This is a genomic window from Melioribacteraceae bacterium (genome assembly GCA_019638015.1).
In the GTDB taxonomy this organism is placed as follows: Bacteria; Bacteroidota; Ignavibacteria; order Ignavibacteriales; family Melioribacteraceae; genus JAHBUP01.
Genome location: JAHBUP010000001.1, coordinates 1,960,830 through 2,422,202, shown reverse-complemented (window position 1 = coordinate 2,422,202; position 461,373 = coordinate 1,960,830). Strand labels below are relative to the sequence as shown.

At 34.1% G+C, this 461,373-nt stretch carries 409 protein-coding genes, 6 tRNA genes, 1 pseudogene and 1 riboswitch (2 of these 417 running past the window's edge); of the genes and pseudogenes, 256 read left to right on the top strand and 160 right to left on the bottom strand.

Going from position 1 to position 461,373, the window contains the following annotated elements:
• The 25 genes from KF816_10370 to KF816_10250 all read left to right on the top strand — a co-directional run.
• A protein-coding gene (locus KF816_10370) for a hypothetical protein (protein ID MBX3008419.1) crosses the window boundary here: on the top strand, positions 1–993 show its 3' portion. Its footprint begins 264 nt before the window's first position; 993 of the gene's 1,257 nt are visible here — the last part of the coding sequence; its start codon lies off the left edge, out of view; the stop codon is at positions 991–993.
• A complete protein-coding gene (locus tag KF816_10365) occupies positions 993–4,274 on the top strand; it encodes a tetratricopeptide repeat protein (GenBank protein MBX3008418.1) in 3,282 nt (1,093 codons plus the stop codon). Before KF816_10370 ends, KF816_10365 begins: the two co-directional genes overlap by 1 nt.
• 19 nt (positions 4,275–4,293) lie before the next feature.
• On the top strand, positions 4,294–5,565 hold the full coding sequence (locus KF816_10360) for a hypothetical protein (protein MBX3008417.1): 1,272 nt from the start codon (positions 4,294–4,296) through the stop codon (positions 5,563–5,565).
• A gap of 238 nt (positions 5,566–5,803) precedes the next feature.
• Positions 5,804–7,237 (top strand): glycosyltransferase, encoded by a 1,434-nt coding sequence (locus tag KF816_10355; GenBank protein ID MBX3008416.1) that lies wholly within the window; start codon positions 5,804–5,806, stop codon positions 7,235–7,237.
• 25 nt (positions 7,238–7,262) lie between these two features.
• Entirely contained in the window at positions 7,263–7,739 is a 477-nt protein-coding gene (locus KF816_10350) for a hypothetical protein (GenBank protein ID MBX3008415.1), read from the top strand.
• The gene (locus KF816_10345; protein ID MBX3008414.1) at positions 7,730–9,631 is read left to right on the top strand and encodes a beta-galactosidase trimerization domain-containing protein; all 1,902 of its coding nucleotides are present in this window, start codon (positions 7,730–7,732) and stop codon (positions 9,629–9,631) included. The genes KF816_10350 and KF816_10345 overlap by 10 nt, the downstream gene beginning before the upstream one ends.
• 131 nt (positions 9,632–9,762) lie before the next feature.
• Positions 9,763–11,037 (top strand): fibronectin type III domain-containing protein, encoded by a 1,275-nt coding sequence (locus KF816_10340; protein ID MBX3008413.1) that lies wholly within the window; start codon positions 9,763–9,765, stop codon positions 11,035–11,037.
• Positions 11,038–11,045: 8 nt separating this feature from the next.
• Positions 11,046–14,174 (top strand): PAS domain-containing protein, encoded by a 3,129-nt coding sequence (locus KF816_10335; protein MBX3008412.1) that lies wholly within the window; start codon positions 11,046–11,048, stop codon positions 14,172–14,174.
• Positions 14,175–14,216: 42 nt separating this feature from the next.
• Positions 14,217–15,122: a DMT family transporter gene (locus KF816_10330; protein ID MBX3008411.1), complete on the top strand. Its 906-nt coding sequence runs from the start codon at positions 14,217–14,219 to the stop codon at positions 15,120–15,122.
• A gap of 175 nt (positions 15,123–15,297) precedes the next feature.
• Complete coding sequence (gene lexA, locus KF816_10325) at positions 15,298–15,918, top strand: transcriptional repressor LexA (GenBank protein MBX3008410.1); 621 nt, start codon at positions 15,298–15,300, stop codon at positions 15,916–15,918.
• A gap of 143 nt (positions 15,919–16,061) precedes the next feature.
• Positions 16,062–16,559: a methylated-DNA--[protein]-cysteine S-methyltransferase gene (locus tag KF816_10320; protein ID MBX3008409.1), complete on the top strand. Its 498-nt coding sequence runs from the start codon at positions 16,062–16,064 to the stop codon at positions 16,557–16,559.
• A gap of 207 nt (positions 16,560–16,766) precedes the next feature.
• The gene (locus KF816_10315) at positions 16,767–17,036 is read left to right on the top strand and encodes a four helix bundle protein (GenBank protein MBX3008408.1); all 270 of its coding nucleotides are present in this window, start codon (positions 16,767–16,769) and stop codon (positions 17,034–17,036) included.
• 398 nt (positions 17,037–17,434) lie between these two features.
• Complete coding sequence (locus tag KF816_10310; GenBank protein MBX3008407.1) at positions 17,435–17,857, top strand: secondary thiamine-phosphate synthase enzyme YjbQ; 423 nt, start codon at positions 17,435–17,437, stop codon at positions 17,855–17,857.
• 111 nt (positions 17,858–17,968) lie between these two features.
• Complete coding sequence (locus KF816_10305; protein MBX3008406.1) at positions 17,969–20,416, top strand: zinc-dependent metalloprotease; 2,448 nt, start codon at positions 17,969–17,971, stop codon at positions 20,414–20,416.
• Between the two features lie 128 nt (positions 20,417–20,544).
• Positions 20,545–21,498 carry a YafY family transcriptional regulator gene (locus tag KF816_10300; protein MBX3008405.1) on the top strand — a complete coding sequence of 318 codons (954 nt, stop codon included), beginning with the start codon at positions 20,545–20,547 and terminating at the stop codon, positions 21,496–21,498.
• Positions 21,499–21,540: 42 nt separating this feature from the next.
• Positions 21,541–21,780, top strand: a complete 240-nt coding sequence (locus KF816_10295; protein ID MBX3008404.1) for a hypothetical protein — start codon at positions 21,541–21,543, stop codon at positions 21,778–21,780.
• Positions 21,781–21,789: 9 nt separating this feature from the next.
• Entirely contained in the window at positions 21,790–22,251 is a 462-nt protein-coding gene (locus KF816_10290) for a GyrI-like domain-containing protein (GenBank protein ID MBX3008403.1), read from the top strand.
• Between the two features lie 63 nt (positions 22,252–22,314).
• On the top strand, positions 22,315–22,734 hold the full coding sequence (locus tag KF816_10285; protein ID MBX3008402.1) for a DUF3788 family protein: 420 nt from the start codon (positions 22,315–22,317) through the stop codon (positions 22,732–22,734).
• 11 nt (positions 22,735–22,745) lie between these two features.
• Positions 22,746–23,135, top strand: coding sequence for a hypothetical protein (locus KF816_10280; GenBank protein ID MBX3008401.1), 390 nt, complete (start codon positions 22,746–22,748; stop codon positions 23,133–23,135).
• Between the two features lie 55 nt (positions 23,136–23,190).
• Positions 23,191–23,484, top strand: a complete 294-nt coding sequence (locus KF816_10275; GenBank protein ID MBX3008400.1) for a nucleotidyltransferase family protein — start codon at positions 23,191–23,193, stop codon at positions 23,482–23,484.
• Positions 23,481–23,819 carry a DUF86 domain-containing protein gene (locus KF816_10270; GenBank protein MBX3008399.1) on the top strand — a complete coding sequence of 113 codons (339 nt, stop codon included), beginning with the start codon at positions 23,481–23,483 and terminating at the stop codon, positions 23,817–23,819. Before KF816_10275 ends, KF816_10270 begins: the two co-directional genes overlap by 4 nt.
• Before the next feature lie 17 nt (positions 23,820–23,836).
• Positions 23,837–24,721 (top strand): DUF72 domain-containing protein, encoded by an 885-nt coding sequence (locus KF816_10265; GenBank protein MBX3008398.1) that lies wholly within the window; start codon positions 23,837–23,839, stop codon positions 24,719–24,721.
• A 113-nt stretch (positions 24,722–24,834) separates the two neighbouring features.
• Positions 24,835–27,015: a PAS domain-containing protein gene (locus tag KF816_10260; protein ID MBX3008397.1), complete on the top strand. Its 2,181-nt coding sequence runs from the start codon at positions 24,835–24,837 to the stop codon at positions 27,013–27,015.
• Between the two features lie 50 nt (positions 27,016–27,065).
• Positions 27,066–27,941, top strand: coding sequence for an SRPBCC family protein (locus tag KF816_10255; GenBank protein ID MBX3008396.1), 876 nt, complete (start codon positions 27,066–27,068; stop codon positions 27,939–27,941).
• Between the two features lie 83 nt (positions 27,942–28,024).
• Positions 28,025–29,674, top strand: a complete 1,650-nt coding sequence (locus tag KF816_10250) for a DNA polymerase III subunit alpha (protein ID MBX3008395.1) — start codon at positions 28,025–28,027, stop codon at positions 29,672–29,674.
• A 134-nt stretch (positions 29,675–29,808) separates the two neighbouring features.
• On the opposite strand, the gene KF816_10245 is transcribed toward KF816_10250, so the two are convergent.
• Entirely contained in the window at positions 29,809–30,003 is a 195-nt protein-coding gene (locus KF816_10245) for a type II toxin-antitoxin system VapB family antitoxin (GenBank protein MBX3008394.1), read from the bottom strand.
• A gap of 59 nt (positions 30,004–30,062) precedes the next feature.
• The gene (locus KF816_10240) at positions 30,063–31,715 is read right to left on the bottom strand and encodes a hypothetical protein (GenBank protein MBX3008393.1); all 1,653 of its coding nucleotides are present in this window, start codon (positions 31,713–31,715) and stop codon (positions 30,063–30,065) included.
• Between the two features lie 484 nt (positions 31,716–32,199).
• On the opposite strand from KF816_10240, the gene dinB reads away from it, so the two are divergent.
• The 3 genes from dinB to mgrA all read left to right on the top strand — a co-directional run bounded on the left by dinB (position 32,200) and on the right by mgrA (position 34,949).
• Entirely contained in the window at positions 32,200–33,342 is a 1,143-nt protein-coding gene (dinB, locus tag KF816_10235; protein MBX3008392.1) for a DNA polymerase IV, read from the top strand.
• A gap of 179 nt (positions 33,343–33,521) precedes the next feature.
• Entirely contained in the window at positions 33,522–33,767 is a 246-nt protein-coding gene (locus KF816_10230; protein ID MBX3008391.1) for a septation protein SpoVG family protein, read from the top strand.
• A gap of 174 nt (positions 33,768–33,941) precedes the next feature.
• On the top strand, positions 33,942–34,949 hold the full coding sequence (mgrA, locus tag KF816_10225) for an L-glyceraldehyde 3-phosphate reductase (GenBank protein MBX3008390.1): 1,008 nt from the start codon (positions 33,942–33,944) through the stop codon (positions 34,947–34,949).
• Positions 34,950–34,951: 2 nt separating this feature from the next.
• Here mgrA and KF816_10220 read toward each other — a convergent pair whose 3' ends face one another.
• Positions 34,952–35,818 carry an HDOD domain-containing protein gene (locus KF816_10220; protein ID MBX3008389.1) on the bottom strand — a complete coding sequence of 289 codons (867 nt, stop codon included), beginning with the start codon at positions 35,816–35,818 and terminating at the stop codon, positions 34,952–34,954.
• Between the two features lie 300 nt (positions 35,819–36,118).
• Between KF816_10220 and KF816_10215 the strand changes: the two genes are divergently transcribed.
• The 9 genes and pseudogenes from KF816_10215 to KF816_10175 all read left to right on the top strand — a co-directional run bounded on the left by KF816_10215 (position 36,119) and on the right by KF816_10175 (position 54,329).
• On the top strand, positions 36,119–38,935 hold the full coding sequence (locus KF816_10215) for a PAS domain S-box protein (protein ID MBX3008388.1): 2,817 nt from the start codon (positions 36,119–36,121) through the stop codon (positions 38,933–38,935).
• 100 nt (positions 38,936–39,035) lie between these two features.
• A complete protein-coding gene (locus tag KF816_10210) occupies positions 39,036–39,425 on the top strand; it encodes a response regulator (GenBank protein ID MBX3008387.1) in 390 nt (129 codons plus the stop codon).
• A gap of 373 nt (positions 39,426–39,798) precedes the next feature.
• Complete coding sequence (gene lhgO / locus KF816_10205) at positions 39,799–40,977, top strand: L-2-hydroxyglutarate oxidase (GenBank protein MBX3008386.1); 1,179 nt, start codon at positions 39,799–39,801, stop codon at positions 40,975–40,977.
• Positions 40,978–41,062: 85 nt separating this feature from the next.
• Positions 41,063–44,215: a hypothetical protein gene (locus KF816_10200; protein ID MBX3008385.1), complete on the top strand. Its 3,153-nt coding sequence runs from the start codon at positions 41,063–41,065 to the stop codon at positions 44,213–44,215.
• Complete coding sequence (locus tag KF816_10195; GenBank protein ID MBX3008384.1) at positions 44,212–44,856, top strand: response regulator transcription factor; 645 nt, start codon at positions 44,212–44,214, stop codon at positions 44,854–44,856. Before KF816_10200 ends, KF816_10195 begins: the two co-directional genes overlap by 4 nt.
• A gap of 113 nt (positions 44,857–44,969) precedes the next feature.
• Positions 44,970–45,320 (top strand): response regulator, encoded by a 351-nt coding sequence (locus KF816_10190; GenBank protein MBX3008383.1) that lies wholly within the window; start codon positions 44,970–44,972, stop codon positions 45,318–45,320.
• Between the two features lie 7 nt (positions 45,321–45,327).
• A pseudogene (locus tag KF816_10185) lies at positions 45,328–45,672 on the top strand (hypothetical protein).
• A 4,962-nt stretch (positions 45,673–50,634) separates the two neighbouring features.
• The gene (locus KF816_10180) at positions 50,635–53,643 is read left to right on the top strand and encodes a fibronectin type III domain-containing protein (GenBank protein ID MBX3008382.1); all 3,009 of its coding nucleotides are present in this window, start codon (positions 50,635–50,637) and stop codon (positions 53,641–53,643) included.
• A gap of 236 nt (positions 53,644–53,879) precedes the next feature.
• A complete protein-coding gene (locus tag KF816_10175; protein ID MBX3008381.1) occupies positions 53,880–54,329 on the top strand; it encodes a hypothetical protein in 450 nt (149 codons plus the stop codon).
• 182 nt (positions 54,330–54,511) lie between these two features.
• Here the strand turns inward: KF816_10175 and KF816_10170 are convergent, their stop codons facing one another.
• The 4 genes from KF816_10170 to KF816_10155 form a co-directional block, all read right to left on the bottom strand.
• A complete protein-coding gene (locus KF816_10170; protein ID MBX3008380.1) occupies positions 54,512–54,886 on the bottom strand; it encodes a type II toxin-antitoxin system VapC family toxin in 375 nt (124 codons plus the stop codon).
• Entirely contained in the window at positions 54,883–55,089 is a 207-nt protein-coding gene (locus KF816_10165; protein ID MBX3008379.1) for an AbrB/MazE/SpoVT family DNA-binding domain-containing protein, read from the bottom strand. Before KF816_10165 ends, KF816_10170 begins: the two co-directional genes overlap by 4 nt.
• Before the next feature lie 840 nt (positions 55,090–55,929).
• A complete protein-coding gene (locus KF816_10160; GenBank protein ID MBX3008378.1) occupies positions 55,930–56,139 on the bottom strand; it encodes a hypothetical protein in 210 nt (69 codons plus the stop codon).
• Positions 56,140–56,401: 262 nt separating this feature from the next.
• Positions 56,402–56,632 (bottom strand): hypothetical protein, encoded by a 231-nt coding sequence (locus KF816_10155; GenBank protein ID MBX3008377.1) that lies wholly within the window; start codon positions 56,630–56,632, stop codon positions 56,402–56,404.
• Between the two features lie 345 nt (positions 56,633–56,977).
• Here KF816_10155 and KF816_10150 point away from each other — a divergent pair, with 345 nt between their 5' ends.
• From KF816_10150 to KF816_09935, 44 genes are all read left to right on the top strand, one after another.
• The gene (locus KF816_10150) at positions 56,978–57,391 is read left to right on the top strand and encodes an H-type lectin domain-containing protein (protein MBX3008376.1); all 414 of its coding nucleotides are present in this window, start codon (positions 56,978–56,980) and stop codon (positions 57,389–57,391) included.
• 461 nt (positions 57,392–57,852) lie between these two features.
• Positions 57,853–59,244: a nucleotide sugar dehydrogenase gene (locus tag KF816_10145; protein MBX3008375.1), complete on the top strand. Its 1,392-nt coding sequence runs from the start codon at positions 57,853–57,855 to the stop codon at positions 59,242–59,244.
• 414 nt (positions 59,245–59,658) lie between these two features.
• On the top strand, positions 59,659–59,829 hold the full coding sequence (locus tag KF816_10140; GenBank protein MBX3008374.1) for a hypothetical protein: 171 nt from the start codon (positions 59,659–59,661) through the stop codon (positions 59,827–59,829).
• Positions 59,830–59,886: 57 nt separating this feature from the next.
• A complete protein-coding gene (locus KF816_10135) occupies positions 59,887–60,177 on the top strand; it encodes a nucleotidyltransferase domain-containing protein (GenBank protein ID MBX3008373.1) in 291 nt (96 codons plus the stop codon).
• Positions 60,170–60,544, top strand: a complete 375-nt coding sequence (locus KF816_10130; protein MBX3008372.1) for a DUF86 domain-containing protein — start codon at positions 60,170–60,172, stop codon at positions 60,542–60,544. The genes KF816_10135 and KF816_10130 overlap by 8 nt, the downstream gene beginning before the upstream one ends.
• Positions 60,545–60,709: 165 nt before the next feature.
• Positions 60,710–60,868 (top strand): hypothetical protein, encoded by a 159-nt coding sequence (locus KF816_10125; protein MBX3008371.1) that lies wholly within the window; start codon positions 60,710–60,712, stop codon positions 60,866–60,868.
• A 230-nt stretch (positions 60,869–61,098) separates the two neighbouring features.
• On the top strand, positions 61,099–62,013 hold the full coding sequence (locus tag KF816_10120; protein ID MBX3008370.1) for a Gfo/Idh/MocA family oxidoreductase: 915 nt from the start codon (positions 61,099–61,101) through the stop codon (positions 62,011–62,013).
• Between the two features lie 724 nt (positions 62,014–62,737).
• Complete coding sequence (locus tag KF816_10115) at positions 62,738–63,694, top strand: GDP-L-fucose synthase (GenBank protein ID MBX3008369.1); 957 nt, start codon at positions 62,738–62,740, stop codon at positions 63,692–63,694.
• A 34-nt stretch (positions 63,695–63,728) separates the two neighbouring features.
• Positions 63,729–63,914 carry a four helix bundle protein gene (locus KF816_10110; GenBank protein MBX3008368.1) on the top strand — a complete coding sequence of 62 codons (186 nt, stop codon included), beginning with the start codon at positions 63,729–63,731 and terminating at the stop codon, positions 63,912–63,914.
• Positions 63,915–63,941: 27 nt separating this feature from the next.
• Positions 63,942–64,109, top strand: a complete 168-nt coding sequence (locus KF816_10105) for a four helix bundle protein (protein MBX3008367.1) — start codon at positions 63,942–63,944, stop codon at positions 64,107–64,109.
• 73 nt (positions 64,110–64,182) lie between these two features.
• Positions 64,183–65,355, top strand: a complete 1,173-nt coding sequence (gene gmd / locus KF816_10100) for a GDP-mannose 4,6-dehydratase (protein ID MBX3008366.1) — start codon at positions 64,183–64,185, stop codon at positions 65,353–65,355.
• Positions 65,356–65,609: 254 nt separating this feature from the next.
• Positions 65,610–66,737, top strand: a complete 1,128-nt coding sequence (locus KF816_10095) for an SDR family oxidoreductase (protein MBX3008365.1) — start codon at positions 65,610–65,612, stop codon at positions 66,735–66,737.
• A gap of 36 nt (positions 66,738–66,773) precedes the next feature.
• A complete protein-coding gene (locus KF816_10090; GenBank protein MBX3008364.1) occupies positions 66,774–68,063 on the top strand; it encodes an oligosaccharide flippase family protein in 1,290 nt (429 codons plus the stop codon).
• Entirely contained in the window at positions 68,060–68,761 is a 702-nt protein-coding gene (locus tag KF816_10085) for an NTP transferase domain-containing protein (GenBank protein MBX3008363.1), read from the top strand. The genes KF816_10090 and KF816_10085 overlap by 4 nt, the downstream gene beginning before the upstream one ends.
• Positions 68,758–69,744 (top strand): NAD-dependent 4,6-dehydratase LegB, encoded by a 987-nt coding sequence (locus KF816_10080; protein ID MBX3008362.1) that lies wholly within the window; start codon positions 68,758–68,760, stop codon positions 69,742–69,744. The genes KF816_10085 and KF816_10080 overlap by 4 nt, the downstream gene beginning before the upstream one ends.
• 6 nt (positions 69,745–69,750) lie before the next feature.
• Complete coding sequence (locus KF816_10075; protein ID MBX3008361.1) at positions 69,751–70,887, top strand: DegT/DnrJ/EryC1/StrS family aminotransferase; 1,137 nt, start codon at positions 69,751–69,753, stop codon at positions 70,885–70,887.
• Positions 70,884–71,969, top strand: a complete 1,086-nt coding sequence (locus KF816_10070; protein MBX3008360.1) for a hypothetical protein — start codon at positions 70,884–70,886, stop codon at positions 71,967–71,969. The genes KF816_10075 and KF816_10070 overlap by 4 nt, the downstream gene beginning before the upstream one ends.
• On the top strand, positions 71,966–72,586 hold the full coding sequence (locus KF816_10065) for a class I SAM-dependent methyltransferase (protein ID MBX3008359.1): 621 nt from the start codon (positions 71,966–71,968) through the stop codon (positions 72,584–72,586). Before KF816_10070 ends, KF816_10065 begins: the two co-directional genes overlap by 4 nt.
• Entirely contained in the window at positions 72,587–73,234 is a 648-nt protein-coding gene (locus tag KF816_10060; GenBank protein MBX3008358.1) for a hypothetical protein, read from the top strand.
• An 11-nt stretch (positions 73,235–73,245) separates the two neighbouring features.
• Positions 73,246–74,382 carry a hypothetical protein gene (locus KF816_10055; protein MBX3008357.1) on the top strand — a complete coding sequence of 379 codons (1,137 nt, stop codon included), beginning with the start codon at positions 73,246–73,248 and terminating at the stop codon, positions 74,380–74,382.
• Positions 74,375–74,995 (top strand): imidazole glycerol phosphate synthase subunit HisH, encoded by a 621-nt coding sequence (hisH, locus tag KF816_10050; protein ID MBX3008356.1) that lies wholly within the window; start codon positions 74,375–74,377, stop codon positions 74,993–74,995. The genes KF816_10055 and hisH overlap by 8 nt, the downstream gene beginning before the upstream one ends.
• The gene (locus KF816_10045) at positions 74,995–75,753 is read left to right on the top strand and encodes an AglZ/HisF2 family acetamidino modification protein (protein ID MBX3008355.1); all 759 of its coding nucleotides are present in this window, start codon (positions 74,995–74,997) and stop codon (positions 75,751–75,753) included. The genes hisH and KF816_10045 overlap by 1 nt, the downstream gene beginning before the upstream one ends.
• A gap of 6 nt (positions 75,754–75,759) precedes the next feature.
• The gene (locus KF816_10040) at positions 75,760–76,866 is read left to right on the top strand and encodes an N-acetyl sugar amidotransferase (protein MBX3008354.1); all 1,107 of its coding nucleotides are present in this window, start codon (positions 75,760–75,762) and stop codon (positions 76,864–76,866) included.
• Positions 76,867–76,870: 4 nt separating this feature from the next.
• Positions 76,871–77,890, top strand: coding sequence for a Gfo/Idh/MocA family oxidoreductase (locus KF816_10035; protein MBX3008353.1), 1,020 nt, complete (start codon positions 76,871–76,873; stop codon positions 77,888–77,890).
• A complete protein-coding gene (locus KF816_10030) occupies positions 77,883–78,353 on the top strand; it encodes an N-acetyltransferase (protein ID MBX3008352.1) in 471 nt (156 codons plus the stop codon). The genes KF816_10035 and KF816_10030 overlap by 8 nt, the downstream gene beginning before the upstream one ends.
• Positions 78,350–79,462: a DegT/DnrJ/EryC1/StrS family aminotransferase gene (locus KF816_10025; protein MBX3008351.1), complete on the top strand. Its 1,113-nt coding sequence runs from the start codon at positions 78,350–78,352 to the stop codon at positions 79,460–79,462. The genes KF816_10030 and KF816_10025 overlap by 4 nt, the downstream gene beginning before the upstream one ends.
• A 1-nt stretch (position 79,463) precedes the next feature.
• On the top strand, positions 79,464–80,672 hold the full coding sequence (locus tag KF816_10020; GenBank protein MBX3008350.1) for a glycosyltransferase family 4 protein: 1,209 nt from the start codon (positions 79,464–79,466) through the stop codon (positions 80,670–80,672).
• Positions 80,673–81,908, top strand: a complete 1,236-nt coding sequence (locus KF816_10015) for a hypothetical protein (protein ID MBX3008349.1) — start codon at positions 80,673–80,675, stop codon at positions 81,906–81,908.
• Positions 81,886–82,503 carry an acyltransferase gene (locus KF816_10010; GenBank protein MBX3008348.1) on the top strand — a complete coding sequence of 206 codons (618 nt, stop codon included), beginning with the start codon at positions 81,886–81,888 and terminating at the stop codon, positions 82,501–82,503. The genes KF816_10015 and KF816_10010 overlap by 23 nt, the downstream gene beginning before the upstream one ends.
• Positions 82,500–83,624, top strand: coding sequence for a glycosyltransferase (locus tag KF816_10005; GenBank protein MBX3008347.1), 1,125 nt, complete (start codon positions 82,500–82,502; stop codon positions 83,622–83,624). Before KF816_10010 ends, KF816_10005 begins: the two co-directional genes overlap by 4 nt.
• Before the next feature lies 1 nt (position 83,625).
• Positions 83,626–84,219: an acyltransferase gene (locus KF816_10000; GenBank protein MBX3008346.1), complete on the top strand. Its 594-nt coding sequence runs from the start codon at positions 83,626–83,628 to the stop codon at positions 84,217–84,219.
• 3 nt (positions 84,220–84,222) lie between these two features.
• Positions 84,223–86,082: an asparagine synthase (glutamine-hydrolyzing) gene (gene asnB / locus KF816_09995; protein MBX3008345.1), complete on the top strand. Its 1,860-nt coding sequence runs from the start codon at positions 84,223–84,225 to the stop codon at positions 86,080–86,082.
• 86 nt (positions 86,083–86,168) lie between these two features.
• Positions 86,169–87,239: a hypothetical protein gene (locus tag KF816_09990; GenBank protein ID MBX3008344.1), complete on the top strand. Its 1,071-nt coding sequence runs from the start codon at positions 86,169–86,171 to the stop codon at positions 87,237–87,239.
• A 220-nt stretch (positions 87,240–87,459) separates the two neighbouring features.
• Entirely contained in the window at positions 87,460–88,410 is a 951-nt protein-coding gene (locus KF816_09985; protein MBX3008343.1) for a glycosyltransferase family 4 protein, read from the top strand.
• A gap of 1 nt (position 88,411) precedes the next feature.
• Positions 88,412–90,277 (top strand): asparagine synthase (glutamine-hydrolyzing), encoded by a 1,866-nt coding sequence (gene asnB / locus KF816_09980; protein ID MBX3008342.1) that lies wholly within the window; start codon positions 88,412–88,414, stop codon positions 90,275–90,277.
• Between the two features lie 19 nt (positions 90,278–90,296).
• Entirely contained in the window at positions 90,297–92,423 is a 2,127-nt protein-coding gene (locus KF816_09975; protein MBX3008341.1) for a bi-domain-containing oxidoreductase, read from the top strand.
• Positions 92,423–93,568, top strand: coding sequence for a hypothetical protein (locus tag KF816_09970; GenBank protein MBX3008340.1), 1,146 nt, complete (start codon positions 92,423–92,425; stop codon positions 93,566–93,568). The genes KF816_09975 and KF816_09970 overlap by 1 nt, the downstream gene beginning before the upstream one ends.
• Positions 93,565–94,620 carry a DUF354 domain-containing protein gene (locus KF816_09965; protein ID MBX3008339.1) on the top strand — a complete coding sequence of 352 codons (1,056 nt, stop codon included), beginning with the start codon at positions 93,565–93,567 and terminating at the stop codon, positions 94,618–94,620. The genes KF816_09970 and KF816_09965 overlap by 4 nt, the downstream gene beginning before the upstream one ends.
• Positions 94,613–95,539, top strand: coding sequence for a polysaccharide deacetylase family protein (locus KF816_09960; protein MBX3008338.1), 927 nt, complete (start codon positions 94,613–94,615; stop codon positions 95,537–95,539). Before KF816_09965 ends, KF816_09960 begins: the two co-directional genes overlap by 8 nt.
• Positions 95,540–95,625: 86 nt before the next feature.
• Positions 95,626–96,441, top strand: a complete 816-nt coding sequence (locus KF816_09955) for a hypothetical protein (GenBank protein ID MBX3008337.1) — start codon at positions 95,626–95,628, stop codon at positions 96,439–96,441.
• A 124-nt stretch (positions 96,442–96,565) separates the two neighbouring features.
• Entirely contained in the window at positions 96,566–97,726 is a 1,161-nt protein-coding gene (gene wecB, locus KF816_09950; protein ID MBX3008336.1) for a UDP-N-acetylglucosamine 2-epimerase (non-hydrolyzing), read from the top strand.
• 273 nt (positions 97,727–97,999) lie between these two features.
• Positions 98,000–99,820: a sugar transferase gene (locus KF816_09945; GenBank protein MBX3008335.1), complete on the top strand. Its 1,821-nt coding sequence runs from the start codon at positions 98,000–98,002 to the stop codon at positions 99,818–99,820.
• 56 nt (positions 99,821–99,876) lie between these two features.
• A complete protein-coding gene (locus KF816_09940) occupies positions 99,877–100,623 on the top strand; it encodes a YjbH domain-containing protein (GenBank protein MBX3008334.1) in 747 nt (248 codons plus the stop codon).
• 684 nt (positions 100,624–101,307) lie between these two features.
• On the top strand, positions 101,308–102,486 hold the full coding sequence (locus tag KF816_09935; GenBank protein MBX3008333.1) for a hypothetical protein: 1,179 nt from the start codon (positions 101,308–101,310) through the stop codon (positions 102,484–102,486).
• A gap of 1,071 nt (positions 102,487–103,557) precedes the next feature.
• Here the strand turns inward: KF816_09935 and KF816_09930 are convergent.
• The 4 genes from KF816_09930 to KF816_09915 form a co-directional block, all read right to left on the bottom strand.
• Complete coding sequence (locus KF816_09930) at positions 103,558–104,718, bottom strand: O-antigen ligase family protein (protein MBX3008332.1); 1,161 nt, start codon at positions 104,716–104,718, stop codon at positions 103,558–103,560.
• A gap of 1,238 nt (positions 104,719–105,956) precedes the next feature.
• Positions 105,957–106,739, bottom strand: coding sequence for an ImmA/IrrE family metallo-endopeptidase (locus KF816_09925; protein ID MBX3008331.1), 783 nt, complete (start codon positions 106,737–106,739; stop codon positions 105,957–105,959).
• Positions 106,740–106,813: 74 nt separating this feature from the next.
• The gene (locus KF816_09920) at positions 106,814–107,185 is read right to left on the bottom strand and encodes a hypothetical protein (protein MBX3008330.1); all 372 of its coding nucleotides are present in this window, start codon (positions 107,183–107,185) and stop codon (positions 106,814–106,816) included.
• 9 nt (positions 107,186–107,194) lie between these two features.
• Positions 107,195–107,782 carry a hypothetical protein gene (locus tag KF816_09915; GenBank protein ID MBX3008329.1) on the bottom strand — a complete coding sequence of 196 codons (588 nt, stop codon included), beginning with the start codon at positions 107,780–107,782 and terminating at the stop codon, positions 107,195–107,197.
• A 1,421-nt stretch (positions 107,783–109,203) separates the two neighbouring features.
• Here KF816_09915 and KF816_09910 point away from each other — a divergent pair.
• Together KF816_09910 and KF816_09905 are read left to right on the top strand one after the other, a co-directional pair.
• Positions 109,204–109,890: a hypothetical protein gene (locus KF816_09910; protein MBX3008328.1), complete on the top strand. Its 687-nt coding sequence runs from the start codon at positions 109,204–109,206 to the stop codon at positions 109,888–109,890.
• Positions 109,891–110,046: 156 nt separating this feature from the next.
• Positions 110,047–110,328, top strand: a complete 282-nt coding sequence (locus KF816_09905; GenBank protein ID MBX3008327.1) for a hypothetical protein — start codon at positions 110,047–110,049, stop codon at positions 110,326–110,328.
• Between the two features lie 1,007 nt (positions 110,329–111,335).
• Here the strand turns inward: KF816_09905 and KF816_09900 are convergent.
• Positions 111,336–113,828: a hypothetical protein gene (locus tag KF816_09900; GenBank protein ID MBX3008326.1), complete on the bottom strand. Its 2,493-nt coding sequence runs from the start codon at positions 113,826–113,828 to the stop codon at positions 111,336–111,338.
• A gap of 795 nt (positions 113,829–114,623) precedes the next feature.
• Here KF816_09900 and KF816_09895 point away from each other — a divergent pair.
• The 15 genes from KF816_09895 to KF816_09825 all read left to right on the top strand — a co-directional run bounded on the left by KF816_09895 (position 114,624) and on the right by KF816_09825 (position 136,572).
• Positions 114,624–115,655 carry a hypothetical protein gene (locus KF816_09895; GenBank protein ID MBX3008325.1) on the top strand — a complete coding sequence of 344 codons (1,032 nt, stop codon included), beginning with the start codon at positions 114,624–114,626 and terminating at the stop codon, positions 115,653–115,655.
• A 57-nt stretch (positions 115,656–115,712) separates the two neighbouring features.
• Positions 115,713–117,008: a VCBS repeat-containing protein gene (locus tag KF816_09890; protein MBX3008324.1), complete on the top strand. Its 1,296-nt coding sequence runs from the start codon at positions 115,713–115,715 to the stop codon at positions 117,006–117,008.
• Positions 117,009–117,094: 86 nt separating this feature from the next.
• Positions 117,095–121,204, top strand: coding sequence for a carbohydrate binding domain-containing protein (locus KF816_09885; GenBank protein MBX3008323.1), 4,110 nt, complete (start codon positions 117,095–117,097; stop codon positions 121,202–121,204).
• A 199-nt stretch (positions 121,205–121,403) separates the two neighbouring features.
• Positions 121,404–122,039: a GNAT family N-acetyltransferase gene (locus KF816_09880; GenBank protein MBX3008322.1), complete on the top strand. Its 636-nt coding sequence runs from the start codon at positions 121,404–121,406 to the stop codon at positions 122,037–122,039.
• 193 nt (positions 122,040–122,232) lie between these two features.
• On the top strand, positions 122,233–122,718 hold the full coding sequence (locus KF816_09875; protein ID MBX3008321.1) for a hypothetical protein: 486 nt from the start codon (positions 122,233–122,235) through the stop codon (positions 122,716–122,718).
• A gap of 91 nt (positions 122,719–122,809) precedes the next feature.
• Entirely contained in the window at positions 122,810–123,631 is an 822-nt protein-coding gene (locus tag KF816_09870) for a C-GCAxxG-C-C family protein (GenBank protein MBX3008320.1), read from the top strand.
• 190 nt (positions 123,632–123,821) lie between these two features.
• Complete coding sequence (locus tag KF816_09865; GenBank protein MBX3008319.1) at positions 123,822–124,418, top strand: type IV toxin-antitoxin system AbiEi family antitoxin domain-containing protein; 597 nt, start codon at positions 123,822–123,824, stop codon at positions 124,416–124,418.
• On the top strand, positions 124,415–124,786 hold the full coding sequence (locus KF816_09860; GenBank protein MBX3008318.1) for a nucleotidyl transferase AbiEii/AbiGii toxin family protein: 372 nt from the start codon (positions 124,415–124,417) through the stop codon (positions 124,784–124,786). The genes KF816_09865 and KF816_09860 overlap by 4 nt, the downstream gene beginning before the upstream one ends.
• 130 nt (positions 124,787–124,916) lie before the next feature.
• Positions 124,917–126,185, top strand: coding sequence for a flippase (locus tag KF816_09855; GenBank protein MBX3008317.1), 1,269 nt, complete (start codon positions 124,917–124,919; stop codon positions 126,183–126,185).
• 182 nt (positions 126,186–126,367) lie between these two features.
• Positions 126,368–127,477, top strand: a complete 1,110-nt coding sequence (locus tag KF816_09850) for a glycosyltransferase family 4 protein (protein MBX3008316.1) — start codon at positions 126,368–126,370, stop codon at positions 127,475–127,477.
• Positions 127,467–128,603 carry a glycosyltransferase gene (locus tag KF816_09845; GenBank protein ID MBX3008315.1) on the top strand — a complete coding sequence of 379 codons (1,137 nt, stop codon included), beginning with the start codon at positions 127,467–127,469 and terminating at the stop codon, positions 128,601–128,603. Before KF816_09850 ends, KF816_09845 begins: the two co-directional genes overlap by 11 nt.
• A gap of 6 nt (positions 128,604–128,609) precedes the next feature.
• A complete protein-coding gene (locus KF816_09840; GenBank protein ID MBX3008314.1) occupies positions 128,610–129,698 on the top strand; it encodes a glycosyltransferase family 4 protein in 1,089 nt (362 codons plus the stop codon).
• Entirely contained in the window at positions 129,682–130,428 is a 747-nt protein-coding gene (locus tag KF816_09835; protein ID MBX3008313.1) for a WecB/TagA/CpsF family glycosyltransferase, read from the top strand. Before KF816_09840 ends, KF816_09835 begins: the two co-directional genes overlap by 17 nt.
• Before the next feature lie 22 nt (positions 130,429–130,450).
• Positions 130,451–135,853, top strand: a complete 5,403-nt coding sequence (locus tag KF816_09830; protein MBX3008312.1) for a hypothetical protein — start codon at positions 130,451–130,453, stop codon at positions 135,851–135,853.
• A 50-nt stretch (positions 135,854–135,903) separates the two neighbouring features.
• Complete coding sequence (locus KF816_09825) at positions 135,904–136,572, top strand: T9SS type A sorting domain-containing protein (GenBank protein MBX3008311.1); 669 nt, start codon at positions 135,904–135,906, stop codon at positions 136,570–136,572.
• A gap of 520 nt (positions 136,573–137,092) precedes the next feature.
• Here the strand turns inward: KF816_09825 and KF816_09820 are convergent.
• The 3 genes from KF816_09820 to KF816_09810 form a co-directional block, all read right to left on the bottom strand.
• Positions 137,093–138,448, bottom strand: a complete 1,356-nt coding sequence (locus KF816_09820; GenBank protein ID MBX3008310.1) for a T9SS type A sorting domain-containing protein — start codon at positions 138,446–138,448, stop codon at positions 137,093–137,095.
• 123 nt (positions 138,449–138,571) lie between these two features.
• A complete protein-coding gene (locus KF816_09815; GenBank protein MBX3008309.1) occupies positions 138,572–139,408 on the bottom strand; it encodes a serine hydrolase in 837 nt (278 codons plus the stop codon).
• 42 nt (positions 139,409–139,450) lie between these two features.
• Complete coding sequence (locus tag KF816_09810; GenBank protein ID MBX3008308.1) at positions 139,451–140,563, bottom strand: dipeptide epimerase; 1,113 nt, start codon at positions 140,561–140,563, stop codon at positions 139,451–139,453.
• A 406-nt stretch (positions 140,564–140,969) separates the two neighbouring features.
• Here KF816_09810 and KF816_09805 point away from each other — a divergent pair, with 406 nt between their 5' ends.
• From KF816_09805 to KF816_09785, 5 genes are all read left to right on the top strand, one after another.
• Positions 140,970–142,628 carry a T9SS type A sorting domain-containing protein gene (locus KF816_09805; protein MBX3008307.1) on the top strand — a complete coding sequence of 553 codons (1,659 nt, stop codon included), beginning with the start codon at positions 140,970–140,972 and terminating at the stop codon, positions 142,626–142,628.
• Positions 142,629–142,771: 143 nt separating this feature from the next.
• A complete protein-coding gene (locus KF816_09800; GenBank protein ID MBX3008306.1) occupies positions 142,772–145,504 on the top strand; it encodes a TonB-dependent receptor in 2,733 nt (910 codons plus the stop codon).
• Positions 145,505–145,521: 17 nt separating this feature from the next.
• A complete protein-coding gene (locus KF816_09795) occupies positions 145,522–148,947 on the top strand; it encodes a hypothetical protein (GenBank protein MBX3008305.1) in 3,426 nt (1,141 codons plus the stop codon).
• 18 nt (positions 148,948–148,965) lie between these two features.
• Entirely contained in the window at positions 148,966–149,979 is a 1,014-nt protein-coding gene (locus KF816_09790) for a PorV/PorQ family protein (protein ID MBX3008304.1), read from the top strand.
• 30 nt (positions 149,980–150,009) lie between these two features.
• Positions 150,010–150,774 (top strand): L,D-transpeptidase family protein, encoded by a 765-nt coding sequence (locus KF816_09785; GenBank protein ID MBX3008303.1) that lies wholly within the window; start codon positions 150,010–150,012, stop codon positions 150,772–150,774.
• A 64-nt stretch (positions 150,775–150,838) separates the two neighbouring features.
• Here KF816_09785 and KF816_09780 read toward each other — a convergent pair whose 3' ends face one another.
• On the bottom strand, positions 150,839–151,681 hold the full coding sequence (locus KF816_09780) for a phosphodiester glycosidase family protein (protein ID MBX3008302.1): 843 nt from the start codon (positions 151,679–151,681) through the stop codon (positions 150,839–150,841).
• 392 nt (positions 151,682–152,073) lie between these two features.
• Between KF816_09780 and nifJ the strand changes: the two genes are divergently transcribed.
• From nifJ to KF816_09745, 7 genes are all read left to right on the top strand, one after another.
• The gene (nifJ, locus tag KF816_09775; GenBank protein MBX3008301.1) at positions 152,074–155,652 is read left to right on the top strand and encodes a pyruvate:ferredoxin (flavodoxin) oxidoreductase; all 3,579 of its coding nucleotides are present in this window, start codon (positions 152,074–152,076) and stop codon (positions 155,650–155,652) included.
• Between the two features lie 83 nt (positions 155,653–155,735).
• The gene (locus KF816_09770; GenBank protein ID MBX3008300.1) at positions 155,736–156,734 is read left to right on the top strand and encodes a dihydroorotate dehydrogenase-like protein; all 999 of its coding nucleotides are present in this window, start codon (positions 155,736–155,738) and stop codon (positions 156,732–156,734) included.
• A 269-nt stretch (positions 156,735–157,003) separates the two neighbouring features.
• Positions 157,004–157,666, top strand: a complete 663-nt coding sequence (locus KF816_09765) for an esterase family protein (protein ID MBX3008299.1) — start codon at positions 157,004–157,006, stop codon at positions 157,664–157,666.
• Positions 157,667–157,831: 165 nt separating this feature from the next.
• Entirely contained in the window at positions 157,832–158,788 is a 957-nt protein-coding gene (locus KF816_09760) for a hypothetical protein (GenBank protein MBX3008298.1), read from the top strand.
• Positions 158,789–158,806: 18 nt separating this feature from the next.
• Positions 158,807–159,919 carry a carboxylate-amine ligase gene (locus tag KF816_09755; GenBank protein ID MBX3008297.1) on the top strand — a complete coding sequence of 371 codons (1,113 nt, stop codon included), beginning with the start codon at positions 158,807–158,809 and terminating at the stop codon, positions 159,917–159,919.
• Positions 159,919–161,094, top strand: a complete 1,176-nt coding sequence (locus KF816_09750; GenBank protein ID MBX3008296.1) for a hypothetical protein — start codon at positions 159,919–159,921, stop codon at positions 161,092–161,094. The genes KF816_09755 and KF816_09750 overlap by 1 nt, the downstream gene beginning before the upstream one ends.
• Positions 161,095–161,119: 25 nt before the next feature.
• The gene (locus tag KF816_09745) at positions 161,120–162,913 is read left to right on the top strand and encodes a DEAD/DEAH box helicase (GenBank protein ID MBX3008295.1); all 1,794 of its coding nucleotides are present in this window, start codon (positions 161,120–161,122) and stop codon (positions 162,911–162,913) included.
• Positions 162,914–163,019: 106 nt separating this feature from the next.
• On the opposite strand, the gene KF816_09740 is transcribed toward KF816_09745, so the two are convergent.
• Together KF816_09740 and KF816_09735 are read right to left on the bottom strand one after the other, a co-directional pair.
• The gene (locus KF816_09740) at positions 163,020–163,262 is read right to left on the bottom strand and encodes a GIY-YIG nuclease family protein (GenBank protein ID MBX3008294.1); all 243 of its coding nucleotides are present in this window, start codon (positions 163,260–163,262) and stop codon (positions 163,020–163,022) included.
• A gap of 36 nt (positions 163,263–163,298) precedes the next feature.
• A tRNA-Leu gene (locus KF816_09735) sits at positions 163,299–163,384 on the bottom strand.
• A gap of 193 nt (positions 163,385–163,577) precedes the next feature.
• On the opposite strand from KF816_09735, the gene KF816_09730 reads away from it, so the two are divergent.
• Both KF816_09730 and KF816_09725 read left to right on the top strand, forming a co-directional pair.
• The gene (locus KF816_09730; protein ID MBX3008293.1) at positions 163,578–163,952 is read left to right on the top strand and encodes a response regulator; all 375 of its coding nucleotides are present in this window, start codon (positions 163,578–163,580) and stop codon (positions 163,950–163,952) included.
• Positions 163,953–164,053: 101 nt separating this feature from the next.
• Complete coding sequence (locus tag KF816_09725) at positions 164,054–165,745, top strand: glutamine--tRNA ligase/YqeY domain fusion protein (GenBank protein MBX3008292.1); 1,692 nt, start codon at positions 164,054–164,056, stop codon at positions 165,743–165,745.
• Position 165,746: 1 nt separating this feature from the next.
• Here the strand turns inward: KF816_09725 and KF816_09720 are convergent, their stop codons facing one another.
• Positions 165,747–166,202 carry an SRPBCC family protein gene (locus tag KF816_09720; GenBank protein ID MBX3008291.1) on the bottom strand — a complete coding sequence of 152 codons (456 nt, stop codon included), beginning with the start codon at positions 166,200–166,202 and terminating at the stop codon, positions 165,747–165,749.
• Between the two features lie 119 nt (positions 166,203–166,321).
• On the opposite strand from KF816_09720, the gene KF816_09715 reads away from it, so the two are divergent.
• Positions 166,322–167,485 (top strand): PAS domain S-box protein, encoded by a 1,164-nt coding sequence (locus KF816_09715; protein MBX3008290.1) that lies wholly within the window; start codon positions 166,322–166,324, stop codon positions 167,483–167,485.
• Here KF816_09715 and KF816_09710 read toward each other — a convergent pair.
• The 6 genes from KF816_09710 to KF816_09685 all read right to left on the bottom strand — a co-directional run bounded on the left by KF816_09710 (position 167,477) and on the right by KF816_09685 (position 175,727).
• Positions 167,477–168,934, bottom strand: coding sequence for a glutamate--tRNA ligase (locus tag KF816_09710; protein MBX3008289.1), 1,458 nt, complete (start codon positions 168,932–168,934; stop codon positions 167,477–167,479). The genes KF816_09715 and KF816_09710 overlap by 9 nt on opposite strands.
• Before the next feature lie 90 nt (positions 168,935–169,024).
• Positions 169,025–171,373 carry a response regulator gene (locus KF816_09705; protein ID MBX3008288.1) on the bottom strand — a complete coding sequence of 783 codons (2,349 nt, stop codon included), beginning with the start codon at positions 171,371–171,373 and terminating at the stop codon, positions 169,025–169,027.
• An 88-nt stretch (positions 171,374–171,461) separates the two neighbouring features.
• Positions 171,462–173,600, bottom strand: a complete 2,139-nt coding sequence (locus tag KF816_09700) for a S9 family peptidase (protein MBX3008287.1) — start codon at positions 173,598–173,600, stop codon at positions 171,462–171,464.
• A 55-nt stretch (positions 173,601–173,655) separates the two neighbouring features.
• Positions 173,656–174,255 carry an ATP-dependent Clp endopeptidase proteolytic subunit ClpP gene (gene clpP, locus KF816_09695; GenBank protein MBX3008286.1) on the bottom strand — a complete coding sequence of 200 codons (600 nt, stop codon included), beginning with the start codon at positions 174,253–174,255 and terminating at the stop codon, positions 173,656–173,658.
• Positions 174,256–174,314: 59 nt separating this feature from the next.
• Complete coding sequence (tig, locus tag KF816_09690; protein ID MBX3008285.1) at positions 174,315–175,613, bottom strand: trigger factor; 1,299 nt, start codon at positions 175,611–175,613, stop codon at positions 174,315–174,317.
• Positions 175,614–175,644: 31 nt separating this feature from the next.
• Positions 175,645–175,727: transfer RNA gene (locus KF816_09685), tRNA-Leu, on the bottom strand.
• A 136-nt stretch (positions 175,728–175,863) separates the two neighbouring features.
• Between KF816_09685 and KF816_09680 the strand changes: the two genes are divergently transcribed.
• The 26 genes from KF816_09680 (at position 175,864) to KF816_09555 (ending at position 211,781) form a co-directional block, all read left to right on the top strand.
• Complete coding sequence (locus KF816_09680) at positions 175,864–177,771, top strand: protein kinase (protein MBX3008284.1); 1,908 nt, start codon at positions 175,864–175,866, stop codon at positions 177,769–177,771.
• Positions 177,772–177,781: 10 nt separating this feature from the next.
• Complete coding sequence (murA, locus tag KF816_09675) at positions 177,782–179,047, top strand: UDP-N-acetylglucosamine 1-carboxyvinyltransferase (protein ID MBX3008283.1); 1,266 nt, start codon at positions 177,782–177,784, stop codon at positions 179,045–179,047.
• Position 179,048: 1 nt separating this feature from the next.
• Positions 179,049–181,250 carry a hypothetical protein gene (locus KF816_09670; GenBank protein ID MBX3008282.1) on the top strand — a complete coding sequence of 734 codons (2,202 nt, stop codon included), beginning with the start codon at positions 179,049–179,051 and terminating at the stop codon, positions 181,248–181,250.
• Positions 181,243–182,655, top strand: a complete 1,413-nt coding sequence (locus KF816_09665) for an HD domain-containing protein (GenBank protein MBX3008281.1) — start codon at positions 181,243–181,245, stop codon at positions 182,653–182,655. Before KF816_09670 ends, KF816_09665 begins: the two co-directional genes overlap by 8 nt.
• 87 nt (positions 182,656–182,742) lie before the next feature.
• Positions 182,743–184,089 (top strand): TolC family protein, encoded by a 1,347-nt coding sequence (locus KF816_09660; protein MBX3008280.1) that lies wholly within the window; start codon positions 182,743–182,745, stop codon positions 184,087–184,089.
• A gap of 23 nt (positions 184,090–184,112) precedes the next feature.
• Complete coding sequence (locus tag KF816_09655; GenBank protein MBX3008279.1) at positions 184,113–185,387, top strand: efflux RND transporter periplasmic adaptor subunit; 1,275 nt, start codon at positions 184,113–184,115, stop codon at positions 185,385–185,387.
• 29 nt (positions 185,388–185,416) lie between these two features.
• Positions 185,417–186,139, top strand: coding sequence for an ABC transporter ATP-binding protein (locus tag KF816_09650; protein ID MBX3008278.1), 723 nt, complete (start codon positions 185,417–185,419; stop codon positions 186,137–186,139).
• 11 nt (positions 186,140–186,150) lie between these two features.
• Positions 186,151–187,389: an ABC transporter permease gene (locus KF816_09645; GenBank protein MBX3008277.1), complete on the top strand. Its 1,239-nt coding sequence runs from the start codon at positions 186,151–186,153 to the stop codon at positions 187,387–187,389.
• Entirely contained in the window at positions 187,389–188,621 is a 1,233-nt protein-coding gene (locus KF816_09640; protein ID MBX3008276.1) for an ABC transporter permease, read from the top strand. The genes KF816_09645 and KF816_09640 overlap by 1 nt, the downstream gene beginning before the upstream one ends.
• Positions 188,622–188,779: 158 nt before the next feature.
• Positions 188,780–190,015 carry an ABC transporter permease gene (locus KF816_09635; protein MBX3008275.1) on the top strand — a complete coding sequence of 412 codons (1,236 nt, stop codon included), beginning with the start codon at positions 188,780–188,782 and terminating at the stop codon, positions 190,013–190,015.
• The gene (locus tag KF816_09630) at positions 190,015–191,241 is read left to right on the top strand and encodes an ABC transporter permease (GenBank protein MBX3008274.1); all 1,227 of its coding nucleotides are present in this window, start codon (positions 190,015–190,017) and stop codon (positions 191,239–191,241) included. Before KF816_09635 ends, KF816_09630 begins: the two co-directional genes overlap by 1 nt.
• Before the next feature lie 62 nt (positions 191,242–191,303).
• Entirely contained in the window at positions 191,304–194,747 is a 3,444-nt protein-coding gene (locus tag KF816_09625; GenBank protein ID MBX3008273.1) for a hypothetical protein, read from the top strand.
• Between the two features lie 4 nt (positions 194,748–194,751).
• A complete protein-coding gene (locus KF816_09620) occupies positions 194,752–195,228 on the top strand; it encodes an NUDIX pyrophosphatase (GenBank protein ID MBX3008272.1) in 477 nt (158 codons plus the stop codon).
• Between the two features lie 22 nt (positions 195,229–195,250).
• Positions 195,251–196,159 carry a sugar kinase gene (locus KF816_09615; protein ID MBX3008271.1) on the top strand — a complete coding sequence of 303 codons (909 nt, stop codon included), beginning with the start codon at positions 195,251–195,253 and terminating at the stop codon, positions 196,157–196,159.
• A gap of 1 nt (position 196,160) precedes the next feature.
• Positions 196,161–197,165 carry an S-methyl-5-thioribose-1-phosphate isomerase gene (mtnA, locus tag KF816_09610; protein MBX3008270.1) on the top strand — a complete coding sequence of 335 codons (1,005 nt, stop codon included), beginning with the start codon at positions 196,161–196,163 and terminating at the stop codon, positions 197,163–197,165.
• On the top strand, positions 197,158–197,892 hold the full coding sequence (recO, locus tag KF816_09605; GenBank protein ID MBX3008269.1) for a DNA repair protein RecO: 735 nt from the start codon (positions 197,158–197,160) through the stop codon (positions 197,890–197,892). The genes mtnA and recO overlap by 8 nt, the downstream gene beginning before the upstream one ends.
• A gap of 19 nt (positions 197,893–197,911) precedes the next feature.
• Positions 197,912–199,405: a Do family serine endopeptidase gene (locus KF816_09600; protein ID MBX3008268.1), complete on the top strand. Its 1,494-nt coding sequence runs from the start codon at positions 197,912–197,914 to the stop codon at positions 199,403–199,405.
• Positions 199,406–199,481: 76 nt separating this feature from the next.
• Positions 199,482–200,690 carry a chorismate synthase gene (gene aroC / locus KF816_09595; GenBank protein ID MBX3008267.1) on the top strand — a complete coding sequence of 403 codons (1,209 nt, stop codon included), beginning with the start codon at positions 199,482–199,484 and terminating at the stop codon, positions 200,688–200,690.
• A complete protein-coding gene (locus tag KF816_09590) occupies positions 200,690–201,334 on the top strand; it encodes an MBL fold metallo-hydrolase (GenBank protein ID MBX3008266.1) in 645 nt (214 codons plus the stop codon). Before aroC ends, KF816_09590 begins: the two co-directional genes overlap by 1 nt.
• Before the next feature lie 53 nt (positions 201,335–201,387).
• Entirely contained in the window at positions 201,388–202,134 is a 747-nt protein-coding gene (locus tag KF816_09585) for a hypothetical protein (GenBank protein MBX3008265.1), read from the top strand.
• Entirely contained in the window at positions 202,131–202,871 is a 741-nt protein-coding gene (locus KF816_09580) for an ATP-binding cassette domain-containing protein (protein ID MBX3008264.1), read from the top strand. Before KF816_09585 ends, KF816_09580 begins: the two co-directional genes overlap by 4 nt.
• Before the next feature lie 10 nt (positions 202,872–202,881).
• Complete coding sequence (locus tag KF816_09575; GenBank protein MBX3008263.1) at positions 202,882–204,423, top strand: acyl-CoA carboxylase subunit beta; 1,542 nt, start codon at positions 202,882–202,884, stop codon at positions 204,421–204,423.
• Positions 204,424–204,546: 123 nt separating this feature from the next.
• Entirely contained in the window at positions 204,547–207,102 is a 2,556-nt protein-coding gene (locus KF816_09570) for a LysM peptidoglycan-binding domain-containing protein (GenBank protein MBX3008262.1), read from the top strand.
• Positions 207,103–207,121: 19 nt separating this feature from the next.
• Positions 207,122–207,220: riboswitch (TPP riboswitch) on the top strand.
• Between the two features lie 46 nt (positions 207,221–207,266).
• On the top strand, positions 207,267–209,750 hold the full coding sequence (locus KF816_09565) for a TonB-dependent receptor (GenBank protein ID MBX3008261.1): 2,484 nt from the start codon (positions 207,267–207,269) through the stop codon (positions 209,748–209,750).
• Entirely contained in the window at positions 209,747–210,406 is a 660-nt protein-coding gene (locus KF816_09560) for a thiamine diphosphokinase (protein MBX3008260.1), read from the top strand. The genes KF816_09565 and KF816_09560 overlap by 4 nt, the downstream gene beginning before the upstream one ends.
• Complete coding sequence (locus KF816_09555; GenBank protein ID MBX3008259.1) at positions 210,390–211,781, top strand: sodium:solute symporter family protein; 1,392 nt, start codon at positions 210,390–210,392, stop codon at positions 211,779–211,781. Before KF816_09560 ends, KF816_09555 begins: the two co-directional genes overlap by 17 nt.
• On the opposite strand, the gene KF816_09550 is transcribed toward KF816_09555, so the two are convergent.
• From KF816_09550 to smpB, 4 genes are read right to left on the bottom strand one after another with little or no spacing between them, the layout of a single operon-like run.
• Positions 211,759–212,685: a TerC family protein gene (locus KF816_09550; protein ID MBX3008258.1), complete on the bottom strand. Its 927-nt coding sequence runs from the start codon at positions 212,683–212,685 to the stop codon at positions 211,759–211,761. The two genes, KF816_09555 and KF816_09550, sit on opposite strands and share 23 nt — an antisense overlap.
• Before the next feature lie 6 nt (positions 212,686–212,691).
• On the bottom strand, positions 212,692–213,237 hold the full coding sequence (locus KF816_09545; protein MBX3008257.1) for an arginine decarboxylase, pyruvoyl-dependent: 546 nt from the start codon (positions 213,235–213,237) through the stop codon (positions 212,692–212,694).
• A gap of 12 nt (positions 213,238–213,249) precedes the next feature.
• Entirely contained in the window at positions 213,250–214,485 is a 1,236-nt protein-coding gene (locus tag KF816_09540) for a tyrosine--tRNA ligase (GenBank protein ID MBX3008256.1), read from the bottom strand.
• A gap of 18 nt (positions 214,486–214,503) precedes the next feature.
• Positions 214,504–214,959 carry an SsrA-binding protein SmpB gene (smpB, locus tag KF816_09535; GenBank protein ID MBX3008255.1) on the bottom strand — a complete coding sequence of 152 codons (456 nt, stop codon included), beginning with the start codon at positions 214,957–214,959 and terminating at the stop codon, positions 214,504–214,506.
• 147 nt (positions 214,960–215,106) lie between these two features.
• On the opposite strand from smpB, the gene KF816_09530 reads away from it, so the two are divergent.
• The 3 genes from KF816_09530 to KF816_09520 are packed head-to-tail and all read left to right on the top strand — an operon-like array spanning position 215,107 to position 218,003.
• Positions 215,107–215,853, top strand: coding sequence for a class I SAM-dependent methyltransferase (locus KF816_09530; GenBank protein MBX3008254.1), 747 nt, complete (start codon positions 215,107–215,109; stop codon positions 215,851–215,853).
• A 57-nt stretch (positions 215,854–215,910) separates the two neighbouring features.
• Complete coding sequence (locus tag KF816_09525) at positions 215,911–217,173, top strand: MFS transporter (protein MBX3008253.1); 1,263 nt, start codon at positions 215,911–215,913, stop codon at positions 217,171–217,173.
• Positions 217,174–217,187: 14 nt separating this feature from the next.
• Positions 217,188–218,003: a hypothetical protein gene (locus KF816_09520; GenBank protein ID MBX3008252.1), complete on the top strand. Its 816-nt coding sequence runs from the start codon at positions 217,188–217,190 to the stop codon at positions 218,001–218,003.
• Between the two features lie 83 nt (positions 218,004–218,086).
• Here KF816_09520 and KF816_09515 read toward each other — a convergent pair whose 3' ends face one another.
• Positions 218,087–219,385, bottom strand: a complete 1,299-nt coding sequence (locus tag KF816_09515) for an MFS transporter (protein ID MBX3008251.1) — start codon at positions 219,383–219,385, stop codon at positions 218,087–218,089.
• A 130-nt stretch (positions 219,386–219,515) separates the two neighbouring features.
• On the opposite strand from KF816_09515, the gene fni reads away from it, so the two are divergent.
• The 7 genes from fni to KF816_09480 all read left to right on the top strand — a co-directional run bounded on the left by fni (position 219,516) and on the right by KF816_09480 (position 228,245).
• Entirely contained in the window at positions 219,516–220,553 is a 1,038-nt protein-coding gene (fni, locus tag KF816_09510) for a type 2 isopentenyl-diphosphate Delta-isomerase (GenBank protein ID MBX3008250.1), read from the top strand.
• A gap of 59 nt (positions 220,554–220,612) precedes the next feature.
• The gene (locus KF816_09505) at positions 220,613–221,542 is read left to right on the top strand and encodes a polyprenyl synthetase family protein (protein ID MBX3008249.1); all 930 of its coding nucleotides are present in this window, start codon (positions 220,613–220,615) and stop codon (positions 221,540–221,542) included.
• Positions 221,542–221,808, top strand: a complete 267-nt coding sequence (locus KF816_09500; GenBank protein ID MBX3008248.1) for an HPr family phosphocarrier protein — start codon at positions 221,542–221,544, stop codon at positions 221,806–221,808. Before KF816_09505 ends, KF816_09500 begins: the two co-directional genes overlap by 1 nt.
• Positions 221,809–221,810: 2 nt before the next feature.
• The gene (ptsP, locus tag KF816_09495) at positions 221,811–223,559 is read left to right on the top strand and encodes a phosphoenolpyruvate--protein phosphotransferase (protein MBX3008247.1); all 1,749 of its coding nucleotides are present in this window, start codon (positions 221,811–221,813) and stop codon (positions 223,557–223,559) included.
• Between the two features lie 168 nt (positions 223,560–223,727).
• Positions 223,728–226,505 (top strand): PD40 domain-containing protein, encoded by a 2,778-nt coding sequence (locus KF816_09490; GenBank protein MBX3008246.1) that lies wholly within the window; start codon positions 223,728–223,730, stop codon positions 226,503–226,505.
• A gap of 2 nt (positions 226,506–226,507) precedes the next feature.
• Complete coding sequence (locus KF816_09485; GenBank protein MBX3008245.1) at positions 226,508–227,692, top strand: PQQ-binding-like beta-propeller repeat protein; 1,185 nt, start codon at positions 226,508–226,510, stop codon at positions 227,690–227,692.
• 46 nt (positions 227,693–227,738) lie between these two features.
• Positions 227,739–228,245: a hypothetical protein gene (locus tag KF816_09480; GenBank protein ID MBX3008244.1), complete on the top strand. Its 507-nt coding sequence runs from the start codon at positions 227,739–227,741 to the stop codon at positions 228,243–228,245.
• Here KF816_09480 and polA read toward each other — a convergent pair whose 3' ends face one another.
• A complete protein-coding gene (gene polA, locus KF816_09475; protein ID MBX3008243.1) occupies positions 228,246–231,041 on the bottom strand; it encodes a DNA polymerase I in 2,796 nt (931 codons plus the stop codon).
• Positions 231,042–231,115: 74 nt separating this feature from the next.
• Here polA and KF816_09470 point away from each other — a divergent pair, with 74 nt between their 5' ends.
• The 38 genes from KF816_09470 to KF816_09285 all read left to right on the top strand — a co-directional run bounded on the left by KF816_09470 (position 231,116) and on the right by KF816_09285 (position 266,058).
• Complete coding sequence (locus tag KF816_09470) at positions 231,116–232,132, top strand: hypothetical protein (protein MBX3008242.1); 1,017 nt, start codon at positions 231,116–231,118, stop codon at positions 232,130–232,132.
• Between the two features lie 155 nt (positions 232,133–232,287).
• A complete protein-coding gene (locus KF816_09465) occupies positions 232,288–232,965 on the top strand; it encodes a MotA/TolQ/ExbB proton channel family protein (protein ID MBX3008241.1) in 678 nt (225 codons plus the stop codon).
• 30 nt (positions 232,966–232,995) lie between these two features.
• Positions 232,996–233,541: a biopolymer transporter ExbD gene (locus KF816_09460; protein ID MBX3008240.1), complete on the top strand. Its 546-nt coding sequence runs from the start codon at positions 232,996–232,998 to the stop codon at positions 233,539–233,541.
• Between the two features lie 14 nt (positions 233,542–233,555).
• On the top strand, positions 233,556–233,969 hold the full coding sequence (locus KF816_09455) for a biopolymer transporter ExbD (protein MBX3008239.1): 414 nt from the start codon (positions 233,556–233,558) through the stop codon (positions 233,967–233,969).
• 66 nt (positions 233,970–234,035) lie between these two features.
• A complete protein-coding gene (locus KF816_09450; protein ID MBX3008238.1) occupies positions 234,036–234,488 on the top strand; it encodes a GatB/YqeY domain-containing protein in 453 nt (150 codons plus the stop codon).
• The gene (locus KF816_09445) at positions 234,485–235,039 is read left to right on the top strand and encodes a CvpA family protein (GenBank protein MBX3008237.1); all 555 of its coding nucleotides are present in this window, start codon (positions 234,485–234,487) and stop codon (positions 235,037–235,039) included. Before KF816_09450 ends, KF816_09445 begins: the two co-directional genes overlap by 4 nt.
• Positions 235,036–237,372 (top strand): endonuclease MutS2, encoded by a 2,337-nt coding sequence (locus tag KF816_09440; protein MBX3008236.1) that lies wholly within the window; start codon positions 235,036–235,038, stop codon positions 237,370–237,372. Before KF816_09445 ends, KF816_09440 begins: the two co-directional genes overlap by 4 nt.
• Positions 237,369–238,865: an acetyl-CoA carboxylase biotin carboxylase subunit gene (locus KF816_09435; protein ID MBX3008235.1), complete on the top strand. Its 1,497-nt coding sequence runs from the start codon at positions 237,369–237,371 to the stop codon at positions 238,863–238,865. Before KF816_09440 ends, KF816_09435 begins: the two co-directional genes overlap by 4 nt.
• Positions 238,858–239,361 carry a hypothetical protein gene (locus KF816_09430; protein ID MBX3008234.1) on the top strand — a complete coding sequence of 168 codons (504 nt, stop codon included), beginning with the start codon at positions 238,858–238,860 and terminating at the stop codon, positions 239,359–239,361. Before KF816_09435 ends, KF816_09430 begins: the two co-directional genes overlap by 8 nt.
• Before the next feature lie 68 nt (positions 239,362–239,429).
• A complete protein-coding gene (locus KF816_09425; protein MBX3008233.1) occupies positions 239,430–240,698 on the top strand; it encodes an outer membrane protein transport protein in 1,269 nt (422 codons plus the stop codon).
• A gap of 99 nt (positions 240,699–240,797) precedes the next feature.
• The gene (locus tag KF816_09420) at positions 240,798–241,244 is read left to right on the top strand and encodes an SPOR domain-containing protein (GenBank protein ID MBX3008232.1); all 447 of its coding nucleotides are present in this window, start codon (positions 240,798–240,800) and stop codon (positions 241,242–241,244) included.
• Positions 241,245–241,317: 73 nt separating this feature from the next.
• Entirely contained in the window at positions 241,318–241,743 is a 426-nt protein-coding gene (gene ssb, locus KF816_09415) for a single-stranded DNA-binding protein (protein MBX3008231.1), read from the top strand.
• Between the two features lie 32 nt (positions 241,744–241,775).
• A complete protein-coding gene (locus KF816_09410; protein MBX3008230.1) occupies positions 241,776–243,056 on the top strand; it encodes an HlyC/CorC family transporter in 1,281 nt (426 codons plus the stop codon).
• A 4-nt stretch (positions 243,057–243,060) separates the two neighbouring features.
• Positions 243,061–243,438, top strand: a complete 378-nt coding sequence (locus KF816_09405) for a hypothetical protein (GenBank protein MBX3008229.1) — start codon at positions 243,061–243,063, stop codon at positions 243,436–243,438.
• Positions 243,416–244,330, top strand: a complete 915-nt coding sequence (locus tag KF816_09400; GenBank protein MBX3008228.1) for an MCE family protein — start codon at positions 243,416–243,418, stop codon at positions 244,328–244,330. The genes KF816_09405 and KF816_09400 overlap by 23 nt, the downstream gene beginning before the upstream one ends.
• Before the next feature lies 1 nt (position 244,331).
• Positions 244,332–245,999 carry a gamma-glutamyltransferase gene (gene ggt, locus KF816_09395; GenBank protein MBX3008227.1) on the top strand — a complete coding sequence of 556 codons (1,668 nt, stop codon included), beginning with the start codon at positions 244,332–244,334 and terminating at the stop codon, positions 245,997–245,999.
• Complete coding sequence (gene acpS / locus KF816_09390; protein ID MBX3008226.1) at positions 245,999–246,394, top strand: holo-ACP synthase; 396 nt, start codon at positions 245,999–246,001, stop codon at positions 246,392–246,394. Before ggt ends, acpS begins: the two co-directional genes overlap by 1 nt.
• A gap of 173 nt (positions 246,395–246,567) precedes the next feature.
• Positions 246,568–247,662 (top strand): tRNA 2-thiouridine(34) synthase MnmA, encoded by a 1,095-nt coding sequence (mnmA, locus tag KF816_09385; GenBank protein MBX3008225.1) that lies wholly within the window; start codon positions 246,568–246,570, stop codon positions 247,660–247,662.
• 189 nt (positions 247,663–247,851) lie between these two features.
• Positions 247,852–248,283, top strand: coding sequence for an HNH endonuclease (locus KF816_09380; GenBank protein MBX3008224.1), 432 nt, complete (start codon positions 247,852–247,854; stop codon positions 248,281–248,283).
• A gap of 55 nt (positions 248,284–248,338) precedes the next feature.
• Entirely contained in the window at positions 248,339–249,319 is a 981-nt protein-coding gene (gene trpS / locus KF816_09375) for a tryptophan--tRNA ligase (protein ID MBX3008223.1), read from the top strand.
• A 2-nt stretch (positions 249,320–249,321) separates the two neighbouring features.
• Positions 249,322–250,041, top strand: coding sequence for a segregation/condensation protein A (locus KF816_09370; protein ID MBX3008222.1), 720 nt, complete (start codon positions 249,322–249,324; stop codon positions 250,039–250,041).
• Positions 250,034–250,714, top strand: coding sequence for an SMC-Scp complex subunit ScpB (gene scpB / locus KF816_09365; GenBank protein MBX3008221.1), 681 nt, complete (start codon positions 250,034–250,036; stop codon positions 250,712–250,714). Before KF816_09370 ends, scpB begins: the two co-directional genes overlap by 8 nt.
• The gene (locus tag KF816_09360; GenBank protein ID MBX3008220.1) at positions 250,701–251,405 is read left to right on the top strand and encodes an rRNA pseudouridine synthase; all 705 of its coding nucleotides are present in this window, start codon (positions 250,701–250,703) and stop codon (positions 251,403–251,405) included. Before scpB ends, KF816_09360 begins: the two co-directional genes overlap by 14 nt.
• Positions 251,395–252,888, top strand: coding sequence for a D-alanyl-D-alanine carboxypeptidase/D-alanyl-D-alanine-endopeptidase (gene dacB, locus KF816_09355; protein ID MBX3008219.1), 1,494 nt, complete (start codon positions 251,395–251,397; stop codon positions 252,886–252,888). The genes KF816_09360 and dacB overlap by 11 nt, the downstream gene beginning before the upstream one ends.
• Before the next feature lie 11 nt (positions 252,889–252,899).
• On the top strand, positions 252,900–254,408 hold the full coding sequence (lysS, locus tag KF816_09350; GenBank protein ID MBX3008218.1) for a lysine--tRNA ligase: 1,509 nt from the start codon (positions 252,900–252,902) through the stop codon (positions 254,406–254,408).
• A gap of 1 nt (position 254,409) precedes the next feature.
• Complete coding sequence (locus tag KF816_09345) at positions 254,410–256,014, top strand: PDZ domain-containing protein (protein MBX3008217.1); 1,605 nt, start codon at positions 254,410–254,412, stop codon at positions 256,012–256,014.
• Between the two features lie 8 nt (positions 256,015–256,022).
• On the top strand, positions 256,023–256,577 hold the full coding sequence (locus KF816_09340) for a gamma carbonic anhydrase family protein (protein ID MBX3008216.1): 555 nt from the start codon (positions 256,023–256,025) through the stop codon (positions 256,575–256,577).
• 12 nt (positions 256,578–256,589) lie between these two features.
• Positions 256,590–257,033 carry an rRNA maturation RNase YbeY gene (gene ybeY / locus KF816_09335; GenBank protein MBX3008215.1) on the top strand — a complete coding sequence of 148 codons (444 nt, stop codon included), beginning with the start codon at positions 256,590–256,592 and terminating at the stop codon, positions 257,031–257,033.
• A complete protein-coding gene (locus KF816_09330; protein MBX3008214.1) occupies positions 257,023–257,478 on the top strand; it encodes a DUF494 family protein in 456 nt (151 codons plus the stop codon). Before ybeY ends, KF816_09330 begins: the two co-directional genes overlap by 11 nt.
• A gap of 10 nt (positions 257,479–257,488) precedes the next feature.
• The gene (gene topA / locus KF816_09325; GenBank protein MBX3008213.1) at positions 257,489–259,717 is read left to right on the top strand and encodes a type I DNA topoisomerase; all 2,229 of its coding nucleotides are present in this window, start codon (positions 257,489–257,491) and stop codon (positions 259,715–259,717) included.
• A 5-nt stretch (positions 259,718–259,722) separates the two neighbouring features.
• Positions 259,723–260,613, top strand: coding sequence for a tyrosine-type recombinase/integrase (locus KF816_09320; protein MBX3008212.1), 891 nt, complete (start codon positions 259,723–259,725; stop codon positions 260,611–260,613).
• A gap of 10 nt (positions 260,614–260,623) precedes the next feature.
• A complete protein-coding gene (gene raiA, locus KF816_09315; GenBank protein ID MBX3008211.1) occupies positions 260,624–260,938 on the top strand; it encodes a ribosome-associated translation inhibitor RaiA in 315 nt (104 codons plus the stop codon).
• The gene (locus KF816_09310; GenBank protein ID MBX3008210.1) at positions 260,925–261,935 is read left to right on the top strand and encodes an HPr kinase/phosphorylase; all 1,011 of its coding nucleotides are present in this window, start codon (positions 260,925–260,927) and stop codon (positions 261,933–261,935) included. The genes raiA and KF816_09310 overlap by 14 nt, the downstream gene beginning before the upstream one ends.
• Before the next feature lie 65 nt (positions 261,936–262,000).
• On the top strand, positions 262,001–262,921 hold the full coding sequence (locus tag KF816_09305; protein ID MBX3008209.1) for a peptidoglycan DD-metalloendopeptidase family protein: 921 nt from the start codon (positions 262,001–262,003) through the stop codon (positions 262,919–262,921).
• Positions 262,922–262,946: 25 nt separating this feature from the next.
• On the top strand, positions 262,947–263,177 hold the full coding sequence (locus tag KF816_09300) for a DUF2795 domain-containing protein (GenBank protein ID MBX3008208.1): 231 nt from the start codon (positions 262,947–262,949) through the stop codon (positions 263,175–263,177).
• Between the two features lie 10 nt (positions 263,178–263,187).
• Positions 263,188–264,306 carry an AAA family ATPase gene (locus tag KF816_09295; protein MBX3008207.1) on the top strand — a complete coding sequence of 373 codons (1,119 nt, stop codon included), beginning with the start codon at positions 263,188–263,190 and terminating at the stop codon, positions 264,304–264,306.
• A gap of 1 nt (position 264,307) precedes the next feature.
• Complete coding sequence (locus KF816_09290) at positions 264,308–265,144, top strand: hypothetical protein (GenBank protein ID MBX3008206.1); 837 nt, start codon at positions 264,308–264,310, stop codon at positions 265,142–265,144.
• Between the two features lie 56 nt (positions 265,145–265,200).
• The gene (locus tag KF816_09285; GenBank protein MBX3008205.1) at positions 265,201–266,058 is read left to right on the top strand and encodes a 3-hydroxybutyryl-CoA dehydrogenase; all 858 of its coding nucleotides are present in this window, start codon (positions 265,201–265,203) and stop codon (positions 266,056–266,058) included.
• A 215-nt stretch (positions 266,059–266,273) separates the two neighbouring features.
• On the opposite strand, the gene KF816_09280 is transcribed toward KF816_09285, so the two are convergent.
• The 9 genes from KF816_09280 to KF816_09240 all read right to left on the bottom strand — a co-directional run bounded on the left by KF816_09280 (position 266,274) and on the right by KF816_09240 (position 271,918).
• Entirely contained in the window at positions 266,274–267,200 is a 927-nt protein-coding gene (locus KF816_09280; GenBank protein MBX3008204.1) for a hypothetical protein, read from the bottom strand.
• 2 nt (positions 267,201–267,202) lie between these two features.
• Positions 267,203–268,141: a signal recognition particle-docking protein FtsY gene (gene ftsY, locus KF816_09275; GenBank protein MBX3008203.1), complete on the bottom strand. Its 939-nt coding sequence runs from the start codon at positions 268,139–268,141 to the stop codon at positions 267,203–267,205.
• A gap of 6 nt (positions 268,142–268,147) precedes the next feature.
• Positions 268,148–268,696: a CDP-alcohol phosphatidyltransferase family protein gene (locus KF816_09270; GenBank protein ID MBX3008202.1), complete on the bottom strand. Its 549-nt coding sequence runs from the start codon at positions 268,694–268,696 to the stop codon at positions 268,148–268,150.
• Positions 268,686–270,155 (bottom strand): amidophosphoribosyltransferase, encoded by a 1,470-nt coding sequence (locus KF816_09265; GenBank protein MBX3008201.1) that lies wholly within the window; start codon positions 270,153–270,155, stop codon positions 268,686–268,688. The genes KF816_09270 and KF816_09265 overlap by 11 nt, the downstream gene beginning before the upstream one ends.
• A 44-nt stretch (positions 270,156–270,199) precedes the next feature.
• A tRNA-Pro gene (locus KF816_09260) sits at positions 270,200–270,276 on the bottom strand.
• Positions 270,277–270,663: a MerR family transcriptional regulator gene (locus KF816_09255; GenBank protein MBX3008200.1), complete on the bottom strand. Its 387-nt coding sequence runs from the start codon at positions 270,661–270,663 to the stop codon at positions 270,277–270,279.
• Between the two features lie 49 nt (positions 270,664–270,712).
• Positions 270,713–271,141 (bottom strand): 3-dehydroquinate dehydratase, encoded by a 429-nt coding sequence (locus KF816_09250; GenBank protein ID MBX3008199.1) that lies wholly within the window; start codon positions 271,139–271,141, stop codon positions 270,713–270,715.
• Complete coding sequence (locus KF816_09245; GenBank protein MBX3008198.1) at positions 271,138–271,410, bottom strand: hypothetical protein; 273 nt, start codon at positions 271,408–271,410, stop codon at positions 271,138–271,140. Before KF816_09245 ends, KF816_09250 begins: the two co-directional genes overlap by 4 nt.
• Positions 271,400–271,918 carry a hypothetical protein gene (locus tag KF816_09240; GenBank protein ID MBX3008197.1) on the bottom strand — a complete coding sequence of 173 codons (519 nt, stop codon included), beginning with the start codon at positions 271,916–271,918 and terminating at the stop codon, positions 271,400–271,402. Before KF816_09240 ends, KF816_09245 begins: the two co-directional genes overlap by 11 nt.
• Before the next feature lie 31 nt (positions 271,919–271,949).
• On the opposite strand from KF816_09240, the gene KF816_09235 reads away from it, so the two are divergent.
• Positions 271,950–272,900 (top strand): hypothetical protein, encoded by a 951-nt coding sequence (locus KF816_09235; protein ID MBX3008196.1) that lies wholly within the window; start codon positions 271,950–271,952, stop codon positions 272,898–272,900.
• Here KF816_09235 and KF816_09230 read toward each other — a convergent pair.
• From KF816_09230 to KF816_09190, 9 genes are read right to left on the bottom strand one after another with little or no spacing between them, the layout of a single operon-like run.
• Positions 272,887–273,564 carry a hypothetical protein gene (locus tag KF816_09230; GenBank protein MBX3008195.1) on the bottom strand — a complete coding sequence of 226 codons (678 nt, stop codon included), beginning with the start codon at positions 273,562–273,564 and terminating at the stop codon, positions 272,887–272,889. The two genes, KF816_09235 and KF816_09230, sit on opposite strands and share 14 nt — an antisense overlap.
• Position 273,565: 1 nt before the next feature.
• A complete protein-coding gene (locus KF816_09225; GenBank protein MBX3008194.1) occupies positions 273,566–274,066 on the bottom strand; it encodes a hypothetical protein in 501 nt (166 codons plus the stop codon).
• Complete coding sequence (locus tag KF816_09220) at positions 274,050–274,982, bottom strand: ParB/RepB/Spo0J family partition protein (protein ID MBX3008193.1); 933 nt, start codon at positions 274,980–274,982, stop codon at positions 274,050–274,052. The genes KF816_09225 and KF816_09220 overlap by 17 nt, the downstream gene beginning before the upstream one ends.
• A gap of 4 nt (positions 274,983–274,986) precedes the next feature.
• Complete coding sequence (locus KF816_09215) at positions 274,987–275,766, bottom strand: ParA family protein (GenBank protein ID MBX3008192.1); 780 nt, start codon at positions 275,764–275,766, stop codon at positions 274,987–274,989.
• A 33-nt stretch (positions 275,767–275,799) separates the two neighbouring features.
• Positions 275,800–276,477 (bottom strand): metal-dependent hydrolase, encoded by a 678-nt coding sequence (locus KF816_09210; GenBank protein ID MBX3008191.1) that lies wholly within the window; start codon positions 276,475–276,477, stop codon positions 275,800–275,802.
• Positions 276,478–276,528: 51 nt separating this feature from the next.
• Positions 276,529–277,347 carry a diadenylate cyclase CdaA gene (cdaA, locus tag KF816_09205; GenBank protein ID MBX3008190.1) on the bottom strand — a complete coding sequence of 273 codons (819 nt, stop codon included), beginning with the start codon at positions 277,345–277,347 and terminating at the stop codon, positions 276,529–276,531.
• The gene (gene folP, locus KF816_09200) at positions 277,340–278,518 is read right to left on the bottom strand and encodes a dihydropteroate synthase (protein ID MBX3008189.1); all 1,179 of its coding nucleotides are present in this window, start codon (positions 278,516–278,518) and stop codon (positions 277,340–277,342) included. The genes cdaA and folP overlap by 8 nt, the downstream gene beginning before the upstream one ends.
• A gap of 41 nt (positions 278,519–278,559) precedes the next feature.
• Positions 278,560–279,222 carry a ribulose-phosphate 3-epimerase gene (locus KF816_09195; GenBank protein ID MBX3008188.1) on the bottom strand — a complete coding sequence of 221 codons (663 nt, stop codon included), beginning with the start codon at positions 279,220–279,222 and terminating at the stop codon, positions 278,560–278,562.
• Position 279,223: 1 nt separating this feature from the next.
• Complete coding sequence (locus KF816_09190; protein MBX3008187.1) at positions 279,224–279,961, bottom strand: PASTA domain-containing protein; 738 nt, start codon at positions 279,959–279,961, stop codon at positions 279,224–279,226.
• Positions 279,962–280,081: 120 nt separating this feature from the next.
• Between KF816_09190 and KF816_09185 the strand changes: the two genes are divergently transcribed.
• Complete coding sequence (locus tag KF816_09185; GenBank protein MBX3008186.1) at positions 280,082–281,332, top strand: hypothetical protein; 1,251 nt, start codon at positions 280,082–280,084, stop codon at positions 281,330–281,332.
• 5 nt (positions 281,333–281,337) lie between these two features.
• Entirely contained in the window at positions 281,338–282,930 is a 1,593-nt protein-coding gene (locus KF816_09180) for a DUF814 domain-containing protein (GenBank protein ID MBX3008185.1), read from the top strand.
• Here the strand turns inward: KF816_09180 and KF816_09175 are convergent.
• Positions 282,927–283,751 (bottom strand): SDR family NAD(P)-dependent oxidoreductase, encoded by an 825-nt coding sequence (locus tag KF816_09175; protein MBX3008184.1) that lies wholly within the window; start codon positions 283,749–283,751, stop codon positions 282,927–282,929. The two genes, KF816_09180 and KF816_09175, sit on opposite strands and share 4 nt — an antisense overlap.
• 161 nt (positions 283,752–283,912) lie before the next feature.
• Between KF816_09175 and KF816_09170 the strand changes: the two genes are divergently transcribed.
• The 5 genes from KF816_09170 (at position 283,913) to ispE (ending at position 288,756) form a co-directional block, all read left to right on the top strand.
• Entirely contained in the window at positions 283,913–284,890 is a 978-nt protein-coding gene (locus KF816_09170; GenBank protein MBX3008183.1) for a glycosyltransferase family 9 protein, read from the top strand.
• A gap of 97 nt (positions 284,891–284,987) precedes the next feature.
• On the top strand, positions 284,988–285,944 hold the full coding sequence (locus KF816_09165; protein MBX3008182.1) for a glycosyltransferase family 9 protein: 957 nt from the start codon (positions 284,988–284,990) through the stop codon (positions 285,942–285,944).
• Positions 285,928–287,061: a glycosyltransferase family 9 protein gene (locus tag KF816_09160; protein MBX3008181.1), complete on the top strand. Its 1,134-nt coding sequence runs from the start codon at positions 285,928–285,930 to the stop codon at positions 287,059–287,061. The genes KF816_09165 and KF816_09160 overlap by 17 nt, the downstream gene beginning before the upstream one ends.
• Before the next feature lie 11 nt (positions 287,062–287,072).
• Positions 287,073–287,933, top strand: coding sequence for a homocysteine S-methyltransferase family protein (locus KF816_09155; protein ID MBX3008180.1), 861 nt, complete (start codon positions 287,073–287,075; stop codon positions 287,931–287,933).
• On the top strand, positions 287,914–288,756 hold the full coding sequence (ispE, locus tag KF816_09150) for a 4-(cytidine 5'-diphospho)-2-C-methyl-D-erythritol kinase (GenBank protein ID MBX3008179.1): 843 nt from the start codon (positions 287,914–287,916) through the stop codon (positions 288,754–288,756). The genes KF816_09155 and ispE overlap by 20 nt, the downstream gene beginning before the upstream one ends.
• A gap of 3 nt (positions 288,757–288,759) precedes the next feature.
• Here the strand turns inward: ispE and KF816_09145 are convergent, their stop codons facing one another.
• Genes KF816_09145 through nuoE (KF816_09095) form a run of 11 tightly spaced genes read right to left on the bottom strand, consistent with a single transcriptional unit; the run spans position 288,760 to position 302,288 of the window.
• Positions 288,760–290,097, bottom strand: a complete 1,338-nt coding sequence (locus tag KF816_09145; GenBank protein ID MBX3008178.1) for a HAMP domain-containing histidine kinase — start codon at positions 290,095–290,097, stop codon at positions 288,760–288,762.
• A 55-nt stretch (positions 290,098–290,152) separates the two neighbouring features.
• Positions 290,153–292,069, bottom strand: a complete 1,917-nt coding sequence (locus KF816_09140; protein ID MBX3008177.1) for a [FeFe] hydrogenase, group A — start codon at positions 292,067–292,069, stop codon at positions 290,153–290,155.
• Complete coding sequence (locus KF816_09135; GenBank protein MBX3008176.1) at positions 292,059–293,258, bottom strand: iron hydrogenase; 1,200 nt, start codon at positions 293,256–293,258, stop codon at positions 292,059–292,061. Before KF816_09135 ends, KF816_09140 begins: the two co-directional genes overlap by 11 nt.
• Before the next feature lie 2 nt (positions 293,259–293,260).
• On the bottom strand, positions 293,261–293,734 hold the full coding sequence (gene nuoE, locus KF816_09130; protein ID MBX3008175.1) for an NADH-quinone oxidoreductase subunit NuoE: 474 nt from the start codon (positions 293,732–293,734) through the stop codon (positions 293,261–293,263).
• Entirely contained in the window at positions 293,734–294,117 is a 384-nt protein-coding gene (locus KF816_09125) for a response regulator (GenBank protein MBX3008174.1), read from the bottom strand. Before KF816_09125 ends, nuoE (KF816_09130) begins: the two co-directional genes overlap by 1 nt.
• Positions 294,118–294,147: 30 nt before the next feature.
• Complete coding sequence (locus tag KF816_09120) at positions 294,148–295,620, bottom strand: response regulator (protein ID MBX3008173.1); 1,473 nt, start codon at positions 295,618–295,620, stop codon at positions 294,148–294,150.
• A 21-nt stretch (positions 295,621–295,641) separates the two neighbouring features.
• Positions 295,642–296,049, bottom strand: a complete 408-nt coding sequence (locus tag KF816_09115; protein ID MBX3008172.1) for a response regulator — start codon at positions 296,047–296,049, stop codon at positions 295,642–295,644.
• 11 nt (positions 296,050–296,060) lie between these two features.
• Positions 296,061–298,058 (bottom strand): 4Fe-4S binding protein, encoded by a 1,998-nt coding sequence (locus KF816_09110; protein ID MBX3008171.1) that lies wholly within the window; start codon positions 298,056–298,058, stop codon positions 296,061–296,063.
• Positions 298,059–298,069: 11 nt separating this feature from the next.
• Positions 298,070–299,800: a [FeFe] hydrogenase, group A gene (locus KF816_09105; GenBank protein ID MBX3008170.1), complete on the bottom strand. Its 1,731-nt coding sequence runs from the start codon at positions 299,798–299,800 to the stop codon at positions 298,070–298,072.
• Positions 299,801–299,814: 14 nt separating this feature from the next.
• Positions 299,815–301,800, bottom strand: a complete 1,986-nt coding sequence (locus KF816_09100) for a 4Fe-4S binding protein (GenBank protein ID MBX3008169.1) — start codon at positions 301,798–301,800, stop codon at positions 299,815–299,817.
• Positions 301,797–302,288, bottom strand: a complete 492-nt coding sequence (nuoE, locus tag KF816_09095) for an NADH-quinone oxidoreductase subunit NuoE (GenBank protein ID MBX3008168.1) — start codon at positions 302,286–302,288, stop codon at positions 301,797–301,799. Before nuoE (KF816_09095) ends, KF816_09100 begins: the two co-directional genes overlap by 4 nt.
• 278 nt (positions 302,289–302,566) lie before the next feature.
• Between nuoE (KF816_09095) and KF816_09090 the strand changes: the two genes are divergently transcribed.
• Complete coding sequence (locus KF816_09090; protein ID MBX3008167.1) at positions 302,567–303,598, top strand: cation transporter; 1,032 nt, start codon at positions 302,567–302,569, stop codon at positions 303,596–303,598.
• A 15-nt stretch (positions 303,599–303,613) separates the two neighbouring features.
• Here KF816_09090 and KF816_09085 read toward each other — a convergent pair whose 3' ends face one another.
• The 4 genes from KF816_09085 to KF816_09070 form a co-directional block, all read right to left on the bottom strand.
• The gene (locus KF816_09085) at positions 303,614–304,273 is read right to left on the bottom strand and encodes a hypothetical protein (protein ID MBX3008166.1); all 660 of its coding nucleotides are present in this window, start codon (positions 304,271–304,273) and stop codon (positions 303,614–303,616) included.
• Between the two features lie 313 nt (positions 304,274–304,586).
• On the bottom strand, positions 304,587–304,835 hold the full coding sequence (locus tag KF816_09080) for a hypothetical protein (GenBank protein ID MBX3008165.1): 249 nt from the start codon (positions 304,833–304,835) through the stop codon (positions 304,587–304,589).
• A 50-nt stretch (positions 304,836–304,885) separates the two neighbouring features.
• The gene (gene purE, locus KF816_09075) at positions 304,886–305,380 is read right to left on the bottom strand and encodes a 5-(carboxyamino)imidazole ribonucleotide mutase (protein MBX3008164.1); all 495 of its coding nucleotides are present in this window, start codon (positions 305,378–305,380) and stop codon (positions 304,886–304,888) included.
• A 132-nt stretch (positions 305,381–305,512) separates the two neighbouring features.
• Positions 305,513–306,160, bottom strand: coding sequence for a DUF2807 domain-containing protein (locus KF816_09070; GenBank protein ID MBX3008163.1), 648 nt, complete (start codon positions 306,158–306,160; stop codon positions 305,513–305,515).
• A gap of 197 nt (positions 306,161–306,357) precedes the next feature.
• Here KF816_09070 and KF816_09065 point away from each other — a divergent pair, with 197 nt between their 5' ends.
• The 3 genes from KF816_09065 to KF816_09055 all read left to right on the top strand — a co-directional run bounded on the left by KF816_09065 (position 306,358) and on the right by KF816_09055 (position 312,785).
• Positions 306,358–310,281: an AAA family ATPase gene (locus KF816_09065; protein MBX3008162.1), complete on the top strand. Its 3,924-nt coding sequence runs from the start codon at positions 306,358–306,360 to the stop codon at positions 310,279–310,281.
• Positions 310,282–310,386: 105 nt separating this feature from the next.
• The gene (locus KF816_09060) at positions 310,387–311,112 is read left to right on the top strand and encodes an ABC transporter ATP-binding protein (GenBank protein MBX3008161.1); all 726 of its coding nucleotides are present in this window, start codon (positions 310,387–310,389) and stop codon (positions 311,110–311,112) included.
• Positions 311,109–312,785: a hypothetical protein gene (locus tag KF816_09055; GenBank protein ID MBX3008160.1), complete on the top strand. Its 1,677-nt coding sequence runs from the start codon at positions 311,109–311,111 to the stop codon at positions 312,783–312,785. Before KF816_09060 ends, KF816_09055 begins: the two co-directional genes overlap by 4 nt.
• 33 nt (positions 312,786–312,818) lie before the next feature.
• On the opposite strand, the gene KF816_09050 is transcribed toward KF816_09055, so the two are convergent.
• Genes KF816_09050 through KF816_09020 form a run of 7 tightly spaced genes read right to left on the bottom strand, consistent with a single transcriptional unit; the run spans position 312,819 to position 320,577 of the window.
• Positions 312,819–313,364 (bottom strand): BMC domain-containing protein, encoded by a 546-nt coding sequence (locus tag KF816_09050; protein ID MBX3008159.1) that lies wholly within the window; start codon positions 313,362–313,364, stop codon positions 312,819–312,821.
• A gap of 3 nt (positions 313,365–313,367) precedes the next feature.
• On the bottom strand, positions 313,368–314,681 hold the full coding sequence (locus KF816_09045; GenBank protein MBX3008158.1) for a 4Fe-4S dicluster domain-containing protein: 1,314 nt from the start codon (positions 314,679–314,681) through the stop codon (positions 313,368–313,370).
• 1 nt (position 314,682) lies between these two features.
• On the bottom strand, positions 314,683–315,915 hold the full coding sequence (locus tag KF816_09040) for a serine/threonine-protein phosphatase (protein ID MBX3008157.1): 1,233 nt from the start codon (positions 315,913–315,915) through the stop codon (positions 314,683–314,685).
• A 2-nt stretch (positions 315,916–315,917) separates the two neighbouring features.
• Positions 315,918–317,156, bottom strand: coding sequence for a peptidase M64 (locus KF816_09035; protein ID MBX3008156.1), 1,239 nt, complete (start codon positions 317,154–317,156; stop codon positions 315,918–315,920).
• A gap of 41 nt (positions 317,157–317,197) precedes the next feature.
• The gene (pyrE, locus tag KF816_09030) at positions 317,198–317,773 is read right to left on the bottom strand and encodes an orotate phosphoribosyltransferase (protein MBX3008155.1); all 576 of its coding nucleotides are present in this window, start codon (positions 317,771–317,773) and stop codon (positions 317,198–317,200) included.
• A complete protein-coding gene (locus tag KF816_09025) occupies positions 317,770–318,054 on the bottom strand; it encodes a 4a-hydroxytetrahydrobiopterin dehydratase (GenBank protein MBX3008154.1) in 285 nt (94 codons plus the stop codon). The genes pyrE and KF816_09025 overlap by 4 nt, the downstream gene beginning before the upstream one ends.
• Positions 318,055–318,075: 21 nt before the next feature.
• Positions 318,076–320,577 carry an ATP-dependent Clp protease ATP-binding subunit gene (locus KF816_09020; protein ID MBX3008153.1) on the bottom strand — a complete coding sequence of 834 codons (2,502 nt, stop codon included), beginning with the start codon at positions 320,575–320,577 and terminating at the stop codon, positions 318,076–318,078.
• A gap of 185 nt (positions 320,578–320,762) precedes the next feature.
• On the opposite strand from KF816_09020, the gene floA reads away from it, so the two are divergent.
• The 8 genes from floA to KF816_08980 are packed head-to-tail and all read left to right on the top strand — an operon-like array spanning position 320,763 to position 328,704.
• Positions 320,763–321,749: a flotillin-like protein FloA gene (gene floA / locus KF816_09015; GenBank protein ID MBX3008152.1), complete on the top strand. Its 987-nt coding sequence runs from the start codon at positions 320,763–320,765 to the stop codon at positions 321,747–321,749.
• 4 nt (positions 321,750–321,753) lie between these two features.
• Positions 321,754–322,302, top strand: coding sequence for a hypothetical protein (locus tag KF816_09010; GenBank protein MBX3008151.1), 549 nt, complete (start codon positions 321,754–321,756; stop codon positions 322,300–322,302).
• The gene (locus tag KF816_09005; GenBank protein ID MBX3008150.1) at positions 322,302–324,299 is read left to right on the top strand and encodes an ATP-dependent helicase; all 1,998 of its coding nucleotides are present in this window, start codon (positions 322,302–322,304) and stop codon (positions 324,297–324,299) included. Before KF816_09010 ends, KF816_09005 begins: the two co-directional genes overlap by 1 nt.
• A 20-nt stretch (positions 324,300–324,319) precedes the next feature.
• Positions 324,320–325,543, top strand: coding sequence for a glycoside hydrolase family 27 protein (locus tag KF816_09000; protein ID MBX3008149.1), 1,224 nt, complete (start codon positions 324,320–324,322; stop codon positions 325,541–325,543).
• Positions 325,543–325,950, top strand: a complete 408-nt coding sequence (cdd, locus tag KF816_08995; protein ID MBX3008148.1) for a cytidine deaminase — start codon at positions 325,543–325,545, stop codon at positions 325,948–325,950. The genes KF816_09000 and cdd overlap by 1 nt, the downstream gene beginning before the upstream one ends.
• The gene (locus KF816_08990) at positions 325,950–326,519 is read left to right on the top strand and encodes a thymidine kinase (protein MBX3008147.1); all 570 of its coding nucleotides are present in this window, start codon (positions 325,950–325,952) and stop codon (positions 326,517–326,519) included. The genes cdd and KF816_08990 overlap by 1 nt, the downstream gene beginning before the upstream one ends.
• Positions 326,520–326,530: 11 nt before the next feature.
• Positions 326,531–327,886, top strand: coding sequence for a NupC/NupG family nucleoside CNT transporter (locus KF816_08985; GenBank protein ID MBX3008146.1), 1,356 nt, complete (start codon positions 326,531–326,533; stop codon positions 327,884–327,886).
• Complete coding sequence (locus KF816_08980; protein ID MBX3008145.1) at positions 327,883–328,704, top strand: purine-nucleoside phosphorylase; 822 nt, start codon at positions 327,883–327,885, stop codon at positions 328,702–328,704. The genes KF816_08985 and KF816_08980 overlap by 4 nt, the downstream gene beginning before the upstream one ends.
• On the opposite strand, the gene KF816_08975 is transcribed toward KF816_08980, so the two are convergent.
• From KF816_08975 to KF816_08910, 14 genes are all read right to left on the bottom strand, one after another.
• Positions 328,701–329,426 (bottom strand): 16S rRNA (uracil(1498)-N(3))-methyltransferase, encoded by a 726-nt coding sequence (locus tag KF816_08975; protein MBX3008144.1) that lies wholly within the window; start codon positions 329,424–329,426, stop codon positions 328,701–328,703. The two genes, KF816_08980 and KF816_08975, sit on opposite strands and share 4 nt — an antisense overlap.
• Positions 329,404–330,744 carry a hypothetical protein gene (locus KF816_08970; protein MBX3008143.1) on the bottom strand — a complete coding sequence of 447 codons (1,341 nt, stop codon included), beginning with the start codon at positions 330,742–330,744 and terminating at the stop codon, positions 329,404–329,406. The genes KF816_08975 and KF816_08970 overlap by 23 nt, the downstream gene beginning before the upstream one ends.
• An 8-nt stretch (positions 330,745–330,752) precedes the next feature.
• Complete coding sequence (locus KF816_08965; protein MBX3008142.1) at positions 330,753–331,169, bottom strand: CoA-binding protein; 417 nt, start codon at positions 331,167–331,169, stop codon at positions 330,753–330,755.
• Between the two features lie 8 nt (positions 331,170–331,177).
• Positions 331,178–334,063 (bottom strand): aminomethyl-transferring glycine dehydrogenase, encoded by a 2,886-nt coding sequence (gene gcvP, locus KF816_08960; protein MBX3008141.1) that lies wholly within the window; start codon positions 334,061–334,063, stop codon positions 331,178–331,180.
• A gap of 85 nt (positions 334,064–334,148) precedes the next feature.
• Positions 334,149–334,922, bottom strand: a complete 774-nt coding sequence (gene rnc / locus KF816_08955; GenBank protein ID MBX3008140.1) for a ribonuclease III — start codon at positions 334,920–334,922, stop codon at positions 334,149–334,151.
• A 2-nt stretch (positions 334,923–334,924) separates the two neighbouring features.
• Positions 334,925–336,169, bottom strand: a complete 1,245-nt coding sequence (gene fabF / locus KF816_08950; GenBank protein ID MBX3008139.1) for a beta-ketoacyl-ACP synthase II — start codon at positions 336,167–336,169, stop codon at positions 334,925–334,927.
• 80 nt (positions 336,170–336,249) lie between these two features.
• Positions 336,250–336,483 (bottom strand): acyl carrier protein, encoded by a 234-nt coding sequence (locus KF816_08945; protein ID MBX3008138.1) that lies wholly within the window; start codon positions 336,481–336,483, stop codon positions 336,250–336,252.
• Between the two features lie 39 nt (positions 336,484–336,522).
• On the bottom strand, positions 336,523–337,266 hold the full coding sequence (gene fabG, locus KF816_08940) for a 3-oxoacyl-[acyl-carrier-protein] reductase (protein MBX3008137.1): 744 nt from the start codon (positions 337,264–337,266) through the stop codon (positions 336,523–336,525).
• A complete protein-coding gene (locus KF816_08935) occupies positions 337,250–337,861 on the bottom strand; it encodes a DUF3109 family protein (GenBank protein ID MBX3008136.1) in 612 nt (203 codons plus the stop codon). Before KF816_08935 ends, fabG begins: the two co-directional genes overlap by 17 nt.
• A complete protein-coding gene (fabD, locus tag KF816_08930; GenBank protein ID MBX3008135.1) occupies positions 337,861–338,775 on the bottom strand; it encodes an ACP S-malonyltransferase in 915 nt (304 codons plus the stop codon). The genes KF816_08935 and fabD overlap by 1 nt, the downstream gene beginning before the upstream one ends.
• Positions 338,775–339,782 (bottom strand): ketoacyl-ACP synthase III, encoded by a 1,008-nt coding sequence (locus KF816_08925; protein ID MBX3008134.1) that lies wholly within the window; start codon positions 339,780–339,782, stop codon positions 338,775–338,777. Before KF816_08925 ends, fabD begins: the two co-directional genes overlap by 1 nt.
• Positions 339,766–340,797, bottom strand: a complete 1,032-nt coding sequence (plsX, locus tag KF816_08920) for a phosphate acyltransferase PlsX (GenBank protein ID MBX3008133.1) — start codon at positions 340,795–340,797, stop codon at positions 339,766–339,768. The genes KF816_08925 and plsX overlap by 17 nt, the downstream gene beginning before the upstream one ends.
• Before the next feature lie 17 nt (positions 340,798–340,814).
• Positions 340,815–340,994 carry a 50S ribosomal protein L32 gene (gene rpmF / locus KF816_08915; GenBank protein MBX3008132.1) on the bottom strand — a complete coding sequence of 60 codons (180 nt, stop codon included), beginning with the start codon at positions 340,992–340,994 and terminating at the stop codon, positions 340,815–340,817.
• Positions 340,995–341,011: 17 nt separating this feature from the next.
• Positions 341,012–341,515, bottom strand: a complete 504-nt coding sequence (locus tag KF816_08910) for a DUF177 domain-containing protein (protein MBX3008131.1) — start codon at positions 341,513–341,515, stop codon at positions 341,012–341,014.
• Positions 341,516–341,627: 112 nt separating this feature from the next.
• On the opposite strand from KF816_08910, the gene KF816_08905 reads away from it, so the two are divergent.
• The 8 genes from KF816_08905 to KF816_08870 are packed head-to-tail and all read left to right on the top strand — an operon-like array spanning position 341,628 to position 349,342.
• The gene (locus KF816_08905; GenBank protein MBX3008130.1) at positions 341,628–342,578 is read left to right on the top strand and encodes a PrsW family intramembrane metalloprotease; all 951 of its coding nucleotides are present in this window, start codon (positions 341,628–341,630) and stop codon (positions 342,576–342,578) included.
• Positions 342,575–343,147: a nicotinate-nucleotide adenylyltransferase gene (gene nadD / locus KF816_08900; protein ID MBX3008129.1), complete on the top strand. Its 573-nt coding sequence runs from the start codon at positions 342,575–342,577 to the stop codon at positions 343,145–343,147. Before KF816_08905 ends, nadD begins: the two co-directional genes overlap by 4 nt.
• Positions 343,148–343,176: 29 nt before the next feature.
• Complete coding sequence (meaB, locus tag KF816_08895) at positions 343,177–344,127, top strand: methylmalonyl Co-A mutase-associated GTPase MeaB (protein MBX3008128.1); 951 nt, start codon at positions 343,177–343,179, stop codon at positions 344,125–344,127.
• 10 nt (positions 344,128–344,137) lie between these two features.
• Positions 344,138–345,310, top strand: a complete 1,173-nt coding sequence (locus KF816_08890; protein MBX3008127.1) for an acyl-CoA dehydrogenase family protein — start codon at positions 344,138–344,140, stop codon at positions 345,308–345,310.
• Positions 345,307–346,974, top strand: coding sequence for an acyl-CoA carboxylase subunit beta (locus KF816_08885; GenBank protein MBX3008126.1), 1,668 nt, complete (start codon positions 345,307–345,309; stop codon positions 346,972–346,974). Before KF816_08890 ends, KF816_08885 begins: the two co-directional genes overlap by 4 nt.
• A gap of 1 nt (position 346,975) precedes the next feature.
• The gene (locus tag KF816_08880; GenBank protein MBX3008125.1) at positions 346,976–347,635 is read left to right on the top strand and encodes a hypothetical protein; all 660 of its coding nucleotides are present in this window, start codon (positions 346,976–346,978) and stop codon (positions 347,633–347,635) included.
• A gap of 1 nt (position 347,636) precedes the next feature.
• Positions 347,637–348,989, top strand: coding sequence for a sigma-54-dependent Fis family transcriptional regulator (locus tag KF816_08875; protein MBX3008124.1), 1,353 nt, complete (start codon positions 347,637–347,639; stop codon positions 348,987–348,989).
• The gene (locus tag KF816_08870) at positions 348,989–349,342 is read left to right on the top strand and encodes a histidine triad nucleotide-binding protein (GenBank protein MBX3008123.1); all 354 of its coding nucleotides are present in this window, start codon (positions 348,989–348,991) and stop codon (positions 349,340–349,342) included. The genes KF816_08875 and KF816_08870 overlap by 1 nt, the downstream gene beginning before the upstream one ends.
• On the opposite strand, the gene purD is transcribed toward KF816_08870, so the two are convergent.
• The 13 genes from purD to KF816_08805 form a co-directional block, all read right to left on the bottom strand.
• Positions 349,323–350,615 carry a phosphoribosylamine--glycine ligase gene (gene purD / locus KF816_08865; protein MBX3008122.1) on the bottom strand — a complete coding sequence of 431 codons (1,293 nt, stop codon included), beginning with the start codon at positions 350,613–350,615 and terminating at the stop codon, positions 349,323–349,325. The genes KF816_08870 and purD overlap by 20 nt on opposite strands.
• Positions 350,616–350,617: 2 nt before the next feature.
• Positions 350,618–351,898: a glycosyltransferase gene (locus KF816_08860; protein ID MBX3008121.1), complete on the bottom strand. Its 1,281-nt coding sequence runs from the start codon at positions 351,896–351,898 to the stop codon at positions 350,618–350,620.
• Positions 351,899–351,910: 12 nt separating this feature from the next.
• Positions 351,911–353,389 (bottom strand): IMP dehydrogenase, encoded by a 1,479-nt coding sequence (gene guaB, locus KF816_08855; GenBank protein MBX3008120.1) that lies wholly within the window; start codon positions 353,387–353,389, stop codon positions 351,911–351,913.
• A 42-nt stretch (positions 353,390–353,431) separates the two neighbouring features.
• Positions 353,432–354,601 (bottom strand): acyl-CoA dehydrogenase family protein, encoded by a 1,170-nt coding sequence (locus KF816_08850; GenBank protein MBX3008119.1) that lies wholly within the window; start codon positions 354,599–354,601, stop codon positions 353,432–353,434.
• Positions 354,602–354,676: 75 nt separating this feature from the next.
• The gene (locus tag KF816_08845; GenBank protein MBX3008118.1) at positions 354,677–355,321 is read right to left on the bottom strand and encodes a regulatory protein RecX; all 645 of its coding nucleotides are present in this window, start codon (positions 355,319–355,321) and stop codon (positions 354,677–354,679) included.
• Entirely contained in the window at positions 355,318–356,370 is a 1,053-nt protein-coding gene (gene recA / locus KF816_08840; GenBank protein ID MBX3008117.1) for a recombinase RecA, read from the bottom strand. Before recA ends, KF816_08845 begins: the two co-directional genes overlap by 4 nt.
• A gap of 10 nt (positions 356,371–356,380) precedes the next feature.
• Positions 356,381–356,935 carry an RNA 2',3'-cyclic phosphodiesterase gene (gene thpR / locus KF816_08835; GenBank protein ID MBX3008116.1) on the bottom strand — a complete coding sequence of 185 codons (555 nt, stop codon included), beginning with the start codon at positions 356,933–356,935 and terminating at the stop codon, positions 356,381–356,383.
• Positions 356,925–358,181, bottom strand: coding sequence for a competence/damage-inducible protein A (locus KF816_08830; GenBank protein MBX3008115.1), 1,257 nt, complete (start codon positions 358,179–358,181; stop codon positions 356,925–356,927). Before KF816_08830 ends, thpR begins: the two co-directional genes overlap by 11 nt.
• Positions 358,182–358,188: 7 nt before the next feature.
• Positions 358,189–358,656: a phosphatidylglycerophosphatase A gene (locus KF816_08825; protein ID MBX3008114.1), complete on the bottom strand. Its 468-nt coding sequence runs from the start codon at positions 358,654–358,656 to the stop codon at positions 358,189–358,191.
• Positions 358,649–359,239, bottom strand: a complete 591-nt coding sequence (pgsA, locus tag KF816_08820) for a CDP-diacylglycerol--glycerol-3-phosphate 3-phosphatidyltransferase (GenBank protein MBX3008113.1) — start codon at positions 359,237–359,239, stop codon at positions 358,649–358,651. Before pgsA ends, KF816_08825 begins: the two co-directional genes overlap by 8 nt.
• Positions 359,240–359,248: 9 nt before the next feature.
• Positions 359,249–359,545, bottom strand: coding sequence for a DUF971 domain-containing protein (locus KF816_08815; protein MBX3008112.1), 297 nt, complete (start codon positions 359,543–359,545; stop codon positions 359,249–359,251).
• Complete coding sequence (locus KF816_08810; GenBank protein MBX3008111.1) at positions 359,545–360,438, bottom strand: phosphoribosylaminoimidazolesuccinocarboxamide synthase; 894 nt, start codon at positions 360,436–360,438, stop codon at positions 359,545–359,547. Before KF816_08810 ends, KF816_08815 begins: the two co-directional genes overlap by 1 nt.
• A gap of 60 nt (positions 360,439–360,498) precedes the next feature.
• Positions 360,499–362,040 carry a DUF853 family protein gene (locus KF816_08805; GenBank protein MBX3008110.1) on the bottom strand — a complete coding sequence of 514 codons (1,542 nt, stop codon included), beginning with the start codon at positions 362,038–362,040 and terminating at the stop codon, positions 360,499–360,501.
• Between the two features lie 193 nt (positions 362,041–362,233).
• Here KF816_08805 and KF816_08800 point away from each other — a divergent pair, with 193 nt between their 5' ends.
• Entirely contained in the window at positions 362,234–362,875 is a 642-nt protein-coding gene (locus KF816_08800; GenBank protein MBX3008109.1) for a DedA family protein, read from the top strand.
• Between the two features lie 43 nt (positions 362,876–362,918).
• On the opposite strand, the gene KF816_08795 is transcribed toward KF816_08800, so the two are convergent.
• The 8 genes from KF816_08795 to glmS form a co-directional block, all read right to left on the bottom strand.
• A complete protein-coding gene (locus KF816_08795) occupies positions 362,919–363,638 on the bottom strand; it encodes a hypothetical protein (protein ID MBX3008108.1) in 720 nt (239 codons plus the stop codon).
• 320 nt (positions 363,639–363,958) lie between these two features.
• Entirely contained in the window at positions 363,959–364,378 is a 420-nt protein-coding gene (locus KF816_08790; protein MBX3008107.1) for an SET domain-containing protein, read from the bottom strand.
• A gap of 80 nt (positions 364,379–364,458) precedes the next feature.
• Entirely contained in the window at positions 364,459–365,175 is a 717-nt protein-coding gene (locus KF816_08785) for a M48 family metallopeptidase (GenBank protein MBX3008106.1), read from the bottom strand.
• Between the two features lie 55 nt (positions 365,176–365,230).
• Positions 365,231–365,303 (bottom strand) — tRNA-Phe (locus tag KF816_08780).
• 63 nt (positions 365,304–365,366) lie between these two features.
• A complete protein-coding gene (argF, locus tag KF816_08775) occupies positions 365,367–366,302 on the bottom strand; it encodes an ornithine carbamoyltransferase (protein MBX3008105.1) in 936 nt (311 codons plus the stop codon).
• A 52-nt stretch (positions 366,303–366,354) separates the two neighbouring features.
• Positions 366,355–366,777, bottom strand: a complete 423-nt coding sequence (locus KF816_08770; protein ID MBX3008104.1) for a hypothetical protein — start codon at positions 366,775–366,777, stop codon at positions 366,355–366,357.
• Positions 366,764–368,587, bottom strand: a complete 1,824-nt coding sequence (locus tag KF816_08765) for a carbamoyltransferase (GenBank protein ID MBX3008103.1) — start codon at positions 368,585–368,587, stop codon at positions 366,764–366,766. The genes KF816_08770 and KF816_08765 overlap by 14 nt, the downstream gene beginning before the upstream one ends.
• 36 nt (positions 368,588–368,623) lie before the next feature.
• Positions 368,624–370,456 carry a glutamine--fructose-6-phosphate transaminase (isomerizing) gene (glmS, locus tag KF816_08760; GenBank protein MBX3008102.1) on the bottom strand — a complete coding sequence of 611 codons (1,833 nt, stop codon included), beginning with the start codon at positions 370,454–370,456 and terminating at the stop codon, positions 368,624–368,626.
• Between the two features lie 229 nt (positions 370,457–370,685).
• On the opposite strand from glmS, the gene KF816_08755 reads away from it, so the two are divergent.
• Positions 370,686–370,759: transfer RNA gene (locus KF816_08755), tRNA-Arg, on the top strand.
• Between the two features lie 282 nt (positions 370,760–371,041).
• Here the strand turns inward: KF816_08755 and KF816_08750 are convergent.
• The 3 genes from KF816_08750 to KF816_08740 all read right to left on the bottom strand — a co-directional run bounded on the left by KF816_08750 (position 371,042) and on the right by KF816_08740 (position 373,084).
• Complete coding sequence (locus tag KF816_08750; protein ID MBX3008101.1) at positions 371,042–371,446, bottom strand: hypothetical protein; 405 nt, start codon at positions 371,444–371,446, stop codon at positions 371,042–371,044.
• A 12-nt stretch (positions 371,447–371,458) separates the two neighbouring features.
• Positions 371,459–371,647 (bottom strand): hypothetical protein, encoded by a 189-nt coding sequence (locus KF816_08745; protein ID MBX3008100.1) that lies wholly within the window; start codon positions 371,645–371,647, stop codon positions 371,459–371,461.
• A gap of 753 nt (positions 371,648–372,400) precedes the next feature.
• Complete coding sequence (locus tag KF816_08740) at positions 372,401–373,084, bottom strand: hypothetical protein (GenBank protein MBX3008099.1); 684 nt, start codon at positions 373,082–373,084, stop codon at positions 372,401–372,403.
• Between the two features lie 110 nt (positions 373,085–373,194).
• On the opposite strand from KF816_08740, the gene KF816_08735 reads away from it, so the two are divergent.
• Entirely contained in the window at positions 373,195–373,386 is a 192-nt protein-coding gene (locus tag KF816_08735) for a hypothetical protein (protein MBX3008098.1), read from the top strand.
• A gap of 98 nt (positions 373,387–373,484) precedes the next feature.
• Here KF816_08735 and KF816_08730 read toward each other — a convergent pair whose 3' ends face one another.
• Positions 373,485–373,877: a thermonuclease family protein gene (locus KF816_08730; GenBank protein ID MBX3008097.1), complete on the bottom strand. Its 393-nt coding sequence runs from the start codon at positions 373,875–373,877 to the stop codon at positions 373,485–373,487.
• A 152-nt stretch (positions 373,878–374,029) separates the two neighbouring features.
• Here KF816_08730 and KF816_08725 point away from each other — a divergent pair, with 152 nt between their 5' ends.
• The 5 genes from KF816_08725 to KF816_08705 all read left to right on the top strand — a co-directional run bounded on the left by KF816_08725 (position 374,030) and on the right by KF816_08705 (position 375,989).
• On the top strand, positions 374,030–374,194 hold the full coding sequence (locus tag KF816_08725; protein MBX3008096.1) for a hypothetical protein: 165 nt from the start codon (positions 374,030–374,032) through the stop codon (positions 374,192–374,194).
• Between the two features lie 385 nt (positions 374,195–374,579).
• On the top strand, positions 374,580–375,062 hold the full coding sequence (locus tag KF816_08720; protein ID MBX3008095.1) for a hypothetical protein: 483 nt from the start codon (positions 374,580–374,582) through the stop codon (positions 375,060–375,062).
• Positions 375,052–375,318 carry a hypothetical protein gene (locus tag KF816_08715; GenBank protein MBX3008094.1) on the top strand — a complete coding sequence of 89 codons (267 nt, stop codon included), beginning with the start codon at positions 375,052–375,054 and terminating at the stop codon, positions 375,316–375,318. The genes KF816_08720 and KF816_08715 overlap by 11 nt, the downstream gene beginning before the upstream one ends.
• Before the next feature lie 19 nt (positions 375,319–375,337).
• Positions 375,338–375,598 carry a hypothetical protein gene (locus tag KF816_08710; protein ID MBX3008093.1) on the top strand — a complete coding sequence of 87 codons (261 nt, stop codon included), beginning with the start codon at positions 375,338–375,340 and terminating at the stop codon, positions 375,596–375,598.
• Position 375,599: 1 nt separating this feature from the next.
• Positions 375,600–375,989 (top strand): hypothetical protein, encoded by a 390-nt coding sequence (locus KF816_08705; GenBank protein ID MBX3008092.1) that lies wholly within the window; start codon positions 375,600–375,602, stop codon positions 375,987–375,989.
• Between the two features lie 150 nt (positions 375,990–376,139).
• Here KF816_08705 and KF816_08700 read toward each other — a convergent pair whose 3' ends face one another.
• Positions 376,140–376,871: a DUF3800 domain-containing protein gene (locus KF816_08700; GenBank protein MBX3008091.1), complete on the bottom strand. Its 732-nt coding sequence runs from the start codon at positions 376,869–376,871 to the stop codon at positions 376,140–376,142.
• Positions 376,872–377,310: 439 nt separating this feature from the next.
• Here KF816_08700 and KF816_08695 point away from each other — a divergent pair, with 439 nt between their 5' ends.
• The 19 genes from KF816_08695 to KF816_08605 all read left to right on the top strand — a co-directional run bounded on the left by KF816_08695 (position 377,311) and on the right by KF816_08605 (position 395,920).
• On the top strand, positions 377,311–378,198 hold the full coding sequence (locus KF816_08695; protein MBX3008090.1) for a hypothetical protein: 888 nt from the start codon (positions 377,311–377,313) through the stop codon (positions 378,196–378,198).
• Between the two features lie 147 nt (positions 378,199–378,345).
• Entirely contained in the window at positions 378,346–378,804 is a 459-nt protein-coding gene (locus tag KF816_08690; protein MBX3008089.1) for a helix-turn-helix domain-containing protein, read from the top strand.
• A gap of 236 nt (positions 378,805–379,040) precedes the next feature.
• Complete coding sequence (locus KF816_08685; protein MBX3008088.1) at positions 379,041–380,216, top strand: tyrosine-type recombinase/integrase; 1,176 nt, start codon at positions 379,041–379,043, stop codon at positions 380,214–380,216.
• Positions 380,213–382,582, top strand: coding sequence for a PriCT-2 domain-containing protein (locus KF816_08680; protein ID MBX3008087.1), 2,370 nt, complete (start codon positions 380,213–380,215; stop codon positions 382,580–382,582). Before KF816_08685 ends, KF816_08680 begins: the two co-directional genes overlap by 4 nt.
• Positions 382,563–382,829, top strand: coding sequence for a hypothetical protein (locus tag KF816_08675; GenBank protein ID MBX3008086.1), 267 nt, complete (start codon positions 382,563–382,565; stop codon positions 382,827–382,829). Before KF816_08680 ends, KF816_08675 begins: the two co-directional genes overlap by 20 nt.
• Positions 382,830–383,049: 220 nt before the next feature.
• On the top strand, positions 383,050–383,259 hold the full coding sequence (locus tag KF816_08670; protein MBX3008085.1) for a hypothetical protein: 210 nt from the start codon (positions 383,050–383,052) through the stop codon (positions 383,257–383,259).
• Between the two features lie 413 nt (positions 383,260–383,672).
• Positions 383,673–384,392: an outer membrane beta-barrel protein gene (locus KF816_08665; GenBank protein ID MBX3008084.1), complete on the top strand. Its 720-nt coding sequence runs from the start codon at positions 383,673–383,675 to the stop codon at positions 384,390–384,392.
• On the top strand, positions 384,389–384,646 hold the full coding sequence (locus KF816_08660) for a hypothetical protein (GenBank protein ID MBX3008083.1): 258 nt from the start codon (positions 384,389–384,391) through the stop codon (positions 384,644–384,646). Before KF816_08665 ends, KF816_08660 begins: the two co-directional genes overlap by 4 nt.
• Positions 384,647–384,744: 98 nt before the next feature.
• Complete coding sequence (locus tag KF816_08655) at positions 384,745–385,086, top strand: hypothetical protein (protein ID MBX3008082.1); 342 nt, start codon at positions 384,745–384,747, stop codon at positions 385,084–385,086.
• Between the two features lie 90 nt (positions 385,087–385,176).
• Entirely contained in the window at positions 385,177–386,475 is a 1,299-nt protein-coding gene (locus KF816_08650) for a TolC family protein (protein MBX3008081.1), read from the top strand.
• Positions 386,476–387,669 carry an efflux RND transporter periplasmic adaptor subunit gene (locus KF816_08645; protein MBX3008080.1) on the top strand — a complete coding sequence of 398 codons (1,194 nt, stop codon included), beginning with the start codon at positions 386,476–386,478 and terminating at the stop codon, positions 387,667–387,669.
• The gene (locus KF816_08640) at positions 387,669–390,773 is read left to right on the top strand and encodes an efflux RND transporter permease subunit (GenBank protein MBX3008079.1); all 3,105 of its coding nucleotides are present in this window, start codon (positions 387,669–387,671) and stop codon (positions 390,771–390,773) included. Before KF816_08645 ends, KF816_08640 begins: the two co-directional genes overlap by 1 nt.
• Positions 390,774–390,839: 66 nt before the next feature.
• The gene (locus KF816_08635) at positions 390,840–391,181 is read left to right on the top strand and encodes a P-II family nitrogen regulator (GenBank protein ID MBX3008078.1); all 342 of its coding nucleotides are present in this window, start codon (positions 390,840–390,842) and stop codon (positions 391,179–391,181) included.
• Positions 391,182–391,216: 35 nt separating this feature from the next.
• Positions 391,217–391,717 (top strand): hypothetical protein, encoded by a 501-nt coding sequence (locus KF816_08630; GenBank protein ID MBX3008077.1) that lies wholly within the window; start codon positions 391,217–391,219, stop codon positions 391,715–391,717.
• Positions 391,718–391,776: 59 nt separating this feature from the next.
• Positions 391,777–392,250 carry a hypothetical protein gene (locus KF816_08625; protein MBX3008076.1) on the top strand — a complete coding sequence of 158 codons (474 nt, stop codon included), beginning with the start codon at positions 391,777–391,779 and terminating at the stop codon, positions 392,248–392,250.
• Between the two features lie 65 nt (positions 392,251–392,315).
• Positions 392,316–392,666 (top strand): hypothetical protein, encoded by a 351-nt coding sequence (locus KF816_08620; protein MBX3008075.1) that lies wholly within the window; start codon positions 392,316–392,318, stop codon positions 392,664–392,666.
• Between the two features lie 19 nt (positions 392,667–392,685).
• Positions 392,686–394,773, top strand: coding sequence for a cadmium-translocating P-type ATPase (gene cadA / locus KF816_08615; GenBank protein ID MBX3008074.1), 2,088 nt, complete (start codon positions 392,686–392,688; stop codon positions 394,771–394,773).
• A gap of 50 nt (positions 394,774–394,823) precedes the next feature.
• Complete coding sequence (locus KF816_08610; protein MBX3008073.1) at positions 394,824–395,288, top strand: hypothetical protein; 465 nt, start codon at positions 394,824–394,826, stop codon at positions 395,286–395,288.
• 26 nt (positions 395,289–395,314) lie between these two features.
• Complete coding sequence (locus tag KF816_08605) at positions 395,315–395,920, top strand: isoprenylcysteine carboxylmethyltransferase family protein (GenBank protein ID MBX3008072.1); 606 nt, start codon at positions 395,315–395,317, stop codon at positions 395,918–395,920.
• Between the two features lie 47 nt (positions 395,921–395,967).
• Here the strand turns inward: KF816_08605 and KF816_08600 are convergent, their stop codons facing one another.
• From KF816_08600 to KF816_08500, 21 genes are all read right to left on the bottom strand, one after another.
• A complete protein-coding gene (locus KF816_08600; GenBank protein ID MBX3008071.1) occupies positions 395,968–396,372 on the bottom strand; it encodes a hypothetical protein in 405 nt (134 codons plus the stop codon).
• A 183-nt stretch (positions 396,373–396,555) separates the two neighbouring features.
• Entirely contained in the window at positions 396,556–398,292 is a 1,737-nt protein-coding gene (locus KF816_08595; GenBank protein MBX3008070.1) for a multicopper oxidase domain-containing protein, read from the bottom strand.
• 8 nt (positions 398,293–398,300) lie between these two features.
• Positions 398,301–399,356: a [FeFe] hydrogenase H-cluster radical SAM maturase HydE gene (gene hydE / locus KF816_08590; GenBank protein ID MBX3008069.1), complete on the bottom strand. Its 1,056-nt coding sequence runs from the start codon at positions 399,354–399,356 to the stop codon at positions 398,301–398,303.
• Positions 399,357–399,383: 27 nt separating this feature from the next.
• Positions 399,384–400,322 carry a HAMP domain-containing histidine kinase gene (locus KF816_08585; GenBank protein ID MBX3008068.1) on the bottom strand — a complete coding sequence of 313 codons (939 nt, stop codon included), beginning with the start codon at positions 400,320–400,322 and terminating at the stop codon, positions 399,384–399,386.
• A gap of 27 nt (positions 400,323–400,349) precedes the next feature.
• Positions 400,350–400,718 carry a CZB domain-containing protein gene (locus KF816_08580; GenBank protein ID MBX3008067.1) on the bottom strand — a complete coding sequence of 123 codons (369 nt, stop codon included), beginning with the start codon at positions 400,716–400,718 and terminating at the stop codon, positions 400,350–400,352.
• A 55-nt stretch (positions 400,719–400,773) separates the two neighbouring features.
• Entirely contained in the window at positions 400,774–401,388 is a 615-nt protein-coding gene (locus KF816_08575; GenBank protein ID MBX3008066.1) for a hypothetical protein, read from the bottom strand.
• A gap of 13 nt (positions 401,389–401,401) precedes the next feature.
• Complete coding sequence (locus KF816_08570; GenBank protein ID MBX3008065.1) at positions 401,402–402,751, bottom strand: PAS domain S-box protein; 1,350 nt, start codon at positions 402,749–402,751, stop codon at positions 401,402–401,404.
• An 18-nt stretch (positions 402,752–402,769) separates the two neighbouring features.
• Positions 402,770–403,183, bottom strand: coding sequence for a hypothetical protein (locus KF816_08565; protein MBX3008064.1), 414 nt, complete (start codon positions 403,181–403,183; stop codon positions 402,770–402,772).
• 23 nt (positions 403,184–403,206) lie between these two features.
• Entirely contained in the window at positions 403,207–403,797 is a 591-nt protein-coding gene (locus tag KF816_08560; GenBank protein ID MBX3008063.1) for a hypothetical protein, read from the bottom strand.
• A gap of 115 nt (positions 403,798–403,912) precedes the next feature.
• Positions 403,913–404,719 carry a hypothetical protein gene (locus KF816_08555; protein ID MBX3008062.1) on the bottom strand — a complete coding sequence of 269 codons (807 nt, stop codon included), beginning with the start codon at positions 404,717–404,719 and terminating at the stop codon, positions 403,913–403,915.
• Entirely contained in the window at positions 404,716–405,219 is a 504-nt protein-coding gene (locus KF816_08550) for a hypothetical protein (GenBank protein MBX3008061.1), read from the bottom strand. Before KF816_08550 ends, KF816_08555 begins: the two co-directional genes overlap by 4 nt.
• Before the next feature lie 93 nt (positions 405,220–405,312).
• The gene (locus tag KF816_08545; protein MBX3008060.1) at positions 405,313–405,696 is read right to left on the bottom strand and encodes a hypothetical protein; all 384 of its coding nucleotides are present in this window, start codon (positions 405,694–405,696) and stop codon (positions 405,313–405,315) included.
• Positions 405,697–405,732: 36 nt separating this feature from the next.
• Positions 405,733–406,122 (bottom strand): hypothetical protein, encoded by a 390-nt coding sequence (locus KF816_08540; GenBank protein MBX3008059.1) that lies wholly within the window; start codon positions 406,120–406,122, stop codon positions 405,733–405,735.
• Positions 406,123–406,165: 43 nt separating this feature from the next.
• Positions 406,166–407,479, bottom strand: a complete 1,314-nt coding sequence (locus tag KF816_08535; protein ID MBX3008058.1) for an efflux RND transporter periplasmic adaptor subunit — start codon at positions 407,477–407,479, stop codon at positions 406,166–406,168.
• A gap of 26 nt (positions 407,480–407,505) precedes the next feature.
• Complete coding sequence (locus tag KF816_08530; GenBank protein ID MBX3008057.1) at positions 407,506–408,912, bottom strand: TolC family protein; 1,407 nt, start codon at positions 408,910–408,912, stop codon at positions 407,506–407,508.
• 1 nt (position 408,913) lies between these two features.
• Positions 408,914–412,270 (bottom strand): efflux RND transporter permease subunit, encoded by a 3,357-nt coding sequence (locus KF816_08525; GenBank protein MBX3008056.1) that lies wholly within the window; start codon positions 412,268–412,270, stop codon positions 408,914–408,916.
• A gap of 260 nt (positions 412,271–412,530) precedes the next feature.
• On the bottom strand, positions 412,531–413,877 hold the full coding sequence (locus KF816_08520; protein MBX3008055.1) for a sigma-54-dependent Fis family transcriptional regulator: 1,347 nt from the start codon (positions 413,875–413,877) through the stop codon (positions 412,531–412,533).
• Positions 413,852–415,615 (bottom strand): HAMP domain-containing protein, encoded by a 1,764-nt coding sequence (locus tag KF816_08515; protein ID MBX3008054.1) that lies wholly within the window; start codon positions 415,613–415,615, stop codon positions 413,852–413,854. Before KF816_08515 ends, KF816_08520 begins: the two co-directional genes overlap by 26 nt.
• Positions 415,616–415,758: 143 nt before the next feature.
• Complete coding sequence (locus tag KF816_08510) at positions 415,759–416,802, bottom strand: tyrosine-type recombinase/integrase (protein MBX3008053.1); 1,044 nt, start codon at positions 416,800–416,802, stop codon at positions 415,759–415,761.
• Between the two features lie 975 nt (positions 416,803–417,777).
• Entirely contained in the window at positions 417,778–418,464 is a 687-nt protein-coding gene (locus KF816_08505) for a hypothetical protein (protein MBX3008052.1), read from the bottom strand.
• A gap of 445 nt (positions 418,465–418,909) precedes the next feature.
• Positions 418,910–419,302 (bottom strand): thermonuclease family protein, encoded by a 393-nt coding sequence (locus KF816_08500; protein ID MBX3008051.1) that lies wholly within the window; start codon positions 419,300–419,302, stop codon positions 418,910–418,912.
• An 882-nt stretch (positions 419,303–420,184) separates the two neighbouring features.
• On the opposite strand from KF816_08500, the gene KF816_08495 reads away from it, so the two are divergent.
• The 3 genes from KF816_08495 to KF816_08485 all read left to right on the top strand — a co-directional run bounded on the left by KF816_08495 (position 420,185) and on the right by KF816_08485 (position 421,403).
• On the top strand, positions 420,185–420,652 hold the full coding sequence (locus KF816_08495; protein ID MBX3008050.1) for a hypothetical protein: 468 nt from the start codon (positions 420,185–420,187) through the stop codon (positions 420,650–420,652).
• 113 nt (positions 420,653–420,765) lie between these two features.
• Positions 420,766–421,002, top strand: coding sequence for a hypothetical protein (locus KF816_08490; GenBank protein ID MBX3008049.1), 237 nt, complete (start codon positions 420,766–420,768; stop codon positions 421,000–421,002).
• On the top strand, positions 420,999–421,403 hold the full coding sequence (locus tag KF816_08485) for a hypothetical protein (GenBank protein MBX3008048.1): 405 nt from the start codon (positions 420,999–421,001) through the stop codon (positions 421,401–421,403). The genes KF816_08490 and KF816_08485 overlap by 4 nt, the downstream gene beginning before the upstream one ends.
• 38 nt (positions 421,404–421,441) lie before the next feature.
• Here the strand turns inward: KF816_08485 and KF816_08480 are convergent, their stop codons facing one another.
• From KF816_08480 to KF816_08440, 9 genes are all read right to left on the bottom strand, one after another.
• On the bottom strand, positions 421,442–422,050 hold the full coding sequence (locus tag KF816_08480) for an SLATT domain-containing protein (protein ID MBX3008047.1): 609 nt from the start codon (positions 422,048–422,050) through the stop codon (positions 421,442–421,444).
• 67 nt (positions 422,051–422,117) lie between these two features.
• Positions 422,118–423,647, bottom strand: a complete 1,530-nt coding sequence (locus KF816_08475; GenBank protein ID MBX3008046.1) for a hypothetical protein — start codon at positions 423,645–423,647, stop codon at positions 422,118–422,120.
• A 25-nt stretch (positions 423,648–423,672) separates the two neighbouring features.
• Positions 423,673–424,548, bottom strand: a complete 876-nt coding sequence (locus KF816_08470; GenBank protein MBX3008045.1) for a protein phosphatase 2C domain-containing protein — start codon at positions 424,546–424,548, stop codon at positions 423,673–423,675.
• Positions 424,549–424,550: 2 nt separating this feature from the next.
• Complete coding sequence (locus tag KF816_08465) at positions 424,551–425,594, bottom strand: hypothetical protein (protein MBX3008044.1); 1,044 nt, start codon at positions 425,592–425,594, stop codon at positions 424,551–424,553.
• A 4-nt stretch (positions 425,595–425,598) separates the two neighbouring features.
• Positions 425,599–426,846, bottom strand: a complete 1,248-nt coding sequence (locus tag KF816_08460; protein ID MBX3008043.1) for a VWA domain-containing protein — start codon at positions 426,844–426,846, stop codon at positions 425,599–425,601.
• A gap of 348 nt (positions 426,847–427,194) precedes the next feature.
• Positions 427,195–429,906, bottom strand: a complete 2,712-nt coding sequence (locus KF816_08455; protein MBX3008042.1) for a DEAD/DEAH box helicase family protein — start codon at positions 429,904–429,906, stop codon at positions 427,195–427,197.
• Positions 429,906–431,816, bottom strand: coding sequence for an AAA family ATPase (locus KF816_08450; GenBank protein ID MBX3008041.1), 1,911 nt, complete (start codon positions 431,814–431,816; stop codon positions 429,906–429,908). Before KF816_08450 ends, KF816_08455 begins: the two co-directional genes overlap by 1 nt.
• 259 nt (positions 431,817–432,075) lie before the next feature.
• A complete protein-coding gene (locus tag KF816_08445; protein MBX3008040.1) occupies positions 432,076–433,173 on the bottom strand; it encodes a Fic family protein in 1,098 nt (365 codons plus the stop codon).
• A gap of 5 nt (positions 433,174–433,178) precedes the next feature.
• Positions 433,179–435,110: a site-specific DNA-methyltransferase gene (locus KF816_08440; protein MBX3008039.1), complete on the bottom strand. Its 1,932-nt coding sequence runs from the start codon at positions 435,108–435,110 to the stop codon at positions 433,179–433,181.
• A gap of 370 nt (positions 435,111–435,480) precedes the next feature.
• Here KF816_08440 and KF816_08435 point away from each other — a divergent pair, with 370 nt between their 5' ends.
• Complete coding sequence (locus KF816_08435; protein MBX3008038.1) at positions 435,481–436,284, top strand: hypothetical protein; 804 nt, start codon at positions 435,481–435,483, stop codon at positions 436,282–436,284.
• 5 nt (positions 436,285–436,289) lie between these two features.
• Here the strand turns inward: KF816_08435 and KF816_08430 are convergent, their stop codons facing one another.
• Positions 436,290–436,427: a hypothetical protein gene (locus KF816_08430; GenBank protein MBX3008037.1), complete on the bottom strand. Its 138-nt coding sequence runs from the start codon at positions 436,425–436,427 to the stop codon at positions 436,290–436,292.
• Positions 436,428–436,449: 22 nt separating this feature from the next.
• Here KF816_08430 and KF816_08425 point away from each other — a divergent pair, with 22 nt between their 5' ends.
• The 4 genes from KF816_08425 (at position 436,450) to KF816_08410 (ending at position 439,422) form a co-directional block, all read left to right on the top strand.
• Positions 436,450–436,932: a helix-turn-helix domain-containing protein gene (locus tag KF816_08425; GenBank protein MBX3008036.1), complete on the top strand. Its 483-nt coding sequence runs from the start codon at positions 436,450–436,452 to the stop codon at positions 436,930–436,932.
• Positions 436,933–436,984: 52 nt separating this feature from the next.
• Entirely contained in the window at positions 436,985–438,085 is a 1,101-nt protein-coding gene (locus KF816_08420; GenBank protein MBX3008035.1) for a tyrosine-type recombinase/integrase, read from the top strand.
• Entirely contained in the window at positions 438,085–438,885 is an 801-nt protein-coding gene (locus KF816_08415; protein ID MBX3008034.1) for a hypothetical protein, read from the top strand. Before KF816_08420 ends, KF816_08415 begins: the two co-directional genes overlap by 1 nt.
• A gap of 336 nt (positions 438,886–439,221) precedes the next feature.
• Positions 439,222–439,422: a hypothetical protein gene (locus tag KF816_08410; protein MBX3008033.1), complete on the top strand. Its 201-nt coding sequence runs from the start codon at positions 439,222–439,224 to the stop codon at positions 439,420–439,422.
• Positions 439,423–439,826: 404 nt separating this feature from the next.
• On the opposite strand, the gene KF816_08405 is transcribed toward KF816_08410, so the two are convergent.
• The 3 genes from KF816_08405 to KF816_08395 form a co-directional block, all read right to left on the bottom strand.
• Positions 439,827–440,522 (bottom strand): hypothetical protein, encoded by a 696-nt coding sequence (locus KF816_08405; GenBank protein ID MBX3008032.1) that lies wholly within the window; start codon positions 440,520–440,522, stop codon positions 439,827–439,829.
• Positions 440,523–440,618: 96 nt separating this feature from the next.
• Entirely contained in the window at positions 440,619–441,455 is an 837-nt protein-coding gene (locus KF816_08400) for a hypothetical protein (GenBank protein ID MBX3008031.1), read from the bottom strand.
• Between the two features lie 261 nt (positions 441,456–441,716).
• The gene (locus KF816_08395; protein MBX3008030.1) at positions 441,717–442,730 is read right to left on the bottom strand and encodes a tyrosine-type recombinase/integrase; all 1,014 of its coding nucleotides are present in this window, start codon (positions 442,728–442,730) and stop codon (positions 441,717–441,719) included.
• 190 nt (positions 442,731–442,920) lie between these two features.
• On the opposite strand from KF816_08395, the gene KF816_08390 reads away from it, so the two are divergent.
• From KF816_08390 to KF816_08380, 3 genes are all read left to right on the top strand, one after another.
• A tRNA-Arg gene (locus KF816_08390) sits at positions 442,921–442,996 on the top strand.
• Between the two features lie 22 nt (positions 442,997–443,018).
• Positions 443,019–443,486, top strand: coding sequence for a tRNA adenosine(34) deaminase TadA (gene tadA, locus KF816_08385; protein MBX3008029.1), 468 nt, complete (start codon positions 443,019–443,021; stop codon positions 443,484–443,486).
• A gap of 78 nt (positions 443,487–443,564) precedes the next feature.
• Entirely contained in the window at positions 443,565–444,209 is a 645-nt protein-coding gene (locus tag KF816_08380) for an adenylate kinase (protein MBX3008028.1), read from the top strand.
• A gap of 2 nt (positions 444,210–444,211) precedes the next feature.
• Here KF816_08380 and KF816_08375 read toward each other — a convergent pair whose 3' ends face one another.
• From KF816_08375 to KF816_08325, 11 genes are all read right to left on the bottom strand, one after another.
• Positions 444,212–444,886 carry an ATP-binding cassette domain-containing protein gene (locus tag KF816_08375; protein MBX3008027.1) on the bottom strand — a complete coding sequence of 225 codons (675 nt, stop codon included), beginning with the start codon at positions 444,884–444,886 and terminating at the stop codon, positions 444,212–444,214.
• Entirely contained in the window at positions 444,873–445,610 is a 738-nt protein-coding gene (locus tag KF816_08370; GenBank protein ID MBX3008026.1) for a methyltransferase domain-containing protein, read from the bottom strand. Before KF816_08370 ends, KF816_08375 begins: the two co-directional genes overlap by 14 nt.
• Positions 445,607–446,593: a 4-hydroxythreonine-4-phosphate dehydrogenase PdxA gene (pdxA, locus tag KF816_08365; GenBank protein MBX3008025.1), complete on the bottom strand. Its 987-nt coding sequence runs from the start codon at positions 446,591–446,593 to the stop codon at positions 445,607–445,609. The genes KF816_08370 and pdxA overlap by 4 nt, the downstream gene beginning before the upstream one ends.
• Positions 446,583–447,830, bottom strand: a complete 1,248-nt coding sequence (locus tag KF816_08360; protein ID MBX3008024.1) for a GWxTD domain-containing protein — start codon at positions 447,828–447,830, stop codon at positions 446,583–446,585. Before KF816_08360 ends, pdxA begins: the two co-directional genes overlap by 11 nt.
• Before the next feature lie 12 nt (positions 447,831–447,842).
• Positions 447,843–449,090, bottom strand: coding sequence for a transcription termination factor Rho (gene rho, locus KF816_08355; GenBank protein MBX3008023.1), 1,248 nt, complete (start codon positions 449,088–449,090; stop codon positions 447,843–447,845).
• Positions 449,091–449,226: 136 nt separating this feature from the next.
• Positions 449,227–450,486, bottom strand: coding sequence for a bifunctional folylpolyglutamate synthase/dihydrofolate synthase (locus KF816_08350; protein MBX3008022.1), 1,260 nt, complete (start codon positions 450,484–450,486; stop codon positions 449,227–449,229).
• Positions 450,483–451,397 (bottom strand): dihydroorotate dehydrogenase, encoded by a 915-nt coding sequence (locus KF816_08345; protein MBX3008021.1) that lies wholly within the window; start codon positions 451,395–451,397, stop codon positions 450,483–450,485. Before KF816_08345 ends, KF816_08350 begins: the two co-directional genes overlap by 4 nt.
• The gene (locus KF816_08340; GenBank protein MBX3008020.1) at positions 451,394–452,146 is read right to left on the bottom strand and encodes a dihydroorotate dehydrogenase electron transfer subunit; all 753 of its coding nucleotides are present in this window, start codon (positions 452,144–452,146) and stop codon (positions 451,394–451,396) included. The genes KF816_08345 and KF816_08340 overlap by 4 nt, the downstream gene beginning before the upstream one ends.
• Positions 452,147–452,169: 23 nt before the next feature.
• On the bottom strand, positions 452,170–452,802 hold the full coding sequence (gene rpiB / locus KF816_08335; protein ID MBX3008019.1) for a ribose 5-phosphate isomerase B: 633 nt from the start codon (positions 452,800–452,802) through the stop codon (positions 452,170–452,172).
• The gene (locus KF816_08330) at positions 452,802–453,869 is read right to left on the bottom strand and encodes a mannose-1-phosphate guanylyltransferase (GenBank protein ID MBX3008018.1); all 1,068 of its coding nucleotides are present in this window, start codon (positions 453,867–453,869) and stop codon (positions 452,802–452,804) included. The genes rpiB and KF816_08330 overlap by 1 nt, the downstream gene beginning before the upstream one ends.
• Positions 453,870–454,751 (bottom strand): hypothetical protein, encoded by an 882-nt coding sequence (locus KF816_08325; protein MBX3008017.1) that lies wholly within the window; start codon positions 454,749–454,751, stop codon positions 453,870–453,872.
• A 129-nt stretch (positions 454,752–454,880) separates the two neighbouring features.
• On the opposite strand from KF816_08325, the gene KF816_08320 reads away from it, so the two are divergent.
• The 3 genes from KF816_08320 to KF816_08310 are packed head-to-tail and all read left to right on the top strand — an operon-like array spanning position 454,881 to position 457,832.
• Complete coding sequence (locus tag KF816_08320; GenBank protein MBX3008016.1) at positions 454,881–455,978, top strand: VWA domain-containing protein; 1,098 nt, start codon at positions 454,881–454,883, stop codon at positions 455,976–455,978.
• Between the two features lie 9 nt (positions 455,979–455,987).
• Positions 455,988–457,487 carry a sigma 54-interacting transcriptional regulator gene (locus KF816_08315; protein ID MBX3008015.1) on the top strand — a complete coding sequence of 500 codons (1,500 nt, stop codon included), beginning with the start codon at positions 455,988–455,990 and terminating at the stop codon, positions 457,485–457,487.
• 21 nt (positions 457,488–457,508) lie between these two features.
• Positions 457,509–457,832, top strand: a complete 324-nt coding sequence (locus tag KF816_08310) for a heavy metal-binding domain-containing protein (GenBank protein MBX3008014.1) — start codon at positions 457,509–457,511, stop codon at positions 457,830–457,832.
• Position 457,833: 1 nt separating this feature from the next.
• Here KF816_08310 and KF816_08305 read toward each other — a convergent pair whose 3' ends face one another.
• The 3 genes in view from KF816_08305 to KF816_08295 are tightly spaced (each overlapping or abutting the next) and all read right to left on the bottom strand, a layout consistent with a single transcriptional unit that may run on beyond the window.
• Complete coding sequence (locus tag KF816_08305) at positions 457,834–459,060, bottom strand: anion transporter (protein ID MBX3008013.1); 1,227 nt, start codon at positions 459,058–459,060, stop codon at positions 457,834–457,836.
• Positions 459,060–460,073 carry a UDP-N-acetylmuramate dehydrogenase gene (murB, locus tag KF816_08300; GenBank protein MBX3008012.1) on the bottom strand — a complete coding sequence of 338 codons (1,014 nt, stop codon included), beginning with the start codon at positions 460,071–460,073 and terminating at the stop codon, positions 459,060–459,062. Before murB ends, KF816_08305 begins: the two co-directional genes overlap by 1 nt.
• Positions 460,074–461,373: the 3' portion of a DNA internalization-related competence protein ComEC/Rec2 gene (locus KF816_08295; protein ID MBX3008011.1), read on the bottom strand. It continues 1,088 nt past the right edge of the window; only the last 1,300 of its 2,388 coding nucleotides appear in the window; its start codon lies beyond the right edge, outside the window; it ends in the stop codon at positions 460,074–460,076.

The following is a 461,373-nucleotide window of genomic DNA, read 5'->3' as shown; positions in this document are numbered from 1 at the left end:
GTGGTGAGAGTAGCTCCTCCAAATGATATTTATGAAATGATTAATCCGGATGATTACCTGGTAGAATATTTCAATGATATTTTGACCGTAGTAAATCAATATAAACCTTCACGAATAATTTTTGATGAGCTTACTCCATTCGTTGGATTTAAAGATGTGGATTATTTGAGAAATTCATTTCTAAAAACACTGGAAAGTATTGAAGACCGTGATATTACTAGTCTTTTTTTAATTAGTGAACCAGCTACTCAAAAAGCAAAATCAATTGTTGAAGGTTTATCCGAATTTGTTACAGCTAATATTTATCTAAAAAAAGAAGGTGACCAGCGTTATCAAAACGGAAAGGTCTCCATTAAACCAAACGTTGGACACACTGAAGGTGAATTCACCAGCGAATATAAAATTGCTCCTAATAAAGGAGTTACAACAAATTTTGTGAATGAAAGTAAAGAGACAAAAGAAACTGAAGAAATACCATATAATCCGAGACGGCGCGATTTTAATAAACCTACAAGAATTGAAATTCCTTCTGAGCCTTATGTATTTTCTAATGTGTATAATTATAACGATTTTTTACTCATTCTAAATAATCAGATAGCGCTATACAAAAGCACTGGACAAAGTTTTAATCTCATTTCCTTTAAACTAGAAAATTCTGCGCAGATGAGAGGACTTCTTACTATAAATCAGTTGCAAAATATTATCAGAACATCAACAAATAAGAAAGACAAAATTTGTATTGTAGGCGATAAGATTATTGTATTGTTGGTAAAAAGTAATCTTAAAACAGCTATTGATTTAATGACGAATGTTCAAAATAATCTACCCAGTAAAGAACCTAATTTTGTAAATGCTGTTGTTGAAAGTATATCTATCTACAATCTTGAAATTGATGAACGATTTAATAATGCCGAAAGTATGATGGAAATTGTTTTAACAGCGGATGCAACAGATCCGGAATCCTACCAATCATTAACAAAATATATAGGGTAGTGAAAAAAAACTATTACATATTGATTGTATTGATGCTGGCTTTATCGCCATTAATTCGGGCACAAGACCCATCAAAAGTGATGAAGTCTCAAGCTCAATCGTTGATGCGAGAGGCAAGATATGGGGAGGCAATTGATCAATTGAATAAGTATATCGCGGCAAATCCAAGATTATCAGACGGCTATCATTTGAGGGGTTTATGCTATGAGAAGAGAACCCAGTATGCTAATTCTGTTTACGATCTTCGTCAAGCTATACGTCTTTCCCCTAATGATTCTGTAATAAGAACAGATCTAAATCGTGTAATCTCTGTTTGGCATAATTTACTTTATATAAAAATAGAAGGGCACAAAAGGGATATTGCAATAGATCCTAACCGTGCATTTAGTTATCTAGAGATTGGGCAATCTTATAGATGGCTCGAACAATGGGAAAACGCAGAAATTTGGTATGATGAATATTTGAAAAGAGATGACAATGCATCGCCGGATGAAATTATTCGTTATACTGAAATTTTAACACGAACACGAGCACTGGTTAAAGGAGAGAGGATACTTAAAAAATTTGTAGAAAGATATCCCGATGATTGGAGATTATGGAGCCGTTACGGCTATTTTACTTTATGGCTGGGTAAATATAAAATTGCTGAAGACGCGTTTCTAGCATCTTTAGGTTATAAACCCTTCTTTAAAGAAGCAGAGGATGGTCTTGATCTGGCTAGAAAGAAAGGTTATTTAACACAATTTGATGGAACCAGATGGGATAAAAATGAGAGATGGACTGAACCGCAGGAATTTCCTATTGACAGATTATACCGTATTGTAAATAGAAACCCAAATAATAGTGATACACAGCGATTAGAACTAGCAAAAGAATTAATGAAGTATAATAGGCTTGAAGAAGCTTATGTACAGCTTTTGTATTTATCAAGAACTAAGCAAGGTACTGCTGAATTCGATAATCTATGGAAAGAAGTTACTTCGATACGTGATAGTACTTACAATGCAGATGTTGAAAAATATACTGCCATACTAAAAGAAAACCCCATGGATAAAGAAGCGGTGGTAAAGCTTGCTCAATCCTATTCTAACCTTTTTTATTATGATAGTGCCCTTGAAATACTGGGTGAGTATATTGTCAATGTTCCAAATGACCAGGATTTAGATGTTCGTTTTATGTACTCAAAATTTGCGGCTTGGAATTATGAATGGGAGCGTTCAATTGAGCAATTAAATAATCTGTTGATTCAAGATCCCGATAATCTTGAATATAAATTACTCCGTTCACAAATAAGTGTTTGGACTGTAAATGACTTAGATTTAGCAGAAGAATATTTGATGGATATTCTTAATAAGGAACCAAATAATATTCACGCGTTATTGGCAACTGTTGCGCTCTATTCTTGGCGAAAAGATTTGCCCTCTTCAAAGCAATATCTTGATAGAGCCACAGCACTCGCTCCCAACGATTCTGAAGTATTGACTGCACAGAGTAATTATTTATTGCACGTTCAAGCTTTTGAGGAAGATAAAATATTTCAAATTCGTGGTCAGGCTGGTAATTTAGCTATGGCCGGCAGATGCGACGAGGCACTTGAACTGTTTGAGGAATATATTACTAAAAGAACCGGTTTAACTAGGGAAGAATTGTTAGAGTATGCTGATGTAGCTGCATGTGCAGGTAATTATTCAAAAGCGATAAATGCTTACGACCAGGTGCTTGATCTTGGATTCGATTATCGGGTTGCACTGCTGAGAGCTAAAGCTTATTTCATGAATGATGAAGTACAACGTTCCAGCGATGAATTAGAGAGTTTGGCGAGCCAGATTCCAGATGATTACGATGCTCAATTATTTTTAGCTGATACATACGCGGCATCTCAAAAATTAGAACCAGCAGAATCGATTTATAGAAAGTTAAATTCACCAGATATTAATTTTCTTTCTAAAGAAGATTTTTTGAAGAAGCTAACCTCACTAGCTGATTTTACCGCTGTCGCAAAAGATTTCTCAAAATCTAAAGAGCTATATGATGAAGTTTTATCTTCTATAGATGAGGCTTCAAAAGATGGTGAAGAGGGATTTGATATCAATTTTAAAAATGATGTTCAATCTAGAAAAATGTATTTGACCGATATGCTCCTTCTTGAAGGGAAATATGATGAAGCTGAAGATTTATTGGATGAATTAACTAAAACTGTTAAAGATGAAAAATTGCGTCAAGACTTATTTACGAAGAGAATGTTTTTAGGTGACGCATTTGTTACGGTTGAACAATTTGGCAGAGCCGAAGATATGTATGATGAAGCCCTAAAGATGGCTAGAGATACTAGTGATGTTAGTATGGTTAAACAGCGAATGAGTTGGCTTCCTCCAACCGGATTTAACCGTGGGCTCAGCAGTTTTGGTAATGCACTGGCATATCTTTTACCGACAAATATTTCCTTAACCCCATTTGCAACTTATTATAAAGATAATCAAAACCTTTCTCTCTATAATTATGGAATGCGGCTCGATACCGGATTGTTTGGATTTTTAGGCGCTGGTGTTTCATGGTCCCGGCTAAATATTAATAACAATATTAATCAAAGAAGGTTTGAGCAATTGAAAGCCATAGGATCAATATTCTTTTCAAGATTTTTTACGGTTTCGGGAGAGTATGGACAATTTCAACCAGCAGCTGAAAACAAAATTAATATTTGGGGTGTTAGTGCGAGGTATGAAAAACCACAACAGTATTTTCTTAGTGCCGGATATGAAAACACTGACGCGAGGATTGTTTTATATTCACCAAATTTGTTATTCACTAAAATAAATTTAGAGATTTATAGGTTTCAAGGAAGATACACATACAAAGATGAAGCGCTCCTCTCAGCTTTTTATAATTACTATAATCTTTCTGATGGTAATCAAGGTAACGATTTATTGCTAAGGTTTGGAAGGAGATTTATAGAAGATGCAATGTTTGGGTATGAATTCTTTTACTCCGATTTCGGTTTTAGTTCAACTCAATATTATTCACCTCAAGAATTTTCATCTCATAGTTTATGGGGTGAGTGGCAGTGGATTGCTGATGATAACCTGAAAGGTAAAATTGGCGGTAAAATTGGTTATGTCCCAGCAGTCGATTATGTTATTAGTGAATTTTTTGCGGAAGCTACTTATAATCCACTACTTAATTTAATTATTACCGGAAGAGTTGGATATGGTAATAGCTTTAGATATGATTCTGGATATAGAAGTTTATCAGCGACAGTTAGCGCCTATTGGGGAATTTTTTAACAATTCAATAAAGTATAAAATGAAAAACATGAAAAACATACAACTTTTTTTAGCTATGGTTTTATTATTCACTAATGTAACAATTAGTAGAGAGATTAGTGATCCCTCGGAAAAAGCTCTCTCATTTTATCAAATGGAAAAAGCTGTTGTGGATAATATTAATTCAACTCCAGCTCAAAAACTTGGAAAATTTGTCCCTCTCACTGGAAATTTAGAACAGATGAGAAATTTTTTATTGAAGCTTAAAAGCGGTTCGAAACAACCAATTAGGATTGCGCATTATGGCGATTCCCTAATTTTTGGAGATGTTATTACAGAATATTTGCGTGAGAAATTTCAAAATGAATATGGCGGCAAAGGAGTGGGTTACGTAGCTACTGTTTCTGATGCGTTTAGAATGAGATTAACAATTAGGCATTCATATTCTGATGACTGGAAGTATGTATCTTTTTTAACAAGAAATCCTGAAAAATTACCGTTTGGTATTGATGGGACACTTGCTATTCCGGTTAATGGAAGCTGGGTTCGTTATGAAAGTTCTCCAATGAGGGGAAATGTTCCATTTAGTACTGTTCGTGTCTTCTACAGCAATGCTGATGCTAATTCGACAATACAATACAAGTTCGATAATAATTCTCCACAGACCTTGAAATTGGAATCCGGTTCTAATGTGGAGCAGATAATTTTGAAAAGTAATAACTCCAGAAAAGTTGAGATAAAATTCGTTAGTGGAAAACAACCCTATTTCTATGGCGTAAGCATTGAAAATGGAGAAGGAGCTTACGTCGATAATTTCGCACTTCGAGGTAATACTGGAATGTCTCTTCTAGATATACCTGGAGAAATTATGGCCGATTTTCAAAACTACCTAAAGTATGATTTAATAATCTTGAGCTTTGGAGCTAATGTTTCTTCTCCATCAAAGGGGATCTATGTAGTTTACGTCAATAAAATGGTGCAAGTAATTGACCAGATTAAAAAAGCATTTCCCAATACTGGAATATTGCTGATAAGTGTTGCCGATAAAACCTCAAAAAAGGGAAATGAGTACTTCACAAATCCTGAAGTACCCGCTTTACTCGAAACTCAAAAAACTATTGTTGAAAAAGCTAATGTAGCGTTCTGGAATATGTGGGAGGCAATGGGGGGAGCTAATTCAATGGATGAGTGGGTTATGGCAAATCCACCTTTAGCTCTGCGTGATTTCGCTCATTTCAATAACGAAGGGGGCAACGCGATCTCACAATTAATGTTCGATGCTATTATTGATGCATCAAAAAAAATAAAATAGTGATTGTTTTTTATAAACGTTTTATAGAGTTCGGCTATTATAGTTCTTTAAGATTTAGCAATAACTTATTTTCTTGCAATAAGTTAACTTATTAATTATATTAATCTTAGTTTTTGAGAAAAATTAATTGTAATATTTTTTATTTCAGATTGTTTGTCCTTATAACAACTAAATAGTTTATCAAGAATTTATTGAATTTTGTTAAATAAATTAAAGTTTTGGGCATAATGTTGAGGATTTGGTGAAGAAGAATCAGAAATATCAAATAGCTCTTGATAACCGGGAAATAAAACCCCCATCAAGAGATGAATCTCGAGAGAAGCTGAGAACTATTTTTGTATCTGGTTTTTTTTCAATTCTGCTTATCATCACAATTTTTCTTACACTTCCATTAACGGTTCTTTCATGGAGCGGATTATTCGTTTATTCATCCATTGTTTCGCTGGTAATTTTTCTTTTTATTCTTCTCATCAGGTATTTTGCAACCCTATTCATGGCCTATTTTTATATCACTCGTTATACAGTTCAAGATAAGGATGGATATTACCCGTTTGTATCAATCATTGTCCCAGTATTTAATGAGGGGAAAGTCCTTGAATCTTCTATAGAATCATTACTTGAGTTAGATTATGCCAATTATGAAATTATTATTGTAAATGATGGTTCTAGTGATGACACTGCAGAAGTAGGAGAGCGATTAGTAGGGTATAGAAATGGAAGATTAGGTTTAGTAAAAGTATCATTAATTAATAAACCTAATGGTGGAAAAGCAAAAGCTTTGAATGCAGGAATACAATATTCAGAGGCTCAATTTGTATTATGTATGGATGGGGATTCTCAATTAAGCGAACAAACACTTAAAGTCGCTGTTCGGCACTTCTCCGATCCCGCTGTTGGCGCGGTTGCGGGAAATGTTAAAGTTCAGAATAGACACAAAATATTAACAGATCTTCAGGCATTGGAATATCTCGAAGGTTTGAATATGGCTAGAAGTTCGCAAGGATTTTTACAATTAGTAAATATTATACCAGGACCTATTGGAGTATTCCGCAAAAATGCATTAAGAGACGCTGGATTCTATTCCAGTGATACCTTTGCCGAAGACGCGGATGTAACTCTAAAAATTTTAGCTCAAGGTTGGAAAATTATTTATGAACCAAATGCTATTGCTTATACCGAAGCACCGATCACCATTTACCAATTATTGAAACAACGCTACCGATGGACGAGGGGTATTCTTCAAGCTATTAGAAAACACAAGAAATTTTTGTACAATCCAACAATGAACTTCAATAACAGCATGATTTTATGGATTATGTTTTATGAGGCATTGATCTGGCCCGCAATGAATATATTTGTTAATCTGTATTTTATAATTATCGCTCTATTTTATGGATTATCGAGTTTTATCTTTCTTTGGTGGATTGGAATAGCGGTATTAGACTTGATGGCAGCTATTTACTGTATTGCCGCTGAAAAGGAAGAATTTAGATTAGTTCCTTACGCAATTATTTACCGAATAGTATTTATCCTATTGATCGATGTTACTAAAGCGATGGCAACTATCGAAGAATTTCTGGGATTTAGTATGACTTGGGGTAAATTGGAAAGGAGCGGAACCGGAGGATCGCGTAAACAGAGTAACGCACCAAAAGCGGCTCCGGCTGGTTAAATAGAAATTTTAATTTGAGGTTATCATGGAATTAATTCCAATATTATCGCTAATTATTCTCGTAGCAACAATATCAACTTTTATATTGGCGGTGGGTGCTTATATTCTTTATAAGGTAAGAGAAAAGAAAGGTGTCTCCGCTCAAGCCGCACAACCTGCGGCACTTCCTGCTGAACTTATTGCTCCGGCTCCACTTGTTACTGAAGGGAGAGTTGGAGGAGAAAGAAGAACGATGGATACGCGCCCTGGATATGAATATCAACGCCAGCAGCAAGGATATGCTAATGAAGATGCAGCAAAGGGACCTGAACTGCGTCCAACTTTTGTTGGAGCCGCTCCCACCAATGTTGAACAAAGATATGAACGGTATACTAGAGAGGATGCAAAACAACATGAACCGGAGCAAAATTCTAAACGAAAATTTATGCGTTATACACAAGAAGGCTACGTTGAACCAGCTAAAACTGAACGGAAACAAGAGGATAATCTGCGGTGGCGGTAAAAGAAGCCGGACGGGGACTTAGGGTTAATTATCTTATTATATTTTTAAGCGGACTGGTATTGCTAATTACAGCAATATTGGTTTTTATGCTTATTGTTAAGAATATTTATGGCAACTATGAAGTAACTGAAATACTCCCAACAAAAAAAAACCTACGCTTTTTTGACGAAGAACGAAAATATAAAGCCGCAATTCTTTATTCTCAGTACACCGAAAACATGCTTAATACAGGCAGCACCTGGTTAAAAGATAATGTTGATACCTGGAAACGTTTCGTTGGTAATTCTAAAATTAAATATGATGTAATCAGCGATCAAACTATTGAGCTTGGTGAACATTTTAATTATAAACTGATAGTACTTCCCGGATCTAAATCTCTATCCGATAAACAAATTGTACAGCTTAAAAAATATGTAGAAAATGGTGGTAGCATTTTTGTTACCGGCGGTCCAGCAACATTTTCTGATGAGGCAAAATGGCGTGGATGGGAATTTTTTACTGAAGTTTTTGGTATGAAATTCAATAGAGAAATTAAACCGGAAGAATCGTACAAAGTACATACTTTAAGAGGGAATTTACCTTTAACCGCCGGCGTTCCAACCGGCTATGCTCTTAAAGTAGCAACTTGGGATCGACCGATTTATGCGGAAGTGTTGGAACCAAGAACTACTCAAGTTAGCTTTTGGTATGACTTCCGACGCGAAGCTGGATTAGTTAGAGAAGAAGTTCAAAAAAGTACAGGTATTTCTTATGGTAACTATGGGAAGGGAAGATTTGTTTGGTTTGGTTTTGAAATAAATTCTGTTCTGGGTGTTCAAAAAGATTTTATATTCTTTGAAAGACTTTTTAATAATTGTATGAATTGGCTTACTTACCAACCTACCGGATTCGTAAAAGACTGGCCACCAAACTACGATGCGGCATTAGTTTTTTTACCAACATTCGATAATAAATTTGGTACTGGCGCCACAGCAAACTCTGTAACTAAGTTTAATAACATCCCAGTTACTTATTTTATTGATGTTGATTATATCGCAAAATATCCACAACAGGCAAAAAGACTCGCGAGAGATGGCTCACTAGGCGCAATAATTGACATCGGTTTTATTGAATCTCCTGAAGACACATTAAATAAATTATTCTCAAAGGAACTTCAGTTTAATTCATTAAAAATTGCGAAGGATTCAATTAAAAAAGTAACCGGCTCAAATGTTACTGCACTTATGCCATTAAATGGTTATTACGACGACAACACTTTACAGGCAATGGCGGCACACTATTATGAATTCCTTATAACCGATTCACTAACAGATAGATCGGTACCGGAAATAAGAGTACGAAATGGCAAACCAATTATGATAATTACTAAAACTGCGCGTGATGATTTGGAAATTATTAAAAATTATGGATTGACAAATACCGATTTTCAACGTTATACTTACGAAGAAGATATCGATCGCGTAATATTTGAAGGGGGCTTATATATCCTTAAAGTGCACCCTGAATACCAACTGCAGCCCCAGTATTCTTCTGTAATTAATGATCTAATTAGATACGCAAAGAAGAAAAATATGTGGGTGACTAATCTTAATGACTTAAAATCTTGGTGGATGCGACGTGAAAGTGTGGAAGTTAGATATGAGGCGCGCAGTACAAGAAGAATTTCTGTTGAAATAACAAATCCTCAGGATAAAATCTCTGAACAACTGGTCGTTCAAGTCAACTTGAATAAAAAAGTGAAAAATGTTGAAATTTCTTCCGATATAATAAATACAGAAATACCACGACATTCATTATCGGAAGATAAACAGATAATTTATATCTACTTAGATAAAATGGATCCCCACGAATCCAGATCTCTGTTAATAGATTTTGAGAATATAAATAGTTGAGCAGTTCATAATTTTGTCAATTGCTTAATCGCCAGCCGAATATTAAGCTCTACATTAAAAATGTTCATTTTTGCATTATCAAAACAGCTTTGGATTTATTAAATTAATACCTAAAATCATGTGATTAATAGATGAAATACAAAATGAAATCATTGGTAAAAAGCTTTTTAATTATAATTGCCGGTTTTTCCTCGTTCATTACATTGAATAGCTGTGTTGAATCTATTAGTGATTCTGAAAAAGCGTCAGCGGCAATCCCAACAATTGATATTTACAGTCCTTCTTCTAACGACTCTATTATGGTGGGTAAAACTCCAATCTATTTCCAGTCAGCCGATGGAAATGGTGGGCAAGGTTTATCGCACTTTGATTTATATATTAATAATAGTTATCAAGGTAAATTTTCTGTTGATAGCGATGGAAATAATCCGGCTTTGAATCTTCAACTCGATTCTACTTTACTAAATTCTCGAATTAGCTACTACGTTACTGTATATAATAAGACAGGTAAATTTAAGCAGAGTAAAATTCAAGAGAATATTTTTATCAAAGATAAAATTCCAAATGCGCCAACCAATTTATTTTTAGGAAGAATTAGCGATTTTGAAATTACAGTTCGGTGGAATGATAACAGTGGTAATGAAGAAGGGTTTGAACTGTGGCGTAAAGATGCAGGAAGTGCTGGCATAATTGATTATAGACGAATCCGAGTTCTTCCAATTAACACGATTACCTATAGAGATAATGGTGTTTCTCCATTCGTTGATTATTTTTATAAAGTTCGAGCTTTTAACAAATCGGGATATTCAGCATTTAGTAATGAACTCGGTTCTAATTCAATTCCGGGTGGCCCATGGGCTCTATCTGCTTATGCGATTGGCAGTAGTATGATTCATCTAAAGTGGGTTGATTTTGCCGTGAGTGAACTGGGTTTTCAGATTGAACGAAAGAATGCGTATGAACAAAATTATAAAGTAATTGCTTTAACCGCACCCAACACAGAAGAATACTTCGACAATGCAGTAGATGCCAGCGGAAGTTATACTTATCGTGTTGCATATTTTACCTCCACGTCAATTAGTAGTTATTCAAATGAAGTATCGGTATCAACATTTTATACTAATGTTTCAGCTCCCAGTGCATTGGCAGCATCATATTTGGCTTCACAAGGACTCATCTTAACTTGGAAGGATAACAGTAATAGTCTGGCAATTCAAACAAACATAGAGAGAAGGACAGGAATTTCGGGACCATTTACAGAAATTGGGACGGTTGAAAAGGGTATTATTACTTATACAGATAATAAAATAGTTAGAGGTACTGTTTATTATTATAGAATTAGGCAAAAAATAGATAAGAATGCTTATACCCCATATTCCGAAACTATTAAAGTTGATATTCCTTAAAGATTATTATGTCTGAAAAGTTTACAAAAAGTAAAAATCGGCCTGATCAACTTTCGAGATTATTTAGCGTTTTGATTGATAAAAATGGTAAAATAATCGCGCTCAATAATAGTTTTAAAAAATATTTCCCTTCAGCAAATCCTAATAATAATTTATTTGATCTGTTCGATAACGAATCATTTGAATCATTACAAAAACTATTTATTGAATCACGAAAAAATGAAATTGCTGTTGAGGAAAGAATTCGATTTAAGGAAGAGACTGGAAGCCAAACTTTTATAGTTAAAATAACCCCTCTTCGAAGCGAAAATAATATCTACTTCATTGTTCAATTTGATGATGAGACCAAATCGGCATTAACAAATGAGGTAACTTCTTTGTGGGTTTCTTCCGATATTGATGATGTAATAAAGAATCCCGGTTTTTTAAATATAATTAACAAGATTAAATCTTCTTATCCCTTCTCCTTTATTGAGAAAGCAAAAATTCAAAAAGATATAAATGCCATTGATGAATTCTTTTGGTTAAAAGAAACTTCCGGCAAAATTGTTATTGTTAATGAAAAATTTGCAAATTGGCTCGGTAATAAACCATCCCAGCTCGAGGGAAGAAGCGAGGAAGAACTCCTCCCAAAAGCTGTAAATAGTCTCGTAAAGAATAACGCCAATTATATTGATGAATCAAAAAATATTATAGTTGTTGAAAATATATCTAATCAACTATTTGGAATTGAAAAGGAAAATCTTTCCCTAATTCAATTCCCAATGCTAGATATCGATAACCAAACAATAGCAATTATTTCAGTAACTTCTGAAATACCTCGCAAGATCGATAATAAAACAGAATATAAATTTCTGCTTCCGCCAGTCAAGAACTTGCCTTTTGCAGCCGCAATCATAAGCATAGACAATAAAATTATTTCATTTAATAAGGTATTACTCCACCTATTTAAACTAAATGAAAAAATAGATCTTGTTGGTCAGGATATTTCAAAAGTGTTCGAAAAAGGAATTCTACAATTAGTTGAGCAACTTTCTGTAAGCGGCGAAAAAGAGATTGTTTCAAAATACAAGTTTACAGAGAAAATTAATTCTGAAGCAGATATCGTACTGAGCAAACTCCAGGATTTTAATGATAATTTATACGCAATTCAAATAACGCTTGTCCCATCTGCCGAAAGTAATTTTGAGACCGAATCTAAAGCCAAGTTATATGATGTCCTAAATGAAAGTATGCCGGCACCGATGTTTATCTATGATATCGAAAACCTGAAATTCCTTGAAGTTAATGAGGCTGCATTAAAATTTTATGGTTATAAGAAAAGTGATTTTCTTAATATGGATTTAACAGATTTATATGCCCCCGAAGATATCCAAACGTTAATTGAATCGGGCAGTTCCTCATTAGGTAATTATAGTGGTCCTTGGAAACATAAAACCAGCGATGGTAATTCGGTTTATGTTCAACTTAGCAGATTTGATGTTGAGTTTAATAATAAGAAAGCACATCTCAATATAATTGGTAATTTATCGGAACATGCCGAGGAGAGAAAGAAATTTCAAATTCTTGAAGCCGTGTATGAAAACTCAAGCGATCCGGTAGTGTTAACCGATAAAGATGGTTTTATTATTTCCATTAATGATGTGGTTACTAAAAAACTTGGTTATTCTAAAAAAGATTTGGAAAACGTTTCATTCATTACTTTGCTTGCTGATGACGATAGAGTAAATGTTAATCGTAATATATTTAACGCCGGATTATTCAAAACAACAACTATAGAAGTAGAATTAAAAAATTCTACAGGCAGTTTTAATAAAGCACAGATAGTCTCAACCCCAATTAAAAATGTGAATGGTGAGATTGAGTCATTTAACTTAATTCTTAAATTGCAGAATCTTCAGACAGAAGTGAAAGATGTTGCTCATACTCAGGAAAGTATTCTTGGTAAAGTTGATCCTCCATTTTTATCAAATGTTTTTCATGAAATACTCACTCCAATTAATGTTATTCTGGGATTTACTCAGGAAATAGAGGAGAGTATTGAGAATCCTAACGATGAACAAAAAGAAGCTCTAGAAATAATTAAGGAGAATCAGAAACTCCTTCTTCAAATTATGGATAATGCGGTTGAGTATTCAACACTACAGCAGAAAGTAATTAAATTCAGATCAGAGCAAATTAAGTTTGTTGATCTTCTCAACGAAATTAAAGAAAACGTTCGTAAAGCGGCCGAATCTAAAAAAATAGAATTTATAATTGGCAGAGTTTCATCTACTCTAACTATTGAAACCGACAAACAGAAATTTATTTCACTAATAAGCCTATTCCTAAAATTTGCGATTCAGATTACAAAGGAGGAGAGTATCACCCTCTCAGCCAATGCTGTTGATGATAAAAACTGGATAATCTCAGTTAAAGATTCTAAAGATAAAATTTCGCAATATTTATTAAAATCGCTGAACGAAGTATTTTTTGAAGATGAGTTAATGAGTCGCCGGAATTATGGCTTCTCCCGTTTCTCGGTTAAACTGGCAAAAAAATTATTAGAGTTACTTTCCGCGAAAAAAGAAATTATAAGCAAAGGTGATGATGAGATTGAATATGGTTTATTATTCCCTATAAAATTTATTGTGCCTGAAGATCAAGAAGTGACGATAGAAAATGTAAAAAAAGATAATATTAAAGCTCTCACAGAACAACCAAAAATAGTTATTGAGGAAGTTCCGAAAATTGCAATAACAGTTCCGAAAGCGGAATCTACAACTCTTGATATACCAAAATTATCCTGTTTGTACCTTGAGGATCAAGTGGATTCACAAATATTATTTAAATCTCAGATGAAGGATTTAAAATCTATCGAGTTTTCACCAAGTTTTGAAAATGCGCTTCCTCTCCTCAAAACTAAAAAATTTGATTTCATTGTTATGGATATTAATCTGCAAGGGGAGTATAATGGTCTTGATGCTCTTCGCATAATTCAAAAAATGCCAGGTTATAAAGATGTCCCTATTATCGCGTCAACGGCTTATGTTCAATCCGATGCTCGTGATAGTTTTGTTGCGGCAGGATTTACCGACTTTATTTCTAAACCACTTCTCCGAGCTAAAATTTTAGAAGTATTAAAAAAATTATTTTAGGTTTTCTCTTATTGAAAATATTTTCTCATCATCTAATGATTTATGATTGAAAAACCCAAATCGCATCTAACAGCAATCCTACAAGCATTATTAGTAACGTTTCTCTGGTCAACATCATTTATAATAATTAAACTTGGTCTCTCCGAAATTCCACCATTAACTTATGCCGGGATGCGTTACTTTATAGCGTTCTTAGCTTTTATTCCGTTTATACTAAAGCCGAAAAATATTGAACAGCTTAAACACTTGAATTCTGGACAAATCAAAAAACTTTTTTTACTTGGATTAATATTTTACGCTCTCACTCAAGGTACACAATTTATTGGCTTGTCGTTGCTTCCTTCTGTAACAGTAAGTTTAATGCTCAATTTTACACCAATTGTAGTTGCCATCCTTGGAATTATCTGGTTAAATGAAAAACCTACATTAATTCAATGGATTGGCACATTTACTTTCATTATTGGAATTGTAGTCTATTTTATTCCTCTCAATTCAATTGTAAGCCAAGGATTTGGAATATTGGTTATGATTGTTGGTGTTGCCTCAAATGCTCTTTCATCTATTTTAGGCCGTGATATAAACAGACAGAAAAATATTTCGCCAATACTAGTTACATTTATCAGCATGGGATTTGGCTCGGTAATACTTTTCTCTGCTGGAATAATAAAAGATGGGATTCCGGAAATTGGGATTATTACCTGGATTCTATTGTTGTGGCTTGCACTTGTTAACACTGCCTTTGCGTTCACATTGTGGAATAAAACGCTTCGATCACTTTCCGCGATGGAATCAAGCATAATTAATGGCACAATGCTAATTCAAATCGCGTTTCTCGCATGGATATTTTTGGGTGAATCAATTACGATCTATAAAGGAATTGGAATGGGAATAGCCGCAATTGGGGCATTGCTCGTTCAATTGAAATTAAATCCTCTCAAAAAATCATAATCTCCACTTCACAAAACCCTAAAACACTAAAAAAATAACTTGCTAATTTCAGTTACGAAAATTAAGTTATGCCATACAAATGTATGGTATTTATGCAATTGGGGGGACTTTGAATAAGATTGAGGGGAAGTAGCAGTAAAAATTCAGAAATGTGACTTACATGCCGGAGGTTTAAATGGCTAAAGAATTAACCGCAGTACAACAGAAAATATTGGATTACTTAATAGATTGCCGCACAAATAATGGTCTCCCCCCAACACTTGCCGATATTGCAAAACGGTTCGATTATAAAAACCGGGCCACTGTTCAGCAACATCTTCAGGCAATTGAGAAGAAGGGATACATTAAAAAGAATCCCAAACTTTCACGGGGAATTGAACTTACACTCGAAGATAAATTTTTTGTGCCCCGCCCAATACTTGGTGAAGTAGCCGCCGGTAATCCTCTTACTATTTATCCCGATGCGATTGATACGGTTGCACTTCCCACAATTGCTCATATGCCCAAGGATTCTTTTTTATTACGGGTTAAAGGGGATAGTTTAAAAGACGCGTACATTTTTAATGGTGATATTGTGATTGTTAACCCTAACCTGGACCCTCGAAATGGGCAGATTGTAGCGGCAATTCTTGATGATGCGGCGGTTGTTAAAAAATTCTATAAAAAAGAAAATAGTATAGAATTGCATTCTGAAAATCCTCAGTATGAGCCGATTATAATTCAAAAAAATTATCTTCGTTTTAAAATTGTTGGTGTTGTAGTTGGAGTTTATAGAAGCATGACAAAAGCGGTGTGAAGGAAAGCGGAGAGTAATGAGTGTTGAGTGTGTTTCGCGTCATTGGCGATTCAATGAATAACTACAAATGACTATTAATGACCTCAATGCTATTCCAAATCTGAAATGACAATCAATGAACTCTCAACTAAACTTGGTTAACAATGAAGCCAGAGTACAAATCATATTACAACTCGCCGATTGGGTTAATTGAAATTAACGGTACTGAAAATTCTATTACCCGATTAAATTTTGTGGATGAATCATTTAATACTTCATTCGAATCAACTCCATATCTTGAAATATGCGCTAAACAACTTGACCAATATTTCAAAGGAGAAAGAAAAGTTTTTGAGATAAAACTGGAACCGGAAGGAACAGATTTTCAGAAGAAAGTTTGGGATGAATTATTAAATGTGAATTATGGGGAAACTAAATCCTATTTGGAAATTGCTGAAGCGCTGGGAGATCCCAAAGTAATTAGAGCCGCTGCCTCTGCTAATGGACAAAACCCAATCGCGATTATTATTCCTTGTCATCGCATTATTGGCACAGATGGAAGTCTAACCGGATATGCGGGAGGATTGTGGCGTAAAAAATGGCTTCTCGATCATGAAATTAAATTTAGTGATGGCGAAAAACAGCTTGAGTTGGGATTGTGAAAATTTGATTATGAAAAGTCATTCATGGTAATTCGTGGTCATTGGTTGTTATTTGTAGTCATTTGTAGTTATTCATTGTAATTAATTGTTTTTAAATTGGAGGGGAAAATGAAGCTGGAAGAATTAAATGTTTATAATTTATCGATGGAATTGAGTGAAAAAATATGGCAGTTTATTATTAATTAGGATAAGTTTTCAAAAGATACTTTGGGAAAGCAATTAATACGTTCAACTGATTCAATTGCCGCAAATATTAGTGAAGGATTTGGTAGATTTCATTTCAATGAATCGAATCATTTTAATTATTATGCGCGCGGATCATTATATGAAACAAAAACTTGGCTAATTAAAGCTCATGATCGTAATTTAATTGAGAAAGATACATTTGAAAATTTAATGAATGATATTAATACTCTGAGAATAAAATTAAATAACTATATCAATTCAATCGGCAAGGCAGACAATAACCACAAATAACGGAATGGGATAGGAAAATCGTCATTCATTGTCATTGCACTTTGAGATAGCAATGAGGTCATTGGAGGAATGGAATAGAAATGTGGTCATTGATAGTCGTTACAACTAAATGACGCGCAGCAAATGACTACGAATGACACGAAGTAAATGACTGGGTGGGATAAGAATGTAGTTATTCATTGTCATTGCACTTTGAGATAGCAATGAGGTCATTGGAGGAATGGAATAGAAATGTGGTCATTGATAGTCATTACAACTAAATGACGCGCAGCAAATGACTACGAATGACACGAAGTAAATGACTACGAATGACACGAAGTAAATGACTACGAATGACACGAAGTAAATTACTATAAATAACGCCCAGCAAATAACCTCTAACCACAAATAGATCAATCATGATAATACAAAAAGAAATTACATTAAAAGCCAGACCAAGGGGATTTCATTTAATTACGAGTGAAATTCTATCGCAGATACTGGAACTCAAAAATATTTCGGTTGGTATTGCCCACATATTAATTAAGCATACATCGGCATCTTTAACAATTAATGAGAATGCGGACCCCTCAGTTCGTGATGATATGGAAACCTATTTTAATAGAGCCGTACCGGAATCCGACGCGAAGTATTACCAGCATACACTTGAAGGTACTGATGATATGACTTCTCATATTAAAGCATCAATTATGGGTTCTTCAGTTACTATTCCAATTACAAATGGAAGATTTAATTTAGGTACCTGGCAGGGTATTTATTTGTGTGAGCATCGTAATTACGGGGGAGCTAGAAAAATAGTTGTTACTATAATGGGAGAGTAAGTAAGAGTAATTTACATTTGATAATATCTAAATGATTAGGTAATGTTGAAAGTAATTTCTTGTTATTATTTCTTAGTTCATTAAACCAAAACTTCTAATGAGGTATCTCTCATGAAACAACACTCACTCAACTATTCAAGAAAGGGTATACTATTTTTATTTGTGTTTTCATTTTTAAGCATTTCCATAATTGCACAGGAGCAGAAGCCGGTTCAACCGGAGCAGAAAAAATCTAAAATTAAACCTTACTCCGAAGTCATTACAAAAGAAGCAAAGACAACCGATGGAGTTTTCAAAGTTCACAAAGTCGAAAGTAAATGGTATTACGAAATACCAAAGAATGAAATTGGAAAATTATTCTTATGGGTTTCTACAATTAAAAAAAATCAAACTAGATTGGGCTACGGTGGCATATCCCATTATAACCAAGTTGTACGCTGGGATAAAAGAGATGAGCAGATTCTTCTTCGTAAAATACAATACACTCTTGTGGCCGATGAGGAAAAATCAATTTACAATGCGGTGAGCGCTTCATCATTCCCTCCTATACTTTATTCATTTGATCTGCTTTCATATGGCCAAGACAGTTCATTAGTAATTGATGTTACCGATTTCTTTATCGCGGAAAAGAATGAATTTATTCCAAAGAAAAATTTTAAAGCAAAAAGACTAGATCCTAAAAGATCATTTATAGATAAGATAACAGCTTATTCCGAAAACATTGAAACCGATGCGGTATTAACTTTTGAAGTTGATGAAACACCGGGTGATGCAACTCTAAATACAATTTCAATTATGATGCATTACAGCATGGTACACTTGCCCGAAACGCCAATGATTGCAAGAGAATTTGATTCACGAGTTGGATTTTTTACAGTTTCCTTTGAAGATTATGGATCGGAAGTACACAAAGCCGAGATTAAAAGGTATATAACAAAGTGGCGTTTAGAGAAGAAAGATCCCGCATCTGAAGTCTCGGAAGTTGTAAAACCAATTTTATTTTATGTTGATAGAAGCGTGCCCGAAAAATTCAAATCTTATGTGAAGCAGGGAATTGAAGATTGGCAACCTGCATTTGAAAAAGCAGGATTTAAAAACGCGATTATCGCTAAATATGCTCCATCGGAAAGTGAAGACCCTAACTGGAACACTGAAGATGCTACTATTTCATCTGTTAGCTGGCTTGCTAGTACAATCGAAAATGCTTTCGGCCCCCATGTACACGATCCTAGAACAGGGGAAATTTTAGAAGCAGATATAAAAATTTATCATAACGTGATGAATCTTATAACTACATGGTATTTTTCTCAAGTGGCACCGCTAGATCCACGCGCTCAAAAACTCCCTCTGCCCGATGATTTAATGGGAGAACTTTTACGCTATGTGGTTGCTCATGAAGTGGGGCACTCACTTGGATTTCCTCATAATGGAAGAGCTAGTTCGGTATTCCCTGTTGATAGTTTAAGAAGTAAAACCTTTACCGAGAAATATGGAAATGAAGCTTCAATTATGGATTATGGCCGCTTTAATTATGTCGCTCAGCCGGGAGATGATGTGCGCCTTTATCCTAAAATTAGTGTCTACGACGATTTTGCCGTTGAATGGGGCTACAAACAATTTCCAGGTGTGAAATCTTCTGAAGATGAAAAACCTTTCTTAAATGAAATTGCCAGAAGACAGGATACTAATCCATTTTTAGAGTTTAGTAATTTTTCTAATTATGATCCATCAGCCCAAACAGAAGACATGGGAAGCGATGGAATTGAAGCTACTAAATTGGGTCTAAAAAATATTTATAGAATTATGGATTTTATAATTCCAGCCGCCGCTAATAAAGAAGGAAATGATTACAGCTTGCTCGATCTCTGCTATGATAGAGTTCTCGAACAGCGGGCTAGGGAACTTGGACACATAGCAATGATAATTGGTGGTGTTGAGAAAAAAGAAAAAAAGGTGGGGCAAACGGGACCAGTATTCACTCCGGTGAGTTATGAAAGACAAAAATCGGCAATGAAACTTTTGCACGAAGAAGGATTTAATTTTAATCCCGTTTTAATAAAAAGAGAATTGCTCGATTTGATCGAACCATCCGGCAATGTTGATCAGATAAATAATACAAGCATAAACTTGATGAAAAGTTTATTGAATGATGTGCGCGTTCAAAGAATGATTGATACTGAAACAAAAGCCGCAAAAGGAGAAAAGGTTTATCAGGTTAATGAAATGGTTACAGATTTAGTCGATGGAATTTTCTCTGAATTAAATCAAAGAAATTTTGTTATTGATCCTTATAGAAGAAAACTTCAAAGAAATATGGTTGAGGAGCTAAATCTAAAATTGAACCCCGAAAAACCGGTAGTTGCGGCACCGGTAAATCCTTTTGCACCTCCGGTTCCAAATGTAGGCATTACAGATTTACGGCCAATTGCCCGTGGTAAATTAGTTGAACTTAAGAAAAAGATAAATTCATCATTACCAAAAACGACCGATAAGGTAACTTTGTATCATCTGCAAGATTTGAATGCTATGATTGATAAAAGTTTAGAATCGAAAAAGTAATTTTGTTAGTCGATAGAATTCGCGAAATCTTATTCCAAAATTAAATAAACTACCTTTTTTATGAGTCTCATACAAAAAAGTATGAGACTCATTATTCACTTCATCTGTTAACTAATTGGATATAATTCATGAGAATTGACCGAATGCTGGGGATAGTTGTAGTTCTATTAAACCGAGATAGAATCAGCGCCAAAAGTTTATCGGAACGGTTTGAAGTTTCCGTCCGCACAATTTACCGCGATATAGAAGCGATAAATATGGCGGGTATTCCGATTGTTGCCTATGCCGGTAATAATGGCGGATTTGGCATTATGGAAAATTACCGGCTTGATAGGCAAGTCCTTACCTTGCAGGATATGACTTCAATTCTAACCGCGCTTAAAGGTGTGAGCGCTACTTTAGGAGATAATGATTTAGAAACAGTTACGGAAAAAATTTTGAGTATTGTTCCAAACGATAAAATGGAACAGCTTAAGCAAAGATTTGATGAACTATGTATCGATATTATGCCCTGGGGATTTAAACAAAGATCCAAAGAATATATTAAAGAAATTCAGCAGGCTATTTCGGAAAAAAGATTAATCAAATTTGATTACTGTAATTCAAAAAATGAAAGATGCTTCCGTTCTCTTGAACCGATGACTTTAGTTTACAAAGGATACGCCTGGTATCTCTTCGGTTATTGTTTATATAAAAATGATTACCGGATATTTAAGATAGTTAGAATGAGCAATCTCTTAATTACTAACGAAACATTTAAGAGGAAGGAAAAATCATATCAAGACTTTATGAAGGTAAATATTGACAAAAGTAAATTTGTAAATCTTGTGCTTCGTTATTCAAAAGAACTGCAGGCACAGGTAGAGGAATATTTTGATGACGCGCAAATTGAATATGAAAATGATGGAAGCATGATTGTGAAAATTGCTTTACCCGACGATAACTGGCTTCACTCGATAATTTTAGGATCGGGAGAACATGTTGAGGTGCTGGAACCGTCTCATATACGCGACGCGATTAAAGAAAAAGCGGAAAAAATTTTACACCATTACAAACATGACATAGTGCTGTCACACCCGTAAAATAAGTTTGTAGTGTCAATTAACAAACTTATGAGGTGTAAAATGGAAATGAAATTTTGTCATTCGTGTGGAATTATTTTAAACGGTGATTTCGCAAAAGAAGCCGCGCCTAATTATTGTCAGTATTGCGTTGATGAAAAGGGGAGTCTTAAAACGAAAGAGGAAATTCAAAGTGGCGTTGCCGAATGGCTGAAATCATTCGCTCCAAAAGAGGGAAACCCCGATTTCATGAAACGCGCCGAAAATTATATGAACGCCATGCCGGCGTGGACAAAGGATTAGGGGGTAAAAATGTCATTCAAATATGAAGTTACAACACAAAAAGCTCAGCCCGCTGCTTCAATCAGAACAAGAACTTCAGTTAGTAAATTACCAGAAGTAATTAAAGAGTCATATGAATCTATAGCAAAACACTTGCAGCAGATCGGAGCTGTTTGCAGTGGCGCTCCATTCGCGATTTACTACAATATGGATATTAACGACCTGGATGTGGAAATGGGTTTCCCGGTTTCTTCTTCAATTAAAGAAAAAGGAACAATAAAAAACAGCGCTATTCCCCTTGGAAAGGTTGTATGTTTTTCACATGTGGGTCCCTATTCGGAACTTGAGAAAACTTATGGACATGCCATGAATTGGATGAAGGAAAATAATTTTGAGGGAAATGGAATGGTGTGTGAGATTTATCCAAATGATCCGGCAGTTACTCCTCCCGATGAATTGATTACTGAAATTAAATTTTATTTGAAAAATTAATTAGTAGCGTCATCTTAAATTAGAATAAAAGATGGCGCTTTATTTTTAATTACAGGAGAAAACATGTCAGCAAGTTATTTTGACGATAAGCTTCGGAAACCAACTAATGATGACCTCGTAAAAGTTCTTGGCGCGAAGTATAAATTTTGGGAAGATATTAAAAAGCACATCAGTGAAAATTACGGTACCGCAGAGGAAGAGTGGAAATACTATAATCAAAAATCGGGCTGGCTTCTCAAACTACTTTTAAAGAAGAGAAATTTATTTTTTATGATACCGCATGATAAATATTTCAATATCTCCTTTATCTTCGGGGATAAAGCGGTTTCGGTAATTGAAAAGAGCAATCTCTCCGGAGAAATAATTTCGGAAATAGTTAACGCAAGAAAATATATGGAGGGGAGAGGGCTAAGCGTTTCTGTAAAATCGAAAAAGGATCTTCAGAATATTATTAAACTGCTCGATATAAAAGTACAAAATTGATGAGGAAGAATATGAATTCTGAATTAGCGCAAAAATTAATTGATATGGAGAAATCGGCACTCGACCGGTGGAACAATGGCGATCCATCAGGCTTTCTGGAAATCAGCGCCGATGATGTAACTTATTTTGATTCGGCTACATTGCAAAGAGTGGATGGTATTGAAAATCTTACTAAACTTTATGAGGAAAGACGCGGTACAGTAAAGGTTGATAAAGATGAGATGATCAATCCGCTTGTAAATTCAACGAGTGAAATGGCGGTTCTCTCATTTAATTTAATTTCCCATATCGGCGATAAACAAACTAAATGGAACTGCTCGGAAGTTTACCGGCTGCAGCAAAACGGGCAATGGAAAATTGTTCAGACACACTGGTCGCTTACAAATTTACGGACTAATTAACAGCTTTTAATCGAGCTGAAAAATTCTTAGTTTTCGTACAAATACATGATTGAAAATGAAATCGCTTAAGCAAATTAAAGAAAGATTAGAGCACAACCGATCCGAGCTAATGGATCGGTTTAATATTACTGAAATTGGAGTGTTCGGCTCTGTTGCCCGTAATGAGCAGACCGAATTTTCGGATTTAGATATTCTTGTTGAATTTGCAGAAGTCCCCGGTTTTCTAAAGTATATGGATTTAGAAATTTACCTCTCAAATTTACTCGGATTAAAAGTTGATCTGGTTATGAAAACCGCATTAAAACCGGGTATTAAAACTAATGTATTAAGTGAAGTGATTTATTTATGAAAAAAAGTTACCGGGATTTTATAGTTGATATTTTATATGCTATTGACCGGATTGAACATTTTACAATTGGCATGAATTCCGATGAATTTTATGAGGATGATAAGACTGTATATGCTGTAATTCGTGCTTTGGAAATTATTGGTGAAGCCGCTAAAAAAATACCTTTAGAGATTAAAGATACTTATCCAGACGTTCCTTGGAGGCAAATTAGCGGGATGAGAGATAAACTAATCCATGATTATTTTGGAGTTGATTCTAAAGTTGTTTGGATGACAATCAAATCTGACCTTCCATTTATAAAACCACTTTTTGAAAAGATTCTTGAGAATCTTTAATTCATTAACATAGTCTCATGGTTAAATCATTTATCGGTACAGCCGGCTGGTCGTATAAGGATTGGGTTCCTAATTTCTATCCCAAAACTCAAACCAAAGAATTTGACTGGCTTCAGTTTTATTCCCGCTACTTTAACTGTGTTGAGGTTAATGCCTCATATTATACTTACCTCAATCCCAAAATTGTGAATGGCTGGCTCGTAAAAATTGAGGATAATCCCAATTTCCTTTTTACAATTAAACTGCATCAAGATTTTACTCACAAGAAAATTTACACTAATGAGCAGATACAAGCCGTAAAGTATAATCTGGGTATTCTTAATAAAGAGGAACGACTCGGCGGATTATTAATTCAGTTCCCATATTCATTTGGATTTACTGGGACGAATATGGAATACATAAAAACATTAAATGAAATTTTTGATCAATCGGATAATTTTGTTGAGGTGCGCCATTCATCATGGAATAATAAAGATTCACTAAACTTTTTTACAATGAACAATTTAACATTGTGCACTATCGATCAGCCGCAGATTGGGCAATCGATTCCGTTTAAACCCGTAGTTACAAATGATAAACTATACCTTCGATTTCATGGAAGAAATGAGGAGGCGTGGAAAGCCTCAATAAATAATTTCGGCAGGCAGCAATCTTACGATCAGCAGAATGAGCGCTACAGTTATCTTTATTCCCCCGGTGAACTGCTAGAAATTGACCGGCAGATTAAAGAGGTATTAGATAAAGTCAAAAAGGTTTTCGTGATAATGAATAATCATCCCAGAGGAGACGCGGTCGCGAACGCTTTCGAGTTACTGCATCTCTTAAATGAAAGAATAAAAATTAAAATACCTTCCACTATTTTAAAAGCCTATCCACGCTTAGAAAAGATTAGCGTTGATTAGCATCATTCATCTAAAAGAAAAGATTGTGATTCAAAATATTATTTCGTATGATTTACTCAGAAATGTGCGGAGTACATCAAATAATATAATTTGCTCACTATTTTAACTACACTATGAAAACATATAAGTACCTATTATTGGCAATTGTACCGGTAATTGTGGGATTGCATTATGTTTTCCAGCTTTATAGTAAAATTGAAGAGAAATCAATTGATCTGGTAATTGAATTAAAACTTACAGCCATTGAGCAAATCGCGAATTCTATCGATACACAGTTTAAATTAATCAATTCCGATATTACTGACTTATCCAGTCGCAGCTCTGTTATAAATCTAAATGAAGAAGGCAAAAAAGAAATTGATGCTTATTACTCGGCTCATAGCGATTTTTTTGTATCGGTTACAAGGATAAACAAAGATGGCTTTATTACTTACAGTTCACCTTATAAAAATGTAATAGGCCGATTTGTAGGAAATCAAGCGCATAATAAATTATCGATGGAGACTCAAAAACCAGTTATAAGTGATGTGTTTATGGCTGTTCAAGGATTTTATGCTATTTCTTACACAATGCCGGTATTTAAAGAAAATAAATATGATGGCGCGGTTGCGGTTTTAATTCCAATATCTAAATTAGGAGAATTGCTTTTTCATTCATCAAAACTTAATGGGAACAGTCAGGCGTTTTTTATAAGTGAAAGCGGGGTTAATCTCTTTAGTACTTTTGATAAACAGCATATTGGTGAAAATTTTATAACAAAACCGAGTATTGATCCGGCTCTAATTCGAATTTACCAAAATATGCTGATGAAAAAATCGGGAACCGAAATATATTCCGGTTATACATCCCTTATCGAAAACGAAAAGGCAAAAAAGTGGATAACTTACAAACCAATTAACCTTGAAAATACATTTTGGTCTGTAGGAATTGTAATCTCCGAAAATGAAATACTTGGAAAAATAAGAGGTCTCAAAAGTGATACATTGATTATTATATTAATCTCATTATTCAGTTTTGCATTATTAATTGTGCTCTACATTTATTCAAGCAAAAAAGCTCAAAAAGAAATAAGAAAAAGGGATCAAAAATATACTGTTGTAACAGAGCAGACCGGACAGATTGTATATGAGTATGATGTTGAATCGGGGGAGGTGAACTGGAGCGGGGCTATTAACGAGGTAACCGGATTTGAGGAAACTGAATTCAAAAAAATAAATGTTACTGCGCTTACAAAACTTATTCATCCCGATGATCTCGAAATCTATTCTGATACTTTTAACAGCGCGCTCCCTCAAAATAAAAAACATACTTGGGAGTATAGAATAAAAACAAAAAATGGGAATTATGTTTTTATTGAAGATAATTGTTTGGCAACTGTGGAAGAGGGAACCGGACGATTAAAACATTTTGGAACGATGAAAAATATTACAAACAGAAAACGTGCGGAAGCGTTATTGATTCAAAATAAAGAAAATCTTGAACGGCTGGTAATTGAGAGAACTAAAAAATTGGAAGAACTTAATGAACAACTCCAAAAGGAAATTCAAAAGTTAAAAGAAACTGAAGAACAACTGATTATTCAAAAAGAAAAAGCTGAGGAATCAGATAAACTTAAAACTGAATTTTTAGCGCAAGTCTCTCATGAAATTAGAACTCCGCTCAATAATATTTTAAGTTTTGCCTCATTAATTCAAAGCGAGGCAAAAGGTAAGATTGAGGATGATCTTTTAGAAGGTTTTTATGTTGTGAATCATGCCGGCGCTAGAATTATCAGAACAGTCGACCTGATACTAAATATGTCGGAACTGCAAACTAAAAGTTATAAACCTATTATGACTGAGATTGATCTGATAACCGATATTATTATGCCCTTGTTAGCCGAATCGAAATTGTATGCCGAATCAAAAGGATTGACTCTCGATTTAAAAGTAAATGATTCGGCCAAAGAAGTACTCATTGTAAGAGACCGTTATTCGGTTGGACAAATATTCGCCAACTTAATTGATAACGCGATTAAGTACACAGAAAAAGGGGGAGTTACAGTAGAAGTGAGCCCCTACCATAGCGGTTCTATAAACGTGAAAGTTACTGATACGGGAATTGGTATTTCAAAAGAATATTTATCAGAACTGTTTGCACCATTTTCTCAAGAAGAGCAGGGCTACACAAGAAAATATGAAGGCAATGGCTTGGGGCTTGCGCTGGTTAAAAAGTACTGCGAAATTAATAACGCCGATATAAAAGTGGATAGTCAAAAAGGGAAAGGATCTACTTTTACCGTAACATTCAATTAGAATTATTAGTTGAACTAAAAAATCACACAACTTAAAAGAAAGAACAAACTATGTTACATGATAAAATAACAGTTGAAATTACTGTAGCCGCATCTGTTGAAAAGGTGTGGAATCTATGGACCAATCCAAAACATATTATTTATTGGAATAATGCCTCGGATGACTGGCATACACCTCGTGCCGAAAATGATTTAAAGCCGGGAGGCCGATTTTCATATAGAATGGAGGCGAAAGATGGAAGCTCTCAATTCGATTTCGAAGGAATTTATGATGAAGTTAAAACCTTTCAAATGATTTCATATACATTGGGTGATGGAAGAAAGGTTGAGATTATTTTTTCTGCGAATGAAGATGAAACAAAAATAGTTGAATCATTTCAACCCGAATCTACTCATTCACTTGAAATGCAGCAATTCGGCTGGCAGTCAATCTTGAATAATTTTAAAAACTATGCCGAAACATTCGACAAACTCGAAACATTATTCTTTCAAATAGAAATTAATGCCGAACGCAATAAAGTTTACACTACCATGCTCGATAAAAAAGGATTTTCTGAATGGACTTCAATATTTAATCCCTCTTCCCGTTTTGAGGGGAATTGGCAGAAGGATTCTAAGATTTTGTTTATCGGAACTAACCAGGAAGGTCAGACTGAAGGCATGGTTGCCATTATAGCCGAAAATATACCGGGTAAATTTGTTCACATAAAGTATAATGGGATTGTGATGGCGAATAAAGAAATTACTAGCGGCCCCGATATTGATGGATGGGCTGGCGGCTCTGAAAAATATTTTTTTGATGACCATAATGGCCATACATTGCTAAAAGTTGAAATGGACGCAAATCCTCAATTTAAATCCTACTTTATCGAGACTTATCCAAAAGCTTTGGAAAAGTTAAAATTGATTTGTGAATCGGTTGAGTAACTCATTTTATTTTAGAGCTAAAACTATTTTTATTCCCGTTACTTCACTTAATCTAATTATTAAAAAAGATTTTAGTTAGGAATATGCTCTCTATTCATCTTCATTCAAACTATTCTTTACTGCAGGGTACAATTCCTATTGATCAGATAATCTCCTTTGCAAAAGAGAATAATTGTACCTATGCCGCGTTAACTGATACGAACGCCATGTACGGATTACTTCAATTCGCCCAGCGCTCTGCTCAGAACGGAATAAAACCAATACTGGGCGCTCAAATTGATGACCCTCAAAACAAAAATTATTCGGCAATATTTTTAGCGAAAAACAATGAGGGATACTCCGAGCTGTGTAAACTTATCACCAGCCGGAAACTCAAAGAAGATTTTTCTCTGATTGATGCCGTTAAAAATAGTTCCGGCAATCTTTTTATTCTTATTTCTTCTTATGAATTATTGAAGTTTCTGCTGCCCATCAGCAATTCGAATATTTATGTGGAATTAATTTCAACCAAGAGACAGAAAAAAAATACCCGCGCATTGTATGAGTTTGCCCTTGAAAATAAATTGCCAATTGTTGCGACTCATCCCGCGTATTTTATAACACCGGAAGATCATCTTCTCCAAAAAGTAGTTACCGCAATTCGGCTCAACACAACGCTAAAAAATATCAGTGATGAAGACACTATTGATGAGGAGTGCTCGCTCGTAAAACCTGAAGTGCTGAAAAAAACCTGGCGCGCTTTTCCCGAAACACTTTGGAATGTAGAGCACATTGTTCAAAACTGTAATGTTAATCTGAAATTCGGCGAGCACAAATTTCCAAACTATCCTTTGCCTAATGGGGAAACCTCTTTCTCATATTTATGGAAAATCGCGTTTCGAGGACTCGAAGAAAAATATAAACCGATTACCGATAAAGCGGTTAAACGCCTTCAATACGAGCTCGAGGTAATTGACGAGCTTGGCTACTGCGATTATTTTTTAGTTGTTTGGGATATTGTGAGAGAATCGAAAAGCAGACAGATGATGTCGATCGGGCGGGGTTCGGCGGCAAATAGTTTAGTAGCTTACTGTCTCGGATTTACTCAAGTAGATCCGATTGAACAAAATTTATATTTCGAAAGATTTTTAAATAGAGGAAGAAAATCTCCTCCCGACGTGGATCTCGATTTCTCATGGCGCGAGCGTGATGAAATTGTAAAATATGTTTATGATAGATATGGTTACGATAAAGTGGCAATGATTTCTACTACCGTTACATTCAGAGCCCGTTCGGCGTTTCGTGAAGTAGCTAAAGTGTTCGGCATTTCTGAATCGGAGATAAATAAGTTCAGTAAATTTATTCCATGGACAAGTGCGCACAATCTTCCTCATCTTGCCGAAAAATTCCCGGAGGCTAAATCACTCCATTTCAAAGAGGAGCCATGGAAAAGTATAATTGATATCGCGTCAAAACTCGCGGGCTTTCCGCGCCATCTCAGCATTCATCCAAGCGGAATTATTGTCGCGCCGGAATCAATGACTAACTATGTGGCGCTGGAATATGCGAAAAACAAGGGGCTGGGATTGATTATAACTCAACCCGATATGTACCCGATTGAAGAATTCGGATTGGTAAAAATTGATTTGCTGAGCCAGCGCTCACTCGGTGTTTTACGCGACACTATGAAACGTATTAAAGGTAAAATGAAAGATGATAAACCGGTATCAACTCAAATCTTCAAGATTAATTAACACTAATTGTTCCCGATATAACCTTTAGCAATATTGATAAAAATTTACTGCGTTAGTGAATAGGGGGGACAACTTTAAGCTGTAGATATTTTTCAAATGGATCAAAATCTCTATCTCTATGAAGAAGCGTAAAGTCATTTCTTAGTTCGCAGTTTATCAAGATTTCCTTCCCAAGTTAACTGTCCTTTTAGCATTTTTAAGCGTTTCTGCTTTTTAACCTTAACTAAAAGTTTAAGTCCCTCTTCAACCACCTCTTTCTTCGTACTCAACCCGCTTGTTTTGATTGCAAGTTCCATTAATTTATCATCTATTACAATACTTATTCTCATATAATTACTCCATGTGTACAACCTATCAAAATATATGCACAAAAAAACTATTTCAAAATTTATCCCGCGTAAGCTTTCTTTAGTTTTTCTTTATCAAGAGTACTTACAATCGCGAATTCCTCTTCATGAATTTTTTCCACATCTCCGAAATATTTGTTCTCGGAACTGTCCTTCTGCATGAACGACATTGCGTCTTTAGCCGAAAGCACACGCAGTTTTTCTACAATTAAATTATTGCCGCTTTCCGGATCCGCTTTACCCTCTACAAGATAGGGCCCCATCGACATTGTAAGCTCGGCATACTTCTCATAAGTTTTTGGGAAAATCACCGCTTCAAATGTTCCGGTTAAATCTTCAAGTGAAAGGAATTTCATAATATCGCCTTTCCTTGTTTTAATCCTTTTGGAAGTCATAAACCATCCAATCATCTTTACATTTCTGCCCCCATATTTTTGAAGTTCCGCCGCTTTAACAATTCCCGGCCCCTCAATTATTTCATTGAAGAAATATAAAGGATGCCGGGTAACCATATAATCGAACGCCTCATATTCAGCCATGCAAATTTCCTCAATACTGAATTGCTTCGTTGTTTCAACTTCTTTTTCGAGCGCTAAAGTTTCATGAAAGAAAAGATCGGTATGGCTTTCGTCCAAAATTTTACGATGCCCGAAATAGATATCGAGCAAACGCAAAAGAGTGTGGCGTGTTTGACGCGTGCAGTCGAGAGCGCCGCATTTGATTAAAATTTCTGTTTGCTCATAACCGGTTTTTGTGCGTATTAAAAAATCGGCCAGTGAAACATAACAGCCCTGTTCTTTTCTTTCCGATTCAACTTTTTCAGCTGTCCTTTTTTCAAGATTCTTAATTGCCATAAATCCGATGCGTATTTCATTTTCATTTCCTTCATATTCATAAACGCTGTTGTTGACGCAGGGGAGTAAAATTTTAATTCCCATTCTTTTTGCTTCGTTGATATAAACTCCGGGGGCGTAAAATCCGCCGCTGTTGCTCAATACGGAAGCCATGAACTCGGCGGGGAAATGCACTTTGAGGAAAGCTACCTGAAATGATAGAAGCGCGAATGAAGCGCTGTGCGCTTTGCAGAACGCGTATCCTGCGAACGATTCAACCTGATGCCAGAGCTCATCGCTTATTTTTTTTGTAAATCCCTTGTTCCGGCATGAAAGAAAAAACTTCTCCTGAATTTTAGCCATCGCCTCGCGCGATCTTAATTTACCGCTCATTGCCCGCCTTAAAAGATCGGCTTCCTCTAAAGTCATTCCCACAATATGATGAACTACCTTTATTACATCTTCCTGATAAATCATAACGCCGTAGGTCTCGCCGAGATAAGTTTCCATTTCGGGGAGGAGATATTTGCGACGCTTCGGGTCTTTATGGCGCGCGATAAATTCCTGCATCATTCCGCTTTCGGCTACTCCGGGACGGATAACCGAGCTCGCGGCGGTCAGCATTTCGAATGTATCGCAATTCAGTTTTTTGAGCAGTGAGCGCATTCCGGGGGATTCAATATAGAAACAGCCGATTGTATCTCCTTCACGGATAATTTTCTTTGTGGGTTCATCGGCAAATATCATATGGAAATCATAAATATCGAACCCGATCTTATCTTTATCGCGTGAAACCGCCTCATAAATTTTATGACTTACCGCCTCAGTCCCCCTTACCGGAGAAATTCGGTAGTTTTTCATATCGATCAAAACAGTGTTGCTATTTATTTTTCTATTATCCATATTAGAGGTGTACAATTGTTTACTATATTATAAGGTTTTGTTTGCTAAAAGGCAAGAAAAGGATGTTGTTATTCCGAATCCCCGCTTTGGCGGGGTGCCTGTCCGCCCTATTTATGGCGGAAGAAATCGGAAGACAGTTTAGAGTGTTGAGTGATGAGTATAGAGTTGAAAACGGCGAGCTCAGGCATACTTTTCAAAGGCGGTCAAGCCTGCCCGCCGTTTCTTTACCCGCCCTGTTGATTGACGGGTGTGGCGGGAACCATTTCTTGACCGAATCAGGGAGATAGAAAAGATTTCTCAGTCGTTCCAATGAAAGAGGAATCAACTCCTTCGAAATGACAGGATTGGTTGTCATTCCGTAACATATTAATACAGAAATTAAAGTGGCTAAACCTGCAGGTCTGGCAGGAAGGTAACTATTATCAACGTACTATATTTTATTATGAGAACAATATTTCATCTCGATCTTGACGCATTCTTTGTTTCGGTAGAGAGAATCCTCGACCCGAAACTTGAAGGTAAACCGGTGATTGTCGGCGGGGATCCTCATGGACGTGGAGTAGTTACCGCCTGTTCCTACGAAGCCCGTGAATATGGCCTTCATTCGGCAATGCCCATTAGAACCGCCTATAAACTTTGCCCTCATGGAATCTACCTCCACGGGCATCATAAAGAGTACACCCGCTTTTCAAAATCTGTAAAAGCAATATTGCAGGATTATGCCCCGGTTTTAGAGCAGGCTTCAATCGATGAGTTTTATATGGATTTCAGCGGCTGCAGAAATATCTACGGCTCACTTTTTATGTTCGCTTCAAAAATTCAGAAAGAGATTAAAGAAAAAACCGGATTACCCTGCTCAATAGGAATCGGCTCAAATAAAACTATCGCCAAAATTGGGTCCGATTGCATGAAACCAAATGGAATTACCTATGTTTTGCCCGGAATGGAAAAGGAATTTTTAGCTCCTATGCCTGTTCAAACAATCCCCGGTGTTGGTAAGGTTACACTAAAATCACTAAACTCTAAAGGATTTTATAAAATTGGGGATATTACTAAAGTCTCAGCCGATTATTTTACCGCGGCTTATGGTAAATATGGACTCGATTTGTGGAAAAAAGCTAACGGAGAGGGGAACACAATATTTTATGTAGAATATGAAAGAAAAAATATTTCCCGCGAAACTACATTTGATTCAGATAAAGTTGATAAAAAAGAATTGGAAAATATATTATTTAATTTGATCGGGAAGGCGTGCCAATCCATGCGTAATAAAGGTTGGCAGGCTGAGACTATAAGCATTAAACTTAGATATACCGATTTTAACACACTCACTCGGGCTAAAACAATTCAAGCTACCGATGACGATAAGGAGGTTTTTGAAACCGCCGTAAAACTTTTACGCAAAGCATATACCCGCCGGGTGGGAATTCGTTTGATCGGAATCCATCTCTCAAAGTTTATAGAATATAGCGAGCAGGAGTTTCTTTTTGATGATGAGAAGGTCGCAAGGAAGAAAATGCTTCATGCGGTTCAAAAAATTAGAGATAAATATGGGTACTCTTCTATTAGAGTAGGTGCTGTTTAAGAGATTTTTATACTTTTTTCCCCTGTTAATAAATAAAACCAAATTTTTAATACTAAAAAATTATAATCTCACTTAAAATAAACACTTGATATATACAAATTATAATTCTAAATTAATCACCGCGTCATGAAAGGGGTTTCATGACTAGAAACTAACAGTTAAATAAAATGGAGGGAACAATGAAAATTGTCCGAATGAGCAAACTCGAAAATAGTAACGGAAAAACTCAAGCCTATTTTGATATTCAAACTTCTGATGGAATTGTACTCAAAGGATTCAGAATTGTAAGCGGAACTAATGGACTTTTTGTATCTGCGCCAAATGAAAAGGGGAAAGATGGCAAGTATTATGACACAATCGTTCTCCCCAAAGAAATGAAAGAGGAACTTCAGAAAACCGCACTTGAGGAATTTGAAAATTCTTAAAACTTCTAAATTATAGTTTCCCTAGATTGGAAAAATTGATTCTACCGGATTAGAGCGATCTTCATAAAATTGAATATGTTCTTAAAAGCTGATCAAAAAAGATCAGCTTTTTTAATTTTAAATATTATCGTAATTTGAACCAGAAAATCTGAAAATAATAAGGAATGAGCTGAAATGAGTTCTAATAATTACTTAGCTAAAGATGACCGGTATGAAAAAATGCAATATAGAAGATGCGGACGAAGCGGAATAAAATTACCCGCGATATCACTTGGATTGTGGCATAATTTCGGGGGAGTTGATATTTATGAAAATTACCGCGCTGTTTTAAGAAGAGCGTTCGATCTCGGTATTACTCATTTCGATTTGGCAAATAATTACGGCCCTCCGGCTGGTTCAGCCGAAGAAAATTTTGGAAGAATATTAAAGCAAGATTTTCATTCATATCGCGATGAACTTATTATTTCAACTAAAGCCGGTTATTGGATGTGGAATGGTCCATACGGTGAATGGGGCTCAAGAAAATACCTCCTCTCAAGTTTAGATCAGAGCTTAAAACGGATGAATCTCGATTATGTTGACATATTTTATTCTCACCGGTTCGATCCGGAAACCCCCCTTGAAGAAACCATGGGAGCATTGGCTTCAGCTATTAACCAGGGCAAAGCACTTTATGTGGGGGTCTCAAATTATTCCGCAGAAATGACGGCAAAAGCTTCACAATTACTCAAGGAGATGGGAATCCATTGTTTAATCCACCAACCAAAGTACTCAATGTTCGAACGCTGGGTTGAAGGGGGATTATTAGATATTCTTTCAAATGAAGGAATTGGATGTATTCCATTTTCACCTCTTGCGCAAGGATTATTAACCGACAGATACTTAAAAGGTGTACCGGAAGGTTCCCGCGCTTCTAAAGCTCATGGTTTCCTAAAATCACATGATATAACCGAACATAAAGTAAGTATTATAAAGAAGTTAAACGAAATAGCTGAGGTCAGAAATCAGTCGTTAGCTCAAATGGCAATTGCCTGGTTGTTGAAAGATGAGAGGATAACTTCGGTTTTAATTGGAGCAAGTTCTATATCTCAACTTGATAATAATGTGGCAAGTTTGAATAATCTTGGATTCACCGGATCAGAGCTTGGGAGCATAGAGAGGATTCTATCAGATTATAAGTAATTTTACAGATTTATAGACTCAGCCGTATCGATAAAGATTTCATTGTACTCGCCAACAAAGCGGGCCATCAATTCGGCGGATTTGAATTTCAAGAGTTCCACCACGTCAATGTCAAAATTGATTTGTTTATCCCAGAAACAATCCCCAACATGAAATTCTTGTGTCATCGAATCGGCAAGATGAACTATTGAACTCAATACTTTATGCTTTGCTGATGAGGAGGGGAGATGATGATGTTCGATTGCTTCTGAGATACTCTCAGGGAGTTTCCACTTCAAGCTTAATTCTTTTCCGATAAAATCATGACCGACACCCAAAATTTCTTTCTCGGCGTCAAAGAATTTTCTCCCATTTTTAGAAGCGTCAATAATTGCCACATATTCGTTAGGAAAGTATTGAGCGATAATCTGCATTCCAACGTCATGAAGCATCCCGGCTAAAAATGCTTCCCCCGAAAGATCAGAAAACCCAAGTCTGATTGAAATATCCTTTGCCGCGGCTCCAACTACCATAGAGTGTTTCCAATAGTCAAGATAGTTGAAATTTTCATTCGAACTGAATTTGAGGGAATCGGATAATGAAACGGCAGTCACAATCCGCTGAATCTCATCTGTTCCCATTATCATTAATGCGAACTCAATTGAAGTGACTTTTCTCTGAAGTCCATACAATGGAGAATTTGCTACAGCTACAACTTTCGTGGTTAAACCCTGATCTCGACTTATTAATTTGCCCAGTTTAACCATATTCCCCGGATCCGAACTTAAATGATGGTTTACCTCTAAAATAATTTTCGGAATTGATATGAGGTTTTTGAGTGACTCAATCTTTTTTAAGGTTCGTGCTGCCGGGTTTTCTGCTGAAATCATTTATAGATTCTTTGTTTTATTCCGAATTGAACATAAAAATATATTATGAAAATAAAAAATCTTTTTGAATGGCGCATCATCATTTAATAAAATGTTTAATAGTGCAGTTAAGTTAGAGCTTATCGTAATAGTGATATCTAGCACGTTGGGGGAGTTGAATTCATTGTCTGTGTCCGATTATTCAACAAATAGTAAAAATCATCGAAAATAATATTGAATTTCTCCTTTCCTGTTGCCATGTTTAAATAGAGGAAAGAATTAAAATGTTTTTAATCTGTTTTTTTAGATCGAGAGGTATAAGTGATCATTATTCAATTAATTTACAATCTCTCTGTCTTAGTTGCGCTGAGCGTTTTTTCCGTTTTTATTGAAACTAGATTTAAGCGGAACGAACTCAGTGGAAAACTGCTGCAAGGTATCCTCTTTGGCTTAACCACAATTATCGGTATGATCTACCCATTCAAGTTTGCCGAAGGAATTATTTTTGACGGCAGATCCATAGTGATAAGTTTATGTACTCTCTTTTTTGGTCCTCTCTCCGGTATAATCTCAGCTCTAATGGCCGCTATTTATAGAATCTCGATTGGAGGCGGTGGTTTGTTGATGGGCGTTTTTGTAATAATTGAATCATTTTTAGTTGGTTATTTCTTTTATAAAGTAAAAAATAAAGATCCCGAACAGCGTTTTACAAAAATTAAACTCTATCAAATGGGGTTGATTGTCCATGCTTTCATGCTCTTACTTGTTATTTTGCTCCCATCCAAAAATATAATGGATACATACAAAGCAATTTCCTTCACAGTGCTCGGAATTTATCCCCTTGTAACAGTACTAATTGGAAGAATTTTATTAGATCATGAAGAAAATGTAACATCACTTAAAAAATTGACTGAGAGTGAAAGAAAGTATCAGCTGCTAACCGAAGTTGCACCCGTTGGAATTTTTAGAACCGATATTAATGGGAAAACTACATATGTAAATAAAAGGTGGAGTGAAATTTCCTCATTAAGTTTTGAGGAGGCTCTTCAAGATAATTGGATGCAAGCAGTTCATCCGGATGATAAAAAATTTATATCTGCCGATTTTGAAAAAGCACTTAAAGAAAAAAGAGTGGCTCAAAACGAATACCGCTTTGTAAGAAAAGATGGATCTATCGCCTGGGTACTGGGCAAGGCGGTACCTCAATTAGATTCGGATGGACAAATAGTTGGGCACATCGGAACTATCACCGATATAACAGAAAGTAAAAATGCGGCTCGGGTAATAGCTCAAAGTGAAAGAAATTATAGGGAAATTTTTAACTCAACCGGCGAGGCAATATTTATTCATGAAGCAAATACTGGCAAAATACTTGACGTTAATAATGCTATGCTGAAAATGTATGGCTACGATTCGAAAGAGGAAGTGATAAATGGAAATATTGGGGATTTGAGTGCCGATGAGGCTATGTACAACGAAGATGTTGCTCAGGGATATATTAAAAAAACTAATGAAGTTGACCGGCTGATATTCGAGTGGTACGCCCGAAGGAAAAATGGCCAAAAGTTCTGGGTCGAAATATCACTCCAAAAAACTGAAATTGGGGGTAAAGGAAGAGTTCTCGCCGTTGCCCGAGATATTAATGAAAGAAAGAACTCTGAAGACGCTCTTAGAAAAAGCGAAGAACGTTTTAGAAATTTGTTTGAAAATAATCTCGCGGTTATGATGCTTATTGATCCGGATGACCAATCTATAATTGATGCCAATAAAGCTGCCGAAAAATTTTATGGCTGGAGTATTTCAGAATTAAAGAAAATGAAAGTAAACCAGATTAATACACTCTCCTCCGGCGAGATTGATCTCGAGATAAATAAAGCTCGTAGGTTGGGGAGATTTCATTTTGAATTTAAACACCGCCTAGCCGATGGTTCAGTTCGGGATGTTGAAATATTTTCCAGCAAAATTGTGATTGAAGGTAAGGACTATCTTTATACTATTGTTCATGATATTACCGACAAAAAATCTATGGAGCAGAAAAATTTATTGCTCAGCCGCGTTATTGAGCAGAGCAGTATAAGCGTTATTATTACTAACCCGGAAGCTCAAATCGAATATGTGAATAAAGGATTGATTGAGAAAACCGGTTATTCACTTGAAGAATTGCTTGGGCAAAATCCAAGAATATTAAATTCTGGTCAAAATCCGGCTAAACTTTATCAAGAAATGTGGAAAGCTCTTCTTTCAGGTAATGAATGGATTGGCGAACTTCTTAATAAAACTAAAAATGGTGATCTCTATTGGGAAAAAAATACAATATTCCCGATTGTAAATAAGGAGGGGGTTATCACTCATTTTGTCGGCCTCAAGGAGGATATCACTGAAAAGAAAAATATGCTCGATGACTTAATTGCCGCTAAAGATAGGGCCGAACACTCTGAACGCCTTAAATCAGAATTTTTATCACAAATGTCTCATGAAATCAGATCACCTCTAAATGTCACTCTCAATTTTGCCAATCTATTAAAAGATGAACTCGAAAATCAACTAAACGATCAGCAGTTAGATTATTTTGAGAATATCGAAACTGCCGGTAAAAGACTTATGCGGACGGTTGACTTAATATTAAATTCTTCTGAGATGCAGGTTGGAACTTATGAACCGATCTGGACTGAATTCGATATAATCAGTGATATTTTGCTCTCGACCAAAAGCGAATATCAAAATTTAGCATCAAAAAAGAATCTTGAATTGAAGTATGAGAGCAATGTTCCTAACGCAATTATTAGAGCCGATAAATATAGTGTTTATCAGATATTTGTAAATCTTATTGATAACGCTATAAAATACACCAACAAAGGGAGTATCGCTATAAAAGTTGAACCTGCTCTCGATAATAAAATTAAAATAACTTTGGAAGATACCGGTATCGGTATGTCGCAAGAATATGTTGAGAATCTATTCACCCCATTTATGCAGGAAGATAGAGGTTACTCGCGCCGCTTCGACGGTAATGGCTTGGGTTTAGCTTTAGTTAAAAAATATTGCGACTTAAATAATGCTAAAATTGAAGTCGAATCTAAAAAAGATGTAGGTACAAAATTTAGTGTATATTTTGAACTCAAATCTGACTGGTTTTAGCAATACAAACAAATAAATTAAACTAACAGCTAATTGCTAATTGCTAATAGCTAAAAGCTAAGAACTAACTAAATCACTCTACTTTACATACAGGCTAACTATGGAAACTAAACCTAATATTCTAATAATTGAAGATGATGAACTAAATCAGCAGTTATATATGCTTCTGCTTACTGCTAAATATAATTTGACTCTCTGCAAAAACTCAGTAGAGTTTGATGAAGTAATCCAAGACTCAAATTTTGATCTTTTTCTTGTTGATATTACTCTTCAAGGTTTGAAAAATGGGCTTGAATTAATAGGTGAAATCAGATCGATGAGCCGGTACGAATCCACACCAATCATTGTGGTTACTGCCAATGCATTTAAAGTAGATGAAGTTGCAGCTTATTCGGCAGGTGCATCAATCTTTATCCGAAAACCATTTGTAAATAAGGAGCTCCGATCAGCAATTGAAAACTCATTAAATATTGGATCTAATAACACTTAGCGTTTTCAACAGCTCACTATTACGTTTTCACCGGTTGTTATTTTTAGAAACAACAATCAACCATTCATTACTATCAATTATGGCATCCCTATATCACAATGCCATGACCATGAATAACTCCTTTACTATCCCACTTGGCTATTTGCTTCGCCGCATTGGTTGTCACTTACTTCGCGTTATTAGTCGTAATTGCAATGAATAACTATGAATAACAATAAATGACTATGAATGACTTCTTTTCTATCCCACTGAGCAATGACCTCATTCCTATCCCACAGTGCAATGACCACCTCTCTACATCCATCAATTACAAATTGTCAATAATAAATTATAAATTGCATCTAACTAATTATTCATTATCATTTGGTTAATCATGAATATTGCTATAGTAGGCGGGGGAATAATCGGACTGGCAACAGCTTATAAAGCTCAAGAGAAATATCCGCAGGCAAAAATTATTTTATTTGAAAAAGAGGATGAGGTTGGTCTTCATCAGTCAAGCAGAAACTCCGGTGTGCTTCATTGCGGCTTGTACTATAAACCTGGTTCACTAAAAGCAAAACTTGCGGTTAGTGGAATTAGGCAAATGACTAAATTCTGCTTAGATCATAACCTACCACACGATATCTGCGGTAAGATTGTTGTTGCTACCGATGAGAGGGAAATTAGTCTCATGCGTGATCTGGCTAAACGTGGAGAGGAAAATGGGTTATCCGGATTAAAAATTTTAGATAAAAGTGAGATTCTAAAAAGAGAACCATTCGTTAATGCACTGAAAGCTCTATTAGTCCCTCAAGAAGGAATAGTTGATTATAAAGAAGTGATGAATAAATTGGCTTCGATAATAGAATCGAAAGAGGGGGTGATTAAAACCGGAGCTGTTATTTTGGGCTCTGTTGAAAAGAATAATAAAGTTATCCTAAAAACCGCTGAGGGGGAAATTGAGTTTGATCATATTTATTACTGTTCGGGATTATTCTCCGACCGGCTTTATGAAAAAGTGACAGGTAAATCCAGTCCGGTTAAAATTATTCCATTTAGAGGTGATTATTATAAAATAAAAAGTGATCGTGATGCTCTTGTCAATCATCTAATTTATCCGGTGCCCGATCCTAAATATCCCTTCTTGGGAGTTCATTTTACTCGCCTAATGAAAGGTGGAAGAGAAGTGGGACCAAATGCGGTTTTAGCTTTCAAAAGAGAAGGATATAGCTTCACCGATTTTTCTTTGAAAGATACTCTAGATACTCTCTCTTATGGGGGATTTCAGAAATTTATAATTAATAATTTCTCATTTACATTAAGCGAACTGATCAGTTCACTTTCTAAGAGTAAATTTTTAGCCAAAGCTAAAAAGATGATTCCGGATGTTGAGTTAGATGATTTAGAAAAGGGAACCTCTGGTGTAAGAGCTCAAGCAATTGATAAAAGCGGTAAACTGGTTATGGATTTTATAATTGAAAAGCGGGGAAGGGAAACATTTCTTCTGAACGCTCCATCACCGGGCGCTACAGCTTCACTAGCAATCGCAGATTATTTAATTAGTAATTAGTCAGTCAGAAAAAAGTTATATTGTCTTAGGCAGTATCAGAATTTGTAATTGAATTTAATTTTGCCAAAAGATAAATAAATTAAAAATGATTGCATCTGTTCATCGCAGCTGCTTTTTTCTTAATTCGGTTGCATGGATCAATAAAAATCTCCTCTGCTACATCAAAATAATGCAGCTGATTGTATTTCTTGCCTTAACCTCAAATATTTTTTCTCAATTTGACTACTATTCACTTGATCAAGGATTATCTCAAGCCAATGTAAGATCCATTCTTCAAGATAGGAATGGATTTTTATGGATGGGTACTCAAGATGGATTAAACAGATTTGACGGCTATCAGTTCACAAAATTTCGAAAAGAATTAAGTGATTCCAACTCCCTCCCCGGAAATTATATCTCATGTCTATGGGAAGATCAAAGTGGATTAATCTTGATTGGAACAATAAATGGTGCGGCTATCTATGATCCTGAACTTAATAAGTTTACCAGAATTGTTGTAAAGAAAGAAAATAAAACTATTTCGCTGGGTGCTGTCTCCTCATTTATAAAAGCTAAGGATAAATCATTTTGGATAGGAACCTATTATTCCGGTGTTTTTCGAATAAAAAATAATACTGTTACACACTTTATTAACAACCTCTCGGATCAAAATTCAATTGGTGATAACTTTGTGACCTCACTAAATGAGGATCATCTTGGTAATATATGGATTGGAACATTTGGTAAGGGGCTGAACAAATATAATATTACAACTAAGAAAATAGAAAGCCTTACTCTGCGTGATGATAATTTTACCTCAAAAACTATAAATGCACTCACCCCGTTTGGTGATAAATATCTGCTAATAGCTACAACTAATGGACTTGGCCTTCTCGATATAAAATCAAATCGTTACGAGTTGAACCGGATCAACGGAATTAAAAATAATATTTTAACGGTCTACTGCGATCGTAAGAATAATATTTGGACTTCAATTGAAGGAGAGGGGGTTTATTTATTTGATTACAAAAACAAAGCATTTTTAAAGAAGCGGTTCGAAATAAAAAATGACCCGCTTGAAGAGGAAAGAAATATTTGGGCTATTTATGAAGATACTAATTCAAATCTATGGTTGGGTACCTCAACCAACGGTCTGATAAAATGGAAAAATAGAAAAAATGCTTTTTATTCTTATTCAAAAAAGAACTCAGATAATTTCCTTAGCAATTATTCTATCCGGGCCATATTAGTTGATAAAAGTAAAAATATCTGGATTGGAACTGATAACGGTCTCAATAAAATTAATTCAGATAATAACTTTGTTCAATCATACTACTACAAACCCAATGATGAAACTTCAATTAGCGATAATAAAATATGGGCTCTTGCTGAAGATAATTTTGGGAATATTTGGGTTGGTACTCAAAGGGGACTGGCATTATACGATAAGCAAAATGACAAATTCAAAAGATTTATTCACAGGTTGAATACAAATGAGCCGAATCCCGTTTTCCCAATAAGATCTTTTTTCGTCGATGATAATAATACTCTATGGTTTGGAACATTTGGCGCAGGTCTGTTTAGTTTTAAGCTAACTACAAATAAATTTGATAGCCATTCTCTTTCAATTATCCCAAATCCCGAGGCAAAAAAAGAAGTTGTCATTTTTCAAATTACCTCAGATAAAAATAATAATCTTTGGCTGGCTTCAGCCTCCGGACTTGCAGAGTATCACCCAAAAACTAAATTATATAAAAGATATTTCTCCGGTTCTCTAAACGATTTCACAAAAATGCAATCCGTTCACTATTCTATATTAATAGAAAATGATTCAACCTTTTGGCTGGGTACGCTGGGGGATGGATTAATCAAATTTAACCCTGGATCAAATCAATTTACTATGTTTAATGATAAGAAGGGCTTGCCCAATAATACTATTTACGGCATCTTAAAAGACCGGCAAAATAATCTTTGGCTTTCAACAAATTATGGGATTTCAAAATTTAATAGTCAAAGCGAGACTTTCAAAAATTATGATAAGAATGATGGGATATCTTCGGATGAGTTCAACACCGGGGCCTTTAGCAAAGACTCCGAAGGAAATATCTATTTTGGTGGAATCGAAGGATTGTCTTTCTTTAATCCTGATAGTGTTGATGAAAGGGCTCAAAAAGCAAAATTAGCTCTCTCCAGTTTTAATATATTCGATAAGCCTCTTTCTCCTGGCAAAGTTTATTTCGATGCTCAAACTATAAAGTTAGAATACTGGCAAAATTTTTTCTCCTTTGAATTTACCGCTCTTGATCTTACTTCACCAATGAAAAATGAGTATGCATATCAACTCAAGGGCTATGATAAACAATGGATCTATTCGGGTAAAAGAAGATATGCCGCATATACTAATGTTGAGCCAGGGTACTATACTCTTCACCTGAAAGGAACAAACAGCGACCGAATCTGGAATGAGGCGGGAATTACTATAAATATTGAAATTACACCCCCATATTGGCAAACTATCTGGTTTCGAATAATCATTTTTATCTTTTCTGTTCTATTTGTTCTACTGATACTTAACAAACGATCAGTAAAAACTAAAAGAGATAAAGATCGTCAGCAGAACTATACCCGGCAATTGATTGAGTCTCAAGAAAATGAAAGAAAAAGAATTGCTTCTGAACTGCATGATGGAGTGGGACAAAATCTTGTGATAATCAAAAATAGAGCGATGCTTGGTCTAAACAATCATCCGGCACTGAGAGAACAAATGGAAGAAATACTCAATATATCCTCACAAACTATTAATGATGTTAGAACAATTGCATATAATCTGCGCCCCTATCAATTAGGAAAAATTGGTTTAACAAAAGCCGTTGAAGGGGTGATAAAGCAAGTTATTCAAACTTCTAATTTTGTGTTTGAATATTCTTTAGACATAATTGATAATTCTGTTTCAGTAGAAAATGAAATTCATGTCTACAGAATAGTTCAAGAATGCTTAAGCAATGGACTCAGACACTCAGAAGCAAAAAAGGTTAAACTAGATATTAAATTAGAAAACGATAGAATTATTATTAATTATAAAGATGATGGAATAGGGTTTGATTTCGATACTCAAAAAGAAAATCCGTCTGGACTTGGATTTACAAGTTTGACCCATAGAGTTAAGTTACTATCTGGTACATTAAATGTCGAATCAGCCTCCGGTACCGGTACTAAAATTTTAATCTCATTTCCGATAAAAAAAGAGGAGAATAAATGATTAGTGTGATTATTGCTGATGATCACCCGATTTTTTTAATGGGATTAAGGCAAGTATTAGAGACTGATAAAACTATAAAAATTATTGAGCAGGGTCAAAGTGGTGATGAAGCCTTAAATAAAATAATAAAACTACAACCGGATGTAGCAATTCTCGATTTAGATATGCCCGGTATTAATGGTTTTGAAATTGCTAGAGAACTCAATAAAAAAAATATCAGATCAAAAATAATTTTCTTAACGATGCATAGCGCAAATGATCTTTTATCCGAAGCTCTCAAATTAAATGTGATGGGCTATGTATTAAAAGAAACAGCACTCATCGACATAATTAAAGGACTTCATAAAGTTCATTCAGGTGAACATTATATAAGTGCGGCTCTATCTGAAGAACTAATCAGCCATTCAAATTTTCGGGGGAACCCGAGTAATTCACAATTATTGCTACAAAAGTTAACTCCAACCGAAATGAGAATTATGTCCCTAATCGCTCAACAAAAAACCACAAAAGACATTGCCGAAATGTTGTTTATTAGTTATAGGACGGTTGAAAAACACCGCTCCAACATCTGCGAAAAACTTAACCTTAAGGGGAACAACTCATTGCTGAAGTATGCGATAGAAAACAAAGAATTCTTTTAACCCCACTATAATTTTCGTCATAAATAAGTGTTGGCACGTATTTAATTAGGTGCCGCTACTTATTTTCAATTACTCCCCTTTAGCCTACTATGGATGTGGCATTAGAGATAATTATGAAAATTTTAATTGTTGATGATAACAGCCATATGCGCCTTATGATAAAATCCTTATTCACCCAGAGCCAGAGTGAGTTCTTTGAATGTGACGATGGGCTAAATTCGATTGAAATGTGCGAGCAGCATAATCCCGATTATGTTTTAATGGATTTTAAGATGAAATATGTTGATGGCATTACTGCCACAAAAAATATCAAGAAAAAATTTCCTCATATAAAAATAATAATGGTTTCAAATTATTCAGATGAGGATTTATCCCATGAGGCTAAATGTGCCGGGGCTGAGTTCCTTTTGCCAAAAGAAGATCTCTACCTACTTCCGAACTACTTTATTGAAAAATTAGTTTAGTAAATAAATCAGGGGATGCTATGAAAACCCTTTTTATCTCCCTCACACTTTTGCTTTCAGCTCAAACATTTTCTCGCAATGGATTATTCAAAATAGTCCTACTACTGCTTCTCTTCAGGATGTTCATTTTGAAAGCTCTGATCTTGGATGGGCTGTGGGAGGAAGCGATTTTTTTCCACAATCTTCGGTAATATTAATTACTACCGATGCCGGAAGCAATTGGTCTGCTCAGGTTAGTCCCGTTACCAGACAGTTGAATGCAGTTTCATTTGTAAGTTCCTCAAAAGGATGGGCAGTTGGAAACGGAGGTAAAATTATTGTCACCGCCAATGGTGGAGTTAATTGGAGCGAACAAGTTAGCGGTACTGCTAATGATCTATTTGATTTATTTTTCTTCAATAACCTAAAAGGTTGGGCTGTTGGTGATGGAGGGAAAATATTATTGACTACTGATGGCGGCTTGATTTGGCAGAGCCGCAATAGTGGAACAACTGATCCATTGTGGAGCGTTTGGTTTAGTGATGAGAATACCGGATGGGCTGTCGGGGGAAATATTGCTTTCGGGAATTCAAGAATATTAAAGACTACAAATGGAGGTAATAACTGGACTGCCCAATCTGAACCGACGGGAAAGATGTTCTCCGATCTTTCCTTTGCAGATGCAAATACCGGCTGGGCTGTTTCTGAAACCGGGACTCTAATCAATACCATAAATGGTGGAGCTAATTGGGCCACTCAAAACAGCGGTACAGCGGTTGAATGGTTATATGCTGTTTATGCAATTAGCAATCAATCGGCATGGGTAGGAGGGGGTGGTGGATATCTAGCATCAACAATAAACGGCGGATCTGATTGGACTCAGAGTAATAGCGGGATAACTCAAGCAATTAGAGGATTATATTTTGTTGATGCAAACTCTGGCTGGGCTGTCGGAGATGAGGGAAAAATATTAAAATATACCCCGGCTTCACTCGTTCTTACATCTCCCAATGGTGAACAGTCCTGGAAGTCTGGTACTAATCAAAATATAACCTGGAATAGTAACGGGATTGCGAATATTAAAATTGAATATTCAGCCGATAACGGTACAAACTGGAATCTTGTAACTGCCAGCACTCCGGCTGCCAGTGGAAATTATATTTGGACTGTGCCAAATAATCCCACAACTCAAGCTAAAGTAAGAATTAGCAACACGGCTAATCTGGGAATGAATGATATCAGCGATAATGTTTTCACTATTTACACTCCGAGCATAAGAGTGCTATCACCTAATGGTGGGGAAAAACTGAAAATTGGTTCTCAAACTAATATTACTTGGATAAGCACAGGAATCTCCAAAGTTGTTTTGAAGTTTAGAACATCAGAGATGCCCCAGGATACTTGGAATATAATTAGTACTGTTAATGCTGATCTTGGATTATATAGTTGGACTATCCCGAATAAGCAATCAAAACAATGTTTATTGCGAATTGAGGATGAAGATGATAATTCTGTATCAGATCAAAGCGATGCTTTCTTTGAAATTTTTGGTAATCCGATTGCAGATTTTTCAGTAAATAAACTTAATCCTAATTGTAACGAGCAGATTATTTTTGATGCTTCATCATCTTCTCATTCAGATCCCGACCATGGTATTGTTAAATATGAATGGGATTTTAATGTTGCTCAAGCTGCTTTCCCGAATCAGGATACCTCTCAAATAAAAAATAATTTTGCAGCTGAAACCCTTGGGATTATTGTAAATCATTCATATCCTGCTGGGGCGTTTTATCCTGTATTAAAAATTACAGATGATCAGGGTAAGATTGTCTTTAGCTGGGGTAAAAAAATTGTTGCTAATCCACTTGTTGAGTTGGTAGTCGGGTCTAAACCTGCGCTAAATTTTATACAAGGAAATCCAAACCCTCTTCCAAAAGAAAATTTCCCCGTTGGAGAATTTGTGATCACTCCTCTTTGCGATGGCGGAGAATTAGATGAGATCACCATTTCATTAAGCGGTAATACTGGAAATCTTACCGGCCCTCTTCCTTTCAGACTTTATGCTAGTGAGACAAATATATTTGAAGATGCTCAAGCAATCGGTTCAGATGCTGGTGAACTATTAGGAAAAGTTAAATTTACCGGGCTTGCCGAACCGATATTAAATGCAAAGTATTTTTGGCTCACTGCAGACTTAAGTGCAGCTTTTAGCGGATTACTAAAAGGGGCAATAAATCAAAAGGAGGATTTAACTTTTAATAATGGTGGAACTGTTTCTGGATCCTCTCAATTCGGGGCGCTCGATCGGGTCACAATTGATCTACAATTACCAAATGGAGGGGAAACTTGGGCCGTTGGATCAAATCAAAATATCACTTGGAATAGTAGTGGTATCGAAAAAGTTAAACTGGAATTTAGTAATGATAATGGGGCTAGCTGGGTTTTAATTGAAAATAATGTAGCCGGAAACCTAAGTGCCTATCTTTGGACTATACCAAACTCACCATCGCTAAATTGTAAAGTTAGAATTAGCGATGCTGCCAATAATCTAATAAGTGACGAGAGCCAAAATAAATTTAAGATCACAAAAGAAGAAATTAATATACTTGCTCCAAATGGGGGAGAAAATTGGCTGGTTAGCAATCAATATGAAATTAAATGGGACCCCGCCTCAGTAGCTAATGTTAAGATTGAATATTCTCACGATGATGGAATTACATGGGCAGTGATAGTAGAAAATATTGCATCGGTACCATCGAGTTACAACTGGACTCCAATTAACCCAACTTCAAAAAAATGTTTAGTGAGGATTGTTGATGCTAATAATGGAGCAATTTATGGAATAAGTAAAAATAATTTTATTATATCAGTGCCCCCGGTATCTTCCTACTCAATAAACTCTAACTCACTGTTTTGTAATGAACAAGTTTCTTATGATGCATCAGGAAGTTATCATCCCTCTCCAATATTTAATATTGTGAGATATGATTGGGATTTTAATCACCCGGAAGCTGGCAAGCCGGTTCCCGACCTATCTGAAATCGAGAAAAACTTTGTAAGTGATAGAGGGGGAGCTGACGACAAAATATTTATTCATTTATTCTCTCCGGGTATTTATAATACCGTTTTAAGAGTTTTAGATGACGCCGGTAATTATGCTTATTCATGGAAAAAAATTGAGATAAAAACAAAAGTCTCATTTTACCCGGGAAGTGATGCATCACTAAATTACATGCAGAAAAAACCTGAGGCTATCCCCATTAATAACCATCCCCTCGGCATATTTAAAATAGTTGATGAGTGTGATAATACTATTCTGGAGGAAATAACCTTAAAAATTATCGGCAATTTTGGTCAGTTGTTGGGTGCTTTTCCATTTAGACTCTACTCTAGTAATGTAAATAATTTTATTGGTGCTGCTGAAATTGGAGTGGACGCTGCTTTAGTTGGTGATAAAGTTAAACTTACTAATTTAAATGATATAATAAATGTGGAGAAGTATTACTGGATTACAGCTGACCTGAATATGGCTGATCCACAACTGCTGAGGGCTGAGTTTGAAAATGCCAACAATATAAAACTAAATAATAATGGAGTTATATCTAATAATAAACTTGGGTTTTTAGATAAAGCTTCAATCATTACCATAATTGCTCCGAATGGAGGCGAGGTTATTAATTCCGGGAAGAATTATTTTATTAGGTGGAATAGCACAAATGTAGATTATGTTAAGATTGAATATTCACTAGATAATGGTTTTTCATGGATTACAATTACAAATTCAACGGCGGCTTCAGCCGAAAATTATCTCTGGCAGCCTCCGTTTAATTCAACTACTCAAGCGCTTATAAAAATTACCGATACATCAAATAATTCAATATTTGACCAGAGTGATAACTCATTTACGATTCAAATTCGTAGCCTAAATTTAACCTCCCCTAATGGAGGAGAAAATTGGAAAGTAGGTACAACTCAAAATATAGCTTGGGTAAGTCAGAATCTAGATTTAATAAATCTCGAATATTCAATTGATAATAAAATACAATGGACTACCATTATCTCATCAATCCCGGCTAATTCCGGTAGTTACAACTGGGTTGTCCCAAATCAGGAGAGTGATCTGGTATTTATTCGAGTCTCTGATGCCTCCGATCTTAATTTATTTGATATAAACGATACACAATTCAAAATTGAAGTTTTGAGGAAAATAACCGTCACTTATCCAAATGGCGGCGAAGTATTGCAGAAGGGAAAAACAAACACCATTACCTGGACTTCAGAAAACATTGATCAGGTGAAAATAGAATATTACGATTTTAATAATAACTGGATTGAAATTGCTAGCGGAATTGATGCTGCTGTTGGCAAATTCGATTGGCAGATACCCGAAGAAATTTCTATTAATGGAAAGATCAGAATAGTTTCTATGAATAATCCTTTGATTAATGATGAAAACGATGCTTCCTTTGGAACGAGGATCTTGAAAATAATTTCACCTAATGGTGGTGAAAGATGGGGATGGTTAACAAGCCAAAAAATTGAATGGTATGATAGTGATAAAAATATAAGTGGTAAATTAATTGAATATTCCTCTGATAATGGAGTAACATGGAATTTTAAGGCAGCCTATCAAGGTGAAACAAATGACATTTATCAATCACAAGTGAAAAGTGTAAATTGGATGCCTAGTAGTAATGCTTCAACTCAATACAAAGTTAGAATTACAGATCGGTTTCATACAAATTTAACCGATGAAAGTGACGCGACTTTCGAAATCTTTACTCAACCAATAATCCTTTCATACCCAAATGGAGGCGAAGAGTTTTTAGACAGGGAAACCATAAATATTACTTTTATTGTTCAAGAAAATATCAAGATGGTTAACATCTTGTACACTACCGATAATGGAATAAACTGGAATGAAATTATCTCCAACTATGATCTAAGTGCTCCAACACCATTCAATCTAAAAGAATATCAATGGAAGGCTCCCCGAATCTACTCGAATAATTTTAAAATACAAATAGTTGATGCCGAAAATGAACTCCTAAATGATATTAGTGATAATACTTTTAAGATTTCTGAGAGAAAAGTTCAAATTATCTATCCAATAGGAACAGAAATATATTCACCAAGCGAGCTTTATTCGACGGGTGGTTTCACTTTAGGCCGCTCAAATCTCGTGATGGTCAAAGTAAAAGTTTTGGATAGATCCGCAAGAGTTAACTGGGGTTACTGGACTTGTAATCGCCAGTATGAAGTTTCCGGTCAACAAGTTGATAGTAACGGCGAAATCAATTTTGGTTTGGTAGTTGATGAATGCCATATCGGAAACATGGGTGTTAGTGTTTGGCATGCTTGGAGAGAAGATTATCCGGAGGAGCGGGATGTTGTAAGTGTTTTAGTTAAACCTCATCCATTCAAGATTACTTCCCCCTCTTTTCGAGAGGTGATTATTGCTGAAAAATCATTTACTATTAAATGGGATTTAGTTGATCCTGAAGTAGAGAAAATTAAAATTGAATTATACACTCCTAGCCATGGAATTATTGAGTTGGTTGATAATTATCCTGCCGAAAGCGGTGAATTTATTTGGAATGTACCTAAATCATTGATTGGGATTAACAATGCTCGATTGCAGATATCTGATGCAAGTATGCCTACCTATTATAAATCGGTCTTTGAATTATCAATTGCCTTCGGAAGAGAAATTGTTATTGAATCACCTACAAATAATCAAGTCGTTTTCGGAGGTAGTGTTGTGCCTATAAAATGGACCAGTTTAAATGTTTCGAATGTAATAATTACTTACGGCCCATTTATTAATTCCGATAATGAAATTGCTACTGTTAATTCTGCAACATCCCCAATTTATTCGGGAAACTTTAATTGGACTGTTCCTGATGTTAGAAGTGGGTTTTATGTTTTGAGGATTTCCGATATCGACAATCCCGATACCTATAAATATAAAAGTATCACTATAAAAAATCCTAAAGTATCGCTGCGGGAAATACAAAGTATCTTATTTGTCGGTGATCATATTAATATTTACTGGAATACTGATGATCTAGTTCAAAAAGTTAAAATCAGTTATTCAATTGACGCAGGCTCTACATGGACATCAATAGGTAATTTCAGTAACTTAACTCTAAATGGCAATGACCAACATAGGGGAAGTTGCGACTGGATTGTTCCGGAACAGATTACTCAAAATCTTATCTTTAGAGCCGAAGCTGATAATGACGCAAATGTTTTTTGTCATTCAAACTTATTACAAATAAAATATCCGGAATTAAGCTTTACTTCACCAGCAAATGGTGCAAGGTTCAAAAAAGGGGAGACAGTTCGCTTTGAGTGGAGAGAGGAGGGATACCAGATAGGTTCCTTTGAACGTTTTCGATTAGAACTGTCAACTGATAATGGCTCTACTTGGTGGCTTACAAATGCAGATCTGAGTTTTTCATCAAGGTTCCATCTGTGGCAGGTACCTAGCCTTTTAAAGGAAACAAAATATTTATTCAGAATTACCCTGAATAAACCCAATTTAACCTATAGAGATAACTTAGTAGAAATAATAGTTGAGCCGGTTGAAAGAAGAGTTATTTTATCCGATGAGTGGAAGACCCCCCTCAATATTATTGAAGGATCAGCACCAGTTCAAATTGTTAATGAATTAGATATTGGTTCAAGAGAAAACACTCGCGTTAAAGAAGCAATATTTAGAGTACACGCCGATTCGGAGCCCGATTCAATTAAACGAAAATTTAAATTAACATATGAAAGAGTTACTAGTTTTGCACATTTTCAATATCTTGAACGTGATGGACTTCAATTACGATTAGTATACTCTCCGGGGGGGGCAAGTATTACAACTAATTTTCTTCGCGGTATTAAATTGCAATATCTTGGCGATCCGTATAAGCTTGATGGGGTTCCGGCATGCTCAATTTCACTGGTGTTAATTGATGAGGATTCCAGTAATGTTCTCTCAAGAGATTTAACTTTTACATCGGTTAATTCGGCTCCGGTAATTAGCGATAATAACAGCCCGATAAACTTAAAATACTATATTGGTCAAGCCCCTCTTAATCTTCTACCCAATCTCTCTATTAATGATGATCGAAATCTGCGTCTAACAGCAGCACTAGAATTAAAAGTAAGTGAAAACCATTCTAGCGATGAGGATATATTAGGAAATCAAAACTCTCCTAATATAACATCGGAATTCCTGCAGCAACAGGGCAGGTTAAAAATAATAGAGAATGGTAAAGCTCCCCAAGAATTGATAAAGCTGGCTCAAAAAGGAATTTATTATTTAACCGATGGTGGAACGAGATCTCTTAATAAAAGGAAAAGAATCGATATCCAATATTTTGATGATTACAATGAGGGTAGTAACATACTGACTAAGTATGTCGAGGTTTTAGCTCCCGGCACAACTGCCACAAATTTAACTCCTCCGGTGGATTTAAGGATCGAATATATTTTTGGAGGACAGATTAAAGTTAGCTGGAAGGATCCGAGCGGTAAGGCAAATGGGTTTATTGTTTATAGAACATCTCTCAGAATTTCTTTACATGTCTCACCAACAACCAATTTTGCTGATGAGGAAGCTATTGCCGTTATTGGAGCTGATCAAAATGAATTCATTGATCAAACAACTCAAGAAGGGTATACTTATACTTATCGTGTGGCTTCATTTAATGAAGTTGGAATTTCTGATTTATCTCTACAAAAACCTTTAACTGCAAATTATGCAATTAAACCCCCGACTAACCTAAAGTATAAGATTAATTCATTGAACGGTATTGAACTCCAGTGGGATGACAACTCCTCACTTGAAGATGGTTTTTTAATTGAGGTAAGAATTACAACCGGTGCTCACTTTGCTGAAATTCAAAGAACCAAAAAAGATGAGAATTTCGCTGTTGTCAAAAATCTAGAGTACAATAAAAAATACTTCTTCAGAATAAAAGCCTACTCTAAGAATTTATTCTCAGAGGAGAGTAATGAAATAGAAGTAATGCTTACACCAACTGATATTGAACTTGAGAAATTTTTACCAAAAGAATTTTTACTCTCTCAAAATTATCCAAATCCTTTTAACCCGGAAACTATAATTAGTTATCATATTGCTAAAATCAGTAACGTGAACCTAATTGTATATGACCTCTTGGGGAGAAATGTTGCTCAATTAGTCGATAATGAGGAACAATATCCGGGAATTTATAATGTAAAATTTATAATGAATGATGAGTTAAATAGATTATCTAATGGAGTTTATTTTTACCGACTACAAGCCGGTGAATTTGTCTCTGTTAAAAAGATGATATTGATGAAATAGGATTTTTCGAAGAAGTGAAGTCCTTTTGGGTTGGGGGGACTTCCTTATTGAATTTGAGAATAGCAGATGGAAGTATGTAACTAAACTATTGGTACTCTACAATGGGTAAGATTATTCCATTGCACTTTTTAGGGATAACATAATTGGTTTTTTGTCATAAAAATGTTCTTGAATATTTCGACTGAGGTGAATACATGAGAATGTAATAAAATAAAAAATATTCACCGAGGGTATTTATGTCCAAAACAATTACTCTTCGATTAAACGAAGAAAATTATAAGGTATTTAGGAAATTAGCAGATAGAGATAATAGACCTATTTCTAATTTTATTGAAACTGCTGTCAATAGATTCATAGAGCATAATGTATTCGTTGATGAATTTGAGATGGAAGAAATTCGCAGCAATTCAGAACTGAATAAAAGTCTGAAGCGTGGTTTGGTTGATATGAAGTCAAAAAAGGGACGATTTTTGAATAATTATCAAATCTTTGAAACTGATGAATTTCTTAAGAAGATAACAAAAATCACAAAGAGGGATCAAATCTTCATTGAAAGGAAATTACTTCAACATATTTACCCTCAATTAAAAGAAGAGCCACACTACGACAACAATATCAAAAAATTAATGGACTACAAATCAGAAACTTGGCGTTATAGAATTGGAAAATATAGAGTTTCTATGTAATTGATGCACTTGAAAAAACCATTTATCTTCTCTCAGTTGATTTGAGAAAAGAAGCTTACTAAAAACTTTTAGAGCCTCATTTAACTTCTTAAAACATGCATTTAGTTTTTTAACATTTTTATAATAAACTTTTCTTTAAAACTCAGTACCTAGTTATGCCATAGTTGATTAATAACAAGTAACTAATTCTTTTTATTATACTTCACTCCATGCAAATTCTTAAAATCAATATCTTGCGTCCAAACAACAGAATCATTCATTACCGCTGTCGTGTAAATAATACTATCAGCCATTGGTATTTTCAATTCATGACTGAATTTTGCTGCTTGAATAGCTATCAAAGGAGTTACATCAATAACTTTAGCTTGTTGCATTAAACCTACGACTTGTATTGCAATGTTTTCATCTTTTTCTGCAAGTACCTTTTTATATACTTCGTAGATATTAATGACAGATACAATCAGTTCGTCAGTATTTTCAATTGCAGGGGCAAAAAATTTAGCGTTTTTACCATCGGTTAAATATTCTAACCAACCGGATGAATCAACCAAATTCATAGTCTATCCTCCTCTCTGGAGAGATTGGTGTCCATCCCTTTCAGAAAACCACGTGATTCCTTAATATTTTTGAGAGGGATAAATTCAATTCTCTCCCCAAATTGAAAAATCTGCATCCTTTGACCAGGTTTTAGTTTTAATTTATTACGAATTTCTTTTGGTATTACAACTTGATACTTGGGTGATATTTTGACAGTTGTCATATATTCTCCGATAATCTTCTACAAATAAAATATCGATAAAAATAACGTATGTCAAATAATGTCGATATTACCAATATGCCTATAGAGCTGTTTACATTATAGCGGGGCGTTCATCAGCGGTCAAGCATGCCCGCCGTTTCTTTACCCGCCCTGTTGTTTGGCGAGGTTTACCCGCCCTGTTGTTTGGCGAGGTTTACCCGCCCTGTTGATTGGCGGGTGTGGCGGGAACCATTTCATGACCGAATCATACTGTCATTTCGAGTCCGCACTGCACTTGGGTATTATTGGCTGACGAGAAATCTTGATGCTGCAAGAATGTTAATGATTTCTCAGTTGTTTTGAATGAAAGGGAATTGAACTTCTTCGAAATGACAAAAACTTTTTTTGGGTGGTCAAGTCTATCCACCCGCTCTATGGCGGACCTGTCCGCTTGTTTTGTAGCGGTATCAATTCGTCATCCCGAGTTTATCGAGGGATGAGGATCATTTCGCATGTCTCGATAACAATAACTAATATCACTCCAACTCGACATGACTAACATCTTTTTGATTTTTAAAGTGATCAACTGAAAAGATTTCTCAGTCGTCTTGAATTTAAGGAAAGGCACTCCTCCGAAATGACAAGGTAGAAGTTATAATGTTATTCTTCTTAGCTGCACACCCTCTTCTTTACGAACCCATATTCTACATTCAATATTCTAAACTTGTCCGCCGGTATTGAGGCAGACTTGTCCGCCGGTATTGAGGCGGATTCTACATTCTTAATTCCTCTCGAAGCACACTCCACCCCTAAATATTATCGGATGACGCTGATTAATTGTGAATAACTTTAGTTGAAGAACTATTTTTTCAAATTTCTGATATAGTCTTCTGCTGTAAAAAAATCTTCCACAATTATTTCATTCCGATAATAACATACCCCGAAGAAATACTTTTTTAATACAACTAAAAATTTCCCTTCTTCGTATTTGTAAATTTTTGCGGAATTACTTCCCACCCTAATCCCTTTGATGAAATCGGTCGATTCATCAAAAGTAGCCCTCTCTTTCAATTTATTGCCCCATTAAAAAAATACTGCTAAATGAATACTGTTGCGAACTTAAAAAAAATAAATTAAAAAACATCATACTAAATGTTTATAAGACTAAATATCTATCACTTTTTTATTCTTTTCATATATGTTAAGGTTACCTGAAACCATACTTCAATCATCGACCATATAAAAAAGGTTAAACTGGTTAAATCTAGCTATTTGAAAATATATTATTAGACCATAAATCTTAAACTATTTAGAAAGAATTTACTAATCCGTATCAATAATAGATGCTATTTTCAAACTTCAATCTATTGATATAATCTTCGGCTATGAAATAATCTTCTACAATAAATTCTTCTGTTGAATAATGTATCCCCAATTTATACTTCTTTATTACTACCAGATATTTCTCTGAACTATTCTGAAATATCTTAACAGAAGAATTACCGATTCTTATTCCTTTGATTAATCTGTTAGTGCTATCGGTGTGAACAGCTTTTCTATTCAAATGACCCCCACTTTGATCCCATTTCAATATAATAGTAAAAATACTATTGTTCAAATCATTTTTAGTTAACGAAAATTATTTTTGTATAATTATACAACTAGTCTTCTACTAAAAATATTTTTGTAAAAATTAAAACTATTTACAAAATTTTAATTTACAGTTAAACAATTTTTTTATAAATTCATATTTGTAATTTGCATTTCGAGGGCATCGAAATCTTACCGAAAAAATCTTATTTTTATTCTAAAGTAATGTGACTTACTCGGCGGAGCTGTGTTTGCAATTTTGATATTACTCATAAATTATTGATAGTAATTATAAGCCATCCATAAATAGGCGTTTACAATGAAAAAAATAAACTTAATTAATTCTATATCTCTATTTGTTTTTATTATGATAATTCACGCGAACAATATCCAAGCCCAAACTCAAGGCGGGACATTCTTCGTCGATAAATCCACTCCCAATTTTACACTTCACGCTAATGAAGGTAAGAGGGAAGCTATAGTGGAAATTAATTTTGAAAAGCCCTTTAATGAAAAACCGGTTGTACTCGTCTCACTCAGCTTGATTGATCTTCAAGGAGAAAAGTTTGAGGTCGATACAAATCTTAAAGGCACTCAAGAATTTGAAACCAGAGGATTAAAAATCGCTACAGAAGCCACGGGAGTTTCAAGAGATGGTTTTGTTCTGAAAATTGTCGTGTGGGGCAATACCAAAATCAACGCTGCCGGGGGCAGCTGGATAGCGTTTAAATAAAAGAGTAGTTATTGGTTGTCATTAGCTTCGCATCATTAGGTTGTGAGTGTCTTGAATGACTATGAATCACTACCAATGACTATAAATGACGATTTTCCTTTCCCATTCCGTCATTTGCTTCGCGTCATTTAATTGTCATTAGCTTCGCGTTATTAGTCGTAATTTAGTGTAATAACAATGAATGACTATAAATAACTAAATTGTTATCAAATACCGATAATAACTACCAATGACTAAACAGCTATCACATACCAACAATGACCATTAATGACTATAAATGACAATAAATAACTGATCTGCTCTCAAATACCAATAATGACCTCACTGCTATCAAAAATTCGAAATGACGATAAATGACCCAATGACTACTAATGACCCATTAACCACAAATGACTACTGACTACAAATGCCTTACTCATCCTTATTATCAAAATTATCTCTAATTAATACATAGGCCTCTAATGAAAGAAACTTTAGTTAAAAAAATTGAAGACAAATCAGTAATTATTGGCATCATCGGTCTTGGTTACGTTGGACTCCCATTAGGACTGACATTCGTTGAAAAGGGAATTAAGGTTATAGGTTTTGATATCGATGAGAAGAAAATACCAATACTAAATAATGGTGCTTCATATATAAAGCACATTCCCTCTGAAAGAATTAAAAAGGCGGTAGATTCAAAATTATTTGAGGCTACCTCTGACTTCTCACTTCTAGCCTCTTGCGATGCTATTTTAATTTGCGTTCCTACTCCGCTCGATGAGCACCGGGAACCGGATATTAGTTATGTTGAGAACTCAGCTATAACAGTAGCGCAATATTTAAGAAAAGGGCAGTTGGTAGTGCTTGAAAGTTCAACCTATCCGGGCACCACCGAAGAAATCTTACTCCCATTATTTGAAAATAAACAGGATGATTCTCTTGTCATTCCGAACCCACGTCCTGGCGGGGGTGCTTGCCCGCCGTTGCGGGAGGAATCTTTACATGTAAACTTAAAAGTCGGCCATGATTTTTTTCTCGCGTTCTCTCCCGAGCGTGAAGATCCCAACAATCCCGATTTTGAAACAGCCACTATACCTAAGGTGGTGGGCGGTGTAACTCCACCGTGTCTTGAAGTTGCATGCAAATTATACGATCTGGTTATTGTTAAAACTGTCCCCGTATCTTCTCCCAGAGCTGCAGAAGCAACAAAACTGCTTGAGAATATCTACCGATCGGTTAATATTGCCCTCGTTAATGAACTAAAGATGGTTTTTGATAGAATGGAGATTGATGTTTGGGAAGTTATTGAGGCGGCAAAGACAAAACCATTTGGTTATCATCCATTTTATCCGGGTCCAGGATTAGGCGGGCATTGTATTCCGATTGATCCGTTTTACCTTACATGGAAAGCACGTGAGTATGATATTTCAACTAAGTTCATTGAACTGGCAGGTGAGATTAACACATTTCAACCCTACTATGTTGTTGAGAGAACGAGAGATTACTTAAATGAGAAGCTGAAAAAATCTTTGAGCGGTTCGAAGGTATTGATTCTTGGGGCGGCCTACAAAAAGAATATTGATGATATGAGAGAATCCCCGACATTAAAGCTTATTGAGATTCTAAGAGCAAAAGGGGCAGAAGTTGATTATAATGATCCATTCGTTCCTAAATTACCACCGTCGCGTAAATATAAATTTGATATGATAAGTATAGAACTTACAGCCGAAAATCTCAGCAGATATGATGTTGTACTATTAAGTACCGACCACGATTTTTATAAAGAGAACTCTAAACTAATAATTCAAAATTCAAAATTGATTCTGGATACTCGAAACGCTCTTACGGGAGAGAATGTTTATAAGGCGTAGAATTTAGAAGTAAGAAGTAAGAGGTAAGAAGTAAGAATATGCTAAGAGCTAAATGCTAAACTCAATACTCTATACTCAATACTCAGTACTCATTCCTCACCCCTCACTCCAATCGCTTTTGAAAACGAGGAATTAGTGCAGGCAATATTCTCAAAGCCTAAACATTGAGAGGAAGAGTGATTGAGTAGTATAATTATAAATAATGAATTAAGAATTAACGATTATGAATTTAGAATTATGAATTAGCTGATAGCTAAAAACTTTATTCTATAATATCCGCCAGTCAATAGGATGATTCTAAATTCTAAATTCGATCTTCTACCTATTCAGCATTATAACTGTTAATAAACAATTACTCCAAATAGCAACTGACCTAATATTTTTATTATATTGATTATTAAATAGAGAAACAAAATGGTAACAATTATTAAAAAGGGAATGCATAGAAAAGAAATACTTTCATTACTCTCTCAAAAAAGTAGTAAAAAGAAAAAGACTATTGACTTAAAAAAATATTGCGGGACTATTAATCTGAAAGTTGATCCTCTCAAGATGCAGAAAAAGTTGCGTGATGACTGGAAGTAGCATTCTAAAAGTTAGCAATTACATTTTATTTATTAAGCATTAAAGAGCGATAATACTATGAATCAAAAAGAAATTATAAAAAAATTAAGTTCTTATAAAAAAGAATCTGAATATCATAAAAAAATTAAGCAGATAGGTTTGTTTGGTTCATTTGCGAAAAACAACTACACAAATCAGAGCGATATTGACGTTTTTGTTAAATTGAAACCGGCTGAAATGTTTACTTTAATTGGAATAAAGAATGATTTGGAAAAATTATTCCAAAGGAAAATTGATATAGTGGCTCTTAGACAGAATATGAATAAAGTACTTTTAAATGAAATAAAGCAAAATGGGATTTATGCATAAAAGTAATTTACTATTTGAGATAATGAACCAAATAATAAATTCTACTGAAATTATCCAAAAGAGAATTAAGCCGATCAAAAAACCTAATGATTTTTTAGTGAATGATAGAAGTCTTGAAAGATTAGACTCTCTTTGCATGCAATTGATTGCTCTAGGAGAAAGCATAAAGAACTTAGAGAAAGTTGCCGGAAAAACGTTTTTAAAAAACTATCCCGACTTTGAATGGAAAAAAGCCATGGGGATGAGAGATATAATATCACATCATTATTTTGATTTGAATACCGAAATTGTCTTCCAAGTATGCAGAGATGAAATTCCTAAACTGAATAAGATTTTGAAAAAGATAATTGTTGATTTTGAAAAATAGATACAATGTTAATTCCGGTGGCAGTCAAGAACCATTTCTTGACTGATACTATTTACCCGCCTATTTTATGGTGGGTGTGGTGGATTCATAAGCCTACTCTTGTCTGCCGTGGCTGATTCTTAATCCATTTAAACAATTAATAACCTAGCTCCGAAAAACTAATACATGGCACTCGAAGAAAAATATAATACTCTTAGTAAAATATTCTGGGATTACAACGTTAAACTGTTGCCACTGGATAAGATTATAAACAAACAGTTAGATCTCATTGATGAGTATGAACCTAATTTGGTAGTTACTCGAATGCTCGAAAGATTGGATTGACCAGCCCCCAATAGAAGATCCAGTTTAAAGTTAGTAAATTAGGATCAGAGGAAGAAGTCAAAGAATCGGATACTGAACTTGATTTTTTACTTAAAGAATCCATTGAACTAAAAAATATTTTAGGCTCAATCAACTCTAAATCAATAAAACGTAATAATTAACATTAATATATAATTTCTCCTTTATCCTTTATAATTTATAATTTCTCATTAATCACAACCTGATCTCTCATGAAAAACTTCGCCATCACCGGTGTTGCCGGTTACATAGCTCCCCGGCATCTGCAGGCAATCAAAGATACCGGCAACAATTTAGTCGCGGCACTCGACAAAAATGATTCTGTTGGAATACTCGATCGTTACTTCCCAAGTACCAGCTTTTTTACTGAGTTTGAACGGTTCGAGCGATATCTTTATATGCTGCATAAAAAGGCGGAAAATGAGAGAGTTAATTATGTATCTATATGTACCCCAAATTTTCTGCATGATTCACATATTCGTCTTGCTCTAAGAATAGGAGCTGACGCTATTTGTGAAAAACCACTTGTCTTAAATCCTTGGAATCTTGATGCGCTGCAAGAAATGGAAGAAGAAACCGGGAAAAGAGTTTACAATATTCTTCAGCTAAGATTGCATGATTCGGTGATTGCCCTAAAAAATAAATTGGATCTTCAACCAAAGCCAAACAATACCAAACACAAGGTAAAACTCACCTACATAACCTCCCGGGGATTGTGGTATGACTTCTCCTGGAAAGGGGACATTGCAAAATCTGGTGGTATCGGGACTAACATCGGTATCCACTTTTTTGATATGCTAATATTTCTATTTGGTAAGGTTAAATCCCACTCCCTTGAAATCTCAGAAAATAGAAAAATGAAAGGCACTCTTGAGTTGGAAAACGCCGATGTTGAATGGTTCTTGTCTATTGATATAAATGATATCCCGGTTAAAGAAAAAACAGAGGGTAAAAGAACTTTTAGATCGATTCTGATTGACGGTGAGGAGTTTGAGTTTTCTGAAGGATTTACTGATCTTCATACAAAAGTTTATTTAAATGTTCTCAATGGTACTGGATTTGGAATTGAAGATGTGAGACCTTCAATAGAATTAGCTCATAGGCTCAGAGGAAAAAACACCCATTGACCATGAATTACTACCAATGACTATGAATGACTACATTGCTATCAGAAGTTACAATGACGATAAATGATGATGAATCACGACTTTCCTATCCCACCTGGTCATTTACTTCGTGTAATTGGTTGCCATTAGCTTCGCGTCATTGGTTGTAATTGTCCTTAATGACTATGAATAACCATAAATAACTACCAATAACCATTAATGACCTCACTGCTATGAAGAATTCGAAATGACAATAAATGACCTCACTGCTATGAAGAATTCGAAATGACAATAAATGACCTCACTGCTATCAGAAATTCGAAATGACAATAAATGATGATGAATCACGACTTTACTATCCTACTTGGTAATTAATTATAAATTAGAAATTGTAAATTATAAAAATGAATGCTGGAGTTGAGAATTTGCTTTTTGGATTATATGGAGCCTAAAGTAGTTAAAAAAATATTTAATAAATCAATCACTTTGAAAAACAATTTATCCATTATAATTTATCATTTATAATTTCCCATTTATCATTTTTAATTCAAATCTATGAGTAAAATACTTAACACTGGTGGGGCGGGCTTGTCCGCCTCATTTCGACCCTTTGATTCTATTTAAGGAGGACGATGAATATATTAGTTACTGGAGGGGCGGGCCTGTCCGCCGGTTTTTTGGCGGGCCTGTATGCCACCTTTTTTGGCAGAGTTGGTTCAGCTACATTAATAAAGTGGTTTGATAAATGAAAAATTCAAGAATATATATTGCTGGACATACTGGTATGGTTGGTTCTGCCATCCATAGGAAATATCAAGCCGAAGGATATCAAAATATAATTACTGCTGATTTCCCAGGTTTAAATCTGACCCGTCAATCAGAGGTAGAATCTTTTTTTGAAAAAGAGAGACCAGAGCAGGTTATTGTTGCCGCAGCTAAAGTTGGTGGCATCTTAGCTAATAATACTTATAGGGCTGAGTTCCTTTACGATAATCTGATGATTGAAGCTAATATCATTCATTCTGCATATAAATATGGTGTTGAAAAATTACTTTTTTTAGGCAGTTCATGTATTTATCCTAAAATGGCACCCCAACCTTTAAAAGAAGAATATCTTCTATCTGACTATTTGGAATACACTAATGAACCTTATGCTATAGCTAAAATTGCCGGAATCAAATTGTGTGAAAGTTACTATAAACAGTATGGCTCAAATTTCTTCTCAATTATGCCAACAAATATGTATGGACCATTTGATAATTATAATTTAGAAACCAGTCATGTCTTACCGGCTTTAATTAGAAAAATTCATGAGGCAAAAACTCGTCATACTGAGCTTGTCGAAGTATGGGGAACCGGAACACCGAAACGTGAATTTTTATATGTTGAAGATTTAGCTGACGCGATTTTTTATTTAATGGACAAAGTTGAAGCAAAGGACCTTTACGAAAATGGCTTAACTCATATTAATGTCGGTACCGGTAAAGATTTAACCATTGCTGAACTTGCTGAAATTATTAAAAAAGTTATCGGATTCGATGGTAAAATAGTTTACGACACTTCAAAACCTGATGGTACTCCCAGAAAATTAATGGATGTATCGAGACTTCACCAGCTTGGTTGGACACATTCAACTAGTCTTGAAGAGGGGATTAAAAAGGCGTATGAGTGGTTTCTGAAAAACTTGGAAGCAAGTAATTAGCGGACTGCGTAAAGCGTCCAGTTGAAAAGGTGAAATGAAAACGAATGTTAAAATAAAGACTTTCAGAGATTTGATGGTCTGGCAAAAGAGTCACGAGCTTACATTGGAGATATATAGAATTACATCAAAATTTCCTGCAGAAGAAAGATATGGCTTGACATCTCAGTTAAGAAGGGCAGCTTACTCAATCCCTTCGAATATTGTAGAAGGGCATTCATAAAAATCAAGGAAAGAATTTTTACAATTCTTGAATATTGCCAAAGGATCATTAGAGGAACTAAAGTATTTTATAATCTTATGTTCTGATTTAAAGTATTTAGATGACATCACTAAATATAAGTTGGAAGAACAATCTGAAGAAGTATCGAAAATTTTATATTTCTTTACGAATTCATTGAAGATTACTGAACACTGACCGCTGAACGCTGACAACTGAAAGCTGAAAGCAGAACACTGTTCGCCTAAAACATGATAAGGAAAATATTTTAATGAGCAAAAAGAAAGCACTGATCACTGGCATCACCGGGCAAGATGGAAGTTATTTAACCGAAATTTTACTTGAAAAGGGTTATGAAGTCCATGGAATGATGAGAAGAGCAAGTTCATTTAATACCAAACGAATTGATCACCTATACAACAACCCGGAGATTTATAATAAGTCACTATTCTTACATTATGGTGATGTTGTTGATACAAGCAGTATCCATAGATTATTAGAAAAAATCGCTCCTGACGAAATTTACAATCTTGCAGCACAAAGTCATGTAAAAGTATCTTTTGATATACCCGATTACACAGCCCAAGTTGACGCTCTTGGTACATTGAGGTTCTTAGATGCAATACGAGAATCTGGTTTGATAAAACACACAAAATTTTATCAGGCTTCAACCTCAGAACTTTATGGTAAGGCTCAAGAAATACCGCAAAGTGAAACAACTCCTTTTTATCCGAGGTCACCTTATGGTGTTGCAAAACTTTATGGCTTTTGGATTGTAAAAAATTATCGTGAAGCTTATAATTTATTTGCTTGTAACGGAATTCTTTTTAATCATGAATCTCCAAGACGTGGCGAAATATTTGTAACAAGAAAAATTACAATGGCCGCGGCTAAAATAGTTTTAGGTCTTCAAGATAAATTAGTTCTTGGTAATCTTGATAGTAAAAGAGATTGGGGTTATGCACCCGAATACTGTGAAGGTATGTGGAGAATTTTACAGCATGATCCTCCTGAAGATTTTGTTCTTGCAACCGGTGAAACACACACTATTCGTGAATTCTGTGAATTAACATTTAGAGAATTGGGCATCGAACTCGAATGGCAAGGTGAAGATGTGAATGAAGTAGGAAATGTGAAAAGCCTAGATAAAGCCAAACTTAACAATCTATTAGCGAACTGCCTCCAGCTTTTAGAAAAAGATCTCGGCACTGAACGTCGAAGGCAGATAGCTGACCACTTAACGCTTAACGCTGAAAATATTCTTAATTCTGAAGTTATTTCTATCAGTCCAAACTACTTCCGTCTTACTGAGGTTGACCACCTAATTGGTAATGCTTCTAAAGCTGAACAACAGTTGAATTGGAAAGCTGACACAAAATTTGAAGAGTTAGTGAAGATTATGGTCTCTTCAGATATTCAGATGGTTTTAAAAAAAGGTAATTAATGGCAAAAATTCTTATCACTGATGGAGCAGGTCTGTCCGCCTCTTTCCAAAAGGTTAAACCATTTCTTATACTTATTTTATATAGATGATCATGAAGATACTTGTAACGGGTGGGGCGGGCTTGTCCGCCTCATTTCGAGCCGTTGATTCTATTTAAGGAGGACGATGAAGATATTAGTTACTGGAGGGGCGGGCCTGTCCGCTTCATTCCAAAAGGTTAAATCATTTCTTATCTGTATTATGTATAGAGGATCATGAAAATACTAGTAACGGGTGGAGCGGGATTTATTGGCAGTAATCTTGTCGACCATTTCTTAGGGCTTGGGCATGAGGTACTTTGTCTTGATAATCTTAGTACTGGGTATAAAAGAAATATTGAGCATAATTTTGATAACCCCAATTTCACATTTATTGAAGGGGATATTAGGGATATGGAAACCTGTGTTAAAGCCGTTACAGGATGTGATTATGTTTCTCATCAAGCTGCTCTAGGATCAGTCCCGCGCTCAATTGAAGATCCCATAAATACAAACAGCGTAAATATTGATGGGTTCCTTAATGTATTAATTGTTGCTCGTGACGCTATGGTGAAACGATTTGTTTACGCTGCCAGCTCGAGCGCCTATGGAGATAGCAAAAAATTACCAAAAGTTGAAGAGGAAATTGGCAAGCCCCTTTCACCATATGCTATAACAAAATATGTAAATGAACTTTACGCCGATGTGTTTGCAAAAACTTACGGCATGCAATGTATTGGTCTGCGTTATTTTAATGTGTTTGGCAAACGTCAGGACCCGAATGGCGCTTACGCTGCTGTAATTCCTTTATGGGTAAAACAATTAATAAACCATGAGCGCCCGGTTATAAATGGTGATGGAAGTTACAGCCGGGATTTTACATATGTTGAAAATGTTGTTCAAGCAAATGAAAAAGCACTATTCACTCCTAATGAGCAGATAATTAAAGGTCAAAGAGAATATTATAATTTAGAGCTTGACGAGCATAAATACTTACTGAAAGGAGAGAAGTTAGAAGTAAGAAGTGAGAAGTTAGAAAAAGAATCATCCCAAGACCCTAGCCCACTTAACTATGAAAACTACTTTTTCTCAGAAGTGTTCAACATTGCTTATGGAAGTAACACTAATTTATTGGACCTATTTTACAATTTACATCAAAGTTTGGGAAAGTTTGATTGTGAAATAAAAAGTATTGAACCAATATTTGGTAAATATAGAATTGGTGATATTCCTCACTCTCAAGCTAGTATTCTTAAAGCAAAAACCATTTTGGAATATGAACCTAAATTTGATGCTATAAAAGGTTTTGAGCTAGCTTCGGAATGGTATTATAATATTTTAGGAACAACCGGTTCTATTAAATAGTACTTTTCAAAATCTATCTTCCCTCGCCCACTTTAATTGAAAAAAAAAATATTAAGTATAATTAAAAATGAAACAAAATCGGAGTTTGGAAGGAACATCCTCACTGTGTTTACTGGGCTTTCATTTTCTCAAATTATTCCTATTCTTGTTTCACCAATCCTTACAAGGCTATATACGCCAGAAGAGTTTGGAATCCTTGCGCTTTTTATGTCAACAGGGATGATTTTTGGTAACATCGCAACTTTCCAGTATGATGCTGCTATTATGCTACCAAAGGAGGAAAGTGATGCAATCAATTTACTCGCTTTATCTCTCATACTTACAGTGCTAATAAGCCTGTTATCTTTGGTCGTAGTGGTTCTCTTTAATAATCAATTAACTTTGCTTATGGCCAATGAAAAGGTTTCTAATTGGCTTTATTTTGTGCCGATCTCAGTTATTCTGACAGGTTTCTTTAGAAGTTTTTCAGTATGGTCTAGTAGAAATAAATTATTTAGACTTATTGCTGCAAGGAATATTACACAAACAGCTGCAACAGCAGGAAGCAAATTAGGATTTGGTTATGGAGGTTACACAAGTGGTGGATTGATAATTGGTAGTTTAACTGGTCAACTCATTGCAACTTTTTATTTGGTTTTACAATCAATGAAAATTACTATAATAAATTTTAAAAGTGTTTCTCTTCACAGAATGAAAATAAATGCAAGCAAATATAGAGATTTCCCATTATTCACAAATTGGCAAGGATTTATTGATATATTCAATGACACAGGTTCACAATACATTATTTCTAATTTTTATGGACCTACAGTTCTTGGTTGGTATTCTTTTACTTTTGGAATTCTACAAAGACCCCTGCAGTTAATAGGTGCTTCTGTTTCGCAAGTTTTTTATCAAAAGGGGGCGGAGATTTATAATGATAAAAAAGATCTCTGGGGCCTTACAAAAAAAATTATCATAAGATTATCTTTTATAGGTTTAGTTATTTTTACACCTTTATTAATATTCGGTGAGCAAATATTTGCAATTGTGTTTGGTAATCAGTGGGCTCCAGCAGGTTCATTTGCACAAATTTTAGTACCTTGGTTATTAGCTAAGTTTATTATAAGTCCAATAAGCACAATTCCAATAATTTTGAATAAGCAAAAAATTAATTTTTTAATATCAACAATAATTAATATCTCAATACCGTTAAATTTTTATTTATTGAGTCATTTTGTTAATAGTTTTAAAGAAATTTTACTCTTCAATTCCATTCTATATTTTATGTCAGTAATATTGATTTTGAATTGGTATAGACAAATAATATTTAAAGGAAAATTATGAAAGCAGTTATACTCGCTGGTGGTCTCGGCACAAGACTACGACCATTTACAGAAATAATTCCTAAACCTCTTTTACCAATCGGAGAAAAATCTGTTCTTGAAATACAAATAGAACACCTTAAACAAAGCGGGTTCGATGAAATATTTTTAGCTACTAATTATAAATCTGAGTATATCGAAAACTTTTTCGGAGACGGTTCTCGTTACGGAGTTAAGCTAAAAATAAGTAAAGAGGAAAAACCCCTTGGTACGGTTGGTCCATTAACACTATTAAAAAAAGAGTTGAATGAACCATTCTTAATGATGAACGGTGATATTTTGACTTTACTCAATTTTAAGCATATGTACGATTTTGCAAATGAGAACGAATCCTTACTAACCATCGGTATTAAAAAATATATCATGCCATTTGCTTTTGGTAATGTTTTTTTTGAGGGAGATTTTGTTACAGATATTGAAGAAAAACCGGACATTATACATAATATTCTTGCAGGTATTTATATTCTAAAACCGGGTATCTTTGAATCAATTCCAGATGACATTTATTTCGGTATGGATAGTTTAATCCATCAAATGCTTGACGATAAAATGCCGATAGCAAAATTTGAAATAAAAGATTATTGGCTTGATATTGGGCAAGTTGGCGATTATGAAAAGGCACAAGAAATTTATAAAGAACACTTTGAGAACAGTAAATGAAAAAAGTTTTAGTAACTGGTGCAGACGGATTTATCGGTAGTCACCTTGTTGAACGATTATTTGAATTAGAGTATGATGTAAAAGCGTTTGTTTACTATAATTCTTTTAATACGTGGGGTTGGATTGATACATTTGATAAACGCATTAAAGATAATATAGAAATTTTTTCGGGTGATATTCGTGATTCCAATGGTGTGTATGAAGCTATGAAAGATGTTGAGGTAGTCTTTCATCTTGCTGCATTGATAGGAATACCATTCAGTTATCATTCACCCGAGAGTTATGTAGATACAAATATTAAAGGTACGTTGAATGTATTACAGGCTGCAAAAAAGTTAAAAACAGAAAGAATTTTAATTACTTCAACTTCTGAAGTTTACGGAACTGCGAAATTTGTACCAATTACTGAGGAGCATCCATTTCAAGGGCAGTCACCTTACAGCGCCACGAAAATTGGGTCAGATAGAATAGCGGAATCTTTCTATCGCTCTTTTAATTTGCCTGTAACAATTGTGAGACCTTTTAATACATTTGGGCCGCGTCAATCTGCCAGAGCTGTAATTCCAACGATTATTACTCAAGTTCTTAATGGAAATGAAGAAATTAAACTTGGTGATTTAAATCCGACAAGAGACCTTCTTTTCGTAAAAGATACTGTCGCCGGATTTATTGAGATTTACAAAAGCGATAAAACCATTGGTGAAGAAATTAATATTGCAACTCAATCTGAAATTTCAATCGGAGAACTTTCTAAGTTAATTTTGAAATTGATGAATAAAAATTGTGAAATAAAAATAGATGAAGATAGAGTTCGACCAAAAAATAGTGAAGTTGAAAGACTTTTAGGTTCTAATGAAAAATTAATGAAATTAACAAATTGGAAGCAGCAGTATTCTTTAGAATCCGGATTGCAAAATACCATTGATTGGTTCGATAAAATAACTAATTTACTAAAATACAAATCTGATATCTATAATATGTAGGTCTTTATGGAATTTAAAATTCCGCTTTTTGATTTGAATTTTGACGAGGCAGAAGAAAAATCTGTTATTGCAGTCCTTAAAAGTAAATGGATATCAACCGGACCGAAAACAACGGATTTTGAGAATAAATTTGCTTCAATGCTTAAGGTGAAAAACGCAGTCGCTTTATCAAATTGCACCGTTTCACTTCATCTTGCAATGCAATTAGCTGGTATTGATGCAGGTGATGAAGTAATTTGTCCGTCTTTAACTTTTGTGGCTACTGTGAATGCTATCAGGTATGTAAATGCAATCCCGATTTTTGCAGATATAAAAAGTTATGATGACTTAACCATTGACCCCTTTGATATTAAAAAGAAATTAACACCAAAAACTAAAGCGATTATTGTGATGCACTATGGCGGTTTTGCTTGTGATATGGATTCAATACAAGACATTGCAAGAAAAAATAATCTTAAAATCATTGAGGATGCTTGCCACGGACCCTTAGCGGAATATAAAGGAAACAAACTAGGTACTATTGGTGACATCGGCTGCTTCAGTTTTTTCTCTAATAAAAATATAAGTACCGGTGAAGGGGGTATGCTTGTTACAAATAATGATGATTTATGTGAGAGAGCAAAACTGCTCCGCTCTCACGGAATGACTTCTTTATCGTATGAACGAGCTAAAGGTCATTCTACAAGTTATGATGTTGTTGAACTTGGTTATAATTATCGGATGGATGATATAAGAGCTTCAATTGGTATTGTGCAGCTTGATAAACTTGAGGATGACCTAAAAAAAAGAGCCCAAGTTAGAAAATGGTATATAGAAAAATTATCTGATTTTGAAGATGTAATTATTCCATTTAAGGATTATTTTGATTTTTCTTCAAATTATATTTTCCCGGTCGTATTAAAAAATTCCACTTCTGAAAAACGGAACTTTGTTCGTAATAAGTTGGCAGAAGCGGGAATTCAAACTAGTATTCATTATCCTGCTGTTCATAAGTTTTCAATCTATAAAGCATTTTCATCTGTCTTACCACATTCTGAATATGTTTCAAATAACTTGATTACCTTACCAATGTATTCATGTCTAACTCAAAATAAAGTAAATTACATAAATAATATTCTAATAAAAGTTATTAAAGGATTATGATTAGAAAAATTATTCAATCAAAAAATCATATTGAATGGGATGGGTACTTAAGAAGAGCTCTAGATAGAAAAATCGATCTACATTTTACTAATAGATATCATCAACTCTTTTCTAATAAGGAAACAAATGATTATGAAGCATTCATAGTCGAGGAAGATGATAGACTCTTTTTTTATCCTTACTTTAAGAAGGTGATCCCCGAAAAATATTATGGTAGAATTATTAAGAGCCGAGTTTATGACATCAGTTCTGTTTTTGGATATACTGGCCCAGTTACAAATACAAATAATGAAAATTTCTTTAAAATGGCCTACGAGGAATTCAAATTATATTGTTTGGAATCAAATATAATAGCGGAATTGATTAGATTTAACCCTCATTTAAAAAATCACAGATTTTTTATTGGGTATGAAAAAGTGGGACCTATTCCACTTAAGGATTATATATATATTGACCTCAATCGATCAAAAAATGATATTCTGAATGGATATAAAAAGAGAATGCAAGAATATATTAAGTCTGCAAGTGTTTTTTCTAGTGTGGTTGAAATTACATCCTGTAATTTAGATATTTTTATAAAATTTTGTGATTTGTATAAAAAACACATGAGCGTTATTGGAGCATCAGACTATTATAAATTCAATGATGAATATTTTAGAAAACTACATAAATTAATAGAAAATGACGGGTTTTTAATCTATATCATGGAAGGTTCAAAAATGATTGCAGGTTTAATTTTTTTACATGATGAAAAAATGGGTTTTTATCATCACGGAGCAAGAGACATTAATGTATCTGAATCAAGCTTAATCAATAAATATCTTTTCCATCGAGCTTTTATTAAGCTTAAGGAGATAGGAGTAAATAGATGTTTATTGGGTGGAGGAATATCAGAATCTAGTACAGATCGTTTATTACAATTTAAAAACAATTACTCTAATATTACAGAAAAATTCTTTTTAGGCAAAAGAGTATTTGATCAATCAAAGTACGAAGAAATTTGTAACAACTGGCGTAAACTATATCCTGATTTAGTGCATAAATATGATAGTTTTATTGATAAATATAGGTTTGAGACATGAAATCAATTGATTTGATTCTAAAAAAGGTTGATATTTATTACACTTCCTATATTGAAGAATTTGGAGCAGTCCCCGAAGGTGTAAATTGGAATGGTAAAGAGTCACAGGATCTTCGGATAAACCAATTATTAAAAGTTATAAAGAATCATAAATTTTCTATAAACGATTATGGTTGTGGTTATGGAGCTTTGATTTCATACTTGAATAAGCGTAAATATGATTATTATTATTCAGGCTTTGATATAAGCAAAAAAATGATAATAGCTGCTAGAAAAAAGTGGAAGCACAAAACTAATGTTATTTTTCATAACTCCAATAAAATTCTACCTGCTGATTACTCAATTGTCAATGGTGTTTTTAATGTTAAGATGGATTTAAATGAAGCATTATGGCTTAATTACACTATTAATGAATTAAAGAAAATTAATGAAAATAGCATAAAAGGATTCGCTTTCAATATGAAAACAAAATATTCAGATATGGAATTTCTTCAAGATCATTTATTTTATGGTGACCCTTTGTTTTTTTTCGATTATTGTAAAACAAAATTTTCCAGATTTGTAACATTAGTCCATGATTATGATTTATATGAATTCACAATCTTGGTTAGGAAATAAGTGAAAAAAATTGCGTTTTTATTAAGCGGAAATGGTGGTTTTGTTAAATTCGTTTATAAAAGAAAAAATATACTAAAGAATTTTGACTTAGCATTAGTATTAACTGATCGAGAATGTGAGGCCTTTTCTTTTTTTTCAAAACAACAGGATGTAAATACTAGATTGATAAATTTTAAAACGTTTAATACTAAAACAGAATTTGAGCAAAAAATAATATCTGAATTGAAAAATAATAAAGTTGATTATTTAGTTCTCAATTATAATAGACTTGTGGGGCCAACATTGCTCTCTTTTATGCCCAATAAAGTATTCAATATGCACCTCTCTTTGCTACCCCTATTTAAAGGCTTTGGTGCAATCGAAGCGAGTTTTAATAGTGATATACTTTTTACTGGAGCTACTTTTCATATGGTAGATGATCAGGTCGACGGTGGGCCAATTCTTGGTCAATTTGTATTGTCAAAAATGATTGATGAATCCATTGAGTCGTTTAAGGATCGATTTTATCATTGTTCAAGATTATTTTTCTTGGATATGATTCAAAAGCTATGCAATTATGAAATTCAAAACAATGGTAATCGCTATTTTTTCAAGGGTGCAGATTACGGAAGTTTACCATACAATCCAAAATTATTACTCGAGGATTAAAAAACTATTCAATGCAAATTTTATTAGTTGCTGGAGTAAAAAATGGTTGGCCTTTCTTAGAAGAATTCATTAGTAATGTTCCGAGCAATGATCTTAAATTTGACGTTCTTGATGTGGATGAGTTTATATTCTACTCTTTACATTCGAACAAAAAATTGTCAATAACCCCTAAAATTGTTAAAATATTATTAAAGATACCTCGTATTAAATTGTACATTAAAATAATATTCATAAAAATTATATTATATAAAATAAAAGATAATTATTATGATTATATAAATATTCATAATATAACTAATATGTATCGATACTTATTCACAAGTATAAAAAAGAAAGGTAAATATTTAGTACTAAGTCCATGGGGGAGTGATTTTTATAGAGCTAATTTAAAAGAAAAGTTGGCACTGGAGAGAGTTTATAAATCAGCCGACTTTGTTGTTGGAAATCCAGATTTTATTAAAGATATATTGGAGTATTATAATATTGAGAAAATGGAAACGTATGATTTAAGATTTGGAATTGAAAAATTAGATTTGATGAGAAAGATTGTAGCTAACACAAAACTAGAAAATATTAGAAAAAAACATGCGATCCCTCAACAAAAGATATCTGTTATGATTGGTAGTAACGCTTCAAGCAAGCAAAACCATGTTAAAATTATTGATGAACTGAAGAGTCTTGAAAAAAATATAATCGAAAATTGTTTTTTCATTATTCCAATGACCTATAGGAAAGAATGTAAGGCTTATAATGAAAAGATTCGTAAACTAATTAGTACAGTTACAAATGATTATATTATAATTGACCATTTTCTAGATGTAGAAGATTTATGCGAAATTAAATTAATTACAGATGTAGCAATCTTTATGCAAGATACAGATGCTTTTTCTTCTACGGTACAGGAACAACTTTTCGCAAATTCATTAGTAATTCTTGGTGATTGGTTACCTTATCAAGTATATAAGAAACTAAATATAAAATTTTGGAGTTCAGAATTATCTAATTTAAATTTAACTCTAATTTCCATTCTAAAGAATTTTAAGGATCTTAAAATAGTCGTGAATAATAGGGAGAAAATCTATAGATTCAGTTCATGGGAGACAGTGAGTAAAAATTGGATGGATTTTTTCATGAAAGAATATGAGTAAAACTATAATTGTCAATTTTGGTATGGGAAATATTGGCTCAATTGCCAATATGATTAAAAAAATTGGTTATAAAGTTGAAATTACCGATGCTATTGAAAAAATAAAGGATGCTGAAAAAATAATTTTGCCAGGAGTTGGATCATTTGATCATGCGATGCAAAATTTAGAGAAACTTAATTTTATTGATGTAATAAATAAAAAAGTTATGGAAGAGAAAACTCCATTATTAGGTATATGTTTGGGCATGCAATTAATGGCAGATAAGAGTGAAGAGGGTAATAAGTCAGGTCTTGGTTTTATAGATGGTGAAGTGAAGAGATTTTCGTTTGGGGAATATAATAAGTTTAAAATACCACATATGGGGTGGAACTTAATTCAACCCAAAAAAGAAAGCACGTTGTTAAAGAACTTAGATGAAGAATCACGCTTCTATTTTGTGCATTCTTATCATTTCGTTTGTAAAAATGAGGCGGATATACTGACCAAGACATTTTATGGATACGATTTTGTATCCTCGTTTGCTAAGGAAAATATTTTCGGGGTACAATTTCACCCCGAAAAAAGTCACAAATTTGGGATGAAATTACTTCAGAATTTTATTGAGAATTTATAGTGCTAAGGCATCGTGTTATTCCTACCTTATTATTAAAAAATAACGGACTTGTAAAAACCACAAAATTTAAAAATCCGGTTTATATTGGTGACCCTATAAACGCAGTAAAAATATTTAATGACAAAGAGGTTGATGAATTAATCCTGCTTGATATTACAGCGACTAATGACAAGAGAGAGCCAAATTATAAGAAAATTGAAGAAATAGTTTCTGAAGCATTTATGCCCATTGGATATGGTGGAGGGATTAATAATTTATCACAAATAGAAAGATTGTTTAAGCTTGGTATTGAAAAAGTAATAATAAATTCTGCCGCATTTTATAATTATAATTTAATTTCAAAGTCTGCTGAGATTTATGGAAATCAAAGCATTGTTTTAGCAGTTGATATTAAAAAAGATTTCTTTGGTAAATACCGTCTATATTCAAATTCTGGAAAAGAGAAGAAGAAAATATTGATTAAAGACCATATCATTAAATGCGTTAATAATGGTTGTGGTGAAGTTTACTTAAATAATATTGATAGAGATGGAACAATGTTAGGCTATGATTTAGAGTTAATAGATTATTACTCGAGAATAACAGATGTCCCAATTATTGTAAGCGGAGGTGCAGGAAAAGTAGTGCACTTTGCAGAAGCAATAAAAGCCGGGGCTGATTCGGTTTCTGCAGGCGCAATGTTTGTATTCCAAGGAATATATAGAGCTGTATTAATTAGTTATCCAAAATACAAAGAATTAGAACATTTATTGAATTGAGGAGCAATGCAGAGAGAATACCAAATATGCAAAAGATGCGTTATGGATACCACAGATCCGGATATTGTTTTTGATGAAAATGGATTTTGTAATCATTGTACTAATACTATTAAAAGATTAAATGAAATTTATTTTATTGATCCGGAAATTAAGGAAAGAAAACTTGATGAAATAATAAACAAAATAAAATTGGATGGGAAAAATAAAGACTACGACTGTATAATTGGATTAAGCGGTGGTGTGGATAGTAGTTATTTATCGTACCTAGTTGTAAAAAAAATTGGTTTAAGACCCTTGGCTGTTCATTTAGATAACGGTTGGAACTCTGAGTTAGCTATTATGAATATTGACAATATAGTTAATAAACTTGGTATCGATTTAATAACTGTTGTTTTGGACTGGGAGGAGTTTAGAGAAATCCAATTAGCTTTTTTCAAGTCTTCTGTAGTGGATCTTGAATTGACCTCAGATTTCGCAATATTTGCGTCAGTTAATCAGGTGGCTCGAGATAAAGGTATTAAATATTTTTTGATTGGCTCAAATTATTCTAGTGAATCAATAATGCCTCAAAGTTGGTATTATGGGTCAAAATTGGATTATCTCAATATTAAAGATATTGTGAAAAATAACAGTATGGTAAAATTGAAATCTTTTCCAAAACTAAGCTTTTTACAATATTTGTTTTTTTCAAAAAAAGGGCCTAAAAATATTTCTATATTAGATCTAATTGATTATAATAAAGAAAATGCAAAAAAAATAATTATTGACGAGCTAAATTGGAGAGATTATGGTGGTAAACACTGTGAATCCAAAATAACAGAATTTTATCAAAAATATATTTTACCAAACAAATTCAATATAGACAAACGCAAAGCGCATTTGTCCAGTCTAATTTGCTCAGGTCAAATACAACGAGAAAAAGCTTTATTGGAATTGAAAAAAACAACTTATGATAAAGATAATATTAATGAGGATATAATTTACTTTTGCAAAAAAATTGGAATCAATGAAAAAAAATTTCATGAAATAATGAAGCAACCCATCCAATCTCATTACTATTTCAAATCATATCAAAAGATGAAAAAACAATTAATCACTTTATTTGGTAAATAATAATATGAATTCAAAAAAAATTAATTTTGCAATAATTGGCTATGGGCGAATTGGCGAAAGACATGCGGAACATATTACAAAGATGGGCAATTTGGTTGCTGCCTGTGATATCAAAGAAGAAAGAAGAAACATATTTAATAATAGTTTTAAAGCTAATTTTTATTCGAATATTGATGATTTATTGAAATTTGAAAATAATATTGATGTTGTTTCAATTTGTACACCAAATGGTTTACATTCAGAGCATACGATAAAGTCATTAAAAGCGGGGCATCATGTATTAGTAGAAAAACCAATGGCTTTAAGTGTCCTTGATTGTGAAGCAATGATCAAAGCTTCAGAAGATGCAAACAAACGTTTATTTGTTGTAAAGCAAAATCGTTTTAATCCCCCTATACAAACTCTTAAGAAGGTGATGGAGGAAAATAGATTAGGCAGGGTATTAAGCGTACAGCTAAATTGTTTTTGGAATAGAAATGAAGATTATTATAAGTCTTCTGATTGGAAAGGTACTAAAAAGCTGGACGGTGGAACTCTTTTCACTCAGTTTAGTCATTTCATAGACCTTTTATACTGGCTGTTTGGTAATATAAAAGATGTATCCGCTTTTCTTCAAAATATCAACCATAAAGATATTATTGAATTCGAAGATACCGGTGTGGTAATCGTAAGATTTGAAAATGATATCATTGGAACTATTAATTATACGGTAAACTGTTACAAAAAAAACATGGAAGGATCACTAACAGTTTTTGGCGAGAAGGGGACTATCAAGATTGGTGGTCAATACCTCAATGTATTAGAATATCAAGAAATTCAAGACTATATCATTATGAATCTTCCGGACTCAGGAAAGGCAAACGATTATGGTGGTTATCAAGGTTCAATGTCAAACCATGATAAAGTTTACGAAAATGTCATTGATGTATTAACTAACAATGGAAAAATAACAACTAATTTTCTTGACGGTATGAAGACGGTTCAGATTATCGAAAAAATTTATGTGGAAGCGCACAATGTTTGAGCCAATTAAAAAATCAGTTGCAGTGAGGGCTGTTAAATGTGGGAAAAATGTAATTGTGATAGAACCCTCTAATATTTACGAATGTGAAATTGGAGAAAATACATTTATTGGCCCTTTTGTTGAAGTTCAAAAAAATGTCAAGATTGGCAATAACTGTAAAGTACAATCGCATGCCTTCATCTGTGAACTTGTTGAAATTGGTAATAATTGTTTTATTTCTCATGGTGCTATGTTTATTAACGATGTTTTTTCAGATGGTGGCCCTGCGATGGGGGATAAATCAAAATGGAAATCTACAAAGATAGGGAATAATGTAGCGATAGGGACAAATAGTACAATTTTACCAGTCAATATTTGTGACAATGTTGTTATAGGTGCTGGTTCGGTAGTTACTAAAGATATTTCCGAAGCGGGGGTGTATGCAGGAAATCCTGCAAAAAAAATTAAACAGGTTAAAAAATGAAAATTCCTTTTGTAGATTTAAAAGCACAGTATATTTCAATAAAAGAAGAAATTAATGAAGCTATTTCAAGTGTTCTTAGCGAGTCAGCATTTATTAAAGGAAGATATGTTCATGAATTTGAAAAAGAATTCGCAGAAAAAAATAATGTAAATTATTGCATAGGTGTTGCAAATGGAACTGATGCTATTTTCATTGTTTTGAAGATGTTGGATATAGGTCCGGGTGATGAAGTAATTACTACTGCACACAGCTGGATATCGACATCGGAAACAATTACTCAAACTGGTGCAAAACCGGTATTTATTGATATAGATAAATTCTATACTATTGATGTAACTAAAATAGAAAAAAAAATAACATCTAGAACCAAAGCCATTATCCCGGTGCATCTTTATGGTCAACCTGCTGAAATTGATAGCATAATGGAACTTGCAAATAAATACAATTTATATGTGATTGAAGATTGTGCTCAAGCCCATTTCGCAGAATACAAAGGGCAAAAGGTAGGTACTTTTGGAATTGCAGCAACGTTTAGTTTCTATCCGGGCAAGAATTTAGGAGCTTATGGCGATGCCGGCGCAATCATCTCTAATGATGCTAATTTTGCTGATAAATGCAGAATGTATGCAAATCATGGTGCATTGAAGAAACATTTTCATGTAATGGAGGGTATTAATAGTCGCTTAGATGGACTACAAGCGGCAATTCTATCAGTAAAACTGAAATATATTGATGAATGGAATCAAAAGAGATTTGAGATTGCTCTTAAATATAACGAATTATTGGAAGGGATTTCAAATATTATTACGCCAAAAATAAAAAATAATGTAAAACATATATTTCACGTTTATTGTATTCAAGTTAAAGAAGGAGAAAAATTAAAAGAATATTTATTGAATAAAGGTATTGAAACTCAAATTCATTATCCTGTAATACTGCCATTTATGCAGGCATATAGTTATTTAAATCATAATATTGATGATTTCCCACATGCTTTTTATTTGCAAGGAAGGTTGTTAAGTTTACCGATATACCCGGAATTAAGTATAGCGGAACAACGGTTTGTAGTTGAGATGATTAAAAATTATTTTAAGGGGGGAATAGCGTAGTTTGAAATATAAAATCGCGTATCTTGGAAATCAAATTGCATATGCAGGTGGTGCGATGAGTTTATATTTAATGGTAATGTCATTAGATGGAAAATTGTTTGATAGATATTTATATTCAAGCAACTGTGATTCTGTTGTAATGAAAGACGAATTAGAAAAAGAACTTAAAGAAGTAAAACTATTAAATATAAAACAGATTGTTAGCGTTCCAGGCCATAAAACATCGTTACTTAGGTTCTTTTTATATCGTATCACTGCTAAGAAACAGGCCTATAAAATAATAAACATTCTTATCAAAAATAAAATAGACATTTTACATATTAATAATTCAGTTTTCTCTCATCTTTATCCTTATCTTAAAACTTATAAAAATCTTAAAATTGTTACCCACTTACGAGAAGAAATTCATTATAATGGAATTGGTCTCATTCAAAAATATATTATAAATAATATATTCAAATATTCCGATGCTTTAATCTCAATTAACCAAAAAGAAGCTGAACCTTTTATACATCACCACAACTTACATGTTGTACCTAATCCCTTTGATTTTAGTAGTCTAAAAGCTAAATTAGATCTAAATGAGACTCGAAGGAAATTAAATATTAATGAAAATACGATTGTTGTTGGAATGTTAGGCAGATTTACCCGCAATAAAGGACAATTACTATTTATTGAGGTTATTAAAGAAATAATAAAGATGAAAGAATACAAAAATGTTGTGTTTTTAATTATTGGATCACAACCACCTAAACCATTTTGGAAAAGAATGGCAAAAAAAGTATTATTTAAAGAAGATTATGCATATAAAGTGATGAAAGCAATGAATGAAAATAATATAAAAAGCAAAATAAAATTAATACAATATTCATATGGCAATAGAGAATATCATCAAATATTAGATATTGTTGTGCGCCCTTCACTATATTCTGATCCCTGGGGGAGAGATATAATTGAATCAATGGCTTTAAGAAAACCAATAATTGCTACTGGAAAATCTGAAATGTTTGTGAAAAATGGAGAATCAGGTTATTTAGTTTACCCAATAAATAAGACAAAAATTGCTGAAAAAATTATAGAACTGATTGATAATCCTCTACAAAGGGAAAAATTTGGTGAGAATGGTTACAATATAGTTTACAAACAATGCAACACTGTAACCTACTCTGAAAAAATTGAAAATATTTATAAGAAATTACTAAGTATATAAATGTCAATAAGTAATAGAATTGGGTTACCCTTTAAATACTTTATTTTATTTTTGTTAGTAGCTCAGGCAGGTTTCCCATTTTTTGTTGGAAATCTAGTTTTAGGCTTGATAGCTGGGTTCACTTTAATTGTTTTTTTTCTAGATGGCCATAAATTCAACAAATTTTCCTACATGACAATCATTTCTTTAATTGTTTTGATGTTAGCACAAATAATTACTACAAATTATTTTATTTTAGGACCTTTCTTTGGTATAATATTTAGAATAATTTATGCTATTGCTGCGATAAAAATAATAGGTCTTGAGTTTAATAAGTATTATATTAAATTTATGTACTTTTTTGCTATCTTAAGTTTGTTTTTATGGGCAATATTATCATCTAGTTCAGAAATTTATAATACTTTTAATGAATTTGCGCATAATGTAATCCAACCTTTGGCTCTTTTTCCTGAGTTTGTTAGAACAAATATAATAATTTATACAAATGATTATTGGCTTCTTAACAACTTTCCTAGAAATGCGGGTCCGTTTTGGGAGCCAGGTGCATTTGGTGTCTTTTTGAACTTAGCGATAATGTTTAATACTTTAGAAACTGGTAAAATATTAAATAAAAAGAATATAGTTTTCATTATAGCTTTAATTTCTACATTTTCTTTAGGGGCCTATATAGCTTTTTTTATCTTCCTATATTCTTTAATATTTTTTGTAAGAAAAATATTTACATTTAGTTCGATTGTTTCATTTGCCTTAATTTCTTTAATAGGGATTTATAGTTATAATACTTTTGAATTTCTTGGAGATAAGGTAGAAAGTAGTTTGGTAAAAGTTTCAACTTTTAATTCTGACTTAACTTATAACGACATTTATTATCAAGTTGGAAGAAATGAACAAGCAATTCTTGATTTAAACAGTTTTTATAAATTTCCATTGTTTGGGGAAGGTCAATTTATTGAATATGCTTATGCAGCTTCTGCGTCCGGTTTAACTTCTATTTTAAGGAAATGGGGTATAATTGGTTTTTTAATGATATTTGTTACTATGTATTTTTCCTTCATGAAATACATAAAAATTAAAATGCTTGATAAAAATTATATTAAAGTCATTCTGTTTACTTTCATGTCAGTTTCAATTTCGCAAAGTCTATTTGGGTTGCCATTTTTTTTAGGTTTTATTTTTATGTACTTTATATTCGATAGTAATGAGAATACTCACTATGTTATTAATAAAAATTTATAGATTATTAATAAGTAATATAAGCATTAAATTCTCTTCCTTAATAACTGAATTAATCTTATTCATAAATGGGTGCCCATTACCTTCAAAAATTACCGTTGATGGCATAGTATTTATTAAAATTGCTAATAAGGGTTCAATTAAAATTGGTAATGGTTTTATTCTTAATTCTCGAAAATCATCAAATCTTGTTGGAATTAATAATAGGGCTAGTTTCCAAACAATTGATAAGGGTAGAATAGAAATCGGTGATAATTGTGGGTTTACATCAACTGTATTATCTTCTCGATCTTTAATAAGAATTGGAAGCAATGTTAAGATTGGTGGAAATGTTAGGATATTTGATCATGATTATCATTCATTGAATCATCTAAACCGACGCGATACTTTTCTTGATCGAAGGGATGTTAAAACATCACCAGTAATAATCGAAGATGATGTTTTCATTGGAACAAATTCGATAATTCTTAAAGGCGTTTCTATTGGAGCACGTTCTATAATAGGCGCAGGATCAGTTGTTTCTTTAAAAAATATACCTCCTGATTCTACTGTTGTAGGTAACCCGGCAAAAATTGTTAAAACTGCAAATCTTAAATGAATATTCTTTTTATCTCATCTCAACCATACCCCTATGGTATGGCAGCTTCCAAGCGTATTAGATTATTTGCCGAGTATTTGGCAGTAAATAATAATGTTAATGTAATTATTGCCGGTAAAAACAATGATCGAAATAAAGAGAATGGTATTAAAAATAGAGTAAAATGGGAATTTATTAAATTTAATCGCCTCCAAATAATATTTGGTTGGCTAAAAAAAAAAAAGATACTTAAGGGAAATTTTAATAGAAATTCTCAAAATATTCTTATTCTTTATGATGGTATCGGATTAACTAATGTACTATTCGCAATTATTGGTAGAAATTTAGGTTATTCAATTTTTGTAGACATTGTAGAAAACTATTTGGTCCATGAGGAAAATACAAGTATTCGATTATCTTTTTTGCATAAAATTAATGTAATTTTTGATAAGAACATAAAATATTTTGTGACTGGTTTAATAGTTATTTCAAAAAGAATTTATGAAAAATATACAAATTTAGGTTTAAAGGAAAGTCAGCTTGAATTAATTCCGATTAGTGCGGAAAATCTTTTGTTTGAATTTAATAAAAATAATAATTCAGAGAAGATAAAATTTGTTTATAGTGGCACTTATGGCATTAAAGATGGTGTTAATATTTTGGTAGAAGCATTTAATAAAGTTTCAAAAATTTATTTTAATACTGAGCTAATTCTTGCAGGACAAATTAATTTTTCTACAAAAAATATTATTCAAGGAAATCCTAAAATTAAATATATAGGTATGGTTCCTGATGAACATTATTACCAATTCTTAAAGAATGCTGATGTTTTATTGATGACAAGAATTAATTCTACCTATGCTAATGCAGGATTTCCATTTAAACTTGGGGAATATTTAGGAACTGGAAATCCAGTTATTGCAACAGATGTTAGTGATGTTAAATTTTATCTCGAAAATTTACGAGATGTTATTTTGGCAAATCCTTCAGATGAATTGTCATTAATAAATTCAATGAGATTTGTAATCGAAAATAAAGAAGAGGCTGCACGAATTGGTGAAAACGGATATAAAAAATGTATGACTTATTTCCATCCTGCAACTAACGGCGAAAAAATAGAATTATTCTTAAAAAGTTTTTAAAATGTTAAATATTCAACCAACTTATCTTAGTTATTTCGTAAGAACTTTGCCAAATTTTCTGTGGCCATTAAAATGGTATATTATTAAAAAATCATTATGCAAAGTAGGTAGTAATTTTAAGTTTGGATACAATTCTGAATTTTTTGATCATAGATTGATTGAAATAGGTGATAATGTGTTCATGGGGTTAAATACTGTGATTAATACAAACGTTAAAGTAAATATTGGTAATAATGTTATGTTTGGCCGGTCAGTTACCATAATGGGAGGGGATCATAATATATCAGAAGTAGGTATCCAAATGCGTTTCGTTAAAAGTGGCGGTAAAAATATTCCTATAACCATTGAAGACGACGTTTGGATTGGATCCAACGTTACTATTTTAAAAGGTGTTAAACTAGGAGAGGGTTGCGTTGTTGGTGCAGGTTCTGTTATTGCAAAATCTTTACCTCCTTATTCAATTTGTGTTGGCAACCCTTGCAAACCTATAAAACTTAGATTTAATCACGAAAGTCTTAAATTACATATCAATGCGGTTAAATCGAAATATACTTTTGAAGAAATAATTTCGATACAGAATAAATGGGCAAGATAAATTATGTGCGGTATAACAGGAATTTTCCATTTTGACAATTCTCGACATGTTAATAAATCTCTTTTAAAAAGAATGACCAATATTGTCCATCACCGCGGACCTGATGGAGAAGGCTTTTATATCAACGGTAATATTGGGTTTGGACATAGAAGGCTTTCAATTATTGATTTATCAACAGGCGATCAACCAATGTTTAATGTTGATAAGACAATTTCGTTAGTGTTAAATGGTGAAATATATAATTATGTTGAACTAAAGGAAGAGCTAAAATCATTAGGTCATAGTTTTAGAACTTTATCTGATACTGAAGTAATTATTAAAGCCTATGAGCAATGGGGAACCGATTGTCAAAATAAATTTAATGGAATGTGGGCTTTTGCATTATGGGACGAATGTAAACAGCAATTATTCATTTCTCGTGATCGCATTGGAGAAAAGCCTTTACATTACGCTTTATGGGATAACACAGTTTTGTTTGCCTCTGAAATGAAATCCATTTTTGAGTATGGATTGCCAAAAGAACCTTTATTTGAGTTTCTGGAAATATATTCCGTATTAAAAAATATTCCAGCTCCCTATACTTTTTTTAAGAATATTAAGAAGTTATTGCCCGGGCATTATTTAGTGGTAAATAATTCCGGTATAAATGAATATAAATACTGGGATTTACCTGAAATTGATGAAAATAATATGTACTGTAATAAAAAGAGAATTTATAGTGAGTTTTCATCCCTTTTTCATGACGCTGTAAAAATCAGGATGCGCAGCGATGTACCATTCGGTGCTTTTTTAAGCGGTGGTCTTGATTCTTCCTCGATAGTGGCTTTGATGTCTGAATATTCTAGCTTTCCTGTTAAGACCTTTACAATAGGCTACGAAGAAAATGAATATGATGAAAGTAGATTAGCTAGACTAGTTGCAAATAAATTTAGCACTGATCATTTTGTTGAAAAAATAGACCATACAAGTTTTTACGATTCTTTAAAAAAAGTTGCTTTTCACTATGATGAACCATTTGGTGATTCATCGGCGATACCTACAGGTTGTGTATCCAAATTTGCTGCTGAACATGTTAAAATGGTATTAACTGGTGATGGCGGCGATGAAGTACTTTCAGGTTATTCATCATATCAAGGGATCAAATTTGCACAAATTTATAAGGCACTGCCAAATATTTTTCAAGAATTAATTCCATTTAACATAAGTATTATTAAAAGAATAACCAGTGGAAGTATAAGATATAAACTAAATAGATATCAGCATTTATTAAAAACCAGCTCACAAAAATTTAATACTAGAGTGCTCGACAAGCGTGCTAAACCTGATTTAGATTCGGTAAGACTTCTAATGAATAATGAAATTAAGACATGGTCAGTAATCGAATATTTAAATGAATTTATGAAGAAATGTAAGTACAAAGATGATTTTTATAAACTAATGTATTTAAATTTTAAACACGATCTCCCGAATGATTATCTTGTTAAAGTTGACCGTATGAGCATGGCATATTCTTTAGAAACAAGACTTCCTTTTTTAGATTATAAGCTGATTGAATTTATGGTTAAAGTAGATAAATCTATTAAAATGCAAGGCTGGGAAAGAAAAAGTATTTTGAAAAATACTATTGCTAAAAAATTGCCAAGGGAATTATTTAATGCACCCAAAAAAGGGTTTAGGGTTCCTGTCAGAGAATGGTTCAAAACCGATGAATTAAAAGATCACTTAAATCAGATGGGTTGTATTAATTATCTATTTAATAAAGTTGAATTTGATAAAATAGTGAATGATAATAGAAATGGCTTACATGATCATGGCAATTTATTATGGAGTTTAATAGTTCTCAATGAATTAATATCATGTTGATAAAATATTTTATTAAAACTTACTAGTGCAGTTTCAATTAGAAATTACTTTTTGAAAATAGAAGAATGAATGAGGTTAACAATAATATGAAATTCAATTACACATTTGGTAAATATTTAAATAAAAGAATTATGCATGATATCAACTTAGCTTCTGAAATATTATATAACAAATTAAGATTATTTGACTTAGACACAATTGACATTGGGAGCGATATTAGAAAATATTTTAGTAATAAAAAAGAACATTTACGAACTAACCTTGTAAAATATTCCTATCAATTATCATATGTGCTTTCAAATTTAAATTACACTAAAGAAGATATCACCATAATAGACCATGGAGGTGGAACTGGAATGTTTGGTCTTTTATGCAAACAATATGGTATTGGTACTGTAATTTATAATGACATTAATGAAAAATGGACATTAGATGCAAAAGCAATTGGATTAAAATTAGGATTGCAATCTGAACATTATATTGCTGGCGATATTGATGCACTTACTGTTTACCTTAATGATAATTTAATTCATTGTCATGCTTTAGTTTCTTACAACACTATTGAGCATGTATATGATATGAAAAAATTAATATTTCGGTTATCAGAATTCTCAGATAGAGGTTTCTTAATATTGATGTCTACCGGAGCAAATCAGTACAATCCTTTTACTAGAAGAACTATTATACCTCTTCAAATAATTGCAGAATATGGTGATCCCAATACAAAACTATTTGGTGATGGGAAGCCTTATTTTGAATTAAGAAAAGAAATAATTTCTTCGTATAATAATAATTTGTCAAGCATTGAGATAGAACAATTATCTAAAGTTACTAGGGGGCTAATTGATATTGAAATTAAGAAAACAGTTGATCTTTATCTTAAACAAAAAATATTACCACCAGTTATAAAACATAAAACAAATACATGTGATCCATATAGTGGATATTGGGTTGAAAACTTTATGAACCCATTTGAAATAAAAGATTTGATGATGAAATTAAATTTCCAAGTAGAAGTATTGCCCGGGTTTTATGGGAAGCCTCAAAATATTATTAAAAATTTTATTTCTTCTATTTTAAACTTGATAATTAGAATATTCAAAACCAAATCTTTGATAATTGCCCCGTATTGGACTCTTTCAGCTAAAAAAATATAATAGAATTTATTTGTTAAAGTAATGCAATTAAAAACACTTTTTATATTAAACAAATTGGAATAGTAATATTAAGGGCGATAAAAATATATTAATTCTTACCCCAGGCCCTGAAGCCAGGGGCGGTATAACAAATTATTATTCCTCCATTAAAAAGCATTTACCAGATAATATTGTATACTTTGCAAGAGGTTCTCGAAATTGGCCAAATAGATCAAATAAGTTGGTTGAATTGAAAAGAATTGTATTGGATTATTTCAAGTTCATAAAAATAATTCTTGTTAACGATATATCATTAGTCCAAACTACCACTGCCTTTTATCCTTATTCAGTAGTTAGAGATGGTTTATTTATAATAATAGCAAAATTATGGCGTAGAAAAGTTATAGTATTTTTTCGAGGGTGGGATGATAATTTTGTAAATAATCTATCCGGTCTATATTTGAAAATGTTTCAAACTATCTTCTTTAGGGCGGATGCTATAATAGATCTTGTTGAAAGAAATATTAGCTATTTTAAAAAAAATGGATATAATAATAAATTGTTTTTAGAGACTACCTTGGTGGATTTTGAACTGGTTAGCAATTTTGATATAGTTAAACAAATTAACTCTAGAATTATTAATAAATATAAAACTATTCTATTTGTTTCAAGAATTGAAAAAACTAAAGGAGTATTTAAAATTTTAGAAATATATACTTTATTAAAAAAAGAAAATCCAGAATTCAAACTTATTTTTGCTGGTGATGGTGCAGAATTAGACAATTTGAAAAATCTTGTGCGGGAGCAAAAAATTAAAGATGTAGAAATAAAAGGATTTGTTGAAAGGGATGAAAAAAAACAGCTTTTCGAAGAGGCTTCCATATTTTTGTTTTTGTCCGATTTTGAAGGTATGCCAAATGCGGTTCTTGAAGCAATGGCATTTGGCCTTCCGGTTATAACAACTAATGTTGGTGGTATAGCCTCTGTGTTTAAAGATAAATTAAACGGTGTCTTAATAGAAAATTATAACCCAATTTATATTAGTAGCGAAATAAAAAGAATAATAAGTGATGTAGATTTGTATAATTCAATAAGTCAAAATAATTATTTGTACGCAAAGAATAAATTTTGGTCAAATATAGTTGCTCAAAGAGTGCAACATATCTTCAATCAAGTTATTAAAGAATATTAATATGTGTGGAATAATAGGTTATGTATCTAATACTAAATATAATGATGTAAAGTTATTATCCACATTATCCCACCGTGGTCCGGATGATGAAGGTAAGTACAATTATTTTGAGAATAATAAAAATGTTTTTCTTGGTCATAAACGCTTAAGCATTCTCGACCTTTCAGCTTCAGGTCATCAACCAATGCTTTCAGATGATAAAAATGTTATAATTGTATATAATGGAGAAATATATAATTTTTTGGATCTTAGGACTAAATATCTTCAAGAATTTAAATTTAATTCAAATAGTGACACCGAAGTAATAATAAAATTATATATAAAATATGGAGAAACCTTTGTCCACAAATTAAATGGAGATTTTGCAATTGCAATTTATGACAAGCGTGACAATAAACTTCTTCTTTATAGAGATAGATTTGGAGTAAAACCTCTTTATTTTTTTAAGGACACAAACACTTTCTTTTTTGCTTCAGAGCTTAAATCATTTTTAGCAGCAGAGCTAAATAAAGGGATAACAGAAGAACAATTAATGAATTACTTTGTTTTTAAGTATGTTCCGCAAAATAAAACATTATTTGAAGATATTTATAGAATAACTCCCGGACATTATATTAGATATAATATTTATGATGATAAAGCTGAACATATGTGTTACTGGAACCCATCTTTTAACACCAATAAAAGAATTAATTTTAACGATGCTAAAAACGAAGTATATAGTCTATTAAAAGACTCAGTAGAAAAAAGGTTAATTTCGGATGTCCCTGTTGGTACTTTTTTTTCAGGTGGTGTTGATTCATCTGCAATTGTATATTATATGAAAGATCATGAGAAAATTATTCATTATTCTGCAAAAAAAAATAAAAACGATCTCATAGAAGAGGGAACAAGCTCGGATTATTTTTACGCTTCAAAATTGGCAAAAGCTTGGAATCTCAACCTTCAACAAATAGATATAAGTACCGATGAAGCAAACATAGATTTGATTAACCTTACAAATTACTATTCTGATGATCTTATTGCAGATGGCTCACAAATTCCATCTTATCTGATTACCAAAGAGGCAGCCAAAACTTCAACAGTATTATTATCAGGAATGGGAGCTGATGAGTTTTTTCTTGGATATGGGAACCACCTACTTACTTTGATATCAAATTATTTTGATAAGTCGCCACAATTCATAAATGATATTATCCTAAGTACTCTAAAAAATGTAAAACAAGGTCGAGGATATTTTAAGGGCTATAAAAGATTTTTAAAGAAAATAGGAAAGTATTATAGCTTCCCAAATTATAAATATGGGTTATATTCAATAGTGGGTGATTTTGAAAATTCATATAATGTAATGAATACCCCAAATCAAAATGCTATAAAAGTTTTTGAAGAATATTTTGATAACGATAATGATCCCTTTACAAATATGCAAAAATTCGAGCTCGAGAATTTTCTTGTAAAAAATTTACATTACCTAGATCGAATGTGTATGGCAAATAGTGTTGAGGGTAGAGTTCCATTTATGGATCATAGATTAGTAGAGTTTGTAATAAGCTTACCGCGTAATTATAAATTAAGTGCTATGGGTAAGCAGAAAGTAGTATTAAAATCGGCATTTGAAGGAAAAATACCAAATGATATTCTATATAGACGGAAGGCCGGTTTTGGTATGCCTTTAAGGAGTATATTTAAGAAGAGAGAGAAAATTGCTGGGTTGATTGATTTTGATTTCCTCTCATCATTTCATTTCTTTAACACAGCACATATTAAAAAGCTTATTGATAATCACATATTAGGCTTAGAAGATAACTCGGCAATACTTTATGCAATAATTTCATTCCAATCCTGGTATAAAACTCACCTCTTATGATACAAACTGAGTAAAAAAAATGCGCCAACTAACTCAAAACTTAAAAGACGGTAAAATGGAACTTACTGAAGTTCCCTCTCCAATTTTACAGAAAGGATATATCCTTGTAAAAAACCATTATTCCATAATTAGTGCCGGTACCGAAGGTAAGACTGTGTCAGATGCACGTAAAGGTTACATAGCCAAAGCAAAGTCTCGGCAAAAAGAAGTTAAGATGGTTCTGGATACAGTTAAAACTCAGGGTATAAAAAAAACTTATGAAATGGTGATGAACAAATTAGAAGCACTTTCACCATTAGGTTATAGTTCTTCTGGGGTAGTAATTGAAGTAGGCGAAAGTGTTGCTGGTTATGAGGTGGGTGACTTTGTTGCTTGCGGTGGAAGTGGAGCATCCCATTCTGAGATCATTTCAGTACCAGTAAATTTATGCGTAAAAGTTGACAAGTCAATTGATTTAAAACATGCAGCATTTACAACTGTTGCGTCTATAGCTATGCAGGGTGTTAGGCAGTCGGAAGTAAAACTTGGCGAAAGCTGCGTTGTAATTGGCCTGGGTCTCATTGGGCAATTAACAATACAAATATTAAATGCCGCAGGTATCAAATCAATTGGAGTTGATATTAGTGAAAACCAAGTTCAATTAGCAAAAAGGTGTGGTGCTTCTTTTGCAATTAACAGAAACAGTGATGGTATTGAGCAAATTATTAAAAGCTATACAAGTGGTTTTGGTGCTGACGCTGTTATAATAACAGCAGGAACTTCTTCAACTGATCCTGTTGAATTGGCGGGGCGCATTTCAAGACAAAAAGGCAAAGTTGTTATAGTAGGTGCAGTGTCAACTGGTTTTAACAGAGAGCATTATTATAAAAAAGAACTGGATCTTCGTATGTCTTGTTCTTATGGTCCAGGCAGATATGATAATAATTATGAAGAAAAGGGAATTGACTATCCAATTGGATACGTACGTTGGACCGAAAATAGAAATATGCAGACGTTTATTGAGCTCTTAAAAGCTGGCAAAATATTATTAGAAAAATTAATAACACATCAATTTGATTTTCAAGATGCTCCTTCTGCTTATGAAATTATTCTTAACAAAACAGTGCCTTTCAATGGAATAGTATTAAAATATCCAAACGAAGTTTCTTATGAAAAAAAAGTAATTGTATGTGAAAGAAAAAGCTATATAGAAACTGATGTTAATATTGGTTTTATTGGTGCTGGTTCATTTGCTCAAAATATGATATTACCCAATATTCCAAATTATGCAAATAAAGTTACAGTCGTTACTGGTCATGGACATACATCAAGAAGCGTCGCACAAAAATTCGGTTTTGACAATGCAGCTACTGTTGCTGAAGAAGTATTCAATGACAAAAGTATAAATACAATTTTTATTACAACTCGTCATAATTTGCATGCTGAAAATGTAATTAATGGTCTGCAAAACAAAAAAAATGTTTTTGTTGAGAAACCTCTTTGCTTAAACGAAAGGGAATTAGACCAAATAATTGACGTTTACAACTCTTCTGGTGCAAAATTAATGCTAGGTTATAATCGTAGATTTGCTCCCCAGATAACTCAATTAAAAGAGAGACTAAATGATTCTGTACCCAAAGCAATTAATTATCGCATAAACGCAGGTTATATTCCAAAAGATCATTGGACTCAGGATTTAGAAATAGGTGGCGGAAGAATTATTGGTGAAGTTTGCCATTTTATTGATCTTACTTTGTTTTTATCAGGCAGTAATATTAATTCCGTTTATTCTGCATTATTAGGGAGTCAAGAGAATTTAAGCGATACACTAAATATTCAATTAACGTTTGAGAATGGTAGTATAGCTTCTATCTCATATTTCTCAAATGGGAGTAAAAAATTAGAAAAAGAGTATCTCGAAGTTTTTTATGCAGGTAATACATATTTATTGAAAGATTTTAAGGAACTTGAGAGTTATACTGAAAGGGTGAAAAAGGATAAAATTTCTTCACAAAATAAAGGACATAAAAAGGAAATAGAACTTTTTATAGATTCAATCAAAAATGGAAAACCTGCTCCCATAAAGGCTGACGAAATATTTCATACTTCCAGAGTAACTTTCAATGTAATTGAATCAATAAAAACGAATTCTGTAATTAGGTGTTAATGTCAGATTTAGTTAAAATTTCTTTACGAAAACTTGAAAAATATATAGAGGTTGAAAATTATAGAGGGTATGATCCGTACGACGCTTTAAAATCCTCTCTTTTTAATTTACCTATATTTAATAACAATAAGGCTTTAAGATTCGGAATTCAGCAATTAGTTAAAAGATCACCGATAAATCTTAGACCATTGCTTGGGATTACTAAAGGTTATAACCCGGTAACTTTGGGTTTGTGTATTCAAGCTTTTGGTTATCTTAGTAAGATTTTCCCAACTAAAAAAAACGAATACATCAAAAAAGCAGAATACCTAATTAATGAATTAGAGAAATTAATCCCTTCGGGTTTCAGTGGAACATGTTGGGGGTATGATTTCCCATGGGAAGCAAAAAACGCAAAAATCCCGGCTAATCAGCCAACAGTTGTTGCCACAGGAATAATTACTAACGGACTCTTTGAATATTACAAAATTACAAACAACCAAAAAGCAATTGATCATTGTATTAGCGCTTCTGAATTTGTATTGAAAGATTTATTTAGAACATGTGAAAATGATTCCTTTTGTTTCTCTTACTCTCCGTTTGATAAACAAAAAGTTTATAATGCTTCAATGAAAGGAGCACGTTTATTAAGTCAGGTCTATTCAATAACTAAAAACGAAGAAATAAAGAAAACTGCTCGTGACGCAGTAAAATATGTTGTTGAGAATCAAAATAGTGATGGTTCATGGTGTTATTCTTATAAAAGATTGAAAGTTGATAACTATCATACAGGTTACATACTCGATTGCTTAGATGACTATATCAAATGTACTGGTGATGATTCATTTGGCAATAGCTTAGAAAAAGGGTATAAATATTATATAGATTCTTTTTTTGAATATTCGGGTTTACCAAAGTTTTATAATAATAATAATTATCCTGTTGACTGTACAGCGGGTGGTCAATCTCTATTAACACTAACAAGGTTTGGTGATTTAGTCATGGCAGAAAAAACTGCAATATTTTTAATAAAAAATATGCAAAGTAGAAGTGGGTATTTTTATTTCAGGAAATTCAAAAATTATCAAATAAAAACTTCATTCATGCGATGGTCAAATGCGTGGATGTTTGTTGCGTTATCAAAATTGCTGGCGAAGAATATATGAAGATATTGTTCCATTTAGCTCACCCTGCTCATTTTCATCTCTTTAAGAATGTAATAAAAAATTTAATTAGTAAAGAGATTTATGTACGTATAACCTATAATGATAAAGATATTTTAGACGAGTTGATTAATGAATCTGAATTCAAAGCAATATCGAGAAAGTTGAAATCTAGAAAAAAAATAGTCCATAAATCAGATTTAATTTTACAATTTCTAGAAAAAAGCATTTCTTTGTACAAAATATTAAAGCAGGAAAAACCTTCACTAGTTATAGGAACATCTATAATTATTTCTCTAGCATCAAAACCGTTGGGTATCAGCAACATAATTGTAAACGAAGATGATTTTGATATAATTCAACAAACTGCAAACCTCGGATATAGGTTCGCTACAAAAATACTTTGTCCGGATGTTTGCAGAACCGGTCGTTGGGATTTTAAGTGTGTAAAATATAATAGTTATCATGAGTTGGCCTATCTGCATCCGAATCATTTTGAGCCCAATAAAAAGGTTGTGGAAAAATATTTTAATATGGACGATCCTTTCTTTGTGTTACGATTTGCAAAGTTATCTGCTCATCATGATGAAGGAATTGAAGGAATTAATGATAAGCTCGCCTTGGAAATTGTAAATCGATTAAGAGATTATGGTAAAGTATTTATTACAACTGAAAGAGACATAGGTGAGAGTTTAAATACGTATAGATTATTAGTCAATCCCTTTGACATGCACCATTTACTAGCTTATACAAAATTATACATTGGTGATAGTCAAACAATGGCAGCCGAAGCCGGAGTTTTAGGAACACCTTTCATAAGGATCAATGATTTTGTTGGTAGAATTAGTTATTTAGATGAGTTGGAAAATAAATATAAACTTGGCTGGGGAATAAAACCAAATGAAGGAAACAAATTATTTGATATAATTGATTCTGTAATCTCAAAAGATATTAATAAGACTGAGTGGGAGAAGAGAAGAGAAATTATGCTAAGTGAAAAATTAGATTATGCGGTATTTCTCTCTGATTTTATAGAAAATTATATAAATGAATAAACGCCGACATTGCCTTTTTACAAATGATGTAGAAACCACCTCAATCTGGTTAAACACCCTCCGGGACGAAACAGGACTTAAAGTATTAGAAGAAGGAATGCCGATTTTATTGGATATTTACAATGAATTCAATATAATATCTACGTTCTATTTTACGGGCTATATTGCAAAGCTCTTTCCTGATGTCGTAAAGATGATAATTAAAGATGGTCATGAAGTTGCTTCTCATGGTAAATCACATTTGCCTGAAAACGGATTTGATGTAATGCCGTTTGAGAAACAGAAAAGACATTTAGAAGAAACAAAAAAATTGCTTGAGGATATATCTGGTCAAGAAGTAATTTCGTTTAGAGCACCTGCATTAAGAGTCAATAATGAAACTGTAAGAGCATTGATCGAAACCGGGCATAAAATCGATAGCTCCGTTGCATCACAAAGATTTGATTTCTTTTTGTCTTTTGGTGGCTTTAAAAAACTAAAATGGTTCACTGCCCCTCGTTTACCATACAAAGTAGATCCGAATAATATCTTTAAGAAAGGCAATAGTGATTTGGTCGAAGTTCCACTTTCAGCTCTTTTCCTGCCTTACGTAGGTACAACAATGAGAATTTTCCCAACAATAACCGCACTTCAAAGACACGGTATAAATTTTGAAAGTAAGCTTAATAATAAACCTGTTGTATTTGATGTCCATCCTAATGAATTTATCGATGAATCTGATGAAATAAGAATTGTAAACAAACGCTCAAAAAATCCAATCGACTTTTTTCTGAAAGATTGGCTCCGTTCACATCTAAAAATAAAAAACTTAGGTCCTGCTGCTATACCACTCTACAAAAAAGAAATCCAATTCTACAAAGATCGAGGATATAAGTTTACTACAGTCAAACAATATTGTATAGAAAACCAATTGATTTAGCCAATCTCAAATCCCACTCTTATCAAGTTGCATATCATGCTTGCTCGGAGAGTGAGTTAGGGTGATTTAGAGGTAATAAAAAGTTTATGAATATATTTATAATAACAATGGATGATCCGGTTCAAACAAAATCATTCATCTCAAAAATTATTGAAGCAAGAAAGGATGACATTGTAGGTTTAGCAATCTCAAAAGGTGACAGACTCACAATTCAAAAGAACAAATCGAAATATGAATATGTATTTTCTCTTCTTTTGATAATGGGCTTTTATAATTTTACAAAAAATTCTTTTGCAACTATTTCTCATAAAATTAGAAAAAAGCTTCATTCTATTCTCCCAAGTATATTCCTAGATCCAACAATAAATAGAATTGCACAGGTTAATGGTATAAAAACATGGGAAATTAAAACACCTAATAATGAGCATTTTCTTGATGAACTTCGGCAACTCAATATTGATATTATTATAAATCAAAGCCAGAATATTTTAAAAAGTGAATTACTTTCGATTCCTAAAATTGGTGTTATAAACAGACACAATGCTTTACTTCCACGAAATAGAGGTAGATTAACTCCATTTTGGGTATTATTTAAAGGTGAAAAGGAGACTGGAGTTTCAATCCACTTTGTAACTGAAGAACTTGATGCAGGTGATATAATTGTACAAAAAAGATTCACCATTGAAAATAGTGATAATTTTAATTCTATTGTAAAAAAGAATTATGAATTAGCTCCAGTAGCATTACTCGAGGCATTAGATAAACTCGAGAAAAATAATAATCGTTTTATTAAAAATGATGAATCATTAGCAACTTATAATACGACACCAACACTCAAAGAAGCTTGGGAATATAGAAAGAGGAAAATTCTAGGGATTTTTAGTAGCTATCAAATATTTTAGCTAATTTAATTTTATTTACCAAGATTAATACAGCATTCGCTGAAATCCAGATAACTTCATCATTTATTTTGATCTATCCAACAAGATTGAAATAGAAAAGAAAATTGTATTTAGAGGAGACGCATTGAAAATAATATCAGTAGTAGGTGCTCGCCCCAACTTTATAAAAATCGGACCGTTCATAAAAGCTGTCAAGAAATTCAATGTCGTTAAAAAAGAAAATACTATCGATCACTTGTTAGTGCATACTGGGCAGCATTATGATGATAATATGTCTAAAGCATTTTTTGATCAGTTAAACATTCCACAGGCTGATATTAATCTTGGTGTTGGTTCTGGGTCACATGCGGAACAGGTTGGGCATACAATGATTGAGTTTGAGAAAGTATTAAAAGAGTATAAACCTGACTGGGTAGTTGTTGTGGGAGATGTAAACGCAACCCTGGCCTGTTCAGTAACAGCTAAAAAAGAATGGATCAAATGTTGTCATATCGAAGCAGGTTTAAGATCCGGCGACATGCATATGCCGGAAGAGATTAATAGACTCGTCACCGACAGAATCTCAGACCTCTTATTGACTCCTGACCGGATATCTATAACAAACCTCATCAAAGAAGGAGTCGAAGCTAGCAAGATTTGTTTTGTAGGAAATATAATGATTGATTCACTTGATCAAAATAGAGCCAGTGCCTCTAAACTTTTAATTTCAAAAATTTTAGCAGATAATAAATTTATTGATCTCAACAGAAATCCCCAGATAGAGGAGAATGAGTATTGTGTAATAACACTACACCGTCCCTCAAATGTTGATGATAGTACGGTTCTTAGTCAAATTGTTTCATTTATTTGTTCTGAAGTCACATCTAATTTTAAGGTCATCTGGCCATTGCATCCTCGTACAGAAAACAAGTTGAAGGAACATGGATTATTAAATAATGTTCTCACTAATGACAGAATAGTATTAACAAAACCTATCGGCTATCTAGAAATGCTTCGACTAAATATGTCCGCAAAGTTAGTATTAACTGATAGTGGTGGTTTGCAGGAAGAGTGTACAGTCTTAGGTACTCCCTGTTTAACATTAAGATGGAATACAGAAAGGCCCATTACATTAAGAGAGCATGGGGGTGTTAGTGTTCTGGTAGGCAATAATATTGAGAGAATTAGAGAAGAATTTTACAAAACAATTATACTCGAAAGAAATCCGGTACGTCCCGAATTATGGGATGGTCACACCGCGGACCGCTGTTTAAATGCCATATTAAATTACAAATTGGATTATTAATCATTTACACAAGATTATTTACACACCCATTTTTAAAGAATTCCATATTTTGACGGAAGTATCTTTATTTGAACTATTTATTTTGAGATCTACCCCTCCTTTTGTAAGAAAAATCTCAAAATCCATATTTTTATAAAATCTATTACAATAATGCCCATTAAAAAGTTACATACATTTTTTATACTATTCTTAATCCATTTAGTATCATTTATTGCGGTTTCTCTATATAAAGATTTTAGCCTAAGTTATTTGCTTAGTAATAATTTGGAGTTTGTGCTCTACATGACCACCTCCTTCTTCTCCTCTTTTCTTCTTGGCAAATTTTCTCAGCTAAAAGAAATAAGCGATTTTACTCAAATATTTAAACGCTATTTTAATGCCTTCATTCTTAATACGGGTATCCTATCAATAATTTTTATCTCTATCTCTTCATTTGCCCCTTCAAGAATATTAATTGCCGGTACTCTTTTCCTTTCATTTATTTTAGAATTGATATTCATATACTTCAACTATACATTAAAAATCAATAGGGAAGTAAGAATTAAATTCCGCTTTTCCCTCTCTACTTTCACCTATTTCCTTGTTCTGCTACTCTCTCTTATCTTTTATGTTTACTATTATTTCCGCCCCGATTTATTTGCTAAAGATCTGCTATTGATAATCATCTTATTGCCCGTCTGGTTCTTTACATCTTTCTTTGTGCATCAATACTCACCATTGCAAAAAGTAAAGTATTGGGATTACTTTTACTCTTTATTTAAATCCGCTATTATATTTATTTCTCTTATGGCATTCGCTACATTTATGCTCAAGTATGATTATAATTTCTCCCTAATGCCCTTCATTATATCTATAGTCTATTCAATTGGTTCACTAACTCTTTTTTCAGTTTTATTTATAATCCAGACTCCGGAAACTACCGATGCTGTGAAAACAAAACTTCTTCGCGCCACTCCTGAAATAGAAACAGAGGTAGTAGAAAAAATTGAGAGTAAGTCTGAAAAATATAGTATTCCAAATGGAAATCCCTTCAATCCTTACCTGCAAGAACAGCTTGGATCAATTTATCTGCGTCATTACCTCCCCGTATTTAAGTTTATTGAGGAGAGCATTGAACTCACCTCGTTTGATATTAGGCGCGCTGTAATGATCCGTTCAGCCGATACATATAACGTAGAAGTACTACCAAATAACAGCTATGAATTCTACCTCAATCTCCATGAAATAAATGATATGCGTAGAATAAATCATTATCTAATCGAGATAAATAAAAGATTGGTTAATGGTGGAGTTTTTGTTGGCAGGATTGAACCCCTCAACCTAAGATTCAGACGCTACAAAAATAAGTATCCCTATTATCTTGCCCGCTTTTTTTACTTTTTTGATTTTCTTTGGAATAGAGCTTTTGCGAAAATTCCATTTTTTCAGAAAGTATATTTTGCGTTTTCTAAAGGTAAAAATAGAGCAATTTCACTGGCAGAATGTCTCGGAAGATTACACTACTGCGGTTTTTCAATAATAAATCTCAGAGAAATAAATAACTTTATCTATTTCATCGCGAAAAAAGGGGACAACCCTAAAAAAGGGGAAAGCCCCTCATACGGCCCCCTAATAAAACTAAAAAGAACCGGGAAAGAGGGGAGAAAAATTAATGTTTACAAAATGAGAACAATGCACCCCTACTCTGAATACCTGCAGAAATTTGTTTTCGATTTGGGGAATCTGAAAGCCGGTGGAAAGTTTCAAGATGATTTTAGAATTACAGGTTGGGGTAAGGTCATGCGCAAGTTATGGCTAGATGAATTCCCGATGTTCATAAACTTCTTTAAGGGGGAATTAAAATTGGTCGGTGTGCGTCCACTATCAGACCATTATCTAAGTTTATATTCACAACAACTGCGTGAGAGAAGAAAGAAATTCAAACCGGGTTTAGTACCTCCTTTTTACGTGGATCTTCCACAGTCTCTTGAGGAAATTATGGCTTCAGAAGAAAAATATTTGGACAGCTATGAGAAAAACCCAATATTAACAGATATTAAATACTTCTTCCTTGCCGCTAATAATATCCTAATTAAAAAAGCAAGAAGCGGGTAAAGTTGTTTCCCAATAACTAATTCATAGTTTTTTAAAAGGCAGATTGGAATAAAATTTTGATCAAACTTAAAGTCATAAGTGTTAACAAACATTTTAAGTGCATCTTATCCATAATACTTTTTTCCCTCAACGTTGCTATTATTGAGGGGCAGTCATTATCAGGTCTATCCGGGATGTTCAGAACTCCGACGGCTGAAGTTGCGGATGACGGCATTATTACAGCAGGGGCTTCCTTTTATAATAAGAAATATCAACTTTATTCAAATTATCAAGATCATGTGTTTGGAGCTTATATCACTTTAGGGTTCATACCCAGAACAGAAGTATCCATTCGCATTTCTCGGAAAATAGATTCAGATTACACCAGCCACGTAATGGATAGGATTTTAAGCGCTAAATTCTTAATAATCAAAGAGGGGAATTTTATCCCGAATGTTACCCTTGGTTTACAAAACCCCTACAGCACTCTTGTTTCTGCTAACCACTTTAATTCAACATATCTCGTCGCTTCAAAAAATATCCCTATTGGTTCTTTTTTCAAAAACTTTTCACTCACAGCCGGTTACGGTTCAGATATAATTAAAGCCGCCGATTATGAATTCATCGGTGCTTTCGGTGGTATGGAATTAACTTTTAATCTTCAGAGATATCTTCGTACCGATCTAAGCTTAATCATTGAACACGACGCTGAAAGATTGAACGGGGCGTTAAAGCTAATTTTATTCAATACTGTACAAATCATGGGAGGGCTCCAGGGCTTCGACGCCTTCTCCGGTAACCTCGCATTTTCATTCACTCTCTAATATTCCTTACTTCCACCGGCAGACTCTCATCGTTTCATTCCGTAATGCTTCTACTAACTCATACTGTCATTTCGAGTCCGCACTGCACTTGGGTATTATTAGCGGACGAGAAATCCTGATGCTGCAAGGGTGTTAATGATTTCTCAGTCGTCTTGATTGAAAGAAGATTGCACTCCTTCGAAATGACACGATTATATTAAAGGTGATTGTTGTCATGTCGAGTTAGAAGGCTATTGCACATAGTAATCGAGACATGTCAAGCGAGTCTCCTCTCTCGATAAACTCGAGATGCCCGGAATTGTTATTCCATGGCTGCCAAGAACTATTTCTCGAGTGAATTATACTATCATCCCGTAATGCTTCTATACGGGATCTCGTTCGTATGATTTATCTGCACTGCGTTACTTAGAGGATTCTAAATTGGGAGGGCTCCGTCGTCTTCTCCGGTAACCTGGCATTTTTATTTTCTCTCTAAACAAGCATATCAACGCGTCTATTCTTAAATAATCATATATAATTATCTAACGAATCCGTACATTTTATTATTACATCAATCTCTGGAATAAAATAAATGTGCACTCATCTTCATAACAAAAAACTGACGCGATGAGAAAATTAAACGATTATCTAATTCTCATTCTTATAACTTCACTTTTTTGTTTGGTATCTCTTTTACAGTCCGGAATGAAGATAGATGAATATTATAATCACATCCCTCTATTACAATTAGTTCATAATGATGGTTTTTATAATGTTATATCGTCGGATAATTATTTAGCCGCTAATACACCCCTCCCATATTTAATAGGTTCAAATATTGCCACGATACTATTCACAGAACCAACTATCTTTCTCGCAAGAATTATTAATGCACTGTTTGCCCTAGGCAGTCTGCTTCTAATCTATTACTTTTTCAATAAATCGGTAAAAAGTAGATACCCCCTTTTAAAATCACTCATCATATTATTTTATCCATATTTCATGAAGCCGGCATTCAGCTACTATATGGCTATCTATGGGATATTTTTTTTTATAGTTGCCCTCATTTTAATTCACGATCTAAAAAGTGATTTGAAATACCTTTTTGCGAGTACTGCTTTATCTCTCGCTATATTATCTCAGCAGTTTTATCTTTCGGTTATTATTGCCCTCGCGGTAATTCTTGTCCAAGAAAGTTTCATAATCTCTGAAGAGAATAGGCTAAGATCATTTAGCAATAGATCTGCCAAGCCATTTATTTATTTGATTATACCAATATTAATTTTATTGCTACCACTTTTTATATTATGGGGCGGTTTAACCCACCCAAATTATTCATTTCATAGAGTCTCATTTGATCTGACTAGAATCACAATCATTTTAATCCCGATAGGGATATTTTTGACTCCCATAAATATCATTAATATTTTATCTCAAAATAAATTCACAATAATTATAGTTGTTATTTTTGCTCTTATCATGGCACTTTTTAATTATCCTAATTTTGCCGACCGTGGAGGAGAGGGGAGGATAACCGGTATCAGTTTTCATTTTATAAACATAATATCAAACATGAACTGGCCGATTGGGATTATCGTAAAAACAGCTTTCATTAGTTTAGGTATTTTTAATATTCTATCTATCTCTAAAAAAACTGTAGTTACTGATTCACCTTTCAGAGTAATATTTTTTCTCCTATTGGCGGGATTTTTATTTAATCAGCTCTTGGCAGAACGACATTTACTCCCTCTTATCGTAAGCGGTTATCTTTTGCTGTTAAGTAGCGTCAACAACAAAACAATATTGAGAATGGCATTAATAGTGCAAATGTTTATCGGCACCACTTATTATCTATATTATATGTTTATTCAAAAGTCATACTAACGATTAATCAAACTTAATTTACTCTTGTCATCCCGTGATGCTCTTATACAGTATCTAATCATGTAATTACATGTCGCTGTAATATGTGCATGCCCACTGTTTTTATTGGCTGGTTACCCGCCAGTTTTATGGTAGATTTATCCGCTTTTTTAGCGGGGACCATTCATCCAGCGGTCAAGTTTATCCGCCCGCTCTATGGCGGACCTGTCCACCTGCTTTTTGGTGGAAACCAATTCTTGACCGAATCATACTGTCATTTCGAGTCCGCACTGCACTTGGGTATTATTAGCGGACGAGAAATCCTGCTGCTGCAAGGGTGTTAATGATTTCTCAGTCGTTCTGAATGTAAGAGGGCTGCACTCCTTCGAAATGACAATGTGGTGGTCATCCCGAGTCCGTTGGCTAACGGATCGAGGGATGGGATTCATTTAACATGTCTCGATAACATTAACTAATTGCATTCCAACTCGACATGACCATCACCTTTTGCATTCGATACTCCATAATGCTTCTCACCCTGTCATCCCGTAATGATTTAATACGGGATCTAAAACAATGCTTTTAATTTTGCGCCTTAATAAAATGGCGTTAAAAGAATAAGATGATTCGATGAAAAGCGGAAATTGCCAAAGTGCTATAAGGTATTAGTATTCAATTTCTGCCATCGAATCATTGATATTCTTAGCCATTTTATTTCGGCGTAAGTTTCTTTTGGTACTTTTCTTACGATAAGAAAAGTACAAGAATAAGGTTTGATCAAGCAAAAAGTAGGACCAATTGAAATGATTTCTCAGTCGTTCTGAATGTAAGAGGGCTGCACTCCTTCGAAATGACAGTCTGGTTGTCATTTCGAACCCACGCCTTGGCGGGGTGCCTGTCCGCCATTTTTGTGGTGGAAGAAATCTAACTAACTCTGTCATTCCTTATGCTAATATCCTGAATCTATTAATGACCTCAATGCTATAAAATATTATAAATTACTAAACTGCTTTCACAGTTCGCAATTACAATTGGAATAACCAAGATTTAGAATTGCACTAGTATTGCAAATGTTTATAAGCTCGATTTATTTCATTGAGTCAATTTATAGTGCTTTCGAAAATAGAATGAGGCTGGCAAAAACAATAGGGGATTAGTGGAGAGATCTTTAGAAAAAAGTGCAAGCCAAAAAGAGAAAACCCAAATAATGAGCAAAAGAGTGTCGGCTTTTTTGAGAATTCTAAAACAGTAAACTACATACAATAAAAATATCGTGAGCCCTGCTAATCCAAATTCACTCATAACTTCGATAAAAATATTGTGAGGATATTTGATTGCTTCCTGAATAGCTCCGACTGAATTAAAGTTATACCCTCCGAGACCTGCGCCAAATAAATAGTGCTCTTGAAATAATTCAAAACCTGCCCTATAAGCTTCAATTCTCGAAATTATTGCCCCATCGCCAATTTCAGTTTTAAAAATATTAAACAATGGCAGAAATCTTTCAAAATTGAAACCATTGGCGAAGCCGTACAAAATGAATGCAAAAATTACAGTAACTGAAAATCCTATGAGATTTTTATACTGTTTCTTATAAAAGAACAATGCAATGGGGAATATCACTGCCCCAATTATTCCGGCTCTGAATCCGGATAAAACTAAAATAATTAAAAGCAGAATCCCCAATATGAGTAAATAGTCTTTTCCTGATCTTATGTAAAGCACCAAGAATATTACAAAACAAATAGCAGCGAATCTTCCGAATATAACATGGCTCCATCTGAATACAGAAAAAGAGTAGGGCGATTCATATTGAAATGGATTATTTATTAGGAATCCTAATATTGATATAAATGAAAATATAATGGTAACAAATAAGAAAGTTTTAAGAAGTACAGAATGAGATTGTTCAAGTAAAACAATAAATGCGGCAAGAAGGAGAGGTAATGTAATTAATATGTTAAGTGCTTTTTTAAATCCAAAATAAGGATTGAGAGAATATAAGATCGATATGATTATTGAAAATAAAATAAATAACAGAACGGCTATTTCCCTCTTGCCTATCCTTAATAATTCTTTCAATCTCTTAGAAAATGGGATGAGCGTAATTAACAGAATCCCCCCGGCTATTATTTTTAATAAATATGAATTTGACGTATAGTTCGATATCGCGGCAATATTTACAGTTAGAATGAATGCTATAAAAAGTGCTACCGTGCTGAAATTATATCTCAATTCTGATATACTACTCAATAGAAATTTCGAAAACAATTTTAATCCTGTCTCATAATAGCTAGTATTAATTATCTAAAACTATCTAAAATAGAACAACAATTCCTAATATTCTTCAAAAGTGAACTTAACTGATTTACTCCTTTGAGGATATTGAACATACCCTACTCGTAATTCTTCTTCGTGCCTATCTCTCGATAGGGCTTAGGCCCTCCTCGAGATGATCTTTAGATTATTTTGCTGTGATCAAGTTTACCCGCCCTTTGTATGGCGGGTTTACCCGCTTGCTCAATAGCAGATTTATCTGCCGGTTTTATGACGGACCTGTCCGCTTGTTTTGTAGCGGTATCAATTCATCATCCCGAGTCCGTCGGCTGACGGATCGAGGGATGGAATCCATTTGTCATCTCGAGTCCGTTGGCTAACGGATCGAGAGATGAGTCCAAATGACATGCCTCGATTGCAGTAACAAATAGCACTCCAACTCGGCATGACTATCATATTTCGCAATTGTTATTCTGCTATGCTCCTCATTTTGTCATCCCGTGATGCTTCTACACGGGATCTCGTTTTTACGATTTATCCACCAGCTCTTTACCCGCCCAGCTGTTTCCACTGGCGATCCAGTTAATCCGCCGTTTTTTTTGCGGACCTGTCCGCTTGCTTTATTGAGGAAACCATTTCTTGACCGTTACAAGTTTTTAATTCTGCGCATTAATAAAATGGCGTTAAAAGAATAAGATGATTCGATGAAAAGCGGAAATTGTAAAAATGCTATAAGAAATTAGTATTCAATTTCTGCCATCGAATCATTGAAATTCTTAGCCATTTTATTTCGGCGTAAGTTTCTTTTGGTACTTTTCTTACGATAAGAAAAGTACAAGAATAAGGTTTGATCAAGCAAAAAGTAGGACCAATTGAAATGATTTCTCAGTCGTTCTGAATGAAAGGGAATCGAACTCCTTCGAAATGACAGGCTGATTGTCATTCCGTGTTGCTTTAACAGTTAATCTCATTTTTACGATTTACTGCCAGCTTTCTGGCGGAATTTCTTGATGCCCTCAATGCTATTAAATTTTATAAATTATAGAATCGCTATCACTGTTCGCAATAATAATCATCTTTGCATCATCCCATTTTCTAAATTCTATCTTCTACTTTCTAAATTATATACCTGTCCGCCGGTTTCTAGGCGGATTCTACATTCTAAATTCTAAATTCTAAATTCTTCAATCTCCATTCTAAATTCCTACCCCCCCTCACCTCATCCAAATCAAAGAGAGAACTGCATTATATCTCTGCATAGGAATATTCAGCTCAAATATTCTATCCTGTTTATTAATATTATAGCATTCATTAAACCAGGCTTCGGCGGGGATCTCCTCTTCGGAAGAGGGGAGCGGCATTCCGGCAAAAAAATCATAAGTATAACTCAATTTACTAACCCCCTCTTTTGCTCTTATAAATTGATACTTAAATTCATTATGAATGCTGCTCCATTGAATAATTCCATCTTTGCTTAGCACAACCGCGCATTCTCTATGACCTATCCTGCTGTAGTTTAACGCCGCCGCGGATAAAGATACTTTAAAGTAATCTGCCGTCTCTGAAATTAGAGTTTTGGAAATTCCTTTTTTGTTAACAAAATTTTTAAACCATTCCTCAGGCATTAACAGTTCCCCCGCGAAGCTGTTAGCGTTCTCCTCTCGTTTGGCTTTGTTAATTCCGTTTAAGTCTTCAAATTTGCATTTAATAGTTATTGTCCCCTCATTGAATTCCTTGCTTCTAGAATCACATAAAAAATGCCCCAGTTCATGAGCCATCACAAAATTTCTCTGCCCCGCCTCCTTAATACTGCTGTTGATTGTAATAATTCCGATTGTATCATTAAAAATAATTTTCCCTTCGCATCCTTCAAACTCTTCCCCCTTTAAAAACAGATTCTCAGCATAAATCAATTCCTCTAGATTTATTTCAGCGGGGGATTCAAATCCATATTTACGGATCATTAGCCGTGCATTTGCTTTTGCTGTTATGCTCATCTTTTTTTCACTTAATCAAATAATAATAAATATTTTATCAGAACAATCCTAAGTTTACTCTGCTGCTCGAATTTTTATTTCTTCTCCTTTCCAAATTCTTTAGTCAATCGATCTAACAATATTTTATCCTTCTCATCACTTGCGGATTCAGCATTTGTATCTTTATTTTTTCTTGCAGCGACACTGTAATCAGTAATTTCATTTCCGGTACCGGAATATGAATTTAACTGTTCCGATATTTTCTGGAATTTTATTTTCCTTTCTTCCCCTTTTTTAATTTCAAGCATTCCATTTAATTTTCTTTGAAACTTTTCAAATTTATTTTCTAAATGATCGATGTTACTCCCCATTTCACGCAATAAATTTTTTGCTTCCTCTTCACTGAAAATAGAAGGGGAGAGGTAAATCTTTATGATTTCCCCCGTAGATAGCTTCCCTCCGGCCATTTTTGCTCCCTAGTTTAAAATTGACATTTTATTTTTTGATATCTTTTTTATTAACCTCCTCTGAATCTCAGAACATTCAACTGGTGTAATACCAAGCGCGTCGGCAATTGCCTCCCTTTTACCCCCCTTTAAATATTCTTCGAGATATAAGATTTCCTCAATATCCTTCTCCGGATCGAGCATAGAAAAAATAGTATTGATTAATTCCCCCTTTTCAACCCCCTCAAAAATCTCTTCGCATCCGGAATAGAATTGATCAGAGTCGTAAAAATTTTCCGCTTCAATTAATGTAAAATGATTCTCCGGCGATGATTCATCCACTTTTTTAATATTTCTGCATTTAAAGTAGGAGAGCATCCTAAATCTAAGATGAAAATAAACTGATCCTTTAAAAGTATTGTAGGATTTTAAGAAACATGTTTTCCCTTTGAATATTCCCTCAAGTACTTCCATCAAAAAATCTTCCGGCTGTTTCTCGCAGAAATATTGATTATTTGTTCCATCCCATCTTTTGCAGAAGAATAGTGCACCATACTTATCCTCACGACAGAAACGGTTGATATACTCACAAATTAAATCACTTTCGCTTTTCTCCAATTTCCCTCCCATTTAATTGATGGATATTGTTACTATTTAAACGTCGTGAAATGAAAAAAATGTAATCCGGTTTAAAAATATTTTTACCACCCCCGAATTTAATCCCCATTACCAATCAACTATAAACCTAATAAATTTTATACATAGATTCACAACCCCATTCATTCGGCGGTCAAGCTTGTCCGCCTGCCTTTTGGCGGGTTTATCCGCTTGTTTTTTATCCACCCTGTTGTTTGGCGGGTGTGGCGGGAACCACTACTTGACCGAAACATATCTTTGGCGTAACACATTGAAAAGATTTCTCAGTCGCCTCTTTGAAACTAAATTGAACTCCTTCGAAATGACAGTGTGGTTGTCATTTCGAACCCACGCCTTGGCGGGGTGCCTGTCCGCCATCTTTGTGGTGGAAGAAAATCTAACTTACTCTGTCATACTGTAATGCTTCTATTTGGTTTACCCGCCCTGTTGTTTGGCGGGTGTGGCGGGAACCACTACTTGACCGAATCATACTGTCATTTCGAGTCCGCACTCCGCTTGGGTAGTATTAGCGGACGAGAAATCCTGATGCTGCAAGGGTGTTAATGATTTCTCAGTCGCCACTTTGAAACTAAATTGAACTCCTTCGAAATGACAAACTGGTCGTCATTCCGAAATGCTTTTATTCGGACCTGTCCGCTTTGCTCTATGGCGGATTTATCCGCCGGCCTTATGGCGGAATCTAAAAAATGAAAAGATTTCTCAGTCGTCTAGAGTGAAAGGGGATTGGACTCCTTCGAAATGACACAATGATTCTGCGCCTTAATAAAATGGTGTTAAAAGAATAAGATGATTCGATGAAAAGCGGAAATTGCAAAATGCTATAAGGCATTAACATTCAATTTCTGCCATCGAATCATCGAAATTATTAGCCATTTTATGGAACCTGTCCCGTGCCTTTTACGGGAGCGCCTGTTCTTTTGAATACTTTTCTGGAATTTACCCCGTACTTCTTACGGGGCCAAGAAAAGTATTAACACTAGAAAAGATTTCTCAGTCGTTTTGATTGAGCGCCGAATGAACTCCTTCGAAATGACACATGGCTATTAATCCATTCTACATTCTAATTTTTTACTCCCTCCCAAATTCCATTTTTATAACTCATGAAGCGTTTAAAATTTTAGAAAAATGATCTTAATACAATTACATATCGTCTATTCTAAACCCTGCCGTGAACAAATATCTCGGCTGGAATTCGATAAAACTTCGGGAAGAATTCGTTTAAAAGTCCTTTTAAAGTCATGGCTTCTTCGATATTCCTTCGTTCCTAATTTATTATTTATACAATCCGGTTTATTTGAAACTCCTAATTATTTTCGTTCACCTACTGTTTATTAGTTCATCTAAACAAATCATTAACAATAAAATAATAGGAGATTTATAAAATGGCTAGATTAGAAAAACGCTACTTTGGCGAACTCAAAGGTAAATTCGGTGATGCGGTATTTAAAAAACTAGGTGATAACAATTATGTAGCACGCAGACCAAAATACACAAAACCGGATACAGAAGAATTTAAAGTACGTACCAATGCTTTTAAATTCTCATGTAAATTAGCTTCTCTCATTAATGCGAACTCATACTTAAAGTCTGTTTGGCGTTCCAAGCTGGGAAAAAATGTGCAGATTCATCCTCGTTTAATTAGTGTCAACTATAACGCGTTCAAAAATGGGACTGTAATAGGAAATATTCAGCTTGTTCCTGATGGGGGATTCGGAATTAAATTCGATTCAATGATTCTTGATGAAAATCAGTTGTCATTAAAGATAGAGCCCTTGACCTCAAATTCTTCCATTGACCCATTGGTAGAAAAGAATATAAGGGCTGTAACATTTATTATTATGACATCTCCGGTTGATTCTTCTCAAATTCCGGTTAGGATAATCCAGCTAAATTCCGCCCCGTTACAGGTGAGTTTGGATGAAGAACTAACATTTAATCATCAGGTATTTACGGCTGATAATGAATTGCTCAACGGATATCAAGTAAAACTCTTTTTCAGCACACTAATCACTTTTGATGATTCCAATCGAATAATTCAATACTCAAATACCTTTATTCCGATGTTATAATTATCATTCAGTAGAGACGTTGCAGCTTGTCCCGACTTGTCGGGACGCAACGTCTCTACAACATCAAAATAACACGATGCCTTTCCTTGGCAGTCAAGCCTGTCCGCCGTTTCTTTACCCACCCTGTTGTTTGGCGAGGTTTACCCGCCTCGTTGTTTGGCGAGGTTTACCCGCCTCGTTGTTTGGCGAGGTTTACCCGCCTCGTTGTTTGGCGAGGTTTACACGCCTCGTTGTTTGGCGAGGTTTACCCGCCTCGTTGTTTGGCGAGGTTTACCCGGCCTGTTGATTGGCGGGTGTGGCGGAAACCATTTCTTGACTGAATCATCTCTCGATCCGTTAGCCAACGGACTCGAGATGACCATTAATTATTCTCCAGAAATTCAACGAAGAATCCAGAATCTAATACCTTACTTCTCACTTCTTGCTTCTAAGTTCTAAGTTCACCACTCATTACTCGACACTGTTTTCCTGACATGTCTCGATAAAAATAACTCATAGCACTCCAACTCGACATGACCATTCATGCAGCGGTCAAGCCTGCCCGCTTGTTTTTTATCCGCCTCGATGTTTGGCGGGTGTGGCGGGTTTACCCGCCCTGTTGATAGGCGGGCCTGCTCGACAGATTTATGGCGGGTTTACCCGCCCGCTCTATGGCGGACCTGTCCACCTGCTCTTTACCCGCCCTGTTGTTTGGCGGGTTTGGTGGGAACCACTTCTTGACCGAATCATACTGTCATTTCGAGTCCGCACTGCACTTGGGTATTATTAGCGGACGAGAAATCTTGATGCTGAAATGGGTTAATGATTTCTCACTCGTTCTGAATGAAAGAGGAGTGTACTCCTTCGAAATGACAGTCTGGTTGTCATCCCGTAACGCTTTTATGCGGTTTACCCGCCCAGCTTATTGGCGGGGCCTGTCCGCCTTTAGCTATGGCGGAATCTATTAATAACTTCAATGCTATTCAAATTTATCAATTACCACACCGCTATCATATTTCGCAATGACAATTAATGACCTCTAGGCTATTAAATATTACAAATTACCCCATTGTTATCACAGCTCGCAATGACTATCATCTCTGCATTATCCCATCTTCTAAACTTGTCAACCATCCTTTGTTAGTTCTATTTTTTTGTTACTTAACAATAAAGAAAGGGAGCTGAACATTTCCAGCTCCCCCTTAGATATCCGCGACGCCCTCTGCCGCTAAGACATCATTTACCCCCTAAAATATTTTTCAATTTTAACTTTCTACAATTTGCTAAATGCTTTAACTCCTTTTTGCACCATTTACATCTAACAGCTCTCAGTCTGATCTCTTTTTGACAATAAGGGCATTTTATTTTCCGATTCCAAAGGAAAATCATTTGAACGAACTAATTATTGAGGTAAAAATAATGGGGGAGTATTAACGGAAGGATTAATTCAGAGATTAAAATGAAAATTAATTACAATATTCTGAAAATGACTTCTTGTAATCCTCTGCATAAAGTCTTTTATATTCTTTTTTGAAATGCTCGAAGGTAAGTTTTGCTAGTTGGTGGTCTCCATTCTCATTGAGTGTCTTAACTTTTAAAGATAGCCCATCCTCATTAACTGAGTCTAATAATAAAATTGAATCTGCCAGATCAAGTTTTGAAATATTGTCCAAATTATTTTTTAGGGCAGCCGATTTCAACTTGGATATATTCTCCTGTATAAAATGTACCTTTATGCCATCTAACCATTCATAACTTAAATCTTGGAGTAACTCTCCGCGCGAAAGAATCTCTTTGATAAAACTTAAGAAGGGAATAAAATCTAAACTATTCATTGCCTTTAGGAATTCAAGAAAGTCGCAATAAACATTATCACTTAAGGTTAATTTTAGTGTATTCTTCTCATTAATTATTTCGATCGTATCGAGTTGTGAAATAATAGAGCGCAGCTTACTAAGACTAACATTTCGATTATTCTTCGTTTGCTCTGAATCCAATTCTGGCCACAAATAGGTTGATAAAACTTCTATACTTATTCCATTGGATGTTCCGTTATATGATCTCATAAGAAGAAGTAGGAATATTTGTTTGAGTTTTGGTGAAAACTCTTTGGTAATCTCTTTTCCGTTACGATTAAATAATTGAAAATCGCCAAAAAGAAATATTGAATTATTTATTATTTTATTTGGGGGATCAACCGGTTTAATTTTAGCATTCGGACTTTTCTTTTGCCTCCAAATTCTTATAAATATAATTCCTGCACCGGTCGATAGAAGAGTAATAATGAGATAGAGACTAAATCTACTCTTTTCTTTATAGGATAATTTCTGATAGTCAGAATAGGCTAACGGTGGAAAGTTTAACTCAAATAAATCAAAATAATTTTCTTTATCTGTTTTTCTTCCATTAGAGATCATGTAAAACTTTTGATTCCTCTCAGAGAAGACTATACCATTGAACCAATTAATATCTCCTCCTTGAACCGGATCACTTACAATTTCATAGGATAAATCTTCAAGTGATATTCTATACAACCTTTTAGGTTTTGATATCTCTATTATGTCAGACACAACGATGTAAAGCTCTTTATTACTTTGATCGTAATGGGCACTTGTTAAGGGCATTAAATTCGGGCTAAGTGAATTTATCTCTCCAATTTTTTTTACTGAATAATTATTCAAATCGATGATGAATAAATCTCTCAAAAATCTATAACCCTCTTCCTGCTTCCCGGATTCATTACCCTCACCGCCAAACAAAATAAATTTACCACTATCTCCAATCAGTGCTAAGGAAGCTGCATGGCGCGGCGGAATAAAATCACCAGAGAGTTTAATCTCTACCCACTTTTTTGCAATCTTATCATACTTCTGCAAAGCATTTTTTGTTAAATGCCAGCCGTAACCATTCATCATCATTAAATCCCCATTGAGAGGATTGATGAATAGATTATGACCATAATGGTGAAGTACTCTTTCACCTGTCGTATCAACACCGCTCCATTGTTTTGTCAACGGATTATAGCTTGAGACAATCCCTCGGCCTTTGTAGTGTGATAATAGTTCATCAGTATATGGGTTATAAATTTCACTTGAATAAAGATGCGGGCGCGGTTTAGCAAATATCTCTTTGTTTATTTGGCCATTAAGAGTGTTGTAACTGTACAAGTAATCTTTATAAACCAGATTTATTTGATTCGATTTATTGTTAAGGAGGAAATTAACTTCACTATGACTAATATTTTTTTGTGCCGGGAATGTACCTAACTCAGCTATCTTTTTCCAATGATAACTTGATTTTAGAATCCAATTAGGATTCTCAACAAATGCATCTTGCTCTCCAATTTTATCATGAGCAATTTCTCCCTCAACCTCATTTAGAGCCCAATGATGCTTTAGTTTATTTTTTGCGGAAAGTTTTATTTCGCGCAGATTAATCTTAGGAGTATCAGAACCAAAATGGCGGATTCTCCCAAAGTATATTTCAGCTTCTATAGAAGAATTTACCTGCCCAAATTTTGTTTTGTAGGTTTTATTATCCCAATTAATCTTTAACTCACCCTTAAGCAAATCATAGTTTAATAGAACTTTGATATACTTAAGTGAGGCTAAATCATTATTACTTACTGGAATGTCAATACGATTTGGGGACTTTTTAATTATTAAGCTGATTTTTGATGTATCACTTTTCACATTTGGAATAAATAATAATTGGGATTCAAATTCATTTGATCTTATGCTTACTATAGGTCCATAGTGTATCGTTTCACGAAAACATAACTCAAATTCAAGTGTGAAATTATCTTTTAATAATAGTTTATCATCTGGGGTAAGTGTTAGTGATGAACGCTGATTAAGAGGGTAGTCGTTGGAATTAAATTCTAAGCCATAGAAATTAATTTCTTGAGCAGAAATGCATATCCAACTCGATAATAGGAGGAGAAAAAGAAATTTATTCATACATGTTTTTAGTATTCAAATAGTTCATATCTAAAATATAATAAAAATTCATGAATGTAGATGTCAATTCACCCTGCGATTATTTTGCTTTTTAATACATGTGAAATATTTTGAGATAAATAATTGGGAGGCGTAATTACTGTTACCTGTGATTAATAGGTTATAATTTTTAGGAATAAAAATATATTGGGGTCAAGAACCATTTCTTGATCGGATCAATCCTATCTTTTGCTGGTTTATTAGCCGTTTTGTGGCAGAAACCATTTATTGACCGAATCATACTGTCATTTCGAGTCCCCACTTCGCTTGGTTATTATTAGCGGACGAGAAATCTTGATGCTGAAATGGGTTAATGATTTCTCACTCGTATTAAGTAAAAGTAGTTTGAACTCCTTCGAATTAACACGATGATTTTGATTTTGCGCATTAATAAAATGGCGTTAAAGAATAAGATGATTCGATGAAAAGCGGAAATTGCCAAAGTGCTATAAGATATTAGTATTCAATTTCTGCCATCGAATCATTGAAATTCTTAGCCATTTTATTTCGGCGCCTGTTCTTTTGCATACTTTTCTTGCGCCAAGAAAAGTATGAACACTTAGAAAGATTTCTCAGTCGTCTTGAATGAAAGGGAACTGCACTCCTTCGAAATGACACAATGCAACTTGATTAAAATTTTCACTCCCACTGATCGAATTTAAATTAATTCCTTCGGCCATTGCCTTCCTTTCTTAATACAATATTATTGAGAATTAAATTATTCTCTCTTATTTTCAACTCAAAAAATATAAGTTCTTGAACTCAAGAGTTGAGAAATATTTAATTCCGCTTCTTCGATCAGCACTTAGCGGAAATATTAATAATTTCGAGATTAATCATTTAGTGAAAATTGCCCACCAATTTGCAATCTCAAGATTATCCCAATTAATCAGCTCTCGGAAAATATCTTTCGCCATTCAACCCCATACCATAAGTTCGATTGCGCTCGACTGCATCGCCGAAATATTTGAGCGGGATGAGAATAATAACTTTATCGAGCTTATAAACTATTTTGATGGGGAAAGATCTGTTGCAACTATTCCCGATGAACAGATAATGATTCATTTCAGAATATTAGTGTTCTCAAAACTCAAAGATGGTATTTTCCGCATATACAGAGAGTATGATCCGGTAACAAGCAAAATTTTACGGAATATTAAATTGATCGCAAAATCGAGTGAACAGATTATTTTTCATGAAAGATTTGGGGATACTTTTTTAAGCTTGGGTAAAATTGAACTTGATGAACATCTGCCAGAATATCCCTACGAAGAACTTGAATCGATATTAATTAATAGGGTTCATAAAAAGGAAAATATTAAAATACTTTTACTTGAGTTACTGCAAATATTAGCTGAATCCGATAGATATCGTAAGTTCTATTCCTTGATAGATATATCACTAATACTAAAAGACTTGTTCTTAAAACTTGAACTCCCGGTAACAACTCACTATAATCATGATGATTTTTTAATCAATACAGACATTAAATCCATTGTTGAAAAAAGTATTATAGAAATTAAAAATGAGCTGGCGAATAAATACCTCACCAACAATAAGATTGAAAAAGAATTATTTGATAGTTTTCTCGAAGCGATAATTGAAATGTTAAATGATACCTACATTTTAAATGATGGGCTCGAACTCTCTCATTATGATTATCTAAAAAAAATAAATCCCGATTATTCATACGATGAGTATAGAAATAATCACCGTATTAAATTTGAGTATATGGTAAAACTTTCAAAGAAAATAGTTGTTAATAATCTTAAAAATGAATTTGATTAGTGCAAATAATAATAACAATTCTGCACTTGCTAATAGGTGAAAGGAAATCCTTGTATAATGCAACACTTCGATGAAAATATTATTGAACTCTTGATTCTTAGGGATAAGGAGATTCTCAAACGGAGGGAGGAGATTGAGAGTCATATTGCTGAATGTTTTAGCTGCAAAGAACTCTACAATCAAATCACACAATTCTATTCTGCAATTGAGGAGGGTCAATACTTAAATGAAAGGGATCAAAAATTAATAGATTCAAAATCTCTTGTAATCAGTCCAGTTGCCTTTAATAATGATTCAAAGCTAACTCCAATTCCAAAAACAATTATCTCAAGAACCTATTACCTAATTAGAACAGAGCCGGTCAAAGCGGCGCTTTCACTTGCCGCCGCGATTGCGGTTTTCTTAATTGGACTTAATTTTAACACAGTATTCCAAAATTCTAACCCTTCTGTTTCTGTTATTAACGACAGCTTAAAAACATTGACAGTCTATAATAGTTCTTCAAAAGAACTTTACTCAGTTCCCTATTATACACCATGGGGCGTTAGTAAATATGAAGCATTATATAATATAAACACTCATATACTATCAGATTTGGATAATGACAACATCAATGAATTAATATCAATTGTTCAGACTAACACAAAAGAGCCTAAAAATTATAATGAGGTAAAAATCTACAATAATAAAGGAGAGGAAATTAAATCCGCAACAATTGGAGGTGAAGTAGAATATTTCGGCAAAAAATTAGGTAACTACTTTGTAGCATTCTCTCTCGTGGTAGCAGATTTTGATAAGGATGGGGTAAAGGAAATATATGTGGGGGGACAGAGTTATAACTCCCCTTACGTACTTACAAAGTTTGATCAAAATTTAAATAAAATAGGTGAGTACTGGCATCATGGTCATTTCTGGGGGATGAATCATCTAAAACTTGAAAGCAAAGAGGGGATTATACTCCTGGGATTAAATGATGTAGATGAGGAGAAAAGTTTTCCCGTAGCTTCTTTCATTGATCCGACCAAGATTATAGGGAAATTACAGTCAGCCAACACCCCTGTATTTAAAGACCTTCCATTGTTCACTGAAACACACTACAAAAAATTTGCACGAACCTGGATTTCCGATTCAATTAAACATAAACCCAGAATCCATACTTTAGTGGAAGTTACAAACGATTCAACGTTTAAGGTACAATATGGATTTTCTTCAATTACCTATACTAAACTGTATTCCAGCCTAATTTTAACTCTCAACAAAAACTTCGAAGTAGTTGATATCCTTCAGCCAGATGGTTTTAAGAGGAAGTGGGGAGAGAAGGGCCTCACCAGTTCAAAATTATTATTCAATTAATAAGTTTAACTTCCTCCCCCCAATTAATTTTCTGCAAACTCACTTCTATGCAATGATATATATGAAATTTCCCATAGGAGTATGTTATGAAGAAATGTTTTACTACTCTATTTTATATTCAGCTATTCTTTGCGATATTTATAAAAGCTCAACAGACAAATTTAATCTTAAATCCCTCTTTTGAAGAAGGAAACGGAACACCTGCCGGGTGGGTGATAAATTCAGGCTATGGGGCTGTTTTTAACTGGTCTAATCAAGTAGCACGGTCGGGCCAGTATTCAGTTTCAATATCAGAGTTATCTTTACCCTGGAGTCAATTATCCTGGGAGTCGCAAAATCTAATAAGTGTTGATCCTGGGACAACTTATGATGCCGAATGCTGGGTATTTTTCAGCAGTCAACCTTCTATTGGTGAAACAGCTGAATTAGGAATCACAGAATATGATCAAAATGGTAATTTTATTAAAGGGGCTGGGATTGCTGCTAATGCTGTGGCTGGAAATTGGGTAGAGTGTAAGAAAAATTTCACCACTTCTTCTAATACGACTCATATTAAAATAAGTTTGAGTCATATTTATCGAAATAATGATGATGTGGCAATTGTCTTCTTTGATGATGTATCTGTGATTAAAAATATTCCTAATTCAAAAGTTGTACTACTATCACCTGTAATTAATCAAGGGCAAGTTAACCCGCTAACAACATTTAGTTGGTCTAATTATGATGGTGCATCTAATTACACCCTCGAAATTAATAATAGTCTTAATTTCAATAATCCCTTATATAGTTATTCAACCAATCAGACTACATTAATTTTACCTCAGCAATTAAACGAGTATTCTGTTTATTATTGGCGCGTGAAAGCAGATAATAGTCAGTGGTCTGATATCTGGAATTTCTTTACCGGTCCCTCTCAAATTCCAAAATTATTAGAGCCAAAAAATAATTATGACGAAGTACCGGCTCAAAATGCATTTTTGCAATGGACATGGATTAATGGGGCAACAAATTATCGAGTTGAAGTATCTGAAAATCAAAATTTCTCATCCATATTTTATCAAAAGGAGGAGAATACTACTTTTATTGGTAATCTGAGCTTCACGGAAGCAAATACATATTATTGGCGCGTAAGCGCATTTGTAAATGGCGCTTGGAGTAGCTGGAGTGAAATATTTCAATTTACTGTTAAAACTATTCAAGTAAATATTCCTGACTATAAATATTTTGCTTTTGATGCGATGATACCGGGGGATATGAACCTTAACTTCAGAGGATCATTGGCAGGAGATATTAGAGGGGATGGAATAAAGAGAATAGTTCTTGGTGGAGGAAAATCTGGTCAACTTCTTTTTTATAAATATCAAAATAATCTCCTCATTCCGGATGGAGCAAAACAAATACTTGATTCACCTATGAACTTTACAAACATAATTCCAAAGGCAATTGGCGATGTTGATGGTGATGGATTAAATGAAATAATTGTGCTCACATCGGGATTAAGTCAGCAATGGCAGCCAAACTTATTGCAAATATTTAAATGGGATGGCAATAATTATTCTGAATTGGTCAGATTGCAGTCGGGCGATTACAATGTCTTTGATCAAAGTACAATCATTATTGAAAATATTGATCAGAATGGGGTGAATGAAATTATAATGCCTGTAAATGGTCGACTTGGAATTTATCGCTATTCTGGCAACACCCTTCAAAAAGTTGCTGAACTAAATTTAAACGCTGAGCAGAAATTTGTGATTGGCAACTGCGATGCTGATCCAGATTTAGAAATAATCATTTGTGAAGTATCTCAATCTTCAAGTCCCGTCAACCTCAGAATTTTTGGATTTAGTGGTGCTAACTTTATTAATAAGTACTCGATTCCTGGATTTGAATATCCTATGGCAGGCTTGGCAGTTCAAGATCTTAATGGTGACGGAATAAATGAAATATTTTGTTCTACTGGTCAATATTCAAGCTATAATTATTCAGCAAATATTTTTAGCTATAATGGTTCTGGTTTCGATCTGATTAAAAATTTTAGAATAACATCGGGAATTACAAAAGCAAAAATTGGGGATATTGATGGAGATGGTAATATTGAAGTTGTAATGTTTAGAAATTCTTCAGGTTCATATGTAATTGATTATGAAAATAGTAACTATACAATTGGCTACTTAAACCATATAGGGGTTGTTGATGATGGTGATGTTATTGATATTGATTCCGATGGTTATGATGAGATACTTGCCTCATCCTATGGAGGATTTCAAGTAGTAAGCATTTTAAACGAAATGCCCAAATTGAATTTAATTTCTCCGGCAGATGGTGCAAATATTATTGAGCTTTCACCAACTTTTAGCTGGAGCGCTTTCCCTGGTGCGGCAAATTATGTTTTCTACCTCAGGAAAGGAGATAATTTCTCTCCTCCCTCCATTTATGTACAAGTACTTTCAGAAACTTCACTTACGTTGCCAGTAACACTAGAACCAAATTCAACATATTCATGGAGAGTAAGGGCGCTTGATCAAAATTTGACATTTTCAGACATTAATACGTTCTCTACCTCACTACCAACAAAACCAATATTTACAAGTTATATCTGCGATATGAGCTATGAAATTTTATCTGGAAGATTTAATCCTCAAACTGATTATGTGGAATTGAGAGGAACAGAATTTGGATGGGGTGCAGGAGTGAGAATGACTCAGAATCCTAATGAACCAAATCTATACATTTATAATGCAATTCATTATGTTGAAGAATCTGGTATTAATTTACCCGATTATAAATTCTGGTACTCAACTCTTCAATATGGAGATATCTGGGAGGGTGGAAACAATAGAACACATAATGTAACCCAGGATGAGTTTAACAACAATTCTATAACAATCACAAGACCATTTGATGACTTAACAACAGCAAATAGTACAAATCGAGCTACCACAATTCTTATTCAGATTAATCTCAATGGAGGAAAAGATGTTGGTGGTAATCCACTTCCGTCACAAATCAATACCGTTCATCTAACGGGTTCCTCTGCACCATTAAGTTGGAAAGGTTGGTCCAGTCAAAGCAGCCAGTTTATGATTACAATGTATGATGATGGAACTCATGGAGACCTCTTCCCAAATGATAAGGTCTATTCTAATTTAATCTCCTTCCCAATCTATACGAAGTTCCAAGTGGAACTGGCATATGTGATTAATTATGATATCACTCAACCACAGTATATCGTCTATGAAAATAATGGAGGTGATAATCACATATTCATGCTTGAGCATGATCTGGTTAAAGCAAAAGTTAAAAATGTGTATGGATTCATGTCAAATTACGGCGAAATAATAACACCCCTTTATGATAAAGAATTTATAAATACGGTGGAACAGAATTTAGCTAACAGGGCTTATGTTGAATTAATAAATAATACAAGTGGAAAATTGCGGAAGGATATACAAAAGAGTTATGATTTCTTCCTCAAGAGCCTTGATTCAAAACTATGGGAAGATGAATCTCATCTAAAAGCTAATGGGCAACAGATGTTTGAATCAAGTAAAAATGCAGTTAAAGATTTGATGAAACTTGATGATGAACAGATTTATGATTCAAAATTATTACCAATAATAATTCATATCTTTAATTCAGATAAGTATGTTGTAGAATTGTACTATTCGGAGCTAATGACCAAGTATGAAGCCTTAGGGTGCGGGCTAACTCCTACAATTAATAGTAACTGTTCCAGATGGAAAAGGGATTTGGATGATGCTCAAAAATTACTAAATGATGCATACAGAGATTATCTTCTAGGGAATTATGATAAAGCCATAATCACTCTAAAACAAGCGTGGATGAACTTAAATAAAGTAGAGAAAATAGGTTTAGCTAAAGAAGTAGGTGAAAATATTATCACAGAAGATATACCAACTGAGTTTTCACTCTCTCAAAATTATCCCAATCCATTTAATCCTTCTACGCAAATACAATTTGGATTACCGAGCGATTCAAAAGTTCAAGTAAATATCTTTAATGTACTCGGGCAAAAAGTGCAGTCCCTCACAGAACAGTTTTACCAGGCTGGAACTCATACACTTAATTTTAATGCCGATGAGTTAAGCAACGGAGTCTACATCTATTCAATTAATGCAATCTCAGATGAGGGCAAAATATTCCGTGATACTAAGAAAATGTTGTTGGTTAAGTAGTATTTCGGGAGAAAAAGAGGGCAAAAGGGGCAGGGAAGTAACCTGCCTCTTTTTTATTTAACTTTTTGTAATTATGTAGATTTCTAATCACTCAATCACCGCAATTATTAACCATTTGTGTATATTCCCATCCATCTTAAACGACTAATCAAATCCTAAGGAAGCATTCTTAAAATCATTTATATAAAAGAGAAATTAAATGATCAGAAAATACGAACAGAAAGATTTTGAAAAATGCACTGAAATTGTAAATGACGTCTGGAATTTTGATGGTAGATTTCTCCCTTCCAATTTGTCGGCACTATTTAAAAAAGTTTATGTTGGCGGAAGTCTTTCAGCCAGCAATTTTGCGATTGTCGTAGAAGAAGAGGGAATAGTAAAAGGATTTTTATTTGGTAAATGTGGTTCAAAAAAATTAATTAACGGCGGTTACTCCGGAATTCTTGGCAGTTTAAGCTTTTTGATCCAACTTTTATTAGTTAAAGGAATAAGCTTGAAAAAGAAATTTTACTATCTCAATATTATGGCCGAACATGAAACAAACCGCAGAAGAGTTGAACCGACAAGAGATAATGAAGTGAACTTATTTGCAGTTATGCAACGTGCTCAGGGAAAAGGATATGGAAAAGTGCTGATGAATGAATTTATCAAAGAATGTAAAAATGAACATGTAAATCGGGTTACACTTGATACCGATAAGGAGTGTAATTATGGATTTTATGAACATTTTGGTTTTAGGGTAAAAGGGGAGTTTTATTCTCCCTTACAAAAAGAATATTCGGGGTTTTCTGGGGATAGTTATGTCTATGAACTTCAAATAGATAAATTACCTTAGCCGCTATTTTGGTTGGAAGATCCCTCTTAAAAGATGGATAAATCGGCACAGTCGATCGATAAGCTCGCCAATAAAATAATAGTCAAGGTCTTCTTAATAAATACTTAATTTGCGGCAGTTTATTAACTCCGATATTTTGTAACCATAAAAGAAAATCTTCTCCGGTCACAGAAGATAAATAAAGAGGATAATTATGAGCACCAATTATTATTGGAGGAAAAATTTGTTTTCTGAGTTATATAGCATCTATTCAAATGAAGATTTGATCGGAACACTGGAAGAAAAGTTGTTTTCTAATTCTGCGATGGGCTCATTAAATAGGAAAGAATACACTTTTATTAAAAGAGGCTTTCTTAAACAAAATATCGACATTGTTGATAATCTAACAAATAAAGTAATTGGTACGATTAGATTCAGTGGTCTTATGACAAAAGCTTATTTAACTATTAAAGATGAATCATATCTCTGGAAGTATGATAATTTTAGTGGTACAAAATGGACTGTACTGAATTCTGAGGGAATTAAAATAAATTATACAAGTTCTTTCACAAGCGGACTAATATTTTCAGAAACAAATGATGATCTATTGATCTTAAGCGGGCTATATGTATCGAATTATTACTTTCAGGTTAGTATGAGTTTTATAATACTTCTTTTCTTTATTTCTGTTCTGATCTAATAACTATTTTGTAATCTCATTTCACATACATTGATCAAATGGTACAAAATATTACTACATAATTTTGAAACTAATTATTGGATCTTATCTATTGAAGACAATTAAAAATGATACCAAAAAAGTTTTTCTTAAGAAGGGTGCTTGTTCTCACACCTTCTTCTATCTCTTAAATCGTGAATTCGGTTATCCAAAAGATAATGAAGAACGTGCTTCTGATCCGCTCGCTGGAGGATTATCACAAGAAGGTTATCAATGCGGAATGCTTTGGGGCTCCTCTTTAGCGATAGGCGCAGAATCTTATCGAAGATATGGGGATAATGAACTCGCAATTGCGCAAGCTATAACTGCAACTCAATCTATCTTAGAATCATTTATTGACAGTGCGGGTAGTGCTAATTGTTCTATTATCACCGATTGTGATTTTAATAGTAAATATGGTCTAATGAAATATTTGATAAGCGGAAAGCCAATCAAATGTTTTAAGTTAGCAGAAAAATGGACGCCTGAGGCAATTCAATCTTCAAAAATTGGGCTCGAAAAACAATTGTCAGATTTAAGTGAAACCCCTATTAGTTGTGCTTCCGAAGTTATACGAAGAATGGGAGGTAGTAGAGAAGAAATAGTGATGGTTGCCGGGTTCGCAGGTGGATTTGGTTTAAGCGGAAATGCCTGCGGAGCTTTAGGGGCTGCAATCTGGATGAAAACCTTATCAAAAGTGAAAGAAAATAATTATAGATATTCATTAAGTGATCCGGATTTGGAGAAGATAAAAGAAATATTTTTTGCAGAAACAGATTATAAAATTGAGTGTTCAAAAATTTGTGGCATGCAATTCAGAACAATAGATGAGCATTCAAATTTCATTAAGAATGGGGGCTGCAGTAGATTAATTACACTATTGGGAAACCTGTAGACTGTAAAATCTTTGATACTTATGAATTTTTAAGTTATCAGATACATTTCTTTAGCCATATTCATATTACTATGAACCTCAAAAGAGGGTAAGATAAGTTTCAAAATCTTTCATGCTTGCTAAGAAAAAAGAATCAATTACAAGGTAAATGTTGTATATTTACCTTGTAAACGATTCAATATATGAACTAATGAAAAAAATCATCGAAATCTTTGAGAAGAATAACGGTTATTCACGGATGAAAGAACTCCGGGAAGCCGGAATCCAAACACGCGATATTGCAAAAGCTGTTAAGGAAAAAACTATTGAAAAGGTTAGACCGGGGCTGTATAAACTAGTTGAGTTTCCTTGGGATGAACATGGAAGCTTTGCTGATGTTTGTAATTCAAATAAGAAAGCCGTTATATGTCTTCTCTCCGCGGCATCATATTATGATCTAACAACGATCAATCCATCGGAAGTATATGTAGCAGTTCCTAATAATACCGATAAATTTGTACTTCGCTATCCTCCTACAAGAGTCTATTATTTTGCCGACAGCTACTATGAAGATGGTATTGAAATTATTAAAACAAAGAGTGGTATAATAAAAATTTATAATAAAGAAAAAACTATCGGAGATCTTTTCCGTTATATGAATAAACTCGGAGAAGATGTTGCTATTGAATCACTCAAAGAATATCTCAAGAAAAGAAAACAAATGAATATCACTAAACTTCTAAAATATTCTGAAATTTGCGGGGTTAAGAAAAAAATGGAACCGATGATCAAAGCGATTCTATCATGAAAGAACGGACAGAAATAAAAAATATAGCCGCTTCTGTTAAAGAACGCTTAAGAAATATTTCTACTCAAACCGCAAAAGAATACCAAAGCGTTTTACGTCAATACATGCAAGAACGTTTTCTTTTTCGTCTATCCAAATCAATTTATTCTAACCACCTGATTCTAAAAGGTGCCTTACTATTTATCGCCCATGATATTAGCCGTTCACGTCCAACAAAAGATATTGATTTCCTTGGCTCCTTTTTATCAAATGATGTTGAGAAACTTCATTCCTTTATAGAACCTATTCTTTCAGAAAATAATCTAATCTGGAATCCCAAGAAGTTTATTTGGCAAGAGATAAAAGCCAAGGATCATTTCCTAATCTAATTAGCAGTCATAAACAATTTCTTGACCGAACTATTTTCCCTAGCTTCTAAATTCTTACTGCTTGATTCACCGCGCACACTACTTTTCTAAAAAAAAATATAGTATTTTGAAATCAAAAATGGGTCAATGATTGCTCAAACTATTCCGGCGAAATAAACTTCTAATATCTAATATTTTATCCTTAGGAACCCTGCAGTTTCTTAACTTTTTATTCCCGTTAATTACCTTTCCTTATCTAGTAAGGGTTCTTGGAGTAGAAAAATTTGGACTGGTCAGTTTTGCCGCTGCATTTATAAGCTATTTTGTGCTCATCACCGATTATGGTTTTAATTTATCAGCAGTTAGAGAAATTTCTATTCATAGAAATGATAGACAACGACTTTCAAAAATTATTTCCTCTGTTTATGCTGTAAAGATTCTTTTGTTTGTAATATCGATTTTAATATTCACCATATTACTTTTTTCCTTTCAACGTTTCTCTAAAGAATCAGAGCTGTATATAGCAAGTTTTATCTTTACCTTCGGATCTCTAATAATGCCTACTTACTATTTCCAGGGAATCGAGAACACAAAAAGTATAGCCCTCGTTACTTTTATTGTTAAATTGATTTGGGTGGCATCTATCTTCGCAATTGTCACATCGCCAAGTGATTATGTTCTACTGGCATATTTAAACAGCATCAGTTGGTTTGCAATAGGATGCCTGCTATTTTTCTTAATGGTCTTTAGATATAAGATCAAATTAGTGGTTCCCGGATTATCTCAATTAAAGGAACAGTTTAGGGAAGGGGGAGTATTGTTTTTATCTAACATCTCGGTTAATCTTTACACCACATCAAATATTTTTATATTGGGATTATTAACAAACAACATTATTGTTGGTTACTTCTCAGCCGCAGATAAAATTAGGTTAGCAGTTCAGGGTTTATTAAATCCTTTTATCCTGGGTGTGTACCCTCATCTCTCAAATTTATTTAATACTGATAGAGCAAGAGCCTACAGATTTGTTATTCGTTCATTCAAATCTGTTGGATTGCTAAGCTTTATAATAAGCTCCCTTATGTTCTTCTTCTCCAAAGAAATTGTAATAATTTTACTTGGATCTGAATATATGAGTTCAGTTATTATATTAAAAATACTCTCTTTTTTACCTTTTATAATTTTCATAAGCAATTTATTCGGGATGCAATCAATCTTAAATATGGGGCAGGCTAAAGTGCTAGCAGTAATCATGTCATCCGCTGCGGCTCTAAGTATAGTTACAGCTTTTTTATTAATTCACGTTTATGAAGAAATCGGTGCCTCGATAACAATGCTGTTTACAGAGTTATGTATAGCATTTTGCGTAATAATCTATCTTTTTAAGAAGGGTTTCTTTTTTGAAAAAGAAATCTTTTGATTTAATAGAAAGTATTTTTTTTGAAGCAGATAAGACGAATGAGATTATTTTGCATATCCAAAATTTAAATTATATGATGGCTCAAATTTGTTAATTCTTTTTTTCAAATAGATGAAAAAAGATGTGTAAAAATCTAATTAAACACATAATTATAGTATTCGGTATAAGCTATAAATAGAAATATGAAAATTGTTTTAATTGGGAAATATAATTTCGGCGAATTATTGACCGGACCTGAAAAAGTTGCGAAGAGATTGTTTACCGAACTTAAAAAAAAGGAAAAAGAGGTCTACTTTTTAACGCATTTCTTTAAAGTACCAAACGAAAGAATAAGTATTCTAACAAAATTGTTTGGTAAAACAGAATATGAAGAGGGCCAAATTCAGCGAAGAGGGATTATCGCTTTATTTCTATTCTTAATCAAAGAGAAGCCCAATATTATTCATATCGTCAATTCAGAGAGATTTATTATTCCTATTTATTTGTATAAATTTATTTTTAAATCCTCCCTTGTTGTAACAAAACATGCTGTGCTTAGACATGAGATTAGACTAAGTGGTCTGCAGTTATTTCAACAGGGGAAAATTAAAGATATCGTTTTGGAATGGCTTGAAATCAATTATTCTGATCTTATTTGTTTTTATACCAATGAGCAAAAAAAGTTAATGAATAAGATATATGGCAAAAATCCTTTGAAATATGAATTAATTGACAATGGTATTGATGCTGAATTTTATGACGCCTATGAAAATATAAGTCAGTGGCAATATCTGAAAATTGTATTTTATAATGGTTCTGATTTATCAGTGGATAGGGGCTTAAACATAGTAATTGATTCACTAAATTGTGTTAATCCTAAAATTAAATTTGAATTATTTATAATCGGGGAAGTTGATCCCAACCAAATCAAAAATGCGAACTTCAATATTACCCGCATAAAATTAATGACTAAAACTGATCTCATAAAATTTATGATGGACAAAAACATTGTTATTAAATCTACATCATTTGATACTTTTCCCATTTTTGTGGCAGAGTGTATGGCAATGGGAATTATACCGATAGTATCAACCAATACTGGTATCTCCAAATACATAACGACTGGTTATAATGGTTTTGTATATGATCATAATAAACCGAATGAGTTAACACAAATAATAAATAATAGTCAAACTGATAAATACGATTATTGTTTAATTTCAAAAAATGCCAGGGAGATTTATTATTCATTAAATTGGGAAAGAATTTCAGATCAGTATCATAAGATTTATGAGAACTTAATTGAAAATTAAAATTAAAATCTGCCATATATGTGACCGCATCACCGGTGAATCGGATGGAGTTTTTACTCATTTATTGATGCTGTTTAACTCAGTTGATCCCACAAAGTATGAGCAGATTCTAATTTTCCAAGGTGGTGAGGTTGTTAAGGCAAAGCTGCTACAGTTAGGCATTAGATATTATATTATTCCGGAATTATCTAAGAGATTATCTCTACTATGTATTAGAAAACTTTATAGAGTTATAATAAAAGAAAATGTGGATATTATTCAAGCACATCTTATAAAACCATATATTCTTTCCGGTTTACTTAACATATTTCTCAAAACTAAACTCATATTTAACTATCATGGTTTATTTTTATCCTCTGTTTATCATAACCTAATCGAAAGATTAATTCTGCAAATAATCCATTTAATAATTGTTTATACCAAATCAGTTCATTTAGCGATCACTCCATCAGAGAGTAGCAAAAGATTATTGGAATCTGAAACAAAGATATTCCCTCGAGTTGAAGTGTACTACAATGGTTTCATTCCAGTCAATCAGAATGTTCAGAATATTTCTGTGAAGGAAGAATTACTTAGACTAAAAAGTGAGTATTTCATTGTTGGAGTAGTAGCAAGAATGGAAATTCAAAAGAGAATGGACAATGCGTTAAAAATATTGCAAAGTTTATTAAACTCAGGAGAAAAAGTGTTCTTTGTTTTTTTTGGTGAAGGTCCCTTATTAAATGACATGAGGTCACTGTCTGCGCAGCTTAATGTGAGCGATAATTGCAGATTCTACGGATATGTACAAAATGCACCAAGCAATTTCGATTGTTTCGATATCATTCTATTCACTTCCGATTGGGAGGGTTTGCCATTGACTTATTGGGAAGCGATGGCTAATTCTATACCTATAGTTTCAACTGATGTAGGGGGAGCAAAAGAAATATTGGTTGAAAACAATTGCGGGTTAGTATTTCCTAAGGGAAATATTGAAGCAGGTAAATTATCAGTGCAAAGACTAATCGATGATAAAGCATTTAGGTTAAGTTTAGGAAAGAATGGAAATAGAGTGTTAAAACAAAAGTACAATATGACTCTATTTAAAAATTATTTTGAAGATTTGTATGAAAATATTATTAAGTAAATTAAAATGAATATTCTTCACATATCTCCCGATTTCAATTATGCTTGCGGTGTTAGCATGCATGTTTATTTGTTATTAAAAGAACTCAGTCAAAGAAAAGAACTCAATATCTTTATCATTACAAATAATGGCGATTCAGTAGATAGATTAAAAGGATTGAATGTTAGAGTTGATTATATTGACTTTATGCGGGGTAATAAAAATCCTTATAAATTATTAAAGGAGTTGATTCTATTATATAAATACTGTTCAGCAAATAAAATTAATCTCATCCATACTCATCACCGCTATCCTGAACTGATTGCTTATATTTTAAGTAAAATTATTAATGTAAATACTATTTCAACAATTCATAGTATGGTTGAGGGGTGGAAGCATCTCAGCTTCAAATCTCACAAAATTATTGCTGTAAGTAAGGAAGTAGAAAAAAGAATAATAAATCAATATAATGTACCTCGGCAAAAAGTATTTCAACTTTATAATTATGTAGGACTGTTCGATACACAAGATGTTACAACTTTAAAAAAAACAAAAGAACAGGTAGGTATTAACGAATGTGAACGGATACTACTATTTGTTGGAAGAATTAATTATGTAAAAGGATTTGACATATTAATGCAGGTCATTGAAAAAATAGAAAATCATAATGAAAAAATATTATTTATGGTAGTAGGAGATATGTCACCGGAAGAATTCAATAATATATATCCAGCGAAAAAAATATTGAATTATTATGGTCCTCAAATAGATTTATCAAGTTATTATTCTATTGCGGATATTGTAGTACTCCCATCTAGAATTGATCCATTTCCATTCGTTATGCTCGAGACAGGTTTAGCCCAAAAACCTTTTATTGGTGGACGAACCGGTGGCATTGAAGAATTTATTGAAGATGGAGTTGATGGCCTGCTCGTAGAACCCGGAAATGTTGATGATCTCTACAACAAAATTGTTTACCTGCTCAATAATACAGAATTACAAAAAAAACTCGGGGAAAATCTGTTCCAGAAAGTATCTAAGTTAAATAGTCCCAATGAATATTGTAATGAACTAATAAAAATCTATGAGGATTTAGTTGGTGATACTTCCAAATAAATACTCTATTGGCAGAGTTGGAGTTTCAGATGTTAATTTTAAGAGACTCATTTTGTTAAATGAAACAGCAATATTAAATCGGACAAAAATTAGAATAGCATATTTAAATCACTTTATATTCAATTTAACTTATAAAGATAACTATCTAACAAAACTCATTAATAATATTGAAATAATTCATCCGGATGGAATTGGTATCTGGTTAGCGTGCAGATTCATCGGTGAACAAAAAATAAAACGATTTAACTGGACTGATCACGCATTAAATTATTTAAGGGAATGTGAAATTAGGGGATGGTCCATTTTCTTTTTGGGGTCCACAACTGATTACTTAGAACTAGTTAAATGTAATCTTCTAAAATTATATCCCAACTTGAATCTAAGTGGAATGCACAATGGCTACAACAATTTATCAGAGGAACATTTAATTAGCATTATTAATAACTCCAATACGGATATCCTATGGGTAGGTTTGGGATCGCCGAAGCAGGAAGTATGGATAAGTAACCATTGTAAGAAATTAAATGTACCGGTTATTCAAGCGGTCGGAGATATCTTTTCATTTTTAGCAGGTAAAAGAAGAAGGGGACCAGTAATTCTTCAGAGATTAGGTTTAGAATGGATTTTTAGAGTGTTCTCCGAACCCCGCCGCCTTTGGAAGAGATATTTAATTGGAATACCTTTATTTATATTTCGAATTGCTAAATTGAAAATTAGTAATGTGAAGTAAAAGTTAACTTATCAAAAATTATATGAAAGATTATTTCCGAAGTCTATTTTTTATCCTATTCATCATTAATGGTGCGATACTTTCGCAAACAATTCTTGATAGTAATACTAATATCAATAATGGGCTTCAGCTTTCACTACGATTTCATCAACCGATATTTAGCGTAATTGAAAAAGGTTCTCGAAAAATTGCCTCATACAGTGAATTCATCGACGCCTCTTATCCCGGTTATCCTGCTCTCCCATCTAAAAATATATATGTTGCTATCCCTCCAAATTCTAAAATTAATGTTGAGCTCACTGAACGGAAACTTGAAAGTATATTGGATATTGAACCGGCTGCTAATCCCCAGTTAATGAAAACTTCCGATTCCACTTATCAAGAAATTGAAACTGAATTAAGCGCTTCTGCTTTTAGCTCCGATGAATACCCGAATACAGATATTGAGTTAATAGGTTACAGTTGGGTTAGAGATTATTATTGCGCTATCATTAAAGTAAATACTCATTCTTATAATTGGAAAGAGAGAAAAATATCTTTCCTAACCGAAGCCACATTAAAAATTAACTACACTTCACTGGGTAAGATAAGTAGTGTAAAACGTTCTAAAAGTGACTTCGATGAAGAATTATCCCAATTAATTATTAACTATGATTCAGCCGATGAGTTCCGCTCGATTCCCAATTATGATATTCATGATGATGGTGATTGGATCGATAAGTCTAATGAATATATTAAATATGCTATAAGTCAAGATGGCCTCTATCGCATCACAAAAGAAGACTTAGATAATTTAGGCGTTAGCACACTTGGGATAAATCCTAAATCGTTTAAAATCTATTTCAAAGGGAAACAAAGAGAGGTCTATGTAAGTGGTGAAAATGATAATACTTTTGACCCGGGCGATTATATCGAATTTTGGGGTGAAAAAAATTATGGCTCCCTAAATTATAGAACAATAGTTAAGTCTAGAGATGAATATCTGAACTATATGGATCGATATTCCGATACTGCATTTGTATGGCTTACATGGCACAGCGATGAGGGAAATAGAGTTTTTGTCGATAATTCATTTAATGGCATAGTCACCGATACAATCAATACTCATCTTGCTAAAATACATTTGGAGCAGGATGTTAGATTGTGGTATTATGATTCTGTCTCTCCTAGAACTAATCTTCCTTTTTACCAGGAAAATAAAGTGTGGACATGGTTCTTTATGGGAGCCTCCGGAAATACTCCGCGCACTTTTACCGCAAGTGATATTGTACCAAATCAAAATGTAAACACTATAGTCCGACTCATAAGCAACGCTTCCAATATTCAGCAGAACGCACATAAAACGGGTGTAAGTTTAAACTCTTCAACTGTACAAGAATCAATTACATATGACTACCTGAGCACCGTAAATCTTAGTGCTTCATTTAACACCAATACAATGGTTAATGGTACTAATACTTTTAGAGTGTTTGGTATGCCTACCACTGCGGCATTTCACCAGTTTTTAGTTGATTGGATTGATATTGATTATCCACGCTTTAATGTAGCTAAGAATGATTCTATCACAGTTAGAATTAGAGAGGATATTGTAAGCGGCAATAAAATTATAAAGATCACTAATATTAACTCACCCTTTGAAGATATATCTGTTTACAAGCTAAAGCCCTCATTTAAAAAAATTACTGGATTTAAGCTTATCGGTACTTCAATTAAAACATTAATATTTACAGATAATGTGAGCCCGGGGGATGAGTACTATATAGTTAAGAAATCATTAATTAAGAAACCGAAACTGGCATATAAAAAATATTTTGCAAATCTAAGAGATAGATCAAGAGGAGCCGATTATATAATAATCACACACCCGTCATTAGCTTCTTCCTCAAATGCTTACAAAGATTTTATTTCAAAAGAATATGGTATCCGAGCGCAATTATTTTTCGTTAACGATATTTATGATGAGTTTAATTATGGATTAAAAAGCGCCGAAGCTATCCGCGATTTTTTGATGACCGCTTACTCAAATTGGCAGGCTCCGGCTCCATCATATTTAACGATAATTGGAGATGCGAATTATGATTTTAGAGATGTTGTAACTCCGGCTCCCGCAATTAGGAAAAAAGATTTAGTGCCATCATTTGGAATGCCGGTTAGCGATTCTTGGTATGTTATGTGGGATAGCTTAAACCCGAATATTCCTCAAATGTATGTTGGACGAATCCCCGCCGAAAACAACCAGCAGGTCAATCACTATTTAAATAAACATAAGAGTTATATAAGCAGAGGATTTGATGAGTGGAATAAACAGTTCTTATTTTTTAGCGGTGGTGATCCGACAAAACCTTCTGAGCTTGAGCAGATAAAAAGCACTAACCAGTTTGTGCTGGATAAATACGTGAAGAATGAGCCGGTAGGGGGTAATGGATTTCATTTCTACAAAACTATAAATCCGGTGAGTAATTTTGGACCTGTTAGACTCAAGGAATTTAATGATATTGTATCTGATGGGGGATTATTCATTTCTTATCTCGGTCATAGCGGTACACAAACCTGGGATAATGGAATTACTACAGTATTAGACTTAAAAAATTATTATAACGATAGACTCCCTTTAATTACTGATTTTGGATGCTCAACCGGCAGATTCGCTGAACCTGATGTTAACGCTTTCGGTGAGTCATTTACGAGCGGATCAACCGATGGCCAGGCAATAGCTTATTTTGGTAATTCAAGCTATGGTTATCTGAGTACTTCACTCTTATTCCCAAAATTATTTTATGAAAAATTACTTATAGATAACATTACAATAATTGGAAAAGCTCATAGTGCCGCAAAAATGAAAATGCTCACCGATTATGGTTCCTCCGAGGTTAATCGTGTATTTAATTATTGCAATTTATTATTTGGTGACCCGATCATAAATTTTGCTCTTCCTTCAAAACCCAATTACAAAATCACAAATAGTAACATTTCTCTTCCAAATTCTAACCCAAGCGATCTGGATCAATTCACGAAAATAAAATTTGATATTAAAAATTTGGGCCGGGTCCCTGCTGATTCCTTGGATATAATTATTACTGATACTTACAATGGAACAATAATTTATGAGTTAAAAACTAAAATAGCCTCTCCGCTCTTTAACTGTGAACTGATTAAAGATATTCCAGTTTCAGGTAAAATTGGGGTCCATACAATTAAGATTGAATTGGATAATGCAAATAAAATTGAGGAATTGTCAGAAGAGGATAACAGCGCGCAAATAGAGTTTAATGTTCATTCTACTAATTTAAGAGCTCTTGAAAATGATGATTATTACAATTCAAATAGGGAATCAATTCTTTTATTAAATCCTATTGACAAAATGGACAATAATGATGAGAAGCTCCTTCTTTCAATCGTCGATAACGAGAGCTTTAACAACCCTCAAGAATCGACTCATTCATTTGATTCCCTTTTTACAGAAATAAAATTAAACAATCTTCAAAATGATAAAAGATATTGGTGGAGAAGTAGATTAAGTTCTCGAAATGATTGGTCGAGTCTAAACTCGTTTGTCTCTAATAATAATTACACTTGGTTTATGGGATCTGATTTTAGAGAAAAAGATATTAACCCAATGGGATTAATATTTAATCAAACAACAAAAGAATGGGAATTAGCAAAAGGAAATGTTGTGCTTCGAATTACCTCAGCCGGTGGGAATGATGGAAAATTTGCTTCAGTTTTAAGAAGTGGTGAAGAAAAACTGCCAAATACTTTTTTCTGGGGAATTGTTACTGCCGAGGTTGATCAATATACACTTACTGTTAATAATATAAAGTATTATAATTATCCACAAACAATGACTGAAACTTCAACAGCGCTCATCAATTATATTAATTCTTTACCGGAAGGTAAGACTGTTATTGTAGCGATATGTGATGATGGAGCTCAATCAGTATTAAATTATTCTCCACCAAGCGCCGTTAGAAATGCAATTAAAGCTTTGGGAAGCAAATTTATAGATGACGTTAGATATCGAGAGTCATGGGCTATGATTGGGAAAAAGGGAGCCCCAGTCGGCACTGTTCCGGAATCTTATAAAAAGCATTTTGAAGGACCGGCAATTGTCGAAATTTCAAAATTGGTGAAACAACAAAATGGTTACGCTATCTTTCCTCTAATAGGTCAATCAACTGGCTGGGAAACTATAAATTTGGATTATACATTACCATCAAACTCAACAATAACTATTACACCTCTCGGAATTAAAGATGATGGCACTGTTGATACTTTAACCAATATAAATCTTACGGAAAAGTCGATTGATATTTCTTCTATAGATTACAAAACATATCCCAAGATTAAATTAAAAACCGGTTTTGCCGCCAGTCCTCTCTTCGAAAGTCCTACAATTAAAAGTATAGGAGTAAATTATAAAACTCTTCCTGAACTTGGACTGAACTATCAAGTCGTTAATCTCAGCAGTGATTCAGTCAAGCAAGGCAATAATATTCAGCTCTTTTATTCAGTAGTAAATGCGGGAAAAACTAAAGCCGAAAATGTTTCACTGCAACTTGAATTGATTAAACCCGATAATTCAAAAAAAGTGTTAAAGGATACTACTATATCATCAATTGATCCTTATTCTAAAAAACATTTTTCTTATACCTATAATTCCAATAACAGTGACGGTTATGGTGAGATGAGTTTTAACATCACAGTTGATAAAGAAAATAAAATACGAGAGCTGTTCAAGGATAATAATAGTTTTAAGAGATCATTTTATGTTAAGAAAGATGAAGCTACATCAGTAGCTTCGGCAAAAATAAGAGTGTTATTCGACGGTAACGAAATATTGAATGATGACTACATTTCATATGCGCCACTTATTACCGCCGAACTGGATTATCAGGGCAACTTTCCGGTTCATGATACCTCCGCGGTTCAGTTTTATTTGGATAATAATAGAATCTACTACTCATCATTTGATAATATTAGTTACGATACAATTCAGAGAAAAGTAATATTTAAGTATCAACCGGTTATTGAAGAGGGGGAACATATTTTATCGGTTAGCGGAAGGGATTTATCGGGCAACATTAATGATGGCGGTTATCAGATTAGATTTATTGTACAGAAAGAGATGAAACTTCTTAATACCTATAATTTCCCGAACCCATTTAAAGATTATACCTACTTTACCTTCCAGTTAACTCAACTGCCTGAAGAGATGTTCATAAATATATTTACTGTGGCCGGGCGCCTAATTAAAGAGATCAAGTTGAACTCTTCTGAATTAAAAACAAGTCTTAATTCAATATTTTGGGATGGAAGGGATGCCGATGGAAATTTAATTGCTAACGGTACCTACTTCTATAAGCTGGGTATAAAAAAGGATAGTAAAATTGAGACGGTGATTCAAAAGTTCTCTATAGTAAGGTGATGAGAGTTCGATACAAATATTGTTCTTTAGTGGCTTTGTGCATTTTATTCATGTCAATATTTTCGGTTGAAATAATTGCTCAGAAAGAGGAGGGAACACTTCCGGTTGAGCTAATTTATTTTAGAGCTTTTGCTATCGGTGATACGATATGGCTTCAATGGGGAACTGCAACAGAGACAAATAACTATGGGTTCAGTGTTCAACGTTCCAATGAGGAATTCCAATGGGAAGAGTTGGGAATTGTATTGGGACACGTAAACAGTTTCTCTCCAAAACATTATGAATTTTGGGATACAGCTATTCCAATTAAAGATAAATATTTCTACCGACTTGAACAGATAGATATAGATGGTAAAAAGGAATACTCAGATACCATAGTAGTTGATTTATTATCAAGTGTTATTGATGAAAAAGAAAAGTTCCCAACAGAGTTTATTTTGCACCAGAATTATCCAAATCCGTTTAATCCAATAACCACAATACGATATTCAATCCCCAATGTAGGGATAGGGTTATCCCTGTCAGTGTTAAAGGTTTATGATGTTTTAGGCAGAGAAGTAGCCACACTGGTAAATGAGCCACAGCTGGCGGGCAATTACGAGGTGAAGTTTAATTCCAGTAATACAGAAAATGGGCCAAACTTAACAAGCGGAGTTTATTTTTATAAACTGCAAAGCGGCAATTTTATTCAGACAAGGAAATTTATTTTAATGAAATAATTGTATGGCAACTCGTCCGAGTTGCCATACAATCTACATAAAATCTGGATAGTCAAAATAAAATCCGGATAGTCAAATCTGTCTAGAATTGTTTCTAGAGAGCCAATGAAACATTTTTTGAGCTTTAGAAAGAAATTGTCAAAATAACATTAGACCGGTCCTAATTAAAACCTATCTTTTCGCCACGAAAATTCCGCTAAGTTTTTATCTAAAAAAGATTATTAGTCGTTCTTTGAAATATTGAAGCATTTAGGCTGACTGCCTAACTGCACAGATAGACAATTTGCATGAGATTTTGCCTTAAGTAAGAATGAAGGTAGGGGGGGAGGATCAAAAAAAATAAAAAAACCAATAAATAAACTAAATTTGAGCTTATTGGAGAAAATTGGTTAAAATAATATGCAAAAATGTGCACTAATTTGACACTTAAGTGCCCCTAATTATCATATTTTTGGACAAAATGATGCATTTATTTCAACTAATTATGAACAGAAATGTCAATAAACCTACTTCATCGTTACTACTTCATCAATACAAATTTCTTGATTTGTGAGAAGTTACCCGATTGCAATCTATAAAGATAGATTCCGCTCGCTAAATTTGAGCCGTCAAAAAGAACTTCATATCTGCCGGGAGATTTATTTTCATTTACTAAGGTTGCAACCTCTTGACCTGTAATATCATAAACTTTTAAGCTAACAAAATCGCTACTTGAAATTTGATAACCAATAATAGTCTGTGGGTTAAATGGGTTGGGGAAGTTCTGAAATAGTTCATAACTAACCGGTAATTCTAAATTATCATTCACAGTGACAATGTTTTCAGAAGGATAAAACGTGTAGGCAATTCCACCTTTAGCAAACCAGGCTTCCGATAATTTTGCTTTATCGTGAAGATAAGCCTGCCCGGAAGATTTGGCTGGATCGTGAACTATTGGACTGCCATTACTAGAAAAACCGGCAAGCATAACGATATGCCCTGCATAAAGAGGTTGACCGATCGACATTCCAATACGCCCCCCGGCATCTAAAACTTTTTTAGTTTCGCTCCAATTTCTATAACGGGTTACCGCGCCATCTAATCCAAATTCAGAAGCGTTCTGAACAACACGTGGCCAAACCCCAAATAATTTATGGAATGGATCATAAGTGGCTACAGCAAAAGTATATGTATCAACCGGAATATTGTAACTCTTTAGTATCATCGATACGGTACTGGGAGAGCAGATATCTTTTCCAATAACCGGATCAACTCCATATTGATAAACAAAACTTGTAGGAATAAATATTGCCTCAGGTTTATCATTTACCAATTGATTGATATTTACGTTGCTGGTAGTTCTTGAATCACTGACAAAAAAACTAAGCTTATGAATTGATGGGGAAGGAGTGGCAATATCACTTCTGGTTAGTATTACCTTAAATTGCCATTTGTTTATGTATGAATTCAACTTCACATAATCTATATCAACATAACCACCACCATAACTTGTGAGTCCGTAACTTGACCAAATATTATTTTTCCAGTAACCAACCGTTAGCCAGGGGGACCAGCTATTTAAATAGGGAAATCTCATCTGTACCTTAAAACTTCCCTTATCACCCGATGCTTTGCCATTGTAGGAAGGTAACCCTTGATTAAATAAATTTAGTGAACTCTGTTCTTTCAAAATAATATAACCATCAAGTGAAGTTTCATCGAGGATGATAGATTTTCCATCAAGACTAATTTTTATATTCTGGCTGGATTCAATCTTTGCAATTATTGAATCAATCCTCATTTCATAAAATTGATCAGGGTAGATTTGAGCGATCAAAGATTCTGAAAGTAAGAAGAATGTCAGTAGGGAGATGTATCTAACTAATTTATTGAGCATATATTGTTTTCTTTCAAATAATTCTACTAAACACCATTGCTGTTTGGCAGAAGATGATTATAGCAGAAGATACTTTTTGTAACTATAAAGAGTTTGCGAGTGCAATAATAAATTAAAACTGTGTTAAATTCCTCCAAAAACTTTTACTATTAATTTGGAAAGCTCTCCCATAATTATTTCTGCATGAACTTCAGAGCTAAAGTTTTCAATCACCACACTTAATATGATTGGTTTTGGAGAGAAGATAATAGCGGCATCTCCGCATACATAATCAAGACTCCCGGTTTTATTGGCAACTTCAATATTAGGGGGAAGATTTCGGGCCGTTCTATTTTTATCGGTACAGCCTTTCAGAATAGTAACTATTGTATCATTTGTACTTTTTGGAAAAATGCTGCTGTCGTAAATAGCTAACAATAGTTTATTCATATCTGAGACCGATGTATAGTTTTCCCGTCCCTCTTTAACAGCGCCAAAATCCATCATCAATCTATTTAGCTTGGTTGAATCTAATCCTTTTTCCTTGATCGATTTATTAATTTTATTAAGGCCCAGTTTCTTGATGAGGATATTTGTAGCGCAATTATCCGAGACTCTAATCATCTCATTAGCGAGGTAGAAAATTGTAAATTCTTTTCCGACTGAATCAAAATTTAATTCACCGCTTCCTCCAACAATATCCTCACGCTTAATTTTATATAGTTCATCAAGATTGATATTGTGTTTATTCCTCTCCTCAAAAAGGGTTACAAGAATTGGAACTTTGATCATACTGGCAGAAGGAATTTTTTTAATCTGGTTTTCAGAAATTAAAATATCACCCAATTCATTTTGCGCGATGAAGGAAATCTTTACCGAATCTTTTATCGAATCTATATATTCTTTAATATCATCAATGGTTTGAGCTTTCAACGGAGCTAACATTATTAACCCAATTATAATAATTATTGATTTCCACATTAAGCTGATTCTCAATTATTTAATAAAGTATTACTCACTAAATTACTTGATAATAACCTTCTCACATTTTTTAAGGAAAGCCGGATCAACATCGGCGCCATGACCGGGAGTATCGGTTATTGTAATCTCACCAACTTTATATTGAGCGCCGCCTATTATCGGATCCTCTTTCATAAATAAATATCCATCAAGATCGGCATATTGAATATTATTCCGCGCGCTAATAACGTGCGCCGCGGCAGAAAGTCCCAGTCTTGTTTCTGTCATGCACCCCAGCATACATTTAATTCCAGCACCTTCGGCTATTGCGTTAATCTTTAATGCGTTTTCTATTCCGCCCGATTTGGAAAGTTTGATATTGAAATAATCACAGCATCCACTCGCGGCTAATTTATACGCGTCATGATGATCAAATAGAGATTCATCTGCCATAATAGCTATAGTTGTTTTCTCTCTAATCCTTTTAAGATTTTCATGATCCCAGTGCGCTATTGGCTGTTCACAATATTCAATTCCATATTGTTCTAATTCTTTTAAAGTTGCTACTGCAGTGTGATAGTTCCATCCTTGATTGGCGTCAATTCGAATTGGTAATTTATCACCAATTGCCTCACGTATACTTTTTATTCTGGCTACATCAAGTTCTTTAGTGGTTCCAAGTTTTACTTTTATTGCCTGAAATCCCATATTCATATAGTCGACTGCTTTTTTAGAAACATATTCGGGGGAGCCAATGCTAATAGTATTGTCGGTCCAAAAAATTCTTTTCCCTCCACCTAATAATGAATAAAGGGGAAGCCCGGCTACTTTGCCTGCGATATCATAAAGAGCCATATCAAAAGCGCTTCTGATTGTACTGTTAAATGTTAGATACTTATTCATCTCCTTATTTCTCTGCTCAATATCAAGCGGATCTTTTCCTAAAAGCAATTTTGCCAAATCAACCGAAGCAGCCAGATTTATTGATTGAGTTTCCCCGGTGATGCCCCAATATGGATTTGCTTCCCCCATTCCATAAATACCTTTATTAGTATTTATTTTAATGAATACACTTTGAGCGCAAGTAATTTCCATAATAGCTATTCTGAAAGGTTCATGAAAGGGGATATCGGCTTTGTAGATTTCAATGCTGGTAATCTTAATTTGGTCACTCATCAATTCTTCTCCTCAAATTTTGAGATTAATAATTGCTATAAATTTTATAGTCAGATATTAAGGACTTCTTTAAAATAACTATTCTTCATAATCAAAATCGATTTATAATTATTTTCTAAAAAATTTAGTGTTTCATAATAAAAATTATTAAGTTGAATAGTGAAGGCAATCAAAAGTCTAATTATGGGCAACATGAAGCGACAACTAACATTACCTCTTATATAATACAAAGACTAAATTATACAGAAAGCAAAATCAATTACTTTTATAAGTTTTACTTGATATAAAAATTACTAAGGATTATTTGCTTATCCACTCGACTTTACTTACGGTTTTATGGGCAAAAGTTTTGAAGCAGTGCATTCAATAAAAATAAATTACCATCAATAAATAGGAGGTACCATTTATGAAAAGATTCTCTATTATATTTATGTTTTTCACTCTCATCTTCATCACACAAATAAACGCACAATTATTTAACCGCACAGCTTTGATTAAGGAACCATCTGGCAAAGAAGGTGGATTCGGTGGAATTATTGCCGGCGTTGATTTTGATAAAGATGGAAATCCCGAAATTTACGCGTGCAACACTAATATGGTTGATCGCGATTACGAATTGATTCCAAGAATTTATAAATTCGAATGGAACAGAACCACATCAACTTGGGATTCAGTATGGTCGGCAACTGCACCATTAACACTTCAAAATACATGGCCCGCATTTACTTGGGGCGATCTTGATAAAGATGGTAAACCAGAAATCTATTGGGCTCCAGTTAATTATAGTCCCTACCCAGATGTACCAAGAATTTTAGTCTATGAATACCCTGGCGATGGAAGTGATAATATGGGCGTATCTGATGGTTTGGGTGGTTTTATGCCAAATGCAGCAACCAATATTTTACCTGGTGCGGGACTTAATATCAGACCTTTCAAGTTTGTAATCGCAGATCCGGATGGCGATGGTAAAGATGAATTAATTTTTTCTGATCGATCAACAGCAGCTCCTCAAATGTGGTTTGGAGTTTTATCAGTAAATAATATTCCTGATCTTGGAGGCGGAACTGAAACATGGACTGTTGAACATTCTGGACAAGGTGTAGCTGAATTTACAGGCTCATCTTCCAAATATGATGTAGCCGTGATTGGCTCTGTTGTGTATCTATTTGATGGTGGTACCGGCGGAAGAGTATTTGGAGTAAAGTATGCAAATAATGCTTGGCAAACTCCCAAAGTTCAAAGAGGTATAGCTGGCGGTAACTCATCATTCAAAGGAGCAAAAATTGTTGATATAAATAAAGATGGGAAGAATGAAATATTACTAGCCGAATGGCTGGGCTCCGCTAAAGGTCAGGGAGCAAAAGTTTGGTTGCTCCAGCAAGTAGCAGATACATTAACTTCTACTGAAATTACTGATGTTGAGAGTCTTGGAGTTGTTAGATTAAATGGAGCCGATGCCGGTGATCTTGATGGCGACGGAAAATTGGATTTTGTTTTCGCAGCGCGTGATGACGCGAATAACTCAACAAAAGTGCCTATATTTAGAGTTGAATATCAGGGCGGAGATATAGCTAACCCATTTAATTATGTTACATCTATCATTGATTCGGCATATTGGGATAAAAGAGGAGATATGGACGTTGTAGTTGTTGCTAATGTTGATGGTGATGCTTCCGATGAAGTGCTTTATACTCAAGGATATACAAGAGGCAATTCTAATGATGACCCGATGCCAATTGTAATTCTTGATGCTCAGTTTACACCTGTATCTGTTGAACGTATCTCAGAAAATATTCCAGCTGACTTTTTCTTAGAGCAAAATTTCCCTAATCCATTCAATCCTTCTACACAAATTAAATTTGGAATTTTGCACTCATCTGATGTAGAATTGAAAGTGTTCGATTTGCTTGGAAGAGAAGTAGCCATATTAATTGATAATGAATTATATTCTGCCGGTACTTATGTAGTAAACTTTGATGCCGGAAATTTGGCAAGTGGTATCTATATTTATAGATTAACCAGCGGAAATAATATCGTATCTAAAAAAATGCAGCTTCTAAAGTAATCGAATTTGTTTTTTAAGAGTTGTCAGAATATTAATATCATTTATATAAGAATATTCTGATAACTCTTTCTTTAATATTAATAACTACTGTTTTAAAATTTACAGTACGATTTTACACATTTAATTATGGTACTGAGGTAACGATGAAAAAATTTTTATCAGCCTTTTTTATAATTTTACTTTGTCTCTACTCAATAAATCTTTATGCCGGAATTACAGGTAAGATTGCCGGAAAGGTAATTGAAGCCGGTACAGGTGAAGCTCTAATCGGTATTAATATTGTTATTCAAGGTACTACTCAAGGTGCTGCGAGTGATGCTGATGGAAATTATGTGATTAATAATATTGAGCCGGGAACATACTCTCTAATTTTCAGCGGTATCGGTTATCAGAAGAAAACGATAACAAATATCAAAGTTTCGAGCGATTTCACGACGCGCATTGATGTTCAGCTCCAGATTGAAGATATAAATCTTCAAGCTGTTGTAGTTGAGGCAGAAAGACCTCTTATTCGTAAAGACTTAACTTCCTCTCAAACATCATTTGATGATTCTCAAATTAAATCCTTGCCCGTCGAAAATATTTCGCAAATATTAGCTCTTCAAGCCGGCATAACGAGAGGATCAGGTGGTGAGCTACATATCCGCGGTGGAAGATCAACTGAAATTTCATATAATATTAATGATGTCTCGGCGGTCAATCCATTTGATTTCGGGCGCACTGTTCAAATCTCTACTAACGCTATTCAAGAATTGACTGTTGTCAGTGGAACCTTCAACGCCGAATATGGCAATGCTCTTAGTGGAATTGTAAATTCTGTTACCAAAGAGGGCGGTTCAAAATATAGCGGTTCATTATCATACTACACCGGAGATTATGTAAGCTCTGCAAAAGATATCTTTTATAATATTGATGATATTAATCCAATCAACAATCAAGTTGTTGAGGGAACATTCAGCGGACCGGTACCATTTTTAGATGATAAATTTTCCTTCTTTTTATCGGGCAGATATGATAACGACAAAGGTTATCTTTATGGAATAAGACAGCACACTCCGTTCGATTCACTTTCACGGGATCCGCTTCGGGCTGATGTTTTAAACATCGCGCAAACCGGTGATAATTCTGTCATCTCCATGAATCCAAGTATCGATATTAACGCGACAGCAAAGCTGACTTTTAAGCCTCTGCCTGTAATAAAAATTAATTACGATGTGATCTATTCCAATTCCGATTATCAATCATACGATCATGATTTTAAATATAATCCCGATGCCAACTACCAAAGATTTCAATGGGGATTAATCAATTCGTTAGAATATAGACACGCGGTTAGCAACAGCACTTTCTTTTCATTAAAAGGATCTTACAGCGTATATGACTTTAAGAGATACCTTTTCCCTTTGCTTGATGCATCTGGAAATGAAGTATCCTTTCATCCAGGAATGGACATTGGTTTATATTCTGCAGATCCACGGTACCAGCCCGAAGATAAAAACAATAGCTATAGCAGTTATACGTTTGTTTCAGGTGGTACACAACCTGAGCATTTTTATCAGCGCTCATACACAACAGAAATAAAGTTTGATATCACAAGCCAAATTACTACTCAGCACGAAGTAAAATTTGGTTTGAAGAGTAAGTGGGATACAATGGATTACACTTACTTTGAAATCCTCAGAGATAGAAATAGATATTTAACTCCCACAATACCAAATCCGGTTAGCCAAAAAGGTTCTATTGATATTTATTCAAGATCACCCCAACAGTTCTCAGGCTATCTGCAGGATAAGATGGAATTCGATAATATGATTCTTAATGCCGGACTTCGAATGGATTATTTTAATTCGAACGCAGTTTACGCGCCGGATCAGTTTAAACCAACTCAAAATTTAACAGATGCCGAAGGAAAGTTTACTATAAGTCCACGACTTGGTATTTCATTCCCAATAACTGATAGGGGAATAATACATTTTTCATATGGTCATTTCTATCAATTGCCTCCATACCGGTTTTTATATACTAACCCCGATTTTGAGGATATAGCAAATGAGCCTGTCTATGGAAACGCTAACTTAAATCCTGAACGCACCGTGACTTATGAAATTGGTCTCCAGCAGCAGTTGGATGAATCAATCGCGTTTAATGTAACCGGTTTTTATAAAGACGTTCGTGATCTCTTGGCAATACAACAAATTAGAATAAGCAGTAATTCTATTTATCAAAAGTATGTAAACAAAGATTATGGCAATATAAAAGGAATCACATTTTCAATTAATAAACGAAAAATGAATGAGGATCTTTTCGGCGCGTCACTCGATTATACATTCCAGTTCGCCGAGGGTAATGAAACCGGTGCCGATGCATTTTTTATTGATTTGCAATCGGGAAGACAAAGTGAAAAAATTCCGGTGCCCCTTGGATGGGATCAGACTCATACTTTAAATGGAGTAATCTCTTTCGGCAATAGTAAAGATTGGAATGCAACAATCACCGCGTCGCTTGCTTCAGGACTTCCATATTCACCACGACTTTATGAGCAACAAATTTATCTGCGCACAAATAGTGAAAGAAAACCTTTTTATGCTTCAGTAGATCTTCTCTTTAATAAATCATTTGAATTTACTAAAACAAGTTCAGTGACCATATTCTTAAAAGTATTTAATTTATTGGATACTCATAATGAGCGATTTGTTTATGATGATACCGGAAGAGCAAGCTATTCTCTCGAAGAATCAAAAGGGGGCCCGCAGGCTACTAATTTAATTTCACAAAAATACCCTAGTATTAAATCGGCAAATGAATACTTCAACAGACCAAATTACTACTCTACACCTAGAGAAGTTAGAGTTGGTTTTTCAATAGAAGTTAATTGAAATTTATGGAGTGGCAAATGATTAAAATAAAATTATCGAGTATTTCATTAGTAATTGGTTTACTAGTTCTCAACTTTAGCTCATCAGTAGCACAGCCAGAAGCGGTTAAACAGAGAAGATCAATAGAGCATCAAGAGATTAAAAACTTGCTTGAATTGAAATATGCAAACTCACCAGTAAATACTAATAAAGATAATAGTGGTATGGATAAATACTCTAACAAAAAATTAGTAAAACTAATGGCCGATTCGGATAGAAAATCATTTTTTATGAATGGCAATAATGTATCGGTAGAAATTGAAAACTATGGGGGAATTGCTCCAGGTTATGGTGGAATAAGAGAAATCACGAACTTGATTTGGAGAGATGCGCCATACATTTTTCAATTTTGTCCAATAGTTGGCGCTTCGGTTACAGATGATAATGGAAAGCGGATTCGAATTATTACAGATGGTATGAATGATTATGATAGACCCGGTTTAAGAGAGATTGATCCAGCTACCGGATTTAAATGGCAATGGCAACCACTTCCCGGTTATGCCGATCCAAATCAACCTAACATTGCATCAAATCCCGGATTTGATTCTGATCGTGACGGAAAGCCAGATAGCTGGCCGCGAGAATGGTATAATGAAACATTCGGGCAATATATATGGCCAGGTTACTTAACCCAAGGAGAGAATAACGCTGACCTTGAAGTCTTTTGGGCCATGGATGATCGTGATAATAAAGAGTTTAATTACTATCCATATAATAATGATAAATCCAGGCAGGGTATTGGCGTTCAGATAGACGGAAGAGCATTTCAATGGAGTAATTCATTGGCTGCTAACTCAATATTTTTTGTCTGGTCAATTACTAATGTTAGTGATAAAAATTTGGACAGCGTAATGTTCGGAATTTATGGCGATCCCGATATTGGAGGAGCCGATAACAAAGATGATAATGGTTTATTTATTTCTCCTTATGATACTAAAGTACCACTCTACGCACGTAACATGGTTTACTTTTTTGATCCCGATGGGATTGGCGATGCCGGAAGAAAATTAGGTTACCTTGGATGTAAATTTCTTGAATCACCAGGTAATCCAAATGATGGAATAGATAATGATGGCGATGGTATGATTGACGAGAGACAGGATAATAATATTGATGAAGATGGTGATTGGAATCTTGAAACAGATGATGTGGGTATGGATGGAATTCCTAATACCGGTGATATTGGCGAAGGAGACGGCATCCCCACTCTCGGTAAAAGATTGCCTGACGGAAGACCAGATCCATTATTACCCGGCGAACCTAATTTTGGTTATACTGATCTCGATGAAGCAGATCAAATTGGCTTAACAAGTTTTAAAAGTTCTCAATGGGCAACCGATTTAAGAATTGCTTATGATGAGGAGATATGGGAAGCAACAAAACCGGGTAGTTTCAGCGAGATTACTCAAAACCAGGATATAGTTTTTATTTTTAGTTCCGGCTATATTTCACTTGCCCCTGGTGAAACTAAAAAAATATCAATGGCATTTCTTTTCGGAGAAGACCTTAACGATCTTTTAACTACTGCAGAAACTGTTCAAGATATATATAACAAAAATTACAGATTCTTCCGTCCTCCTAGTCTGCCTAAAGTTACCGCTGTCCCCGATGATAAAAAGGTTACTCTATTCTGGGACTCAAGCGCAGAAGAAAGTATTGATCCAATTACAGGGCAGGATTTTGAAGGATATGTTATTTATAGAAGTACTCGTCCCGATTTTGCAGACGCTCAAACAATAACCGATGGTAAGGGAGCTAAATTTTTATATTCTCCGTTAAAGGATTTAAAGGGATTTGATGCCAAATGGGATCTTAGAAATAATTGGAAAGGCTATCATCCAGTTCCATATTCGGGAAGAGGTATTAACTATTATTTGGGAGATAATTCGGGATTAGTTCATACTTTCGTTGATTCAAATCAAGTTAGAAATGGTCAGGCCTATTATTATGCTGTAGTGGCCTATGATCATGGAGATTCATTAGGAATTCCTCCATCAGAAACCTCAAAGAAAATTTCATCAGACCCAATTACAGGTAATCTTTTATTTGCTGATAACACCGTTCAGGTTATTCCTGGTCCCCGGGTGAGCGGATATAACCGCCCGGCAATTAAATCGACTGATGTTCAGCATTTAACCGGAATTGGAAATGGAAATGTGAATTTTACCATTTTGAATGATCTCGATATTAAAGAAGATAAGTATACTCTCAGATTCAGCGATACGTTATATACTGAAGGTAAACCGGTTCGTTCGAAAAATTATTCTGTTCTCGGTGAGCAGGTTAGCAAAGAATCATTTTATTTATATGGCACAAAATTCACCAACTTATCTCAAGGTAATTTGATTAATGATGCTTCATTAAAAGTGACAGATGCCGCGGGAAATGTATTTGTATTAGGTAAGGATTATGAATTGAATTTTGAAAAGGGTTCAATTAAAAGGACAGATGGAAGTTCAATGCAGGAAGCTAAGGAGTATTTTATTTCATATATGAACTTTAAAATATTTCAAAGCAGGGCATTAAATGGAGAAGATTCCAATCCTGTATTTGATGGAATCTTACTCAAAGTGAAAGATTCTCCAGTTCTTTCTTTCGACGCTGAAAGATCAAACTGGTCTTCAAATATTGATCTGCCTTTCCGTCTTTACTTGAGATCTGCCGGAAATCCACGAGCCGAACCGGCTGATTACATAGTGACATTTTCCGATAAACCGATTTCAACAGCAAAGAAATTTGTTGTTGGTAAAGGATTCATTGATATCCCCGTTAAATATAGGGTTGATGACGTTACAACGGGAATACCGGTTGAAGTGTTCACAAATCTTCAAGAAGCGGTTAGCTCGAATGATTCAACATGGACTGTTGGTGAGGAAATAGTTTTTTATAAAACCGGATTTCCGGGCGGTACCGGTTCTCCGATTGCATGGAGTTTGTTAGTATCTGCATCGGCTACACAACCCTCTCGAATACCTGGACCCGGAGATATACTCTATCTATACACTAAAAGACCGTTCACTACAAATGATGTATTCAAAATCCAAACTAAAGCTGGATTTGTAAAAAATGAAGATGCCGCTAATAATCTTGATAATATTTATGTAGTTCCAAATCCTTATATCGGTGCAAATGAAATTGAACCGGCAAATAAATTACAGGGGCAGAATAGAGGTGAGAGAAGAATTTATTTCGAAAATTTACCAATGAAATGTACGATTCGCATTTATACATTAAGTGGTGAGTTAGTTACTACTCTCAATCATGAGACCGGTCATGAAAATGGTCGTGAATTTTGGAATCTGCTAAACAAAGATGGTTTTAGTGTTGCTTACGGTGTTTATGTAGCACATATTGACGCACCTGAAATAGGTGAAAAGCTAATTAAGTTTGCTCTTATAAAGTAATTACTTGCGGGAGTCTTTATGAAAAAAAATAATTTTCAACTAATAATTTTGCTTGTACTTTTTTTGAGTGGGATAGCAATGTCTCAAACAACCAAAACCGGTACAACCTCTGCCCAGGTTCTAAAATATAATGTTGGACCCCGGGCAATTGGTATGGGAGGCGCATTCACCGCTGTTGCCGATGATATCTCCGCTATTTTTTGGAACCCGGGTGGTACGGCCAACATTAGTAATAGTGAGGCAGTATTTAATCATACTGAATTATTTGCTGATGTTAAGCATGATTTTGCTGCATTTGCTACTAATCTTTCCGGATTCGGTACAATAGGTGCGTTTGTTTCAGTATTAACAATGGATGAAATGAAAGTAAGAACTATAGAAAATCCGGAAGGTACTGGTGAACTTTTTACTTTTAATACTCTGGTTATGGGATTAAACTACTCCAGATTTCTCACTACAAACTTTTCAATTGGGTTTAATGTAAAGTATATTACCGAAAACTTATGGCATATGAATGCTTCTGGTTTCGCTATTGATGTTGGCACTCTTTATAAAATACCAGTATTGAATGAATTGAGAATTGCTTCAAGTATTTCAAATTTTGGAACCAAGATGCAATTAGCAGGTCGCGATGTAACTGTAATTCATTCCTCCGGTGCGGGAAATGAAAATCTCATTAACTCCAATATTGAACTAGATAAGTTTGACCTCCCACTAATATTTAGATTCGGAATTTCAGCCGACGTAATTAAAAGTGGAAGTACAAGATTAACAGCTGATATAGATGCAATTCACCCAAATGATAATTCTGAATATATTAACACCGGACTCGAATTTGCTTGGAATGAAATTTTGTTTTTAAGAACCGGATACAACTCACTCTTTGAGGTTGATTCTGAAAAAGGGCTGACACTAGGAGTAGGATTTAATTATAGAACATTCGGTATTGTTAAATTAAAAGTTGATTACGCTTACCAGGATTTTGGAAAGCTTAACAGTGTTCATTATTTCTCTGTTGGAATTGTATTCTAAAAATCTCTATTAGTTAATATGGAATTGTAATTGAATAATAAATTATTCCAAGCAGTTTTTTGTTTTATCTTATTGGTCATCCCATTTATTACTGGGGCTCAAGATTTATCTGAGCTAAAAAATCCCACCAGTAATTCAAGACAACTCGTTGTAGTGATAACGGATGATTGGGCTTCAACAAAAGGCAAGATGATCTATTACGAAAGAGAAAAACTGGGATACTGCTGGAAATCAATTACAGAAGAAATATCAATTACTATCGGTAAAACTGGGCTAGCATGGGGAATAGGAATGCATGGTTCTAATATGAGTGATGGCCCGATAAAAAGGGAGGGGGATGGTAAATCACCGGCGGGTGCTTTTATTCTAAGTTCAGTTTACGGCTATGAAGAACCCAAGAATGTATCATATTTAAAGATGCCCTATATTTATGCTAACTCGAATTGTTTTTGTATCGATGACCCAATCTCAGAGTATTACAATTTAGTTGTGGATAGTACGATGATCTCAAATCCCGATTGGAAAAGTAGGGAGAGAATGAAACTATCCAACAATTTATATAAATGGGGTGTTGTGATTAATCATAATAGGGAACCGAGAATTAAGGGGAGTGGGTCATGTATATTTTTTCACATTACTGATAGCAAAGATAGCCCCACCGCTGGATGCGCAGTTTTAAGTGAGGATTTACTTTTCGAGATGATTAAATGGTTGGATGAGGAAAAGTTTCCGCTGTTGGTCCAGCTTCCATCTAGTGAATATCAAAAATTAAAAATTGTCTGGAAATTGCCCTAGTAAACTGGGTATGTATTCAAACCAGATTGTTATTAGGCAAATTTGCTCTAAATTATTTTCCCCATTAATTATTCTTCTTATCCAAAATTAACAGCACATTAGAGACCGGTCTTTCACCTGATTTGTCGCTGGGGTTATTTACAACACCTCTATCTTTTAACCACATTGTTGTAGAGCCGCCCCCATCTAAATTTATAGCGTATTTTATACCTATACTCAATAAATATTCTTGTGCTTCAAAAAGGTCCATTCCATAAGCTTTTTCGCTTCTACCATCAACAGTTACTAGAATTACATAAGAATCGGTTAAACAGAAAAATGTTCGGGGATTTCTTCTTTTAGGAAAATCACCAACAGGAAGTTTTACTTTTGCCGAATCAATTAATAGAAGAGGACCGGTTAGCAACACTGCCGATTCATCTTTCGACATTTCGTAGTATTGTTCATCTCTAAATGGTTGAATTAATATTTCATTTTCTTTTGTGAAAATGATGACTCCATTAAATATGGAATTCTGTTTCGCCAAGCGTGATTCTGAATCATGCGTGTAGTTTATAATCGAATCATTCAATTCAAAGTAAGAAACACTTCCACCTTTTTTCATATCGAAAAATCCACCATTTATTGCCGCAACCGCATTTCTCGATTCAGCAAATTTACTTGTCGGCATCAAGATTTTACTATCGTAAGAAAATTCTAATTTGTATCTACTTCCCGGATTTTTCTGAAAGGCCAATATTGAGATTATCTGTTTGCTCTCAAGAAGGGAATCGGTACTTATTTGTTTAAAAAGCAGTGAATCCTTTTCAATTACCTGATTAAAATTGAATGGTTTTGATACCTGCGCAACAATCTGCAAGCACAAAATGACTATTAATAGTAGGGAGTATTTTATTTTATGGCCCATTGATATTAACTAAATATGATTAAAAAGTGGGTGAAAGTTAACGATATTCGGTTAATTTTAATAATTAGCCATTTAGGACAAGTAATCAAGCCTAAATTTAAGCTCGATCAATTGATTTTAGGGTCATCTTTGTCGTATTTTTGCAAATATTTCCTAAAATTAAGAGCAATAATTCCCCTTATTTCAGATTTTGGAAAGAAGTGTAACTAACTCTACAAAAATGCCTCTAAAAATGAGATAATAGGCTCTATTTAATGGCAAGGTATTTGAGAGGTTAAAATGTCTGATATTACTATAAATGTTCACTTAAGAGGCGAAAAGTTTAATTAATAAAGAGTCATGCTCAACAAGGTTGACTCACAAAAACAATTTCAACATAATTAGAGGAATAAATGGAAAGAAGAAAAATAACGATTGATGGTAATGAAGCCGCCGCTCATGTGGCTTACCGTCTAAGTGAAGTTATTGCCATTTATCCGATAACACCTTCTTCAACAATGGGTGAATTATCGGATGCATGGTCAGCAGCTAATATTAAAAATATATGGGGTACAGTTCCTTACGTAGCAGAAATGCAAAGTGAAGGGGGTGCAGCCGGAGCAGTACATGGTTCTCTTCAAACTGGAGCTTTAACTACAACATTTACAGCTTCACAAGGCTTATTTTTAATGATTCCAAACATGTATAAGATTGCAGGTGAATTAACACCAGCAGTATTTCATGTAAGTGCAAGATCAATCGCGGCACAAGCATTATCTATCTTCGGGGATCATAGTGATGTTATGTCAACTCGTCAAACCGGTTTTGGTCTGATATGCTCGAATTCTGTTCAAGAAGTGATGGATACAGCACTTATAGCCCATGCCGCTTCTCTAGAATCAAGAATTCCATTTGTTCACTTTTTCGATGGCTTTAGAACATCTCATGAAGTTACTAAAATAGAAGAACTTAGCGATGATGACATCAGAAATATGATTGATGATAAATATGTTAAAGAGTTTAGAGAGAGAGGTTTAAATCCAGAACATCCAGTAATCAGAGGTACTGCTCAAAACCCTGATGTTTATTTCCAGGGAAGAGAAACAGTGAACAAATTTTACAATGCTTGCCCTGAAATTGTACAAAATGCTATGGATCGTTTTGAGAAAATTACTGGAAGAAAGTATAGATTATTTGACTATTACGGTGCTCCCGATGCGAAAAGAGTTGTGATTTTAATGGGATCTGGTGCTGAAACCGCTCAAGAAACTGTGGATTATTTATCCGAACGAATGGAGGAAAAGGTCGGCATACTCAAAGTAAGATTATACCGTCCATTCTCATCAAAACATCTTATCGAAGCCCTTCCAAAATCAGTAGAAAAAATTTCTGTATTAGATAGAACTAAAGAGCCAGGTGCAATAGGCGAACCTCTTTATTTAGATGTAGTTACAGCATTGGCTGAAGCAATGGCTTCTAATAATCCACCGTTTGCCAAAATGCCAAAGGTAGTTGGTGGAAGATATGGTCTTTCGTCAAAAGAATTTACTCCGGCTATGGTAAAAGCTGTATTTGATAATCTAAAATTAGATGAACCAAAAAATAAATTTACGGTCGGCATTATTGATGATGTTACATTTACCAGTCTAGAGTACGATGAAAATTTTGTAATTGAAGGTAATGAGGTTGTAAGATGTTTATTCTACGGTCTAGGAGCAGATGGAACAGTCGGAGCAAATAAGAACTCAATCAAAATTATAGGTGAGGAAACAGAGAATTACGCTCAAGGTTATTTTGTTTACGATTCCAAAAAATCTGGTTCCACAACAGTATCTCACTTGCGTTTTGGTTCAAAGCCGATCCGTTCCACCTATCTAATTCAAGCTGCAAAATTTGTAGGATGCCACCAATTTGGATTGCTTGAGAAATTCGATGTACTCGGTCAAATTGTTGAAGGTGGTACATTCCTTCTTAATTCACCATTCAGCACAGAAGAAACCTGGAATAATTTACCAAGAAAAGTTCAGCAACAAATTATCGATAAAAAACTAAATTTCTACGTAATTGATGGATATACCGTTGCTCAAAAAACCGGAATGGGAAGCAGAGTAAATACAATTATGCAGACATGCTTTTTTGCTATTTCTGGAATTTTACCAAAAGATGAAGCAATAGACCAAATCAAAAATGCGATCAAAAAAACATATGGTTCTAAAGGTGAAGAAATTGTAAAGCAAAACTATAGCGCTGTTGATCAGACTTTGGAACATCTGCACAAAATTGAAATCCCGGCAAAAACAACAAGCACAATTGAGCTTCCTCCAATCGTTTCTGCTAAAGCTCCAGCTTATGTTCAAGAAGTACTAGCTCAAATGATGGAAGGTAAAGGAGATAAGATTAAAGTAAGTCAGATGCCGGTTGATGGAACATTCCCATCAGCAACAACGCAATGGGAGAAGAGAAATATTGCCTTAGAAGTTCCGGCCTGGGATCCAGATGTATGTATTCAATGTGGTAAATGCGCCATGGTTTGTCCTCACGCTTCAATCAGAATTAAAGCATACGATAAATCATTATTAACTAACGCACCGGCTGCATTTAAGCATATGCCCGCAAAAGGCAAAGATTTTCCGGAAGGTTATGAGTACACAATTCAAGTTGCAGTTGAAGATTGCACAGGTTGCGAACTTTGTGTTGAAGTATGTCCCGCTAAAAATAAAAAAGAGACAAAACTAAAAGCACTTAACATGGTTCATCAAATTCCAGTAAGGGAACAAGAAAGAGCAAATTGGGACTTCTTTTTATCTATACCCGAATTAGACAGAAGACTTATAAATACTGGTGTCATAAAAGCTCAACAGTTACAACAACCATTATTCGAGTTCTCTGGTGCATGCTCTGGTTGCGGAGAGACTCCTTATGTTAAATTAGTTACACAATTATTTGGTGATAGAACTGTTATTGCGAACGCAACCGGTTGTTCCTCTATATATGGAGCGAATTTGCCAACAACCCCATACGCAGTAAATAAAGATGGACGCGGGCCAGCCTGGTCAAATTCTTTATTTGAGGATAATGCTGAATTTGGAATGGGAATGCGCCTCTCAATCGATAAACAAACTCAGTTTGCCAAGGAATTATTGGTTCGACTTCAAAATGAAATAGGAAGCGATTTAGTAGATGGTTTGTTAAACGCTGATCAAAAAGATGAAGCCGCAATTTATGAACAGAGAGAAAGAGTTAATTCGCTTAAAGAAAAATTGGCAGGCATAAAATCCAAAGATGCCGAAAAACTTCTCGAAGTTGCCGACTACCTGGTTAAAAAATCGGTTTGGATTATTGGTGGCGATGGCTGGGCTTATGATATTGGTTATGGTGGATTAGATCACGTGCTCGCTTCAGGTAAAAATGTAAATGTTTTAGTTCTCGATACTGAAGTATATTCAAATACTGGCGGACAAATGTCGAAATCAACAAGTTTTGGAGCGGTTGCTAAATTTGCCGCTGCTGGCAAAACTACAGCTAAAAAAGATCTCTCTATGATGGCTATGAGCTACGGATCTGTTTATGTTGCAAAAGTAGCGATGGGCGCTAATGATGTTCAAACACTCCGCGCCTTCTTAGAAGCTGAAGCATTTGACGGTCCATCAATCATTATTGCTTACAGTCATTGTATCGCTCACGGTATCAATATGGCCAAAGGAATGGATAGCCAAAAACTTGCCGTAGATAGCGGTCACTGGCCACTATTCAGATATAACCCGAATAATTTGGCAGCGGGACAAAATCCATTAAAGTTAGATTCTAAAGCTCCAAAAATTAAGTTGGAAGATTATCTGTATAATGAAACACGATATAAGATGCTCACAAAATCTCATCCGAAAGAAGCGAAGGAATTATTAGGATTAGCTCAAGAAGAAGTATTGAAAAAATGGAAATTCTACGAGCAGATGGCCTCTTTTGAAGTAGCAAAAAAAGATGAGACAAATTAATACTGATAAGAAAATAAATTAGGGAAGGTGATTAAAAATTGCCTTCTCAACTTAAAAATTGAAAATTAAAATTTGGAGATAAAATGGATCTATCAACAACTTATATGGGCTTGAAGTTAAAGAACCCGATCGTGCCATCGGCTTCGCCGCTTTCTCAGAATGTTGATACTGTTAAAAAATTGGAGGATGCAGGTGCATCGGCAATTGTTGTATATTCTTTATTTGAAGAACAAATTACTCATGAATCGGGAGAATTGGATCATTACCTTTCTTATCATTCCGATTCTTTTGCTGAAGCTACCTCATATTTTCCGGAACCTGAGCAATTTGTACTCACACCTTACCAATATTTAGATCATATTGCTAATCTTAAAAAATCTGTAAGTATTCCGGTGATTGGCAGCTTGAATGGTGTTAGCAGCGGCGGATGGGTTAAATACGCTCAAAATATTGAACAAGCTGGCGCAGACGCCTTAGAATTGAATGTTTATTATGTGGCTACAAATCAGAATATTAGCAGCGCTGAAATTGAAACTATGTATGTTGATGTATTAACCGAAGTTAAAAAGCATGTTAAAATTCCCGTAGCAATAAAATTAAGTCCATTTTTCACTTCAATGTCGAATATGGCTCGTAAATTAGATAATGCCGGCGCTGACGCATTAGTATTATTTAATCGTTTTTACCAACCCGATTTTGATCTTGAAAAATTAGAAGTTGTACCAAATTTATTACTAAGTACAAACTGGGAAATGAGATTACCATTAAGATGGATATCAATTTTATATGGCAATATTAAAGCTTCTATGGGTGCTACTAGCGGTATTCATAATCATTTGGATGTCATAAAGATTATGATGGCTGGTGCCGATTGTGCTATGATTGCTTCTGAATTATTGATGCATGGTCCAAATCGCGTTACAGAAATATTGAACGGTGTTGAGCAGTGGATGACAGAAAATGAGTATGAATCAATTCAGCAAATGAAGGGAAGTATGAGTCAAAAATCAGTTGCTGAACCGGCTGCATTTGAAAGAGCTAACTATATGAAAACTTTACAGAGCTATAAAACTCATTTCTAATTTGTGATTATTATATTAGTGATAAAATAGAAACGTCCTAAAGGGCGTTTCTATTTTTTAAAAGAAAATTGAATGTGATTTCTCCTCAGTGAAATAAATCTAGCCAGTTATCCAAAAGCTACCAGGATTTAATTGTTGTGGACTGCCTCAATAAAATTGATTAAATTCGTTGTAACTTTATTTAATTAAAGCATTTAAACATTCTTCGGATAATTATGAAAGAGTTCTATCATCGCTGGTACACTCAATATTTAAGCCGCGATTTCGAAATGCTAGTATTCGGACATGCGGGCTACCCTGTAGTTTTATTTCCTACTTCAAAGGGAAGATATTTTGAGAATAAGGATTTCGGATTGATCGATTCCGCCGCCGAATTAATTGAAGCGGGTAAAATCAAAATATATTGCCCCGACAGCATTGACTGGATGAGCTGGTATAATTACGATATTCATCCGGCTGATAGGGTTAAAACACATATGGCATACGAACAAGTTATTTTGCATGATGTTATTGATTTCGCAATTTACGAATCAGAATCGCCAAAAGTTGCGGTTGCCGGATGCAGTTTTGGCGGTTATCATGCGTTAAATATTGCTTTCAAACATCCCGGAAAAATCGGCTATCTTTTTTCTATGGGTGGCGCTTTCGATATTAAGCAATTTATTCATGGTCATTATGATGATAATTGCTATTTCAATAATCCCCCCGATTATATGCCCAATTTAGGGGATGAGGTAATTCTTAAAAATATTAAAGAGATGGGAATTGTACTCGGTACCGGCGAGTGGGATATGTGTCTCGAAGAAAATAAAAGAATGTCTGGAATTCTCGCTAGTAAAAACATAATTCACTGGCTCGATATAAGGCAAAATACAGGTCATGATTGGCAATGGTGGAAAAAAATGTTCCCTCATTACCTTTCCATGATTTAATTATACAATGACTCAATGAATGAAAATTAATAACTCAATGACTACAAATGACTCAACGACAATAAATAACCCAATGACAATGAATGACTTAATGACTATTAATGAGACTATTTATTTTAAAAATGAATTAGCAACTAATACTTAAATTTCTATAAAGAGGGCATCATGAAAAAAATAGGAATTTTATTTGGTCAAGAAAACACATTTCCTCAAGCTTTTGTAGATCGTGTAAACTCCAAAAAAGAAATTGGAATTAGTTCCGAACTGGCGAAAATAAATAAAGTGGTTCAAGGTGAAGCAACTGAGTATGATGTGTTGATTGATAGGATTTCACAAGATGTTCCATTCTATAGGGGATATTTAAAAAACGCTGCTATTTCGGGAACATCTGTAATTAATAATCCATTTTGGTGGAGCGCGGATGAAAAATTTTTCAATAATGCGCTGGCTGTAAAAATTGGTGTACCGGTTCCTAAAACTGTTCTGCTTCCATCAAACCAGCACCCGGAAGATACCAATGAAAGATCATTCCGCAATTTGGAATATCCATTGGATTGGGAAGGAATATTCTCCTACATTGGTTTCCCCGCATTCTTCAAACCATTTGCCGGTGGGGGATGGAAAAATGTTTACAAACTTGATAACTCAGATGATTTCTTCAAAGCATACAATGAAACCGGCAGATTAGTGATGATGCTGCAGGAGGCAATCGAATTTGAAGATTATTTCCGATGTTATTGTATTGATAGAAAAGATGTAAGAATTATGCAATACGATCCTAAAGTCGCACACGAATTTAGATATGTTAAAAATCCTAAACCCGTTGAGGCAAAACTTCTAAAGACTATTGAAAAGTATGTTCTTGCATTAAATAACGCTTTGGGTTACGATTTTAATACTGTAGAGTTTGCGGTTCGGGATGGAATTCCTATAGCAATAGATTTTTGTAATCCGGCTCCCGATGCCGATCTCAAATCGGTTGGAGAAGAAAATTTTGAATGGGTAGTTGAAAAGAGTGCAGTAATGGCCATTAATAGAGCAAAAAATCATAAACCGGGAGAGAACAATTTAACGTGGGGTAATTTTGTTTCTTCTTTTGTAAATAATAAGCCTTTAATATAAATCGGCCTCGAGGTTAATATGAATCAAGATAAATTGTTTTCAATAGGCATTGAGGAAGAGTTTCAAATTATTGATCCTAAAACGGGCGAATTAAAATCTCATATCGAACAAATTCTCGATGAGGGCAAAATGCTCCTCAAAGAGCAGGTTAAAGCTGAAATGCACCAGTCGGTAGTTGAGGTTGGCTCTGAGGTTTGCAAAGATATTAAACATGCCCGTAGAGAAGTTACAAAGCTTAGAAGCAGTTTGGCGAATATCGCTAAATCGCACGGACTCGAAATTGCGGCAGCGGGTACTCATCCATTTTCGCGGTGGGAGGATCAAAAAATTACAAATCACCCCCGCTATCATGGTGTAGTAGAAGATATGCAGGATGTAGCTCGCGCAAACTTAATCTTTGGTTTGCATGTTCATATTGGAATTACTGATAAGGAAGATTCAATACATATAATGAATGCTTTACGCTATTTTCTTCCTCACATTTTTGCTTTGTCTACATCATCTCCATTTTGGAAAGGAAGAAAAACCGGATTCAAATCATATAGAACAAAGATATTTGACCGGTTTCCTCGAACCGGAATTCCGGATCATTTTAACAGTTATGGTGAGTTTGATCATTATGTTAATATGCTTATTAAAACCGGGTGTATTGATGACGCAAAAAGAATTTGGTGGGACGTAAGACCTCATCCATATTTCGGTACTCTCGAAATTCGTATTTGCGATATTCCTATGAGAGTTGATGAAACCATTGCAATCGCTGCTTTAATTCAAGCTGTTGTAGTTAAACTTCATAAGTTATTAAAGAAAAATTTAGGTTTTAGATTGTACCGACGGTTATTAATTAATGAAAATAAATGGCGTGCCGCCCGTTATGGTTTAGAAGGAAAAATGATCGATTTTGGCAAACAAGCCGAAGTTGATACAGTTTACTTAATTCATGAACTGCTCGATTTTGTTGATGAAGTTGTTGATGAATTAGACAGCCGTGATGAAATTAATTATGTTCATGAAATTTTGAAAATGAGAACCGGCGCTTACCGTCAGCTTCAGGTTTTTGAGAAGACTAACGATCTCAAAAAGGTAGTCGATTTTATTGTTGAGGAAACAAATATGGGATTGTCCATCTAATGATTTCCGCGATTAGGGATAAGTATAATAAAGAATTTAAAGAATCGACTTATAATAATTTCTTAAATGATATTTGGCGGTGGACTAACGGTGAACAAGATTTTAGAATTTGCGAAACCCCTTTATTTATTGATGCAAAACTAAAATCAAAATTAATTGAAGCTTCAGATAAAATCCTCAGCTACCTTCAGTCTAACGATTTTAAAGTAAAAAGTAAAAATGCGGTTCCAAAAGAACTGATTGTACCAAATGAAAGTACACACCCCGAATTTTTACAAATCGACTTTGCAATTACAGCTGATCAATTGGGGGAGCCTTTTCCTAAATTAATTGAGCTTCAGGGTTTCGCTTCACTATATGGATTTCAAACAGAGCTGGATAAGTTTAACAGAAAACACTACTCAATTCCGGAAGGGTTTCAATCATATTTTAATAATCTAAATTTCGAATCTTACAAGAAATTACTTACAGAGACCATTATAGGTAATGAAGATCCAGAAAATGTAATTCTGCTTGAGATTGAGCCAGACAAACAAAAAACCAGAATCGATTTTCATATTACACGCAAATTATTAGGCATCGAAACTGTATGCGTTACCAAAATAATTAAAGAAAAAAATAAATTGTATTATTTAAAGAACGGTATAAAAACGGAGGTCAAAAAAATATATAACCGGGTAATTTTTGATGAATTATTGAAAAAGAAAATAGAATTTGGATTTGATTTCAGAGATGAGCTGGATGTACAGTGGGTTTGTCATCCTAATTGGTTTTTTAAGATTAGCAAGCACTCGCTTCCTTTTATTCAAAATGAATTTACACCGAAATGTTATTCTGCTGAGGGAGCTACTATTGATGAAATTAATTTAGAAGAATTCGTATTAAAACCATTATACTCATTTGCCGGTTCCGGTGTTAAGGTTGAGCTGAAAAGGGAAATGCTATCTGAGATCAATGATTTAAAAAATTACATTCTGCAGGAAAAAGTAGAGTACATGCCTTTAATTAAAACACCAGATGGATATTCCAAAGCTGAAATTCGAATGATGTTTTTATGGAAGGAAAAACCCATTTTAGTTAATAATTTACTCCGTACCAGCAAAGGAAAAATGATGGGAGTAGATTTTAATAAAGGGAAAACATGGGTGGGGTCAAACATAATGTATCACAAATAAAAATTTATTAATTAAGAAGAGAAATATGGAAAAGTCATTTAAAGAGCTCGGACTTTCAAAAAGCGCGCTCGAAGCAGTAAACTCAAAAGGTTTTGAGGAACCAACTGAAATCCAGGAAAAAATTATTCCCCTTATTCTTGAAACTGAGTCGGATATTATTGGGCAGGCTCAAACTGGAACGGGAAAGACAGCCGCTTTCGCCCTACCAATTATTGATCAAATTGAGGAGGGAAGAAAGAAAGTATCGGTTATTGTATTAGTCCCTACCCGTGAACTCGCGATTCAAGTGGCGGAAGAATTTAATTCCTTGAAAGGAAAAAAGAAAATATTTGTTGCCCCTATTTACGGTGGGCAATCATATGATATTCAGCTAAGACATATCCGCAAAGGATTGGATGTAATAGTTGGTACCCCGGGACGAGTAATGGATCATTTGGATAGGGGAAGTTTCGCAATAGATAATCTTCAGTATGTTATTCTTGATGAAGCTGATGAAATGTTGAATATGGGATTTATTGAGGATATCGAACATATTTTATCACAGACAAATAAGAATAAAAGAACTTTGATGTTCAGCGCAACAATGCCCGACCGGATTATTCAGCTAACTAAAAAGTTTATGAAGAATGCGGAAATTATTAAAACAAAAAAATCGGGTAAAACCGCCGAACTCACAGATCAAATTTATTATGAGGTGAGAGAATCTGATAAGTTTGAGACAATCTGCAGAATAATTGATACCACTGAAGAATTTTATGGAATAGTTTTTTGCAGAACAAAAGCAGATGTGGATAATTTATCAAGTCGTCTGGCTGAACGGGATTATGATGCCGATACTTTACATGGAGATATATCACAAAGCGTCCGTGAAAAAATATTAACAAAATTCCGTAATAAAAAAGTTAATGTTCTAATTGCCACCGATGTTGCCGCAAGAGGTTTGGATATATACGATTTGACACACGTTATTAATTATTCTATACCGCAGGATCCCGAATCATACCTGCACCGCATCGGAAGAACCGGTCGCGCTGGTAAAAAGGGAAAAGCTATAACATTTGTTACTCCTGAAGAATTTAGAAAACTTAGTTTTATAAAAAACATTACTAAAACTGAAATAAGAAAAGAGAGAGTTCCAAAAATATCTGAGGTTATCACTTATAAAAAAGAACGAATACTCAATTCAGTAATTAGCATTCTAGAAGGTGAAATTAAGGAAGAGTATTATATCTTGGCGGATGAACTAATAAAAAAGAGGGAACCGAAAGATATAATTGCCGCGCTTATAAAATTCAGTTATCAATCTGAATTGGAAGAAAGAAGCTATGCTCATATAAATGATCTTTTTGATGCGAGGAAAACCGACTTTAAACGGGATGATCGACGAGAAAGGGGAAGAGGTGGCAGGGAAAGAGGAGATGACCGCTGGGAGAGAGGTAGTGATCGTAGTGAGGGTGGAAGAGATCAAAGAAGAGGCGGAAAGGAGCAAAGGGAAGGCGGAAGAGACCGTAGAGAAAGAGGTTCAGCTCAAAAGGAACGCGGCTCGGAACGGAGAGGCGGCGAAAAATTCAAAGAGGATAAGGGAAAGGCCAGAATGTTTTTAGCAATGGGTAAAAAGGATGATTTGGACGCTAATGATCTGCTAAAATTTCTGAAGAAAAAAACTGGCATTACTGCTGAAAGAATAACCGGCATTCAAATAAATGACGCCTTCTCATTTTTTAATGTTCCTTTGAAAGACGCTGATCATGTACTTGAAACTATGAACGCCAACAGTAAAAAAAGATTATTAGTAGAAAGAGCTAAAGCAATTAAATAAATAAAATAAAAGCTGATTTTGTTGAGAAATCAGCTTTTATCCTGCATACCATAATTTTGAATCTTGGCGATCAAGAACCATTTTTTGACCAAATTTTTTTATTGCTTCATCCATTATTCAATGACTTAATAAACTCTCTACCTCTGCCACTTTTTAGAAATTTTTCTCTTTCACGGGCTTCTTTTGAAGTGCTTACATTTTCTTGGTAGATAAGCTTAAATGGGCGGAAAGGCTTAGTGCTTCTATTGAAGCCGGATTGATGCTCATGCAGTCTGCGAGTTAAATCGGAAGTGAATCCTACATAAGCAAATTTTTTGGAAGTACTTTTTATTACATATATAGTGTACATAAGAAATAAGCTCAGTTGGAATTACTGAGCTTATAGTACCGGAGGCCGGACTCGAACCGGCACGAGGTTTGAGCCTCACTGGATTTTGAGTCCAGCGCGTCTACCAATTCCGCCACTTCGGCATTTATGTATCAATATTTTGGAAGCGAAAACTATAAAAGTTAGAGCGCATTTCCAAAAAAAATCTCCTCATTTAACCATTTCTTTTTTATCTGTAGCATAATTAATTTTAATAAATTTTTAGTGGATAGCACTAAAAAAAAAATACTTTTAACCGATTATAAGAGCATAAATTGACAATTAGAAATAGAAAAAGTGGAAAAGAAATATAAGGTAGTCTACGCCGAAGATAGCAAATCAATTTCTACATCGGTACGATTTGTTTTATTAAACGCTGGATTTGATGTTACTCATTTTGAAAATGGGGCTAATGTCGTACAAGAAGTTCAAAGGATTAAACCCGATATTATTTTGCTTGATAATGATATGCCAGTCAAAGATGGATTTACAATTTTAAAAGAATTAAAAAGTTTGGATGATATCAAACACATTCCGGTGATCTTTTTTACTACTATCAATGATAAACTGAAAGTTGTTGAGAGATTAGCTCAAGGAGCCGCTGATTTTATCATTAAAGATTCAAGGGCGATTTCTGAATTAGTACCACGAATTAAGAAACATCTCAAATAAATATCTCCTAAAGTGCGTACAGTAATTAAAATTGTAAATGAATTTGCACAGCCAATTCTTTATCTTGACCAACACAATTTTCAAACTATTATAGTATAGTGATGGACGAAACCAAGGATAACTCGAAATTAGAAAGAAAGCCAAAAAACTTTATCTATGAAATTATTGATGAAGATTTACGTAGCGGAAAATGGGGAGATAAACCGGTTACAACTAGATTCCCCCCCGAACCCAATGGATATCTGCATATAGGACATGCAAAATCTATCTGCCTGAATTATGGTGTTGCAAAAGATTATGATGGTAAATTTAATTTAAGGTTCGATGATACCAACCCCGAAAAAGAAGAACAGGAATATGTAGATTCAATAATTGAGGATGTTAAATGGCTGGGCGCAAATTTTGAGGATAGAGTTTTATATGCCTCAGACTATTTTGACCAGATGTATCAATGGGCAGTTGATCTTATTAAAAAAGGAAAAGCTTACGTCTGCGATTTAAATGCCGATGAAATAAGATCGACTAGAGGTACCTTAACTGAACCGGGAAAAGATAGTCCTTTTAGAAATCGATCGGTTGAAGAAAATCTTGACTTATTTGAGAGAATGAAAGCAGGGGAATTTCCAAATGGATCAAAAACATTACGTGCCAAAATTGATATGGCTTCCCCAAATTTTAATATGCGTGACCCAATAATGTACCGAATTGTTCATGCTGAACATCACCGTCAAGGAAACAAATGGTGTATCTATCCAACTTACGATTGGGCGCACGGCAATGAGGATTCTATTGAGGGAATCACTCATTCAATATGCACACTCGAATTTGAGAATCACCGACCATTATATGATTGGTATTTAGAGCAGTTAGGCGTTTATCATCCACAACAGATAGAATTTGCCCGATTAAATTTAACTTATACCGTAATGAGCAAGAGAAGATTGTTACAACTTGTTCAGGAAAAATATGTTGACGGTTGGGATGATCCCAGAATGCCTACAATTTCCGGTTATAGAAGAAGAGGATATACTTCCGAATCAATAATTAATTTTGCCGATATTATTGGCGTAGCTAAACGTGACGCGTTAACTGACATTGCTCTCCTGGAGTATTCAATTCGAGAAGACTTAAATAAAAATGCTAATCGGGTTATGGCAGTGTTAAATCCTTTAAAAATTGTGATTACAAATTATCCAGAGGGGCATTCAGAAGAACTTGAAGCAATCAATAATCCGGAAAATCTAGAAGCGGGCAAAAGAAATCTATTATTTAGTAAAGAAATATTTATAGAAAAATCTGATTTTTTGGAAAATCCGCCAAAGGGATTTCATAGATTAATCCCGGGGGGAGAAGTAAGATTACGTTACGCATACATAATTAAATGCGAAGAAGTAATAAAAGATAATGAGGGGAATATCATCGAGCTTCGATGCACATACGATCCGGAAACAAAAAGTGGCGTTGGTACAAGTACCAAAAAAGTTAAAGGTGTGATTCACTGGGTATCCTCTCAAAATTCATTTGAGGCTGAAGTTAGATTATATGAAAGATTGTTTACTGTAGAAAATCCCGGAGCTGAGGAGGATTGGCTCTCAAAAATCAATCCTAATTCACTCGAAATAATTTCAAATGCAAAGCTGGAAAAATCATTAGAGAATGCTAAAGTTATTGACAGATTCCAATTTGAAAGATTAGGATATTTTTGTGTCGATTCGAAATATTCCCAAAATGGTAAAATGGTATTTAACAGGACTGTTACTTTGAAAGACAGTTGGGCTAAGCAGCACAAATAATTTATGAGTTGAATATTTTATCGACTGTTCTTTTACGGTATGAGAATATTTGCTCGATCTGTTTTCTTACAAAAAGTCGATTAATCAATACTCCTAAAAAACCGAATGGAAGTTTATAATGAAGAATATCTTCCATAATGAGCTTATCATCAACAATATTGAATCTGTGTAAATGATGCCAAAACTTATAGGGACCAAAACGCTGTTCATCAATAAAATATTTATGATTTTCAACGTGAGTAATTTCTGTAACCCATTTCATAGGGATTCCAAATAGGGGTTTAACGATGTACTCTATTATCATACCGGGGAACATTTTTATACCTTTAATATCGGATAATATCCGAAATTCCATATGATTAGGAGTAATCTTCTGTAGATTTTCGGGAGAAGAAAAAAAATCCCAAGCTTCTGAAATTGAAGCGTTTATTTCTTGGTTTACTTTGAATGTGTGCATGTTTTTATTTTGCTAAACTTATAATTAAATAGATTAGTTCCTGCACAATTCAAAAATGTTTAAGGTTGAGATGGTTAATAAAGATATGCTATTTTTATCAATAAATTAGTTAAGCAAAGATGAACAATAAAAACAGAGCAGAAGAATTAGCCAATAAAAGAAAGAGTATTCTGGAACCAGGTCCAAATTTTCCGGATGCCTTCAAAGAACTTGATTTGCTTGAATTGGCTGCCTCAGAATTAAAAAAAGCTCAACACGCTTTAAAGGAGAGTGAAGAGAAGTATAGAATGCTTTTCACCAATGTACCATTGGGTATTATTCATTTTGATTCTGATAAAATAATAAGCGGATTTAATGAAAATTTTGCCAAGCTGACCGATATTCCCGAGACAAAACTTATTGGTACAAAACTGCTCGACATACTTGATTTTCATATGGTCTCAGCAATTGAGAATTCACTCGCAGGTTCAATCGGACATTATGAAGGAGAATTTCAAACCAAGAATAGCGGAATGATTACTCCCGTAAGGGTAAATTTTGCTCCAATTAAACTTGAGGATGGCAAGATTGTTGGCGGAGTTGGAATATTTGAGGATATAAGCGAAAGAAAACAGATTGAGCGAATATTTTTTCATGATATTTTAAATACTACAGGAAGCATGAACAGTGTGCTGGATTTAATTGAAGGGGAGTCAATTAGTGATGAGGAGAGAAAAGATTTATTTTTAGTATTGAGTAACTTAACAAAAAGAATTATCAATGAAATTTTAACCCACCGGCATTTAGTGTCAAATGAGAAGACCAGTATAAAACCTAATATCACAACTATCAGTTCACTTGGACTCATCTCAAAATTATTTGATGCCTTCATTCATTCCGAGCAGTTAGGTAGTAAAAAAATTAAAATTGATTCTCAAAGCACAGATGATGAATTTGAAAGCGATGAAACTCTAATTGGAAGAGTACTTGGTAATATGATTAAGAATGCGGTAGAGGCTTCATCAGAGGAGGCGATAATTCTTATAAAATCATTTAAAGATAATGGGATGATCTCATTTTCTGTTGCAAACAGTTCATTTATCCCAGAAGAAATTCAATCTCAGCTATTTACCAGGACAGTTTCAACAAAAGGAGCCGGACGGGGATTAGGCATTTATAGTATGAAATTGCTTACTGAGAAATATCTTGGTGGAACTCTATCCTTTTACTCAGATCGAGAAAAAGGGACTACATTCACAGTATCCTATCCAGTTATTTATCCATTTGGAAAAGAATCAGCTTAATTTTTTTATAGCTGCATTAATACGGTTAATTATTTCTTCTTTACCTAAAATGAATAAAAGATCGAACATTCCCGGTCCCGTACTTTGTCCCGATACTGCAAGTCGAAGTGGGTGAATTAACTTTCCCTTCCCGATATTCAACTTTTCAGCGGTTAATGATAAAGCTGTTTCGTAATCAGTTTTGGTAGGTATTTCAAACTTCTGAACCTCTTCAATAAATATATTTAATTGATCCGGGGTCTGAGGGGTCCAGTTTTTTTCAAACGATTTCTGTTCATACTCACTCGGTGTTTCGTAAAAATAGGGGCATGTAGTTATGAACTCTTTAATAAAAGCAACTCTCTCTTTCATCGCCGAAATAATTAGTAGTAAATAATCATCTGTTAAACTGAGAGTTGAGAATTTAGAATTGAGAATCTCTTTGCGAAGCAATGTTAGGATTTCTGAATCTTCCAACTTTCGTAAATGTTCGGCGTTTAACCAGTTTAATTTTTGAAGATCGAAAACCGCGCCCGATTTATTAACTCTTTCCAAAGAGAATGCTTCAATAAGCTCATCTATTTTATAGAATTCTTTATCATCACCGGCGTTCCAACCCAATAGAGCCACAAAATTTATGAGTGCATCTCGTAAATAACCTTTATCCCTATAGTCTTCAACAGCAACATCGCCTTGCCTTTTGCTTAATTTTGATTTATCTGGGTTAAGCAGCAGGGGTAGATGAGCGAATATTGGTCTTCTCCATCCAAGCGCATCATATAGTAAAACATGTTTCGGGGTTGATGAAAGCCATTCCTCACCTCTAATTACATGGGTAATTCCCATTAAATAATCATCAACGATATTGGCCAAATGGTAAGTTGGGTATCCATCACTTTTAATCAATACTTGATCGTCAATATTGGAACTGTCAAATTCAACTCGGTTTCGTATTATATCATCAAATACAATATGTTTATTACCAACCACATTTAATCTTATTGTGTAAGGAATTTTTGCTGCAATATTAGATTCTATTTCTGCCTTGGTTAGTTTTAAGCAATGTTTATCATATTTTAATTGAGGAAGTTTTTGTTTTTCCTGTTCTTCTCTCAACGCTTGAAGTCGCTCCGGAGTGCAAAAACAGTAATAAGCATTTCCATTTTCAATGAGTTCATTTGCATATTTTTGGTAGATATCGAGCCTTTGAGATTGAATATATGGACCAACATCACCTCCAATATCAGGACCTTCATCGTAGATTAATCCCGACCACTTGAGCGCTTCCAACAGATTTTCAACTGCGCCTTCCACATATCTATTTCTATCGGTATCCTCAATTCGCAGAATAAACTTACCATTATTCTTTTTAGCGAAAAGATAATTATATAATGCGGTGCGCAATCCACCAACATGAAGGTAACCAGTTGGACTCGGAGCAAAACGGACTCGTATTTGTTCTGACATAATATTTAACTTTTTAGTTTATCATAAAAACAAACGCCATTTCTTAATCCAAATAAAGGATTGAAATGACGTTCAGAAAATTGATTATTCATTTTATAGAGTATTGGTATAGTATTTTACTTTCTCAATAAATTCTTTACTGTCAATAGGCTTTGGTATATAATCGGTTGCACCGGCTTCAAGACATTTTTCCCGGTCACCTTTCATCGCGAATGCTGTAAGCGCAATTACCGGTACATCTTTATATTCAGCCATCGCTCTAATTCTTTCAGTAGCTTCAAAACCATTCATAATCGGCATCTGCATATCCATCAGTATCAAATTGAATTTTTCTTTCTTAGCCATATTTACGGCGTCTTCCCCATTCTCAACAACAATTACATTCTCGAACCCATTTTTCTTCAATAATCGGGTAACAATAATTTGGGAATGTTTATAATCTTCTGCCAATAAAATTTTGATTACATCATCTTTGCTTATTACATCCTCAACCGGCGGGGGAGTTTCGTATCGGTTAATCATCGAATTAATTACATCAGCCAAATTTTCAATATTAGTTGAGCGTTTATCCAGCAGATCATCAAACAATCCCTCAATTTTTTTCAAGTCCTCGGCATAATTTTCTTTGCCGGTATAGATTATAATTGGAAGGTTGGCATATCTTCTTTCTGATTTAAGAAGTTTAATTAATTCAAATCCGCTGAGAGTGGGCATATCTAAATCAATTATAGCTAGGTCGATATCAACATCTTTTATATTATCCATTACATTTGCTGATATATTCTCGGCAACAGCAACAAATCCGACAGATTCAATAGCTTGTTTTATTAAATTAAGGGTTGGGAGATCATCATCCACACAAAGAATATTTGAATTTTTCCGCAATTTATAACTTGTCAAAACCTCTACTAAAAAGTTGTAATTGATTGGTTTAACAAAGTACTCAACGGCACCCATTAAAAATGCTTTTTGTTTCTCCGGTTCAATAGAGCATACAATTACCGGAACATTCTTAGCTCTGGGGTATTCTCTAATTCGCTTTAGAAATTCAAGACCATTAACATTTGGTAATTCGATATCAAGAATTATGGCCAGTAACTGCTGGGTTTCAATTATTTCGAATGTCTGATTTTCATCAGCTACAATTACCGGATAATATCCCCACTTAGTTAAATAATTACTGAGCAGTTTTGATGTAGCGTAATCATCCTCAATAACCAAAACTTTATTAATTGATGTTGGTTTAGGCAATTGAGCAATGCTGTTTTCTATTTCAGATACTGCTTCATCGGCAATTGTAAAAGTTAATGAATTTCCTTTTCCGCTTGAACTTGTTACAGATATTTCTCCCCCAAGTAATGAAATGTACTTTTTAACTAAGGATAGTGTTAATCCGGTCAAACTTGAGTTTTTAAACTCATCAAGTTTTAATAGACTAAATGGTTCAAAAAATTTCTCAATAGTTTCACTAGAAAAAGTTTTGCCAGAATCAGTTATTTGGAACCGGATTTTATTTTTAGCCGATGAAACCTTTAAACTAATTACACCTTGATGGGTAACTGTGTAAGAAATAAAAAGAAGACTGGTTAATACATATCTTAATTTCTGATCGTCAACACTGATCTGTTTATCAACTTCCGGAGAAATGGAAATATCAAAATCAATTTTTTTAGCGGCTAATCTACCTTTAAACAACTCTGTAATTTCTTTAGTGCTCTGAGCGATATTAACCAGTTTTAAATTAATTGGTGAAGAACCTTGCTCAAGTTTAGAGAGCTCATTTAAATCGTTAACACTTAATAATAAATTTTGCGCATTTCTTTTTACTGAGGTAATATATTCTGATTGAGACGAATTCAAGTTTTCGTTAGCAATTATTGTTGTGTAACCAATTATTGAATTTGAATAGGTTTTAAGTTCTGCAAGTGTTTCTGATACTGTATTTGCAAACAAACCTGATTTACCCTCTGCATTTCCTTTTGATATGAGCCATTGATTAATAATAATGCCAATTAAGGGTAATGATTTTTCAAGGGCTATTTTCTCACTAGAACTAACGGCACTTTGTTTAGATATTTTTACAAGCGCATTCTGGGTAGATGAAATATTTATAAGAGCGCAACCCTCATGATTTCCTTGAATCGAAATTGGTAGGGTGCAATTTGCGGAAGCTTCTAATATAAATGGGTTTGAGCCAATTAGACTTTGACAATTCTTACAAGAGTGAACGGCACCTAATTCTAAATTATTTAAAGCACCGGTGGATTTGCCAATAAGCAATAATGAATTATTTTTATCAACTAGAAATAGGGCAGAGGAAACGAGCTCAAATTCCTCAACTAAAAAATTGCACAAATTTTCAATTGCAGATTTGGAGCCTTGAGTTGCATCAAGTGAAATTTTTGCCAGCCCTTCATAGATATCAAGTTTACTTTTGCTCACACTATACCCATATTTTTTGTTGCAAGATAAATATTTTATTATATACTTGAAACCATTAGTGTTTCACTTCACAAAATTAATTTTCAAGCTATAAGTTGTCCAAGAAATATTGAGATATCTTTGTATATAAATTTACTGCATCTCTTCCACCAACTCCATGCCCATGTCCTATGAAAGGATAGTAGTCTAAATCTTTATTAAGTTCGGTACATTTTTTAGCGAAAGCGAGCGTATTCTGCCATACTACTGTTGGATCGCTGGTCCCATGTACAAGTAAGAGTTTACCATTTAAGTTTTTTGCATGATTTAAAAGATTTGCTTCTTCGTACCCCTCTGGATTAGTTTGCGGTGTATCCATATATCTCTCTGTGTACATAACTTCATAATATTTCCAATCTATTACAGCACCGCCACCAACTCCTACTTTAAATGCACCATCGGTTCTTGTGAGTAATGAAGTTGCCATAAATCCGCCATAACTCCATCCAAAAACACCAACTCTGTTTTGATCGATAAAAGGAAGAGATTTTAAATACTGTAAACCGGTGAGTTGATCCTTTACTTCCACTGTGCCAAGCTTACGAAACGTTGCTTGTTCAAATTCGAGTCCACGATTTGCTGACCCACGATTATCAAGTGTAAATACTATAAATCCTTTTTGAGCCATAAAATGACTCCAGAGATAATAACGATTTACACCAAAAACATTCAAAACTTCTTGAGCGTGTGGACCACCATAAACGTAGAAAACTACCGGATATTTTCTTGATTCATCAAAATCATACGGCAGTATCATTCTACAGTACAATTCAATTCCCTCATCACTTTTAATTGAAAAAATTCTTGTATCGCCAATTGCGTAATCCTTTAATGAATTATCGGCTTTCAGAACATTTCTAAGAAGTTTTCCCTTATTATCTTTTAGATTAATAATCCTTGGCGTTTCAGAGTTGGTATAAGAATCTAAGTAATAGCCGGTTTCTTGGTTGATCACTATTGAATGAACTCCAGCGCCATCGGTAAGTTTAGTTACTGAATTTTTTTCAATATTGATTTTATAAGCATGTCTTTCAATGGGACTATCTTTAGTACAACTTATAAAAATATTTTTACCTTCCTTATCGAATCCTTCAAATCTAGTGACATCCCATGTGCCTTTCGTAAGTTGTTTAATAAAACCATTTTTTAGAGAATATAGATATAAATGCTTCCAGCCGTCTCTCTCTGAAAACCATAAATACAAATCATTGGAATTGGGTAAAAATATCATAGGATTTTCAGGCTCAACATATTTTTCATGCTTTTCCTCAAATAAGGTAGAAATATAATTCCCACTGAAAACATCATATCTTTTTAATTCCATATGATTCTGATCCCGGTTGAGGTGGGCAATAAATATATACTTCTCATCAGGTGACCATGAGATATTTGTTAAATATTGTTCTTTTGGCTCCCCGGTATTTAACCATACTGTTTTGTTGTTTTTAAGATCATATATTCCAACAGTAACATGGTGACTCATTTGACCAGCCATTGGATATTTTATGTTTTTAAGTTTTGCCGGAGTGGGTTGGATTTCCACTAATGGATAATCTGTTACCATCGATTCATCCATTCTGTAAAATGCAACGTAGTTTTCATTTGGTGACCAAAATATCCCTCCATCAATGCCAAACTCATTACGATGCACAGATTGACCATTTACAATATTTGAGTCTGCATCATTGGTAACTGGGATTTCGTTACCATCTTTCATTATAAATAAATTATTGAGCTTTGTGAATGCAGCGTAATTGAATTTCGGGGAGATAACTTTATTGTCTGACTCCTTTGGTAAAATGATAATTTTTGTTACATCTGATTTTTCAAGGTCATAAATATTAAATATTGAACTATTCCAGAATCCAATCTGGCCCTTAGCAATCCAAGTAAAAGAGGGAATAACTCCTATATTGTTTTGAGATTTATTTTTTAACTGGTCATTCAATTTTTTCAGTGTTAAGGCTGTATCAATACCCGCCGATTTTAGATCAGACGAAAGAATTGCAGAACCTTCAACCCAAGTATAACGGTTTGAGCCGGGCTGCCATGAAAGTTGGCGAAGATTTTTCGGTATTAAACGTTGTCCGCCAAGCACAACATCGTCTATGGTTAGTAATTTGTTTTGTGGCAATATGGAAGAGGTAAGGATGAAAAAAACTAGTAGAGAAAATTTGAATTTTTGCATATTGTAAACTCCAATAGTTATAAAAAAAGGGGCTTGAAGCCCCCTTAAGAAGATCTTATTTTTTTGTTGTGGGATTTGCTCGATGTACCAATATATTATCAATCAATTTATACTCAACGGCTTCTTCTGCAGTTAAATAATAATCTCTATCGCAATCCTTCGAAATCTGTTCGAATGATTTACCGGTATGAGAAGCTAATATATTATAAATAGTGTCTCGAGTTTTTATCATCTCTTTAGCGTGGATTTCAATATCGGTTGTTTGACCTTGTAATCCGCCAATCCATGGTTGGTGAATCATAATTTTTGAATGGGGAAGTGAAGTTCTCTTACCACTTTCGCCGCCGGCTAACAATACTGCTCCCATGCTAGCCGCTAAACCAACGCAAATAGTTGAAACTTTAGAGCGGATGTACGTCATAGTATCATAAATTGCTAAACCAGCAGAAACACTTCCGCCGGGTGAATTTATGTAAAGATTTATATCCTTCTCCGGATCTTCAGCTTCAAGAAATAAAAGCTGTGCAATAATTAGGCTAGCGATATGGTCATCAACAGCGGTTCCTAAAAAAATTATTCTTTCTCTCAATAATCGAGAAAAAATATCCATTCCTCTTTCGCCGCGGCCTGTTTGTTCAATAACATAAGGAACCAGTTGATTATAAATTTCAAATTTCTTTTCTAACTGGGTAAAGGTTGGGATTTCGGTACGAATCATGATTTACCTTTCTTTTCTTTTAATTTTTCTTCGGCATCAACTTCTTTAGCGGTATTATTTTCTTTTAAGAATTGAATAACCTTCTCCTCAAGAAGTACCTCTGTACGATTAGAATCTTTATAGAATTTAATAAGCTTAGGTACAGATATGCCGGTTTTTTCGGATTCTTTTTTAGCTTCTTCTTCTAATTCGGCATCGGAGATGGTTATATTTTCGAGACCGGCGATATTCTCCATAATAATTTGCCACTTAGCGTTCCATTCGGCTCTTGGCTTTAAGTAGTCGGAGATAGCTTTTTCATCCGGATTTTTAACCTTGTAACGCTTAGCATTTTCAATTTCAACATCTATCAGTCTTTTGTGAACTGTCTCAACAAATCCTGAAGGGGGAGTAAACTCATTATTTTTAACTATATCGTTCAATAGTGTGTTAATGTAAATTTCATCAGATTGACGGGTTTGATAATCTATTAAATTAGTTCGGAGTTGTTCACGTAGTTCATCCATTGTAGTTGATTTATTGGCAGATACTTTTTTGATGATATCTTCTGAAATATTACTCTCGACTGCTTTTTCAATTTTATTTATTAAAACAGAGTAATGAAACTCTTCTTTATGCAGTTCCTCACCATGATAATGTTCATCCACGAAATCAAAATTGAATGACTCACCTACTTTTTTACCTTTTGAATTTTCCACAATAATCGGATTTACCTTTTCATCACTCAAATCTATTTGCATATTTTCGGAAGCGGGAGCCTCTGCAACATTACCATCAGCATCTAGTTTTGAGAGATTAACTGTCAATTTGCATGAAGAATCTTCGACAGTATCGACTTCTTGGTATACTAGATAAGGTTTAAGCAGGTAATTTAATTCTTTTTCCACATCCTCATCTTTAAGCTTGAATACAGGTTTCTCAATTTCGAGTCCTTTATAATCCTTGATATTTAGTATAGGTTTAATATCAAAAGATACTTTGAATGATAAAGCTTTACCTGGTTCAAAATTAATATCAATTAAAGATGGAGTGCTTATTGGTTTCAAATTTTCTTGATCGACCGCATCCCAAAATTTTTTAGTAGCAATTTTTTCGCTGGCTTTATACTCAATAGCTTCCCCGTATAATTTTTTAATTATACCCATAGGAGCTTTACCTTTTCTAAAACCATCTACTTGGATTTTTTTGCTTTCTTCCTTGTAAGCATCTTGAATTTCAGGTTGGATTTCATTGTATTCGAGATTAATTTCAACTTCTTGCTTTGAGTCGGAGATTTGATTTACTTTAACGTCCAAACAATCCTCTAAAATTAAATTATAAAAATTGTGCGAGAGGGGGGACTCGAACCCCCACGCCTGTTGGGCACTAGATCCTAAGTCTAGCGCGTCTGCCAATTCCGCCACACTCGCAAACATAGTGGGACGCAAAATTATGTTAAACATTCGCTAAAATCAAGAAATGTTTATATTTACATCAGTCCTTGAATGTTTTTAATCAAGAAAAAATTATTTCTTATATTAATTAAGTTAAATTAATCGGGTAAAGATGGAAAATCTTATTGGCAAGGTGATAGAAAACTATAGAGTCGTTTCTGTGCTTGGAAAGGGTGGTATGGGTATTGTTTACAAAGCCTACGATACCAAACTTGACCGATATGTTGCCATAAAGATGTTAAATTCAACTTCTCACGATAAAGAGCGTTTTATTGAAAGATTTAAAAGAGAAGCCAAAAACCAGGCAAAACTTTCTCATCCAAATATTGTTACTGTTTATGGATTTATAGAATATGAAGATTTACTTGGTATTGTAATGGAGTATGTTGAGGGGGAAAGTCTCGAAAAAGTTATTGAACGGCAGGGTAGATTCAATATCAGTGATCTACTTTATATTATGAAACAGCTTTTATTAGGAATTGGGTATGCCCACACAAAAGGTTTTGTTCATCGGGATATAAAACCTTCCAACATCATACTAAACAAAGAAGGCGTTACCAAAATAATGGATTTTGGAATTTCGAAATCTTTATTTGATAACAGCTTAACTAAAACTGGCTCAAAAGTAGGCACAGTTTATTATATGAGTCCCGAACAAGTAAAGGGACTTGAAGTAACTCATCGAAGTGATATTTATTCAATTGGATGTACAGCATTCGAAATGGTAACCGGTGCCCCTCCGTTCGATTATCAGAGTGAATATGAGGTAATGGATAGTCACTTAAAGAAAACACCTCCTCTCATCTCCGAGAAAATTCAAAATGTACCGGATCTCTTGAATAAAATTGTGAAGCGTTCGCTTGAGAAAAATCCAAATGACCGTTTCAATAGCTGCGAAGAAATGTATTTGGAAATGCAGGAATTAGATAAAAATGTTGCAAAGTACCAAACGGGTTATTTTAAGAAAGATGAGGAAAAAACTAAAACCTATAAGGCTTTCTCAATATTAGCTTATGTTGGAATTGTATTAGCATTAATTGGATTAGCCTATTTTGCATACTTACAGGTGGATTCATTACTGAAAAGTAATTCAATTGATAACTTTAAAAAATATTCAATTCAAACTCTGTTTGATAATGATGAGAGTAGATTTAAATTTTCCGAAATAGTGAAAATACCTACAGATATTAAAAACAATCTAAACTCTATTTACTTTGGCAGTGCGGTTTTTGCTACAGCCGTGGGGGATTCGGGAACAATAATTATTTCAAGAGACAGCGGGAATACATGGCAAAGTCAGTTTAGTGGTGTAAGTGTAACTTTAAACGATATCACACTATTAAGAAATGGAAGGGGAATAGCTATTGGTGATTCATCTTCAATAATTATTTCTGATGACCAATTCAGCACTGTTTCAATTCTTCCGGTTGAAAAAGGTTATACTTTTTTTAGTATTAAATTTATTAATGAATCAACCGGTTTTATTACCGGTAACAAAGGATTGATTTTAAAAACAGAAGATTCTGGAAATTCATGGTACAGAGTAAATGCTAACACCAATCAAGTTATTTTTGATTTATCTTTTTTTGATCCCAACAGAGGCTTTGCCGTTGGATGGAATGGAACTTTACTTTCTACAACAGATGCTGGAGAAACTTGGACTCGGGTTAACTTGATCCAGACGGATAATTATCTCAAATCGATTGACGTGAACAATAGAGGGTACGGATTAATTGTTGGTGGAGATGGTACAATATTCCGTTCCACAAATTATGGGCAAAGTTGGGAGAAAGTAGTTGTAAAAAGTAATATTGGAGCATTCCAAAAAGTTAAATTTTTATCGGAGGGTTTTGCCTTAGTGCTTGGTAACCGGGGTAATTTACTTTTAACAAAAGATAAGGGTGAAACTTGGAATTCAATAGACTCACAAATATATTCTAACATGAAAGGTATTGCGCTTACACGAGGGAATAGAGTTTTTCTTTGCGGCGTTAATGGCATGATGTTTAAAATTCAATAAAGAGGTGGTTTTGGATAAGTTTGTAATTCAAGGGGGAAAAGTACTGAATGGGGAAGTTCGTATTAGCGGGGCAAAGAATTCAGCATTAGCCCTTATGCCTGCTACTCTATTAAATAATGGAAAAAATATAATAGATAATACTCCTGAAGTGAATGATATTTTTACCATGGGGAAATTGCTTGGTCAGCTTGGAGCGGAAATAACATTTAATGACCACAATTTAGTTATTGATAATCACAATATAATTAGTCAAACAGCACCTTACGAGCATGTTAAAAAAATGCGCGCTTCGGTCTATGTTTTAGGTCCTTTATTAGCTAAGTATGGTTACGCCAAAGTGTCTTTACCGGGCGGATGCGCCTGGGGTCCCCGTCCAATCAATCTTCATATCGAAGCAATGAAAAAATTGGGTGCTGAAATAACAATAGATGAAGGTTACATTATTGCGAAAGCCGATAAACTTCATGGTTCTAAAATTCATTTTGATGTTTCTTCGGTTGGCGCAACTGGAAACGCGTTGATGGCCGCAGTGCTTGCTAAAGGTTCAACTATTATCACTAATGCCGCAATTGAACCGGAAATAATTGTCTTAGCAGAATATCTTAGCATGATGGGGGCGAAAATCAACGGCATAAATTCTACTACTCTCGAGATTGAGGGAGTGGATGAATTAAAAGCTTCGTCTATTGAAAATATTCCAGATAGAATAGAGGCGGGAACAATATTAGTGGCCGCAGCAATCACTAAAGGCAAAGTAAAAATCACAAATAGTATTCCATCTCATCTTCAAGCTGTACTAATAAAATTAGAAGAAACCGGCATAAAGTTAAATTATAAAAATGATTTTGTTGAGTTAGACTCATCAAATAGTGGCTTGAATTCAGTTGATGTGATCACATCGGTATTCCCGGGATTCCCAACGGATATGCAGGCTCAATGGGTTGCGTTAATGAGTTTAGCAAGTGGATCAGCATCTATTACAGATACAATTTATCTCGATAGATTTAATCATGTTCCGGAATTAGTACGCTTAGGCGCCGATATTGAAATGAAAAACAATATAGCTTTAGTCAAGGGGGTAAAGAAATTAAAGGGCGCTAAAGTAATGTCGACCGATTTACGAGCAAGCGCATCGCTAGTATTAGCCGGTTTAGCAGCTGAAGGCATTACCGAGGTTCTAAGAATTTACCACCTAGATAGAGGTTATGAAAAAATTGAAGAAAAGCTGAGGACTTTGGGTGCAGATATTGAACGAGTAAAAACTTCGGAATATTAAATTGTTCAAAAGAATTTTTTTATTGGGGGCAAATTACCAGTTAGTTCTCATTTCTGTTTTATTTCTTGCCGAAATAATCTTATTGAATCTCCCGCTGACAAATCATCTTAGTTATGAATACGCATTTGCAAATTCTTTAATTTTATTTGTGATTGGCGGTTTTCTATTCGTATACAAAATAAAAAATAGTGGTAAAAAATATTTTGAAGTTCTAATGGGGGAGAAGCTACTATTTATTACAATACCCCTTTTACCGCTTCTATTAGGCTTTATAAGTACAATACTATTTTCGGAATGCCCATTTAGTCATGGAATGTTATTCTATTTAGTAGTATCAATTCCCGCGTTCTATTTTGGAACAGTTTTCGGGTTGTTATCATATTATTTTTGGGAGAGGCACCCAATCATTTTGTTCATAATCTTTTTTTTGTCGATTTGCTTCCACACTCTAGTTGAATTTTACTTCCTCCCAATTGTTTACTTTTATAATGTGATAGTTGGCTATTTCCCCGGTACTATTTATGATGAATTTGTCATGGTATCGAATAAACTGGTCTCCTATCGTTTATTTAATCTGGTGTTTGTGCTTAGCATAATTTTATTCATCAAACTTTACCCTTCATCTAAGCGAAATAAAATTAACTTAGCAGCAATATTGATATTTCTTCAGATAATATTCATGCTTTCAAAACCAAATTTAGGATTTACAACAAGTCGTGATGTATTAACAGATAAATTAAGTACTAAAATAGTTACAAAGCATTTTGAAATATATACTTCAAAAAATTTAGTGGAAGCTGAAAAAAAATATGTAGGCATGCTGCATGAATATTATTATGAAAGTCTTTTGAATGAAATAAAATTTAAAAGAAGAGACGTTATAAGATCATATATCTACAAAGATATTTATGAAAAAGAAAAGTTATTCGGTTCGAGAAATGCCAATGTTGCTAAACCTTGGCTACGGGAGACGTATGTTTCGTTTGAGACTTTAGAAAGTTCACTTAGACATGAATTAGTCCACATAATACTCAGCGAATTTGGAAATCCTATTTTTGGTGTAACTTCTGATTTGAACCCCGCAGTAATAGAGGGTTACGCAATGGCTTTTGATGAATCTGATGACATCACAAGTATTCATCAACTTTCATTTTTGGCAAAAAAAAGTGGATACAACCAGAAATTAACAGAATTATTCGAAAGTTTTAATTTCTTTGGTACATACTCTGGGATCAGTTATATAACAGCTGGTTCCTTTATCAAATTTTTAGTTGAAAAATATGGTACAGAAAGGGTTATTGCAGGCTATCGGTCAGGTGATTTTGATCGAAAAATTGGAATCTCAATTTCGGAGTTAGAAAAAAAATATTATGCTTTTCTTGATTCATCCCGATTTGAAATAAACAAATCGAAAGCACAGCTATATTTTGGTGGAAATACTATTTTCAAAAAGTTTTGTGTAAGAAGCGCGGCTTCCGATATTCAACAGGGCTGGAATTTATTTAATCAAAAAGATTACAACAACGCATTTCTCATGTTTAATCGTGTTTATAAATATTCCGGTTCTTCGAATTCATTGCAGGGGATGATATCATCATTGATAAAAATAAAAGATTATCAAAGAGCCAAAAATATTCTGGAGAAAGAACTGCCGAAGTTCCTCAATCATCAATCTTATTTTCGATTAAAATTAATTTACTCTGATCTCCTAATAATGAACGATAATTGGGATAAAGCTGTTGTATTTTATAATGAATTGCTAGAAGCTAATGTTCATATTCAATTTAATGTTGCCCTGGAAAGAAGGTTATCTCTTTTGAAAATATCGAATAGTGAATTAAAAAATTATTTTGAACTTACCGACGAAGAAAAAGAATCGTATCTATCGACAATGATAAACAAAGAATCGAATCCAATTCACATATTAGAATTATTAGAAAGTAGTACTGGAAATAATCACTCAACAGATTATTATGATATACTCTTAAAAATTAATATTAGTGATATTAATACCGCTTTCACTTTCATGAAAGCTTCAGAATACTATCTTAAAAAGGGGGAATATCTAAAGGCTCAAAAATTGGCAGTTAGAAGTTTTGAATTGAATGACGAAAATATGGAACCTTATTTCAGAGAAAATCTTAAAAAAGTAAATTGGTTTGTAAATAATTCCGAAGAAGTAAATATAAAATATGATGATTGAAAAAAAGATTACTGATACATTACAAAACCTCAGCTTCTTGGCGCAGATTACAAAATTGGCTGAGGAAAGAAATGAATCTATTTATATAGTAGGCGGATTTGTAAGAGATATTATTCTTGATAGAAATAAATTTGAGTTGGATTTCTTAGTGATTGGGGATGGACCACAATTTGCTGAACAATTGGCGGCAATTATGGGGATTAAAGAGATATCTATTTTTAAAAATTTCGGAACTGCACAATTTAATTATTCAGGCTATTCACTGGAATTTGTTGGTGCACGTAAAGAATCCTATAATAGAGAAAGTAGAAAACCAATTGTTACCAAAGGTACGTTGGATGATGATCTCGATAGAAGAGATTTTACAATTAATACTTTAGCACTTTCTCTTAATAACGAATCAATCGGTCAAATAGTTAATAAGTACGATGGAATTAAAGATATCGAAGATGGGATTATCCGAACTCCACTCGATCCGGAAATAACATTTGAGGATGATCCTTTAAGAATTATGCGGGCGTTTCGATTTGCTTCACAACTTAATTTTAAGATTGATGAAAAAACATTTAGCGCTGCATCAAAAATGAGTGGTCGACTAAAAATTGTCTCCCAAGAAAGAATCACTGATGAGTTTATGAAAATTCTACTTTCCCCTAAACCATCAATTGGTTTAAAACTTCTTCATGAAAGTGGGGTAATGCAAAATGTATTCCCTGAGTTATCTAATATGGCCGGTGTTGATCAACGAAATGAGTTTCATCATAAAGATGTTTTCTATCATACAATGATTGTGGTGGATAATACTGCCGAGGTAAGCGATAATTTATGGCTTCGATTCGCGGCATTGGTGCATGATATAGCGAAACCACATACAAAGAAATTTGTTGAGGAAATAGGTTGGACATTTCATGGGCATGAAGAACTTGGCGCAAGGTTGATGAAAGAAATATTTCATCGGCTTAAACTTCCACTCAATAAATTAAGTTATATTCAAAAATTAATCAGATTGCATTTACGTCCGATTGCTCTTGTTGATGAGCAGGTGACTGATTCGGCAATAAGAAGGTTGATTGTTGAGGCTGATGAAGATCTTGATGATTTAATTACCTTATGCCGTGCCGATATTACAAGTAAAAATCCAGCCAAAGTAAATCGGTATCTGGAAAATTATGAAATAGTGATGGCGAAGGTTAGAGATGTATTAGAGAAAGATAAATTAAGAGCGTTCCAATCTCCTGTGCGTGGTGAAGAAATAATGAAAGTCTGTAATATTCAACCAAGTCGCAAAGTAGGAGAAATAAAAAAAGTTATTGAAGAAGCAATACTTGATGGAAAAATTGGAAACAATTACGAAGAAGCATATAATTATTTCTTATCTATTAAAGATGAATTTCTTAAGGATTAAAAATAAACTAAATTTGCTGTAACTTTTATCTATTAAACATCGTCATAATAAACAGAATTATAAAAAGTACTCTAAAAGGAGATTGTAATGAAACGATTGATGATAATTCTCTTAACCGTCTTGCTGATTGTACCGGTAACTGCTCAGAAGAGATTAACTTTAAACGATGCTATAACGATTGCACTTCAAAAAAACACCATGCTTACAAAAATGAAGAATTCAATTTCTGTGAGTGAAAGTCAGTACAAATCTGCAATTGGTGATTTTTTACCAAACTTAGGTGCGCGTGCAGGTTGGAACTGGCAAAAAGTAGATGACATTGGTGGAACACAGCGGGACTTTTTTGGAAATGACGTTATTATTCCAGCATCTTCTGTAGATAGCAGAAGCTATAGCCTCGGAATTGGTGGTGGTGTTACTTTGTTCAACGGTTTAGCCAACATATCATCATTATATCAAAAGAAAGATTTATTAAGTGCCGCAGAATACAGCATTTCAAAAATGAAGCAGGATATAGTTTATAGAACAACTGATCTCTACTTTATGGTATTAAATGCTGAGGACCTATTAAAAGTTAGAGAGGAAAATGTTAAATACTTTAAAAAACTTTATGAAACAATTTCAGAAAGAAATCAACTTGGTTCGGTACCACTTGCAGATGTATATACAGCCCAAGTTCAATTAGGTAATGCTGAACTCATACTTATACAAGCACAGAATACTGCAGAGACTCTTAAGAGCCAATTGCTTGGCTATTTAGCACTAAACGTACTTGAAGATTATTCATTGATTGACCCTATTAAAAGTGATACCTCAGTTGATACCAATGCATATATAAATGATTTTGAGAGTATGGATTTGATGGTTAAATCCGCTTTAGATAAACGATTGGATTATAAAAGTAAACTTTCAGAAATGAATGCAGCAGAAAACGCCATAACAATGGCAAAAAGTGGTTTATTCCCAACATTATCTCTAGATTATTCATATTCCACTGGTGCCTCAAAAATTACAAACTTGTTTGACAGAAAAGTTTTGAATGTGGGAATGACATTTTCGGTCCCGATTTTTTCAAATTTCAATACCGAAGCCGCAATTCAAAGTTCACAAATAAGTTTTATGAATGTTAAAGAGGATGTTCAAGAACTTGAGCGTCAAATAAAAATTGAAGTAAAACAAACTTATTTAGATTTAACCGCAGCTAAGAAAAGTCTTGATGTTGCAATTAAAAATGTTACAGCCGCGCAGGAAAATCAGAAAATTAATCAAGAGAGATATAACCTTGGCTCGGCAACAATTTTAGAAGTACTACAGGCTAACAGAGATAATATTGATGCGCAGCGAAATCAAATAAATGCTTCATTCGAGTTTTATCGCCAGTATTATAAATTAAACAACGCACTCGGTAAATTAGAGTTTTCTAAGTATGAATAAATAATTTCAAGGAGTTAATAGAAATGGCTAACGGCAGCAAGAAATCGAAAAAGAAACTTTTTATATTCGGCGGATTAGGACTGTTATTAGTAATTATAATAGTACTAGTATTTGTTTCCGGGAATAAAGAAGAAATAATAATTGTGCAAACTGAAAAAGCTGAGAAAAGAACAGTTACACAGGTTGTTTCTGCAACAGGAAAAATTAATCCAGTTTATCAAGTTAAAATTAGTGCTGAGGCAACTGGTGAAGTTGTACAATTACCAATTAAAGAAGGGGATAAAGTTCGCAGAGGACAACTTCTTGTTAGGATTAAACCGGATATTTATGAAGCACAAAGAAATAGAGCTCAAGCTGCTTTAGATCAATCACGAGCATCCCTAAGTTCAACGAGTGCTACTCTTAATAAAGTGGAATCTGATTATAAGAGAATGCAGGGACTATATGAGAAGAAACTTGCTAGTGACGCTGAATTAGAATCATCAAAAGCTATTTATCTTCAAACACTTGGACAGGTTAATTCTCAAAAATCATATGTTGTTCAAGCAGAAGCTGCATTAAAAGAAGCGGTTGAAAATCTTAACAAAACCTATGTTACCGCACCAATGGATGGAACAGTGAGCCAGCTTAGTATTGAACTGGGTGAGAGAGTGCTTGGCAGTGGATTCAGCCCAGGTACTCAAATGCTTACAGTTGCAGATTTAACTCAGATGGAAGCGAGAGTAGAAGTTGATGAAAATGATGTTGTGCTTGTTTCTGTTGGTGATACAGCAAAAATCAAAGTTGATGCATTTGGTGATAAGGAATTGAAAGGTATAGTTACTCAAATTGGTAATAGTGCCCTTACAAAAGGACTTGGTACACAGGACGAAGTAGTGAATTTTGAAGTAAGAATTTTATTGAATGATCCAGATGCAAAAACTAGACCGGGTATGTCGTGCGACGCAGATATTCAAACGGAAACAAAACAGAATGTTATCACTGTTCCGATTCAAAGCGTTACCGCTCGTATGGCATTTGTACCAAAACCTGAAGGCGAGGATGATGAAGCCGCTCCAAAAGTAAAAAATGGAAAAGATAATAAGCCTCAAGAAGTAGTATTCCTTATAGAAAACAATGTCGCTAAAAAAGTTGAAGTGAAGACAGGTATAAGCGACGATTCATATATTGAAATTATAAGTGGATTAAAAGGGGGAGAAGAAGTTGTGAGCGGTCCATATAGAGCAATTTCTAAAGAATTGGAAGCAGATAAAAAAGTATCTGTTCAGGCTAAGGCGAAAACGGATAAGAATAAATAAAGAGATTATTTAACCATAATGGTAAAAAAATGAATATCATAAACATAGAACATATAGCAAAAATATATCAGGTTGGATCCGAGGAAGTGCATGCCTTAGCAGATGTTTCGTTAAAAATTGATAAGAATGAGTATGTGGCAATTATGGGTCCTTCCGGTTCGGGTAAATCAACATTGATGAATATACTTGGTTGTTTGGATACTCCAACAAAAGGACTTTATGCATTCAAGGATGTAAATGTTAGCCAGATGAATGATAATGAATTGGCGAAAATTAGGAATAGAGAAATTGGATTTGTATTTCAAACTTTTAATTTATTGCCAAGATCGGACGCGTTGCACAATGTAGAACTACCGTTAATTTATGCCGGAGTCCCTTCATCTCAAAGAAAAGAAAGAGCACGGCTCGCGCTTGAACATGTAGGGTTATCGGATCGAATTCATCATAGACCGAATGAACTCTCCGGCGGACAGAGGCAGCGAGTTGCTATAGCAAGAGCTCTTGTCACAGAACCGGCAATTATTTTGGCTGATGAACCAACTGGAAATCTTGATACAAAAACCGGTGAAGATATAATGGCATTATTTAATGAAATTTACGAACAGGGTAACACAATCATTCTTGTAACTCACGAAGAATATATTGCCGAACATGCGGAAAGAATTATAAGAATTAGAGATGGTATGATTGAAAAAGATGAACATGTTACTCAAAGATATGTACCGAAGAAGAATGGCGAATCAAAAAAATAACCGGAAATAAAATGAGAAATTATCTATTTGAACTTAAAGAGGGGTTGTTGATTTCGCTTCGTGCGATTCGTGCAAACAAAGTACGATCTATATTAACGACCCTGGGTATTGTTATTGGCGTTACTTCAGTAGTATTAATGTCCACAGCCATTAAAGGTATCGATAATGCGTTTCAAACCGGAGTTGCATCTTTAGGTTCCGATAATCTTTATATCGATAAATGGGAGTGGTTTAATAACGATACACCCTGGTGGGAATTGAGGAATAGAAAAAATTTAGACCTTGACGATTATGAGCGTTATAAAGAATTGGCAAAACTTCCGGCGGCAATTGCTCCAACAGTTTGGTCTAATCAAACTTTAAAATTCAAAGAAAATCTCGTAGAGTATATAATTGTTCAGGGAACAACCGATGAATATATTAATACTACAAACCTGACATTTAGCGAGGGAAGATTTTTTAATGAACTCGAAAGTAATGGCGGCAGAAATGTTATTGTATTAGGTAGTGAAATTGCAAAGAAGCTTTTCCCTCGTGGGGGCGGATTAAATGAGGAAATTAAGGTTAGAGGCCATAAGTTCAAAGTGATAGGTATTCTCGAGGAACAGGGCAGTTGGGTTATGGGAAATTTTAATCCTGACAACCAGGCATTTACCCCTATTCAAAATATTTTTAAATACTTCCAAACCGAATTTTTCAGAAGCATTACAATTAATGTTCGCGCACAAAATAGTCAGCTGGTTGAAGCAACAAAGGAAGAAGCAATCGGTATCATTAGAAGAATTCGAGGTCTGCGTTATAATGAGCCAAATGATTTTTCCGTAAACCAGCAGGAAGGCTTATTAAATACAATTAACCAAACTGTAAGTGTGATTCAAATAGCAGGATTGTTTATTACAGGGCTCTCTTTGTTTGTGGGTGCAATAGGAATTATGAATATTATGTTCGTTTCAGTAAAAGAAAGAACAAAAGAAATTGGTGTGAGAAAGGCCATTGGTGCCAAGCGGAGAACAATCTTAACTCAGTTTATTTCTGAATCTGCGATTATATGTTTAATTGGAGGCATCATTGGTTTAATAATAGCAATTATTTTAAGCATGATAATAGATCAATTTCTGCCGACAACAATTCAGATTGATGCACTAATTCTTGCAATAATTATATCATTAGCAACCGGAGTTGTGTCTGGTTTTGCCCCCGCTTATACCGCGGCAAAATTAGATCCGGTAGAAGCGTTGAGGTATGAATAATGAGACTAGGCGAAACAGTAAGTGTTGCTTTATCTTCCCTGAAAGCAAATAGATTGCGTTCAGTATTAACTATACTTGGAATTATTGTGGGCATATTTTCTATAATTGCCATCAGTACAGTTATCGAAATGCTGCAAACTACAATTGAGAAAGGTGTTTCTCAATTAGGTCAAAATACTTTTCAAATTCAAAAATGGCCGGCAGTGCAAACCGGCGGACCGAGTGAACGGGCCAAGTATAGAAATAGACCCGATATTACTCTTGAGGAATATTATAAACTCAAGGAAAAACTTGTTGAGGCTCAATCTGTTGGTGCCGAACAATGGAATTTTGGAAGACAATTTAAGGTTGGCAATCTTGAAACAAACCCAAATGTAATGTTGTGTGGGTGTACTCCGGAAGCTTTTCCAAATAATAAATGGATTATTGAGGATGGAAGAGGAATTAATGATAGAGATGTAAATAGTTATCAAAATTTTGTTGTATTGGGTGCCGATGTAGCAAAAAAACTTTTCCCAAATGTCAATCCTGTAGATCAATATGTTAAAGTTGATAATCAGAAATTAAAAGTGATTGGAGTTCTAGAATCACAAGGCGCAATATTTGGTCAAAGTCAGGATAACTTTGCGATAATTCCAATTACCACATTTCAATCGTTTTACGGAAAGTATTCGAGAAGTGTGAATATCACAGTTATGGCGGCTGATAAAAGCACCTATAATGAATTAATTGAATTTACAGAAGGATATTTTCGAACAATAAGAAAAGTTGCCGCTGGTGAGGAAAATGATTTTGAGATTCATTCGAATGAACAAGTACTCACACAAATTAATGATATAACATCAGGAGTTAGAATAGGTTCAATTGTAGTTGGCGCAATAGCACTTCTTGCAGCGGGTGTTGGAATTATGAATATAATGTTAGTTAGTGTTACTGAGCGAACAAAAGAGATAGGGATTAGAAAAGCGATCGGTGCGAGAAAAATAAATATTCTTATTCAATTTTTGGTTGAAGCGGTAACTCTAAGTTTACTTGGCGGATTCGTTGGAATATTTTTAGGTGTAGTTGTAGGAAATCTTGCCGGATCTTTTCTCAACGCAACTGCTGTTATACCAATAGATTGGGTAATTATTGGAGTAATTCTTTGTGTTGTTATAGGAATGGTTTTCGGGACGTACCCGGCTTATAAAGCTTCAAATCTCGATCCGATTGATGCACTTCGCTATGAATAAAAATTAATCTCATGGTCATAATTTTTTGTGATTGTGACCATGAGACTTAAATTTCAAAAAACTGCCTCTGTAAATTTCATTAACCTATCATAAATTAATAATCCCTTTTTTAGTTTTAAAGTATTCATTATATTGAAACAAAACATTTCTAATAAAACATGAAAAACTTCTTCATCGAGTTCAGAGAAGTTGTATCGATTTCTTTTAGAGCCATCAGAGCCAATAAAATGCGCTCAATATTAACCACACTCGGAATAATAATAGGTATCGTCGCTGTCACAACTATGTCCACCGCTATTGTTGGTTTACGTGAAGCATTTGTGAGTTCTATCTCCTCACTGGGAAGTGATGTACTCTACGTTGATAAATTCCCTTGGGCAACTATGGGGGACTGGAATAAATTCCGGAATAGAAAAAATATTACCTATAGCCAGTATACCAGACTCCGAGAAATGCTCAAAAACTATGAGGCAATGGCACCCAACAAAAGATCTTTTGGAGCCAATGTTAAAAGAAAAGAAAAATCGGTAAGCTCCACTATGGTCTATGGCACGAATGAGGAGTATGAAAAAACTTCGCAGATGTCTCTTGAGAAGGGGAGATTTTTTACTGAATCAGATGCTAATGCTGGGCGGCGATTTTGCATTATAGGGAAGGATATCGAAAATGAGTTGTTTCCTAATGAAGACCCTATAAATAAAAATATAAAAATCAATAATGTAACAACTACTGTCATTGGTGTTCTCGAAAAGCAGGGGAGCGGGTTTTTAGGATCGTTCAGTGCCGATGGTCAGATTATCATGCCGATGAAAGCTTTTGAAAAAGTGTTTGGCGATACGCGCGATAGACTTAGAATTGATATTAAAGTTGGTGATGCCGGCGATGTTGAAGATGTAAAGGAAGAAGTTATTGCCGCTATGAGAATTATTCGAAAAGTACCACCTGATAAAGAGGATGATTTTGCTATAAATCAACAAGAAGCATTAAAAGAGATGTATGACCAAACAGTCGGTATAATTGCCTATGCCGGAATTTTAATTACAGCATTATCTTTGTTTGTAGGCGCAATTGGAATAATGAATATAATGTTTGTATCGGTTACGGAAAGAACAAAGGAAATTGGTATTCGGAAAGCTATTGGGGCAAAAACATGGTCAATACTTCTGCAATTTTTAACTGAAGCCGCGGTCTTATGTCTTTTAGGAGGAATTATCGGTATAATTATTTCATTCCCATTAAGCCTAATAATTAATCAATTTTTACCAACATCAATGCCCCTAAATGTTGTTGTAATTGCGTTAGTTATTTCAATTGTAGTTGGACTTATCTCAGGTTATTTGCCAGCCTGGAAAGCATCAAGATTAAATCCGGTTGACGCGCTGAGGTACGAATAATGCAGTTTTTGGAAAGTGTGAAATTAGCCATCAACTCAATTAGGGGAAGTAAACTCCGATCAATACTTACTCTGCTAGGAATTGCTGTTGGGTTATTTTCAATAATAATTGTAATGACGGCAATAAGCGCCATTCAAAAGAGTGTAGAAAACACTTTTAATCAAATAGGAACAACAAATTTTATAATACAAAAATATCCCGCTATACAAATGGGGCCGCACAGTCGGCGTCAATATAGAAATAGAAAGGATCTCGAAGTTGAAGATGGTGAAAGATTAAGAGAAATGACAACAATGCCAAGTGCCATTGGTGTTCAAGTAACAACTGGTGGTAAAGTAGTTCGTGTTGGAAATGTGAAAACAAATCCATCAGTAAGTATCGCTGGTGCCAATCTGGAACTTAACGCTGCCTTTGATTTGAAGCTGGGCGGGGGAAGAGTATTAAGTAAGCCTGATATAGAATATTCTCGCCCTGTAGCAGTACTTGGTTATGATATGGTTGAGAAATTTTTTAGAAACATTAATCCGGTTGGTCAATCAATTAAAATAGAGAATTTCAATTTTGAGGTCATTGGTTATTTTGAGAAAAGAGGATCAATAATGGGGCAATCGCAGGACAATTTCATTTTGATTCCTGTATCAACTTTTCAGAAATGTTTTGGTACAGAAAGGAGCGCTTCTATTATTGTAGTAGCACCAAGCAAAGAATTAATTGCCGCTACGATGGAGGAAACAATAACCGCGATGAGAAAAATAAGAAAATTGAAGGGTTACGAAGAAAATGACTTTGAAATTATTACTAACGAACAGTTAATTGATCAGTTTAACGACATAACCAAATATTTTAAACTTGGAGCCGGAGTAATAGCTTTTATTGCACTTTTAGCCGCCGGTATTGGAATTATGAATATCATGCTCGTATCTGTTACAGAGAGGACTAAAGAAATAGGAATTCGGAAAGCGATTGGTGCCCGGAAACAATCGATCCTTACTCAATTTGTTGTGGAAGCAGTGACATTAAGCTGGCTGGGTGGATTGATAGGAATTATACTTGGATTAATTGGGGGTAATTTGGTAGCGTTAGTACTCGGGGTCTCTGTAGTATTACCGGTTGAGTGGATAGCAATCGGATTATTTGTAACTACTTTTGTTGGGATTGTATTTGGTGTTTACCCTGCTGTTAAAGCTTCAAATTTGGATCCTATCGAAGCACTCCGGTACGAATAAAGTTATTGTTTTGATTGGAGAGAAGGAATAGATTTATCCGGCTAATTAAAACAAATATTTTTGTGAAAAAAATTTTTCTTCTGATAATTATTTCATTTTCTGCTTCATTTGCACAAAGATATCATTCATTCAGTAACGTGAGTGATACATTTTTTGTGCGTCTAGATAATAAGTATATACTAAATTCGTTAAACATTGTACCCTTCTCAGAATCGGTTTTTATAAATAATAGAAAACTTTCATCTAATCAGTATCGTATCAATTATTCACAAGCATTTTTTTCATTACAGTTGGAAGATTATACAATAAAAGATACAGTTATTGTGAAATATCAATCAATTAATACTGGAATAAAAAAAGAGTATAAAAGAAGATATTTGATAGTAAACCCCGAAAGCAATACCCGTGAAATTAAACTTAGTTCTGATACTCAAAATCAATATAGTGCCGAATCAATTTTTGGGAAGGAAATTCAAAGAAGTGGAGCCCTAATTCGCGGATTTAGTTTAGGAACAAACCGCGATTTTACACTAACGAGTGGTCTTCGATTACAATTGAATGGAAAATTAGCCGACGATATTACAATTGTAGCAGCATTGACAGATGAAAATACTCCTATCCAACCAGAGGGCTCTACAGAAACACTTGATGAATTGGATAAAGTATTCATTGAACTCCGGCACCCAAATGCGGCCGGTACATTTGGTGATTATGATTATAATATTGGCAGTGGTGAGTTCTCGAAAATTAACAGAAAGCTTCAAGGTCTTAAAGGAGAGTTCATTTTTGAAGAACATTCTGGTTCTGTTGCCATTGCCGGGTCAAAAGGGAAATACAACAGTAATAATTTTTTGGGGAGCGACGGCAACCAAGGTCCCTATAGATTATATGGAAGTAATAATGAAAGAAACATTATAATAATTGCCGGAAGTGAAAAAGTATTTTTAGATGGCGAACAATTGAGAAGAGGTGAAAACAATGATTATACTATTGATTATTCTAATTCAGAAGTAACATTCACTCCAAAGAGACTTATAACATCAGCAAGCAGAATTACGATTGATTTCGAATATACAGATCAGAGTTTTAAAAGAAACTTTATAGGCGCCAATACTAATTCACTTTTTCTAAATAAAAAATTGGGTATCAATCTTTCTTTTTATAGAGATGGCGATGATGAAAATAATCCGATCGATTTTGCGTTCACTGAGGAAGATAATTCAATTCTGAAGAATGCCGGAGATGACAGATTGAGGACATCAAAAAGTGGAGTAACTATTGCACCTTTGGATTCATTGGGAAAATCATTAGGTAATTACTATAAGGTGGATACTCTTTTGGAAAATACGAGGCATACCTATTATGTTTATTCGCCATCAAATATAAACTCAATTTATAATATAACTTTCACATTTGTCGGTGAAGGAGCAGGAGATTATATTAAAGAAAGTTTAGGAGTCTATAAATTTGCGGGATTAAGGAAAGGGAATTATCTGCCCGTAATATTTTTACCAATGCCGCAATTAAAACAAATTGCTAACCTTACTATAAATAGTCAATTAACCGAAAATATAAAGTTGTCACTTGATCTATCGGGAAGTTCATTCGATAAAAATACAATATCTAATCTAGATGATAATGATAATTATGGTTATGCCCGGTTATTTTTGTTTGAGATACTTCCACATGAGTTAAATTTATTTGGAAATAATTTAGGAAGAATTAGTGCTCAAATTAAAGATAGATTTATTGAGGATAGTTATTCTTCATTGGACCGAGTTGATAATGTGGAATTTAATCGAAATTATAATTTGGACTTAGCTAATACTGGCAACCAAATATTGAGAGAACTATCCTTTAATTACAAACCTATAAATAATTTTAATATCGATTCAAAATATGGTTATATAAAACAAGGGGAACAGTTTAGTGCTGATCGATATTCGACAAGAGTTAATTTCATTAAAGAGAAGAATTATGGTTTTAACTATGAAATTGATTACGTGAGTTCAGCTTCGGGTAATAATCTTTCAAATTGGAATAAACAGAACGGGTCATTTTATTATTCTTTCTGGCATATTAAACCTGGTATTGAATTTTTATATGATTATAAAAACGATTCCAATATTGATGGGAAAACAGCTATTACTTCATTTCGTTTCTCCGAGATAAAACCATTTGTTGAGATTGTTTCATTAAAAGGTGTAGAATTAAAAACAACATTTTCATTGAGGGATGAATGGTTTCCACTAAATAACGAATTACAGAAACAATCAAAATCTTTTCTGTGGGGAATACAAGGGCAGTTCAGATTAATTAATGAAATTTCCAACAGCATATCAATTACATTCAGAAAGAAGGACTTTACTAAGCCATTTGTTGAACAAGGTTACCGGGATAGTGAAACAATCCTTTTGCAAACGCAGAACAGGTTAACACTATTCAATAACTTTATAATCGGTGATATATATTATCAAGCTTCATCAGAACAAACAGCTCGTTTAGAAAAAATATTTGTCCGTGTTCCCAAGGGCAGTGGAAATTATATTTATTTGGGAGATCTAAACAACAATGGTATTCCGGAAGAAAATGAATTTCAGCTCACACTGTATGAAGGGGACTATGCATTGGTTACAATTCCGTCCGATAAACTTTATCCAGTAATGGATTTGAAAGGAAATACCAGATGGAAATTAGATTTTAATAGAATCACCAAGTCCAATAATTTATGGAGTGCAATTTTAAGTCCGCTATCATCGGAAACTTCATGGCGGATTGAAGAGAATAGTAAAGATCCGGTCACCTCAAATATTTATTTATTAAAACTCTCTACTTTTTTAAGCGATTCAACTACTATTAGAGGCAGCCAGGTTTTCCAGCAGGATTTTAATCTATTCCAAACGAATAATGAGTTTTCGGTTAGAATGCGTTTTCAGCAGCGAAAAACGCTTAACCAGTATAGTGGAGGTAATGAAAAAGGTTACTTTAAAGAAAAAAGTTTGCGAGTAAGGTTCAGGCTCATAGAGGAGTTCAATACTCAGACCGATTTTATAAATACTACAGATAATCTAACCGCTCCAATTAGTAGTGGAAGGGCGCGATTAATTAATAAGAATGAACTTGTTGCGGATTTTTCATACCGTCCATCAAGAAAGTATGAAGTTGGTCTAAAATTAAATGTTGGAGAAATTAAGGATAACTTTCCGATTGTAGCATCATTAGTCTCACAAAATTCTCAGACACTCCGGTATACTTTTTCACTGGAAGAAATTGGAAGATTACGAATTGAATTGGAGAGGAATGAACTCAACTCTAATAACAAATTAGATGTTCTTCCTTTCGAAATAACCAAAGGAAATGTCGTTGGAAAAAACTATTTTTGGAGAGCTTTTTTCGATTTCAGAATTTCTGAATTAATTCAAACATCAGTTAACTATGATGGCAGACTTCAGGGTAAAGGTAGAGTAATAAATACTTTTAGAGCCGAAGCACGAGCCTTTTTTTAATGATATGATAATCGATTCTAAACTTATTGAAGCACATATATTTCGTAAACAAGAAAGTGAAATTGAGTTTTTACTATTAAAGAGATCGGTAGATCAATTATATCCCAATATTTGGCAGATGGTTACCGGATCAATTGAACAGAATGAAAAGGCATTCCAAACTGCTCTTCGGGAAATTAAAGAGGAAACTGGATTGATGGCTGATAAATTTTGGGTTGTACCAAATGTTAATTCATTCTACTCTTTTCAAAAAGATGAGATGTGTTTGATTCCGGTTTTTGCCGCTCAAGTTAGAAATGACGCAATTGTTAAACTCTCCGATGAACATATTGAATACAGATGGGCTTGCAAAGAAGAAGCTCAGAAATTATTAGCATGGCCTGGTCAAAGAAAATCGGTAGAAATTATTAATGAGTATTTTATAAATCAGAATTCATTCTTTCAATTTGTGGAAATTGATTTAACAGATAAAAATTTATAAAGAAATAAATAAGAGGATTAACGTGGGATTATTAGTCGTTGGCTCTATTGGTCTTGATGATATCGAAACGCCCTTCGATAAAATTGAAAATGCACTCGGGGGATCTACAACTTACATATCATTGGCTTCCAGTTATTTCTCCGGCCCGGTTTCAATTGTGGGGGTAGTTGGTAATGATTTTTCTCAAGATCACATAACAATGCTGGAAAAACATAATATAGATTTAGAAGGATTGCAGATTGTTGAAGGAGCAAAAACTTTTAGATATGGATGCCGTTATCACTATGACTTAAATGTCCGTGATTCATTATTCACTGATTTAAATGTATTCGAAAAATTTAATCCTATCATTCCTGAAAAGAAGAAAAAGAGTAGTATTGTTATACTCGGGAATATCGCGCCGGAACTGCAATTGAGCGTTTTGGATCAACTTATCGCACCAAAGTTTACTGTTTGTGATACTATGAATTTTTGGATTGACCGATCAAAAAATGAATTGTTAAAAGTATTAAAACGAGTGGATGTTTTAATCATTAATGATTCGGAAGCGCGCTTGTTATCAAACGAACCAAATTTAATCAAAGCTGCAAAAATTATTTCCAACATGGGTCCAAAATACCTTATTATTAAAAAAGGGGAACATGGCGCATTATTATTTGGCGAGGATACAATTTTTTCAGCCCCGGCTTATCCAATGGAAAATATATTTGATCCTACCGGCGCGGGGGATGCTTTTGCCGGCGGATTTACCGGCTATCTGCATAAAAACCGCGATTTCTCATTCGACAATCTAAAACGCGCTGTAATTTATGGTAGCGTAATGGCTTCATTTTGTGTTGAAAAATTTAGTACAAAAGGATTGGAGGATTTGAGCTTTTTAGAAATCCACAACAGATATATTGAGTTTAGAAATCTTTCAAGCTTTAGCTAACATGAATATTGAAGCATTGCATTTTAAAGAAGGTTATCTTCATATTCTTGATCAAATTAAGCTTCCCTTTAGTGTTGAATATATTATTACCGATGATTATGAAATTATAGCATCTGCAATCGAAAGATTATCGGTACGAGGTGCCCCGGCAATTGGTATTGCTGCCGCCTATGCACTTGCTCTCTCAGTAAAAAACGTTGCTACTGAAATTGAAAATAAATTCTATACTGCATACAAAAGAATAGCTAAAACTAGACCGACTGCGGTCAATCTTTTTTACGCGATTGATCGAATGAAAAAATTAGCAGAGAATAGAAATCATGAGCTAAGTTATAATGTATTACTAGAGGAGGCAATAAAGATTCATAATGAGGATATAGCTCTCTGCGATGGAATTGCTGAAACAGGATTAAAATTATTTACTAAGAAAATGAGAATCATAACACACTGCAACACCGGTGCACTCGCTACCGGCGGCGGTGGAACAGCACTAAATGTGATTAAAAAAGCATTTCAAAATAATCTTGTTGAAATTGTTTACGCTGATGAAACCAGACCATTATTTCAAGGCTCAAGATTAACGGCATTCGAGCTTGCAGAAGAGGGAATTCCGTTTAAAATAATTACCGATTCGACCGCGGCATTCCTCTTCAAAAATAAATTGGTGGATATTGTGATTACAGGAGCAGACAGAATTGCCGCCAATGGAGATTCCGCAAATAAAATAGGGACTTATAACCTTGCAGTACTTTGCTCATTTCATAATATCCCGTTTTATATTGCTGCTCCTTCAACTACAATTGATAAAAAATGTAGCACTGGAAATGATATTTTAATAGAAGAAAGAGACAAATCAGAGATTAATTCAATAAATGATCACAGAATCACTCTTGATCACTATCACGCATTTACCCCCGCATTTGATGTAACACCCTGTAATCTTATAACAGGCATAATAACCGAGAGCAATATTTATTCAGCACCATACAACTTTAATCATGTCTGAAATATTAAAAACAGAAGCGATAGTTCTAAAAAAAATAGAATTTGGTGAGACAAGCCGGATTGCGCATTTCTATACCCGGGACCTGGGCAGAATTTCCGGAATAATTAAAGGAGCTAAAAGTCCAAAATCAAAATATGGTAAAACTGTAGACATCCTAAATCATCTTAATATAGTTTTGTATAATAAGCACACACGAGAAATTCAATTGATATCTGATATTGACTTGATCAATCATTTTCGAAAGACAAAAGACAATTATGATAAGCTAAAATATGCGCTTGCAGTAGTTGAATTGATCTCTGCGCTAACTGTTGAGCATGATCCGAATAAACGGTTATTCGAAGGAACTATTAAGATACTTAAACTTATAGAAAATGGACCTGAAGATGAATCAGTATTGTTTTTAAGATATATGCTTTTCTTTATCAAAGAGATTGGATATGAGTTTCAACTGGAAGAGTGTAGTATTTGCAATAGAAAGATTTTGGAAGGGGAAAGTATTTCATATATCTATGATCAAGGAATTGTCTGCGCCGAATGCCGTCAAGATAGAATTACAAATGTAGAATTGAATTCGGAACTTTTTAATTTTCTTTTGTGTCTAAGCCAAAAAAAAAACGTATCTAATATCTCTCAAATAGATATTTCACGACTCATCAATATCTTAGAGAGATTTTTAATAAATAACGTTAGAGAATTCAAGGGTTTAAATTCCTTAAAAATGTGATAAAAATATTGGAGGAAAAATGAAAACAAAAAGTATTTTAGGAACCGCCGGACTAATTATTATCGGAATCGTTTTTGGAGCCGTACTGGTTTCGGGATTTGGATTAGTGCGTCCCTCGTATGCAGATATAAAAATTGGGGCAGATACTCCACCTGTAGAACAGTTAAACGCAGATGCCGCAGCATTCAATAACGCATTTGTTGAAGTTGCCGAAAAAGTTACCCCATCAATTGTTCAAATCGCCGTTGTTTCAACATCTAGAGCTCCGGAAAAAAATCCTTTCCATTTCTTTTTTGACTTTAAAGATAATGCACCGAGAGAACAACAAGGAGGCGGCAGTGGCATTATAATCTCTGATGATGGTTATATATTGACTAATAATCATGTGGTTGAAAATGCAAAGTCAGTTACTGTTACACTTCAGGATAAAAGACAATTTGACGCTACAGTAATTGGTAATGATCCGTTGACTGATTTGGCTGTTATTAAAATTGATGGCAAAAAATTAAATGTAGCATATCTGGGTGATTCGGATAAAATTAAAGTTGGGCAGTGGGTTATGGCAATTGGAAACCCATTATCTTTAGCCTCGACAGTTACTGCCGGAATTGTGAGTGCTAAGAGTAGAAATATTAATATAAATAGAGATCAATACGCTGTCGAAGATTTTATTCAAACAGATGCCGCAATAAATCCGGGTAATAGTGGAGGGGCGTTGGTCGACCTGAATGGTGCTGTGATTGGAGTAAATTCAGCAATTGCAACTAATGGTTTTTCACAAACTTATATTGGGTATGGATTTGCCATTCCTATTAATCTTGCAAAATCAGTGGCAAACGATCTAATCGCAAATGGTAAAATCAGCAGAGGCTATATTGGTGTTAGTATTTCGGAAGTTGATCCTCAAACCGCAAAAGCTGTTGGACTTAAAGAACCAAAAGGTGTGATGGTTCAAGACGTTGTTAAAGGCGGTGCCGCTTCAAATGAAGATATTAAAGAGGGAGATATTATTCTTAAGATTGATGAGCTAGAAGTTAATCAACCAAATCAGCTTCAATCATATGTTGCTGCGAAGAGAGCTGGATATTCCGTTAAATTAACAATCTTCCGTGATGGTAAAAACATTGAACGTTATGTTACATTAAAATCAAAAGATGAACCAGATGTTAAACCAGTTAGTGAACTCTCCAAAAATAATAAGGGTAAAAATCTCGACTCAAAAGAAATTAATTTTGAAAATATTGGGATGACAGTTAAAAATATGTCGAGTGCCGAACTTAAAGAATATAAAGTTGAAAACGGAGTTTTGATTACCGAGACAAAAAATTATGGCCGGGCATTTAAACAAGGTTTAGGTGCGGGCTGGGCTATTGTGGCTGCAGATAGAAAACCAATTGAGTCAGCAGGAGATCTTGAAGAAATCATAAATAATAAAAAAGGGGATGCGGTCTTATTACGGGTAGTAAATTCTGAAGGCACCTCACGTTTAGTGGGCATCGATATCCCAAATTAAAAATTAAATTTTCAAAGCGCCCATATTTGGGCGCTTTTTTTTTATATTTGCCGCAAATTTCACAAAGATAATTATGATCAAATTTCAAACAGCAGGTGAATCGCACGGTAAAGCATTGGTTGCTTTAGTTTCCGGTTTTCCATCAAATCTCACTATAACTGAAGAGTACATTAATCAGCAATTAAAAAGAAGACAGGCTGGTTATGGTCGTGGATTAAGAATGAAGATTGAAACCGATAGTGCGGAAATATTATCCGGAGTTCGTTTTACAAAAACCATGGGATCACCTATTTCTTTATTGATTAAGAATCGTGATTGGGAAAACTGGACAGATAAAATGACTGCAGGTATTCCTATATCAAAAACAGAAAAAATTACAATTCCTCGTCCCGGGCATGCCGATTTAGTTGGCTCAATAAAATACAATTTCGATGATATCAGAAATTCAATTGATCGATCTAGTGCAAGAGAAACAGCTGCTCGGGTTGCGGCATGTTCTATAGCAAAGAAATTCTTGAGAGATTTTGGAATTGAGGTTGGTAGTTATGTTGAAAATATTGGCGGGATATTCCCCAAAAATAATTTTATCGATAATCTTTTCAATAAACCTAATTCAACAAAAATAACCGGTGAAAAATTAGCAACGTTAGCTGATAAAAGTTCTGTTAGAGTTCTTGATACTGAACAAGAAAAAAGGATAATTAATAAAATTAAAAAAGCAAAAAAGATGGGGGACACTTTAGGCGGAACTTTTTATGTAGTGGTTACCGGCCTTCCTGTTGGATTGGGAAGTTTTGAACAATATGACACAAGATTGGAAGCAGAACTAGGACAAGCAATTTTATCTATTCAGGCTGTAAAAGGTGTTGAAATTGGGCTAGGTTTTGAATCGGCAAATTTATTTGGCTCTCAAGTTCATGATGAAATATTGCTGAAAGAAAAAAACTTTATTCGTAAGACCAATAATGCCGGTGGAATTGAAGGCGGGATTTCTACCGGAATGCCGATAATAATTCGTGGTGCTATGAAACCAATTTCTACATTAATGACGCCGATTCAAAGTGTTGATTTATCTTCCATGAAAAGTGTGGAAGCTCGAAGGGAAAGAAGCGATTTTGTTGCGGTTCCGGCGTGTGCGGTTATAGGGGAAGCTATGGCTGCTTGGGTTATAGCAAAATATTTTATTGAAAAGTTTGGGGGTAATTCTATGGAAGAGATTCATGATAATTACAGCGCTTTTACTAAAAATTACTTCAAAAGAATTCAAAATAATTTTAGGAAATAATGCTAAAAATAAAACGGTTTGTATTCAATCCATTTTTTGAAAATACATATATTTTGTGGGATGAGGGTTCAAAAGAATCTGCAATAATTGATCCTGGTTGTTTTGATGATGATGAAAAAGAAACTCTGGTGAATTTTATCGAATCAAAAAAAATAACTGTAAAATATCTTCTCAATACTCATTGTCATATAGATCATATCTTTGGCAATAAATTCATTAAGGAAAAATTTAACCCCAATTATTATGCTCCTCAAAGGGATCTATTTCTTTTAGATATGATGGAAGAACAAGCATCTTCATTCGGAATTCCATTTGAGCGATCACCAAAACCCGATTTTAATTTGAGTAAAAGTTCTGAAATTACACTTGGTAATTTTTTATTAAAGGTTATAGAAACCCCCGGCCATACACCCGGTGAAGTATGCTTATACTCTGAAGAAGCAAAAATTTGCATTACAGGGGACGTATTATTTCATGGTAGCATAGGTCGAACCGACCTCTGGGGTGGAAATTATGAACAACTTATTGATTCGATAACAAATAATTTATTTACCCTGCCAGATGAAGTTACAATTTATCCCGGGCATGAGTCTGAGAGTACTATCGGATTTGAAAGAATTCACAATCCATTTTTTACCAATTAATTGCTTTCAAACCGATCAATCTATATTTTGCAATAAAATCATTAAACATTTACATGAATACAAAAATTAGCGCTTCGTCAAAGATATTATTAACATTTCTTTTTGTTTATGTGATTCTATTTGAGTTTATCCTACCACTCAATAACATTCTTCCAAAACCATCCTTTATTTTAGAATCATTTACAACAATTTGGAATGATTACAATATTGCCATTTCGCTATTAGAAACTTACTCAGTTATAGTATTTTCCTTTTTATGCGGTTATTTCCTTACTTGGATTTTGAGAGGTTTATCAATTTATTTTGGAGAAACGCAGCATGAATTATTTAAATCTTTTTCATGGCTTAGAAGTGTAAATATATTTTTTATTGTCGTTTTAATAGGATTTTGGTTTGGTAATAGTATTGTGGCGTTCATGATTTTCATGCTGGTTATACAATTTCTTGGATTAATGAATGAACTTATTAGTACTACTAAAAATGATGAACCTTACGAACTTACTGTTATGAGTTTATCTTCAGAAAAGACTAAAGATTTGGCTGAAATAAGATGGAAATTGCACATACCTAAAATTTTCAAATCGATCATAGAAAAACAATCATCTATGTGGTTACTTGTTTTAACATATGAGTTTATCCACCTCGATATTGGAGTTGGCTATGTAATTAAACAAATTTTAGCCTATAGGGATTTTACCGGTTTATTTCCTTTAATAATTATTACAGCGCTGTTGTATAAGCTCAATTTTCTTTTACTGAAAATTTCTGTAAAGAAATATGCATTTTGGAGGACACTATGATTGATATTGATAAAATTTCCAAATCCTATACAGATGGGCGCGGATTTAATAAAATTATTTTAAAGGATATCTCTTTAAAAATATCTAACGAAAATATGGCAATTATTGCGCCTGAAGGATCAGGCAAAACAACACTCTTAAAAATTATTGCTGGTATTGAATTGCCGGATATTGGAAATGTGCATTTTTCGAGTGATTCTAAAATAGCATTCATTCCAGAGCAGCCATCATCTTTCCCCTGGCTGAATGTAATTGAAAATATTAAATATTTTAGTAGCGAACTCACTAATACAGAATTGGAAAATATAGTTTCATTAATTGGATTGAATGGGTATGAGAAACATATTCCTCATAATAATAGTTTAGGATTTCGATTCAGAATTTCTGCCGCCCGAGCACTTGCGGTTAAACCTAATATTTTAGTTCTCGATAATCCTTTCTCAAAGATGGATGGACGTACAAAAGAGGAATGTTACGAAGTTGTAAAAAATATATCCGCTAAAAATATTATTATAGTTTTAGCGACAACAAGCATCTCAGAAGCTTTAATCCTTGCAAAAAATATTTTATTGCTAAAGAAAAACCCGGCAGAAGTAGTAAATAATTATACTTTTGTTGCTGATTCAGAAGACATCTCAAAATTAATTAGTTCAAATGAATTTCTGACTCTTCGAAGCACAATCGAAGGTGAATTTAAGAAAATTGAATCACAGAGATTCATAAACATTTCAATTTGAAAGGTTTGTAATGGAAGAAAAGTTTGAAAAATTAATTAGGATGAGAGAAGAGGCACTTGTTGGAGGGGGTTTAGAAAAAATTGAATCTCAGCATCAAAAAGGAAAGTTAACCGCACGTGAAAGAATTGAATTATTAGTTGATGATGGATCATTTGAAGAAATAGATATTTTTGTGAAGCACCGCTCTGCCGATTTTGGATTGGAGAATCAGAAGGTATTAGGGGATGGGGTTGTTACAGGTTTCGCAAGAATTATGGGGAAATCAGTCGCAATTTTCAGCCAAGATTTTACAGTATTTGGAGGGTCGCTTTCAGAATCACATGCCAAAAAAATATGCAAGATAATGGATATGGCATTAAAACTCGGATTTCCAATTATTGGTTTGAATGATTCTGGGGGTGCGCGAATTCAGGAGGGAGTAGACAGTCTTGGCGGCTATGCTGAAATATTTTTAAGGAATACACTGGCTTCGGGTGTGGTTCCACAAATTTCGGCAGTTTTAGGCCCATGCGCGGGGGGTGCAGTATACTCACCTGCAATAACAGATTTCATATTTATGGTTAAACATACCAGCCATATGTTTGTGACCGGCCCTAATGTAGTAAAAACTGTAACTCATGAAGAAGTATCGTTTGAAGATCTTGGGGGTGCGGAAACTCACGCATCTAAAAGTGGGGTCGCGCATTTTGTTTATGATAGTGAGGTTGAGTTATTAGAAAATTTAAGAAAACTAATTTCACTTATTCCTTCTAATTGGAAGGATAGAAGTGATGATAAAGTTTATGAAGAAACTAAATCGCAGTTTGTTGAAAAGCTTGACGAGATTCTGCCAGACAACAACAGTAAACCATACGATGTAAAAAATATTATCAACTATTTGATAGATGATGATTTTTTAGAGGTTCACCAATATTATGCTCAAAATATAGTTGTTGGATTTGCACGAATAGGAGGAATAGCCGTTGGAATTGTAGCGAACCAGCCAGCAGTTCTTGCGGGAGTATTGGATATAAATTCCTCCGTTAAAGGGGCTAGGTTTGTAAGATTTTGTGATGCGTTTAATATTCCTCTAGTTGTTTTGGAAGATGTCCCCGGATTTTTACCGGGCACCGAGCAAGAATGGAATGGTATCATTCGTCACGGTTCAAAGTTATTATTTGCATTTTGCGAAGCTACTGTACCAAAAATAACAGTAATATTACGCAAGGCTTATGGCGGTGCCTATGATGTAATGAATTCCAAACATATACGGGGTGATTTTAATTTTGCTTGGCCAGGTGCCGAAATTGCAGTTATGGGACCAAAAGGTGCAGTTGAAATTATATTTAAAAAGGAAATCGCATCATCTAAAAATCCAGAAAAAAAGTTGAACGAAAAATTAGAAGAATATATCGAGAAATTTGCTAATCCTTATTATGCAGCTGAAAGAGGGTATATCGACGAAGTAATCTTACCTAGGGAAACCAGAATTAAACTTATAAACTCACTTAATATTTTAAAATCGAAAATAGATTCAAATCCAAAAAAGAAACATTGTAATATTCCATTATAGTCATTTTTTAAATTTCTAAGTTATTGTTAATAAATGCTTAAGAGCATTTATTTTAATAAAGACCTTGACAATCTTTTTATAACCTACTAAATTGCAATCAGAATTCAAATCAGCGGAGTGTGTGTGAAAAAAGCCCTAATATTTGCATTACTAATCATTTTTGTAGTATTTCTCACCTCATGTTCTTCAATAAGTTCAGATAAAAATCAAAATAATTTTAGGTTTAAGAGCAATTCAAATGAAGAACTATCTTCTTCTTCGGTAAACCAAATGCTCGAGAGCGCAAGACGCGATTATGTGAATGCGCTTTATCAGCAAAAACTTGGTTTTAAGGTTGAAGCTATCAATTATTTTGAATCTGCAATGGTAATAATTAATAAGTTAAGTTATTTCCCGAACATAGATGAGAACGAATCTTATTCAGAATTAGAAAATGCAATAGTAGAAGACTACCAAAGGTTTCTAGACAGTATTGAAGACGTTCCAGAAAATGTATCTATTTCCGCATTTGAAGAATGGATGAATAATAAAATTAAAGATGTAGTTATTGAAGAGGATGAAAAAATTGAAAAGAATGTTGAAAATGTTACTGTTGTAGTTGGCGATTTTAAGTTGGATATGAATAGATATGTTGAGCAGTATATAGAATATTTTACAGGCAAAGGTAGAAAGCATATTAATCTTTGGCTTACACGTTCCGGAAAATACTTTCCTATGATGGCTAAAATATTTAAAGAGGAAAAAGTACCACAGCAATTAATCTTTTTGAGTATGGTTGAAAGTGGACTAAATCCTTTTGCTCGTTCGTGGGCTAAAGCGGTTGGTCCTTGGCAATTTATAAAAGGTACCGGTAGGTTGTACGATTTAAAAGTATCTCTCTATATTGATGAAAGAAGAGATCCCGAAAAAGCAACTAGAGCTGCCGCAAGACATTTGAGAGATTTATATTATTCGTTAGGTGACTGGTATTTAGCAATTGCTTCTTACAACAGTGGGGAAGGAAGAGTGAGGAAAGCAATACGCCGCTCAAGCTCTAAAGATTTTTGGGAAATGAGAAGTTTCCTTCCTAAAGAAACAAGAAACTACGTGCCTCAATATATAGCTGTAACATTAATTGCCAGTCAACCAGAGAAATATGGTTTTACAGACATCCAGTATGAAAAACCACATGAATATAAAGTGCATCTTATAAAAGAAGCGGTTGATTTGAGTGTCTTGGCAAAATGCGCTGGAATTAGTGTTGAATTATTGCGAGATATGAATCCTGAACTAACTCAAAATTCAACGCCACAAGATTATGATGGCGGATATCCTCTTAAAGTACCCGCCAAAACATATGAAGCATTCGTTGATAATTATAATAATGTACCCGATGATATAAAAGTGCAATATGTTGTTCATTCAGTAAAAAGTGGACAAGGGTTAGCCGAGATAGCAAAATTGTACGATGTGAGCATCTCCGAATTAGCTAAATACAACAACATAAGCGCAAAAACCAAACTTAAAGCAGAAACAGAAATAAAGATCCCTAAAACTACTGTGCGTGAAGATGAAATTGTAATAAATACAGATATACTACCTGCTATCGAGGAAGAAATCACCTCTCTTGAAAGCAGTCCTACTTATCAATTCAAAATTACACAAACTTTAGAAGATGCAAAATTTGCTAATTTGTATCAGGATATGTTAACAGATACAATTAATTTTTCGGCGCCCGAAGGCAAATCTGCAGTAACCTACACTGTAAAAAATAAAGATAATCTTATCGATATCGCGGATTTATTTAATGTACGTGTAGCGGATTTGAGAATTTGGAATAATATTCCCTATACTTCACGAGTTAGAGTTGGGCAGTCATTATCCATTTACGTTCCTACCGATAAACTCGCTTATTACAGCTCACTTGAATCATTGAGTGAAAATGAGAAAAGCTCTATTCTTGTAGTAAATAATGGAGACAAACAAATTGAGCATCGAGTTAAGCGGGGTGAAAATTTATCTAAGATAGCTTCACGTTATGGGGTAACAATTGCTCAATTGAAAGACTGGAATAATCTTAAATCCAACAACATAAATATTGGAAAAAAATTACTTATCCATTCGGGCAATACCCAACGTGTAGCAAAAGCCTCAAATTCCGGTTCAGAAACTAAAGTATCAACCTATAAAGTTAAAAAAGGAGATACTTTAGGTGAGATTGCCCTCAAATATGGTGTTACAACTGCACAGTTAAGAAAATGGAACGATCTTCAAAGTAATAAAATAAAGGTAAATCAACTTTTGAGTGTGCAAGCAAATTCTTCGTCAACTTCAATTGGTGACAATACTTCCTCTTCAAAATCTAATATGGTTAGCTATAAAATTAAGAAGGGGGATTCAATTAGCGAAATCGCTGAAAAATTTGATGTCACAGTTAACGAAATAAAAGAATGGAATAACCTTAAATCCAATAATTTAATTGCTGGAAAATCTTTAAGTATTTACAGTGATAATGATCCAAATTCTTCGAATAAAAATAGAGCAGCAACAAGTGGTTCTAAAATTCACAAAGTTGTAAGTGGTGAAAGTTTGTGGACCATTGCAAAAGCCTACAATATTAAGGTTGCCGATATTATGTTATGGAATAATATGAAATCTGAAGTTGTAAAAGTTGGACAAAAATTAAATATAAAACTATAACTGTTCATTAATTAAAAGTATAAGTCGTTAGGGGTGCCTTCGTTTTTCTCAAGGCTGAGATCACACCCTTGAACCTGATCTGGGTAATGCCAGCGTAGGAAAACGGGAGAATAATTAAGTAAGCCGTTTTCCAAACGGCTTTTTTTATATCTTAAGGAGGATATATGAAATTCTTAATTATTCTTTTACTTTTGTTCCCCTGTTCATTTTTTTCTCAATCAAATATTTTAAAAGGAAAGCTAGTTGACTCGTCCACTAATCAGCCAATTCCTTTTGTAAATATTATTAACAAAGCCGATCTCTCCGGTACTGCTTCATTACCTGATGGCAGTTTTGAACTTCAGTTTGATTCTACGTCTAACCCTTCATTCCAATTCAGCCATATAGCATTCATTACCAAAACATATAATTACTCAGAAATTTCAGACAAAGGATTTATTATAAAATTGGAACCAAGACTGATTTCGAGTCAAAGTATTTTAGTACAAGGAAGTCTCGCAAAGGAAGGCATATCTCCCATGAGTTATTCCAAGATAAAAAGAGATGAAATTGCATCAAGTTATTCTGTTCAGGATATTCCCGAAATATTGGGTACGCTGCCATCCGTTCATTTTTATTCTGAGAGTGGAAATGGAGTTGGATATAATTATATGAGTATTCGTGGATTTGACCAGAGAAGAATTTCAGTATCTATTAATGGAATACCACAGAACGATCCCGAGGATCATAATGTTTATTGGATTGACTTCCCCGATTTGCTAGGGAGTACTGAAATAATTCAAGTGCAAAGAGGAGCGGGAAATGGATTAATAGGATATCCGGCAATTGGAGGATCGGTAAATATTATTACTTCATCTTTCTCTGATAAAGCTAAAATAGAATTATCATCATCCTATGGAAGTTATAATACAAGAAAATATTCTGCATCTGTTTCAAGTGGTTTAATTGATCAAAAATATTCTGTGTACGCTAAACTATCTAAGATTATGAGCAGCGGTTATCGAGATTTGAGCTGGAGTAATTTGAATTCGTATCACCTTAGCGCGGTACGATTTGATGAAAACGTTACTTCTCAAATAAATATATATGGTGGAATTATTTCTGATGGACTGGCCTATACAGGACTTCCAAAATTTGCAATTAATGATAAAAAACTGAGACGAGAAAATTATTCATATTGGAGCGCAGATAATGGTGAATATACATATACATCGATTAGACGACCTGAAGAGATTGAAAATTTTAATCAACCGCATTTTGAAATTTTGAACGACTGGGTAATTAACGAGAATCTAAAGTTTAATTCGGCATTATTCTTAGTATTGGGGGAAGGTTTTTTTGATTACGATGGCTCTTGGGCTGATACATCTTACTATAGAATTACAAATATTAATGGTTTTGGACCTATAGGTAATCCTGGAAATTCATTAATACGTGCTAAAGTTGAAAATAAACAATGGGGTTGGATTCCTAGAGTGAACATTACTCACAAAAATGGTGAGTTGATAATTGGAGGTGAAATTAGGGAACATAATTCTATTCATTGGGGGAGTATAAATTTTGCGGAGAATTTACCATCGGGTTTCCCAAAAGATTTCCGATACTATTATTATGAGGGGCAAAAAAGCATTATAAACTTTTTCGTAAATGAAAATTATTTTATTTCTGAAAAGGTAAATTTATTGGCAGAATTACAATTTTCATATAATCGTTATAAACTTCATAATGAAAAATATCTGGGAAATGAATTTAAAGTAAATCATTCGTTCCTTAATTCAAGAATTGGAATTAATTATCAGTATTACCCAGGTTTGAATTTTTATATTATGTTCGCAAATACGTCACGTGAACCAAGGTTAAAAAACTATTATGATGCTGCAGAATCGAGTGGAGGAGCGGTTCCTCAATTTCAGTTGACTGATAATGGAAAATATAATTTTAATGAGCCGCTTGTTCACCCGGAAACGATGTATAATTTTGAAATGGGCTCCAGTTATAGAACAAAAAATATCGACTTCTCAATTAATTTATATCTGATGCTCTTCAACAATGAAATTGTAAAAAATGGTCAGCTCGATAGGTTCGGGCAACCAATTACAGGAAATATGAAAAAAACAATCCATTATGGTCTTGAAAGCTCCGCGAATTTTAAATTAATGAATAATTTTAATTTTCTAGTAAATGCATCACTCTCTAAAGATTACATTAAAGAAGGATTGGTCTATATTGATTATTATAACCCACTTACAAACACGAGTGAAGCTCTTCAACTTAATTTGAATGGCAATACCATAGCTGGCTTTCCTGAAGCCAATATTAATGGTATTATCCAGTATAATTATAAAGGATTAAACCTGCAGATAATTAATAAATATGTCTCTGGTATTTTAACCGATAATTTCGGGGAAAATATATTAAACAAATATCCTGGAATTGTGGATTATCCGGATAATAAGGTGGATCCTTATTTTGTTACAAATTTATTTATAGGTTACACTTTTGATTTGTCTCCTTTTCTGAAGGAGGTAAAGGCGTATTTACAAATCAATAATTTATTTGATAATTTATATGCGGCCTACGGAATCGGATCTGAGTTTTTCCCTGCCGCTGAGAGGAATATTTTAGGAGGTGTATCGATTAACTTATGAAAAAGAGATGCTTGATATTAGGAAATGGGGATAGTCCACTGAGAGGTAATCTGAACTATTTATTAAAAAATGGCTTTTCTACATTAATTTGTGCCGATGGTGGAGCAAATATTGCTTATGAGTTGGGACTGACTCCCAATTATATAGTAGGAGATTTTGATTCGGTCTCAACAAAAGTGATGGAGCATTTTCGAAAAAAAAGTAAAATAATTCATCTAAGTAGGCAGAACGATACCGATATTGAAAAGTGCATTAAATTAGCAATTAAACTAAAACATGAGGAAGCGTTATTACTTGGAGCAACTGGCAATCGTATCGATCATTCTTTTTGTAATATTGGTATTTTGATAAAATATCATGATAAGATAAATATTAAATTGCTACACCATAATTCAATTATGGAGACTGCACAGAATAATATTATATTAGATACTGTAAGTAATGAGATAATAAGTATTTATGGAATATTACCTAGAACAAAAATATCCTCTACTGGCTTGAAGTACCCACTATTAAAATCGAACCTCCCATTTGGAGAAAAGGAAAGTACCAGTAATGTCGCAGTTTCCAATAAAGTTGAGCTTAGAATAGAAAATGGATCGGTTTTAGTAGTTAGAGATTTTAAGAAAATGAGAAAGTATGGTTTATTTAAATAATTTAGATATTCTAATAATTATACTCTTTTTTTTAGTTCTCATCACGATAGGATTTTTAGCATCAAAAAATGGGGAGCATGACAGAGAAAGCTTCCTGCTTAATAACCGCAAAGTCGGTCTCATTCTCTTTGTGATAACAAATGTATCTACTTGGTATGGAGGTATTTTAGGGGTAGGGGAATTCACATACCGATACGGAATTTTAAGTTGGATAACACAAGGATTACCTTACTATCTATTTGCTATTCTTTTTGCTTATCTCTTCGCTGAAAAAATTAGAAATTCAGTTTTGATAACCATTCCAGAAAAGATAGAAGAAGTCTATGGAAAAAAAACTGCAGCAGTTTCATCATTATTAATATTTTTTTTAGTTCAACCTGCGCCATATATATATATGGTGGCTTCTTTATTTTCGCTGATACTGGATATAAGTCTTCTGGCTTCTTTGATAATAAGTGCTTTCTTTTCTTCGATATATTTACTCAAAGGTGGTTTTAAAGCTGATCTTTATACCGATGTATTTCAATTTGTTATAATGTTTATAGGATTTATTCTAATTGTAATTGTAGCCGCATCAGTTTTAGGAGGCTACAGTTATCTTGAAACTAATTTGCCTATTGGTCATTTATCGATACCTGATTCAATAACACCACATTATATAATTGTGTGGTTCATAATTGCATCGTGGACTTTCGCCGATCCCGGATTTCATCAGCGTTGCTATGCCGCGAAGAGCGCTAAAACCGCGAAATATGGAATTATTATTTCTATAATATTCTGGGCATTTTTTGATTTTTTAACGACAACAACGGGATTATACGCAAAAGCCTACTTACCAAATCTAACGACGCCAGTCATGGCTTTCCCAATTTTTGCGGATAAATTATTGATGCCAGGATTAAAAGGACTTTTTTTTATAGCTATGTTTGCTACAATTTTATCAACTTCAAATAGTTTTACATTTTTGAGCGCCACAACTTTTGGTAATGATTTGATGAAATATATATTCCCAAATGTAAATGAATTCAAAAAACTATGGTTTGTTAAAGTAGGATTAATATTAACAATGCTAATCTCTGTTGTAATCGCATATTTTTATAATTCGGTTATTGAGATTTGGTATTCAATTGGAAGTGTTTGTATCCCCGGGTTAATTTTGCTGATTATAAGTGCTTATTACAAGAAATTTAAAATTTCAAACAAAATTGCGTTTTACCAAATTATAATTGCTACACTTGTTTCTTTTATTTGGTTAATTAGTAAAAGCACTCTAATACCGGAGCAGTTTTTATTCATTGAACCAATGATTGCAGGATTATCTATTGGTATAATAATTCATCTCTGGGGTATAATTAAGTTGAGGAATGATTCTTAAACTTTAATGATACCAATACTGATATCAACAAACATCCCAGGATGAAAGAAAGAGAAAATATTGTTGGAATTTTATAAATATCCACAAGCATCATCTTCACACCTACATAAGCTAGTACAATAGAAACACCATACTTGAGATAGTAGAACATTCCCGCGATACCGGACAACGCAAAGTAAAGAGCTCTCAGCCCTAAAATTGCGAAAATATTTGATGTGATAACAATAAATGGATCTTGAGATATTGCTATTACTGCTGGTATTGAATCAATAGCAAATATTAGATCGGAAGTTTCAATAAGCAAAAATGTTAGGAATAATTGTGTGATCATTAGTTTGCCATTTTTTCTTGTAAAAAAATGTTCACCATGATAATCTGTTATAACACTAAAATGTTTTTTAACGAATTTAATAAGAGTATTATTTTCATAATCAACTTTTGATTCACTGGCAAAACTCATTTTGTAAGCCGCGTAGAGTAAGAATAACCCAAAAATGTAAATTACAGGATGAAACGCCTTAATTAGTTCTATTCCAATCAAGATGAAAACTATTCTCATAACAATTGCAGATATAATTCCCCATTTTAATATATGGGGCTGGTTCTCTTCTCGAATTCCCATAACACTAAATATCATTAGAAAAACAAATAAATTATCGACAGATAAAGATTTTTCAACTATATAAGCCGTTAAAAACTCGAGGGCTTTTTGTTTACCATCCTCTAAGAATAAAAATATAGCGAGATTAAAAAGGAGAGCGGTGAGAATCCAAACACCGCTCCAAATGAGACTTGATTTTATTCCAATTTTGCCGTGTCTATGATCTGTAGCGTAAAGATCTATATAAAACATTATAGATACTGCTACAGTAAATACTACCCAGAATAAAAAGTGATTATCCATTGGTTTTTATGGAAGAAAAATTCCTACAGCTATTACTGTAGTCCATAAACCTTTTTTATCACCTTGAGCTGATTGAGTTATATTAAATGTATTAACAATTTTGCCTGACATTTTATAAACTTGCTCTCTTTCATTCCAAGCTGTTTCAGCATCAAAACCGATACCCAATGTTGTAGCAAGCATAGTTGCGGCTAGATCTTCAGCGTAATCACCAGCTACTTTTTCAGTCTCTCCATAAGGATGATGTTCTGATAGATAGCCATACATTTTTTTATCTGAAGGTATTGCCACACCGATAGATGCTGCAATTAATCTGTTTGGTTCGTTCGTAGCGTTTCTTGCCATTACACAATGTGTAATTTGACCAGGTTCTAAACTTCGAACTCCTTGTTGTCTGGTTATTCTTTTGCATCCGGTAGGATAAATACTGCTAACAGAAACAAGATTACAGATTTCAATTCCGGCATTTCTGAGCGCAAGCTCGAAAGATGCAAGGTATTCTTTATGCCTACCTACACCTTTTGTGAAGAAAATTCTACTCGGTACGTACAATTCTTTACCTCCTTATTTTGTGCCTATTATTTTAATAAAATTTCGTTTACCAACTTTAAGTATTTTCTCACCTTCAATTTTGAAGATAGTTTTAATATCAGATACTTTTTCGTTATCAATTGAAACTCCGCCTTGTGTTATTAAACGGCGTGCTTCGCTTTTGGTGAGAGCAAACCCTACTTTTACAATCAATTCAACAACTTCTATTTCTTTCAACTCATTATCGAAAATAAATTCCGATATTTCATCAGGTAACCCTTTCTTCACAAAGATGGTATCAAATTCTTTTTCTGCTAATTCTGCTTGTTCTAATGAATGATACATTTCTACCAGTTTTCGAGCCAAAGCTCTTTTTATATCCCTTGGGTTAACTTCTTTATTTGCAAGATCTTCTTTTACTTTTTTTAGATCATCATTTGATATATCTGTTGCGAGCTCATAATAGTTATAAATGAGAGAATCGGGGATGGATAGAGTTTTTCCAAAGATATCTTTTGGCGAATCATCAATACCTATATAATTATCCATCGATTTGCTCATCTTTTCAACACCATCCGTTCCAATAAGCAGTGGCATTGTAAGTATTACTTGGGGAGCAATGCCAAATTCTCTCTGAATATCTCGCCCGACTAAAAGATTGAATTTTTGGTCTGTTCCTCCAAGTTCCACATCACTTTCAATTGCAACAGAATCCATTGCTTGGGCAAGAGGATATAAAATTTCATGCATACTAATTGGAATTCCACCTTTGTATCTTTTTGTGAAATCGTCTCTTTCCAGCATTCGTGCAACGGTATATTTTGATGACAACTTAATAACATCCTCAAAGGTCATTTTACCGAGCCATTCGGAGTTGTACACAATTTTAGTTTTCTCGGGATGCAAAATTTTTGATGCCTGCTCAAAATAGGTTAAACCATTAATTCTTGCTTCATCAAATGAAAGGGGAGGCCTGGCGCTGTTTCTTCCAGATGGGTCTCCAATCATTCCGGTAAAATCACCAATAATTAATATAGCTTGATGTCCTAACTGTTGGAACTGTGCCAATTTACGAAGCACTACCGAGTGACCCAAATGAAGATCGGGGCGGGTGGGATCGCAGCCAAGTTTAATTTTGAGAGGTTTATTTTCTTTTAATGATTTTTCAAGTTTTTGAACTAATTCGTCTTCTGGGACTATTTCTGATATACCCCGTTTAATAATATCAAGTTGTTCATTAATTGGGGGAAAATGGGGTTTTATTTCCAATATCTATCTCCTGAAACTTTACTTAAATTTTCTGAGCATCTCTCTACTCAGATCCCGTTTTGCAATCGCTTCTCTTTTATCGTATGACTTTTTTCCCATCGCAACCGCTAATTCAACTTTCACTAAACCGTTCTTAAAATATAGTCTTAATGGTATTAATGTAAATCCCTTTTCTGTAACAGCTTTGTTTAGTTTTCTAATTTCGTTTTTGTTTAAAAGTAATCTTCTTTTTCTAACCGGATCGTGATTATTAATGCTTCCCTGGTCGTAGGTTGAAATATTCGCATTCAATAGCCAAACGCCGTCATTCTCAATTATTGCAAAACTATCTACAAGATTACACTTATTCTGTCTCAGTGATTTTACTTCGGTTCCTACAAGAACAATCCCGGCTTCAAATCTCTGCTGAATAAAAAAATCATGCTGAGCTTTACGGTTAACCGTAATATTTTTTTCTGTGTTTGGTTCAGTCATTTCAAAATTGTGTGCAAAATTATTTTTAATAGCTGTTAAATGCAAGAATTTATCTGATTATTTAACTCTGCTGGATATTAAAATAATATCACAAATGGTTCTTATTCCTAATCTTTATATTATTGTAACAACAATTTTAACTTATTTATGCCAGAAAAACATTATTACGAACAAATAAATTATACCACGAGCTATTTCCTCCCTTATCTATACACCTATATTTCAAATTTTGATGGTAAAGAAATTCTCGAGATTGGATGCGCGGAAGGTGGGTTGCTAAAAGTTCTTTCCGAGAAGGGAGCAAATGTAACTGGTATTGAAATCAGTAAACCTCGCGTTGATCTTGCACTGGAGAAAAATCCCAGCCTGAATATAATTTTGGGAGATATAACAGCGACCGATTTACCCCACAAGTTGAATAAAAAGTTTGACCTTATTGTAATGAGAGAGGTTATTGAACATATTCATAAAAAGGATGAAACCTTCAGAAATATAAGTATATTACTCAAAAAGGATGGATTCTTATTTATTAGTTTTCCTCCAAAATGGTCGCCATTTGCGGGACATCAACAAATTGCGAAAAATTTTTTAAGATACATTCCATATTTACATCTTCTTCCTAAAAATCTCTTGTACTCTATTGCTAAAGTAGTTGGAGAGAGTAGGGAATATGTTGATGAAATTAAGCTTCATTTTTCAACCGGATGCACAATAAATACTTTTGAGATTCTCTCAAGAAAATATCAACTGACACCTATCATAAAAGAATTCTTTTTATTCCGTCCTGTTTATCTTCAGCGGTTTGGTTTGCCAAAATTAAAATTGCCCAATATTCCACTTATCAGAGAAATGATAACGCTTGGCTGTGAATCACTACTAAAAAAAACTTTTTAATTAACACTTCTTTCAATATTTTTACCCGAACGTGAAGAAAAAAAGGGAGGCACCTAAATGCTCGAAATGCAGAAAAAACATTCTAACCTGTTTTATGCAATACTGAGTTTACCGGCAACGGCAATGGGATTTGCACTTTCAATCCAAATTGCAGCACTTAGCTGGTTGATGAGAACTAAATATAATCTTGATTTACATGAAATTGGATTTGTTTGGGCTGCTGGACCTTTAGCCGGAATTATTGGACAGCCAATTGTTGGACTAATAAGTGATAAAGTTTGGTTTTGGAAAGGAAGAAGACGCCCCTTTATTCTAATTGGGGGAACTCTTGCCGCAATTATGTTATTTGCTCTACCAAATATTGGTGAAATCAGCTCTTTCTTTGGTATGACAAACATCATAATTACTGCGGTAGTAATAGCGCTTACTCTCGATTTAGCAATTAATATTTCATTTAACCCAACCCGATCAATAATTGCTGATGTTACAAGTGAAGGTATCGCTCGCACTAAAGGATATACCTGGATGCAAACTATTTCCGGTTCCTTTGGAGTTTTGGCATACGCAATAGGCGCCATATTCGGGAATTACTTTTTAATTTATTTCGGTGTTTTACTGGTAATATTATTTTCAATTATTCCTCTGCTTTTTATAGAAGAACCGCGAGAGCTAAAAAGTAGTAATGATAAAGTTGATTCCGGGAAATCACAAACCGATTGGTCTCAGTTTATAAAACTTTTAATTGCTCATTCGTTCAGTTGGATCGGTGTTCAAACAATGTTTGTTTATATGATTGGTTATGTTGAACAGAAATTAAATCCCGCTTCGCCCGATGAAACGGGGCAGATACTATCAATTTCATTTTTAATATTAAATGCGATTGGTGCATTACTTCCAGCTTTTGTGCTCGAGCCGATTACCGAAAAAATTGGTAGAGTGAAAACGCATATTGCGGCTATTTCTATTATGGCTGTCGGATATTTTGGAATTGTTATTCTTGGAACCAATTCTTTCATTGTTTGGGTTTTAATGGCGGTTGCCGGTGTTGGTTGGGCGGCAATAGTTAGTTTACCTTTCGCAATTATGTCGGAGAAAGTTGATAAAAGCAGAATGGGATTTTTTATGGGAATATTTAATTTATCTGTAGTGCTACCTCAGCTTCTCGTTAGTTTGGGCATTGGAATATTTATTCAGAACGCTGAAGATAAAAGCATAATATTTATAATAAGTGCGGTCTCCTTGGCAATTTCATCGATATTGTGGTTTATGGTTAAGGAACAAAAAAGCAGCGGTGAACGTATTATCCCCTCGGGTCATTAATTTAGGAATTCAGCGTGAAAAAATATGTTTTATATTTTCTATTATTCTCAGGTTTGATGATTGCTCAAAACCCCCAAAAGTATAGTGTAGAGTTTAATGAAATTGAAGGGGAATTAAGTAAGAATGATTTGAATAAAGATGATTTTGGGAGATATGACGGCTTTCAACTTCCTCTTTATCAAGGTGAAAAATTAAATGTAAATTTATTTTCTAAAGATTTTACCGGCAGACTTATAATTATCAATCCAATGGGAGAAGTATTTAAGGAAATGTCTGCTGCATCAAACGGATTAGCAAATATAGTAGCAACAATTCCTTCTGATGGCGAATATATACTTTATGTCGTTGGCGATTCAAAATCTTACGGTAAATATTTTCTACAATATGGATTGGCCGCTTCAAATTCAGTTACATTTTATGATACTGATTTTTGTTCAACAATTCTTTTTTTAACAGAACATGCTAACGCTAATTTTTTGCTGTTAGAAAACTTTAATGACCAGACGAGCGGTCTTCCAAAAATTCCAGGATCAATAGATTCTTATCTTGAAGAGGAAGAACCTGTATATGTTTCACTTTTTTATGAAGGAGACAGTTACAAAATGGCTGAGGAAATGCATTCTAAGTTAGTCTCCGATTTGTCAGCATGTCTATCGGTAAAATCAAAGCCACTAAACGCTGATAAAAAAATAGGGGAATTGAAATCCTCAATAATTCAGATTAAGCAGAATGAAATTTCAAAATTAGTCAAGATAAAAATTCTCGAAAATAAAAATGATGAGTATCAAAAAGGGAAGTACACTGTTCAGATAGAAATTAAAAAGAACTGAAAAGAAAATCATTGAGCAAAAAGAAAAACCCTTCTATCAGTACATCAGAAGGGTTTTTTGTAATAGTAACAAATAAATAGACTCTAATCATCATCCTTAACAATCATTACAAGTGCCGCGGCAATAAGTAATGAAATCCCTCCAATAATAAGCGCGTAGATAGCTTCATTACCAAAAATGTTTTTTACTAATAATCCTAAAATTGCAGCAGCAGTAATTTGAGGAATAACAATAAAGAAGTTAAAAATTCCCATATAAACGCCCATCTTTTCAGAAGGGATTGAGCCGGCTAAAATTGCGTATGGCATCGATAATATTGAAGCCCAAGCCAAACCAATTCCGAGTTCAGAGATTAACAAAAGATTTGGATCCTTTATAAAATAAAATGAGGTAAGCCCTATACTTCCGGCTATCAAGCTAATCATGTGTACAGTTTTTCTGGAAGTCCTTTTGGCAATCCATGGCAGTAGAAATGCTGTTAATGCGGCAAATCCATTATAAATAGAAAATAAAACTCCAACCCAGTTAGCTCCTTGATTATAAAGTTCACTCGATGGATCAGTAGCTCCGTAAATATGATGAGTTACTGCAGGTGTTGTATAAATCCACATCGCAAAAAGAGCAAACCATGAAAAGAACTGAACGAATGCAAGTTGAATCATGGTTTTTGGCATTCCTATAAATGATTGAAAGATTTCCGTTATTCCTTTAAAGAATCCTTTATTTTCTTCTTTCAATCTGTTAAACTCGGCCATATCTGCCGGGGGATACTCTTTAGTACGGAAAACTGTCCATGCCACAGCTCCTAAAAATGCAAATGCGCCGATGTAAAATGAATAGAGCACTGAGTCGGGTATTTGTCCAGGTTCAGCAGTATTGCTTATTCCAAGCCAATTAGTAAAAATATAAGGCAGTGCTGAAGCGATTATTGCACCGGTACCAATAAAAAAACTTTGAACTGCAAATCCGGTAGTTCGTTGTTCAGAAGGAAGTAAATCAGCCACTAAAGCTCTAAATGGCTCCATTGAAATATTAATTGAAGCATCCAAAATCCATAACATTCCAGCCGCAACCCATAATGTGGGGGAATTTGGCATCACTATTAATGCCGCGGAAGCGAGTATAGCTCCCACTAAAAAATAGGGTCTTCTTCTTCCTAATCGGCCCCAGGTTCTATCGCTTAAATAACCAATGATTGGCTGAACAAGTAATCCCGTTGTTGGTGCGGCAATCCACAATATTGGAATTTCATCGATACTTGCTCCAAGAGTTTCAAATATTCTACTCACGTTTGCGTTTTGAAGTGCAAATCCAAATTGAATTCCGAGAAAACCGAAACTCATATTCCAAACCTGCCAAAATCCTAATCGAACTTTATTCATATGATTACCTGTTTAAGTAAATGATTTGCGAAAAATTATTTTAATTGACTCACACATCCAAATATTTTTTTGCCTCTCACTCAATTAAGTTTCAATATTTGTATATTAGTAATCATTTCAACGGATGTAAATGGATAAGAGATTCACGGAAAAGAGGAAGTCGGAACATATCAAGTTATGCTTGAGTGATAAAGTTGAGTATTACAAATCTAATGGTTTTGAAAACTATGTTTTTGAACATTGTGCCACTACGGAAGTGGATATTAAAAAGATTGATCTTGGAACTAATTTTTATAATAAAAAAATCTCTTTTCCATTTATAATTTCATGTATGACCGGAGGGACGAAAGAAGCTAATGATATTAATCAAAAATTAGCTATCGCAGCAAAGGAATTAAATATTCCGATAGGAGTTGGAAGTCAAAGACAGGCCCTCGAAAACAATAATAACCATGATAGCTTTAAAATAATTAGACAGAATGCTGGTTCAGTCCCGGTATTGGGAAATCTGGGCGCGGCACAATTGGTTCAATCCGCAAAAATTATTGATGAAGTAAAATTTCTAATTGAATTAATTGAAGCCGATGTATTTGTAATACACCTAAATCCTCTTCAAGAACTTCTGCAACCCGAAGGAGAACCTAATTTTAGTGGATTGATGAAAAAACTTGAGAAGTTGACAAAATCAATTTCTACTCCGGTGATGATTAAGGAAGTTGGTTCTGGTATCTCGAAAAAATCAGCAAAAAAATTAATTGAAGCTGGAGTAGCTGGAATTGATGTAGCCGGCTCCGGAGGAACTAGTTGGGCAGCAGTTGAACTTCTTAGGAATAAAACAAAGAATGATTTTTTAAGAGAGTGGGGCTTGCCAACTTCTTATTGTGTTAGGAAAGTTTCAGAATTAAAAAAGAAATATGATTTTACATTAGTTTCTAGCGGAGGCATTAATAGTGGAATTGATATTGCAAAATCTATTGCGCTTGGTGCTGATTTAACAGCTTCGGCCAGAATAATACTGAATAAATTAGTAAAGAATGATTCGGTTGGAGTTGTAAATCTGGTGTATGAATGGTTTAAGGATGTAAAGAATATTATGCACTTAACCGGTGCTAGTAATTTAAAGGAACTTAAAAAAATAAAACTTCTTAAGAGTGAGGAATTGCATTGAAGATTTTAAGTAACAATTTTAAGAATGTGTATGGTTCCGAAATCAAGAAAATTGATTTGATGCTTGACAATTTATTGAATGGAAGAAAACCAAACTCCCTTTATGAACCATGTAAATATATCCTTGAAGGAGGCGGAAAAAGAATTAGACCCTTCATGGTACTCGCCTCTGCGAAAGCTGCCGGAGGAAAATTCTCAAAAGTATATAATGCTGCTTTAGCTGTTGAAGTGCTGCATAACTTTACTTTAGTCCATGATGACATCATGGATAATTCTGATAAAAGAAGGGGAAGGTTAACTCTGCATAAGAAATACGATGTAAATACCGCTATACTGGCTGGAGATAATTTAATAGCTATTGCTTATGAAAATCTATTAAAAGATTGTAATGGTAATACCAATAAAATAGCAAAGACATTTACACGTGGGATTATTGAGGTATGCGAAGGACAGAGTTTGGATAAAGAATTTGAGTTAAGGAAAAATGTTACTATTGCAGAATACAAGGAGATGATTTACAAAAAGACTGCTGCTCTGGCTCAGATGTGTTGTTCAATTGGTGCTCAAATTATTAAAGCAGATAACAAAACTGTAAGTATCCTTGAAAATTATGGAAAGAATATTGGCATGGCATTCCAGATACAGGACGATTTACTGGATTTACTTGCAGACGAAAAGGAATTTGGTAAAAAAATTGGCGGTGATTTAGTAGAAGGTAAGAAGACTTATCTATTTCTCAAGTCTCTTGAAAAGGCAAAAGGTGTTGATAAAAAAAAATTACTGAAAGTTATCGCAAATAAAGGCATCTTACGTGAAGAGATACCTCTTTATAAAAATCTTTATCAAAAACTGGGAATCCTTGAAGAAGCAGAGAAAGAAATCAAGAAATACACTAAATTAGCGCTCAAGAATTTGGATCAGTTACCAAATAAACAGGGCATTGTACTTTTAATTGAATTAGCAAACGCATTAATCACAAGAAATAAATAATGATTGAGAGAACGATTAAAATAGTTAATAACGCGGGACTTCATACAAGACCTGCGGCAACAATAGTTAAATTAGCTTCAAAATATAAATGTGAATTTTTTCTTAATAAGGATGGATTTCATATTAACGGTAAAAGTATAATTGGAGTAATGACTTTAGCCGCGGAAAAAGGTTCCGATATTACTCTAATATTTGATGGTGAAGATGAAGAACAGGCATCAGCAGAAATTATTGATTATTTTAATAGAGGATTTGACGAACTTTGAGTATGAAAACTGAGCAGACAAATATCCTTAAAGGCATTGCTGCCGCTCCGGGTATAATTATTACTCAAGCATTCATTTATCAAAAAGAAAAAGAAACTATTAATGACGAAAAAATTACAGATATAGAAGAAGCCTGTAAAAACCTCGAAACCGCAGTTCAACAATCAAAAAAAGAATTAAATAAAATATTTTCTCTAGCTGTTGATAAACTTGGAGAAAAGAGAGCCGCAATTTTTGAAGCTCAGATTATGATTCTCGATGATCCAATTCTTTTCGATAATATTAAATCAAGAATTAAGTCGGAAATGAGAACTCCCGAGTATATTGTTCATGATGAAATCTCAAAATATATAGATTTACTTAATCTCTCTAATGAAGCTTATATGAAAGAGAGATCGCATGATATTGAAGATATCAAAAATAGAATTATCAAAAACATTAAAAAGAAAAAGTGGAAATCACGAGTAATTACAGATGCTGTTATTGTTACCGGTACTATTTCTCCATCTGATACTGTTTTATTCTCTCGCGACAGTGTAAGGGGTTATGTAACCGATTTTGGCGGTTTAACTTCTCATGCGGCTATTGTTGCCCGTTCATTAAATATTCCTGCAGTACTCGGATTACACGACGCAACAAATAGAATTAAAGATGGCGATACTATTATTGTTGATGGTTATAAAGGGGAAGTAATAATAAATCCTGATGAAAAGCAATTAACTGAGTACAGCAAGAAAGTTGAAAAATTACAAAAATATGATAAGGAACTTGATAAATTAAAGACTCTTCCCTCAACAACTATAGATGGAAAAGAAATTCAACTTCTGGGTAATTTAGATTTAACTGATGAACTTGATTTTATAATTAATAATTGTGCAAAGGGAATTGGACTTGTTAGAACAGAACAGCTATTTGAAGGCAACGATGTGTTCCCCGATGAACAAACGCAGTACAAATTATATAAAGATATTTCTGAAAGAATTTATCCAGATACTGTAATTATTCGCGCGTTTGATATCGGGGGCGACAAAGTGCTTCCTGTGGATTTGAAAGAACCGAATCCATTTCTTGGCTGGCGTGGTGTAAGACTTTTACTAGATAGCAAAGATCTCTTTAAAACTCAGATTAGAGCAATTCTCCGAGCAAGCGCTCATAAAAATGTTAAGATTATGATTCCCATGGTGGCGTCAATTGTTGAAATCAGAGAAACAAAGAAAATTGTTGCTGAATGTATGAAGGAATTATCGAAAGAGGGCATCCCGTATGACAAACATCTTGGAATTGGTGTAATGATTGAAATACCCTCCGCTGCTGTAATGATAAGTGAATTTGCAGACGAATGTGATTTTGTTAGCATTGGTACGAACGATTTAATTCAATATTTGCTGGCGGTGGATAGGGGGAATGATATTGTATCGGGGATTTACCAAGAATTTAACCCGGCGGTTGTTCGTACACTTAATAATATTATTAAAGAGTGTAAGAAAAAGGGAAGGGATGTTAGTATGTGCGGTGAAATGGCTGCCGATCCATTTGCTCTTCCATTATTAATTGGCTTGGGTCTCGAATCTTTCAGCGTTTCGCCATCGGCTATTCCAATATTAAAAAAGCTGATTAGAACAATGTCATTTAATGACGCCGAAAAACTTGCCAATGATTGTTTAAATCTCAATACAGAAAAAGAAATCAATAGTTTACTTCATAAGTTTTTTAATCAAGAGTTACAAGACCAAATTAAAAGTCTCTATTAAATCAATTAAGATTTTCGCTTCGTTGTATAATCTTTTTTACCTTGTACTTTATATTCTTAGAGTTATCTTTATAGCAAAAAATTAAAAGGCAGTGCCTTTTCAATTTTGAAATAATTGACTCAGATGCCTGAAGGAATGTACTTGTTAAATTCCCTTTTTAAAATTATTATCTTGCTGCTTCTCCTCTATACTTCATCCAATGCACAATTCTTTTTCTTCGGAAGGAATAAAGTTCAATACGAAAACTTTAAGTGGAAAGTTCTTAATACCGAACATTTCAATATATATTACTATGATGATTTTGGTGAACTCGCGGAGATCGGAGCGCAAATTGCTGAAGAAGCATTCGATGAGTACAAAGTTAAATTTCAGCATTATATAACTCATAAAATCCCCCTTATTTTCTACAATACACATACCCACTTTGAACAAACTAATATTACATCCGGATTTATACCTGAAGGAGTTGGCGGCTTTTTTGAATTTCTAAAAGGAAGAGTTGTAATTCCATATTTAGGCTCTGTTGAAAAATTTAGACATGTTATAAGGCATGAACTGGTTCATGTTTTTATGGTTACAAAATTATTAACACAAATTAGCGATTATAGATCTTCTGCTGAAAGATTGCCTCCACTCTGGTTTGTTGAAGGACTCGCTGAATATTGGTCCACCAGCTGGGATACACAATCAGAAATGATTATGCGTGATGCTGTTCTCAATGGAATATTTGCACCTCTTTCGAATATTGAATCAATCTATGGTTCTTATTTGATGTATAAAGAGGGGCAAAAATTTCTGGAGTTTGTTAGTGATTATTATGGCGAAGATAAAATATTAGCCATTCTAAATAATTTCTGGAAATTCAAAAAGTTTAATGAATTGCTTGAATTTGTACTCGATGACTCGATAGAAAAAATTGATGAAAGATGGATCTATGAAATTAGAAAACAATATTTCCCTTTATATTCAGATCGGCTTCCACATACAGTAGGTTCAAAAAAAATTACCAATTTCGGTTATAATTATTCTCCCACCGTTTATGAAGTGAATAATCAAAAATGGGTTTATTTTATTGGGAATCATACCGGCTATACCTCATTGATGAGACTTAATTTAAACTACACGGATGATTACGCCAACGCAGAAATTATTATTGAGGGGGAGAGGGAGAAGGAATTTGAATCGTTCCATCCATTAGAAACCTCTTTAGCTCTTTCAAATGATGGCATCGCTGCATTTATTACAAAAGTTGAAGGGAAAGATGTAATTCATTTATATTCAATTAAAGATGAAGAAATAATTAATACTTTGAGGTACAGCTCAATCATAAGAATAAAATCTCCAAGTTTTTCCAGCGATAATTCAAGATTATTATTTTCGGCTACAGATTCAAAAGGGTTCAGCGATATTTACTATTATGATTTTAATTCTAAAGAATTGGTAAGACTAACAAACGATTATTACGATGATAACTTCCCGATATTCTTCGGTAATGACAAAATTATATTTTCATCGGATAGGACAGATGGCTTATTCGCAAAAAAGTATAATCTCTTTGAACTAGATATAACTTCGCAAACACTTAGATACCTAACGAACGTAAACGCTAATCTTTCTACCCCTAAATTATCAAAAAACAATAATGAATTGTACTTCACAGCTGATTATGATGGTGCTTTTAATATTTATAAAATTCCCTACAACGGAACGCCGTCTCAGGGAATGCATAAAGTTACAAGTTTTCTAACCAGTGTTTATGGTTTCTCTTTTATTGACGATAAAACAATAGTTACATCGGCCTTCGAAAAATTTTCATTTCAATTCTACATAATCAATTTAGAATCTCATAATCAAACTGATAAGTTCATAGCTTTCGATTTTTCGAATATCGGAAAAAAATGGGAGGAAAAAAGAATAGTTCTCAAATCAGAATCACATCGCTTGGAGTATGAAAAAGAATATACTCTTGATTATGCTGTAAGTCAGTTTATTACAGACCCGGTTTATGGATCAAGGGGAGGAGCGTTTTTATCTTTGAGTGATTTACTCGGTGATGATAGATATATGCTTTACGTATTCAATACTGCTGAAGTGCAGAGTGAAATAATGAAAAATTTTAATATCGCCATATCACGCATTAGTTTAAAAGACAGAACAAACTATGGTTACGGTGTTTTTAATTATTCGGGAAGAAGATATGATATTCGTGAATCCAATGAATTTTTTTATGAACGGGTTTTTGGAGGATTTTTCTCTCTTTATTTTCCTTTTTCACAATTTCAAAGAATAGAAGCGGATTTTAGTATCGCTAATTCAGATAAATCTATAATTGAAGGATTTCTTACAAGAAAATCATTATTAGTTTCCAATTCACTTTCATTTGTTCATGATAACGCTATCTGGTACGCAACTGGACCAATCGATGGATCCCGATTTAGAGTACTATTGGGATATACCAGTGATGTAAAATATAGTAATGTAAATTATTATTCATTCATAGTTGATTATAGAAAATATTTTCGGCTCTCACTTCGCTCAACATTAGCAGCAAGGGGGGCCATCTTTATTAACGATGGAAAGGAATCAAGAAGATATTTTGCCGGTGGAAGCTGGGATTTAAGAGGATGGCCTCGCTTCAGTATTAGAGGTCAAAAACTTTGGCTCTCTTCAATTGAATTAAGATTTCCTCTCATTGATCAATTTACTGTGAATTTCCCATTCTTTGGACTGGGATTTTTCAATATTCGCGGCGCGGCATATTTTGATGCTGGCTCTGCGTGGGATACAAAATACCGGCAAACTATTGGCAGTATGGGATTTGGTGTAAGATTAAATTTGTTTAACGCTATTGGATTGCGATATGATATCGGGAAAAAGATTGAAAATAATTTCACACAATTTCAAAATGGGTTTTACTACCAATTCTTTTTTGGGTGGGATTTTTAATTATGAGTAAAATATTCAATTTTATAAAAAAATATGGTGTGTTAATTTTCATCATCAGAAGATTGATTTCAGTTATTGTTATTGCCTGGCTTTTATATGGATGCACAAATACTATTCAATTTAAGAATATGATCTCAAATTCTGATGGCGTTTATATGTATGGCCTCAATAACGAACGAAAATTTAATTACGAATCACAAATAGGAGATTCATTAACTCTTCTTTGGACAGCAGAAACTAATGGAAGTCAGAATTATTCCTCACCAGTTATTTATAATGATATTCTTTTTGTGGGAGATCTTTCGGGCAGACTTTATGCGTTTGACCGAAAAAGTGGAGTTCAATATGGTTATAAAAAGTTTGATGGAGCTTTAGAAATTACACCGGCAGTTAATAACTTTCGTATAATTTGCGTAATTAATAATCTCGATGAAAAATATTCTACTTTGATTATTTATGATTATCTATCTGGCAGAATTCTCAACGAAACAATAATTAATGGCAAAGTGAATGCAGAGCTTCTTAAATATGATGAAGGTGTGGTAGTTATTACAACATTAGGTGAAGTACTAAAAATTAATTATGCCGGAACTGTTATTTGGAAGACAAATTTGAAAAAAGCAACTTATTCATCCCCGGTATCTGATGATAAATTTATATACGTGGGGAATTCGAGTAATGAAATTATCAAGATTGATTTATCAACCGGTATTGTTGTTGATAAGAAATCATTCCTCAATCCAATAGAATGCAAGTTAACAATGAATAGTGAAAATATATACTTGGGAGATAACAGGGGGTTTGTTTATTGCCTCAACACTAATCTAGAAATTATTTGGAAAGTAGAAACCGGTTCTAAAATCATTAATAGTATCGCGGTGAATGATTCATTAGTAATATCTTCAAATCTGGCGGGGGACATCTATTCCATAAACAGACTAAATGGAGCACTAAATTACTCAATCAAAACTGGAGGTATGGCTTCGTCATCTCCATTAATATTTGCTGATAACATTGTTGTTCCTTTCGTTAATAAAAAATTTTTGTTGATAAGTAAAAGAACTGGCGCAATTGTAAATGAAATATCATTTGAAAGAAGACTAAAAACAACGCCTATTTTTTACGATAATATTTTATATATAGGTTCGGACCGAGGGTTAATTCATGCATTTAAAAAAGTTCATTAATATTTTAATTCTGAGTCTACTCCCATTTACTCTGCTTAGTGCTTTTGTGAGTGATCATAATAATGTGGGTGTGAATAATAGTGATCATTCTATTCTCACTCATAACACACATTCAATTCTCCCGGATTCACTCCGAACTCGTGAACATTGTGACAGTAATAAAGTCATTATTAAAGATATTAATCTGTTATGGAATAATGCTGATTGGCTGAAATTGTACGCCCAAGATTCATCAAAAGTTATTGGTAATCCGAATAATATTCTACACAAGGGCAATATTAATATTGAAAAAATAAATTTAGCACATACTGATATGAGTGATGATTTTTTCAAATCGATTACTTTTAAAATATTACTTGGGAGCGCTGTATTATTGGGAGGATCCGCGGCGTATTTCAAAATTAAAGGGGATAAAAAATATGAATCATATTTAATTAATAAAGATAACTCTACACTAAACGAAGTTAATCGTTATGATTTGTACAGCGGAATTGCTTTCGGTTTGCTGCAAATAAACTTTGGTTATCTTCTTTACAAATTTATTATTGAGTAATTAATGTGCATCGAGCCAATTATCACCAACTCCAGTTTCAGCCACTACCGGTATTTTCAATAAGAAAGCATTTTCCATTTCTTTTTTAACTAATGAAGTGACCTCAACCAATTCCGGTTTGTGAACATCGAAAACAAGTTCATCATGCACTTGTAGGACCATTTTACTTTTTAGTTTTCGTTTCTTGAACTCATCATAAATTTTAATCATAGCGAGTTTTATCATATCTGCAGCTGTTCCTTGAATAGGCATATTTATCGCAACTCTCTCTTCAAACTGTTTAATTACACGATTGCTGCTATTGATATTGGGGAGATATCTCCGTCTGCCTGAAAGCGTCTCCGCATAACCCAGTTTTTGCGCTTGCTTTATAGAGTCATTCATAAATTTTTTAACATTCGAGAATGATAAAAAATACTTATCAATTATTTCTTTAGCGTGTGTTTGAGTTATTCCTAAACGAGACTTTAAACCAAAAGGTCCAAGCCCATAAAGAATCCCAAAATTTACTTCTTTGGCTTTGCGTCTCATATCAGGCGTTACTTCATCCAATGGTACTTGAAATACTAAAGCCGCTGTACTTTTATGAATATCTTCACCGTTAATGAATGCTTTCATTAGTGTAGGGTCTTCACATATACTTGCCATTATTCTCAACTCAATTTGACTGTAATCAGCCGAAACAATAACGTGATCTTTATCCCTTGGAACGAAAGCCTTCCTTATCTCTTTTCCCAATTCTGAGCGGATGGGAATATTTTGAAGATTTGGGTCTATACTTGATAATCTTCCAGTTGATACAGCTGCTTGATTATATGTGGTATGTATTCTGCCCGTATCTGGATGAATTAAATTTGGAAGAGCGTCAGCGTAGGTAGATTTCAATTTTGTTATTTGGCGGTAATTTAATAGATAATCAATAACTTCATGTGTACCTTTTAATGATTCTAGCGAACGAGCATCGGTGGAATAACCAGTTTTAGTTTTTTTAGTTATTGGTAACTGTAATTTTTCGAATAGTACTATTTGAAGTTGCTTTGTTGAGTTGATATTAAAATTCTCACCAGAAAGTCTGAAAATTTCAGAGGTGTAATTCTCAATCATTATTTGAAGTTCGCCGCTGAATGCATTCAAACTTTCAACATCTATTCTAATTCCGGTTCTCTCCATATCTTCCAAAACCGGAGCAAGAGGAAATTCTATGTTGTATGCAACATTACTTAATTTTTCTTTTTCTAAGATTTTATCGAGAACTTGATATAATGCCAGAGTAACGTCTGCGTCTTCGGCAGAATAATCAGTCAATCTTTTTGTATCGACCTCAAATATTTTTTCTGGATTCTTTTTCGCTCCAATTAATTCAGATAATGGGATAGGTGTATAATTAAGATACTTAGCCGCCAAATCATCCATGCCATGTTTTTCATCCGGATCGATAACATAACTAGCCAGCATGGTATCAAAATAAAAATTGTTTACTGTTAAGTCATATCTTCGTAAAACACCAATATCGTATTTCCCATTCTGGCATATCTTTTTTGACTTTTCCGATTCAAATACTGGTTTAAAAATTTCAATAAAATCATTAAGAGGCAATCTATCGGATAAATCCAAAGAAAATAGTGATTCAGATTCAATGAAGGGATTAACCGCCACAAAAAATGCTTCTCCCTTTTTCATAGCGAAGGATACACCGGCGAGGTTAACTGTCTTAGTATCAAGTGAATCAGTTTCAGTATCAAACACAAAGTAATCAGATTCTAGCAGTTTTTGAGCAAGTGCAGATGCTTCCTTTTTTTCTGATATTAATTTGTAGCGAACTTTGGTGTTATCAAACTTATCAATCACTTTTTCAGTTGATTGAATTGTTGAGGGCGTAACTTCTTTTTCTTCTTTCTGCTCTTCACCGAGGTAAATTTTCTTCAATTTATTAGGAAACGATTTAAATTCTAGTTCTTCGAATAATCTAAATAATTTATTGAAATCGGGGGGAGTAAACTTTGCTTCTTCAAAATTAATATCTATTGGTACATCACATTTTATAGTTGCTAATTCCTTAGATAAAAAAGCATTTTCTTTATTCTCTGTTAATTTGTTTCTAAGAGAATCTTTTTCAATCTGGTCAATGTTCTTATAAATGTTCTCAAGTATTCCAAAAGATTTTATAAGTGGAACGGCGGTTTTAGGACCAATGCCCGCAACTCCCGGAATATCATCCGATGAATCACCCACTAATGAGAGATAGTCAATCATATACTTTGGTTCAAATCCATATTCTGCGATCACTTTCTCTTCATCAATCAACACAATTTCATCTGTTGATTTACCTGGCTTAATAACTTTTATCTTATCTGTAATTAGTTGAACATAATCTTTATCGGGAGTTATAGCATATGAGAGAAAACCTTTTTTCTCGGCAAGTTTAACTGCTGTGCCAATAATATCATCAGCCTCGTACCCAGGAGCGATATAAACGGGGATGTTGAAAGCTTCGATCACCTCTTTTATCCTTGCTATTTGAGGGATTAAATCCTCCGGCATCTCTTCACGGGATGATTTATAATTCTCATATTTTTCATGCCTAAATGTCTTTTCCTTGGAATCGAAGGCTACTGCTAGATAATTAGGTTTTGTATCCTCAATAATCTTGAATAATTGATTAATAAAACCAAATACCGCAGACGTCGGTTCTCCTTTGTTTGTCTTTAAAGGGCGGGAGATAAATGCGTAATAACCTTTATAGGCAATTGCCATGGCATCTATAATTGTAAATATTTTTATTGAAGAATTTGTCATTCTATTCCTAAATTTTATAATATCTTTGTGCTATAAGATATTAATCTATTTTATCATTAACCACATCGGGAAAAATGAAAGTGAATAAAATATCAATAACCTTTCTAATGTTTATGCTAATGATTTCTTCCTCATATTGTCAACAAAATGGGAAAGAGAGCTTTTATGTAGTTACTTGGAATGTAGAGAATCTTTTCGATACAGTGGACGATCCACTAATTAATGATCAAGAATTTTTACCCGGCACGGCAAAAGACTGGAATGAAAGTCGTTTCGAAACAAAGTTAGAGAATATAACGAAGGTTATTAATTATATGAATGAGGGATGCGGGCCCGATATTATAGCATTACAGGAAGTTGAGAATATTAATGTGCTTAAATCCCTTTCTTATAATTTTAAGGACCGAGATTATATAATTGCGCACAGAGATTCACCGGATGAAAGAGGCATTGATGTTTGCTTATTATATGATAGAAATGTTTTTGATATTGTTGAAATCATACCAATAAAAATAAGTTTGCCCAGTAAATCCCCAACACGTGACATACTTCATGTTAAGCTAATGCATAAAAACAGCAAAACAGAATTAAACGTGTTTGTGAATCATTGGTCTTCTAGAAGGGGAGGTGTAAAGACATCGGAGCCTAACAGAATTGAAACAGCAAAAACATTAAAAGAATATCTAAACAATTTAGAGGGTGGAGCTTATTCAATAATATTAGGGGATTTTAATGATGAACCAAGTAATACGTCGATAGAAAATATTTTAGGGGCAAAAGATTTTCCATGCTCAATTCCGGCACAGGAAGCATTGCTAAATCTTTCATATAAAAAATATAAGAATGACGAAGGATCTTACCTATTTCAAAGCTCATGGGATATGATTGATCAAATTATAGTTTCACAAAATTTTCTTGATGGGGCAAATTTAGAATATGAGTGTGATTCATTTTCAATTATAAAACCATTTTTTATGATTGAAAAAGAGGGAAGCCGCAAAAACGGTCCAAAACCAACATATAGAGGCAATGAGTATGTTGGCGGGTATAGTGATCATTTCCCGATTGGAGCAAAATTTTATTTTAATTAGCAAGAATGATTAATAATTTAAATAATAACCAAATAGATGCATTAAATTATTTATTGACATTTTTGCCCATTATATTTATTGTTGAACAACTTAATTTTCGCACAAAGTGAAATTTTAATTCAAAAACAAAATAAAAACATCGGAGGAAATCCTGTATGGAAATTACAGCTAACATTGGGTTTGTATTAGCGCAAGCACAAGACACTGGATTTGCAACCTATTTGCAAACAAAATTTATTGAAGGTGGCGGGTTCATGTGGCCAATTCTTGCATGTTTAGTTATTGGTCTTGCTTTTTCTATTGAAAGATTTTGGTCACTTTCAAGAGCTACATTAAATACAAAGAAGTTCATTGTTCAGATTAAAGATACTTTGTCAAAAGGTGGTATTCCAGAAGCTATCAAATTGTGCGAAAACACACGCGGTTCAATCGCATCAGTTTTTCATGCTGGTCTTTTAAGAGCTGATGAAGGTCTTGAAGCTTCAGAAAAAGCAATTATGGCTTATGGCGCAATTGAAATGGGATTTCTTGAAAGAGGTTTAATTTGGATTAACACATGTATCTCTTTGGCTCCGATGCTTGGTTTTACCGGTACAGTACAGGGTATGATTGAAGCTTTCGACGCTATTAAGGAAGCCGCTCAAATTTCTCCATCAATCGTTGCAGGCGGTATCTCTGTAGCTTTGTTAACTACATTGTTTGGTCTTATAGTTGCTATGATTCTTCAAACCTTATATAACTTCTTTGTATCTAAAATTGATAGAATTATTGCAGACATGGAAGAAAGCTCCATCGAATTGATAGATTCTCTCTATGAAATGAAGAAAAAATAATTCTAAACATTCTAAATATTGAGATAAAACATGGTTAATATAAAAAAGAAAAAAAGGTCTGAGCCTGAAATTCCAACATCATCAATGTCGGATATTTCGTTCTTGCTTTTATTATTCTTTTTAGTCTCAACTGTTATTGACGTTGATACAGGTATTGGTCTAACACTTCCAGAATATGTGCCACCAAGTGAGCAAGAAACAGTTCCAATCTCTAAAGATAGACTTGCAGCTGTGCTCATAAATGAAAATGGTGATGTTCTGTTAAATAATGAAGTTATAGCAATACCACAGATCGCCAAGACTCTAAGACCGAGAATAGAAAGTAAGATGAATGAACCGCTCAATAAGAAATTAGTAGTTTCTGTTAAGACGGATAGAAAAACAAATTATAACTTGTATATACAAGCACTGGATCAGATTAAGGAAGCATATTTCGAGTCGAGAAGAGATTATGCGATGAATAAATATGCTAGAAAGCTTACCGATCTCGATGAAAAAAGTGAAGAAATGAAAGACATTAGAGAAAAATTCCCTATAATTATAAGTATTGCTGAACCTGAAGAAATTAAAAAGTAAGTTGAGGATAGATAATGACATTCCAAAAAAAGAGAGCGACAGCTAAACCTACTATACCAACTGCGTCAATGTCGGATATCGTATTTATTCTGCTACTTTTCTTCATGGTTACTACAACTTTAAGAGAAGTTGAAGTTTTAGTAAGTTTTCGGTTACCCGAAGCTAAAGCTATTGAAAAGATAGAGAATAAACGCTTGGTATCTTATGTTTATGTAGGTAGAGATAATAAAATTCAAGTTAATGATGCTATAACAAAACTAGAAGATATTCAAAAAATTATGTATGCTAAAAGAGTTCAGATTCCGCAAGTAATTGTTTCATTAAGAGTAGATAAAGGCTCAGAGATGGGAATAGTTACTGATATTCAACAAGAACTTAGAAAAGCATCATGTTTAAGAATTAATTATTCTACGATGTTAAAAGTATAATTAAATTATTTGTTTTATTGAAGGCAGGTTATTCATGAATGGCCTGCCTTTTTTTTTGAGGGAATTATGGACTTAAGAGAAAAAATTAATAATGATCTAAAAGAATCTATGAAAAGCGGAGATAAAATCCGCCTCGAAACAATCAGATCTATCCGCGCATTAATTTTGGAATTCGAAAAAAGCGGTGCAGGCAAAGAGCTTAACAGTGAAGAAGAAATCAAAATGCTCACTACCGCGGCTAAAAAAAGAAAAGAAGCCGCCGAACAGTTTCGTAATGCCGGGAGAACTGAACTTGCCGAGAAGGAAGAAATTGAATTGAAGATAATAGAAGAATTTCTACCTAAACAGTTATCTCATGATGAACTTTACGAAGAAGTTAAGAAACTTGCTTTGGAAATAGGAGCGGCTTCAAAAGGAGATTTCCCGAAATTAATGCCTCTTGCCGCTAAAAGCTTGAAAGGTAAAGCGGATGGAAAAATAATTAAAGAGATTGTTGAAAAGTATCTAGGCAATTCTTGAACTATATCGATTACATAATCATATTGTTCCTTATTGTTGGATTTTTACTCGGTTTTAGAGATGGTCTGGTGAGGAAAATTATTGGTTTAATCGGATTAATTTTAGGCATTGTACTCGCATTTGAATTTGCTGGCACGGCTGGAAAATATTTCACATTATTTTTTAATAATGACGAATCATTGGCCATAATTGTCTCCGGCATAATGATATTTGTTGTGGTGGTTCTGATTGCCGCGATTTTGAAAAGATTAATTCATCCTTTAGATAAAGTAAACCGATTTATCAACCAATTTATTGGCGGGGTTATTGGAGTAATTCAAATCTCCTTTTTTATTTCGGGACTCTTTTTGATGCTCAATATTTTTGGATTTCCTAATGATCAAAACAGAAAAGATTCTGCATTATATAATTCATTCTCGGAAATTATCCCGGTTTCATTCGATTTTATTATTGGGCATAGATCTAAAGCTACAGATTATATTAAAGATTACATCTTTGATGAGGATATAAAAAATAATATTGAGATCGATACAAACATAACAAAACCATGATTACTCAAAATGTACTTGATAAATTAGAATTCAAAAAAGTTATCGCTTTAATTGAAAAGTATTGTATTACTGAACCCGGAAGGGAATTGATAACAAATATTTTTCCATTGACTGATCATGAGATTATAAGGATAAACTCGTCACGGCTCAATTCCGCAAGAGAAATCTTAATTAAGACTGATGATTACCCTCTTGGCTACCTCCCAAATTTATTTGAGGCGCTTTCAAAAAGCAGAGTGCTAGGCACGATATTAACCATTAAGGAAATACTGGCAGTCTTAAATCTTGCAGAATCTTCCAGAAAAATGTTTCAGTTTCTTCAAAAAAATGAAGCGAAGGAATTTGATGGATTAACTCAAAACCTTTTTATAGATAAAGTTTTTGAACATCAGATTGGGAAAGTATTCACTGAAACCGGGGATGTTAGGGATGACGCGAGCCCTAAACTAAGGCAGATAAGAATTGATATCCGTGAGAAAGAGGCGCTCTTACGTAAAGTTGTTCAAAAAATGCTGAAATCATTGAGCGATTCTTATCTTGTACAAGAAGAATACTTAACATTAAGAGATGGTAGAATAGTACTACCGGTTAAGGCAGAACATAAAAGACATGTAAAAGGGTTTATTCATTCAGAGTCATCAACGGGTCAGACAGTATATATTGAACCCGAAGAAACTTTAGAACTGAATAATGATATTCTCTCTTTATCATTCGCTGAGAAAAGGGAGATAGAGAAAATATTAAGAGATATAACTGAAAGAATTGGGTTGGTAAGTGAACAGTTGAAATCATCTTTGCGGTCTTTGGCTGAAATTGATTCACTATTTGCCCGTGCAAAATATGCAATTGAAATTATTGGCTCTAACCCATCATTTAATGAAAAGAAACCATTTGTTTTGATGGACGCGAGGCATCCGCTTTTATTGAGCAGAATAGGGTTCAACAAAACTGTGCCTATGAATATCACTATGGATTCAGAATATGTGGTGCTTATTACGGGTCCAAATGCTGGTGGAAAAACTGTAACAATAAAAACTGCCGGTTTATTAGTTTGTATGGCGCAATCATGTATTCCCATTCCTGTGCATCCAGATTCAAATTTCCATTTATTTGAAAAGGTATTAGTTGATATTGGAGATGATCAATCCATTGAAGACGATTTGAGTACTTTCAGTTCACATCTGAAAAATATTAAAAATATATTGAATGAGGTTGATGATAAATCGCTTGTCCTACTAGATGAAATTGGGACTGGAACTGATCCTTCAGAAGGTTCGGCATTAGCGGCGGGTATTCTAATTTCGCTTTATAATAAAAGAGCAAGAACTATAGCAACCACTCATCACGGTAATCTGAAAGTTCTTGCTCATAATTCAGAAGGTTTCCAGAACGCGTCGATGGAATTTAACACGGTTGAGTTAAAACCAACTTATAAATTCAATCAAGGAATGCCAGGTTCAAGTTATGCTTTTGAAGTTGCGAACCGTATTGGTTTTAATGAAGAATTTATATTATTAGCAAAGGAACATCTCGATTCGGATAAAACTAAGGTTGAAGATTTCTTGGTAAGTTTGGAAAAGAAATCCAAAACTCTGAGAGAACAGCTTAATAAAGCCGAAATTGAAAATTTGAGATTAAAAAGTCTGGCAAATCTTTATCAAGAAAAGATTGAAAAACTTGAAAATCAAAAAAAAGAAATTTTATTGGACGCTAAATCAAAAGCCAATTTATTATTGAAAGATGTAAATCGCCAGATAGAAGACGCCATTAAAAACATAAAAGAATCAAATGCGAAAAAAGAAGTCATTCGTGAAGAAAAAATTAAAATAGATGAGTTAAAAAAACAAACAAAGAGTTTGATTGATGATGTTAAGTTAGAACCTGAAACTGTTTTTAAAGAAGGTGATTATGCAGCGGTTAAAGATACAAGTACCGTAGGTGTAATTTCGGAAGTAAATCAATCTAAAAATAAAGCGGTTCTCAGCGTTGGCTCCATAAAATTAACAGTAAAATTATCCGATTTGATTTCAGCTAAAAAGAATGACGAAAAAATATTAAATCGCTCATCGTTAAATTATCAATCAGAAGCAATTAACTACCGGCTTGATTTAAGAGGTATGAGGGGGGATGAGGCAGAGTTTGAAGTACTAAAATTTCTCGATGGAGCTTTGATAAATTCGATTGACCGGGTTGAAATTTTGCATGGAAAAGGAACCGGAGTATTAAAGCAGATTGTTCATTCAATACTAAAAACTTTTCCTCATATTAAAAATTATTATTATGCCGATATCGAATATGGAGGAGAAGGAATTACCATAGTGGAGTTTAAATGATAAAAAAAATACTTATCGCTAACCGTGGAGAAATTGCTCACCGTATTATAAAAGCATGCCGCGAGATGGGTATTATATCAGCCGCAATTTATTCCGAAGCAGATAAAGAAGCTCTCCATGTAAGAAGAGCTGATGAGGCATATCTAATTGGTCCGCCCCCTTCAAAAGAATCATATCTAAATAAAGAAGCCATTATAAATTTAGCTCAAAAAATTGGAGCTGATGCAATTCATCCGGGTTATGGTTTCCTTTCTGAAAATCCCGATTTTATTGAGATGGTTGAGAATTCGGGAATTATATTTATTGGACCATCTAGTAATTCGGTTAGATTAATGGGAGAAAAAACTTCTGCCCGAAGATTGATGAAGCATAATAATGTACCGATTGTTCCGGGAACAACGGAAGCAATTTCAGATATTAAAAACGCTAAAATACATGCCGAAGAGATAGGATTTCCAGTTATACTTAAAGCCTCAGCTGGAGGTGGTGGTAAAGGAATGAGGAAAGTGTTTTCTGTTTCTGAATTTGATGATGCCTTTGAGAGGGCTACAAATGAGGCACTTAAAGCATTTGGCGTTCCGGATGTTTATATAGAAAAATTAATATTAAAACCAAAGCACATAGAAGTACAAATTCTTGGTGATAAATATGGTAATTATGTACATCTTTTTGAGAGAGAGTGTTCTGTTCAAAGAAGACATCAAAAAGTAATTGAGGAAGCTCCTTCAATTTCTATTGATGCAGAGATCCGAAATGAAATTACTAAGTGTGCTATAGCGGCGGCGAAGGCATGTAATTATTATAATGCGGGAACTCTCGAGTTTCTTCTCGATGAAAATAAAAAGTTTTATTTCCTGGAAATGAACACACGACTTCAAGTTGAGCATCCAGTCACAGAAATGATTACCGGAGTCGATCTGGTAAAAGAACAAATAAAAATTGCCCAAGGAGAAAAACTTAATTTAAAGCAGGAAGATTTGAAAATTAACGGACATGCGATTGAATGCAGAATATATGCAGAGGATCCAGAAAATAATTTTGCTCCTTCTATTGGCAAAATATTGTATCACCGGCTAACCTCAGGACCCGGAATAAGAATAGAGCGAGGAGTTGATATACAATCGGATGTTCCTATTTATTACGATCCTCTTCTTTCTAAAGTAGTTGCTTGGGGAAGAGATAGGGAAGAAGCTATCATTCGCATGAAGCGAGCATTAACCGAGTACCAGATTTCCGGAGTAATAACAAATATCCCAGTGTTTAATTGGATATTGAAGCAAGGTGAATTCTTAGACGGATCATTCGACATTAATTTTTTAGACCAGAAATTTATTCCGTTATTGCCCGATAAGTGGAAGGATGAAACTTCAATAGAGTATGAGGAAATTGCTTCTGTCTTTGCGGCATTGTTAAAGAATAGTGAAATTAACAGCAAGACGGTAAATTCAGATTGTAATAAATCTAATAATTGGACTTCTCAGAATTATGAATGAATATATAGTTACTACAAATAGCAGAAAATATAGTGTTAAGCTAACAAACCAGGAGGAAGCTGAAGTTAATGGGAAAAAGATTCCAATTGAATTAATTAAACTTAGTCATAATGCATATCTACTAAAATATGGTAATAAGGTTTTTGAAATCTGTACGGATAATTTATCCAAAGATAAGTATGGATTTTTGATTGCTGGATGGAACTACACGTCAGTAGTAAGAACAAAATTACAAGAAAGCGTCGCCGAATTTAAAATTAAAGTAGGTGAACAGCATTCTAAAGCGAGTTTAGTTTCGCCAATGCCCGGACTAATTTTAAAACTAAAGAAAAAAATTGGGGAATATGTAGATGCTGGTGAATCATTAATAATTCTTGAAGCTATGAAAATGGAGAATGAACTTAAATCACCTATTAGCGGAGTTATTTCAAAAGTAAATGTTACCGAAGGGCAGTCGGTCGAAAAGAATACCGAGCTCATAATAATTACCAAATAATCTCTTTTGCAATTAGATTTCAATTAATTATATTTTCCAAGACGTTCATCAAAAATAGAGGAGGTTGTGTGAAGAGACTAGTTACTTTATTACTAGTGTGCTGTATGTTCGCTGGTACAATTCATGCCGGCGGATTTCAACTAAATGAACAAGGTGCGCGAGCAATGGCATTAGCCGGAGCTTTCACCGGTTTGGCTTCAGATCCATCTGCTGTCTACTTCAATCCGGCTGGTATTACTCAATTAAAAGGAACTCAGTTTTATGCCGGCGCTACAATGATTATGCCTTTGGCAAAATTTACCGGACCTAAACCAAGTAAAGTTGAAACTGAGATGCTTTCACAAATTTTCAACCCAATAAATTTATATGTTACACAAGAAATTACTGATAAATTATCTGCTGGTATTAGTGTGAACAATCAATATGGTTTGGGCACAAAATGGGACAAAAACTGGGTTGGTAAAGAATTGGCAGTGGATACCGAATTAATTACATTCTTTATTACTCCTGTTATAGCATACGAAGTTACAAAAGATCTTTCTGTTAGCGTTGGCGGAATTTTTGCTCTTGGTGATGTTACTATTCAAAGAATGGCTAGAAATCCCGTCACAAACCAGGCTAATGTTGATGTTTTAATGAAAGGTGATGGAACCGGAATGGGCTTTACAGCCGGTGTATTATACAAACTAAATGAAAAAGTTCAATTAGGATTAAGTTATAGAAGCGAAGTTGCATTTGATTTGGAAGGAACAGTAGAAAGTACTCCTCCTACATTTAGTTTTGTGCATCCATTAGCAGGACCGATGACAATTAAATTCCCAACTGGTAATATTACAGCTCCACTTTCTACTCCTCAAAATTTAACTTTGGGTGTAGCTTACATGGCTGATGAAAGAACAACACTTACAGCAGATTTTCAATATGTAGGATGGAGCAGCTACGAAAAATTAGCAGTTACATTCGAAAATTATAATCCAGCAAGCCCAACTTTTACAGGCTCAAGTGTTTCATCATCCGATAGAAAATATGAAAATACTTTTATCGTTAGAGCAGGTTTAGAATATAAATTAACTGATAATTTCTGGTTAAGAGGTGGATTGCTTTATGATAACAATCCAGTACTTGATGATTATGTTGAACCAACTTTACCAGACGCAGACCGTGTAGGATTTAATGTTGGATTCGGTGGGAAATTTACTGAACATTTAGGAATTGATTTCGCATATATGTATTTAAGCTTTGCCGAGAGAACCGTTGGTAATTCAAAATTTGGATTTAATGGAGCATATCAAAATAATGCTCACTTATTAGCACTTAATTTCTCCTACTCTCTGTAATATTATTAATAGGGATAGTAAACAAATTACTATCCCTGTTTTAATCTCATTTCTCTACTCTATTTCCAATAAATGTAATAGTAAAAAGGATATCATTTGATGAAAGCTGTATTCTCTTTTTTCTTTGTAATAATAATTCATGGATGCACTGTTACTGATGAAGCAACAAAAGATTCCAGAAAGAATTTAGATGTATATGTATTCGAAGAGACCACAAAACAGGTTACGACGGAAATCAAAAAGGATTCATTAATTGTTAATGAAAAAAGTGTAGAAATTTCAGATATCCCAAAAACTGATTCAGAACAGACTTTTATAGTTCAAGTTGGCGCATTTACAAGTAGAGAAAGAGCAGATCAATTTATTAGAGAGAACAAATCAAAGGTAGATAAGCAGATGCTTATTGTTTATAGACAAGACATCAACTTATATGCTGTGCAGCTACCTGCGTTTTCTAACAAAACTGATGCGGAAGATGCAAAAAATCAAATTGGGAAAATTCCTCAATTTAAAGGGGCATTTATAATCAGCTTACCGCTAAATTGATTCTTTATATTTGAATTAATCAATTAATATTATAAATTTATTCTCGAAATTATTAAAAAAGGATGAGGGCAAAGTGGCTTTTTCATTAAATAAGATTATGCTTATAGGAAATTTAGGGCAGGATGCCGAGACACGCTTCACAAATTCCAACCAGGGTGTCACTTCTTTTTCTATAGCAACAACTCATGGGTATAAAGGAAAAGATGGTAGTTGGGTCAATGAAACAACTTGGCATAATGTAGTTGCTTGGAATCTTCCCGATTTTTACAAAGAGCAGTTGAAAAAAGGGAAAAAATTATATGTGGAAGGAAGATTATCTAAAAGGGATTATACAGATAAAGATGGTGTAAAGCGTTATATTACCGAGGTGATATCTGAAAAAATAATTCCGCTTGATGCGAGAGATGGAGGGAATGATTCATCATCTTCAAGATCTACTAATGATTATGAGAATCCCGGTACGGCTCCCGCTGCTGAAGATGATGATTTACCATTTTAATTGATATGTTGAACAATTTTGGATTTGATTAATTGGACCATAGCTGGTTTATTCTTTTACCTTTACTTCTGACAACAATATTATTAAGCGCATTTTTTTCCGGTTCTGAAGTTGCATTATTTTCTTTTGATAATAAGAAATTGAAGGAACTTCAAAAGAGTCACCGGGTTATTGCTGTTTACGTAAAACTACTTCTCGAAAATCCCAAAAGACTTTTAGTAACAATTTTACTCGGGAATACAATTGTCAATGTTGCCGCTTCAATAATTTCTGTAATGATAGCACTGCGCTTATCTAAAGATTTTATGATACCAGCAGAAATTGCAATCATTGCTCAAATTATATTGCTTACAATTATAATTTTGTTGATTGGGGAAATAACGCCTAAATTATGGGCAAACAGGTATCCACTTCAATTTGTTAAGATAATTGCAGTTCCACTTTATTGGTTTGGAATTATCTTCTATCCAATTTCTAAAGTACTAACCGAAACACTTGGATTTTTATCATCGAAGATAGAATTTAATCTTTCCAAAACAGCTCTACTCAGTGGCGAAACAAGAGATTTAGCTGAAATGAGTGCAGAGAATGGAACAATAAAAGATGGTGAACATGAATTAATCCATGGTATTGTTTCGCTGAAGACTGTAATGGCTCGAGAAGTGATGACGCCGAGAGTTGATATCACTTCAGTTCCAGTGGATGCCGATTTTGATGAACTAATTAGTATCATTAACGAATCGGGACATAGCCGTATTCCTCTTTACGAAAATAATCTGGATAACATTCTCGGAATAATTTATGTTAAAGATCTATTACCATATCTTCATAATGATCAAATGAGGAAAAAATTATCGCTTAAAAAAATTGTTAGAGAAGCGCTGTTTGTGCCAGAAACCAAATTAATTAATGATCTTCTCCATTTATTCCAGGAGAAGAAGATGCATCTTGGAATTGTTGTTGATGAATATGGTGGCACAGCTGGATTAATTTCTCTCGAAGATATATTGGAAGAAATTGTTGGAGATATTAGAGATGAGTATGATCAAGAAGAAACAGAGGTTACCAAATTAAACGAAAATTCATTTCTTTTATTAGGAAAAACTTCTATAGACGAATTGAATGAACTATTTAATGAAGATTTTACCTCTGAGAATGATGACTATGACACTGTTGGAGGTTTTATTTTCAACCATCTCGGCAGTATTCCCCAGCAAGATTATGCCTTTGAATACAAAAAATGCCGTTTTACAATTAAAGAAATCGATAATAAAAGGATCAATAAAGTTTTGATCGAAAAGGTTTCCGAATAAGACGATGAAGAAGGGATGCTTTTTAACTGTGATATTTGTTGGAACCCTAATTATTGGCTTAATAATTTATATTGTAAAAAGTGAACCCTCGGTTCTCAAAAATTTTGCTAAGGAAAAAATAACAGAGTATGCCTATAAAGAATTTGACTCTAAGTTCAACAATCTCAAATATTCAGTTTATAATGATTCATTGAAACAGTATTTCCATCAAAAAGTGGATTCTCTCATGCATAGCAAAAGATCATTTAAAGACGCGATGCAAGATCTTGAACATTTTATTAAAAGAGCAGATGTGTATTTCGACCGTGGTTTAATTGATTCTATTGATTATCAAAACTTTAAAGAGTATATCCGGGATTATGAAAGACCAAAGAAAAACTGAAATACGAGTCGGAATAACAATTGTTATTTCAATCATTTTATTTGTCTGGATTTTTGGTTGGGCAAAAAATGTAACTTTCAACTCAGAAAGATTAATTGTGAATGTATTGTTTCAGTCTGTTGCCGGATTAGAAATTGGAGATCCGGTAACAGTAAATGGTGTTAGAAAAGGCTATGTCGATGATATCAAGAATATTGATGAAAAAGTATTAACAAAATTAAGTATTGACCCAGAAATTAAATTAAAGAAAGATGCTACTTTTATTGTAATGATGCTCGATTTAATGGGTGGTAAAAAAATCGAGATTACTCCAGGTACATCTGATGAACCATTAAATAAATCAATCACTCATAATGGAACATTTGTGGGTGATATTTCTTCTGCCATGGGAACATTGGGCAGTGTTCAAAATGATTTAGTGGATGTGATTAAAGAAATCAAAATTACGCTCACCACGGTAAATAGCACACTCACAAATGAGAAATTTAGTTCCGAACTCAAATCAACAGTTGAAAATTTATTTACTCTAACCAATAATGTTAATAAGATGATAATTGATAATCGAGAGGGCATTAATTCTCTAATTTCCTCAAGCAACTCTTTGGTTAAAAATGTCAATGATGCTGTTATATCAAATAAGGATAGTATCGCTGTATCAATTAATAAATTAAATAAATTGCTGGATGACTCTAGATCAATAGTTAGCAAAATTAATCATTTTATTGAAGAAACTGAAAAAGGGAATAACAATGCCGGGAAATTATTGTATGATGCTGAATTAGTTTCTGATTTAAAACAGACTCTACAACAGACCAAAGAACTTACAAGAATCCTTGTTGAGCAACTAAAATCTAATGGAATTAAGGTTGAAGCCGACATTAATATTTTTTAAAATGTTTTTTCTTCTCTTTTATTTATTAATCCCGAGTTCTATAGAACCCACAAACGAAGTACGTTCAAAAACTGGTATGGTGGTTTCGGCAAGTGAACTAGCTTCGCAAGTAGGTATAAATATTTTAAAACAGGGCGGAAATGCGGTAGATGCGGCTGTGGCAGTTGGTTTTGCTCTTGCAGTTACGTATCCGAGTGCTGGGAATTTAGGCGGCGGAGGTTTTATGCTTGTCCGTTTAGCAGATGGAGAAACCATCGTTTTCGATTTTCGTGAAAAAGCTCCATTAGCTGCCAATGCCGAGATGTACCTAGATAGTAGTGGCAATTATGACCCGCTTTCTAGCAAGAATGGGTGGAAATCTGCCGGAGTGCCGGGTACTGTTGCGGGACTGAGTGCAGCCCATAAAAAATATGGCAAATTAAGTTGGCAAGAGATTCTTACCCCGGCAATTGAACTCGCAGAGAATGGCTTTTTACTTGATTATAAATCAGCCGAAGCAATTAATTACCACAATAAAGAATTTTCCTCAATACCTTCATCAAATAAAATATTTACTAATAATGGCGCTCATCTATTAGAAAATGAACTATTTATTCAGAAAGATTTAGCCTCTACATTAAAACAAATAAAGGATGATGGAGCAGAAACATTTTATTCGGGTAATCTAGCTAAGTTATTTTTAGAACAATCGAAATTGAACGGGGGAATTTTCACTGCAGAAGATTTCCAGCTTTATAAGCCAATTGAAAGACATCCGTTAAAATCTCAATATAAAAATTATGAGATTCTCTCTGTTGGTCCTCCCTCATCTGGTGGCATTGCGATAACACAAACATTAAATGTTTTGGAGAATTTTAATCTTGAAAAAAGTGATTTGGGAAGCTCTTACTATATTCACATTCTAACAGAAATATTCAAAAGAGTTTATTCAGACCGATCAAAACATTTGGGTGATTCCGATTTTTATTCTGTGCCAGTAGAATATTTGACTTCAAAAAATTATGCTAAAAAAATATTTGAGGAAATTACTGATACAGCTAAACCATCTTCTTTAATTAATCCGGTAGAAATTAATATTTCAGAGAGTAATGAAACTACTCACTATTCGGTTGCAGATAAGGATGGCAATGTGGTGAGTACGACTTATACAATCAACGCGTCATTCGGCAATAAAATTGTTGTTGAAGGTTTGGGATTTTTACTAAATAATGAGATGGATGATTTTAGCGCTAAACCGGGTGAGCCAAATCTTTTTGGACTGATAGGCAGTGAGGCTAATTCAATTCAGCCGCAGAAACGAATGCTGAGCTCAATGTCACCAACAATAATCATAAAAGATAACAAGCCAATATTAGTATTAGGTTCACCCGGTGGCTCAACAATTATTACCTCAGTAATCCAGGTCATACTAAATGTTATCGAATTTGAAATGAAGATTGGAGAGGCGGTATCATTGCCTCGTTTTCATCACCAATGGCTTCCTGATAAATTAATTTTGGAAAAATATGGGTTCCCAAAGGACGTTAAAAATAATTTAATCGCAAAAGGTTATACATTCGGCAATGAAACTCAACTTGGTAGAGTTGAGGCAATATTAATTGATCATAATAAAAAACATTTTTATGGAATCAGTGATCCCAGAGGAAATGGAAAAGCGGTAGGTTACTAATGGTTATTGGAATAGGAATAGACATCATTGAAATTGCCCGTATTCAAAAAAGTATTGATGAGTATGGAGATAATTTTTTAAATAAAATTTTTACCGAAACTGAACTTGATTACTCTCTTCCTAAAAAAAATAAATATCAGCATCTTGCGGCAAGATTTGCGGCTAAGGAAGCAATCTTTAAAGCACTCAGTTCCGAAGAAGCCGTTGTTAATAGCTGGAAGGAGATTGAAGTATATAATGAATTAAATGGTCTGCCAAAAGTTAAATTAAATGGCAGTTTAAAGGATTATCTTGGGAAGGATAAAGAAATCAAACTCTCTATGAGTCATAGCACCAATTACGTTACATGTGTGGCAATTTTGATCAAAAATAATTTATCGAAAGATCTCAACTAGCGGCCCAATTATTTTATGCTAGAATTTTACATCTATTAAATATGAATTTGAGATCACGTTATATTTTTGACTTGTAAAATCAAATCTTCCAGAAATCTTCCATAATTATTTTATTTGAGTAAAACTATATTCCACTTATTTTTGTTCTCAATTTTAATACCGAAAGGGACAAATTGAAAGAAAAACGTGTAATTGTTGCAATGAGTGGCGGGGTTGATTCATCGGTTGCTGCCGCATTGCTTCATAAAGAAGGATATGATGTAATTGGCATAACAATGAAGACCTGGGGCTTTATGGAAGTAGGTGGAGCTCCCAAACATGAGTCTGGTTGCTGTTCTCTTGATGCTATTTTTGACGCTAAAAATGTAGCTAACAGTTTTGATATCCCACACTACACAGTCGATTTTACAAAACAATTCGAAGAAGCTGTAATCGATAATTTTGTTGAAGAATATATTAATGGAAGAACTCCGAATCCATGTGTTGTGTGTAACAGAAAAATTAAATGGGAAGAGTTATTAAAAAAAGCTGACTCCCTTGATGCTAAATATGTAGCAACAGGGCATTATGCAATTTCCGATTATAATCCTCAAACAAATAGATATACTTTAAAAACTTCTCACGATTCAAAGAAAGATCAAACTTACGCGCTTTGGGGATTAACTCAAGAGAGTTTGAGCAGAACGTTATTTCCATTAGGTAAATACACCAAAGAGGAAGTGAGGCAATTGGCCATACAATTTAGTTTGAAGACAGCTTCAAAACCAGATAGCCAAGAAATATGCTTCGTTGCCGATAACAATTATGAAAGATTTCTGCGAGAAAGAATCCCAGATGTAATTGAAAATATCGATAAAGGGGATTTTATTTATCATGGGCAAAAAGTTGGTGAGCATAAAGGAATTCCTTTTTACACAGTTGGACAAAGAAGAGGTATTGGTGTTGCTCTCGGTAAACCAATTTATGTTAAAAATATTGATAAGGAATCGGGGATAGTTGAGTTAGGTGATAAGGAGGAGTTATTGAATCATGATGTCACAGCTAACGATATAAATTTTGTGAGCAAAAACAGTTTTAAGGAAGATGAGCTTATCTTCGCGAAAATTAGATATGGTGATAGAGCGGAAGCGGCTAGGATTATTTCCTGTTCGAAAGACGAAATAAAAATTCGATTTATTGAACCTAAAAATGCGATTACACCAGGTCAATCATTAGTTTTATATGATGAACAGGGTTACGTTTTGGCCGGAGGAGTAATAAAAAAATAATGGAATTATGACTTTTTTTAGACATTTCACTTTGCGATATTTAGTCCGCAATGTTAAAAATATTTCTCTTTCTACCCTTGGAGGCTCGTTTTCGAACACAAATATGGTACAAATGGGACACTTAATGCTAAAGTATTGCTTCTTAATCAAAGTTACGAACCCCTCTCAATATGCAACGTAAAAAAAGCGATAGTATTGATCCTACTTGGGAAAGCCGATTTAATAGCTGAAAATCAGAAAAAAACAATTCATTCCGTTACTAGGGAATTCCCCTGGCCAAGTGTAATTAAGTTGAACGACTACAAAAAAATGCCATTCAAAAAAATAATTTTAACTAGAAAGAACATACTGAGGCGCGATAATCATAAATGTGGTTATTGTGGCAGAAGCGATCTCCCATTAACAATCGATCATGTAATCCCTAAATCGAGAGGTGGACAGGATTCTTGGGAGAATCTTGTAGCTGCTTGTCTCCCGTGCAATAATAAAAAAGGAGATAGAACCCCGGATGAAGCCTCTTTAAAATTGAAAAATAAGCTATTCACTCCCAGCTATATTATGTTTATTAAAAACAGTGTTAGCAGAATTGATGATAATTGGAAACAATTCCTCTTTCACTGATAAGAAATCACAAAATTTGTTTATTTTTGCACATCTTTAATAAAATTATTGCTAAATGGCCAAAAAAAGAATTTTAAGTGGAATGCGTCCAACTGGAAAGCTTCATATCGGGCATTATGTTGGCGCTCTTGAAAATTGGATTAAACTCCAAAATGAGTATGATAGTTTTCATTTAATTGCGGATTATCATGTATTAACTACCGATCTTTCAACTGATGAAATTGAACAGAATACAATTGAAATGGTAATTGATTGGCTTTCAGCGGGTTTGGACCCGAATAAAAGCCCATTTTTCAGACAATCTCAAATCAAAGAACATTCGGAGTTATTTTTAATTTTTTCAATGTTGATAACAACTGCCAGATTGGAAAGAAATCCTACATTAAAAGAGCAGGTCCGAGATCTGAATATCGAAAGTTTAGTATATGGCCACTTAGGCTATCCTGTTCTTCAATCTGCAGATATATTACTATATAAAGGAGACGCAGTACCGGTCGGGGAGGATCAAGTTCCTCATATTGAAATTACTAGGGAAATAGCCAGAAAATTTAATAATCAATATGGATTAGTTTTTCCAGAACCGGAACCATTACTAACAAATTTTGCACGGTTAACCGGGCTGGATGGTGATGCAAAAATGAGCAAATCATTGGGGAATACTATTCTTCTTTCCGATGATCCCGAAACTGTTAAACAGAAGTTGAGAAAGGCTGTTACCGATCCACAGAAACTTAGAAGGAATGATCCAGGCAGACCAGAAATATGTTTGGTATTTACTTATCACAAAAAATTTAATCCAGCCGAGACAAGCACAATTGAAACAGAATGTAAAAGTGGCGCTCTAGGATGTGTTGATTGTAAATTGAAATGCAGCTCTAAAATTAATGAGTTCCTCTCTCCAATTATTGAAAAAAGAGCAAGTTACGAGAATAACTTAAGTCTGGTCAAAGATATTATTTCCGATGGAGAATCAAAAGCAAAACAAGTTGCAAATTCAACAATGCAGGAAGTACGAACCAAAATGAAAATGGGTTAATTGTGTATAAAATTAAACTCTCACATTTTGAAGGTCCTCTTGATCTGCTCCTCTTCTTTATAAAAAGAGATGAACTTGATATTTATGATATTCCAATTTCTCGAATTACAAGAGAGTTCATGGACTATCTTCATATGCTTGAGCAGCTCGATCTAGAAATAGCTGGTGATTTTATTTTAATGGCCGCGACTTTAATGCAGATAAAGGTAAAAATGCTCCTTCCTAAAGATATTGATGAAAAAGGAGAGGAGATTGATCCTCGTGCTGATCTGGTGAAAGCACTTCTAGAATATAAAAGATATAAGGAAATGACAGACGAGTTTTCGTTTTTAGAAATTAATCAGAGAAAGCATAGTTATAGAGGAAACTATGATGCTGATGCAAAATCAGTTTCAGAAGATTTTTCAACTTTATTAAAAAATATAACTATTTATGATCTGATTAAAGCTTTCAAGAAAGCAATGCTAGAAAAGAAACCGGAACCGGTTCACCAAATAAAAAAATGGAATGTTACAATTGAAGATCAAATAAACTATTTGAGTGAAAAGGTTAAAGATTGTAATGAAATTAGTTTTGTTGCAGTGTTAGTTGATTTAGCTGATAGAATCAAAATTGTCGTTACATTTATCGCAATGCTTGAGATGGTTAAAGCAGGAAAAATAGGTTTAAAAGAAAGCCCTAATTTCAATGATTTTATAATTTACGGTCTATCTAATGGATAAAATTTATACATCTGTAGTGGAAGCTTTAATATTTGCCTCTGACGATCCAATCTCAGAGAATGAAATCATTAATTCAATTAAAGAAATCGATGGCAATGAGATTGAAATTACTAAGGATGATATAGAGAATACTGTTGATGAATTAAATAAAGCATATGACGCCAACGGTAATGGATTTACAATACAAAAAATTGCTCATGGATTTGTATTTGCCACAAAGCCGGATCACGCAAAATATGTTGGATTTCTTTCTTCTGAAAAAAGTAAAAGAAGACTAAGCCAGGCAGCTCTAGAAACTTTAGCCATAATCGCATATAAACAGCCTGTTACTAAACCGGAATTAGAATCAATTAGAGGTGTTAATTCGGATTACACTTTGAACACGCTTCTTGAAAAAAATCTTGTAACCATTGCGGGTAGAGCAGAGACAGTTGGAAGACCACTACTGTACAAGACTACTGATGAATTTCTTAAATATTTTGGATTGAGAACTATCAATGATCTTCCTAAACCAAGAGAAATAGATGAAATAATGAAAGATGAAGATTTTATAGAACAGAAAAGAAGAATAATGATGACTGGATTAGAAGAAAAAGCCGAAGAAGAAGCCGGCGATCAAATAACTTCAGAAGAAGAAGAGGTGTCTTTCAAAGATGAAGATACGATTGAATAGATATTTGGCAGAGTGTGGTATTGCTTCACGAAGGAAGGCCGAAGAATTAATACTTGATGGAAGAGTTGAGGTAAACGGTAAAACTATAGTGGACCTTGCTTTTTTTGTTGAAGAGAATGATTCGGTTAAGTATGATGGACGCTTACTTCGTTTAGAAAGTAAAGTGTATTTTCTTCTTAATAAACCTAAAGGTTATATAACATCAACTGCTGATGAAAAAGGTAGAAAGACCGTACTCGAACTGATTAATACAAAACAAAAAATATTTCCGGTGGGAAGACTAGACTATAATACCAAAGGAGTGTTGATATTAACCAATGATGGAGATTTTGCAAATCTGCTAATGCATCCAAAAAATAAAGTCCCCCGCGAATATCATGTATTATTGGATAAAGAACTAGATGGGGAACATAGACTCAGGTTAATTAAAGGAATTACCTTAGAAGGCTCTAGAGGAAAATTTGAATCGATTAAATTTACTAAACCAAAAAGTTTTGATCGTATGAATGTAGTGACTCATGAAGGGCGGAATCACTTTGTTAAAAACATGTTTGGTTTGTTAGGGTACACAGTTAAGGAACTTGAACGAGTATCTTACGGTGGAATAACTACAAAAAATTTACCAGTAGGTGCATACCGGTTGCTAACACCCGGAGAAATAAAAAAGGTTTTCACAGACTATGCCTTATAAAATAGTTTTATTGCTATGCATATTTCCTTTTATTTTATCGGCTCAAAAGGATTCTTTAATCTCTAAACAGCCAATTCCAATTACATCACTGGCTGAACTAAGAGATCAACTGGATGATTATTTTAATGAGCCATCATTCAATGATGCTTTTTGGGGTGTGTTAATTAAATCTCTCAAAACTGGAGAAGTAATCTATAAAAGAAATTCGGATAAGCTGTTTTCTCCGGCATCCGATCTAAAATTGTTTACAACTGCATCAGCGCTTCAAATTCTCGGTCCCGATTTTGCATATGAAACAAATATTTATCGTGTTGGAGATGTTGTTAAAGGAACATTAAAAGGAGATTTAATTATTGTTGGTAGTGGTGATCCCACTATTTCAAATAGATTTAATAATAAAAGTGCTACAATAGTATTTGAAGAGTGGGCAGATACTCTGAAAAAAAAGGGTATTTGGGAGATTACAGGTAATATTTATGGAGATGATTCTTATTTTGACAAAATTGGAATCGGTAGAGGCTGGTCAAGCGATTTAGAATCTAAATGGTATGCTGCGCCTACTGGAGCGCTTAGTTTCAATGATAATTCTATTGAGATTCAAATTACTCCGGCACAAGAAGGACGAACTGCAAATGTAGTTACTGTTCCAAAGACTAGTTTTGTAAATGTTGTACATAATGTAATTACCATTGAAGAGAATTCTGAACCTCAAATAGAAATTTCTTTTTTAAAGGAAACTAATACAATAAAAATAACCGGCACAATTTCGAGAAGTACGGCACTCTTCAAAGATCGAGTTGCTATTGCAGATCCAACTCTCTACTTTCTAACTGTATTAAAGGAAACATTCGAGCACAAAGGTATAAAAATTAGGGGAACAGTAGATAACTTAGAGAATACAAATCTTTCCTATTCCATTGATGAATACACTCCAACACACACCCATATCTCTGTTCCATTGCGGTTAATCCTTAAAGAGACAAATAAAAACAGCAATAATTTTTATGCTGAACAATTGTTAAAAACAATTGGCGCGGAAGAATATGATTTTGGAACAACTTATAACGGCGTGAAGGCATGTAAAAATGTTTTGTCCGAGCTAGGTATTAATACCGAAAAGTTAATTATGGTTGATGGTTCAGGATTATCAGAATTAAACCTTGTTACGCCACGACAAATAGTAAATTTATTAACATACATGACAAACACCGAAAACTATTCTAAATTCTATGAATCGCTTCCGGTTGGTGGTGTTGATGGTACTCTAATTGAAAGAATGAAAAAATCGTCGGCCGAAAATAATGTGAGAGCAAAACCGGGATTCAGTAATTATGTTTCCGCGCTTTCAGGTTATTTACGGACCGTTTCTGGAGAATCAATTGTGTTTTCGATGATTATTAATAACTATTTAGGAATTCCGAGACTTGCAACTTATACAATCGATAATGTTTGTCATCGTCTCATAAATTTTGCTAGAAATTAAAGGAGGTTAATTTGGAAAATTTGAATGTGGAAAATGATTTAAATTTATTGATGGAGAGACGATTTGAAGAGCTTAAGGAACTAAATGAAAAAGGAATTCAACCATTTGCATATAGTTATGAAGTTGATGCTTATTCCAGCTCTATTAAAGAAAATTTTGAACAATACGAGAATAAAGATGTGAGCATAGCTGGTCGTATTATGGCAATTAGAAGAATGGGGAAAGCCTCATTTGCTCACATCCAAGATAAAGAAGGAAGGATTCAGTTCTACTTAAAAAAAGATGATGTAGGTGAATCCTACGATATTTTTAAATTACTGGATATCGGTGATATTGTTGGGGTAACTGGCTTTGTATTTAAAACAAAAACCGGTGAAATATCAGTACATGCAAAATCATTTTCACTACTAGCAAAATCAATCAGACCAATTCCAATCGCTAAAGAAGCGGTTGATGAGAATGGAAATAAGGTTGTTTACGATCAGTTCGCTGACAAAGAATTACGATACCGACAAAGATATGTTGATTTAATTGTTAACCCGGATGTTCGCGAAGTATTTCTTCTTCGTTCAAAAATTGTAAGTGAAATAAGAAGATTTTTAGATGATAGAGGTTTGGTAGAAGTTGAAACTCCAATACTTCAGCCACTTTATGGTGGAGCTTCCGCCCGCCCATTCATAACTCATCATAATGCTCTCGATGTTGATTTATACTTGAGAATTGCCGATGAACTATATCTTAAAAGATTAATTGTCGGCGGCTTTGATGCGGTTTATGAAATTTCTAAAGATTTTAGAAATGAGGGAATGGATAGAACTCACAATCCTGAATTTACTATGCTTGAGTTGTATGTAGCATTTAAAGATTATAATTGGATGATGAGTTTTGTTGAAGAAATGGTGTGCAATATGGCACAAAAAGTTTTTGGCAAAACTGAATTTGAGATTGAAGGACAATTGGTCAATTTCAATCCGCCTTGGAAGAGAATTTCGATGGTCGATGAAATAAAGAATAAAACTGGTATTGACGTGCTTGCTGCATCCCAAGAAGAATTAATTGGAGAGCTTAAAAAGCTTCATGTAGAAATTAAAGGAGGGGAGAGCAAAGGAAAATTAATAGATCTTTTGTTTGAAGCTACCATTCAGGGTGAATTAATACAACCGACTTTTGTAATTGATTATCCAGTAGAACTTTCACCATTAGCTAAAAAACATAGAACCCGTGAGGGATTAGTAGAACGTTTCGAGGGATTTGTATTAGGCAGAGAAATATGTAACGCGTTTTCTGAATTGAATGACCCGATTGATCAGAAAAACAGATTTGAAGATCAATCAAAGATGAGAGATGAGGGAGATGACGAGGCCCATCAAATAGATGAAGATTTTGTGCGTGCTCTTGAATATGGAATGCCCCCTACAGCGGGACTTGGAGTTGGAATAGATAGATTAGTAATGCTTCTTACAAATCAATCCTCAATCCGGGATGTTATTTTATTCCCACAGATGAAACCACAGAAATAAAATGAAATCAAAACTAACAAACATAGCTTTATATACTCTTTTTTTGTTGGGAGGAATTTATTTAGGAATTGAGTTCGCATCACGATTCAATATATATTCGAATAAAAATCTATACATTAAAAAAATTAGTGACGTTCTCAATTATACTGGCAGTTATTATGTTGATGATGTTGATCTAAATAAATTATCTGAGAAAGCAATTGAAGGAGTATTTAAAGAACTTGATCCTCATACCGCATATATATCGAAACAAGATCAATCTGAATCGGAAGCATTATTTCGAGGTAATTTTGATGGAATAGGAATCGAATTTCAGATTATTAACGACTCTATAACTGTAGTATCCCCAATTTCCGGAGGTCCGAGCGAGTCCGTAGGTATTCATTCCGGTGATCGAATTATTAAAATTGAAGGAAAGTCTAGCATTGGATTTACAAATCAACAAGTTTTAACAAAACTTCGGGGCAAAAAGGGATCAACAGTTAATCTCACAATCTATCGCCCATCAGCAAAAAAAGAATATGATTTTAAAATTGTAAGGGCTAGAATTAATCTTTTTTCTGTTGATGCTTCTTTTATGTATGATAAAGAAACCGGTTATATAATATTAACAAGATTTTCTGATTCGACTTTGGAAGAATTAGAAAAAGCATTAAAAGAATTGACCACAAAGGGAATGAAAAAATTAATTTTAGATTTGCGCAATAATCCGGGCGGACTTCTTGATCAAGCAGTTTTTGTATCAGATTTATTTTTAGACAAAGATAAATTAATCGTTTCAACTAAAGGAAGGCGTAAAGAATTTAATGAGCAATTTTTAGCCGAGCAGCAATATCCTTATGAAAAAATCCCACTTATTGTTTTAGTGAACAGAGGATCTGCATCTGCCAGCGAGATTGTATCTGGAGCTGTTCAGGATTGGGATAGGGGTCTAGTTGTTGGTGAAACTACTTTTGGCAAAGGTCTGGTTCAGCGTCAGTTGTTGCTCGAGGATGGATCCGCAATAAGATTAACAGTATCTAAATATCTAACTCCGTCGGGGAGAGCAATCCAGCGTTCATACAAAAATAAAACAATGTATTATGACGAGCTGATGAACCGGGAAGAAACTGAAGAAAATAATTTAGATCATCATACCGAGATAGATTCTGTTAGACCAAAATATAAAACAAAATATGGGAGGACTGTTTTAGGCGGGGGAGGAATTACACCCGATTATATTATTTCTTCAGGGACAATAACAAATTATTCAATATCTCTTAACCGTAATAATCTGCTATATAGGTTTGTTCGGGAATTTATTGATAATGGCAAATTCAACAAGGGCAAATATTCAAATGTTGATGAATTTCTAAATGATTTTTCTATTTCAGAAAGGGATCTAAATTCTTTTATTAGTTTCGCCGAGAAAAACGGTGTTAAATTAAATAAAACCGAATTTGATAAAGATAAAAATTATATCATAAATAGAATTAAAGCTTTTTTCGCTCGTGAATTGTTCAAAGATGAAGGATGGTACAAAATTTCATTACAGGATGATAAAGTCTTTCAAAAAGCGCTAACATTAACTGAAGAGGCAAAAAATATTCCCGGTTTTAATAAATAAAAAAAGATATGACTAAAGAAATAAAAGTATTCCCTTATAAAAATATCTTCCCCAAAATTGACCCAAGTGCGTTTTTGGCATCCGGCTCAAAAATAATTGGCGACGTTACAATTGGTAAGAACAGCTCAATATGGTACAATACTGTAGTTCGTGGGGATGTTCATTATGTAAAAATAGGTGATGATACAAATGTACAGGATTGCTCAATGCTGCATGTTACAAATGGAAGATTCCCGCTTGAAATTGGTAATAAGGCGACAATAGGGCATAGTGTTACTCTTCATGGTTGCACTTTAAAAGATCTTTGCTTTATAGGAATGGGAGCTATAATTTTAGATGGAGCTATTATTGAGGAAAATGCAATGGTAGCTGCCGGAGCATTGATAAAACAAGGTTTTGTGGTTCCATCAGGTAAATTAGCAGCTGGAGTACCGGCTAAAATTATTAGAGATTTAACAGAAGCCGAGATAACTGACTTTAAAAACAGTGCCGAGAGATATGTTAAATATTCTCAGATAACAATCGATTCGTTGAAGGAACATAATTATCAAACAGATTGGTGACAGTTGAATAAGATTAATATTTATAATGAAAAACCTATAAAGATTAACAAAAAGAAGTTAAAAGAACTTGTTAATCTAATTGCCACAAACTTAAATGCTGAGGTTATTGATATTGAGTTTAATTTCGTTAATTCTGGCTCAATTCATATTATAAATAGAAATTATTTGAATCATGACTATAGTACAGATATCATTACCTTTAATTATTCGAATGAAAGTCATAACTTAGCGGCGGAAATTTTCATTTCTATTGAAGATGCACTTGTGAACAGTAAAAAGTTTGTAAATTCACTCGATAATGAGGTGTTGAGACTTGTAGTGCATGGAATTCTTCATCTTGTTGGATATGATGATATGAGTGCAGAGAAAAAAAGGGTAATGAAAAGAATTGAAAATAAACTTGTTAAGGAGTATAATTCTATTGCGGTGGGAATTGTAGAAAAATATGAATACTAAACTTGTGGAAATATTAACGAAAATATTAGAGGGATTGAGCAACAATAAATCCATTGAAGAGATTAATAAAAAACTTCTATTAAATAATAAGGTGGATGAGCACACATTAAGTGTGGCATTTAGTATTATTTATGATAAAATATTAATTAAAAAGAAACCATCTTCTGAAGAGAAAGATAAATCAAAAGGCATACGATTATTAACTGATCATGAAAAAGATTTACTTGGAATTGACAACTATAACTATTTGCTTCATTTAATAAACCTAAGATTATTAGACTCAACTAATTTTGAGGCAATTCTTGATCAAGTTACAATATTTCCCGACATGAAATTAACACGGAGGGAAATTAATTGGATTGTTCTGTTATCACTTGTAGAATTTGAATCCGGAGTCCTACCTGGCAGCAGAGTTCTACTCGCATCTTCCGATATCGTAAACTAAAGGTAAATTAATGGCAAAAGATCTAATTTTGGTTGAATCGCCCTCAAAGGCGAAGACAATAAATAAGTATGTCGGTAACAAATATATTGTTGAGGCAACCGTTGGGCATATCAGAAACCTACCCAAAACTAAACTTGGCATTGATCTAGAAAACGAGTTCAAACCTTCCTTGGTAAACATTCGTGGCAAGAGCGATCTGATAAAAAAAATTAGGGGATTAGCAGCCAAAGCAAGCGTTATTTACATTGCAACTGACCCGGACCGTGAAGGGGAAGCAATTGCTCAGGATGTTGTCGATATTCTTGATGAAAAATCGGTAAATAAAATTAACCGTGTATTATTTAATGAAATAACTAAAAAAGCGGTAAATAACTCGCTTAAAAACCCATTAAAAATTGATAGCCATCTCGTCATTTCGCAAAGAGCGAGAAGAGTGATGGATAGAATTATTGGTTATAAAGTTAGTCCTTTTTTATGGCGTGCAATTCTTGATTCATATGGAAGTTCTTTATCAGCGGGCAGAGTTCAATCGGTTGCGCTAAGATTGATATGCGAGAGGGAAGCAGAAATTGATAAATTTGTAGCTACCGAGTATTGGTCTGTTGTAGCTGTCTTTAAAACTGATAAAGGGGAAGAAATAAAAGCCAAATTGGCCGAGGTTGATGGAAAGCAGATAAAAATTCCGCCCAAACCAAAAATGGAAGAATCGGATTGGGATGAATTTTTGTTAAAGAATTTTGCAATCACTACATCTGATCTCGCTTCTAGAATAGTTGCTGAAATAAAATCAATAAATAAAGTTGTAATAAGTGATTTACAAAAGAAAGAAAGTAAGAGAAATTCTTTTCCCCCTTTTATTACTAGTACTCTTCAAGTGGAATCCTCTAAAAAACTTCGTTACCGGCCTCGCAGAACAATGATGATTGCTCAATCACTTTATGAAGGTGTTGATCTGGGAGAGGAGGGAACTACCGGATTAATTACTTACATGAGAACAGATTCTACGCGTCTCAGCCCCGACATTGTAGAAGATGCAAGAAATTTCATTAATGATAAATATGGTAATGAGTATCTTCCAGAAAAAGCAAAATCTTATGAGCATAAAAATAAAAAAAATGTTCAGGATGCTCACGAAGCTATAAGACCAACCTCATTAAAATATACCCCCGATTTTGTAAAACCTTTTCTTGATGAAGCACAATTTAAACTTTATGACCTTATTTGGAAGAGGTTTATCGCTTGTCAGATGGAATCAGCAAGATTGGAAACATCAACTGTTTCTATAAAAATTGGGAAATATCTTTTTAAAAGTTCAGGAACAACAATATTATTTGATGGGTTCTTAAAATTGTATGATGAGGATAATGAAGAAGTTAATGACACAAATGGAAATGGAAATGGATTGATTCCAGCTGATCTTGTAATTGATCAAAAATTATTACTCGATGAAATAAATCCTAATCAACATTTTACTAAACCACCCCCAAGGTTTACAGAAAGTACATTAATAAAAGAGCTCGAAGCTAATGGAATTGGAAGACCGAGCACTTACGCAATGATTATGGGAACAATTATCGATCGTAAATATGTTGAGCAGACCGATCGGAAGTTATTCCCAACCGAACTAGGTAAAAAAGTTAATTTAATATTGGTAAATAATTTCCCGGATATTTTTAATGTTAATTTTACCGCGAAAATGGAAGAGGAATTGGATGGAATTGCCGAAGGAGATATAGAATATCTGGATGTTCTTAATGATTTTTATACTCCATTTTCTAAATCGCTTCACGAAGTTGAAGCTAATCTTGAAAAAATAAAATGTGAAAAATGCGGTTCCGATATGGATATCAAGATTGGCCGTTTCGGGAAATTCATGGCTTGTACGAACTATCCCGAGTGTAAAAATATTAAATCACTAAAGGAATTATCCGGAAATACCGGTCCCGAATATACAGGTGATGATTGCCCAAAATGTAATTCAAAAACTGTTTACCGAGATGGGAAGTTTGGCAGATTTATTGGCTGTGAAAAATATCCCGATTGCGATTTTACAAAGATTGTTACACTTGGACTCAAATGCCCAAAATGTGCCGAAGGTGAAGTTATCTCAAGAAGAACTAAAAGAGGGAAAATATTTTACGGATGTAATAAATATCCCGATTGCGATTTCGCTAGTTGGACTCTCCCAAAAAAGGAAGAGGAAAATGAAGATGTAACTTCTTCTGAAGATGAATATTAATAATTATGAATGAAAAGTTAATCGCTGATGTAGCTCAATTAGTACTTTCAGAATTGACAGGTGTGAAGCGTGCCTCTCAAAATACAATTGATGCTTACAAAAGAGATTATGATGAATTTACTCAGTTTTGTGCATCGATTGATAAATATTCAGTTCAAGAAATTAATGAGCGGACATTAAGGCAATACTTAATTCACCTTAATGAAAAAAAAGCAGCAAAAACTACAGTCGCGCGCAAACTTTCAGCACTCCGGCTTTTATTTCGGTTTTGCTTGATAAATGAGATAATTCCAGCAAATCCTATTGCAAAAATCCCTAACCCTAAAGTGAGAAGAAAACTACCCGAGATATTAAACCTTGATTCTTTTTTAGAAATTATTAGATTGCTAAGTGAAAACAATAACTTTGAGAGTTTACGGGATAGAGCTATATTCGAGTTGCTTTATGGTTGCGCGCTTCGTGTTTCTGAATTGTGTGGTTTGAATTACTCCGACATTGATCTAAAAAATAATATTATTCGGGTTATGGGAAAAGGTTCTAAAGAAAGAATAGTACCAATCGGCTCCAAATCTGTTGAAGTAATTAAACAATATTTAAATACCGTTGAAAAAAGTAAAACTTCACCATTAATAATTGATGACAATTATAACCGGATTAACAGACATAAAATTTATGAGATAGTTAAGAATAATATTGAGAAGGTTTCTGATATAAAAAAGAAAAGTCCCCATATTTTAAGACATAGCGCAGCTACACATATGCTCGATAATGAAGCAGACTTAATGGCTGTTAAAGAAATATTGGGACATGAAAATTTATCTACAACACAAATCTATACTCATATTAGTATAGAGCGTCTTAAAAAAGCCTATAAAAAAGCTCATCCAAAATCATAGGGAGTCTTATATGAACATTCGCATAACATCAAGAAAATTTAAAGCAAAAGAATCCTTAAAAGAACAAATTAGGGGAGAAATTAAATCTCTTCTTAGATTCAATGATAATATTCTAAATGTAAATGTTGTGCTTAGTTATACCCATCCAAAAGATAGCATAAAAGTACTAGAAATAATATTACAGCTTCCAGGCAAAACTATAATTGTAGAACAATCTAGCGAAGAATATGAGTTGGCACTAGGTAAGGCTATTGATAAGATTAAAAAACAATTAGCCAAAATTAAAACCGTAAGAACAACCCGTCCAAAAAATGAAAATTCATGATAAAAGCATAACTAAAAAAGAATTTATTACTGTCGATTTTTTCTATAATCACACTAAAGACCGATTTAAACTTCGTCATATAAATGAAGCTTCGGGGCTTGATCGTCTTATCAAGGATCAGAACTTGCACAGACCAGGGTTACCGCTGGCCGGATTTATGGATCTTTTTTCATATACAAGAGTTCAGGTATTCGGCAATACTGAAATGAGTTACTTAAAAATACTCGATCACGAACAAAGATTTAAATCGTTGGAAAATATTTGCAAATACAACATACCCTGCCTTTTAGTAACTAACGATAACGAAGTACCATCCGAGATGATTGAGTTGGCGAACAAATTTCAAATACCAATTTTTCTCTCGCCATACACAACAACAAAACTAATCTATCTAGTTAGTGATTTTTTAGATGATCAATTTGCACCACGATTATCATTGCATGGGTCATTTGTAGATGTTTATGGAGTGGGGATGCTGATTGTAGGCAAATCGGGCATCGGTAAAAGTGAGGTTGCACTGGATTTAATAGAGAGAGGGCACCGACTTGTAGCTGATGATGTTGTTATTCTTACAAAGAAGGGGGAAGGAATATTAATGGGTTCGGGCACTGAACTCGTAAAGCATTTTATGGAACTAAGAGGAATTGGTTTAATCGATATCAGAAGTATGTTTGGAGTTCGTGCAATTAGGTTTCAGAAAAGATTAGAAGTTATTATTGAACTTGAAATCTGGAATCAGAATGCAGAATATACGAGAACCGGTTTGGATGATATTTATATGAATGTAATGGATGTTGATATTCCACATGTTCGGCTACCAATTATTCCAGGTAAAAATATTACGGTTATTTCTGAGGTTATTGCTCTTAATTATTTACTTAAACACTATGGTTACGATGCAGCTAAAGAACTACAATTACGAATTAGCCAGGAAATCAATAAAAAAACACCGGATACGAACAGATCAGTTAACTATTTTGAACATGATTTTGAGTGAAAAAGTTATATAATTTTTGCTTGACTACATAGGCTCCCTTTATTATATTCGCAACCAAATTACATATGAAAAAATTCTATTACTTTTCAAAATCGAAGCTGAAATTCGTTGAAATACGAAGCTTTTATAAAAAGTTCGTATTTCTAGTCTCATTTTTTTCAGTGCTTGTCTCATTTTTTATATTTGGGACGTATCTTATTTTTAATGAGATTATTAATCCGAATTCCGAGCTTAAAAGCCTCAAGAAAACCAACGAAATTCTCAAATCTAAACTTCAATCATTTGCAGATAAATACGAATCACTAGATAAACAATTATCAAATATTTCCTCTAAATCTAAAGAATTACGACTTGTCACAAATTTAGATAAAATTGAGGAAGATGAAGTATTTGGTATTGGTGGTTCGATTTTTGAGCCAGTCAGCAAATCACCCGCTGAGCTTACCGATTATCTGAACGATCTTGAAAAATATGTTAATAATGTATCGTTAAAGGTAAAATTTGAGAAAAATAACTTCAACGAAATTGAAAATGCGCTTAAACAAAACAGTTTAATGTATGATGCTATACCGGCTATTACCCCATGTACCGGCAGAATAGCCGACGATTTTGGCATGCGGTTTCATCCAATTCTAAAAATTACCCGAATGCATAATGGCATTGATATAATTACCGATATCGGGACGAAAGTTTATTCGCCTGGTGGTGGTGTTGTTGAATTTGCTGGCAGAAGAGGGGGACATGGAATTACGTTGGAAATCGATCATGGATTTGGTTATAAAACACTCTATAGCCACTTAAGCAAAATAGCTGTAAAAGAAGGTCAAAAAATAAAACGGGGAGATTTAATAGCTTATACCGGAAATACAGGTCAACTAACAACAGGCCCTCATCTTCACTACGAAGTGCGTCATAACGGTGTTGCTCTTAATCCTCGAAATTTCATTTATGATGATATCAATCTTTTTGAAATTGTCAAAAAATAATCAAATTTCTCAGGAGTAATTGACAATGATTTGGACTGTAGAATTAGCTTCATACCTCGATGATGCACCATGGCCGGCTACAAAAGAAGAACTAATAGATTATGCCGATCGTATTGGCGCTCCTTTAGAGGTAATTGAAAATCTTCAAGAATTGGAAGAAACTGATGAGCCTTATGAAACAATTGAAGATATTTGGCCAGATTACCCAAGCGATGAAGATTTCTTTTATAATGACGATGACGAATTTAAATCCTAATTGAATTCGTATGCATAAACTTTGGAATGAGATTGATGGTCAAGTCACCGTAAAAAAATCTCTTCAAAAGATTATAGATTCAAGGCGTGTTCCTCACGCCTTTCTTTTTTTTGGCCAGGAAGGGGTTGGTAAATTTTTCTGCGCTTTACAATTGGCTAAAATATTAAATAGCCAATCTAATATTGAAGATTGTGAAAAAATCGTAAAAAAGATTTCTCTCCTTCAAGAGCCATATATTAAAATGATTTTTCCTCTGCCAAGAGGTAAAAATGAGCTCCCTGAAGATGGTTCACTCGCAAAACTATCAAAAAGTTGTGTTGAGGAAGTTCAAACTCAGTTAATTAAAAAATCTGAGAATCCATATCACAAAATATTTATAGAAGACGCTAATACAATAAAAATAAATTCAATTCGAGAGATCAAGAAATTCTTAACAACATCAGCTTTTGAAGATAATATTTATCGCTTAATTATTATCCTTGATGCACATTTGATGAATGAACAATCTCAGAACGCACTTCTAAAAAGTATTGAAGAACCACCGGAAAAAGTAATTTTTATTCTAATCACTTCGGATAAAGAAAAGTTGTTGCCCACTATTAGATCGCGTTCAACTCTGGTTGAATTTGCGGCTCTGGGCGATTCTGATTTAATTTCCATTTTAAAAAAATATTATAATATTGATGAGAGTGTGTCGTCACCCGTAATTAAATTTTTTGAAGGTTCCGTTATAAATGCTGTTAATATGATTAACATGGACCTAACTGTTGTAATGGAATTGACAATAGAATTATTAAGATATTCTCTTGCCAAAAAGTATGATCAGGCTATAAAGGTATTTAATAAATTTATGAGTGAATTTGGGCAAGATTCTGTACACATGTTATTAAAAATGATTAAGTTTTGGATGGGTGATACGATAAAGAACAAAAGAAATGGTTCTGAGATTTATTTTGAAAAATATGTGGATACTATTCAAAAATTTAATCAGCGTTTTCCAGAGACCGACCCATTATTGATTCTCGCTAAAATTGAGAAATTAGAAAACACATTAAATCATAATGTGAACTTGAATGTCTTTTGTTTGAACCTTATATTTACTCTGGCTTCGATTTCAATTAGGAAATAATTTGCATTACGTTGAAAATATAGAAATAGATCATAAAACAGTAATAATAAATCCAGAACAACCAACCACATTTAACTCACTGTTTGAATCTATTATCATCGATAAACTCTCTCAAAAGCATAATAATGTGAGCAGCTGTTTTTCATGCAATAAATATTTTGGTGAAAGCTTTCCGGTTGATCGTAGAAATATTATTGAGGTAAACTGTGATGGTTTATTGAATTGTACTTTTTGTGAAATCTCGGATGAATACAAAAATGAAATTTTTCCCCTAGACTTTGTAATTCTGCAAAATGATGAGTCTATCGAAGTAGCGCAGGTTAAAATTATAGGAGAAATGGTAAGGATTAAACGCCAATACATGAATTTATTTGGCGAAAAATTGCCTAAAGTACTGAGAAAGACTACAATCGAAGATTTAGAAAAAGTAACAAAAAATATTCAAGATGAACAAAATGCCGTACCAAAATTCAAGGAACTGAATAATAAATTCAATCTGAATATGAAATTGATTAGTGTTCATTATCAGTTTGATAGAAAAAAATTATTTTTTTTCTACACCGCCGATGGTCGAGTCGATTTCAGAGAATTAGCCAAAGAATTAGCCTCTGAGTTTAGAACTAGAATAGAATTACGACAAATTGGTGTTCGCGATGAAGCCAAGAAAGTTGGCGGACTTGGGACTTGTGGAAGGGAATATTGCTGCATTTCATTTTTACCATGTTTTAAGAAAATAACCTCTCATTTAGCTGTTGAACAGAATTTATTATCCAGTATGGGAAAATTGACTGGCCCATGTTGTAAATTAAAATGCTGTTTGTCATTCGAAATTGAATAAAGATTTTTTACTTATCCGCTCCAATTAATTAAATTTCTGAAAAATAGAGTCCATTTATGTTCGAAATAAAAAATGTTGCAGTCATTGGAAGTGGGACTATGGGTTCTGGTATCGCTCACGTCCTAGCTACAAAAGGATTTAATGTAAGTTTAATTGATAAAGATAGTTCTACACTTAAAAGAGCTCTTGAAACTATTGAGTCTAATTTAAACCGTCAGATCAAAAAAGGAATAATTTTAGAAGAAAGTAGAAAGAGTATTTTAGAAAATATTTGCCTGATCGCGGGTGTCGAAAATGTATCACTTGATACTGACTTCGTGATAGAAGCAATCTATGAAAATAAAGAGGCTAAAAAGTCTGTTTATGAAATTCTCAACAGCCGACTTTCCGACGATATAATTTTTGCCACCAATACTTCATCAATATCAATCTCTGAACTTGCTCCCAAAAATCGCGCTGATAATTTTATTGGTATGCATTTTATGAATCCTGTGCCCGTAATGAAACTGGTTGAGATAATCAAAGGTCATGACACATCTCAAAAGACACTTAAAATTACAAATGATTTAACTAATCAACTCGATAAAATTCCAATAGTTGTTGAAGATTATCCTGGGTTTATAGCCAATAGAATTTTAATGCCGATGATTAATGAGGCAATATTCGCATTATACGAAGGTGTCGCCACTAGAGAAGCAATTGATGAAATTATGAAATTAGGAATGGCGCATCCAATGGGTCCACTAACGTTAGCAGATTTCATTGGATTGGATGTTTGCCTAAATATTCTTGAAGTGTTATATGAAGGATTTGGGGATCCAAAGTATAGAGCGTGCCCATTGTTAAGAAAAATGGTAGCCGCGAATAAACTTGGGAAAAAGACCGGAAGTGGCTTCTATGAATATTCTACATAATGTATATTATGTAAACTAATTATTTCTACTAACAATGTAAAATATGATGATTAGTATTAATACAAGTATATATACAATATTAAACCCCTTCTTTTTATACTTTCGCTCCCTACTAATTTGCAGTTTCCTTTTCTTTCTCTCATCGGGATCATTTAGTGGATCATAATAGCGAGGTCTATAATCGAAATTTTTATGTTTTAGTTTTTTGAAAAACATCATTGAACCATCAATTTTAATTTCTTATCTGCTAACTTAACATGTATTTGATCAAAATTTCCAAATATTAATTCTCCATCAATATGAATGTGGGTTTTATGATGTAATTTTATAGCCATTTCCTTTTCTTTTAAAAAGCTAATTTCTGGAATACCGCTTATTTTGTTAATTAAAGCAAGTGGAAGTGATCTAAGCAATTTAGAAGTTGAAATATTTTCTATAATCGATATATCGAACAAGTGGTCAGTAATTTTTGCATTCGGTGTTAAGTAGAATCCACCGCCACTAGAAATCCCGTTTCCGATACAAATCAACAACAACGAGTTGCAAATTTTAGCAGTACTATTGCCATATAGTAGATTTGCACTAATAGGTTTTCGTTCCTTTAATGAAGAAAATACGGATACGATATATGACAAAATGCCATTATCTATATTTGAATTATTCTTGTGGTACGCTACAAGTCCATCGAATCCAATACCCATACTATTGATGATCAATTTTTGCTGCTGATTAACCCCCTCTCCTGAAAATGTGCAATAAAGTATGTCAGAGACGAGTAAATTGCTTTCTGTATTAAGATACAGGTTAAGCTGTTCTTTAATATTCCCAGGAATTGCAAAATTCTTCACAAAGTCATTACCCGAACCGCTTGGAATAATCCCAATTAAAAACTGATCAAAATTTGGGGTTAGGTTTAAAAATTGGTTCAAACTTCCATCCCCACCCACAATTAAAATCTTTTTTATGTTATTTGATAAGTTCGAGGTAAGATCTATAGTCTCTTGAAGAGTATTAGAATAAAATAAAGTAGTAATTTTTTGTATTTCTGGATTCTCGAATAGCCATTCTTTAATAATTTTATAGGATTTTTTTGCCCGACCATTTCCAGAATATGGGTTAACAATTATTAAATTCGAAATCAAGTTTATACTTTCTCAAAAAGTGCGTTTACAAAATCAGTTTGATTAAATTCTTGGAGATCATTTATTTTTTCTCCCGTACCTATAAATTTTATAGGAATTCTTTTCTTATGTGAAATCTGAATCACTGACCCCCCTTTTGCTGTACCATCTAATTTTGTGACTATTAAACCTGTAACTTTAACATACTTGAGGAATTCATCAGCTTGGCGTAACGCATTTTGGCCAGAATTACCATCTACGACCAACAAAGTTTCATTGGGAGCAGACACAATAAGATTGGAGATGACTCTATTAATCTTAGATAATTCTATCATTAAGTTTGCATTGTTATGAAGCCGCCCAGCAGTGTCAATTAAAACAATATCAATTTTCTCATTAAGAGCATGTTTGATTGAGTCGAATGCCACCGAGGATGGATCTTTAGAAGTAGAATTATTCCAGATTTCCACTCCGGATCTAAGTGCCCACTCATTAAGTTGCTCATTTGCTGCAGCTCTAAAAGTATCACACGGAACAAGTAATACAGATTTCATTTCATTTTTATAAAAATTTGCTAACTTACCTATTGTAGTGGTTTTACCGGTTCCATTTACACCAACTACTAGTATTATATATGGTGAATTTTTATCAAATGATACGGAATTCGAATTTTGCTCATAATCACCAAGAATTTTTATCAATTCATTTTTTAGAATTTCGATAATATTTGCAAATGTGCGGTCATCTTCATTGTGTAAACTTTTTCTTGTATTTTCAATCAAAGCTAGTGAAAGTTCAGTACCCAGATCACTATTTATTAAAATCTCTTCTAATTTATCAAAATCAGATTCATCCAACTTTGATTTACCAGTGAAAGTTTCTTCAATTTTGTTAAAGATTGTTTGCCGGGTCTTCGTTAAGCCATTTTTTAAATTTTGAAAACTATTTTTAATCCAACTCATTGCTTCTCACTTTAATGATTCGGTGCCGCGAAGAACATACGCCGCAAAAGAAATAAATAAAAACACAATTGAAATTCTCATGACCCACAAAAAGAGAGCACTATTGGGAGCAAGTATTGAGAGTATGATTGTTACTCCAATCGAAAATACAGCAACTTTACCTAATAAATTTGAAGGTAGGACCTTATTCAACCTATTCGATAAATATATGCCACCTATGAAAATAAGAATATCTCTTGTGAAAACAATCAAGACATATAAAAATGGTAACTTATTTAATATCAATAAATTAAGTACAAACTGTAGAACTAACACTTTGTCCGCAAGCGGATCGATAATCTTTCCAAATTCTGTGATAATATTAAATTTTCTAGCAATAAATCCATCAAGAAGATCGGATGCAAACGCGATAAAAATTATGCTAATCAAATAAATTTCGAAATATTGAGACTGGTTTAAAGATGAAAATATAAATTGGAGTGGTAAAAATAAAAGAAGGCGGAAAAGGCTAATTAAATTCGGAGCAAGATATAACTCTCTGAAATTAATTTTCATAAATTTCCTTAGACTTCATCATATCTACATTAACAGGATATTTTCCCGTAAAACATGCGGTGCAAAATTCCTCTGGAGCAAATCCAATCATCGCATCTAACAATTCACTTTCGGTTAAATAATGGAGAGAATCAACATCTAAATAATTTCTTATTTCTTCTATATTTTGATGAAATCTATTAGCGATTAATTCTTCAGGACTTGGGAAATCCATTCCATAAAAACAAGGACTGATAATTGGAGGCGATGAAATTCTTAAATGGATCTCCTTTGGATTAGCTTCCTTAATTAAATTAATCAGCAATTTTGATGTTGTTCCTCGTACAATTGAATCATCTACTAAAACAACTGTTTTCCCTTCTAGAACCCCTTTCACAGTATTAAATTTAATTCTAACGCCAATTTCTCTGTCTCTTTGTCCTGGAAGAATAAAAGTTCTCCCAACATAATGGCTTCGAATAAGTCCAATTTCAAGTTTACTTGGAATGCCCATTTTTGAAAGATGATTTTGAAATCCTATTGCTACAGTATTAGAGCTGTCCGGGACGCTGATAACGATAACTTTTTCACCATCTTTATCAACAACAGGATGATTCTCAGCTAAAATTTTTCCTAACTTTCGGCGAATTTTATCAACATTAGTTTCAAAAATTCTACTATCAGGGCGAGAGAAATAGATAAATTCAAATACACAATGCTTTTTAGTTACAATCTCATCAGTGTATGAATGTGATTCCAATGAGACCTCATTTAAATCATTTTTCTTTAATACAACCATCTCGCCAGGCTCTACATCTCGAATATATTCAGCTTTGTTGATATCTAGAGCACATGTCTCCGAAGTAATTATTAAGGAACCATTACTTTTCCCCAAACATAATGGACGAAATCCATACTTGTCACGAACTCCAATCAGATAATTATCTGTAAGAATTAATAATGAAAATGCACCTTCAATTTTGTTAATTGCTTCCTTAATCTGATCTATTTGATTTGTCAATTTACTTCGAGCGATCAAATGTAAAATTACTTCGGTATCGCTAGTGGTTTGAAATATTGCTCCCTCATCCACTAGTTCTTTTCTTAGTTTTGATGCATTAGTAAGATTACCGTTATGAGCGACAGCTAAGTTACCTAATCGATAATTTACCAAAAATGGTTGTATATTTTTAATTGAAGCAGATGAGCCGGTAGTGGAATACCGATTATGTCCAATCGCAATATCACCAATTAAAGTTTTTTCAAATACATCCTTTTTTGAATACACCTCGGATACATAACCTAGATCTTTGTGGTAATTAAATACTGGTTTGTTATTTTCAGTCATACTCAAGGTCACAATCCCAGAAGCTTCCTGTCCTCGATGTTGAAGCGAATGAAGGCCATAAAAAGTGAAATGAGCAGCTTCCGGTGTGCCCATTATTCCAAATATTCCGCAATTACATTTTGGTTTATCCATTTAACTCCTATACAAAAAAGCACAATAAATATTGTGCTTTCAAATGGTCGGAACGGCGGGATTTGAACCCGCGACCCCTTGAACCCCATTCAAGTACGCTACCAGGCTGCGCTACGTTCCGTTAAAAACTCGACTGCAAATAAACTAAAAAACTCTTTACTTCTTCAAGATCTTTTTTGAGTGATCTTGGTGAATGTGAAATTGCATGAGAAATCTGTTCAGGTTGAATTTCCTCATGTCCTTGATTTTCCATAGGGGTTGATACTCCCTCACTCAAAATCTTTTTAGCCCCTTCAATAGTATATTTTTCTTCCCGAAGCAAACGTTTAATCTGTAGGATTAACTTAATTTCTTTATTTGTATAAATTCTATTACCTGCTCTGTTTTTGCTTGGGTTTAATTGTTCAAATTCTGTTTCCCAATATCGCAGAATATATTGTTCCAATCCGGTAAGTTTACTAACCTCGCTGATAGAGTAGTATAATTTTTTTAATGCAAAATCCTTCATAAGAACCTCATTCTCGAAAGAAAATGTAATGATAGACCGAAATGGGAATTCAATTAATGTTATGTTTTTTTAATAAATAAACAGCCGCAAAATACGAAAAATGTTTGAAACCGCTAATATAACCTTTAGCTTTTGATGCAGTAATACTCACATTTCTAAAATTTTCACGCCCAGAAATATTTGAAAGATGAACCTCAATTATTGGGATTTTTGATAACTCCATCGCATCCCTAATTGCAACAGATGTGTGAGAAAATCCACCCGGATTAATAATAATTCCATCAAAATTGAGGGGAGCATTATGAATTGATGTAATTATCTCCCCCTCGAATTCATGGAAAACAATTTCAAAAAAATCCTTCGCAAACTCCTTCTTCAAACTATTTATTAATTCATCAAATGAAAGGGACCCATAAATATCTTTATCTCGTAGCTTGATCTTACTTAAATTTGGACCGTTAATTATAAGTATTTTCATGAATTATCCCCAATCTCATCAATGATTTCTCTTAACCTTGGTGGTAAATACATATCATTTACTCCGAGGTCTTTTAGTGCGCTGGTTAATATCATTACTTTTTTCTGTGTAGAAGATAATTTATTAATAACTATCGTCTTATTATCCTTAAGAATACAGTAACCACCTTTGAAATCGCCTCTCTCAAACCTTACTTTTGCTCCCAACTCACCAGCAAGCTCCTTCAAGTCTCCCAAAATTGTCTCGAACTCTTTCTCTTTAATTTTCATTTTTAACTAATGGTTTGAATACTTGTAAGAGGATTACAAATATGCTGGTAAATATGTGAATTAATGCAAATACTCCAAATTCTTTAGCTCTTAAAATAACGATTCCTATTAAATCATCAGCAACTATTTGTTTTGATAAAACCTTGGTAATAAAAATGTAGTCGTAATAACTTAGATATAATTCTAATGGGGATAGTAAGAAAATCAAACAAATAGTGATAAACAGCCATCCATTATTTTTTATACTAATTCTGCTAACTAAGAGATAAGCTATCAGCAAAACTAAAAGGATTATGTAACTGCTTAGACTAACCACAAGTAAGGGATTAAGAATTGTGGAAAGAGTACTGAAATTTTCAATTAAAAATTTAGAATCGATATCAAAACTTACAGGCAGAATGAATTCATAAAAAATGAACATCCGGCTAATATAGCTTCCAAGCCAAATTGCAAATGCCGTTATCGTTAGAAAAAGTATTACTTTTGAGAAGTTATTTTCTTTTTTCATAAAAATTTTTTTCAAAAATTAGTAAAAATTTATGATTATTGCTTCAATTGATATCGGTTCAAATACAGTTTTGTTGTTAATTGCAGAAGTAAATTTAGAGAATGGGATAATGACCCCCCTCAGGCGAGAGTATTCGGCTCCCCGAATAAGTAGAGGATTGATAGAATCGGGTATAATTTCCGATGAAAGCATTGCTTCCCTTTTGGCAGTTTTAGATCGATACGAGATCATTATTAAAGGTGATAAAGCTAGTATTGTTCTTGTTAAAGGGACTAATGCATTGAGAATTGCCAAAAACACGCCAGATATTCGAAAAATTATTCATAAAAGATATAGTTGGAATTTGGATATAATTAGTGGAATTGAGGAAGCATATTTAACTTTTATCGGCTCAACAGATGGAATCTTCCCTTCTTCAATAATTAGAAATACTATAGACATTGGAGGAGGAAGCACTGAAGTGATTTCCGGAATTGGAGATAAAATTAATTTTAAGATTAGCATGCCGGTTGGTGTAGTCTCCCTTTCTGAAAGGTTTTTTACAAATCATAAAACTGATGACAATTCGGTTCATGCAGCAAAAAGACATATCAGTGAAATATTGTCCAAGTCACAAATAAAAATTACTGAGGAAGCTGAAACATTTGCTGTGGCAGGTACGCCTACAACACTTGCTTGTATCAATAAATCGATAAAATTATTTAATCCAGATGTTATAGAAAATTATTTTCTAACAATTGAATTCGTCAGTCAAATCTTGAAACGATTGCAACTGATGTCCCCTGAAGAAGTATCTATGGCATTCGGACAAGTTGTTGAAGGAAGAGAAGACGTACTTTTCTCCGGTACATTAATACTTCATTCGTTTATGGAATTATTGGGTATTAGCCGAGTGAAAGTGAGTACGAGAGGATTATATTATGGCTCAATTCTAGATTATCTACGGAAAGAATTTGAAAACATTTCTATCAAAGTATTATAAATAAAAACTGCGCGGTTAAAATTAAGATCATAAAAGCTAAAGAAAATATTTTGCTTTTGGATTGTGTATAAAAACCTATATAAAGATTAATAAAACTCCACGTAACCATTATCATATCAACTGTTAATAAAAGATAAGCTGCAGTTGGTTTTATTAATATAGGTGAAGGATTAAACGTAAACCAGTAAAATCCAAAAAGTGCAATTTGTATTGGTGTTAAAAAAAATAAAGCTAATACTGCAGGTGTATTAGAATATGTTGCACACGCCAAATTATCTTTGAATCTAGTTTCAAGTCCAAAGAGTCTGCCTAAAACTTTAAATAATGCCGAAGCGGTAACAATCAGAATTATAAAAAAAATAATATTTATTGGAGAACTGAACCCGGCCGTGTATTCCCCGTCAAAAATCAAATCTGTTAAAAAGTTTTTATTTATTGAAAATTTTATCGCAGAGAGAAGTAAAATCAAAGTTAAAAAATTTTTATGCTCAGCGTGAATAATATTCTTAAATGTAGCCGATGGGGATTCAAACATTTGCCAGAACAGAGGCCAGAAATCGAGATTTACAATTCTTGGGCGAAGATAAGAAGAGCATTCTTTACAATTTAGAGAGTAAAAATTGTTTTCACTTTTGCAATTATTACATAAGATTATGTTTTTCATATCAGAAACTATATTTAATATTTATCATCGCGGAATTAGTTCGAATATCTTCCGAAACATCAAAATCAAACAGATGGGCATCAACAAACGCATCAACTAAATTTAGGAAATATGCTAATCCAATAAATACAGCTAATAGATCTCTTTGATCTCTATAAAACTCTCTTAATTCTTGGTAAGTCTCATTTTTTGTATTATTCAATTCAAATTGTTGATTATAAAGATCTCTATAATTTTTAAATAACTTATGCCTATCAACCCAGTTGTAACCAAGATATCCAATAGCTCCCCACACAATAGGAATTTTCCAATAAGATTCGTTATAAAATTGTCCCCATCCCGGAAGTATGGCACTTCTTGCTACAGCTCCCCAAGCTGACTTTTGCATATTGAATTCTTCAATTTTTACTGTAGAAGTATCAACAGATTCCACTTTATTTTGAGCAAGTGAAAGAGCTGTACAAAATAAAAGTATTAAAAAAACTCTAATTATTCTTTTCAATGATTTCAAATAATTCATGAAGTCTATCTAATTCATCTAATGAGTAAAACTGAATAATAATTTCACCATGTCCATTCTTCTTCTGTTTTAACAAAACTTTAGTGCCTAAAATTCTTTGAAATCTATCTACCAATTCTTTTGAGGATAAATTAGCGGTAGAACCCTTATCTCCGGCTTCTTTTTTAATTTTAGTTCTAGATTCTAATTTTTTTCGGACTATCTCCTCAACTTTTCTTACCGAATAATTTTCCTTTAATATTTTTTCGAGAATTTCAAGTTGTGATATTTCACTCGGTAAATTAATAAGGGCTCGTGCATGCCCTGCAGTAATTTCATTTTTGATCAAGCAATTTTGAACCTTGAGCGGAAGTTTAAGAAGTCGAATGGAATTTGTAATAGTAGTTCTATCCTTACCTACCTTAACCGCAATTTCTTCTTGGGATAGGTTACATTCTTCCATCAGTCTTTTATAGGCATTAGCAACTTCAATGGCATTTAGTCTCTCCCTTTGAATGTTTTCAATAAGTGAAAGAGCCAGCATTGCTTCTTTTGTCTCGACCTTAATTATATATGCCGGGATATCGAGAATTCCAATCTCAGTGCAAGCTCGAAGTCTTCTTTCTCCCGAAATTAACTGATATTTATCCTTATCTACTCTTCTAACCGTAATTGGTTGGATTAATCCATTTTCAAGAATAGATTTTTTTAATTCATCGAGAGCTTTGGGATCAAATTCTGTTCGAGGTTGATATGGATTTGGTGAAATGGAATTTATTGGTAATTTAGCAAGAATATCGTAGGAAGAACCATCATCTTTTGAAATATCTTTATTACTTATTGCCACCGGAACATTAATGTTATTTTTTAATTGAGGATTAATGAGAGCATCCAACCCACGCCCTAAACCTTGTTTCAACATATTAATGCCCTTGTCCTTTTTGAATTTTTGTACGTTCGATTAATTCTGATGCTAAAGAAATATAATTTTGGGCACCTACAGAACTAGCGTCGTATAAAATAACCGGTTTGGAATGACTCGGTGCTTCCGATAGGCGGACATTTCTATGAATAATTGTTTGAAATACTTTTGCCCCAAAATATTTTTTTACCTCTTCCACTACCTGATTTGAAAGTCTGAGTCTAGAATCGTACATAGTAAGTAGCACACCCTCGATGCTAAGTGATTCATTAAAATTCTTTTTGACGATATTAATTGTATTTAATAGCTGCCCTAATCCTTCGAGGGCAAAATACTCGCATTGAACCGGGATTAATACAGAATGGGATGCAGAAAGCGCATTTAAAGTAAGTAATCCGAGCGAGGGAGGACAATCTATAAATATAAAATCGTAACGGTCTTGAATTGAAGTTAATGCATTTTTCAATAAAAATTCTCTATGCTCCATTGATACCATCTCTACTTCTGCTCCAACTAAATTTATGGTTGAGGGAAGAATATCGAGATGAGGCATATATGAGTTTACTATACAATTCTCAGCTTTTTCGATTCCGATAAGTGTTTCATATACTGTTCCAGCGCTATTTTCTACACCTAACCCAGATGTAGAATTAGCCTGTGGATCAATATCAATTAATAAAGTTTTGAATTCGGCGGCGGCAACCGACGAAGAAAGATTGATTGAGGTAGTTGTTTTACCAACTCCTCCCTTCTGATTTGCAATAACAATTATTCTGGCCATAGTCCGTAAGTTTAAGTCGCACAAAAATACAATTTATATATTTATTTCTTCCCCAAAATTCATTACCAGGGCTTTTTTATTTATTGCCTCAACCTTTGCTTTGAAATCTTGAGGATCTGCGGCAATTATCGGAAAAGTATTATAATGCATAGGGACCGCAATACCCGGATTAACAAACTCAACAGCTTTTACCGCGTCATCTATTCCCATCGTAAAATTATCACCAATAGGAAGAAGCATATAATCAATTTTGTTTATTTCACCAATTAATTTCATATCATAAAATAAACCCGTATCGCCTGTATGATAAATGATCTTATTACCAATAGAGATGATTACACCTGCAGGTTCTCCGCCATAAGTATTATCCGGAGTCATTGAGCCATGATGAGCAATCGTGAATTTTACCCTGCCGAACTCAAAATTATGACCTCCCCCTATATGCATATTATGTGCGTTGAATCCTTTATCTATACAGTAGTTTGCCAATTCATTGACGCAGATAAAGGTGGAGTTGCATCTTTTAGCTATTGTGAATGCATCGCCAATATGATCACCATGTGCGTGAGTTAATATTATATAGTCAGCCGAAATTTCATCTGCCGATACAGGACAAGTCGGATTTCCGGTAATAAATGGATCAATCAAAATTTTTATCCCATTGTCAGTAGTGATCATAAATGCTGAATGAGAGAAATATCTTAGTTTCATAATTAACTCCTATTGATACTGATGAGAATTTACATTCTTCGCTTACAAGTATTATTTTGTTCTAAGCCAGCTTTCAATCAACCCTTTAAACCCCCTCTCACGTGAAATTTTTAATGAGGCTTGTAGATAGTTTCTCAAAGCTTCACGAGAAAGCCCAAACTTAATTACTCCATTCTCTGCAACAGAGATACTGCCGGTCTCTTCAGATACAATGACACTTATTACATCAGCTTGTTCGGAAATACCAAGTCCAGCTTTATGCCTCATTCCTAATGTTCTTCCCTCTCTTATTGATTCGGATGAAAGAGGAAGAGTGCATCCTGCGGCTTCAATAATTTCATTATTAATAATTACTGCACCATCATGCAGAGGAGATCGAGGGAAAAATATTGATTTAAGCATTTGTTTGGAAATTTTGGCATTGACTGTTTCTCCCGTTTCAACAATACCTCTAATACCTACTGATTTTACAAGTACAATTAGAGCACCATGCTGATTCTGAGCCAGCTCATAAGCGGCTTCCGTAACAATATCTATAAAACTATACTCATCAGATTTTATAAATAGTCTGATAATCGGGTTCTTACCAATTATTACTAAAAGTCTTCTAATCTCAGGTTGAAAAAGAATAATAAAAGCAATAACCCAAATGTCGGAAATAAGTTTTAAGAGCCAGCCGAGAGCTTTAAAGTTTGCTGCTTGTGTCAGAAACGAAAGAAGAAGTACAATTAATAATCCATAGAATATTTGAGCGGCAATAGTTCCTCTAATTACGCTATAGATTTTATAAAAGATTAGAGACACTAAGAAGATGTCAAGCAAATCTAAAATTGTAATTGAGAGAAAGCCTATTTTAAATAATTCAACCATGGTTTATTAATTCTGGGTATTGAATAAACATATTTAGTTTTGATGCTATCACAGAATTCTTAACATTATGTGTTCTTATGAAACGTGCACCATTAGCAATCGCATAAGATTCCGCTGCTAATGTTGCCTCAGCTCTTTCGTTAATTTCAAGATTAAGGGATTTCCCAATGAAAGACTTATTAGAAACTCCAATTAATATCGGATATCCCAACCCCACAAACTCATTTAATCTTTTTAGGATTTCAAAGTTATCCACCACCCTTTTCCCAAACCCAATCCCCGGGTCAACAATAATATTGTTAATTCCATACTTTTTTGCATAATAACATTTTTGAAAAAGGTAATCATAAATTTCAGAAACAACATCGTTATAAATTGGAGATATCTGCATATTTTGTGGAGTACCTTTCATATGCATTAATATTACAGCAGCATCATATTTTTTAATTACCTCTGGCATATTTTCATCAGAGAAAGAACTGATATCGTTAACTATTTTTGCTCCAGCTTTGAGAGCTTCTTCGGCCACTATCGATTTCGTTGTGTCAACAGAGATTATTGCATCCTGTTTTCTCTTAAGGATTTCTTCAATAACCGGGATAACTCTATTTAGTTCTTCATTTAATTCAACTTTTTCCGCACCGGGACGACTTGATTCGCCCCCAATGTCGATTATGGATGCGCCGCTATCTAACATTTTTAATGCGTGATCGATAGCTTTCAATTTATCGGAGTAATTTCCCCCATCGAAGAAAGAATCGGGGGTTATATTCAATATTCCAACAATATGGGATTGGCTTAGTTCAAATATTTTGCCCGATAAGTTTATTGTTTTTGATTCATAATTTGAAAAATGAGAGAGTGTTCTAATAATTTTTTGCCCTAAATCTTCATTCCCTTCCGCAATTATTTCTTTAGCCAGTTCTTTGAATACTAAAAATGATCCTAGAATCAGTATGTCTGCAGCTACTTTTTTCTCATTTTCAATTAAATAACATATTTCTTTTGCCGAAAGAATAATATTTCTTACACTTTTTGCAAGTTTATATTCAATATCTCTAATTTCCAGAGCAAGTAAATCCTTCTCATGAAGATCCCTAAACACATTATACTTATTACTGTATCTTTTAAAGACTTCCGGATAGAAAATATGAGTTAATTGAATTGTCAATCGTACTCCGATTGATATTTATGGGCAAAAATGTAATGTACTTAGTTAACTAAATTTTTAAGTTCTAAAACTGCCGCTGTAATATTGTCTTGAGCAAATACCGAGTTCCCAGCTACAAATATATTTACGCCGGCATTTGAAATTTTCTGAATATTATCTTTAGAAACACCGCCATCAACTTCTATTAAATAGTTGTATCCATGTTTTGATTTCAGCTCAGCAAGTTTCTCAACTTTTCTTAAAGTGCTCTCAATAAATTTTTGACCGCCAAATCCGGGATTTACAGTCATAACCAAAATCAAATCAACTATTTCTAAAACTTCTTCAATAGTAGAAATTGGAGTTGCCGGGTTAATTGATACACCGGGCTTGGCACCTAATTCTCTAATATGGTTCAATGAGCGATCTAGATGAACATTAGCCTCTTGATGAATCGTTAGATAAGAAGCTCCGGCCTCAACAAAACTTTCTAAATATTTCTCAGAATTTTCAATCATAAGATGGACATCCAGTGGAAGTTTTGTAATTTTTTTTACCGCTGAAACAACTAAGGGACCAAAAGTTATATTAGGTACAAAATGCCCATCCATTATATCACAATGAATTATATCGGCACTTCCCAATTCAGCGGCTCTAATTTGCTGGGATAAATTTGAAAAATCTGCTGATAAGATTGATGGCGCGATAAGTTTAATAGGTCTCATATTAACCGCCGGATCTACTTTGTGAAAGAACTACACTTATGCTATCTCCCACCGCAATAATTGAATTTTCGGATGGCTGCTGATCTACTATTGTATTAGGTAATAGCGTGCTTGAATATATATATGTCTTTGTTCCAATGTGGAGTGAATTCAACCGTAAAATGTTTTCAGCCTCTGCCAAAGATTTTCCTAAAATATTAGGGACTCTAATCATTCCTATCTGAGGACCAATACTAATTTTAACATGAATAACAGATCCTTGATCTACTTCTCGTCCCGGGACTATTGACTGCTCTACAATTAGATCAGCAGGAAATTCAGATTCAATAGGATCAACATTGCCAATTTTTAACCCCATTCTTTCTAAAGTTAAGCTTGCGTCACGAACGGTTTTCGAAATTAAACTTGGAACCCTAATTTGTGCTGAGCCGCCGCTAATAGTTAGGTAAATTCTACGATTCTCCTTAACCAGTGCGCCGGCATTCGGTTTCTGAAACATGACATGATCCCTGCTTATATTTTCATCGAAACGGGAAGTTTGAACTATTGGCTGTAAATTTGCATCCTCAAGCATCCGAACCGCATCATCTTTATGTTTACCAACTAAATTAGGGACTGCAATTTCAGTTCCGGAGATATAAAATGGTAAAACTATTTTATCGATTAATAGAAAAGTACCAATTAGCACTAGGATATAAATAGCGGCTTTTTTTAATATTATTGAACTTTTTGTTTTCATAATTGAAATATATCAAAGGAATTTTACTTGACAAAATGTTGGGTCAATTCCAATCAAAAAGTTGTATTTCTTGATCACTTACCCTACTTTTAAATCCAAAATAAGTAAAAAAATATGCCTATGAAACCCGCAATTTTAATATTTGAGGATAACTTAACACAAAATTTTTTACCTCTCACCTATCTCCGGCCGGTCTATGAACTGAGAGCTGGAGCTTATACCATTAGGGAAAAAATTGAATCCTCATTTAAAAATCATGAAATAAAACTACACACTCGAGCATATTTAAAAGAGGCTGTGCAATCGAGAAACCCGATCATCAAGGTTAATAATTTTCAATCGGGTGAATTAATCATAATTAATGGAAGATTAGCTATTGATAAGGAATCCGCAAAAGAAATAAAAAAACTTGATCCTGGTTCTCTTCTAATGAACAATGGACAAATAATTGCGGGGTACGTTACGCCATATCAAATAAAGAAATATTTTGATTTGGATGAAACATTTGAGTTAAAAGCTGATCATAAATTAAAAGTCATTGAAACAGATATTGCACTTCTTAATTACCCATGGGAAATTGTAAATCAGAATCCAGAATTGATAAATAATGATCTGACACAATTTTCGAGCAAACTAAAACGAAACAAAAAAAATTTTAAAAACGTTGAGATGCGAAATAAGAATAATATTTTCATCTCATCGAACGTTGAAATTGATCCATTCGTTTTTCTAGATGCTGAAGAAGGACCCATTCTAATTGATTCCGGCGCAAAAATTATGTCTCACTCATCTATACAAGGTCCAGCGTTTATTGGCAAAAACTCGATTGTAAAAATGCATGCCTCAATTTATCATGGCACTTCGGTTGGTGAATGGTCTAAAGTGGGAGGCGAAATAGAGTCTTCAATTATTCATTCATATTCAAATAAACAGCACGAAGGATTCTTGGGACATTCATACCTTGGAAGCTGGGTTAATATTGGAGCCAGCACTAACAACAGCGATTTGAAAAACAATTATTCCAACATTACTGTTCTTTTGAATGGTAAAAACGTTGATACAAATTCAATGTTTATGGGATTAATTATGGGGGACCATTCAAAAACAGCAATTAATACTATGTTTAATACCGGCACAATTGTGGGCGTATCATGTAATATTTTTGGTGGCGGATTTCCAAATAGATATCTTCCCTCTTTTTGCTGGGGGGGTTCCGATTTTTTGCGCACTTATGATATCAGCAAATGCATTGAAGTTGCTGAAATAGTGATGAAGCGACGAAATGTTGTATTAACTGAAACCGAAATCAATCTTTTGAGAACTGTCTTTAATATGACCAAGAACGACCGTTCAAGACGCACGGGCGATTAGCAGAAATGTTTCGAAATTATTTTTATTTGACGAGAGCTGTATTTGAGTTAAATCCCATTTTAAATGGTTCTCAGATTCTTGAATGCTTTACGCAGGAAAAAGAGAAATTAATTTTATCCATTCGATTACCCGATGAGTCATTATCATTTCTAATTATTTCCACTCATCCGCAAAATCAATTTGTGCAATTAAGGCAGAACTATAGCCGGGCAAAAAAGAATACATTTAGCTTTTTTGAAAAATATCTGCCGGCATACCTCGAGGGTATCTCAATTGCATTTGGCGACCGGATAATAAAATTGAAAACCAACCGATTTATATTTTATTTCAACATCCAGGGTAATAAAAGCAACTTTCTACTAATTGATAATAATGGAGAATTTGTTTCATTTAAAAAAACTGAAGAAGACGCAAAGTTTAAATTTTTAGAAGATCTCAAAAAACTATATTTCTTAAATAGCATCGAAGAGAATAATGAGTTACTAATAAATCTTTCACGTAATGAACTGTTGGCTGAGAAATTGTTTGTATCCAAAGAATTAAAAATAAATGGCAAAGGAAATAATGAAATTTTAGAAAATATTGAGAAGATACTGCAGAGTCCTATACATGTATATTATGATGATACCGCAGGAAAAGCCAGAATGACTCCATCTCTCTTCAAAACCCCGGCGGAAATAACAAACTCAAAATATTTTGGTAATTATAATGACGCTCTCACCTATTTCCAGAGTATTAATTATCAGAGACAATCTCGTACTTTAATAAAAGATAATATTGAAAAATATATTGAATCGGAGTTTTCTAAATTATCATCTAAGATCAATAATTTAATGGCAAGGGTGAATAATGGTTCGAAGGAGCATACTTATAAATTATACGCTGAACTATTATTGAACAATTTATCCTCAATAAAAAAAGGGATGAAAGAGATTACGCTTTCTAACTATGATGGTAATGAGGTAAAAATTCCACTCGATCAAAAAATATCACCAAATCAAAATTTTGAGAGATATTATGAAAAATCGCGCGATGAAAAAGTAAACTTTCAAAAATCTAAGGAACTTTTGCATTCCGCACAAAAGAAATATAGTGATCTTGCATCCATAAAAAAGAAGTTTGAAACCGTTGAAACTATAGAACAATTAAATGAAATTAGAAAAGAATTAAAAATGGAAAACAGACAATCTGAGACTGACCCTCAAAAAGAAAAATTTAATTTTCGTCATTTTGTAATTGATGATAAATATCATTTGTATGTTGGGAAAGATGGGAAAAATAATGACCAGTTAACAACCAGATTTGCCAAACAAAATGATTATTGGTTCCATGCGAGATCTGTTTCGGGGTCACACGCTGTACTTAGAGTTGAAAACACGAAGGAGATAATTCCCAAAAAAATACTTGAAAACGCCGCTTCAGTTGCAGCATTTTATAGTAAATCAAAAACATCTAAAATAGCGCCTGTAGCTTATACGCTAAAAAAATATGTGGTTAAAAATAAAAATTTAGCGCCGGGACAGGTAATCTTAACCAAAGAAAAAGTATTACTTGTAAAACCTGAGATACCCTCGAACGTGCAACAAGTTGAGGATTAGTGCTCTCTCCCCTTCCAATTGCTCATACTTTTTGGTACACCCATAATTATTAGAAGCTTCTGGAAAAGATAATCACTTAAAATCCCCCTTAGGATTAGTGCCAATCGTAATGATCTAGGGCGCAGGACTAATGTTTTCTTTTTATTGAGACAATCATGAACGATTGCTTTAGCAATAACATCGTGCGATTTAATTTGAGGGACAATCAAGTTACCAAGAATGTTAAGTTTAGCTCCCTCAAAAAGTCCTTTTTTAAGATAGCTGGGATGAACCGAAGACCAAAAAATATTTTCTTTTTTATTAAGAGATTCATAGCGTAGAGATTCTGTTAATCCCCACACGGCCCATTTAGTTGCGGCATAAACGCTCAAATCAGCAACACCGAGCAGACCGGAAGCTGAAGAGATATTTACAATATGACCATAATTATTTTGTCTCATTATCGGCAAAACATTTACTGTGGTATACAATATTGAGTTCAAATTAATGTCAACAGTTTTTAACCATATATCGGTTGGAACTTCACAAAAACCGCCCCCTTTTACATATCCGGCATTATTGATGAGAAAATCAATTTTGCCCATTTCTTGAAGAGCCAGTTGAGTAAATTCTTTCACTCTATCTTGATCTGTAACATCGCATTTATGGATGAATAATCTTGATTGAATATTTTGTGAACTACTTTTTAGATTATTCATCGCTACTTCATTAATATCCCAAACTGTAACAGTAACTCCGGCGTTCAACAATCTTTGTACCGTTGCAAGACCAATTCCCATTGCTCCACCGGTTACAATCGCGGTTTTCCCATCTAATTTCAAGGATGCCTCACTTTTGAACAGTGAACGATAATTTGTAATTTTATAACAGTCTATTTGATAAGTAAAATAAATAATAATAATTAAATTGGATATATCTCTTTTTGCTAAAAAATAATATAAATAAGATTCTCATCATAAAACCAAGAGGTATTGGGGACGTTGTGCTATCCACAATTGTGATTAAAAATCTTCACTATCATTTCGAGAATTTGCAGCTAGATTATCTCGTAGAGAAGCCATCAGTTCCTTTTTTGAAATCTCTTCCTCAAATAAGCAACGTACTTGTTTTAGAGCGAAATAGTTTTAAAAAGAAATTGATGTTATTATTTGAGATTATTAAAAATAAATATGATTTGATATTAGATTTCTATTCTAATCCCACAACCGCCCTTCTAACTGTTTTAAGTTTATCAAAATATAGAGCCGGTTTTCCTTACAGAGGTAGAAAGTACGCATATAATTTGTATGGACCTTCCGAAAGGGGTAAATATCATGCGGCTGAATTACACTTGAAATTTCTAGAAATGTTATCTATAAGTACTGAATCGAAAGAACTATTATTTGGAATTGATGCTGACTCAAAAAAGTTTGCCACAGATTATTTTGAGAATAATTTTAATACTAATGATTTTGTGATTGGAATTTGCCCAACCGGCGGCTGGGAATCTAAAAAGTGTGACCCTGATATTTTCGCCGAAATAGCAAAAACAGTTTCTCAAAATATTAATACTAAAATTTTTATTGTTTGGGGTAAAGGTGATGAAAAAGATACTGAAGCAATAAAACAATATTTTAACGATTGCATCATAGCTCCGGCAACGACACTGCAACAGATGGCTGCATTAATTGAAAAGTGTGATGTCATTATTGCTAATGATAGCGGTCCAATGCATATTTCCGTTGCGGTTAAAACTCCGGTACTAGCGCTGCATGGCCCCACAAGTCCATTTATGCAAGGACCTTATGGGGCAATTCATGAATGGATTAGAAATGAAAAGCTAGACTGTATTGAATGTAATTTGCTGGTGTGCCCTAAAAAACATGAATGCTTCCGTGAATTATCGGTGGAAGATGTTTACGATAAGTTACTGAAATTAATTTCAAAAAATAATCTTAAGCATCCAATTGAAAAAAATTGAAATAGCACTTAAAAATATTCTGCTTAGGTTGTTACTCTTATTCTCAAGGAATCACAATTCCATAGAGCCTATAATAGTTAATGCTCAGTGTAGAATATTGATAATACGCTTAAATCGAATTGGGGACGCGCTTGTTGTAACGCCATTAATTGTAGAACTCAAGAATAAATTTAATTCAACAATTCATGTTCTCGCTTCAAAATCCAATAATTTTATTTTTGATTATGTTGATGAGGTTGATGAGGTAATTATATTTAATAAAAAGGCTGGAATTTCTAAAACCGCCGAAATTCTTAATTCAAATAATTACGATATTGTTATTGACCTTCACGATGATGTATCGACTACTGTCAGCTTCCTAATTAGCGAATTAAATGTTCCACTTAAATTATCTTTAAGAAAATCCACCTCAAAATTATACACTCATATTGTAGAAAAACTTGATCCAACGAAATTTCATGTAGTTGAACGAGCGCTTAATTTCTTAAAATTATTTGGGCTATCAGTACCGTACGAAAAGGTGAGGATTAAATATCGGATCGACGAATCTTCTCTGCAAAGTGCAAAAGATTTTATTTTAGAAAAAGTAGGTACCAAATTATTTTTAGTCGGAATAAATATATCTGCCGGGAGTGATGCCCGTTTCTGGGGTGTTGATAATTATAAAATACTCTTAGAATTATTGGCAAATTACAATTGCGCAATAATACTGCTTTGCGATAAAAAAGATTTAAAATATGCCACCGAAATTAGCGGCGAAAAGTATCCAATATTTATGAATCCCTCTTTTAATGAGTTTTGTGGGATGATCCCTCAATTAGATTTATTAGTAACTCCGGATACTTCCATAGTTCATATTGCATCTGCATATAATATTCCAACTTTCGGTTTATATGTGCGATACAAAACAAATGATCTCATTTGGTCACCTTACAATACAAATTTTTCCTATGTGGAGACAACAGAAAATTCTCTTAAAAATATTACATTTGATGAAGTTAAAGAAAAATTAACCCCATTCTTTGAAAGGGTATATCATGGATCCAAAAATTAATAATTGTAAAAATTTTAATGGTTATAAACCCTGCTTTTCTGATCATAATTGCTGGGAGAATGGATGCAAACAACATAACCCGATGGGGACAAAAATCTTAATTATAAATTTGGATGCTATGGGGGATGTTTTGATGACAACCGCTCAACTTTTACCCATTAAACAAAAATATCCCTATTCTACAATTTACTGGGTTACACTTAAAAACGCATCCGGGTTGTTGCAGCACAATCCCTACATCGATAAAATCTTTAATTACGATTTCGAAACTTTATCAATATTAAATTCACTTGAGTTTGATATTGTGATGAGTATTGATAAATCATTAAGATCGGGGGCATTAGCTTCTCAAGTTAAAGCAAAACAAAAACTTGGTTTTGGCATTGATGTGAATGGAAAGATAATTCCTTTTAATGAAGGAGCTTACTACAATTATAGACTAGGTATGGATGATCATTTAAAGTTCAAAATTAACCAGAGAACCGGGCAAGATTATTTGGCCGAAACACTTGAACTTCCCTATTTACGAAGCGAGTATGTTTTTGAATTTACGGAGAATGAAAAAGAATTTATCAATAATTACAAAAAAATGAATGGTATACTTGATACCGATGAAATAATAGGTTTTAATACCGGTTGCTCAGAGCTATTTCCGAATAAGAAGATGACAGTTGAACAACACATTGTATTGATAGAGAAATTTCTTTCAATGAATAGATTCAAGATAGTTTTGTTAGGAGGACCAGAAGACACCGAACGAAATAACCAAATCGCTCATGAATTTGGCAAACAAGTCATTAATACTCCCACCAGCGATGGAATAAGAAAAGGGGCATGTTACGAGAGCATTCCTCAATTAATAATTACTGGGGACTCTTTTGGGATGCACTTGGCAATTGCATTAAAAAAATATGTTATAGCCTGGTTTGGACTCAGCTGCTGGACAGAAATAGATCTTTATGATCGAGGGATTAAACTATTTCCCGAAGAGTTATTCTGTTCTCCATGCTGGAAGAAGAAGTGTCCTTACAATTTGGAATGTATTCAGATGATTGATCTAGAAAAAATTGTTAATGAAACTGTCAATTATTTTGATAATATGAAATATCATCGCTGAATAAAGTAGAAATGAATTTAGAAAATGATAAACCTTTAATTTTGGATGGAGCAATGGGTAGTGTGCTCCATAATGGCAATATTGATAATAAAGAATTATGGTCGTCCATAGTTAATATCTCAAACCCTGCAGTTGTTCAAAATCTTCACCTCGAATATATCAAAGCCGGTGCAGATATAATTACAACTAATACTTTTCGAACGAATCCATCAGCAGTTAGAAGAAGTAAGGAGAATCTCGAACTAAAAGATTTTGTGGAGAAATCAGTTGAGTTAGCTTTAAAAGCAAGAAATGACCATAATGTATATATAGCTGGCTCTAATCCACCGGCTGAGGATTGTTACGAAATTGAAAGATTTTTAACAATAGAAGAGTTAATAAATAATCACTCGCAACACATTGACTTGTTAATGCTGAATGGCGTTGATTTCGTTTTAAATGAGACTCAGAGTCATATGGATGAAATTGAGATTATTTGTGAATATTGTACTTTAAATAATTACCCATTTATAATTAGTCTTTTTTTAAATGATGACTTAAAATTACTAAGTGGTGAAGATGTATCATTAGCAATTAAATATATAAATAAATACTCTCCCCTTTGTATAATGTTTAATTGTATTCAATTCAGTCAACTTCACAGACTCTTAGAGACAATTGAACTAAATTTTAAATGGGGTTTCTATTTGAATTGTGGAGGTAAAGATCATAACGAATCGAGTATCACCTGCAAAATAGAGCCAAAAGAATATGGAGTATTTGCAAAGAAATTATTAGGAAAAAATCCTTCCATAATCGGATCATGCTGTGGATCTTCCCCATCACACACAAAATTCTTGAGAGAAATGATAGATGAATTATATAGAAATTAAAGCTCCGGCAAAAATTAATATTGGACTTGATATATTGTCGCGTCGCGATGACGGCTACCATAATTTATCAACTCTATTTTATCCGTTAAATGATCTTTACGATATATTAAAATTCAGCAAGTCTGATAACTTTGAATTTATCTGCTCCGAAAATACTTTGGGTGACCCTAAATCCAATTTAGTAGTGAAAGCGAAAAATATACTCGAATCATATTCTAAAAGAAAATTCAATATTAGAATTGAGCTGATAAAAAATATCCCAAGTCAGGCGGGATTAGGGGGTGGCAGTTCTGACGCTGCTTCAACTTTAATTTGCTTAAATGAGTTTTTTGATCTCAACATTAAATATGAAAAACTGGTGGAGATCGCACTTTCCCTTGGATCAGATGTACCATTCTTTTTGAAAGCAAAACCCGCAATTGGAACATCGCGGGGTGAAATATTAGAACTTATTGAGATGGAAATAAATGAAACAATTTTAATTGTAAATCCAAGAATAAATATCTCTACAAAAGAGGCATTCCAAAACATTACGCCATCAAATGTTTCAACAAGATTTATCGATTTGATTAAAGATGGGAGTCTTGATTTGATGAAAGGTAGAGCATTTCTTAAAAATGATTTTGAAATTTATGCATTCAGTAAGTTCCCGGAGATAGCGAAAATAAAAGAGAACATGTATGAGCATAATGCCGCATTGTCACTAATGTCGGGAAGCGGTTCTACGGTGTTTGGATTTTTTCCCTCTATTGAGGATGCTAACGCAGCCTTATTGAGTATGAGGCCTGAATACTTCAGTTATTTGTGCAATACTGAATTGTAAACATTACTCCACAATTGGAATGGTTATAGTAAACTCAGTCCCTCTGCGTTTAAGATCAAACTTATTTACAGGACTGATTACCGATATTTTCCCGGAATGAGCTTCAATAATTTTTTTTACGATAGATAAACCGGTTCCTGTTCCTTCAATCTTATCCGAGTTGGAGGCTCTAAAATACTCTTCAAATATTTTAGGTAGATCTTTCTCAGGTATACCAATTCCATCATCCAATATTCTTATTTGGGTATTTTTTCCAACCTCTTCAATAGAAATTTTAACATGACCGTTTTGATTACCATATTTAATTGCATTTCCGATCAAGTTAGAGAATAGAAGTTCCAGCAAAAACGGATCCCCTTTCACTTTTCTATTACTTGAATCATAAATCTCGATCTTTATTTCTTTTTTGTTTGCAGTATCACGATTGCTCTCAATTACTTTTATTAGAACATCGTTGATTCGAAGATCATTTAGTTCAATATTCTGCAATAACTTAAATTGAGAAAATTTTAGAATGGAGTTGATATTTGAGATTCCTTCTGAAAGTCTCTTTTTTACACGCACTAATTTTTCTTTAACTGGTTCGGATACTTCTCCTAAATAATTATCAATAACCAAATCCACGTTTGAAATTGAAGCCGCCATGGGGCTTTTTAATTCATGAATTAGAGCAATAGTATAATGATGTTTTGCTTCCTCAGCAGCACGAATTTCGTTCAACGCTCTATTTAGCTGTTCTTCTCTCATGTATAGATCGTACACCAGTTTGGAAGTTAAATATACTACCAAATAAAGAGATGTCGAGAAAAGAAGTATTGGTAAATAAAATACATTGCCGTAATCATCCGTTATTGTAGTACCAAATTTTGGCAAATCTATTAAACCTTGTATTTCCAAAAAGCTGATTAGAATTAAAAATATGGTCAAAGCTGTAACGATGGCAAACATTAACTTGCGGGGCAATATCATTGTACCGATGAGCATGTGAAAATAATAAAATAGAAGTAATGGAGAAGTAATCCCTCCGCTAAAATAAACCAGTATACTTAAAACTGATAAATCAATTAATATCTGTATTAGCGAAAATAAAGAGGGATTATTTTCATCGGTTATTTTTCTGTGAAATTTAAAGAAGAAAGAGTTATAAAGAAATATTAGTGAAGCCGAAAGAAGAAAAACAATAATTTGTTCCTCAGACAAATTTATATTGAAAAGAAATTGGAGAAGTAAAAGCATTGCAACAAGAGATATTGCCGCAAACCAGCGAAGTTTTATGAACCATAGATTGTATGAGTGAATCGACTTCGAATGTCCGGATAAAATATTTAGATTTTTTATCATATATAAAAACACACTAAAAAGCCGCTTTCTATTGAAAGAAAGCGGCTTAAAATAATTAAGCTATATATCTTCCCCGTTTAATATAATGAGTATGGAGAAGTTTATGAGAGAGATGACCGCATGGACCATCAGTTAAAAATTCATTATAAATTCTTAATACATTTGGATTCTCATGCGATTTTCTGAGTTCAAGAGATTCATCTTCTGCATAAATCGCTTCGGCTCGTTTCTTACGAATTTCAGGGGTTGTTGGTATTGGTTGACCGCCGCCGCCCAAACATCCACCTGGGCATGCCATAAATTCTATAAAATGACATTCTGAAAATTTACCACCTGCTTTAATATCATCCATAACTTTTTTAGCATTTGCGGTGCCATGAGCAACAGCAACTTTTAATGTTACCCCTTTTAACCAATCCCAGTTAGGAACTAATTTTTGAAGAATTGGCGGAACAGGACCAACAGCATTTCCAATTGGAATTTCCATATATCTTATTCCCTCAAAACCTCGTAATGGAATTATATTAGCATTTGCAAAAACATCTTCTACTTTGGCACCGAGAACAAACTCAACAACAGATCTTATTGCTGCTTCCATAACCCCACCTGTTGCACCAAAGATTAAACCAGCTCCCGAAGCTTCACCAAAAGGAGAATCGAAATGTTCTTTTGGCATCTCCGGTAAATTTATTCCTGCTTCTTTAATCATTTGAGCAAGTTCTCGTGTTGTTAATCCATAATCTACATCTTTAAAACCGCTGTCATGCATTTCTGGTCTATTGCACTCGAATTTTTTTGCAGAGCAAGGCATCAACGCCACCGAAACAATATCTGCAGGATCAATTCCAGCTTTTTCTGCATACATAGTTTTTATTAATGCACCAAACATTTGTTGAGGCGATTTGGCGGAACTAAGATTATCAATATATTCGGGATAATAATGCTCTAGGAATTTTACCCAGCCAGGAGAACATGATGTGAATTGTGGAAGAGCCACATCTTCTTTTTGTACCAATGCTTTGTAAAGTCTGAGAATTAATTCAGTCCCCTCTTCAAATATTGTTAAGTCAGCCGTAGTATTAGTATCAAATACTCTATCAAAACCAATTCTTTTTAGGGCTGTATTTAACTCTTGCGTCATTGAATGCCCAGCAGGCAAGCCAAATTCTTCTCCAATTGCCGCTCTTGGTGATGGAGCTGTTTGAATTACTACATGTTTTTTAGGATCATCAATTGCTGCCCATATTTCATCCGAAGGATCATTTGCTCTTAAAGCTGAAGTGGGACAACGATTTATGCATTGGCCACAATTAATACATATCACTTCTGAAAGTGGTTTATCCAGGAATGTTGAAATATGTGTCTTATCACCACGGTCAACAGTTTCTAAAACACCCACTTCCTGTAAATCAATACAAGTACGCACACATCGTTTGCACATAATGCACTTATTCATGTCGCGTACAACAGAATATGAGGAATTATCAATTTCATGTTTTGGGTGAGTCTCATGTCCAAAATTATAATGATCTACGCCATATTCTTTTGCCAATGCTTGAAGCTCGCAATTTGAATTTCGAAAGCATGAATAACATTCTCCAACATGTTCGCTAAGCATTAAATCAAGAATATGTCTTCTTGCTTTCCTCACCATCGGTGTTGATGTTTTGATTTTGATAGGAGCGCTTATTGGATATGCGCAAGATGCCTGCAAAGTTCTCATACCTTCAACTTCAACTACACAAATACGGCAAACGCCTGCAACACATAAATCTTCATGATGACACAGAGTTGGAACAGTAATACCCGCTTGATGGCATGCTTCTAGAATTGTAGTACCAAGAGGGACGCTTACTTTTTTTTCATTAATCTCAATAGTAACGCTTCCTCCAATACCGGTTACATCTTCAGGTTTTTTGATTGTCATTGCTTTTTGACTTATTGGGGCCCGGTGTTCCGATTTAAAATCCATTTTTTCCTCCATTACTATTGAAGATTTCCGACTTAAAGTTTTCAAGAATTGAGATAAATGAATTTGGAGAAGACTGCCCCAAACCACACTTTGAAGCAACTTGCATTGTTCTACCTAAGTCTTTTAATTTATTCATATAAGCAAAAGTATATTTACCATTTTCTAACATTTCTACTCCCTCAAGAAGTTTGGAATTTCCAATTCTGCATGGAGTACATTGACCACACGATTCTTCAACAAAAAATTCCATAAAGTTTTTTAAAATTTTAAGGATATCTCTCGATTCGTTGAAAATAATAATGGATCCTCCAGTTGCGGCATCTTCATAAGAAAGTTTTCTATCAAATTGGGATTTTGGAATGCAGAAACCTGAAGCACCACCAACTTGTACTGCTTTAGTATCTTTTGCTCCCACAATTTCCAACAATTCAGAAATTTTTGTTCCCCAGGGCAATTCATATACTCCGGGTTTTGCACAATCTCCCGAGACTGAAAATAATTTTGACCCGGTAGATTTGTCAGTTCCATGTTTTTGAAACCACGCACCTGATTTCACTATAATATGTGATACTGCAGCGAGAGTCTCAACATTATTAACGACTGTGGGGCGACCTAAAAATCCAGTATTAACCGGGTATGGTGGACGATTCCTAGCCTCTCCTCTATTTCCTTCGAGAGATTCAATTAATGCTGTTTCTTCACCGCACACATAGGCGCCGCTTCCCATTCTAATCATAATATCAAAATCAAATCCTTCTTTTCCACAAATATTTTTACCAAGTATGTTATCATTTCTCATACTCTCCAGAAATCCTTCGAGAGATGCTCTCATATAACTATATTCAGCGCGGAGATATACTATTCCCATTTTTGCTCCGATTGTATATCCAGCCACAACCATTCCATCAAATACTAATTCAGGGTACTCTAGTAATAGAACACGGTCTTTAAAAGTGCCAGGTTCCCCTTCATCGGCGTTACAAATAATAAATTTTTCTTCAGCTTGTGCTGCTGCAACTATCATCCACTTTGTAGCTGTTGGAAATCCAGCCCCACCACGACCTTTCAGTTTAGACTCTCTTAATTCTAGTAGAATATCTTCTCGAGATTGAGTTAAGGCTTTTTTAACGGCTTCACCTCTAGAATATTCAGAGAAAAGGACTGTACCATTTCTTTTTATTTTTTCCATAGCTACCTCAACTCATTAATTATTTGAACAGCGGTTTCAGGAGTTACCTTTGGGTGGACTCTTTCATTTATTAATAATGCCGGACCTTGATCGCACATTCCCAGACAATTAACAAACTCTAGAGTTATTCTTTTATCCTTTGTGGTTTCGCCAAATTTAATTCCAAGTTCCCTTTCAATAGCTTTAACAATTCCATCTTTACCGGCCATATCGCAAGTAATAGTTTTGCATAGCCGCACTATATTTCTGCCTTGAGGTTGTCGGTAAATAAAAGAATAGAATGATATAAAACTATATACTTCAACCGGATGAATATCAAGCACCCGGGCAATTTCTTGCTGAGCAAATTCTGGTATGTAATGATATTTTTTTTGGATTTCCTGAAGAACCGGCATTAAGGAAGATCGATCTTTGCCATATTTTTCAACAAGTTTTTCAATTTCATCGGTCATTGCATGTTTTTCGAGTACGAGCATTATATTTTCTCCTCAGCTTGTTTCAGAAGTTTTTCAACTTTTTGGACAAGTTCATCCGGCGAAACTGGTTTCTCAACAAAATCATCAACTGGAACCAAATCACTTTTACCAAATTCGAGACCAACTGCTTTTGAAACTGAAGTGTACATTAGGATTGGAATGTTGATCTTTTCTTTTCGCAGTTTCTGCGCTAAGAAAAATCCATCATCAGGTTCATCCATCATTACATCGAGGATAACAAGATTGGGTTTTGAATCGGTGATGATTTTAAATCCATCATCGGGATTGTTAGCGGTTATAACCTGGTGCCCTTTTGCTTTTAGAATAAGCGAACTGGCCTCAAGGATATCCGGATCGTCATCGATGATCACGATTAGCGCCATAACTGGCCTCCTTGTTCTTTAGTTTATATATTAAAGTGGAAGATTGATAATAAAACTTGTACCTGATCCATATTCGGATTCAACTTCAATCTTACCGTGATAGCTATCGACTATTCTTTTAACAATAGTTAAACCAAGACCTGTACCGCTGATACCTCGAGTTTTTTCATTTTTAGCTCTAAAGAATTCATTAAATAATCGGGCTTTTTCTTCAGGCTTCATGCCAATTCCTGAATCTTTGATAATTATATTCAAATAACTATCCTGGACCTTTGCGCTTATATATATCTTTCCATTCTCTTTGTTATACTTAATAGCATTGCTCAAGAGATTAGTAATTAACCTTGTTATTTCATTATGATCTGCGTTTATTCTGGGGATATTAGGTTCAATATCTTTCACAACTGTTAATTTTCTTTTTTCGGTTTCCAATTCTAATAATTGAACTGTATTAGTTATTATTTCCTCAATATTAAGTGATTCAATTTCTCGACTCTTCGTTTTCAATTCCATTCTTGAAATATCCAACAAATCATTTACCAAATCTTTTAATGAGTTTAAACGAAGCACTGACCTTTTCAAGTAATCTTTTTGTTGATCGGCAGACACATTAAGAGAATCATCTAGTATTACATTTATAAATCCTTGAACGGCTGCCAATGGAGTTTTTAATTCATGAGCCACCATCGACACAAATTGTGATTTGATCAATTCAATTTTTTTGAACTGGGTAATGTTACTAATTACTATTACCACTCCTTTAATACTTCCATCGGGATGTGGAACCGGTGTAACCGCGGCTTCAACTATTAACTCGTTATTGGGCTTCAATTCAATTTCAGTGGAATATGTTTTGAGTAACACAGTTTCCGACTCATAAATTTTTACGATTATATCATTCAATTTCTGAGGAAGTTTATCAAACGCTGAGTATCCGATTTTCAATTCAGAAATATTAAGATATTTTAACGCGGCATAATTGTAGTAAACCACTTCTCCCAATTTATTTATTACCAGAACACCGTCACTAATAGACTTAATTATTGCATTGAGCTGTGATTTTTCATAAGTAAGTTCAAGTAACTTCTCTTCTCTCTCAATCTTTAATTTTTCTGCTTCAACCAAAAGAGCTCTCTGTTTAATACCCTGCTCAACTTGATAAATCAATTCTTCAGGTGAAAATGGTTTTGGGATATATCCAAATGCACCCATTCGTGTGGATTGAATAGCTGTATCGTAACTGGCATATGCAGTTGCAATAAAACACATTGTATTAGGGTTAACCTCAATAATTCTCTGTAAAACTTCCAATCCATCATAATCGGGCATTTTTAAATCAATGACGGCGACATCGTAGTCTTTACTGGTTCCTTTTTTGATTCCTTCTTCACCATTTTCTGCAGTATCAACAGAATAGCCTTCATCCATTAATAACCGCTGAACTCCAAATCTTAGTCCTTTTTCATCATCAACAATAAGTATATTTACTTTGGTTTTATCGATAATCATTGACTTTTCTTTGATTTAAAGTGCCGGTTCGAAGTTCTCAAACTTTGCTAATAGTTCATTAATTACGATTGGTTTATTTAATACATCATCGCACTTTATCCATTCCTTCTCTTCATCTGTAGATGAACTGAACTTAAATCCCGTTTCATAGGTGGCTGATGTTAAAATAAATACTGGTATTTTTTTACCATGTTCTGTTTTTTTGATTCTATAACTCAATACAAATCCGGCATCCATTTCCTCCATAATTAGGTCAACCACAGCAGCATCCGGTTTTTCCTTTTGGAAAAGTTTCCATCCATCGGCCCCACTTTCTGCCGTAATTACTGTGAACCCTCTTGCTTCCAAGAGTAATTTGTTTTGTTCCAAAAGATCAATGTCGTCATCGACAAGTAATATCTTTTTGATTTGAGAGTGATCCATCTTATCCTCGATTAATTCATTAAAACTTGTTGACTGCTCACCGTTGAATGTGGCAGATGTATAGTAAAGGTTGTTCCTTTATTAATTTCGCTTTTAACATTAATTTCACCGCGATGCATTTTTACAATTCCGTATGCTATCGCCAAACCCAATCCAGTACCTTTGCCAATCTTTTTTGTTGTAAAAAAGGGAGTGAAGATTTGACCAATATTTTCGTTACTAATACCGCAACCGGTATCGGATAGTTTTATGATTAAAGTGTTCTGAACTTTATTTATTGTAATATTCACTTCTTTGATAGAACTTTGTTCTAATGCCTCTGAGGCATTTATTATTAAATTAAGAAATACCTGTTTTAGTTGATCCGAATCTCCTTCGATAAAACAATGCTCTGCGGATCCATCTAGTGTGTATTTAACATTTGAGAAGATTGGATTAATCATCATACTTTTTATGATTATCTCAATAATTTCATATACATTGATTGTTGATAATCTCAATTTACCCTGACGGGCAAAATTTAATAGATTTGATACTATGTTTTTACATCTATTTGCTTCTTCAACTATAAGCTTCAAATCATCAACATTTTGCTTCTCATTCAATGTATCTTTGAATTGTCGTTTCAGCATTGAGGCGTAAAGAATTATTGATCCAAGCGGATTATTAATTTCGTGAGCGACACCGGCGGCAAGTTGCCCAATTGAAGCTAGTTTTTCAGCATTGTGTAATTGCTCTTGGGTATCTTTTAATTCTCTATACGCATACTCCAGTTTTTCGATTAAAAAAGGCAAACACATATCATCTTCTGCCAAATCTTTTGCAATTGCAATTGCATATTCTCTGCATGAAGGATATCCGCAAGATCCACAATTTAATTCATCCGATTTAGTAAACTTTTCAGTTCGGGCTAGTATTCTTTTTATTTCCTCTTCCGACGGCATTGGTCTTCGTTGGCTCTTCTCCATAAATGTACGTGATAAATTCAAATTACGACTATTATACATTTCCCCTTTCCATGCATGTTTGTCATAACTATTAATGTTATCGTGTATATAATCTATAACTTTTTCTCGCCTAGAATAGTAGTTTAGTTCTGAATCTATTGCCGGACCATTAATACAACCTTCGCAAAATAAGATATCCACAAATTTCGATTTTAGTTTTCCGCTTGAAATCTCACCAATAATTTCAAGAACACGGTTTTTACCTTCAACAATAATTACTTCTCTTTCCAATATATCGCTGCTCAAACTTGCTGTGCGTGTTAATCCTCCAGCAAGCGGATATGATTTTCCAAGATAACCATGAGGGTGATCAAATTGTGATTCTTGCAGCAATTCTAATTCAATATTGTTCTGCCAAAAGATTTCTTTTAATTCTTTGAAAGTTAATACAGCATCCACCGCGTCACTAACTTCAGTATCTGTATATTCATCTTTTTTTGCAACACACGGTCCAATAAATACAACTTTTTTATTACTTCCATACTTATGTTTCATATACCTACCAATAGCCACCATAGGTGATACTACTGGTGCAAGATTTGGTACTAATTCTACATAGTATTTCTGAATCAAATTTACCACTGCCGGACAAGGAGTACTTATAATATTTCTTTCTTCTTCTTTATCATAAATATCGGTGTAGTATTTACTAACAAGATCGGCTCCAAAAGCTGTCTCTGCAACAATATTAAAACCCAGTTGCCTTAATGCTGTAGGTATTTTTGAATAATGTTCAGGAAAAGAAGCAGGAAAGGCCGGGGCAATAACTGCGATTGCGTTTCCAGATGGAATTAGTTCATTTAATACTAAGTCGATATCATTTTTAACTCTTTTAGCATCTAAAGAACAAACTTTTACACAATAGCCACAACTTATGCATCGTTCCTCCATTACAAATGCTTGACCATCAATTACTTTGATGGCTTTAGCCGGGCATTCTCTAACGCATGAGTAACATCTCTTGCACTTTTGCCCTATTGTTGTAACGACGCCAGTGGACATAAAAATATCAATTATTTATTAGACAACATTTTTTTTCTATCGATATAAGTAGTGTGAAGAAGTTCATGAGCCATGTGGCCATTAGGTTCTCCCAAGAATTCTTTATATAATTTTTTTAACGATTCATTTTCATGAGATCGTCTGTTGCTCATTTTAGAATCAATTTCATAGAGTGCTTGAACACGTTTTTTAACCTTCTCTTGTTTTTGGTGAATGGGCTGGCCACCGCCATTTATACATCCGCCCGGGCACGCCATAACTTCTATGAAATGATATTTGGATTCTCCCTTTTCAATTTCATCTAGTATTGGTTTGATATTTCCTATTCCATTAACAACAGCAACTTTAACATCGAGACCATTTATAGGAATAACCGCTTCTTTAATTCCAGAATTTCCTCTAACTTCATTCAGATTAACATTATCGAGTTCTTTTCCTGATATCAAAAAATAAGCTGATCTTAATGCCGCTTCCATTACCCCACCGCTAGTTCCGAATATTGCGGCAGCTCCGGTAGATTCACCAAGCGGGTTATCAAACTCATTCTCGGGCAAATCATTAAAATCGATCCCAGCCATTTTAAATAAACGTACTAATTCTCTGGTTGTTAGGACTGCATCAACATCAGGCATATGTTCTTCAAAAAGTTCGGGACGTGTAGATTCAAATTTCTTAACTGTACAGGGCATCACAGAAACAACATAAATATCTTTTGGGTCGATACCCATTTTTTTAGCGTAATATGTTTTTAATATAGCTCCCTCCATTTCGTGGGGAGATTTACAGCTTGATACGTGTCCTAATAATTGAGGTCTATTTTGCTCTATATATTTAACCCAGCCTGGGCAACAACTTGTGAACATTGGCAGGGTCTTATTATTTGTTATTCTATTAATTAGTTCAGTACCTTCTTCCATAATAGTTAAATCAGCTGCAAAATTGGTATCAAATACTTTTTTGAATCCTAATCTTTTTAATCCTGTAATTATTTGTCCTGTTACATTTGAACCGAGAGGTAAATTATATTCTTCACCCAACGAAGCACGAACAGCCGGGGCAATTTGCGCAATTACATATTTTTTATGGCTATTAATCACATTCATGACTTCTTTAGCACTGCTCTTTTCGCGAAGTGCGGCAGTAGGACATACTAGAATACATTGACCGCAAAGAATACAATCGCTGACGTTTAATCCTTTATTAAAAGGAGTTGTAACATTACTCTCAAATCCACGGTTTGTAAAATCAATTGCTCCTATTTTTTGAATCTCACCGCAGGTTCTAACACATCTTCCACAAATAATGCATTTTGCAGGATCCCTCTCCATTGATGCGCTGGAAATGTCAATAGCATGATCTTTTTTTACCCCAACATATCTGTGCTCTCTAACACTATAAGATTCAGACAAATCCTGCAATTCACAATTTTTATTTCTTACGCATATTAAGCAGTCTTGCGGATGGTTTTCTATTAAAAGTTCAACAATAGTCTTCCTCGCAATTCGCACACGAGGTGTGTTAGTTTGAACGTTCATTCCCTGCATTACAGGATAAGCGCAACTAGGAGTTAAACTTCTCATTCCATCAACTTCAACGACACATATTCTGCATGCACCTGTAGGATACAAGTCTTTCATGTGGCATAAAGTAGGGATATGAATCCCAACAGATTTTGCCGCTTCAAGTATCGTCATACCTTCTTCTGCTTCTACCTTTATTCCATTTATGTTTAGTTCAATCATTTCTTTCTCCAGTATTAATTAACTACAATAGCTTCTAAGCGGCATGTTTCAAAACACATTCCGCATTTAATGCATTGAGCTTGAATAATTTGATGAGGTTGTTTCTTTTCACCAATAATTGCTTCACTTGGGCATTTCTTCAAGCATAAACCGCAGCCGCTGCATTTATCGGTATCTATATCAAATGTGAGTAGTTCTTTACAAACTTTTGCTTCGCAGGTTCTTTCGAATAAATGAGATTCATACTCGTCTCTAAAATATCTCAAACCTGAAAGAATAGGATTTGGAGCACTTTGCCCTAATCCGCAGAGAGAAGTATCACGAATAACATCAGATAATCTTTGTAAATGAACTATTCCCTTAAAACGCTGCAACTGATCTGTTTTGTCTTTACTGCTTTCATAACGAACCGGGATCCTCTCAATAATTTCTAAAAGTCTCATAGTTCCTTCACGACAAGGAACGCATTTGCCGCACGATTCACTTTTTATAAATGTTAAGAAATACTTAGCCACATCCACCATACAAGTATCTTCATCCATTACCACAAAACCGCCTGAACCCATCATCGCGCCAACGCTTTTCAAAGATTCGTAATCAACTTGTGTATCCATTACAGATTCAGGTAAACATCCACCCGAAGGACCACCAATCTGAACAGCTTTAAATTTTTTACCATCAGGGATTCCGCCGCCGATGTCAAAAACAATTTCTCTAAGAGTACTACCCATTGGGACTTCGACCAAGCCACTATATTGAATTTTGCCGCTTAGGGCAAATACTTTTGTACCTTTGCTTGATTTTGTACCAATAGATGAGAACCATGAAGCTCCCTTGGCTATTGCCGAAGGAACGTTTGCGAACGTTTCAACATTATTTATAACTGTTGGTTTTCCCCATAGACCGGCATCAGATGGATATGGAGGTCTCGGTCTTGGCATTCCTCTTTTACCTTCAATCGAAGCAATCAAAGCGGTTTCTTCACCACATACGAATGCGCCAGCTCCTTTTTTAATTTTTAGATCAAAGGAAAATCCACTATTTAAAATATTAGTTCCAAGTATGCCATATTCACGGCACTTTTCAATTGATCTATTTAATCTTTCAATTGCTAATGGATATTCAGCGCGGCAATAAATGTAGCCAAATGAAGCGCCGATGGCATAAGCTGCCACAATCATACCTTCCACAACTCGATAAGGATCGCTTTCTAAAACAGAACGATCCATAAAGGCGCCCGGATCCCCTTCATCCGCATTACAGATTAAATATTTTTTATCGGCTTCTTTTTTGTAGGCCATTTCCCATTTTAAACCGGTTAAGAATCCTCCACCCCCTCGGCCACGAAGTCCACTCGTTTTAATCTCATTAATTACTTGTTCATGAGACATTAATCTCAAAGTTTTATCGAGAGCTTTAAAACCACCAGCAGCAATGTATTCATCAATAGAATTTGGGTTTATAACTCCGCAATTTTCCAAAACAACTTTCTGTTGTTTTTTGAAAAATGGAACATCCTTCAATTTTGGGATTCCATCATTTTCTTTTCCAAAACTTCCGAGTAATTTTTTTGCGAAGAAATTTTCATTAATTATGGTTGTTTCAATCATTTGAGGGACATCTTTTGGGGTAACCTCACAATACGATAATCTATCCTTTCCAGGCATTTTAATATCAACAATGGGTTCTTTTGCGCAATAGCCAATACATCCAGTTGGAACAATCAATGCTTCAATCTTCAATTTAGCCAATTCACTTTCAATAGCCGTTTTAACTTTATCTGCGCCAGACGCTAAACCACAAGTACCCATTCCAATAAATATTACAGGTATTTGGTTGTTTATATATTTTAATGTTGAATTCAATTCTTGAAATTTACTTTTACAAGTTGCATCTTGATGACACAATGGTCCATCAATACAACAAGCAATAAATTGCTCACATGGTTTTTCATCGGTGTGCCAGCATTGGGCACAACATTTTTCTATAAAACTATTCATTCTGCACTCACCGTTTGTTCTTGTTTTGATTTAGCAAGTTCTTCTTTCTTATACTTGTTTAGAATTTTAGGAATTTCTTTTGTGGTCAATCGACCATAGTATTCCTCATTAATATTAATCACAGGGGCAATACTACATGCGCCAATACATGCAACTATTTCTAATGTAAACATTTTATCTCGCGTAGTTTGACCGGCTGTTATACCAAGTTCATTTTCAAGAGCGACTAAAATATTAGCCGAATTTTTGACATGGCACGCTGTTCCTCTGCACACTCGAATTATATTTTTACCGAGAGGAGTTAATCGGAACTGATTATAAAATGTTGCAACACCGTAAACGGAACTTAGAGGAATAGAGATATGATCCGAAATATCTTTAAGTGCTTCTTCCGGTAAATAGCCATAAACCTCTTGTACCTCCTGAAGAAGTGCTATTAAACTACTTCTGTCCTTTGGAGGATATTTTTGGAAAATATGATTGTGCATCTTTTTCTCTCATTTTGTCAGTATTTGACTATATTAACTGCATATAGTATGCCAATGTCTAATTTAGGTTTTAAGTTAAAAATGAGCTTTTTTTAGGTTTATTCAAGGATTGCTCAATATGATTCTTAGCTGTGAGAATTTATTCCATATTTAATAATCAGCAATAGAAATTTTTTAAAGATTTTTGATGTTTGTTCTGAATTTTCAAAAAAAATAGAATTTATCGATGCATCTGCTCACTTAATTGTATAGTTTTAAAATTAATTTCCAGAGCGATTATGACCGATTTCAAACAGAACAACCTTATAAAATTTAAAGCTGCCAAACTTTCACTTATTGTTGGACTTGGAATGTTCACGGCAAAAATCGCTGCATATTTTATAACTGGGTCAAGTGCAATTTTTTCTGATGCGGCTGAAAGTGTTGTTCATGTTGCGGCAACTCTTATGGCTTTATACAGTATTTATCTTTCTTCCAAACCGGCGGATGAATCTCATTTATATGGTCATGGAAATGTTGAATACTTCTCTGCCGGTGTTGAAGGATTCCTCATTATTCTTGCCGCGATTACAATTATATATTATGCTGTTGAAGATTTGGTGAAAGGTGTTTCTACCAAGAGTCTTGATATAGGAGTTATCATTATCGCTATAGCCGGAGTATTAAATTTGTTCCTTGGTTTTTACTTAGTTAATAAAGGTAAACAAACTAATTCCTTAACTTTGGTAGCCGATGGGAAACATGTGCTTACTGACTCCTACACAAGTATAGGAGTAGTAATTGGTCTTCTTCTGGTTTTATTTACAGGTATTTTGGAAATTGATCCCATAATCGCAATCGCAGTTGCACTCAATATTTTATTTACAGGATTTAAATTGATGCGTGAATCAATCGGCGGTTTAATGCATGAGACAGATAAAGAAACTTTGAACACGCTTGTAAAATTATTAAACAATATTAGGAAGAATTACTGGATTGATATTCACCACCTGCGGTTTATGAAGAGCGGCGACAGACTGTTCGTAGATTTTCACATTATTCTCCCCTTCTATTTTTCGATTAAAGAATCACATCTTGAAGAACAATTTATTGAAGATAAACTCAATGAGCTTTTTCTAAACAGCTCAGTTAGAATCCATAATGATTATTGTAAAGATCATCTTTGTAAATTTTGCAAATATGAAGAGTGCAATTCTCGAAAAGAAAATTTTCAGATAAATATTGATTGGAATATTGAGAAACTGATCAGCGATCCACTAAATGAGTATTCCAATGTTGAGGAATACAAGACAAATAAAGGTAAGGCGTAAACTATCATTGAATAGTTATAAATAATATGAAACACCAACCAAATAATTGTAATAAATAGCCCTCGAATTGTAAAATTTGTAGTAGTCTGAGTTAAAATAACTGTTAACTTTAAATAAGAAATGTAAGTTTATATTTTTCGACATGGGGTGGAGCAGTTCAATCCCTAACCCTATTCCAAATAAATTCTCATTAATTTTTTCTCTTGAGTCAGGATCAATACTATAATCGAGGATTCTATCGGTTTCGGGATTAATGATTTTTTGATTCTTATAGTTATTATATGAAAGATGAGAATAACCTATCTCCGCTGTAAAAAAGGAAACTAATTCCTTTAATTCCCTCAGAACAATTTTACCCCCAAAATTGACCGGTATTAATTTATGCCCGTCTGCAGCGTAGGTTTCGAAGAATTTTTTAGATTGAACTATGGAATAGTCTTCTTGAAAAGTAACTTTATATTTATCCCATGAAGAATATCCGACTGAGATATACCAATAAAAATCATCATTAATTGGATGGCTGTATTGCAAAACGGCTGTAGGACCTTCAGATGAACTTCCCGGCGCGATTATCCCGCCATTAATCTGGATAGAGGAAGGATATTGTGCATAAAGAGTTAAAATATTTAAAAACATTAGCGTGGAAAATATTGCTGCAGCATTTGATAGTTTCATTGTCCCCTCAATTTTTTTCACCAAAATATTACAGCGACTTTCAAAGATCAACAATCCAAAAATATTTCTCTATGATGTTGGGGCTGGTTTTGATCAAATCGCCACATTAATTTAATAAAATAATCTTGTCCCTGTAATTCGCTAAATTTTTAATTTTTTCAATAAATTCAGGCAATTCCATTTTTCTTTGACGGTAAGTCATCTTATCAAAATAAATTTTCTTTTCAATTCCATCGGTAAACAAAATATCTAAACTATATTTTGATACAGTAACTTTATAAATTATATCCCAGCCGTATTTTTTAGGTGTAACTCAATAAATGGATTTGTAAAGTACCGCTTCTTCCTTAATGATTAGATAATTATCGCCAAGATTTAATTTTTTAGAAAATATAGATACAAGAATTAATGCAATCACTAAAAATAAAAGTATGAGAAAAAGTGAATAATAATTTTTCAAATGAATAATTGATTGAAGTAGATAACCAATCCCCAGAACAAGACTTATTACCCTCAAGTTCGATTTACTATTATCTGACAGCAATAAAACAGCTTCCGTCATAATCCCCACCGATTTTAAATTTCTTTACAAAAGAGAACAGAAAATTATAATTAATAACTTTGTATTAAATTCTTATTTTTCTTCATTACTTCTGCTTTCATTTTTTTCTTATGATTGCTCATTTTTGCAGCAAGTGTTTTATCTCCAACCGATAAAATCTGTATCGCTAAAATTGCCGCATTCTTAGCTCCGTCAATAGCTACAGTTGCAACCGGAACACCACTCGGCATCTGAACAATAGATAGCAGTGAATCCAATCCATTTAATGAGCCGCTCGCAAGAGGAACACCAATAACCGGTAATTTGGTTAGTGATGCAACAACTCCAGGTAAATGAGCTGCTAATCCAGCTCCTGCTATAAATACTTTTGTACCTTTTTTTTCTGCCTTTAAAATATATTTTTTTAATTCTTCCGGCACTCTGTGCGCAGATAAAATCCTCATTTCATGACCGACATTAAACTCTTTCAAAGTTTCTGACGCTTTTTTCATTACATTAATGTCAGAATCACTACCCATTAAAATGGACACTTTATTTTCACTCATTATTGCTCCACTATTAATAATTGCTTAAAATAAGCACAAACATAAAATCTAAAATAATTATTACCAATTTTTAGTAAAAAAAAAGCGGAATTTCTAATTGAATTTCCGCTTTAAAAGGAAATTATTAAATCTCTATTTTCTTGAGATGGATCCGACACCGGAGACGTTAGTTTTTACATCCTGAGGGTTCCCATAATAATCTATAGAACCAACTCCCGAAACTGCTGCTTCCAGCGACGATTTAGCATATACATTCGCACTTGCTGCTCCACTAACGGCAATTCTTACTTCATCTGCTTTTAGATTTTTTGCATCTATATTCCCTGCACCGCTGATCTCTGCACGTAATCTTCTTGAAACTCCCTCAATTTCGATATTTCCAGCACCGCTCAGATCCACATAAAAAAGATCCGCATTTATGTTCTCGGCATATATATTATTTGCACCTCCGGCATGAATTCTTTCGAGGTTAGGGGTAGTTATCTCAATTAATATTTCTTTTCTAGGTGAGAGATTTTTCTTTGTATCAATCTTTAAAGTTGATCCGCTGACCTTTGTTGTTATATACTTCATTAAATTTTCTTCTCCGGAAATCTTTAATGAGCTGGATTCTCCAACATATATTTTAACTGAGAAAGCGCCCGATACATCAATTTCGTCGAATGATTTGACCGACCTGCTCTCTTCTTTTATTCTGCCATTACCCCGCACTCCCCAAACACCGCATGCTGTTACAACGATAGCTGATAATAATAGATAAATAAATATTTTTGGTTTCATGATATTTCCTCCAATTACTGAAAAATAAGACGCTCAATAGTTAAAATAGTTCGCTGTTTTAACGATTATTAAGTAATTATTCTGTTTCAAATCACTTTTTATATTATTAATTTGAAGCAAGTATAAAAGTTTATTATAAAGGCATTTTTAACTTTAGTATACTTATTAAAATTTGATTTAATTAAATAAATCTGGTTATGTATCAAGAAGACTTAAATCAATTACAAAAAGAAGTTTTTGAGCACCTATTCAATGGAAGATTTAGACTTGCACTTAGCCGTGCGGAGAAGATCTATTCCTTTCGGCCGGATGATTCGGAAGCAGTAATTAGTTATGCTTGGGCTCTTCTCGAAAATGGAAATCCGGCAAAAGCACTAGAATTTGCAAACATTGCAGTAGAACTTAAAGGTGATTCTGATAAAGCCCGATTTTACCGGGGATACATTCTTTACAGAATGAGTATTTACGAGGGCGCTATTGCCGATTTCCAACAATCAATAGTAAAACAGAGAGAGAGCTTAGCATGGTCATTCTATATCCAGGCACATGCATTTGCCGGACAATTAAAACTGGATGAGGCGCAAAAATCCCTTGATCTGGCTTTAATTATGAATGATCAAAAAAATAAGGATTGGCACAACCTTAAAAAGTGGTTAGAAAAAGCACATCAATATTTTATCGAACAGAAGGAACTCAGCTCCTCCGGAATTGATATTCTTTTTAATGAGGCTAAAGATTCTCTCAAAGAAAAAGAATACTGGTTTGCGCTGCTGAGTGCCAGAAATATCTTGAAAAATGTTAAAGATGATGAAGCTGAACTTTTAGAACTTGAGGCTATGGTTAACCTTTTCCAAATTAAACCAGCTCAAAAAAAAATTAAGGAGATGCAAAACAAGTTCAAAAAAAATGAAAAATTTAACCACCTTGTGAATTATGTAAATAATTTGTTAAAACTTGAGGAAAAAGAAAGAACTAAAGTTACTACCAGAAATACTTTTGCCACTAAATCATTTGACGATTTTAATCCTTTGAATAGTGAATTCCTCTACCGTAGCGATTCAATTTTTTATCCTAATAACTATGCTAATATTTATTCTATAAAATTGTATGAGCTGAACTCCCCCAACAGTACCGACAGGGTTTATCTCAAACAATTACCGATTAGTTACAAGAAATTTGGTATCGAAATAATTTTCAACAATCCTTTCTTTAAAGAAACAGATAAGCTATATGCTATGACATTTGTTCTTTACCATAATGATTTTGAGATATTTAAACTTCCATTTCAAATGAATACACAAAAAGAATGGGATTCGGTTATTTTTACTCAAACTATAGATACTCTAAAAACTAAGAAGTGGGATGAAGGACAAGCAAAACTTGAACTTTATATCAATAACTTTAAAGTTGGTGAAAGATATTTTGGAGTATCCCAAAATGTACTTTTCGAATATGAAGACAATCAATCTGAACCGTCTGCTAAAACATCAAAGAAAGAAGAGAAAATCAATAATTTTTCTCACCTAAAAAAATCGGGCGAAAAGAATAAATCTGATGAAAAAGAAGTAATTCCCAACCAGAGAAATGTTAAACCACTTGGTGAATTAATTGAAGAACTAAATAGATTTACTGGTCTTTCCGGTATTAAAGAGGCTATAAAAACATTTATTTCCTACCTTGAATTTATCCAGGAAAGAAAAAGATTAGGATTGAAATCGGAAGAGAATATTTCTATAAACGCTATATTTCTGGGAAACCCGGGAACTGGTAAAACAACGATAGCGAGATTATTGGGAGATATATTTTTCGCTATGGGCATTCTACCCAGCGGGCATGTTATTGAAGTTGACCGCTCCGGATTTGTTGGACAATATATTGGAGAAACCGCTCAAAAGGCTGAGAAAGTTATTGGTGATGCAATTGGTGGGGTACTTTTTATAGATGAAGCTTACACATTGGTTAAAAAAGGAGGTTCGCAAGATTTTGGGCAAGAAGCTATCGATGTACTTCTTAAAAGAATGGAGGATAGAAAGGGAGAATTTGTAGTTATTGTTGCCGGTTACACCGATGAAATGAATTCTTTCCTTAATTCTAATCCGGGATTGAGATCACGGTTTTCGCATACCTTTGTCTTTGATGATTACTCACCTGATGAACTATTGCAAATCTTCAAGGACTTACTTACCAAAGAAGATTACAAGATAACTCAGGACGCAGAAGAACTTCTAAAAAAAGAATTCTATTCCCTTTACCGTTCAAGAGATAAAAGTTTTGGGAATGCAAGGTTGGTAAGGAAAATATTTAATGATTGTAAAATCAATCTTAGTAAAATAATAAGTACTACCGGCGAGAGTTTAATAACAAAGGAAAATATTGCTACCATAACACTCCAAGTAATAGAAAAAACGCTTCAAAAAAATTCAAAAAAAGAAGTACAAATTCCCATAAACGAAGAGGCACTTTCCGAAGCCTTAATTGAACTTGATGGATTGGTTGGTTTAACTTCTCTTAAAAAAGAGGTTTATGATTTGATTAAACTTGCCCGTTTCTTGAAAGAAGAAAAACAAGATTTAAAGAAAGTCTTTAGCGAACACATTCTCTTTCTCGGAAATCCAGGGACAGGAAAAACAACGGTAGCAAGAATTTTTGGCAAGATTTATTCGGCACTAGGCATATTGCCAAAAGGTCACTTAATTGAAGCAGACCGCCAGTCACTGGTTGCCGGTTATGTTGGTCAGACGGCTGAAAAAACTACATCAATTATTGAAAAATCGATTGGTGGAATGTTATTCATAGATGAGGCTTATACACTCGTCAAATCAGGGGATTCAGGCAATGATTTTGGAAAAGAAGCAATTGATATTTTATTAAAACGAATGGAAGATGATAGGGGTAAATTTAATGTTATTGCTGCCGGTTACACAGATGAAATGAAAGCATTTGTTGCCAGTAATCCGGGGATGCAATCTCGGTTCAGTAAATCTTTCCATTTTGAAGATTACTCCCCTTCCGAATTAATGGAAATTGTAAACCGTACGCTAAGTAAAGAGAAAAAGAAACTGCACATATCCGCTGAGGAGCGTTTATTGCAGCATTTCGAAAAGATGTATAATAATAGAGATAAGAAATTTGGAAACGCCCGATTAGTTAGAAATATTATTGAATCTGTTAAACAAAAAATGTTATTACGGATTGCGGAGATTCCTCAAGATAAACGGAATGATGAAATTACTTCTATAATATTAGAAAACGATATTAATGAAGTACTTAATAGAGATGAAGAAGCTAAGAGTTTTACCATTAAAGGTGATCCGCTTAAACTTCAAAATCATATAGATGAATTAAATCAGTACGTTGGGCAATCAGAGGTTAAGAATGAAATATTCCGGTTAATTAATTATGCTAGATTTGTTCAATTGAAAAAAGAGCAAGGTATTAAATCTATTGATCGAAATTTTAACCTATTGTGTATTGGAAATCAGGCAACCGGTAAAAAATCAATAATAAGAATCTGTGGACAAATATTTAAGGAAATCGGGATTTTGTCCAAAGGTCATGTTGTTGAAGTTGATAGAACCGATTTAGTAGCCAGTTACCCAGGTCAAACAACAACGAATACAGAAAAAATTATTCAACAGGCTCATGGAGGTATATTATACTTAAAGGAAGCACATAATCTAGTACTTTCAAAAGATGACCTTGGACAGGAAGCAATTCAGGTAATATTGAATACTGCTTCAGACTTCTCTAAAAAAATGATTTTTGTTTTATCTGATACCGCACCTAATCTCAAAAACATTATTCTGAAATTTCCAAAAATCGAGAAAATGTTTCCCCACAAATTTATCTTTAAAGATTATACTGCATATGAATTACTAGCAATTGCATACAATATGGCATATAAAAACGGATATACCTTAGATGAAGGGGCACAACAGGAAATGCTTGATCTGTTTGTAAAAATTATTGAACTGAATAAATCGCAAAACGCATACACTGCAAAAAACTTATTGTTCTCATCAATAAGCTCTCAAGAAGAAAGGATTCTAAATATATTCGAAATGGAAGATGTAGATCTAACTACTATTACACTAGACGATGTTCAGAAAAATATTTTGTAAGACTTTCATCTAAAATTGCTAAAATGTTTACAGTATTACTATCGTTTAGATTTCTTTTTCGAAACTTTATTCACAATTTAATTCATTAACTAAAATAGAATTACTATGCTCAAACTGGTTGAATTGACAAAGACATTTGGGAATTTTACCGCTGTTGATAAAATAAATCTTGAGATTAAAACTGGAGAGCTTTTTGGGTTTTTAGGTCCAAATGGGGCTGGCAAAACTACAACCATAAAAATGATTGTTGGTTTGTTAAAACCAATTTCTGGTTCAATAATTATTGGTGATATTGATGCATGGGCAAATCCCATTACTGCTAAAGAGAGTTTCGGTTATATTCCCGATCAACCATTTATTTATGAGAAACTAACGGGAAAGGAATTTCTCTATTTTAGTGCTGGATTATATAATCTTTCGAAATCAGAAACAAAACTCAAAGTAGATGAAATTTGTGAACAGCTTAAAATTGGAGAATGGATTAATAAAAGGACTGAGGAATATTCACAAGGAATGAAGCAAAGAATAGTGATTGCTTCAGCTTTCTTGCACAATCCCAAATTAATAATTGTTGATGAACCTATGGTTGGGTTAGATCCTCAATCGGCATATCTTGTTAAAAAGCTCTTCTCCGAAAAAGTGAAAGGTGGCGCCTCAATTTTTATGTCAACACATAGTTTAAATGTTGTTGAAGAAATATGCACTCATGTAGGTATAATCAGAAAAGGTAAACTCCTATTTAATAACAACATTACCTCACTAAATGATTTGAAGAATCATCAAGATCAGAATCTTGAATCTTTGATCATCGAATTGACTGAAGAAGAATGAAAACATTCTTCCACATATTAAAATATAAGGCACTCTCCTATTTAAGGTTCGAATCAAATTTTTCATTGAGTAATTTTATTAAAAATAGTGCCAGCGGATTAATCTACTTAGCCTTTGCTTTTGGCGCGTTTTATTTCTCATATTCAACCATTGTATTCCTAATGTTAAAAATAAAGATTGGGCTCTTTTTACTTCATCAATTTATTTCTATGGTTCTGTTCATATTTTTTGTATCTATTAATGTAGGCAATATTATTGTTTCTTATTCCACACTTTATAAATCTCAAGAAATTAATTACTATTTCTCAAAACCGGTTCAACCTGAGTTATTATTTACCATCAAATTTCTTGATAACTTCTTTTATAGTTCGGGTACTCTGCTCATGGTTCTCTTCTCTTTATTAGCGGGATATATATACTATTTCGAAATATCATTAATTGCGGGAATTACACTTCTCTTATCCTTCGTCCCATATATGTTTAGTGCAGGTTCTCTGGGAGTAATTATTTTGTTAGTAATCATAAAACTCTCATCAAAATATGGCTTCAAAAAAGTGTTGTATAGTTTAGCGGCGATTTACCTTTTATCAATTATATTATTTTTCGATTTAAATTCCCCGGGAACTTTGGTTAAGGAGATAATGAAAAGTTACCCATATCTCGATAAAGATGTTTATCTCGGTTCATATCTCCCAGATATCTTGGAATATCTACCGCATCATTGGCTGGCACAATCGGGATTTTGGATTATTAAAGGGAATTATTACTATGCAGTACAATTTATTTTTTTGCAGATAGTCCTTTCCTCAATTTTATTTTTATCGGCTTTGGCCCTTGGAAGAAAATGGTACCTTAATACATGGTTAATAAGTAGCGGATTTAGTCATCAAAAAAAGAAACAATCTCCCTACTTCTCATTTATGAACCGAAGCAAGTTCAATCCTCAAACTGAATCGTTGTTGAAGAAAGATATACTACTATTCTTCCGTGAACCAAGTCAAATTATACACGCTGTCATTCTTATTTTTTTAATATTAATTTTTATTGTAAGTGCTTCTGGAATTAAATTTGTAGGATTTGGGAATTTCTATCTTCAGACAATGATCTATTTATCGATCTACCTGTTTAACTTGCTTTTGATCTCAACTTTATCGCTGCGGTTCATCTTCCCTATTACTAGTCTTGAAGGAAAGAATTTTTGGAAACTGAGGACCGCTCCTATTCACCTAAAAAAATATATACAAACAAAGCTGATCCCCTCCTCTTCCATAATTTTAGGAATTGCCTTACTACTTTCATTCACTACAAACTTAAAATTTGGATTTGAAATTACCATATTTGCGGTTGCAAGTACATTTTTATCGGCAGTCGCAATTCTTTCTATTAATTATGGTATGGGGACAATCTATGCGAACTATAAGGAGAGAAATCCCATCAGAATATCCTCCTCACAAGGAGCATCGTTAACATTTTTAATTTGTGCAATTTATATGGTATTTATGATTCTTCTATTCTTTAAACCTATGAGCAATTATTTCTTATCGGTAACACTCAACTATGAATTTAATTACGAAATGATATTTTACGGATCGATTCCCATAATATTTACTTCAGCATTTTTAACATACATCTTTATGAAAGCGGCAATAATATATTTACGAAAAGATATTTGAAGCGGGATTGATAAATTATTTGAGGGCATCAGTTTAAATCATTTCACTAAGTAATTCCTTTCTTGGGTTGGCTATGACAACTTTATTAACTAATAATCCTCTATCTGAAATTACTTTTGCGCCAGAATCAATAGCACTTGTAACTGCGGCAACTTCACCTGTAAGTGTGCAAAAAGCTTTTCCACCTAGCGCCATCGCCAACCTTATTTCAATAATTTTTACATTTGATGATTTCACAGCGGCATCTGCGCCCTCTATCAGCGAGGCAACACTAAATGATTCCAGAATGCCGAGTGATTCCAACATTTCAACATTTGAATGACCGGAAAGGGCTGGAAATATATCGTCATGAACATTGGGGATCACAAATGTATCTATTACCGCAAATTCTGTTTGATTCACTGCTCGATCAACAGCAGATTGTACTTCTGCAACATCCCCTCCAATTAAAACCATATATTTTCCTGAACATATAGTTCTCGAAAGTATCAACTCTACATTAGATGTCTTTAGCATAATATCTGCTGCCTGCATACCGGCGGCAATACTTGTCATTTCTATTAATCCAAGTGAATTCATTATTTACCCTTCAATTAAAATGTAATCATCATTAATTTCTTTAACTGTACCGGCAATTGAAGCGTGAATTTTTGCGCCCAATTTATTTTCATAAATATCAGCAATTAAATCCCCTTCACTTATTCTCGAGCCAATACTAATCGTAGGTTTTGAAGGAAACCCGGTGTGTTGTTTCAATTTTATTTTAACACTTTCTATTTTATTTGAGTACTCCATAAATGGAGTAGGCGCGTCAAGCTCTAAAATGTTCATTCGTTTCATTAATTGTTTAAGAGGGACTCTTCTTCCTTCCTTTATTGGATGCACTTTTAGCTCTTTTTGTTGATTATGCCGCATTCCGTTGGACTTCAAATAATTTTTACCTTGATCGCAAGCTTCACGGGGATATAAATCTTCTGGACATGCGTATAGCGAACATAATCCGCACGAGCAACACAAATCAGCGTATTGATTCCAGACTGCTTCACCAGTAGCTGAAAAACCAAGCGATCTCATAACTTTATGGGGTTGCACATCATAACCTAGCAGATAACGGGGACAAAATTCGGTGCAATAACTACATTGATCGCAAGCCGATTTTCCAATTCTATTCATATCTGAAATTGGTCTTTCCATTCTTTGAACGAGGTAATGATTTTTTGGAAGGATAATTATTCCAGCTGTGGTTTTAGTAACAACATCATTTAGATTAAATGTAAGCTTTCCCATTAATATGCCACTAACAAAAATCGCATATTCTTCTAGAATTGAACTGCCTGCAATCTGTAGTAAATCATTGAAACTGGTACCAATAGGCACAAAAAAAGATGATGGCTTTTTTACTGCTCCCGCTACCGATACAAACTTTTTGGTTACAGGTATTCCTTCTTTAGCATTGGAAATATTGTAGAATGTCTCAACATTATTCACGACACAACCAACATCGAGCGGCAATCCGTGTGGAGGGATCAATCTTTTAGTAGCAGCATAGACCAATTCATATTCATCACCGCTGGGATAAAAATCACCTAACAGACATAACTCTATCTTCTTGTTACTTATAGAATTATCAATTTTATCTATAGCTTTTATATTTTTTTCTTTGATACCAAAATATGACTTTTTTGCGCCCGTTTGTTCTATTAAAGTTTCAACTCCATTTACAATTTGATCTGGGAAATTAACCATTAGTTCATAATCTTTATGAATTAATGGTTCGCATTCTGCGCCATTAGCCAATACAAATTCAACTTTGGATTGCGCTTTAATGTGAGTAGGAAATCCTGCTCCACCTGCTCCAACAACACCGGCATTTTTAATTTTTTCGGGTATCTGCATATTATTTTCGTTTAACTATTAGGACAGTTTTATCATCTTGATACTTGCTATCTATAGTTGTGAATTTTATAACATCCTCTAAAATTAGTGTGGCAATTTCTTTTGGCGACTTATCAATATTATCGATGAAGACTTTTTCCATTTTTTCCTCACCATAAAACTCGAAAGCCTCGTTTGCAGATTCCACAATTCCATCGGAATAAACTAATAAAACATCTCCACTTTCAAAGTTAATGCTGTCGGTATCATATTTAGAATTTGGAGCAGGGCCAAGCAATGGGCCGGTTGGTTCGAGATAAGTAAGTTTGCCACTTTTTTTGCTGTAATGTACCGGGGGGTTTTGTCCGGCATTTGCGTAAAGAAATAATCCTTTTTTATCATTCGAGAGTTCACCGTAAAAAAGAGTTATAAACTTATCATCACTAAATATTTTATTTATAAGTTTATTCAACCGGGACATCATTGGAGATATTTTCATTTGAAAAGTGCTAGCCATTCTTAACGCACCAGAAATATACATTGCCTCAGCGGCAGCGGGAAATCCCTTTGATGCGGCATCCCCTAAAATAATTCCTAATCTATCCTCTTCATCACCAATTTTAAGATAATCATAAAAATCTCCACTAATTGTATCTGCCGGAAGAGTTATCCCAAATATTTTATAATCATGAAAATCATACTCATGTTCTGGCAAAATACTTTTTTGAAGTTGTTTTGCCTTATCAATGTCATCAATTAAATTTTTGCGCAGTTGAGTAACATATTTTTCGTGAAGTTTTGAAGTAAGTACGGTTGCAACAATATTAAGTCCGTATCTTAAGTCTTCATCAATTCTATCGCTATTTACAGCGAGGAGATATTCATAATATCTTGTATCTCCAATTTTAATTTTTCTACCGATACCGGAGGCTGAATATTTAAGTATACCTTTGCTTATTAAAGTTTTATTAGTCTCATCAGCAAGTATGGTACGATATTTTGAAAGCATTTCAAAAAGTTTGTAATCTTTTATTGCAAGTACAAAATCATTAGGAATTTTTTGAACTTTACCTGTTTGAAATACTAGTTTATAATTTTTCTTCTTATAATCAAGTTTCCAAATTCTTCCGCCTGTGAAACTAATTTGGTCCGATTTAATTATTTGTTTAACAACCTCAATTAATAATTCTTTTTCGCTAGGGAATTCGAAAGATGCAATTGACTCTATAGCACGATAAAACTTTTTCTGGTCCATATCTACTCGGAATAAAAATTAACTACATTAATGAGTGCTTTTTTGCAAACCTCATTAAACTCGTTTGAGGAAAATGAATTCATTAAACTATTGAATGTTGGTCTATACACTCCTTTTGCTACATACCCTCCTCCTTCAAAAACACCAACTTGATTTTTATACTCATCGGTTGAAGGAGTGGGGATTGGCGTATTTGTATCAATCATATTTTTCCATTTACTTTCAAAATTTACAAGTGTTGTAAGGTTAACTTCCCAAGGCTCAATATCAGTTGGATACATATCCTGGTATGTATTATCATTGCCATATTCATCGGCTAATCCGGCTAAACCGTGCCCAAATTCATGAATAAATACCTGCTTGGTTAATTTGTTATCAACACAGGTTAGTGAGTAAAAATTATAAATTGCCCCGCCACCATATTTATCTGTATTCACCAAGATATAAATTTGATCATAAGGAGCGTTTGATGCAATATCTTTAACTTTGAAATAGCTCGATGTCATCAGGTATCTTTCGCTATCAAAAGTATAAAATGAAGAGTTTAGTTGAGTGTTTACCCAAATATTTTTTCCTGGAATATCGGTACCACTTTCATCGGATGGTGCTTCCACTCCCCAAATATTTATTTTATCTTTTAATTTATCGAATGGGGAATAATCAAACAGATAGACGCTCATTCTTGAACAATCATCTTTAAATTTTTTCATTTCTTCTTTTGAATAACCATCGGGGATAAATACTATATCCAGTTTCTCTGAAGGATCACCAGAACTATGGACTATAAAATTTGGATATTTATTTGTAATGTTTTTTTCAATAAAATAATTTGCCGGATCAATGATATGTTGAAATAATGAAATGAAATTATTGTTTCTATCCCTTCTAAAAATGACAATCTTAGTTTTTATTTTTGGGAAAGGCATAACAACAGATCCTTCAAAAATTCTATTCATCTGTTTTGCCTCTTCGGTAGTTTGCCACTCTTGATATAGAGTAGAAAAACCGCGTGAGTAAATTACTTTATTTGATGCGATATCATGCAGTTCAAAAAAATAATTTCCATACCTAAGTGTATCTATCAGATTTTTCTTCGATCCGCTCCAATCCCCTTCCTCTTTCATCTTGGAGAATATTATTTCTTCGGTAGATTTATTACCGGAATGGTAAAAATCGAATCGTAATGTTTTCCCGTTAAAATACTCTTCATAATTAACCTGGCTAAAAACATTTGATACAATTAAACAAACAAGGAGTACTATTTTTAATCTCAATTTATACCTCACACTATTTTTCGTGAACCTGGCTTAACGACCGGTATATTTTGTTTGCACAATGGGCAGTCTTCAGATGTATATGAAATTACCTCCAGTTGAAGAGTGCTAAACTGCGGCACACCAAATTTTACTTTATTGTTGCTTCGGTCGACAATTGTGCCTACTCCAACTACTTCTCCACCACCATTTTTAACAATCTCAATTACTTCAAAGACTGAACCTCCTGTTGTAACAACATCCTCACAAACTAGATACTTTTGCCCCGGCTCAATACTAAATCCTCTCCGCAATCTTAATTCTTTATCTTCTCTTTCAGCAAATATTGATTTTTTCCCCAACTGACGCGCTACCTCCTGTCCAACTATAATTCCTCCTATAGCCGGAGAGATTACCACATCAATCTCAGTATCCTTAAAGAAATTTGCTATTTCAGTACAAATAACTTCATTGTGATTTGGGTATTGCAATACTTGAGCGCATTGAAAATATTGATTACTGTGTCTGCCTGAAGTTAATAAAAAATGCCCTGAGAGTAGGGCATTTGTTTTTGTAAAAATTTCGAGAATGTTTTCTTTTTTCATTTTTTAATTATCTCTATTTGTTTGGCTAAATTAATATCCAAATCTGTGATCCCGTTCGCACTATGAGTTGAAAGGGCTATCTTGACTTTATTCCATGAATGAAGAAGAATATCCGGATGATGATCTAACTTCTCCGCTTCAATTCCAACTTTAACTACAAATGCCAAAGCTTCGCTGAATGAACTTAAATTATACTCCTTTATTAACTTTCCATCACCAAGTATCCAACCATCATGATCAAGTATAATATTTTCTAACTCTTCGTTGCTAAGTTGTTTCATAATCAAACTTTACAAATATCACTAAACAGATTGTTTCTCTGTATTGTCTTGTTCTTCAGGTTCAACTTCTTTATCGCTCAAAAAATATAGTTCATCAGTTTCCATTTTTCTCTTAACAATAATTTTGTCACCTTCTTTAAAATGTCCTAATAATAATTCTTCGGCGAGTGGATCTTCAACATATTTTTGGATTGCCCGTTTTAGAGGACGTGCTCCAAATTTTTGATCGAATCCTTTTTCTCCGAGAAAATCTTTAGCACTATCGTGAAGCTCAATTGTCATTTTATTATCGCTAATGTTTTTCACTAAATCTCTCATCTCAATAGCTACAATCTGTTTGATGTCATTAATATCTAAATTTCTGAAAACTATTGCTTCGTCAAGTCTATTTAGAAATTCCGGATTGAACAATTTTTTCATTGCGTCTTCAACAGTATTCTTGAGTTGAGAATACTGATCAGCTTCCGATTCCCCGCTAAATCCGAATCCACCGGTAGTTTTAATATCTTTAGTACCAACATTTGAAGTCATTATGATAATCGTATTTTTAAAATCAACCTTTCTTCCTAAACTATCGGTAAGTTGTCCATCATCTAAAACTTGAAGCAAAATATTAAATACATCAGGGTGAGCTTTTTCAATCTCATCAAATAGTACTACTGAATAAGGTTTTCTCCTTACTCTTTCTGTTAATTGACCTCCCTCTTCATAACCAACATATCCAGGAGGAGCTCCCACTAGTCGTGACACAGCAAATTTTTCCATGTATTCACTCATATCAATTCTTATTAACGCATCGGAGGAATCAAATAAATAGCGCGCTAATTCTTTTGCCAGTTCTGTTTTCCCGACTCCGGTTGGTCCCAAGAATATGAATGTGCCAATCGGTTTAGAGGGACGCTTCAAACCAGCTCTAGTTCTTCTAATGGCTTTGGTTAGTTTTAGAACCGCTTCATCTTGCCCAACAATACGTCCTTTGAGCGCATCCTCCATCTTCATTAATTTTTCAGATTCAGCCTGAACAACTCGTGTAACCGGAATGCCAGTCATCATCGATACTACCGTAGCAATATCATCCTCAGAAACATCATAAATAATATCCTTTGTCTTTGTGTCCCAATCTTTTTTTGCAATTTCAAGATCACTTTGGATATTTCTTTCTCTATCTCTGAGCCGTGCGGCTTCCTCATAATCCTGCTGTTTAACAACCTGGATTTTGAGCACTTTCACTTTTTCAATCTCTTCTTCAAGCTTAAGTATTTCTTCAGGCACGGTAAAATTACCCATATGAACACGTGAGCCAGCTTCATCGAGAACGTCGATGGCCTTGTCGGGCAAATGACGATCTGTGATATATCTCTCGCTGAGACGAACAGCTAAATCTATTGCCTCAGATGAGTATTTTACATGATGATGCTCTTCATACTTGAATTTAATATTCTCTAATATTTGTATGGTCTGATCAACAGAAGGCGGATCGACCATTACCTTTTGAAATCTTCTATCTAATGCCCCATCTGTTTCAATATATTTACGATACTCATCCAGTGTAGTAGCGCCAATACATTGTATATCACCTCTTGCCAATGCCGGTTTAAACATGTTTGAAGCATCAAGGGAACCTGAAGCTCCCCCAGCTCCAACAATTGTATGTAATTCATCAATAAATAAAATTACATCATCGGCCTTTTCAAGCTCAGTCATCAGTGCTTTCATTCTCTCTTCAAATTGTCCACGGTATTTTGTTCCCGCAACTAATCCAGCCAGATCAAGAGTAACAACTCTTTTTTCCTGTAAGATTCTTGGTACCTTCTTTTGAATGATTCTGAGAGCTAATCCTTCAGCGATTGCTGTTTTGCCAACTCCAGGTTCACCAATTAAAACCGGATTATTTTTCTTTCTACGGCTCAACACTTGGGCAACTCTTTCAATCTCTTTTTCACGTCCAATTACTGGATCGAGTTTATCCTCTATTGCCAACTTTGTCAAATCTCTTCCAAAATTGTCCAAAACCGGAGTTTTTGTTTTATCCGGTTTCTTCGAAGAAAATTGAGATTGTCCCATTTGCTGAGCTTTCTGAGGGTCTTTACTGCTTAAAATATTATTAAGCTCAGCCCTTGCGTTATCATAATTCACATTAAACTGGTGAAGAATTTGGGTTGCGATATTATCTTCGTCTCTCAACAAAGATAGAATAATATGCTCGGTACCAATTACATCAGATTTATATATTTTTGATTCAATTTGTGTGATTTTTAGTACTTTTTCGGCTTGTTTGGTCAAAGGAATATTACCAATAGTTAGAGTTCCACCGGCAGTTCGAACTGTATCTTCAACAGCCTTTTTCAAGCTTAGTAGATCAACATCAAGGTTTTTCAAAATTCTAACGGCAACACCCTGACCTTCTCTTATAATTCCTAATAATAAATGCTCTGTACCTATATAATCGTGTCCCAGTCTGAGTGCTTCTTCACGACTAAGACGAATAACTTCTTGCACTCTTTCGGAAAAATTTCCTTCCATTGTTCAAATCCTTTTCTTTTTATTTAGAACATCAATCTTTGCTAAATCGTTTCATAAATATATAGTAAGATTAACCTCATTTCAAGGAACTTTGGATTATTGTAAGTTTACAAAATCATATTTTGTTTTAGTCCTAGTAATTAATATTTTTCAAACAGATTATTCACGTAAAGTAAGGAGTAAAAATGGAAGCATTAGCAGGGTTGTCAATATTTATTATTTTTGCCGGGATATTTCTCCTCTTTTTTCTACTCTATTTTGTACCGCTCGGATTATTTATAACAGCTTACTTTTCAGGTGTTAAAGTAAGGATATTTCGCGATTTAGTGGGTATGAGATTAAGAAAAGTATCGCCACAAGTAATTATCAGAAATGTAATTTCTGCCACGAAAGCTGGCATCGATCTTAATATTTCGTTATTGGAAGCACATTATTTAGCCGGTGGGAATGTAACCAACGTAGTTAATGCGTTAATTTCGGCGAACAAGGCCAATCTCGATTTGGAATTTGAAAAAGCAGCGGCTATTGATTTGGCCGGAAGAGATGTACTCGAAGCCGTAAAAATGTCGGTAAATCCAAAAGTGATTGAAACTCCAATGGTATCCGCCGTAGCTAAAGATGGTATTCAGTTAAAAGCTATAGCTAGAATTACTGTTAGAACTAATCTTGAGAGATTAGTTGGCGGTGCTGGCGAAGCTACAATTTTAGCTCGTGTTGGTGAAGGTATTGTATCTACTATCGGTTCAAGTACTACACATAAAGAGGTACTCGAAAATCCGGACAGTATTTCAAAAGTAGTATTATCCAAGGGATTAGATGCCGGAACAGCATTCGAAATTCTTTCAATTGATATTGCGGATGTTGACGTAGGTACCAATATCGGCGCAATCTTACAAACAGACCAGGCTGAAGCAGATCTTAAAGTCGCCCGCGCAAAAGCCGAAGAAAGACGTGCCGCCGCAGTTGCTCTCGAACAGGAAATGTCGGCTGAAGTAGCACGAATGAAAGCGAAAGTTGTGGAAGCTGAATCAGAAGTGCCAAAAGCTTTGGCAGAAGCATTCAGATCAGGTAGATTAGGAGTAATGGATTATTATAATATGAAAAATGTAATTGCTGATACGGATATGCGTAATTCTATAGCAAAGCCAGACGATAAAAAAGAAAAAGATTAATGTTATGGATAATATTTTTGAGTTATTGATTTTTTTGTTTGTGATCTATTCCGTAGTAAGTTCTATTTTCAAACAAAAAAAGCAACCTAATAAAAAGAACCCGCAGGATTATCAAGACAATGATGATGGAGATATTATTGTATCTCCATCAAATAAAAATGTTGAGGTTCTTGAAGATTTATTTGGATTCAAAATTCCAAAAGATTATCAGCAAAAACCTAAACCTCAAACTCAAAGAAGTGAATCATTGGAGACCTCTTCCTGGGATCCCGAATCGGAATTCGAGAAAAAGATAAATACGCGGGAGACTTTAATTAAACGTGAAATAGAAAAAATTAATAAGATACCTAATTTTTCTATAGAACAGATAAACCAGCTGGAAGCAAAAGCAAAGAAAAAAGTTAAAGATGATCTACTTTTTAAACCGGCAACTGTAAAAAAAGACACTAATAAAAGAAACACTCTAATAACTGATAAACTTAGAGATTCTACAAATTTACGTGATGTGGTTATTCTAACTGAAATTCTGAAAAAACCAAAAGCATTACGTTGATGGCTAAAAAGTTTGTTCTAAAACGTACTAATTCTATTCAAGAAAAAACTGCTGTTGATGAATCGAAATTCAGTATTAATTATCAGCAGCAGTTAAATTCATCCCAATATGAAGCCGTGTCCGCAACTGAGGGGAACTTTTTGGTTATAGCCGGTGCAGGTAGCGGAAAAACTCGTACTCTAGTTTACCGTGTCGCAAGATTAACGGAATTGGGCAATGATCCATCATCAATTTTACTGTTAACTTTTACCCGTAAAGCTGCAAAAGAAATGATGAATAGGGCCGCTCTCCTTCTCGATAACCGGTGCTCTAAAATTAATGGCGGTACATTCCATTCATTCGCAAATACAGTTTTAAGAAAATATGCTAAAGCCCTAAATCTAGATAATGGATTCACAATTCTAGATCAAAGTGATAGTGAGGATGTGATTAATTTAATTAGGGGTCAGCTAAATCTTTCCCAGCACAAAAAAAGATTCCCAAATAAACAAACCATCTTTAAAGTAATTAGTCTGTCTGTTAATACGGGCAAAAGTATCGAAAGTATTCTCGAGGAAGATTATCCTCACTTTGTTGAGTACACAGATAAGTTTTTAGATATTGAAAAAGTTTATGTTTCTTATAAACGCCAAAATAGCCTGCTGGATTATGATGATCTACTTGTATTTCTTAAAATGTTTTTGGAAAGTAAAAACTCTGCTTCCCAAACTTTTATTTCCGGAATCAAATACATAATGGTTGATGAATATCAGGATACAAATAAATTACAATCGGATATTATTTTGGCACTCGGTCAATCACGACAAAACATTATGGTTGTTGGGGATGATTCACAATCGATCTATTCTTTCCGGGGAGCTAATTTCAAGAACATTATGGAATTCCCAAAACTTTTTCATGATGTTAAACTTATAACCCTCGAAGAAAATTATAGAAGCACACAAGAGATTTTAGATTTCTCTAATCATATAATTGAACACGCATTTGAAAAATATCCAAAGCAACTCTTTACTAAAAAAATTGGCGGAGAGCTTCCCGGTATTGTTTCAGCGGCAAACGAGAATATGCAATCACGGTTCATAACTGAGAGAATTCTTGAGTTACGTGATGAAGGCGTTCCACTCAATGAAATTGCTGTACTTTTTCGTTCCTCCTATCATTCATTCGATCTGGAAATAGAATTAAATAAAGCTAATATTCCCTACATAAAATTTGGTGGGATGAAATTTGTTGAAGCCGCTCATGTTAAAGATATGCTCGCATTTCTTAGGATTGCGGCAAATCCAACCGACTTTGTTAGCTGGTACAGAGTTTTACTTTTGCATGAAGGTGTTGGTCCAAAAAAGGCCCAATCTATTATGGATTTGGTTGCAAAAGGTATTGTATCTATAAAAAACAGTCCGGAACTTCTTCCCAAAAATCAATTTAAAGATAATCTTTACAAATTATTTGACTTGCTTCATCAGATACACACTAAAAATTCATTACCGGCAGAAAAAGCAGAGGTAGCCTTCAATTATTATGAACCGATTTTTAGAGATACTTATGATGATTGGAATAAGAGGAAAAAAGATTTAGAAATTTTTATGAATATTTCGGAGAATTATAAATCGCTCGACTCTTTTTTATCAGACATGGCGCTTGAACCTCCTCAGGATTCGGTAGTTGATATTAACGCTGAAGATAAAGAAAATGAATTTGTAACTTTATCAACAATACACTCGGCAAAAGGATTGGAGTGGCATTCCGTCTTTATTATTCATGCTATAGATGGTTTCTTCCCATCTGCGCAATCATTTGATAAATTTGAATCACTAGAAGAAGAAAGAAGATTAATGTATGTTGCTTCCACGAGAGCAAAACAAAATTTATATGTTTGTTATCCTATGCATATATTTGATAGACAACAAGGAATGACTTTTGCGAAACCTTCCCGTTTCATATATGGGATTTCTGAACAGGTTGCTGACCAATGGTTATTGGAAGATGGTTTTTGAATAATTCAAAGGTGACATAAATGAAAGATGAATTGAAATTTAGAATCATTTTAGTTCTATTAATTTTAACGAATTTAATCTCTACAAATCATGCTCAAAAATTTGAAGGATTAGCACTTACTCCACCAATGGGATGGAATAGCTGGAATAAATTTGCTTGCGATATCGATGAGAATTTAGTGAAACAAACTGCAGATGCAATGGTTGCGACAGGTATGAAAGATGCCGGATATATTTATATAAATATTGACGATTGCTGGCATGGTGAAAGAGATTCTCTCGGATTTATTCAACCCAATTCTCAACATTTCCCTTCCGGTATGAAAGCGCTATCGGACTATGTTCACTCAAAAGGATTAAAACTGGGTATATATTCAGATGCTGGATGGAAAACATGCGGTGGAAGACCTGGAAGTCGCGGTTATGAATTTCAAGATGCTATGACATACGCCAGCTGGGGCATTGATTATTTAAAATATGATTGGTGTAATACTGAAGCATTAAACGCCGAAGGTGCTTATTTAACAATGCGTGATGCGCTTTACAAAGCCGGCAGACCAATCGTATTTAGTTTATGCGAATGGGGAAATAACAAACCGTGGGAATGGGGAGCTTCGATTGGACATTTATGGAGAACTACAGGTGACATCTTTAATTGTTTTGATTGTGTGAAAGATCATGGAACTTGGAAATCGTGGGGGGTGATGTATATTCTAGATATGCAGGATGGATTAAGAAAATATGCCGGGCCAGATCACTGGAACGATCCCGATATGATGGAAGTTGGAAATGGTATGCCGGTAAATGAGGATCGAGCCCATTTCTCAATGTGGGCAATGCTGGCAGCACCGCTAATAGCAGGCAATGATCTTAGAAATATGAGTAAAGAAACCTTGGAGATTTTGACTAACCGCGATGTAATTTCTGTTGATCAAGATTCACTTGGGATTCAAGGATTTAAATATTCCTCAAAAGATTCTGTAGAAATATGGTTCAAGCCACTTGTTAATGGTGATTGGGCAATGTGTATCTTAAATAGAAGCAAAGAAAATAAAATGATTACATTCGACTGGAATTATGAAAATGTTGTTGATGATATTTTCAAAAAAGATACTAACTTTAAAACAGTAGAATATAGAGTTAAAGATTTGTGGACAAAAAAAGAATTGAAATCAACTAAAACTAAATTGGATGTGACAGTTCCTTCACATGATGTCGCAATGTACCGTTTAATAAAAAAATAATGAATAATATGACAAATGAACAACTGATGGAATTAGCTGTAGAAGCAAAAACAAAAGCATTGCCAACATACTCTAATTTTCGAGTAGGCTCTGCACTCTTAACAGATGATGGCGAAATATTTATTGGGGCAAATATTGAGAATTCATCCTATAGTTTAACAATATGTGCCGAGCGTACCGCTGTGTTTAATGCGGTAATTACCGGGAAAAGAAAATTCACAAAGATTGCAATTGCGAGTGATGCTGATGATTATATTTCCCCTTGCGGTGCTTGCAGACAAGTTTTAGCGGATTTATGTGGTAAAGATTTGGTAGTAATTATGAGTAATAAAAAGGGGGAATTGCGAGAGATGAAATTAAATGAGCTGCTTCCCTATTCATTTGGCGAGGAGTATTTAAAACCATGATGGAATTTACACCACATTCAATGCCTAAAGAAACCGGCTGGATTGAAGTTATTGCCGGCTGTATGTTCAGTGGTAAAACCGAAGAGCTAATCAGAAGATTAAGAAGAGCAAAAATTGCTAAACAAAGTGTTCTTGTCTTCAAACCAAGAATTGATAATCGATATTCTGACGGAGAAATTGTTTCCCATAGCGAACAATCTCTCCCCTCAGTGTTGATTGATGATGCTCAAGAAATTCTTGATCTTTCTAAAAATGCTCAAGTTATTGGGATTGATGAAGCACAGTTCTTCAAATCTAACTTGATTGACATTGTGAACCAACTTGCCAATAATGGAAAAAGAGTAATAATAGCAGGACTCGATCAAGATTATAAAGGCATTCCATTTGATCCAATGCCTCAATTACTCGCAATCTCCGAGTATATTACCAAAACATTAGCTATTTGTGTTATATGCGGCAATCCGGCTGATAAAACCCAACGCAAAATAATTTCCGAAGAACGAGTATTAGTTGGCGCGGCAGATAGTTATGAAGCGCGCTGCCGTAAATGTCATTATATCCCAGAATAATTGAGGAGTACATGAATTTTTTCTTAAATTTTTTACAAGGACTATTAGGAATTGCAGTAATACTTGGTATTGCATTTCTCTTATCAAATAATAAAAGAAGAATTAACTGGAGGTTAGTTTTTTCTGGTTTAGCAATTCAAATTACATTCGCAATTTTTATTATTAAAGGAGATCAATTAGCTCAATTCTTTTCTCCTCTAGGCTGGCCTAAAGAATTCTTTAGATTTCTTAGCAGTTTTTTTGTATTAATTCTGCAGTTTACTACTGAAGGTTCAAAATTTGTTTTTGGCACACTGGGATTGGGCCCGGGAAATGAAGGAAGTCTTGGTGTTTTTTTCGCATTTCAAGTTCTTCCAACCATAATATTTTTTGGTACGCTCATGAGCGTGTTATATCACCTTGGGATTATGCAAAAAATAGTTCAAGGGATGGCATGGATAATGGCTAGATTGATGGGCACCAGCGGCGCAGAATCACTATCGAATACAGCAAATATATTTGTCGGGCAATCAGAAGCGCCATTGATGATAAAACCATTTATCAAAGGATTAACGCAGAGCGAGCTACTTACTATTATGGCTGGCGGTATGGCTACAATTGCCGGTGGAGTGATGGCGGCTTACATTCAAATGCTTGGTCAATCTTTCGCCGCTTCAATGAATATTTCAATACAAGAAGCGCAATTGTTATTCGCGACCCATTTACTGGGAGCTAGCGTAATGGCGGCACCAGCTTCGTTATTAATCTCAAAAATAATTATTCCTGAAATCGGTGAACCCGAAACTAAAGGTAAAGTAAAAGTTAATGTAGAAAAAACATCTTCCAATGTTATTGAAGCGGCTGCTGCGGGTGCTAGTGATGGAATGCAACTGGCAATTAATGTTGCAGCCATGCTCATCGGATTTATTGCAATTATATCACTACTAAATTATTTGATGGGACAAATTGGTGATGTTACCGGATTAAATGCTTATTTAATGGCAAATTTTAATCAGACTCTCAGCTTTCAATTTTTGTTTGGTTCAATACTACAATTTTTAGCATTCAGCATCGGTGTTCCATGGGACAGCGCTTATTATTTCGGTAGTTTACTCGGTACCAAAGTTGTATTGAATGAATTTGTAGCTTATCTAGATATGAGCAAGCTTATTGAATTAAAAAATCTTACGAATCCAAAAGCAATTCTAATGGCAACTTACGCATTGTGCGGGTTCGCCAATTTTAGTTCAATCGCAATTCAGATTGGAGGCATCTCCCCACTTGCACCGGAACGCAGAGGTGATTTAGCAAAACTCGGAATAAGAGCTTTAATCGCAGGTACATTGGCAACTCTTCTTACGGCAACTTTAGCTGGAATTATGGCATGATAAACTTTTCAGAAAAATATAAATCACTGTTAAAACAAATTGAAACTGAAGCCCCTTTTAAGCCCGATATTTGTATTGTGCTTGGTAGTGGACTCGGAGATTTTGCCGATAAGGTTGATACAAAAAAAAGCATTGCGACTTCTTCATTAAATAATTATCCAAAATCAACAGTTCAAGGGCACTCTGGTTTTTTGCATTTCTCTGAATATAAAGGGAAAAAACTTTTAATTGTTCAGGGAAGAATTCACTTTTATGAAGGTTATGATATTGAAAAATGTGTGCTGCCAATCGTTATTGCGGCTCAGTTGAAGATTAACAATCTCATTTTAACCAATGCCGCCGGAGGTGTTAATTCTAATTTTCATCCGGGTGATTTGATGCTTGCTTCCTCTTTTAACGCAATCAATTTAAAGAGGGAATTAAGTTTATTAATTAGTCTTCCCTCAATTGAAGCAAAAAATTCATTTATAGATTTCCCTTCCGAAAAATTAAATTCTTCAATTATGAACGCGGCTCTCGAAGAGAAAATATTATTGAGGCATGGCGTTTATTGGTTTACAAAAGGTCCATCATACGAAACTCCCGCAGAAATAAAAATGGTTCAGAAATTTGGAGGGGATGCCGTAGGAATGTCAACAGTTCACGAAGCAATTTTCGCTAAAAGTTTAGGTTTAGAAGTTTCATCAATCTCATGTATAACTAATTACGCGGCCGGATTATCATCTCAAAAACTTTCACATAAAGAGGTAATGGAGACAGCTGAAATTGTAAAAAAGGATTTTGAACGGCTTATCAAAAAAAGTATTGAGTTAATTTAAGATGTAAATAGTAAAACAGCGGCAGTGATAATTGCAGTTTCACTTCTCAATCGATTTGAAGTTAATCTAATTTTCAACTCTTCACTCATTACTCTATACTCTTCACTCGAAAACCCTCCCTCAGGTCCAAATACAAAATAATTGAGAGTATCTTTCATTAATAACTCTGTAGAGTAACCAGAACTCATAATTTCATTCAGCCGCATTTCCCCTTTTTGATCGAAGATGAATTTCTTTCCTTCCAGTTTCATCAATTCATTAAAGTTTTTTGCGTAGGAAACTGTTGGTAGCCAGGCTTGCAACGATTGCTTCATGGCGGAAGTAATTAGTTTTTGCCATCGATCAATTTTATTACCCTTTGCTACAGTTCTATCCGAATCAAAAACAATAAATCTATTTATGCCCAGCTCAACACACTTTTCAAGCGCAAATTCAAAGCGGTCATTATTTTTTAATCTGGGGATGCAGAATATTATATTCTGAAAAGTGTTGGGATATGTTAAAGTGGAAATAATTTTAGCCGTAAGTTGCGTTTTAGTTATAGTTACGATTTCAGTATTGTAAATGTTTCCCTTACCATCAGTCACATTTAGATTATCATTAATCTTATGTCGCATCACATTAATGATATGATGCTGCTCCTCATCAGTAATAACAACATAACCATTATCAATAGATGAGGATAAATATAGTTCTGTATTAGAAAGAAAAACCGGTTCCAAATAAAAATTCTCCTACACCTTTTTTGTTCAATGCGAATTCCATCCTTATTGCATTATAAGGGAGCACTAAAATAGTTAATCCTAAACCATATCCGTAATAATATCCATCGGTAGAAATAATTTTATTTTTACCAAACGTTGTCCCCGAATCAAAAAATGAACTCAAGTAAAGATCAATTCGAGCAGAAGTCAATTTTTTCGGAATGAGCGGTAAATCCAAACTCAAATTCCACGATTTAATTATTGGGTAACTTATTTCTAACGAATACATGAAAAGATTGTAGTCTTCCCTTTCATTATCCGATTCACCCCTCACTATATAGTCATATCCCAAAAATGATTGATCATAAAAAGGAACATCGCGGAATGAATTTCTTCCTGCTAATCTAATTTTTGCGAAAATATCTTCAGTAATAGTTTTATAAAACCGCAAGTCATAATCTAATATTGAATAATCTACTTCTTTAGACTCCAATCCTTTTTCGTTATAACTTATATATGTTAGCATTCCGCTTTCAGAAAACTGTTTCAGATCTCTTGAATCATAATAATATGCCGCGCCAAAGGAAGACACCCGATCAATATTTTTACCGCTTGCGGTAACCCTATTTAAAGCAACTGGCGCTTTCAAATATTGGTATCCGGCGAAGCCGGTTAAAATATTATACTGATCGAATCGCTTAGAAACTCCAATCCCTAATGAAAAATTATAATAAATAAAATTACCGCCAGCCGCCTCTTCTGCTTTTATGCTTCTGTTATTAAATTTTGAATAGGATGAGCTGAAAGAAAATCCGATATCATTCTGGAAGAAGACTGATGGATTCTCATAGATGATTGTAAAGTACTTATCATATCCAAAGCTAAAAAATGTTCTTATCGTTTCATTCCGACCGCGAAAATTCCTAACTAATAGATAGAAACCAAAATTTGATTTTTTTAATGATTTTTCTTTTAAATGCAGAAATGGAAGTGGATATATATACCATGATTCGGTTACTTGAATATTGAGCAAGTTTTTTTCTTCTTCAATTAAAAACAATACTTTTGAAAATAATCTTAGACTGTAAAGCCTCTCTCTGTTAAAGATATAATCGTTTAAAGTAATTGTATCACCCGGATTAAATGTCAATTCCCGGCGAATAATAAATTCTTCAGTCAGATCATTACCGGAGATAATTATTGAGTCAATCTGTATACTATTTTTATTAACGAATAGAGAATCGATTAGAACTTGTGAGTGGGTGAGATGAAAAGAGCCGGATAAAACTATTATAGTGAGAATGAATAAATATTTTATCCGGCTGTTATTTTTCATAAATCCGATTAACTACCAATAGCTTTGCAATGATTATATAACACAGCAATACACTTATCTTGAATAACTGTAATTCCCTTCTCAACAATAGGTTTTACAGCTTCATCGTTTCTAATACCCTCTTGTAGCCAGAGCACGTTTGGTTTAATTTGCAGAGTATCATTTATTAGTTCGGGAATTTCTTCGGATCTTCTAAATACATTTACTATATCAATATGGTGCGGGATTGCTTTTAAATTTGGATACACTACAATATCCCCAGCCAAATCAATTGAGGGATTAACTCCAACGACATGATATCCGCTAGATTTTAAAAATGACGCAATTTGTCTGCTTATTCTTGAAGAATTGCTGGAGATCCCATAAACAGCAATTGATCTTGATTTTTTGAGAATCGTGCAAATATTTTCTGTTTCACTATTCATAGAAAATATTATTTTACTTCTTCATAATCAGAGATTGGCAAACAACTGCAAACCAAATTTCTATCACCATAAGCATTATTAACGCGACTTACACTTGGCCAAAATTTATTTGATCTAGAGAACTCAGTTGGGAACGCCGCTACAGATCGAGAGTAAGCTTTATCCCAATCATCAGAAGTGACAACTTTAGCTGTGTGAGGCGCATTCTTAAGTGGATTATTTTCTTTATCAAATGTTCCCGATTCGATCAATGAAATTTCATCTCGAATTTTGAGCATTGCTTCTACAAATCTATCCAACTCCCTCAATGATTCGCTCTCTGTCGGCTCAACCATTATTGTACCCGGAACCGGAAATGAAACAGTCGGTGCGTGGAAACCATAATCCATCAATCTTTTAGCTATATCATCAACTTCAATATTTACGCTACTTTTAAGATTTCTTAAATCAAAAATTAATTCATGAGCTACAAAACCATTTGTGCCATAATAGAGAACTGGATAAATATTCTGCAATCTCGATTTAATATAATTGGCATTAAGTATAGCAACCTTTGTAGCATGTTTTAATCCAAATGAACCTAACATTTTGATGTATCCATAAGATATTATTAACACATTCGCGCTTCCCCAAGGTGATGCAGATACAGCATTGATTCCTTTTTGTCCACCTACTTTTACAATGGAGTGTGAAGGCAAGTATGGTTTTAATTTTGAATTTACAGCGATCGGACCTACACCGGGTCCGCCGCCGCCGTGTGGTATGGCAAATGTCTTGTGTAAATTTAAGTGACACACATCTGCGCCAATTAAGCCGGGGCTGGTAAGACCTAATTGCGCATTCAAGTTAGCGCCATCCATATAAACCAAACCGCCATTGTCGTGAATAATCTGGCAAACTTCTTTTATGCTTTCTTCGAACACACCATGAGTTGAAGGGTACGTTACCATTAATGATGAGAGGTAATCTTTATTCTGTTCGGCTTTAATTTTGAGGTCAGCAACATCAATGTTTCCTTTATCATCACACTTTACTACAACAACTTTATTGCCTGCCATTACCGCGCTTGCGGGATTTGTACCGTGTGCGGAGGAAGGGATTAACACAACATTTCGATGTGCTTCATTATTATTTTTATGATAAGCCCTAATCACCATTAATCCAGTGTACTCACCTTGAGCACCGGAATTTGGCTGAAGAGAAACCGATTCAAAGCCCGTAATTTCCGCGAGATCTTTTTCGAGTTCAGAAATTAGTTCTATATAACCGGCCGCCTGTTCTATCGGTACGAATGGATGAAGATTCGCGAATTCGGGCCAGCTTATTCCAAACATTTCACTCGATGCATTTAATTTCATCGTACATGAACCAAGCGGTATCATCGAAGCGGTTAATGATAAATCTTTATTCTCTAAACTTTTTATATACCTGAGCATTTCTGTTTCAGAGTAATACGAATTAAAAACCGGATGAGTTAAATATTTGCTTTGTCTCAATAGCGTCGGCTCTATTGGAGTTTTTCCATTTGAAATATTATTTAAGTCAAAATTTTTCAGTTTAAGTGCAGAAGAAATAATTGAAATAATTTCAAGAATACTTTCCCGCGTGTCTAATTCGGAAATGCTGATTCCAATTGTATTATCTTCTGAATATTTGAAGTTAATCTCTCTCTTCTCTGCCTCAGCTCTAATTGAATTAACTTGTTCAATATTATTCAACATCAATTTAAGAGTGTCGAAATAATTTTTATTGACTTGCTGAATCTTTAATTCCTTGAGAGAATTATCCAGCAAGTGAGTAAGAGAATTAATCCTTTGGGCAATTTCAAATATACCTTTTGGACCATGATAAACTGCATACATTCCCGCCATAATCGCCAACAGAACTTGAGCTGTACAAATATTACTTGTAGCATGCTCTCGTTTAATATGTTGTTCTCTGGTTTGAAGCGCCATTCTTAAAGCTCTATTTCCATGGGCATCAATTGTAACACCAATTATTCTACCGGGTATCTGCCTTTTATACTCATCTTTTGTTGCAAAATAAGCCGCATGAGGTCCACCAAAACCCATTGGCACACCAAATCGTTGAGTTGAACCAACAACAATATCTGCTCCGAACTCACCCGGTGGTTTAAGAAGTGCTAGCGATAACAAATCAGCTGCTACTATTTTAAATATATTTTTTTCTCCTGCAGTTGAAAATAATTTATCATAATTAATTATCTCTCCATCTGAATTAGGATACTGCACTAATATTCCAAAAACGTCATCTGTTAACTCTTCTTCTCTTATTTCCTTTACTAGTAATTTAATCCCAAGCGGTTCACTTCTGGTTAATAACACATCAATTGTTTGAGGGAATGTTTTATCAGAAACAATAAAGGTACTCGCATTTTTCTTATTCCCTTTTCTCAATGAAAAACTCATAGTCATAGCTTCAGCGGCTGAGGTGGCTTCATCTAATAATGAGGCATTCGCAATTTGCATTGCGGTTAAATCGCAAACCATTGTTTGGAAATTTAATAATGCCTCGAGTCTTCCTTGCGATATTTCTGCTTGATAAGGTGTGTACTGGGTGTACCAGCCTGGATTTTCTAAAATGTTTCTTTTAATTACACCTGGTGTAATAGTTGGATAATATCCTGAACCAATATAACTTTTAAACACTTGGTTCTTTTTAGCAATATTTTGCAGATGTGTCAAAAAATCAATCTCAGTCATAGGTTCAGATAGTTTTACTTCCTCTCGATTTCTTATTACTTCGGGTACAGTATTATCGATTAATTCATCAAGTGAAGAAACTCCAATCACTGCCAACATTTTTTCAAGATCTTGATTGTTTATACCGACATGGCGGTCGATAAACTTATCATAAAATTCAGTGTGGGACATAAATATTTCTCATTCAGTTAGAATTAAATTAATTAGTGAGACAAATATAATAAAAGAGGAATTATCGGATTGTTATTTTTTAATTCTAAAAATCGACAATACCTAGTTTTTGAAGTGCGTCTTTGGAGGCATTTTGCTCGGCCGATTTTTTGTTTTTACCATAGCCGATTCCAATAATTTCATCACCAACAACAACATTAACTACAAACTCTTTTTTATGAGACGGGCCCTCGGAACTAACTAAAATATATTTTGGTGTTGCGAGTTTTTTCGCATGAGTATATTCGAGTAATTTCCCCTTATAATTATGGTCGGAAAGAAATGCTTCATCTTCCTCAAAAGGTTGAATCACAAAATCAATTACAAATTTTTCAACTTTAGGGATTCCATGATCCAAATAAATTGCACCAATTAGGGCTTCAAGTGTATCGGCTAAAATTGTACTAAATCCATCTTCAGAACCCCGCAGATACTTTTGATTATAGAGCACATAATCCTGGAGGCCAAGATTCCGAGCCGCGGCGGCTAATCTATCTCTATTAACGCATGCCGAACGTGACTTTGTTAAAAAGCCCTCATCACTATTATTAAAAGTAAAGAAAAGGTATTTTGCAACAATCATATTAAGAACAGAATCCCCTAAAAATTCGAGGCGTTCATTCGATTTGGAAAGTTCATGGTTGATTTCTAGATATGAGCGGTGAGTTAATGCTTTAACATAATAATTATAGCTGGTAAACTTAATATCAATTTTATCTTGAAGTTTTTTTATTGAAAGGAAAATTTCTGGTGAAATTTTCCCTTTAACATCGTTGGCTTTAAAAAGTCTTTTAAAGAGAATAAGAAACTTGCCAATCAAAACTATTCTTCAAATTTTTTAAACAATAATGATGCGTTATGCCCACCGAATCCAAATGTATTACTTAAAGCATACTTAATATCACGCTTTACCGCAATTTTAGGTGTATAGTTTAAGTCTAGTTCAGGACTTGGCTCATCATGATTTATTGTTGGTGGAATAATTCCATGTTTTAAGGCCAATGAAGAGGCAATAGCTTCAACCGCACCTGCGGCCCCTAATAAATGACCGGTCATTGATTTTGTTGAACTAACCGCAAGTTTGTATGCATGTTCTCCAAAAACTGTTTTAATTGCTAAAGTTTCATTCAAATCATTTAATTCGGTTGATGTACCATGCGCGTTAATATAATCAACCTCTGTTGGATCAATTCCAGCATCTTTTATAGCTGCTTTCATTGAACGAACTGCACCTTCTCCACCTGGAGGCGGGGCTGTAATATGATATGCGTCTCCGGTCATTCCAATTCCAACAATCTCAGCATATATATTTGCGCCTCTATTAAGTGCATGTTCTAATTCTTCTATTAAAAGCGCACCGCCCCCTTCTCCCATAACAAATCCATTTCTATCTTTATCGAAAGGTCTCGATGCTTCCATATATCTATCATTCCAAGTAGATAGGGCGCGAGCCGAATTAAATCCACCAACACTCATTTGAGTAATTGGAAATTCTGATCCTCCGCAGATCATTAGATTTGCAGATCCTCGCTGAACAATCATAAATGCGTCAGCAATTGCATGTGATGATGTAGCGCATGCCGAGACTGTAGCGTAGTTTGGTCCTTTGAAACCATATTTTATTGAAATTTGACCTGCTGCAATATCGGGAATCATCATTGGTACAAAGAATGGGCTAATTCGTTTTGGACCTCCTTGAAGGAAAGCTGAATGCTGATCCTCAAATGTAAGCAATCCGCCTATTCCACTACCAAAAATTACACCAGCTAATTCTAAATCTACCTTTGATAGGTCTAATTTTGAGTCATCCATTGCCATAGTGGCAGTAGCCAGAGCATAGTGAGTATATGGATCCATTCTTCTCAATTCTTTTTTATCAATATATGTCGATGGATCAAAATTTTTTACTTCACAAGCGAATTTTGTTGTATGGTTTGTGGTGTCAAATTTTGTAATTAAGCATGCACCATTTTTCCCGGTAACCAAACCATCCCAATACTCAGCTAAATTATTTCCGATTGGAGTTAATGCTCCCATTCCGGTAATAACAACTCTTCTTTTGCTCATAAATGACCTAATTTTATTGAAGGATAATTAAGGATTAGAAAATGAGAAGCAGACCAAAATTGATCTGCTTCAATATATCATTAACCTAATTTTTCTTTAAGATATTTTACAGCGTCACCAACAGTAGTAATTTTTTCAGCATCTTCATCTGGAATTGAAATGTTGAAAGAGGATTCGAAACCCATAACAAGTTCTACGATGTCAAGGGAATCTGCACCAAGATCATTAGTGAAAGAAGCTTCTGGTGCTATTTGACTTTCTTCAACACCAAGCTTATCAATAATGATTTCTTTTACTTTTGCTTCAACGTCCATTTCTTCTCCTTTTTAGTTGTTTGTTTGTGTTTATTAAATTTACATTACCATTCCACCGTCAACAGTTAAAACTTGACCGGTGATGTAATCAGAATCACTGCTACTCAAGAACAATACGGCTTTTGCTACATCCTCGGGTTTACCCAATCTTTTAATAGGAACATTTGAGAGTATAGCTTCTTTTTGCTGTGTACTTAATTTATCGGTCATATCAGTTTCAATAAAACCGGGGGCAACAGCATTAACATTTATGTTTCTAGAAGATAATTCTTTAGCATTCGATTTGGTTAAGCCAATTACGCCGGCTTTTGAGGCTACATAATTTGCCTGTCCGGCATTCCCAATTATACCAACCACAGATGTTATATTTACGATTTTGCCATATCGTTGGCCAATCATAGGTTTTAAAACCGCCTTTGTATAATTAAAAACTGAATTTAAATTGGCACTAATCACCGAATTAAAATCATTTTCATTCATTCTAAGCAATAAATTATCCTTTGTAATTCCGGCATTATTTACTAGAATATCGATACCGCCAAGTTTTTCTAACGTAAAATTAATTACATCTTGAGCCGAATTAAAATTGGAGGCATCGGCTTTGAAACCCACTACCTTTACACTTTCATTCGAGAATTCAATCTCAATTTGTTTAGCTGTTTCTTCTGAACTAAAGTAAGTAAAAACAACACTACATCCGTTCTCGGCAAGTTCTTTAACTATAGCTTTACCAATACCTCTCGTTCCGCCGGTAACAACAGCTTTTTTATTTAGTAATTTCAACGTTAGTTTCCTGAAGTGTTAATAAATAATCTCTCTTATATTCGAGCAGCTCATTAAAACCCTCTTCACCCAAAACATGTCTTATTTCATTTTTACATACTTCAAAAATGGTGGAGACATGGTTTTCAGATTTATTACAGTAATGCATCCTACTGAGATGGTCATCATCCACTGTTAAAGCACCTTCAAAAATAACTAACGGAAATAATATACAATATAGAGGTTTATATTTCCACTTATATTCCCCCTCATTCATAGCTAGTTTTTGAAGAGAGCAATATCCTTGTTTATCGAGAAAAACACATTTGCCATTATAAACTTCAGTACCAACGGCAATTCCCGAGGGAAAATCATCATCTTTCTCCTCTGCCTCAAACCAGGTATTCCACTCTTTTGGCTGAGTGTCATCCATTATATCTGCGATTCTCTCTTTATTCTGCATAATAGTTTCATATTCGGCCTTATCAGTATATACTCCATAATAACAACACTCACCCGAACAGATTGAAACATCACAACATTTAACAAAAGTATGAGTAAAAATGAGAGGATCGATATAAATCCCATTTATCATCTTTTCAAACTTCTTTTCCATTATAGGTACCTTTCCACATCAGTAAATTTATCGATCCCAAAAATTTTTACATCTGGATTAATTCTTTTTACTAAACCTTGTAATACTTTACCGGGACCAATTTCATAAAACTCCTCTGCCCCATCATTAATCATATTCTTGATTGTCTCTTCCCACCTAACCGGTTTGGTTAACTGTTGATCAAGCAGAGAAATGATCTCTTCTTTATTTTTAACTGGTGAAGCATTAACATTAGCATAAACAGGAATTTTAGCGTCATAAAATGGGGTTAGTTCTAACTTAGCTTTTAAACTTCCACGGGCACTTTCCATTAAAGGAGAATGAAATGCGCCACTTACAACTAACTCTTTAACTAGTTTTGCACCCTTTAATTTGGCTAATTCCATTGCCCCTCTTACACCTGTAACGGAACCGGAAATTACTATCTGTCCTGGAGAATTAAAATTCGCGCACTGAACAATTCCGTTTTGAGATGCTTCTTCACAAATATTGATTAAAATTTCTGAATCCAAACCCACAACTGCCGCCATTGTTCCGGGCTGATCAATACCGGCTTGGAGCATTGCGGTTCCACGAAGTCGTACTAATTTAATTGCATCATAAAATTGAATAGCATTCGCAGATACAAGCGCGGAATATTCACCCAATGAATGACCAGCAGCCATATCCGGTTCAATTTTTCTTAATAAGCTAGAAAGAACGACACTATGCAAAAATATTGCAGGCTGAGTAATATCGGTTTGTTTTAATGATTCTTCCGGTCCATTAAACATTATATGAGATAACTGCACACCGGTAGCTTCCTCAGCAGTTAAAATCATCTCTTTTGCTTCAACAGAGTTCTCGTATAAATCTTTAGCCATTCCCACATACTGAGAACCCTGTCCGGGGAATAAAAATGCTTTCTTTGTCATTATTCCATACTCCAAGTAAGATACATAGCACCCCAAGTATAACCGGCACCGAAAGCTGATAAAATTAGATTATCCCCTTTTTTTAATTTTCCATCTCTATAGTATTCCACTAAACAAAGTGGAATGGTAGCCGCTGTGGTATTTCCATACTTATGAATATTAATCATAACCTTATCTTTAGAAACACCCATTCTCTGAGCCGTAGCATCAATAATTCTTAAATTTGCTTGATGTGGTACAAGATAGGCCACATCATCCCCATTCAATCCATTCTTTTCCATTATAGCCGCCGAAACATCCGCCATTCCTTTAACCGCAACTTTGAATACTGCCTTTCCATCCTGATAAATAAAGTGCATTCGTTTATCAACCGTTTCATGAGTTGATGGATTAAGACTTCCACCACCTCTCATATGAAGACTAGATTCCCCGCTTCCATCAACATATAACAATGAATCTTTAATTCCATAATTAAGATCGGTTTCAGGTTCAAGAAGTACTGCAGCACCGGCATCTCCAAAAAGAATGCAAGTATTTCTATCGGTATAGTCGGTAATTGCACTCATTTTATCTGCACCTATAACCAAAACTTTTTTGTAATTCCCCGATTCTATAAAATTTTTACCAGTATTTAGAGCAAATAAAAATCCGGAACATGCGGCTGATAGATCAAATGCCCAAGCGTTTTTTGCTCCAATTTTTTGCTGAACTAAACATGCTGTTGAAGGGAAAAACATATCTGGTGTAACTGTAGCTACAATAATACACTCAATTTCATCTGCTCTGATATTTTTTGATTTCAGCAGATCTAATGCTGCGTTTGCAGCAAGATCGCTTGTAGCGCCATCTTTTAAAATTCTTCTTTCTTTTATTCCAGTACGGGTTAAAATCCACTCATCGTTTGTATCAACTATTGATTCAAAATATTTATTATCATAAATCGTATCGGGTACATACATGCCAACTGCCGTAATAACCGCGTTTATATTTTTAATTTTTTGTTCCATAATTTTTTAGAGCTTCCTCAAATTTCTGAATTAGATTTTTATCATACATCTCTTTTGCTCTAAGTACCATATTTTTAATTGCTAATGGTGAACTTGAACCATGACCAATAATACTTATTCCATTAATACCCAAAAGAGGAACACCCCCATGAGTTTGATAATCCATATCGGACAAGGTTGCTTTTAAAACAGACTTAACAACCAGAGCCTTAATTTTATTTAAAATACCTTTTTGAGCATAATTTTTAATTCTTGTTTTTAATAAGGTAGAAAGAACACTTTCACCAAATTTTAGAATGATGTTTCCAACAAAACCATCGCAAACTATCACATCAACCTCACCCTTAAGGATATCTCTCCCCTCAACATTCCCAATAAAATTTAATTTAGATTCTTTAATCAAATTATTGGCTAAAAGAGAGATTTCATTTCCTTTCGAATCTTCCTCTCCAACGCTTAAAACCCCAACTTTTGGATTTTGCTGATTGTACATTTCTTGAGCGAATATAGAACCAATAATGGCGTATTCAAATAAATGCTGAGGTTTACTATCGACGCTTGCGCCAACATCGAACAGCAGACATTTTTTAGTAGTAATAGTTGGGAATGCGGCACCAATTGTAGGTCTTCCTATTCCCGGAATTCTTCCTATTAAAAGTGTTGAAGCAGCCATCATAGCTCCGGTATTTCCGGCGCTTACAAAAGCATCTGCAAGTCCTTCTTTAACAAGCTTTGCCCCTACAACTATTGAAGAATCCGGTTTGGATTTAAGAGCAGCCGTAGGTGAATCTTTCATCTCAATAACTTGAGAACAATTTTTTATTGACATACCCGTAATGGAAATATTTTTTTCAGAAGCAATTTTTTTAATTGTTTCTTCATTTCCTACAAGAATTAATTCAAAATTAGGATCTGCTTTAAGTGCATCAGAGGCACCCAATAATTCATTAAAAGGGGCATAGTCGCCCCCCATAGCATCCAGTGCAATTCTACATTTCGAATTTTTGGTTGTCATTTTTTAGGAATTAAAACTTATGATTCTGGTACAAACATAGAGCGGCCGGCATAATAACCGCAGTTTGGGCAAGCACGGTGACTTAGTTTTATTTCACTACAATTTGAACAGCGATTTAATGTTGGAGCTGTAGCCTTATAATGAGTTCTTCTCTTATCTCTTCTGCTCTTCGACATCTTACGTTTCGGATTTGGCATCGTAATTACCTATATGTTTAGTTATTGAAATTATCTTTTAGTTTTTTAAGTGGTTCCCAAATATCATTTTCCACTTTAATTATACAATCGCATTTATCTTCATTTAAGTTGATCCCGCAGTTGGAACATAAACCTTTGCACTCTGTATTGCAAAGCTTTTTCATTGGAATTTCAATATTTGCGAACTCAATTACATCGGGTGTCAGATCAATTTTATCATGATCAGGCGACAAAAATTTAAGATCAAGCTCATCAGTTTCACTTTTTTCTCTTGAAAAGAGGTATGTTAAGGTGAAATTACTCTCAATTTTTGTTTCATATTCGGTCATACATCTGTCGCAGCTAAATCTTGCGGCTAACACCAAATTGCAATTTAGCACAATTTGATGGATTGATTTATCCATACGACAAAATAATGAACCAATTCCAAAGAACTCGTCACTTAATCCTATTTTATCTACCGGTACCTTAAAATCAAATTCGTGGATACCTTCAGAAAAATTAGTATATTTTATTAGCATTTCAAGAATTTCAAAAAAATTTGGGTCAAAATATAGGCAGTGATCTTTACTAAATCAAGAATTTGAGGTCTTATATTATTAAACTGATTATTTCAACTTTAATAGATTAATTATGCCAATATTATCATCTCTAATAGCCGCAGTAGCACCTATGGCTCTCTATTTAATAATTATTTGGAAAATGGATAAGAATGAAAGAGAGCCATTAGCAATGATTTTATTTCATTTTATATGGGGTGCTTTCGGCGCAATAATTCTAGGTTTGATTGGAAGCGTTATTCTTACTCTCTTCCTCAGCGTTCATTTATTCAGCGAATCGCAGCACGGATTAATCCAAACAATCATATTTGCCCCCTTCGCCGAGGAGATCGCAAAAGGAGTATTTTTGCTTTGGACAGTCAATTCAAGAAAATTTGATAATTTGACTGACGGGATTGTATATGGCAGCGCTATTGGGTTGGGATTTGGCATGACCGAAAACTTCACATATTTTTTGAGTTATGGAGATACCTTCGCATCCTGGCTATATCTTGTAATTGTTCGTTCACTTTTTTCGGCGGTGATGCATTGTATTGCTACCGCCACTTTCGGCGCGTTCTTGGCAATCTTTAAATTTTCGAAACATCCACTTAGAAATATTTTACCATTTGCCGGTATGCTAATTGCGATGCTGATTCATTTTTTATGGAATGCCTCAGTTAGTTTTGACGGTAACTATTTTTATGGCCTATTGTTTATGATTCTGTTAATCATAATTTTTATAATGACGATAAAATTGTCGGTTCATTATGAAAACGTAATAATTAAAAGTGAGTTGAATGAAGAGAGCGAGTTGGGCATTCTTCCTCAAAATCATGTTATGATACTAGCTTCAAATTTAAGATTTAGAAAAGGGTGGATTGATGAGGAAATCCGGACTAAATATATTAATGCAGTAGTTAAACTAGCTTTTAGAAAATATCAGTTGAAAAATTCTACTAATAAAAATCAAAACTTTTATGAGGAACAGGTTAGCCTATATAGATATACAATTCCCAAAATCTTATCGAAAGAATTAGCATGAAAAAAGTAGGTGTTTTTGGTGGCACTTTTGATCCTATTCATTATGGACATTTGGTAACAACACAATTTGTGCTCGAAAAAAGAGAACTTGAGAAAATTATTTTTATTCCATCTCACATATCACCACATAAGTTAGAAATGAAAACAGTAGCGGATTTACATCGTTATAATATGGTAAAACTGGCCATTGAAAATAATCCGCAGTTTGAAATTTCAGATTATGAAATCAATAACAATGCTATTTCATATACTTTAAATACGATTTTACATTTCAAAAAAATATATCAAGATATTGAGTTAATAATAGGTTATGATAATTTATTGGTATTCGATAAATGGTACAAACCCAATGATATATTTGAAGAAGTTACAGTAGTTGCAATGGTTAGAAACGGCAGTTATGATTTTGAAAAAAATATATTTACTGAGAAAGCCATAATAATCGATCCTCCGGTTGTTGATATTTCATCAACCGAGATAAGAGAACGTGTAAAAAATAATTTACCCATTAATTATCTCACTCCTCCATCAGTTGTTGACTATATTTATCGAAATAAACTTTACCATTAAAATAAAATTCCATTTAACTTTTTGAAATAATGATGAACTCAGAACTTATTGCAGAAATATTTAAGAATAATAAAAGAAAAGTTTCGCGAGCTATAACAATCGTCGAAAGTTCGTTGAATGATTCTACCGATCTATTAAAAGAGATACACAAAAAAACCGGTAGAGCTTACCGAATAGGTATAACGGGACCTCCAGGCGCCGGCAAATCTACAATAACAAATCAGTTGACAAAATATTTTAGGAAACAAAATAAAACTGTCGGGATAATTGCAGTTGACCCCACAAGTCCTTTTAGTGGTGGAGCTTTATTAGGTGATCGTGTTAGGATGAGTGAAGTAGGTAGCGATCCCGGTGTGTTTATTAGAAGCATGGCTACTAGAGGAAGTCTAGGAGGATTAAGCCAAAAAACTATCGACGCCGCTGATGTGCTCGACGCAGCCGGTTATGATTATATAATATTTGAAACAGTTGGGGTGGGTCAATCAGAATTAGATGTAGCAAAAGCGGCAGATACTACAATTGTTGTAATTGTTCCGGAATCTGGCGATGCTATTCAGGCAATGAAAGCGGGATTAATGGAGATAGCCGATTTTTTTGTAATAAACAAAAGTGATCGGCCAGGTTCTGATAATGCTATTAATTCTCTCAATACAATTTTAATGTTTAAAGACCATAATGAAAATGATTGGCTTCCAAGTATTCTAAGAGCTGTTGCTTCTGAGAATACCGGTATTTTGGATATCGCTAATGAAATTGAAAGACATAAAAGTTATTTGGTAAGTAATAATTTACTCAATAAGCACCGTGAGCAGCAGTATAAATCAAGAATTTCGGGAATTGTTGAAAATCTTTTTAAAAATGAAATTTGGAACGATGAGAGAAAAATTAAACTCACCGCTTCCCTTTCAAAAGTATTGGATGGTGAAATTTCACCTTATGAAGTTGCTGAAATGATATTTAAAGAATTTAAAGAATCTTAAAGGTGTTTGAATGACAGAATCATCAGCATCAAATTTTATTTTGGACTTTACAGAAGAACAAAATAATATTAAAAATATAATTCGTGATTTTTCTCAAGAAAAAATAAAACCAACAGTACTTGAATTAGACGAGGCTCAGAAATTCCCAATAGAATTAATGCATGAATTAGGTTCTCTTGGATTTCTCGGAATTCTTGTGCCTGCCGAATTTGAAGGTGCTGAACTTGGGTACACAGAATATGCTTTAGTAATTGAGGAACTGGCAAAGACAGATCCATCAATCGCGCTTTCTGTAGCAGCACATAATGGGTTGTGTACAAACCACATAAATCTTTTTGCATCCAAAGAGCAGAAAAGAAAATTTCTTCCTGATCTTGCATCTGGAAGAAATATTGGCGCATGGGGTTTAACTGAAGCTCAATCTGGCAGTGATGCCGCTGCACTTTCCACATACGCTGTAAAAAAAGGAAATAGCTATATAATTAATGGCTCTAAAAATTTTATTACTCATGGCATTTCAGCAGAAACTTTTGTGATTATGGCAATTACCGATAAAGAAAAAAAGCGAAAGGGCATTTCTGCTTTCATTGTTGAAAAAAATACTCCGGGTTTTTCATCGGGCAAAAAAGAAAATAAGTTAGGGATGAGAGCGAGTGAAACTTCTCAACTAATTTTTGAAAATTGTGTTGTTCCCGCTGAAAATTTGATTGGTGAAGAGGGAGAGGGATTTACTCAGGCAATGAGAGTTTTAGAAGGGGGAAGAATTTCAATTGCCGCTTTAAGTTTAGGACTTGCTCAAGGATGTTTGGATGCTTCAATTGAATACTCGAAGCAGAGAAAACAGTTTAATAAGCCGATCTCAGATTTCCAGGCAATTAATTTTAAATTGGCAGATATGGAAACTGAAATAAATGCCGCAAGATTGATGACTTACAAAGCAGCGTGGTTAAAAGATAAAAATAAATCCGTTAATGATATTGCTGCAAAAGCTAAACTATTTGCAAGCGAAATTGCTGTAAAAGCCGCAAATGAGGCAGTTCAAATTTTTGGAGGATATGGATTTACAAAAGATTATCCGGTAGAAAAATTTTACCGCGATGCTAAATTGCTAACAATTGGTGAAGGTACTTCGGAAGTTCAGAGAATTGTAATTGCGCGAAATTTATTGAAGAGTGACGAATGAAAAAAATCGGTTCACAATTTCCAGAAAATGAAACTACAGTTAAACGTGGTTTATACCATAAAGAATTAGTTGATAAACTAAATTTATTAAGGGAAGATATTTCATTAGGGGGAGGAAAAGTTTCAATTGATAAACAGCATGAAAAAGGAAAGTTAACCGCAAGAGAAAGAATCCGATTATTAGTTGATGAGAATAGTGAGTTTATAGAATTAAATACTTTTGCCGCTCATGATATGTACTCTGAATATGGAGGGGCCCCTTCTGCTGGGACCATATTTGGTATTGGGAAAATTCATAAAAGAGATTTTGTGATAGTAGCGAATGATGCAACTGTTAAAGCCGGGGCATGGTTTCCTCTGACCGCGAAAAAGAATTTGAGAGCACAAGAAATTTCGATGGAGAATAAACTTCCGATAATTTATTTGGTTGATAGCGCCGGTGTATTTTTGCCACTTCAAGAAGATATATTTCCTGATAAGGAACATTTTGGAAGAATATTTAGAAATAATGCCATCCTTTCTTCACAAGGAATTCCACAAATTGCTGCTATTATGGGACCATGTGTTGCCGGCGGGGCTTACCTCCCTATCATGTGTGATGAATCATTAATAGTGGAAAGTGAAGGCTCTATATTTCTTGCCGGTTCTCATTTGGTAAAAGCGGCAATTGGAGAAGTTATTGATAACGAAACGCTCGGCGGTGCAAGAGTACAATCTAATATTTCGGGAGTAACGGATTATATCGTAAAAAATGATACTGAATGCATTGAACAAATTCGAAGTATTGTTTCAAAATATGGCAGAACTGCTCCATCTATTTTCGATAGAACCACTCCCCTCCCTCCAAAATATGATCCAATTGAAATTTATAAAATTTTACCAGAAGACACCTCCAAACCTTATGACACTTATGAGCTATTAGCTAGAGTAGTTGATAATTCAGAGATTGATGAGTATAAAGCCGGTTATGGCAAGACATTAATTACCGCATATGCGAGAATTGATGGATGGGCAGTTGGAATTGTTGCAAATCAGAGAAGTATAGTTAAAACCGATTCTTTAAAAGGTGGAAGTGAGATGCAGATTGGTGGCGTTATTTATTCCGATAGTGCCGATAAAGCTGCAAGATTTATAATGAACTGTAATCAGAAAAAGATACCGCTTCTATTCATGCAAGATGTATCTGGATTTATGGTAGGCAGCAAAGCAGAACATGGAGGCATTATTAAAGACGGTGCTAAAATGGTTAATGCAGTAGCAAATTCTGTTGTTCCAAAAATTACTGTTATAGTAGGTAATAGTTATGGTGCAGGTAATTATGCAATGTGTGGGAAAGCATATGATCCCCGTTTTATTTATTCCTTCCCAAATTCAAAAATTGCAGTTATGGGGGGCAATCAGGCGGCCAATGTTTTGCTTGATATAAAATTGAAGCAATTAAAAAAGAACAATTCATCTATAAGCGAAATTGAGAAAGATGATATTCTAAAAGAGATTAATAATTCTTACAATAAATCGAGCAATCCACTTTATGCCGCTGCTAGATTATGGATTGATGAAATTATTGATCCAGCCCTAATAAGAAAATATATTTCCCGTTCAATTGAGATTTGTACTAATAATAATGAGATTCAAAAATTTAACACTGGATTAATTCAGACTTAGCATGGTTGGTAACTTCAAAAAAACTGTTTTGTTTTTCGCGGTGCTACTTTCTTGCATAAGTAATGCTCAGTCTACAGGTCCAAATTCGTTTTATGGTGGGATGTTTTTTGCGATTGATATTATTCGATCAGATGATTTTCAAACGCATAAGAAAGAGAATGGTGATTTAGCCGCGGTAGATTCTTTATTCCATTCCACACTTAAATATTTTGAGGGTGATATTTCGGAGACTTTATTAGCGCTTACTTTTGCCACAGTACCTTTCAATAAGATTAACTTTAAAATCCCTTTATTTAAAAAAATAATTACTATCCCTTTACCATCAGCACAGAAAAGTGTCTTTGATGAAAAGGTTGCGAAATCCCCAAAGTTTTTATTTCCCGATTCATTCTCGAGTGATTATGGCGACAAGGATAAACTGGCACATTTTTTTGGAAACGCATTTATTCGTTATAGTTTTAGATTGTTCAACTTGTCTAAATTTCTTGGTATCTTTGTTGAGTTTATGGAAGAGGGATTTTTTGTAAATGGTGAGTTCAGCCAAAAAGATATGCTCGCAAATCATATTGGTGAGTTTTTCGCTGAAGCGTTGATAAAAAATCCAAATTCGGTTCCAAGTGAAGTTTTTTTAATTTACCAATTATTATTTATAAGAATATAAAATGAAATCAGTATTAATTATTGACGATGAAAAAGAGATTTGTGAATCAATTAAAATGATATTGGAGTATGAGGATTATTCTGTTGATTACACAACCGACGCATTTACCGGAATGCAGAAACTCGAATATGGAATCTATGATGCAGTTTTGCTCGATATTCAAATGCCGGGTAAATCCGGTTTCGAAATTTTACATTGGCTGAGAGAACGCGATTCCGAATTAAAGGTAATTATGATTTCCGCCCATGGGAGTGTCGAAAACGCTGTAAAAGCTACTAAACTTGGTGCCTTCGATTTTATTCAAAAACCAATTGATAGAGATAAACTACTTATCAGTATCCGGAATGCAATTTCTCAAACCAAGTTGATCAGAGAAAATAAAAAATTAAAGAGTGATCCATTATCAAATAATATAATAATTGGAAAAAGTAAAAGGATTATCTCAATTCTCGAAAAAATTGAACTGGTAGCTAAAACTGATGCCCGCATTTTAATTACAGGTGAGAATGGCACCGGTAAAGAACTGGTTGCTCAGGCTATTCATAGGCAAAGCAATAGGTCAGAGCGAGAAATGGTTGAAGTTAATTGCGCCGCCATCCCTCATGAATTAATTGAGTCTGAATTATTTGGTCATGAAAAGGGATCGTTCACAGGCGCAGTAAATAAAAAAATTGGCAAATTCGAGTCAGCTAGTTTTAGCACACTTTTTCTTGATGAAATTGGAGATATGAGTTTACAGGCACAAGCAAAAGTTTTGCGAGCTATGGAAGAGGGCAAAATTGAACGTGTGGGAGGTAATAATAAAATTGAAGTAGATGTGAGAATAATTGCTGCTACTAATAAGGACCTACCATTAGAAATTGGGAATAATAATTTTAGAGAAGATTTATATCATAGAATAAATGTTATCCCTATCCATGTTCCTCCCCTTAGGGAACGCAAAGATGATATCCCTCTACTAATAGAGCACTTCATGAAAATTTTTTGTGAGAAGAATAGATTTCATTTAAAAGAGATATCAAATGAAGCTATAAAGGTTCTTCAATCATTTCCTTGGAAAGGTAATGTAAGAGAATTGAGAAATTTTATAGAAAGAATTGTGATTCTGAGCCCAGGCAAAATAATCACCGAAAATGAAATAAATTCTGTATCACCAACTGTTAAATCAAATGTTGATGAAATACTAAGTGTGAGTAATTCCTTTCAAGAGTTTAAGGAGAAAGCTGAAAAAGCATTTATAGTTAAACAGTTAGAAGTGAATGGGTGGAATATCAGCAGGACTGCAGAGATTTTAGGTATACAGAGAAGTCATCTTTATAATAAACTTAAGAAATATGAAATAGAAAAGGATTAATTATGGGAGAAACAATTTTTTCTAAAATTATCAGAAAAGAAATTCCGGCGAAGATTGTATTTGAATCGGAAACGGTGCTTGCCTTCCACGATATCAATCCACAGGCTCCAGTACATATTTTAATTATTCCAAAGATTTCGGAGATTAAAACTACTCAGGACATATCGGGAGCACTTCATTCTACTCTTCTGGGTAATTTGTTCGACGCAGCAAATAAAATTGCAAAAGAATTGAATTTGACAGAAAGTGGTTTTAGATTGGTTATTAATTCCGGGCCGGACGCAGGACAGGAAGTCTATCACCTACACATTCATTTATTGGCCGGAAGAAAATTTAATTGGCCTCCCGGATAACAGTAAATGCTTTATCGGAAATATCTTTTCTATACTGCATTCCCTCAAAATAGATTTTAGGTATTTCTTGATAAACTATTTTTTTACAAGTCTTTAAATCATTTACTTCTGTTTTAGTAACTACATTAAGCACTCTTCCTCCATCGGTAACAAGTTTATCTCCCGATATTTTTGTGCCGGCATGGATAATCTTTGTTGAGTAAGTTAAATCGCTTTTAAGAACAATTTCTTTTCCTTTTACATAATTTTCAGGATATCCTCCAGAAGCCAAGACGACACAAATTGCTGCTCCCCCATTATATTTACATAAATCCTTTTCAATTTTTCCTGATGCTGCGCTATACAACAAACTTGCAAAGTCTCCTTCTATAAGTGGAAGCACAACCTGTGTTTCCGGATCGCCGAATCTGCAATTAAATTCAACAACTTTTATCCCATTTTTTGTTAGCATAAGCCCGGCATACAAACATCCTATAAACGGTGAACCTTGTTCAGACAAAGCCCTAAGTACCGGTTTAATGATGATTTGAGCTGTCTGTTCCAATACTTCATCAGTTACAAATGGAGTTGGAGAATACGCACCCATACCTCCGGTATTCTTTCCTTTGTCCCCGTCAAAAATCCTTTTGTGATCTTGTGCTGCCGGAAGAAGAATAAAATCATTACCATCGCAGACTGCAAAAATCGATGCTTCTACACCCTCCATAAATTCTTCAACCACAATCGTATCACCCGCAGATCCAAAAGTTGAAGTCTCAAAACATTCCACGATTGCTGATTCTGCTTCATGGAAATCTTTAGCAATAATTACACCTTTACCAGCCGCAATTCCATCTGCTTTAATTACTATCGGGTAACTTCCAACTTTCAAATAATTTAACGCTTCAGTTTTCTGATTTTTATTGAAGACAATAAAATCTGCTGTGGGTACATTATACTTTTTCATTAAATTTTTGGCAAAAGACTTTTCACCTTCAATCCTCGCAGCAGATTTAGTAGGTCCAAATACTTTAATGTTGTTTTGTGTTAAAGAATCAGCAATCCCATCTGTTAATGGTTTTTCGGGTCCAACCACAACTAGATCAATTTGGTAATTGTTACAAAAATCGATCAAGTTTTTATGCTCATTTAAATTGATATTCACTATTTCAGCAATTTCTGAAATACCAGGATTGCCCGGAGCACAATATAACTTTTTCACTGATTTTGATTCAGTAAGTTTTAATGCGATTGCGTGTTCCCTTCCTCCGGATCCAATCAGTAAAATATTCATAGTTATTCCTTCACAAAAAATTGTAAAGCTTTAGTCAGTTGCTCAGTCAAATTTTTTCTATCATACTTATCAACCACATCATCCGGTGGAACCGGTAACTTATTATTTCTAAATAAGTCATTGATTTTAACTAACTCATTTTTTATCGCATCTATATCGTAAGGATCGACAATAAACGAAGCTTGATATTCTTGGAGAGCATGTGATGCTGCTCCTTCAGGTATGCAGCCAAGAATTGGTTTTCTAGTTCCGATATACTCATAAAGTTTACTTGTAGAGATAGTATCACCACTCTTCATTTTCCCAATCATAAACCAAAGTACATCAGTCGATTTTAACCGTCTTATAACTTGATCGTGCTCCAAGTAACCGTTGTCAATTACATATTCTCCCAGCCCCAGTTCAGCAATCAACCTCTTATACTCTTTTCTAAGAAGTCCAATAAATTCCAATTCAATATTTGCTGCGATATCAGGTCTTTCTACAGACAGTTTTTTAAATGCTTTTATAAAATATTCGGGAGTAATAGCATCATAAAAAATACCCGAATATGTTATTCTCATTTTTGTTGAATTTCTTGGAATAGCTGAATTCTTATCAAAGTCATCTTGATCAAATCCATGAGGGATAATAAGTACATCATTATAGGAAAGAAAGGGGTAAGTAAGGAGCATTTTCTCTTTAATTCTTCTATTAATTGTAACTACTTTATCAGCGGTTCGAAGTGCGTTGTACTCCAATTTTTTATGCTTAATTCTATGATATGGTGTTGGATAAAATGAGAACTGCGAATTAAACCACAAATCTCTGTAATCCACAAACAAAGGGATGTTAAATTCCTTTTTTAATTTAGCGGCTGTCAGAAAACTTGAATATGGAGGAACCGATGTATAAATAATATCAAATTTTTCATTTCGCAATAATTCCGAGGCAACTTTGTATGCTTTCTTGGCCCACGATTTTTTATTATCCGGGATAAATATTGCTTTACTAATACTAGAAAGAGTTTTTCTTACGAATTCCCTTGGCATCGTAACGGTTTCAAATTTTTTACCCATAATGGCATTTATATCAAAAGCTTCAGTTCGAATTATTCTAATATTAGCATCTTCCGCTTCTTTTAGCATATTTAGATCATGAGCAAAATATGCGACATTTCCGGTAGTGATAACCGTTGGTTCCCAATTAAATTGAGACATGTACTTGGTAAATTTTAGGGTCCTCTGGACACCACTTAAGCTCAAAGGAGGATAGTAATAAGCAAGAACAAGAACTTTAAACATTTTTAAACCGGATTAGTATTTTTTCGAAATTTGGTAATTAGGAGCCTCTTCAGTAATAAATACATCGTGTGGATGACTTTCTCTCAATCCAGCACTAGAAATTTTTACAAATCTTGACTTTGTTTTAAAATCAGTAATTGTTTTAGCGCCACAATAACCCATCGCTGCGCGCAATCCACCAACGAACTGATAAATTGTATCCGCAAGAGAGCCTTTGTAAGGTACTCTTCCTTCAATTCCTTCGGGAACTAATTTTTTAATATCCTCTTCCATATCTTGGAAATATCGATCACTGCTTCCCTGCTTCATGGCACCGAGTGAACCCATTCCACGATATACTTTAAAACTTCTCCCTTCAAATAATACTTTTTCTCCCGGAGTTTCATCAACCCCAGCAAGCATTCCTCCCATCATTACAGTATCAGCACCGGCGGCAATTGCTTTTGCCACATCTCCAGTTTGCTTAATACCACCATCTGAAATAACCGGTATATTCTTTCCTTTCAATGCATTTGCAACTTCAATTACAGCGCTTACTTGTGGAACCCCTACTCCGGCTACAATTCTTGTTGTACAAATAGAACCGGCACCAATACCTACTTTTACAGCGTCAACACCCGCATTTACTAATTCAATTGCTGCTTCTTTTGTTACAATATTACCAGCTATCAGCTGTAAATTTTTGTACTTCCTTCTAATTTCTTTAATAGTTTTTATTACCCCTTCAGAATGACCGTGGGCAGTATCAACGGTTATAACATCAACATGTGCAGCTACTAACGCTTCAACACGTTCAAAAGTATCTTTTGATACCCCGACAGCAGCGCCAACTCTTAAGCGTCCCAAATCATCTTTACAGGCATTTGGGAATTTTTTCTTTTTGATGATATCCTTATATGTAATAAGTCCCTTAATAATACCTTTTTTATCAACTACTGGAAGTTTTTCAATCCTATACTTATGGAGTGTTTTTTCTGCTTCGGCTAAGGTTGTACCAAGAGGTGCAGTAATAAGATTATCCTTGGTCATTAATTGAGCGACCGATAAATCTCTATTTGGTTCAAAGCGCAGATCACGATTAGTTAAAATACCTATAAGCTTATTCTTTTCATCAACAACGGGGATCCCAGAAATATGATATTTCCTCATAATTAATTCAGCTTCACGAATTGTTTTTTCAGGAGAAAGTGTAATTGGATTTACGATCATTCCACTTTCTGACCGTTTAACTTTATCTACTTCATCAGCTTGCTTTTCAATGGTCATATTTTTGTGAATCATTCCAATACCGCCCTGTGCCGCCATAGCAATTGCCATTTGAGATTCTGTAACTGTATCCATAGCAGCAGATAAAAAAGGTATCCTCAAAACAATATCTCTTGTTAAAAATGATGAGATTTCGGTCTGCCGAGGAAGTACTGTTGATTTTGCAGGTATCAATAAAATATCGTCAAATGTTAAACCTTCAAATTGAATCTTGTTGTTTTTCATTAATCCCTCAGATATTTAAAGAAAAAACCACATAAGTGGTCTTTATTCAAATGCTGAATAACCGGTGATATCTTCACCAATTATCAGAGTATGCATTTCGTGAGTGCCCTCGTAAGTTTTTACAGATTCCAAATTTTGTGCGTGTCTCATTATTGGGTATTCATCTAAAATTCCATTCGCGCCAAAAACCTCTCTCGCTACTCTGGCGATATCGAGTGCCTTTTCACAATTATTTCTTTTCGCCATTGAAATTTGAGTATGCCTTATTGTTCCTAAATCTTTCAATCTTCCCAACTGCAGATTTAACAACTGTGCTTTAGTGATTTCCGTTAACATATAAACCAATTTTTCTTGCGTCATTTGATAAGCAGCAATTGGTTTGGAAAATTGTACTCTTGATTTGGCATAATTCAACGTGGCATCATAACAAGCCATCATGGACCCAACAACTCCCCAAGCAATTCCATATCTCGCTTGATTTAAGCACATCAGCGGGGATTTTAAACCGTTAGCAAGAGGGAGAATATTTTCCTTAGGAATTAATACATCTTCAAAAATTAATTCAGAAGTCACCGAAGCTTTGAGAGAATGTTTACCCTTCATAACTGGGGCAGAAAAACCTTTTGTGTTCTTTTCAACAAGAAATCCATTAACAACACCATTAAGTTTAGCCCAAACAACTGCGACATCGGCAATGGTGCCATTTGTAATCCACATCTTTGCGCCATTAATTACAAACCCACCATCTACTTCTTTGGCAGTAGTAATCATTCCACCTGGATTTGAGCCAAAATCAGGTTCAGTTAATCCGAAACAACCAATAGCCTCTCCTTTAGCCAATCTTGGAAGCCAATGATTCTTTTGATCTTCACTGCCGAAAGTAAAAATTGGGTACATCACCAATGAATTTTGTACCGAAATAAAACTCCTAATCGCGCTGTCGCCCCTCTCTAATTCTTGAGCAACTAATCCATAGATCACATTATTCATTTCCGCGCAACCATATTTTTGAGGAAGTGTAATGCCGAAAAGATTCATATCAGCAATATCTTTTATTAGATGATCAGGGAAAGTGGATTCGCGGTAGTGTTTTTCAATTAAAGGGATTATTTTATCATCAACAAATTCACGAACGGAGTTGCGTACGAGAATTTCCTCTTCAGAGAGAAGAGAATCAATATTAAAATAATCGATCCCGGTAAATTTGCTCATTAGACTTGTTCTAAATTTTGCACGTAAAGTTAGTTAAAAGGCATATATCGAAGCAATTTTAATCGCTGATTAATTCTAATAAATTTCACATTCTTCAGAATTATTCAGATATAATTTATTTAATACAGTTACAATTATTTCAGGTTCATAACCTTTTGAGAGAAGGAAACTATAAACTTTATTTTTTTCGTTTTTTATCTCTTTACTCCTATTTCTCAGTACATTTATTTTTTTTTGCGCCAATTGCATGCAATTTACTGTTGATTCCTCACTCGAGATACTTTTTAGCTTTTCTAATATAATTTCTTTAGAAATACCCCTTTTAATAAGTTCAATTTTCAGCTTACCACTCCCCACTTTTTTAAGAGTAGTTTTATCTTTAATAAATTGCTCAGCAAACTTCTCGTCATTCAAATAATTATTCTGCAAAAGATTTGCGGTAACTTCCTCAATTATATGCTCATTATATTTTTTTAATCTCAACTTCTGTTTAAGTTCTTTAATTGAATGTAGTCTCATCGAAAGGTATCGGAATGAGGAATCTTTGCATTTCTGCAAATCCGAGCGATATTTCAACTCATCTATTTTTGATTGAGATAATTCATCATGCACTCTCAATCCAAAATCAAAAACGGTTCTGTAATCAATAATAATTACAGAACCGTCATCAAAAGTTACACGAATATTATTCCCGACTTTTCTAAATGATGTAATTATCATTTACTTTTTTTGGGTTTTACCTCAGTCTCTTCTTTAACATTTTTATTTTCAACTTTTGTGAGACCAAGCGAAATTTTAAGTTCATTTTCTAATGCCTCAAATAGAGAATTATCTTCCAACATTTTTGCTTTTAGCTGATCTCTGCCCTGGAATCGGTCTTCTCTAAAAGTAAACCAAGCGCCACTTTTCTTAAGAATTCCTTTATCTGTAGCCAAATCAATTAAATCACCCGCTTTGCTAATTCCTTCATTATATAAGATATCAAATTCAACTTCCTTAAATGGAGGAGCAACTTTATTTTTAGCAACTTTCACTTTAGTTCGGTTACCGATTACATTCACACCATCTTTTATAGCAGCCACCCTTCTAATATCCATTCTTATACTTGCATAGAATTTGAGAGCATTACCGCCGGTAGTTGTTTCGGGATTTCCAAACATAACACCAATTTTACTTCTTAATTGATTTGTAAAGATTACGCATGTTTTAGATTTGCTAATCGCGCCAGTAATTTTTCTGAGAGCTTGCGACATTAATCTTGCTTGCATTCCCATTTGTGGATCCCCCATATCCCCTTCAATTTCAGAACGAGGAACAAGTGCTGCAACTGAGTCCACTACAATAACATCAATGGCATTACTTCGAACGAGTGTATCAACAATTTCAAGTCCTTGTTCGCCATAATCTGGTTGTGAAAGGAGAAGATTTGATGCATCAACGCCCAGTTTTTTGGCATAATTTATATCTAATGCATGCTCGGCATCAATAAATGCAGCTAAACCACCTCTCTTTTGAGCTTCGGCGATAATATGCAAACAGACTGTTGTTTTTCCGGATGATTCCGGGCCATAGATTTCCACTATTCTCCCTCTGGGCACTCCACCAATTCCAAGCGCTAAATCTAACGATAATGAACCTGTTGGGATAAAATCGACGGGATTAATTACTCCATCTCCCAGTTTCATTATTGTTCCTTTTCCATACTGTTTTTCGAGATTGGAAATTGTGTCTTCAATTATTTTAAGTCTTGCATCTTTGTCTGCTGACATATATCCTCCATTACTTTTTCAAATAAAAACTTGTATTAGTTTTGTAAACTGATCCAATTTTTTGCAATGTACTTTCGATTAAAGATATTTTTTCTACATTCATACAAATAGTTTCTGGCAGATAATTAAGAAATCTCTCATAATCTAATGGTGCTTGATAATCTTTAATGCGTAATAATGTTAAATGGGGTTTAAATTTTCTCCTTTCTTTTTCAAACCCAAATTCTTCAGTAATTTCTTCAATGTCATTCACTAATTTTATGAGTTCCGCTGATTCCTTGAATCCGAACCATAAAATTCGCGGATCATTAATATTCTTAAATAAACCAAATTTAGTGCTTTCTAAAACGAATGATTCTGTTTGAGAAATTGTTTTCTCTAATTTAGTATTGAGCTCATCAATTAGTTTTGTGTCAGTATCCCCTAAGAACTTCAAAGTAAGATGTAATTTTTCTTTCGGCTCCCATCTCACCAAATTATTACCACTCAATATTTTTCGCATCTCAATTATTTTATCTAGAAAACAATTTTCTAATTCGAGTGCGATAAATGTTCTAATCTTCATAAGGAATTTTAAGTAGATGTCTCCTTAACATTTCTAGTGCTGCCTGAGAAGTTCTTTCTTTGTTGAGGATTCTGTCATCACCAAACTTAAAATCTCGTGCGTAAGTTTTAGTTTCATCTGAGATACTTATAAATACAAGTCCCACCGGTTTATTTAAAGTTGCGCCAGTTGGCCCCATAATGCCAGTTACAGCGATGCCTATATCAGCTCCGCTGGTTACTCTTACGCCTTCGGCCATTTGCATTGCAACTTCTAAACTTACAGCTCCATTTTTTTGAATAATATCTTCATTCACGTTCAATAACTCTACCTTAGAAGCATTGCTATATGAGATAACACCCCGTTCAAAATATTTTGTACTTCCTGAAATATTTGTAATGCGATTTGCTATTAAACCACCAGTGCAAGATTCTGCAGTAGCAATTTTTAATCCTCTATCAGCTAAAAGCAACGCTACAACTCCTTCTAAAGTATCGGTCTCTTTACCGAATATGAATCTCCCCACTTTAGAACGGATGGTTTGTTCTATCTCGTCAAATTTATTTTGTGCTTCAACTTCATCTTTACCCTTAGTTGTAATTCTTAACCTAACACCAAATTGATTTGGTAGAAATGCCATTTTAGAATCTTTCAGAAATTCATCTAAATTGCCCAGTCTCTCAAATAAAATTGATTCGGGGATACCTGTAGTTAATAAGTTTTTTACAATAATAATTTCTTCACTACTCTTTTTTCGTTTTATAAGTTGAGGTATAACAAAGCTCTCCATCATTCCTTTCATTTCATAAGGAACGCCGGGCATTGCAATTACAATTTTTTTCTTTTCTTCAATAAAAAATCCCGGTGCAGTTCCACGGGGATTTCTAATAACTTGTGCATTCTCAGGAACATTAGCTTGGTCCTCATTTGATGGAGTTAAGGCTCTACCCCTCTGTTCAAAAAACTTTGTAATGTCATTTAAAACATCATTATTAACGATGAGCTTAGTTTTAAAATATTCCACAATACATTTACGTGTTAAGTCATCATGTGTTGGCCCAAGTCCGCCAGTAATTAAGACCACATCATTTTCATGATGCACACGCTTTAATTCTCTTAATATATCAGTTTCATTATCACCAACGACACTTGAACCTGAAACATTAATTTGATTAGCTAAAAGTCTTTCGCCAATATAAGCAGCATTGGAGTTAGTGATTTGCCCAATAAGTATTTCATCCCCAATTGTTAAGATATGAACTTTCATATATATGTCAATTAATTAAAAAATTCGTTGCAAAAATAATCAAATGAACTAAGAAAAATGCTAAAAAACCGGCGGCAACATCATCGAGCATAATTCCCCAACCCCCTTTAATAGTTTCAAGTTTTTTGATCGGGAATGGTTTATAAATGTCGAGGATTCTCCAAATTATAAATGCTACAAAAATCCACCATATTTTTTTTGGAAGAAAAAGTAACGATATCCAAGTACCTACGAACTCATCAATAGTACATTCTTTTGGATCTTTACCATAAACACTCTCAAACTTGCCGGCAATTGGAACACCAAAAACAATTAATAAAGAAATTGCAAGAATTAGAAAAGCCGGTTGTTCAAATCCGGGTATAAGATAAATTAGAACTGCGATAGCACTTGCAACAGATCCTGATGCGGTCTTCACATATCCTGTATAAAACCCTGAACCGATAGCTCTTTCAAAAAAATTAAGTTTATTCATTAAACAACTTTTTGATGAGTGTCCAATTTTCAATTATGTAGCTTAGACCTGTATATACAGTAAATATTGTTATAAAGAGCATACAATATGAAATTATCTGAGAGTAAAGTAAAGAATCCCAAAAAGCCTGATTGGTAAGATAAACAGTATCGAAAGTTCTGAGAACGTAAATAAGTAGTAAATAATATAAAAATATCATTTGAAAGAATGTTTTCCATTTAGCAAGATTGCTTGTACTAAAAGATATTTTTTTGTAATCGGCATAACCCCTTAAAAATGTTATCAAGAAATCTCTGGTTATAATTATTACAACCATCCACAGTGTTAATACATCAATAAATACAAATCCTAAAAATGCGGCAGAGGTTAAAATTTTATCTGCCAGTGGATCAACAAATTTACCCCACTCAGTTATGTAATTAAATTTTCTTGCAAGCCAGCCATCATACCAGTCGGTTAGCGCAGCAATTATAAATACACCGAGAGATATCTGAATTAGTAGAGGATCTCCCGATAAAAATAAAACTAAGAATATTGGTGTAAGTATTATTCTAAGTACGGTTAGTTGATTAGGTAAAATCATAATTCAGCATCATCGGTTTTCTGAAATATCCCGTAAATAATTAAAGTTATAAATTCCTGTATTATGATCGTCACCCCATATAATTCCGACAGCATAACTACCCACCAAATTAATACTTTTTATTTTTAGCTGTTCAGTTGAATAAATTGGAATATAGGTATCTGACTGCTTTTGCATTTCCGACACACAATTTGCGCAAGGACATAGCCTTCTTAAATTTGATAATTTAACAGTCGTTTCCTCTTCATTACTCCATATTATTTTCAAATGCTTACCTTCAGATACAGTAATTTTTTTGGGGGACATTAAATAATACTGCCAGAAAGTTTATAAATAGCTTCTTTATACTTTTTACTTGTATTTAAAATTACATCTTGAGGCAGAGCGGGTGCCGGTGGCTGCTTATTAAATTTAATTGATAACAAGAAATCTCTTACATATTGTTTATCGTAGCTGTTTTGTGCCCGCCCCTTTTGATATTCATCGAGTGGCCAAAATCTTGAGGAATCCGGGGTTAACAGTTCATCAATTAAAATTATTTTACCATCATAAAAACCGAATTCCATTTTGGTATCGGCAATTATAATCCCTTTAGTTAATGCATATTCAGAGGCTTTTTTATAAATACTCAATGCTGCATTTTTAATAACCTGAAAAGTATCGTTACCTATAATTTCAACGGCTTTGGCTTCATCTATATTTTCATCGTGATCACCAATTTCTGCTTTTGTGGATGGGGTAAAAATTGGCTCTGGTAATTTCTCAGATTCAACTAAACCAGAAGGTAATTCAATACCCGATATTTTTCCGGTTTTTTGATAATCTATCCAGCCTGAACCGCTTATGTAACCACGAACAATACACTCAATTGGAATCAGCTCCGCTTTTTTGACTAGCATCGATCTTCCTTCTAATATTTGAGCATATTTTTTACAAACTTCTGGATATTCATTTACATCAAGAGTAACAAAATGATTATCAATTAGATCTTTTGAATGATCAAACCAAAATGCTGAAATCAGATTAAGTACTTTACCTTTATCTGGAATTCCTTCATTCATAATTACATCAAAAGCCGAAATTCTATCCGAAGAAATCAATAGGTAATATTCACCCAAATCGTAAATATCTCTAACCTTTCCTCGTTTAAATAATTTAAGGTCCTCAAAATTAGTTGTTGTTATAATATTAGAGTTCATTTCACTTTCTCTTTTTATTTTAAAATATAATTAGTCGATTGCCACTAAACAAATTATTCATCAGAAAAGACTTCTCTTTCTTTTGGTCGTTCCGCTTATCCCTAAAATTCCTAGTAAACCACGGGTTACTTCTCTTGCAACGGTTCTTCCAACTTGTCGTGTTAAAGGATTATTTAATATTGATTCAATCGTACTTTTTTCTCCTTGTTTACCAGATTGCCTGCTGGATTGATCTGTTTGCTGATATGTAGGGGTTTCAATCTTTTTGAGGAGTATTTCATAGGCACTTTCTTTATCAAGACTTACGCTATATTTCTTAACGAGTTTAGAACTATTGTTAATCTCATCAATTTCATTTTCTGTAAGTATATCCATTCTAGATTTTGGTGCACAAAGTAAAGTTGAAACCAAGGGAGTAGGAATCCCCTTTTCATTTAAGGCGGTTACAATTGCTTGCCCAATCCCCAGAGAAGTTATCAATTCTTCCGTTTTATAAAATTCACTAATAGGATAATTCTCAGAGGTAAGTTTAATCATTTTCCGATCATTTGCTGTAAATGCACGCAGCGCATGCTGAATCTTCAAACCAAGCTGGCTTAATATTGCTTTAGGTATATCTGTTGGATTTTGGGTACAGAAAAAAATTCCTACACCTTTTGATCGGATTAATTTAATTATCGTCTCGATCTGATCTAAAAGAGTTTTAGAAGCATCTTTGAAAATTAAGTGAGCTTCATCGATAAATATCACTAATTTTGGTTTATCTACATCCCCCTCTTCCGGAAAAGTCGAATAAACTTCCGCAAGCAAACTTAGCATAAATGTGGAGAATAATTTCGGTTTATCCTGCAGGTCATCCAATTTCAAAATATTTATATATCCCAAACCATTCTCATTTATCCTCATTAAATCATCCGGGTCAAATGACAATTCTCCAAAAAATTGATCTGCTCCCTGTTGTTCAAGTTCAATTATTTTTCGAAGTATAGTACCAATAGAAGCCGAAGAAATTTTTCCATATTCCGTCTCAAACTCATTTTTTCCCTCCTCAGAAATGAAATTTAGAACCTTTTTAAAATCCTTTAAATCAATTAATGGCAATTCTCGATCATCACAAAATTTATAAATTACCGATACTATGCCCGATTGAGTATCATTCAATTCCAATATTTTTGAGAAGAGTATAGGTCCAAACTCAAGTAGAGTAGACCTTAGCCGCACACCCTTTTTATCCGAAATTGTAAATAATTCAACGGGGTATTGTGTTGGGATGTATGGCTCTCCTATCTTTTGCTGTCTTTCTTCAATTTTTTCATTCGATATTCCGGGTCTAGCTAATCCACTCAAATCCCCTTTAATATCCATACACAATACAGGAATTGAGTTGTCGGATAATCGTTCAATTATAATTTGAAGCGTTTTTGTTTTCCCTGTTCCGGTTGCTCCAGCAATAAGCCCATGTCTGTTTAAGGTTTTCATGGGAATATTTATTTTAAGATTTTCGATCGACTCTCCCTCTAGGAGAGCTCCGCCAAGGATAATTGAATCCCCCTTGAATTGGTAACTTGATGCAATTTGCTCTATAAATTTGGATTGATTCATATTTTCAGCTGTTCGAAATAAAGAAACCATTTTACTTCTCAATAATAGTGATTTTATTTGAAAATGATAAGTTCTGAAAAGGTTTATAAACTATTTTTTAACGATTTCGATTAAAGAAGTATGATTTATTTTATATCTTTAGCCGTCTTTTTTCAAATAATTTTAATACTAATAATCACATAAAAGGCTAATAATGGAATTTATTCAAACTTTGATTGATCTATTTATTCATTTAGATAAACATCTTCAAGAAATAATTGCACAATATGGAGTACTAACTTATTTAATACTTTTCGCTGTAATTTTCGCGGAAACTGGTTTTGTCTTCACCCCTTTTTTGCCGGGTGATTCACTTTTATTTGCAGCTGGCACATTAGCATCTCTTGGCGAGGTTTTAAATATACATCTATTATTTATTTTGTTAACAATTGCAGCCATAATAGGCGATACGGTTAATTATTGGATCGGACATAATTTCGGACTAAAGCTGTTCAAGAAGTATCCGAGATTTCTAAAAAAGGAATATTTAGATAAAACTCACAATTTCTATGAAAAATATGGTGGGAAAACTATTATAATAGCTCGATTTGTACCAATAGTAAGGACTTTTGCTCCATTTGTTGCGGGAGTAGGTTCAATGAATTATTCAAAGTTTATTACATATAATGTGGTAGGTGCGGTAGTTTGGTGCTCAATTTTTTTGTATAGTGGTTATTATTTTGGGAATCTTCCATTTATCCGAAATAATTTTTCGATAGTAATTTTAGTAATAATCATAATATCAATTCTTCCCGGATTTATAGAATATTTAAAACATAGAAAAGATAATAAATAAGAGCTCCGGTAATTAGCCCTGGAGCTCTTTAATAATATTTAAGTTATAAACTGATTCCTAGTACGTAGAAAAGATTTTCGCTTGCTGGATTTAAACTAACAGTACCAAAGACAGGCAATGAGAAACTATCAGTAATTTTAATCTCTTTTGAAACTGAAAATCCAATATTAATCAAACTAAAGCCGGTCGTCCCGTAATAAGCATTATCTGAAGGTGTTCCCCCTAAAAATAGACTCACAGGTACCTCTCCTACACTAGTAGAGTATCCAAGTTCAAAGTAAATTGGATTATCCTGAACATTATGAACAAACATATTTAAAGCAAGAGAAATTGGGAAACTTTCTGGCCCACTAATTCCAGCACTTACTTCAATATAGTGAGCGCCGGGTCCACTCGGATCATCATAATTTGCGAAGCTTCCTATTCTGGTTCCACTGTTTGGGTTTGTGTAATCAATTATTCCAAGACTCAAAGCTGACCCGGATTCTCCAAGTGAAAATCGGTAACTAGCATAAATATCAATTTCCTCTAAATTTGTCGGATTGGCGAATGAATAAGCGCCCCAAAATCCAGCTGTGAATCCCCCTTTCGTAAACTCTATTGAGGGTTGTATGCTTGGTGCATTCCCACCCAAATCAAACCCTCTCCAAACGTATCGACTAACAAAATCGGTACCTAGTGTAATTTCTTGAGCTATCGCAGAAGTTGCGAAAAGGATTACCAAAGCAATCATACGAACAGAATTAGTAAAAAATGATTTCATATTTACTCCTTATAAATTATTGAATGAGTTTAATTTAATGTTTTTCAACATACAAATATTATTTTATTGTTTATTCCCGCATGACTTAATTGATAGCATTTACTAATAAAATTAGGGAGAAGTTTTACGCATCCTTATATTATTAGGTTTTGCTGTTACAAATATATAGTATTTTAGTTTTTTGTCAAGTTAATAATTAATTTCTTTTGTGTAATTGGCTAATAACCTTAGATAATAAGGTAATGAGATGAGTTTAGAAAATTTTGATTGTGAGAATTAGTAATATCAAATAGGCTGGCTTCGATTTTAAGTATTCATTTTTACCCGGCTTTTCTGTTCCCTTCTGAAGAACATGCTGGACACGTACAAGTTTCATAAATTTCTTCGTAGGCGTAGTCTATTGTTATTTCTTCACCGGCTTTTATAGCACTTGAGGTTATTAAGTATAAAGAAGAATTATCTTTTTCCTCAATATAACAATTTGGTTCGCAAAGATGATTTAAGTACTTAATTACTTCGCTTTTTTCACAATCTATATAGTTATCCCCATTCCAGAATATATACACATTATTTTCTTCTTCCTCGCGGCGAACGCACTCATCTTCACTAATTACTTCCCCTTCAATTATCATTATAATCTCATCTTCTGGAATATCTATCAATGAAAATATTCCTTTGCCATGTACACCCGATTCTTTTACTACTAAATATTTTTCCCAGATTGGTCTTTCAGAATTCATAAGTTCATTTCTTTTTTTTGAGTGGTGCAAAAATAAGCATTATTTCTATACTTAAAAAATTTCAAATTAGCTTAATCTCATTAATAATTTCTGATATGATAATGTTTTAATTCCTTGTCAAATTGCTTTGCATTTGGGAGGAGAGTATTTAAAAATTCCCAAAATAATTTTGAATGATTTTTAACCTTAATGTGAGCCAATTCATGCAGCAATACATAATCAATTAAATGATTTGGTAAGCGGATCAAATATGCACTCAGATTTATATTATTTTTTGAAGAACAACTGCCCCATCTACTTCTAATGTTTTTAATTGTGACAGTATTAAATTCCAAGCAATGATATTGAGATAAATATTTTAATCTGTTGGGTAAATAGTCCTTTGCTTCAATTTTATAAATGTCATTTATAACCTTCCTTATTTTTCGTTGAACTTCCATAGAAAGTAAATCTTTATTTAATGGTATCCTTATTTCAACAATGCTTTCATTGATCTTGCACGAAATTGATTTCAATTTTCTTCTTGTTAATATAATTTGATGATATTTTGTTGATATATCAGAATTTTCATCAAATCGGGGAGTATTCTTTTCATAATCTAAAACTTTTGGGTAGTGTCTTTTAATCCACTTAAATTTTGATTTTGCGAACAGCTCTCCTTTTTCGAAACCATAAATCAAAGGAATAGTCACTTTAATACCCGTAAAAGGTTTGATGGATATTCCTAGATTTACAATTTTTGGTTTTCTAACTATCAATATTTTTATACCATCAATAAAAATTTCTTTTTCAAACAAAAAGCATCCTCACAATCATTTAAAATAAAAAACCCGGCTCGGTAACCGGGTTTTGTGGGCAGAGAGGGAATTGAACCCCCGACACATGGATTTTCAGTCCATTGCTCTACCGACTGAGCTATCTGCCCTCAAAAATTAATGGGCACAAATGTATAGAAAATGAACTTAAAAAAAAAGTATTCTTAAAAAAATTATGGAATTAGTAACGCCATAATTGCTTTTTGAACATGTAATCTATTTTCTGCCTCATCAAATATCACTGAATTTGGAGAATCACAAATTTCATCAGTTACTTCTTCACCCCTATGCGCTGGGAGACAATGCATAAATAGATAATCATCTTTGGCAAGTTTTACCATTTCGCCATTAACCTGGAATCCGGCAAATTTTAGTTTTCTCTCGGCGGCTTCCTTTTCTTGTCCCATGCTAGCCCAAACATCAGTATAAATAATATCGGCATCTTTAACAGCATCCACGGGTTTATCGAAAATTTCAATTTTGCTTCCCATATATTTTGCATTTTCCATCGACTCATTAACAACAAAGTCGAGCGGTTTATAACCTTTGGGAGCCGCAATAGCTATATCCATCCCTACTTTGGAACAGCCGTGCAATAAACTATGAGCCATATTATTACCGTCACCAACATAAGCCAATTTAAGTCCCTTTAAAGTTCTCTTTTTTTCTAGAACTGTAAATAAATCAGTGAGAACTTGACATGGATGGTGCAAATCGGTTAATCCATTTATAATTGGTATTGTACCAAATCTAGCGAGATCAATTACATCTTGGTGATCGAAAGTTCGAATCATGATTGCGTCAAGATAACGGGATAAAACTTTAGCAGTATCAGAAACGCTTTCACTCTTTTTGAGCTGAAGATCATTTTGATTAAAGTACAAACCGGTTCCGCCTAATTCAAAAATGCCGACTTCAAAGGAGACTCTAGTTCTTGTAGAAGGTTTCGAGAAGATCATTCCAAGCTTTTTACCTTCTAAAATATGATGCTTCTTGCCAATTAACCTGTCTTGTTTTAATGAAGCGCTCAAATCAAATATCTGGTAAATTTCCTCAACTGATAAGTGTTGAATTTCAATTAAACTTTTTCTTTTCATATTAACTGCCATAATTCACCTTCTGTTAATTTTTTTAATGAGTGAAAGAAATATAGTAAATCGTTTAATACATTTTTTCGTAATCTGCAGTTACTTCCTTCTTTGGTATCCAGTAAGAACTATTTTTTTTACTGAAATTGATATCTAAAAATTCTTTTCCAAATAATTTGGCTAGTAATCCTAACGGGGTTAAAATAAAGACAAACAATATTGTTAAGATAATTCTTGATACGATCCATCCCAATGCGAACGCCAAGCCCATCCAGATTTTATATAAATTTTTTAAGTTATTGGGGATGAAAATGCCATTCAGCAATAACATTCCACCTAATGAAAGAAGCATAATTTTCCAAGAAGCGGAATTCCAAAAGAATAGAACTGTTATTAATACTACAATAATTCCGATAACAATCCCAAATTTCCGAAGTGATTTTTTCGAAATATCCAGTTCCTTCAGTTCATGCGCAACGTCTCTAATCCAGCTCATACTTTTCTTTCCAGTTAATGTCATCGTTAAATTTCGGTTGTTCTTCTTTTTTGAGAATAAAATTTCCTAAAACTAATATATCCATCTCTGTTCGCATAAAACATTTATAGGCATCTAGTGGAGATTCAACAATCGGTTCGCCGCGAACGTTGAATGAAGTATTTACTATTACAGGACAACCGGTTTTTTCATTAAACCGCTCTATCAATCTATGGTAAATTCTATTATCCTCTTTATGAACCGTCTGTACCCTTGCTGAATAATCTACATGAGTTACTGCGGGTATTTCTGAACGAACTATATTGAGTTTATCAATCCCCCAAAGATTCTCTTCATCCAAACTCATTCTTTTCTGTTTCTCTTTTTTTACATCGGCAACCAATAGCATGTATGGACTTTCGCACTCAAGCTCAAACCATTCAGTGACCTTTTCTGCTAATACAGAGGGAGCAAAGGGACGAAAACTTTCACGTTGTTTAATTTTTAAGTTCATTTTTTTCTGCATATCTGAAGAACGCGCATCACCAATTATTGATCGTGCACCCAATGCCCGGGGTCCAAATTCCATTCTGTCTTGAAACCAACCAATAACTTTTCCCTCCATCAAAATATCAGTTGTAATTTCAATCATTTCTTCTTCTGAATGCTCTAAGTATGGTAATTTATAACTTTTTAGAAAATTTCTAATTTCATGCGCTGAATATTCTGTACCAAGATATGAACCTTTTTGGGTATCTCTCCCATTCTTTGGAGCCATTGGTTTATTAAAATATTGGTGATAGATGGCAAGTGCCGAACCTAATGCTCCTCCAGCATCCCCCGCCGCTGGTTGAATCCAGATATTAGCAAAAATATTTTCCTTGAGTATTTTTCCATTACCTACACAATTTAGAGCAACACCACCTGCAAGACATAAATTTTTCTCATTTGTAACCGATTTTACGTGCTTTGCCATTCTAATCATTATTTCTTCAGTTACATCCTGAACCGACCTTGCTAAATCCATTTCCCGTTGAGTAAGATTTGTTTCCGGTTTTCTTGGCAGACCATCAAAGAGAGATGAAAATTTGTCATTAGTCATTGTTAAACCGGCATTATAATTAAAATACTCCATATTCATTTTGAAAGAGCCGTCATCTTTCAAATCGATTAATTCATCTAATATTTTTCGAACATATTTTGGTTCACCATATGGTGCCAGGCCCATTACTTTATACTCACCTGAATTTACCTTGAAGCCAGTGAAATAAGTGAATGCCGAGTAAAGTAATCCAATTGAATGAGGGTAATGTAGCTCCGATAATATTTTAATTTTATTGTTTAGACCAATTCCGTAGGATGATGTAGCCAACTCCCCAACTCCATCTAATGTTAGAAATGCCGATTGAGTAAATGGTGAGGGAAAAAATGCAGATGCGGCATGTGATTCATGATGTTCAGGAAAAAGAATTTTACCCTTATATTTTAATTGTTTGGAAATTAAATCTTGCATCCATAGTTTATCTTTGAGCCAGAGAGGCATTGCCATTAAAAATGATTTTAATCCTCTTCCAGGATAACTTAAGTATGTTTCAAGTAATCTATTAAATTTTATTATTGGTTTATCGTAAAACGCAATAGCAGAAAGTTGTTCACTCTTAATTCCAGCAAAAGATAAACAAAAATTGATAGCATGTTGAGGGAACGCATGGTCATGTTTAATTCGAGTGAATCTTTCTTCTTGTGCAGCTGCGATAATCTCCCCATTTTTCAATAAACAAGCCGCAGAATCATGATAATAGGCTGAAATTCCAAGTATATAGTTCGGCATCAACTTTTTATTCTGATTAAAATTTTTTTAACAAAATTATTCAACAGTAACGCTCTTCGCTAAATTTCTAGGCTGGTCAACATTTAATCCTTTTTTAACTGCAATATGATAAGCAAGAAGCTGTAATGGAATTACAGTTAAAATAGGTGTAAGCATGTTGTGTGTTTTAGGAATTTTAATAACATGATCAACCATCTCCTCAATCATATCGTCATCTTCACTAATAATTGCAACTATTCTTCCCTTTCTTGCTTTTACCTCTTGAATATTACTAACCACTTTTTCATAAACAGAATCTTTGATTGCGATAAATACAACCGGCATATCATCATCAATTAATGCGATAGGTCCATGTTTCATTTCTGCGGCAGGATAACCTTCCGCATGAATGTATGAAATTTCTTTTAATTTTAGTGCGCCTTCTAATGCGACTGGGAAATTATAACCTCGGCCGAGATATAGAAAATTTCTCGAATTTTTGTAAACCTCAGCAATCTTCTCAATTTCGGAATTAAGTTTTAGTATTTCACCTACTTTGGCGGTAATATTTTGAAGTTCTGATATTATCTCGCGACCTTCCGGTTGACTTAAATTTTTTCTTCTGGATATCAATAATGTAATTAATGCCAGCACTATTAACTGGGATGTAAATGCTTTTGTGGATGCAACACCTATTTCAGGTCCAGCATGGATATAAACTCCGGCATGACTTTCCCTTGCTATAGAACTTCCAACCACATTACAAACTCCTAAACACAACGCACCCTTTTTTTTAGCTTCCTTTAACGCGGCGAGAGTATCGGCAGTTTCACCACTCTGAGATATGAATATGACAGTATCATCTTTATTAATTATTGGGTGACGATACCGGAATTCGGAGGCGTACTCAACTTCTACTGGAATTCCAGCATACTGCTCGAGCATATATTCTCCAACCAATGCCGCATGCCATGAAGTACCGCAAGCTGAAATTAATATCCTTTTCGATTCAGATATTCTTTCTTCAAATCCAACCAAACCGCCTAATTTGGATACACCTTCTTTAAATACTAATCTTCCTCTTAATGAGTTAAAAATAGAATCGGGTTGATCCATGATTTCTTTCAACATGAAATGAGGATAACCACCTTTTGTTATTTCATCCACTCCAATATCAACTTGAAGAATTTCCTTTACAATTTCCTCATCCTCAATCGTTTTGGTATGAAATGAATCTTTATAAACTTCAGCAATTTCGCCATCTTCAAAATAAACTACTCTATTGGTATATGAGATTAAAGCATTTACGTCGGAAGCGACAAAATTTTCGCCATCTCCAATGCCAAGTACAAGTGGTGAACCTTTTCGAGCAACAATAATTTTTTCCGGTTCATTTTTATAGATTACAGCGATTCCATAAGTACCATCAACCTCATTTAAAGCATATCTCACCGCTTGAAATAAATTATTTTTTTTCTTCAGATAATAATCTATTAAGTGTGCCAGAACTTCTGTATCCGTTTCACTTTTAAACTCATACCCCTCCTTTTGCAAACCGCTTTTTAAGGAAAGATAATTTTCTATGATTCCATTATGGATTAAAAAAAGGGTCCCTTCATTATTAGAGTGAGGATGAGCATTAACATCATTTGGCTCTCCATGTGTTGCCCACCTGGTATGGCCAATCCCAATAGATGAATTAATTTTTAGAGGTGAAATCAATTTCTCAAGATCGCTTACTTTTCCCTTAGTTTTTACTACCCGGCATTCAGTATGATTAATAAATCCGATACCGGCCGAATCATATCCTCGATATTCAAGACGCTTCAATCCCTCAATTATAATAGGAATACTATTTTTATCACCTATATATCCAACTATTCCACACATTCTATCTCCAAATTTATGGTTGAAATGACTGGAGGGAGTAGCATTCTAATCTAAATAAAAGTTCTGATAACCCTCATTAAAAGCTTAAAGTCTAAAACCGTATCTCGAATTTACATAGTAATTACACTTGTAAAGTTTATAATTTTATTCTGATAATGCAACCCTCTAATTTCACCGGAAAATTGAATTATTTGACAGATAAACTTATATTTGCTCTCCAAAAAAATAAGCACCCGTAGCTCAATTGGATAGAGCATCTGACTACGGATCAGAAGGTTTGGGGTTCGAATCCCTACGGGTGTACTTAGAAAAGCTCGATTACTTATTGTATTCGGGCTTTTTTTTATTTAATACACCCGTAGGAATCCTTATGATCTTTCAAAAAAATGTATGGAGTTGTATGGACTTTTGTATGGACTCCACAACACAACACGGCATTATTTTATGAACAAGAAAAAAGAAAGCTCTGGAATTCCATACCTAAAACTTTTTTGATGTTCAAGAACAATTATAAACTGTTTATGGTTTTGAGCTTTTTGCGTTTTTAATATAGTGAATTAGTTAAAAAAGGTAAACAATCGGAATCTATGCAGCTTCCGATTTTGCGATTACTTCCGTTTGTGAAATATCAAAAACAGTTGCAGTAAAAAAGTGAACATCTTCCTCATCAGAAATCATTTGTAAATTTTCTTCTTGTTTGGCTTTAGATGGAACAAAGATTAAAAAGCCGTGTTCACCTTTGCGAACAATTCTTCCGGCTTTCTTCCATTGTTGAAACCCGCCAACAATTGAAAAGTTTATTTCTGATTGAGCAACCAAAAAGCATTGATTGTGAGGTGTTAATAAGTGCCCTTCAACTGTAACGATGCCAAATTTATCTGCTACAGCTTGACGTTGTTCTTCTGTCATTTCAGAAAGAGTTTTACGAATACGAATTATTTTTTCTTTTTTCTCTTGTCTGAATTGTTGTTTTTGTTCTAGTGATAACATGGCAAAACTCCTTTAAGATTTTTTAAGTGATTTGATAAAAGCATTTAAGAAAGTGTAAGCGGTTGCAAGTGAAGTGAAGCTGTAAGAATGAAGTGCACCTTTGCCGGTAAATACATTTACACAGAATTTATCTTTTGATTGAATTAACCGAATAAGAAAACCTTTGTGCCGTTTAGAGTAGTGAACTATTACAGATGCCATAACCCGACCTTTTACGCCGTTAAAAAACATATTTTGCCCGCTTAGGCGATCTTTTGCGAAATAATGGCTTGTTACCATGTTGGTGTAAGAAAAGATGATAATTCAAGGCAAGGGCGAAATACCGCAACTGAGAATTATCAACATAAACAAGCGGTATGAGTTTCATATACCCTTGCCCCGATTGACTTCCAAGATTCGAATAACACTAAGCTTGTTTGCCGGCGGGCAAAATAATGCTTGTAATAGCTGAACGAAGTGAAGCAAACAATTCAGAAGAGAAGTTTGAAAAGGTTGGAGCGAATGAGAGAATGGAATGAGCGACAACTTTTTGCATTTGATCTACGAGCGAATCATTTTGAAGAAAGAAAGGATTTTCTTTTTACAAAGTGTGAGCAAGATAAACGTTCCCGATGAAAAATTCTTTTCTCTTTAAGCAATTTATGAGTTTGGAAATTGGCGCATCTTTTTGAAACAAAAAGTGTGAGCAAGAGACAAACGAATAATTTGCGTTCATGCTTTATGAGGGAAATATTTTTGAATGTCTTTGATGAAAAAGTATTGACCGAAATGAAAGTAGATCTCCGCTTTGTGAGGCGAATGAATGAGCCCGTCGGAAGATGCCGGGCAAGCCGGATCAGAGCGGTCTTTTTTTAGCGAACAATTTTAAGTGAATCGAAGTGAACGCAAATTTGTGAGCTATCGGTATGTAAAAAGAGAAGGGTTACCAGGAATGGTAACCCTTTCTCGAAATGATTAACTGAGTTTGGTGAAAGTTGAGGAATTCTGAACAACTTTACCCTCAGCGGTTTTTGTTACGACACACACATACAGAATACTGTGCTGATACTTTGCAGCAGTATTTTTTTGAGTTGCGTTCAGATCGATTTCTAAATCGTATGTCTGAGCGAAGTTATGTGCAGCAACTTCTTTTGAAAGAGAAATGATCTTGAACGGCTCATCTTCTGCATTCGCAGGATCATAGTAACAGACAATGGCGTTTGCAGAAAGATTAACCTCATCCGCTTCAAATACCGATGCAGTATTTAGGATCGGGATGGTTGCAGTAATCTTATCCGCTGCAACTGCAGCAACTGCAATCTGCAAAGGAAATCCTTCTGGAGCGATAATGTTTTGCTCGGTTGGTTTTTCAATTGAAGAATAAGCGAAGTTGCTTTGAAACACTTCATTGAAAACTGAGCTAGCGACATTTCTTACTTTCTTCCAGATTGAAACGAGAGAAGTGAGCGTAAGAATAGCACTCGCAAATTTTGCAGTGACTGAGAATTTCTGACGAACAGTAAGAACCGCAGGTTCTTGACTAGCATTGAAACTGGATGGACGAGCTGCTAATACAGTGCGGCCATCAACTGTTCTCGCGGAAAGGTTGCCAAGCTTTCCGGATAAGTTTCCGATGACATTTCCATTTACGATTGCCATGGTAAGCCTCCTAAAATTATGATGAATTACAGAGGCAATTTTATGGACTTAGGTTGTGGTGTTCACTGTAATAATGGGAAAGTAAAAGAAAATGAGTTTATGGGTGTCCTATGGCTTGGATATGGCTTGTTACAGGCTTGTTAGGGGCTGGTTTGATGAGGGAAAAGAAACCGGCTTATTTCTTCTTTTCCGGAATAGAATTGTATTCACAGAATCGTAACACAAATTATATTTCTCTGAGAGAAGAAAGATTGATTCAATCTGATTGTGAGTCTTTCTCAGTTCAAGGTAATCTGATTTGATTTGTAAATTCCGAAGGACCAACTCATTGATCAATCCATAGGATTGAAATTCTCTAATAAAAGGATTCGATAAAATCTTGGCAATATTGAATTGAGAATTATTCATTACTCCAAATGCCAAGTTTCTTTTTTCTTGCTGTGTTTCTGAGATTATAGAATAAACTGTAATAACGTTTTTCTTTTGTGTAATATCTTATTCGAGCGAATCCATTTTTCAAAAGTTCTGCTTGCACGAATACAGAATCCTTTCCTTTAGAATCTGACAACCAAATGTAAGCTAGTAACCTTCCGAAAATATCTAATGCTCTTCCATCGAACGTAAGTTTAACAGTTTTGTGCACGACTAATGATTTAGTTTTTTCTGATGCTTCTTTTGCAAATGCTTCTGAAGGTTTATTCTGTTTAGCAATTTCAGGGCAATCAATACCAATCATTCTTACACGTTGGGAATCAGAAAGAACGAAAGTATCACCATCAATTACACGAGACACAAATACTTTCTTTGAGAAGTTGTAAGGATAAGAGAAGTTCGGATTTTGACCGAGCAATTGCGTTGGGAGTAAGATCAAGAATATGAGCATGAGCAAGATATTTTTAAAACACATATCAGTATTTCCTTTTTGAGAAAATTTAATTCAAGATTATGAAGTGTGCAACGCTCGATGTTTATGATTTGTTTTCTTTTGTTATCGATAGAACAATAAAATTACATGAAATGAAATTAAACGCAGATTACACGGACCCGCCTACCGGACGGGCAGGTTCAACAGATAAGCACAGATTGATTTCAAAAATTGTTGCGAAGTGAAGTGTGTGTGGCAAAGCCACGACACGGAACGAGCAGCATATATCATGTAAGCGAATGAAGGTGTGTGGGAATCCACGACCGGAATGAGCGATGATGAGGCGATTAGTATTTTTTAGTGCCGAGTTTATATAAGACAACATTATGTTGATTCGATTGTAATTGAGAAAACGCCTTTGTTGGGACTACCCAAATACAAAAACATAATGTTACTTATGTAATACTGGCTGTCCCATGCCCCGACCCGTCAGGGCCGGGCAAGTTGAGCTGAGACCTCCCACAAAAGGTTTGTTGATCCATGAAATCTTCTATCTGATGTAAAGTGAATTACAGTGAAGTTAGAATTGCGAATTGAGAGTTTGGAATTGAGAATTGAAGGAATGAAGAAATGAAATTGTCTGATAACACTTCGACTAAGCTCAGTGCAAGTTTTTATTTTAATGAATTTACAATTTCGCAAGAAGCGGAAAGGCATGGTTATAAGAATGAACCGAATGAAAAACAGATTGAGAACTTGAGATTGCTTTGTGTGAATGTTTTACAACCTCTGAGAGAAATTATCAATGTGCCAATTTTTATTAATTCTGGTTTTCGTTCATTTGATGTAAATGCTGCCGTTGGCGGGAGATTTAATTCTCAACATCTCGAAGGAAAAGCTGCCGACTTCGTTGTCCATTCAATGAATTTAATTGATGTGTTCAACACAATCATACAAGAATTATCATTTGATCAATTGATTTATGAATTCGGAAAATGGATTCATGTTTCTTGGAATGGTGAAAAGAATAGAAATGAAGTTTTATTGTCAAAGAAGTTAAATAGAAAAACTATCTATGAAAAAGTTACTGGAGAATTGAAATATGTTTCATGAAAATAAATCAATGTTCTATTCATCCATTCTTTTCTTGGCGCAAGAAAAGAATCAAAAGAACATGCACTTAAAAAGAATTGCTAAATCTTCACTCCGTTTCGGGAAGAAAAATAACTTCTCTCCCGATAATAGATTTAGAATAGTTGTTATCGGGATCGTCGGACAGATTTTTCTTCTAATCCTCCACTACGTTCAGATTTTGCACGCAATTCTTTTAATGTGCGAAAGACGAAAACATTTAACGCCAAGTATTTGAGGATGAACAGAGACAAAACATGAATGAAAAGATTTACATATGGATAATTGGAGGACTTTTAAGCTTGGTGAATTTTCTTTTCTGGTCCAGGATTAAGAGAATTGAAAAAGATGTTGATGAGACGAAAAAGAAATCGTCTTCGATTGAGAAAAATTATTTGTCCCGGTTTGAAGTTCTGCATAATAAGTTGAGTGAAGTTGAGAAGAATATTATTCGAGAGATTTACAATATTAAGCTTTCGGCTGTCAGTCATCAGCATTTAGATAAAGAAGGAGATTAAAATGGGAGTATTAGATTTTTTAAGCGGTATAGTAAAACCGATTACCGATTTGATTGATAATCTTTCTACTTCTGATGAAGAGAGAGGAAAACTTCAAAACGAGATGACAAAAATTGAGAATGAGTTCCTCGCTAAAGCTCTTGAGTATGAGAGTAAATTACTAGATTCTCAGGGAAGAATTGTTGAGGCGGAAGCGAAAGGACAAAGCTGGCTGCAGAGAAATTGGAGACCAATTACAATGCTTACTTTTCTTATCCTAGTTGTGTGTGATTCTTTTGGTTGGCTTGCATTTCGGCTGAGTAATGAAGCATGGACTTTATTACAAATTGGTTTGGGTGGATATGTAGTTGGAAGAACCGGTGAGAAAATTGTTGAGAAGATTAGAAAGTAATTTAAGAATTTGATTATTTTCTAAATAATTATTGATTATGATTTTGCTTGACAATCTGTAAAGCAAGATATAAATTTAGTTCGGTTTTATAAGGGACTGGGAATGCCCGGTCGGTTAGAGGCACTGATGAATTTCGGTGCCTTTTGCTTTTTATGGGAATACCTTGAAACATTCCAATCCATTAATCTTACCTAATATTTTCGATTTGATAACTTCGAATGGTTTATTTTCTTTTTCCGGATTAAGAATGTGACGACCAATGGGATAACCGCAAAGATCAGCAATCTGCGTTCCAACGATATTGTTAGACTTGGGTAAAAAAGTCAGAATAAATTCAATCTTTCTAAATTCCTCTTTACTAATTCTTTCAGTTCCTTCTCGTATCATTTCATAAAGACTTAATCGCAACGCATCATCTTCGTTCTTGCCGCGAGATTCAGCAACTAAGCGGACTTTTGTTTGCTTGATTTGATTAAGAAGAGCAATTATTCTTTCTAAATTAAATTTAAGAGCAAGTTCGTAGGGATTGAATGGTTTTGCATATTGCTTGACTAGTTTTTCTTTTTTGATAACCGAAACAATCAATTTGAAATTGAGATTACCAATTAATTCAGAAATTGAATTAAGAAACGGCTCTCTTTTATTTACATTCAACAGGAATTCAAAAGGGGTTTGAGCTTTACGAATATCTCTGGAATGTAAGATAACGCCCTCGTGTCCAAAGTTATTAATTTTTAGCTGATATACTTTAGGAATAATTTCATTGACATAAACTGATTGTCGAACTATAAAAGTCGTTAAAACAAAAATTGGGAAATCTTTATCAATTTTTTCGAGAGAATGATCACCGGTTTCATCGAGATAGACTAAGATTGGATCAATTTTATTTTGTTAAGATTCTTTGTTCTGGTCTTCTGGCATTTATTCTAAATTCCGTTATTGCATAAATGGAAATGGGTTCTTTCTAGTTGGGAAATATTCAAAAGAATTAATCATTATACTATCTTATATCACTTCTTCAAAGTAGTCATAATAATCTATAAAGTAAAAACGAGCAACTATAAAAATACAACTTCGATATAATTATACTTGTTGAATTCGGGTGTGAATTTTCATTGAAGAAATATTGTAGTGAATATTTTGAAAGAAATTATTATATATCGAGTGATTTAGAAACGAGTTACCAGTTATTTAGGGAAGTCAATAGCGAACCTTTCTACGGCTTAAATCCCATGGACATAGTCGGGATTCATATCTTAAGGACTGCCGACGAATAAAATGTGTGCAATAATTAATTATCTCTCAATTTACAGGGGGAAATATGTCTATAGAAAGGTTTTCTTTTGTGGAACTTGAAAAACGATTAGAGGAAATCGAACTTGATATTGATAAAATCGAGTTCATTTCAAAAGAAATTGTAAGATGCAGGAATGCGATACAAGATGTTAAGTGTGAAGCAAAGAATATAGAGCCGACCGAAATAAAGCTTTCCGCAAAAACAGTAAATCAAGAGACTTCCCTAGTTGAACTTGTCAATTTTGATAAGAAAATAAAACAAACAATAACAAAGAAGATTGTAAAGATTTGTAAGAAGAATCTTTGTAAAGAGTATTATGAATTTATAGAACGTGCAGAGAACCATTTGGTTTTTTACAAAACAAAATTAGAAATGAGAGCGACTTGGAATGAATGTTTTAATAATGAGAAAGAAACAGTTAAGACTAACGATTCCACAATCAGGATAGTTTGGAAATTGGGTGACGCTAAACTTTTAGCTTTGTTTGATCGCCTTCAGAATAACGTGTGTGTTCCGAAGTTTATAAAAGAAGAAATACTAGCTCATTTTACTGATGAGAAACATATTCCCTTTTGTAATGTGAGAATACATTTTAGAAAAATTATTTGGCTTAAGAGCGACAGCAGCTTTTCTATATTTGTTGATGAACTGGCACAGAGAAAAGCAATTGATGAAGAGAATAAATACAAGGTGTTTGAAAAACATTTTTGTAATAAAAACGGCAAGCCGTTCAAATATTTAGCACAAAAAAAGAATAATACAATTAGCTACACCGAAACAGTTAAATGGATTAGAAAGATTCTCGATTCAGTTGAAATAGTATTCATGTTTTTTGTTTCGCAAAGCAATTTTTGGCTTAATGACACTTTGGTCGAATATTTAAAAAGTATATCAGACTATATCATGACTTGATAGCCTTCGATATACTTTTGGGGGTAGTGGTGAAAAAGTATATCATACTTTATCGATTTGCGATATACTTCGATATACTGTGATAAATACTTTTTCTTGTTTTTCTATTTCATATTTCTCATGTAATTAAACAACATGAGGTGTGAGATGAAAAAACAGAAAGACACTTCGACGGTTCGACTTCGCTCACCGCAGGCTTCACTGAGTGAGACAATCCTACAGAAACTTTCCACACTAGAAGAATTAATAAAGAAAAAAAATGATAAACCACTGACTTTCAAAGAAGCATGTTCTTATTTAGGTTATGCACCAAGTTATCTTTACAAATTAACCTATCGAAAAGTAATTCCACATTACAAACCAACCGGCAAGATGATTTTCTTTTCAAAGAATGAAATTGACGAGTGGATTTTTAGAAGCAGTGATGAGTGTAAAGTTATGAGTGATGAATTAAAAGAAGAAAAGAATATTGAAAAGGATCTGAATCAGATTGAGATGGGTTTTGATGAAAAAAGGAATGAAAAAAATAATGAAACAGAAATACTGATTGAGTTTCCACTGAAAAGCAGAAAAAAAACAATAAAACGCAGATTGAGAAATGAATAAGATATTAAAAAATATATGCTATTGTTCTTTTCTCTTGATAGAAAAGAACCAAAAGATCAAGTCTGCAAATCCTTGGCTAAATATTTCATTCGCACAACGGAGAAAATTAAACTCTCCCGCTTATTATTTGAAAATATTGAAAGCGGGATCAAACAGAAATTTTCTCTTTTCGTTGTGCTCGTTCATATTCTTAACGCCAAGTATTTGAGGCCGGGAATAATTACAAGAGGTTGGAAATGAAAGAAATGCTTAAAGGAATTTCATCAAGTGATTTGGAGAAGTTACGAATGCTGCTTTCGATTATTCCGGGGAATGAACAAAAGAACAATGTTACGCTTCGTGTTTTTACAAATGAATACAGCAATATGATAAAACAAAATAGATCGAATGCATATTACGTTTCTGTTTGCAGTTCTTTCAAACATTTAACTGAATTCTTTGGACATGGAAAATCTATTCAATCAATAGCATTGAAAGATATGGAACAGTTTGTGCTTTATCTTCAACGAAAAGTTAAGAAAGGATTTCGAGTTTATTATCGAACAATTAAAGCTGCCTTCAATAAGGCAAAAGATTGGGGTTATGTAAAAGAAAACTATTTCCAAAAAGTAAAGCTGCCGAAAAAACAGCAAGTGAACCCGGTATTCATTAATGGTGATGAGCTACAAGCAATATGCAATAAAGTATATAACAAAACTTTAAGAAATATAATTGTGTTTGCGTTTTATACTGGAATGCGTTTGGACGAAATTGTGAATTTGAGATTGAAGAATGTTGATCTACAGAATAAAGTAATTACGGTTGGTGATGATTGTTTTACAACAAAAGGAAGAAATCAAAGGTTCATACCGATTAGTGAGGAAGCAGAAAAAGCAATTGAGACACTTCGACTTCGCTCAGTGCAAGATTTAGAATCAAGAATACGCCAGAAGGGCGGCGGACAAGTTCAGAATGAAAAGAAAAAGATCATTACGATTAAGTCTCTCAACCATAATAGAAATTTTGTTTTCTGTAAGAGTAACGGAGAAAAATTTACTGGGGATTACATTTCTAAAAGATTTAAGATAGCGTGTAAAGCTGCTGGTGTAGATCAATCAATTCATTTTCATTCTCTGAGACATTCATTTGCTTCTAATCTTGTTCAGAAAGGTGTTCCACTTTATACAATAAAAGAACTGCTCGGGCATTCTTCGATTTCGACAACGGAAATTTATTCGCATTTGAATATGGATTCATTGAGAGAGGCGATTAAAAGGCTAGACACTTCGGCTTCCTCTTCGACTTGCTCAGAGCTGCGGCTCAGTGCAAGTGCAAGCAGTGAGATGTTAGATATAAGCCAAAAGCAAAAAACAAGTCTTGAAGAGAATCCACGATTACAAATATTTAGTATTAATTCCGGAGAAAAGAGATGATACAATTTCTGGAAATGGCAAAGATTTATAAGAACGTTTTCGGATTTAATGTTCTACCTATCCAGGGGAAACGGCCAACTATTCCTTGGGAGAATTGGCAATTGATTGAACAGACTGAACAGGATGTAATTGAATTTGGTTGGAATGCAGGTGTAACCGGTATAGGCGGAATTTGTGGAGTAAATGATTTACGGAATATCGATTTCGATAGGGTCATAGACCCTTTTGAAGGAGGAGCTGGCTATAATATTGTTCAAATGATATGTAAAAGGTTGGGACTTGGTGAAAAATATAAGTGGACAGTTAAAAGCGGAAGCTGTGTTGGTTATCATATTTGGATTAAGGTTAGTGAAAGTGAGCAATTGCATAAAAGATTGAACGGTCCCAAAAGTGTTTACCGGTTGTATTTGAAAGATGCCCGTCTCAACGAGGACGAGCCGGGTAAAAAGGGATTATGTGATCATATTGAATTGAGATGGAGTCAATCTCAAACAGTTCTCCCGTATTCAAAACATGAAAGCGGAAATAGATATTTGTTTTTATATGATGAACCAAAAGAACCACCAACAGAAATTGACGCGGATGTTTTGCTTGAATGCTTAGAAGAGTTTTGTGATTTACAAAAAGAAAAAGATGTTCTTGATGTTGGTAAGCGAACTTTTGAGCTGGCTGGATTTGATAGAGAGAAGTTGGAAAGCGCAATTGAGTATTTAGAAAACAATCTGCCAACCAATTGTTATGATGATTGGTATAGAATCGGATTTGGTTTAGTAACAATTGGTGAGGAAGGAAGAAAATATTTTCTGAAGATGAGTTTAGGAAATCAACATTATCATGATTCTGAGTTTGCGATAAATAAAAAGTTTGACGAACTGATGAAGAAATCTGATGGAAGAATAACACTCGGAACTCTTTATCATATAGCAGAAAAATATGGCTGGCAAAAACCGTTTGTAAAGTTCTGGTATATTGAGAATGATAAGACTCATATTTCAAAACAGAATTTTAAGAGATTTCTTGAAGAGAATGGATTTTGCAAACTGCAATTAGAACGCGGTTATATTCTGCTGAAGGTTAGCAAGAATATTGTCCGTGAGGTGGAAATTTTCAATATCAAGGATTTTGTAATCGATTATCTGAAGCGATTGGATGTTGAGCATTTCAAAGAGACACCACGTATAAAAGTTATTGATGCTGTTATCAAAGGCGCACCGCAACATTTTGTCCAGACATTTCTTGAATTCTTGGAAACAAGAGAATTGGAATTCTTGCGTGACACAAAAGAGAAAGGATTTCTCTTTTTCTCGAATTGTTTTGTTGAGATTGCGGCAAATAAGATTAATGTAAAAAGATATGAAGAACTGGACGGTTTCATCTGGGATAAACAGGTAATAAACAAAAGATTGAATCTTGACAGGAGAGAATCTGAGTTTGAATTCTTTATTAAGAACATTTGCAAAAATAATGAGCAAAGAATTTCATCATTAAGAAGTGCGATCGGATATTTACTGCATAATTATAAAGATTCAACGAATGCTAAAGCTGTGATTTTTCTTGATGAGAAATTAAGTGACGGCGCTTATGGAAGAAGCGGAAAGGGTTTGGTGGCACAGGCCATTGGAAAGCTTAGGAAAACTATTCGTTTGGATGGTAGGAATTTTAATTTCTCAAAGAGCTTCAGTTTTCAATCTGTTACGCTAGATACTGCAATCATAGAATTTAATGATGTAACAAAGAAATTCAATTTTGATAAACTGTTTTCCATTATAACTGATGACATAACTGTCGAAAAGAAAAATCAAAATGAAATAATTATCCCGTTTCATCAGTCACCTAAAATTATTATTTCAACAAACTACACAATTGAAGGATCCGACGATTCAACGATGGACCGTCAATTTGTTATTGAGTTTTCTGATCACTACAATAAAATACATAGACCGATTGATGAGTTCGGACACAGATTTTATGATGAATGGAGTAATGAGGAATGGAATTGCTTTCTTAATTACATGATCGGCTGCCTCCAACTTTATTTGTGTAAAGGATTGATCCAGTGTTCACATATAAACTTGGAAAAGAAAAAACTGATTGATTCGACTTGCGAAGAGTTTGCCGAATACTTTGAATCATTGGGGTTAAATGTTGAGCATAATAAAAAAGATTTGCTGGAAGACTTTAAGAAAAATTATGATGAATTCTCCGAACTGAAGCTTACCAAATTTACCCGGTGGATGAAAGAAGCGGCCAGGATAAAAGGTATGGGCGTGAATGAAAGAAAATCCGGAGTTGATCGGATGATAAAGTTCCTAGATGGCAAGAAAACAGTTTCAGTGGAGACTGAAAATGAAATGGAGCTTTTTTGAAAATAACAAATTCATCTTTCTTTTCTTGGCGCAAGAAAAGAAACAAAAGAACATGCACTTAAAAAGAATTACGGAAATTTCGTTCCGTTACGTTATGAAAAATAAACTCATCCCGATTTCATCGGGACTCAAACAGAATTTTTCATTTGACACTTCACTCCACTCAATTTCTACTCGTAATTCTTTTAAGGTGCAAAAACAACTTGTAAAAAGTGGAAAAAATATGTTGGACGTTTGGACACTTTGATTTCTATATCGGGCAAGAATTCCTATTTCAAAACGTCCAAGTGTCCAAAGTTGTGAATTAAGCATGTTTTCTGAGTTTTATTGGACAGATTGATGGACGTATTGGATAAAAACTGTGATGGAAAATGATTTTTGGACGTTTTACTGTTTGAAAGTGTCCATTTGGACAGTTTGAAATTTTCGAAAGGGACAGATTTTAATAAAATTATTGGAGACAGAAAATGAAACTTACTCCTCTGAAAGCGATTAAGAAACATTGTTTGGAATGTTCCGGGTATGAAAAGAAACAGGTTCGGGAATGTGTGATTAAAGATTGCGTGCTATTCTCTTATCGGCTTGGTTCCAATCCAAACCGTAAAGGATGCACTATTAAGAAAAATGCCGTTTCAACAACGGGTTTTGAAAAAGCCAACAGTTATGTTGCGGCATAAGTTGTTTGTGTTGAACTTGGATATTGAACGGCAAGAATTTTTAAGGAACAGGGAAATAGAGCATCATCGAAGAAAGGTCGTGAGTCTGCTTGTGATAAATAATTCATGATTTATTGTTACACTGATTTGTAATCATCACAACACGTGCTCAATAGAGTCCTCATTTAAAGGGATGTAGCTGTTCCAAATACCTATTTATAGCGATTGATATCATTGATGCTCAAGAATAATTTTACACAAGAATTTTCAAGAAGCTATGCATGTGGTTTTATATAAAAATCTTTATGTATTAAAAAGCGACTTGAAAGAATATAAATTCATTTTATAAACGAAGTGAATAATGAATCAAATCAACTATACTTTTTTGTTCTCAATTCTATTATTGATTTTCAGCTTCATGAACATCAACGCGGATGATAAAAAAGTTTGCAAGATCCTATACATCATATACGCTTCCGGCAAATGCACTTGAATTAGAAATCTGGCAAACCGGAAGAATGGATAAAGGAATTGGATATTATTACAGATGGCAGCCGCGCTTTGAAATTGAATACGGGGTTACAGATCGTTTTACGACGGCAATGTATTTCAATTTTAATGAAGTGAAGAGCAATGAGAATTCAATACCATCCAAATCATTTAGTTTATCGACCACTTCGTTCGAATTTCGGTATCGTTTGACAAATCCAAACGAATACATTATTGATCCGGCACTTTATTTTGAATTAAGCTATGGCGGCGATAAGATAGAGTATGAACCCAAAATATTACTGACAAAACAATTTGACAAATTTATTTCCGTAATGAATTTAGTTTCAGAAATTGAAAAGAACTTCCCGGAAAAAGAAACAGAATCTGCATTTGAACTTACGCTTGGACTTGCTTATGAGTTAAACAAGAATTTATCTGTTGGACTTGAATTTAGAAATGACAGAAACTATAAAGAGATTTATGAGAAGGAAGAAAACCAGGCAAGTTTTATCGGCCCAACAATAAGCTACCATTCAGATAAACTTTATTTTGTTGTGAATATTTTAGCACAGATTAGCGGCGGACCAATAACAAAAAACAATTTGGATTTGATAGGACATGAGAAGTATGAAGTTAGAACAATATTAGGCATAGGTTTATGAAGATTATCTTTAGTTTAGTTTTTCTATTTATTGCCGGATGCGCCGCCACTATTATTTACAGGAGTAAAGGAGAAGAGCTTTATTATAATAAATGCGGCGGATGCCACAGAATACACTCAAAAACAGAATTTACCAGTGAAAAATGGAAAAGTGAAGTTGAAGAAATGAGTAAGAAGGCAAGACTAAATGAGGATGAAAAAAGGATGATAATTGAATATTTGACTAATGATAGTTTGCACGTAGCAAAACCTTGATGAGAGTCATCAATCAAAAAAGTAATAAAAGAGATAGTTTGAAACTATTATCTTAATTTGGTTGTTTTAAGAGGTAGAAAGCAATAAATTTGTGACAGATGAAAAATATTTTTAGAAATAGCGTAAAAAGAACAATTGCCCTACTGTTTCTGGGAGTTTTTGTTTTCTCTTTTTTACACTCCGAATTAGGACTTCTTGATTTTGACGGAGATAATCATGGTGCTCATGATTACTGTCAAATTGTTAAAAATACGAATGCTCATTCAAAGATTTTAAGGGAAAACCTACCTAAACTTGAACTTAACAAATATATTTGCATTCATTGTTTTGAAGAAATTGAAGCGCAAGAAACACAAACTTCTTTTGAAAGAACGGATCATCATTTAAAAGCAAAACAATCTGCTGATTTATATCTATTTAATAGCACATTTCTGATTTAACTACTCTCTTTTCATTTCGTTCCGCCAAAGGCGGACAAGTATTCCCTTTACGGGATAAGTGTCATTAATAATTAATTTATTTGGAGAATTATGTTGAGTAAAACGAAACCCCGTTTTGCGGGAAACAAACTTTTTGTTTTGTTCGCAATTGCAATTTTACCGCTTTGCATTTACGGACAAACTGAAATTAGAAAACTTAGTTTAAATGAAGCTGTTGAAATTGGATTAAAGAATAATCCGGAAATAAAGAGTGCAACAGAAAATATTTCAGCATCTAAGGGTAGATTCTGGAGCGGGATATCATTACCTCTGCCGGAAGTTGGTGTTAGTTATGAATATGCACCGGTGAACAGCAGTTTAAGTAATTACAGCGAAAAAACTCTGGCTGTTAGTCAATCTTTTGAGTTCCCTTCTAATTACTTTTTGAAAGGGAGCAAATTTAACAAGGAAGAAGAGATTGCAGTATATAAACTAAACATGACTGAGAGAAGCATTATAAATCAAGTAAAGACAAGTTACTACAAAGTTCTGGCTAAACAATACCAGGTAAAGTCTGCTGAAGAAAATCTTGTTATCTCGGAAGATTTTTTTAAGAAAGCTGAGATAAGACAAAATGTTGGTGAAGGAACGAATCTTGAAAGATTGACCGCAAAGGTCCAATACACAGAGGCGCAGAACAATCTGGAAGTTGCAAAGAATGAGCTAACAACAGCGTTTGCCGAACTGAATTACTCACTTGGATATGGAAAACAAAGTTATGAAGCGAATTTCAATTTAATCGATACGCTTGTTTTTGTTGATCACAAAATCAGTATAGAGCAAATCTACAAATCGTTGGAAGAAACAAATCCGCAGATAAAGATTGCCGAATTGAATTATGGAATAGCATCTATCGAAAAAGGTCTTGCATGGTCTTCCATCCTGCCTAATCTTAATCTGGCTTATTTCAAACAAACGCGCGACGGCAATAACGGATTTTACGGAGCTTCATTTGGAATATCGGTTCCGCTTTGGTTTATGTTCGATCAAAGAGGAAAAATTCAAGAAGCGGTTGCAAATCAGTCTATATCTGAATCGGAACTGCAATTAACAAAGAATGAGATCGCTTTAAGAATAAAAAGCGCTTTTACAGATCACGAAAATAATCTAAAGCAGGTAAAACTATATGTGAATGATATTCTTCCACAAGCCGAAGAGATTTACAGAACAGCTATAAAAAGCTACGATGCCGGAGAACTTACATATCTTGAATATCTGCAGGCGAAACAAACTTTGATTAGCTCACGGAACAATTACATAAATGTTTTATTCAATCATTATCAATCAGTTTTTAGAATTGAAGAAATAGTCGGGCAAAATATTATTGACAAATCAGAATTGGAGAAATAAATGAAATCAAGTATCAAATTATTAATAGCCGTTAATGTATTAGCGATTGCCCTATTGGGATGCAGCGGTAAAGAAGAACCTAAAAAGGAAGAAAGCCATAATGAACACAGTGAAGTTGTAAAACTATCGGCTGAATCAATAAAGCAAATAAAATTGGAAACCGAGACAGTATCATTACAACCATTCACTGGTTATTTAACAATTCCGGCAAAGGTAATAACTAATCAAGATAATGAAGCACAGATAGGTTCGCTTGTTCAAGGAAGAGTTCACCAGGTGTTTGTGAAAGTAGGAGATTTTGTTAAAGCCGGACAAGTATTGATGACGGTTGAAGGTCTTGACGTTGGTGAAATAAAAGCCGGTTTCTTAATTGCAAAAGCGGCACTTGATTATGCAAAAGCAAATTATGAAAGACAGAAGAAATTATTTGATGAGAAAATAGGATCGCAAAAATCATTACTAGAAAGCCAGGCTGAATTTGAAAAGGCGCTTGCTGAATACAAAGCAGAGGATAAAAAAATTCATTCGGTTGGTCTTAGTGATGAAGATGTAACCGACGCAAAGATTAGCGAAGAACATATTTCCGGCACATTGCCAATTAAATCATCCATCAACGGTATAGTAGTAGAAAGAAATGTTGTTATAGGACAATTAGTTGATGCCACAACAAATGCTTTCAAAGTAATTAACACATCTACTGTTTGGGTTGACGGACAGATATACGAAAAAGATATAACGAAGATAAACCAGAAAACAAATGCATTTTTCACCTCATCAACTTATATGAATGAGAAGTTTAACGGAAGAATAATATATATAGGGCAGACGGTTGACGAGCAAACAAGAACAATTACAATACGGGGAGAGTTTGAAAATTCTAATAGCAAATTAAAACCGCAAATGTTTGGCGAACTAAAAATTCCTGTGAGCGGGAATGCAAAAGCAATTATGATTCCGGAAGAAGCAGTTGTTAAAGAAGCCGGGCAAGAATATGTGTTTGTCCAAAAAAGCAAGACAACCCCACCAAGCAGCGGGCAAGAATTTGAAAAGAGAATAGTGATTACCGGATTATCTGTTGATAACCGGATTGAAATTAAAGAAGGATTGAAAGAGGGTGAAAAAGTTGCATCGAAAGGAGTGTTTTATCTAAAGAGTGAACTAAAGAAAGAAGAATTGGAAGGAGATGAACACTAATGTTAGAAAAAATTATATCTATGACTCTGAAGCAGAAAGGAATGATAATATTTCTTTCGTTTCTAATTGTTGGGCTTGGAATTTATGCTTACACGAAAATTCCAATTGATGCTTTCCCGGATGTAACAAACATACAAGTAGAAATTATAAGCCACGCGGATGGACTCTCTGCGATAGAAATAGAAAGAAACGTAACCTATCCGATAGAAATGGCAATGCGGGGATTGCCGGATGTTGAACAAATGCGTTCGGTAACAAAATTCGGGCTTTCAATTGTTACAATAGTCTTTAAGGATAATGTTGATATATACTTTGCCAGGCAGCTTGTCTTTGAACGGCTTGGAGAAGCCCGAGAAAACGTACCTAAAGGTGTTGAAGTTGCAATGGGACCAATAGCAACTGCAATGGGAGAAATTTACCAATACACACTTGAAGGAAAAATGCCTTCTGATTCACTTGGAAAGATGGCTTATCTAACAGATTTAAGAACTTTGCAAGAATGGGTAATTACGCCGCAACTGAAAAGTGTTGCCGGAGTAAACGAAATAAATTCATTCGGCGGATACTTTAAGCAATTTCAAGTATTGATTAATCCGGAAAAATTATTAAAGTATGCCATAACAGCTGATGAAGTATTTGCAGCCATTGAGAATAACAATAAGAATGTGGGTGGAAATATACTTGAAAGAAATTCAGATCAGTTCATAGTGCGTGGAGTAGGTTTAATAAAAGAGCTAAGTGATATTGATAATATTGTATTAAAATCTGTTGGCGGAACGCCTACTTTTATACGTGATGTTGCGCAAGTTAAAATTGGGGAAGCTGTTCGAATGGGCGCTTCGATGAAGAATGGTGTTGATGAATCAGTCGGTGGAATTGCAATGATGCTTCGTGGCGAGAACAGCCGCGAGGTTGTAGAAAGAGTAAAAGCTAAAGTTGATGAAATTAATGAAAACAATATTTTGCCCGATGGGATTAAAATAGTTCCTTACTACGACCGAACGGAAATTGTTGATGCAAGCATTTGGACTATAATACGCGCACTGCTGGAAGGTTCAATTCTTGTATTAGTAGTTACTTTTCTACTTCTAAAAAGCTTCAGAGGTTCAGCCGTAATATTGATAGCATTACCTATTTCTCTTCTACTAACTTTTGTGTTTATGAAGTTGTTGGGAATAAGCGCAAATCTTATGTCTATTGGCGGATTGGTAATTTCAACGGGTATGAAATTCGATGCATCAATTATCCAGGTGGAAAATGTGCAGAGAATGCTGAATGAGGAGAAAGGAAAGTTTAATAAACTATCCTTGATTTTAAAAGCAATACTCGACGTTAGAAAACCGAGTATATATGGTGAAATAATAATTGCAATTACATTTATACCGATTCTTGCATTAGAAGGTATAGAAGGTAAAATGTTTGCGCCTTTAGCAATAACAGTTGGATTGGCAATAATAGCAACACTGTTAATGTCCATCTTCATAATACCACAGCTTTGTGCCATCTTCTTAAAGCCTCAAGTAGAAAAAGAGAGTGCAATAATGAGATTCTTTTCTACAAAATATCTCCCTCTTTTACGTTTTAGTATGAAAAGGAAGAAATTATTACTTGCCACAGCATTAATAGGATTGCTCGGTTCGCTTGTATTATTAAAAAATATTGGAACAGAATTTATTCCCATTATGGATGAAGGTGCATTTGATATGGATGTTGCATTGCTGCCGGGAGTTTCATTATCCAAGTCAATGGAAATAAATAAAATTGTCGGAGAGAAGTTAAAGGAATTTGATGAGCTTGATGTTGTAGTATCCAGAACCGGACAAACCGGCGTGGCATTAGATACGCGAGGCGTTGATAAAACCGGTTACGTAGGTGTATTGAAACCAAAAAGCGAGTGGACGCGGGATATAACAAGAGAAGAACTTACAAATGAAATGAGAGAATCTCTTGAAACGATACCGGGAATAGCATTTGGATTTAGTCAGCCCATTCAGTGCCGTATAGATGAAATAGTTGCCGGAACAAGAGCACAATTAATTCTAAAATTATTTGGTGAAGATATTGAACTGATGAAACGAAAAGCTGATGAGATAACTAAAGTTCTATCTAAAATTGAAGGCGGGACAGATTTAATTGCTGAGAAAGTTTCCGGACAACCTTATTTAACTATTAATGTTGACCGCTCCAAGATAGCGCGGTATGGATTAAACATAAGCGATGTTCAAAATGTTATCGAAATTGCAATTGCCGGTAAAGCGGCATCTAAGTTTTACGAAGAAAACAGAAACTTTGATATAACTGTAAGACTGCCGGAAGAAAAAAGGAACTCGATAGAGACGATTGAGAATATTTTGGTTCCTACAAAGACGGGAACGAATATTCCACTTGCTCAATTAGCAGAAATAAAAATGATTGAAGGACCCGTCCAGATAAGCAGGCAGGATGGAATTAGAAGAATCGGAATTGAGATGAATATAAGTGGAAGAGATATAGGAAGCTTTGTAGCTGAAGCAAAACAGAAAATAAAAGAGAATGTTCAGCTTCCGGCAGGTTATTATTTAACGTGGGGCGGTCAGTTTGAGAGTCAGCAGAGAGCAATGAACAAACTTATGATTATAGGACCATTAGCAATTGGATTAATTCTACTTTTACTATTTGTCACTTTCAAATCTGTAAGATTAGCTTTGCTCGTAATATCAAACTTACCGTTTGCTTTAATTGGCGGCATCATTGCCCTTTATATCTCCGGCTTATACTTATCGGTTCCAGCTTCGGTAGGGTTTATTGTGTTATTTGGTGTAGCAGTTCTAAATGGAGTTGTTTTGGTTTCTCATATATCTCAATTACGAGAGGATGGCTTGGAACTGAATGAGGCAATTGAAAGAGGAAGTATGGATAGATTGCGCCCGGTTTTAATGACTGCATTTATAACAATATTTAGTTTGGTGCCAACAATCATTACTACCGGAACTGGTTCGGAAGTGCAAAAGCCATTAGCTGTTGTAGTTGTAGGCGGCTTGATCACTTCAACTCTGTTAACATTGTTAATCATTCCATCTGTTTACAGTTGGTTTGAGAAGAGAAATGTTGAAAAAGAAATGTAATTAATATTATACCGGCTTATTGTTTAGCCGCAATAAGCCGGATACAAAATTGAAAGGGAAAATAAGATGAAAGAGATAAAAGCAATAATAAGACCGTTCAGACTGCTCGATGTAATTGACGAGCTTCAAAAAATTGAAGGGCTTCCGGGAGTAACCATATCAGAGATAAAAGGATTTGGGAAAAGCAGAGCCAAGAATGCAAAAGATAAAGTTACTTATGAATTGGTGGAATTTATTCCAAGAATACAATTAGAAGTTGTGGTTGTTGATGAAATGGCTGATGAAGTTGTTAATGTGATACAGAAATACTCCCATACCGGGAATACCGGTGACGGGAAAATATTTGTTGTGAATGTTGAAGATGTAGTAAAGATAAGAACGAATGAAAGAGGAAAAGAAGCAGTTTAGATTTAAGAATTAATCTCAAATATGATGAGGACAAAATGAAACTAATAATTTATAGAGCAATAAAAGTATTGGCGGTTACTATCTTCATGGTGATTTTTGTTTCCGGCTGTGTTTCTTCATATCATATTGGCAACATGGGAATGATTGAACCGGGTAAAATTAACTCAGCGCAAGAATTCAATATTGATAAATACAAAATGAAAATTCATGTAATATCACTAGGGGAAGAATCTGAATATATTTATTCGATAGCACTAAAAGATAAATACGATGGATCGCCAATTAATAATGTAAAGTCTACGATGAATATAAAAAAATATCCAAGTCTTTCAATGCAGCGCGATAGGCACCGTCATGGCAAGCAGATGATAAAAAGTGGTATTGAGCCAATAACAGACAAACTCTCAAATGATTACGATTATAAATATAAATTTAGCGGCAAAGGTAAATATGAACTTACCATTAAACTGACCGAGATAAATGGAAAAGAATTAGAAAAGGAAATCCAAATTTCATTCGATCAGGAAGTGAAGTGATGTTTAGCTCAAAATCTTTTTGCTGATAGATAATTAAAAGCATTTGCAGGAGAATAAAAATGAAACTATTGAATATTAGAATACCGAGAATATTCTTAGCAATAATATTCATCTCTATTTTTATAACAGGATGTAATCCATTAATTATTATTGAGTCAGGCAAAAACAGCGCCGTGCAGGATTTTTATTTTGATAACTACAAACTGCAAGGTCGGGTAACGCTTCTATCAGAGGAGAATGAATATCTTCTATCATTCTCACTTTTTGATAAAAATGACATAAAGCCGTTGGAAGGGACAAAATCTTATCTGGATATAATAAGGTATGGCCCACGCCGGCATAGATACACGCGAGAAAAGTTTCCTTACTTGAACGGATTGGAAGTAATTTTTAACAAAATAACAAATGAATATGAGTGTAAATATAAATTTACAAGCAAGAGTAAGTATGAATTGACAATAAGAATAAGTGAAATTGCCGGTAAAGCATTAGAGGAAGAGCTACTTATTTCATTCGACCAGGATACGAAGTGAAATAATGAATGCTCGTTACTAAAAATCAAATGACAAAACATTGAGAATAATTGTAAGGTGAGAACATGAGGAAACTTTCCAAGCTGGTATTACCGTTAATATCAGCGGTTGTTATAGTAGTTATTTATTTCATCTATTTTGCGCCGAGCAAAGAATTGGGCTCTTTTAGTAAATTTGGCGGCGGCAGTGAAATTAACCAGCAGATAAATGTAATGGTTGTTAAAGAAGGCGGATTTGAGCGAGATGCAAATGGGAGAATTATCTCATTTTACGCTAAGGATAAAAATAATTTGTCTATAAAAATAACTTTACATGAACCAGTAACAGACGATATTGTTGACGCCGAAGTTGTTGAACTTATGGGACATATGCACGGCGGCAACTTTACTGCGGCGAGTGTAACTGTTCTAAAATGATTATAAAATGAATTGAACTATGAAAAAATATCAGTTAAAGAATATTGATTGCGCTTCGTGCGCTGCAAAAATAGAAGAGGGGCTTTCGGAGATGGAGGGAGTGAAATCTTGCTCTGTAAATTTTGCAAGCTCTTCTCTATTCATAGATACAGACAACATAGAATCTGTGAAAAAGAAAATAAAAGAGATTGAACCAGAAGTTATTGTTGAAGAGATGCAAGATGAAAAACTAACCGAATCAAAAAATATAGTTGATGAAAACAAAGTAGAATTAATAAAAATATTTCTGACGGTTCTTCTGCTGGCGGTCGGACTACTCTTAGAGAAAGAAATTCATAATTCACCATATCGAATTGCTGAATATTTGGTTTTCATTCCAGCATATTTAATTAGTGGTTGGGGTGTATTAAGAGGTGCGTTACGAAGCATTACTAAAGGGAAAATTTTTAATGAACATTTCCTTATGACGATTGCAACACTTGGCGCAATTGCAATTGATGCGATGCCGGAAGCTGTAACCGTAATGTTGTTTTATGTGGTCGGAGAGTTATTCCAGGATATTTCCGTTAACCGATCAAGAAAATCAATTAAAGCATTGTTAGAAATAAAACCGGATTACGCTAATCTAAAAAGCGATGGTGAAATAAAAAGAGTCTCTCCGGAGAGCGTAAAAGTAGGTGAAAATATTATTGTAAAAGCCGGAGAAAAAATTCCTTTGGATGGAGAAATAATAGATGGTAATTCTTTTGTAGATACGTCCGCATTAACCGGGGAAAGTGTTCCAAGAAAAGTTAAAGAAAAAGATATTGTCTTGGCTGGAATGATAAACCAATCCGGTTTGTTAACTATTAGAGTTACTAAATTATTTAGTGAATCATCCATTTCACGAATTTTGGAACTTGTTGAAAATGCCGCTTCAAAAAAGGCAGAGACGGAAAAATTTATTACAACATTTGCGAAATATTATACTCCGGTTGTTGTGTTTGGCGCTTTGCTTCTTGCAGTTATTCCACCTTTGCTTTTTACCAATCAGACCTTTACTGATTGGATTTACAGAGCATTGGTGGTTCTTGTAATATCTTGTCCTTGTGCTTTGGTAATCAGTATTCCGCTCGGATACTTTGGCGGAATTGGCGGGGCTTCACGAAGAGGAATTCTTGTTAAAGGTTCAAACTATTTGGATGCTCTGACAAAAGTTAAGACTGTGGTTTTTGATAAAACAGGAACATTAACCAAAGGCGAGTTCAATGTATCCGAAATTGTTGTAGAAAACGGATTTAATAAAGATGAGTTGTTACGGCTTGCCGCTTACGCCGAATCGCATTCAAATCATCCGATAGCGAAATCTGTAATTGAAGCATACGGAGGAGCGATTAATCAAGAATTGATTAAGGACGTTCACGAGATAAGCGGTAAAGGAATAAAAGCAAATATTAACGGGCAAATAGTCGTTGTTGGAAATGATAAACTTCTTCATTTGGAAAATATACAACACGATAAATGTGATGTCGAGGGAACAGTTATTCATATCGCTACAAATTCAGTTTACGCCGGATACATTATTATTTCCGATACATTAAAAGAGGGCGCGGAAGAAACAATAAGCTTGCTTAAAAAGAAAAATATTAATTCGGTTATGCTTACGGGAGATAATAAAGCGGCGGCAGAATCTTTTGCCAAGAAACTTGGAATAGATAAGTATTATTATGAACTGCTGCCGGAAGATAAAGTAAATCATATTGAGCAGATTATTCAGTCATCAATTAAAGGAAATAAAATTGCGTTCGTTGGGGATGGCATAAACGATGCGCCGGTTTTAGCACGCGCCGATGTTGGAATTGCAATGGGCGCACTTGGTTCAGATGCTGCCGTTGAAACTGCGGATGTTGTGCTTATGGCAGATTCTCCTTTACAAGTTGTATCCGCAATTGATATAGCAAAGAAAACAAGAAAGATAGTCTGGCAAAATATTGGCTTTGCAATGGGAGTTAAATTATTCTTCATTCTTCTAGGCGTCTTTGGAATTGCTACAATGTGGGAAGCGGTCTTTGGCGATATGGGTGTTGCGATTATTGCAATATTGAATGCGATGAGAGTGATGAAGTAAGATTTTATTGATAATAACGATTAGAGAATAATATTTGTTGTGGTTATAAATTGAAAAATAATAAGCACTTGAGAAAACACAATACAAATACTTCCCGTAAACGATTTTTAGATTCTTCAATTTATGGAATACAAGTAAAAGCATTTTTGCAGTTGATTAGTTACATTTTAATATGTTTTATATTTATCTCAACTTTAGTATTTCTTTTCCCAGCTAAAACCAGCAAACACAGCCATATAGAAACAAAAAGCAGTAAGCCGGCAATTGAAGAAAAAGTAGTCAAAATTGCATCAATGTTCATGTGCTCTTGCTCAGAATGCAAAATGGAATCGTTAGAAGTTTGTAAATGTAACCGTGCTATTGAGGAAAGAAATCTAATTCGTAAATGCACTGAACAAGAAGAAACCGTTAATAATATTGTGCTAACTATTGCGGAGCGATATGGATTCTTAAAAGCTGAATATGCAAACAATTATAATGTTGATAAATCTCAAATATGGTCCAATTCCAATTAGTATAAACAAAAAAGAGTTACGCCATAATGAATGAAACTATCTTAAAATATTTTATGATTATGTATTTCTTGCTTTACTACGGAGTTCTTTTTGTTTTGAACTCATATTTAGTCTATAAGAGAACAGGAAAGAATCCTTATGTGTTAGGTAAAAGTAAAGGAATCCTAAGTTTTACTGAAAATGGTATTAAGATTACAGGAATAATAATTCCTCTTATTGTAATTATCTTTATACTTTCACAAGAAATATATCAATGGTTGGTCCCAATCGAATATTTAGAAAAAATATACTTAAACTTAATTGGAATCTCGATAATGCTTTTGGGATTTGTAATTTGTTTAACAGCACATTTTTATATGCGCTCCTCTTGGAGAATAGGAATTGATGTTGATGACCAGGTAAAATTAATAACAGCAGGTATATTCAAGTATTCGAGAAATCCATTTTTCCTCGGCACCTTTTTCTCTTACTTGGGATTCTTTTTAGTTCTGCCAAACATTTTATCTTTTACCGTTGGAGTTGTTTACTTCATTCTAATTCAAATCCAGGTTAGACTTGAGGAAGAAAATTTGAATAAATCATTAGGTGGCACATACGAGAATTATTGTTCCAATGTTAAAAGATGGATATAAAAGGAGACGGAAATACTTCCATCTCCTAAAATTTGAGTAATCGGAAATTATTGATGGCGTTTTTGTCTTAGAAAAAGATTATGCTCAATTGCCGGTTTACTATTTTCTGATATTTTATTTGCATTTTGGAAGACTACAGCACCGTGACGTTTTTCAAATAAGAATGGATTTCTATCAGCTATCAGATTGTTTGCAACCGGGTTAATATTTGACTGACGATTTACAACCGTGATTGCACCATGACGTTTTTCAACAAGAAAAGGATTTCTGTCGTAAACCTCATCACTTGGATTCATGCTTAAATTGTAGTTTACAATAACAACTGCGCCGTGACGTTTTTCTACAAGGAAGGGATTCTTTTCGGCATAAGTGTTTCCAGTTGGCTGGGCGTTTATTAAGGATAAAGTAGATAATACAATTACTACTATTGTTATAACGATTGACTTTTTCATGATTGTGTCCTTATTAAATTGTTAATTATATAAAGACAAAACCAATGCCATATTATTCTTTTGAAATTAGAGTGAAAATGAACACAGATAGTTAATGGGATTAAAGAATCTTAAAATAATTTTAAGAAATTTTATAAATAACAACTAATCGTTTTTGCATTCATTTAAATAAATGAAAGAATGTTATTTAACGAACAATAATTTCTTTGTTGATACAAACTGACCGGCTTTTAATTGATAGAAATAAACACCAGTAGATAATTGATAATTATGAATTGAGAATTTAGAATTATAATTGCCGGGTTGTTTGAATTCATTGACAAGTGTTGCAATTTCTTTACCTAAAAAATCGAAAACTTTCAGAGTTACATGACCAGCAATTGGTAAGTGAAATCCAATGACGGTTTCGGGATTGAATGGATTAGGATAATTCTGATCAAGCGAAAAACTAATCGGCAGCAAAGATGAATTCCCTTCTCTAACATCTGTAGGACTTGTAACTAGAAATTGTCCCATCATTCCATCATCTTCGTGAGTAAGCAAATGACAATGATACATAAAGGGAACGGTTGAGTTAGTAAAGTCTTCAAATTTTGTAATGAATCTTACGGTTTCCATCGGCTCAACTAAAACAACATCTTTTCTTCCGCGTTCGTTAAGCGGCACTTGATTGCCATTTCTATCAAGCAAATAAAATTGAACATCGTGAATATGAAAAGGGTGCGCGATTAATGTTTGATTTCTGAGTTCCCATATTTCAGTATTATTCAATGGAATGGTGTAGTTGATTTTATCCATTGAGAAAGGAGTTCCATTAATTACAAAAGGACCCGCAGCACTCATCATACCACCGATTGATGTAAATGTTAATATGCGCGTAACATTAGCAGATGAAATAGAGATTGGAGAGTTAGAAATTAAAGTTGAGAGAATTGTAGTAATTGGATTTTGTGATGCAGCAATTACATCAATTTTAAGAATTTTAAAATTAGTGCCGTTTAATTTATTGTTTGAATAATCGGGCAAACCTCCACCCATACCAACAGAACTGGAGCCGATAATTCCGGTTGGTAATTCAGAAGCATAACTCATAAGATATGTTGATTGTCCTTGCATAGATTTAAAATCAACTAAAATTTCCGCACGTTCACCAGGAGCCAAACGAAGTCGTGTTAATAGAACCGGTGCGTTTAACAAACCACCGTCGCCACCAATTTGGTAGAAAGATTTATTTCCAGTAAAACCAAAATAATAAGTCCTTTCTGTAGAGCCGTTAAGTAAACGAAGACGAACAATTTGAGCCGGGACTTGCAAGTAAGGGTTTTTTGTGCCGTTAACAAGAAGAACAGAATCGAGTTCCGAACGAACAATAAATTGTTTAGCCAAATCGAAAGCTCTTGATTGAACAACAATTGGGAAATCATCAACACCATATTTGCGGGGAAGTTTTAGCGCGGCTTCTTGTTCATCTCGAACAATGATAAATCCGGCTACACCTTTTGTTACATGTTCAGCAGTTTTTTTATGCAAGTGAGGGTGATACCAATAAGTAGCGGCGTTGTCCAAAACAGTAAATTGCGGACTCCATGTAGTTCCAGGTAAAATTACTGTATGAGGACCGCCATCATTTTGAGGAGAAACGTGCATCCCATGCCAATGAATTGTAGTTGTATCTGTTAAATTGTTCTTCACATTCATTTGAACTTGTGTGCCTTTTTTGAGAAGCAAAGTAGGCCCAAGTAAACTGCCATTAACTCCCATAGTTTTCGTTTGAAATCCAGGATAAAAATTAACAGAACCGTTTTGTATTGTGAGATTGAAGTTGTTTCCGCTTAATGTATCCGGAATAGGTAGTTTATTTTGAGCGTAAATGAATTGAAAAAATAAAAAGAAAATAATCGATATATATTTTTTGAACATAGTAGCCCTTAAAGAAGTTGATTGTTCTTAGCCAAAAAATTAAGTGAATCGCCATTTGAAAACAGTGCAACTTTTTGACCGGTCATTTCAATACGTTTAATAACACAATCGAAGCAGTCATCAGCCAAATCATTAACGCATGGTTTATCTTCATACAGCAAATAATCCTTTCTGTATTGTGTTAAAGTAACATTGGGCATTATAACATTAGCTCCAGCGTTAATTCCTTTTTCACGTCCGAAAGGATCCAAAGCTTGCAATGCTGTTGTTGCAGCAATGTTTATTTTGGGAAGAAATATTCTAGTTGCAGCAATCATTTTGAGTGATAATTCAAGCAATTGGGAATGTGAATTAGCGATATAAACCGGCTGTCCAAATAAAGGAGTCTGAGAGTGTTCAATAAAGGGACCCATGCCAATCATATCAATATCCATTTCTTTGAAAAAAAGTATGTCATTTACTAAATCTGTAATCGTTTGATGAGGAAGTCCAATCATTACACCGGTGCCAAGTTGAAAACCGATTTCTTTTAAGACCGAAAGACAATTAACGCGATCACCATAACTGTGATCAGCTGGATGAATTTTATTGTATAGAGATTCATTTGAAGTTTCGATGCGAAGTAAATAACGATGTGCGCCGGAATTAAACCAGCGCTTGTAAGTTTCAGTAGTTTGTTCCCCAAGAGAGAGAGTAATTCTTAGCTGCTGAGATGTCAAATAATTTATTTCTTCAACGATGTTTTCAATAAAAGCGATAAAGTTTTCATCTTCTCTTTCGCCGGATTGAAGAACGATTGAGCCAAAGCCTTTTTCATAGGCAAACATAGCCGAAGCAATAATTTCATCTTTTGTCATTATATATCTATTAACGGAGTGGTTGGATTTTCTAATGCCGCAGTAAAAGCAATCCTTAGTGCAAATATTACTTAACTCAATTAAACCACGTAGATAAACATCGTGACCCAGTATAGTTTGTTTAACAGCTTTGGCATCCTTGAATATTCTTTTGATTTCGGAAGAGTCTGCTTCAAGAAGGATATTTTTAATACTTGCGGAATTCATTTATAATACTTATTCATAATAGAATTTTTATTTTTTATTAACTGACAAAGGCAATGTAAACCTAAAAGTAGAACCTTTATGTTTTTGGCTTTCCACCCGGATATTACCACCATTTTTTTCTATAAATTCTTTACATAGTAAAAGACCAAGTCCAGAGCTTTTTTCACCATCAGTTCCTTCACGTCCAACTTTTTCGCCAACAATAAATAACTTGTTACGAAGTGAATCTGACATTCCAATTCCGCTATCGGCAACAGAAATTTCAACGGTAGTGTTATTTAAAAGTCTGGAACTTACAACTACCTTTCCGCCTTTTGGCGTAAATTTCACCGCGTTGGAAAGAAGATTTCTCAAAACTGAATCTATCATTTTTTCATCAGCATATACTAAACTTGAATCTTGAGCAGAATTAATAATCTCTATATTTTTATGATCCGCGTTTTGAGCTACAATTTCAATGGAATGATTAATAATTTCTGATAACGAACAATCTTGTGGTGAAAAATTAATTGTGCCTCTTTGAACATGAGCCCATTCCAAAAGATTTTCTAGTAATACAAATAAATTACTCGCCTTTTGGTGCATTTCCTTGCTAACGGTTGTTAATTCAGCTTTTGTAAATTCATTTGCGTTGGCAGCCAATAACTCTGCCAGGCCAATAAAACCTTGAAACGGGCTTCTTAGATCATGAGCTATAATAGCGAAAAATTTATCTTTCTCCGCAATTGATTTTCTTAACTCTTCTTCAATTCTTGTTCTTTTCTTTATATCGGACCAAAGAAAAACTAGAAGGAAGGGAAATACGATTATTGTCATAAGAAACGAATTGAAAACTATATTTATAATACTTGCGCCGTGATGGGAGCCCGTTCCCCCATCAATCAAGATGCAATGAGTAATAAAAATGATAATAAGAATAATGCAGAAGTATATTAAAGAACGTTTATCGAACTTAATTTTTGACATAAGACTTCTCCGAATATATACACTATACTAATTGATTGTTAATGAATCTCTCCACTTCATCATTGCTCTGGTTAATTCTCCCGAACACTTCATATAATCTTTACCTAAAGACATTGCTTCTTTGGCCTCATTAACTTTTCCATTAATAGCAAGGTCAAGAATTTTAGCTGCCTCGGTGTGAAATTTAGCATGAAGTTTTTGCACCTCATTCCAATACGGAGATAATTTTTCTTCAGCAGATAAAGAGTAAAGCCATTTACCAAAGTCGCATAAATTATCAACTCTTAAAAGCGCGACTGTAAATTCGCTTTTGCCAGTCTCAATTGCATCAATTAAACGTTGTTTCCATTTACCATGTGCAGCGATGGCACTAGAAATTTCCTCTTTATTAATCACACAACCTACTTTGATTGTTTTGAAATTATTTGAAATGTGAATGGATATTTAATCCCTACCTTAAAATAAAAAACATCATTACAGCCATTGTAACAGCACTAACATAAAAATAGGGAGATGTAAAAACACTGCCGAATCCGAAATAAATGTGATGGTCGTGAATATCCGAATGATTTTCAGTAGTGTATTCAATTTCGATTGGCGAGTCAAAAATATCTGTTCCTATTTGTTCTATTGAAAATATTAAATGGTAACTGTCAGCAGAGTTAATTTTTGGCGAGAAGACAAAATAATCATTCTCGAATTTTGTGTGTTGAAATTTGACATGCGAAAATTTCATGTTATGATCAGTATCTCCATTTGTTTTTTCGTTCAGTAATTCAAGAGAAATTTTTGCATCTGATAGCAAAGTATTACCCGTCTTATCAAGGATTTTTATTCTACAAACGTTCGAATTGGCAGTAATCATCGCTGGAAACTCGGCCGTAATTTTATATTCTGCTGTATTATATTCTTTAATAATTATTCTGTCCATACTATTATTTTCCATCTCGCCATTGCCATCGCCATGCATCATTCCCATACCGGCCATCATGCAACCACTCAAGTAAAAAGAAGAAACAATTATAAGCGCTATTAATATTAATAATTTGATAAATATATTTTTCATTTTCACACTCCATTTAGCTAGCTGTTTCATTTTCAAAAACAAGAGTAAAGGTTGAGCCCACTCCTTTTACACTATTAACAAAGATTTGGACTTTGTTTCTTTCGCAATATTTTTTTACCAGAAATAAACCAAGACCATTTCCATCATATTTTCTGGTTGTGCTGCTGTCTTCTTGCGAAAATATGTTAAACATTTTGTGAGTATATTCCTCAGAAATTCCAATCCCGGTATCTTTTATACTGATCTCAAATTCATTTTTTGTGTTTTCATAAGCAGAAATAACTATTTCGCCTACTTCTGTGAACTTTACAGCATTATCTAAGAGATGTGTAAGAATTTGTTTTATTGAATATTCATCCGCATAAACATTCTTATTAGAAGAAATATGATAGGAAAGAGAAATTCCTTTTTCTTTCGCAATTGGCTCAAAGTCATTGAAAATGCGGGGAAGTATATCGTTACTAATATCAATATTGTTGTATTCATATTTGGTTAGATCGGATATTTCAAGCGCTGAGTTTAGAATCAAATCAATAGTCCGGATTAGGCGGTTCAACCCATTTTTAACGGAATTAATATACCCATCAAGTTCTTTAGAAAGAGTTTCTCCATATTCTTCCTTAATGATATTAGTGAAACCAAATACAACGTTAATTGGCGTTCTTATTTCATGAGAAACCATGCTAAGGAATTCACTTTTGATATTATCTGCCTCTTTTATTTTGTCATTTGCTAGGAGCAGTTTTAATTCCGCTTCTTTTCTAATTGTTATATCGGTAACAACTAAAATACTTCCAGCAATACTGTTTCCTTCATCATATATTTTTGAAGCCGATACAAGAGAATAGATATCGTTTCCTTTGTTAACTTTCCAAACAAGTTCTGATTTTAAGTTGTTCTCTTTATTCTCTATAATTCTTACAAGATTTTCCGAATTAGTTTTATCCAATAAAATTGCTAGATCGATATCAATTAACTCTTCTTTCTGCAAATTGATCATATTTGCAAAGCATTGATTGACATAAGTTATTTTACCTTCAATATTTTGCACAATCAAACCTTCGTTCATACTATCAACCAGATCGCGGAATTTTCTCTCATTGGCCAAAAGTTGTAATTGTGTTCTCTCGCGAATGTCAATTTGTTTTAGCAACGGCTTAAACACAAGAAAATAAAGCAGAGGAAATAATAAAGCAGTTAGGATTACTGAATCAATTAGTAATTCTGTAAAAACCATAGGGTAGTGGCTATCTCCGGTTGTCATCATTACAATAATGTGGGAAATAAATATAGAAATGCTAACCAATAGTAGAACCATTATTGGCGAAATACTGATATCTTTAATTGCTCTCTCTTTATTCACAGTATTCTCTAAAATTAATTATTCAACTTTACCTATAAACTTCTTTCCGGATTTATCCAAGTTTTTAATATATTTTCCCGGGTTTTCTTGAAACCGAGGCGGACATACTTTACAGCAGAAGCCGTAAGCTTTTCCTTCAAAAACTATTGGTTTTAATTTTGGATTAACCGGACGACCAAGAACCGGACAGACAGTATTCCAAGTTTTGTAAGACGGTTTGGTTTTATCAATCATTTCAAGTTGAAGATTTATCATGTATTCACGAACTTCTTTGTCTTTTACATTTTTATATTGTTCAATTATAGAAGCGGTGTCTTGTTTCATAACTTCGTTGTGATTGTGTTTTTTTTGCTGGGCATAAATATTTGGGGTAAATAAAGTTATTAGGATGATGGGTATAAACAATAGTAAATACAATTTTGCGTTTTTCATTTTCGCCTCTTTTAAGTAATATTTTAGTGAGCAATTACACCGCCCAAGAAAGCAGCGGTAAGAATTAGTATTGAAGCTAATAGTCCAATAAGCCAAGCATATTTTTTTAGTTTGTGAATATACAGAAAGATAGTCCAGACAAAAAAGTTAATGATAAGAGCAAGACCAATGTTTTGGTGTAATTCGACAATCCATTCTTTTGCGGTTCCAATAAAAGGTTCAGATTGATTCTTCCCGGTAATAAATGCTGCGATAGAAAAAAGAAGCGCAATAAGAACTGAAATTAATATTGCGGGATCAAATTTTTTCCATTTAAAGTTTAGCAATGAAAGAAAAAAAGCAAACAGACCAAGAGCAATTGGAAAGTGAACCACTTTATTGTGCATATGCACAAATATTTGCTCTGCCGGATTTAACTTCATCGGTTCTTCTTTGATCAATTCCGGTTCATTTTTTTGTTTATGTATTATTTTTGAAATGCCGTTAATTGCAATAGTATCTTTACCGACTATTGTTAATGTATCCACCTTAACTGTTTTTTCTTTTTTGTGCTCTTTTCCTCCGTGAGGAAATGCGACGGTGGCAAGTAACAATAAACAAATAAATGTTTTCATAACCGTTTCCTATTCTGTTTAATGAGCCGGATAAGCTGCTCTTTTTGTTAATAAGTCAGCTTCACTTTATAGGGAATTAATTATTGACATTTTCTCGACCTATTAGTATTTCCGGTTAAAGTTTAAATCTTGCACCAATGCTTGTTGTAAAATCCGGCATAAGATTACCCAAGCCGGCAGAACCAATGAATGAAAGAATAATCGTTTCATTTAATCTATAATTGGCACCGAGTGATATTTGCTGCGGGGCATTATAGTCATCCAATATTTTTGTATAACCGCTGTAATATAAGAGGAGCGAATATTCACCGTAATTAAAAAACTTACCAAAACCAATTCCATATGTGAAAGGATTTTTATAAGTAATTCCATCCGGATCTCCAATGTCGAGATAGCCAAGATCAACAACGCCGATAAAACTACCAAAACTTTTACGTGCGGAAATTGACCCACCGTAATCTAAAACACCGGTTCCAAAATTAAGCATTGATGAAGCTGTCGGTATTTTCACTTGAGCGTTAAGGTAAACTTCGATATCGTTTTTAAAATCTGAATAAATATTATAATCGAAGTAACCGTATAAATCTCCTATCCCAAAGTTCATATTGTTCTGAGTAGTTGATCCAGTTGTATTGCTACTCCCAGCAGGAATCATCATACCATTTGATTGACTTACATTACTATTCACTATAGGAATGGAAGCTGTAATTCCAAAATCATCTCCTTGATAACGGATGCTTCCATAGATTGAGAATACTCGTGTGTAAGAATCTGAAAGAAATTGACCTCCACTTACTTGAGCGCTTGAACTGATATACCAACCAGTTTGCGAATATGCATTTGCCGTGAATAAAAAAGTTAGCAGAAGGAAACCAGCCAGAGCCGGTTTCCTAAAATTCATTTTATGAATTATGCTTTTCATTTACCGCTACCTTTTTGTTGAATGCTTTCCATATTGTTCAACATATCTTTATATTCTTTCATCATTGTTTTCATATTGTCCATCATGCCATTCATATGATCTTTCATGCCTTCACCGTTCATCATGTTTTTATCTCCCATCATTTTGCTCATCTGATCGAGAAGACCTTGCATATCTTTACCCATCTGGTTCATCCCTTGCATCATGTTCATCATTCCATTATTCATGTTCATTTGTCCCATGTCATGATTTTTCATTTGATTATTCATCATGTTTATCATTTGATTTCCTTTGTCCATCATTTGACCCATTTGTGTCATCATGCCTTGCATGTTCTGCATCATAGAACCCATTTGACTTTGCTGGTTCTGCATCATTGTGTTTCCGGTCTTGCCGCCGCCGTGATGTTGATCGTGCTGAGCGGAAATAATTCCCGTGAACATTATTAACATTGCCGCGCTTAATAGAAAACGCATTCGATTTGATTTTACTACTTTCATTGTGTTTCTCCTATTTTTACTTATTGATTATTAATTACACTTTTATTAAAAATGGTGAGTTGTGAAATATTCTCCGGCATTCTTTCTCAATTATTATAATGTCTTTTTTAACCCACCAAACTTTGTATTTATTGCTTTTACAATTTCCTCTTCTGTAGTCTCCCTTATGACCAAATCTCGAATCATTTTTCTTTCCCTTACTGCATACTTGCATTTGCAGATATGAAGTGCCTCACCGCTACATTCTCCGCAAGCACAGATAAATTTCGAGGATATTCTATTTACAGTACTTTCGATTGCCGGCGTTGATTTTGCTTCATGTGTCCTATTAACAATTGGATCGTGATTGTGCGGGATGAATACTTCAGCAATTCCAAATAACAAAATCATACCGAATAGCAATGAAAGCGTAATCCAAATTGAACTATTACTGCGTAGAAAATTATTGTTTTTATTAATGCTCGAAATCTTTTTCATAACTAGCTCAAAAATAATTTTATCAAGAATTGTTATTTACCTTTTCTTAAAACGAATAATTTTATCTTTTACTTTTAAACCAGCATTATTCAAATTCTCGTTTGCATTTTCAAGTGTAACTTCCTTCAAAGTCATTTTGCATAATGGGCATTTACCGGGTTTGTCTGAAATAACATTCCAATCCATTTGATCTTGGAAAACTATGCCATCTTTATTTTTATCAATTGCTTTCAAATCAATTACGCCTTTATGAACGATAGCTGAATCTGCTTTATTAATAGCTTTATCATGTTTCATATTCTTCTTGTCGTGCATAGGCATATTCTCCATGTCTTGAGCAAAGATTGAACTGCCACTCAAGACAAAACATGATATTACAAATAAGAACAATGCGCTTAATGTGTTTATACTATTAATTACTTTCATTGTATTTCTCCTTTTAGATTATGATTGTTTTTTTAGAACAGTATTACATTTGCATTCCTTCCATTCCATCAGAAGGTTTCTTCTTTTGTGCTGGAGTAGAACCGCCATGTTGATGGCCGGTAGGCATTCCGGTTTTAAGCTGACTTTCAGAATCAATTAAGAATCCACCAGTAGCAGCAATTTCATCTCCTTCATTTAATCCAGAAAGTATATGGTATTTATCACCAAAGCGATTACCGATAATTACACTGCGAGCTTCAAACATGCCGTCACCGGCTTTTGCCCAAACAACTGCTCTTTTACCAGCTATGATAACAGCATCAGAAGGGACGAGTAAACCTTGACCACCGGCTCTATTAAAGATTGTCTCACCATACATTTGTGGTTTTAACCTTCCACCAGGATTTGAAAATTCACTTCTCACTTTAACAGTTCTAGTTTGAGAATTTATGACAGGATAAATGAATGTAACTCTGCCTTTAAATTCTTCTCCAGGATAAGCGCGCAAATGTAATTTAACAGTACTACCTACTTTTATATTGGATAAATTATTTTCATACACCTCGGCAATATTCCAAAGTGTTGAAAGTTCTGCTACATCATAAATCGCAGTGCCTTCGTTTACATAAGCACCTTCTTGAACTTTCTTCTCAATCACCGTTCCGCTAATTGGTGAATAGTATGTAAGAGTAAGGTTTATTTCTTTTGTCTTTTCAAGAACTTGAATTTGTTCTGAAGTTAACCCAAATATTTCCAACTTTTTCTTTGAAGCTTTCAAAAGTGAAGACGAGTTGGATGAATTATTTAGTGCAATTAAATATTCATTTTGCGCTTGCGCCAAATCCGGACTGTAAATATCAAACAATGGCTGACCCTTTTTAATATAATCTCCGGTTTTATCTACAAACAGTTTTTCAATTCTTCCATCGAACCGCGCTGAAATTGTTTTGCGATTGTTTTCAACAAAATCCAAGTAGCTATATGCAGTAAGTTGTTCTTGAAGATTCTCTTTCTTAACAACAATTGTAGAAACATTTGCCAGGATTTGTTTATTCCCACTAAGTGTAACCATATTAGTCATCTCAGCTTCTGAAGAAGTTTCCGGCTTTTCATCAGCGGTTTTTTTGATTAGGTCCATATTGCAGATTGGGCAGACACCCGGGCTATCCATTCTAACTTGTGGGTGCATTGAGCATGTCCAATAGTCATCTTGCTTTACAACTTCATGTTCATGTTTACCATTTTCTTCGCTTCTAGAGCAGCCAGCAATGAGTAACGATATCACGATTAATGGGATGAATAATAATTTAGTTGTTTTCATTGCAGGACCTCTGATTATTCTTTCGATATTTTTCATTTCATCACCTCGTTACTTTTTAAGACCTACCTTCCGGTAGGCAGGGTTGTTCCGACCATCATTTCAATCTCTGCAAGAGACATTTGAGTATCGGCTTTTGACATGTAGTAGTTCATCTGCTGCATCAATAACATCCGGTAAGAATCGATAACAGTTGTAACTCCGGTTCTGCTATTTTGGTAAGCAGATACTTGCGATTCGGCGGCTTTGGTATAAAGTGGAATAACTTTTTCGTTATAAAGTTTAGTCAATTCAACAGCTGTGTTATATTTTACATGTGCCTCTTTCAACCGGGAAGTCATTTCACGTCGCATATCATATTTTGCATATTCAATACTGCTAATACCGGCAGTTAATTCTTGTTCTTTCGCCTTGTATTTATTTATTGACCAGGGGGCAAATGGAAGATTGATTGAAAACATAAGCGAATACATTGTTTCGGTTTTGGGATCAAGCATTGAAAGATCACTTTTAGAAGTTAAGATCATTCCTTGAGGCATTCTCATAAACATACCTTGAACCATTAAATCCGGAATAAGCTCGCGGTTGTTTGCATCAATCATTGCTTTGTTCATTTCAATCATGCTGCCCATTTTTTTTAGGGAAGGATTAGAATATCCAAGCACTTCTTCCAATTTTGATTGAGAAGATGAAAGTTGATCTGAAGAAAAATCTGATACTGCATAAACGTCTTTAGAATCAAGATTTCTTCCTAGAAGTTTATTTAGTTTATAAATCTCCGCTTCTTTTTGTTTTTCAAGAATTAAGAGCTGAGTTTCATTCGACGCGATTTCGCTTTGAAGCGTCAAAACATCCGCTTGATTTATTTTATTTGTGTAGTATGATGATTCAACCGATTTGACCACATCATTTATGAGATTAATATTTTTCTTCTGAACTTCAATCTTTCTATCAATCAGCCAAAGTGTGTAGTAAGACATTTTAACAGCGGCTGTAAGATTGACTTTATAAGATTCATAATTGTTTCCCTCTACCAACATATTCTTACGCTCAACTTCTGCCATTGCGTTTAACTTACCACCAAGAGGAAACATTTGCGAGATAGCGAAGTTGTTTGAATTGGATTGATTAAGAAAATCAATAGAATTAATAGGCACTTGAGAGAACTCAACCGAAAGGTTGGGAGCCGGTAATGTGTTGATTGATTCCGTTCTTTTTTCCGATGCAATGATTTTATATTGCAGCGATTTCAACTGAGGGTTATTTTTCACTGCTTCCGCCACTAAAGAATCAACTGATTGTGCATTTACCGAAATAAAGGATATCCAGAAAAGATTAACCGCAAAGACCGCAGAGAAAAACGTAGAGTTGCACAAAGGTTTTCTCATGTTATTATTCTCTATTAACACTTCGCTACTGTGAACAAGTTCTAAATTATTTCCCGCAATACGGGATTTCGTTTCACTCAACATTTTATTCTCCTTCCTTCATCCAGTCCGCCATTTTAGAAACTTCGAGTTTCCCTTTTTTAAGCGCACGTTCTTTCATCATTGCAAATAGAATGGGCGTAACTACAAGCACATGTATAGCGCTTGTAAGCAATCCCCCAATCAAAGGGGCTGTTAACGGTTTCATTACGTCGGAACCGGTACCCGTTGCCCACATTATAGGAATTAAACCTACCATTGAGGTACCAACGGTCATCAATTTTGGTCTAAGTCTGAGAACGGAACCTTCAACAGTCGCTTCATAGATATCTGTATTTGTGATATGGCCCCTTTCACCTTTGTGAAATGCTCTTAATCTTTTGTCTAGAGCCTCGTGCAAATAAACTACCATTACTACACCGGTTTCAACGGCTACACCATAGAGTGCAATAAAACCGACCCAGACTGCAACTGAAAAATTGTAACCAAGGATGTAAACCATATACATTCCACCAATAAGAGCAAACGGAACTGAAAGCATCACAACCCCGGCTTCTAAATAATCTTTTAGAGTAAAATAAAGCAGAACAAATATTATCAAGAATACGACCGGCATAATTATTTGCATAGTTTGCTGGGCGCGAACCTTGCTTTCATACTGACCGCTCCATGTATAAGAATATCCGGCGGGTAATTTTAAACCCTCAGCAATTACATCTTTTGCGTCAACCATAACACTGCCCATATCACGTCCGCGTGTGTTCATGAAAACTATTGAGCGAAGCATTCCGTTTTCACTGCTTATCATTGGAGGACCGGTAACTAAATTTATATCTGCTAATTCTGAAAGGGGTAAATAGGTGACTGCACTTTGATTTGTGTTTGTAAGGGAAAAATCATTTTGTGAATTTGGCACTTGAGGAATAATACCAGCTTGGTTTGAATTTCCCATAGAAGAAGACATTCCGCCGGAACTACTTTTCCCCATTCCGCCGCCGTTCATAGAACTTGATGATGTTTGTGAGGCCATTGGGTTTGATAACGCAACCGGAACGATTAGACTTTTCAGTTCTTCAACATTATCACGGTAATCTTTTTGATAACGCATTCTGATTGGAAAGCGCATTCTTCCATCTATAACAATTCCTAAATTCTGTCCGCCGATTGCCGTTTCAATTATATCTTGAAGATCGCGTATGTTTACACCATACCGTGCGGCGAGACCGCGCTTGATATTGATATCGAGATAGTAACCGTTCTGCACTCTTTCAGCAACAACATCTGCAGCGCCGTTGATATTTTTCAATAAATTTTCTGCCTTAATTGCGTATGATTCGAGAGTATCCAGATTAGGACCAAAAATTTTAAATCCTATATCAGTTCTTACACCGGTGGAAAGCATATTAATTCTGTTTATAATCGGTTGAGTCCAACCATTACGAACTCCGGGAATTTGTAATTTTGAATCAAGTTCTGCAACAATATCTTGCTTTGTTATTCCAGGGCGCCACTCGTCCTTTGGTTTTAGCATTATTATAGTCTCAATCATACTCAATGGTGCATTGTCCGTCGGAGTTTCCGCCCTTCCGGTTTTTCCAAGAACATGATGAACTTCATGAACTGATTTAATAATCTTGTCTTGTTCTTTCAATATTCGGTTAACTTCTGTAATTGATGCGCCGGGTAATGTTACGGGCATATAAAGAATAGAACCTTCATCCAGCGGTGGCATAAACTCGCTACCCGTGTTAAGAATCATCGGGACAGTTATTAATAGCGCAATTACATTTATTGCTATTGTTGTTTTTCGGTGCTTTAGCACCCAATGAATGACCGGTTCATAAATTTTTATAAAAAATCTTGTTGATGGATTTTTTTCTTCCGGACGGAATTTACCGCGCATCAGCATTGTCATTAAAACCGGAATAAGAGAAATTACAACAATGGCAGCGCCTATCATGGTGAATGACTTTGTGAAAGCAAGAGGTTTAAACATTTTTCCCTCTTGACCGGTTAAAAGAAATACCGGAATAAATGAAACAAGAATTATCAATTCTGAAAAGAAAATAGCTCTACCTACTTGCTTTGCTGAATCAATTGATATTTTCTTGTATTCTTCATTTGAGAGATGCCCTTTTTCTTCTATAGCTTTTGCGATGTTACGATAAGCATTCTCTACTAGTACAATGGAAGAGTCTACTATTACTCCTATCGCTAAAATAATTCCGCCTAGACTCATAATGTTTGATGTAATATCAAACATGTACATAAAAATAAAAGAGATTAGAACTGCAATAGGAATCTCAATAAGTATTCTAACTATGCTTCTCCAGTGAAGTAAGAATATGGCTACCATAATAGAAACTGTAATGGCCGCTTCTATTAAAGCTCTATCTAAAGTGCCAATCGCTTCTGAAATCAAAGTACTTCTGTCATAAGAAGAAATTATCTCAACTCCTGGAGGAAGACCTGGAGAGATTTCTTTTATTTTTGCTTTTACTCTTTCAATGACGTTTTTAGCATTCTCGCCGGTTCTCATTACAATAATTCCACCAGCAACTTCACCTTCACCATTTTTCTCCAGCGCACCACGGCGAATATCTCCGCCTAATGCTACAGTTGCTACATTTTTAATTAGTATCGGAATTCCATTGGCGGATGTTTTTATCACTGTATTTTCAATATCATCTTTCGATTGAATGTAGCCTTGACCGCGAACAAAATATTCAGCATCACTTATCTCAAGAATTTTCCCTCCAACTTCATTATTGCTTCTTTGAACTGCATTCACGACATCGGAGACGGTTAGATTGTAAGCTCGAAGATCAGTTGGATTAACATCAACTTGATATTGTTTTACGAATCCGCCGATACTTGCTACTTCTGCAACGCCGTCAACGGAGGAGAGTTTGTAACGGATATACCAATCTTGAACTGCACGTAATGTACCGAGATCATATCCCTTTCCTTCAACTGTGTACCAGTAAACATGTCCCACACCGCTTCCATCCGGACCAAGTGCAGGAACAACACCGGAGGGTAATTGAGCTTGAATGGTATTCATCCTTTCGAGGACGCGTGTGCGGGCAAAGTATGTATCAACTCCATCTTCAAATACAACAAAAACAAAAGACATCCCAAACATCGAAGATGCACGAACAGCTTTTACTTGAGGCAATCCTTGCAAACCGGAAACAATAGGATAAGTGACTTGATCTTCAATAATTTGTGGTGAGCGTCCCATCCATTCTGTAAAAATTATAACTTGATTTTCCGATAGATCGGGTATTGCATCAACCGGCAAATTAACAACGCTGTAAATGCCAAAGCCGATTACTATAAGATAAAGTAGAATTACAATAAATCTGTTGTTCGCGGACCAATCAATAATTTTTTCAATCATTTATTCTCTCCGAAAAGTGTGGTCGTTTTTTTAATAACGGGAAATAGCGAATAAAGTTTAAAAAGAATAAATCCAATCATTGCCGAGTAAACTATACACCAAATAAGCCGTTCCACGATGTTAAACTTTCATTTTTGAATAGAAATAAACCAACAAGTATGCCACACTAAAAGCTTGCTTTTTGCCTAGAATCGTGGTGTCGATCTTACAATCCTTAAAGAATCTTTAAATGAATTAAAGATTCTTAAAAATATCGTAGTTTATTCCGGCTTAGTAAGCTTATAGTTCTCGATTTTTGAATAAAGTGTAGGGAGAGAGATTCCAAGTATTTCTGCGGCTTTAGGTTTACTCCATTTTGTAAATTCCAAAACAGAAGAGATATGTTTTTTCTCAAGTTCCGCAAGAGTAAGATTAATTGGAAATGAGGAAGATTCTGAGAATTGATTTTTAAGTAATATGTGTTGTTTTAGAAGAACATCTCCATTGGTTAAAACCACAGCTTGTATAAGAGTATTTTCAAGTTCACGCACATTGCCAGTCCAATCGTGTTCTTGTAGCATACTCAAAACATCATCAGAGACTTTAAGAACATTTTTGTGAAGTTCACGATTGATCTTTTGCAATAAGAAATTTATAAGCAGTGGTATATCATCTTTTCTTTGACGAAGCGGTGGTAGTTCTATTTTGACAACATTCAAACGGTAAAAGAGATCCTCGCGGAATTTCTTTTCTTTTACAAGCTGATCAATATTTCTGTTTGTAGCGGTAATGATTCTTGCTTTCATTGGAATAACAGATTCGCCACCAACACGCTCAAATTCTTTTTCTTGCAAAACGCGGAGTAGTTTTACTTGAAGATGCTGCGACATTTCGGATATTTCATCAAGAAAGATTGTGCCGTTTCCAGCAAGTTCAAACTTTCCTTTTTTTGTTCTATCGGCACCGGTAAATGAGCCTTTCTCATGTCCAAATAATTCGCTTTCAAGAAGAGATTCAGTTATAGCAGTGCAGTTAACCGCAACAAATGGATCAGCTTTTGTAACTCCGCTGTAATGTATTGATTTGGCAACTAGTTCTTTACCGGTTCCACTTTCCCCATGTAATAAAACTGTAACTCGATTTGCAGAAACTTGTCCAATTATTTTATAAACTTCTCTCATCAGTTTAGACTTACCAATGATTCTTTTTTCAGGCTGGAACTCCTCGACTTGATCTACAATAAGTGAATCAATTCTTTCGCTGAGAGTTTTAGATTCAAGGGCGCGCGCAATTGTAACTTTGAGTCGCTCAATATCGAGAGGCTTTTCAAGATAATCATAAGCTCCGTTTTGCATTGCATCAATCGTAGTCTGAACATCATCATGCGCTGTTATTAAAATTATTTTTGTGAGCGGATCTACCTCTTTTGCTTTCTTTAGAAGTTCGAGTCCGGTTAGATTGGGCATTTTGATATCGGAGATGATTAAATCCGGTTGTTGATTTTGAATAATACCGAAACCAATTTTTCCATCTTCTGCAGAGAGAACAGAATAGCCAAGTCGTTTCAAATAATTTGTTAGCGTCTGACGAATTGATTCGTCATCATCTATTACTAGAATTTTTTCCATAGTCATTCAAAGGTAATTTAATTTCGAAAATTGTTTCTCCGGGACGTGATGAAAATAGCGCAAACTTGCCATTATGTTGTTCAATAATTTTTTGAGAAATAGATAAGCCTAGTCCGGTTCCCGATACTTTAGTAGTAAAGAATGGATCGAATATATTGTCGGGTTCTTCAACCCCACAGCCATCGTCAGTTAAGCGAATGATAAGATAATTATCAGATAAGTGAGAAAAGATTGTAATTGTTCCAGTTTTCGTGATAGCGTCTATTGAGTTTTGAATCATATTAAGAAAAACTTGCTTAAGTTTATCTTCGTCACCTACAAATTCAATATCGGCTGTATTATTTATAAACGAAATCCGTTTTTGATTTGAATCCGGCTCTACTTGATGAAATATCTCGTCAACAAATTTTCTAAGATTAAGATTAGAAAATCTGAGCGGCGCAGTTCGGGATACTTGTAGAACCTCCTTAACAAGATCGGTCAGTCGATTAATTTCTTTCGTAATAATTTGAAACGCTTCTTTATCTTCCGGTTGAAGCGGTAACGTTTGGTTCAAGATATCTACATTCATTTTAATTGAAGTAAGCGGCGTTTTAATTTCATGGGCAAGAACAGCGGACATTTTACCAAGTGCAGCGAATTTTTCTGAACGAATTATTTCCGCTTCAAGTTTTTTTCTTTCGGTTATATTTTTGTCCAATGAAAAAGCCATACTGTTGAATGCTTGAGAAAGCTCCCCAATTTCATCGCTAGAGTTGTATTCAACATTTACTTGATAATTACCTTTTCCAATTTCAAGAGCCTTTTCTTTTAGTAAAGTAATTGGCTGGGCTATAATTCTTGATATTATGAAAGACATGCTGACGCTCACAATCAATCCAACAAAGAGACTTATGAAAAAGAAGCGTATCATTTCTTGAATAGAATTAATATTAAAGAGTAGTCTGCCAAGAGGGATTTGCACAAGTAAAATAATTATAGGGACCACCACTATTGCGGAAAACACTATTTTCTTATTCAAGCTAAAGCTATGAACCTTTTGAACAGCGTAAGGGAACATATTGTATTTCCCAATTGCAATTGCTGTGAAAAATATGAATCCAATTAGAAAAGCAAGCGGACTTATTTCAACAAGATAGTAGAAACCAAGAATCCAGGGAAGAAACAAACCGAATACAAAAGTGGCAATATTTGTTATAATCAATCCGAATAAATAAAAGAACAACTGTTTACGAAGAATAGGATCCAGTGCAGCTTTAAGTTTCTGAACAATCCAAATTGAGTTAAGAACAATTAAAAATAAATACCAAAATAGGAACAATGGATATAGCGAAGAGAATTCAACGGAAAACATTTCCATGCTAGCTTGAGACTCATGTATAAGGTTACCATTCCACAACAGAATTAAAAGAACAGTAGAAGGGAAAATTATTAAAAGTCCGCGTGTTATACCTATCTCTTTTTGAACAGGATAATTCCATGAAAAAAAAGTGAGTGAAACAAGAATCATTAGCAGAAGTGAATGGCAAGAAATATCAAGAGCGGTTACATCGAAAGATGGCATTAGAACAAAGTGAACTGTATGAGAGACCAAGTAAGCAATTACTAATACAAGAGTAAGGATGAATAGTTTTGATGTAATCGCTGTTGATGAACGGGAATAAATGATAAAAATAAGCCCCACCGCAGCAATGAAAGATGCAAGAAGAAATAATATCTGAGTAAAATCAAAGTGCATTAATTTTCTTTTTTGTGTTAGTTGAAAATAAGTGTTGGCAAATAGGAAGTAAAGCGGGACTAGGAAAAATGTCTCGTTTTACCAACCTATAACGCTGTGTATGTAATGAATTAATTGATTAATTCATTCATAAATTAGAAAAATCACAAAAGATTAACCGCATCTCTCAGATTCTGCTGTTGAAGGTGACTGTAAATTTGTGTTGTTGCTAAATCTTCATGGCCAAGTAATTCTTTAATGATATAAAGAGAAACTCCTTTTTGAGCAAGCAAAGAGGCGAATGAATGACGCAAAGTATGGAAATGGATTTTATCGTTAAGATTTGACTTGCGAACTATTTTTTTGAATTGTTTACTGATAGATTCTTGATAAAGAATATTATTCCTAATTCTGTAAAAAACTAATTCATGTGGTTGATGGGTATTAGAATTGGAACGACTCAATAAAATTGATCTTACTTTTTCATTCATAGGAACAATCCTTTCTTTTTTGTTCTTAGTTAGAAATTGATCTGAGCACTTAACAGTGATTTGATTCTGAAAAAAGTTGATCCAATCCCAACGCATATTTATTAATTCACCAAGTCGTAATCCAGTATAGAAGCCAACCGTAAAAATATCTTTAAGATGTTGATATGAAGTATTTGCTAAAATGATTAGTAATTCCTCTTCCAGGAGAAACACAGGAAAGGACTTTGGAATTTTAGGAAATTTAACCTTTGTGAATGGATTGATTGGAATGTAATTCCATTCAACGGCTTTATTAAATGCTGCTTTCAGTGTGCGGTAGTAATGATGTGCGCCTCTTTGAGTCCGATGGAAAGTTGAGTAAATAAATTTATCAATTGTTTTTATTTCAATTTCACTGAGTAGAGGATTTCCACAGAAGGAAGTAAATTGTTTGAAGGAAAACGCAATTGAATCAAGATACTTTTTTGATTTTGCAGGAAAACAGTAGTCCAAATATTCATCTTTGAATTCTGAAAGAGTGATTGTATTTTTAGCTATTGTTATTTGAGAAATTGTAGAATCAACATCCGAAGGGTTTTGATAAGTTCTCTTAAATGTTTTTAAGAATTTTAATGCTTCTTGTTCGCTTGTTTGTTTAGTGGAACGAGTAGTTCTTTTACCATTTTCGAAAAATACTATTTGGTAATAGGGTGACTTATCATTTTTTGCTAGGAACATTTTCAACTCCTTCCCGTGTATGGAGTTGTATGGAGTTCCAAAAAATCCTTTATTTTTAGAAAGAATTCCCAGATTCCCTATGACTACGGATCAGAAGGTTTGGGGTTCGAATCCCTACGGGTGTACTTAGAATAGCTCGATTACTAATCATTTTCGAGCTTTTTTCATTATATACACTCAAAGGATTCCTTATGATCTTCGGTTTTAAAGTAGGGACTGAGTAGGGACTTTTCGAGACTGTGTCCTTTATCCTACCGAACAAAATTTAATATGAACAAATTAATTAGTTTCATACTGCTTCTAAATTCTAATAATGAATATAATGAAATAAGAAAATAAGAAAAACGACCAGAACTTCTAATTTTGCTCTTGATGGGACATAGATTAAACTGTGTTCCCCGTTTCGATTTCTTTTTCTGGCTTTCCTCAATTACTAATTCTCCCCTACTATCAGGAAATTTATCTCTGATTGAACGACTCAAAAACATATTTTGCCCGCTTAAAGAATCTTTTGCGAATTAATGAATTGATTTGGTGATGGTGTAAGCCAACATGATCATTCAAGGCAAGGGCGAATCCCGATCAACCAACACAATATGAACAAATTATCGGGAAAGTTTCATATACCCTTGCCCCGATTTACTACCAAGATACGAATAACACTAAGCTTGAAGCCCAGCGGGCAAAATAATGCTTTAATTAAGTGAACGCCCTAATGCCGGCGCGGCAGAGAGTGAACGATACAATTAGGAAAAGAAAGAGGTAATTTATGAGGTGAATGATGGCGGTGATTTTTGGTACAAAAAGCATGACAGAATGAACCGAATAATTTACCCGCAGCGGTTTTGTTGTAAAATGTTTATGGAGCTTGCGACATTAGCATTTTACTATTCTTGTTTAAAAAAGTGAATTGATTAATGCAATGGATATTTTGGTGAGATGCAGGGATTGATCTCTCAATCCCCGCTAAAGAAATTATACTGATAGTTTACTGAAGGTTGAAGAGTTCTGCACACATTTACCATCCGCCGTTTTTGTAACAACGCCGAGATAAAGAATATTTTGCTGATACTTAGCGGCCGCGGCTATTTGCAAAATATTGTAATCCAGTTGCAATTCACTGGTCTGGGCAAAATTGAAGTTTACCAGTTCTTTGGATAGTGAAATAATCTTAAATGGCTCATCATTTTCATTTAGAGGATTGTAATAACAAACCAAAGCATTAGCTGAAAGATTTACTTCTTCAGGACCAAAGATAGCAGAAGAATTCAGAACCGGGAGTGTAGCTGTAATCTTGTCGGTATCTACTTCCACCACAGTGATATCGAGAGGAAAACCATAGGGAGTAATTAGATTTTGAGCAGTCGGTTTTTCCGTTGTGGAGAATTGGAAATTACTCTGGAAGACTTCATTAAAAACAGAAGAGGCTACATTTTTAACTCTCTTCCAAACAGTGGACAAAGTAGGTAAAGCAATAACAGCGCTGGCGAACTTGGCCGTAACCGAAAATTTACGGCGGGTTTCGATAGAAGCCGGATCTTGGCTCGCGTTAAAACTTGAAGGACGCGCCGAGAGAATTGTCTGACCATTGACGGTGCGGGCGGAAAGATTTCCTAGTTTACCAGAAAGATTCCCAATTACATTTCCATTTACTATTGCCATAATAAAACCTCCTTTGTGAATGATTAGTAATGATCTCTCGATCCGTCAGTTGACGGACTCGAGATGACATTTTACAGAGGCAATTTTATGGGATTGAATAGCCGTGTTCACTGTAATAATGGGAAAGTGATGGAAACATAAGTTGAATAGCCGCAATGACTGGGATGTGGCTTGTTAAAGGCTTGGCAGAGGCTGGTTTGAGGGTGGGAAAGGGACCGGCTTATTTCTTCTTTTCCGGAATAGAATTGTATTTACAGAATCGTAACACAAATTATACTTTTCTGAGAGTATGAAGATGGATTCTATTTGGTTGTAAGTCTTTCGCAATTCTATGTACTCTGATTTGATTTGTAAATTCCGAAGAACCAATTCATTGATCAATCCATAGGATTGGAATTCTCGTATAAACGGGTTAGATAAAATCTTGGCAATATTGAATTGAGAATTATTCATTAGACCATATGCCAAGTTTCTTTTTTCTTGCTGTGTTTCTGAGATTATAGAATAAACTGTAATATCGTTTTTCTTTTGTATAATAACTGATTCGTGCTAATCCATTTTTCAAAAGCTCTATTTGAACGAATACAGAATCTTTTCCTTTAGAATCTGTTAACCAAACGTAAGCGAGTAACCTACCGAATATATCGAATGCCTTTCCATCGAAAGTAAGTTTAACAGTTTTGTGAAAGATTAGTGATTTAGTTTTTTCAGCTGCTTCTTTTGAAAATGCTTCCGCCGATTTATTTTGTCTGGCAATCTCCGGGCAATCAACACCAATCATTCTTACACGTTGGGAATCAGAAAGAACGAAAGTATCCCCATCGATTACACGAGACACAAATAATTTCTTTGAGCAGTTGTAAGGATAGGAGAAGTTTGGATTTTGGCTGAGCAACTGTGTTGAGAGTAAGAGCAAGAAGATGAGCAAGAGCAAAATATTTTTAGAACACATACTAGTAATTCCTTTTCGAGAAAATTTAATTCAAGAATGGGAAGTGTGCAACGCTCGATGTTTATGATTTGTTTTCTTTTGTTTTCAGATAAGAGGAAATTTCAAGCGAGTTTGGGGAAATGAGAAGATCAGAAGATTATATTTCCACCTACGCGGGTATGACAAAGTGTTGCGAAGTGGAGTGTGTGCCCCGCCGATGGCGGGGCGACACGAAACGAGCGACAGAATACCATATAAGCGAATGAAGGTGTGGGGGAATCCACGACTCCCGATTTACATCGGGACAAACTCCATGAGCAATGATTAATGGAAACGTAATTACAAATATTATGATACGATTAATGAGTGGGCGTGTCGAGAGCCCGAGCCGCCCACGAATGTATGTTATACTATGTTTGATGACCAATGTTATGACCAGATGAAAGTTTTGTAAATGTATGATGAGGTGATTAGTATTTTTTTGTGCCGAGTTTGCATAATGCAACATTATGTTGATTGACAGCACTACAAAGTTATCCCGCCTAAGGCGGGTAAAGTTGGGACTGACCAAAGACAAAACATAATGTTTGTTATGTAATACTGGCTATCCCATGCCCCGACCCGCCAGGGGCGGGAAGGTGAGCTGAGACCCCACGCAAAAGGTTGCTTACCTATCACAAAACAAGTTCGGGACTGGTTCCATCCTTAATGATGTAAAGTGAAATACAGTGAAATCATTGCCTTCAGCATTTAGCTTTTAGCCATCGGCAAAGAATAAAAGGAAATGATATGAAGCTAACAGAGAATTTTTATCTAGATGAGTTTACAATTTCACAGGTTGTGGAAAGACATGGTTATAAGAATGAACCGAATGAAAAGCAGATTGAGAATTTGAGATTGCTTTGTGTGAATGTTCTTCAGCCATTAAGAGAAATAATCAATGTTCCGATTTTTATTAATTCAGGATTTCGTTCGTTTGATGTAAATACCGCAGTTGGCGGAAGATTTAATTCTCAACATCTTGATGGAAAAGCCGCTGATTTCATAGTCCCCTCTCTTAAACTAATTGATGTCTTCAATATTATTTTACAAAATTTATCATTCGATCAATTGATTTATGAATTCGGAAAGTGGATTCATGTTTCTTGGAATGGTGAGAATAAAAGAAATGAGGTTCTGCTGTCGAAGAAAGTATATGGGAAGACGGTGTATGAGAAGTTTGAGAGGAATTCATGGGCATTAGGGAGTCATTCATAGGTATTGGTTGGCATTTATGGTTATTAGGTTGTCATTCGTAGTCATTAGGTAGTAATTCATTGTCATTCGTAGTCATTTGTAGTTATTAGTTGGAAAAACTGTGGGAAGTAGAAATGGATGAAAATATTTACATATGGATTATTGGTGGGCTTTTAAGCTTGGTGAACTTTCTATTCTGGTCGAAGATAAAAAGGATTGAAAAGGATGTTGATGAAACGAAAAAGAAAACTGATTCAATTGAGAGAAATTATTTATCGCGTTTTGAGGAGCTACATGATAAACTGAGTGAAGTGGAGAAAAATATTATTAGGGAGATTTACAGCGTTAAGCTATCAGCGATCAGAAAATGAAGGAGGTTAAAATGGGAGTGTTGGATTTTTTAAGCGGTATTGTAAGACCAATTACTGATTTGATTGATAATCTTTCTACCTCTGATGAGGAACGCGGGAAACTGCAAAATGAGCTAACGAAAATTGAGAATGAGTTTTTAGGTAAAGCCTTAGAATATGAATCAAAGTTATTGGAATCTCAAACCAGAGTTGTTGAGGCGGAAGCGAAAGGACAAAGTTGGCTGCAGAGGAATTGGAGACCAATTACGATGCTTACTTTTTTAATTCTTGTTGTTTGTGATTCTTTTGGCTGTCTTGCATTTCGCTTAAGTAATGAAGCATGGACTTTATTGCAGATTGGTTTAGGTGGTTATTTGGTTGGCAGGACTGGAGAGAAGATTGTGGAGAGGATTAGGAATTAATAATCCATATGGTAAAAATAATATGTACTACGGATAATTTACTTCGTAACATATATCACAGTAATCAATATGGGTGGAATAAAAATAAGTAATATATACAGCAGACGTGGCATCAACAAATATCTAAGATTAATAAAGTGTCTTGTAAAAAAACTATAATTATTTCTATCCATTATTGTAAGCACTTTTTGATAAGAAATTGGATTATGATTCTCTTGATACTTTGATAAAATATGATTATAGCTTATTAATATATCGTCCACAAGTTTTTCTTGGTCAAGAGACTGACAATCTTTTTTATGAATTATTTTTAACAATTCAGTTTCTAATATTCTCAATTCTTTGCCACAATTGTGCAACCTTGAAGCTAATAACTTATAACCAGCATGTGATTCAATTTGGCTTAGAACTAACATTAAAATAGAAAGAGCTATAGTAAAAAAGGTAATTACATGAGGGGCAATAATCCCGGAAGGTAAAAAATTAATAATAATTATATAAGCAGATAGAAAGCCTTGTGAAGCAATTGAATACTTATCACGGATGTCATAAAAAGCACTTGAATAATAACGTGATTGCATCGTTGTCTTAACTTTTTTATAAAGTACTTGTGAAAAATCAATAATATTCTCTTCTGTATTAGCCATAAATATTAAATTAATTTTAATTAGCTACTAATATGCAATAATCTTCATATTAAATAAATTTATAGTTTTAGCGAAAATCCTTTATAATATCAAGTAAGAAGTCTTTATTGACAATATTACTAGGTAAATATTCTTGATGAGATTTATTTCTATTTAAAATAAAATCAGCATATACTCCTTCAGCATCCTTTAGTTGAAACCAACACTCTGGTTCAGCACCTACAATTTTATCTGATAAGTGAATCCATAAATCCTTTGGTATAGTTGGGCCATTATTGATCATTTTAGAATTTATTGTCTTATCATGCAATATAAATATACCAAAACCATTATTACCTTTTTGAGCATATTCATTGTTTATTATTGATTTCAAAACTTTTGCAACATTAGGATAACTAGGATTGCTTACTGATACATCATAAAACCATAAGGGAGAATCAAGATTAAGTGTTCTTTTTCTTGTATCCTTAATACTTTGCTGTGGTTTAAAATGTATTTCATCTATGATAATTTTTTCAATATATCCAAAGCGAGTGTTACCCTTATGTGTTGATTCTGTAATATTAATAATTTCATCTTTTATATCTAGAAAAGACATTTGATCTTGGAAAAGTATCTGCCAAATATGTAACATAACAAAATTTGCAATGTTATCACCCCAACATTTTTGTAATGAGTAACAAACTAGGTGAACAATCAGAATTTGTTGATCAATCATTTGACCATTCTCATTTCGCCAAATAGCTTTATCGATAGCCACGTGATTGCCATTTCTAAATTTGAATAATAAATCTTTTTTTACATCGTCATAAAAATTTGGAGTTGATGATAAAATTGTCTTCTCGATGAAATAGTCAAGACTTTTTTTGGTTATTCTTTCTATGTTATTTTTCAGACTATCATCAAATTTATCTGGCAAAATATTATTCTCATAAATGTAAATCATTGAGACAAGACAAGCGTCAATTATTGCTCGTTTCCAATTTCCAGTTAAATATTTTGTAATAAAATTGTCGTGAATTTCGTCCCTACCAATAGCAAACATAATATCATGCATAGCAAAAAAAACATTTTTGATATTATATTGATGAGCTCCGGAATGCGAATCTGAATAATTAACTTCATTAAGAACTTTTTGAATGGAGTTAGGGATATTGTTTCCCAAGTACTCTTCGGCAACTAATTGGCTACATGAGGGTTTCGCTCTACTACCATCACTATTGTGTTCATCATAAAAAGAAAGCGCTTTTGCACCACCGGCTTCATCTGAATGAATACCAAAAACAACTCCACTTGGCCAAGATAATTTTGCAAAAGAATCATCTTCTTTGGACATTAATACATGCTCAAGGATTTCAATATCTTTTAAATGTGGTGGAAGAATTGATCTGAAAATAAGTTCTGCAAAATATTCATCTAAGTGTGCATTTTTATGAATGATTGTCCGTTTCAATCTTTGTGTTTTATTATGTTCAAACCATTTTATTTTTTCTTTACCATGTCTTTCTAGAACTTTAAATATATATTGAGCACTAGCATAGGTTAGTGCGTTTAAAATACCGCCTTTTTCTTCAATATAGGCGCTGTCAATTTTCAACTGATTTGCATTAATATATGCCATATTACAAACTTGATTTATTAATTCTATTTAACGAGATAAAAGTAGCGTCATCAGCCGGCCACATTCTACCATTTTTACTAGTTGTTATTTCTTCAAGTAAATTTATTCTGAAATCCTTTCTACGATCAATAAATCCATTTTTATTAATGATGCCATTTGGATTAAAAAAGAAATTTGGGAAATTTTCTGCAGCTACAACATCATCGTCAATAAAACCATCTGTAGAAATTAAAATGCTATTAAGATGATTAGAATTTCCTTTTTGTAAACAACGAATTTGATAGTCAGGATTTATTATGTACCCAGATTTTGTATATTTTAAATCAAAGAGATTATTTGTAAAATACTTTCCACTCTGATGTTTTAACTCCTTTTTCTCTCCATTAATAAAGACATTTCCGTCGCCACTATATAAAATTAAATACTTTTTTTTCGTTATAACTATTGTGATGATAGTGGCTGAAAAATAATTACTAATAACTTCATTCTTTTCTTGTTTCCATGGGTGTAAAGCATTAAGAGATTTTTTAAGATGGTCGATAAGATATTGTTGAAATGGAGACATAAAATTATCGAATGAAATATGATTCTTCATTAGAAGTTTACGTGCAATACTAACTGCTAAATAACTAATTATATTAGCTCCGACTTGATTAGAAGATTTTCCATTCAAGTTTTTGCCACTAGTACAACCATCAGCAATTGCTCCAATAATAGCATTTTGACCGACAAATATACAAGCAGCATCTTGATTTCCAATGTTTTGACCTTTATGAGATAAACCTTGTTGTGTCATACCAAAGATAGAAAATGGTAATTTAGTTTGGTGATTAGAATCAGATAAATAGTTTACGCTATAATCGAATAATATTTGCATTATTATGGAACGCTTATATTAAATTGTTTCATGAAAATTTCTAGTTCGTCAGGGTCGGCTTTAGATTGAGAGATTAATTCTGTCTCACTAATATCAATAATCCCATGTCTTTTTTGGATATTTATAGTTCTTATTTGCTGGTAATAGTAATAATATCTCTTGCCTTCTGTAAATATTCCCTTAAAAAAATTGAAAATGCTGCTATGGTGATTTTTTAAATAATTTAGGCGTTCGTATATAATTTTATAAAAATTATTCTTTTCGATATTTAGTGAATAATCGTTGATTTTATCAAAATTCTCCATGTAATAATCAAGTAAGCTCAAACCAATTTTTTTCTTAAAGTTTGTTTCAGTTGGATTTGATGTCTGGAAAAAATGTGGTTTTGTGCCTAATATTAATTCATAAGCAATGATGGACATAGAGAAAATATCACTATCAGTAGTATAAATGAAATGCCTACTTCGGCCATACCCATCAGTTTTTACACTTGGGTCAATATAATCGTTTCTCTTTGTATTACTGAAAAAACTTCCAACTTGGACAGAATCAAAATCTACAAATGCAGGAAGTAAAGATGTTTTATCAATTAAAATATTTTCAGGATTGACATCGCCTAAAACAAAACCAACTTTATGCAGAATTCTTAAATAAAAAAATAGATTATCAACTAATTTGAGGATATCAATATCATTTATATTAGTATCACCATACGAATAATTATTATTAGAATATTTTAGATCTAGGATCATCATGTGGTTATTAAAATATTTCATTACAAAACCACAGAAACGTTTAGTTTTTGAATCATAAACCGGATATTCTGGATAGGCAATATTATCCTCGATACCACCTAAATTAATCCTCTTTAATCTACTAATTAATGAGATTATTTTACGTTCATTAAACGGTGTCCTTTTAGAATAATCATAGATTTTGACACACTTCATTTCCCCATTAAAATTAACAGTATAGATATCTCCTTCACCACCATATTTATTGGTGTCGTTTAAAAGATATTCTGCATTATTAATTGTTACTTTCATTGCTTTATACGTTTATTGCATTTGTAGAAAATAGTTTAAAGGCTTGCCTTATTGAATGTTCATCTGATTGATTTATAGAAATTATTTCATCAAATGTTAATTCACTTTTAATTTCTTTCAATTTACTTTCAGAAAAATCGGTGCCAGTCAGTCCAATCAAAACACTGCTTACAAGAAAGCATTTACTCAGATCGCCTTGACCTCGCAATATGTTTAAATATTTTCTAATTTCTGAGATTTTGGAAGCTTTTTGATGTGCATCGGTTATTACAGTATCCTCCCCATCTGTTATAACTCCAATAGCGACCTTATCAATCCTTTTCTCCTCGTCCATCGCTTTCTTCAAGTAATTGTCATATATAACTTTGATTGATTCATCAATAACATCATATAATGCTGTTCTGCCTTCGGGATAATAATTGATTTTACTAATCTTTGCAACTTTATCTAAACCAACTGAAGAAAGTTCTTCAGGTGGGTTAAGCAGTTTTTTTCTGTGATTAAAAGTGTATTGATATATCATCATATAACCAGTACAATTATTATCTCCCTTACAAATGCTGCTTCCTCGTAGTGCAGTTAATGCTTTTTCATGAGCAACTTGCATCGCCTTTTGAACAACTGAAACAGCTTCTTTATAGTCACTTGAATCTTCTTTATCATAATTACGTTGATCTTTTAAGTAAGGCCATAACATTGATTGAGAGCTATCAATCAAAAGTATTACATAATAATATTCTCTTTCTATTACATCTTTTTCTTTCTTATCAATTTTAACATAAAATAGGTGTTTCACAGCTTCTTTGTCGTCAAAAGAGAGATTTGTAACTAAAGATAATTGAAATTTTTTATGCTTTGAAAAAAACCATCTACAAATAACTGTCAATGCAGATTTACTTTGTTTTGCGAGTTCCTCCAATTTTTCATTATCATCATCTGTTGAATATTGTTTAAAATTTCTATTTTGAAGAACAATACTCATCTGATTTTTAATATTTAACAATTCTTGGGAACGTGGTTCTCTTTTACTGCCAATCTTTTTTTCGATAAAATCAGATTCAAAAAAGCATTTTGCGGGTTCTTTAAGGTCCGTTGAAGTAGGCGCGTATTTATACTCTTCAATAAGTATACTTTGCATTAATGTTACAACAGAAGTTCTGCAATCAGATAAAACATCCTCGGGATTTCGATGTTCACTAAATGCAGAAATATACTTTTGAATTATCTTTTTATCATGTGAGGTTAATTCCATTTCACATCATCTTATGTTTTTATTAATTATAGCGTTATTGTTGCCCTAATTTTTATTTTTCAATTCTACAATAAACCTCTATTATAAGTTATATTTGCTGGAATTATTTAGCTATTTCAATCAATTATAAGATTATTGAAAAAAGTAGGAATACATAGTTTATTTGTTCTCTACCGTATTTTACAGACATTATATATAAACTTAATTAATGCTTATTGTTAAATCAATAACTTTTTTTAAAAAATAGCGTAATGTAGCTGACATGAATTGAAATTGTTACATTTTTCAAAAGTATTCTCAATATTGAGGTAATTAGATTGTTAATAAAAAGGTTATTTATTAGTACTCCTAAATTATTTCACCAAGCTTAGTTACAGTTTTATAAACTACCGTTGGAAATTCTTCGAAATGTTTTTTGCCGCATTTGATTTTATAATTCTCTGATGAGTATAATTTTTGTGGATCTAAAGAATATTTTGTTTCTGCAACAAAGTAAATCTTTTCATCATTCTTCAGTATCAAAGCCCAATCGGGATTGTAAGTGCCGATAGGGGTTTTAATTACAAACCAGTGCGGAAGTTTTATGTAGAAATCGATATTCTCATTCGACTCACAATCTTTTGCAAATTGTTCTTCTACTTTGGATTGAAATTCAATGTAATTGTAAAGAGTTTTATCCTGGTTTTTAACTTTATACAAGTTTTCTCGGTAAGCTTCTATTTCAGCTTTGGCGAACAATTCCATTTTGTAATATTCTGTGTCACCAAGTTTTTCATATTTAATTCCTTCAATCATCAAATCGGTAAGGACCGTATTTATTTCTTTTACTGATTGATCGAGAAAAAGCTGTGGGTTCTTTAAGACATCCTTTAATCTGTTAGAAGATTTCAAGATGCTAATAATTGTAGAGCGGGTAAGTTCGGTTTTATTTTGAATGTAACCGGCTATATCCGGGATTTCATTTGGAAGATCATCAACACGATAAACACCAAAGTTAAGCTGTTTTCCTTCTATACCTTCTTTTACGATATCCACACCAGTCTTAACCGATTTTATAATTGGGGCACTAATTTCCGGCATTTTATTTATAGCAGTAGAACTTTTATTGATCAGTTCCTCTGTAGAGTAATTTACTCTGTAGCGTGTTTTGTGTTTTATCTTTTCCCACAGCTCGAGAAAGTTTTTATCAAGTTGGAAACCCTTTTTGATATTTACAGTTTCACGTTTGCGTTTATCTTTGATTCTTCCAGTAAACACAACTCCACAGTCATCTTCAATTTCTTTTTGAAGTTTTTTGGCAAAGTCTTCATAACTTTCATTTGCAATTACTGTTAAGCGGTTGACGTTCTTATCTAAAATTCTGAGTCCGGATTGATCAACACAAAGACGCAAACCTCTTCCAATTTCTTGACGTTTTTTCATTTCAGAATTTGTTTCGTTTAATGTGCATATCTGAAATACATTTGGATTATCCCAGCCTTCGCGTAAAGCGGAGTGACTGAAAATAAATCTTAGCGGTTCATCTTTATCGAGTAATCGTTCTTTGTCTTTCATTATCAAATGGTAAGTATCATCATCGGCTTTAGATTCACCGGAGGAGGAATCCTTGAACCTTCCGGTTTTATCTTGGGCGAAGTAACCATTATGAACAGATACGACTTGATAGTTAAGAGTGGACGGATATTTATTTTGATAAAAGCTATATGCTTCTTCAAACCAGTTTGAGAATTTGCCTTTGATTACATTTCCGGTCGAATCATAATCCCGGTAATTAGCTACGCGATCTATAAAGAAAAGAGAGAGAACCTTTACACCGCTTGTTTTCAGCTTGGCTTCTTTGATAAAATGCTCTTCAACAGTTTTCCGGATTTGAATTTTCATTATCTGATCTGTAAGCGCTCCTTGTGTTTCTCCAAGTTGAAGAGTAGTTCCATCAGACAATTCAATTTGACCATCAGCGAAGTTTATTGTTGAAACGAGTAAATCTTTGTATTGGTCCCGGTTGTTTGAAAGTTTGTATAAATCATAATTCTTAGAATCAACTTTTACAGATTTTCTTTGAACACCATTTTCTGTACCATGCCTACCGGCAGGCAGGTTGACATCAATTCTGAGTGTTGCGGTTACTTTTGTTTTTGCGGCTTTAATGTCTTCCAGCTTGATGAATGCTTTATTAAAATCGTTTTCCGAAAAGACTGAATCAACTTCTATTTGTTTAACTAAACCAAGATCATAGGCTTTTACCGGATCGAGCTTGTAAATAAGATTGTAAATAAACTTGTGAGTTGCAGAATACCTTAAAACAAAAAGAGGATTGAGATTTGCAATTGCTTTCTTGCGGATATCTGTCTCCATATTCTGTGGTTCATCAAGAATTACAATAGGTTGAGTTGATTGAATATATTCAATCGGTTTCTTTCCGTTAGTGCTATCGCGGTATTGATTTATGATATTAGTGTCTTTAGCGAAAGAATCTATGCTTATGATGAGAATTTGTATAGCGTTGTTTGTTGCAAAACTTTTTAATAATGGAAGCCGTTTGGAATCGTAAACATAATAATTGATTGGTGGACGGTTATAAAGCATTTGGAAATGGTCATCGGTAATTTCGAGATTTTTTAGAACTCCTTCTCTGATAGCAACACTTGGAACAACAATTACAAATTTTGTAAATCCGTAAACTTTATTCAGTTCGTAAATGGACCGAAGATAAACATAGGTCTTACCGGTGCCAGTTTCCATTTCGATTGTAAAGTTTGGGAAGTTAGTTTCGGTTTTGATCGGGTTATTATTATCATCGTTATCAGTGTAAGAAATAAAGTTAAGCTCTGTTGAATCATCAATATCATTTTCTTTCTGAACTGATTTTAGATTATTAAGAATATCTGTATGAGTTAATTCAAGCCGATTACCAAAACCGAAATCTGAGAAACCAAGACCAGCAGAACTTGAAGTAAGTTCAAACTCGCCTTTATTTATAGTTTGTCCTTCAAACAGTTTGATAACTGAATTGACAGCTTTTAATTGGTAATCTTGTTTGGAATCGAAGAGTAGTTTCACTAAAACAACCTATTGATTTCAATAAACAGTTTTTCGAATCTTTCTATAGTCTCTGCAGTAAAAAAAGATTTATCTATACCTTTATTTGCAAGAAAATAGGCTGGACGATAGTGATTAAACTTATGACCAATGATTTTAGATATTTGTTCAACTACTCTTTCAATGGAAACATCCAGATCCGATTCATTTATTTCTGCATATTCGTTAAAAGCAGAATTGAATAATTGTAAGTACTCACCCTTAGAGAATAAATCTTCGATATCTGCTTGCTTACATTTTGTATTAGCAAATTCACCGAAAAAACGAATATTTTTTTCTTTAATAATCTTATACTTAATTAGATCATCAACTCTTTGCTTTCCTTTCACATCAGTAAAATTATCAAGGAGACATGCAATATTTAATTTACTCCCAGCTAACAATGAGATAAATGTTGCAACTTTATCTAAGCCACCTACGGGAACAATAGTAATGCCTTCTTTCAAACCAACTTTTCCATTGTCTTCTAAAATGGATGAAAGTGATGATAAATAAATTAAATCAGCTGGCCCTTCAACAATTAGATTATTCTTTGAGACAAACAAATTTTGAGCTATATCATATCCAAGAGCTGCTTGAAGTGGGAAAAGGGTTCTTGGATCTTTCTCTTGAATTGTTTCAGATATTATTGAACCTTCATCTGATTCAAAAACTGTTCTTACTTGTTCAAGATGATTTGATTCTATCATAAATGGTGAGTGCGTAGAATAAATTATTTGATAATCTTTTGATAAATCTTCAATGAACCTAAGAAGATCAGCTTGAGCCGAAGCGTGAAGATTCAAGCCGGGCTCATCAAGGAGCAAAATATAATTTGAATGTTTGTCCGATTGAATTTTACCGAACCAAACAATGAATGAAAAAAACCAATTGAATCCTTTGCTTCTCTTTGCTAAAGGCAAGGACATTTTATAGCGGTTATTGAAAATTCTTAGATCAAGATATTTATCAACAATCCTTTGTCCATTTTCCATCCTCTCTACCGCATCAATATCAAATTTAATATCAAGATTTACGTTTGCTGACCAGTATTTAAATATTTGTTCAGTAATATGAATAGAAGTTGATTCTAATTCCGCTTTGAATCTTTCAAAATCTGATTTCTCAAGAATTTCCTTAATATTTATTTCTGCCATCTCGAATAATGCATTAATTGTCTGTATACTTTCTTCTTTACTTTTAGAATCAAATTTAGAAAGGTTTATTCTTGAAGGTAATGAGTAATATTCATCATAATACCAAAATTTGGGAAGGTTTGGCTCTAACCAATTTTTTACAATATAACCTTCAACTCTATTGGGCCAATCATGAGAATTTTTAATAATTTTATTTTGAATTTCTTCAAGAACTTTTTTGGCCGATTCATCCTCAATAGTTTTAAGTAATTCTGGTATTTCTTTGAGTGATTTAATTCCCTCAAACTTTTCTTTAATTTCTTTATCTAAAGAATAGTTTTCAAATGAGCATTTCAAATATTCCGCTTCTGAAGCTTGTATGTTGCTCCAAGTTCTACTGTAATTATATTTAACTCCGACTTGGAAACTTGTCTGTCTAAAAACATTTTCACCTAAATCGCTCTTGATCTTTTCAAGCAGTTGATTCGATATTTCATATTTACAACTCATTACTTCAGCAACCGTTCCGTCTTTTTGATAAGCCTTTAATTCTTTTCTTGGATAGTCTTGAGTGACATCGAACTTAAATTTCGGATCATCATTGAAATAATTTACTTTAGCTAAGGCTTCTAGAAAAGCTGTTTTGCCAGACTCATTCATACCAACTAAAGTTGTAATATTTTTTTGGAATGATACAGTTTGTGCTTTTGAGAAACTTTTATACTTGTTAACAGTAGCAGAAATTAATTTAATCATTATATCCTCCGATTACACCGTTCTAAATTCTATTTTGGCAAGTTTCATTTGTAGTACTGTATTTGTTTTAAGTAAGTAGTTTTTCAATTATACTAACATTAGGTAGTTACTTTTAGAATAATCTATACTGGTTTATTTTTCGAGTTACACTTACATTACCGAAACTTTCATTCAAATATTCCCACCATATTTTGCGTTGAATGGATTCAATACTAAGCCCCTTGTGTTGAATATATCGCAATATGTTCAACACAAGCCATTAGGAATTAACCAGCCTAAAAAGTTTATTAAATATATAAATAGTCGGAAGCGTTCCACGACCCTCATTTTTTACTTGCAATATTTTATTGGATGTTAAAATCTTGAGAATTCTAAGTGCGCTATCACGAGGTATCTTTGATGACTTGATAAACTCGCTACTGCTAAATAATGGAGCATTAAATATCGAATCCAAAGTATTTATTGCAAATTGAGAATGGGTTAGATCAACAATAATTATTTTCATTTCCTCGTATAGAGAAAGGATTTTCTTAACAACTATTGTATTCTCTTTTGATTGAAGAATTAAAGTACTCAAGAAATATTTTATCCAACCATTCCAATCATTGTCTTGACTGATAGCATTCAATTTTTGGTAATAGAGACTTCGATTCTTTTCAAAATAAGCACTGATAAAAAACATGGGTCTAGAGAGAATTTTCTTTTCATATAAAAACAAAGGGATTAAAATTCTGCCAAGCCTACCATTGCCATCCAGAAACGGATGTATTACTTCAAATTGTGCGTGTATGATAGAGAGTTGAGCAAGTCTATCTTTTTCATCGAAATGCATGTATTTTTCAAAATTATCAAGGGCAGGCAAAATAATGTTAGGTGCAGGAGGAATGAAAGAAGCTTCTTCAATTTTTGATCCGGGTTTACCAATCCAGTTTTGAATTCTTCTAAAATTACCAGGGTCCTTATCTTTACCTCTAACACCATCCATAAGAACTTGGTGCATTTCTTTAATTAAACGCAAAGAAAGTGGGAAATTATCTTTATCAATTCTTTTTAATCCAAAATGCAAAGCTTTGCGATAATTAATAACCTCTTGAATATCCGGGTATAATGGAATTTTTTCGTTTTTTTGGGCCTCAAACAGCAAAACATCTTCCATTGTGGCTTGGGTACCTTCTATACGAGATGAAACAACAGCCTCTTGAATAGATAAAGGAGCTAATAGAATTTCAGGGTCAGAAATGCTTTGTAAAATTCCATCATATCTTGCAAGTTCTCTATTAGCTTCTGCAATAAGAGGTATAAGGCTTTCCCAATCCAATTTATCGATAGGTAATTTATGAGGGACAAATGGTTTCATTGTGCCTACACCGTTCTAAATTCTATGTTGGCGTCTTTCATTTGTAAAACTGTATTTGTTTTAAGCTGGTCATTACCCACAAAAAGATTATCAAGAGCAATAACATTCTTTGGTTTAAGTTTTAGTATTTCCTCAATTAATGCTTGGTCAATCACTTCCAGAAGAATTATTGTTTCGTTGTTGTTGATGGAATAGTAACCACCTTCTTTAGACGGCATATCATGCCTATCGGCAGACAAGTATGCCGTCTCTACGGTAAGCTGATAACCAGATTTCAGAATTAATTCGTAAAGCATGTTTTCTTTTTCTGCATTTGGTTTTACTTGATCATCAAATATGTTCATCATCTTCTCAAGGTCTTCTGTGTTTTCTATTACATCACTGCGCCAGATTTTGAAGTTGGAAGGAGCGAGTTTGAAAACGTCAAAACCGACCACCCCCTTTTGTTCCCCCTCCTTAAATAAGGATGGGGAAACTGATGCAGGCGTATTAAGTTTTTTGATAACTCTACGAATTCTTTCTTTGCAAATATCCGCAATTGTTTTGTAATTGGCTTTGTAAGCTTCACTAGCTTCGTCTGTTTTTTCCGGAAGTTGGACAAGAATAAATTTTCTGTTACCGCCGTCTTCTTTATTTAATTCCATTACAGCTTGCGCTGTTGTTCCAGAACCGGCGAAAAAATCGAGAACCAAATCATTATCACTGGAAGATATTGCTAAAATTTTCTTGAGCAACTTAACGGGTTTGGGTGAATCAAACGGATTACTTTCTAATAATTTTTTAATGTCTTCTTTCGCTTCATGATTATGACCTACTTCTTTATGCATCCAAATTGTTAGAGGCGTAATTCCTTGTTTTACTTCTGAAAGATAGTTTTTTACAGCCGGAACTGATTTCCCATCTTTTCCAAACCAAATCTTGTTTTCTTCTTCGTATCTCTTCAATGTGTCCAAGCTAAATCTTGGGTATGTACCAGATGGCGGCCGCCATACATAACCATTCTTGAAGGAATATTCAAAATGAGTTCCTTTACCACTTTTAGCATGTAATGTTATTAATTTCCACGGTCCTTTTGAATCATGATCTGGGTTGGAATATCTTTTATCCATTTCTTCAGTCCGTTCTAAAAGAAATGGCCGCCAGATTTCTTTATTTTTACCATATAATAAAACGAAATCATGATTATCGCTGAGCCATCTTGCATCATTTTGAGGACTATATTTCTTTTGCCAAATGATGCTTGCTACAAAATTCTCTTCACCAAAAATCTCATTCATAATCATGCGGAGATTGTGAACTTCGTTATCATCTATGGAGACAAAGATTACTCCATCATCACGTAGTAAATTTCTTGCAAGGTAAAGGCGCGGATACATCATACTTAACCAATTGCTGTGGTAGTGCCCGCTATCTTTACTGTTTTTTCTAAACATTCCTTCTTTAAGCAGGAGACCTTCTTCGTCTTTATCTCCAATGCGTTTTAGGTATTCATCTTTAGATTCGGCAAATCGGTCCGGATAAATGAAACTATCGCTACCGGTGTTGTAAGGCGGATCGATGTAAATCATTTTAATCTTACCGAAGTAAGATTTTTGTAATACTTTGAGGACTTCGAGGTTTTCACCTTCGATGAAAATATTTTGAGATTCCTCACCCCGATTCATCGTGGATTCGGAATGACAGATTGATGGCTGGATTGGATATGATTCTTCAGGAACCGGAATAAGCGTTGCGGAAGTTCTTTGTTGAAGAATTCTAAATACTTCTGATTTACCAGCCCAATTAAGATGGTACCGCTCTTGACTGAGATTAATTTGATTGCCAAGAGTTGCTTGTAATTTCTCCCAATCGATTTGGTCTTCGGTAAAAGCTTCCGGGTAAAATTCTTTTAATTTGGATAATTTCTCCGAAAGGATGTCTAATGATTGACCGTCCATGTTCCCGCTATTTTAAGTGAATATAAAGAAGAAACCTTTAACTTAAATTAAGCATGATTTGCAAAAAAAACATGATAATTTGTAAAGAAATTACGACAAAGCCATTCGAATTGCTAAACAAGAAAGACACATTACTAAAAATAAGTGGTTGCTAAATTATTGCTTAAAAATAGTAGTGATATTAAAAAAGGAAATTATTATATAATAGGTGCTTTAGAACTATGTTGTTCGATAATAAATAGGGGCATTCAAAAAAGAACCTTTCTACGTCTTAAATCCCATGGAAATATCCGGGATTCAGATCTTGAGTAGGGCCGACGGAAAAAATTGTGTGTATTAATTAATTATCTATCAATTTACAGGGGGAAATATGCCAATTGAAAGGTTTTCATTTATCGAACTGGAAAAACGATTAGAGGAAATGGAACTTGATATTGATAAAATCGAGTTCATTTCAAAAGAAATTGTAAGATGCAGGAATGCTATACAGGACGTTAAATGTGAAGCAAAGAAAATAGAACCAACTGAAATAAAACTTTCCGCAAAAACAGTTAATCAAGAGACTTCCCTAGTTGAACTTGTCAATTCTGATAAGAAAATAAAACGAACCATTACAAGGAAGATTGTAAAGATTTGTGTAAAGAATCTTTGTGAGGAATACTCTGATTATTTGGAGAGGTCGGATAATCTTTTATTACATTATAAGACGAAGCTTGAAACAAGAGCAGTATGGAATGATTATTCAAAATGCGTAAATAATGTTATTAATGAAATTGATACATCAGGCCGAATAATATGGCGAAGTGGAGAAAAAAAACTGTTGAAACTATTTGATTGTCTTCATCAGAATGAAATTATCCCGAAATATTCAAAAGAAGAAATACTTATTCATTTTTCAGATGAGAAACAGATTCCGTTATGCAAAGGACTTAACCATTCGAGAAAGTTTAGTTGGTACGATAGTGATTGTTCTTTTGCAATTTTTATTGATGAGCTGGCAAAGCGTGGTGCGATTGACGATGAAAACAAATTCAAAATAATTTCTAAACACTTTGTTAATAAAAAAGGGACCCTATTTAGGGACCTCCCGCAAAAGAAAAATTATACAGAGAACTTTACTCAAACAGGAAATCTGATGAGACAAATCATTGACGAAATCGGATTCGATGACTGAATACTTTATGGTCTTTTATGTCTGAGGCATAAAATGCCATAAAAGAAATGAGGGGTGTAATGAAATCTTTCATCATCTTTTATGGCTTTGCCATAAAATCGCATAAAAGCCGATAAATTCTTTTTGTTGATTCTTCGTTTCATATTTCTCATGTAATATAACAACATGAGGTGTGAGATGCGAAAACAGAAAGACTCCTCGACTCCGCTCGGAGTGACATCAATAGATCAGAATATAATTCTAGAGAAACTTTCTAAACTAGAAGAATTACTCAAGAAGAAAAACGACAAACCGCTAAACTTTAAGGAAGCGTGCGCATACCTTGGATACGCACCTAGTTATTTGTACAAGCTTACTTATCAAAAAATTATCCCACATTACAAACCAACCGGCAAGATTATTTTCTTTTCGAAAAATGAGCTGGATGAGTGGATTTTTAAAGGCAGTGATGAGTATAGAGTGAAGAGTGATGAGTCCGCCCCACAGAAGCGGGTGAAAGTGAAGTCCGCCATGTCGGGTAAAAGTATTGAGTTAAAGGAAGAGATTACAATTGCAAAAGATCCGAATCAGATTGATTTGGAATTAAGGGATGATGATGAAATAGTAATTGAGTTTCCGTTGAAGAGCAGACGGGGAAAAAGAAATTAATGGTCATTAATGGTTATTCAATAGGCATTAATCGTTTGGGAGTAAAGAAGAAATGAATAAACTTCTGAAAAATATTACTACAGATGATTTGGATAAATTAAAAACACTGCTTTCAATTATTCCAAATATTGAGACGAAAGAAATTATAACGCTTCGTGTATTCGAAAATGAATATTGCAATATGATTAAGGTGAATAGATCAAAGGCATATTATATATCAGTCTGCAGTTCATTTAAGCATTTAATAATGTATTTCGGTTCAGGAAAATCAATTAGTACAATCGGATTGAAGGAAGTGGAAAACTTTTCTACTTATCTACAGCAAAATGTGACCAATGGTTTTAGAGTTTATTTTAGAACACTGAAAGCAGCGTTCAATAAAGCTAAAGATTGGGGATATGTTAAAGATAATTACTTCACTAAAGTAAAACTACCGAAAAAGCAAAAGTTAGCTCCAGCATTTATTAACAGCGAGCAGCTGTTAGCTATCAGCAATAAAATAAAAAGTAAAATAGTGAAAGATGTTATTGTATTCGCGTTTTATACAGGTATGCGGTTAGCCGAGATTGTAAATCTAAGATGGAAGAATATTGATTTAGTAAAAAGAGTTATAACAGTTGGTGATGATAAATTTACAACGAAAGGAAGAAAGCAAAGGTTTGTCCCGGTGTGTGAAGCCCTCACCTTGGTTCTCTCAACACATAAAATAAAATCCTCTTCCATACTCCCCTTTTGTAAAGAGAAGAATATCGGTGGCTTTGTGTTTTGTAAAGACAATGGGAAAGGGTTTACCGGCGATTACATTTCAAAACAATTTAAGCTGGCTTGCAAAGCTGCGGGAATGGATAAATCAATACATTTTCATACGCTAAGACATTCGTTTGCTTCAAATCTAGTTCAAAATGGTGTTCCACTCTACTCTATAAAAGAACTGCTAGGACATTCCTCTATTTCAACCACTGAAATTTATGCTCATCTGAATATGGATACGCTGAGAGAGGCGGTAAAGAAATTAGATGGTAAAGGTGATGCGCGAGAAGTATCCCCTCCGCCCTTTGGGCATCTCCTTCCCGCTAAAATCGCGGGACAAGTACTTAGTAAGAGGGAGAATTCACCAGTAAAGATTTTTCGGATTAATGATGTGGGAATATGATGCGGCGGAATCAGTTCGATAAGAAATTCATTGAGTTTCCATTGGTTTGTTTGAGTTATTGTTCGGGTGATAAAAATTTATTAAAGGATATTTTAATTATGTGCATTGTTGATAATGCACTTAAATCAACCATTAAAGAACTATGCAATCCGGAGCTTATCAAGGCAAATGATTTTGACTGCAAAAATCCCATTCATCAGAAAATAGCGTTAGTCTCGATAGAGTATAACACTCCCCTTTTTTCCTTTGAAGAAGCAATAAATAAATGGATAGATATAAAAACCAAAATTATAGAATATGAAAAAATATATGGTAAGGATGCTTACTGCAGAATGGGAAAACAATTGATAGAAGATGTTATTAACGGACGATTTGGATTTAGAGAATATGCTGTATTGGCGGCAATACATTCAATACTGGGGAAAAGCAAACCTTACGCAAGAATCACTTATGAGCAAATAAGTTGCAGAGTTTTGGGATATAAAAAAAAGAGTATCAAAGAAGTTGAGATTAAAAATGAAAGTGCTTTAAGCGCGCGACAGATTAAGACAAGTATTCTAAAATTAGTTAAGAAAAAATTGGTTACTACAATTACATACCAGCAACGGGAAAAGTATTATTCAACAAAGATTAAAAAGAGAGATTCATTATGTGAGTTGATTGCTAAGAAAAAACTAAAGCATCATGAGTTAAAATTAGGGATTGAAGATCAAATTTGGTCTAATAACTTGAGACAGCAAATGGATTCGATGAGGTACAAATCGGTGGTTATTACCCGGCAACTAAACAGGTCGACTTAATATTACTAATATATTACACTAACTATGTTACTGTACTATGTTACTAACAATCAGAAAATGAAATTTGCCATCAGCATTAGGCCATAGGCGATAAGCCAGCAAGAATTTGAAGCACCAGAAGAATAAGTAAAATAATAATAGCTAAAAAAGGTGGTTAAACCAGCCTACGTCGGGTAAACTTGATTGACAGGAGTGTGGTTCAGCCAAGAAATGGTTCCCGCTAACACAAGCGGGTAAACCAGCCTTCGGCGGGCAAGCTTGACTGCCGAGAAAAAGGAATGATTCGGTCAAGAAATGGTTCTTGACCGCAAGCAAACAAACAAGAGGCTGAAATTTATGTTAAGCAAAAAGGGAATTACTCCGTTAAAAGCGATTAAGAAACATTGTCTGGAATGTTCCGGATATGAAATGAAGCAAGTGCGCGAATGTGTGATTAAGGATTGCGTACTCTTCCCTTTCCGGCAGGGATTTAATCCAAATCGTAAAGGATGCACTGTAAAAAAAGCTAACAGCTGTCAGCATTCAGCTATTAGCTAAACAAGAAGTGAGACATAAAATAAAAGCGTAAGAACAAAAATAGAAAAGCGTTGCTTCAACGACGGGTTTTGAAAAAGGGGAAGATTATGTATCGGGTGGGGTGAGTTTGTGCTGAAAGTGGATGGTGAAGGGGCAGAAATTTGGAAGGAAAGGAAAATTGAGCATACTCACGTAGAGGTTTTGAGCATGCTTTTTAGTAGTAAAAAAAGATTCGCTATGACCACCAGGAAACTATAAACGAATGGTTCAGTCAAGAAGTGGTTCTTGACCGCAAGCAAATATTCAGATTATTGAGAGTAATTTTAAGCTGTTGTAGTTGAGGGCTTTCCTATAATATACGTTATCAGAAGCCATGTTGCAAAAAGAGCCTGTGTGAATTTAATCACACAGGCTCGGAATATTTTTTAGAAGTCGAAAACTAAAAGAGTTTGTTTTTCGTATCCTTCCCAGGAGTTTGCAATTCTTCCTTGGAATTCATGAACTACAAATATTACGGTTTTTACAAAAGTAATACCACTTGATTCGGTGACTGACTCACTTGACCAAAATGATAAAAAAGTAATGTTAGAAAAAAGTTTATTTCTGTTATTATATAACAGAAAACATTCTTCTATTGTAGGCAATCTTCCCCCTTTTGACATGGCGTAATTTTTTGCTTCTTTCCATGTCATTTCTGTTGACGAGAGAGTAAAATACCAGCCATGCTTTCCAGTAGAATCAATGTGAGCAATAATCCCATCCCTATAAGGCCTTCCGACCTCAATTGGGGCAGGTTTCACTACCACAATTACTTCGGCCGTGGTTTTTGTTTTATTTTTTACCGCAGAGATAACATAGGTTGTTGTTTCCCTTGGAGAAACAACAGCATTTCCACTGGTACTACTAACACCAAACGGAGTAATACAGTAATCTGCATTACTTGCGGACCAAGTTATTGTAACTGGGTCTCCAGCAACCACAGTATCTGGCGTTGCCGAAGCAGATATTTTCGCCGTTTCGGGCTCGATCTCTATTTTTTGTGTTGGTTTTGTTGGGGATTCACATCCCCACGTTAATCCTATAACTAGGATTAATAACACAAAAAAGATTAAATTCTTCATTTTTTATTCCCCTTGTTGTCCTTCCTTTAATATACGTTATCACAAGCCACGCTACAAGTGAGTCAGTAGAGGTTTATTACTACTGGCTCGGAATGTTTACTTAACTACAATTATTTTTACTGCTCTTACACTTATGGGAGGGTTTCCTAACATCCATCCATCTCCATTGGGGTGAGAGAATAAAGTAATCGCAAATACAGTGTTTCCTGCAAAATGTTTGGTCATGTATCTTCCATAGGGATCCCATGCAGGGTCTACAAAGTTTTTTAGAACACCTTTTTTGTACATGTCCCTAATTAAAAAAGCTTCCGTGCTGTCTGGTAGTCTCCAGCCAGTACCGTACTTTATACATAACGCTAAAGCTTCATCCATATTTGCCCCCCCGTATCCAGGAGGTGGTTGCCCGAAGCCAGAAGTTGTTAGATCCCTTTCAGAGGCTAACAGTGCAAATTTTATACTGTTTTCCTCCCATATTTTTATAACTACCCCTTTTTCGTATAGGTCACCGATTTTTAAATTCTTGGCTATAGAGAACATCGAATCTCTACTGTAGGTTACGGTGCCATTTCTGGCATCACGTAACTTAAACTTAAACTCGTATGTTTTTCCGAGTTCAAGATTACTTAATGTTACAGTTACTAGACTGTTGTTATAAACAGTACCAGGTTCAGTTGGTGTTGAGAAGAAAGAACTTGCTCCGGTATTTTTCCATTCAAGAAATACCTGAGTCTCTTCTTTCGTTTCAACATAACCCGTTAGGGTTATTGTTGTTCCTTTCAGGTCAATACCATTTAAGGTGAATGTTGCCGGTGTTGGTTTTTCTATCGGTTTTTCTATTGGTGGTTCAATCGGTTTCACCGGGGATGACTCGCTACCACATCCCGGCAACCATATTGCTAAGACTAAAGTAAGTAAAAGAAATAAGTGCTTCATTTTATATTTCCTTTAGAGCAGTTTCAATTTATTTTGGACTAATCAGGGGAATAAGACAAAGCTGAAAATGTACAACTCCCAAATCAATTTATTTGAATTTGATACTATTGTCAATCATAATGTTTAATTTTTATGAAAATAGTTAAAGTAGATTAACTGCATCACATAATTTCCATTTCCGGTAACTGAAGCGGGATGTTTATTTGATAAAATAGAAAAGGGCATACTCACGGTTAAAACGCGAGCATGCCATGCAACAAATTATAAAAGATTTACCGCATCTCTCAAATTTTGCTGCTGAAGGTGGGAATAGATTTGAGTTGTTGCTAAATCTTCATGACCTAACAATTCTTTAACAACAAAAAGAGATACTCCCCTTTGCACCAGCAGAGAAGCAAAGGAATGACGTAAGGTGTGAAAATGTATTTTGTCATTCAGATTTGATTTACGGATTATTTTTTTGAACTGCTTACTTATAGATTCTTGGTAAAGAGTTTTATTTCTAATTCTATAAAATACTAATTCATGCGGTGGATGGGTCTGTTTATAAAAACGAGACAATAAAACTGAAATCACTTTATCAGTCATAGGGACAATTCTTTCTTTTTTGTTCTTCGTCTGAAATTGATCGGTGCATTTAACAGTAATTTGATTCTGGTGAAAGTCAACCCAATCCCAGCGCATATTAATTATTTCACCAAGACGTAGGCCGGTGTAAAAACCAACTGTAAAAATATCTTTAAGATGCTGATATGCAGTATTTGCCAGGATAATTAGCAGTTCATCTTCATTAAGAAATAGAGGAAAGGATTTTTGCATTTTAGGAAATTTGATTTTAGTGAATGGATTAATTGAAATGTAATTCCATTCTACAGCTTTATTAAATGCTGCTTTAAGAGTACGGTAATAATGATGCGCACCTCTTTTGGTTCGTGAAAATGTTGATGTAATAAATTTGTCAAGTATCCGAATATCAATTTCATTCAATGGAATATCACCACAAAAAGCGATTAATTGTTTGAATGAAGATGAAATTGAGATAAGATATTTTTTTGATTTGATAGGGGTGACAAATTCAATATATTCGTCTTTAAATTTTGATAATAAAAAACAATCGGTTTGTTTTTTAGGTTGTTCTTTTTGTAACTGAAAATTTGCTAGAAAGCTGTACGCCTCTTTAGGATTTTTTGTTTTTGTTGAAATCGTTGTTCGTTTGCCATTGACTTCATAAGTAAGTTGATAGAATGGTGACTTCTTGGATTTTGATATGAACATAAGAAAACCTCCTATGTTCGGTAGGGAAAAAGTAGGGACTTACGTCATAAAGTTTACTTTTTTAACTGAAAACGGCAATTCCCTATGACTACGGATCAGAAGGTTTGGGGTTCGAATCCCTACGGGTGTACAAATTCAATTTGTTTTTCACTAAAGAATGTGACTGTCAGACAACATCTTTGTCACTTATGCGCCCGTAGCTCAATGGATAGAGCATTTGACTTCGGATCAAAGGGTTGAGGGTTCGAGTCCTTCCGGGCGTACCACTTCATATATAACGAATACTCAATGCTATTTAATGAATCTGTATATAAGTTCATGTACTCGGCACTACTAGAAGCAGAAAAAGCGCTTGAAAATGAAGAAGTACCTATTGGCGCTGTAGTAGTTCACAAAAATAGAATTATAGGGCGTGGGTTCAATCAGACAGAAATGCTTAAAGACTCCACAGCTCACGCTGAGATGCTCGCAATTACCTCCGCTGAGAATAATCTGCAAAGCAAATTTTTAACAGAGTGTGAACTATATGTTACGATTGAACCATGCGTAATGTGTGCTGGAGCAATTCTCCTTTCGAAAATCTCAAAAGTTTATTTTGGTTCATTTGAACCAAAATTTGGCGCTGCGGGATCAATTTTTAATATACTTCAATCGGGCAAATACAATCACACCGTTGAAGTTTATTCGGGCATTTATTCTGATGAATCTAAAGCATTACTCGAATCTTTTTTCAAAAGAAAAAGAAATATAAATTAATACTCGCCCCAACTTGCACTGCCTTTACTTTTCTGATAAATTTAAGGATATAAATAACCTAATTATGAGAGATAAAAAATGCAATTAATAATTTTCGGCGCTCCAGGTGTGGGAAAAGGTACTCAAGCAAAAATTTTAGCCTCAAAGCTTAATATAGCACATATTTCCACGGGCGATATACTTCGAGAAGCAATTAAAAATGAAACTGAATTGGGATTAAAAGCTAAATCTATTGTTGAATCCGGAGGTCTTGTACCCGATGAGATTGTAGCCGGAATGCTGAAAGATGTATTAGTACAAGATAAATGTAAATATGGTTTTATACTCGACGGCTTCCCACGCACTGTTAATCAGGCAAAGATTTTGGATAATATTTTTAAGGAATTAGGATTGAGTAGTATTCTATTGGTAAAATTAGAAGCGGAAGATTCCATAATGATAAGTAGGATTACTAATAGAATGGTTTGCAATGTTTGCGGAAATATAGCTATCAGATCTGAAATTACTAATGATTTCATTTGCCCTAACTGTAAATCAACAAACAGCTACATAACACGGAAAGATGACACTGTAGAGGTTGTTACCAAAAGATTAAATGTTTACCACGAACAAACATCGCCGGTTCTTGAATACTACAGTGGGAAGGTAAATATTATTAGTGTGGATGGGACAAAAGCAATTAATGAAATAACTGAAGATATTTTAGAAAAACTTAAAAATTAATTTTATTCAAATTTTTTCTTTAATATAACTTTTACAGCTTTTCCATTTTCGAGTTTTATAATTTTTGATTCTGCCTTACGGACTAATTCATAATTATGAGTTGCGAAGAGCACAGAGGTTCCCCTCATATTTATTTTTTTTAATATATCCAATATTTCTTCTGATGTCTCAGGGTCGAGATTCCCGGTAGGTTCATCTGCCACTAGAAGTATTGGATCATTTACGATTGCCCTTGCAATCCCAATTCGTTGTTTTTCACCACCCGAAAGTTCATCTGGCATATTATTGTATTTATGAGCCAGTCCAACTTCGGTTAATACATGCATCACTTTTCTTTTAATATGCTTTCTTTGGCTGCCAGTAATTTCCAAAATTAAAGCTATGTTGTCATATACATTTCTGTCTCTGAGTAGCTGAAAATCTTGAAAAACAAGTCCTAATTTTCTGCGCAACTTAGTTATTTCCTTTGGTTTAATCGTATCCGACACAAACTCAGCCACTTGCACTGTACCGGAATCAGGAAGCAAATCCATATATATCATCCTCGTTAAACTCGTCTTCCCTACTCCGCTTTTTCCAATCATAAATACAAATTCTCCCTCACCAATTTCCATGTTGAGATCCGAAAATACCGGTTGATTCTGAAATGAAAAATAAACGTGATTAATGCTTAACATAAATTTTCTTCTTTAGAATAAATTGAGCTCGCTCAGTTGTTTTTTTTACATCGGTAAATGTGAATGCTTCAAAACAATGCTGCACAAAGAATTTCGATTTGTCAATCATATCAAAATAATCGATCATATCCCATATTTTTTGCTTGTGTTTTTCTTTAATAATCTTCCCATCCGGCAATCTGAGTTCAAATTCATTTGTATGTATCTTATTTTTTTTGTTGTAATTACTTTTTTGTATAAAGGAGATACCATTCAATTCCCCCTTTCGATTTAATAATTTTTCGTATCTAAGACTATTTCTTTCTAAACTTATGTCAAAAGTTAGTGTCCCATCATCGTTCAACACTTTTTCCGATTCCGATAAATATTTCATGAATGCAATTTTACTTGTAAGATAATTAACCGAGTCAAATGTTGAAAATATTAAATCAAATTTATTTTTAAAGGGGATAGCTCTCATATCACAACAGACTTTCATTACTTTACTTTTTTCATCTCTTGATAACATCCGTACATTTAAATCAGAAAGAACATAATTTTTATATTTATGAAACAGAAACCCGGATAATTTACCAGTCCCTCCCCCGAGTTCCAAGGCACTAGTAACTTTTTTAGAATCGATCGTGGAAACGGCATAAATGTAATTAGCCCAATATTCATAATTAATCTTCTTCATTAGCGAATTATAAATAAGCGACAGCTCAGCGTAATTATTATTTTTCATTTACGCCTATGGTAATTTTCGACAATCTCTTCAGCCCATAAAACTGAATTAATCATACTTTCAGAATCAGCTTTCCCGTTCCATGCAATATCAAAGGCAGTTCCATGGTCGGGAGACACTCTTATAATTTCTAATCCAGCTGTGAAATTTACACCCTTATTGAAAGCCAGCATTTTAAATGGGATTAATATTTGGTCATGGTATATGCCTAAAACAACATCATAATTTTTAAATGAATTAGTAGCAAAAAAAGCATCGGGAACAAAGGGACCGAAAATGTTTAACTGTGGAATTCGATTTATAATTGGTTTTATAATCTCAAATTCTTCGCTACCAATTCTCCCATCCTCTCCGGCGTGAGGGTTTAACGCAAGTAGTGCAATTTTTGGTTTTTTAACTCCAAGATAATCTTTTGTATTATTTATCAAATTTCGTATAAAAGTCTCAAGTGATTTCTTAGTTAGGAGTTTAGCAACATTCTTTATCGGTTCATGAATCGTAAATAATGCGCAATTAAATATATCTGATAAAAACATCATCATTGGTGTATTGTTATCCAGCTTACCAAGCAATTCGGTTTGCCCCGGGTGTTTAATCCCAGCATACTCCCATGCAGTCTTAGAAATAGGAGCGGTAATCATCGCATCACAAATTCCAACTTTACAGAATTGATAAGCCTCTCTTATTGCTTTTACTGACATTTCACCAGAATCTTTAGTTGGTTTTCCTTTAGTTAGCTTTACATCTCCTATATCAATAACATTTACTTTTTTGTTGATGATAAAAGCATCACTGACATTTGATATAATCTGGTAGGTAAAATTAAGTGGGACTAATTTTTGAATTTCTATAAATACATTTTTTGGGATGAACAAGACAAATCTGAATTTTTTCTTTGAGAAATAATTGATGGTTCTTATGGCAATTTCAGGACCAATACCATTAATATCGCCGCAAGTGATAGCAAACGTTTTACTTTTCAAGTGTATAATTTCCCAATCCGGTTAAATCAACAAAAACAAATTGTCTATTTAAATTTTTATAATACCATACTTCCTTAACTGCGGCTCCTTCATGATAAATTCTCTGCTCTTGATCGGGCTTTCCAAACCTAATATAAATTTTTGATCTATCGGACAAATTAGTTATGCTACTTCTATTCTTATCATAGTTTTGAATTGCGAAGTCAATTCGTGAGTAATATTCTTCTTTTAATCTATTAAATGATTTATTTGAACTTGGATTATTTTTTGACCAATAATCATTTAAAGCTAATAGGTAATCATCATTATTGGTTTTTAATATTCCTTTCAACTTTTCCTTGTTCTCAATTATCTCAAGTAATTTAAAAGCTAGTTCAGGATCGGAGAGACTTTTGGGTTTATTTAACCAATACACATCTTGAAAATAATTATGCAGAGTATCCTGGTTGGCAATAACAATAATTTTTATTTTACCTTCATCAATTATATTACCGAATTCTCTTAAAATAAAATAGTTTTTATTCCCACTGCTTGTGGAATCATACTTAATAAATATTCCCTCTTTACATTCTGTAAAATTAAAATTGCTTTTAAATTTTTCTGTGATATGATTCTCTAAAATTTTCTTACCCTCCTGCCGAAAAAATATTTTAAGAGAGTCATATTTTTTATCTGTTGGCACCAACAAAATTGAACTATCCTCTCCAAACAGAATTCTATTTCCAATATTTGTCAGCTTAAGCTGAGAATTTGAACAGCTCATTTTGTCGAGTGAGCAAATAATTGGCAAATCTATTTTTTGCTCCTTACTGCTATCAATAATTAGGGTTTCATCTTTATAGCTAATTTGAGAATTATCGATCGATATGAACGGATTAATTTCATATTTACCCCTTTGTACTATAATTTCTGTAAGTCCTTGTAGGAAGTAATCGGCCCGTATTGTCTCTTCGTATGATTGTACCGATATGTTTCTTTGGATAGAAGTACGATTAACTATTTTTTTATCGCCGATTAACTCATAGTTGATGTTAATTCCGGCTCTGTAATCGTTCTCACTATTTTTTTTAAATACCAAATTCGTATTTGGCACCTTAAAGGATATGTAGATAGTAAAAGCAGAATCATTTTCTACAATATTAGTTTCGATAAAAACTAATTTTTCATTATTCTGTGAAAAAACAGTTACTGAATAAAAAAGAAACGCAATAATAAATGTTGATTTTATTTTGCTCATCGAAAAAATCAACTAGCTATTCATACTTTGTATGAATTCTTTATTGTTTTTGGTTCCCTTCATTTTATCTAATAAAAATTCCATTGCTTCGGCAGGATCAAAATCACTAATGATTTTTCTAAGAATCCAAATCTTATTAAGTTCATCTTCCCTAAGAAGTAATTCTTCCTTTCTTGTCCCCGATTTATTAACATCAATGGCTGGGAACATTCTTTTATCTGATAGTGATCTATCGAGAACTAATTCCATATTACCCGTGCCTTTAAATTCTTCAAAAATCACTTCGTCCATTCTGCTCCCTGTATCAATTAAAGCAGTTGCAATAATTGTCAAACTACCGCCATCTTCTGTATTTCTAGCCGCGCCAAAAAATCTTTTTGGTTTGTGAAGCGCGTTAGCATCAACACCGCCAGATAAAATTCTACCGCTATGAGGAATTACAGTATTGTGAGCACGAGCCAATCTTGTGATACTATCCAATAAAATTACTACATCATCCCCCGCTTCAACCATTCTTTTAGCTTTTTCAATAACCATATTCGCTATTTGAACATGTCTTTCAGCGGGTTCATCAAATGTAGAGCTAATAACCTCAGCCTGAACAGAACGCTGCATATCTGTTACTTCTTCAGGTCGTTCATCGATTAATAACATTATAATTTTAACTTCGGGGTGATTTCTAGTGATTGAGTTCGCTATCTTTTGCATTAAAATAGTTTTACCAGCTTTTGGAGGTGATACAATTAAACCTCTTTGCCCCTTCCCGATTGGTGATAGCAAGTCAACTATTCTCATTGAATGTTCACCGGGTGCGGTTTCAAGTTTTAACCTTTTAGTAGGATAAAGCGGTATTAAGTTATCAAAAAGTGTTCTCTCCCTAATTGCTTCCGGATCTTTACCATTAACCGCTTCAACTCTTAAAAGAGCAAAAAAACGTTCCCCCTCTTTGGGAGGTCGAACCTGTCCGCTAACAAAATCACCGGTTCTAAGACTAAAACGCTTTATCTGGGAAGGAGAAACATAAATATCATCTGGCGATGGTAAATAATTATAGTCTGCCGAACGTAAAAATCCATATCCATCTGCAAGAACCTCTAACACTCCTTTAGAGAATGTTAATCCATCTTTTTGCGATTGGGCTTCAAGGATTTTGAAGATTAATTCCTGTTTCCTTAAATCGCTGTAACCTGAGAGGTTAAATTCCTTAGCAATCTTATATAGTTCGGAAATTCGTTTCGATTGCAGTTCTGAGATGTCCATTGGCATGTGTTATTCCTATAACTTGTGGGGTAATAATTTAAATTTAGGCAATAGTTTTGGGGTTTTTCTTATTATTGATTAATTGTATTGAAGTATTTGAGGTACATCGAAAAATTAAGTTTAGAATGGGTCATTGTCAAGAGTTAATTAACATTTTTTTTATTTCCCCTAACAAATAAATACTTCCAAGTACAACTAAACAATTATCCCCTCCCTTAATTTGATGCTCAAGAATGTATTTGTGAGGATTGGCAACTACTTTAGTATTGCACCCCTCATTCATGAACTTTTCATTTAAAATAAAAGCATCTGCAGCACGCTCACTGTTAATACTTGTAACTAAATATTCATCAAACTTTCCTTTTAGAATGGTGACTATTTCATCAATATTCTTATCCTTCATAATACCGAAGATTAGAGTGACCTTTCTGTAATTCCCTTTTTCCTTCTCAAACTCTCGAAGAAAAGCAGAAATACTCTCAACATTATGAGAAGCGTCAAAAATTACTTTTGGATAGTCATTATAAACTTCATATCGACACATAATACCGCTGTTTTGAAGTACATTCAATATTCCATTAGTTATATTTTTTGAAGTCGCTTGCTGAACAAGAAAATTAACTGCTAAAATTGCAAGTGCACAATTAGCTCTTTGGTAATCCCCTTTTAACGGAGTGCTATAAATTGTATAATCATAAGCTGGGAGAGATAATCTGGAATAATCTTTATTAACCTCAAGAGTTTCAGATACTTGAAACATTTCACTTTTATTTTTTGCACAAATCTTTTTTATTTCTACAATTGCATTCTCTTCAAGAAGACCAACAAAAACCGGTTTGGTAGGTTTTATGATTCCCCCTTTCTCATAAGCAATTTTTTCAATGCTATCCCCTAAAATATTAGTATGCTCTAGACTAATAGTAGTAATTATACTTGCAATTGGATCTAAAACATTTGTTGCGTCGAGCCTCCCTCCAAGTCCAGTTTCAATAACACAATAATCAACATCCTCATCATTAAAGTATTGAAACGCCAATGCTGTGGTAATTTCAAAAAAGGTTGCCTTTTTCTCCTCAATAAAATGATTCACCCTTTCAACAAATTTTGAAATATACTCATCTGAAATTGTAATTCCATTTATTCTTATTCTCTCATTAAATCTTTCAATATGAGGTGATGTGTACAATCCGACTCGAAATCCCGATTCTTGCAATATACTTGCTATAAAAGATGCTGTGCTTCCTTTTCCATTTGAACCAGCAATATGAAATGCATTCAATTTTTTGTGAGGATTACCGATAAATTCAAGAAGTGAAGTAATAGATTCCAGCCCAAGCTTAATATTGAACTGATGCAGTGAATATAACTTTTTCAGCGCATCCTCTATCTCTATCATATCTGGTAAGTAGCCGTTATCTGTGAAAGTTTATCAATTCTCATTTTTTCAGCATATGCTTGCAGACCTTCAACTATCTCAATCCCTGCATTAGGGTTTATGAAATTTACAGTCCCAATTTGAAATGCTGATGCACCGGCAATCATAAATTCTGCTGCATCTTTCCAATCCATAATGCCACCAATACCAATTATAGGAATATCAACATTTCGGCTTATCTCAAGTACTTTGGCAAGTGCCACAGGCTTAATCGCTGGACCTGAAAGTCCACCGGTTATATTTTTTATTTTGGGTTTTCGGGTCCAGATATCAAACGAAGTTCCAACCAGTGTATTAATTGCAGATACAGCATCGGCACCTTCATCCTTTGCGGCTTTTGCAAATGGATGAATTCTGGAGACATTTGGTGATAATTTTATGATAATTGGCTTCGAAGTTACAGCTCTAACCTGAGCAGTTATTTTACCAACTGCATTTATATCATTCCCGAATTCTAATCCCCCCTCTTTAACATTTGGGCACGATACATTTATTTCGAATGCCGAAATTGTTTCTTCGGGATCAATTAGTTTTACACATTCCACATACTCTTCAATCGACGAGGCGGCAATATTACAAATTATAGTAGTATTAAGATTTTTGAGAAAAGGGATTTTTTCTTTAATGAATTCCTCAACGCCAACATTAGCAAGCCCAATAGCGTTCAGCATTCCAGATGCTGTTTCAACAATTCTTTGTGGTGGATTTCCTCTTCTTGGTTTTAACGAGAGAGATTTTGTTACTATTCCCCCAAGTTTGGATAGATCGGTAAATTGAGCAATTTCATTTCCATAACCAACAGTACCCGATGCTAATAAAACCGGATTTTTTAATTTTAAGGTTCCAAGATTAACTGAGAGATCCACTTTCATAATGAAACCTCATCAGCATTGAATACGGGGCCATCTTTACATACTAACTTATAACTCTGTTTATCGTAAGTTTCAATTGGACATCCTTGACATATTCCAAAACCGCAAGCCATTGGGCATTCAACAGATATTTGACAATCCAATTTATTTGCGATGCAATATTCTTGTAAAGCCTTTAACATTACATTTGGACCGCATGCGAATATTCTTATCTTCTGAAGTGAATGAATTTCATTTTTTAACAACTCAACTACATTACCCTTAAATCCCTCACTTCCATCATCTGTAGCAATAAATGCATTTTTTAATTGATAAGTAACAACAAGTTCACTAGATCTGGCACCGACTAAACATTTAATATTTTTAGCGGGATCCATTTTTTTGATTAGAAAAGGAAAGGGGGCCGAACCTAATCCCCCAGCTACAATTACAGCGGTTTCGTAATTACCTTCTAAATTAAATCCTTTTCCCAATGGTCCTAAAATATCAAGTTCATCACCCACATTTTTTTTTGAAAGAATCTTCGTCCCCTCACCATGTAGATCGAATAGAAAAAAGATGCTCTCATTCTCAACATCACAAATACTGAACGGTCTTCGTAATAAGGGGAAATTTGATTCAGATACTTTTACATTGCAGAATTGCCCCGGTTTTATGGCTGATGCTATTGACGGAGATAATACTTTAAGTAAAAATGTTGAATTGTTAATTACTTCTACTGATTGGACGATTGATTTTTCGACGTACAAAATATTCTCGTTCTTTTGTAATTTTATTTAAAATTGTTCTCTTCGATATCTTTGATTTTATCTAATCTTTTCTGATGACGCGATCCCTGAAATTCAGATTCGAACCATACTTTTAGGATTGACTTAATTGTTTCTTCACCGAGAGATTTTGCGCCTAATACAATAATGTTGGCATCGTTGTGTTCTCTCGATGAGCGTGCGGAAAATTCATTATAACAAGTAGCGGCTCTAATACCCTTGAATTTATTGGCTGTAATGCAGGAGGGAATACCCGTTGCGTCTAGAATAATTCCGAATGCTGAATTATCAGATAACACTTTTGTCGCTATCGATTTAGCGAAATCCGGGTAATCTACTGCATCTTCTGTATATGTACCCACATCAATAATTTCAAAATTAAATGTTTTGATAAAATCGATCAGCTTCTTTTTAACTGAAACTCCTGTATGATCGGACCCGATATAACAACGCGACTTATCGCATGAGATTCTATTTTTTTCTGCCTTATAATTTTGTTGATAAATTACATCAATCTTTAGTTCAACAATTTTATCTTTTGCTAACGGTGTAATTACCGAATTAGGTTCAAGAATTAATACTCTTATGTCATTTCTAGCTAATTGTTCAATTTCTTTTTCGGTGATAAGTCTTTTCATCAAAGAAGCTCTGTCCGTTGATTCATTTTTAAGTAATCTACAACCTGCTTTACATCTTGAACATTATTCCGATGACAGATAAGTATTGAATCATCTGTATTAATTACAATTAAATTTTCGACACCAATAACGGCCGCAAACTTATCTGGTGAATATATATAGGTGCCGAATGAATTTATCATGTAAGAGTCACCAACCACTGCATTTCCCTCATCATCTTTGGGGGTAATTTCATAAACTGCTTCCCAATGCCCCACATCATTCCAGTAAAAATCAGCTTTAGTTACAAAAACTTTATCAGAATTTTCCATTATACCATAATCAATGGATATACTTTTTAGCTGACCATATACTTTAACTATCTGTTTGTTAAAATTAGCTGTCCCAATACTTTCTTCAACCTCAATCATACCATCATAAAGTTCCGGCATATATTTTGAAAATTCTTCCATAATAGAATCCACCCGCCAAACAAAGATTCCCGAATTCCACAAAAAATCTCCGGCGGAAACAAATCTTTTTGCCGTTGCTAAATTAGGTTTTTCGGCAAAGGTAAGAACCTTAAAAATATTCTCACTTATCTTCTTTTCGTCGTACTGAATATATCCGTAACCGGTCTCTGGTCTTGTTGGAGTAATGCCTATTGTGAGAAGTCCTTTTGATTTATTAGCGTATTCTGCGGCGGTCAGCAGGCACTTCCTAAATTCTTCTTCATCTTTAATTAAATGATCGGCCGGTAATGTTATAGTAACCGCATCGGGCGATTTTTTACGAATTACAACAGTAGCCAAACCAATACAAGCTGCGGTGTTTTTACCGAAAGGCTCATCAATAATATTTTCTTCTGGAATTTGTGGGAGTTGTTCTCTCACAGCCATTTTCTGAACTTTATTAGTAATTACAAGAATATTTTCATCTTTTACTAATCCTTTTAATCTATAAACTGTATCTTGAATCATCGAATTACTGCCGAGGATGCTAATTAATTGTTTTGGTTTCTTCTCTCTACTACGGGGCCAGAACCGAGCGCCAACTCCTCCAGCCATAATTACAGCAAATAATTCCATTTAATTTCCCTTTTGTTTTGAAAATATACCGCGACCAAAGGTCTCAGCTCTATTTAGATAGCTTGTGATATCCACCTCTTTACCTCTCACCACAGCAACAATAACAATTAAACATGCTCTCAGCGACTCAATTATTTGAACACTTGGAGCTAGTTTTTTCTGATTTACTAATTCAAGTCCTCTCGAAAATATTGAATGCATATTGGCTAGTATTTCATAACCGGCGTTCCTACTTGCATTACCATTTTCACTCATTAAATTTATAAAATGTTTTGCTTCAGCCTCAGTAAAATCGTAACGAGTAACTTTATCTAAAAATCGGTCAATTTCTTTTACCGGAGTCAAAATTTTTTCTTCAAATTTTTCAAAATTAAAAAGTTGATCTTCATTAAGATCCGACATTATAATCTCTTCCTTCAACTCGTCAGCTTTTGAACGTCCAGGGATATTACTAATACTTTGGTTTATAGTTTCTTCCATCTGTTCCCAATTAGTTCTTCCTGCAGTCTTTTTTGTTAAGTCGATGTTGATTGGATTGTTGTCAAATTTCTGAAATGTCTCTCTTAAATGCTGCGGAGTTATATTATCAAGTGAATTACTTAATTCCCTAACAAGATTTGCGCTATGCTCTTTGAATCGATCCGATATTTTTAGGAAATCAATTCTCGTACTCTCAAATGAGATCAAAATTTCATTTAGCCTTATTCCTAATTTTGACAACTCTGTAATTTTTTTAAATAATTTAATTTCTTCACTTATGTTCGAAGAATTAGATAGCCGTTCTTTTAAAATAGCTACCGTTTCAATTTTTTCGGAACTGAGCCGTAAATTATTAGCAGCAGTAGTTATTGCTTGAATTATGTATTGTTTTGAAAAATCCAATTATATATTTCACAAAAAATGGTACTTAAATGTAATGAATTTCAAACATTTTTAAGTATTAGTTTATTCAGCATTTTAATTGATTTAAAAGAACTTTTGAAGAGTCAAATGGGTTTATAAAGTAAAAAAATGCTCGGACACAGATTCACCAAATTTTTACCTTCAAAATCAGAGTCGATCGGCTTTGATCAACTTCTTGATATTTTCCTTCAAATTTTAAATATAACCTCGGGAAATGTATCTGAAGCCCTAAATCTTCTTAATAAGTTGGATAGAAAATACTCAATTACAAAGAATGGTTATGGAATTGGGGACTTTATAGAGGAATTGAAAGAAAAGGGCTTCATAAGTGATGATAACCATAATGGTAATTTTTCGATAACCGCTAAATCTGAAAAAGAAATTAGAAGACGTTCGCTTGAGGAAATTTTCGGGAAACTTAAAAAATCGGGGCGTGGTCATCATAGATCTACTTTTAGCGGCATGGGCGATGAAAAAAATGCTGACCGGAGATCATTTCAGTTTGGTGATTCACTCGACCAAATTGATCTCACGAGCTCAATTAAAAATGCTCAGATTAATCATGGTATAAATGATTTTAGACTTACAGAGGAGGACCTGGAAATTGAGGAGATGGATTATAAAACTTCCTCATCAACAGTATTGATGATAGACATTTCACATTCGATGATTCTTTATGGGGAGGATAGAATTAGCCCAGCCAAAAAAGTAGCTATGGCGCTTGCTGAACTAATTACAACAAAGTACCCATCTGATACTTTGGATATTCTGACTTTTGGTGATGACGCAAAACAAATTCAAATAAAAGATCTACCTTACCTTAATGTTGGACCTTTCCATACAAATACAGTTGCCGGGCTTGAGATGGCAATGGATATCTTAAGAAAGAAAAAAAACAAGAACAAACAGATTTTTATGATTACCGATGGTAAGCCCACATGTTTAAAAATTGGTATTAAATACTACAAAAACAGTTTTGGACTTGATTCAAAAATTGTAAATAAAACTCTCGATCTCGCAGCCCGTTGCAAAAAGCTGGGAATTCAAATTACAACCTTTATGATCGCGCGCGATTCATATCTTCAGCAGTTTGTTCGTGAGTTCACTAAAACTAATCAAGGAAAAGCATATTACAGTAGTTTGAATAATTTGGGGGAATTTGTGTTTGAAGACTACGTTCGTAACAGAAGAAAGAAAATGAAATAAGGAATGATAATGAATTACTTAAAAATTAATACTCTTGGCGAATTAAAGTCAGCAAAATATAAAAGTGTAAGTGTGAAAGAAGAGATGAGACACAATCTCATTAATTCTCTAAAGAATAAAGTTAATTTATTTAGCGATATTATTGGGTATGATGAAACGGTCATTCCTGAAATCCAGACTGCCATTCTTTCAAAACATAATATTATTTTATTGGGTCTTCGTGGACAGGCAAAAACAAAAATTGCCCGGTTAATGACGAATCTGCTGGATGAATATCATCCAATAATTGCAGGTTCAGAATTGAATGATGATCCATTTAATCCAATTTCCCGGTATGGTAAAGATCAAGTTGCCGTCAATGGAGAAAATACAAAGATTGACTGGGTTCACCGGAACGACAGATATACCGAGAAACTTGCCACACCAGATGTTACAATTGCGGATTTGATTGGGGATGTTGATCCGATAAAAGCGGCTTCATTAAAACTTCCCTATTCTGATGAAAGAGTAATTCATTATGGTTTAATTCCACGGTCTAATCGAGGAATATTTGTGATTAATGAATTACCCGATTTGCAAGCAAGAATTCAAGTCGCTCTCTTTAATATTCTACAAGAAAAAGATATTCAAATTAGAGGATTTAAAGTAAGACTTCCGCTCGATGTTCAATTCATTTTTACTGCTAATCCGGAGGATTACACAAATCGTGGATCAATAGTTACACCTTTAAAGGATCGAATCGATTCCCAAATTCTAACGCATTACCCAAAATCACTTTCTATATCAAAAAATATTACAGCACAGGAAGTAAAGTTGGATGAGAATCAGCGAAATAGAATTCATGTTCCCGAGTTGATAAAAAGCATAATTGAGCAGACTGCAATTGAAGCACGCTCAAGTGAATTTGTTGATTCAAAAAGTGGTGTCTCGGCAAGGCTAACTATATCTGCACTGGAAAATGTTTATAGCTATGCCGAGAGAAGAATTCTAATCAATAATGAATCTAATACTTTCGTGCGCATTTCCGATATTATTGGAATCATTCCATCAATAACTGGAAAGGTTGAATTAGTGTATGAAGGTGAGCAGGAAGGACCCGTTAAAGTAGCTCATATTTTATTGAGTAAAGCCGTTAAATTCCAATTTAACAATCACTTCCCTTCGCCAGATCGAGTAAAGAAAAAGCATGAAGAAAATCCTTATCAAAGGATTATGGAATGGTTTTCAAAAGGCAATAAAATTGATTTACTTAATAATCTGTCATTTAACGACTATGAATTGACTATCACGAAAGTAGAGGGATTGAGCGAGTTAGTAGATAAATATTACCCAAAAATTGATAAGAATGAAAAACTACTATATATGGAATTTGTGCTACATGGATTATCGGAGCATTCATTACTCAGCAAATATTTAATTGAAAGTGGGGTTGAATTTAAAGATATGCTGAGCAGTATGTTCAGCAATGAAGATAATGATTTGGAAAATGAGGAAGATTCTTATATTTGAGTAACATAATTAGGAGTTCAAATGTTAGTAACAACCACCCCATCTATCGAAGGGAAAAAAATTACAAAGTATTTAGGTTTGGTTTCCGGCGAAGCTATTTTAGGAGCAAATATTTTTAAAGACTTATTTGCCAGCATCCGAGATATAGTTGGCGGAAGATCAGCGGCGTATGAACGTGAATTGCGGCAAGCTAAAGATATTGCTATAAGTGAGATGCTGGATCAAGCACGCGCTATGGGTGGAAATGCTGTTGTGGCTGTAGATTTAGACTTTGAAACTATTGGGCAAGGTGGAAGTATGTTAATGGTTTCTGCCTGCGGTACTGCTGTACAGATTGAAGAATAGTTCAAACAATATAGCTAAACCAAATTAATCCAACGGCAATAGTGAGAATGGTTATAAGAATACCACTTTTAAGGTATTCCCAAAAACTAATTATGATATTTTGTTTTCTCGCTATTTCAATGCCAATTAGATTTGCTACTGAACCCAAGAGTGTTAAATTACCCGCGAATGTGGATGCAAAACCGAGTACCATCCAGACCTTATCCTCACTCCCCATCATTGGAATTAATGGTTTTATTAGTATTACCGCCGGTACATTAGAAACTAAATTTGATAACAAAGCCGTTGTAACGGTAAAACTCGCAAGTCCTCCATCAAAAAATGGTTTCATTCCAACAAATAGTATATTCCCGATTCCTGAAGTCTCAATAGAATCAGTAATAATAAATAATCCGGAAAAAAATACAAGCAAAGACCAATCAATTTCTTGAAATACTCGTTCCGGTTTTAGCCTTCTAGTAAATAATAAAATTGCCGCCGCCGTAAAAGCTGATAAAGCCAAATTAATTCCGAAAACTAACATACCGAGCATTATAATTAATGAGACTATACTTTTAATCAGTAGAGGTTTATAAATGTACACCCGCTCTATATGAATAGTACCAAAATTTTCATTGCTAAATTCCTTACGGTACAATGGTATGATTATAAGATTAATTAAGACTAAACCAATTATTGAGGGTACACTCTGGATAATTGTATAATCAACAAAACTAATCCCGGATGATACTCCAATAATCATGTTTTGAGGATTACCAATGAGAGTTGCGGATGAACCAACATTGGCAGACGCTACCAAGGCAATTATGTAAGGTATAGGATTCCGCTTAAGTTTTTTTAACACATCAATAAGTACAGGCGTTACGGCAAGTACAATTGTATCGTTAAGAAATAGAGCGGAAAGAATTCCTGAAGAAAATGTAACTAGGAAAATCAACCTAGTTGGTGTGCTGGCATATTTTAGAACAAACTGGGTAGTTTTATTAAAGAAGCCGGAAATTTTAAGATTCGAATTAATAACCATCATAGAAAAGAGGAGCAAGATTGTATTTAGATCGACTGCTTGAAGTGCTTTTTCAAAACTTATGGCATTTATTAGGATGAGTACAACCGCACCAATCAGCGCAATTGTTGCTCTGTTCATTCTGAATTTTGGGTAATTCCCTACCGCAATGCCATAAATAGTTAGAAGAATTACGAATGAATAAATATAGAATTTGAATTCCATCAGATAATATTTACTTCCGGATGAATCTTTACATTAAATTTTTGATAAACAGCATCTTGTATTTTTTTAGCGTAATCTAGAATTTCATTTCCGGTGGCTCGCCCAAGATTGATAATAACTAAAGCCTGCCTGTTATATGTTCCAACATTTCCCACATTCTTTCCTTTGAAACCACATTTTTCAATCATGTATGCGGCCGGAATTTTATACTTAGAATTTTCCACCTCAAAGAAAACCAAATCACTATGATTCTCTTTTAATTTTTCAAGCTGTTTTTTTGAAATCTCGGGATTTTTGAAAAAACTACCGGCATTTCCAAACCTCTTCGGGTCCGGAAGTTTACTGCTCCTAATCTTCGAAATCAGCTCACTTAATTCATGAAGTGTTAAATCTTCCTCCTTTTTGTTGCCTAAGAAATCTTTTATTGCTCTATAGTTTGTGATAAGTTTTTTTGTTTTCTTCAGTTCAATTGTTATTCCGGTAATTATATATTTACCTTTTAACTCATTCTTAAAAATGCTATCGCGGTAACCGAAATTACAATCACCACTATTAATAACTTTAATTGTCTTTGACGCAATATCAAAATATTGCACATCAATTAGAACATCTTTTATTTCAACTCCATATGCACCAATATTCTGGATTGGAGCCGCACCGCAAGTACCCGGAATATCTGTTAAGTTTTCAATTCCATAAAAATTATTTTCGACTGCATAATGAACTAACTCATTCCATTCAACTCCGGCTTTAACATCAAGAATTACTTTAGTTTCATCCTCCGATATTTTTCTAATCCCAATCGTTTTCATATGAAGTACCGGGCATTCTACATTTTTAGTAAAAAGTACATTACTGCCCCCACCCAAAATTAAATGTTCTCCGTTGAATACCCCTTTATCATGAAGTTCATATAATTCATGATCCTCTTCAATTACATAAAAGTGAGATGCCGTTTCATTTAACGCAAAAGTGTTATATGATTTTAGTGAATGATTTGAGTAGTATTTCATCTATAAATTCCGCCAATTAATTTGATTTAATTCTTTCCCATCGGTAGTAAATATAACAGCACCGGATTTATCAGTTCTAAATATGCTGATATTCTCACCTTCTAATAAATCAATTATCGACTTACTTGGGTGCTTAAATTTATTTTCAACTCCACAACTGATAAGAGCATTTTGGGGATTGACCAGATTAAGGAATATTTCAGAAGTACTAGTTTTGCTTCCATGATGCCCAACTTTTAGAAATGTTGAATTCAAAAATTCAGCATATCTTCGAGAATAATACCCTTCCATAAATTTGTCGGTATCACCTGTAAAGAGAAATGAGTAATTACCAAATACTAGTTTCATTAGACCACTTTTTCTATTACTGTTTGTACCCGCAAGTCTATTAGAGTATTCATCATTAAGAATATACAATTCAGCACCACTAATGTTTAATCTTGATTTATTATAATTACGAGTTATAACACCATATTCTTTTAAGCGTCTGTTAAAATACAAGTCTTCACTATTCGTGGAATCAATCGTTGGAAGGTAAATAGTATCTATAAAGTTCTTCTCTACTAAATAATTAAACCCTCCTGCATGATCAGTATCCAGATGAGAAACAAATGCGTAATCAATTTTTTTAATGTTATTTCTTTTGAAAAAGGGATATAAAATGTACTCACCTATATCAAAATATTCCGTTTTTTCACCTGCATCAATTAATGCTGTTTTACCATCTGGGAACATTATAAAAAAACTATCTCCCTGCCCAACATCGAGCATCACTAAATTAAATTTTTTATCATCCAATAATTTTTCATTATCAATTTGGGAAAAGAGAATACTGACTGGGAACAATAAAATTACTGCAATAATTTTGGGAATTGTTGTAACAAATTTTTTAAGTACAAAGAATAATGTAACAACCGAAAGATAAAACACTAATCCATCATAAATAGAATAATTGAATACTTCAAATGAAGAGTATTTAATAACAGCAGATTGGTGAACTATATTAAATAGAATAAATGTTAGAAATTCATTTGCTGAAGCATAAAATAGAGTCAGAAATGGAAAAATAATTGATATAAATAGTGTAATAAACGCTGTAATTAAAATAATGCCTATCAATGGTATCACAAAAAAATTAGCCAACAACGCAACTAGTGATACTTTTTCAAAATAATAAATCGTAAAAGGAAGAGTGCCTATTTGAGCTGACAAGGAAACAGCTACAAACTGAATTATATACTTATAGTATCGATTTCTAATGGCTTCAGCATTAAATAATTTATTCAGAATTGGATACATT

Bases quoted from the DNA above. Each gene is read 5' to 3' on its own strand.
- KF816_10360 (MBX3008417.1), top strand. From the start codon at position 4,294: ATGAAAAACATGAAAAACATACAACTTTTTTTAGCTATGGTTTTATTA.
- KF816_10350 (MBX3008415.1), top strand. From the start codon at position 7,263: ATGGAATTAATTCCAATATTATCGCTAATTATTCTCGTAGCAACAATA.
- KF816_10340 (MBX3008413.1), top strand. From the start codon at position 9,763: ATGAAATACAAAATGAAATCATTGGTAAAAAGCTTTTTAATTATAATT.
- KF816_10335 (MBX3008412.1), top strand. From the start codon at position 11,046: ATGTCTGAAAAGTTTACAAAAAGTAAAAATCGGCCTGATCAACTTTCG.
- KF816_10330 (MBX3008411.1), top strand. From the start codon at position 14,217: ATGATTGAAAAACCCAAATCGCATCTAACAGCAATCCTACAAGCATTA.
- lexA (MBX3008410.1), top strand. From the start codon at position 15,298: ATGGCTAAAGAATTAACCGCAGTACAACAGAAAATATTGGATTACTTA.
- KF816_10320 (MBX3008409.1), top strand. From the start codon at position 16,062: ATGAAGCCAGAGTACAAATCATATTACAACTCGCCGATTGGGTTAATT.
- KF816_10310 (MBX3008407.1), top strand. From the start codon at position 17,435: ATGATAATACAAAAAGAAATTACATTAAAAGCCAGACCAAGGGGATTT.
- KF816_10305 (MBX3008406.1), top strand. From the start codon at position 17,969: ATGAAACAACACTCACTCAACTATTCAAGAAAGGGTATACTATTTTTA.
- KF816_10300 (MBX3008405.1), top strand. From the start codon at position 20,545: ATGAGAATTGACCGAATGCTGGGGATAGTTGTAGTTCTATTAAACCGA.
- KF816_10295 (MBX3008404.1), top strand. From the start codon at position 21,541: ATGGAAATGAAATTTTGTCATTCGTGTGGAATTATTTTAAACGGTGAT.
- KF816_10290 (MBX3008403.1), top strand. From the start codon at position 21,790: ATGTCATTCAAATATGAAGTTACAACACAAAAAGCTCAGCCCGCTGCT.
- KF816_10285 (MBX3008402.1), top strand. From the start codon at position 22,315: ATGTCAGCAAGTTATTTTGACGATAAGCTTCGGAAACCAACTAATGAT.
- KF816_10280 (MBX3008401.1), top strand. From the start codon at position 22,746: ATGAATTCTGAATTAGCGCAAAAATTAATTGATATGGAGAAATCGGCA.
- KF816_10275 (MBX3008400.1), top strand. From the start codon at position 23,191: ATGAAATCGCTTAAGCAAATTAAAGAAAGATTAGAGCACAACCGATCC.
- KF816_10270 (MBX3008399.1), top strand. From the start codon at position 23,481: ATGAAAAAAAGTTACCGGGATTTTATAGTTGATATTTTATATGCTATT.
- KF816_10265 (MBX3008398.1), top strand. From the start codon at position 23,837: ATGGTTAAATCATTTATCGGTACAGCCGGCTGGTCGTATAAGGATTGG.
- KF816_10260 (MBX3008397.1), top strand. From the start codon at position 24,835: ATGAAAACATATAAGTACCTATTATTGGCAATTGTACCGGTAATTGTG.
- KF816_10255 (MBX3008396.1), top strand. From the start codon at position 27,066: ATGTTACATGATAAAATAACAGTTGAAATTACTGTAGCCGCATCTGTT.
- KF816_10250 (MBX3008395.1), top strand. From the start codon at position 28,025: ATGCTCTCTATTCATCTTCATTCAAACTATTCTTTACTGCAGGGTACA.
- KF816_10245 (MBX3008394.1), bottom strand. From the start codon at position 30,003: ATGAGAATAAGTATTGTAATAGATGATAAATTAATGGAACTTGCAATC.
- KF816_10240 (MBX3008393.1), bottom strand. From the start codon at position 31,715: ATGAAAAACTACCGAATTTCTCCGGTAAGGGGGACTGAGGCGGTAAGT.
- dinB (MBX3008392.1), top strand. From the start codon at position 32,200: ATGAGAACAATATTTCATCTCGATCTTGACGCATTCTTTGTTTCGGTA.
- KF816_10230 (MBX3008391.1), top strand. From the start codon at position 33,522: ATGAAAATTGTCCGAATGAGCAAACTCGAAAATAGTAACGGAAAAACT.
- mgrA (MBX3008390.1), top strand. From the start codon at position 33,942: ATGAGTTCTAATAATTACTTAGCTAAAGATGACCGGTATGAAAAAATG.
- KF816_10220 (MBX3008389.1), bottom strand. From the start codon at position 35,818: ATGATTTCAGCAGAAAACCCGGCAGCACGAACCTTAAAAAAGATTGAG.
- KF816_10210 (MBX3008387.1), top strand. From the start codon at position 39,036: ATGGAAACTAAACCTAATATTCTAATAATTGAAGATGATGAACTAAAT.
- lhgO (MBX3008386.1), top strand. From the start codon at position 39,799: ATGAATATTGCTATAGTAGGCGGGGGAATAATCGGACTGGCAACAGCT.
- KF816_10200 (MBX3008385.1), top strand. From the start codon at position 41,063: ATGATTGCATCTGTTCATCGCAGCTGCTTTTTTCTTAATTCGGTTGCA.
- KF816_10195 (MBX3008384.1), top strand. From the start codon at position 44,212: ATGATTAGTGTGATTATTGCTGATGATCACCCGATTTTTTTAATGGGA.
- KF816_10190 (MBX3008383.1), top strand. From the start codon at position 44,970: ATGAAAATTTTAATTGTTGATGATAACAGCCATATGCGCCTTATGATA.
- KF816_10180 (MBX3008382.1), top strand. From the start codon at position 50,635: ATGGGTGTTAGTGTTTGGCATGCTTGGAGAGAAGATTATCCGGAGGAG.
- KF816_10175 (MBX3008381.1), top strand. From the start codon at position 53,880: ATGTCCAAAACAATTACTCTTCGATTAAACGAAGAAAATTATAAGGTA.
- KF816_10170 (MBX3008380.1), bottom strand. From the start codon at position 54,886: ATGAATTTGGTTGATTCATCCGGTTGGTTAGAATATTTAACCGATGGT.
- KF816_10165 (MBX3008379.1), bottom strand. From the start codon at position 55,089: ATGACAACTGTCAAAATATCACCCAAGTATCAAGTTGTAATACCAAAA.
- KF816_10150 (MBX3008376.1), top strand. From the start codon at position 56,978: ATGAAAAAAATAAACTTAATTAATTCTATATCTCTATTTGTTTTTATT.
- KF816_10145 (MBX3008375.1), top strand. From the start codon at position 57,853: ATGAAAGAAACTTTAGTTAAAAAAATTGAAGACAAATCAGTAATTATT.
- KF816_10140 (MBX3008374.1), top strand. From the start codon at position 59,659: ATGGTAACAATTATTAAAAAGGGAATGCATAGAAAAGAAATACTTTCA.
- KF816_10135 (MBX3008373.1), top strand. From the start codon at position 59,887: ATGAATCAAAAAGAAATTATAAAAAAATTAAGTTCTTATAAAAAAGAA.
- KF816_10130 (MBX3008372.1), top strand. From the start codon at position 60,170: ATGCATAAAAGTAATTTACTATTTGAGATAATGAACCAAATAATAAAT.
- KF816_10125 (MBX3008371.1), top strand. From the start codon at position 60,710: ATGGCACTCGAAGAAAAATATAATACTCTTAGTAAAATATTCTGGGAT.
- KF816_10120 (MBX3008370.1), top strand. From the start codon at position 61,099: ATGAAAAACTTCGCCATCACCGGTGTTGCCGGTTACATAGCTCCCCGG.
- KF816_10115 (MBX3008369.1), top strand. From the start codon at position 62,738: ATGAAAAATTCAAGAATATATATTGCTGGACATACTGGTATGGTTGGT.
- KF816_10110 (MBX3008368.1), top strand. From the start codon at position 63,729: ATGAAAACGAATGTTAAAATAAAGACTTTCAGAGATTTGATGGTCTGG.
- gmd (MBX3008366.1), top strand. From the start codon at position 64,183: ATGAGCAAAAAGAAAGCACTGATCACTGGCATCACCGGGCAAGATGGA.
- KF816_10095 (MBX3008365.1), top strand. From the start codon at position 65,610: ATGAAAATACTAGTAACGGGTGGAGCGGGATTTATTGGCAGTAATCTT.
- KF816_10085 (MBX3008363.1), top strand. From the start codon at position 68,060: ATGAAAGCAGTTATACTCGCTGGTGGTCTCGGCACAAGACTACGACCA.
- KF816_10080 (MBX3008362.1), top strand. From the start codon at position 68,758: ATGAAAAAAGTTTTAGTAACTGGTGCAGACGGATTTATCGGTAGTCAC.
- KF816_10075 (MBX3008361.1), top strand. From the start codon at position 69,751: ATGGAATTTAAAATTCCGCTTTTTGATTTGAATTTTGACGAGGCAGAA.
- KF816_10070 (MBX3008360.1), top strand. From the start codon at position 70,884: ATGATTAGAAAAATTATTCAATCAAAAAATCATATTGAATGGGATGGG.
- KF816_10065 (MBX3008359.1), top strand. From the start codon at position 71,966: ATGAAATCAATTGATTTGATTCTAAAAAAGGTTGATATTTATTACACT.
- KF816_10055 (MBX3008357.1), top strand. From the start codon at position 73,246: ATGCAAATTTTATTAGTTGCTGGAGTAAAAAATGGTTGGCCTTTCTTA.
- hisH (MBX3008356.1), top strand. From the start codon at position 74,375: ATGAGTAAAACTATAATTGTCAATTTTGGTATGGGAAATATTGGCTCA.
- KF816_10040 (MBX3008354.1), top strand. From the start codon at position 75,760: ATGCAGAGAGAATACCAAATATGCAAAAGATGCGTTATGGATACCACA.
- KF816_10035 (MBX3008353.1), top strand. From the start codon at position 76,871: ATGAATTCAAAAAAAATTAATTTTGCAATAATTGGCTATGGGCGAATT.
- KF816_10030 (MBX3008352.1), top strand. From the start codon at position 77,883: ATGTTTGAGCCAATTAAAAAATCAGTTGCAGTGAGGGCTGTTAAATGT.
- KF816_10025 (MBX3008351.1), top strand. From the start codon at position 78,350: ATGAAAATTCCTTTTGTAGATTTAAAAGCACAGTATATTTCAATAAAA.
- KF816_10015 (MBX3008349.1), top strand. From the start codon at position 80,673: ATGTCAATAAGTAATAGAATTGGGTTACCCTTTAAATACTTTATTTTA.
- KF816_10010 (MBX3008348.1), top strand. From the start codon at position 81,886: ATGTTATTAATAAAAATTTATAGATTATTAATAAGTAATATAAGCATT.
- KF816_10005 (MBX3008347.1), top strand. From the start codon at position 82,500: ATGAATATTCTTTTTATCTCATCTCAACCATACCCCTATGGTATGGCA.
- KF816_10000 (MBX3008346.1), top strand. From the start codon at position 83,626: ATGTTAAATATTCAACCAACTTATCTTAGTTATTTCGTAAGAACTTTG.
- asnB (MBX3008345.1), top strand. From the start codon at position 84,223: ATGTGCGGTATAACAGGAATTTTCCATTTTGACAATTCTCGACATGTT.
- KF816_09990 (MBX3008344.1), top strand. From the start codon at position 86,169: ATGAAATTCAATTACACATTTGGTAAATATTTAAATAAAAGAATTATG.
- asnB (MBX3008342.1), top strand. From the start codon at position 88,412: ATGTGTGGAATAATAGGTTATGTATCTAATACTAAATATAATGATGTA.
- KF816_09975 (MBX3008341.1), top strand. From the start codon at position 90,297: ATGCGCCAACTAACTCAAAACTTAAAAGACGGTAAAATGGAACTTACT.
- KF816_09970 (MBX3008340.1), top strand. From the start codon at position 92,423: ATGTCAGATTTAGTTAAAATTTCTTTACGAAAACTTGAAAAATATATA.
- KF816_09965 (MBX3008339.1), top strand. From the start codon at position 93,565: ATGAAGATATTGTTCCATTTAGCTCACCCTGCTCATTTTCATCTCTTT.
- KF816_09960 (MBX3008338.1), top strand. From the start codon at position 94,613: ATGAATAAACGCCGACATTGCCTTTTTACAAATGATGTAGAAACCACC.
- KF816_09955 (MBX3008337.1), top strand. From the start codon at position 95,626: ATGAATATATTTATAATAACAATGGATGATCCGGTTCAAACAAAATCA.
- KF816_09935 (MBX3008333.1), top strand. From the start codon at position 101,308: ATGAAGATAGATGAATATTATAATCACATCCCTCTATTACAATTAGTT.
- KF816_09925 (MBX3008331.1), bottom strand. From the start codon at position 106,739: ATGAGCATAACAGCAAAAGCAAATGCACGGCTAATGATCCGTAAATAT.
- KF816_09920 (MBX3008330.1), bottom strand. From the start codon at position 107,185: ATGGCCGGAGGGAAGCTATCTACGGGGGAAATCATAAAGATTTACCTC.
- KF816_09910 (MBX3008328.1), top strand. From the start codon at position 109,204: ATGGCTAGATTAGAAAAACGCTACTTTGGCGAACTCAAAGGTAAATTC.
- KF816_09900 (MBX3008326.1), bottom strand. From the start codon at position 113,828: ATGAATAAATTTCTTTTTCTCCTCCTATTATCGAGTTGGATATGCATT.
- KF816_09890 (MBX3008324.1), top strand. From the start codon at position 115,713: ATGCAACACTTCGATGAAAATATTATTGAACTCTTGATTCTTAGGGAT.
- KF816_09885 (MBX3008323.1), top strand. From the start codon at position 117,095: ATGAAGAAATGTTTTACTACTCTATTTTATATTCAGCTATTCTTTGCG.
- KF816_09880 (MBX3008322.1), top strand. From the start codon at position 121,404: ATGATCAGAAAATACGAACAGAAAGATTTTGAAAAATGCACTGAAATT.
- KF816_09875 (MBX3008321.1), top strand. From the start codon at position 122,233: ATGAGCACCAATTATTATTGGAGGAAAAATTTGTTTTCTGAGTTATAT.
- KF816_09865 (MBX3008319.1), top strand. From the start codon at position 123,822: ATGAAAAAAATCATCGAAATCTTTGAGAAGAATAACGGTTATTCACGG.
- KF816_09860 (MBX3008318.1), top strand. From the start codon at position 124,415: ATGAAAGAACGGACAGAAATAAAAAATATAGCCGCTTCTGTTAAAGAA.
- KF816_09850 (MBX3008316.1), top strand. From the start codon at position 126,368: ATGAAAATTGTTTTAATTGGGAAATATAATTTCGGCGAATTATTGACC.
- KF816_09840 (MBX3008314.1), top strand. From the start codon at position 128,610: ATGAATATTCTTCACATATCTCCCGATTTCAATTATGCTTGCGGTGTT.
- KF816_09830 (MBX3008312.1), top strand. From the start codon at position 130,451: ATGAAAGATTATTTCCGAAGTCTATTTTTTATCCTATTCATCATTAAT.
- KF816_09825 (MBX3008311.1), top strand. From the start codon at position 135,904: ATGTCAATATTTTCGGTTGAAATAATTGCTCAGAAAGAGGAGGGAACA.
- KF816_09820 (MBX3008310.1), bottom strand. From the start codon at position 138,448: ATGCTCAATAAATTAGTTAGATACATCTCCCTACTGACATTCTTCTTA.
- KF816_09815 (MBX3008309.1), bottom strand. From the start codon at position 139,408: ATGTGGAAATCAATAATTATTATAATTGGGTTAATAATGTTAGCTCCG.
- KF816_09810 (MBX3008308.1), bottom strand. From the start codon at position 140,563: ATGAGTGACCAAATTAAGATTACCAGCATTGAAATCTACAAAGCCGAT.
- KF816_09805 (MBX3008307.1), top strand. From the start codon at position 140,970: ATGAAAAGATTCTCTATTATATTTATGTTTTTCACTCTCATCTTCATC.
- KF816_09800 (MBX3008306.1), top strand. From the start codon at position 142,772: ATGAAAAAATTTTTATCAGCCTTTTTTATAATTTTACTTTGTCTCTAC.
- KF816_09795 (MBX3008305.1), top strand. From the start codon at position 145,522: ATGATTAAAATAAAATTATCGAGTATTTCATTAGTAATTGGTTTACTA.
- KF816_09790 (MBX3008304.1), top strand. From the start codon at position 148,966: ATGAAAAAAAATAATTTTCAACTAATAATTTTGCTTGTACTTTTTTTG.
- KF816_09780 (MBX3008302.1), bottom strand. From the start codon at position 151,681: ATGGGCCATAAAATAAAATACTCCCTACTATTAATAGTCATTTTGTGC.
- nifJ (MBX3008301.1), top strand. From the start codon at position 152,074: ATGGAAAGAAGAAAAATAACGATTGATGGTAATGAAGCCGCCGCTCAT.
- KF816_09770 (MBX3008300.1), top strand. From the start codon at position 155,736: ATGGATCTATCAACAACTTATATGGGCTTGAAGTTAAAGAACCCGATC.
- KF816_09765 (MBX3008299.1), top strand. From the start codon at position 157,004: ATGCTAGTATTCGGACATGCGGGCTACCCTGTAGTTTTATTTCCTACT.
- KF816_09760 (MBX3008298.1), top strand. From the start codon at position 157,832: ATGAAAAAAATAGGAATTTTATTTGGTCAAGAAAACACATTTCCTCAA.
- KF816_09755 (MBX3008297.1), top strand. From the start codon at position 158,807: ATGAATCAAGATAAATTGTTTTCAATAGGCATTGAGGAAGAGTTTCAA.
- KF816_09750 (MBX3008296.1), top strand. From the start codon at position 159,919: ATGATTTCCGCGATTAGGGATAAGTATAATAAAGAATTTAAAGAATCG.
- KF816_09745 (MBX3008295.1), top strand. From the start codon at position 161,120: ATGGAAAAGTCATTTAAAGAGCTCGGACTTTCAAAAAGCGCGCTCGAA.
- KF816_09740 (MBX3008294.1), bottom strand. From the start codon at position 163,262: ATGTACACTATATATGTAATAAAAAGTACTTCCAAAAAATTTGCTTAT.
- KF816_09725 (MBX3008292.1), top strand. From the start codon at position 164,054: ATGGACGAAACCAAGGATAACTCGAAATTAGAAAGAAAGCCAAAAAAC.
- KF816_09720 (MBX3008291.1), bottom strand. From the start codon at position 166,202: ATGCACACATTCAAAGTAAACCAAGAAATAAACGCTTCAATTTCAGAA.
- KF816_09715 (MBX3008290.1), top strand. From the start codon at position 166,322: ATGAACAATAAAAACAGAGCAGAAGAATTAGCCAATAAAAGAAAGAGT.
- KF816_09700 (MBX3008287.1), bottom strand. From the start codon at position 173,600: ATGCAAAAATTCAAATTTTCTCTACTAGTTTTTTTCATCCTTACCTCT.
- KF816_09680 (MBX3008284.1), top strand. From the start codon at position 175,864: ATGGAAAATCTTATTGGCAAGGTGATAGAAAACTATAGAGTCGTTTCT.
- KF816_09665 (MBX3008281.1), top strand. From the start codon at position 181,243: ATGATTGAAAAAAAGATTACTGATACATTACAAAACCTCAGCTTCTTG.
- KF816_09660 (MBX3008280.1), top strand. From the start codon at position 182,743: ATGAAACGATTGATGATAATTCTCTTAACCGTCTTGCTGATTGTACCG.
- KF816_09655 (MBX3008279.1), top strand. From the start codon at position 184,113: ATGGCTAACGGCAGCAAGAAATCGAAAAAGAAACTTTTTATATTCGGC.
- KF816_09650 (MBX3008278.1), top strand. From the start codon at position 185,417: ATGAATATCATAAACATAGAACATATAGCAAAAATATATCAGGTTGGA.
- KF816_09645 (MBX3008277.1), top strand. From the start codon at position 186,151: ATGAGAAATTATCTATTTGAACTTAAAGAGGGGTTGTTGATTTCGCTT.
- KF816_09640 (MBX3008276.1), top strand. From the start codon at position 187,389: ATGAGACTAGGCGAAACAGTAAGTGTTGCTTTATCTTCCCTGAAAGCA.
- KF816_09635 (MBX3008275.1), top strand. From the start codon at position 188,780: ATGAAAAACTTCTTCATCGAGTTCAGAGAAGTTGTATCGATTTCTTTT.
- KF816_09630 (MBX3008274.1), top strand. From the start codon at position 190,015: ATGCAGTTTTTGGAAAGTGTGAAATTAGCCATCAACTCAATTAGGGGA.
- KF816_09620 (MBX3008272.1), top strand. From the start codon at position 194,752: ATGATAATCGATTCTAAACTTATTGAAGCACATATATTTCGTAAACAA.
- mtnA (MBX3008270.1), top strand. From the start codon at position 196,161: ATGAATATTGAAGCATTGCATTTTAAAGAAGGTTATCTTCATATTCTT.
- recO (MBX3008269.1), top strand. From the start codon at position 197,158: ATGTCTGAAATATTAAAAACAGAAGCGATAGTTCTAAAAAAAATAGAA.
- KF816_09600 (MBX3008268.1), top strand. From the start codon at position 197,912: ATGAAAACAAAAAGTATTTTAGGAACCGCCGGACTAATTATTATCGGA.
- KF816_09590 (MBX3008266.1), top strand. From the start codon at position 200,690: ATGCTAAAAATAAAACGGTTTGTATTCAATCCATTTTTTGAAAATACA.
- KF816_09585 (MBX3008265.1), top strand. From the start codon at position 201,388: ATGAATACAAAAATTAGCGCTTCGTCAAAGATATTATTAACATTTCTT.
- KF816_09580 (MBX3008264.1), top strand. From the start codon at position 202,131: ATGATTGATATTGATAAAATTTCCAAATCCTATACAGATGGGCGCGGA.
- KF816_09575 (MBX3008263.1), top strand. From the start codon at position 202,882: ATGGAAGAAAAGTTTGAAAAATTAATTAGGATGAGAGAAGAGGCACTT.
- KF816_09565 (MBX3008261.1), top strand. From the start codon at position 207,267: ATGAAATTCTTAATTATTCTTTTACTTTTGTTCCCCTGTTCATTTTTT.
- KF816_09560 (MBX3008260.1), top strand. From the start codon at position 209,747: ATGAAAAAGAGATGCTTGATATTAGGAAATGGGGATAGTCCACTGAGA.
- KF816_09555 (MBX3008259.1), top strand. From the start codon at position 210,390: ATGGTTTATTTAAATAATTTAGATATTCTAATAATTATACTCTTTTTT.
- KF816_09550 (MBX3008258.1), bottom strand. From the start codon at position 212,685: ATGGATAATCACTTTTTATTCTGGGTAGTATTTACTGTAGCAGTATCT.
- smpB (MBX3008255.1), bottom strand. From the start codon at position 214,959: ATGACTGAACCAAACACAGAAAAAAATATTACGGTTAACCGTAAAGCT.
- KF816_09530 (MBX3008254.1), top strand. From the start codon at position 215,107: ATGCCAGAAAAACATTATTACGAACAAATAAATTATACCACGAGCTAT.
- KF816_09525 (MBX3008253.1), top strand. From the start codon at position 215,911: ATGCTCGAAATGCAGAAAAAACATTCTAACCTGTTTTATGCAATACTG.
- KF816_09515 (MBX3008251.1), bottom strand. From the start codon at position 219,385: ATGAATAAAGTTCGATTAGGATTTTGGCAGGTTTGGAATATGAGTTTC.
- fni (MBX3008250.1), top strand. From the start codon at position 219,516: ATGGATAAGAGATTCACGGAAAAGAGGAAGTCGGAACATATCAAGTTA.
- KF816_09505 (MBX3008249.1), top strand. From the start codon at position 220,613: ATGCTTGACAATTTATTGAATGGAAGAAAACCAAACTCCCTTTATGAA.
- KF816_09500 (MBX3008248.1), top strand. From the start codon at position 221,542: ATGATTGAGAGAACGATTAAAATAGTTAATAACGCGGGACTTCATACA.
- ptsP (MBX3008247.1), top strand. From the start codon at position 221,811: ATGAAAACTGAGCAGACAAATATCCTTAAAGGCATTGCTGCCGCTCCG.
- KF816_09485 (MBX3008245.1), top strand. From the start codon at position 226,508: ATGAGTAAAATATTCAATTTTATAAAAAAATATGGTGTGTTAATTTTC.
- polA (MBX3008243.1), bottom strand. From the start codon at position 231,041: ATGACAAATTCTTCAATAAAAATATTTACAATTATAGATGCCATGGCA.
- KF816_09470 (MBX3008242.1), top strand. From the start codon at position 231,116: ATGAAAGTGAATAAAATATCAATAACCTTTCTAATGTTTATGCTAATG.
- KF816_09465 (MBX3008241.1), top strand. From the start codon at position 232,288: ATGGAAATTACAGCTAACATTGGGTTTGTATTAGCGCAAGCACAAGAC.
- KF816_09460 (MBX3008240.1), top strand. From the start codon at position 232,996: ATGGTTAATATAAAAAAGAAAAAAAGGTCTGAGCCTGAAATTCCAACA.
- KF816_09455 (MBX3008239.1), top strand. From the start codon at position 233,556: ATGACATTCCAAAAAAAGAGAGCGACAGCTAAACCTACTATACCAACT.
- KF816_09450 (MBX3008238.1), top strand. From the start codon at position 234,036: ATGGACTTAAGAGAAAAAATTAATAATGATCTAAAAGAATCTATGAAA.
- KF816_09440 (MBX3008236.1), top strand. From the start codon at position 235,036: ATGATTACTCAAAATGTACTTGATAAATTAGAATTCAAAAAAGTTATC.
- KF816_09435 (MBX3008235.1), top strand. From the start codon at position 237,369: ATGATAAAAAAAATACTTATCGCTAACCGTGGAGAAATTGCTCACCGT.
- KF816_09430 (MBX3008234.1), top strand. From the start codon at position 238,858: ATGAATGAATATATAGTTACTACAAATAGCAGAAAATATAGTGTTAAG.
- KF816_09420 (MBX3008232.1), top strand. From the start codon at position 240,798: ATGAAAGCTGTATTCTCTTTTTTCTTTGTAATAATAATTCATGGATGC.
- KF816_09405 (MBX3008229.1), top strand. From the start codon at position 243,061: ATGAAGAAGGGATGCTTTTTAACTGTGATATTTGTTGGAACCCTAATT.
- KF816_09400 (MBX3008228.1), top strand. From the start codon at position 243,416: ATGAAAGACCAAAGAAAAACTGAAATACGAGTCGGAATAACAATTGTT.
- ggt (MBX3008227.1), top strand. From the start codon at position 244,332: ATGTTTTTTCTTCTCTTTTATTTATTAATCCCGAGTTCTATAGAACCC.
- acpS (MBX3008226.1), top strand. From the start codon at position 245,999: ATGGTTATTGGAATAGGAATAGACATCATTGAAATTGCCCGTATTCAA.
- trpS (MBX3008223.1), top strand. From the start codon at position 248,339: ATGGCCAAAAAAAGAATTTTAAGTGGAATGCGTCCAACTGGAAAGCTT.
- scpB (MBX3008221.1), top strand. From the start codon at position 250,034: ATGGATAAAATTTATACATCTGTAGTGGAAGCTTTAATATTTGCCTCT.
- dacB (MBX3008219.1), top strand. From the start codon at position 251,395: ATGCCTTATAAAATAGTTTTATTGCTATGCATATTTCCTTTTATTTTA.
- KF816_09345 (MBX3008217.1), top strand. From the start codon at position 254,410: ATGAAATCAAAACTAACAAACATAGCTTTATATACTCTTTTTTTGTTG.
- KF816_09340 (MBX3008216.1), top strand. From the start codon at position 256,023: ATGACTAAAGAAATAAAAGTATTCCCTTATAAAAATATCTTCCCCAAA.
- KF816_09330 (MBX3008214.1), top strand. From the start codon at position 257,023: ATGAATACTAAACTTGTGGAAATATTAACGAAAATATTAGAGGGATTG.
- topA (MBX3008213.1), top strand. From the start codon at position 257,489: ATGGCAAAAGATCTAATTTTGGTTGAATCGCCCTCAAAGGCGAAGACA.
- KF816_09320 (MBX3008212.1), top strand. From the start codon at position 259,723: ATGAATGAAAAGTTAATCGCTGATGTAGCTCAATTAGTACTTTCAGAA.
- raiA (MBX3008211.1), top strand. From the start codon at position 260,624: ATGAACATTCGCATAACATCAAGAAAATTTAAAGCAAAAGAATCCTTA.
- KF816_09310 (MBX3008210.1), top strand. From the start codon at position 260,925: ATGAAAATTCATGATAAAAGCATAACTAAAAAAGAATTTATTACTGTC.
- KF816_09305 (MBX3008209.1), top strand. From the start codon at position 262,001: ATGAAAAAATTCTATTACTTTTCAAAATCGAAGCTGAAATTCGTTGAA.
- KF816_09300 (MBX3008208.1), top strand. From the start codon at position 262,947: ATGATTTGGACTGTAGAATTAGCTTCATACCTCGATGATGCACCATGG.
- KF816_09295 (MBX3008207.1), top strand. From the start codon at position 263,188: ATGCATAAACTTTGGAATGAGATTGATGGTCAAGTCACCGTAAAAAAA.
- KF816_09285 (MBX3008205.1), top strand. From the start codon at position 265,201: ATGTTCGAAATAAAAAATGTTGCAGTCATTGGAAGTGGGACTATGGGT.
- ftsY (MBX3008203.1), bottom strand. From the start codon at position 268,141: ATGAGTTGGATTAAAAATAGTTTTCAAAATTTAAAAAATGGCTTAACG.
- KF816_09270 (MBX3008202.1), bottom strand. From the start codon at position 268,696: ATGAAAATTAATTTCAGAGAGTTATATCTTGCTCCGAATTTAATTAGC.
- KF816_09265 (MBX3008201.1), bottom strand. From the start codon at position 270,155: ATGGATAAACCAAAATGTAATTGCGGAATATTTGGAATAATGGGCACA.
- KF816_09255 (MBX3008200.1), bottom strand. From the start codon at position 270,663: ATGAAGGATTTTGCATTAAAAAAATTATACTACTCTATCAGCGAGGTT.
- KF816_09250 (MBX3008199.1), bottom strand. From the start codon at position 271,141: ATGAAAATACTTATAATTAACGGTCCAAATTTAAGTAAGATCAAGCTA.
- KF816_09245 (MBX3008198.1), bottom strand. From the start codon at position 271,410: ATGAAAATTAAAGAGAAAGAGTTCGAGACAATTTTGGGAGACTTGAAG.
- KF816_09240 (MBX3008197.1), bottom strand. From the start codon at position 271,918: ATGAAAAAAGAAAATAACTTCTCAAAAGTAATACTTTTTCTAACGATA.
- KF816_09235 (MBX3008196.1), top strand. From the start codon at position 271,950: ATGATTATTGCTTCAATTGATATCGGTTCAAATACAGTTTTGTTGTTA.
- KF816_09230 (MBX3008195.1), bottom strand. From the start codon at position 273,564: ATGAAAAACATAATCTTATGTAATAATTGCAAAAGTGAAAACAATTTT.
- KF816_09215 (MBX3008192.1), bottom strand. From the start codon at position 275,766: ATGGCCAGAATAATTGTTATTGCAAATCAGAAGGGAGGAGTTGGTAAA.
- KF816_09210 (MBX3008191.1), bottom strand. From the start codon at position 276,477: ATGAAACTAAGATATTTCTCTCATTCAGCATTTATGATCACTACTGAC.
- cdaA (MBX3008190.1), bottom strand. From the start codon at position 277,347: ATGGTTGAATTATTTAAAATAGGCTTTCTCTCAATTACAATTTTAGAT.
- KF816_09195 (MBX3008188.1), bottom strand. From the start codon at position 279,222: ATGAGACCTATTAAACTTATCGCGCCATCAATCTTATCAGCAGATTTT.
- KF816_09190 (MBX3008187.1), bottom strand. From the start codon at position 279,961: ATGAAAACAAAAAGTTCAATAATATTAAAAAAAGCCGCTATTTATATC.
- KF816_09185 (MBX3008186.1), top strand. From the start codon at position 280,082: ATGAAACCCGCAATTTTAATATTTGAGGATAACTTAACACAAAATTTT.
- KF816_09180 (MBX3008185.1), top strand. From the start codon at position 281,338: ATGTTTCGAAATTATTTTTATTTGACGAGAGCTGTATTTGAGTTAAAT.
- KF816_09160 (MBX3008181.1), top strand. From the start codon at position 285,928: ATGGATCCAAAAATTAATAATTGTAAAAATTTTAATGGTTATAAACCC.
- KF816_09155 (MBX3008180.1), top strand. From the start codon at position 287,073: ATGAATTTAGAAAATGATAAACCTTTAATTTTGGATGGAGCAATGGGT.
- ispE (MBX3008179.1), top strand. From the start codon at position 287,914: ATGAATTATATAGAAATTAAAGCTCCGGCAAAAATTAATATTGGACTT.
- KF816_09145 (MBX3008178.1), bottom strand. From the start codon at position 290,097: ATGATAAAAAATCTAAATATTTTATCCGGACATTCGAAGTCGATTCAC.
- KF816_09140 (MBX3008177.1), bottom strand. From the start codon at position 292,069: ATGGATTTTAAATCGGAACACCGGGCCCCAATAAGTCAAAAAGCAATG.
- KF816_09135 (MBX3008176.1), bottom strand. From the start codon at position 293,258: ATGGAAAAAATAAAAAGAAATGGTACAGTCCTTTTCTCTGAATATTCT.
- nuoE (MBX3008175.1), bottom strand. From the start codon at position 293,734: ATGCTCGTACTCGAAAAACATGCAATGACCGATGAAATTGAAAAACTT.
- KF816_09125 (MBX3008174.1), bottom strand. From the start codon at position 294,117: ATGGCGCTAATCGTGATCATCGATGACGATCCGGATATCCTTGAGGCC.
- KF816_09115 (MBX3008172.1), bottom strand. From the start codon at position 296,049: ATGGATCACTCTCAAATCAAAAAGATATTACTTGTCGATGACGACATT.
- KF816_09110 (MBX3008171.1), bottom strand. From the start codon at position 298,058: ATGTCCACTGGCGTCGTTACAACAATAGGGCAAAAGTGCAAGAGATGT.
- KF816_09105 (MBX3008170.1), bottom strand. From the start codon at position 299,800: ATGATTGAACTAAACATAAATGGAATAAAGGTAGAAGCAGAAGAAGGT.
- KF816_09100 (MBX3008169.1), bottom strand. From the start codon at position 301,800: ATGAATAGTTTTATAGAAAAATGTTGTGCCCAATGCTGGCACACCGAT.
- nuoE (MBX3008168.1), bottom strand. From the start codon at position 302,288: ATGCACAATCATATTTTCCAAAAATATCCTCCAAAGGACAGAAGTAGT.
- KF816_09090 (MBX3008167.1), top strand. From the start codon at position 302,567: ATGACCGATTTCAAACAGAACAACCTTATAAAATTTAAAGCTGCCAAA.
- KF816_09085 (MBX3008166.1), bottom strand. From the start codon at position 304,273: ATGAAACTATCAAATGCTGCAGCAATATTTTCCACGCTAATGTTTTTA.
- KF816_09080 (MBX3008165.1), bottom strand. From the start codon at position 304,835: ATGACGGAAGCTGTTTTATTGCTGTCAGATAATAGTAAATCGAACTTG.
- purE (MBX3008164.1), bottom strand. From the start codon at position 305,380: ATGAGTGAAAATAAAGTGTCCATTTTAATGGGTAGTGATTCTGACATT.
- KF816_09070 (MBX3008163.1), bottom strand. From the start codon at position 306,160: ATGAAACCAAAAATATTTATTTATCTATTATTATCAGCTATCGTTGTA.
- KF816_09065 (MBX3008162.1), top strand. From the start codon at position 306,358: ATGTATCAAGAAGACTTAAATCAATTACAAAAAGAAGTTTTTGAGCAC.
- KF816_09060 (MBX3008161.1), top strand. From the start codon at position 310,387: ATGCTCAAACTGGTTGAATTGACAAAGACATTTGGGAATTTTACCGCT.
- KF816_09055 (MBX3008160.1), top strand. From the start codon at position 311,109: ATGAAAACATTCTTCCACATATTAAAATATAAGGCACTCTCCTATTTA.
- KF816_09050 (MBX3008159.1), bottom strand. From the start codon at position 313,364: ATGAATTCACTTGGATTAATAGAAATGACAAGTATTGCCGCCGGTATG.
- KF816_09045 (MBX3008158.1), bottom strand. From the start codon at position 314,681: ATGCAGATACCCGAAAAAATTAAAAATGCCGGTGTTGTTGGAGCAGGT.
- KF816_09040 (MBX3008157.1), bottom strand. From the start codon at position 315,915: ATGGACCAGAAAAAGTTTTATCGTGCTATAGAGTCAATTGCATCTTTC.
- pyrE (MBX3008155.1), bottom strand. From the start codon at position 317,773: ATGAAAAAAGAAAACATTCTCGAAATTTTTACAAAAACAAATGCCCTA.
- KF816_09025 (MBX3008154.1), bottom strand. From the start codon at position 318,054: ATGAAACAACTTAGCAACGAAGAGTTAGAAAATATTATACTTGATCAT.
- KF816_09020 (MBX3008153.1), bottom strand. From the start codon at position 320,577: ATGGAAGGAAATTTTTCCGAAAGAGTGCAAGAAGTTATTCGTCTTAGT.
- floA (MBX3008152.1), top strand. From the start codon at position 320,763: ATGGAAGCATTAGCAGGGTTGTCAATATTTATTATTTTTGCCGGGATA.
- KF816_09010 (MBX3008151.1), top strand. From the start codon at position 321,754: ATGGATAATATTTTTGAGTTATTGATTTTTTTGTTTGTGATCTATTCC.
- KF816_09005 (MBX3008150.1), top strand. From the start codon at position 322,302: ATGGCTAAAAAGTTTGTTCTAAAACGTACTAATTCTATTCAAGAAAAA.
- KF816_09000 (MBX3008149.1), top strand. From the start codon at position 324,320: ATGAAAGATGAATTGAAATTTAGAATCATTTTAGTTCTATTAATTTTA.
- cdd (MBX3008148.1), top strand. From the start codon at position 325,543: ATGAATAATATGACAAATGAACAACTGATGGAATTAGCTGTAGAAGCA.
- KF816_08990 (MBX3008147.1), top strand. From the start codon at position 325,950: ATGGAATTTACACCACATTCAATGCCTAAAGAAACCGGCTGGATTGAA.
- KF816_08985 (MBX3008146.1), top strand. From the start codon at position 326,531: ATGAATTTTTTCTTAAATTTTTTACAAGGACTATTAGGAATTGCAGTA.
- KF816_08980 (MBX3008145.1), top strand. From the start codon at position 327,883: ATGATAAACTTTTCAGAAAAATATAAATCACTGTTAAAACAAATTGAA.
- KF816_08970 (MBX3008143.1), bottom strand. From the start codon at position 330,744: ATGAAAAATAACAGCCGGATAAAATATTTATTCATTCTCACTATAATA.
- KF816_08965 (MBX3008142.1), bottom strand. From the start codon at position 331,169: ATGAATAGTGAAACAGAAAATATTTGCACGATTCTCAAAAAATCAAGA.
- gcvP (MBX3008141.1), bottom strand. From the start codon at position 334,063: ATGTCCCACACTGAATTTTATGATAAGTTTATCGACCGCCATGTCGGT.
- fabF (MBX3008139.1), bottom strand. From the start codon at position 336,169: ATGAGCAAAAGAAGAGTTGTTATTACCGGAATGGGAGCATTAACTCCA.
- KF816_08945 (MBX3008138.1), bottom strand. From the start codon at position 336,483: ATGGACGTTGAAGCAAAAGTAAAAGAAATCATTATTGATAAGCTTGGT.
- KF816_08935 (MBX3008136.1), bottom strand. From the start codon at position 337,861: ATGGAAAAGAAGTTTGAAAAGATGATAAATGGGATTTATATCGATCCT.
- fabD (MBX3008135.1), bottom strand. From the start codon at position 338,775: ATGACAAAGAAAGCATTTTTATTCCCCGGACAGGGTTCTCAGTATGTG.
- KF816_08925 (MBX3008134.1), bottom strand. From the start codon at position 339,782: ATGGAACAAAAAATTAAAAATATAAACGCGGTTATTACGGCAGTTGGC.
- plsX (MBX3008133.1), bottom strand. From the start codon at position 340,797: ATGACAACCAAAAATTCGAAATGTAGAATTGCACTGGATGCTATGGGG.
- rpmF (MBX3008132.1), bottom strand. From the start codon at position 340,994: ATGCCAAATCCGAAACGTAAGATGTCGAAGAGCAGAAGAGATAAGAGA.
- KF816_08910 (MBX3008131.1), bottom strand. From the start codon at position 341,515: ATGCTAATAAAATATACTAATTTTTCTGAAGGTATCCACGAATTTGAT.
- KF816_08905 (MBX3008130.1), top strand. From the start codon at position 341,628: ATGCCAATATTATCATCTCTAATAGCCGCAGTAGCACCTATGGCTCTC.
- nadD (MBX3008129.1), top strand. From the start codon at position 342,575: ATGAAAAAAGTAGGTGTTTTTGGTGGCACTTTTGATCCTATTCATTAT.
- meaB (MBX3008128.1), top strand. From the start codon at position 343,177: ATGATGAACTCAGAACTTATTGCAGAAATATTTAAGAATAATAAAAGA.
- KF816_08890 (MBX3008127.1), top strand. From the start codon at position 344,138: ATGACAGAATCATCAGCATCAAATTTTATTTTGGACTTTACAGAAGAA.
- KF816_08885 (MBX3008126.1), top strand. From the start codon at position 345,307: ATGAAAAAAATCGGTTCACAATTTCCAGAAAATGAAACTACAGTTAAA.
- KF816_08880 (MBX3008125.1), top strand. From the start codon at position 346,976: ATGGTTGGTAACTTCAAAAAAACTGTTTTGTTTTTCGCGGTGCTACTT.
- KF816_08875 (MBX3008124.1), top strand. From the start codon at position 347,637: ATGAAATCAGTATTAATTATTGACGATGAAAAAGAGATTTGTGAATCA.
- purD (MBX3008122.1), bottom strand. From the start codon at position 350,615: ATGAATATTTTACTGATTGGATCCGGAGGAAGGGAACACGCAATCGCA.
- KF816_08860 (MBX3008121.1), bottom strand. From the start codon at position 351,898: ATGTTTAAAGTTCTTGTTCTTGCTTATTACTATCCTCCTTTGAGCTTA.
- guaB (MBX3008120.1), bottom strand. From the start codon at position 353,389: ATGAAAAACAACAAGATTCAATTTGAAGGTTTAACATTTGACGATATT.
- KF816_08850 (MBX3008119.1), bottom strand. From the start codon at position 354,601: ATGAGCAAATTTACCGGGATCGATTATTTTAATATTGATTCTCTTCTC.
- KF816_08845 (MBX3008118.1), bottom strand. From the start codon at position 355,321: ATGATAATTACATCATTTAGAAAAGTCGGGAATAATATTCGTGTAACT.
- recA (MBX3008117.1), bottom strand. From the start codon at position 356,370: ATGTCAGCAGACAAAGATGCAAGACTTAAAATAATTGAAGACACAATT.
- thpR (MBX3008116.1), bottom strand. From the start codon at position 356,935: ATGAAGATTAGAACATTTATCGCACTCGAATTAGAAAATTGTTTTCTA.
- KF816_08830 (MBX3008115.1), bottom strand. From the start codon at position 358,181: ATGAAAGTTCATATCTTAACAATTGGGGATGAAATACTTATTGGGCAA.
- KF816_08825 (MBX3008114.1), bottom strand. From the start codon at position 358,656: ATGAATAAACTTAATTTTTTTGAAAGAGCTATCGGTTCAGGGTTTTAT.
- pgsA (MBX3008113.1), bottom strand. From the start codon at position 359,239: ATGATTTTACCTAATCAACTAACCGTACTTAGAATAATACTTACACCA.
- KF816_08815 (MBX3008112.1), bottom strand. From the start codon at position 359,545: ATGTCCCCCAAAAAAATTACTGTATCTGAAGGTAAGCATTTGAAAATA.
- KF816_08810 (MBX3008111.1), bottom strand. From the start codon at position 360,438: ATGAACTCTAATATTATAACAACAACTAATTTTGAGGACCTTAAATTA.
- KF816_08805 (MBX3008110.1), bottom strand. From the start codon at position 362,040: ATGAATCAATCCAAATTTATAGAGCAAATTGCATCAAGTTACCAATTC.
- KF816_08800 (MBX3008109.1), top strand. From the start codon at position 362,234: ATGGAATTTATTCAAACTTTGATTGATCTATTTATTCATTTAGATAAA.
- KF816_08795 (MBX3008108.1), bottom strand. From the start codon at position 363,638: ATGAAATCATTTTTTACTAATTCTGTTCGTATGATTGCTTTGGTAATC.
- KF816_08790 (MBX3008107.1), bottom strand. From the start codon at position 364,378: ATGAATTCTGAAAGACCAATCTGGGAAAAATATTTAGTAGTAAAAGAA.
- argF (MBX3008105.1), bottom strand. From the start codon at position 366,302: ATGGCAGTTAATATGAAAAGAAAAAGTTTAATTGAAATTCAACACTTA.
- KF816_08770 (MBX3008104.1), bottom strand. From the start codon at position 366,777: ATGAGCTGGATTAGAGACGTTGCGCATGAACTGAAGGAACTGGATATT.
- KF816_08765 (MBX3008103.1), bottom strand. From the start codon at position 368,587: ATGCCGAACTATATACTTGGAATTTCAGCCTATTATCATGATTCTGCG.
- glmS (MBX3008102.1), bottom strand. From the start codon at position 370,456: ATGTGTGGAATAGTTGGATATATAGGTGATAAAAATAGTATTCCTATT.
- KF816_08750 (MBX3008101.1), bottom strand. From the start codon at position 371,446: ATGTTATCACTAGAACAAAAACAACAATTCAGACAAGAGAAAAAAGAA.
- KF816_08745 (MBX3008100.1), bottom strand. From the start codon at position 371,647: ATGGCATCTGTAATAGTTCACTACTCTAAACGGCACAAAGGTTTTCTT.
- KF816_08740 (MBX3008099.1), bottom strand. From the start codon at position 373,084: ATGGCAATCGTAAATGGAAATGTCATCGGAAACTTATCCGGAAAGCTT.
- KF816_08735 (MBX3008098.1), top strand. From the start codon at position 373,195: ATGGCTTGGATATGGCTTGTTACAGGCTTGTTAGGGGCTGGTTTGATG.
- KF816_08725 (MBX3008096.1), top strand. From the start codon at position 374,030: ATGAAGTGTGCAACGCTCGATGTTTATGATTTGTTTTCTTTTGTTATC.
- KF816_08720 (MBX3008095.1), top strand. From the start codon at position 374,580: ATGAAATTGTCTGATAACACTTCGACTAAGCTCAGTGCAAGTTTTTAT.
- KF816_08715 (MBX3008094.1), top strand. From the start codon at position 375,052: ATGTTTCATGAAAATAAATCAATGTTCTATTCATCCATTCTTTTCTTG.
- KF816_08710 (MBX3008093.1), top strand. From the start codon at position 375,338: ATGAATGAAAAGATTTACATATGGATAATTGGAGGACTTTTAAGCTTG.
- KF816_08705 (MBX3008092.1), top strand. From the start codon at position 375,600: ATGGGAGTATTAGATTTTTTAAGCGGTATAGTAAAACCGATTACCGAT.
- KF816_08695 (MBX3008090.1), top strand. From the start codon at position 377,311: ATGTCTATAGAAAGGTTTTCTTTTGTGGAACTTGAAAAACGATTAGAG.
- KF816_08690 (MBX3008089.1), top strand. From the start codon at position 378,346: ATGAAAAAACAGAAAGACACTTCGACGGTTCGACTTCGCTCACCGCAG.
- KF816_08685 (MBX3008088.1), top strand. From the start codon at position 379,041: ATGAAAGAAATGCTTAAAGGAATTTCATCAAGTGATTTGGAGAAGTTA.
- KF816_08680 (MBX3008087.1), top strand. From the start codon at position 380,213: ATGATACAATTTCTGGAAATGGCAAAGATTTATAAGAACGTTTTCGGA.
- KF816_08675 (MBX3008086.1), top strand. From the start codon at position 382,563: ATGAAATGGAGCTTTTTTGAAAATAACAAATTCATCTTTCTTTTCTTG.
- KF816_08670 (MBX3008085.1), top strand. From the start codon at position 383,050: ATGAAACTTACTCCTCTGAAAGCGATTAAGAAACATTGTTTGGAATGT.
- KF816_08665 (MBX3008084.1), top strand. From the start codon at position 383,673: ATGATAAAAAAGTTTGCAAGATCCTATACATCATATACGCTTCCGGCA.
- KF816_08660 (MBX3008083.1), top strand. From the start codon at position 384,389: ATGAAGATTATCTTTAGTTTAGTTTTTCTATTTATTGCCGGATGCGCC.
- KF816_08655 (MBX3008082.1), top strand. From the start codon at position 384,745: ATGAAAAATATTTTTAGAAATAGCGTAAAAAGAACAATTGCCCTACTG.
- KF816_08650 (MBX3008081.1), top strand. From the start codon at position 385,177: ATGTTGAGTAAAACGAAACCCCGTTTTGCGGGAAACAAACTTTTTGTT.
- KF816_08645 (MBX3008080.1), top strand. From the start codon at position 386,476: ATGAAATCAAGTATCAAATTATTAATAGCCGTTAATGTATTAGCGATT.
- KF816_08640 (MBX3008079.1), top strand. From the start codon at position 387,669: ATGTTAGAAAAAATTATATCTATGACTCTGAAGCAGAAAGGAATGATA.
- KF816_08635 (MBX3008078.1), top strand. From the start codon at position 390,840: ATGAAAGAGATAAAAGCAATAATAAGACCGTTCAGACTGCTCGATGTA.
- KF816_08630 (MBX3008077.1), top strand. From the start codon at position 391,217: ATGAAACTAATAATTTATAGAGCAATAAAAGTATTGGCGGTTACTATC.
- KF816_08625 (MBX3008076.1), top strand. From the start codon at position 391,777: ATGAAACTATTGAATATTAGAATACCGAGAATATTCTTAGCAATAATA.
- KF816_08620 (MBX3008075.1), top strand. From the start codon at position 392,316: ATGAGGAAACTTTCCAAGCTGGTATTACCGTTAATATCAGCGGTTGTT.
- cadA (MBX3008074.1), top strand. From the start codon at position 392,686: ATGAAAAAATATCAGTTAAAGAATATTGATTGCGCTTCGTGCGCTGCA.
- KF816_08605 (MBX3008072.1), top strand. From the start codon at position 395,315: ATGAATGAAACTATCTTAAAATATTTTATGATTATGTATTTCTTGCTT.
- KF816_08600 (MBX3008071.1), bottom strand. From the start codon at position 396,372: ATGAAAAAGTCAATCGTTATAACAATAGTAGTAATTGTATTATCTACT.
- KF816_08595 (MBX3008070.1), bottom strand. From the start codon at position 398,292: ATGTTCAAAAAATATATATCGATTATTTTCTTTTTATTTTTTCAATTC.
- hydE (MBX3008069.1), bottom strand. From the start codon at position 399,356: ATGAATTCCGCAAGTATTAAAAATATCCTTCTTGAAGCAGACTCTTCC.
- KF816_08585 (MBX3008068.1), bottom strand. From the start codon at position 400,322: ATGTCAAAAATTAAGTTCGATAAACGTTCTTTAATATACTTCTGCATT.
- KF816_08575 (MBX3008066.1), bottom strand. From the start codon at position 401,388: ATGAAAAATATATTTATCAAATTATTAATATTAATAGCGCTTATAATT.
- KF816_08565 (MBX3008064.1), bottom strand. From the start codon at position 403,183: ATGAAAAACGCAAAATTGTATTTACTATTGTTTATACCCATCATCCTA.
- KF816_08560 (MBX3008063.1), bottom strand. From the start codon at position 403,797: ATGAAAACATTTATTTGTTTATTGTTACTTGCCACCGTCGCATTTCCT.
- KF816_08555 (MBX3008062.1), bottom strand. From the start codon at position 404,719: ATGAAAAGCATAATTCATAAAATGAATTTTAGGAAACCGGCTCTGGCT.
- KF816_08550 (MBX3008061.1), bottom strand. From the start codon at position 405,219: ATGAAAGTAGTAAAATCAAATCGAATGCGTTTTCTATTAAGCGCGGCA.
- KF816_08545 (MBX3008060.1), bottom strand. From the start codon at position 405,696: ATGAAAAAGATTTCGAGCATTAATAAAAACAATAATTTTCTACGCAGT.
- KF816_08540 (MBX3008059.1), bottom strand. From the start codon at position 406,122: ATGAAAGTAATTAATAGTATAAACACATTAAGCGCATTGTTCTTATTT.
- KF816_08535 (MBX3008058.1), bottom strand. From the start codon at position 407,479: ATGAAAAATATCGAAAGAATAATCAGAGGTCCTGCAATGAAAACAACT.
- KF816_08530 (MBX3008057.1), bottom strand. From the start codon at position 408,912: ATGTTGAGTGAAACGAAATCCCGTATTGCGGGAAATAATTTAGAACTT.
- KF816_08525 (MBX3008056.1), bottom strand. From the start codon at position 412,270: ATGATTGAAAAAATTATTGATTGGTCCGCGAACAACAGATTTATTGTA.
- KF816_08520 (MBX3008055.1), bottom strand. From the start codon at position 413,877: ATGGAAAAAATTCTAGTAATAGATGATGACGAATCAATTCGTCAGACG.
- KF816_08515 (MBX3008054.1), bottom strand. From the start codon at position 415,615: ATGCACTTTGATTTTACTCAGATATTATTTCTTCTTGCATCTTTCATT.
- KF816_08510 (MBX3008053.1), bottom strand. From the start codon at position 416,802: ATGTTCCTAGCAAAAAATGATAAGTCACCCTATTACCAAATAGTATTT.
- KF816_08505 (MBX3008052.1), bottom strand. From the start codon at position 418,464: ATGGCAATAGTAAATGGAAATGTAATTGGGAATCTTTCTGGTAAACTA.
- KF816_08495 (MBX3008050.1), top strand. From the start codon at position 420,185: ATGAAGCTAACAGAGAATTTTTATCTAGATGAGTTTACAATTTCACAG.
- KF816_08490 (MBX3008049.1), top strand. From the start codon at position 420,766: ATGGATGAAAATATTTACATATGGATTATTGGTGGGCTTTTAAGCTTG.
- KF816_08485 (MBX3008048.1), top strand. From the start codon at position 420,999: ATGAAGGAGGTTAAAATGGGAGTGTTGGATTTTTTAAGCGGTATTGTA.
- KF816_08480 (MBX3008047.1), bottom strand. From the start codon at position 422,050: ATGGCTAATACAGAAGAGAATATTATTGATTTTTCACAAGTACTTTAT.
- KF816_08470 (MBX3008045.1), bottom strand. From the start codon at position 424,548: ATGCAAATATTATTCGATTATAGCGTAAACTATTTATCTGATTCTAAT.
- KF816_08465 (MBX3008044.1), bottom strand. From the start codon at position 425,594: ATGAAAGTAACAATTAATAATGCAGAATATCTTTTAAACGACACCAAT.
- KF816_08460 (MBX3008043.1), bottom strand. From the start codon at position 426,846: ATGGAATTAACCTCACATGATAAAAAGATAATTCAAAAGTATATTTCT.
- KF816_08450 (MBX3008041.1), bottom strand. From the start codon at position 431,816: ATGATTAAATTAATTTCTGCTACTGTTAACAAGTATAAAAGTTTCTCA.
- KF816_08445 (MBX3008040.1), bottom strand. From the start codon at position 433,173: ATGAAACCATTTGTCCCTCATAAATTACCTATCGATAAATTGGATTGG.
- KF816_08440 (MBX3008039.1), bottom strand. From the start codon at position 435,110: ATGGACGGTCAATCATTAGACATCCTTTCGGAGAAATTATCCAAATTA.
- KF816_08435 (MBX3008038.1), top strand. From the start codon at position 435,481: ATGCCAATTGAAAGGTTTTCATTTATCGAACTGGAAAAACGATTAGAG.
- KF816_08430 (MBX3008037.1), bottom strand. From the start codon at position 436,427: ATGAAACGAAGAATCAACAAAAAGAATTTATCGGCTTTTATGCGATTT.
- KF816_08425 (MBX3008036.1), top strand. From the start codon at position 436,450: ATGAGGTGTGAGATGCGAAAACAGAAAGACTCCTCGACTCCGCTCGGA.
- KF816_08420 (MBX3008035.1), top strand. From the start codon at position 436,985: ATGAATAAACTTCTGAAAAATATTACTACAGATGATTTGGATAAATTA.
- KF816_08415 (MBX3008034.1), top strand. From the start codon at position 438,085: ATGCGGCGGAATCAGTTCGATAAGAAATTCATTGAGTTTCCATTGGTT.
- KF816_08410 (MBX3008033.1), top strand. From the start codon at position 439,222: ATGTTAAGCAAAAAGGGAATTACTCCGTTAAAAGCGATTAAGAAACAT.
- KF816_08405 (MBX3008032.1), bottom strand. From the start codon at position 440,522: ATGAAGAATTTAATCTTTTTTGTGTTATTAATCCTAGTTATAGGATTA.
- KF816_08400 (MBX3008031.1), bottom strand. From the start codon at position 441,455: ATGAAGCACTTATTTCTTTTACTTACTTTAGTCTTAGCAATATGGTTG.
- KF816_08395 (MBX3008030.1), bottom strand. From the start codon at position 442,730: ATGTTCATATCAAAATCCAAGAAGTCACCATTCTATCAACTTACTTAT.
- tadA (MBX3008029.1), top strand. From the start codon at position 443,019: ATGCTATTTAATGAATCTGTATATAAGTTCATGTACTCGGCACTACTA.
- KF816_08380 (MBX3008028.1), top strand. From the start codon at position 443,565: ATGCAATTAATAATTTTCGGCGCTCCAGGTGTGGGAAAAGGTACTCAA.
- KF816_08375 (MBX3008027.1), bottom strand. From the start codon at position 444,886: ATGTTAAGCATTAATCACGTTTATTTTTCATTTCAGAATCAACCGGTA.
- KF816_08370 (MBX3008026.1), bottom strand. From the start codon at position 445,610: ATGAAAAATAATAATTACGCTGAGCTGTCGCTTATTTATAATTCGCTA.
- KF816_08360 (MBX3008024.1), bottom strand. From the start codon at position 447,830: ATGAGCAAAATAAAATCAACATTTATTATTGCGTTTCTTTTTTATTCA.
- rho (MBX3008023.1), bottom strand. From the start codon at position 449,090: ATGGACATCTCAGAACTGCAATCGAAACGAATTTCCGAACTATATAAG.
- KF816_08350 (MBX3008022.1), bottom strand. From the start codon at position 450,486: ATGATAGAGATAGAGGATGCGCTGAAAAAGTTATATTCACTGCATCAG.
- KF816_08345 (MBX3008021.1), bottom strand. From the start codon at position 451,397: ATGAAAGTGGATCTCTCAGTTAATCTTGGAACCTTAAAATTAAAAAAT.
- rpiB (MBX3008019.1), bottom strand. From the start codon at position 452,802: ATGAAAAGACTTATCACCGAAAAAGAAATTGAACAATTAGCTAGAAAT.
- KF816_08330 (MBX3008018.1), bottom strand. From the start codon at position 453,869: ATGGAATTATTTGCTGTAATTATGGCTGGAGGAGTTGGCGCTCGGTTC.
- KF816_08320 (MBX3008016.1), top strand. From the start codon at position 454,881: ATGCTCGGACACAGATTCACCAAATTTTTACCTTCAAAATCAGAGTCG.
- KF816_08315 (MBX3008015.1), top strand. From the start codon at position 455,988: ATGAATTACTTAAAAATTAATACTCTTGGCGAATTAAAGTCAGCAAAA.
- KF816_08310 (MBX3008014.1), top strand. From the start codon at position 457,509: ATGTTAGTAACAACCACCCCATCTATCGAAGGGAAAAAAATTACAAAG.
- KF816_08305 (MBX3008013.1), bottom strand. From the start codon at position 459,060: ATGGAATTCAAATTCTATATTTATTCATTCGTAATTCTTCTAACTATT.
- murB (MBX3008012.1), bottom strand. From the start codon at position 460,073: ATGAAATACTACTCAAATCATTCACTAAAATCATATAACACTTTTGCG.